The organism is Nocardia sp. NPDC052254, from assembly GCF_040679495.1.
Taxonomy (GTDB): domain Bacteria; phylum Actinomycetota; class Actinomycetes; order Mycobacteriales; family Mycobacteriaceae; genus Nocardia.
Window position 1 is genome coordinate 189,052 of the sequence record NZ_JBFAUW010000002.1, and the last position, 461,373, is coordinate 650,424.

Consider the following 461,373-nt stretch of genomic DNA (forward strand, 5'->3'; position numbering starts at 1 on the left):
CGACGACCAGCTGCGCGATTGTCGGCCATCAGTGCTCCTGTGGTGTCGAAGAAGCTGTGGTCGGTGCGCCGGGCGCGGCAACCGTGCGCCCGGCGCACCGACCACTTCACCAGCGGCTTCCACTCCGGACGAGGGTTTGAATCGGCCGGATCGGATCGCAGGTCACCGGGGCGCTACCGCGCCGGGGCGACTGCCGCGTAGTTCGATCGCTGGAACCGGCCCGCGGGCTCGAACCGGCCCAGCAGTTCCTCGGCGTCACCGCCGGTGATGGCGCCGATCAGGCCGTCGGCCGCGGCCAGATCGCCGATCCCGACCAGCGGCTGCGGCTGGTGCAGCGTGCTGACCAGCGCCGAGGCCACGCCCTGGTCGACGGCCGCGGCGGCGAAGAACCGATCGGTGATCTCGGCCAGCTCGGGATCCTTCAGGAACAGGCGGGTGACCTTGGCCGCGGCATCCGAGCGCGCGGCCAGGAAATCCGCGTACTGCTGTTCGATCCAGGCGGCGTCGAACGGACCGTCGTGCGCCGCCGCGGCATCGACCAGCCGCTGCGCCTGGATGATCCCGCTCTGCGCGCCCTGACCGGCGATCGGATCGTAGGCGACCGCGGTATCGCCCAGCGCCGCCACGGCATGTCCGCCCACGGTGAGACCCACGCCCTTGCGCACCACCGGGCGCACCGCGCCCTTGAGCCAGGAGTGCGGGTCCTGCCCGATCACCCGGGTGGCGAGCACTTCCGGCAGATCCCAGTCGATGTAGTCGCGGTAGAGCTCGGTCACCACGCGATGTGCCGATTCCGCGGAATCCGCCTCGGCGAAACGCTTCTCCCAGTCACTGCCGGGCCGCGCCCATCCCAGGAACGCCCAGCTCGGCCCCGCGTCCTTGTGCAGATACGGGCCCCACCAGGCCTCACCCTGATCGGCGAAGATGGAGAACCCACTGTGCTTGCCACCGGAACCGCTCCGATGCGCGAAAACATCCTCGCCATAACCCAATCCGGTCACGGTGACCGTCAGCAGACGGCGCTGCGGTTCGTCGTACACGGTGCGGTCGGTATCGATCGGGAACAGATCCGACAGGCCGCCGCGTCCGGTCGCCACCAGCACCAGATCGTTGTCGGCGGCGAGGGTGTCGAGACGCTCGGGTGTCACCGCCTCGACCACGAAGTCGCCGCCGCGCTCGAGGAAGGTGGTCAGCCGCTCGTCCACCTTCAACCGGGTGTCGACGGCCAGGCCGACGAAACCGTCGAAATGACCGTCGAATCCGATCAATTCGGGGTGTTCGGGCCCCGGCCCGGCGATGCGCACACTCAAACCCGTGTGATTCGGCGCCCGGTCCACATAGGTGTCCAGGCCGAGTGCGGCCTCGGCGGCCTGAGCCTCACCGAAGATCAGCGCGGTGCCGGTGGCCGGAATATCGTCGCGCAGGCCACGCTGGTCACGATCGCTGTAGATCGTGACGGCGAAACCCGCTCGTTGCAGTCCGAGTGCGGCGGCGACACCGGCGAGGCCGGCACCGACGATGGCGGCGGTACGATTCGTATTCTGGGTGGTCATACCGAAATAGTGCGCCTGCCAACGGCTTTCGTTGACAGTTGCGATCACCCGGAATCGATGTCGGCCGCCGGGCGTGTCAGGGGGTACCCACCACCGGTCGCACGCGCTCCTCCGGCAACGCGGTCGATCCCGTCCCGCCGAGCCGGTAGCTCGCACCACGATGCTCGTCCGGCAGCCGGTCCCCGGCCCCGAACAGCGCATTGCGCAGTGTGCCGGGCACGTACTCGCGCGGATAGGCGCCGCGCGCGGTCAGCTCCGGAATCACATGCTCCACCACATCTTCGAAAGTGCCCGGAGTGATCGCGTAGGCGACGTTGTAACCGTCGATATCGGTGTCGTCGACCCACTCCTGCAGCCGATCCGCGATCGTCGCGCCCGAACCCACGAAAACCGGTCCCATACCGCCGATTCCGGCCCAGGCGGCGATATCGCGCACGGTCCACTCGCGGCCGTCGTCGTCGAATTCCTGGAACGCGGCCACCGCCGAGAGAATGGCATTGCTCCGCACATCGCCGATCGGAGCGTCCAGGTCGTACTGCGACAGGTCGATACCCATCCAGCCGGACATGAACACCAGCCCGCCCTCGACACTGGCGTAGGAGCGGTACTCGTCGTATTTGCGGCGGGCGGCCTCGTCGGTCGCGTCGGTGATGATGGTGGCCAGGGCGTAGATCCGGGCGGCATACCGATCCCGCCCCGCTGCCTCGAGTGCGTCGCGGACCCGGGTGACCGTCTGCGCGAGTACCCGTTTGGACGGCGCCGCGACGAAGATGGCCTCCGCATTGCCCGCCGCGAACGCGATACCGCGCGGTGAGGCGCCCGCCTGATAGATCACCGGTGTCCGCTGAGGCGACGGCTCGGACAGATGGATACCGGGCACGCTGAAATGCGCACCGGAATGTCCGATGTGATGGACCTTCGACGGGTCCACATACACTCCCCGATCGCGGTCGCGGACCACCGCGTCGTCCTCCCACGAACCCTCCCAGAGTTTGTAGAGCACCTCGAGGTATTCGTCGGCCTGGTTGTAGCGTTCGTCGTGGTCCAGGTGTTCGGCGTCGCCCATGTTCGCCGCGGCCGAGGGCAGATAGCCGGTCACCACGTTCCAGCCCAACCGCCCGTTGGTCAGGTGGTCGAGGGTGGACAGGCGGCGCGCGAACGGGAAGGGATGTTCGAAACCGGTGCCGGTGGTGACCCCGAAACCGAGATGTTCGGTGACGGCGGCCATCGCCGAGACCAGCAACAGCGGATCGGCGACCGGGACCTGCGCGCCCTGGCGCAGCGCGGCGGTGTCGTCACCGCCGTACACGTCGTAGATGCCCAGTACATCGGCGATGAAGATGCCGTCGAAGCGACCGCGTTCGAGCAGCTTCGCCAGCTCGGTCCAGTAGCCGATCTCCTTGTAGCGATGCGACTGGTCCGCGGGATGGCGCCACAGGCCCGGAGATTGGTGCGCAACGCAATTCATGTCGAATGCGTTGAGCCGGATGCGGCGGGTCACCGCTGTGCCTGCCGGCTGCCCGCGCTCCAGGCGAACGGGAGCGGTGCGCCGTTGAGCAGATGATCGCCGATCGCGCGGGCCTTCTGGATGGCCGGATTGTGCACCGAGATGGTGCGGGCATTGCGCCAATGCCGGTCCAGCCGAAGATCTTCGGAGGTGATGGACGCACCGCCCACTTCGAACAGGTCGGTGGTCGCGGTCAGCACGGTGTCGATCACGGCGAGTTGTGCCTGGGCCGCGGCCAATTCGACCGCGTCGAGGGCGGCCTCGTCGGACGCGCCCGCATCCAGTACCTCGTCGAGCAGGTCTGCCACGGTCAAGACCGACGACCGCGCACTGAACGCGGCAGCCGATAGTTTCCCGATCACCTGCTGCACCAAGGGATCCCGGCGCGGCAGATCGGCCGCCGAGTGGGTATAGCTGCGGGTGCGCTGGGCAACCCACTCCCGGACATCGGATTCCGCGCGCTGGGCGATTCCGGCCAGCACCGCCAGCTGGACGAGCTGCAGATACGAGGTGGCGTAGGTGGCCCCCGGACCGCCGTATCCGGGGCCGAGGATGCGGTCCGCGGACACCTCCACATCGGTGAATTCCGTTGTACCACTGGCGGTGAGCCGCTGTCCGAAGCCGTCCCAGTCGTCACTGCGGCGCACACCGGTGGCGGTGGCGTCGACGAGTACCGACAGGCGTTCACCGTCGCGATCGGCCGCGACCAGGATGTGGTCGGCGTACAACGATCCGGTGCTGTAGTACTTGGTGCCGTTGAGCAGCCAGCCGTCTCCCCTGGGCGTCAGCCGAGTGCGATAACGGTCGACGGCGCCCACCCCCGGTTCGGTGATCGCGTTACCCACCAGCGCACCCGCCCCCGCGGCCCGCAACCAGTGTTCCCGCGCGGGACCGGGGTCGGCGAGCAGCTGATCCTCGACGAAGGAGAAGTGCACCCGCAGGGCCTGCGGCAGATTCGATTCCGCGGCGGCCAGGTCGATCAGCAATCGGAACAGCTGGCGCACGCTGACGCCGAAGCCCCCGTATTCGGCCGGGACGCGCAGTGCGCCGAATCCCGCCTGCCGCAACCATTCGACTTCCTCGTAGGCGATCCTGCGGTCGATCTCGCGCGTGACCGCTCCCGGGGCGATACGGTCGAAGACCGGACGGAAGATGTCGTCGAGATCGCGATCGGAGATCCGCTGGGATGCTGAGGAGACCATGCCCCGACGATGACGCGACTTCGGTCTCCGCTCACCGGTTACACGCAGCGAGATCGTAACTGCGGGCCGAAGCCCGCCACCGATCGCACAGAATGGAGCCACGATTGTCCCCGCGTACGAACCGAGCCGCCCGCCGACGATCCGTGACTCGGCACATCGGCCTGGTGATGGTCGCCACCGCGGCCGTGGTACCACTGGACGCCTGCACCCAGGACCGGTCCGCCGACACCGCCGCCACCTCGGCCGTCCCAGCCATACCGGAGCAGTTCGGCACCCAGACCCAGGACGAACTGCACACTCTCGAAACAGGATTCGGCGGCCGGATCGGCGTCTACGCGATCGACACCGGCACCGGGCGCACGCGTGGCTACCGGGCCGACGAACGCTTCCCGTTCGCATCGACCTACAAGGTGCTGGCGGCGGGAGCGGTGCTGGACCAGGTGCCTCAGGAGGCGCTCGACGGCAGGATCCACTACTCCCGCGACCAATTGGTCGCGCATTCGCCGATCACCGAACAGCACGTCGACGACGGTATGACGGTGCGCGAGATTCTCGATGCCGCAGTGCGATACAGCGACAACACGGCCGGCAATCTGCTGTTCTCCACCGTCGGCGGCCCGAAGTGGCTGCAGGAGCGTCTGCGCGGCATCGGTGACGAGGTCACGTCGATGGATCGGATCGAGCCCGACCTCAACCAGACGACACCCGGCGACATCCGGGACACCAGCACGCCACGAGCACTCGGTACGGACCTGCGCCACTTCGCCTTGGATACCTCTGTCACACAGGAGAACCGCAGAATCCTGGTCGGGCTGCTCCGCGCGAACACCACCGGGGACACGCTGATCCGGTCGATCGCACCCGCGGGCTGGGATGTCGGTGACAAGTCGGGCAGTGGTTCCTACGGCACTCGCAACGACATCGCGGTGCTGTGGCCGCCCGGGCGATCGCCGATCGTGCTCGTCGTGCTGTCCACCCGGGATCGGCCGGATGCCGAGTACGACGATGCCACGGTCGCGCAGGCGGCCTCGATCGCCGTGATCGAGATGTTCGGCACGCCCGTCCGGCGCTGAGACGGCCACGGGGCGGGTAGCCCGGTCGGTGTCGATCGACCGGGATACCCGCCCCGATTCCGCTCTCCCCTACTTGGCCGGAGCCGGCGGGTTGAACGGGGCATTGTTGGTGGTGAAGTACTGGATGGCCGCGATCACCGCGACCGGGGCGGTGACCAGCAGCTGACCGGCCAGCGTGCCCAGCGCCCCCACCGCGACGATGCCGCCCAAGCAGCCGACCAGGGCCGCGGGCAGGAAGCCGCCGAACAGGCCGACGATGGCGGCCGCGGCGACGGTCGCGCCGGCGATACCACCGAGCAGGCAGCCCACCGCACCACCGGTCAATCCGCCGACCAATGTGCCGACCGTCGCGCCCGCGGTGAGTGTGCTGGTGAGCCGGGTCCACGCGGCCTGTTCACGGTCGTAGGGCGTCTTCCACGGCGCACTGTCCTGATAGGGCAGATCCACCGGCTTGTACAACGCATGCGCCAGATCGAATTGCGGTGTCAACGTCGCATTCCGCCCCGAGATATCGGCGGCGATCGGAAATTCGAAATCGTCGACCCGGAACGTCAATTCCGTTCCGGCCACTGTCGTTCCGTCACCCGCCTTGATGCGGAAGACGCCATTCTCCGCATCCAGAGATCCCGCGTCGGTCGAAATGATCGTGGACTTCTCCGTCGTTGTCGCGCGGTAGTTCACCGCATCCGATTCCGCACCAGGATCGGCCTGTACTGTCCCGGCGGTCACGGTCAGCGCCGTGACCGCCGTTGCCGTGGCTACGGCAAAATTCCTCATCTTCACTGCTCTGTCCCTCATCGTCGGCTGCTGTAACTGCCTCGACCAGGATGTGCGGTGAACGAGGACGCAACGAGGTTAATAACCAGTTGGATTCGAATAGGTGAACTTCATGGTCGAATAGAATCTCACAAATTAAAAAAACGCCCCCACGTTCGAAGACGTGGAGGCGTATTCAATTCGGCCTGATTATTAATTACCGTTTCAGGAGTGGACCGATATCCGGTTCACTTGGCCGAGGCGGGCGGGTTGAACGGCTCGTTGATGGTCGTGAAGTACTGCACCAGGGCGCCGATGGCGACCGGAGCGGTCACGAAGATCTGACCGGCCAGCACACCCAGGAAACCGACCGCGGCGGCACCCGCGATGCAACCACCCAGCGGACCGGCGCCGAACAGGGTCAGCAGCGCACCGGTCGCGACGGCACCGAGGGCAGCGCCCGCGACACAGCCGATCGCCGCGCCACCGAGACCACCGACCACGGTGCCGATGGTGGCGCCCGTGGCCACGGTGTCCTTCAAGCGGGTGAAGGCGGCGACCTCACGCTCGTACGGCGTCTTCCACGGCGCGCTGTCCTCGAAGGGCAGGGCGACCGGCTTGTAGACCGCGTGCTGCAGATCGAACTGCGGGGTCAAGGTCGCCGTGTTGCCCGCGATGTCGGCGGCGATCGGGAACTCGAAATCGTCCACCCGGAACTTCAATTCCGTTCCGGCAACGGTGGTTCCGTCCGCCGCCACGATCCGGAAGACGCCATTGTCGGCAACCATCGAACCGGAGTCGGTCGAGATGACCGCCCCCTTGTCGGTCGTCGAGGCGTGATAGCTCACGGACTCGGGCTCGGCGGTGGGGGCGGCGTTCACGGTCCCCGCCAGAGACCCCAGGGTGGTGGCTACCAGGGCTGTGAGTACGGCGAATTTCCTCATCTGCACTACTGAATCCTCAATTCTCCGGCTACCGGTACACCGGCAGCACAGGTTGCCGTGTCCGGCACGACACACGGCACCGGACAGTTTCAGGACATGCGATGCGAGCGAACCAGGGTAAGAACCAGCCCGATTTCAACCGGTGACTCTCCTGCTTCCGTCGGGCATCATCGAGCCGGATTGCCGGCGTGCGACAACTGCCCCCATCGGGGGCGCAGGCTACCGCATGGCGATCGCGATTTCCCGCCAGCGGGCAGTCGACACCGACCCACCCACGATTCGGCGAAGGATCTGTTCGAATGAGCTTGTCGTTCCACTGGTTTCTGCCCACCTACGGAGATTCCCGCAATCTGGTCGCAGGTGGTCACGGCACGTCGATGTCGGGCGATCGCCCAGCATCACTGCGGTACCTGAACCAGATCGCGGGCGCGGCCGAGGAGAACGGCTTCGAAGGAGTGCTGACTCCGACCGGTGCCTGGTGTGAGGATGCCTGGCTCACCACCGCCATGCTCGTGGAGACCACCGAGACGCTGAAGTTCCTGGTCGCCTTCCGCCCCGGCGTGGTGAGCCCGACGCTGGCCGCGCAGATGGCAGGTACCTTCCAGCGACATTCGCGCGGGCGGCTCCTGCTGAACGTGGTCACCGGCGGCGAACCACACGAACAGCAGGCCTACGGCGATTTCCTGGACAAGGAGCAGCGCTACGAGCGCACCGGTGAGTTCCTGCACGTGGTGCGCGAACTCTGGCGGTCCGACGAGCCGGTCACCTTCGAGGGCAAGCACATTCAGGTTCGCAACGCCCAGCTGAACAATCGCCCCGATCCGCTGCCGCCGGTGTTCTTCGGTGGTTCCTCGGCGGCCGCGGGACCGGTCGCCGCGAACTATGCCGACACCTACCTCACCTGGGGTGAGCCGCTGTTCGCGGTGAGCAAGAAGCTGGAGTGGATTCGCAAACTCGCCGTCGATCAGGGCCGCGTTCTCGACTACGGCCTGCGTATCCACGTCATCTCGCGCGATACCTCGGAGCAGGCATGGGCCGAGGCCGATCGGCTGCTCGCCGCGGTGGATCCCGCGGATGTCGAACGGGTGCAGGCGAATCTGGCCAAGAGCGAATCCGAGGGCCAGCGCCGGATGCTGGAACTGCACGGCGGCAGCACCGATCGGCTCGAGATCGCGCCGAATCTGTGGGCAGGTGTGGGACTGGTCCGCGGCGGCGCGGGCACCGCACTGGTCGGCTCGCACGAGGAGGTCGCCGAGCGACTGATCGAGTACTCCCGCCTGGGTATCAACCAGTTCATCCTGTCCGGCTATCCGCATGTGGAGGAGGCGTACTGGTTCGGCGAGGGCGTGCTGCCGATCCTCGAGCGGCGCGGACTGTGGACGCCGCCCGCACATCGCGAGAATCGCGTCGCCACCACGCCGTTCGCGACAGCGGTGGCGAGCAGCAGCTGAAATGCGTCGGGCCCGGCGAGTTGCCGGGCCCGACGCTTTCTCGATCGATCACACCCTGCTGTCCGCGATCCAGCTGCCGTGGAATCCGGCCGGCACCCGTCTGGGCAGCCGCACCGAGGCGGTGCGGGACAGATCGGTGGCGTCGAGAACCAGCAGTTCCGATCCGTGTCCGCCACGTTCGGACACGATCGTGAGCAGCCAGCCCTCGTCCTCGCCGTGCGCATCCGCCGCCGGTACGAAAACCGCCTCGCCGGGAGCGAATTCGGCGCCGGTGTCGTGCACTGTCGAACCACCTTGCCCGACATCGTATTTCACGATCGACGAGTCGCCGACGGCATACAGGAACCGGGACGGCCGTCCGGTGCGTTCCTCGTCGTGCGTGGGAAATTCGACATCGCGGTCGTCACAATACGTTTCGGAGACGATACCGTTCCTCATGTCGAGCACCCATCGATGCAGCCGGCCCGCGCCCGTTCCGCCCCCGGCGCCACCGCCACCGCCTATTCCCGACCAGATCGCGGCGAAATCCTCCGGGGCATAGCGCACCGCGTCGAGCACGATCCGGCCCTCGGCGTCCTCGAAGGCATTGCCCACATGAAAGACGTAGCAGGGATCGATGTCGAACCACCGCACCGCACCACCCGCCCGCGGCATCACACCCAGGCGGGCGGGGTAGGCCGGATCCCAGCGATAGGGCATACCGCCCACTGATTCCCGATCGAACACCACGGGCAGATCCAGCCAGACCACATGGTGCTCGGTGATCGCGAAATCGTGCATCATCGTCGGACCACCCACCTCGACCACCCGGCTCTCCACCAGCTCGCCCGTGGCGGACAGGCGGTGATAGGTCAGATACGGGGGTGCGAATCCGTAACCGAAGAACAGCAATTCGCCGGTCCGCGGATCGCGCTTGGGATGTGCGGTCATCGCGGTGGTGAGGCGGCCGCCGAAATCGATCGGCCCGACCGTGGCCAGTTCGGGAGTGAGCTCATGGGGAAGGCCACTCTCGACCAGGGCCATGATGCGATCGGCATGAGCGATCACGTGGGTATTCGCCGACACCGCGGCCCGATCGCGGGTGCCGTCCGCCCGGCGGAACTCCGCGTCGTCGGTGAACCTACTGGTCCGCACCCACCGGTTCCGGTACCACTCCGCGCGCCCGTCTCGCAGCCGCACCCCGTGGACCATGCCGTCACCGACGAACCAGTGCCCACTGGTCTGCCCGGGTTTCGGATTGGGCCCGTTGCGGAAGTAGCGGCCGCTCAGCTCGGGTGGCAGGGCACCCTCGACCGGCAGGTCGTACGCGTCGATCTCATCGGTCACCGGTGCGAACAGGCCGGTCAGCCACGGTGCGGTCGTCGAGTCGGTCATGCGATTTCCTCCAGGGTGTCGGCCGCGGCGACCGCGCGCCGCCGGGCGTATTCGGGATAGCGAGCGGTGAACAGAGCGGCCGCGCCGACGATGCCGACCTTGCAGACGACCATCGCCGCGACATTGTGCGGAGCGTTGTGCTGAACCAGGGTCAATGCCACCGCCTCACAGGTGAAGCCCACCGCCCACACCGTCGTGACCACCACATTGATCCGGATGAATGCCGGTAGCCGGGCGATGTCCGCACTCACCGACCGGCGCGCGATGCCGAGGGTGAACGGCCGCCGCAATGCCAGGCTCAGCCATGCCGTCGCGGCGAGCCACACCATGGCCAGCGCCGCGCCGTAGTCGAGCACCGGTGAATCCGGCGCGGCGAGCGCCCAGGCGGCGAAGACCGCCATGAAGCCGGCGGTGGACAGATCCAGAATGACCTCGTCGACCTGGCGCCCCGCCCGACGGTCGGCGGCGAGCAGAACCAGCGACGTGAGCAACCCGCCCAGGGCGCCGACGCGATTGTCCACTCCGCTCGCCACGGCGAGCACGATCCAGGGCAGAAAGCTGCGGGCGTAGTACTTCAACACGGTCTCGACCTCTCGTCGACCTGATGTGTCACTTTTGACATGTCGAAGTTAGAGGTTCCTACTTCAACATGTCAATAGTGAAATGTCAGAGTAGACATGTTAAGTTCGGGATATGAGCCTTCGATTCGCTGCCCTGGGACTACTGGCCGACCGCGGCCCGGCCAGCGGATACGACCTGCTGAAGATGTTCGAGATCTCACTCGGCAACGTCTGGCAGGCCACCCAGAGTCAGCTGTACGGGGAACTCGGCAAACTCACCAACGACGGGATGATCGAGGTCGTCGAGGAGGGTGCGCGCGGGCGCAAGGTGTACGCGATCACCGCGACCGGCCGGAAAGAGCTGCGGCACTGGATGATCGAGGCCGATCCCGCTCCTACGCGCCGCGACGAGACGATGCTGCGCGTATTCCTGCTCGGCACCGTCGAGCCCGAGGAGCGCCGCGCCTTCCTGCGCAAGTGCGCCACGGCCCTGAAAGGCCGGCTGGCCGAGATCGACACACTGGAAGCGAGCATCGACTGGGACGACGACGACCTGTCCCACTACGGCGCGCTGGTGATGGACTACGGCCGCGAGTTCATCGAGATGCGCGGCAACTGGTTCGAGAAGGCAGCGGACCGCATCTGATCAATCTCCGATTCACCACAAACCACGTCTACTAGCTAATGCATAGCTACACTCACGCCGACGACAGAAATCCCACATAAGGGCAGAACTACGTCTCGGAGAGGGTGCGGATCATGGCCGTTTACGACGTTGGCTACCGTTCGGCAATAGTCAGTGGCGGAGGGTCGGGAATCGGAAAGGCGGTCGCCCACGAACTCGCGCGCAGTGGTGCCGCGGTGCTGGTGTTCGATCTCGACGAAGGCAATGCGAAGTCCGTGACCGAAGAGATCCGGGCCGCGGGCGGACAGGCGGCTTCCTTCGCCGGAGACGCCTCCGATCCGGCAACCGTGCAACGTAGCGTGGCCGCCGCCCAGGAGCTCGGCCCCTTGCGTATCGCGGTCAACAATGCCGGGGTCGGCGGTGAGAGCGTGCCGATCGGTGAGTATTCGATCGACAGCTGGCGCAAAGTCCTGTCGGTGAATCTGGATGGCGTGTTCTACGCACTGCGCGAACAACTTCCGGCCGTCGCGGCGGCGGGCGGCGGGGCGATCGTGAACATGGCGTCGGTACTCGGCAGCGTCGGATTCGCGAATTCCTCCGCATATGTCACCACCAAACACGCACTGCTCGGCCTGACCAAGAACGCCGCACTCGAATACGCGACGCAGGGGGTACGGGTCACCGCCGTCGGACCGGGTTTCATCCACACCCCGCTACTGGGCGCGAATATGGATGCCGACGCCCAGGACTTCCTCGCCCAGAAACACGCGATGGGCCGATTGGGTACGCCGGAAGAGGTGGCGGGCCTGGTGGCATTCCTGGTCAGCGATGCGGCCACCTTCATCACCGGCAGCTATCACCTGGTCGACGGCGGATACGCGGCGCAGTGAGCCGCCGCGGCTATTTCGCCTCGGCCGCCTTGGCCGCGGCCTTCATCTGCTTCTTGAAGGCCCGCACCTCCAGCAGCGATTCGTTGTCGACGATATCGGCGGCGGAGCGACGCGAATTCTTCTCGGAGTAGGCCCCTGCGGCCTTTTCCCAGCCCGGCGGGCGCACCCCGAGCTGTTTACCGAGCAGCGCCACGAAGATTCGCGCCTTCTGATCCCCGTAACCCGGCAGTTCCTTCAGTCGGCGCAGCACTTCCTTACCGTCCGGATCGTCGCGGGTCCAAATCTCCGAGGTTGTGCCGTCGTAGTGCTCGACGACGTAACGGGCCAGGTCCTGGGTGCGCCGCGCCATCGAACGGCCGTAGCGGTGAATGGCCGGCGGGGTCGCGCCCAATTCCTCGAATTCCTGTGGATCGGCCTCCGCGATCCGGTGGATATCGAACCCGTTCATCCGATCGGCGATCTTCTTCGGACCGCGGAAGGCGTGTTCGAGCGGAAACTGCTGATCCAGCAACATCCCGGTCAGCAGGGCGAAATCGTCGGTCGACAGGAGGTCGTCCGCCTCCGGCTCCTGCGCCAGGCACAATTTGCGGCTCACCATGCATCGATCATGGCAGATGCGGCTAGGGTCACTGCCATGCCCGACACTTTGGCAACACCCACGGTGGAAGATATGGCGCCCACACACAGCTCCTCGGCAGACAATTCCTCACCCTCGGGGCTGAGGCCGGACCGTTTCGATCAGGCGGGCCGCGACCAACTCATCGATGTCAACGATCTGCAGGCCGCCCTGCCCGGAATTCGTGACCTTCGCAGCTGGGCGCACGACGCCCTGGCGATCGCGCCCGGCGAGAGTGCGGTCGATATCGGTTCCGGAACCGGGTCGGAGGCACTGGTATTCGCCGACCGGGTCGGACCGACCGGTGACGCGGTCGGCGTCGAACCCGATCCCAATCTGCTGGCAGCCTCGGAACGCAGTGCGGCCCAGCAGAATTCGACGGCACGGTTCGTCACCGGTGATGCCTACGGACTCCCCTTCGGCGCCGGCACCTTCGATGCCGCGCTGTGCGAGCGGGTCTTCCAGCACCTGACCGCACCGGCCCGGGCGGCCGGCGAGATCGCGCGGGTGCTGAAACCCGGCGGGCGCGTGGTGGTCATGGACAGCGACTGGGGCACCGCGCTGGTGCACCCGGGCGACCGCGGGGTGGTGCGCGAGGTCATCGAGACGCTGATCTCCAACACCACCAATCCGTTCTCCGGGCGGCGGCTGCCCGGACTGCTCACCGGGGCCGGACTGGTCGTCGACGATATCGGCTCGCACGCGCTGGTCCAGGACTCGACGGTCGGCGCGGGTGCGCTGGTGGCGCGGATCTCCGCGATGGCGGTGGCACGCGGGGCGATCACCGAGCCGCAACGGCAGGAACTGCTCGCCGAACTGGAGGCCGGGGCGCGCAGCGGTGACATCCACCTGTCGGTGACGATGTTCGCGGTACTCGCCCACAAACCGCAGTAGATTTCCGCCCCCGAACCGGGACGCCGCTCTCCGGAGCGGCGTCCCGGTTTTCTTCCTACTTCTCCAGGAGTTTCTCGGTGGCGGCCAGCAGCACGCAGGTGGCCAGCCCCTCCATCGCCTGTTCCAGATCGCCGAGCGAGGGGAAGCTCGGAGCGATGCGGATGTTCTTGTCCTCCGGGTCTTTTCCGTACGGGAAGGCCGACCCCGCCGGCGTCAGCGCGATACCCGCCGCCTTCGCCAGCGCGACCACCTGCGCGGCCGTGCCCTCGAGCACATCGAGGCTGATGAAGTAGCCGCCCTTGGGCTCGGTCCAGGAGGCGATCTTCGTCGCACCCAGGCGATCCTCGAGAATCCGCAGCACCAGTGCGAATTTCGGCTCCAGCAGCGCCCGATGCGCCTGCATGTGCCGGCGCACGCCCTCGGCATCACCGAAGAAGCGCAGATGCCGCAGCTGGTTCACCTTGTCCGGGCCGATGCTCTTCTTGGCCGCGTATTTCAGGTACCAGGTCAGATTCTCGGCAGAGGCGCCGAAGAAGCTGACACCGGAACCGGCGAAGGTGATCTTCGAGGTGGAGGCGAAAACGAAGGGCCGGTGCGGATTTCCGGCCGCGGCGGCCAGGCCGAGAACGTCGATCACCGGGGCGGCGGTATCGGTGAGCGGATGCACCGCATAGGCATTGTCCCAGAACAGCCGGAAGTCCGGGGCCGCGGTGGGCATCGAAACCAGCTCGCGCACAACCTCTTCGGAGAAGACCACACCCGTCGGGTTGGAGTAGTTTGGCACCGCCCACAGACCCTTGATCTGTGGATCGGCGGCGACCAGTTCCGCGATCGCGTGCACATCCGGGCCGTCGTGACCGATGGCGATCGGGATCATCTCCACCCCGAGGGACTCGGTGATGGCGAAGTGGCGGTCGTATCCCGGGCTGGGGCACAGGAATTTGATCGGCTCGTCGGCCCAGCGGCGCGGCGAGTCGGCGGTGCCGTGCAGCATCGCGAACACGATCACATCGTGCATCAATTCCAGGCTGGCGTTGTTGCCGGCGAGCAGATTCTCCACCGGAATCCCCAGCAGCTCACCGAAGATGGCGCGCAGTTCCGGAAGTCCGTGCAGGCCGCCGTAATTGCGGCAGTCGGTGCCGGAGCCGTCGCGGTAGTCGCCGGCGCCGGGCAGGGCCAGCAGATCGGTGGAGAGGTCGAGTTGCTCCGGGGAGGGCTTACCTCTCGTCAGATCCAGCGTGAGCTTCTCGGTCCGGAGCTTCGCGTAGTTCGCGGTCTGCGTCTCGTGTTCGGACACGAGTTCCGCATGGCTCATCAAACCGATCTGCGTTTGCCGGGGCATCCTGAGCAGCCTTTCAAGCAGCGAGGTACAGGTAGATGGATCGAGCACGTCTGGCGCCGGTCCAGCCGACCACGTTACTCGCCGAGTGCGCCTCGTGGCAGATGAGTTTCCCCCGAAATATAGGAGGACCCCGCGCACCCGGCAGAGCCCGTTGACCCTTGCTGCCTTCCGGCCCTGGGGGAGTTCACAGGATGCGCGCCGCGCGGGATCCGTCGGCCAGTGTAGTCATATCCGCGGCGATCGGGGAATCCGGGCGGCCACCTCGTGCCGTCCTTCCCATAACGCCCCGGTCACCCCCCGAGACTCGCACGCCGGAAGTCGATACCATCACCTGCAACATTCTCGAGGGGGCTTCCGCGCCAGGACCGGAGGAAAGACGTGACAGGCAGTAACCCACCGCACGGTGGGCCCGATCAACCGGGGCAGGGAAACCAGCCGAACGAAACCGTGCACTGGTGGTCGACGCCGGCCACTTCCGATCAGCCGCTCACCGGTACCGATCCGACGGTCATGGGTGGTCACCCCGGTCCCGGGCCGGTGACCGGCACCGATCCCACCGTGCTCGGCGCCGGATTCGACGCGTATCACAGCGGCGGGCAGTGGCCCCAGGCACCGCAGCCGCCGTCACAACCGGGCTATCCCCAGCAGCCCCCGCCGCAGCAGCAGTACGCGCCGCATTACGCGCCGCAGCAACCGGGTTATCCGCAGCCGCCGCGAAAGAACAACACACCGCTGATCATCGGCGGTGTCGTCGGTCTGATCGTCGTGATCGGCATCGTGATCGGAGTGGTCGCGCTGAGCGGTGACGACAGTGGTGGCGGCGGCACCACCGCCAAGAAGGACGGCGTCGACGGCAACTACTCGATGGCCAACATCACCAATGCCTGCTCGCTGGTCGATGCGACGGTCCTGAGCAAGTGGGCCCCCACCGCCAAGACACCCGAGCACACCGAACGCGCACCCGAAGCCAGCTACGGCGGTGGCAATCTGTCCTGCCGCGCAAGCTACGACGGGGCCGGCAAGTACGGCAGCAACGGGTCCGACCTCGACTTCGAGGCCGATTTCAAGAGCAAGTACGGCGACCCCGATTACAACTCCTGGAAGAACTCCGACACCAAGACCACCGGTAGCGGACGCACCTCCGGCGATATCGCGGGCATCGGCACCTCCGCCTACTACGCGGCCTATCAACAGGACTACTCGAGCTTCGTCACCCTCGACTACACCTGCGCGACGCTGGACTCCAACGTCTCGGCCAAGGTCGAGTTGCGGATCCAGTCCGACAAGACGATCAGCACCGACGATGTCGGCACCACCTGCAAGGACCAGTTGAAGAAAGCCCTGGCAGGGATGCGGAAATAGGACCGTTTTCCGTTCTTCGGGGTCTACCCGGTATATTGCTCTGCGGAGGATTCGCCTAGTGGCCTATGGCGCTCGCCTGGAACGCGGGTTGGGTTAACGCCCTCAGGGGTTCAAATCCCCTATCCTCCGCCAACGGGAACGCCCGCCACCGATTCGGTGGCGGGCGTTTTCGCGTATCGGGACGGGTTCTCGCCCGCTTCCGATCGCGGATCGTCGCTGTCCGCTATTGCTCCTAGCCTGCCGGAATGGCAACGGCTGCAGAGGAGAACAGCATGGATTTCGTTTCGATCCGCATCATCACCGCCGACGTGGCGCGCCTCGTCGAGTTCTACGAGCGGGCCACCGGTACGCGAGCGGTGTGGGCCACCGAGGAATTCGCCGAGATCGAGATGCCCACCGCCACGCTCGCCATCGCGGGCGCTCGCACCGTCGGGTTGTTCGCTCCGGGATCGGCCCGGCCGGCGGACAACCAGAGTGTGATCACCGAATTCCTCGTCGACGACGTGGACCTCGTACACCGGAATCTGCGCGAGTTCGTCGGCGAGTTCGTCACCGAGCCCACCACGATGCCCTGGGGCAATCGGTCGCTGCTGCTGCGTGACCCCGACGGCAATCTCGTCAACTTCTTCACGCCCGTCACTCCGGCGGCCGTCGAGAAATTCGCCCGGCGGACGACACGGCGGCTGGTGTCGGAGGGCTGAGACCTCGACGGTCGGCAACCGCCGCGGACAATCGCCTTTTCCGTCGGTCAGCCGTTGGCGGCGGCCATGGCACCGGGTTCGTAGGCGCCGCCGCGCATGTGGGTGATGACGCCGAGGCGATTGGCGGCGTTCGTCAGCGCGACGAGCGAGACCAGGGCGGAACTCTGTTCCTGGTCGTAGTGCTCGCGGACCCGGGCCCAGGTGTCGTCGGAGACGCCGGGCTGGGCGTCGGCGATCCGGGTGCCTTCCTCGGCCAGGGCCAGGGCAGCGCGCTCGGCCTCGGTGAACACGATGGCCTCGCGCCAGGCGGCGACGAGCGCCAGGCGCACCGGGGTTTCACCGGCGGCGGCCGCTTCCTTGGTGTGCAGGTCGATACACCAGCCACAGCCGTTGATCTGACTGATGCGCAATGCGACCAGTTCTGTTGTCGCGGCGGGCAATCCCGTCTGGAAGATCAGCATGGCGGCATTGCCGAAGCGCTTGCCGAACTTGACGCCGAATTCGTCGGTGGTGAGGTCGATACGGGGTTCCATGATCCATCCTCGGTAGTCACTTGCTGGATGCACACCAGACGCGTCCGGAACGATGCCCGTGACAGACTTATGCTGTGGTTCAGATCACCGACGGTGACTGTCACAGGGCCGGGCCGCCGAGCGTCTGGTGATGTGCCGGAGTCGACGTCGAGGAGCAACCCATGAGCGAGCAAACAGAGGACGCCACCGCGGCGTTCGTCACCCACCGCAATCTGCTGTTCACCGTCGCCTACGAAATGCTCGGCTCGGCCGCCGACGCGGAGGATGTACTGCAGGAGACCTGGCTGCGCTGGGTGGACGTCGATCTCGACGAGATCCGCGACCAGCGCGCGTACCTGGTGCGCATCACCACCCGGCAGGCGCTGACCCGGTTGCGCACCCTCGGCCGCCGCAAGGAGTCCTATGTCGGCCCCTGGCTGCCCGAACCCCTGCTGACGACGCCGGATGTCGCCGAAGACGTCGAGCTGGCCGACAGTGTCTCGACCGCGATGCTGCTGGTGCTGGAGACCCTCACGCCGACCGAGCGCGCGGTGTTCGTGCTGCGCGAGGTGTTCGATCTGGACTACGACGAGATCGCCGCGGCGGTGGACAAGACGCCCGCCGCGGTGCGTCAGATCGCGCACCGCGCCCGGGGCCATGTCGCCGCGCGCCGGCCGCGCGAGGTGGTGTCGGCGCAGGAGTCACAGCGGGCGATCGAGGCGTTCCGGCGGGCCATCGAAACCGGCGATCTGCAGCATCTGGTCGACATGCTGGCCCCGGACGTGGTCCTGCTCGGTGACGGCGGCGGCCTGGTCCAGGCGGTGACGCGGCCGATCGCGGGCGCCGAGCAGGTGGCCCGGGTCCTGAAGGTCGGACTGCCGCGCCTGCGCACCCTCGCCGCGTTGGAGTCCGCCCAGATCAACGGCCGCCCGGCACTGATCGTCCGGATCGACGGGAAGATCGACGACGTCCTGACGGTGCGTGTCGACGACGGCCTGATCACGGGCCTGTACGTGGTGCGCAACCCGGAGAAGCTCTCGCGCGTCGAGCAGGAGATCGCGGTCACCCGCTGAGGCGAGGATTCCACCGCGAGGCCCGGTTGCCGAAACAGGTTCGGCGGCACCGAACTCGGGGTTCCCGCCACCGCCACGCCGACGTACGACGACACGCAAACCGACTCCTCGCGCACGAGCTATCTGTCGGCACTCTGGTTTATGATCGAACACATGTTCGAACACTGGCCGGAGAGAGGAGAGCACGCCCTGCACCGGGTCGTGGCCCCACCCATGCCGGTATTGGTCGATATCGCGGCGGCGATCCCGACACATCCACCGGCCGGGCGCGATGCGGCAGGCGGGGTCCTGGCCGGCGGACTGGATATGACCGGGCGAATTCCGGGACGGCTACACGCCTGGGCGCGGGCCGGCGACGGAACCTGGCTGGGGTTGGTGGAATTCGAGCTGACCACGGGGAACGGTCGCAGCCGCCTGCCGATGACACAGTGGTGTCCGGCCCATGCCCTCATCATGCGCGGCGGATGCGGGCCGCCCGGTTGAGGCGGTGCCGATATCGCCCGAGGGGTGCCCGGTGCCGGCAGTACGCTGCCGGCACCGGGCGGGCGCCGTCGGCCGGTCCGCGAAATCGCTAGGCGGGCTGTCTGTTTCCGGCCGCCACACCCAGTTCGGTGAGCCCCGCCAAGGCGTGCGGTAGCGGTTCCGTGTGCAGGACACCGAGGCGCTGGGTGGCGCGGGTGAGGGCGACGTAGAGTTCGGCCGCACCGCGCCCGCCGGTGTCGAGGATGCGCTCCGGCTCCACCACGAGCACCGCATCGAATTCCAGTCCCTTCGTTTCCGAGGCCGGGACGGTCCCGGGCACACCGGGCGGGCCGATCACGATGCTGGTCCCCTCGCGTCCGGCCTCATCGGCGACGAAATCTTCGATGGCAGCGGCCGTTTCGTCCGCTGTGACCCGCCGGGACCACGGCTGCACACCACAGGCGCGAACCGATTCCGGCGGTTGCACACCAGGTGCGAAATCGGCGAGCACCGCCGCGGCGACCGCCATGATCTCCGCGGGGGTGCGATAGTTCACCGACAGCGTCCGGTAGCGCCAGCGGCCCGGGACATACGGCTCGAATACGGTGTCCCACGATGTCGCACCGGCCGGTGATCTGCGCTGTGCCAGATCACCGACCACCGTGAAGGCACGTCCGGGACAGCGGCGCATGAGTACCCGCCAATCCATCGCGGACAGTTCCTGCGCCTCGTCGACGACGACGTGCCGGTAGGTCCAATCCCGGTCCGCGGCAGCGCGTTCAGCCAGTTCGCGGGTGTCTCGCTCGGTGAAGCGATCGGCCAGATCCTCGGCGTACAGCAGATCGGTGGCGAACAGATGGTCCTCGTCGTCCATCATGTCCGCGCGGTCGGTCATCAGGTCCAGCACCCCGGCGGCGTACTGCGCCTCGGCCGCTCGTTCACGCTCGGCGGTCCGATCGGCCGGCTTGTCCGGGCCCAGCAGGTCGACCAACTCGTCGAGCAACGGCACATCCGACACGGTCCAGGCATCGCCTTCTTCTCGCCACAACGCCGGGTCCGCACCGGCCGCCCGCAACCGCTCGCGTGAGGAGTACAGCGTGGCCAGCAGCTCGCGCGGGGTGAGAATCGGCCACAGCTGATCGAGGGCGGCGGCGAACTGATCGCTGTCCGCGAGTTCCGCGGTCAGGTCGGACCGCATGTCCTCCCACGCGTCCCGATCCTCGCGGGTGAGCCAGCCCTTGCCGATTCGTGCGATCGACCGTTCGGTGAGGACATAGGTGATGATCTCGCGGAACTTCGCACGCGCCTCGTTGTGTGGCAGTCCGCCGGCGCGGGCCTCCGATCTGGCCCATTCCGCCGTCTCGGCATCGATGCGCGCGGTGACATCGGCCAGCTCGACGGTGATCGGCTGCTCCGGCAGGCGCTGCCGATCGGCGATCGCGGCCGCCAGCACCCCCAGGATGGCGAGCGAGCCCTTGAGCCGGGCGGCCTCCGGGGTGTCGTCGGCTGTGCAGTGCAGACCCGGTACGAGGTCACCGGTGGTGGTGAACACCACGTCGGTCTCGCCCAGTGACGGCAGCACCCGGCCGATGTGATTCAGGAACTCCGGATTCGGCCCGACCACGAGCACCCCGTGCCGCTCCATCTGCTTGCGCTGGGTATAGAGCAGATAGGCGACCCGATGCAGTGCGACGACCGTCTTACCGGTCCCCGGACCGCCCTCGATCACCAGCACACCGGGGTGATCGAGCCGGATGATCTCGTCCTGTTCGGCCTGGATGGTGGCGACGATGTCACGCATTCCCGCACCGCGGGGCGCGTTCACCGCCGCCAGCAGAGCCGCGTCCCCGCGCTCCCCCGCACCGGGACGACCGAAGACCTCGTCGGTGAATTCCGCCACCCGTCGCCCACGCGATCGGAACTGCCTGCGCCGCCGCATGTTCTCCGGGTTGGCGGCGGTGGCGACATAGAACGCCCGCGCCGCCGGCGCCCGCCAATCGAGCAGCAGCGGCTCGAATTCGTTCGCCTGATCGAACAGGCCGATGCGGCCGATATAGGACGGCTCACCCGCGACCGTGTCGAGCCGGCCGAAGCACAGTCCGTTGTCGGCCACCTCCAGTCGCCGCACTTCCCGGGCCAGCGCTCGCACCTCCGCATCGCGCTCCACGAGCGCCGCACCACCGCGCAGCGCGGCCTTGTGACCGGCCCGCGCCCGGGCCCGCTCGGCGTCCAGTCGCTCGTAGAGTCCGGCCACATAGCTGTCCTCGGAGCGCAGTTCGTCCTCGTACCCCTGATCAGACATATGTCCCTTCCCAGCTACCACACGATCACCCGTTTCCGCTGGTTGCGGCCACGGCGCAATAGTGTGCGGCATGACCGGGGCCTTGCCGCAAGCCCCCCTGTCGGCTATATATTGAATACGGAAAGAGGTGTCGACCTTCTTCCACAATCTCTTGGGCACTTCACGACACAGGCGTCGCGCGTTTCCACGCCCCGGTCACACCATCCCACGCACCCGTCGCGGCGTAGCTCGAAGGTTCGCGGGTACCGTGCAGCAGGTCCGGAGCAACATGGCAGAGCGGTGTGGTCACCGTCGGTGATACGCGCCCACCGGACCGGGGAGGGATACATGATGCGCTACGCCGACGACACCGATACGTACCTCGACCAAAAAGTGCGTGAGCTGCACGCCGCGCTGGATCGCACCGATGGCACGGGCGCGCTGCGGGCCCTCGGGGATATTCGCCGCGCGGTCGGACCGGATGCCGGCACCGGCCGGGTCCTCGATCGAGATCTCGAATCACGTTCCGGGGAACCGGAATCCACGTACCGGCTCACCTTGATCACGATCGCGGTCGTGTTGTTCATCGGTGCGTTCATCGCGATCCTCGCACGCTGAGGCGCAGCGCGCCGACGGGTACGAGCGATACCGGGCCCGCCGGAATCGGTTATCCCCGTAGCCGATCGGCGACATCACGCAGGGCCGCGCGCAACAGCTGGGCGTATTCGTCCACATCGGGCAGCACCCGGGGATCGGCGTGGATGGATACCGTGACTGCCCGCCCGAGGCCGTGCAGGCCGTGGGTCAGATGCATGACCGCGCCGAGAGCGGGGAAGCCGGCGGTGAAGCGGACCGCGCCGCCCGCGATCGAGAGATCCGCCGGACCGCGATCGACACTGGAAAGTACCGTGTGGCCCGATATTCGGGCCGGAATCGAGTCGAGCGGGAAGTTCGCGAGATCGCGACGCAGGACCGGGGCGGGCAGTGCCGCGGTGACGTGGTCACGGGCCGACTGCAACGGATGGGTCGCACGGGCGCGGCGTTCGGCGAGAGCCCGGGCGATGTGGCCGGCCCGGCGGCACAGGTCCGGCTCGGCCGCTGCGAGATCGACGGTGACGTCACGATAGTTGTTGCGTGGGTGAGTTTTCGGACCGCCCGCAGGATCGGCCGGGGGCCGCCCCGCGACCGAGACCTGTGCACCGAGGCGCTCGGCGGGCTCACCCCGGCCGCCGAGGTAGCCGCTCATCGCGACCGAGATGGCCGTGAGTGCGACCACCGTGACCGTATGCCCGGGAACGCGCAGCTGCTCACCCACGATCATCCGGACGCTCCGGCGCGCGGGAGCAGGCCCGCGATTCACGAGAGTCGGCTCGAAATCCGGTGCCGGCCCCGGTATCTCACCCGCGGCGGCGAGCCGCTCCATTTCCGATCCGGCACGTGCGGCGGCGAAACCACGAACGACCGTGCGCGCGAGACCGAACGGGAGCCCGAGCAGCGCCGCCCCCTCGGTGGCGATCTCGCCGAAACGACGCGATCCCGAACCATCCACAGAACTCCCCAGGTCCGGGCCGGTCTCCCCCAATCCGGTCAGCAGTTCACGAGCGATCGCGGCCGCCCGTCTTCCATCCGCCAGCGCATGCGAAAGTTGCAGCACCACAACGACTGCCGGGCCGGACCCGCCCGGTGCCTGGCGAATTCCGCGGAACAGGTGCAACCGCCACACATATCGTTCGGCGGGCAATCCGTCGCCCAGCAGCTGCCCCACCGCGGCTTCCACATTCGTCCACAGCGGCTCACCGAGGTTGTGCACGACTATTTGTGAGTCGTCGAAATCGCTGGGCTCCCAGTCGGGATAGGCGAATCGATGTTCGCGGATCCGCAGCCGCAGATCCGGAATCCGCGCGCTGCGCTCGATCACCGCCGCCCGCAACCAGTCGTCCGAATATCCGGCGTCGTCGAAGCAGTACAGCAGGAACAGATCGTTGCGGGCCCGGCGCGACAACCAGAACCCGGTGGCATCCCGGGGCGTCAGACATTCCACCCGCCGACCCTATCCACAGCTGTCCACAAATTCCTGCATCGAAGCTATCGACGCAGGTCATAGCTAGTGCTACGCTCTGTAGTAGTAACGAACTCTCGATGCCCGGGGCGGGGTGCCAACCATGACAGTTCGAGAATTTCGCGCGGCCGGACGAGCCGACGCCATCGATCAGAGATACCGGGCGGCCGGCTTCGTGAAGCGGTCCATCAACAAGGTCTTCCCGACCCACTGGTCATTCCTGCTGGGCGAGATCGCGCTCTACAGTTTCGTGATCCTGCTGCTGTCGGGCGTCTATCTGACACTGTTCTTCGACCCATCCATGACCGAGGTCGTCTATCACGGCTCTTACCAGCCGTTACGCGGTGTAACCATGTCGCGCGCCTACGAGTCGGCACTGAATCTGTCATTCGAGGTACGCGGCGGCTTGTTCGTGCGGCAGGTACATCACTGGGCCGCACTGCTTTTCGCCGCATCGATCATCGTGCATCTGTGCCGCGTCTTCTTCACCGGCGCGTTCCGCAAACCTCGCGAGGGGAACTGGGTGGTCGGCTGTCTGCTGCTGATCCTGGCGATGTTCGAGGGATTCTTCGGTTACTCACTGCCCGACGACCTGCTGTCGGGAACCGGACTGCGCGCCGCGTTCGCGGGAATAACCATGGGAATTCCGCTGATCGGCACCTGGCTGCACTGGCCGATGTTCGGCGGCGACTTCCCCGGCACGATCATCCTGTCGCGTCTCTACGTCGCGCACATACTGCTGTTCCCCGGCATCATGCTGGCGCTGATCGCAGCACACGTCGCGATCGTCTGGTACCAGAAACACACCCAGTTCCCCGGCCCGGCCCGCACCGAGAAGAACGTGGTGGGAACGCGAATCGTGCCGGTGTTCGTTGTGGACCAGGGCGCGTTCTTCATGTTCACGCTGGCGGTGGTCGCCATCCTGGGCGGGGTCGCGCAGATCAATCCGATCTGGAATCTCGGCCCCTACAACCCGGCTCAGGTCTCGGCCGGCACCCAGCCCGACTTCTACCTGATGTGGACCGACGGCTTCCTGCGCCTGTTCCCGCCGTGGGAGCTGTATCTGTTCGGGCACACCGTGCCCGCGGCCTTCGGCGTGGTGGTTCTGATGACACTGGTGTTCACGGCGCTGATCGGCTACCCGTGGATCGAGAGACGACTGAGCCACGATCGCGCGGCACACAATCTGCTGCAGCGTCCGCGCGATGTACCGGTACGCACCGCGATCGGCGCGATGGCGCTGGCGTTCTATCTGGTGCTGACGCTGGCCTGCGTCAACGACATCATCGCGCTGAAATTCCAGATCTCGCTCAATGCCACGACCTGGTTCTTCCGGATCGCGATGCTGACCGTTCCACCGCTGGCGTATTTCCTGACCCATCGGATGTGCCTGGCGCTGCAGCGTGCCGATCGGGCGGTTCTCACCCACGGGATCGAGACCGGGATCCTGCGCCGGTTGCCGCACGGTGAGTACATCGAGATCCATCAGCCGCTGGGCCCGGTGGATCCGAAGGGGAAGCCGGTGCCGCTGGAATATCAGGGTGCCGCGGTGCCGAAGAAGGCCAATCGGCTGGGGCTGGCCGGTTCGCCCGGTAGCGGCAGTTTCCTGCGGCCGGATCCGCCCGCGCAGCGCGAACAACTCGACGCCGCCGAACACGATCAGGAGCAGCGCCGGATGTCGGCGCTGCGCGGCGGGCCCCCCGCCCGGCACTGACCGGCACATCGAATCGACCGGTGCACAGCAAGGCCCCGGGTCATCCGACCCGGGGCCGTCTTCGATCGGCCGCTGATCAGGCGGTGCCGAACCGCCCGGCCGTCACACCCGATACGAACGCATCCCACTCACCGGGTTCGAATGCGAGGATGGGGCCGCAACCACGCTCTTTCGTATCACGAACCCCAACATTGCCATCACCCAGAAAAGCAACTTCTACGCAGTTTCCATCGGGACCGCTGTATTTACTCTTACGCCACACCGCGCCAGCAAAATCAACCTTCATCACTGCCTCTCCTCAACCATCGTAGATAACGCAAAAAGCCTTCTTCGCTCGGCGGGAACCGTACCCCCGAAGCGGGGCGCGCTCCCACGATGCGCCTGGTCACAGCGCACAAACTATACAATTCACCGACCAACTCACGAGGCGCACACCGCCATGGTGGCCCTCGGGGCGTCCCCCCGGGAGAGCACCCTAGCAGCACGATACAAACATCGCGCACATCGTATGAGATTCAATCATTCGAATTGTGCATGAGAATTTTCATTCACTATTAGCGGAGAAATTGCCAAATGACCGGAGAACGATCCGGTAAACAAATCCGTCCGTATAGAAATACTGCCGGTGACCGGCTGGAAGGCACCCGATAAACCACGCGGTCACTCTGGGTGGATCATGGGTTTGTGCTGGAACGAGATCGCGACGATACCGGACACGCCCGAAATGCCCGTCCTCGGGACCGATTCGGGCGACCGCTACCGCCCGGAAGTGTGGGGGTGGCCCGAATTCCGGATGATCTCGACCTTCCCGCAGACGAAACCCTGGACTACGCCCAGCGCCTGCTCGACGAGGGTCTGGCCTTCAACGCCCATGAGGTCCTCGAGGCCGCCTGGAAGAACGGCCCGTTCGCGGAAAGGATGCTGTGGCAGGGCCTGGCCCAGTACGCAGTCGGCCTCACACACATCCAGCGCGGGAATCCCAAGGGTGCTCGCACCCTGCTCGAGCGGGCGATCGGTCGCTTGGGGACCATCCCCGAGCCGCCGTACGACATCGACGCGAACGGCCTCATCGCACATGCTCGAGGTCTGCTGAGCGAACTCGACGCCGGCCGGGCCATCCCCGAAGCCACCCTGTGCCCGCGGTTGCGCGGATGATCCCGCACACCGCCGGCGCCGGCCGCTTCGCGCCCAGCCCGTCCGGCGATCTGCATCTGGGTAATTTGCGTACCGCGGTGCTGGCCTGGTTGTTCGCGCGCTGCTCGGCCCGCAATTTCCGGCTCCGGATCGAGGATCTGGACCGGGTGCGGCCGGGTGCACAGCAGCGCCAGCTCGACGATCTCGCCGCCATCGGAATCGACTGGGACGGCCCGGTCGCCCGGCAGTCGGACCGCACGCGGTACTACGACGAGGCGATCGACCGGCTCACCGCGGCCGGGATGACCTATGAATGTTATTGCACGCGAAAGGAAATCCAGCAGGCCGTCACGGCGCCGCACGGACCGATGGGCGCCTATCCCGGTACCTGCCGCGATCTCGATACCGCCGATCGGGCGGCCAGACGCGCACAGGGCCGGCCACCGGCCCTGCGCTTGCGCTCACGGACAACGGAATTCGAGATCGCCGACGAGATCCACGGCAGTTATCGAGGCGTGGTCGACGATTTCGTCCTGCGCCGCGGCGACGGGACCGCGGCGTACAACCTCGCCGTCGTGATCGACGATGCCGCACAGGGTATCGATCAGGTGGTACGCGGTGACGATCTGCTGCCCTCCTCCCCCCGGCAGGCCTACCTCGCCACCGAGCTGGGGCTCGCGGTCCCCCGCTACGCGCACGTCCCCCTGGTGCTCAACACCGACGGCGCCCGGCTCGCCAAACGCGACGGCGCGGTGACCCTGCGGGACCGGACGGCTCGCGGTGAAACACCGCGGCAGGTGTTCGCGCTGCTGGCGGCATCGCTCGGTTACCACGGCGAGACGCCGCGCGCACTGCTCGACCAGTTCACCCCCGCGTCGGTGCCCCGCGCGGCGTGGATTCTGGACCCCGAGCATCCGAATCCACTCCGCCACCACTGAGGTCGCGGCTGCCGGTCAGGTCGACACCGCGATGTTGATGATGACCCAGACGATGGCCACCACGATGCCGAGGGCACCGACGCAGATGCCGGCGATCGCCATTCCGCGTCCCTGGCCGCCGCGCTCCTTGATCTGGTTCAGCGCGATGACACCCAGGATGATCCCGACGATCGACCCGATACAGGTACACAGGCCCAGCACCGAGGCGATCAGCGAGCCGATGGCCAGGCCGTTGGTCCCCTGTTGCGGCTGCGCGTATCCGTAGGGCTGATATGGCGCCGCATTCGGATAGCCGTAGGCGGGCTGACCGTAGGGCTGTGGTTGTGGTTGGGGCTGGGGATAACTCGGATAGGACGGCGGCGGCGGACCGGGCTGCGTCGGCTGATGCGGCATCGGCTGACCGGGTGCGGAGTGATAACCCGCCGGCGGCGGAGTGGCCGGGGGCTGCTGCGGAGCCGAGGACTGCGGCGGTACCGACTGCTGGCCGCCCGAATCGGACGACACGCCTTCCCCACCGTACTGTTTCCACCATTCGTCGGAATCGCCGGGATTCGTCATTGGAACAGCCTATTCCACCGAGGGTCGGTGCCGGTATTGTGCACTGGTCGTGAGCGAGACACGAGAAACGACACCGACCGGGGAGTCTGGACGCCCCGCGGTCGAACACGCAGCATTCGCGCAGGCCGCGGGGAGTCCCTTCACATTGATCGTGACACTGTTCACGGCCACTCTGATGATCTCCAACATCTGCGCCACCAAAGGCGTCCAGTTCTTCACCGGCCACGAGATATCCCTCGGCCCCATCGACATCCTGCCGATCACCACCGACGGTGCCTTCTTCCTGTTCCCCCTGGCCTACGTGATCGGCGATGTGCTGAGCGAGGTCTACGGCTTCAAGGCCGCCCGCCGGACCATCTACTACGGCTTCGGCATGCTGATCCTGATGGTGGTGTGCTTCTGGATCGCCATCGGCCTACCGGCCGCCGAGTTCTACGACGGTCAGGACGCCTTCCGCACCGTCGCCGGTACCACTCCGCAGCTGGTCGCCGCCGGACTGGCCGGCTACGTGGTGGGCCAGTTCCTGAATTCGATGACGCTGGTGCTGATCAAGGAGCGCACCAAGGAGAAGCATCTGTGGGCCCGGCTGCTCGGTTCCACCGTCGCGGGCGAATTCGGCGACACCCTGATCTTCTGCTCGATCGCGGCCACCGCCATCGGGATCGACACCTGGGGCGCGTTCATCAACTACGTGATCGTCGGGTTCGTGTGGAAGACCCTGTGCGAGGTGCTGGTCATGCCGATCAGCTACCGCGTCATCGCCTATCTGAAGAAGAAGGAACCCAGCTACGCGCCGTTGGACAGGCCGGCGCTGCACAGCTAGGAATCCGCTCGCGGGCCGGTCCCGCTCCGCTACTCGAAGCGGATCCGGCCCTGCCAGCGACCGAGGAACTCCGTCTTGAACTCGTCGTAGTACCCGCCGTCGATACTCGCGCGGATATCGTCGACCAGGCGAATCGTGAAGCGCTCGTTGTGGATCGTGCACAGCGTGGCGGCCAGCATCTCCTTCGCCTTGAACAGGTGATGGATGTAGGCACGGGTGTAGTGGGCGCAGGTGTAGCAGTCGCAGGTGTCGTCGATCGGAGTGAAATCGCGGCGGAAACGACTGGTGTTGATGTTGAATCGGCCCGCGCGGACATAGATCGCGGCATTGCGGGCCACCCGGGAGGGGTTGACGCAATCGAAGGTGTCGGCCCCGTTCTCGATGGCGACGAAGAAATCCTCGGGCTCACTGATACCCAGCAGATGCCGCGGTTTGTCCTCCGGCAGTTCGGCACAGCACCAGCCGACGATGGTGCCGAGATTGGCCTTCTCCAGCGCACCGCCGATACCGAAACCATCAAAGGCCGAACCCGTTCCGATACCTCGCATCGCATCCAGATCACGAGAGGCCTTGCGGCGCAGATCCTCGTATTGCGCGCCCTGGATCACCGCGAACAGCGCCTGGTACGGCCGGTGCGATCGCCGCGCGGTGAGGCGCTCGTGCTCATCGATGCAGCGCTGCGCCCACTCGTGCGTGCGCTGCAGTGATTTCTCCTGATAACCACGGGTGTTGAACAGGGTGGTCAGCTCGTCGAAGGCGAACATGACATCGGCGCCGAGACGGTGCTGAATGCCCATCGAAACCTCCGGAGTGAACCGATGTTTCGAGCCGTCCAGATGGGAGCGGAAGGTGACACCGTCGTCGTCGACCACGGCGAGGCGCTCCTTGCCCTTGGCGATCACCTCATCGCTCTGTACCCCGACCGCCTCCATCGCCAGCACCTTCTTGAAACCGACGCCCAGCGACATCACCTGGAACCCGCCGCTGTCGGTGAAGGTGGGGCCGGGCCAGTTCATGAACCGGCCCAGCCCGCCGGCCTCGTCGACGATGTCGGAACCGGGCTGCAGATACAGGTGGTAGGCGTTGGCCAGCAGCGCCTGCGCCCCGATCTCGGCCATCGTCTCCGGTAGCACCGCCTTGACCGTCGCCTTCGTGCCGACCGGGATGAAGGCCGGGGTGGCGACGTCACCGTGCGGTGTGCTGATCACCCCGGTGCGGCCGTGCCGACCGGGCAGCCGGGTACCGATGGTGAAGGCGAACTGGGTGGGATCGGACACGCCGTCATCCTGCCAGGCGGCCGCGATCACGATGCTCCGAGTCCCGGCCGGTCACCGACGACACGACGGCCCCGCTCCGGATACCGGGGCGGGGCCGTCGTCGCTGCGACGTCTACACGGCGTCGACGGTTTCCTCGTCGACCAGATCCTGATCCACCGCCGCACCCGCGAACTGTGCGTTGTAGAGGCGGAAATAGGCGCCGCGGCCGGCGAGCAGGCGATCGTGGGTGCCCTGTTCGACGATGTGCCCCGCTTCCATCACCACGATCAGATCCGCATCGCGGATGGTCGAAAGCCGGTGCGCGATGACGAAACTGGTGCGATCGCGGCGCAAGGCCGCCATGGCCTGCTGTACCAGCAGTTCGGTGCGGGTGTCGACCGAACTGGTGGCCTCGTCCAGGATCAGGATGGTGGGTTTGGCCAGGAAGGCGCGGGCGATGGTGATGAGCTGCTTCTCACCCGCGCTGACGCCGGACCCCTCCTCGTCGATCACCGTGTCGTAGCCCAGGGGCAGCGAGTGCACGAAGCGATCCACATAGGCCGCGCGGGCGGCCGCGAGAATGTCCTCCTCGGTCGCTTCCGGATCGCCGTAGGCGATGTTCTCCCGAATCGTGCCGCCGAACAGCCAGGTGTCCTGCAGGACCATGCCGATCCGCGAGCGCAGCCGGTCGCGGCCGATGGTGGTGATGTCGACACCGTCGATGGTGATCGCGCCGGAATCCAGTTCGTAGAACCGCTCGAGCAGATTGACCAGGGTGGTCTTACCGGCACCGGTGGGGCCGACGATGGCGACCACATGGCCGGGCTCGGCGACCAGCGACAGATCGTCGATGATCGGCTTGTCGGCCTCGTAGCGGAACGACACCGCGTCGAATTCGACCCGGCCGCGATCGATCGGACGCGGGTCCTGATCGCGTGGGTCGGGGATCTGCTCCTCCGCGTCGAGGATCTCGAAGATCCGCTCCGCGGAGGCGACACCGGACTGCAGCAGATTGATCATCGAGCCGATCTGCGTCAGCGGCTGGCTGAACTGGCGCGAGTACTGGATGAACGCCTGCACCTCACCCAGCGACAGATTGCCCGAGGCCACCCGCAGACCACCGACGACGGCGATCAGCACGTAGTTCAGGTTCCCGATGAACATCATCACCGGCATGATCAGCCCGGAGATGAACTGCGCCTTGAAACTGGCCTGGTAGAGCTTGTCGTTGCGCTTGTCGAATTCGGCGCCGACCTCGTTCACACGGCCGAAGGCGGTGATCACCTCGTGACCGGTGAAGGCCTCCTCGACCTGGGCATTGACCTGACCGGTGTACTTCCACTGATCGATGAAATGCGGCTTGGACCGCTTGGCGATCTGGGCGGTGACGATCACCGCGGCCGGCACCGTGAGCAATGCGATCAGCGCCAGCAACCACGAGATCCAGAACATCATGATCAGGATGCCGATCACCGACAGCACCGACATGACCAGCTGACTCATGGTCTGCTGCAGGCTCTGCGCCACATTGTCGACATCGTTGGTGACGCGAGACAGCACATCGCCGCGGGCATTGGTGTCGAAATACTTCAGCGGCAGCCGATGGATCTTGTCCTCGACCTCGCTGCGCAACCGCTGCACCGCCCGGTTGATCACGGTGGCCAGCAGATACGCCTGCAACCAGTTGAACAACGCGGCCAGAATGTAGAGCACCAGGACCAGCACCAGCACCCGGCCCACCGCGCCGAAATCGACGCCGTGACCGGGATTGATGTTCATCGAGGAGAGCATGCCCGCGAGCCGGTCCTGGCCCTGCTCGCGCAGCGAGGCCACCGCCTGATCCTTGGTCAGGTCGGACCGGAACTGTTTGCTGATGACACCGTCGAAGATGAGGTTCGTGGCCTTACCGAGGATCTGCGGGCCGAGCGTGTTCATCACGACCGCCGCGACCGTCAGCAAGAAGATCACGGCCACGAAGATCCGGTCCGGCGCCAGCCGCGCGAGCAGCCGCTTCAACGTGGGTCCGAACGACTTGGCCTTCTGCCCCGGAGCACCGGGCATAGGAGCCCCCGGCCTCATCGGGCCGCCTCCTGTGTCTTGCGGGACACCCGCACCCGGTTGGCCCGATCAGCGGCCACGCGACAATAGCTCATCGGGCCGCCCTGTGTCTTGCGGGACACCCGCACCCGGTTGGCCCGATCAGCGGCCACGCGAAAATAGCTCATCGGGCCGCCTCCTCTGGACTGAACTGCGATTCCACGATCTCCCGGTACTCCTCGCATTCGCGCAACAGCTGTTCGTGGGTGCCGAGGCCCACCATGGCACCGTCCTCGAGGACGACGATCTGGTCGGCATCGCGGACGGTCGAGATGCGCTGGGCCACCGTGATCACCGCGGCCTCGCGAGTGTGCGGCCGCAGCGCGTCGCGCACCCGGGCATCGGTCGCGACATCGAGGGCGGAGAAGCAGTCGTCGAACAGATAGATCTTGGGCTTCTTCACCAGGGCTCGGGCAATGGCCAGCCGCTGCCGCTGCCCGCCCGACACCGTGGTGCCGCCCTGGGCGACCGGGGTCTGCAGGCCCTCGGGCATCTCGCGCACGAAATCGGCCGCCTGCGCGATCTCCAGTGCCTCCCAGAGCTGTTCGTCGGTGGCCTCGGGATCGCCGTAGCGCAGATTGTCCGCGACCGTGCCGGAGAACAGATAGGCCTTCTGCGGTACCAGGCCGATCTGGGAACGCAGCAGATCCATATCGAGCTCTCGTACCTCGGTACCGCCGACCCGGACCTGCCCCTCGGTCGAATCGATCAATCGCGGGATGAGATCGACCAGCGTGGTCTTACCCGATCCGGTGGAGCCGACGATCGCCGTGGTCTGTCCGGGTTCCACCCGGAAGGTGATGTCGCGCAGCACCGGTTCGTCGGCGCCCGGGAATTTGAACTGCGCCCCGCTCAGCTCGACGATGCCCGGATCTGCGGCGAAGGGCTTCGGCACGGCCGGGGGCACCACCGAGGAATCGGTCTCGAGCACCTGGGCGATGCGTTCGGCCGAGACCGCCGCACGCGGCGCGATCATCGCCAGGAACGAGGCCATCATGACCGCCATCAGAATCTGCATGATGTAGGACAGCAGCGCGGTCAGCGAGCCGATCTGCATCGAACCCGAGTCGATGGCGTGCCCGCCGAACCAGATCACCGCGACCGTTGTCAGGTTGCTGATCAGCATCACGACCGGGAACATCAGCGCCGCCAACCGGCCGACGAACAACGAGGCCGAGGTCAGCTCGTCGTTGGCGACACCGAAGCGCGCCACCTCGTGCCGTTCCCGCACGAAGGCCCGCACCACGCGGATACCGGTGATCTGCTCGCGCAGCACCCGGTTCACCACATCGATGCGTTCCTGCACGCGCCGGAAACCGGGCACCATGCGGGTGATGATCAACCCCATGGTCAGCCCGAGAATCGGCACGGCGACCAGCAGGATCCAGGACAGGCCCAGATCCTGGCGCAACGCCATCACGATGCCGCCCACGCACATGATCGGGGCCATCACGACGATGGTCACGCTCATCACGATCAGCAGCTGAACCTGCTGCACATCGTTGGTGTTGCGGGTGATCAGCGACGGCGCGCCGAAGATGCCGACCTCACGGGCCGAGAAGGTGCCCACCCGGTGCAGCAGTGCCGCGCGCATCTCCCGACCCGCACCCATCGCGGCCTGTGCGCCCAGATAGACCGAAAACGCCGAGGCCACGATCTGTACCCCCGACACCAGCAACATCCACAGACCGGTGGTCCAGATGTAGCCGATGTCACCCTTGGTGACGCCGTTGTCGATGATGTCGGCGTTCAGGCTGGGCAGATAGAGCATGGCGATGACGGAGATGAGCTGCAGCACAACAACCCCCACCAACTGGGTGCGGTAGGGGGCGAGAAAGGCGCGCAGCAACCGGATCAACATGATGGGTGCAGGCTACCGGTATTCCGGGCCGTTGTCGGCCACATTTTTCCGTCGGCGAAACCGCCCTGACCGGCACCGTCGGGTGCTCACCGATAGCGGATTCGACTAATTTCCGGATGCCGGGACAACCGGCGCCGGCCGCCGTGTCCAGGCGCCCGGATCGGCGGTGAGCCCGGTGATGAACTCCGGCAGCTCGTCCTGGGCGATGTCCGCGATCGACACCTGTTCCAGTACCGCACGGATGTTCACCCGCAGCGCGATCCACACCCGCTGCAGCGGGGCGGCCACACCGGAGTACTCCACGTCCTCGGGCCGTTGCCCGCGCACCGAGGCCAGCGGCCCCTCGACCGCGCGGATCACATCGGCCACACTGATCCCCTCGGCCGGGCGCGCCAGCCGATAGCCGCCGTCGGGACCGCGCCGGCTGACCACCAGATCGGCCCGGCGCAGTTCCGCGGCAATGGATTCCAGAATCTTCGGCGAGATCCCCTGCGCCGTGGCGATCGTCTCCGCCTTCACCGCATCCGGTTGAGCGCGAGCGATTTCCAGCAGAATGCGGACCGCGTGATCGACCCTCGCCGTGACGTGCACTAGCGCGGCCCGGTCAGCACGGTCAGCGCGGCGGCGAGCAGCACCCGTTCGATCTCGGCGTCGGCCGCGTCGGGTACCAGTTCCTTCGACCACAACACCGTGCTCAGCACCTCCAGTGCGGCACTGGCCCGCAACAGCGTCTCATCGGTGGGATCGGGCCCGGCCAGCCAGTGACACAGCCGCCCGTGCATGTCGAGCAGATCGGGATAGCGGTCGCCGATGGCATTGACGATGGCCACGGTGTCGCGCACACACATCGTCCCGGCGGTGCGATGGCGCAGCATCGTCCGCAACTGGTGTTCGAGAACCTCGCGCGAGCGCTGCGGACTGTAGGGCACACCGTCGAGTTCGTCGACGACACTGTTCATGTCGTCGAAGATCGGCTCGATGATGGCCAGCAGCAGATCCAGCTTCGATGCGTAGTGATAGTAGAGCGACGCCTTTGTGATTCCCACCGCATCCGCGACCTCCCGGAGGCTGGTCTGCTCGAAGCCCTTGTGGGAAAACAGCCGGATCGCCGCCTCGCGAATCGCGTCCTTGGTGCTTTGACCTGCGACGACTGATCCGGAGGTACTGCGGGCGCTCATGCGACGATCCTCTCATCAAGCGACGGAAGCGGAGGGCATGCCCCGAAAATCGAGGTTGGTCCTCCGCTTATCGATTCGGTAGTCTACCTACCGCACGGTAGGCAGAGCACGTCGATGTAGGCGGATCGCAGTGCGGCGTCCGCAGTAGTGCTGTCTACGGAGCGTGAACTCAGCACCGCAAATCAGCTATCGCTAGGAGATACCGCGTGTCCGTGTACCTCTATCGGTGGGGGAAGTTCGCCTTCCGCCGAAAATGGATCGTGTTACCGGTCTGGTTGCTGATCTTCGTGATCGTCGGCGCTGTCGGCGTCGGGCTGAAGACGCAGAGCCAGGACAACTTCAACATGCCGGGGCTGCCGTCGCAGAAGGCCACCGACATCCTGGACAAGGAATTCCCGGGCGCCTCCGAAGCGTTCAAGTTCGACGCGGTGACCGGCACCTACGTGGCGAAGCCGGATCACGGCAAGCTGACCGACCCGGACAACCACAAGGCGCTGCAGGCGCTGGTCCAGAAGATCAACAACCTCGACATCGTCGACAAGACCAAGATCAAAGCAGACCCCGCGCATCCGGGCACCCTGATCGATCCGGTCACCGCGACGACGGCGATGGGCTGCACCTCGGGTGATCGCACCAACCCCGACTACATCGCCAAGTGCGGGCTGGCCCCGCTGAATGTGCTCGGCAAGAACAACAATGCCGACACCGTCGCCTACTTCACCGTGCCTTTCAAGATCAAGTCCTTCTCCGATCTCACCGAGGCGCAGCAAGAAGAGGCCTACAACGTCGCCGACGAGGCCCGCCAGGCCGGGCTCCAGGTGGAGCTCAGCGGCAGCATCGCCACCCAGCAGATGGAGACCGGCGGCGCCTCGGAGATGATCGGCTACGTCGTGGCCTTCATCGTCATGATGGTGGCCTTCGGCGCACTGCTGGCCGCGTTCGTGCCGATCGTGACCGGCATCGTCGGCGTCGGCATGGCCGGCGCGCTGATCATGGCGGGTACCTCCATCGCGGACATCCCGAACTTCACCACCGTGCTGGCCTCGATGATCGGCATCGCGCTGTCCATCGACTACGCGCTGTTCATCGTCTCGCGGTACAAACACGAACTCGCCGTCCAGGATTCGCCCGAGGAAGCGGCGGGTGTGGCCATCGGCACCGCCGGCTCCGCGGTGGTGTTCGCCGGTATGACCGTGATCATCGCGCTGTGCGGGCTGAGCATCGTCGGCGTGAGCTTCCTGACCTGGATGGGTCTGGGCGGTGCGCTCGCGGCCTTCTTCGCGATCCTGGTCGCGCTGACGCTGCTGCCCGCGGTGATGGGTGCCACCGGCCGCTTCCTGTTCAAGCCGAAGCTGCCACTCGTCGCCCGCACCGATACCGAGGACGACGATGCCGTCACCAACGGCAAGCGCTTCGCCCGGATCATCGCCAAGGCTCCGTGGCTCACGCTGGGCGCCAGCGTGATCGTGCTCGGCCTGCTCGCCGCACCCGCGGTGAATCTGAGCCTCGGCCTGCCCGGTGAGGACAGCCAGCCCAAGACCACCACGGTCCGCAAGGCCTACGACATGCGCACCGAAGGTTTCGGCGAGGGCAGCAACGGCACGCTGATGGTCGTCGCCGACCTGACGAAGGTGAAGCCGGAGCAGCGCGAGGAAGCCGTCACGGCATTGCACGACAAGCTGGCCGGGTACCCGGGCATGGACTTCGTGACCATGCCGGCCACGAACAAGGTCGACCCGAAGACCAAGACCGCGGACTACGCGAACAGCACCGGTGCGCAGATGACCGCCGTGCCCACGCACGGGCCGAATAACGAGGACACTCAGGACCTGGTGAAACACGCCAGGGACGCGGAGTCCGAGCTCAACGCGAAGTACGGCATGGAGTACGGCATCACCGGCACCACGGCGATCTACTCCGATGTGTCGAATGCCCTGCTCGGCAAGATCGTTCCCTATATGACGATCGTGGCGATCGCGGCCTTCCTGCTGCTGGTGCTGGTGTTCCGCTCGATTCTGGTGCCGTTGACGGCAGCCCTCGGCTTCCTCTTGTCGATGGCGGCCACCTTCGGCGCGACCGTGCTGATCTTCCAGCAGGACAAGCTCGGCCTGATCGGTGATCAGCATCCGATCGTGAGCTTCCTGCCGATCATGTTGATCGGCTTGGTCTTCGGCCTGGCCATGGACTACCAGGTCTTCCTGGTGACCCGCATGCGCGAGGAATACGTCCACGGCAAGTCGCCGAAGGAGGCCATGATCTCGGGCTACCACCACGGTGCCCGGGTGGTCACCTCCGCCGCCATCATCATGATCTCGGTCTTCGCCGGATTCGTGCTGATGCCGGATGTGACCGCGAAGTCCATGGGCTTCGCACTGGCCGCGGGCGTGCTGTTCGACGCCTTCCTGGTCCGCATGGTGCTGATCCCGTCGCTGCTGGTCCTGATGGGCAAGTGGGCGTGGTGGATGCCGAAGTGGCTGGAGCGGATCCTGCCGGACATCGACGTCGAGGGCACCAAGCTGCGCGAACTGCAGCAGCGCAACCGCGACGAAGCGGCCGAGAAGGAACCCGTGCCGGTCGGCTGATCGCCGGCGCCGTCGGGCCCCCATCCGGATTCCGGGTGGGGGCCCGAGTCGTATCCGGACCCGCCAGATTTCGATCCGGCAGAGTTCTTGATCTTGCAGCAACCAGACAGCAGACTCGAAGGCGAGTTCTCCAGTTCGGCAACCGCACAGCTCGATCAGCGATCGGCCCCGGTTCGCGTATGGATTCGGGACCCGCGACCACTAGGAGTGATCGTGTCCGTCTATCTGTATCGGTGGGGAAGATTCGCCTTTCGGCACAAGTGGTTCGTGCTGCCGGTCTGGCTGGTGTTGTTCCTGATCATCGCCGGTCTGGGCACCCAGCTGAAGAAGCCGATGAACGATGACTTCACCATTCCGAACCTGCCCTCGGAACGTGCCACCGAGATCATGGACAAACACTTTCCGGGTATGTCGGAGGCATTCAGTTTCGAAGCCGTCACCGGTACCTATGTCTTCGGGGCGGCACCGGGACAGAAACTGACCGACGCATCCCAGCGAGCTCAACTCGATGGCGTGGTCGGGAAATTGAATGCGCTGAACATCGTCGATCACACCACTGCGCTGGTCGATCCGGTCACGGCCACCGAGCAGATGGGCTGCCTCACCGGGGACCGCACCGCACCCGACTTCATCTCGCGCTGCAGTGCCGCGCCGCTGAACGTACTCAACAGGGAACAGCCCGATACCGTTGCGGTGCTGACGGTTCCGTTCACGATCGCCAAATTCACCGATATCACCGACGACGATCGGACGGCCGCCTTCGCGGTCGGTGACGATGCGCGGGCCGCCGGTCTGCAGGTCGAGATGAGCGGTTCGCTGGCAATGGAACAGCAACAGCCCAGCGGACAGGCCGAAATGATCGGTATGGGCGTCGCACTGCTGGTGATGATCGTGGCCTTCGGTGCGATAGTCGCGGCCTTCGTGCCGATCATCACCGCCATCGTCGGCCTCGGCGCGGCCACCTCGGTGATCTTCCTGGGCACCTCCTTCATGTCCGTGCCCAGTTTCACGACCTTCCTGGCGTCGATGATCGGTATCGCGCTGTCCATCGACTACGCGCTGTTCATCGTCTCGCGCTACAAACACGAACTCGCCGTGCAGAGTTCACCGGAGAATGCCGCCGGAACCGCGTTGGGGACCGCCGGGTCCGCGGTGGTCTTCGCGGGTGCGACGGTGATCATCGCCCTGGTGGCACTCGCGATCGTGAACATCCGCTTCCTGACCTTCATGGGTCTGGGCGGTGCGATCGCCGCGGCGTTCGCGGTACTCACCGCCATCACACTGATGCCGGCACTGCTGGGCGCGTTCGGCAGATTCCTGTTCAAACCCAAGATTCCGCTGATCGCCCAGCACGATCCCGAGGACGACTCCTCGGTCACCAACGGTATGCGGGTCGCGCGGGTGATCGGGCGGATGCCGGTACTGACGCTGATCGTGAGCGTCGTTATTCTCGGCCTGCTCGCCGCACCGGCGTTGCATCTGAATCTGGGCCTGCCGGGTGAGGACAGTCAGCCCAAGACCACCACCATCCGCAAGGCCTACGACCTGCGCACCGAGGGGTTCGGCGCGGGCAGCAACGGCAAGCTGGAGATCGTCGAGGATCTGTCGGGTGTGCCCGCCGATCGCAAACAGGCCGCACTGACCGCGCTGCACGACGAACTGGCCGCCTACCCCGGCATGGATTACGTGACCCAGCCACAGCTCAGCCGTGACGGCGAGGGCGCGTTGATGACCGCGGTCCCGACCACCGGACCCAACGAACAGGACACCAAAGATCTGGTGCGCAATGCCCGCGACGCCGAAGCGAAGCTGCACGACCGGTACGGCATCGAATACGGAATCACCGGCACCACGGCCATTTACGCCGATGTGGACCATGCGCTGCTGAGCAAGATCCTGCCCTATCTGGCGATCGTGGCGGGTGCGGCGTTCCTGTTGCTGATCGCGGTGTTCCGTTCGGTGCTCGTACCACTCACCGCCGCACTGGGATTCCTGCTGTCCATGGCCGCCACCTTCGGGGCCACGGTCCTGATATTCCAGGAGGGTGCGCTCGGCCTGATCTCCGAACCGAGACCTATCGTGAGCTTCCTGCCGATCATGTTGATCGGCCTGGTCTTCGGACTCGCCATGGACTACCAGGTCTTCCTGGTCACCCGGATGCGCGAGGAGTATGTGCACGGCAAGGATCCGAAGCAGGCCATGATCTCGGGTTATCACCACGGTGCGCGCGTGGTGACCTCGGCGGCGATCATCATGATCTCGGTCTTCGGATCGTTCCTGCTGGAATCGGACGCGACCGCCAAATCCATGGGTTTCGCCCTGGCCGCGGGCGTACTGTTCGACGCCTTCCTGGTCCGGATGGTCCTGATCCCGTCGCTGCTGGTGCTGATGGGTGAGTCGGCGTGGTGGATGCCGCGCTGGCTCAGCAGGATCGTGCCGGACATCGATGTGGAAGGCGCGCGGCTACGGGATCTGCAGGTCGACGATCCGGACGAGCCCAAGAGTCCGGTCACAGTGAGCTGAGCCGCCCCCGGCCGGTCCGGTGCGACCGGCCGGGGAACGGACCTCAGCCGAGCTGCGGAGCGACCTCCGCCGCGACCAGCTCCAGATGCTCGAGATCGGACAGGTCCAGGACCTGCAGGTAGAGACGGGTGATCCCGGTCTTCTCGCGGTAGCGGCCGATCTTGTCGGCCACCTCGGACGGCGTGCCCGCCAGACCGTTGGTGCGCAGTTCGTCGACCTCACGGCCGATCGCCTCGGCCCGGCGGGCGATCTCGGCCTCGTCGCGGCCCACGCACAGCACCTGCGCGGCCGAGCGCACGATCTCGGCGGGGTCGCGACCGATGTCGCGGGCCGCGGCGGCGACCCGATCGAATTGCGCCGCAGCCGCTTCCGCGGGCGCGAACGGCAGATTGAACTCGGCGGCGTAGCGGGCCGCCAGTTCCGGTGTGCGCTTCTTACCGGCACCGCCGATGATCACCGGCGGGCCGGGCTGCTGCACCGGCTTGGGCAGGGCCGGACTGTACTGCAGCTCATAGTGTTTGCCGGTGAAGCAGAAGGTGTCGTCGAGCGGGGTGCTCCACAGGCCGGTGATGATCGCCAGCTGTTCGGCGTAGCGGTCGAATCGTTCGCGGATCTCCGGCAGTTCGATGCCGTAGGCGCGATGTTCGTCATCGAACCACCCGGCGCCGAGGCCGAGTTCGATTCGCCCGCCGGACATCTGATCGACCTGGGCCACCGAAATGGCGAGCACCGACGGATGCCGGAAGGTGGCGGCGGTGACCAGGGTGCCCAGCCGGATCCGCGAGGTCTCGCGGGCCAGACCGGCCAGCGTGATCCAGGCGTCGGTCGGGCCCGGCAGACCCGACACCCCGCCCATCTTCAGATAGTGATCCGACCGGAAGAACGCATCGAACCCCGCCTCCTCGGTCACCTTCGCAACCCGCAGCAGATCATCGTAGGTAGCCCCCTGCTGGGGCTCGGTGAAGATTCGTAGTTCCACGCGCACCAACGTACCGGGACGGTGATGTCGGCACGCCCGGCCGCGGACCGGCATCGCCGCACGACTGGAAAACGAAAAAGCTCCCCACCCGCGACGGGTGAGGAGCTCTGGCGGTGGCGGAGGGATTTGAACCCTCGGTGGGGGGTTACCCCACACACGCTTTCGAGGCGTGCTCCTTAGGCCGCTCGGACACGCCACCGCAGGTGACTTTACCGGACCGGTCCGCCGAAACCGAAATCGAGTGGTCAGGGCCGGTGGAGGCGGAAAAAGTCGTCCAGAACGGCGGCGCATTCGGTTTCGAGCACGCCGCCACGGACCTCGGGACGGTGATTGAGGCGGCGATCACGGACCACATCCCACAGCGAGCCGACAGCGCCGGTCTTGGGCTCCCAGGCACCGAAGACCAGGCGGCCGACCCGGGCCGCGACCAGCGCGCCCGCGCACATCGTGCAGGGTTCCAGCGTCACGGCCAGGGTGGTGCCCTCGAGTCGCCAGCCGTCACCCACCACCTCGGCCGCGCGGCGCAGCGCCAGGATCTCGGCGTGCGCGGTGGGATCGCCCAGTGCCTCGCGGGCATTGCTCGCCCGCGCCAGCTCCCGGCCGGCCGCGTCGAAAACCACCGCGCCGACCGGCACATCGCGCGGGTCGGCGGTCGCGGCCGCCGCGAGTGCGGTGCGGATCAGTAGTTCGTCCGCGGTCCCGGGAGAGGCCGGGTTCAATGGGGCAGCTTGTCCAGGGCCGCGGAGAATTCGTCGGCGAAGCCCAGCCGCTGCGCGACCATGCCGAGCTGTTCGTCCGGATAGAGATCGGTTTCGGCGAGGATCACACTGAGGACCGGCTCCGGCAGGCCCAGATCCGACAGGACGCCGAGATCGCCCTCTTCCCACGGCTCGATGTCGTCGAGCTCGTCGGGATCGATATCGGGTACCTCGACATTCAGTGCCTCGAGTACCTCGACGGCGATGTCGTAGTCGATCGCGGCCGTCGCATCGGAGATCAGCAGGCGGCTACCGGTGGGGCCCGGCCGCAGGACGATGAAGAATTCGTCGTCGACGTCCAGCAGACCGAAGACCGCGCCGGTACTGCGCAATGCGCGCAGCTCGTCCTCGGCCGTCGACAGGCTGCTCAGCGCCTCGGCGCTGAGCGGGGTGCATTTCCATGTGCTGTCCTCGCGGACAACCGCCACGGCGAACCCTTCCACGTCGTCGTAATCGTCCGACGTGGCCCTGTTCGTGCTCGAGCGCTGTGCCATGGCCGCAACGGTAGTCGGCTTCGGCGGAAATGTTGAAGTCGTATGCGAATCTGATTCGGTGACAGTCGATCGGAAGTCCTCGGTGTGCGTTCTGGGTACGGGTTTGATCGGTGGATCGGTGCTGCGCGCCACCACCGCGGCCGGCTACCGGGCTTGGGCCTACAACCGCTCGGAGACCGGTGTGCGGGCCGCCCGCGCCGACGGATTCGATGTCGGATCCGACGTCACGGCGGTACTCGGCCGAGCCGCCGACGAGAATGCGCTGATCGTGCTGGCGGTGCCGATGCCGGCCATCGAGACGGTGCTCGCGGACGTGCGAACCTTCGCGCCCCGCTGCCCGCTGACCGATGTGGTGAGTGTGAAGGAGCCGGTGCGCGCGGAGGTACACCGCCAGGAACTGGGGGCGTACTACGTGGGCGGCCACCCCATGGCCGGAACCGCCGAATCCGGCTGGGCCGCATCGTCTCCCGACCTGTTCCGGAATGCCGCCTGGGCCGTGGGCGTCGATCCCGGCACCCGTGCCGAACCGTGGATCCGGGTGGCGCGGCTGGCGCTGGACTGCGGTGCGGTGGTGGTGCCCGCGGTCGCCGCCGAACACGATCGCGCGGTGGCCCGTATCTCGCATCTGCCACATGTGCTCGCCGAGGCGCTGGCGGTCGCGGGCGCCGCGGGCGGCGATCTCGCCCTCGGCCTGGCCGCGGGATCCTTCCGTGACGGCACCCGGGTCGCGGCCACCGCCCCGGATCTGGTGCGCGCCATCTGCGAGCCCAACGCGGCCGCGCTGACCGGCGCACTCGACGATGCCCTGCGCCTGCTCACCGCCGCCCGCGACAGCTTGCGCAGCGACGGCACCCTGGGCGATCTCATCGATGCGGGTTACAGCGAACGCGACCGCTACGACACCCTGCAAAGCTGGGACATCACCGATATCCGGCCGGGTGACGAGGACTGGCTGGAACGGCTGCGCGAGGCCGGACAGCGCGGCGGTGTGATCCGGGCGCTGGACTGATCAGAAATGTGCGGGACACCCGCACCGGGTCCGGCCGACCGGCGGGCTGCGCAGCGTCACCGACCGGCCCTCAGAACCGCTCGGCCAGGCCCGGATAGTCCAGGACGAACCCGTCGTCATCGACGGTGACGGTCGCACTCGACACCGGCGACAGCACGTGGATGCCGTCCGCCCCACTGCTGTAGGTGAGGATCGCCTCGCCCACCAGCAGATCCGGCAGCCGCACATAGACCACCGGGACCTGCACGTCCTCGGTGATGTGCGCGAGGCCGAACCGTCGGATCGGCAGGGTGTTGAAGAACGGGCTGAGCAGCACGTCCACATCCAGGGCGCCGCCGAACATCGACCGCACATGAGTGTTGCCGGCATCGACGAGCCAGTAGTTCTCCTCGTCACGCGCGATCGAGGCGTGCCGCTCCCCGGAAGCGACGGTACTGCGCAACGAGAGCCGTTTGGTACGCCCGAGCTCATCGGTCACCAGATCGTAGGACGCGCTGAATGCCGGATGTTCGCCGCAGTCACCGCCGATGATGCGCCCGGAGGCGCGGATCCGGTTTCCGGTGAGAACCACCCGCACCGATTCCATCCGGGCGGCGTCGTGTGCACGCCAGGTGAGAACGGCCGGCCAGCGAGGCGGCGCGTCCACACCGCCGTCGCTCGCCCGGGCGGTCTCGGATTTGCCCTCGGCTGGCTTACTCACCCCTCCACCGTAAGTGACAATCGAGCCGTCGGCTCGGTCGCGGCGCACGAGATGTTCATCCGTACTACACCAGCGATTCGCGCCAGGCGGCGTGCAGGGCCGCGAACCGGCCGGTCGATTCGATCAGTTCGGCGGGTGTCCCGTCCTCCACGATGCGCCCGGCATCCATCACCAGCACCCGGTCGGCGATGGCCACCGTCGAGAGCCGATGCGCGATGATCACCGCGGTCCGGCCGCGCAGCACCGTCTCGAGTGCGTGCTGAACCTGTCGCTCACCCGGAATATCCAGGCTGGAGGTCGCCTCGTCGAGCACGATCACCGCCGGATCGGCGAGGAACACGCGGGCGAACGCCACCAGCTGGCGTTGCCCGGCCGACAACCGTCCACCGCGTTTGCGCACATCGGTGCCGAAACCGTCCGGTAACGACATCGCGAAGTCGTACAACCCCACCGCGCGCGCCGCGGCGTGCACCTCCGCGTCGGTGGCCTCGGGCCGGCCGAGCCGGATGTTGTCGGCCACCGAACCGGAGAACAGATACGACTCCTGGGTCACCATCGCCACCGTCCGGCGCAGATCGGCATCGGCGATGTCGCGCAGATCGGTGCCGTCCAGGGACACGCTGCCCGAGGACGGGTCGTAGAAGCGCGAAATCAGTTTGGCCAGTGTGGACTTCCCCGCGCCGGTCGCCCCGACCAGTGCCACCACCTGACCCGCCGGAACGGTCAGCGTGAAGCGCGGCAGGACCGGGCGCGCCCGCGCACCGTCGCGCTCGGGATAGCCGAAATCGACCTCGGCCAGGCGCAATTCACCGCGCACCCGGCCGAGCCGATGCGGCACCCGTGGCTCGGTGACGCTCGGCCGCTCCTCGAGAACGCCCGAGATCCGCTCCAGCGCCGCGGCCGCGGACTGATACGAGTTGAACACCTGGGCCAATTCGTCGATGGGCCCGTAGAACTGGCGCAGATACAGCAGAAACGCCGTCAGGACGCCGATCTCGGTGTGCCCGTTGATGACTCGCCACGCACCCACCACCAGGATGAGGACATTGGTGGTGTTGCTGATCAGCCGCACCAGGCCGATGTAACTCGCCATCCCGGACAGCGCGCCGGCATTGGCGGCGCGATATTCGGCATCGGAATCCGACAGCAGGATCTCGTTGCGCCGCTCGCGCCGGAACGCCTGTACCGCACGGATTCCGCCCATGGTCTCGACGAAGTGGACGACCACCTTCGCGATCGCGGTACGGGTGCGGCGATACCCGGCGCGCTGGCGTCGCTGCGCCCAGCGGGTGACGAACACCAGCGGTACGAATCCGGCCAGCACCACCAGTGCCAGCGGAATATCGAGCCAGACCAGGATCACCGCGATGGTGGCGACCGACAGTATCGCGCTCAGTGCGTCGTTGAGTGCGCGCTCGAGCAGATCCTCGAGCGATTCCAGATCGCTGGTGAGCCGGGCGACGATCTTGCCCGAGGTGTAGGTCTCGTGGAAATCGATCGACAGCCGCTGCACATGCGTGAACACCCGCATCCGCAGATCGAACAGCACCTGCTGACTCAACCGGCCGGAGATGCGCAGGAACAGGAAGGTCGTCACCCCGCCGACCGCGGTGCAGACGACGATCCCGCCGACGGCCAGCGACAACGGCAGCCAATGTCCGGCCACGGCCTGCCCCACACCGGTGTCGACACCGTGCGCGACGAACAGCGGTGTTGCCACCAGCGCGGCATTGTCGACCACGATCAGCAGCAGCGCCAGGGCCGCCGAGAGCCGGTACGGCCGGACCAGCGACCACAGCAGCCGGCGCGATCGTGCGGCCAGGGCCAGATTCACGGAGTCGGTCTGCTCACCGTCCTCGGCGGCGACACCACGCCACTCCGATTCCGACGGACCGGGTGTGGTGCCGGCGGCATCGTGCGCGGGATCAGTGCTCGTGGGTGCGGCCGTGCTCGTGGGTGCGGCCGGTTCCGCCGGCGGAACCGTGTTCACGGATGTGCCCGGATGTGTCGACATCGAGATCACCTCCCATCAATTCCCGGTAACGCGAACAGGTTTCGAGTAGTCGTTCGTGTGGTCCGTCGGCGATGATGCGGCCCTCGTCGAGAACCGCGACCCGATCCGCCCAGGCCGCCGTGGACGGACGGTGCGCCACCAGCAGTACGGTCGCCCCGGCCAGGGCCGTGCGCAGGCGCCGCTGCACCTGCTCCTCGGTGCTCACATCCAGGGCCGACAGCGGATCGTCGAGCACCACGACGTGACCGCCGGGATGCTCGTGCCGGTCCAGTACGGCGCGGGCCAGGGCCAGGCGCTGCCGCTGACCGCCGGACAGGCTCAGGCCCTGCTCACCGATCCTGGTCCGCAGCCCCCACGGCAGCTCCTCGACGAATTGCGCCGCACAGGCCACCTCCAGCGCCTCCCGGACCTGCTCGTCGGTGGCATCCGGATAGCCGAGCGTGATGTTCTCCCGCACACTGGCGGAGAACAGCACCGGATCCTCGAAGGCCACCGACACCTGGGATCGCAGGCACGACAACCGCATCGATCGCACATCGATCCCGTCGATCGTCACCGATCCGCCGGCCACGTCGAACAACCGTGGAACCAGTCCCAGCAGTGCCGACTTCCCGCTACCGGTGGCACCGACCACCGCGATCGTCTCCCCCGGGCGCAGCCGCAGCGAGATATCGTGCAGGAGATCGTGATCGGCATCGGGGAAGCGGAAACGGACCCGGTCGAAACGCAATTCACCGCGCGGCGGATCGGGTGGATCCACCGGATGGTGCGGATCGGTGATATCGATCGGAGTATCGATCACCTCCCAGAACCGTTGTGCGGCAGTGCGGGCGTGATTGGCTTCGGCGAGACCGAAGCCCACTCCCATGGTCGGCCACTGCAGATAGGTGGTCAGGGTGATTCCGGCGACCAGTGCACCGACGGTCATCGCCTGCTGGGTGAGCAGGTAGGCGCCGATCGCCAGCGCAGCCGCGATACCGAGTGCGGACAGGGTGTTCAGCCCCGTCCACAACCGCGCGGCCAGCCGGACCTTGACCAGCTCGAGGGCCTGGAGCTGACCGGCCTGATCGCGGAACCGACGGCCGAACCACGGTCCCCGCCCGAAGGCTTTCAGCACTCGGATCCCCTGCGCCGACTCCTCGACGGTGGTCGCCAGATGGCCCGATTGGTCCTGCGCGGCCCGCGAGGCCGCGCCGTAGCCCTGTTCGAATCGGCGGGCCAGCACCACCAGCGGAATCGCGATCACCAGCTCGACCAGGCCGATCTGCCAGCTGAGTACGAACAGCAGCGCCACACCCAGACTCAGGGTCACGCTCAGCGACATCAGCATCGGCGCGACGAATGCGAAAAAGCGCCGCAGCGTGGACATATCGGTGATCGCACGCGAGGTGAGCTGACCGGATTCCATCCCGTCGTGTACGCCCACCGACAGCACCTGCAGCCGTTCGAACAACTTGGCCCGCAGCGCCACCTCGAGCCGGCTCGCCGGCGCCGCGACGATATACCGGCGCCACCACGAGGTCAGCGTGCTCACCAGCGCCAGAACCGCGACCATCGCGATCGGCCACCAGATCCCGGCGAAATCCCGATGCGCCACGGGTCCGTCCACGATCCGCGCGGTCACCAGCGGCAGCGCCATATCGCAGAGCATCCCGACCGCCGGCAGCGCCGCGCTCGCGAACAGCGCCACCCGATACGGCCGCATCTCCGGCCACAGCCGCCGCAGCGACCCAGCCCCCATGACCCGGCCGTCGGCCAGGAAGTTCTCGGCGTCCGCCCCGGTTCTGTCGCCCTCCGAATCGGATACGGCCGCCGCCGTCACGACGGACACAACTGTCCCCCTTCGTCAGATCTTTTGCGCGGGAATGCCACCGGCCACCGGCCCGAGCCCGGGCACCGGCGAACACGTCGGACTCTCCAGATTGCCAGCACGACAGATCCCAGCCAACTGATTTTCGTACCTTCCGCCCCCGGTTCGGTCCGGCGGATTCTCGGCCCGTGTTCACCGTCGCCGGAAGCGCTTGCCCCGAGCGGGATTCGTGCTGCCGGATGTCCGCGCGCGGCCCGGGGCAACCCGGGCGCGGGGCCGGGGCCGGTCCGAAAACCCGGGCTGATCACCGGCTCCCGCCCGCCGCTCGAGTAACGTGTTCACGCACGCCGATGAAGGCGCGCCGGGCTCGGTATAGATTTCACACCGGTGCACCGTGGATGTTCTCGGACCGCTCGATCTGAACCTACGGAGCGAGGGAGCGCGGCGACTGAGCGGAGGAGGGGAACCATCGAGGCCACGAGGGCCGGGAACCCGCCGAAGCACAGCGGAGGCCACCAACACAGCATGGTCGGGCTGTTCGCCGGGATCGGCGGACTGGAACTGGGGCTGAGCGCGCACGGCTGGACCACCGAACTCCTCTGCGAGATCGACCCCGGTGCCCGCGCCGTCCTGGCCGCCCGCTTCCCCGATGTCGAATCGCATGCCGACGTCACCCGGTTACGAGCGCTCCCCGCCCGCACCGAACTGGTCGCGGCCGGTTTCCCCTGCCAGGACCTGTCCCAGGCGGGCCGAACGGCGGGTATCACCGGCGACAGATCCGGCCTGGTGGACGAGGTGTTCCGCCTGGTGCGCCGCAAACGCGGGCCGCGTTGGCTGCTGATCGAAAATGTGCCGTTCATGCTGCAGCTGGGCCGAGGGCAGGCCATGCGGCACATCACCACCGCCCTGGAGGACCTCGGCTACACCTGGGCCTACCGGGTGGTCGACGCTCGCGCGTTCGGCCTGCCCCAGCGCCGTCAGCGGGTGCTGATGCTGGCCTCCCGCTCGGAGGATCCCCGGCCGGTGCTGTTCGGCACCGACGCCGGACCGCGCGAACTCGGCGATCCGGCCACGGATCCGTGCGGTTTCTACTGGACCGAAGGTGTGCGCGGCCTGGGCTGGGCGGTCAATGCGGTGCCGACTCTCAAGGGCGGTTCCGGACTGGGTATCGCCAGTCCGCCTGCGGTCCGGTTGCCCGCGGGCGAGATCGTGACGCCGGGCATCACCGATGCCGAACGGTTGCAGGGTTTTTCGCGCGATTGGACCGAACCCGCCCTCACCGCACCGGGCGTCCGCCCAGGACATCGGTGGAAGCTGGTCGGCAATGCGGTGAGCGTGCGGATGGCGTCCTGGATCGGTGGCCGCCTGGCCGCCCCCGACGGCGACATGGACGTACCGTTCACACCCTTGACCGCCCACCGCTGGCCCACCGCCGCCTGGGGCCACGCCGGCCGGGCCTATCGCGTACCGCTGTCGACCTGGCCGGTCCACGCCCCCTACGAGGATCTGCGCTGGTTCCTCGACGACTCCCGGCTGCTGTCGTCCCGCGCCACCGCAGGCTTCCTGCGCCGCGCAGCGCGAGGATCGCTGCGCTTTCCCCCGGGCTTCATCGCGGATATGGAAAACCACCTGCAGCGCATGGGAGGCCTGCCCGAAGAGGCAGCGTGACAGTTCGGCAACGGGGGAACACCGGGACCACCTCGCACGCTGTAGAAGTTGTGTCCGAGGTCCGACTGTCCGCCCACGATCCCGCCCGCCGGGTCGACATTTCGGATGCGTTCGACCCGGGTAGGTTTCGGCCCGCCTCGATTGTGCAGCGACGGAGAAAAGGAGCGCAGCGACTGACCGGAGGAATGAAAGATCGAGGCACAGGGGGCCGAAACCCCCGCCGCAGCGAAGCGAAGGCCAAAGACACAGCGACGAGTGCGCGGATGTCGCGGCAGCGGCGGGTCGGCACGGCTCCGGAAATCGCGTTACGCAGCGAACTGCACCGCCGCGGACTGCGCTATTTCGTGGACCGGGCGCCGCTGAAAGGTTTGCGCCGTCGCGCCGATCTGGTGTTTCCGCGTCGGAAAGTGGCTGTTTACGTCGATGGATGTTTCTGGCACAGCTGCCCGGAACATGCCACCCATCCGAAGAACAACGCGCAATGGTGGGCGGAGAAATTGGCCGGGAATGTGGCTCGCGACCGCGATACCGACACTCGTCTGATCGCCGCGGGCTGGGTGGTCGTGCGGATATGGGAACACGAGAATGTGACGGCGGGCGCCGATCGGGTGCAATCGGCGCTTTTCGGCCGATGAGCCATGATGGTGAGGAAGGTGCTGATCCACGAGCCCATGTTCACCAGGGACGAGGGCGCTGAGATGAAGCGAAAGCAAATCATGAAGCCGACGCGATGACACCGCGCCAGCCGGCGACGGACGACACCGGTCCGATCGCCGTCATGGAGCGAAAGGATGCGCCCGCCCGCGGACGCTTCCGGATCGTGCGTTCACTGATCGCCGCGGCCGTCGCCATCGCGGGGATCTGCTATTCGTCCTGGATTCTGGAATTCGTCCTGCCGATCCACCTGAATCCCGTCACCTCGTTCCTCAGCGAATTGGACGCCGAGGGCCGTCCCTATCGCTGGGTGTTCGATCTCGGTGACACCGTCTCCGGTTCATTGATCGTGGTATCGGCGGTGGCGGCACTGTTCGTTTTCTCGCGCCGGCGGCTGTGGGTCGTGGCCTGGGTGGCGCTGGGCTGTTTCGGAGCCGCCACCATCGCCGACGCGCAATGGCCGCTGCACACCTGTTCGGCGCCGTGCCCGCCGTCGGACAGCGGTCTGTTCCCGCAATTGCACCAGATCCACGCGCTGACCAGCTCGCTGGCGGTGATCTCGATCTTCGTGTCGATGATCGCGTTCAGCGTCGCCGCATTCCGTTATCGGCGCTGGCCGATTCTGCGGCACAGCGGGCTGTGGATTCTGGTCATCGGTTCCACGGCCACGGCCTGGATGATGATCGCCGACAATCTGGCCGGCAATTTCGCGCTGGGCATCGCGCAGCGCATTCAAGTGGGCTCGATGTCGCTGTGGCTGATCGCCCTGGCGGTGCAGATCTGGGTGGCGGAACGGGTCAGCGCTTCCGCACCCTGACCAGCGAGCGCGGTGCGGATTCCGCCACGACGCCCGCGACGGCCATGGCCGCGAAGATTGCCAGGATGCTCCCGATCACGAGTACTTCGACAAGTGTGTTCATATGTCCACGGTGGCACCGGGGGCTGGCACAGCTTTGTGCGGAACATGGGTAGAAGCTGAGAATGCGAACGCGTCCGCACCGGCCCCGCCCCCAGTGCGAGCCGCTCGATTTCCGTGCCCGGCGCATCGGCGTGCAGTTATCCGAAGGCAATCGAGTACGTCCAGCGCGCGTTCCCGGCGCTGCGTTAGGGTCAGCCACGTGACCAGCGAAGTGCCGGAACCGACCGCCCCCGCCGATCTGATCGAGACCGTCGACGCGGCCACCAGATCCTTGCTCGGCGCGGTGGAAGCATTGCAGGACAGCGATATCGCCGAACCGTCACTGCTCCCCGGCTGGACCCGCGGCCATCTGCTGGCCCATCTGGCCCGCAATGCCGACGGCCTGGTGAATCTGCTGCTGTGGGCGCGCACGGGTATCGAAACACCGCAGTACGCAAGCCAACTCCTGCGTGATTCCGATATCGAGGAGGGCGCGCCGCGGCCCATCGCCGAACAACTCGACGATCTGCGCGCCTCCGCGACCCGCTTCAGCGGAATGGTCCGGGCGATGCCGCCGGAGCGCTGGGAATTCCGGGTCCGCGCCCGCACCGGCAAGGAACTGCCCGCCGCGCTCATCCCCTGGCTTCGCCTGCGCGAGATAGAGATTCACCGTGTCGACCTGAACATCGGCTATCTCCCGGAGGATTGGCCGGCCACCTTCGTCGCCCGGCTGCTTCCCGAGGTCGCCAGATCCTTCGACCACACGGCCTCGGCACACCGCCCACCCGACGCCAAACCCATGACCCACGACCCCGCCCAGCCCCCGCCTCCGAGTTTCACCCTCGTCGCCACCGACACCGATTTCACCACCACGGTCGGCCTCGACCCCACCGACACCATCTCCGGCCCGGCGGCCGAGCTGCTGGCCTGGCTGATCGGCCGCGACGACGGAGTGGCACTGAAGGGTTTCCTGCCGAACCTGCCGCCCTGGTTGTGAGATCCGCCGACGATCGGCCCTCGCGGCCCGGACGCGTCAGCGGACCTCGATCGGTGGATGCGGGTTCCGGATCGTCGGCAGGCGCCGGGCCGATTCGCGCATCGCGATGAGGTAGGTCCGGATCGTCGGGGTACCGGTCGACCGGATCGGTCATCCTGACCTCCCGCGCCGTCGCGAGCGGGTCACCGGCTCGCACGGCGAGCCATCATCTGCCGGCACCCGGCGAACATTCGGGCCCGTCTCGTTCAGCGCCGACGCGGTGTAGCACCACGACGACGAATCCGTCGCACGCGTCGACACCCGGCGATCAGTCCTCGATCTGCCGGATCACCTGCCGGGCCGCCTTTCGAACAGGTGTGAGATCACCGCTGTGTCCCAGCGCCCGGAGCGCGGCATCGGCGATACCGGTGGCGAGGTCGTCCGCACCGATCCGCTCCACCCGCCCCGGACTGTCGGATCGGATCTGAATGGCGGCTTCGACGAAGTGGAAAGGCAGCGCGGCCGCGATGTCGACCTCGGTGGCCGACCACTGCGCGGAGTCGGAAGTACTCGATTCGCTTCGGGTCGCCAGCGAGAGGGCGCGATAGCAGTCGCGCAGGTATTCGCGTCGCTCGTCGAACCGCGGAAATTTGGTGCGGGTGCTCTCCGGGAGATTGAACAACGCCCCGAGATTCCACTGCGCAGCAAGTAATTGCCGGCAGTCGAACCACACCATCGCGTAGAGCCGGACCGCCGCGCGTTCGGGGTCGCGCATCAGACTCTCCGCCAGCCGTGCCGGCGCGACGACGGTGCGCGTCAGCAGGTTGTCCAGAATCTCCTCTTTGGTCGAGAAGTAGTGGTAGATGGTGCTCTGCTGGATACCGACCGCCGTGGCGATCAGCCGGGTCGAGGTGCCGGCGAACCCACGGGTGATGAACAACTCGGCGGCGGCATCGAGGATTTCCTCCTCCGGTGTATCACCCGGACGCCGCCGTTCGACGCGACGAGGCCGCCCGGGCCGCGATGTGCTCATTCGTTCCAGCATGCCATCCACCCGGCGCGACTCGACCGGGTGGATGGCCACCGCCATCGGCACATCGACTATGCGGCAACCCCTTCCGTGCGAGCCGGCGCGATCGTGCCGACCAGTGGATAGAGTGCGCCGGCGATCAACCCGGCCAGGACGAATCCGATATCGAGCCCGTCGAGCAGCTGCGCACCCGGGCCGGTGAACCAGGTGTTACCGGCGAACAGCACTCCGACCGTGGCGGCGATCCCCCAGATGCCGACGGTGGCAGCATTGACGCCGCCGGTGTACCAGTACCGGCCACCGGTCTCACGGCGGTTGAAGACCTGCAGCGCGTCGGTGTCGTAGACAGGACCGTTGCGCAGGTGACCGATGACGAGGATGACGATCCACGGCACGGAGAAGTTGGCCAGCAGGGTCAGCACATTCGTGACGCTGGGCTCGATCGTGTCGTAGAAGTGCCCGAGGTAGACCAGCGCGGTGGCGGCCAGACAGGCGACCAGTGTCGCCCTGGTGCGCGACAGCGCCGGAATGAGCGAGGAGGTGTCGAGCCCGGTGCCGTAGGTGTTGATCACCGCCTGTGCGGTGCCGGAGGCCAAGCCGAGGAATACCAGAGCGGGGACGTACCAGAGCGGCGCGGTCCGCATCAGCCAACCGACCATGTCCCCGTCGGTGAGCCCGGTGGAGTAGAAGCAGACGCCGATGAACGTGCCCCACATGAAGGGGCCGCCGAGGCCGAACAGTCCGCCGAAGAACAACGCGCGGACGATCGAACGGTCGCTGTGTGTGGTCGGTGAGATGTGCCGGGTCCAGTCGCCGGAATATGGGCCGAGCGACGAAATCGTGGACGCGATCAGCAACATCGATGCGACCCAGGTGTTCAGCGCCGAGCCCAATACGTAACCGCCGCCGGAATACGACGGGTCGAAATCGCCACCGTAGACGAACAATCCGGCGATCAGGCAGATTCCGGCGGTCGGGATCATCAGTCGCTGGACCGCGACCATCGAACCGTGACCGAATACCGACACCACCGTGACGATGACGGAAATGACGCCGTAGCAGATCAACTCGATCATGTCGCTGTGCACGGCGAACATGCGGTCGAGCGCGCCGACCAGTGCGGCACCGCCGGTCCAGATGCTCAGCGCGGCGAAGATCAGCGATGCGGCGGCCTCGAGCAGGGTGCCGATCAACCGGCCTCCGACACCGAAGAAGGCGCCGCTGGACACCGGATTGTTGGTCCCGGTGCGAGGTGCGACGACACCGGTCGGCGCGAGAAGCGCGGAACCGAGCGCCGATCCGACGACCACGGCGGACGCTGCCTGCCACCAGCCGAGTCCCAGGGTGACGGGCAGAAAGCCCATGATGATGACGCTGAAGGTCAGGCTGCTGCCGAACAGAATCGTGCGCAGGTTGCGCGGTGAGGATTTCCGGTCCTCGATCGGGATGTGCTCGGTGCCGAAGGGCTCTATTTCGAAACGAGTGCGTTGCGGCGCTTCGGCGGCGGGGTCGCGAAGGTCGATGCCGGTCATGGCTGTCTCCTGATGTGCGTCAGTTCATTCGGTGCGGAGGTCGGCGAGGGATCCGGCCAGTGACTCGATCTGCCAGCGGATCGAACGCGATCGGGCACCGTCGGGCGCGAGGTCGTGGATGCGCAGTTCGCCGCCCACGCCGGTGGTGGTGAACGAATGCCCTTGCCGGAAAGGGAGACTCGACGCGTCGATGAGCCAGCCTGTGCGCGATATCGAGCCGAGGGCTATCTCGCAGTCGGCGAGATCCTGGGCTGCGACAAGGTCGAGATGGCGAACCTCGTCAGGGGTGGGCAACACCGATATCTGTTCGGTCCGTGCGCGCGCGAACGCGAAGCTCGCACCGGCGCGGAGCAGGATCGCCCGCGCATCGGAGTCCGGGTCGCGGAGAGTGGCGACGGCCCGAGGACCACGATCGGTGCCACGCACGTGGTGCCAATGCTCCAGATAGGGCAACTCGATTCCGCGCTCGACCATCATCGCGTTCTCGAAGTGCAGCGTGCCGGTATCGGCGACGCCGTCGGCCGGTGCCCAGTCGACCAGCCGTCCCCAGGTGAATTGTGCTGGTGTCACCGGTGATTGCGTCAGACGGCCGGCGAACCCCTCCTGGGTGAACATCCACTCCAGATGTTCGGCCCGCAGATCACGCAGGCAGGACACGCCGTCGAAATCGGGGCGGCCGACGGGTTGTCTCAGGTCCGCGTACCAGCCGTCGGACTGCAACCACGTCGCCGTGGTCGTGGTGTCGTCGGGGCCGCCCTGCCATCTGATGAGTGATCGTGTCCAGATTCCGTAGAGATCGCCCACCTCGGCCGGGATGCCGTCGACGGTGGGATGCGGCCACGGACCGGTGAGTTCGGTGAGAATGTTCATGTGCTGCCAATCCGGCTGTGTTCGAACGGTTTACGCGGGCTGTACAGCGGTGTGACCGAATGACGAGAGCTCGACCGACCCCTCGGGCAGTACGAGGGTCCCGTCCGCCATCCGGGTGCGCAGATAGCGGAAACTCTGCGCGGTCTGCGCGAACAGATGCTCGCCGGCGCGCAATGCGGGCCGGGCCGGGGTATCGGCGTCGACGAATGCGGGCAGCGGAGCCACGACGGTGTCGTAGTCGACGGTGAAGAACAGCGGAAAGGCGTAGCGCTCCTGCGCGACCTTGCGGACGCGATGTGTGGTCGCCACGAATCGGCCATTCGTCAACAGCTCCAACATGTCACCGATGTTGACCACGTACGCGCCCGGCACCGGCGGTACATCGATCCATCGGCCCGCACCGTTGAGCACTTCGAGGCCGGGAGCGGTACCGCGCAGCAGCGTGAGGCATTCGTAGTCGGTGTGGGCGCCGATGCCCGGGCGATCCTCGGCCGACTCGTCGAATGGGTAGTGGATCAGGCGCAGTTGACTCGGCGGCTTGGTCACATGGCGATCGAAGAAGTCCTCGGCTTCGCCGATCGCGACCGCGAAGGCTCGCATGAGGGCCACGCCGACGTCGAAGACCTGCTGATAGTAATCCGCGACCGCGTCCTCGAAGCCCGGCAGGTCCGGCCACTGATTCGGGCCGAGCAACGGGTTGCCCGCGAGGTAGTCGGGATCGTCGGCGGGCAGATCACGGCAGAGATCGAAGGCCTCCTTGCGGTCCGCGGACATGCCCGCGAAGACCTCTTCCCCTTCGGGAACGTAGCCGCGATGGTTGGTGGAGTTGCCGATGTAGGTGCGCATCTTCGTCTCCAGCGAACCGGCGAAGAACCGCTTCGCCGCGCCGAGCAGTTCAGCGAACACCCGCTCGTCGATCCCGGTACCCGAGACGTACATGAATCCGATATCGCTTGCGGCACCGGCCAGTTCGCCCGCCACCGCGGCCTTGGCGGCGGGATCGGCGCCGAACAACGGCGCGATGTCGATGTTGGGGACTTCGGAGAATGAGGTGAGACCTGCCACGAGCCGGATCCCTTCCACAGAGTTTCGATCAACTGATCGAAACTTAGGATTCGGCCGATTCGGCAGTGTGATGCCGCTGTTTCCGGTTGGTAAACACCTACAGGGGGCTTGCCGCGAGGCGACGGTGCCGCGACCGCCCACAGTTCATCCGGGCAAGCGCGCACGCGCGGAGCGACTGCGCTAGCGCTGGTCGAACACCAGCCAAGCCGGGATGTTCTCGCCCGGACCACGGGGCGCCACCGGGCAGTGAATCGCTCCGCCCGTCCGGCGCGATGAGAGCGTTGTCGGCGAACAGCCGGGAGCCGAGGCCTCGCGAAGGGAGACCAGACACGCGGCCGGAGGTCACGCGCCCATCATGGGCTCACGCCATGGGGAGTCGATCGACATGCCCCGACAGGCGGCTGGTGAACGTCTCCACCCAAGCCGACGCTTCGGACTCATCGCCCTCCGCGTCGCCGGAACCTGCGGTTCTCGATCCGGTCGGTAGATGCTGCCGCGAGCCACTGCCGGGCTGGGCCTGCATGGCGAGAACCCGGACCCCCCAGGCCACATATTCGGAAATGTCCATTCCCGCGCAGTCTGCCGCATGCCGCAAGGAGATCCAGTCCTCGTCGGTCACTGTCACGGCAATTTCTCTTCTTGCCATCTGGACACGGTAGACCCCGCACACCGAGAACCGTTCTCAGCCCTGGCGAGCGAGTCGTCCGCACCGATCCGCTCACCCGGCGATGCGGGGCACGCCGAGGTCAGTCGGCGATCGGGTACATGTCGGCATACGGATCCGGCTCACCGGTGAGCGGATCGAGCCCCGCCACAATCCGCCTGCGTTGCTCTCGCCAGCTCACGAACGGCTCCGTACGCCGCCACAGCCCCTCGTACCCCAGCGGGCAGCTGCCGAATCGGCCGAGCATCATGCGCGTGATGAAAGCGACCATGCCGCAGTCGAACTCGGCCCAGGCGGACTCACCGAAGTCGTGGTGGCGCCGCCAAGCCACCACCGGCCACTCGTCCGGGTCATCACCGACCATCAGCCAGGCCAGCTCGTTTCCGTTCATCCCGGTCCCCCACGGCAGCACGACTTCGTTGCCGAGTGATCGCCCCGGAACACCGCCGTCCATGTCCCACAGGAACCGCTGTTGTTCCGCCGCGGCCGCGATGTGGGTGTCCTGCATGGTCGGAATGTCGACAGGAAGCGGCGGGATGATCACCAACTCCCCGATATCTCCCACCCCGTAGACATCCAACAGGGACTTGTAATCACCCGGCAGCCGCGTCCCCAACACAGCTTCCGCCGCCGGCCAGTCGACAACCTCCCCGCCCGGAAAATCCGCTGGAACAAGTGCGAGCAATGCCGCCACGTCTGGATGCACGGTCACAGTGCAAGCCCCTTCCGGTAGAGACCGACACCGTAGCGACTCCGACCGACACATATCGGCGGTGAGAATGCTCGGCGCCAGTCGCCATCCCGGGTGGGGATGCAGAGGATCCGGCCGCCGTGATCGCGATACGAAGAAGCCCCCGAACTGCTTCCAGTTCGGGGGGTTCCTTCTGCGCGCCCGGAGAGACTCGAACTCCCAACCTTGTGATGGGTCCGCTGGTACGCCCTTGTACGGGGGAGTTCGTCAGAGGCGCTGTGCAGCAGAATATTTCAGCACGATGATCCGACAGAGTGTGCCGCGATCCGGCTCCGTATGGGGACGTTTGTACAGCCAAAGTAGTAGATGCTCATCTCCGAGTCAGACTCACGGCATCAGCTATCGAAGCCGAACGGTCAGGGACCGCCTCCGGTGTCCATACGCGGCGCCTACGGCTGGCGCGAGACGATTGGGGCCATGAGGAGGGAGAGGCTTCGCGAAAGTGGAGGTCATGAACGGGCCTTTTGCCTGGCCTACGACGCGCGGTAGGAGTAGCGCTTGCAATCCCGCCCCTGTCTTGACATGATCGACCACGCACAAGCAATCGTCGCACACGGTGCGACAGACCCTAAGGCCATCCTTACGAGGGTGGCCTTAGTTGTATTTTCGGCCTGTGATCGGGAAAAATTAACCAGTGCTGCTGTGCTATCTGGACGAATCGGGCGACGAGCAGGCGTTGCGCACGCCGACCGACCCGCCGGTCCTTGTCATTGCCGGTTTGGTCGTCGACCATCAGCGGCTTGACGGAATGGTCTATAACTTCTTGCAACTCAAGAAGAAGTTCTATCCGGCGCTTGACAAGCCAACCGTCAAGCTGAGTGACCTGATCACATACGAGATCAAAGGTTGCGACCTGCGTAGGAACGTCCGCGATGGCAGCCGAAACCGTCGGCGTGCGGTCTTCTCGTTGATCGCGAACGTGCTGGATATCCTGGAGGATAGCAACGCAAAGATCGTCGGTGAGGTTCATGTGAAGGGCCAGGACCCTCTGCGCCCATGGGCATACGCCGAGATCGTGGCCAGAATTGCAGGCCAGTTCGAGGCGCAATTGAGGGCCGCAGATACGGTTGGCGCGATGGTCTTGGACGCACGTACCAAGGTCAAGAATGTTCCGTCCGTTCATCGGATGACCACTGAGCGATTCCGGACAGGTGGAAACCCATACCGCCATCTGGTCGAGAGTCCTGTGTTTGGACACTCTGATGCACACGTTGCCTTGCAGCTCGCGGATGTGCTGTCATCCGCCTTGCTGTTCCCGATGGCATGCTTCGCATACTCCCAATGCTTGATTAACAACGTTCATCTGAACGAGCGCTACGGAGAGGTTCGGGAGCGTTTTGCGACGAAGCTGCGCCTACTTGAGCACCGCTATACAGGTGCGGACGGAAGTCATGCGGGTGGGATCGTCGTTCGGGACTACCTCAATAACCAGCCCACTCTGCTTCTCTACGCCGACCGGCCATTCGACACTGAGCGACGAGATTTGATGCAGCAACGAAAGGGCAGTACAGGAAACCTCGCCGCCATTACACAAATGGGACCGTCGAACAACCCGAGCGGGTACCCGTAACCACGGCTAGTCGACTGTGCTGGGTGCCAGCGGCTTTGAGTCAGCGTTGTCCAGCCACCACAACGACGAACAAGAACCGAACATAGGAAGAAATACATTCCTGAAGGGCAGATAGGATAAAAATCCTGCCTCGCGGTGACAAATTTGCGGATAACGCCCGCGTGTCGCACAACCATCTTCAGTGTTCAGGTTCGGTCCTTCTCTCTCAGCGATTAGCCACGTGCCAAGTACCACCACGGCACGCGGCTGGAGGTCGCGCAATCACCCACAGCTCAACGGTCGATCGGATCAAAGGGAATTCGGCAAAGGTGACACGAGCCGTCTACCTGGCTGGGGATCGAGGCTTCGAACTCGACTGCGGGAGAGCAAGTCGGGGACGGCAAACGTCGTTCAGCACTACCTCGTTGATGAAAGTGGCCAGATAGGAATGGTCGACGTTTTACCACGTCGCCAGAGCGGCACCGACGCGCCCGACGCGCCGCGAGCGACGTTCCTTCAGCGAGCGTTGCGCGGCGCCGCTCGGCGGCGCGCCAGCGCCGCCCTTGATCCTGTATAGCCAAATTCGGCAACGACCCATGCAGGTGAGTGCATTTGCTCGCCGAAACAGCCTGTGCCAAGCCAGGCTTGGAGCATGGCTGAGCTTGCGCTGACGGCGGACCGTCGTGAAGAACTGGCCGGGTTGTTGGGCGATGAACAGCGCCTTCGGACCGAATATCCCAAGGTGGCGGAGTATTTGGACACTGCGCCGATGCTGCCGGGGACCGGAGACGACCGAGCGGATGCCGCGTTCGATCTGAGGTTGGTTCACTACATGACCGGTGGGCGGTCGGTCAGCGCAAATCCCTACTGGGACATCGTCGCTCCGTCGGTGTTCGAGCATGAGGGACGCCGGGTCGTGAACGGCGGACGTGCGCGGGGCAGTGCACGACTGGGGTTCGCGGAGACAATTCTGCAAGGCGCCTACGCGTATGCGATCCCATCGCCGGAGACGATCGGGTGGCTGGATCAGTTCTGCAACGGTCGTGCTTTGGTGGAACTCGGAGCGGGCCGCGGTTACTGGGCGGCACAGCTCGCGCATTCCGGCGTCCACGTCGCCGCGTACGACTCCGAGCCTCCGGACCGGACCGAGAATCCCTCGTTCGCCCAGGCAACCGGTCAGACGGATGTGTGGCTGCCGGTAGGCGATCTCGACGAGTACGCAACCCGAGCTGTCGACGCGTCGGATGTGCTGTTCCTGTGCTGGCCTCCGGGGTGGGAAAACCCGATGGCATCGGAAGCACTCGCGGCATTCGAGGCAAAGGGCGGTGAACGCTTGGTCTACATCGGAGAACCGAAAGGCGGAAAGACCGGAGACGATGCTTTCTTCGATGCCCTGTCCGCGCGATGGAGTCTGAGTTCCGAAGATTCACAGTTCGTTTCGTGGTGGAACCTGTCGGATCGGGCGCAGGCGTGGGTGCGGAGATAGAGCGCCGAAGCATCGTCACGCGGACGGTAGGTAGGTCCGCGCCTGCTCCGAGCTACCACTTCACCACGACCAGAGCCTTGTCATCGTGTCGCTTGGCTCGGGGCAACAGCCGCCCGTCCGGGTCGTCTTCTGCTTCCCATCTATGACACTCGCTCAATAGACGGTTGAGACCGTCCACATCGCATCGAGCCCGACTCGCATCACTCGGCACGGCCATTCGCGCACGGCCTATTGCCACCTCGGTCATCGTTCATCTTTCGGCCACCACGACTGCGGTACACATCGCGGAGGCTGCCGCCGCACTCACCAGCCAGCCGAAAGAGGCCATGTGATGGATGACTGCGACTGGGTTCTGATCCTGCTCATCGCAGCCTTGGTAGTCCTCACGGTTGCGCTGATCTGCCTCCCACCCAGGCAGGGGCGCGGCAGGGACGACCAGCGATGAGCGGCGACCGGCCGATCGCGCTCGGGTGGGTGGCCCCCGAGTCGGCGGCACTCGAATGGGGCATGGCTCAGGTGCGGCGATTGGCGAAGCGACTGGGCTATCGGTTGGTCTGGGCGCCCGACACGAGCCGGATACCGCTGGTCGACCAGGTACGAGAGACCGGGGCCGAAGCCGTAATTGCGCCGTCGACAATGGATTTCGACTGCATGACACTCAACGCTCTGATGATGATCGCTGATGTCGAGACGGTTCACCCACGGCTGAGCTTCGCCCGCTGGGCAACCACACCGCCCGTCGAGACCCGATGACCGTAGCCGAGTCTCGACGCGCATCGCCGGCATGCCTGAAACACAAGGGGAAAGTGAGGGATTTGGCCTCGGTGATCTTGAAAAGAGGAAGCCCCCGATCTGCCGATGCAGTTCGGGGGCTTCCTTCTGCGCGCCCGGAGAGACTCGAACTCCCAACCTTCTGATCCGTAGTCAGATGCTCTATCCGTTGAGCTACGGGCGCAGGGTCTTGCTGTTCAGTTGTGCCCAGTTACCCGGACTTGGCGGAGGCGAGAGGATTTGAACCTCCGGTCCCCGTGAAGGGACAACTCATTAGCAGTGAGTCCCATTCGGCCGCTCTGGCACGCCTCCTGGAGCCTTCTTTCGAGGGCGCCGGTCCTTTCGAACCGCCGAGAGGAAAGAGTACAGAGCAACCCGCCAGGACGCAAAACGACTGGTCAGCGCAGGTGGCTGTCGAACCAGTCGAAGATTCGGGTCTGCGCGTCGATGAGCATCCGCTTCTCCTCCTCGGCGAGCTGCTCGAAATCGCTCATCTCGAACCCGGGATGGTCGGGGCGATGGTGCAGTCCGGGGTAGCTCACGACCAGGGTGGCGACCGCGGCGCGGGCTGCGGCATCGCGCAATCGCTCGACGTCGTCGGCCGGGGTGGCGGGGTCGTCGTCGCCGTACAAACCCAACCAGGGCGCCTGCAAACGGGGTGCTGCCTGCAGTAATGCCGTCGCTTCCGTGGTGAGCGGTTCGGCGATTCCGGGAGCCGCGACACTCACGGCGGCACCGATCGGGCGGTTCGTCGCCACCAGCAGGGCCGCGGTTCCGGCCTGGTCGAAACCGAGGATGCCGACGGTGTCGGCGAAGACACCGCGCCCCACCAGCCAGTCGAAACAGGCGTCGAAATCGGCGAACAACTCGGCGCCGAAGACGTGCTCCACCGTCGCGGCCACCGCACCCGGCTGCGCTCCGTCGGCGACAACGCCGGGCCCGGGGCGATCGAAACGGTGGAACAAATTGGGCGCCACCATGATCCAGCCCTCGCCCGCCAGCGACTTCATCATGTCCAGCAACACATCGGCGAACTGACGGGATTCATGCAGTACGACAATGCCGCCGCGAGCATTGCCCTCCGGTTCGATGACCGTGATGGGCACCGAGCCGGTGGACTCGAGCGGCGAACCGGCCGCCGACGGTGCGCCGCCGCGCAGTGGCGCCTCGTCCCGATAGGTACCCGACATGAAACCAGGCTAAGTCGCGTGCATAACATTCAGGAGAAGTTGCATGTAGAAACCTCATTAACAGGAAAATTTCGACATACCGCCCACTCGGTTCGCACGCTGCCGATAGCCGCCCGGACCGCCCCGGCAGGCGCGATGAACGGCGCGGAAGACCGAGGAATTAGGCTGGTGCGGTGAGTGCTCGTATTCGTCCGGACCTCGAGTCCATCCCGGCCTACGCCCCGGGTCGCAGCCATCCAGGTGCGGTGAAACTGGCCAGCAACGAGTCCACCTTCGGGCCGCTGCCCAGCGTCGCCAAGGCCATCGCGGAGGCCGCCGAACTCATCAACCGGTACCCGGACAACTCGTCGGGCGAACTTCGAGCAGCCCTCGCCGAGTTCCACGGTGTGGATGTGGCGAATATCGCAGTGGGCTGCGGCAGCGTGGCGCTGTGCCAGGAGCTCGTGCAGATCACCTGCTCGTCCCCCGCGGATGAGGTGATGTTCGCGTGGCGCTCCTTCGAGGCCTACCCGATCGTCACCCAGGTCGGCAACGCGACCGCTGTGCCGGTTCCGCTGAACGAGGACTACGCCCACGATCTGGACGCGATGGCGGCCGCCATCACCGACCGGACGCGACTGATCTTCATCTGCAACCCGAACAATCCGACCGGCACCGCATACGGCCGCCGGGATCTGGTCCGCTTCCTCGACGCCGTTCCGGAAAACGTCATGGTCGTCCTCGACGAGGCCTATTTCGAATATCTGCGGCTGCCCGCCGACGATGCCGCCGACGGTGTGGAACTGGGCCGTGACCGCCCGAATGTGATTGTGCTGCGCACCTTCTCGAAGGCGTACGGGCTGGCGGGGCTGCGCGTCGGATATGCCGTCGGCCATCCCGACCCGATCACCGCACTGCTCAAGGTGCACATCCCGTTCAGCGTGAGCCGACTGGCGCAGGCGGCCGCGATGGCGTGCCTACAGGCCCGGGCCGAACTGCTCGATCGCACCGATCACGTGGTGGCCGAACGTAACCGGATGCGGGACGCGCTACTGGCGGCCGGCTATCGGGTGCCGCCGACCGAGGCGAATTTCGTCTGGCTGCCGCTCGGTGCCGACAGTACGGACTTCGGCGCGGCCAGCGCCGAGGCCGGAGTTCTGGTTCGGCCCTACGGAACCGATGGTGTGCGGATCACCGCGGGTGATGCGCACGAGAACGATCTGTTCCTCACGTTCGCGACGGCGCCCGACACCGTCGCACGCTTCGCCGGCTGAGCACGCGTCAGCCGACGCCCAGCGCGCCGGCCAGTGTCGGCCAGGCGCGCGGCAGCTGGTCCTTCCAGTAGGGCCACGAATGCGTCCCGACCGGATAGAGATCCACCGTCGCCGGAATCCGCATGCGGTCCAGGCGATCGGCCAAGGCCATGGTGCAGGCACTGGCACCGGCCTCGAGCGGTCCGCCGAAGCCGATCGCCGTGGCGGACTCGGGGTTACCGGGACCGTCGTAGGGGCCGGGCAGTCCCGAGCCGGCGGACAGGAAGATCGTCTTTCCGCGCAGATCGTCGGCGTGCATCATGACGTCGTGGGTCAGCCAGTCCGGATCGGTCTCCTTGCCGAACATGTTGTCCGGATCGCCACCATAGGTGCGAACCACGGCGCGGGCCTGCGCCTGCCCGACATCCGAACCCATTGCGTAACAACCACTGTGCGCCGCGACCGCGCGGTACAACTGCGGGTGCCGCATGGTGAGCATCATCGCGGCCTCGGCGCCCATGGAAACCCCCTCGAGCGCGTTGCGGCCGTTGCCGTCGAATGTCGCGTCGATCAGTGGGGGCAGTTCGCGGGTGAGGAAGGTCTCCCACATGTTGGTGCCGAGCACCGGATCCGGATGCTGCCAGTCGGTGTAGTAGCCCGCCGGGCCGCCGAGCGTGAGCACCACGTTGACGTCCTTGTCGGCGAAGAACTGCACCGCGCCGCCACGTTCGATCCAATTGTTGTAGTCGGCATCGGCGCTGCGACCGTCGAGCAGATAGACCGTCGGGCGCGGATGGCTGCGGTCGGCGGGTAGTAGCACATCGACCGGCAACGTCCGGGCCATCGCCGGGGAGTGCACGAAAACCCGCATCCGGCGATCGTCGACGCGATCGATGTGATCGATGGCAGGTGTGCTCGCCGGTTGATCGTCCACCGAGGGCGCCGGTCCCTCCGCCGAACCGGACTCGGCCGGAGGTGCGGGCGCGGCGACTGTCAGCGGCGCGGAACAGATCGCCGCACACAGCAGAAGTGCGGCGATGGCAGCGCCGGACAGCCGACGCCGTATCCGGCGACGATCCATGGCCGCCATCCTGCCAGAGGTATGCCCAAGCGTCGAAAATTCACACCGGCGCGCTGCGAGTCGACACCGATTCGGCGCTGGAGAACCCCCGCCAGTAGGCTGAGACACCGTTCCGGCCCCGTCCGGAACGAGGTGGGTTGCCCGAGCGGCCTAAGGGAACGGTCTTGAAAACCGTCGTGGTTCACGCCACCGTGGGTTCAAATCCCACACCCACCGCATCGATGAGAAGGCGCTGACCGGTGAAGGTCAGCGCCTGCGTGGACCAGGACTTTTCCGGCGGCCGGCACGCGTTCGGGCCCGCTCGGATGCCGCCGCACGGAACGAATTCAGAAGCACCACACCCATGACGCCGATCCGGGGAATGGAATGGTGATGCAGATTGCGATCGGCTGCGCCGTCGTCGTGTCGGACACACTGTCGGCGGATGCCATCGGCGCGGCCACGGCGCCGAGCGACAGGATCATAGCGACGGACGCGATGGTTCTCGCGTACTTCCTCTTCATTGTTCGAACCTTTCGTCGTCAACCTCTCGAGGGTTGGACCGGGAATTCCGGCGCCGGACGTACCACCTTCATCGTCGCGCTTGCCCAAGTGCGGTGAAAGGGACCTACGACCCTGATCGATGGCAGTCTGGGCAGCCGGACCACCCTCGGTCCGGGTTGCTCCGTACGCTCCGTCGCCGCCGGGCATCGACCGGCGAGGACCGTGCTGCGCGGTAGCGGGGTCACCATGCCGACCGCAGTACCGAGCTGTGTTCCGGCCGAATGCGACCGACCCGGGTCCCGGTGCGCGGCTGCTGCGAAATCGCCTGCGGCGTAGCACGTCTGCGCCTACCCTGAAATGGTGAGTGGAGGCTTCGATGTTCTTGTCGTAGCGGTGGGGGCAGCCGGGACGGCCACAGTGCTGAGCAGCTCCCTCCGGGCGTGGCTGTCGTATCGGCGATCGACAACCACGATGAAGGTCACCCAGGGCGATCGGATCATCGTGCTGGACTCCACCAATCTCCGGGACGCCATGCAGATCGCCGAGCTTGTGACAAAAGGCCCCAGGGATCCGGATATTGAGGCCGGAGTGGAGAAGGCCGCTCCGGAGCGGCCCGAATGACCCAGGCCAACGGTGCGGCAGCAAGGCAACGGAAGCGCCGGCCGGCGACCGACACCCAATCCAGCAAGCTGAATGCCGGTATCGGCGGTGCGGGCGGTGGTGCCGCCCTGATTTCCATCGCGCAGCATCTCGGTGCCGATACCTGGCCGGGCCTGATCCTGATGTACGCGGCCCCGGCCATCGCGGTCGGTTACGGCGGGGTCGTCGCGCAGATCCAACTGTGGGGCGACTGGACCCGTGAGCGGTCGCTGATCAGGCAGGCGCGCAAGACCATCGAAAAGGCCATGCACGATCCGCACACATCGGACGAGCACAAGTCCGAGCTGAGAACGAAGCTCGAGCAATTGGACCAGGCCGTCACCGAGAACCACCTCGAACGCATCAAAGCCCTGCGATGACACGCTCTTTCGACGGCGTCCCGGACGTCCTCGGCGGCAAGACCGCTTGACCACCTCGGCTGGCCGGGCTCGTGGCACAGTCCCACGATGAAGTGCCGATCCACCCCGAGTTCCGGATGCGGCACCCGCGGTGCCGGGCATCATCGGCGGCGGCCGGGCGAATCTCCTAGGAGCCGCTGTGATCGCGTGAGCCCAGCCCACCGCGCATGATGGTGCCGCTGGTGACCCGGCCACCGCGGGAGTCGACGCTGCCGGCGCGGTAGACCACCGGCGTGCGGCCGGAATACGAGGTGGGGGTGGTGTAGCTGCCGCCCCCGACACGGGCACCGATGGGCGGAGCCACCACGCGATTGCGGGTCGAGAAGTAGTACCACATGGCGGCCCCGGCGACACCGCCCGCGAGACCGGCGGCCGCATACCCCGCGGCACTGTTGTCGTCACCGGTGTACGTCTCGGTGGCCCTGTCACATTCGGTGTCCTCGACGCGCGCCCCGGTGACGGCGTCGGCGCAGACCGCCGCGTACTCGGAGTCGCCGGAATCGGTGGTGGTCGCGGCGGCCGTCGAGGTGGCCGGGGCCAGTGGTTGCGGAGTCGTGGCCGGCGCGAAACTCGTTGTGGTGGATGTCGTTCCGACCGCGGTCGGCGACTCCGGGAGCCCGCAACCGGCCGTGAGGTACATCCCCGCCACCGCCGGGACGAGAATCAGTATCGGTGCGGCACCGTGTTTTCGGATAGTTGCCATCGAAACGTCCTGCCCCCCAATTGCATCGGTTCCGAAATCATCGCACGGGTCAGGTGCGGCGAGGATCGTTCTTCGTGTCCACTCGTTCGAAGGCGTCACCGATGGCGGTGAGCTCGTCGGGGCTCAACAGGTCGATGAAGGCGCCGCGCACGGCGGTCACGTGACCTGGCGCGGCGGCGTGCAGCCGGCGCCGTCCTTCCTCGGTGAGGTGTGCCCGCACCCCGCGGCCGTCCTCCTCACAGCTGGTGCGGCGCACCATCCCGTGTTCCTCCATCCGGCGGATCTGATGGGTGAGGCGACTACGGGACGACAGCACGCCGTCCGCGAGATCACTCATGCGCAGCGAACCGCCGGGGCTCTCGGAAAGCATGACCAGGATGCGGTATTCGGGCAGGCTCATATCGCTGTCGTCCTGGAGCTGACGGTTGAGTTCCACCATCAGACGCAGGTGTCCGTCCATGAACGCGCGCCATGCCCGTTGCTGCGCCGAACTGAGCCACTGCGGCCGAGATGCCGGGTGACCATTCGGTTCGTACGCCATGCGCGCCATTCTATTGGTCCGCTATCGGCGTTATGTCTACTGGTCAGCGCACTGCCGCCGTGGACGCGCCCCGGCGGGTTCGGCAGCCGCACCCGTTCCGGCGCGGCGAGCACCTAGAGTCGAAGCCATGTACGCGGTGACATTGGATGGTTTCGGTGGGCCCGAGGTGATCCGCTGGTCGGAGGTGCCGGATCTGCCGCCGCCCGGTCCGGGCGAGGTGGCGATCGATGTGCTGGCGGCCGGCGTCAATCGCGCGGACCTGTTGCAGCGCCAAGGTTTCTATCCGCCCCCACCGGGGGCGAGCGACATCATGGGACTCGAGGTGTCGGGTGTCGTCGCCGAGGTCGGCGAAGGAGTGCGGGATCCGGCTCCCGGAACCCCGGTCTGCGCACTGTTGTCGGGTGGCGGCTATGCCCAGCGGGTGGTGGTTGCGGCGACCCAGGTGCTGCCGGTGCCCGAGGGGCTGGATGTCGCGGCCGCGGCGGCACTTCCGGAGGTCGCGGCCACCGTCTGGTCGAATCTGGTGATGCGAGCCGGTTTACACGCCGGTCAGCTGCTGCTGATCCACGGTGGCGGCAGTGGTATCGGCACGCACGCCATTCAGGTCGCGGTGAGCCGGGGTGCGCGCGTCGCGGTCACCGCGGGCTCGCAATACAAACTCGACCGCTGTGCCGAATTGGGCGCGAATGCCGGAATCAATTATCGAGAACAGGATTTCGTCGAGGTGATCGGCGAAATGGGTGGCGCGGACATCATTCTCGACAATATGGGCGCGGCATATCTGGGTCGCAATGTGGCGGCGCTGGCCGACGACGGTCAGATCTGCGTGATCGGCATGCAGGGCGGGGTCAAGGCCGAGCTGATTCTGTCCGAGCTGCTCGGTAAACGCGGAACCATTCACGCCACCAATCTGCGGCGACGTCCGGCGACCGGACGTTCGAGCAAGGCCGAGATCGTCGCGGAGTTGCGGCGGCATCTGTGGCCGCTGGTCGCCGCGGGCACAGTGGTGCCGATTGTGCATGCCGAGGTACCGGTCACCGAGACGGCGCGGGCGCACGAACTGCTGGATTCGCCGGAAACGGTGGGCAAGGTACTGCTCCGGCTGGACCAGGCCTAGGAGATTCGGGGCCGGGCGCTGCTCCCGCGAGCTACTTCTCCAGCGAGTTCAGCGCACGGCCCAGCTGTTCGATCTCGAATTTCGTCGTGTACGGCGCCAGCCCGATGGTGACGGCGCCGCCCTCGTCGTTGACACCCAGCGCGTCGAGCAGGCGGCTGCCGCCGTGCACACCGCTGATGGTGCCGATGCGGTGGTCGGCGAGTTCGGCGGAGATCTTCTCGGCCTGCAGCCCGGCGATGGTGAAGCTCACCGTCGGGATGCGGGTGGAAGCACGCCCGATCACGGTCAGATCCGGGACATGTTCGAGCACCTCCATCAGATGCTCGAACAGCTGGTCGTGATAGTCCTGCAGCGAGGTGATCGACACTTCGAGCCGCTCGCGGCGGGTGCCGGCGGCCTGTTCGTCGAGCCCGGCGAGATAGTCGATCGAGGTCGTCAACCCGGCCAGCAGCGCGTACTGGTGACCGCCGACCTCGAGCCGCTCGGCCCCCTTGGCATACGGATTCAGCGACATCGACGGGATGCGGTCCAGGAACGCCGGGTCGCGGAAGACCAGCGCGCCGATCTGCGGACCACCCCAGGCGGGCGCGGACAACGCGATGACATCGGCATTGAGCTCATCGATGTCGATCAGCGCGTAGGGCGCGGCACCGAAACAGTCGGCGACCATCAACCCGCCCACCTCGTGCACGCGATCCGCGGCCACCCGGACCGAGGGCGCCGATCCGACGATCGGCGAGGCCGCGGTCACCGCCACCAGTCGAGCGGTGGGGCCGATCAGTTCCTCGAACTGCCAGGCCGGCATCTCACAGGTCTCGATTTCCACCTCGGCCCAGCGCACGTGGGCGCCGTAACGATTGGCGATGCGCAGCCAGGGCGCCACATTCGCCTCGTCGTCCAGTCGCGACAGCACGATGCCGGTGCCCAGCCCGAGCCGCGAACTCAGCGATTCGGCCAGCCAGGCCAGCAGTACCGCCCGGTCCGGTCCGAGAACCACACCGGCCGGATCGCCGCCGACGAGATCGGCGACCGCTTCGCGGGCGGCATCCAGAATCGCACCACTGCGGCGCGCGGCGCCATGACGATTCGTGTGCGAGAAAGCAGATGTCCGGAAACCCGTTGACACGGCGCGCGATACCGAATCCGGGACCAGCATTCCTGCCTGTGGGTCCAGATGGATCCAGCCGTCGCCCAGGGACGGTATCAACCCCCGAACCCTCGCGACGTCGTAAGTCATGCTGGCCACTCTAAGGGCAGCAGGCGAGTCGGCGGAACCGTGCGCCGACCGAATGCAATATCACGCGACATGGCACCCGACTTTCCCAAACCGAACAACACTCGAGGCTGATGAGAACCGCCACAGAATACTTCCGCGCGAAACCGGACGGCATACCCCGGTTGGGCACCCGCTCTCCGACCAGGGCGATGCACCGTTCACTTAGCGCTGCGCGCCGAGACCAGACATCATGGATGCCATGACGCAATCGGACGGAGCACCGGATTCCATCGTGGTGATCGGGCCCGAAGGACGGCCGCTGGTGATTCCGGCGGGCGCCCAGGGCGAGGCGCCGTTCGCCGGACAGGTGGTCGGCGACGGCGGCACCGGGGCCGAGGGTGAGCAGACCGGCGGCGAGGAATCGCTGGCCGACTTGGTCGAGCAGCCCGCGAAGGTGATGCGCATCGGCACCATGATCAAACAGTTGCTCGAGGAGGTGCGGGCGGCACCGCTCGACGATGCCAGCCGGACCCGGCTCAAGGAGATCCACAAGACCTCCGTGCACGAGCTGGAACAGGGCCTGTCCCCCGAGCTGCGCGATGAACTCGAACGCCTGGCGCTGCCCTTCGGCGAGGATTCGATCCCCTCCGATGCCGAGCTGCGGATCGCGCAGGCCCAGCTGGTCGGCTGGCTGGAGGGCCTGTTCCACGGCATCCAGACGGCGCTGTTCGCCCAGCAGATGGCCGCCCGCGCCCAGCTCGAGCAGATGCGCCACGCCCTGCCGCCGGGTGTGCAGGTCCCGCGCGACGGTGGTCAGGGTGGTTCGGTCACCGGGGGCGGTCAGTACCTCTGAACACGATGTCCCCCGGCCCCCACCGGCGGGGATTTGTTCTGCGCTACAGTCGTGCACTGTGCCAGCAGCTGCCCCTGCCGATTCGGCGACAGCCGAACACAGCCCGGCCGACGCCACGGTGCCCCTGATGTCGGATTCGCAAACGTTCCCGCGGGCGTTCAAAGACCTCCGCGAGGGATTCTCTCAGCGCGAGTTGTGGTTGTCGCTCGGCTGGCAGGACATCAAGCAACGCTATCGGCGCTCGGTGATCGGACCGTTCTGGATCACCATCGCCACCGGCGTCCAAGCCGCCGCGATGGGCATTCTGTATGCCGCGATCCTGAATCAGGATCTGTGGACCTATCTGCCGTACGTGACGATCGGCCTGATCGTCTGGAACGTGATCAACGCCAGCATCCTCGAGGGTTCGGATGTGTTCATCGCCAACGAGGGGCTGATCAAACAGCTGCCTTCGGCGTTGAGCGTGCACGTCTATCGACTGGTCTGGCGGCAATTCCTGTTCTTTGCCCACAACATCGTCATCTATCTGGTGATGTTGCTGGCCTTCAGCGTCTGGAAGCATCTGGACTGGTCGGTCGTACTCGCCGTCCCCGCGATCGCACTGCTGTTCCTGAATTCGGCGTGGATATCGATCGTGTTCGGCATCCTGTCCACGCGCTATCGCGACATCGCCCCGATCCTCGGCAGTATGACGTTGATGCTGTTCGTGCTGACGCCGGTCATGTGGACCACCAAATCGCTGCACGATCAGGGCGGCGCGGTCAGCGAGCGGGCGAAACTCGTCGAGTTGAATCCGACCTACCACTACCTGGAGATCGTGCGCGCCCCGTTGCTCGGTGATGTGGTGCACGCCCGGTCCTGGCTGGTGGTGGGTGTGATCACCGTGATCGGCTGGGCGCTGGCGATTCTGGCGTTGAAGCAATACCGTTCCCGCGTCCCGTACTGGGTGTAAAGGGCGATATGACCGGAGTAAGCATCGAAACCCGCGACGCGTGGGTCGAGTTTCCCATTTTCGACGCCAAGTCACGGTCGCTGAAGAAGGCGTTCCTCGGTAAGGCCGGCGGCTCCATCGGACGTAATCAGTCCGATGTGGTGGTGGTCGAGGCATTGCGCGACATCACCCTGTCACTCAAGGAGGGTGACCGGGTCGGCCTGGTCGGCCACAACGGCGCCGGTAAATCGACACTGCTGCGACTGCTGTCGGGTATCTACGAGCCGACCCGCGGCACCGCACAGGTGCGCGGGCGGGTGGCGCCGGTGTTCGATCTCGGCGTCGGAATGGATCCGGAGATCTCCGGATACGAGAACATCATCATTCGTGGCCTGTTCCTCGGGCAGACCCGCAAGCAGATGCTGGCGAAGGTCGACGAGATCGCCGATTTCACCGAACTCGGTGAGTACCTGAACATGCCGCTGCGCACCTACTCGACCGGCATGCGGGTGCGGCTCGCGATGGGCGTGGTCACCTCGATCGATCCCGAGATCCTGCTGTTGGACGAGGGGATCGGCGCGGTCGATGCGGAATTCATGAAGAAGGCCCGCCATCGGCTGCGCGATCTTGTGGCGCGCTCCGGAATTCTGGTGTTCTGCAGCCATTCCAACGAATTCCTGGCCCAATTGTGTGACACCGCCATGTGGATCGACCACGGCGCCCTGCGGATGCAGGGTGACATCGAGGATGTGGTGCGCGCCTACGAGGGGCCGGAGGCCGGCGACCACGTGGCGCAGATTCTGCGCGAGCTGGCACTCGAGCAGAAATCCGCATGAGCGGAACGGATACGGCGGCAGACCCGAAGGACGTGAACACGCACATGGTCGATCAGACGGCCTCGCCCGCGGACAGCGGAACGGCCCGGATCATCGCGGTGGTCGTGACCCACAAACGCCGCGAACTGTTGAGCGAGTCGCTGAAAGTGCTGGCTTCCCAGACCCGCCCGATCGATCATCTGATCGTCATCGACAACGGGAACGAGTCCGATGTCGGCGAACTGGTGAAGCAGCAGCCCATCGAATCCACCTATCTGGGTTCGGAACACAATCTCGGCGGTGCGGGCGGTTTCGCCCTGGGCATGTTGCACGCGCTGACCATGGGCGCGGATTGGGTCTGGCTGGCCGATGACGACGGCCGGCCCGAAGGCCCCGACGTGCTGGAGAAATTGCTCGATTGCGCGCAGCGGCACGGCCTTTCGGAGGTCTCGCCGGTGGTCGCCGATATCGACGATCCGGACCGGCTGGCATTTCCACTGCGCCGCGGTGTGGTGTGGCGGCGGCTGCGTTCCGAACTCGGCGACGAGGATTTCCTGCCCGGTATCGCGTCACTGTTCAACGGCGCCTTGATATCCGCCGAGGCGCTCGAGGTGATCGGCGTTCCGGATCTGCGCCTGTTCGTGCGCGGTGACGAGGTCGAGGTACATCGGCGGTTGGTCCGTTCGGGGCTGCCGTTCGGAACCTGTTTGCAGACGGCCTATCTGCATCCGAACGGTTCGGCGGAATTCAAGCCGATTCTGGGCGGGCGGATGCACACCCAATATCCGGACGATCCGGTCAAACGTTATTTCACCTATCGCAACCGTGGCTATTTGATGGCGCAGCCCGGGATGCGCAAACTCCTGCCCCAGGAATGGGCGCGGTTCTCCTGGTTCTTCCTTGTGCAGCAAAAAGATCCGGCCGGTCTGCGAGAATGGTTGCGACTGCGGCGTCTGGGGCGCCGTGAGCAGTTCCGTAAACCCGGTTAGATCAGCGCATTTCACATCAGGAGGTTCGGCTGTGAGTAACCCCTACGGTGGGCAGCCACCCTATGGGCAACCATTTCAACCCAGTGGGCCACAGCCTTATCCCGGAGCACCACAACCGCCGCAGGGTGGCGCGCCGTACGGTGCGCCACCGCCGTATGGGGGTAACGGGGCCGTTGCCACACCGGGCTATCCGCCCGCGCAGCCGCACGCCGGTTCACAACCACATCCCGTGCAACCACACAGCGCCTCCCAACCGGGCTGGGGTGCACAGCCACCGCAGCCACCCGCCAATCCGTATGGCGGACAACCGTATCCGGGCCAGCCGCCGATGGGTGGCGCGCCGGTCGGCTACGGTGCGCCGCAGGGCCAGTACGGGGCCTACGGACCGCAGTTCCAGCCACAGCCGGGACCGCAGGGCATCGTGGTCGACGCGTCGTATTTCCCGCTGGGTTTCATGCTCGCGCTGACCGGCCCGAAGATCATCGTCAACGGTATGGAGGTACCGATGGCGAAGTGGGGGCAGACCCACGTTCCGGTGGGCCCGGGCCAGCATCATGTGCGGATCGCCACGAAGTGGCTGTGGGATATGGGCCCGGCCGAGATCACGGTGCCGGTGGCCGAGGGGCACACCACCCACGTGTACTACAAGTCGCCGGCCATCGCGTTCATCAACGGCGCGATCGGCCCGGTACCGCAGACCGCGCCCGGGGCGGTCGTTTCCTATGTTTGCCTGGGCGTCGTCGGCGTACTGATCCTGCTCCAGTTGCTGCTCGCCTGCACCATCTGACCGGGTGGTCCCGCGAAAATAATGCCTTGCGGCCCGTTGACCGGGCTGTCATGGTGTATTCATTCCGTCGCGAACGCGACACAGGTCGCCGAGGCGACACATCGGTAAGGGTCGAGGAGGTGGAAATACGTGAACGACCATCGGTACATCGATAACCGATTCGTCACGACCGGAACCCGGCAGCTGGCCGAGAAGAGTTCGGCCGCAGGTATTTCCACACTCCTCCCCAGGTACTGATCCCCTCGCGGGCTTCGGTGCCCGGCGAGGGAAATTCCCGCGGCGAGACGCCAATTCTTCCGCCGCGTACACCGGCCTGATCGATACCGGCTGGGTCCCGGCCCGTGTGATCCCGATGAATCGGATCGCAGTGCGTGTGTCATCGCGACATCCACCGAACTCGCGCGCGCCCACTGCCCACGGGCGGATACCAACGTCGACTGCTCGTGCACCGGCCACATCCATCGGCGCCGGGATCGAACGTGATCCTCGTCGCCATCGACCCGCCAGACTATGCAACCCGTTGCATAGTCTGGCGGGTCTCGCCTACTGTGCAATTCGGGTAGTTCCACACCCGGCACCGTTCCGATCGCCGATCATGGAGCCGGGGTGGTCGCACAGATGGGAGCAGGGATTATGACCGAAGCCGGGAAACCGCTGGCCGGCCGCACCATGATCATGTCGGGCGGCAGCCGTGGCATCGGCCTCGAGATCGCCAAACGAGCCGCCGCGGACGGTGCGAACATCACGCTCATCGCCAAGACCGATCAGCCGCATCCGAAACTGCCGGGCACGATCCACACCGCGGCCGCCGAACTCGAGGCCGCCGGTGGGCAGGTCCTGAAATTCGTCGGCGACGTGCGCGACGACGAGGGTGTTGCCACGGCGGTCGCGCAGACCGTGGACCGATTCGGTGGGATCGACATCGTCGTCAACAACGCCTCGGCCATCGACCTGTCGCCCACCGAAACGCTGTCGATGAAGAAGTACGACCTCATGCAGGACATCAACTGCCGCGGCAGTTTCCTGCTGTCCAAGACCAGCATTCCGGCGCTGCGGGAATCCGCGCAGGCGGGGCGCAATCCACACATCCTGACCCTGTCGCCGCCGCTGAACCTCGATCCGAAATGGGCGGGCAGCTCACTGGGCTACACCATCGCCAAGTACGGAATGTCGCTGACCACACTGGGTTTGGCCGAGGAACTGCGCAAGTACGGAATCGGCGTCAACTCGCTGTGGCCGCGCACCACCATCGCCACCGCCGCGGTCCGCAATCTGCTCGGCGGCGAGGAGATGGTGCAGACCTCGCGTACCCCCGACATCTACGCCGATGCCGCGTATCTGGTCCTCACCTCGTCCGCGAAGGACACCTCCGGCAACTTCTTCATCGATGACGATGTCCTTGCCGCACACGGGATCACCGATCTGGACAAGTACCGTGTCGTACCCGGCGACGGCCCGCTGAGTACGGATCTGTTCCTGTAGACAACGGATACGGGCGGTACGGACGACAGTCCGTACCGCCCGATCGACATCCGGCTCAGATCCCGTACAGGCGGGCCCAGTTCTCCCGGCTGATCAGATCGGATTGCGCGGCCCGGTACTGTCCGCTCACCTTCGGCAGATCACGCCGCAGCCGGCGCAGTACCCGCCAGGTACGCAGCAGCAGAGCGCGAGCCTTCTCCTTGTCCCGCTGCCGGATTCGCACCCCGGACTGGGAGGCGTCGGTCACCACGACATGGTCGAACAGGGCGAGATGCCACCAGTGCGCATCCTCGCGGGTGACACCCACGACGCCGTGCTGGGTGCGCCCGGTCCATTGCGCGATGGCGCGCTTCACCAGCACCAGCAGCGGGCGACTGGGCTCGCCACCGGCACGGCGCATCTGGATGTCGGACTGCCGGACCGGGGCGGTCGCGGCGGGGTGCTTCTTGGTCTCGCCGTAGTCGCCGCGGCTGGTCCGGGCGGCGGCCAGCGCGTCGATTCCGCCGTCGGCCAGCACCTTCGGCCCCTGCAGGAAGTCCTCGATGCCCTGCAGCGTGGTGTGCGCGAGGCCGTACTGCATTCCGACCAGATATTCCGCGATCTCACGGAACAGCTTGCGGGTCACCGCTTTCGGATCCAGATCGGCGTGTATCGAGCTGACGATGAGCGAATTGCGCATGCTGAAGTAGCGCGCCCAGTCGTCGAAGTCCTTCCAATAGAAGTCGGCGTGCCAGACGGCGGCATTGGGCAGCGTCACGGTCACGAAACCGGCCTCGCGGGCCCGGACGCCGTATTCGACATCGTCCCACTGGAAGAAGATCGGCATCGGCAGACCGATCCGGGCGATCACCTCGGCCGGGATCAGGCAGGTCCACCACGCGTTGTATCCGGCGTCGACGCGCCGCTCCTGGTTGCGCTTGAGCATGCTCGTGTTGCGCAACGCCTTGGGCACCTTCTGGCCGTGCCGCAACTCGTGCAGATGCACTTCCTCGGCGCCGACATTGAGATAGTCCGGGTTGAGCAGGAACAGCATCTGCGCGCCGACCAGGGTCGGTTCCACGGTGAGATTGGCGAATGCGTTGAGCCGCAACACCGTTTCCGGTTCACACAGGATGTCGTCGTCCATCAGGATCACATCGGCGTGCTCGGCGCCGGAGAAGCTGTCCTCGGCCGAGACCTCGTAGAGCCCGCGTGTGAAGCCGCCCGCACCACCGAGGTTCGGCTGCCGGATATAACGCAACTTGTCGCCGAAACGCGGCTCGGTCTGCTGGAACAGCTCCCGGTCGGAGACCAGGTCGGTGCCCTGATCGACCACGTAGACCCGGTCGAGCGCGTTCAGGACCTCGCCGTCGGAGGCCAGCGCCGCGATGGTGTGCGCGCAGTCCTCGGCGCGGTTGAATGTGCAGATCGCGATGGCGACGGGCCGAATCCGCTCCGGGGCCGGAGCCGTCCACGCCAGCTCACTGATCGCGAGTTCGCCTCCGACAGCATCGAATTCGAGCCACAGCGAACCACCGTCGACGTATTGATCCAGCGGCGCTCGCAGCACGACCACACCGTCGGAATCGACATCGGCGGAATCGATGATCCGGCGATGACCCGCGATGTCGGAGGCGGCCAGCCGGACGCGGGCCCGATCACCGACCGCGACCCGCAGGGAGACCTCGACCTCGGTGACCGTGGTCCAGCGCTGCCAGTAGCTGGCCGCGAACCGGCCGAAATAGGTGTTGGTGTGGGCGTGCGCGCCCTTCTCCAGCCGCAGCGACATCCGCTCCCGGTGCGATTTGCCCTTGACCACCGCGTACAGCTCATCGCTGATCTTGGGCGCGGGGCCGGTGAAGATACCGCGGGCCAGGACCAGCCGGCCGGGCGCACGATGCACGATCGGCTCGATATCGGGTGTGGGTTCGGCGTCGCGCCGGTCGTTCTCGATTGCGGTCACGGCCTGGCCAGCCGACTGATCCATGGTGGATTCCCTCGTAAACAGTGTCCGATGGCGCCGGTTCCGGCGCGGGCGCGGTCAAGTGCGAGCTCGGTGCGAGCAATAACCATTATGTCCATCTCACGCGGCGGGGTCCGACTCGGTGCGGTTGTTCCGCACATCGTCGCCCGAGCGTGACTCGGCGAAGACGAAAGTGTCATAGGCCCAATAGCGGAATATCACCGCCACGATCTGCCCGATCACCGTGCCGGAGATGTTGTCCGACAGCGGGGAGGACAGATGCAGTACATATCGGGAGAATCCGAGACACCCCAGCTGTAAGCCGATGGCAACCACGTTGAACAACGCGTACAGCAGATATTCGCGGCCCGGGCTGCCACCCTTCTTGTGCGCGAACGTCCACCATTTGTTGCCGAAATAGGTGACCACGGTGGCCACCAGAATCGCGATGATCTTCGCCGCCAGTGGCTGCTGGAACATCACACCGTGGCCACCCCAGAAGACGAGCAGATTGTAGGTCCCGGCATCGACCAGAAATCCGATGGCACCCACCACCAGAAAAGCCGCACCCTGACGTAACGCGGTTATCGCCTTGCGCCGCCAGGTATCGCCGGTTCGATCGACCGATTCGGTCGCCGTCTCACTGCTGGCCACCCGGCGACGGTACCGCACCCCGTACCGGTACCGCCCGCGCAGCCGACACAGTGAGGGTTAGCGGGCGGGCACCGGATGGCGGCCTGTACCCTCCCGGTGTTCCGTATTTCATCGGCCGATCAAATGAGGGATTGACGGGGTGAACCCCACCGAACTTCGCATTGCCGCAATCGTGCCCTGCCACAACGAGGAGGCCGCGGTCGCCAAGGTGGTCACGGACCTCAAGGCTGCCGTGCCGGGCATCGTCGTCTACGTCTACGACAACCGCAGTACGGATGCCACCGCCGAACGCGCCAGAGAGGCCGGTGCGATCGTGCGCACCGAGACCGTCAAGGGCAAGGGCAACGTGGTCCGGCGCGCATTCGCCGATATCGAGGCCGACGCCTATCTCATGATCGACGGCGACGACACCTACGACGCCTTCGCCGCCCCGAAGATGATCGAGGCGCTGGTGTCGGGCCCCTACGACCACGTCCTGGGCGTACGCAAGCAGGACGAGGGCGCACAGGCGTACCGCGCGGGACACGAGTCCGGAAACCGCGTTCTGAACGGCGTGGTCGGCAAGGTGTTCGGCGAGAACGTCGAGGACATGCTCTCGGGCTATCGAGTTTTCTCCCGCCGATTCGTGAAGAGTTTCCCCGCGGTGTCGCGCGAATTCGAGATCGAAACCGAATTGACCGTGCACACTCTGCACCTTCGGGTACCACAGACCTCGGTCCGGGTGGGATTCCGCGATCGTCCGGAGGGCAGTGAATCCAAACTGCGCACGTACCACGACGGTTTCAAGATCCTCGGACTGATCTTCGGCCTGGCTCGGCACGAACGCCCGGTCGCGTTCTACGGCTTGTTCGGCACGGTGGCCTGGCTGATCTCGGTCATTCTGACGGTGCCGATCATCATCCAGTTCTACGAGATCCACTCGGTACCGCGGTTCCCCACCCTGTTCCTCGCATTCACCCTGTTGCTGCTCGGCAGTCTGGCGTGGACCGCCGGGCTGATCCTGGACGGTATCCGCCGGTCCCGGCACGAGGCGGCCCGGCTGATGTACCTGCGATATTCGGCCGTGGGCGCCGAGGTGGACGAAGCCGCCGAGCAGGCGCGCCGATGACCACCCAGGCCGACAAGGAGGCCGAGGACGCCGGGAAGCCGGCAGCCGACGACTCGGGCGCCGGCGCGGCGGCCGAGCGGCCCGAGAAGTCCACCGCACCCGATACCGCGAGCACCGAATCGGCGGACGCGGCCGCCGACGGCGATTCGGCCGATACCGAGACACCCGGCGCGCTCCAGCGCCTGTGGCGCGGCATCGGAGGCCACCTCGGCTTCGCCGCCGCGGCCTTCGTGGTGGTCGCCGGTGTCTTCGGCATCGTTTTCGCCGCCATCACCCCGCCGTTCTGGGGACATGACGAGATAACCCAGTTCGGCCGCTCCTATCAGGTCGCGCACGGCGGCTTCACCCCCGAGCGGATCACCGACGACCGCGGTATCTCCTACGGCGGACAGATCCCGTTGAGCATCGACGGGATGATGAGCTACGCCTTCACCGACTACAACCAGCATCCGGCCGAGCCGGCACCGCTGGCCGCGGACGAGGAGGCCTACCGCCGCCTGGGTTCGGCGCCGGTGACCACTTCGGCCACCAAGCAGATGTGGTTCACCAATACCGCGGCCTATTCGCCGGTGCCGTATGTACCTGCGGCCGTGGGTATTCGACTGGCCGAGGCGATCGGTCTCGATGTCGGTGACACCGTCCTGGTGACCCGGCTGGCCGGCCTGCTCGCCTATCTGATCATCGTGGCCTTCGCCTTGCGTGCCCTGCGCGGCTTCCGGATCCAGTGGCTGGCGTTCACGGTGGCGGTGCTGCCGATCGCGCTGTTCCAGGCCGGTACGGTCACCGCCGACACCGTCACCAACGCCCTGGCGGTTCTGGTCTCCTGCCTGGTGGTCAAGGGCGTGTTCCTCGATGCGAAGCTGTCGCGGGCCGAGGTCGTCGCGGCACTGGCGGCAACCCTGGCGCTGCCACTGAGCAAGCCGACCTACGTCATCCTCGCCATGCTCGTGGTGCTGATTCCCGCGCGGCAGTACGGATTCGGCCGGATCCTGCGCTGGCTGCCCTGGTGTTTCGCGGCGCTGGGTGCGGCGTTGTTCGCGGTCTGGATGAAGATCGCGGCGCCCACCGGTGACGGTATGGGCCTGATGCGCAAGCCCGCGGAATGGCATTCGGTGCGGCCGGGCGATCAGTTGCACGGAATCCTCTCCGACCCGGTGCATTTCCTGAACACCTTCGGCGACAGCATCTGGTTCCGCGACGAGCGCTGGTTCAATCAGTTCTTCGGGGAACTGGGCTTCGCCTACATCGATGTCCCCGCGCTGTCCATGCTCGCCTGCCTGCTGGCGCTGGCCGTGAGCGCGGGAATAGCGGATCGGCTGACCGGAGATCGGTTGCGCACCTGGATCATCGCGCTGACCGTGCTGGCGAGTGTGGCCATGATCTACGTGACGCTGTACATGTCGTTCACGCCGGTCGGCTACTGGATGATCGACGGCGTACAGGGCCGCTACTTCGTCCCGCTGGCCATCACCGGACTCGCGGTCGTGCTGCGGTGGATGCCGTTGCGGCTGAGCAATTCCCGCGGCATCACCCCCGTGCGCGGCCCGGCGATCACCGTGGTGGTCGCCACCGTGATCGCCCTGTCCGCGGCCGCGATCAAGTACAACGTGCTGATCTGGGGTTAGAGCACCTTCTCACCGGCGGCCACGTAGGCGCGCTCGGTGTGGTCCTTCTGCGGCCGCCACCACGCCTCGTTCTCGCGATACCAGGCGATGGTGGCGGCCAGTCCGGCCCGGAAGTCGCCGTACCGCGGCCGCCAGCCCAGTTCGGTGCGCAGCAGGGTGGCGTCGATGGCGTAGCGCTGATCGTGTCCGGGGCGATCGGTGACATGATCGAAATCGTCGGGTGCCCTGCCGAATTCGGTCAGCAGCAACTCGACCACGGAGCGGTTGTCGAGTTCACCCTCGGCACCGATCAGGTAGGTCTGCCCGATCCGGCCGCGGTCGAGAATGTCCCAGACGGCGCGGTTGTGATCGGTGACGTGGATCCAGTCCCTGATCTGGTGGCCCGCACCGTAGAGCCGCGGCCGCACGCCGTCGATCAGATTGGTGATCTGGCGCGGAATGAATTTCTCCACATGCTGATACGGACCGTAATTATTGCTGCAGTTCGAGATCGTCGACCGCACACCGAACGAGCGCGTCCAGGCCCGGACCAGCAGATCGCTGGACGCCTTGGTGGCCGAATAGGGACTGGAGGGCTGGTATGGCGTGCTCTCGGTGAATGCGGGATCGTCGGCCGCGAGATCGCCGTACACCTCGTCGGTCGAGATGTGGTGATACCGCACATCGTATTTCCGCACCGATTCCAGCAGCGTGTACGTGCCGACGATATTGGTCTGCACGAATGGAAACGGGCGGGCCAGTGAATTGTCGTTGTGGGATTCGGCCGCGAAATGCACCACCGCGTCGGCGCCGGCGACCAGCCGATCGACCAGTCCGGAATCGGCGATATCGCCGTGCACGAACTCGATGCGGTCGGCGATCGGCGCCAGCGAGTCCCGATTACCGGCGTAGGTGAGCGCGTCGAGGACGGTGACTTGGACGTCGGGCCGGTCCGCCACGGTCTGATGAACGAAGTTCGCGCCGATGAATCCGGCTCCGCCGGTTACGAGCAATCGCACGGTCGCCACTTTAACGCGCCCGCGGGTACGGGACGAAAATCACCATCGGGTCACGTCCACCCCTCGATCGAATGTGATGTCTATCACATTAAATGTCGAATGTCCGATTTGTTCTAATTTCCGGAAAATCTGAAAACACTACGCACACTGCATGTTTCCACAACCCGACGAGGAGCAAGAACCCGACGGTGAACAGAATTTGAATGAACGGACACAACAGGTTCACCGCTCGTTAGCTGGCATCCCTTTTTATTTCTCTTGTCCCAGAACCACTCTCTGTCGAGGTTCCGCAAAAATGATGATGAGGAAATTCGTCGCGACGGCCGCCATGCTGGTTGCCGCGATCGGTGTGGCCGCCGGTACCGCTTCGGCCGACCCGGCCGCGCCCGCCGCTGCCGACAGCGTCTACTACAAGGCCAGTGTCGTCGACAACGACAAGGCGGTCGTCAAGACCGACGGCGGCTCGATGGATGTCGAGGACGGTGTATTCAAGATCAAGGCCGCCAACGGCGCCGTGCTCGCCGGCACCCCCCTGAACTTCCGGGTCGACGACTTCGAGTTCCCGATCGCCGCCGACATCGCCGGTAACACCGCCACCCTGACCCCGCAGTTCGACCTGCAGCACGCGGTCTACAAGCCCGTCGCCCTGCCCTTCGAGGACAGCGCGCCGTGGAAGACCCCCTACGACCGTGAGGTCGCCGCCTTCACCCGGCTGAAGGACACCATCGCCACCGGCGCCACCATCGGCACCCTGGCCGGTGGTATCGGTGGCGCGGTCATCGGCTGTGTCGCGGGCGCTGCCCTCGGTGCCGTCGCGACCGGTGCGCTGCTGACCCTGTTCGGCGCCGGCCCGCTCGGCGGCTGTGTCGCCGGTGCCTCGGTCGTCGGCTTCCTGGGTGTGCTGGCCGGTCAGATCTTCGTGACGGCTCCGGTCGCCATCGGTGCCGCGATCCAGTACTTCGCGACGGTCAACGCCCCGTTCAACCCCCCGGCCCCGGCCAAGTAGTTCCCCAGGCCGCACAACTCCGCGGGTTGCCCGTCACAACCCCGGAGCGGACCGGCCCCGGAATTCGATGGAGCGACCCGCCCCCACCCGTCGGTGGGGGCGGGTCACTTCCGTTTCCAGGTGTTCACGCGGTCCGGGCGGTGGCCCCGGCCTCGACCCGCGCCCGCACGAAACGCGCCACCCGGGCCAGCGCGGCGCGGCTCTCCGGCATACCCGGCAGAATGCTCATGAAGGCGTGCACCTGACCGCGCCACAACTCCAGCGCGTTCGGCACCCCGGCGGCGGTGAGCCGACGAGCCATCAATTCGCAGTCGTAGCGCAGTAATTCGTCCTCACCGACGATCAGCAGGGCCGGCGGCAGCCCCGTCAGCGATCCGTTGACCGGTGAGAGAGCGGGATCCAGCGACTGTTCGGCCTCGGCGCCGTAGCGCACCATCGACCGCACGGCCGACATCGGGATGTAGGCGTCGCGACCGGCGTTCACGTATTCGCCCTTGAGCCGGTAGTCCAAATCCAGCAACGGCGACAACCCGACCAGACCGGCCGGTGCCGGCAGCCCGGCCTGCGCCGCCCGCAGGGCCGTCGCGAAGCTCAGGAACCCACCGGCGGAATCCCCGGCGAAGACGATGCGCGCCGGATCCGCACCGTGGCGCAGCAGCCAGCGATATGCGGTCAGGCAGTCTTCCACCGATCCGGCGATCGATGTTCCGGGCAGCTGCCGATAGTCGACATTGACCACGGGCAGGCCGGTGCGACGCGCCAGACTGGCAGCCACCGGCCGATGCGAATCCAATCCGCACAGGAAGAATCCGCCGCCGTGCATGTACATCACCGCGCCGTCACGCAGCGAGCGCCGGGCTCCGGCCGGCCGGATGATCTCCATACGGAATCCACTCATCCGGACCTGTTCGCGTTCCACTCCCTGGGCACGCGGGCGCAGGGCCGCCAAGCGGTCGACCATCACCCTGGCCACCGGCATGGTCATCGGAGTGATCGGATAGCGCCGGATGAACGGCCCGACCAGACTTCGGCAGGTCAGCAGCACGGCCTGTGAATGCAGGCTCAGGCCCTCCGGATTCACGACAACGCCGGGCTCGAGCCCTGGCTGGAATTCGGCCTCGCCGATCGGAATCGCCGTCATAGCGCACCTGCCTGCCGTCTCGGCGCGCCGAGGCACCGGGCTACCAGCGGTGCGGGTAGCCGAGATGTCGGCGCTGACATCTCACCCAGTGGCATTTCAGAACACCACGGATATGTAACCTACGCAATACTTGATCGCCCGACCGTGACGAATTGAAACCACCGTGATCGTTTCGCGGTCGAGTCGGAACCTCGCCGAGCCCGGGCGGGCGGCAGCTGGCAGGATTGCCATACATGCGCGGAATCATTCTGGCCGGTGGCACCGGTTCCCGGTTGCACCCGATCACGCGCGGGGTGAGCAAGCAGCTGGTCCCGGTGTACGACAAGCCGATGGTCTACTACCCGCTGTCGACCCTCATGCTGGCGGGTATTCGCGACGTGCTGGTGATCACCACTCCCGAGGATGCCGGTGCGTTCCGCCGGCTGCTCGGTGACGGTACCCAGTTCGGCATGTCGATCGACTACGTGGTGCAGCCCGAACCCGATGGGCTGGCCCGCGCGTTCGTGCTCGGCGCCGATCACATCGGCACCGACTGCGCGGCACTGGTGCTCGGCGACAACATTTTCCACGGCCCCGGACTCGGCACCCGGCTGCGCCGCTTCGACGGATTGGACGGCGGCACGGTCTTCGCCTACCGGGTCTCGGATCCCACGGCCTACGGAGTCATCGAATTCGTCAGGGGCAAGGCTGTTTCCATCGAGGAGAAGCCGAAGTCGCCGCGATCGAACTACGCCGTGCCGGGACTGTATTTCTACGACAACGATGTCGTCGAGATCGCCCGGGGGCTGCGGCCGTCCGCACGCGGTGAATACGAGATCACCGATATCAACCGGACCTATCTGGAACAGGGCCGGTTGCGAGTGGAGACCCTCGCACGCGGCACCGCGTGGCTCGATACCGGAACCTTCGATTCCCTGCTGGACGCCGCGAATTACGTGCGGACCATCGAGGAACGCCAGGGCCTCAAGATCGGCGCGCCCGAGGAGGTGGCGTGGCGAATGGGCTTCATCGACGACGAACAGCTGTCCCGGCTGGCCGAACCACTGGTGCGCTCAGGATACGGCCACTATCTGATGGATCTGCTCACCCGCGGAAAGAACGACGGCACGAATGCGGACGAGGTCCGCGACGAACAGGACGACTGACATGCGGATCAGAGAACTGGCGATCCCGGGGGCGTGGGAGTTCACGCCCGCACTGCACGGCGACGATCGCGGAGTCTTCGCCGAAACGTTCAAGGCCTCCGAATTCGAGAAGGCGACCGGCCGGACACTGGACCTGCTGCAGGTCAACACCTCGACCTCGGCGGCCGGAGTGCTGCGCGGTATCCACTACACCGAAAATCCGCCCGGCCAAGCGAAATACGTGACCTGCGTGCGGGGCGCATTCCTGGACGTGGTGGTCGATCTACGCCGTGACTCTCCCACCTACGGGCGCTGGGACAGCGTGGTCATCGATGATGTGACGCGTCGCTCGGTCTTTCTCTCCGAGGGGCTCGGCCACGCCCTGCTGTCATTGGCCGACGATTCGATGGTGACCTACCTCTGCTCCCTGGAGTACGCCCCCGAATTCGACCGGGATCTGGACGCGTTCGACCCCGATCTCGGAATCGATTGGCCGACGGTGGGTTCCGACGGTCGGCCGCTGACCTTCGTCCGCTCGGCGAAGGATGCCGCCGCACCCCGGCTGGCGAGCCTGGGCTGATCCGGACGGGCCGATCCGGCGAACGCGAATGCCACGCCCGGCGCGTGGGTCGCCGGGCGTGGCATTCGTTTTCACACCGGGCCGTCAGGCCGCGGCGAGTTCCTCGGGTTCCGGTTCCCGCGACTCGACCGCCTGCTGCACGCGCCGCGTGGGCAGGAAGTGGGTCAGCGCGATCAGGGTGCCGATGATCGCGGCGACGCCCGCGAAGATCAGGCCGGGCCGGTAGCTGTCGAGGACGGCCTGCGGTGAATCTCCGTGCGGCCCCGTGGAAATCAACGCGGTGGTGATGGCCAGCACAATTGCCGCACCGACCTGCATCGAGGTCTGCAGCACGCCTGCCGCCAGACCCTGCTCGTCGTCATCGATGCCGTTGGTGGCCTGGATGTTGATGGCCGGGAAGCCGACCCAGCCGATTCCGATGAGCAGCACCGCGGGCAGGATGACCGCGACATAGGACGGTGCGGTGTCGATCCGCAGGAACAGCAGGTAGCCGATCGCCATGACGGCGGTGGTGACCGCGATGATCGGCCCGGTCCCGAACCGGTCGACCAACTTGTCGGAGAACACCGACGACAGCGCAACCAGCACACCCACCGGCAGCAGTGCCATCGCCAGGGTCAGCGGCGACCAGCCCAGACTGTCCTGCAGATACAGGGTGACCAGGAATTGCCAGCTGAAGTACGAGCCGGCGACCGCGATGATCACCAGACTGGCCCGCACCAGCGACGCCTTGCGCAGGATGCCCAGCCGGACCAGCGGATGCCGGACCCGCTTCTCCACGGCGACGAACGCGACGAACAGCGCGACCACCGCGGCGAACGAGCCGATGGTGCGAGCCGAGCCCCATCCGGCGGCCGGGGCCGAAACCACCGTGTAGACCAGCAGCAGCATGCCGGCGGTGGAGAAGAGGGCACCGAGCAGATCGTGCCCGCCCTCGGCGGCATCACCCGGCTTGTCCCGCGGAACCAGGACGGCGGCGGCGATCAGGGCGGCCAGCGCGATCGGCACCGGCAGCAGGAAGGTCCAGCGCCAGCCGAATCCGGTCATCAGGCCGCCGAACACCAGACCCATGGAGTAACCGCCCGCACCGAACACGGTGTAGATGGACAGCGCCTTGTTACGCGCGGGCCCCTCGGCGAAGTTGGTGGTGATGATCGACAGGCCGGTCGGCGCGGTGAAGGCGGCGGCCAGGCCCTTGACGAAACGGGTGGCGATCAGCAGCGGGCCGGAGCTGACCAGGCCGCCGGCCAGGGAGGCGACCGCGAAGACGGCGAGCGCGATCAGGAAGACCTTGCGCCGACCCAGCAGATCCGCGGTGCGACCACCGATCAGCAGCAGGCCGCCGTAGCCGAGGACATAACCGCTGACCAGCCACTGCAGGGTCGAGGTGTCGATATGGAGTTCGGAACCGATCGACGGCAGCGCCACGCCGACCATCGAGACGTCCAGGCCGTCGAGGAACAGCACGATGCACAGCGTGATGAGCATGCCCCAGAGCCGGATCGGCCACCGAGTATCGGCCACCGAGGCGGCCGGAAGTGTTGCTGCGGAAGTCATGTCGCGGAACATTACATGCGTGCGCATCTAATGCACAAGCATTTAATGCGGTTGCATGGAAAGACCGTGGGCACTAAGATGGCGGCATGACAGCGGATGTCGAGACCTCGACGGTCACCGCGGCGCCGGCCTCCTGCCCGCAGGTGCCCCCGGGGGCCGCATCGAAGTTCGGCGGGGCCGATTCCCTGGTCGAGGACTGGCGCGAGTTGCTCACCCTCCACGCGGCGGTGTCCTGCGCGCTGGAGAAGGAACTCCAGCACGAGCACCACATCGGGCTCAGCGAGTTCGAAACCCTGGACCGCCTGGTCGACGCCTCCTGCGACAGCTACCGCATGAGCGATCTCGCGGGCGACATCCATCTGAGCCAGAGCGCGCTGTCACGTGCCGTCGCCCGCCTGGAGAAAGACGGCCTGGTGGACCGCACCCTCTGCACCGAGGATCGGCGCGCCATCTACGTCTGCCTCACCGATCGGGGCCGAGCGGTACACGACGCGGCCGCCCCGACCCATCGCGAGATCCTGCAGCGCACCCTGCGCTGAGACCGGCTCAGGCCGCGGCGATCGCCTCGTCCAGCACCATGCGACCATCGACCGAGGCCACGCGGATGTTCGCGAAGGCGGCCCGATAGCGTTCGATGTCATCGTCCTTGTCGAAATATGCCGAGCCGGCGAAGTTTTCGACGTAGACCACCGGAGGTTCGTCGGCCGCCGCGGCCGGCGCGGCGAATTCCAGCAGGACGAACCGGCCGGAATCCATCCCCTCGTGATAGCCGGAGTTGGTGGGCACCAAGCGGATATCGATATTCGGGCGATCACACATGCGACGCAGATGCGCCAATTGCCCAGCGGTGACAGCGGAGTCGCCGATGCGGCGCCACAGCAGCGATTCACCGATGATCGCGGTCAGCCGCAGCGGATCGGGCGTACGCGTGAGCAACTGCTGGCGCATCAGACGCACCTCGACCCGCCGGTCGAGCTCCACCCGAGCCAACGCCGGCCGCGCCGCCGCCAGCATCGCCCGCATGTAGTCCTCGGTCTGCAGCAGGCCGGGCACGAATTCGTTCTCGAAGGTCGACAGCCCGGTGGCGGCCTCCTCCAGGCCGATGTAGACGTCGAACCCCTCGCCGATGGCATCGCCGTAGGTCGACCACCAGCCCCGGGCCTTGGTCTCACGGGCCAGGGCGGCCAGCGGTTCGGCTTCGCCGTCGGCCGCACCGTAGACCTTGCACATGGCCTCCACATCGAGACTGCGCAGCGAGGTCTGCCCGGTCTCGATCCGCCAGATCTTGGCCTCCGACCATTCCAGCCGCCGTGCGGCCACCCGAGTGGTCATCCGGGCGCGATTGCGCAGGTCACGAAGCCTGCGTCCCAGCTGCCGCCGCGGCATCGTCGAACCGGTGATCCCCTGCGGTAAAGCCATACTTCCCCCTCGGAAGAAACCTTCGCGGAAACCCGAACTCGATACCGCGACGCTCGATCGGATTGTTGCACAACCGAACCGCACCCGACACCGGCGCAGACCGCCCGCACACCAGCGCTATTTGCGCGGCGGACGCTTGCGGAACCGCCAGAACTGCACGGCGCGAACATCTTCCGACAGCTGGTTCACCGGCTCCGCGACATCGGACAACGCCCGGAAAAGATCGTCGGCGAGCGTATTGATGTGCTCCACCCGGGTTGCCAGCCGTGACGCGTTGACGAGGAATTCCAGCACCAGGCGCACCGACGCGGCGATGGTCACCCCCAGCGGCACCGCGACCACGATCGCGAAGATCACCCCCAGCAACGCCGACAACTGCCACAGCACCCCGATCAGGACCAGCGGGATGCCGATCGCGAAGGCCAGGCCGAGCAGGTAGGCCAGTGGCAGCAGGGTGCGCGTGGCCGAGGTGCGGAACTGCACATCCAGCAGCGCCCGCAGCGCACTCACGCTCCAGGCACGGAAGGCGCCCGGACTGCCGAAGGGCTCGGGTCGCTCGTCCTCGGAGTCGATATCGGACGATGACCAGCGGCGCTGTGCCGATTCACGCCAGCTCAGGCGCAGCGAGGTCCGGGCGGGGCCGAGTACGGCGGGCTGGACGGGGGGATCAGCGGCGTCCTCGGTCATATCCCGTTCACCCCCAGCGACATCGCGCGTGGATGCGCCGATGGCGTTCTCGGCCTCGGGCAACTGCGGATTTTCGCTCATACCGCGAATCCTCTCCCGCACAGCGCAAGCGGGCAATCGCGCGAAATCGTCAGGCGCACCGGCCATATGCGACGCAGATCACATCGGCGGTCCGCGCCCTCCCAGCGAGCTACCAGGCAACCAACAGGGAGAACGCAATCGATTCACAGCCGAGGGCGGAAAGGTGGTAGTCGTAACAAGTTCACAACGGTGAGCGAATGATTGTTTGGAGGGCGTCACAGGCGTCGGTCATCATCGCCCATCCGTGTGACGTATCCAACGGGGCCGAAGAAAAATCGACCAACCTGTAACACGGTCGGTAGCAACCCCCGATACGTCCCATGAACACAGACGCAGGACCCAGATCTACCCGGGGAATGGAGAAGACAGTGCGTACGACGTTTCCGACTTCCGTCTCGGCGGCGACACTGGCCGCTACCGCGCAGGACTACATCCAGCGCGGATGGACGGTCGCTGAAACGGCCAACGGCATCTGCCTGATCACCGATACAACGGTTTCGGGCATCGAGGTCGCCGGCGAACTGGCCGCGGATGTGCGCCGATTCCTGCGGGCCAACAACTTGACCGGACCCGTGATCGAGATCCCCGGCGCCGAGCGCCGCGAGATCCACTTGGTCACCGGTCTCGAAAGGGCCACGCGGGCGCTCGAGGCGCTGCGTGCCGCGGGAGCGGTCGTCCACAGCGACGGGGCCGGTATTCCGTTGCCGCCCACTCAGCTCTCGGCCGGCGAGGCTTGCTGGGGCGTGGCCCCGAACGAGGCCCGCTGGGTGCCGCCGGTCGTCGCGATTGCCGCGGCCGTGCGTTCGACGATCTCCGGCCAGAAGCCGCAGATCGCTCGTATCGCCAGCTGAACAGACTCACCGCACACGCGGGAGAACACCGCGAAACCGCGAGAACACAAGGGTGGTTCTCGCGGTTTCGCGTATCCGGCCGATGAGCCGGAGCCCCGCGACACCGGCGCACATCGGCCGCGGCCGACGATTCCGGGCGCGGCATCCGGTTTCCGGCGATGATGGATTCATGACGAGCGTCACCCTCGATAGCCGAACCGCATATCGCACCTGCCCGCTGTGTGAGGCCGTGTGCGGACTCGAGATCACCCTCGACGCCGACGATCGGGTGACCCGTGTGCGCGGTGATCGCGACGATCCGTTCAGCCGCGGTTTCATCTGCCCCAAGGGCGCGAGTCTGGGCGCCCTGGATTTCGACCCCGACCGGCTGGCCGAACCGATCATCCGCGACCGGGCCACCGACACCTGGCGGTCGGCGAGCTGGGCGGATGCCTTCGCACTGATCGCCGAGCGCGCGCCCGCGGCACTGGGGGAATACGGCCGCCAGGCCGCGGCGCTGTATCTCGGCAATCCGAATGCGCACACCGTCGCCGGCGCGCTGTACGTACCGCCGCTGATCCGGGCGCTGAGCACCCGCAATCTGTTCTCGGCGAGTACCGCCGATCAGATGCCCAAGCAGGTGTCGAGCGGGCTGATGTTCGGCGATCCGCTCACCGTCGCGGTACCCGACCTCGATCGCACCGATCATCTGCTGATGCTCGGCGCCAATCCGCTGGAATCCAACGGATCACTGTGCACGGCACCGGATTATCCGGGACGGTTGAAGGCCCTGCGCAAACGCGGCGGCCGGTTGGTCGTCGTCGATCCGCGCCGCACCCGCACCGCCGATCTCGCCGACGAGCATCTGTTCATCCGGCCCGGCAGCGATGCGTATCTGCTGTTCGGCATCGTGCACGTGCTGTTCGCCGAGGATCTGGCCGACGATCGGATCGTTTCGGGCACCGCTTTTCACGGTGCGGAGCAGGTCCGCTCGGCGGCGATCCCGTTCACCCCGGAGGCCGTGCAGGCGCGCACCGGCATTCCGGCGGCGACGGTGATGCGGCTGGCCCGGGAGCTGGCCGCGGCACCCCGTGCCGCGGTGTACGCGCGCATCGGCACATGTACCGCCGAATTCGGCACGCTCACCCAGTGGCTGGTCGACGTGATCAACGCGCTCACCGGCAATCTGGACCGGCCCGGCGGGGCCATGTTCGCCACCGCCGCCGCGCTCGGCATCGTGCGAACCCGGCCCTTCCGGCTCGGCCGCTGGAACAGCCGGGTACGCGAATTACCCGAGGCCATGGGCGAATTCCCGATCGCCACGCTCGCCGACGAGATCATCACCCCGGGCGAGGGGCAGGTGCGGATGCTGGTCACCGTCGCCGGGAATCCGGTGCTGTCGGCACCGGCGGGAGCCAGGCTCGGTGATGCGCTGGCGGGGCTGGAGTTCATGGTCAGCGTGGATCGCTACCTCAACGAAACCACCCGGCACGCCGATGTGATCCTGCCGCCGCCGCGGTCGTTGCAGGCCCCGCACTACGATTTCGCGCTGCTGCAGTTCGCGGTGCACAACTACGCGCGCTATTCACCGCCGGTGCTGCCGCCGGCCGACGATCGGCCGTCCGAATCCGAAATTCTCACTCGCCTGGCACTTTCGCTGTCGGGGCAGCCCCAGCCGGAGTCGGATCCGGTGGCCGCGGTGGACGAGCTGATCATCGCGGGCACCCTGCACAAGGCCGGGCTCGACGCCCGCCGCGGGGAGCTGATCGGCGCGAACAGCACCGAACAGCGCATCGACATGATGCTGCGGCTGGGCCCGTACGGTGAGTGGAATCCGGACCGGGAACCGGTCGAGGTCGCCCCGGACGGAATGAACCTCCAAGTCCTGCTGGACAATCCGCACGGCGTGGATCTGGGGGCCCTGCGGCCGCGACTGCCCGGCGTACTGCGCACCGCATCGCGCCGGGTCGAACTCGCGCCCCAGCAGCTGCTCGACGATACGGCCCGCCTGGTCGCCGGACTGTCCGATGCGCAACCGGATGTGGTGCTGATCGGCCGGCGGCAACTGCGCTCGAACAACAGCTGGATGCACAACGTCGCCGCGCTGGTCGGCGGTTCCAATACCTGCACACTGCACATCCACCCCGACGATGTGGCACGACTGGGACTGGGCGAACAGGCCGCCATCGAATCCGCGGCCGGAAAGCTCACGGTCCCGGTGGAACCCAACGACAAGATCATGCCCGGAGTGGTGAGCCTGCCGCACGGGTGGGGACATTCGGGTAGTTCACAGTCGGTCGCGCGAGCGCACGCCGGAGTCAATGCCAATACCCTGACCGATGATTCACGCATCGACTTGCTGTCGGGCAACGCGGTGTTCAACGGCATTCCGGTGACGATCACACCCGTCTGAGCCCCGGCGGCCGGGCTCAGCGCATTTTGAAGATCACCGCGCGCTGCACCACGAAGTTGATCACCGTCGCAACGCCCTGTGCGATGACGAAGGCGATGAGTACGGCGCCCTTCACCGAATGACCGGCGATGTTCACCGCCATGTCCGGCAGCTGATCGTTGAGCACCGCGTTGATCCCGACCTGCGCGGCGAAGGTCACCGCGTAGAGGATGACCACGGCGACGAAGCGGGACCGGCTGGGCGGCGCCTTGAAGGTCCAGCGGCGGTTGATCAGATACGCCGTGGTGGTGCCGACGATGAAGCTGCACGCCTTGGCGATGTCACGGGGCATACCCAGCGCCATCAGCAGGACGTAGAGACCGAAATCGACGATCGCCGAGAGCCCACCGGTCAGCACGAACCGCACGATCTGCGTCTTCAGGTCGACATCGGTACCGGCCGGCTCGTCTACCAGCGGTAATTCGACCGGAAGGGGAAGGTGGGGTTCCGCGCTCACGCGCATGACAGTACCTCTCGACCCCCGCACCGCACGCAGGGCGGAACCGGATCCCCGCCGCCCATGTAGCCTCTATGCCGATGTCCACGAAAGCTCAGACCTCCACCGCCGCGGGTCCTGCGAAATCCGCGGGCGACGGCGAGGTGCCACCGGCAAGCAAAGGCTCGGACGAGAACGTGACTCTGCCCACGCACACCCGCCGCCTCACCGGATGGGGCCGTACCGCACCGACCACCGCCGAAGTGCTCTCCACCGGCGATCCGGAACTGATCGCGCGAGCAGTCGCCATGGTCGCGGAGGACAACGAGTCCAAGCCACCGCACCTGCGCCGCGGCGTGATCGCCCGCGGCCTCGGGCGTTCCTACGGTGACAACGCCCAGAACGCCGGCGGCCTGGTCGTCGACATGACGGCGCTGAACCAGATCCACCGCATCGACCGCGACACCCATCTGGTCGATGTCGACGCGGGGGTGAATCTCGATCAGCTGATGAAGGCGGCGCTTCCGTTCGGTCTGTGGGTTCCCGTTCTGCCGGGCACCCGTCAGGTCACCGTCGGCGGCGCGATCGGCTCCGATATCCACGGTAAGAACCACCACAGCGCAGGCAGCTTCGGCAATCACGTGCGGTCGATCCAGCTGCTCACCGCGGACGGCACCGTACAGACCATCGGGCCGAAGAAGAACGCCAAGCTGTTCTGGGCCACCGTCGGCGGCTGTGGCCTCACCGGCATCATCCTGCGGGCGACCATCGAGATGACGCCGACCGAGACCGCGTACTTCATCGCCGATGGCGATGTGACCTCGGGTCTGGACGAAACCATCGCCTTCCACAGCGACGGTTCCGAAGACAACTACGAGTACAGCTCGGCCTGGTTCGACGCACTGAGTCCGATGCCGAAGCTGGGCCGCGCGGTCATCTCGCGCGGATCGCTGGCCAAGCTGGACCAGCTGCCGAAGAAGTTGCAGAAGAACCCGCTGGGATTCACCGGCAAGACGTTCCTCACGTTCCCGGATGTCTTCCCGAACGGTCTGCTCAACAACAAGACCTTCACCCTCGCGACCGAGATCTGGTACCGCAAGGGTGCGACCTACCGGCAGAAGCCGCAGGATCTGACGGCGTTCTACCACCCGCTGGACATGCTCGGCGAGTGGAACCGCGCCTACGGCTCCCGCGGATTCCTGCAGTATCAGTTCGTGGTGCCGCCGGAGGCCGTCGAGGAGTTCAAGCAGATCCTCATCGACATCCAGGCCAGCGGACGTTACTCGTTCCTCAATGTGTTCAAGTACTTCGGGCAGGGCAATCAGGCGCCGCTGAGTTTCCCGATGCCCGGCTGGAACGTCTGCCTGGACTTCCCGATCGCACCCGGTCTGAACGAATTCGTCACCGAATTGGACCGGCGCGTACTGGAATTCGGCGGCCGGCTCTACACCGGTAAGGACTCCCGCACCACCGCGGAGACCTTCCACCAGATGTACCCCCGGATCGACGAGTGGATCAAGATCCGCCGGAGTGTCGATCCCACAGGCGTTTTCATGTCCGATATGGCGAGAAGGCTGGAGCTGCAATAGTGAGCGATGAGTGCGCAAAATGATCAACGCAGTGGGCAACCCGCAGAACATTCTGCTGCTGGGCGGCACTTCCGAGATCGGTCTCGCGATCTGCCAGGAGTATCTGAAGAAGGGTCCGGCGCGGGTCATCCTCGCGGCGCTGCCGGGCGATCCGCTACGCGCGCAGTCGGTGGCCCAGCTCGAGGCCGCGGGTGCGACCAAGGTCGAGGTGATCGACTTCGACGCGCTCGATACCGCCGGCCACCCGAAGGTGATCGACGAGGCCTGGGCGGACAGCGATATCGATGTCGCGATCGTCGCCTTCGCCCTCGACGGTGATGCCGAGGAACTGTGGCAGAACCAGGCCAAGGCGGTTCGCGTCGCCGAGGTCAACTACACCGCGGGTGTATCGGTCGGCGTGCTCGCGGGCGAGAAGATGAAGGCACAGGGCTTCGGCCGGATCATCGTGATGTCCTCGGTGGCCGGTGAGCGGGTCAAGCGCGCCAACTTCGTCTACGGTTCGACCAAGGCCGGACTCGATGGCTTCTACCTGGGCCTCGGCGAGGCGTTGCGCCCGCACGGCCCGCGCGTCACCGTGGTCCGCCCCGGTCAGGTGCGCACCCAGTTCTCCGCGCACGTCGCCGAGGCGCCGCTCACGGTGAACAAGGAAGACGTTGCGGCGCTTGCGGTTTCGGCGTCGGAGAAGGGCAAGGAGATCGTCTGGGCGCCGGGCGCGTTCCGCTGGGTCATGGTGATCCTGCGCCATGTCCCGCGTGCGATCTTCCGCAAGCTGCCCATCTGAGCAGAGTGTTCGTGCGGGGTGATGCCCCGTCCGGAGAGCCGGCGCCGCCGAGGCGCCGGCTTTCTTCGTCGAAACGGCGGATGCGGCACCGGAGTTCACCTCCGATGCTCGGGACGTCGGCCGGCACGAGCTCGGCCGCCGACGGTGGCCGGAGTGCGGTCCGAATCATGCCGCATGTCCCGGACAGGTGCTCGGTGTGGCACGGTCGGGCCCGCGCGGTGCTTGTAGGCTCGCGGGGCAGATGCGGCGAGTAGAGGATCCGGAGGCACAGTGCGCGTACTAGTCCGGCAGGTCGGGGGCGGGCTCGGGGAGGCTGTCGTCGGGGCGGTGGTGGCCGCGGTCGTGGCGGCGATCGGACTCGTCGCGATGTCCGTCGTCGAATGGCCGGCGTTCAACTCTTCCAATGTGACTCGAGCACTGACCACCGTCGGGCAGGCGGGGGCCGCCGTGCTGCTGGTGGTCTCGATCGTGCTGATCCGGCGCCGGCGCTGGCCGTGGCTGGCGAAAGTGTTGTCGTGGGCGGGTATTTCGGCCTTCGTGACCATCACGCTGGGGATGCCGCTGGCCGCCACCAAGCTGTATCTGTTCGGCATCTCGGTCGATCAGGAATTCCGCACCGAATATCTGACCCGGCTCACCGACACCGCGGCGCTGCACGATATGACCTACGCCGACATTCCGGCGTACTACCCGGCCGGTTGGTTCTGGATCGGCGGGCGGTTCGCGAATCTCCTCGGCCTGGCCGGCTGGGAGGCGTTCAAGCCGTACGCGATCGTCTCGCTGGCGGTGGCTTCGGTGCTGGCGCTGGTGCTGTGGTCCAAGCTGGTCCGCTGGGATTGGGCGGTCGCGGTGGCGGCCACGACCACCGCGGTGATGGTGGCATTCGCTTCGCCGGAGGCCTACAGCGCGGTGCTGGTGATCCTGTTCGCCCCGGCGATGGTGCTGGCCTGGGGAGCGCTCTACCGGCCGATGGAGTTCGGTGCCGAGAGCCGGTCGCGGGTCGCGAGCGGCGCCGATGCCGAGCGGGGCGATACCGGATCGGCTCCCGCAGGGCCCGGCGGCCGGACCGCGGCGGGCTGGGGCGCCACCATCGGTGCGGGTGCGTTCGTCGGTCTGAGTGGAATGTTCTACACCCTGTTCTTCGCGGTGGCGGTCTTCACCGTCGTGCTGATGGGACTGGTCGCCTGGGCGACACTGTGGTGGCAGCAGCACGAGATCGCGGTCCATCAGCCGCGGGCGCCGAGGCTGGGGTTGTTCCGGCTGCTGTGGCCGGTGCTGCAGCGCCTGATCGTGATGGGTGTCGTCGCCGGGCTGATGACACTGATCGTCTGGGGCCCGTATGTCGCGGAGGTGCTGACCGGAAATCTCCCGAGTTCCAACTCGGCCCTGCACTATCTGCCCGAGGCCGGTTCGCATCTCCCGTTCCCGATGTTCGATTTCTCCGAACCGCTGCTCGGTGCCCTGTGTCTGCTCGGCACCATCTGGCTGGTGGTACGGGTGGCCAGTTCCCGGCGGGCTCAGGCACTCGGAATCTCGGTGGTCGCGATCTATCTGTGGTCGCTGGGCTCGATGCTGGTGGCCGCCGCGGGGACGACCGGCCTCGCCTTCCGGCTCGAGCCGATCCTGCAAGTGCTGCTCGCCGCCGCCGGTGCCTTCGGGTTCGTGGAGGGTGCGCGGGCGATCTATCAGGCCCTCGACGAACCGCGCCGGTTCCGGGCGGTGACCGCGGTGGTCGCGGTGCTCGGTGCGCTGGCCTTCGCGCAGAGCATTCCGAGCATTCTCGGCACCGAGATCACGACCGCCTACACCGATACCGACGGCAATGGTCAACGGGCCGACAAGCGCAACCCCTCGGCGGTGTCGCACTACGGCGATATCGACCGGGCCCTCACCGAACAGACCGGGCGGCCGCGAGATCAGACGGTGGTACTGACCGCCGACACCAGCTTTCTGTCGTACTACCCCTATTACGGATTCCAGGCGTTGACCTCGCACTACGCCAATCCGCTCGCCGATTTCCCGGCCCGTGCGGCCGAGATCGAGCGATGGAGCGAGCTCGAGACTCCCGCCGAACTGATCGATGCGCTGAACCACTCCCCCTGGCGTGCCCCCGACGCCTTCCTTTTCCGCCGCAGCGGAGAGAACTACACGCTGCGATTGGCCGAGGACGTCTATCCCAACGATCCCAATGTGCGGCGCTATACCGTCGAATTCCCGGGTTCCCTGTTCGACGATCCGCACTTCCAGAGCACCGAATTCGGGCCGTTCACGCTGGTGGTGCGCCATTGAGCCGACCGCGATCGCCTGTGGATAAGTTTGTGGAATTTCGAAAATCCTGTGGATAACCGCAGTCCGTGCGGGTGCGGTCCACAACGACGATGAGTACGGTGGGTGGCTGGTCGTCGGCTCGAGGAGTTTTATCAGTGGTACAGGGTGGGGAAACGAACCCGCACGAGTCGACAGCCCCGGGTAGGTCCGGTGTGGTCGCGGTGGACACGGCCGCCGCGCCGGCTCCGGAGACGACGAACGAACGGCGGTCGGCTCCGGCCGCCGATCGGATCGCCGCGCTGCTGCCGCGGATCGGCGCCGCACGCGCAGACGTCGCGGTCGGCCTGCTACATCTGATCGGCGCCGTCGTCGTGATGTCCGGACAGTGGCGAGACACCACCCACGGCTACCTGATCGACAGCGGCCAGGACCAGTCGATGTGGGAGTGGTTCTTCGCCGAGACCGCACACTCGGTGGCCCATCTGCACAATCCGCTGGGCACCGTCCTGCAGAACTTCCCGGATGGCGTGAACATGATGGCCAACACGGCCATGTTCGGCGTGGGTATTCCGCTGACACCGGTCACACTGCTGTTCGGCCCCACGGTCACCTTCGTCCTGGTCCTCACCCTGGGCCTGGCCGGAACCGGATTCGCCTGGTACTGGCTGTTCTCCCGGGAGCTGGTGACCTCGCGATTCGCCGCCGCACTCGGTGGTCTGTTCTGCGGTTTCGCCCCGGCGATGGTCTCGCATGCCAGCGCACATCCGAATTTCGTCGTGCTGGCGCTGCTGCCGATGCTCGCGCTGCTGATCATCCGGATGGCCCGCCGGGCGGTCCGGGGAGACGAGAACGGCACCGACGACGTCGAGGCCGGTTTCCGATCCACGCTGCCGCGAATCCGGGAGGCGATCGTGCTGGGGGTGCTGGTCGCCCTGCAGATCGCCCTCGGCGAGGAACCGCTGCTGATCTTCGCGCTGGGCTTCGGTCTGTTCGCCCTCGTCTACTACCTGCACGCACCGCGCACGGGACTGCGGGTCGCGCGCGCGCTGATCCCGACGCTCGCCCTCGGCGCGGTGATCACCGTGGCTCTGACCACGATCCCGCTGTGGTGGCAGTTCTTCGGACCACAGAGCTACCGATCCATCGATCACGGTCCGATGGGCAACGATCTCGCCGCCCTGCCCCAGTTCCCGTCCCAATCCCTCGGCGGCCTCTTCTCCCCGGGCCGCAACATCGCGATCAACCCGACCGAGGAGAACGCCTTCTTCGGCTGGCCGCTGCTGGTACTGGTCGCGGGGACCTCGGCATGGTTGTGGCGCCGGCGCGAACCGGAACATCGACTGGTGCGCGCGGTCGCCGCGGTCATCGTCGCGTTCACCATCCTGTCGCTGGGTGTGTCGCTGCGCATCGAGCGGACCGATACCGGCATCACGCTGCCGTGGCACTGGCTCGACCAGGTACCGCTGCTGAACACCGTGCTGGAAACCCGGTTCACCCTGGCCGCCGTCCCCGCCATCGCGGTCGTGCTGGCACTGGCCACCCAGCGAATGCTGGATTACGCGCGCGCCTCGACGGCCGACATCCGACCGGTGATCTGGTTCGTCGCGATGGCGCTGGCCCTGGTCCCGCTGGTGCCGACCGTGCTGCCCGTGACCCATCGCGAGCCGACCCCGCAATTCTTCACCGACGGCACGGTCGATCGGTACGTCGACGACGGCTCGGTGGTGATCGCACCACCGCCGACCCGGCTCGATGCCGGACCGCTGAAATGGCAGGTCGACGCCGACTTCGACTTCCCGCTGGCCGGTGGCTACTTCGTCGGTCCGACCGCGGACAAGAAGGGCCGTTACGGCCCGGACGACCGGCCGACCGCGGCCCTGTTGATGAAGGCGCAGCGCACCGACCGGATTCCCGAGATCGACGACCGCGCCCGGACCCAGGCGGTGGCCGATCTCGCCTACTGGCGCGCCGATGTGGTGGTGCTGCCGCCCAGCGATCACGGCGGTGCGATCCGGGCCACCCTCGACCAACTGCTCGGCTTCCCGGGACAGGTGGTCGACGGCGTGGTCGTCTGGGACGTTCGCACCCTGAGCTGACCGGTCACCGGCGAATATCGAGCATCCGCACCCGATTCCGCAGGTGTGCCAGCGGGTTCGGGAAGTGCGGTGGCTTAGCATCGCTGGGTGCGCGCAGACTCTCCAGCGTTTCCCCGCATCCGCCTGGCAGCCCTGCTGTCGGGGCTGATCGCCGTCGTCCTCGCGGTACTCACACCGCTGCTGCCGGTGCGAGAGGACCGGACGAGCATGGATTGGCCACAGCCGCAATCGGTTCCGGTCACCGCGCCGCTGGTGTCCTATGTCCCGTTGCAGCTGGATGCGTCGATATCGTGTTCGGCGTTCCGGGATCTGCCCAGCGGCACGGTGCTGTCGACGGTCCCGGCGGATGCGCCGGGCGCGTCGGCGAAGGGGTTGATCGCCAAGGTCGTCGACGAACCGGGCGGGCGGACGCTGTCGGTGCTGCTGCGCGACATCCCGGTGCTGTCGGCGCCGCTGGCAGAGGTCGGCGGGTGCACCCGGCTCACCATCACCTCGACCGCACAGGGCACCACGGGCGAATTCACCGGTGTCAGCCGGAAAGACGGCACCGCGTTCACCAATACCGTCGGCGGGGATGTGCGGCCCCAGGTCGTCGGCGTCTTCACCGACCTCGATCGCGCGCAGCTCGGTGACGCGCACGTCCACGCCGACATCGATTCCCGCTTCTCTTCCAGCCCGAGCCCGCTGAAGCTGGCGGCCATCATCGGCGCGGTCGTGTTCACCATCCTGTCGCTGATCTGCCTGCATCTGATCGACACCGCCGACGGACGGCGGGCGCGGCGTTATCTGCCGGCGCACTGGTGGCGGTTCACCGTCGCCGACGCGGTGGTCCTGGGCACGCTGGTGATCTGGCATTTCATCGGCGCCAACACCTCCGATGACGGTTACATCCTGAACATGGCCCGCGCTTCGAGGCATTCGGGCTACATGGCCAACTACTACCGCTGGTTCGGAGTGGCCGAGGCGCCCTTCGGCTGGCCGTACGAGGTGCTGGCCTGGATGACCCGGGTCAGCGACGCCAGCTGGTGGATGCGACTGCCGGCGCTCCTGGCCGGGGTGGCGTGCTGGTTGGTGATCAGCCGGGAAGTCCTGCCGCGCTTGGGTTCCCGGGTGCGCCGGGACGGGGTCGCGCGCTGGACCGCGGGCCTGGTGTTCCTGGCCGCGTGGCTGCCCTACGACAACGGCCTGCGCCCCGAACCGCTGATCGCCCTGGGCGCGCTGCTGACCTGGTGCTCGATCGAACGCTCGATCGCCACCAAACGCCTGTTGCCCGCGGCGATCGCGGTGCTGATCGCCGCATTCTCACTCGCCGCCGGACCCACCGGCCTGATCTGTATCGCGGCTCTCATCGCCGGTTCGCGACCGGTGTTGCAGCACATCATCGCCCGGGCTCGCGGCGGTGGCTCCGCCGGTCGCGCGATCCTGCGCTACGGTGCGCTGCTCGCCCCGGGTGCGGCCGCGGGCGCGCTGGTGCTGGTGGTGGTCTTCGCGGATCAGACGCTGGCCTCGGTCATGGAGGCCACCCGGGTACGCAAGATCATCGGGCCGAATGTCGCCTGGTTCGACGAGCGCACGCGCTGGGACTCGCTGCTGATGCTCGCACCGGACGGTTCGCTGGCCCGCCGCTTCGGCATTCTCGGCATGCTGCTGTGCCTGCTGGTCTGTGTCCTGGTCATGCTGCGCAAGAACGGTCGCATCCCCGGTACCGCGAAGGGCCCGTCGGCGCGCATTCTCGGCATCGTCTTCATGTCGCTGATCCTGATGATGTTCACCCCGACCAAGTGGACCCATCACTTCGGTGTCTACGCCGGGCTGGCCGGATCGCTGGCCGCGTTGACGGCGGTCGCGGTCGGAGTCAACGGGATTCGCGCACGCTACAACCGCTCGCTGTTCGCGTCCGCGGTCTTCTTCCTGCTGGCCATCACCTTCACCGGATCCAACGGCTGGTGGTACGTCTCCAGCTACGGGGTGCCCTGGTACGACAAGGCCCCGCTGGTGGCGGGGAAGGGATTGTCGACGCTGTTCCTCGGGCTGGCGGTACTGTGCATCCTGCTCGCGGCCTATCAGTATTACCGCGAGCCGTATCGGAAACCACAGGAGCGCAGGCGTTTCGGTTTCGACACCTGGGCGGTCCAGCCGCTGACGATCGCCGCCGCGGTACTGGTGTTGTTCGAGGTCGCCTCGCTCGCCAAGGGCGCCGTGACGCAGTACCCGGGGTATTCCATCGCGAAGTCGAATTTCCGCGCACTGGCCGGACATCGGTGTTCGATGGCCGACGCTGTCCTCACCGAAACCGACACCCGCGATTCACTGCTGCAGCCCTATTCGGGCTCCGCGGCCGATGCCCTGGGCGCCGACTCGACCGGGTTCACTCCCGACGGTGTGGCCAAGGATCTGACCGCCGATGCCGAGGAAACCACCACCGGAGGGGCGAATTCGATCGAATCGGATTCCACGAACAAGACAACCAACACCACCACCGCGGGCACCGGCGGCGGTACCACCGAACAGGTGGGCGTCAACGGCAGTTCCGTCGCGCTGCCGTTCGGACTGGATCCGGCGCGGACCCCGGTCCTGGGCAGCTACACCACCGGCGCCAAACAGCAGGCCCATCTGACCTCCGGCTGGTACCGGATGGACGTGGCCGACGCCCGCCGCGATCCCGACCACAAGCTGCTGGTGGTGACCGCGGCCGGCCGGATCAAATCGGTGAATGCCGACGGTGTCCTCACCTACGGCCAGGATCTGACGGTCGAATTCGGCGACCGCGGCGCCGACGGCACCGTGCGCCCGCTGGGTTCGTTCGTACCGCTGGACATCGGTGGCGCGCCGTCCTGGCGGAACATGCGGGTTCCGCTGGACCGCATCCCCGACGGGACCAACGCCGTGCGCATCGTGGCCGTCGCCAACGATCTGACACCCAAGCAGTGGCTCGCGGTGACGCCGCCGCGGCTGCCGAAGCTGGCGACGCTGGATTCGGTCGTGGGACACACCGATCCGGTGCTCGAGGACTGGCATGTGGGCCTGGCCTTCCCCTGCCAGCGGCCGTTCGATCACAAGGACGGCGTCGCCGAGGTGCCGAGGTGGCGCATCCTGCCCGACCGGGTCGGTTCCGATGCGTCCAATGCGTGGCAGGACGATATCGGCGGCGGTCCGCTGGGCTGGACCGGACTGCTGTTGTCGGCCCAGACCGTGCCCGCCTATCTGAACGACGACTGGAGCCGCGACTGGGGTTCGCTGGAGCGGTTCACGCCCTATGTCCCCGAGGCCGAGCAGGCCACCGTCGCAGTCACGGTGCAGAACCGCTGGGGCTGGGCCAAGGACGCACCGATCCGCGCGAAATAGCAGGTAGTCCGGCACTCGACGCGATCATGGGAAGCGGTTCGGGAAATCGATACGCCCGAACCGTTCCCGTGAAGACGGTCACTCGCGTCTCGGCCAGATAACATCACCATCCGTGCCCGACGCCGCAACCGCAGTACTTGCCAAACCGACGGTCACCGAACAACCGGTGACGTCGCGCGATTTCCGCACCGCTCGCCTGATCGCCGTGATCGCCGGCGTGCTCGGTGCCCTGTTCGCCATCGCGACCCCGTTCCTGCCCGTCAGCCAGACCACCGCCGAGGTGAACTGGCCGCAGAGCGACACCGTCGGCAATGTCGAGGCACCGCTGATGTCGCAGGTCCCGGTGGATTTGCGGGCCTCGATCCCCTGCTCCGCCATCGCCCAGCTGCCGCAGGGCGGAATGCTGCTCACCACCGCGCCGCCGGAGGGTGATCGAGCCGCCCTCGAGGGCATGTTCGTGCGCGTGACCGCCGATTCGGTCGATGTCGTGGATCGCAACGCGATCGTCGCCTCGGCCAAGCGAACCGAACTCGACGGCTGCACCAGCATCAGCATCACCTCCGACATCAACCGCACGTACGCCCACTTCGAGGGCCTGAACACCCAGGTTGAGCGCCCCACCGCCACCGGAGGCACCGAGATGGTGACGGTCCCGGTGGAAGGCACCCTGCCGGGTGATCTGCGGCCGCAGGTGGTCGGCGTCTTCTCCGATCTGAAGGGCCCGGCGCCCACCGGACTGTCGTTCCACATGACGGTCGATTCCCGATTCTCGTCCTCTCCCACGGTGATCAAACTCGTGGCCATGCTGGCCGCGGTGCTGTGCACCCTCATCGCGCTGGCCGCACTGGGCCGGCTGGACACGACCGACGGCCGCGGTCACCGCCGCTTCTTCCCCGCGCACTGGCTCCGGCCGACCTGGACCGACGGTGCCGTCCTCGGCACGCTGCTGGTCTGGCATTTCGTCGGCGCCAACACCTCCGACGACGGCTACATCCTGACCATGGTCCGGGTGGCGCCGCACGCCGGTTACCTGGCGAACTACTTCCGCTGGTACGGCGTACCGGAGGCTCCCTTCGGCTGGTACTACGACGTCATCCAGATCTTCGCGCAGATCTCCACCGCCAGCCCCTGGGTGCGCATCCCCGCGCTGCTGTGCGGCATGTTGTGCTGGATGGTGATCAGCCGCGAGGTGGTCCCCCGGCTCGGCCGTGGCGTGCGGACCTCGAAGGTCGCGCTGTGGACCGGTGGACTGGTCTTCCTCGCTTTCTGGATGCCCTACGACAACGGCCTGCGCTCGGAACCCATCGTGGCGCTCGGCGCGCTGCTGACCTGGGTCTCCATCGAACGTGCCATCGCGACCCGGCGCCTGCTACCGGCCGCGGTCGCGATTCTGGTCGCGGCGTTCACCCTCGCCGCGGCGCCCACCGGCCTGATGTGTGTGGCCGCACTGCTCGCCGCCGTCCGTCCGCTGGTGCGAATCGTGGTGCAACGCAAGCGCGATCTGCAACAGCGGGTCGGAAGTGGCTGGCGGGCATCGGGGTTCGTGTCCTCGCTGCCGTTGCTGGCCCCGATCGCCGCGGCCGGATTCCTCGTGCTGACCGTGGTCTACAGCGATCAGACCTTCGCCGGTATCCAGGAGGCCAACCGGGTCCGCCGCCTCACCGGGCCGAACCTGGCCTGGTACGAGGACTACCTGCGCTACTACTACCTGTTCGTGCAGACCGTCGACGGGTCGGTATCGCGTCGCTTCGCGTTCATCGTGATGATCCTGTGCCTGATCACCACCGCCCTGGTGTTGTTGCGGCGCAAGCAGATTCCCGGCATCTCCAGCGGTCCGACCTGGCGGCTGATCGGAGTGGTCTGCGGAACCATCTTCTTCATGATGTTCAACCCCACCAAGTGGACCCACCACTTCGGCGCCTACGCCGGAATCGCCGGTGCGCTGGCGGCGGTGACCGCGGTGGCGGTATCGGCGACGGCACTGCGGTCACGCAAGAACCGCTCGATCTTCCTGGCCGCGCTGCTGTTCGCACTGGCATTGGCGTTCTCCGGTACCAACGGCTACTGGTATGTCTCGAGCTACGGTGTGCCGTGGTTCGACAAGACGGTGTCGGTACACGGATTCCAGTCCAACACCTTGATGCTGGTGCTGTTCGGCCTCGCATTGGCGGTGGTGGCATGGCAGGCGTTGCGCGAGGGCTACGCCAAACCGCCGGAGAGTTCGAAATCCGCGCGCGGCAGGCGGGTTCGGCGTTTCGCGGCGATTCCCCTGACGGTCGTCGCCGCGGCGATGGTGTTGTTCGAGGTGCTGTCGCTGGCCAAGGGCGCGGTGACGCAGTATCCCGCCTATTCGCTGGCGCGCGGCAATGTCGATGCCGTGGACGGCAACCGCTGCGGAATCGCCGACGACGTCCTGGTCGAATCCGACGCCAATGCGGGCCGGTTGAATCCGATCCTCGATCCCGCACATCCGCCCAAGGACAACGATCCACTGGCCGGGGCGGAGCCGACCGGATTCGATCCCAACGGAGTCCCGACCGATCTGAAGGCCGATGCGGTCGAGGTCAAGCCGGGTACCGGTAACACCTCCGACCAGTCGGTGGGTGCCAACTTCGCCGAGGGCCAGAATGCCGGCACCGGCGGCGGCACCACGGAGAACAGCGGTGTCAACGGTTCATCGGTGGCCTTGCCCTTCGGTCTGGACCCGAAGACCACGCCGGTGATGGGCAGCTACCAGCAGGGGCTGCAGCAGCCCGCACATCTGACCTCGAGCTGGTACGAACTGCCGGCCCGCACGGACCAGTCGCCGCTGGTGGTCATCTCCGCCGCCGGACGCATCATGTCGTTCGATCAGACCGGTGCCATGCAGTACGGCCAGGATCTGAAGCTCGAATACGGCAAGCGCCAGCCGGACGGTTCGGTGAAATTCGAGGGCAGCTACGTACCGCGCGATATCGGCCCGGCGCCGTCCTGGCGCAATCTGCGCATTCCGGTCTCGGAGATAGCCGCGGACGCGGATGCGGTGCGGATCTCGGCCAACCGCAATGTGCTCATCGGTGATCAGTGGCTGGCGTTCACCCCGCCACGGGTACCGAAGATGGTGACGCTGAACAACCTGCTCGGCTCCGAGCAGCCGGTGCTCGAGGACTGGGCGGTGGGTCTGCAGTTCCCCTGCCAGAACCCGTTCCCGCACCGGTACGGCGTGGCGACCATGCCGAACTATCGCATCCTGCCCGACCGCCCGCTCGCGGTGAGCTCGACCGACACCTGGCAGGCCGAAGAGTTCGGCGGCCCGCTCGGCTTCACCCAGATGCTGGCGAGCTCGACCACCATCCCGACCTATCTCAAGGACAACTGGGCACGCGACTGGGGCACGCTGGAGCGCTACGACCGCTACGCACCGGACGCGAAGCCCGCGAAGGTCGACACCGGAACCGAGAACCGCAACGGACTCTGGTCACCGGGACGATTGCGGGTCTTCTGAGCGGATCCACCGACAACAATGGGCGGCGCACGGAATGTGCGCCGCCCATTGTCGCTTCAGTGCCGAATCGGCTCCAGCTCAACAACAGTCACAGGTCACCGGATCAAGCATCGACGTGTTCGATCCATTCGTAGACGGGAAGGTTGCCCTCCGGGGTGTCCTGGCGGCGGGGTGTGGATTTGAATCGCTCGTAGCCGCCGGTGGTCTGCACCCGTAATTCGATGCCGGGTGGCGTGATGGGGACGATGCGATGCGGTAGGTCGGCTGGTCCGCCCTCGAGTACAGCCTTCGGTGAGGTACCCATAGCTGAAGGCTCTCACATGGGGGCCGGGCGACCGGGTGATTCCAGGAAAGACACGCGCTACCCAGCGTTCAACCGGCCGTAACGGTGAGGCCTCCCACGGGCCGCTGAGCGGACGTAGGCCACCGACCCCACCACGATGTCCCGCCGTCCCTTCCGGACGGCCACCGCGGCATCGGGGCATGCGAATGGCGCCGCCCGCACCGATCTCGGTGCGGGCGGCGCCATTCGTCACTGGTCTGTCGCGGTCCGGGTCTCCGGCGGCTACAGCGGCAGCAGGTGATGTTTGCGCGGATTGCGCTGCAGTTTCTTGTCCCGCAGCAGCGCCAGAGCCTTGCGGAGCTCCAGCCGGGTCGCCGAGGGTTCGATGACCGCGTCGATATAGCCGCGTTCGGCCGCCGGCCACGGGGTCGCGACGGTCTCGTTGTAGAAGTCGATCATCTGTTTGCGGATCGTCTCGCGCTGATCCTCCGGCGCGGCCTCCAGCTGACGACGACCGACGAGACCGACCGCGGCCTCCGCACCCATCACCGCGATCCGGGCGGTGGGCCAGGCGAAGTACACATCGGCACCGAGCGCCTTGGAGCCCATGACCGCCCAGCCACCGCCGTAGGCCTTGCGGACCACGACGGTCACCTTCGGCACCGAGGCCTCCACGAACGAGAACAGGAAGCGCCCGCCGCGCTTGATGACGCCGATCTTCTCCTGCTCCACCCCGGGCATGAATCCGGGAGTATCGACGACCAGCACCAGCGGAATCTCGAACGCATCGCACATCCGCACGAAATGCGAGGCCTTGTCGGAAGCCTTGGCATCGAGCGCGCCCGCCAGATACATGGGCTGATTGGCGACCACACCGACCGCGCGGCCGTCGACCCGGGCGAAACCGGTGATCACATTGCGGGCCATATCGGACCCGATCTCGTGGAACGCTCCGTCGTCGAAGATCCGCAGCAGCACCTCGTGCATGTCGTAGCTGGCGTTGTCGGAATCCGGCACGATGGCGTCGAGTTCCCGATCCGACTCGGTGACCTCGGGTTCGAGACCCGGATTGACGATCGGGGACTCCTCCTGACAGCTGGAGGGCAGGTAGCTCAGATATTCACGAGCCCACTCGAACGCCGCCTTCTCGTCCTTGGCGACGTGGTGGATATTGCCGTAGTCGGCCTGGTTGTAGGCGCCGCCCAGTTCCTCGAGGCTGACATCCTCACCGGTGGCATCGCGGATGACCTGCGGGCCGGTGACGAACATGTGCGCATTCTCGGTCGCGATCACCACATCGGTGGTGATCGGCTGATACACCGCGCCCGCGGCACAGTTACCCAGAATCAGCGACACCATCGGCACCGCACCCGACAGCGGCTCCATGGCGATGGCCATCTCGCCGTACCAGCGCAGGGAGGTCACCGCCTCCTGCACACGCGCGCCACCGGAGTCGTTGATACCGACCAGCGGGCAGCCCATCTTGGCGGCGAACCGCATGATCGCGGCCACCTTGCGGCCGAACATCTCACCGACCGAGCCGCCATACACCGTCTGATCGTGTGAGAACACCGCCACGGGGCGGCCCTCGACCAGGCCGTGGCCGGTGACCACGCCGTCGCTGTAGAGGGCGTTCGCATCGCTCGGATTACGTACCAGCGCACCGATTTCCACGAAGGTGCCCGGATCCATGAGCATGTTGATCCGCTCGCGGGGAGAGGGAATGCCCTTCTTCGCCCGCTTGGCCGCCCCCGCTTCGCCCGCCGGCTCCTGCGCGAGCTCCAGCTTCTTGCGCAGGTCGGCAAGCCTTTCAGCGGTCGTACTCACTGCTCTCCCTTCCCGGGTGCATCGTTGGAGATCGCCGCCAGTTTCCGGCTGAGGTCGGCACCGATCTGCGAGACGCGCGGTTCATCGATGATCTGGAGGTGGTCACCCGGGATGTGGATGACTTCCAGGTTGGGGATGTAACCATCCCATCCGCCGTTCGGTTGCCGATCGGCGTAGCGAGGCTCGATTTCGATGATGCCGTCGTGGTAGCGGTCGGCAAGATAGAGCGTCACCTCACCGTCGTAGTTCGACGGTTGTGCCTTCTGCAGGTCGCGGCTGTCCAGCCACGATGTGCGTTGATGCTCGATCACGCCACCCGGAATCTTGACGTCGGCGAATTTGAGCAGGCTCATGATGATCTCGAGCTGCTCTTCGTCACTGGCATCCGCCAGTTCCTGCAACATCTCGTCGTCGAGTTGTCCCTCGATGCCGTAGGTCTTCTGCGCGAACGCCTGGAAACGTTCGATGCGCGTGCGCCGCCCGGCCGGCGAGGTGTCCTCGTCCTCGACCGGCAGGGCCAGGTCGATCAACCCGACCAGCCGCACATCGTCACCGTCGGCCCGCATGATCTGGCCGACCTGCAGTGCGAACACCGCGCCCAGCGACCACCCGTACAGGACATACGGCCCGCTCGGGAAGATCTTGCGAATCTCGTCGGCGTATTCGCGAGCGCGCTCGGGGATGGATCCCTCGATCCGCTCGAAGCCGTACATCGGGGTGTTCTCGGGAAGTCGCTTCAGCAGCGGCTCGTACACCAGGGTGTTTCCGCCCGATGGATGGAACACGAAGACCGGAATCACATTCGAGCCTTCGACGACCGGCCGCAGCGGCCGGATGAATCCGTCGACCTCGGTCGCCGAATCCTGGTGGTTGCGAACGATGTCCGACAGTTGCTCGATGGTCTCGCAATCGAGAACCTCGTCGACCTCGATCTCGGCACCCACCCGCTCCGACAGCCGCTCCGCGAGCTTCTGCGCGGTGTCCTCGTCGAGGATCGGCAGGGTGTTGAAGATGCCACCGGCCGACTTGCCGGTCACCGTCGCCCACGCGGCGAAGGTGAGCCGCTCGGCCGCATCGCGCGGCGGCACATCGGCTTCGGCGTCCTTGGCGCCCGCGGCCTGCCCGCCACCCAGAAGTGCCGTTGCTGCCGCATCGCCCTCGGACGCGCTCCTCGTCGGCGACGCGGTATCGGATGCCTCGGCGGTGGCTGCCGAATCAGCCACTGCCACTGCCTCTTCGGCGCCGGCAGCCGGGGCAGCGGCGGGCTCGGTCCCCTCGTCCTGCGCCTGTGCCAGCGCGGCAGCCGGGTCCTCCCCCGCCTCCATGGCCGCCCGTGCGGCGGCGACGAAGTTGTCGTCCACCGTCAGGGCACCACCCTCGGCAGCCTGTTTCTCGGCCATCGCCGCGACCTGGTCGCGGTGCTCGATGGCGTAATGCAGCACCTTGCCGACCTCGTTGAGGCTGGCATCGCGCACCGCCGAAACCTGCAGTGAGGGAATGTCGAATTCGTATTCCACGCGGTTCTTGATCCGCATGGCCATCAGCGAGTCCAGACCCAGCTCCATGAGCGGGATCTCCATCGGCAGGTCCTCCACGGCGTAACCCATGGATTCCGCGGCGATGGTGGCGAGGCGCTGTTCGACGGTCTGGGTCCCATGGGGATCCCAGCGCTCACCGAAGCTCTCTGCGACCACGAGATCGGCAGTGCCGCTGCCGGTTTCGACCGGGGTCGACGCAACGGCCGCGGGGGTACCGGCACCCGCCGGCGCACTCGCCGTCACGACCGCGTCGAACACCAGCCGGAAGGCATTGCCCTCGCGAACATGTACCTGCACCGAGGCGCCACCGGGGTGCGGAGTCAACGTGGTGGTGAGGGTTCCCGCGGTCGGCACCGCGGCATGGGCGATGGTCGCACCCACCGCGACATCCGACAGCACCTGTGCCGCAGCGGCATTCACCAGCGCGGCCAGATCGGTGACGGCCGCGGCCTGCACCTCCCAGGCATGCCGGCCGTCCGGCAGTGCGACGTGCGCACCGGGCGCGCGACCACTGCCCGAACCGCCCGCGACACTGACCTTGGGCCAATATTCCTTGCGCACGAAGGCCGTTCGCGGCACGTCGGCGTAATCACCGGCCGGAAGCAGCGAGGGCAGATCCACCGAGTGGCCGTGCACATACAGCTGAGCCAGCGCGGAGATCACGCCCGCGGCCTCGTCCTCCTTGCGCTTGAGCGTGGGGATCAGCGCCGCGTTGGGCACACCCGCCGCGAAAGTCGTGCCCATGACCTGCATGAGCGCAACGGAATTCGGGGCGAGTTCGAGATAGGTGGTGATGCTGTTGTCGACGGCCTGGCGGATCGCATTGGTGAAGTACACCGAGCCGCGCATGTTGGTGACCCAATAGTCCTCGTCGTGCACCGGGTCCGAACCCGCCTTGTAGACGGTGGCCTTGTGCACGGTCGAGTACAGATCGGTGGTCGGCTTGGTCGGCTCGATACCGGCGAGCTCCGCGGCCAGTTCGCCGAGCAGCGGATCCATCTGCGAGGTGTGCCCGGCGCCGCGGGTCTGCAGTACCCGGGCGAATTTTCCCTCGGCTTCGGCGCGCGCCACGATCGCGTGCACCTGATCCGGCGGGCCGCCGATCACGGTATTGGTCGGCGCGGCGTACACCGCGACCTCGAGGTCCGGATATTCGGGCAGCACCTTCTCGATATCTTCGGCGCTGTATTCGACCAGAGCCATATTGCGCACCTGGTCGTCGGTGATCATCTGCTCACCCTCGCCCATCAGGCGCGACCGGGCGCAGATCACCCGCACCGCATCCTCCAGCGGAAGACCGCCGCAGATGTAGGCGCCGGCGGCCTCGCCCTGCGAATGTCCCACCACGCCATACGGTTCGGCGCCGTGCGCGCGGAGCAGGGCGGCCAGGCCGAGCTGGATGGTGAACACACCGACCTGCGAGGTGCCCACATCCCAGTCCTGGGCGTCGTCGAGGATCATCTCCTTGACCGAATAGCCGGCCTCGTCGACGACCAGTTCGTCGACCGCGTCCACGGTCCGGGCGAAGATCGAATTCTCCAGGTAGAGCTGCTTACCCATCTTGCGGTGATGTGAGCCGAATCCGGCGAGCACCCACATCGGGCCCTCGACAGCCGGAGAATCGGCGGTGAACACACCCGGTCCGGGCTTACCGGCGGCGATGGCCCGCAGACCGGCGACAGCCTCGTCGTGTGTCGTGGCCAGCACCACACCGCGCGAACGCCCGTGATTGCGCTTTGCCAGCGAACGAGCCACATCCTCGAGCGGGGTCGCCTGTCCCGCTTCGGATTCCAGCCAGTCGGCCAGTTCGTCGGCGGCCCGGCGGCGACGCGAGGGCAGATAGGCCGAGACCGGCAGGATCACCGGCAGCGGCTCGGTGCGCGCTCGGGTCCATTCCGCGGTCTCGACGGCCGGAGCCGCCGCCGCGACCGGATCGGTACCGCCGACAATGGCCTCGGCACCGGCGAGCACATCGGTCGACTCGTGGTCGGGTTCGGCGGAAAGTTCGTCCGCAGCCGAATCCTCTTGTGTACCGGCCTCTTCCGATTCGGCGGCGGCGGGCACGTACTCCTGGATGACCAGATGTGCGTTCGTGCCACCGAATCCGAATCCGGAGATGCCGACGGTCGCGGTACCGCTGTAGCGCGGGAACTCGGTGGGTTCGTCGACGACCTTCAGATGTGCCTGCTCGAACGGGATGTACGGGCTCGGCCCGGCATATCCGAGGTTCGGCGGAATCACGTTGTGTTGCAAGGCCATGACGACCTTGGCCAGACTCGCCGCACCGGCCCCGGATTCCAGGTGCCCGAAATTGGTCTTCGCCGAACCGAGCAGTGCGGGCTTGTCCTCATCGCGGCCACGGCCGACCACCCGGCCGAGCGCATCGGCCTCGATGGGATCACCGATCGGGGTTCCGGTGCCGTGCGCTTCGATGTAGTCGACCGTCGAGGGGGCGATACCGGCATCCCGGTACGCACGGCGCAACACATCGGCCTGCGCATCCGGATTCGGCGCGAAGATGCCGTTGGAGCGGCCGTCGGAATTGACCGCGGACCCCTTCACCACGGCCAGGATGTGGTCGCCGTCTCGCTCGGCGTCGGCGAGCCGCTTGAGCACCACCAGACCGGCGCCCTCACTGCGGACCATGCCGTCGGCATCCGACGAGAACGCCTTGATGTGACCGTCTTTCGCGACCGCACCGATGGAATCGAAGCCGAGGGTGATCGCGGGCGCCAGCAACATGTTGACGCCACCGGCCAGGGCCAGATCGGCCTCGCCGTTGCGCAGCGCGCGCACCGCGTCGTGCACCGCCACCATGGTTGCCGAGCAGGCGGTGTCGATCGCGACCGACGGGCCGCGGAAGTCGTAGAAATAGGACACGCGATTGGCGACGATCGAGGTCGAGGCACCGGTCAGGGCGTAGGCGTCGGCGGAGGCGGGAGCATCGGGATCGGACTTCCCGAGCCCCAGCGCGGCGATCAGCTGGAAATCGTTGGTCGAGGTGCCGATGAACACGCCGACCGCTTCACCCTTGAGGGTATTGGCGGGAATTCGCGCATGCTCCAACGCTTCCCACGTCAGCTCCATCATCAGCCGCTGCTGCGGGTCCACCCGCTCGACCTCGACGGGCGACATCGCGAAGAACTCCGCATCGAAGCCCTTCACCACGTCCTGATCGAGATATCCGCCGAGCGTATTGCCGTTCTCGACCGCGGCCGCGATATCGGGGTCGCCGGTGAATTCGGCCCAGCGTCCCTCCGGCCGCTCCCGGATGGCGTCGCCACGATTGATCAGGAATTCCCAGGTCGAATCCGGGGTGGTGCCGGCACCGGGCAGGCGTGTGGAGAGGCCGACGATCGCGACGTCGTGCGCCGCTCCCGGCTGGTATCCGGCGGTGTAGAAGGCGTCGTCGGCGAGGTCCTCCGGTGCGTCCGGCTCGCCGTTGATGATCCGCTCGGCGAGGGAGGCGATGGTCGGATGCTGATACACGATGGTCGCGTTCAGCAGGACGCCGGTCCGCTCCTCGATATCACCCCCCAGGGCCAGTGCATCGCGGGAGGCCAGACCGAACTCCTCCATCGGCCGATCGACGGTGATCTGTTCGATCGGCTGCCCGGTCGCGTCGGCGACCCAGCGCTGCAACCACTCCCGGAGTTCGGCCACCGACATGTCCGGCGCACCGGACTCCACGGAACCGTCCTGCTCCGCCACGGCGGCCTCGGCCTGCTGCGTGGTGACCTCGACGTCGTCTGCGCCGGAGGTCGCGGCGGCGGTGACGCCACTGGTCTCTGTCGTCTGAGTGCCCTCGTTGTCAGCCATCAATTCCTCAAGCTACCTGGGTGCGGATATTGCGCGGGCGGGGATCGACAGCAGATTCGCCGTCATGTGGACAACTGCCGGGTTGTGCATGACCCGGGTACGACTCGAACGACCCGGCGACCTCCGCGCCGCTACCGCGGTGCCGCCCGAACAGCCCCGGCCGGTGGATCCGGGGACAGGGCGGCAGCCGCGACGGCGAGAGGTCACCGGGTGCACGATCTACTCTTCGTCCGGTGCGTCGGGGAAGGCCTGCTGCTGATAACCACCACGCAGCGTGCCTTCCAGATAGGCGGTACGGCAGGCCCGGCGGGCCAGCTTGCCACTCGACGTGCGCGGAATGGAACCGGCCGGAACCAGCAGCACATCACGCACCGTCACGCCGTGGCGCTGCGACAGCGCACCGCGCACCGCGTCCGCGATCGGCCGCGGATCGGCCTTGTGCCCACCCGGACCACGCTCGGCCACGATCACCAACTGCTCGGAGGCATCGTCGGCGTCGTACTTCAGACCGGCATGGCTGTCCGCCGTGAAGACCTCGGCGGGCAGCTGATTGGCCGGTACGGAGAACGCGGCGACGAAGCCCGGCCGCAGCATGTTGCTGGCCTCCTGCGCGGAGAACTCCAGATCCTGCGGGTAGTGGTTGCGGCCGTCGACGATCACCAGATCCTTCACCCGGCCGGTGATGAACAGTTCGCCGTCGACGTAGACGCCGTAGTCACCGGTGCGCAACCAAATGGCGTCGTCGCCGGTGCCTTCGGCATGCGATCCCTCGGGCAGCCGGTTGCTCAGCAGGTTCTTGAAGGTCTTGCGGGTCTCCTCGTCCCGACCCCAGTACCCGATGCCGATGTTGTTGCCGTGCAACCAGATCTCACCGACCCGGCCATCGGGCAGCTCCTGCGCACCCGCGGCGTCGTCGATCGTCTCGGGATCCACGATCGTGGCCCACTGCGACAGCGCGATATAGCCACAGCTGACCTGCGCGATCGAATTCGGCGCACCCTGATCGACCTTCAGCACGCGCCCGGCGCCCAGCTCGTTGCGGTCGACGTAGACGACCTTGGCCTCATCCTCGGCACGAGTCGCGGAAACGAACAGCGTCGCCTCGGCCATGCCGTAGCAGGGCTTGATCGCGGTCTTCGACAGCCCGTAGGGAGCGAACGCCTCGTTGAACTTCTTCATCGACGAGGTCGTGACCGGCTCACTGCCGTTGATCAGGCCGATGACGTTGGACAGATCCAGCGATTCGCCCTTCTTCGGCAAACCACGCGCGGCGGCATGCTCGAAGGCGAAGTTCGGCGCGGCCGCGAAGGTTCCGGCGCCGTCGGACACCGCGGCGAGTTCCGCGATCCAACGTCCCGGACGCCGCACGAACGCACTGGGCGACATGATGGTGATGTACTTGCCGCCGATCGCCGGCAGGATCACGCACAGCAGACCCATGTCGTGATAGAGCGGCAGCCAGGTGACACCGCGCGAATTCCAGTCCAGGTTGATCGCGTTGACCATCTGCAGCAGGTTGGTGCCCACCGCGCGGTGGGTGATCTCCACACCGGCCGGGGTCCGGGTCGAACCCGAGGTGTACTGCAGGTAGGCGATGTCGTCCACGGCCAGTTCCGGGCGCACCCAGGATTCGCCCAGGGTGTCGGGCACCGCGTCCACGGCGATGATGCGCGGACGCTGCGCGGCCGGCAATGGGCGGAAGAACTGCCGCACACCGGCCGCCGAGGAACTCGCGGTCAGGATCGCCGCCGGCTTGCAGTCACCCAGCACGGCGTGCAGGCGATCGGTGTGGCCCGGCTCGTCCGGATCGAACAGCGGCACCGCGATGGTGCCGGCGTAGATGGCGGCGAAGAAGGAGATCACATAGTCCAGGCCCTGCGGCGCCAGAATTGCCACCCGGTCACCGGGTTTGGTGACCTGCTGCAGGCGAGCGGCCACCGCGCGCAGCCGGATGCCGAATTCCTTCCAGGTCAGATCCTGGTACTCCCCATCGCGCTCACGGGAGTAATCGATATAGCGATACGCAAGATCGTTCGCGTCGTTGCGAGTGTGCTTCTCGACGTAATCGACCAGGGTGCTGCCCTCGGGAATTGCGATGTTCCCGGTTTCGTCCAGGTAGTCGTCGAAAGTCTCGTCCGTCATTCCTTCTCCTCCGAGGCACACGCAGCACGGCGCCAATGGCCGCTGATACCTGTGAGGCCCCGACTCTCTTTCACCTGCGGGCGCTCTGTGATGCGTGAGCCTGCCTGCAGCTTTTCCGGTGGTCTGCGCGGTGACCACCCATGGGCTAGATGTACTCGAGCCAGGCACATGTTACAGAGCTGGCTCCGAAGCGGTCTTCGGAGCGAGTCGAACATCCTCCCGGCGAACACGCGTGGTGAATCGGCTACGACTCCTCTCGCAGCAGCGGGATCACCGGCGCGAAAGCATCCATCTGTGTCGGAAACACTCCAACATAGGACATCGACGTCGAGGCCCGCACGTTACGGATCTGCTCGGCGATCTCCTCGAATGTGCCGATAGCCACATATGGGGAGTTCAGGATGTCGTCCACGGTGAGCTGCACATCGACCTCGAGATCGGGATGCAGACCCTTGTCGAGGGCCGCCAGCGCCATCTCGGCGGTACGTTCGCGATCGTCGGTGATCACGACCGCGGTGATGGTCCAGTTGAGTTCGATATCGGCGAACCGGTCCCCGGCCGCCTCCTTGATCAGATTCACCTTCTCGATGGTCTTCTCGAGGGTGATTCCCGACAGCAGGCCTTTACCGGTCTTGGTCGTGCGCGGCACCACCGAGATGATGTCGGCGTGCTTGGCGGCCAGCCGTAGCATCTTCGGGCCACCGCCACCGGTCACCAGCGGCGGCCGCGGACCCTGCCGCGGCCGGGGCGTGCCCTTGATACCGCGCACCTGGTAGTGCTTGCCCTCGAAATGGCACTCCTGCCCACGCAGCAGCACATCCAGGATGGTCAGGGTCTCATCCAGCTTTTCCAGCCGCACACCCGGCGACTCGTAGGGAATGCCGGCTGCCTCGAATTCGCTTTTGATCCAGCCCGCGCCCACCCCGAGTTCCAACCGGCCGCGCGAGAGCACGTCGATCGTCGCGGCATCCTTGGCCAGCACCACCGGATGCCGGAAACCATTGGCCAGTACCGAGGTTCCGATGCGAATGCGATCGGTGGCCACCGCGAGTGCGCCGAGTGCGGCGATCGGGCCGACCTGCGGACCGAGATGATCCGGGATCGCGAAGGAGTCGTAGCCGTATTCCTCGGCCTGCTGGGCGAGCTTGACGAATTTCCGCGCCCCGCCCTCCTGCTGGTTTCCCTCACCGGCGGCCGCGAACCGGAACGCGCGCGCCGGAACGCCCAACGCTGTCATCTCGACACCGCTGGTCGCGCCGGCGGCGGCGACTTCTGTCATGAACCTTTGCTCCTGGCTGTACGGAAATGCTGCGTCACGACCGGCGGAACGGCGGGCTCCGGACCGTGTTGCGGCGCGATCATCGCTGCACTTTACAGCCTTCACCAAAATCTGAGTGACCCTCGGGTTTAGTTTTTTTGCGAGACCTCCGGCGAGCACCGTCACACGGCCGTCAGCTGTGCGGCGGGTGCGGTGCGTTCGTGATCAAGCCCTCGGCCCAGGCCGCCGTCCACTGCGTCGCGGTGGTGCCGTCGGAGTCCACCTCGAAGGTGTTGTACAGGCTGTGTACCGGGTTGCCCACGGCCTTCACCAACGTCGCCAGACTCGGCAGGATGTTCAGCGGATTCATGGCCTGCGGTGGTGCGTCACAGATCAGATCCCCGGGTGCGCAAATGGTGTTCACCCGCCCGGCGAGGGTGCCGAACCCCGGACGCGGACCGGTCATCGTGATGCCCGGAACGGACAGCCCCTTGAGCGCGACCTCCGCGCCGACACCCGCCGGCGAGGTCCCGATCTCGTCCGCCTGTCCGGCGCCGAGAACGCGCCGGCCGTCGGCGATCAGGGTGACGCCGAGAACCTGATCCTCGGCGATGGGCCCCTGGCCCGCGCCGATCTGCGCGGCGATATCACCCGCGACGACGGCGCCCTGCGAGAATCCGGCGATCACATAATTGGTCAGCGGGCAGTTCTTCGACATCTCCGACAGCTCGGCGACGGCCCGGGTGGTGGCCTCCGAGCGGCTCTTGTTGTAGGACTCCTGACCGTCCGGCGGCAGCGCGATCGGATTCGAGAATTGCGCGACGTAGGGGACGGTGTAGACATCGAGCCGGGAGTCCGGGAACTGCTGCCGGACCGGATCGGAGACGTGCAACATCAACGACGCCGGATTGGCGGTCGGATTGCGCGGATCGTCATTGCTGTTCGACTCCCAGGTGCCCGGAACCGACAGCAACTGAACATCCGGGCAGGAGGCCGGTTGGCTACTGGGTTTGGTCGGTTTGGGCGGAGTGGGCTTCGGTACGTGCAGCCGGCCCGCGAGCACGAACCACAGCACCAATGCCACGATCGCCACCAGGACCGCGACCAGCACGAACACCAAACAGCCGGGCCGACGGCGGCCGCCAGGACCCCGGCCGCCGTATCCGGAACGTCGTTGCGCGTTCACTTGTTGCAGTAGGTCTGGGTCGCCACGTCGATGTAGATCTGACCCGCCTGATCAACCGGCATCTTCTGCGGGTCGTAGCCCGGATCGGTACCCGCCATCGCGTTCACGAACGTCTTGACCTCTTGATCGGAGGCGCCACTGGCCTTGCTCTGGCAGATGTAGTTCGCGGCGGTGAGGGCGATATCCGGGCTCGACGGGGTGACGCCGCGCTTGTTCAACTCGTCCAGGTATGCCTTGTCCTTGTCCGACAGCGGCGCATTGCCCGCCGAGGAGGGAGCGGGCTCAGGATGCTCATCGGCAGTGGTGGTCTCCGGGGCCTGCTCCGGCGTGGATTCCGGTGCCGGCGGCTGCGCCTCGGCGCTCTTCGTCGGCGCAGCGGCAGTCGTGCCGGACGGCTTCAAACTCGGCGTGCTCGACGCCGTGGAGTCGTTACCACCACACGCGGCGAGTAATCCGGTGGCTGCCAAGGCCACCACGACGCCGGCAACCTTGCCACCGGCGATATACCGTTCTCCGACCGGTCGGGTCCGAAGCATGAATCGTGTCCTCGATCTAGTTCGCAGAGGGCTAGAACTCATCACAAGGCCTAGCGGGTCGCGCTCCAGGTTAACGGCAAGCTGCGCGCAGGGGTGCCCCACGGATGGAACCTCTCACCAACAGCTCACGCGGTACTCATAGGTCCGACAAGACTGCCCACCTCTCCAGAAGCAGGTTCACCACCAGCAAGACAACCACTCACAACAAGCATTTCCGTGACGATCCACCCGGATGGTTTCGGCCCGCCTCGATTTTGCAGCGACGGAGGGAGGGAGCGCAGCGACTGACCGGAGGAGTGAAAAATCGAGGCCCAGAGGGCCGAAACCCGCCGGAGCGAAGCGAGGGCCACAGACTCAGTGCACTTCCGGCGGCTTTCCGTCCGGTAGGACGATGAATCCGGCCTGGAAGTTCTGCTGTACTCCCCCCGGTACCGGAAACTCGTCACTGATCGGGTAGCCGAGCCGGCCGTTCTCGAAGCCGTTCTGTCCCCAGGCGTCCATGATGGGTCCATTGCGGACCGCCCAGGCACCCGACAGCGGACTCCAGTAGATGTTGCCGCTCTCGAACTTCTCGTAGCGCCCCAGATCCTTGATCGGCTCTTCCTCCGCGGCCGGGAACCCCAGCCAGCTGTCCTCGAAACCCATCTGCTGGTATTTGCCGAGGATCAGTCCCTGTACCCGATGCGCACCGGTCTTGTCGCTGAAGTACATCGGCCCGCCTTGGAAGCCCTGCACCACGCCGTCCTTGTTCGGCGTCTTGGCCTCGGGCCCGGTCGGATAGCCGGCGGGCCCGCGTTCGAAGCCCTGGCGGCCCCATTCGGTCAAGATCGCGCCCCGCAGCACCTGGGCCCCGGTCTCCGGCGTCCAGTACACCGCCCCGCCCTGGAAGTTCTGGAAGCGGCCGTGCCCGTCGGGCAGCGCCTGCTCGGCATCGGTGGGCAGACCCAGCGGACCGCCCGGCCCGACCATTGCCTGATAGACGCCGCCGATCATTCCAGCCACGGCATGTGCGCCCGTGGCCTGCGACCAGAGCACCCGCCCGCCCTTGAAATCCTGTGCGCTGCCGTTTGTCACCGGATATTCGGGGGTGACGCAGTCGCCGAGCCAGTTGTCGATCTGCGTCGCCGCGGCGATCGCACCGGTGGCCTGACAGGGCGGCTTGTCGGCCTCGACGCCGAGCGCGGCCGCCGCCTGCGGCCAGGACTGGCGCATCTCGAAATCCCAGTACGGCCACGAATGGGTCCCCGACGGGCGGTAATTCACCTGCACCGGGACGGAGAGTTTGTTCAACTTCTCGACGAAGTTCTGAGAGGTCAAGCGGGACAGCATCTCCAGGCCCATACCGGCGTAGTTGGTACTGATACCGGGAATGTCGGAGGCCTTGTCGTAGGCGCCGGTGGCGCCGCTGCCCGCCGAGACATACAGGCTGGTGCCCTTCAGTTTCGGCGCGAGCTCGTACGGATCGTGATCGGCCCATTGCTGATTCGTGGGCGGCCCCCACATGTCGTTGGCGTCGAATCCGCCGGCGTCACGCATCGCGAACATGATCGCCTGCGGCATACCCACGCTGGTGGTGGTCAGGAAGCCGGAATAGGAGGCCGCGTACTTCACCCAGTCGGGATTGCGGCCGGCCAGGAACATCGCCGCCGTGCCGCCCATCGAAAGCCCCTCCACACCACGCACATTCGTGGCGCGCCACTGGCTCTCCAGCAGTGGCGGCAATTCCTTGGTCAGGAATGTCTCCCACTGATAGTTCTTGCCGTTGTCCTGCTGCATCCAGTCGGAATAGAAGCTGGACTGGCCGCCGATCGGCAGCACCACGGTGACGTTCTTGTCGGCGTAGAAATCGACCGCCCCGGCGTCCTTGGTCCAGCCGCTCTCATCGTCCTGCGCACGCAATCCGTCGAGCATGAGCAGGACGGGAAAGCGCGCGTCCGGGCGGGAATTCCAGTCCCGCGCCAGCAGCAGCTGCACCTGTACCGGAGATCCCATGGATGGTGAGGCGACCCACAGCGCCACCCGGCGATCGCTCAGCCAGTCGACCCGCTGGACGGTCGGGCCGGCGGGGGCCGGAACCGCGGCCGGTTCGGCAAGGGCGGGAGCGGGTGCGAGCGCGATTCCCGATGCCAGTGGAAGTACGGCGGCGGCAGCCAGTATCGCCAGTCGGCGCCGGCCCCGCCGGTCGCGACGAAGCGTCCCCCGTGTCTCGGATGCCACACCTGCCACAGGAGTGTTGTACCGCGCCCGACCCCCCGGAGCCGGTAGGACGCGCTGACAGCAAACCTGAGAAATAGCAGCCCACGGCGGATCTCACCGGGTCCCGCAACGATTCGGCGCCGCGCAGATCGAATCTGCGCGGCGCCGGAATCAGCTGTCGTTACGGCCTGTGATCAGGCGTTCAGTGCGGCCAGGATGCCCGCCCGGGCGTTGCCCAGCTCGTCCTGCCAGTAATGCCAGGCGTGGGTGCCGGTCGGCGGGAAGTCGTAGGTGGCCGGGATTCCCAGAGAATCCAGCCGAGACTTGAACGAGTGGGTGCTGACCATGGCGATCAGCTCGATTCCCATGGCATTACCGGTATTGAACAGGCCCACCGGGGAATTCGGGTGATCATAGGGACCGGGCAGCGCGCTGGCGGCCGAGATGAACATCGGCAGACCACGCAGCTGCGGTGCGAACACCATCGGGTCCGAGCGCAGCCACTGCGGGCTCCACGGCGCGGCCATCGAGTCGACATTGAAGCGGCCGGCATCGAGCATCATCACGCGAATCGCCTCGCGCATACCCGGGGCGTTCCAGTTCAGCGGGCCCGAGAACGAGGCCGCGTACTTGAACTGATCCCGGTGGAATGCCGCCAGGCGCAACGCCGCCGGACCACTCATCGACAGACCGGCCACCGCGTAGTTGGTCCGCGAGACACCGTAGTTGGTGAGGAAATCCGGAAGTTCCTTGGTGAGGAAGGTTTCCCACTTGTAGGTGAACTTCTGGCCGTTCAGGTTGCTCGGGCTCGACCAGTCGGCGTACCAGCTGGACTGGCCGCCCACCGGCATCACCAGGGTGACGTTGTCGTTGCCGAACATCTCCTGCGCGTTGGTCTCGAAGGACCAGGCGTTGCGGTCGTCGCGAGCGCGCAGACCGTCGAGCAGCAGCAGTGCGGCGTTACCGCCGTTGCGCGCCCACTGCACCTGCACCTTCACCGGGCCCATGCTCGACGGAACCATCAGTTCGTCGTAGCCGCCCGCGGGGGTCTGGTGCACGGGTGCGTGAATGGGTGCGGCGACAGCGGCTGGGGCAATGGAGCCTGCCGCTATCGGGAGCGCCAGAGCGGCCCCCGCAGCGAGAAGTCGTGTACGCCAACCACGCTGAGCACCTCGCCGCTGCTGCGAAACCGGCGCGGCCGACCTGCCGAAACGCATGGATACTGCTCTCTTTCTGCTGTTTGCTGTTGTCGCCGCGCCGCGACCACTTCCGTCAACAACGGCAGGATCGAGCGCTCATATCGAACCCGACCATTCGACATGAGCGACGCCGCGGCTACGAACGGTCACACTTGCGCTCGCTGGACGATATTCGACCGCCCATTCGTTGGCAACACGGACCCCAGCCGGGTGGCTGAAATCCGCCCGTGCGCCATTCGTAATCGTGCAGAGACCTTATCGCGTCGCCTGTGAAATCACAGCTCGAAATGACGAATCAACCACGGCGAGGGTGAATTTCGCCGCTGTTCAGCCGATATTCGCCGAAAGGTCCGGTGCCATGCGGTAGGCCTCGTCCTGCCAGTTGAACCAGTCGTGCACACCGACATCGGGGAACGAATACACGACGTTCTGCGCACCGAGGGTCATCATCCGCACCTGGAATGCTCGCGTATTGGCCAATGCGAGCGCCTCCAGCGGGGCCCCGCGCACGATGTGATCGGTGGCGGCCGGCAGGGGCAAACCCAGATCCTGCTGGGACGGAACGCCACTGCCCGCGGCGATCCAGAGACGGGTGTTGTTCGCGATCAACTGCGGTGCGAAGACGAACGGATCCATGCGCAACCACTGCGGGCCCCACGGCGGCGCCATCGAATCGACGTTGTACCCACCGGCGTCGATCATCGCGGCCCGAATCGACTCGCGCATACCGGGTGCGGAGATGTTCAGGTAGCCGGAGAAAGAGCCGGCGAAACTGAATTGCCCGGGGTGATAGGCCGCCAGCGTCAAAGCGGCACTGCCGCCCATCGACAATCCGAAGACCCCGTTGCGATCGGCACGGAAACCGAGGCGATCGCGCAGCGCGTCGCGCAACTGCGAGGTCAGGAAGGTTTCCCAGTCGTAGCGGTAGCTCTTACCCGGACCGCCCAGCAATGCCTCGGTGGCACCGGATCCCGTGCCGACGGCGCCGGAACCGCTGGGCGGGGCGCCGAAGAACGAACTCGGGGCATTCCAGTCGGCGTAGAAACTGGATTGGCCGCCGACGGGCATCACCACATTGATATTCCAGTCGGTGAGCAGCTGCGCGACATTGGTCTCGATCTCCCAGCCGTTCAGGGTCTCGGGCGCGCGCAGACCGTCGAGGGCGTATACGACTCGATCGGTGTTGCCGTCCTTGGCGCGAAAGATGCGGGACTTGATCGGGCCCATCACCGGTGAGGTGACCCAGAAGTCCTGGCCCGCCGGATCGAAAGCGGCTGAAGCGGCGGCTCCGTGACCGAGAACCGAAACTCCCAGCGGAAGCAGAATCGCGAATGCCAGCCCGAGCGCCGAACTCCTGAGCCTGGTTCCGGACCTTCCTCGCGGCCTACTTCCGAGCAGCGGCTTCCTGCGCGCAAATCGCATCGAACTCGACCTTTCACCTGAAGCGGCGACCGCATCGATCCCACACCATGCGACCGTCACTCATTCCGGACAACACAGACAAAGCGCTCCGGCGCTACGCACTCGCCGTTGTACTGCAGGTTCTTCGATACCAATCGAGTATCGGCGATCCAGGGTTGCCGCAAGAACATTCGGCTCGGAAATATCCCGAACGGTGATCCGCGGCACAGTTCCGGATGGAATATACCCGAAGAGGCCCAACCGAAACGCACACAGCAAATTTCCAGCGACGGCCGGTCGCCGCCGCGATATGCGAGTCCGCGCTGCACGGAAGTGGTTCCGTGACACGAAGCGGCCCCGCGACGGAAGTCCGTCGCGGGGCCGCGTGTCGTATCTCGGTATCAGCCGATGTTGGGCGACATGTCCGGGATCATCCGGTAGACCTCGGCCTCCCAGTTGTGCCAGTTGTGCACACCTACGTTCGGGAAGTCGTAGGTGACGTTGCCCGCACCCAGGGTCATCATTCGGACCTGGAAGGCGCGAGTATTGGCCAGCGCCAGCGCCTCCAGCGGCGAGCCCTGGATGATGTCGAGCGGTGCCGTCGCATCCTGCGGGGAAGGCAGGCCGCTACCGGCAGCGATCCACAGCCGGGTGTTGTTGGCCTTCAACCGGGGCGCGAAGACGAACGGATCCATCCGCAGCCACTGCGGGCCCCACGGCGGCGCCATGGCGTCGATGTTGTACCCACCGGCACTGAGCATGGCCACGCGCATGGCCTCGCGCATACCTGGCGCCGAGATGTTGAGGTACCCGGAGTAGGAACCGGCGTAACTGAACTGATCCGGGTGGTACGCCGCCAGGGTCAGCGCGGCGCTACCGCCCATCGACAGGCCGAACACGCCGTTGCGGTGCGAGCTGAAGCCCATCCGCCCCGCCAGCGCGTTGGGCAGATCCTGGGTGAGGAAGGACTCCCACTTGTAGGTGTTGACCTTGCCCAGCGTCTCGTTGTAATTCGAGGATCCGGTCATCGCCGACCCCGTCGACGAACCCGCGGAACCCGCCGACGCGGTGTCGATCCCGAAGAAGTTGCTGGGCGTGTTCCAGTCGGCGTAGAAGCTCGACGGACCACCGACCGGCATGACCACGTTGATGTTCGCGTTGGTCAGCGCCGGGATGATGTTGGTCTCGGCTTCCCAGCCGTTGAGGTCACCGCGGGCACGCATTCCGTCGAGGGCGTACACGACACGGCTGTTGTTACCGTCCGCCGCACGGAAGACGCGCGATTTGATCGGGCCCATCGCCGAATCGACCCAGAAGTCGATACCGGAACCGTCGAACGCGGCGGCCGCATTTCCGGCCTGTGCCACCGACACCCCGAACGGCAGCAATGTCGCCAGTGCCACGCCCACCGCGGACCGTCGCAGCCATCCGGCACGCCGAGACGTCGACGGTTGGTGCGACCCTCTCCGACGTCTCTGCTGCACCCATCGCACAGTCACGCCTCGCATATCCCTGTCCGGCCTTTCCGTTGTGCGGCCGTCAGACCGCTGTTCCTCTGCGAATGATCACCCGCGCGCATACGACCATGCGCCCCCGACGGACGTACGTCACCGAGCGTATCGTGAAATCGATACGTCCGCGTTATCAAACCGAGACTAATACAGCGCGGGTTCGTTGCCGACGGGGGTCTAGTTCGGTACCGGCGGCGGCGTGGTCGGGTCCACCAGATGGCACCTTTGGATCTCGTACTTGGGTACCCGGTCGATGCGGTACTTCGCGAAATGCAACGACTGGATGAGGTTGTGCTTGAACCGATCCCGGGTCAGCGGCGCCCGATACGAGGCGAGCAGATCCTGGGTGGCCGGGCAGGTCAGCGCGGTACGCGCCTGGATCACCCACTTCTCGTCCATGAACCAGGGCATCCACGGGTGCTGATCGACCATTCCGGTATCGACGACCACCCAGTCCGGGTACAGGCTCTTGTCGTGCCCGATCCTGCCGTCGGCCAGTCGGTCGGTGTGCGCGGCCAGTGGATAGGCCAGCCCCTCCTGGTCGATGACCCGCACGCTGAGCGGTACGTTCATGCTGGTCATGCCCAGATTGAGGAAGTAGACGGTGTGCCCGTACCCGCCGGGCGGGATCGGCAACGGAGGCGGCGCGACGTACCACATCATGTACGACGGGGAGTTGATCAGCAGACCGCCGTTCGGATTGGCCGCGATGTCCTGCACCATCGCCCGCATCCGGGGATAGTCCAGATAGTCCTCGGCCAGGACCGGGTGATCGTGACCGCTGTTGAGGACGTAGTAGATCCGCTCGTCCACGATGCCGGAGGCGCTGATCTGGCCGCCCGAGGTGTTGGCGGTGGTGTTGGCCGCGAACAACGCCCAGCCCACGGTGCCGAGCCAGGCGATCAGCGGCAGCGCGAACGACCAGCGCAACCACCCCGATCGATCCGACTCCGCGCTCGCGACCGGAAGTCGCACGGGCAGTACCGAAACCGGCAACAGCAGGCAGAACAGCTGCGGCAGCAACATGCGGCCGTGCATGAAGTCGCCGCCGACCCGGATGTTGAAGACCACCAGCAACAGACCGCCGCCGACCAGCACGACCACGACCGCGGCCGGAGACCGCAGCCACCGCTGGAGACGAGTCAGCCGACCATCCGTGGCCGTGTCATCGGCCGCGACATCACGTGCGCGGCGGGCGCGCACCAGCAGGGCCACTCCCGCGACGACGAGCACCAGCAGCGGAATCCAGAGGTAGTACGGACCGACCAGATCCCACAGATACTTCAGGCCCTGTTGCCATTTCGCGCCACCGGCCTCCTTGGCCACCGCGGTGTTCGGGTACGGCAGGCCGTAATAGCCCATCCGCCAGATCTGATAACCGACCGGCACCAGACCGCCGATCACCACCAGCAGCGCGCGCGTGAACAAGGGCCGCAACCGGGTCCGCGGCATGCGTGAGAAGAACAGCGCGACCAGGGCCAGACCGCCGATGACGGTCATCTCCGGCCGGACCACCCAGCACAACCCGGCCCAGAAGCCGGCCAGCAGCAGATTCGACAGGCGGGGCCGCTCGTCCTGACTCCAGCGCAGCAGCAACCACCACAGCACGCCGAGCCAGAAGATGACCAGACAGTTCTCCAAGCCGGAGGTGGCGTAGTCGCGGGCCGGGGGCACCGCGATGTAGACCAGTGCGCCCGCGGGCAGCAGCAGGGTCGGGGCGGCGCCGGTGAACGGCCGCCACAACCGGGCCGAACCGACCATGGCGAAGACGATCGCCAGCAGCGAAAGGGTCAGCGCCACAACCAGGCTGACGTATTCGAGCCTGGCGTCGCTGATCCAGCCGAAGAACCAGATCACGTAGGTCCAGGCGGCGCTGGTGTTGGTCTCCACCCGCTCGCCCGTATTGAAGACCGGACCGTTGCCGGCCATCAGATTGCGCACGGTGCGCAACACGATCAGACCGTCGTCGGCGATCCAGCGCCGTTGCCAGGCGCCGATACCGAACAACAGGAGGGTGACGATCACCCCACCGACGAATACCGTGCGGGACAACAGCGAGAAGCGGCGCGCGGCAGCGCCATCGCGCGTCGATGCGCGATCCGGCGACTGTGCCGCTGTCCCTTCTCCGTGTTCGTCTCCCGCTACCAGCATCTCGTCAGGTGAGATAGACAGCGACACCTACCGCTCCGATCCAGGCGATGGCCAGGAGCTGCAAAATGCGATCCCCCAGCGCGATCTCTTCGGGTTCCCCGGCCTCGCCGCCATCGACGTCGACCGCGTAGCGCAGGATTGCGATGGTAAACGGGATCATCGAGATGGCGAACCACTGGGTGTGCTTGTGATCGGTTTCGAAGGCCCACAGGCCGTAGAAGATCACCAGCGCGGTGGCCGACAGCGTCCAGATGAAGCGCAGGTAGGTGGGTGTGTAGTACTGCAGCGACTTGCGGATCTTCGCACCGGTGTCGAGTGCGATCTTCAACTCCGCGTAGCGCTTACCGGCCGCCATGAACAGCGAACCGAACGCCATGATCAACAGGAACCACTGCGACAACCGGATGTCGGCGGCGGCGCCACCGGCGACCGCACGCAACAGGAAGCCCGAGGACACGATGCAGATGTCGAGCACCGCTTGGTGTTTCAGGCCGAAGCAGTAGGCCAGCTGGATGCCGATGTAGACCGCCATCACCACGGCCAGATGCCAGGACGCCACGAACGACAAGGCGAGCGAGGCGACCAGCAGTACCGCCGACAGCGAATACGCCAGATTGACCGGCACCACGCCCGCGGCGATGGGCCGGAAACGCTTGGTGGGATGGGCCCGGTCGGCCTCGACGTCGAGTGCGTCGTTGACGAGGTAGATACCCGAGGCCGCCAGGCAGAACACGATGAACGCGATCACGATGTGCGCGACCACGGTCGCATCCGCGAGCACGTACGCGCCCGAGGCCGCATCCTTGCCGGCGGCCAGTGGGGCCGCCAGCACGAGGACGTTCTTGACCCACTGTCGTGGCCGCACGGCCTTCACGATTCCGCCGGCCAGCGTCTTCGGCGGACCCTTCAGAACGGCGTCGTCGAGGTCGGTGCCGGTCGGCTCTTCACTCATATCAGCGAGGGTTCTTTCCTGTGCGGTCACTGGTGAATCTCTTTTCGGCGGCTAGCACGGCTGCGGCGGATGCCGCCCCCAGAGCGGACCCGGCGAGTACGTCGGAGGGATAGTGCACTCCCAGTACGACCCGGGAGAGCAGCATCGGCGGCACGAGCACCGCAGGCAAGGGTAGCCCGGTCAGTTTTCCGAGCAACACGGCCGCCGCCGTCGTCGAGGTGGCATGCGACGACGGGAAGCTCAGCTTGCTCGGTGTCGACACGTTGACCTGCACCGACGGGTCGTTGGGACGGGGCCGGCGCACAACGCGCTTGATGATGACCGAAGCCGCGTGGGCGCCGAAGGCACCGACCGCCACCCCGGCCCACTGCCGCCGGCGGGACTTGTCGACCAGGGCGCCGGCGGCGCCGACGGCCATCCAGCCCAGCGCGTGCTCACCGAAGTGCGACATCCCCCGCGCGGCCTTGATCACCGCCGGAGTGCCGATCGCGCCCTGTACCGCGTTGATGATCTTGACTTCCGCCGGCGAGGACGCCGGTCCGGCCACCACCCGCAGATGCGGGGCAGCGGCCGGATCGGAGGCTGCAGGAGAGCTCATTTGACCTCACTCGGGTTGATTCCGAAGGCGTTCTCCCAGGCCGCGATGCTGGTCAACCGTGCGTGCGCGGATCGGTAGTTCGCCCGCAGCTCCGGGAACCGGGTTGCCAGTTCCCGGCGCAGCCGCATCGCCTCGGCGAACAGCTCCCGGGCCTGACGCGGATCACGTTTGCGATACACCACGCCACGCCCGTCGGCTGTGGTCACGGTAACCCCGTCCACCTGTGAGAGGAGGAACCAACGCGCGTCGAGGGTGGGAACATTCAACTGCGGGCGGTCGTGATGCTCGGACTTGGCCCCGCGCAGATTGTGCAGCACACCCTTGCCGAGACGCACGATCTTGGACAGCGGATTGGACGGCTCGCCGACCGCGCCCACATCGGCCCCGGTGGGCAGTGGCAACTCGGTGGAGGATCCGACGATCACCGCATCGGGATATTCCTTGCGCATCGCGGCGACCTGACCGAGCGCCGTCGGCAACAGTTCGAACAATTTGTCCGGACCGGCCAGGAAGTCCCGGATCGCCTGGTTCTGAATGGCGACCGTCGAATATTCCAGGCACAGGAGATGTTTCAGCGTCGCCTTGACGGTGTTGACGACCATCGGCCGGCCGTCGTTACCGAGGTGCAGTGCCGCGACCACCAGGCGATTGCGCAGATGGAAATAGGCTTGCCAGTCGATGGCGTCGTCCTTGTCACTCCACGCCATGTGCCAGACCGCCGCACCGGGCAGGGTGACGGTCGGATATCCGGCGGCGCGGGCGCGCAAACCGTATTCGACGTCGTCCCATTTCAGGAACAGCGGCAGCGGCTGACCGATCTCCTCGGCCACCGAGCGCGGGATGACACAGGTCCACCAGCCGTTGAAATCGACGTCGATCCGGCGGTGCAGCAGTTTCGAATTGTCGCGGTCGCGCAGCGGATATTTCGAGAAATCGTGGTCGTATTCGACATTCGGCGCCGCGGTCCACATCCAGATACCGCGATCGACGACCTCGCCCATGGTGTGCAGATGCGACCGTTCCTGCAAATTGAGCATCTGCCCGCCGACCAGGGTGGGTGTGCGGGAGAAACGGGCGAAGGCCAGCGCACGCAGAATGCAGTCCGGCTCGATCTCGATATCGTCGTCCATATAGACGATGTACTGCGCGTCGGTGGTCTTCAGCGCCTCGTACATGACGCGGCTGTAACCACCGGAACCGCCGAGATTCGGCTGGTTGTGGATCGCGAGCCGATCACCGAGAACCGCTGCCGCTTCGGCGAATCCGGGCTCGTCGACGGCCTTGCGATTGCCCTGATCGGGGATGATCACGGCCTGGATCTTCTCCAGCACCAGCGGATCCGAGCCAAGGGCCGCAAGGGTTTTCACACAGTCGGTGGGCCGGTTGAAGGTGGGCATGCCGACCGCGATGCTGCCCTCACCGGGCGCCTCGATCGGCGCGTACCAGCCACCGCTGCGCAATTCGACGGCACTGTCGGTGGTGATGTCGAACCAGATCCAGCCACCGTCCTCGAACGGTGCGAGCTCGACCTCGAATTCCACGGAGACGGAATCGGACGGCGCGGAAGTGGCGAATTCGTTGCCCTGCACATGAATCCGGGAACCGTCGGCCTTGGAGCGGTACACGTCCACCCGGCCGTGCCCGGACAGCTCCAGGCGCAGCACCACCGAGTCCAGAATCGTCCAGCGCCGCCAGTAACTGGCCGGCACCGCGTTGAAGTAGGTGCAGAACGACACCTCGGATTCGGCGCCGATCGACAGCGACGTGCGCGTCGGCGCGTGCGCGCGCCGGGCGTTGGTCGCCGACTCCTCCAGATACAGCGTCCGCACGTCCAGCGGCTCGCCCGGGCGAGGCAGGATGATGCGCTGCAGTAGGGATTTCGCGCGGGTCTCGGTGGTCATGTCCTCGACGGTCAGTTGTGCGGTCATTTCACTTCCTGCATCCGCGGTACGGGCTGGGGGCGCACGCGACTACCGGGAATCGGTGTCGGTGAGCGGCGCACCGGATTCCAGGTGCGGCCGCAGCACATTGTCGAAGGTACTGAGCGCGCTACCGATCGCCATGTGCATGTCGAGATACTGGTAGGTGCCGAGCCGGCCGCCGAAAACGACCTTGGCCGTTGCGGTTTCGTTCTTCGCCCGCTTGCGGTAGGCCAGTAGTTTGGCGCGATCCTCGGGGGTGTTGATCGGGTAGTACGGCTCGTCACCGGTCTGCGCGAAGCGGGAGAACTCACGCATGATGACCGTCTTGTCGGCCGGGTACGAGTCGCGTTCCGGGTGGAAGTGCCGCGGCTCGATGATCCGGGTGTACGGCACATCCGCATCGTTGTAGTTCATCACCGAAGTACCCTGGAAGTCGGCAGTTTCCAGCACCTCGGTCTCGAAATCGATGGTGCGCCAGCCGAGTTCGCCTTCGCTGTAGTCGAAGTAGCGATCCAGCGGGCCGGTGTAGACCACCGGGGCGTCCGGGTTCTGGGCGCGGATCTCGTCACGGACCTCGAACCAATCCGTGTCCACCCGGACCTCGATCAGATCCGATTCCGCCATCTTCTCCAGCCACGCCGTGTAGCCGTTGCGCGGCAGGCCCTCGTAGGTGTCGTTGAAGTAGCGATTGTCGAAGGTGTAGCGGACCGGCAACCGGGTGATGTTGCCGGCGGGCAGTTCCTTGGGGTCGGTCTGCCACTGCTTGGCGGTGTAATCGCGGACGAAGGCTTCGTAGAGCGGGCGGCCGATCAGCGAGATCGCCTTCTCTTCCAGATTGGCCGCGTCCTCGGTGTCGATCTCGGCGGACTGATCCGAGATCAGCGCCCGAGCCTCCTCGGGCGTGAAATATCGGCCGAAGAACTGCGAGATCAGGCCCAGTCCCATCGGGAACTGGTACGCCTGCCCCTTGTGCAGGGCGAAGACGCGGTGCTGATAGCCGGTGAATTCGGTGAATTGGTTGACGTAATCCCACACCCGCTTGTTGGAGGTGTGGAACAGGTGGGCGCCATACTTGTGGATTTCGATTCCGGTTTCCGGATCCGGCTCCGAATAGGCATTACCACCGAGGTGGTAACGGCGCTCGACCACGAGCACTCGCTTACCCAGGAGGTTGGCAGTGCGTTCGGCAACGGTCAGCCCGAAAAATCCGGAGCCGACGACGATCAGATCGAAGGGAGCTGCGACGGTCACGGGAGCCCAGCGTAGCCGTAGCGTCGCGCCGCGTCTTCAGGCCGTTGCCGAACCGCGACGGCCACCACGATTTCCCACGCCGGTAACTCTGTTATTCACCCGCACGACATCGCACGACTATTACATGTGCACCGAACTGAACGGCCGTCCAGTTCCGATGGATCGTGGTCGTCGACTCGAAGGAAATCACAGCCATGCGATTGTCCCGTGCGTACTCCCCCACCCTGTCCGCTGTCGTCCTTTCCGGTGTCCTCGGGGCGGGGCTGCTCACACCCGCGAGCGTCCACGCCGATCCGCCGGACGCACTCGCGGCGGTGACCGTCGCCGACGGTGCCGGGATGTGCGGCAAACAGGCACCCACCTTCGACGACATCACGGTCTCGGCAGCGGCAACGCTGCGCGCGTCGATTCCGGCGGCACAACTGGGCGCCTACGACGATCGGGTCGCGCGATTCCGGCGCGACCTGGCCGCCCTGCGGATCCATCGCGACGCGCTGCCCGTCGATCCGAACAGCCTCGGCGGATACGCGGCCGAACTCGACAATCCCATCGTGACCTATCTGGTCAACGGCCTGGACGCGGTGCGCACCGGACGGATCGACCGGACGGTCTCGGTCTCCCGGCTGACCGTGGCCGATGTGATCGAGGTGTTCATCCTCGCCAACCGGATCGTGAAGATCCCGGCGCAATTGGCCGTGAGTCTGGTGCCGACCGCCGGGTTCTTCCTGAAATTCCTCGTCGGCGGCGTCTTCAGCGGTGTGCAGTGGCTGGCCCGCCGCGTTCAGGACCAGGTGCGCGACCGCTGCCCCGCCGACGCGGGCGGCAGCCGGCTGGATCTGAATGACGACACCGGCTTCCCCGGCGAGCACATCGATGTCCCGGCGCCGATCACCGACCTCGCCCGGCAGGTACGGGCCGCCGACGGCACCTGCACTCCGATCGCGGATCTGACGACCGCCACCGTCGTCGCGCGGACCCGGGAATTCCTGGCGCACAGCGATCTGCCGATCGATCGCGGACAGCTCGACACGGCCGCTTCCGGCCTGCAGGATTTCCTGCGCGACAACCGGATCGCGAAGGCGGCGCTACTGCGCAAGACCGAACAGCTCGGACCGCTGGTCGACTACATGGACTACGGCCCGGTGACCTTCCTGACCAATCTCGGCTTCGACATCTATGAGGGAAAGGCCCTCGACACCGTCGCGCTGGCCGATGTGAACGTGCAGAACGCACTCGACCTCACCACGCTCGCCCTTGATGTGACCAGCCTGCTGCTGACCGCGGCCAACGGCATCGGCGGTCTGGCCGGAGTGTCGTCGGCGGTGCTCACTCCGCTCGGTATCGCCGAGACACTGGCCTTCGCACCCGCCACCTACGGCGCGCCGATTCTGCGCGGTGTGCTCCGGTCGATGTGCACCGTCTGAAGCCGGGGCACATCCGGTTTCAGTGGTAGGGATACATCGGATCGGGTGCCGTCCGCGCAGCGATCCAACGCCCGGTGGAGCTGGCCACCGCACAGACGAGGATCGGCAGTTCGACGACGAGCAGGATGCCGAACAGCACCGCGAAGGTCAGCACATCCCCCTGTTCCACATCGCTGGTCACGGCCAGGAGAATTCCGAGGCCCGGAATCACCAGCATCACCAGCGCGGACATCCCGATGACGATGACCCGCCCCGCCGTGCGCCGGGCCAGCAACAGAATGGCGCCGGCGAGTAGCAACGCCGCGATTCCGCCCACCACGACAAGCCCGATGATGTCCCCCGACACATCGGACCCGTCCTGCCGATCCTGACGTGTGGAGACCGCCGCCGCGATCGCGAGGACGGTGACCCCGATACCCTGCAGCAACGTCAGGACTCCGGCGGTGATCGCCGTTCCCCCACCCGGTTTCGGCGACGCCACCGGGGCGTACGGGGGCCCATACGGATATCCCATGGCCGACCCCTCAGTACGGGTAGGGCGGCTGGCCGTAGTACGGAGCCGGCGGATAGGCCGCCATGCCCACACCGCACCAGCGCTTGGCCGAGCCGGACAGCGTCAGGCTCAACATCAGCACCGCGATCGCCAGACCGACGATGCCACCGATCGACGCCGCGGGCACGCCGTTGGCGAAGGCCGACACGATTCCGGCGATCCCGCCGAGCAGACCGATCGACGACAGCACGACGAGCATGACCCGGCCGGCGTTCTTGTGGTTCATCAGCATGATGCCGCCGATCGCCCACAGCAGGGCGAACAAGCCGTCGGCCGCTGCGATCGCGTAGAAGATGTTGCCCGCACCGCTCGATCCGGTCGTGACGTAGCTGTCGCTGTAGGAGCTGTAGTGGCGGTGCACCTTGTTCAGACTCGCCGCGGCACTGAGCAATCCGATGATGCCCAGGGCTGCGAGCAGTGCCAGCAACAGCGCGAAGACGCCCGCGGTGATCGCCGCACCGCCACTGGGCCGTGGCTCCTGATAGCCGTAGGGCCCGTAACCCGGCGGCGGATAACCCGCGGGCGGATAACCGGCAGGCGGATAGCCGCCGTACCCCGGATATTCGGGCTGACCATACGGGTAGCTCATCGGCGTTGTCCCCCCTCGCGGTTCAGGATTCGGATCACAGCGGTTCGGCGGCAGCGGACCGTATTCGTCGCCATCGGCCTCCCCCTAGCTGTCGGGCTGGGACTCTACCGCCTGTCGGCCACACCGGTTCGGGGTGAACCACACGCCGTTCATCATCGCCGTCCCCGGTTACCCGATCCTTAAGAACCGGATAACGCGGCTCAGTAGCCGACCGTGAAACGCCGGCGAAGGTGACACGGTCCTTCCACCTCGTCGACGATTCGGGATCCGGCGGTGCCGGCAGCTCCGAAGACTGCTATTCGCATGATCTTTCAGCTCCTCATCGACCGATTCGGCTCAGGCCGCGCGGATCTCGGAATTGGTGGGCCCATCGACTTCCCGTACCACATCGACGGGCTTCGGTTCGCGCACGCGAACCCCGATCTGCCCCAGCACCGTTGCGCCGAGTGCGATCACCATCCCGAGCAGTTGCAGTGCGGTCAGTGACTGTCCGAGTGCCGCCCAGCCGATCACGGCGGCCGACAGCGGGCTGAGCAGCCCCAGGAAGGCCACCGAGGTCGCCGGCACCCGCGCCAGCCCGCGGAACCAGATCGCATAGGCCGCAGCGGTGCCCAGCACGCCGAGGTACAGGTATCCCGCCACGGCGGCGCCATCCAGCGCGGGCGGCGCACCCTCGGTGATCAATGCCAACGGCAGGAGGACGAGCCCGCCCGCGGTGAGCTGCCAGCTGGTGAACGCCAGCGGCCCGACCCCCTCGGGACGGCCCCAATGACCGGTCAGCACGGTGCCCGCGGCCATCAGCGCGGCCCCCGCCAATCCGGCGAGGACGCCGACGGTGTCCAGCGCGGCATTCGCGCGCAGCACCACCAATGCCACTCCGGCGACGCCGATGACGCCGGCCAGCACCTTGCGACCACTCGGCCGCGCCTGCAACAGCAGCCCAGCGAAGCCGAGTACGAAAACCGGTGCGGTCGAGCTCAGTACGGCCGCGACACCACCGGGTAGGCGATAGGCGGCCAGGAACAGCAGGGGGAAGAAGGCGCCGATATTGAGCAGCCCGAGCAGCGCGGCCCGGCCGATCCAACGCCCGTGCGGAAAGGTGCGGGTCACGGCGAGCAGCACAAGTCCGGCGGGCAGGGCACGCATCAGCGCGGTGAACATCGGCCGGTCGGGCGGCAGCAATTCCGAGGTGATCGCGTAGGTGCTGCCCCACACCAGCGGGGCGAGCCCGGTGACGGCGAGGACGGCTGCACTCGACCCGCGGGACGCGGTGCGTGTCATGGCGTATCTCCCGATTGATAATCTCAATGTTGAGATAATTCGACACCGCGACATAGCTTGATGTCAAGTATATGAACATTGAGATTCACATCATCGAGAGGAGAGCCATGAGCGACGCCGTGGACCGGATCGTCGCGGACTGGGGGGAGGTCCGTCCCGACCTCGATGTCTGGCCCACCCACATCATCGGCAGGATCAAGCGGATGGGCCGGCGGCTCGAGCTCGAGATGAAGGACTTCTTCGCCGGACACGGCCTCGAATACTGGGAGTTCGACGTCCTGAGCACGCTGCGCCGTTCCGGTGGACCCGACGGGCTCACGGCGGGCGATCTGATCAAGGCCACGATGGTGACCTCGGGCGCCATCACCAATCGCATCGACCGCATGGCGGCCAAGGATCTGGTCCGCCGGATGCCGGACGCCAAGGACCGGCGCACCATCCGGGTTCAGCTGACCGACCATGGCCGGAAGATGATCGATGAGCTCATGCCGCTACACGTCGACAACGAGGTCCGATTTCTGGCGGGAATGGACCGCGCGGATCTCGATCAGCTCGGGGATCTGCTGCGGCGGCTCGCCGAATCCGTCGACGACACCTCCCTGGGCTGAGCCGGAATCGGCAGTGCCGGCCTCATTCGCCCGGCGGCTGGGACGCGACGCCGGGAACCGGTGCGGCGTCGTCCGGGGCCGCCGCGACACCGGCGGTCGGGGCCACCGGCGGCTGCTGGACAGGCTCCACATCCGCGGAGGCGGGCCGGCCGGGCCGATCCGACGCGGACTCCGCGGTGGGGGTCCCGGGCGGCGTCGGAGTAGCCGCCGTGCCGGGGGTATGGGTACCGCCGGGTGCGACCCGGTCCGCCGCATCCACCCCGACAGTCTGCGTCACATCCGGAGCCAGTTGCAGGAGCCGGGCGTAGTCGACGATCTGGGCGCCGAGCGTCGGGGTCGAGATGATCACCCCACCCTGATACAGGCGGAATGTCCCGCCCCTGCCGGGCAGCAGCGATTCGGGGCCCATCGGATCACCCAGAGGTCCTGACGCACCGCCACTTTCGGCATATTTCGTATCGATGACGGTACTGGCCCGGACAGCTTGCTGCGGGTCGGCGGGCCCGATCGGAGCGGGCGCGGCGGGAGCCGGAGCCGCCAACAGTTGATCGGGCGCGGGTCCCACCTCGAGTGTCGCGATATCGATCGGCTGCCCGCCTCCCGGCGCGGCGGAGTACTCCGTGCGCAGGATCCGGCCGTCGCGCATCAGGACCTGTCCCGCGGTCGCGTGGACGGCGTCCGCCGCGCGGGAGTCTTCCTTGTCGGTGCCGGGGTACATCTGACAGTCGGTGGTATCGCAGGTCTGTGCGTAGGGGTAGCGATGTTCGGCCAGAGCGTAGGAACGGGCCGCGATCGCCTGTGCGCGCAAGGCTTCCGCGGCACCCTTGTCGGCCCAGTTGGCCTGCATCTCCGCGGGGACGACACCCAGCAGATAGTCATCGACATCGAGTTGGTTCACCGTCACGGGCGCGCCGTTGTCCTCGGCGACTCCCAGCGCCCCGCGGAATCCGGATCCGTCACACACCTTCAGGTGTTCGGCCGCCGGGCGGTCGGGGCCGGGGTCGGCGGGATGGGCCCACGGATCATCGGTCGCTCCCTGCCAGAGCACGGCGCCGTCACAGCCGATGGTCACCACGACGTTCGCACCGCCGTCCGGAGTGGGAGTCAGATGAGCGGCCTGGCCGGCCACGACACGCCGACCGGCGACAGTGAGCCCGGAATCGGAGGACACGTCCAGGGTCTCGTTGTCGTAGACGGTCAGCCGGACCCGCACGGTCGTCGGCGCGATGGTCGCCAGCTGAGCGCCCGGGTAGTAGTGCTGCAGGATGCTGTCGGCCGTGGCACCCCCGGCGGCCTGGTCGAAGGCACCGTCCTGACTCATCCCGCGCCCATGCCCGGGGCCCGCGACGGCCTCGTAGGAAACATTCCGGGGCCCGGATCCGCCGCCGGCGGACAGCACGAACGCGATCACGGTCCCACCGGCGACCGGGAGGGCGACCAATCCGATCAGCGCGCCGCGCCGAATCCGTCGACGATGCAGTAGTTGTCCTCGGCGGTGCCGGAAACGGTCCGGGAAGCCACTGCTCGCCGGCTCCACCTGATGGAGGTGCCTCGCTCGGTTCTCGATGCGGGTCATCGGTCGCTCCTGTGCGTTGCAGGACGCCCGCACCGGCTCGTCCGATGCCGGCTCATCGTGCCTCCTGGGCTCTGCGGAAAATCCGCACTCGATCGGGCACACCGGGCCGTTGCGCGATTGTCACTCACCGTGCCTCCTGCGATTCGCGGGACATTCGCACCCGGTCGACACAGCGAGGCGCTGCGCGATCGTCATTCACGGTGCCTCCCAACGGGTTCGGTGGACGGTCGGCGGCTGAACGACCACACCCGCACGCCCGGCATGTCCTGACCTTGTATGGCTATCGGGAAGTTACATTCGAGCTATCATAGACCTAAGCCTCAACCAAAGGTTTAGATCTGTGGCATTTGGGACTAGTGTGACCACTGATCCGTCAGGAATCAACCCCGTGCTCGAGCTGGCGGTCACCGGTTCTACCTGAATGGGAGATGCTCGTGCCGTACCGTCGTCCAAAACGTTCCGTTGTCCTACCCGTGGTCGCCACCCTCGCGGTCGCTGCCCCACTCGCGACGCTGACACTGCGCGAATCCCCCGGCTATCGGACAGCAGATGACAGCAACCTTGCCGCGATCCCCGCGGAACTCGCCGAGGTGGCCCTGGCTTCCGCCCCCGACGTCGTGTTGCCGCTGCGTGAGCTCACCGGCCTGAATCTTCCCGACCTGCACCTGTCCGATCTGCGGAAACTGCCCCTGCCCAAGGCGATTCCGGTACCGCCCGGACTACCCGCCCCGCCTGGCGTGCGACTACCGAACGAGATCCCGCTGCCGCAATTGGGCGAGCTTTCGACCACACCGTCACCACAGCCGCAGCCCACCCACTCGGGCCCTGGATTCATCGCCGCACCGCTGGACCCGACCCAGACACCGGCCGCCGACCCGTCGGCACCCGCACTCGCCCCGGGCAACGTACCGGCCGATCTGACCGATCAGGTGGGAGCGGAGGTCAAGCAGCTCACCCGCGACACACCGTTCAGCATGGTCGCGTTCACGGCCACCCAATTGGCCGACACCACCGCACTCGTCCGCGCCCAGCAGTCCGACGGGACCTGGGGCGCCTGGTACCCGGCCGATCAGGTCGACACCAACCGTGACGACCGCTCCCCCGCACCGGCACGGACCGGCACCGAACCGATCTACGTCGGCGCCACGAAGGCAGTGCAGGTCCTGACCACGCACAAGGTCGCGAATCCCGGCGCGGAACGCACCGACGATCCGGCGCAGGCCGCCGCTCCGCTCTCGGCCGTGCTGATCGACCCCGGCCGCGGGGCCATCGACGATCAGCTCACCTCGATCGCCGCGTCGCTGCCCGGCGGTGGCCCCAAGGTGATCAGCCGGGCACAGTGGGGCGCCGACGAATCGCTGCGCTGTGAGGAACCGACCTACGACGACGGGCTCGGCGGAATCACGGTGCACCACACGGCCGGTCGCAACGACTATTCCAAGTCCGAATCCGCCGGAATCGTGCGCGCGATCTACGCGTATCACGCGAAGACACTGGGCTGGTGCGATATCGGCTACAACGCGCTGGTCGACAAGTACGGGCAGATCTTCGAAGGCCGGTACGGCGGGATGGACCGCCCGGTCGAGGGCGCCCATGCCGGCGGCTTCAACGAGAACACCGCGGGCGTGGCGATGATGGGCGATTTCGAATCCCAGCCGCCCACCGACGCTCAGCTCCAGGCCACCGGGCAATACGTCGGCTGGCGAGCCAAGACCGCGGGACTCGATCCCCAGGGCCGAACCACCATGTACTCCGAGGGAACCGACTTCACTCCGTATGCCGAGGGCGCGGCGGTGCAACTGCCGATCGTGTTCGCCCATCGCGATGTCGGTAGCACCACCTGCCCCGGCGACGCGGCCTACGCGCGGATGGATCAGATCAGGGAGATCGCCGCGGGCGTCACGACGGATGTACGGAGCGGACCGGAGAAGCCGGGCCCGCGAACAGATCTGGCCGCGCTGGCGAATCTGACCAACCGGCTGCTGAGCATGGTCGACCAGAACGTCATCGCGAAATACTGGGCGGCGCAGGGCGGTCCGAACGGTCACCTGGGTGCCGTCGCCGCGGAACCGGCGCCGACCCAGGACGGTGGCCAGTACGCGAAGTTCGTCAACGGCTATGTCTATGCCGCGCCGGACGGTGCGATCATCGAACTGGCGGGGCAACTGCTGGACCGTTTCGTTCAACTCGGAGCCGACTCCGGTCTGCTCGGAACACCGCTGCGCAGCGCGTATCCGGTGCCGGGCGGGCAACGCGCGGACTTCCGGCTCGGCTCGCTGATTCTCAATACGGCGACCGGTGTGGTGACCACGCTGCTGAAACACGCCGACAACCAACAGAATCCGGCGGGCGACCCGATTCCGGCACAGCTACCGGCACCGGAGGGCTCGGCGCCGCAGCCGGGCCCGGCGGCGGATCAGCCCGCACCAGACGCGCAATCGGCACCGGAGGCACAAGCACCGGGCGCTCAGCAGGCACCGGAGGCCCCGGCAGCGCCCGCACCGGAAGCTCAGCCGGCGCCCGCACCGGAGGATCAGGGTGCACCGGCACCGGAGGCCCCCGCCGAACCACCGGCGCCGGACACCGCGCCGGCGTCGGATCAGCCCGCACCACCGAGCGATCCCGCGGCCTGAACTCGCACAGCACAGCGAACGCCACGCGCAGCACACCGCTGCGCGTGGCGTTCGCCTTCACCCGGCCCGCGCGATCACCCGGACAGTCCGGCGGGGATGAACCTCAGCGCTCCCACCAGCGCTCGAGGATCCGGGCCACACCGTCGTCGGCGTTGGACGTGGTGACCTCGTCGGCCGCCGCACGCGCCTGCGGATGCGCATTACCCATGGCCACACCGTGTCCGGCCATTCGCAACATGGGGATGTCGTTGGGCATGTCGCCGAAGGCGAGGATCGTGGCGTGCTCGACGCCGAGGCGCTGCGCGACGATGGCGAGTCCGGAGGCCTTGGTGATGCCCGGTGCCGACAATTCGATCAGGCCGTCGTCGGTCGAAAAGGTGATGTCGGCCCGTCCGGTGAGATGGGGCGCCAGCGCGGCCTGCATCTCACCGCTGGGCACCCCGCGCAGGCGGATCAGCATCTTGATCGCCGGTGTGGAGATCACCTCGCGGCGCGATACCTGGGTGTCGTCGGGATTGAGCCAGGCGTGTTCATATTCGGGCGAGCTGACGAACTGCGGCGTGGCGGCGTCGTGAGCACTGCTGCCCACCCGCTCGGTGGCCAGGCCACAGCCCGGCAGGACCCGTTCGGCCAGATCGGCGATCCACTCCAGACTCGGCACGTCCAGCGTGCTGCTGTGCAGGATGCGATCGGCGGCGCTGTCGTAGATCACCGCGCCGTTGCCACAGACACACAGGGGTGCGTATCCGAGCCCGTCGATCACCGGATCGATCCAGCGCGGCGGGCGGCCGGTGGCCAGCACGAACGGCACGCCGTCGGCGATCAGCGCCGTCACCGCGGCCCGAGTGCGTTGCGTCACCCGCTCCGCGCCGTCGAGCAGCGTGCCATCGACATCGGTGGCAACCATCTTGGGTTTCGGCAGGCGCGTCACCCATTCCATCCTGCCCGAAAGCGGGGTGCGGCTGTAATCCATTCCGTGCGCCGATGCCGCACGTGGTGCACGATATCTGCGGTGGACTCCAGACCATTCCCTATGATCAGGGGCTAGTGAACCGACCCGAGGGGACCGATGACCGGCTTTCTGCTGCGACGTGCGCTCAACTATGTCGTGCTGCTGGCACTGGCGTCCTTCCTGGCGTTCAGTCTGGCGTCGCTGACATTTCGCCCGCTGGACAGCCTCGAACAGCGCAATCCGCGCCCACCCCAGTCGGTGATCGATGCCAAGGCCGCCGAACTGCATCTCGACCAGCCCATCCCGCAGCGCTACCTCACCTGGGTCGGCGGGGTCGTACACGGTGACTTCGGCAAGACCCTGGCCGGACAGCCGGTCAGTGCGGAACTGGGCCGGCGGGTCGGGGTCAGTCTGCGGTTGCTGATCGTCGGCTCGGTGGTCGGCACGGTGCTCGGTGTGTTGATCGGCGCGGCCGGGGCCATCCGGCAATACCGCATCAGCGACTACTTCACGACGATCCTCTCGCTGATCATATTGAGCACACCGGTATTCCTGCTGGCCACCCTATTGAAATACGGTGCGCTCGAGATCAATACGGCTACCGGGCAACAGATATTCCTGTATACGGGCGAGACCTCGGCGACCGCCGTGCACGGTTTCTGGAATCAGTTCGTCGACCGGCTGCAGCACATGATCGTCCCCACGCTCGGCCTGGCACTGGCGGCGATGGCCAGTTACAGCCGCTATCAGCGCAACGCGATGCTCGATGTCCTGCAGAGCGACTTCATCCGCACCGCCCGGGCCAAGGGCTTGACCAGGCGCCGAGCGTTGTACAAACACGGTCTGCGCACCGCGCTGATTCCGATGGCCACACTGTTCGCCTACAGCTTCGGCGCCCTGATCACGGGTGCGACCTTCACCGAGAAGATCTTCGGCTGGCACGGTGTGGGTGAATGGCTGGTCGATGCGATCAACCGGCAGGACGTCTACATCGTGGTGACCGTCACGGTGTTCGTGGGATTCGTGGTGCTGGTGTCGGGCCTGTTGTCCGATATCGCGTACGCCGTTCTCGACCCGCGGGTGCGGGTCGGATGATCGTGTCGGCGGTGCGGAAGAAGATGGCGGGACGGTGCGCAGGTAAATGACCGAAACCGAGATCATCGTGCAGGGCGCACCGGAGCCGGTGGCGGCCGGCCGGCGAAAGCTGGTGTGGCGCCGATTCGTCCGGAACAAGACCGCGGTCACCGCGGGCATCGTATTGATCATCATGGTGATCGGTGCCTTCGCGATTCCGCCGTTCCTTTCCTACGACTATCAGGAGCGCGATCCGCTCGCACTGCTGCAACCGCCGAGCCCGCAACATCCGTTCGGCACCAACGAGATCGGCCAGGACATGCTGGCCCAGACTCTGCACGGCCTCCAGAAATCGCTCTTGATCGGTTTCTGCGTCGCGGTGGTGGCGGCCCTGATCGCGGTGACGACCGGCGCCATCGCCGGTCTGCTCGGCGGCTGGATCGACCGCCTGATCATGTGGCTGGTGGATCTGCTGCTGGTGGTGCCCAGCTTCATCATCATCGCGATCTTCGCGCCCCGGATGAAGGGCAGCGGCTCGATTCTGCTGCTGATCGTGCTGCTGGCGGCATTCGGCTGGATGATCAGCGCCCGGATCGTGCGCAGTATGACGCTCACGCTGCGGGAGCGCGAATTCGTGCGAGCCGCACGATATATGGGCGCCTCGACCCGATCGGTGATCGTCACCCATATCGTGCCGAACATCGCCTCGATCCTGATCATCGACACCACACTCGCGGTCGGCATCGCGATCATGTCCGAAACCGGTTTGAGCTACCTGGGTTTCGGTGTGCAGCCGCCGGATGTCTCACTGGGCTCGCTGATCGCCTTCGGCACCAAATCCGCCCTGACCTTTCCCTGGTTGTTCCTGTTCCCCGGAGGTTTCCTGATTGCGATCGTGCTGTGCGCCAACCTGGTCGGCGACGGTCTGCGCGATGCGTTCGACCCGACCTCCCGGCGAGCACGCGCGGGCCGCAAGATGAAGAAGGCCGAGAAAGTAGAAGCGGCATGACCGAACGCACGACCACGACGCCGCTGCTCGAGGTCTCGGACCTGAGCATCTCGTTTCCGGGCGAGCAGGGCCGCATCGACGCGGTGCGCGGGGTGAACTACACCGTCACCGACGGTGAGGTCCTCGCCATCGTGGGTGAATCCGGTTCGGGTAAATCGGTGTCCTCGCTGGCCGTGATGGGCCTGCTGCCCGAACAGGCCCGGGTGCGCGGCTCGATCCGGCTGCGCGGCAAGGAATTGCTGGGCATGGGCGACAAACAGCTGTCCGCCTTGCGTGGTGCGCGAATCAGCATGGTCTTCCAAGATCCGCTCTCGGCACTCACACCGGTGTACCGGGTCGGCGATCAGATCGCCGAGGCCCTGCTCGCACACAAGAAGATGAGCAAATCGCAGGCGGCCACGCGCGCGGTGGAACTGCTCGATCTGGTCGGTATCGGAGAACCGGAGGCGCGGGCCAAGGCCTTCCCGCACGAATTCTCCGGCGGTATGCGCCAGCGCGTGGTCATCGCGATGGCGATCGCCAACGATCCCGAACTCATCATCTGCGACGAACCCACCACCGCACTGGATGTGACGGTGCAGGCGCAGATCCTCGACCTGTTGCGCAAGGCACGCGACATCACCGGCGCCGGCGTCGTCATGATCACCCACGATATGGGGATCGCGGCGACGCTGGCCGACCGCATCGCGGTGATGTACGCCGGGCGGATCGTCGAGAACGCCCCCGCCGCTGAACTGTTCAACTCTCCCCGGATGCCGTACACGGTCGGGCTGCTCGGATCCATTCCCCGGATGGACGGCCCCGCCCGGGTACCGCTCATTCCGATCGTCGGCGCCCCGCCCGCCATGAACGCGCTGCCGCCCGGTTGCCCGTTCGCACCGCGCTGCCCCGTCTCGATCGAGGAGTGCACGGCGGCCGAACCACCACTGCAGGACACCGCTGCCGGACATCGAGCCGCCTGTATCCGCACGGCCGAGGTGGGCACCGAGGAACTGTTCGCCGCCTATCGCAGCGAAACCGATGCCACCGCCGCCATCGATGTCCCCGATTCCGATGTGGTGCTGAAGGTTTCGGGGCTGACCAAGATCTTCCCGGTCACCTCCGGTGTGGTCCTCAAACGCCGCACCGGCGAGGTGCGCGCGGTGGACGGTATCGATTTCGAGGTCCGCACCGGCCGCACCCTGGCCCTGGTCGGCGAGTCCGGATCCGGAAAGTCGACCACGTTGAACCAGGTCATGGACCTGGTGAAGCCGGAGGCCGGCAGTATCGAGATCTTCGGCGAGGACGTCGCCACACTCACCAAGGCCCGCAAGCGTGAGATCCGCCGGAAGTTGCAGATCGTCTTCCAGGACCCCTCCTCGTCGCTGGATCCGCGCATGCCGATCTTCGACGCCCTGGCCGAACCGCTGCGCATCGACGGCCGTTCCCGCGACGAAATCCGCAAGCGGGTACCGGAATTGCTGAAACAGGTCGGATTGCGCGCCGAACACGCCGACCGCTATCCGGCCGATTTCTCCGGCGGGCAGAAACAGCGCATCAATATCGCACGCGCGATGGCTTTGGATCCGCAACTGCTGGTGCTGGACGAACCGGTGTCCTCGCTGGACGTCTCCATTCAGGCCGGCGTACTGAATCTGCTGCGTGATCTGCAGGCCGAACGCGGCCTGTCATATCTGTTCGTCTCACACGATCTTTCGGTGGTGCGCAATCTCGCCCACGACATCGCGGTCATGTACCGCGGCAAGATCGTCGAATCCGGTTCGGCCGAGCAGATTTTCGCGGCGCCCCAGCACGAGTACACCCGCGCGCTGATCGACGCGGTTCCGCTTCCCGTCGTCTCACGCTAGGAGTCACCGTGCAGATTCGTACTCGGGCGCTGCGGCTGACCGCAGTGGGCATCGCGGCCGCGGTGGGCATCGCCGTAGCCGGATGCGCGCAGGTGGACACGGCCAGCGGACCGAACGCCCTCGGTGGCTCCAACGACATCAATCCCCAGCCGCGGGACGCGGTCAAGGACGGCGGCAATCTCCGCCTGGCGATCAGTGCCTTCCCGGCGAACTGGAACGCGCTGTCCACCGACGGAAACGAGCTGGAGATCGGCGAGGTCGTCTGGCCGCTGATGCCGCGCTCCTACTACGTCGACGCCGCCGGCAAGCTGACCATCAACCACGACTACTTCACCGATATCCAGCTCACCGGAACCGAGCCACAGCAGGTCACCTACACCATCAATCCCAAGGCGGTGTGGAGCGACGGTTCGCCGATCACCTGGGAGGACATCGCGTCGCAGGCGCATGCGCTGTCGAGTGCCGACAAGCGGTATCTGATCGCGATCAACAACGGCTTCGACCGGGTGGAGAAGGTGGAGCGCGGTGTCGACGACCGCCAGGCCGTCATCACCTTCAAACAGCACTACACCGACTGGCGCGGGCAGTTCGCCGGGAACTCGATGCTGTATCCGAAGTCGGTGACCGCCGATCCCGAGGCGTTCAATCACGCACTGGCCAGCGCGATCACACTCACCGCGGGTCCGTTCGTCGTGCAGTCCACCGATCGCACCCAGGGGCGAATCACGCTCGCCCGCAATCCGAAATGGTGGGGCGACAAGCCGAAGCTGGACACCATCACCTACAGCGTGATGGATCGGTCCGCCTATGCCGCCGCCCTCCAGAACGACGAACTCGACGCCGCCCGGCTGACCTCGATCGAAGATCTCGCGACCGTGCGCACCAGTTCCGATCTGGTCGTGCGGCACGCACCGGGAAATCTATGGCGGCACATCACCTTCAACGGTGCTCCCGGCTCGATTCTCGCCGATCCGAAACTGCGGGTGGCGATCATGCAGGCCATCGATCGGCAGGGCATCGCGAACGCCATCGAGAACGGCCTCGTGACCGATCCCAAGCCGCTCGGCAATCACATCTTCGTGCAGGGCCAGGACGGCTACCAGGACAACAGCTTCCCCTTCGATCCCGACGCCGCGGGGCGCGAACTCGACGCGCTGGGCTGGAAGATGCAAGGCGATGTGCGGGTCAAGGACGGTCGCAAACTCGAGATCCGCGATGTGATGTACAACGATCCGACCTGGGTGCGGGTCGCGCAGATCATCCAGGACGATCTGGCGAAGGTCGGGGTCAAGCTGACTATCGACACCAAGCCGGGCCAGGGGTTCTTCACCGATTGGATGATCCCCGGTGATTTCGACATCGCCCAGTTCCTGTTCTCCGGCGATGCCTTCCCGCTGGGCAGCATTCCGCAGATCTACGCGTATCACCCCGACGACGAGCAGAGCAATTTCGGCCGCATCGGCTCCGACGATCTGAACGCCTTGATCGATCAGACCCTCAACGAACTCGATCCGCAGAAGGCGATCGCCCTGGCGAACGAGGTCGACAAGAGGGTGTTCGAGGAGGGCTTCTCGCTGACGCTCACCCAGGATCCGGGCAACTTCGGTGTCCGCTCGACGGTGGCGAACTACGGCGCACCGGGTCTGGCCACCTACGACTACACGAAAGTCGGCTTCGTAAGCTAGCCGTCCGCCCCCATGAAAGGAGAGCGAAACCATGCGGATTCGTTCGACGATGACCCGAATCGCGATACCGGCGGTCGCCATCGGAATGCTGTTGTCGGGGTGTGGGGGCACCACGACGGGAACCGGGAGTTCGGATCTCGGCACGACCAGTGACATCAATCCGCACGATGTCGCCGATCTGCGCGACGGCGGCAATTTCCGGGTGCCGATCGGGGAGTTCCCGCAGAACTGGAACACCCTCCAGATCGACGGCAACCAAATCGATTACACCACCGTCGAGCGGCCGATGATGCCGCAGGCGTTCCGCGTGGATGCCGCCGGTGTTCCCCATCTCGACACCGACTACTTCACGAGTGTGGAGCTCACCGGCACCGATCCGCAGCAGGTCACCTACACCATCAATCCGAAAGCGGTGTGGTCGGACGGAACGCCGATCACGTGGGAGGACATCGCCTCTCAGGCCGAGGCGCTCAGTGGCCGCAATCCGGGATACCTGCTCGCCACCAACGGCGGCTTCGATCGGGTGGCGAAGGTCGAGCGCGGCGTCGACGACCGCCAGGCGGTGCTGACCTACAGCAAGCACTTCGGCGAGTGGAAGGGGCAGTTCGCCGGAAACACCTTCCTGTTTCCGAAGTCCGTGACCTCCACACCGGAGGCGTTCAACAAGAGCATCGCCAACGAGATCAAGGTGACGTCCGGGCCGTTCGTGGTCCAGTCCACCGACCGCACCCAGGGACGGATCACCCTCGCCCGCAATCCGAAATGGTGGGGCGCACCGCCGAAGCTGGACACCATCACCTTCAGCGTGCTCGACCAGCCCGCCTGGGTGCCGGCGTTGCAGAACAACGAACTCGACGCCGTCGGAATCTCCGGGATCTCCGACCGGGCCGATTTCGTCACGGCCCAGGGCATTCCGGATGTGGCCATCCATCGGGCGCCGGCGGTGCAATGGTCGCACCTGACGTTCAACGGCGCACCCGGGTCGATTCTCGCCGATCCGAAACTGCGCGTCGCGATCGCGAAGGCCATCGATCGGCAGGGCATCGCGAATGCCATCCAGAACGGCCTGGTCGCCAACCCCAAGCCGCTGAACAATCACATCTACGTGGCGGGGCAGAAGGGATATCAGGACAACAGCCTGCCGTTCGACCCCGATGCCGCTGCCCGCGAACTCGATGCGCTGGGCTGGAAACTCAACGGCGACGTGCGCGAGAAGGACGGGCGCAAACTCGAGATCCGCGATGTGATGTACAACCAGCCGTCCTGGGTGCAGATGGCGCAGATCATGCAGCAGACACTGGCCAAGATCGGGGTGAAACTCACCATCGACACCCGGCCCGCACAGGGCCTGTTCACGAATGTGTTCCAGAAGGGCGACTTCGATCTCGCGCAGTTCTCCTGGGTCGGAGACCCGTTCCCGCTGGGCAACATCAACCAGATCTGGGGTTACAACCCGAACGACATGCAGGGCAACTTCGGTCGGATCGGTTCCCCGGAACTCAATGATCAGATCGAACGGACCGTCTCCGAACTGGATCCGAACAAGGCCATCGAGCTGGCGAACCAGACCGACCAGCAGATCTGGGCCGAGGGGCATTCGCTGACGCTGCTGCAGTCCGCCGGCATCATCCCGGCCCGATCCAATGTCGCCAACTACGGCGCCTTCGGCCTGGCCACGCCCGACTGGACGAAAGTCGGCTTCCTGAAGTGATTTCCGGTACCGGCCATCCGCTGGCGTATCCGGTACTCACCACGATCGGCGCCCTGGTGATATGTCTCGCCTGGGCGCCGTTCGCCGATCCGGAGCAGCTGGCCATGCTGGCGGCGGTGGGTTTTGTCGTGCTGGGCTACAGCGGGTTCCGGCTCGCGGTGGCATTCGGGGTGGGGCCCTGGCGGACGGTTCCGGCCGGGGAATTCCGGGTGAAGCGAGTGCGCCAGCAGTTTCAGCTGCTCAGCCGCTCGTGGCTGGAGTTCATCGTCGATGGCCGGACCCATTGGCTCCCGGTCTATTTCGATCCGGCACTGGTCACCCTGACCGAGACCACCGGTTCGTTCGAATCCACCGTGCGCGTGCGGGGCCTGCGCCTGTTCCCGGCCGGCGCCGTCCGACGTACCGAACCCAAGGGCCGCATGGTCGACAATCCGACCCGGGCCGACCCCGACGGCCCGGCACACGCCGCCGCTGCCATCAGGCTGGGCCGCCGCCTGCTCCTCGATGCCCAATTCGCTGTCGCGGCACCGTTTCTGGCACTGTTCTGGATCTACGTCGCCGGCGGCGGATTTCCGGCCTTCATCGGAGCGACGGTCGTGGCGGCTGGACTCGCGGTCTGGTTCGCGGCCATTCGCGGTTCGGACCCGAGCTGAATCACGGGCGGTGATTTCGTGCCGCCGGACCGCTCACTCCGTCCCGCGCAGGACCTGGTCCAGTAGGTTCCGCAGCGCCCATTCGAATTCGGTTTCCGGATTCGCCGACAGATACGGCCGGGCGGCCGTGAGTGCGGGATAGGCGCCGGGGTCGAGATCGATGCCCGGATGGCCGAGCGGATGTTCGTTGACGACGTGGCCGATGAGCAGATGCCAGAGTGCGCGATAGGTATGGGCCGCCGTGGCCGGGTCCAGGTCGGCCGCCAGCAGGGCGGCCAGGGCGGATTCGGCGAACGGCAGGGCGGCGGCGGTGGACGTGGAGGCATCGGTGACCACACCGGCGGCCCACGGATGCGCCAGCAGGACGCGGTGTGCGCCGAGCCATTGTGCGGTGAGGCGCTCACGTGGAGTTCCCTTGTCCACCACCGGGAACGAGCGGGCCAGGTCGTCGTTCAACAGTGCCAGCAGTTCCCGGCGATCGGTGATGTGCCGATAGAGCGACGCCTGCCCGGTGCTGAGCTCCTGAGCCACCCGCCGCAGGGTCAACGCGGCCAGACCCTCCGCATCGGCGATCCGGCGCGCCGCGGCGACGATTCCGGCCCGGCTCAGCGGTTCCGCGCGCATCTCACCTCCTGTACACCCAACTTCGAGAGTAGCCACCCGTTCTCCGGCGGTAACCCTCCCGCCGCACCACATCCAACTCTTGCGAACATCGTTCGCAAGAGTTAGGTTCACCTAACGCGAACAACGTTCGCACAGGGAGGAAGGCGGGACCGATGCAGCCCGAGATACGGACGAAAGCGGCCATGACAGCCCTGGCACTGGGTGTGCTGTCCTACGGCCTGATGCAAACCATGCTGGTTCCGGCGATCGGCATCATCCAGGGCGGGTTACATACCGGCGCCACCGCGGCGACCTGGGCGGTGATGAGCGCGCCGTTGTTGTCCAGCGCCATTCTCACCCCGGTCGCGAGCCGCCTCGGGGACCGCTTCGGACGCCGCCGGGTACTGCTCTGGGTACTGGTCGCCTATCTGGCCGCCACGATCCTCGCGATGGCCGCCCCGGATATCGGGGTACTGATCGCGGCCCGGGCGGGTCAGGGAATCAGCCTCGCGATCCTGCCGCTGGCATTCGGGACGGTGCCGAGCATTCTTCCGGCCGAGCGGGTACACGGCGGGCTGGGCCTGCTGTCCGGGCTGGTCGGCGGTGCCGCGGGAATCGCACTGGTCTGCGGCGGGCTGATCGTCGATCATGGTTCGTGGCGTTGGCTTTTCGTGGTCGGCGCGCTGCTCGTGGCCGCAGCCCTGATACTCACCTACCGCTACGTTCCCGCTGATGACGGACAGCCGGCCGGTGGATCCGACCCGATCGGTACGGCACTTCTCGCCGCCGGCCTGGCGGGAATTCTGCTGGCATTGACGGTGGGCCCGTCCAACGGCTGGTTCTCACCGGCGGTCTGGATTCTGTTTCTCGGCGGCCTGAGCGCGCTGACCGGCTTCGCCGCGGTGGAGCGGCGTTCGCGGCATCCGCTGATCGATATGGAACTGGTTCTGCACCGCCCGGTCGGCATCGCGCACCTGGCGGCCTTCGTCCTGGGGACGGTGCAGTTCATGTATTACGTCCTGGTTCCCCGACTGACCGAATCGCCGCGGGCGACAGGCGGTTTCGGTGATTCGGTGACGGTCGCGGGGCTGGTCATGCTGCCCTCCACACTGCTGGTGCTACCGGCCGGCGCCCTCGCGGGACGGGTGATCGCCCAGCGTGGGTCGCGCTCGCCGCTGACCGTCGGCCTGCTGCTCGCCGCGATCGGCGCGGCAATGCTCGCGTCGGTCCACGGCCGACCATGGCAGTTGGCGCTGTGTGCCCTGCCCATCGGGATCGGCACCGGCCTGGTCATGGCCGCCCTGCCCGCGCAGATCCATCGCACGGTCGATCCGGCGCGTGCCGCAACGGCCAATGGCATCAACACGATTGCCCGCACCATCGGCGGCGCGGTCGGCAGTCAGCTCGGCGCCGCGGTGGTGCTGAACTCGCTCGGTGCCGGATTCCCGGCAGCCTTCTGGATTGCGACCGCGGTCGGAGCCGGCGGGGCGGCAACGGTATTCGCCGGTTCGGGCGATCGCGGGAACGATCGGAGAACGACGGAACCGGCGCGTGTCACGGTTCGCCGATGATCAGGCGTGTGGCGGTTCACCGGTGACGATGTGGTCGGCGAGGTTGATCCCCTCGCGGACCAGCCGGGCGAGGTGACCATCACGGATGCGATAGATGACGTGGCGGCCCTCGCGACGGGTCTCGACCATTCCGGTGAATCGGAGTTTGGCCAGATGCTGGCTCACGGCGGTGCGGGAAGCTCCGCAGGCCGCGGTGAGAGCGGTGACATCGGATTCGGCGGCGGCGAGCAACAACATGATGTGCAGCCGGGTGGGGTCGGCGAGCATGGCGAAGGCGGAGGTCGCGGCCTCGAGATGGGCGCGGTCGAAGGAGACCGGATGTTCGAGGCTGGCGCCGGGTGCTGCCGCCGGGCCGTCCGCTGAATTCATCGGGCTCCTGTCGACACCTTCTCGACACCCGAGGCGGTGTCGACCGGCCACATCCGCGCGGCCGTCACTGTCGCAAGTGTAGCCAGCACCGCGAGTACGGCGGCGGCCGCGAATTGCCCCAGCGCGGCGCCGATCCAGCCGGCGATCGGGTAGGTGATCAGGAAACAGGCGTGCGACAGGGAGAATTGTGCGGTGAACACGGCGGTGCGGGTATCGGGCCCGGATTCGGCGCGGAGCAACCGGGCCGACGGGGTGTTGATCAGTGAGGTGCCCGCGCCGAGGCCCGCCCAGACCGCCACCAGCAGGACCCACCGCCCCCCGTCCGGCGCCACCGGCAGCAGCGCCGCGGCGCACAGTCCGGCCGGCAGTATCGCGCAGCCGGTGAGCATCAGTTGCCGATCGGACATCCGGCCGACCAGCCGCGGCACGCACAGTGCGATCACCATCGAACCGCCACCGAAGACCGCGAGGGCGAAGCCGACCGCCCACGCCGGAGCGTGCAGCAGATCCCGCACATAGACGACGGTGTTCACGACCACCAGCGCGGTGGCCGCGGCGACCGCGAGATTCATCGCCAGCAGGCCGCGGAGCACCGGTCGCGACAGCATGATCCCGGCACCGCGAGTGATCCGCCGCACCAGGGGAATCTCACGATCCACCGGAACCAGGCGCGGCAGCGGTGTGCCCAGCACCATCACGGCCGATACCGCGAACCCCAGTGCCGTCCCGAGAAACAGCCGGTTGTAACTCGCCACCGCGAGCAGTACGGCCGCCAGTGCCGGACTCAGCAGTGATTCCAGGTCGTAGGCCATGCGCGAGAGCGACAGCGCCCGGGTGTAGTCGCGTTCATCGGGCAGCACCGCCGGAATCACCGCCTGGAAGGCCGGAGTGAAGGTGGCCGACGCGGATTGCAGGACGAAGATCAGCACATAGATCTGCCAGATCTCACCGACGAACGGCAGCATGAGCGCGATCAGCAACCGGATCGCGTCCGCCGAAACCAGCAGCACCCGGCGCGGCACCCGCTCGGCCAGCGCCGAAACCACGGGCGCCACAACCACATACGCGACCATCTTGACGGCCAACGCGGTCCCGAGCACCGCACCCGCGCCGCGTCCGGCGAGGTCGTAGGCCAGCAGCCCCAACGCCACCGTGAGCAGTCCCGTTCCGGTCAGCGCCACCACCTGCGCGGTGAACAGCCTCCGGAACCGCGGATGCCGCAATACCTCGATCACACCTGCCTCCAGCTCGCCCGACTCCAGAATAGGACAATATGTGCGCAAGCGCGAACATATTATCCCGCCCCGGTTCGGCGGCGCACGGTCCGGAACGCCCGTCCGGCGACCTGGAGGCCCGCCCGGTGAGACATTCATCCTGGTGTGCGATCACGACGGTGTCGCTACCCGTCCCGCGATCAGATCGCCTGGGCCGGACTGACCACCATGCCCGGACTGCCCGCCACCGCGATCCCCGCCGGGCGTTCCCCCGAGGGCCTCGCGGTCGGAGCGCAACTCGTCGGCCCGATGTTCGAGGACCGGACGCCGCGGCGACCGGCCGAATTGCCCGAGCCGGTGCTCGGTGGTCTCGAGCAGCCGCGGTGATTCCTCGAGCGCGAAGCTCGGGAGCGTTTGCCGCGCTGCGAATTTCAGTGCAGGTCGAAAGCGGTACTCGGCCCGATCAACGGCTGCGCCACATACGCACCGAATATCGGGTAGAGCATCGCCTGCGGCATGAAGCGCACCGCGACGGCGGAGGCATTCGGCTGATAGGGCAGGGTGACCTCCGCGGCCGCGCCACCGGCAGGTCCCGAATCGATGTGGACGGCCTCACCCAGCAATCCGAACATCGGCGCGTCGGGCCCACCCGGCGCTGTCGGATGCCCCAGGATGTCCAGGTCGGTCAGGGTCGTGTCGACCAGGGTCACCGAACAGTGCGCCGGTGCGGGCAGGCCCGGAATTGTCGCGCGGGTGTTCAGCGGCCGAATGTGCCCGACGACGCGTGCGGGTTGCGCGGGATCACGATCGATCCACGTCGTGTAATCGATGAAGCAACTCGCATCGTCGCTCATCGCATAACTGTTCACCGGACCGTAATGCACCACAGGCTCGATCATCGGTTGCGCATCGGCCTTCGGTGCATTGTCGGAAACCGCAGTGGCGGTGAGTATTCCGGTGACAGATGCCGCAACGGTCACAACGTAGGCGGCAATTTTCGAAATGTGCATTGTTCTCCCCATCCAATGAAACACAATCCGGCACAGCATAATCGACACCGACATCGATCTTGCGATCGGTACCCGCGTCGCCGCGGGCACCCGAGTTCGCCGTGCGGGGCGGCGAATATCCTGTTACGCCAGGCATTCGGACGATATGCTGGGATCATCACCAGCGAGGGAGCCTGCCCATGGGTCATGTCGCGCCGATGAGTTACATCGTCGATTTCACCCGCATCGTGGATGACGGCAGCTACGACACCCGGAAGATCGGCTCGGGCCCGCTGACTTTCGAGTATTACCAGATCGACCCCTCGAATCCGGATCCCTACGAGGATTCCTGGGTGATGTTGGCCCACAGCGCGAGCACGCACCTTCCGGCGAACGGACTCATCGGCGCGATTCTCGCGTCCGATGCTGAACTCGACCGCTGGGCAACGGCATTGGCCACCGCGTGGGCGGGGCTCGGCGCCGCCCAATCGCGGCTCCTGGAAGATCTCGGCCTGAAGGTGGGGCCCCTCGGCCGCGGCCGCGGATTGATGAACGCCGGTGGTCCGCGTCCGTTCGTGCGACGGTGGCGCAAGAGTTCCCTGCAACCGGCGATCGATCGGTTCGTGGACGGGTTCCGGAGCGTCGACGAGCGGTATCGCCCGATACGGGACCAGATCGCCGCCCAGGCGATCCGGGCGACGCGCGACGAGGAGGCCGCCCGGGCCCGGCGGGAGGAACGAATTCGTGGCGTCGCCGACCGCGCCCGGTGGGACTGTCGAGTCGATCGCACCGCGCGGACGGTCGAGATCGTCCTGTCCCCCGATTCGCCGTGGGATACCTCGGCACTCGTCGCGAAGCTCGCGGATATCGCCGGGGAAACCGAGGGCTGGACATTGCGCTGGAAGGACGCGGACCGAGCCGAGATCGAACGTGACAGCGGTATCGATTTCGAAATATGGTGGCGCGCGGTGACGCCGAGGGATTGGGACAATTCACGGCGGATTCCGGTTCCGGTCCGGCGCGGTTTCAGTTACGGCGGCTACGGCAGTATCGGTTTCACCACGTTCTGATCGCGATCACCGCTGCGTGCGGCGAGCTTTCGCCGCGCGTCGCCGCTCCATTTCCTCCTGCTCGAGCACCTTCGCCTGTTCCGGAGTCGGCGCCGTCCCGCCGAGCCGCGCCGGAACCCAGCGCGCGCCCTTCGGCATCTCGTAGTCCCGCTGCGCCAGATCGAGCAATTTCTCCATACTCGAACGTAATTCGGCGGTCAGGTCGTCGGCGGTTCCGCGAGGAGGTATCGGTTCACCGATGCGGATGTGCACCGGGAAATTATTGCGGCCCAGTTGTTTCGGAATGTCTTTGGTCCAGACGCGTTGAGCACCCCAGATCGTCATGGGAATGATCGGAACATCGGCCTCGATGGCCATGCGCGCGGCACCGGATTTGAATTCCTTCAATTCGAAACTGCGGCTGATGGTCGCTTCGGGATAGACGACCACGATCTCACCGTCACGAAGGGATGTCACCGCGCGCCCGTAGGACTCGGCGCCGGCGGTACGGTCGACGCCGATCGCCTTGCAGTGCTTCATCAACCAGCCGACGATGCCGTGTTCGAGTTCGGCCTTCATCATGTAGCGGACGTTGCGGCCGGATTCACGGCCGACCAGGCCGACCTCCATGAAGTCGAGATAGGCCGTGTGGTTGACCGCCAGGACCGCGCCGCCGATGCGCGGAATATGTTCGCCGCCGGCGATATCGATCCGCAGGCCCTGCGCCCAGAACATGGTTCGGACGAGTCCGGTGAGGACGTCGAAAACCGGCTCTCGCGTCATCTGGTGAAACTCCTGTCGGTACCGACCACTCAGGTATCGGCGCTTCCCGCTTCCGCCGCGCGGCGTGCTGCCCGCGCCTCCGCTTTGGCCTTCGCCTCGGCCGCGTCCATGGCGTCGGCCTCCTCCAGTGTCGGTGCGCCGCCGCCCAATCGGGCCGGAACCCAGTATGCGCCCGGCTCGTGCGAATAATTCTTCTGCAGGCCGAGCAACATCTCCTGCATCTGGCTGCGCACCGTCTCGGTCAATTCCGCCAGTGCCTTCTCATCGGCCTCGGCGGGCGGGACGATCGGCTCACCGACCGCGATCGAGATCGGAGTATTGGTGCGCCCCAGACGCTTCGGATGCCCCTTGGTCCACACGCGCTGAGCGCCCCAGATCGTCATGGGGATGATGGGCACCCCGGCCTCGACCGCCATCCGCGCCGCACCGGATTTGAATTCCTTGACCTCGAAACTGCGGCTGATGGTCGCCTCGGGATACACACCCACCAGTTCGCCGCGGCGAAGATAGTCGACGGCCGCCTGGTAGGAGTCCGCGCCCGCACCGCGATCGACCGGGATGTGGCGCAGTGCGCGCATGATCGGCCCGGAGATCGAGTTGTCGAAGACTTCCTTCTTCGCCATGAACCGGATGTAGCGCTTCGGCGTCCGGGCGGGCAGACCGGCATAGGTGAAATCCATATAGCCGGTGTGGTTGATGGTGATGACCGCGCCACCCTCGGCGGGGATGTTCTCCGCGCCCGTGACCTCGAATTTCAGTCCCTGCACGAAGAAGACGGTCCGAGCCAGGCCGATGATCGTCCGGTATACGGGTTCCACAATTCCGCTAGCGTAGTCGCTGTCACATTCTCGCCACCGACCGCCGCACAGGAAACGAGGTTCAGCGCCGTGGAGATCTCCAGTCCAGCAGCACGCGCAGGCGGACGGAAACCACGAGGAGGTGTGGGCGCGGCGATGCGCGCGGGTGGCCTGGCAGTGCTGGTGGCGGGCATCATCGCCGGCTGCGATTCGCAGGTCGGCATCGAGGGCACCGACTTCCACCGCGACGATTCCTCGTCGGCGACAACACAATCCGCGGCGACGCAGATCCGCTCGGCGGAGCCCGCATCGCCCCCCGATTCCCCCGTGACAGCCGCCTCGGTGACAGCCGATGCGCAGACCACCGCGGCTGTCGGTCGCTGGGCTGCGGATCTGCAGCGGCTCACGCCCGCGGAACTGGAAGCCAAATGCTGGATGATCGCGCCCCGCAATGTCGACACGATGTACGCCGACAAGTCGGCCATTCTGGCGGCGCTGGCTCAGCCCGGTAGCGACACCGGCACGGCCGTCGAGTGGAAGCCGGCGACCGGGAGCACCGATGCGGTGACGGTGGTGGCCGAGCGCGCCGACATCGCCACCGGTTATGCCTGCCCTCGCGTCTATCCGGCGGGAACCGAGATCGAATTCGGGACCGCGAGCGAATCACAGACCGCCGAGGCCCGCCACCTCGTCCGCCGCTATCTCGCCCGCCAGACCGGGCACCCGCTCGACGCGGCGGACGAGGAGAGTACGCATCCGTTGCTGTGCACGGTGGACACCGGCTGGGATCCGAGCGGCGGCGGACGTTCGGCCCGGCCACCGCTGGCGACCGAATCCGGCAAGCTCGCCACTCCGACCGCCTTCGCCGACCAGTCGATCAGCTCCACCGCCCTGAACGGTACGTATCTCTCGATTTCGGCGACGGTCACCGCGAACGGAACCCAGCAGGACCGGGCGTACATCGTGAGGGCGACCGACCGGGGCTACTGCATCGGCGACGTATCGGCCTGAAGCATCCGGCCGTGATGACCCGCCGCACACCGATTCGTCGCGGAAACAGCCCGCGGGTAGCTCCTGCGGTTTGCGATGGTGGCGCTACCCCTCAGACCAGTTCGGGGACGCGCAGATGGGCGAGCGCGATCTCGAATTCGCCCACGTCGAGTACATCGACACCGGCCCGGCGGGTGCCCTCGCGCCGCATGGCGGCGAGCTGGTCACGGTTGCGTTCCATCGCGTCGCGGCTGTCGAATGTCTCGCATGCGACGCCGCGGCCGCCCGCCCGGTCGACCAGCAGGCTGGCACTGCAGAACCCCGACAGAGGTTCCAGCTGCGCCGCCACCATGGACTTGTAGGTCTCGACCGCCGAATCGAATCGGCTCGGATCCTGGGCTTGGGCCCAGGTGAGCTGGGCACACGCGCCCTCGGGTAGGTGATGATCGCGATGCATGACACCGACCTCCCACTGCTCGACCCGTGTCGTATCGGCACCGAACAGCCGGGTGGCGTGATCACGGAACGAGCGCACCCGATCGGCGCTCTCCCGCATCGTCTCCTCGGACTCCCACGACGTGGTCGCGATGCAGCGGCCGGAGTGCCGGTCGACCAGCAGCGACATCCCGACGCAGCCGGGCATGTCCGTCAAGGCCGCCATCACCTCGTCGCGCATGTGCGCGATCCCGGCGTCCATCGCGGAGGGCTTCGCCTGAAAAGTTGTAGAACGTGCGTACACGGTCCGCTCCCTCTGTACTCGGGGCAGCGCCCCGGTGGCGCCACCGGTATTCCTCACACTGCTCCGGCGCGACGGTCATCGCAACAGCTCCGAAGCAACCGATATCGATCCCGGCACAATCGCCCCTCAGGCTGCCGGTGACCACCCAACCGCTACCCTGGATGGCTGGTAGCCGGGTTCAGGAGGGACTTTCTTCGTGCAGATCACCAGCGTCGGACATGCCGGGTTTCACATCCGCACCGCGGCCGGGACGATCCTCTGCGATCCGTGGGTGAATCCGGCCTACTTCGCGTCCTGGGTCCCGTTTCCGGACAACACCGGGCTGGACTGGGACGAGCTGGGCAACTGCGATTACCTCTACGTCTCCCATCTGCACCGCGACCATTTCGACGCGCAGAACCTGATCGACCACGTCAACAAGGACGCCACCGTCCTGCTCCCGGACTATCCGGTGCCGGATCTGCAGCGCGAACTGGAGAAGCTGGGCTTCCACAAGTTCTTCGAGACCCAGGACTCGGTCAAGCACACGATCACCGGCCGCGACGGGCACGAGATCGACATCATGATCATCGCGTTGCGGGCGCCGGCCGACGGCCCCATCGGCGATTCCGGCCTGGTCGTCTCCGACCGCGAGACCGTGTGCTTCAACATGAACGACGCGCGGCCGGTGGACATGGATGTGCTGCACGAGCAGTTCGGGCACATCGACATCCATCTGCTGCAGTACTCGGGCGCGATCTGGTACCCGATGGTCTACGACATCCCCAGCAAGACCAAGGCGAATTTCGGTAAGCAGAAGCGGCAGCGCGGTATGGATCGCGCGCGCAGCTACATCGAGCAGGTCGGAGCAACCTGGGTGGTGCCCTCGGCCGGGCCGCCGGTCTTCCTCGACGACGAGCTGCGGTACCTCAACGACGACGGTGAGAACCGCTACTCCACCGACAACGGCAACATCTTCCCGGACCAGATGGTTTTCCTGGAGCAGATGCGCATCCACGGCAATGCCGGTGGGGTGCTGATGATTCCGGGCTCGACGGCCGATGTGCACGGTAAGGAACTCGACCTCACCCATCCGTTCGATCCGGCCGAGATCTACGACGACAAGGCCGGTTACATCGAGCGGATGGCGCAACGGCTCGCACCCGCGATCGAGCGGGAAAAGGCCTCATGGGCAAGCGAAGCGGGTGCACCGCTGCTGCCGCAGCTCAGGGAGTTGTTCGAGCCGATCATGGCGCAGAGCGACCTGATCTGCGACGGGATCGGCTATCCCGTCGGCCTGGTCATGGGCTCCGAAACCGTGGTGCTGGACTTCCCGAAACGGGTCGTGCGCGAGCCGATCGAGGGAGAAGGCAAGTACCGCTACGGTTTCCGGATCGCCCCGCAGCTGGTACGCACCGTACTGCGCGACAACGAACCCGACTGGGTGAACACCATCTTCCTGTCGACCCGCTTCACCACCTGGCGGATCGGCGGCTACAACGAATTCCTGTACACCTTCTTCAAATGTCTCACCGACGAGCGGATCGCCTACGCCGACGGCTGGTTCAACGAAGCCCACGACGATTCGGCGTCCTGCGAGCTCGCGGGCTGGGAGGTGCAGCGCCGCTGCCCGCACCTGAAGGCCGACCTGTCGAAATTCGGTGTGGTGGAGGGCAATACCCTCACCTGCAATCTGCACGGCTGGCAGTGGGATCTGGAGACCGGGCGCTGCAAGACCTCCAAGGGGCACGAACTGCGTTCCCGCAAGCTGTGATTCATCCGGGTGCCAACCGGCTCAACTCCTCCCAGTGGCGATGCCCCTCGGCGCGGGCGGCGGAGAGTTCTTCGACGTGGTCGAAGGAGCCGCTCCCGACGATCAGATAGCGCGGCGGGTCGGGCAGTTCCGCCAGTTTCATGATCACCGGGGCCGCGGTACTCGGAGCCGGACCGGCTTCGTCACCCCACATGCGGGCGATCTCATCGTGCAGGGCCTCGTATTCCGGCCGAACCGCAGTCGTCGTGGTGCCGGTGGTGAACAGGCCCGTGGCATATCCGCCCATCTCCAGATTCGTGACCTTGATGCCGAATTGCTCGACCTCCATGGCCAGCGCCTCGGTGAGTGAGGCCAGCGCCGCCTTACCCGCACCGTAGAAGCCGACCGTGGCCATGCCACCGGCGGCACCCATCGAGGTGACCTGGAGGATGCGGCCGTGCCCCTGGGCGCGCAGGTGCGGCAGAACGGCCTGGACGACCCAGACGGCGCCGAAGAAATTGACGTCCAGGTGCGCGCGCGCCTGCTCCTCGGTGGCCTCCTCGACCATTCCGTACAGCATCGCGCCCGCGTTGTTGACCACGACGTCGAGCCGGCCGAATACGGACACCGCGCGCTCGACCGCGGTGAAGACGGCCTGTCTGTCGGTGATGTCCAGTGCGAGCGGTACGAGGCGATCCGGATATTCGGTGGCCGATGCCCGCAGCGGTTCGACATCGCGGGCGGCGGCCACGACCCGGTCGCCCGCGGCCAGCGCGGCATCGGTGAACGCGCGGCCCAGCCCGCGGGAAGCGCCGGTGATGAACCACACCTTGCCGGTGGTCATATGCTGCTCACATCCTCTCAAACCGAGACGGTGCGTCTCGTCTCGATCAGAGTGACAGCATCGGAGCGTATTGTCAACACGAACCGTTGCGTCTCGATTCACTGTTAAGCTCGGCCCGTGCCCGAAACCGAGAAACCCGGCAGCTCCCGGCGCAGCGAACGCTCGCGGCAGGCGATCCTGGCCGCGACCCGCGCGCTGATCGCCGAGGTCGGCTATCGCAAGGTGTCGATCGAGTCCATCGCCGCACGCGCCGGAGTCGGCAAACAGACGATCTACCGCTGGTGGCCGAGCAAGGGCGCGGTGATCTTCGAATCGTTCCTCGCCCTCGGCGATACGGACGGAGACGGGGTGGCGCTGCCCGACACCGGCGATATCGAGGCCGATCTCAAACTCGTCATGCGAGCGACGGTCGCGGAATTCGCCGATCCGGAATTCGAGCGGCCCATCCGCGCGCTCAATACCGAGATCATCAATGACCCGGATCTCGCCGAACAGTACGACCGGCTGCTGGGCAGACCGATGGACGAGGCGAAGAAGGTCCGGCTCCGCAGTGCACAGCAGGCCGGTCAACTGCGCGCCGACGCCGATCTCGATCTGCTGCTGGAAGTGCTCTACGCACCGCTCCAGCAGCGTTGGCTGCTGCGTTCCGGACCACTGAGCGAGTCCTACGCGGATGCGTTGGTGGAGACAGCCTTACGCGCGTTCGGGTCGTGAGGCCGATTCCGGCTTGCGGAACACCGCGATGGCGGCGGCAACCAGTGTCAGGGCGCAGCCGATCACCGCGCCGGCCGACAGACCCGGGCCGGCCGACAGCACGACGTCGAGTATCACCGAGGCGGCCAACTGGCCCGATACCGAGGTCAAGCCGAAGACCAGGACCCCGATCCAGCGCACGATCAGGGCTGCCACCGCGATGAAGAAGACCCCGATCACGCCGCCGGCGTACAACCACGGTTCCGTGGGAAAGCGTGTGGGCCAGCCGATTCGCGCGATCTGAACGACCTCCACCACCAGCAGCCCGGCGGTTCCGGCCGCGAAATTGATCGTGGTCGCCGACAACGGCCCGCCGACCGTCCCGATCCGGCCGTTGACCGCCTGCTGCCAGGCCAGGCCGAGACCGGCCAGGGCCGGCAGGACGATGAGCAGATACGCCGCGCCACCGGCAGTTCCGGACGCACCACCGGATCGGCCCAGTGCGGCGATACCCACCGCGCCGATCGCCAAGGCCGCCGCACCGAATCGCACCGGTGTCACCAGGGTGACCCCGGCCGGGCCCACCCCCAATCGGTCCACCACCAGACCGCTGGTCAGCTGGCCCGCCACCACCGCGATGGTGAACGCGGTGACGCCGATCGTGGCCACGGACAAGCCCTGTGTGGCCACGAAGAACGCGCCACACAATCCGCCCAGCAACTGCCACCACCGCAGCGGGCCGGTACGGACCGCCCGGCGGATCGCGCCCAGGCCCGCGCGCATCCGTCCGCTGCAACAGCAGGCGATCAGCAGCACGACCAGACCCGATCCGAAACTGATGACGGCCGCGGCGATTCCGTCGTTCAGCCGATCGCCGAGATCACCGTTGATCCGCGCCTGAACGGCCACACCCGCGCCGCAGGACAGTCCCAGAATCACACCGAGCCGACGCCGGACATCGGCTCGCGGAGGTGTTCGCACGGGCCGGGCGGCGATCACGGCCGCGGATCCGTCACGGCCGATCCGGGAACCGGATACCCGAGTGCGTATGCCGACGGCTCAGCCCCGATGGTCCAGCCCCTCCGAACCGAAACCGTTGTTCTCCACCGGGATCCACCCCTGAGCGGCGAAATCTCGGTCGGTGGTGCCGGCGCTGACCAGACCGCGGCTGGTGTTCAGATCGCCGATCAGTTCGGAGACCGGATGCGAATCGCTGTAGTGGTAGCCCTGAGCCAGCGCGAATCCCAGTTCGGTGAGCACCGCCGCCTGATATTCGGTCTCCACCCCCTCGGCGATCACCTGCAGATCCAGCGATTTGCTCAGTGCCGCAATCACACCCAGTAGCGGCGGCGCGGGTGAGTCGGAACGGATCGCGGCCACGAAGGACTGGTCGACCTTCAGGATATCGCTGGGGATGGTGGCCAGGCGGCTCAGCGAGGAGTAGCCGGTACCGAAATCATCGATGGCGATGCGAACGCCGTTGTCACGCAACCTGTGCAGATTCTGGATCGCGGTCTGGGATTCGGCGGCCAATTCGCTCTCGGTGACCTCGAGGACGAGCTGGTCCGCGGGCCAGCCGGTATCGGCCAGGATGGTGGAAACCCGTTCGGCGTACTCACTCTCGGCCAGCTCCAGGCCACTGACGTTCACGTTCAGCGTCAGATTCAGTTGCGCGAAGGTCTCCTGCAGGCGGGCGGCGTCGGCGCAGGCGCGCCGAAGTACCAGCTCGTCCAGATCGGAGATCAGGTCGTATTCCTCGGCGACCCGGATCAGGCCCTCGGTGGTGACATCGGGCTGCGCATTCGACGACCAGCGCAGCAGCGCCTCCACCCCGACCGCCTGGGCACCGTCCGCGCCGAGGCTCACGATGGGCTGATAGTGCACATCGAGTGCGCCGGTATCGATGGCCTCGCGCAGTTCCACCGCCAGCGGCTGCTGCCGCGAGGATTCCAGTACCGTGCGATTGCGGCCCGCCTGCTTGGCCCGGTACAGACCCACATCGGCGCGACTCACCAGCAGCGATCCGGATTCCCCCGGCTGCCATGAGGTGACACCCGCGGAGCAGCCGGTGGTGATCGCTGCGCGCAACTGCTCGGTGAGCAGAATCGCGGCCTGTTCGGTGGTGCCCGGCAGCAGCAGGGCGAAGGCGTCGCCGCCGTAGCGCGCCAGCACCTGATCCGGGGTCAGCAGTTCGGACCAGCTGTCGGACACGCGCTGCAGCACCGCGTCACCGGCGCGATGGCCGAGATGGTCGTTGATCTTCTGGAACCGGTCCAGATCCACCAGGACCAGTGCCAGGCTCTGACCGGTGCGGCCGGCATGGCCGATGGCACTGTTGAGCGCCCTGTCGAAGCCGCGGCGATTCAGCAGACCGGTGAGCGTATCGATATCGGCGTCCGCCGCCATCCGGGTGAGGATGCCGACCACGATGCCGACGCCCACGGTGATACCCGCCGGGATGATGCCCGACCACCAGGGCAACCCCCGCGACGGAACGACCCACAGGCACAGCGCCATGGCGAACAAGACGTGCGCCGCGGTCCACCGCCAGGCGAAGAAGATCGCCGCATCGGCGGCCACGAAGACATAGAAAGCCGCCAGCGTGATGGCGCCGACGGTATTGGGGAACCAGTGCACCGCGATCGTGACCAGCACCGTCGCGACCGCGACGTAGACATGGTGGACCGAATGCGGTAGCCGCGGGCCCCAGATCAGCAGACTCGCACCCAGCAGCAGCGCGACCCCCGCCGCGCACCCGACCAGCGGCCGATTTCCCTCGTCACCCGGTGCGATGGCAGTGATCAACAGGCCCAAGACCCCGCCCATGACGTAGAACGCCCCGGTGGTCCGAGCCATGACCATTGCCGTCGCCAGCGCCGATGCCGCCCGAACCTGCGTACGGTTATCGCCGCGGGACCCGAGTCCTCGCACGTCGTCCAGCCTAGACAACGCGGTACAGGGCAGTTGTCACAACCGGTGGATTCGCGATCGATCTCACCGCGGCGGCTCGAGCACCTCACGACCCACGAACGGCACCAGCGCGGCGGGTACCCGGACCGAACCGTCGGCCTGCTGATGGTTCTCCAGCAGCGCCACGATCCACCGGGTGGTCGCGAGGGTTCCGTTCAGGGTCGCGGCGATCTGCGGTTTGTTGTTCTCGTCGCGATAGCGCACCGACAGGCGGCGGGCCTGGAAGGTGGTGCAGTTCGAGGTAGAGGTGAGCTCGCGATAGGTCTGCTGGGTGGGCACCCAGGCCTCGCAATCGAATTTGCGGGCCGCCGAGCTTCCCAGATCGCCGCCCGCGACATCGATCACCCGGTAGGGCACCTCGATCGCGGCGAGCATCTCCTTCTCCCATTCCAGCAGGCGCCGATGTTCGGCGTCGGCGTCCTCGGGACGGCAGTAGACGAACATCTCGACCTTGTCGAACTGGTGCACCCGGATGATGCCGCGGGTGTCCTTGCCGTAGCTTCCGGCCTCGCGGCGGAAACACGAGGACCAGCCCGCGTATCGCTTCGGCCCGGCGCTCAGGTCGAGGATCTCGCCCGAGTGGTAGCCGGCCAGCGGGACCTCCGAGGTGCCGACGAGGTACAGATCGTCGTCGGCGAGGTGGTAGACCTCGGCCGAATGCTGGCCCAGGAAGCCGGTACCGGCCATGATCTCCGGGCGCACCAGCACCGGCGGGATCATCATGGTGAAACCGTTGGCGGTGGCGCGCTGGGCGGCCAGCTGCAGCAGACCGAGCTGCAACAGCGCGCCGTAACCGGTCAGGAAGTAGAACCGGGCACCGGACACCTTCGCGCCGCGTTCCATGTCGAACAGCCCCAGCGACTCGCCCAGATCCACGTGATCGCGCGGGGTGAAATCGAATTCGGTGGGAGTGCCGACCGTCTCGAGCAGGACGAAATCGTCCTCACCACCGGCCGGTGCGCCCTCCTGGACCACATTCGAGATCGCGCGGTGAGCGGTGTCGAGTTCGGCGTCGGCGGCGTTCTCGGCGGCCTCGGCCTCCTTCACCTTCGCCGACAGTTCCTGCCCGTGTGCCAGCAGCGCGGGGCGCTCGTCCGGGGACGCCTTGCCGACCTTCTTGCCCAGCGCCTTCTGCTCGGCACGCAGATTGTCCGCCGTCGCAACCGCCGCACGCCGGGCCGCATCCGCCTCGAGCAGGGCATCCACCAGCGCGGGGTCCTCGCCGCGGACACGCTGCGAGGCACGGACCGCATCGGGATTCTCACGCAGGAATCGGAGGTCGATCATGGGTGATCAGCCTAGTGGGCGGCGTCCACCGGGTTTTCTCCAGGATCTTCGCCCGGGATCATCGCCACGGATCGGACCGAAACCGCACCGATCGTGGCAGCGTCCGCGGGGCGCCTGCCATGATGGACGGCGATGTCCTCCGACCATGGGGCGCCCGCGGCGCCGGAACCGGAAAACGAAACATCCGACATGCCCCGTCGTGGGCGTGCCGGGGCGAAACGTCGTCGGTCCCCAGCGGGTGGACGCCGGCGTTCGAGGCCCGGCGACAACGACCGGGACGCACCCTTCGACGCGGAGACCGGCGATGCCGAGGCCGCCGAGAAGGCCCTGCATCCACATCGGCTGCGCTGGGGACTGCTCGCCGTCGCCATCGGGGCCGTGGTCGCCGCCCTGGTGACACTGTCCATCACCGGATTCCGCAGTTCGCACGGGCTCGAGGCGCGCGATCCCGGGTCGGGCAAACCTCCCGGTCGCGCCGATGCCGCCTTCGGCGCCGCCAAGACCGGCGACTGCCTCACCTGGACGAGCGCCAAGACACTGGACCTGACCAAGGTCAACTGCGCCGACAAGCATCTGTTCGAGGTCACCTCCGATATCGATCTGAGCCGGTATCCGGGCCGTGAATTCGGCCTCGGTTCGGCCTTCCCGGATTCGCTGCGCTTCGCCGAGTTGCGCGACGAGCACTGCGCGCCGGCCGCGGCCGCATATCTCGGCGGGCGGCTCGATCCACGCGGACGGTTCGTGGTCGGCATGGTCAATCCCGGCGAGCCGGGCTGGCGCAACGGTGACCGGACCATCCGGTGCGGTCTGCAACTGGTCAGCGCGACCGGCAACGCCACCCAGCAGACCGTGGGCCGGGTACGTGACAGCGATCAGTCCCGGATCTTCGATCCGGGCACCTGCATCGGCATCAACCAGAATCTGCCCACGAACGAGCCGGTCCCCTGTGGTCAGCCACATGCCTACGAGGCGATGTCGACCGTCGATCTGAGCACCCACTTCAACGGCGGTCCGCCCGCGAATTCCGATCAGGATTCGTTCATGCAGGACGAATGCGCCCGGGCCGCAGGCGATTACCTCGGCGGGCAGGACGCGCTGATCAACAAGACGCTGACGATCTTCTGGGACAGCCTCGATGCCCGCAGCTGGCTGGCCGGCAGCCGTAAGCTGAACTGCCTGGTGGGCAAAGGATCTCAGGACGGGTTCTCGACGATCACCGGTTCGGCCAAGGGAGATGTGCTGATCGACGGCCAGGCCCCGGTGGCGCCGCCGAGTTCGGGCCGTTCCACCCCGGCGCCGCTGCCGGGCGCCGCACCCGCGCCGATCCCGCGCTGACCATGCCGGTGTCGATGTCGCAGAGCCGATTCGAGGAATTGGTCGGCGATGCGCTGGATACGATCCCGCCCGCCCTGGCCGGCGCCATCGACAATGTGGTCATTCTGATCGAGCCGCGCGATCCCGACGATCCGCACCTGCTCGGCCTGTATCACGGCATCGCGCTCACCGACCGGGTGGACAGCCAATACGGTGGTGCGCTACCGGATACGGTGACGATCTTCCGGGACACGATCCTCGAGCTGTGCGAGAACGAACAGCAGGTCATCGAGGAAGTCGCGATCACTGTGATCCATGAGATAGCTCACTATTTCGGGATTGACGAAGAGCGACTGCATGAGCTGGGATGGGGCTAGGCTTTACGCGCGAAAGCGGTAAAGTCGAAGTGATTCGTGATTCGAGGGAACCGAACCGGGGTCTGTCGCATCCAATCATCTCGTAGGGGGAATTCTCGTGGTTCCACCGAAGGGTCGGTCGTACTGTCCGAGCGCCGGTGCGGTACTCGGGGGGCGGTCGGCTCGACACTTGCACAGCCGCCACAAGAAGGAGTTCGAGTCATGGTTGGTTTGCTCGGTGTACAGCCCGAAGTCGTCCTCGCGGCCTCGGCAGAACTCGACCTGCTCGCCGAACGTCTCGCTGCCGCCAGCGCATTGAGCGGTCCGGCCACCCACGTCGTTCCGGCCGGTGCCGAGGAGGTCTCCCTGATGGCGGCCACGCATCTCAACGAAGGCGCATTCAGCCACGATCGCGCGGTGGCCCAGGCCATCCTGGAACTGCATCACGCGGCGGCGATCCTGCGTCAGCAGTTGGCCACCTTCATCGCCGACGACGCGATCCAGGCCGCGGCCACCGCGGCGATCCAGTTCTGACCCGGCAATCCTTCACCGCATCATTCATTCAGGGGAGACACAATGACCGCAGGATTGACGGGGATCTATTTCCTGCCCCGCATGGCCGAAGGCAACTCGAGTCTGCTCACCGCAGGGCCGCATGCGATTCCGGCCTCGGCGGCCGCCACCGGATGGGGCGGCCTGACCGCCGCATGGGTGGACGCGACCGCCACCGCGGCCCGGGTGATGGCCGAACTCGGCGTCGGCATGGTGGGTGTCAACGGCACCGTCGCGCTCGCTAAGCTGGCCGGCTTCACCGGCTGGGCCGAACAGCAGGGGGTACAGGCCGCTGCCATGGCCGCCAAGGCGTCGGGGCACGCTACCGCCAATACCGTTGCGAGCCTGGCCATGCCGAGCCTGCCCGAGATCGCGGCGGTCGATTCGGCTCGGGTGGCGGCCCATGCGCACGGTGGCGACCTCGACGGCAGCGCCGAGATCGCCGAATCGGCCAAGTTGGCACTGGATATCCAGGCTGCCCTGGTCATGGACACCTATGAATCCACCGTCGAGGCCATGACGGCGACGCCGGCCGAATTCGCGCCGCCGCCGCCGATCGCGGCCGGCGCGGGTCTGGCCGACAGCGGTGCCGCGTCCTCGGCACAGGGCAGCGGTGACCCGATGCAGAGCGCGGTCGCGGCGGCGCAGGCATTCGCCAGCAATCCGTCGGTGGTCAGCGCCGCCACCCAGGCCGCCAATGTCGCCGGCTCGGTGGCCTCCACCGGGGTGTCGACCGCGGGCAATGCGGCGGGTACCGCCATTGCCGCCGCCACTCACACGGGCGCCACGTCGAGCATGTCGCCGATGATGATGGGCGGTATCGGCGGAGTTGCCATGGCGGGCGGTGCGGCCGCCACCCGGGCGGTGTCCTTCGGCGGAAGTTCGGTCGGCATCGGCAACGGCGCGGGCGCACTGAAACTGCCCGAGGGCTGGGGCGCGGGCAATGTCATCGGCGAGACGCCGACCACGCAGGTGGCGGCATCGGGTCCCGGCCAGCCGGGCACGCCGGGTCCTGCCCGGGTCGGCAACGGCTCCGGTAATCCGTTGCTGGGCCGCCAGGTTCACGACGATGACGACGAGGGCCAGCACGCCGGCAACGACTACCTGCGCGGTGAGCACTTCGCCGACGGCCGGATCATCGCGGCGGGCGTCATCGGCGGCGGAAATACGATCGAGGAACGCTGAGTGACAATTCTCGGCGAAGGTCGCGGGTCGGCCTCACTCGAGAGCGTGGTGCTGTCGCTCGACGAGTTCCAGTTCCTGGTAGAGGAACTGGAACTCGACGAGATGCCGGTCGTACTGGACGCGATCGGCCGCTACGACAACGTCACCGACCACGATGCGGCGATGAAGGCTGCCGCCGAATCCCTCACCGCACGTGATCTTCTCGTCGACCGTGAGGTGCACCGGGATCTGGCGGACCGGTTGCGCGGGTTGTATCGCCCACACTGGGTGATCGCGATGCGCTGGTATGTCGGCGATCGAGTGAACCGCTTCTGCCTGGCCAAGGGCGACGATATCGATGTCGTCGCCCTGCGCGGCCCGAATTCCTTCACCATCGACGAGGCCGGGCACGATCTGCCGGGCACCATCATGGCGGCGCTGGGCCCGGCGGATCCGCTCGAACTCAGCGGGATGAACGTCCTCACCGAGGAACTCAAACCGATTCTCGGCGATGCCGGGGACGCGGCCACCACCACCCAGCGGCTGAGCCGGGTGGGTCGGCCACCACGTGACGCACAGGTGCTGGGCTCGGCGCTCGTCGAAATCCTCTCGCACGCTTCGATCGTCGGGGTCGTGTACAACGATGGCAGCCGCGATGTCGCCGACGGCATGATCGCGGTGTACAACACCCGCAACGGCCGGTTCATCTGCGTCACGACCCGCTCCGACGACGAGGTCATGTGGACCTCCCTGGCGGGCGGAACCTCGGGGCGCCTGCGGACGGCCATCAAGGACCTGATCGAAAAACTCCCGCTGCGTGCGGATTTCAAGCCGGTGACCCCGGGCCTGATCTGATCCGCTATCCCATCGGATCGTCGGCCACGGGTTCGGCGACTCCGAAGGGTGGGGTGTAGTGGCCCCATCGCACGCAGGTCCAGCCACCGCCCGGGGTCGGCACCATCTCGATCGTCTCGGTATTGCCCAGATGATTGTTGGTCGTGAACGGCGGCGCCACACCGGTGAGTTCGCGGGCCACCAGCCGCATGACGGCACCGTGGCTCACCAGCAGGACATCGCCGGATTCCGAACCGGGCGCGAGATGGTCGGCCCGAAGTTGTTCCACCACCGGCAGATACCGCTCGAGCACCTCCGCACCCGATTCGCCACCGGGTAACCGGGAATCGATCTCACCCAGATGCCAGGACCGGTACACCCGCTGGAATTCCCGATGCGCCGCATCGGAACCCAGACCTTCCAGCTCGCCGACCTGAACCTCGTACACGTCGTCGAGAACCTCGGCCGACACCCCCGTGCCCGATTCGATGTACTCGGCGGTCTGTCGCGCCCGGAGCGCGACCGACGAATACAGCCGGGCAGGTGGCACGATCAACCGCGCCGCGAACAATTTGGCCTGCGCCACACCTCGTTCGGTGAGTGGCAGACCCGGCACCCGGGTATCGAGCACCTTGGCGACATTGCCCTCGGTCTCACCGTGGCGTACGAGCACCAGTCTGCCGGGGACACGGCCGGGATCGGGTATTGCTGCCGATTCGCGGGATTCGCTCATGAAGCGTTCACCCCCTTCTTCACATCGTCCAACCACGCCGCCGCCGGGCCGTCGGCCGGCGGTGGCGAACCGCTCGGAGAAATGGCCGGCCACGAACCCAGATACCGGATCCTGCCCGCCGTCCGATGCAGTGCCTTGAGCGCCTCGGCCACGGCGGTGTCATCGATATGACCGACGCAGTCGAGGTAGAAACGGTACGTACCCATTCCGGTACGTGTGGGCCGGGATTCGATGCGCGTGAGGTCCACTCCGCGCGAGGCGAATTCGGCGAAGACCCGCATCAGCGAACCCGGCTCGTTGGCCAGCTCCAGCACCACCAGTGAGGTGCGGTCGGCGCCGGTGCGCGCGGGCGCCTGCCGCGGCGGGGTCACCAGGACGAAACGGGTGACGGCCTGATCGTGGTCGGCGACCCCGGTGGCGAGCACGGTCAGCCCCAGGCGCTCGCCCGCCAGCGTGGTCGACACCGCGGCATCCGCGTGACCCGCCACCACATCCTCGGCCGCGGCGGCATTGGAGGCCGAGGTGTACAACCGCGCGTGCGGGAGCCGGTCCGCCAGCCACAGTCGTACCTGGGCGGCGGCCACCGGATAGGCCGCGATCGTGGCCACCTGTGCCGGTTCCACACCGGGCCGGCCGACGATCGTGAACGCCACATCCAATTCGGTCTCGGCCACGATCTGTAACCGCGGACCGGTGGCGAGCGCGTCCAGGGTCGCCGAGATCGAGCCCTCGACCGAACTCTCGATCGGGACCACCCCGCCGTCGGCCACGCCGTCGCGAACCATCTCGAGCGTGGCGCCCTGACTGGGCGCGGCGATGCGCTCGACCGGTCCGTCGAAGGTGTGGGCGGATTCGAGTTGGGCGAGGGCCATCTCGGTGAAAGTTCCCGACGGCCCGAAATAGGCGATACGCGGCACGGATACGACATTACTGGCAGTTGGCTGCGGGCTCGCCGTTTGCGCATACTCGGCGGTAACCGCCCAGGTCGGGCGGTTACCGGCCGCTGGGCCGCGCTGTCACCGTCAGGGGCGAAGGACTCCCAGCGCCTGCGTGACCGCGGCCACCCGGTCGGTCTCCACCGCCAGCAGCACCTCGCGCAACGCGTGCACGGCCGGTGCCGACAGTCCCCGCAGGAATTCGACATCAGGACCGGTCAGAGCCATCCGGATGTCATCGCCGCACAATGCGGCCACCGTGGCGGCGACGATGGCGACCGCGCGCTCCCCCGACCCCGTGGACGCGATGAATCCACCCTCGGAATGCGCTGCCCCCACCAGGAATTCGACGATTCGCTCATCGGGCAGATCGAGGTCCAGCACGGGCGCCTGCGGATTCGCCGAGGGCGATCGGACCAGGTCGCGCGCCAGATCGGCGCGGGCGACCGGCACGCTCAGCGGCACCAGGACGGGTTCGGAGGCGGGGGTCGAATCGTGCGGCACATTTCCACCGTAGCGAGCGGAATGCTTGCGCATCCACGGGCTGTGACTTAGCTTAGGTTTACCTAATTACACGCTCGTGGGTTTGTCACTGGAGGTTTGTATGCGCCGCACGATCACGTCCGCCGCTCCGTCCGCCGCGGAGCGGATCCGCAGTGCGTGTGCTCATGCCGAGAATTCCGTGCTTGCGCTACCCGGTACCGATCCCATCCCCACCACCGTGCATCACCTGCGGGCCTGCGGCGATGTGGTGATCGCGGTGGCGCGCAATTCGGCGGCGGTGGCGGCCGCCGCGGCCGAGGTCGGTTCGCCGGGCGTTCTGGAGCTCACCGATCACGCACCCCTGCCCCTGCGCGAACCCGTCCGCGCCCTGGTCTGGTTGCGCGGCCGGGTGCGGGCGGTACCCGGACACGCCCAGCGCGCCTTGGCATCTCAGGTGGCGAGCGAATATCCGCACCCGGGCCTGCTCGATGTCGGCCACACCGCCACACTGCTGCGGGTGGTGCTGGAATCGGCGGTGGTCGCCGACTCGACCGGAGCCGAATCGGTCTGCCCGCACGACCTGCGCAGTGCCGACGCCGATCCGTTCTGGGAACTGGAATCGGCGTGGCTGCAGCACATGGACTCCGATCACGCCGATGTGATCGCCCGGCTGGCGCGGCATCTGCCGGTCCGGCTGCGCAGCGGTTCGGTGCGCCCGCTCGCGATCGACCGCTACGGCGTCACCCTGCGAGTCGAAGGGGCCGACACCGATCACGATGTGCGCCTGCCCTTCCACGCGCCGGTCGACGATGTCCAGTCGCTGAGCCGCGCGGTGCGGATCCTGGCGGGCTGCCCGTTCTTCGACCGTCTGCACGGGTCCGATCGCCCGGCCTGAGCCGACAGCGTCCCGACCGGATACGCCCCCTAGATTGGGCCCATGGTTCCGGCTGCCCGTTCCGCGCCTTCGTGGCCCGCGCCCGCCTCGGACCGCGAACGGTTCGCGATCCGGGTGGAACTCGCGATCGTCCTGGTCATCACCTTCGCCTCCAGCGGTCTCAGCGCGGCCCTGTCACTGCTCGAGTCTGCCCTCGCACCCGGTGGAATCAGTGGCCAGAAGGTTGCCCTGAACCCCTCGCGGGCAACGCAATCGACCATCGACCTGCTGTTCCAGCTGTTGAGTGTGACGCGGCTGCTGGTCTGGGGCGCGCTGGGGTTGTATCTGCTGTGGCGCAGCGGAATCGGCCCGCGGCTGCTCGGCCTGGCTCGAATCCGGTTGCGCGGCGACGTCGCACCCGGCCTGGTCCTCGCGGCGGTGATCGGCCTGCCCGGACTGGGCCTGTATCTCGCGGCGCACGCGCTGGGGCTGAGTGTCACCATCGTCCCGAGTTCACTGCACGACCACTGGTGGCGGCTGCCGGTGCTGGTGTTGTCGGCGATCGCCAACGCGGTGGCCGAGGAGATCGTGGTGGTGGGTTATCTGATCACTCGTCTGCGCGCGCTCGGCTGGACGGAGAACCGCTCATTGGCCGCCTCGGCGCTGCTGCGCGGGAGTTATCACCTCTATCAGGGGCTGGGCGGCGGGCTCGGCAATCTGGTCATGGGTGTGATTTTCGGACGGTACTGGCAGCGCACCGGGCGGTTGTGGCCGCTGATCCTGGCACACGCGACCATCGACTCGATCGCCTATATCGGCTACACGGCGCTGCACGGACACGTGTCCTGGTTGCCCTGATCCCTCGATGCCCCCTGACACCTGCGGAAATTCGTCACCTCGGCGCCAGAGTGCGACGGTGGCCTCCCTCACGGTGCCGGTATCAGTACCATAACGATGGTGAACGGCGACGACCCTCAGCAGTATCCGCGGAACCGCCGGGTGCCGCCGCCGAACGGACCGGCCCCCCGGCGCTTGCCGCCCGAACCACACGGCGCGGGCCAGCAGCCGCCACCCGGATCCGGGCGCCCGCTGCCACCACGGTCGGGTCCACCCGGGGCAGGCCGGCCGCGACCGCCTCGACCGGGTCCACCCGGGTCGGGACGACCGGCACCGCCCGGACGGCCACCCGTCGAGCCGACCCAGGTGATGCACCGCGACGGCAGCAACGCGGATAATCTGGCCTGGTCACAGGCTCCGCAAAGCCCTCCGCCGCGGTCGCGCCGCGACCCGGCCCCGCCCACGCATGCACCCACGCAGCGCCCGGTTCCTTATCGGGAGGCGCGGGAAGCCCCGCCGCCACCACCTCCGTCACGTCCCCGTCGCGACGACCGTCCACCGCGCGAGCCACGGCAGCCGCGCGCGCGGCGCAAGCGGCATTGGGGGCGCCGGCTGCTGATCCTGCTGTTGATCATCATCCTGCTTCCGGTGGGCGCGGTGATCTATCTCGACCGGTCGCTGCATCGCATCGACGCACTGTCCGGTTATGCCGACCGGGTCGGTCGAACCGCGGGCACGAACTGGCTGCTGACGGGATCGGATACCCGTCTGGGACTGACTCCGGAACAAGAGCAGCAACTGTCCACCGGCGGCGCCGCGGACGCGGGCGGCGACCGCAGCGACACGATCATGCTGGTGCACATTCCGAAGTCCGGTAAGGCGACGATCGTGAGTCTGCCGCGCGATTCCTATGTGAACATCCCGGGTGTCGGCAAGGACAAACTCAACGCGGCATTCTCGGCGGGCGGGCAGAAAACGCTCGTGCAGACGGTCGAGACCGCGACCGGTCTGCGTATCGATCATTTCGCCGAGATCGGTTTCGGCGGTTTCGCCGGCATGGTCGACGCATTGGGCGGAATCGATATGTGCCTGCCCGACGCGATCGATGATCCCAAGGCCGGAATCAACCTGCCGGCCGGATGCCAGCGACTGAGCGGCGCCGAGGCATTGGGCTTCGTCCGCACCCGGGCCACCCCGCGCGCCGATCTGGATCGGATGAACAATCAGCGTCTGTTCCTTTCCGCTTTGCTGGACAAGGCGACCAGTACCTCGACACTGGTCAATCCGTTCAAGCTCTGGCCCCTGGCCACCGGCATCGCCTCCTCATTGCAGGTCGACAACGGCGACCACATCTGGGATCTGGGTCGGCTGGGCTGGGCGCTGCGCGGCGGCTCGATCGCGACCACGGTGCCGATCGGCGGTTTCGCCGACGAATCCGGCAGTGGCAATGTGGTGCTGTGGGACAAGACCCGGGCGAGCGAGTTCTTCGACGCACTGGCACATGATCGGCCCGTTCCGGATGATCTGCTGACCAAATAGTGTCGAGAGATATCAGCAACCACTAGGCGTATGAATACGGATGGTGCCGTGCATCACAATTACTCGAAATAATATTGAGCGAATATCGGTAAGGCATCCTTAAGTAAGGCACCCTTAACTAAGGGAATACTTGCCTCAATAAGGGCACACTTGGATGACAAGCGCACCTGACCAGCACTAATGTCGAATACATGTTCAGCCACCCGGATTCTTCGCACACCAAGTTTCACGCCCTGCTGCATGATCAGATCCGCCACGAATTCAATGCCGAACATCAGTACATCGCGATCGCCGTGTGGTTCGACAATGCCGATCTTCCGGCACTGGCAAAACTCTTCTACGCCCAGGCCGTCGAAGAACGCAATCACGCCATGATGATCGTGCGGTACTTCCTGGATCGGGATATGGGCATCGAACTCTCCGGGGTGGATGCCGCGCATTCGGAATTCGATTCTCCGCGCGAGCCGATCCAATTGGCATTGCAGCAGGAGAAGACCGTCACCGAGCAGATGATCCAGCTGGCCAGCACCGCCCGCGAGGAGGGCGACTACCTCGGCGAGCAGTTCATGCAATGGTTCCTGAAAGAGCAGGTCGAGGAGGTCGCACGGATGACCACCCTGCTGACCGTCGCCGAGCGGGCCGGCGCGAATCTGTTCGACCTCGAGAATTTCGTCGTTCGTGAGATGAGCGCGCCCAGCGACAGCACCGGAGCTCCCGCGGCCGCCGGCGGCAACATCTGACCCGGAGCATGCGATCCGAGAAGCTCGGCCTGCCACGGGGCGGGCCGAGCTTCTCGGTTTCCGGGGCGATGACTCAGCGCAGCGTGACCTGGCGCGAACGCAGGCCGTCGCGGGAACGACGCTCATCCGAGGTGAGCGGCGCATCGGAGGCCAGCGCCTCCGCCAGCCGGGCACCGAATTCGGTTGCGGGCGCGACCCATTCACTGGGGTGACGCTCCCGATCCAGATCGAAGACCGGCACCAGCAGACCGTGGGTGCGGAACGAGCCCGCGAACCGGGATCCCTCACCGAGATGCAGTCCGCCCGTGGCGTGGACGCGGGCCAGGGCCAGCATCAGCGCATCCTCGTCCTCGGGCCGGACCCAGCGGATGTGCGCCTTCTCACCGGCATCCACCCACCAGGCCGCACCGACCGACTCCGCACCCAGAGCGAGCCGATCCGACGGCATGATGGCCTGATCGGCCTGCTCGATGGTGGCCGCGACCTGCGGATCCGGCTGCACGCCCTCGGGCACCCACCACTGGAAGTTCTGGTGCACGGTCAGATCCAGTTCGGCCTTCGGATCGATCACCTCCGCGAGTGCGGGCACCGCCGCCACGGCGGATTCGCTTGCGGCATCGAGCGATTCGCCCGGCTCGGCGGCCTGCGTCCACAGTACGGACGCGGCCAGATCGGTGGCCGGATTCTCGGACTGGAACTGCACCTGCACGCCGACGAAGCCCGTCGGCTGCTCGCCCGCGCGAACCAGTGCGGCGACGGCGCCGGGTAGCACCGTGGCGAGGGTGACCGGGCGTTCGGCGGCGACGCCCGGAGCCAAGGTCAGGGTCGCGGTCGCCGACGGCACGAATTCGCGCAATGCGACGAGATCGCATTCGGCGGCCAGGCCGGCGAATGGACGCGTGACGACCGCGGCGGCCTCTTGTTGCGCCGCACGACGTTCGGCGAGGCGCTGGGCCCGATTGCTGTCGGGCTTGGGTTGATTCCGTTTGCTCTTACCCACGAACGCAGAACCTACCGGTTCGGCCGGGCCGAGCTGCGCAGGGGCGCGCGAACGCGGGCGGGCGACGATCGCCTCCGCGCGGATTCGACGGCTCAGATACCTTCCAGAACGGTTTTGATGCGGCCCGGATGGTTGGTGGCGACCCAGCTGACACCGAGTTCGGCGCACAGCTCGACATCCTGTGGTTCGTCCACGGTCCAGCAGTAGGTGGCACGTCCGGCGGCTGCGGCCCGGTCGACGAGTTCGGGGTGTTCGCGCAGCGTTTTCACCGACGGCCCGACCGCCGTGGCGCCGACCGTGGTGGCGGCGCCACCGCCGAGATAGCGCGAGGATTCGCCGAGCAGCACGGTCGGCAGCAAGGGCGCGGCACGGCGGATACGCCAGACCGCGGTGGCGGCGAAGGACATCACGACCGCGCGCGAATGATCGGCCGATGCGGGGGTCGCGATACCGAAACGCTGCAGTTCGGCCAGCACCTTGTTCTCGACGAGCGCGCCGTAGCGGACCGGATGCTTGGTCTCGATGAACAATTTGGTCGGCCGGCTGCGCCAGTCCAGGACGAGCGTGATGAGTTCGCTGAGGGTCAGGACGGGTGCGGGTGACCCGTCCTCGCCGAAGTCGAGATCGCGCAACTCGTCCAGCGTCATCTCGCTGACCAGCCCGGTACCCGAGGACGTCCGATCGACCGTGCGATCGTGGACGCAGACCAGATGGCCGTCGCGAGTCAACCGGACATCACACTCGACGCCATCCGCACCCTCCTCCAGCGCCAGCTCATACGCGGCGAGAGTGTGCTCGGGACGCGTCCCGGACGCACCCCGGTGCGCGACCACGAAGGGTGCGCGATTGCCCTGGCTCACTTGGCCATGACCTCCTCCTGTTCGGTGACCTCGGTCTCGGCCGACGCAGCAGCGACCTCTGCCGGGGCGGCAGCGACCTCGACCGGAGCGGCGGCGACCGGGTGCACCGGTTCGATGACCTGCACGGCGGGACCATGGGCGGGCAGCCACCGCTTCGGCATCCGGATCTGGCCACGCAGATCGCGACCCTCACACATCCGCAGCACCCACAGCGCCGATACGGTCACCGCGACCGCCACCAGATCCGTGTAGACCGTGAAGATCACACCGTTAGCCCGGGCCTGAAGCGTATCGGCCGCACGCCAGAACAGCGCCGCGATTACCATCACACCGTTGAGAACCCAGAGGCACCACCAGATCCGGGCCGCACGCAGCGTCCGGGGATCACCGCCCAGTTGCCGGACCAGCTCGGTCAGGAACACTCCCGGCCAGACCAGGTTGACCACGGGGATCAACCCGCCACACAGCAACGCGCGCAGCGATCGGGGATCGCGGCGGCCGTTGCCGGCGTAGGCGTCACGCCGGGCCCGGACCAGCCAGCCGAGCACCCCCACCGCGGTCACCAGCGCGCAGACCAGGGCGGCGAGCGCGGTCGCGTAGACCATGAGATCCGAGCAGAACAGGACCAGCGGCTGGATCAGGCGGGTGCGATTGCGCAGCAGAATCAGGTACCTGCCCACCTCGGCCACCGCCGACAGCGCGAAGAGGATGGTCGTCGCGAGCAGCAACCCCGCGACACGTTCGGTCGCCCACCGCAGCACCCGCTGCGGCCGAGTGCGCTCGACGACCGCCTCCGGGCGCGGCACATCACGCAGACCCCAGCGCGGAGTCTCCGTGTAGCGCGGGGTGACCGGGCCGATCCCGGTGTCGGTGTGTGGTCGTTCGGCACGCTGGGAGCGTCCCGGCGGGCGGGCCACCCAGCGATAGTTGCGCCGTTCCGGCGGTGCGTCGACCGGCGCCGGTGACAGCAGGACGCCACGACAGCGCGGGCACCAATGCATCGGCGCACCGTGCACCGCCCAGCGGGCACCGCACCGGGCGCAGGGTTGCACGACCGTATTGCTCATCGGGCTGCTCCCCCTTCCATCCAGTCGAGCTTGTCCAACCGCCAGTCGATCCTCCGTGGATCCTTCGGTGGATCCACTAGTAGATCTTCGCCTCGTGGTCACCGTCTGCGCGCAGCGGGCGACCGGCCTGCTGCCAGGCGACCATGCCACCGACGACCTGGTAGACCTCGAAACCGACGTGCGCGAGGTACTTCGCGACCTCGATCGAACGCCCGCCCTGCCGGCAGACGACGTAGATATCGCAGTCGTAGTCCAGTTCGTCGATCCGCGCCGGAACATCCACCATCGGAATGTGCAGGGCGGCCGGCGCGTGTCCGAGCTGCCACTCGTCGTCCTCCCGGACATCGAGCAGGATCACGGCGGCGCCGGATTCGGCACCCGCCGCGGGTACGGCATCGAATTCGGCGGGCAGGTCCTGAACCGGCACCGAGGGAATTTCGGAGCTCGTCACAATTGACGATCCTGCCATGTACCCCGGATCGGCGGGGAGTCCCGGGAGCCGACGGCCCCAGCCGACTCACGGTCGGTTCCGGCCGGACATTACCTGCCGCACACCCCGAGCAAACGGTCCTGTGTATATCTCAACCCCAGTTATCCACATAATCCACAACCTCATCCACAGGTTGGGACTTGTCGTACCGGTCGGTTTGCAATTCGGCGCAATCCTGGGGTCCGAACAGCCGGAACGGGGGTCGCTCCGGGACTCCCCTCCTCGTCCCGGAGCGACCCCCGCCACCGCCCGCGAGCCTCTGTACTGGCCGAACGGTGTTCGTACCGGCCGTCACGGGACTCGACAACTACTTGGACGGAACATGTGGCGATTCGGTTCCCTCGATTCGAAAAAAACGACAACACTAGCGAGAAACCGAAATACCGGGTCTGACGGCGTCGAATCGGTAGCCTGACGCTATGGACGCGAGCAGGGCGTTACTCGACGGATTGGATACGGCCGGGCTCAACACCGCACTCTCCGAGGCAACTTGCCTCGGACTCACGGTCGACGCCGCGGACACACGACTGCGAATCGAACTGGAGGTGCTCACCCTCCCCGGCGACGGGCAATCCAGCAAAGGCCGAGTCCTACTGACGCTGTCCGGCGTCAGCCGGGTCGCGGCCTCCCTGCGCCAGCAGCGCTGGGACGATCTGGAACCGCACATCTTCCCCCTCACCCTCGACACTCTCGGAGACGCCATCGCCGGATTCGGCGGCGGGGCCATGCACGGCTGGGATTTCATCGACGTCGACGACAGCGGCTGGGCCCTGTGGCGGGAACTGCTGAGTTTCGACAGCACGATCGGCGATCGCCCGGCCGCGCACGTCCTCGAGTTCTCGCAGCAGGAGGGCACCGATCCCCGCGAACTGGATGTCAGGATCTGGTTCGAGGAGCTGACCGTCGAGACCGCCGCGGGCACCCTGCTCGGCGTGGACGAATTCGTGGCCGGCGCACAGCGCTGGTGGAAGGCACACGATTCCTGCGATCCGCGCACGATGCTGCCCGATGTGGCTCCTCCGATGTAGTCGCCGTCGAGCCGGCGGCACCTGCCGCCGACATCCGTTCAGCGTGAATGAATCTCCGTGCCCGGACCTCGCTCGGGGCCGGCCCTCCAGGATCCTGGCTGCGCAGGTATTTCGGCGCCGTGGGAATCTAGGGTGGACCGGACCCGGTTGCATCGAGCGGGTGTACGAATGAAGGTTGGTGTGCTCGACAACACCGGGTACATGCGCCGACATCATGAGGAAGGGACATCGTGGCTGAGTACACGCTGCCAGATCTGGATTACGACTACGGCGCCTTGGAGCCGCACATCTCCGGGCAGATCAACGAGATCCACCACTCGAAGCATCACGCCGCCTATGTCGCGGGTGTCAACACGGCACTCGAGAAGCTGGAAGCCGCTCGCGAGGCCGGCGACCACGGCGCGATCTTCCTGAACGAGAAGAACCTCGCGTTCCACCTGGGCGGGCACGTCAACCACTCCATCTGGTGGAAGAACCTGTCCCCCAACGGTGGCGACAAGCCGGTCGGCGAGCTGGCCGCGGCCATCGACGACCAGTTCGGTTCGTTCGACAAGTTCCGTGCGCAGTTCACCGCGGCGGCCAACGGTCTGCAGGGCTCCGGCTGGGCGGTGCTGGGTTACGACACCCTCGGTCAGAAGCTGCTGACCTTCCAGCTGTACGACCAGCAGGCCAACGTGCCGCTCGGCATCGTCCCGCTGCTGCAGGTCGACATGTGGGAGCACGCCTTCTACCTGCAGTACAAGAACGTCAAGGCCGACTACGTGAAGGCGTTCTGGAACGTCGTCAACTGGGCCGACGTGCAGGACCGCTTCGCCAAGGCCGTCGCCCAGGGCAAGGGTTTGATCTTCGGCTAGGCATGACGCCTCTTCGCGCACTCAGGCCATGCCGGTTCGGTATGGCCTGAGTTGCGTCCGGGGCTGCGCGGGCCGTATGCCATTTTTCGCCCGTGTTACCTGCGACTTGGCACTCTCTGGTACTTGTGTGCCAGACATTTCTCGAGGCATTCTCGGGTACCCCTATCTCAACGATAGGTCGAGGACGAGCTCGCTCATTTCGACATGGCAGCCGCCCCCGTGAGTAGTTCGGGAGGCATACGATGCGTGCGAACAATCCGGTCGGGGTCACGCCGTTCCAGGCTCGGGGAACCTTGCGTGGATTCGTCATTTCCGGGCGCTGGCCGGACACCACCAAGGAATGGGCACAATTGCTGGCGCTCGCGGTACGGGTGGCGAGTCTGCCCGGACTGCTGTCGACCTCGACGGTGTTCGGCGCCCGCGAGGAGCTGCCCGACGATCCGCATCCCGGCACGGTCGGACTGGTGATCGCGGAGGGACCGGTGCTGGGCGAGGAGGCCGTGGAACCGGGCAGATTCGCCGATCATGTACCGCCCGCACTGATGATGCTGCACCCGCCCTCGGAGACCAGTCCGTCACTGCCCGAGTGTGTCGGTGCCGCCTCGGGATGCGTTCTGCTGCCGGGCATTCCACATCTGGGACTGGCACATCGCGCAGCGTGGGTCGAGGCCGAACTCGACGGCACCGTGACCTCCATGGTGAGCCGGGTCGGCGTCGATCCGATCTCCGATCCCGATACCGCCGTCCTGGCCATGCTGCTCGCCGCGTGATCGCGGCCGGGTAACCCTGCGCGGTCCGCACAGCCTTGTCGAATCCACTTCGACGGGTACCCGAAACTTTCCGGTCGCTCGCCCAAACTTATTGTGCGCATTGCGATTTCGGCATCGGCGACTTTACGGACGAGCCCGGTAAGGGTAGGCTGGGTAAGACAGCGAAGGGGAGTAGCCCGCAATCGCATGGTCGACATACTGATCCGCCGGTATTCATCCGGCAGATCCGGCCATCCGAACCGGTATCCGGTGGGCGAGACCTTCGGCCGACGACAAAGGACCGATTTTTTCGGGCACGTTGTCGGCTGAAGGCTCCAGTCTTCGGCCGGCAGGCCGGAGGGAGCCAACCATGATCGCCGCGATTGCCTTGAGCTTCGGCGTCCTCTTCCTCGCCGAACTCGGCGACAAATCTCAGCTCATGGCCCTGACCTTCGCACTGCGTCATCGCTGGTGGGTGGTGCTGGGCGGCATCACCGTCGCGAGTATCGCGGTCAATCTGATCGCCGTGGGAGTCGGGCATTTCCTCGGCGCCGCGCTGCCGACCGACCTCATCGCATTGTGTACCGGCGTGATCCTGCTGGCCGTGGGTCTGTGGACGCTGTGGGACAGCCGCAAGGACGATGCCGACGAGGAGGAACCGGCTACCACCGGTCCCGCGACTCCCGGCCGTGCGTTCTTCATCGTCATCTCGGCATTCCTGCTGGCCGAACTCGGTGACCGCACCATGTTCGCCACCATCGCGCTGGCTTCCAACCACAGCTGGCCCGCGGTCTGGATCGGCTCGGTCGCCGGTATGGTCGCCGCCGGTGGCCTGGCCATCGCGATCGGCATCTCGGTCGGTAAGCACATTCCGGAGCGGGCGATCGCCCTCGCCTCCGGCCTGTTGTTCCTGTACATCGGCGCGGCCACACTGCTCGGCGCGGTGGCGCCCGATCTGGGCAAGCTGGGCGAGTACTCGATCGCCGCGGTGGCGCCGATCGTCGCGGGCGCCGCCTGGGGCATGTTGCGGCAACGCACCGCACATGCGGACCGGTTCGATGCGGAATCACCGGCAACGCCCGGCGACCAGCATCAGGAGTCACTCGAGCGCCACTGAGCGATCGCCGTGAGCCGGCGGGCGGCGCGTGCGGCGGCCTCGCGGAGTTCCGGTGGCTCCAGTATCTGTGTTTCGAAGCCCAGCCGGGCCACATGCATCGCCAGCCAGTCCAGATCGTCCCCGCCGACGGCGAGCACGCACCAGCCGTCCGCATCGGGCTCGACCCGGCCCACCTGCGGCGGAACCAGCTCCGCCACCTGTTCCGGGCGGGCTCGGATTCGCACTCGGGCCAGGTACCGGTACGGCGCGGCGGTGACCGCCCGCTGCACGTAGGCGACCGGATCCGGATACTCGCCGATCCGGAAATGCCAGGTCGTGGCTCGCACCTCCCGCATCCGATCCAGCCGGAAGGTGCGCCAGTCGTCGCGGTCGATATCGCGGGCCATCAGATACCAGCGCGAGCCGGTCGTGACCATCCGGACCGGTTCCACGGTGCGCTCGGCTTCCTCGCCGTCGCGGCCGGCGTAGCGGAAACGCACCCGCACCGCATCGCGACAGGCCCGGGCCAGGATCATCAGCAACTCGGCGTCGATCTCCACACCCGGACCGATCAGCGTCGCGGTGGCGTCGTGCACCGCGCGCACCTCGGCGCGCAGGCGCGGGGGCATCACCTGGTCGAGTTTCGCCAGTGCCCGCAGGGCCGCGGCACCCGCACCCGCGATGGTGCCGCCGGCGGCCAGTCGCAGCGACACCGCGGTCGCGATCGCCTCCTCGTCGTCGAACAGCAGCGGTGGCAGGCGGGTACCCGCGCCGAGTTGGTAGCCGCCACCGACACCGGCGGTCGCGTGCACGGGATAGCCGATCGTGCGCAGGCGTTCGACGTCGCGGCGCACACAGCGATCGGTGACGCCGAGTTCGGTGGCCAGTTCCGTGGCTGTCCACGACGGTCGGCGTTGTAGCAGCGACAGCAATCTCAGCACTCGCTCGGTGGTCGCTTCGACGGTCACGCATCGATCGTCGCACAGATAACGGAACGTATCTGTCCGCATTTGGCGGCAGGCTGTGCGACATGACCGACCAGACCTGGAATTCCCTGCTCCGCGAGCAGATCGCCTGGCACTGGACCAATCAATTGCGTCCCCGCCTGGACGGGCTCACCGACGACGAATACTTCTGGGAGCCGGCACCCGATTGCTGGAATCTGCATGTGCGCGGTGCCGGCACCGCACCGATACAGGGTGGATCCGGCGCGATGACCATCGACTTCGAGGTACCGGCACCGGATCCCGCCCCGATGACCACGATCGCCTGGCGGCTCGGGCATGTGATCGTGGGCGTGCTCGCGATGCGCAACGGCTGGCATTTCGGCGGGCCGGAAACCGATTACTTCTCCTTCGAATACGCCGAGACCGCGACGGCGGCGCTGGCACAACTGGATGCCGAATACGCCCGCTGGGATGCCGGGGTCGCGACGCTCGGCGAAGACGGACTCGACCAGGTGTGCGGCCCGGCCGAAGGTCCTTACGCCGAGTATCCGATGTCGGCGCTGATACTGCACATCAACCGCGAACTGATCCACCATCTGTCCGAGGTCTGCCTGCTGCGCGATCTCTACCTGCACACCCATCCACAGGAAGCGAACCGATGACCGCCTTCGACGTTCAGATCACCTTCGACTGCGCCGATCCGGCCGCCCTCGCGGAATTCTGGGCGGAAGCACTCGGCTACCGGTTACAGGATCCGCCCGCCGGATTCGCGTCGTGGGAGCAGGCTCTCGACGCCGTGGGCGTACCGGCGGATCAGCGCAACAACGCTTCGGCCGTGGTCGATCCGGACGCCAGTGGGCCGCGACTGTTCTTCCAGCGGGTTCCCGAGCGGAAACAGGTCAAGAACCGGGTCCACCTGGATGTGCGCGCGGCACCGGGACTCACCGGTGACGATCGGATGGCGGCGCTGGAGGCCGCGGCCGAACGGCTGATCGCGCGAGGTGCGACCCGACTACGGCGATTCGAGCCGGCACCACCCATGGGGCACGGCCACCTGGTGATGGCCGACCCGGAGGGAAATGAATTCTGCCTGGACTGAACAGTTTCCGACCGTCGCGGGCGGTTCTCATCGCGGCACGGTGGCGGCCCCGAACAGGTCGCCACTGCGCTCGACGAGTTCGAGCATGGGTGCGCGCAGGGCACGCAGGCCGTCCGGGTCGTCGGCGGCGATATGAGTGGTGACCAGGGCACTCAGGGCCGCGACCATGGTGCGGCAGGCGAAGCGCTGCTGATCGGTGCGGGCGTCGAGAATGCGGGCCACCAGCGATACGAACGACTCCTGAAGTTCGGCGCGGCGGGCGATCACCTTCGGACCGGCGGCGTAGACCTCGACCAGAAACAGCCGGGCATAGGCCGGTTCGGCGGCCAAGCCGTCCAGATAGGCATCCAGCAGGACACCGATCGGCGGCGCGGATTGCGGTCCGTCCGTCGCGGATTCGGCGGATGACCGCAGCGATTCCTGGATCCGCGCGAGCAACAGTTCCACCGCCTGCTCGTAGGCCGCCTCGAAACAGGCTTCCTTGGAACGGAACTGCTCGTAGAAGGTCTCACGCGAGACACCGGCACGTTTGATCACGGCGGCGACAGAGGTGCCCACATAGCCGTTGTCCGCCATGGCGTCGGCCATCGCGGTGAGAATACGGTCGCGCTGGGTGCGGACCACCGTTTCGCGCGGTATACCGTGCCGGCCCCGGGGTAGCCTGCGGTCGGCCGCGGCGGTCATAGCTCAACTCCATCGATCGATCGCGAATGCTTCGCGAAGCAAACTAGCTGGTTACCCTCCATTCTGCGCGAAATCGCACTTCCCGGCGCCCACACCCCCGACCGGGGCGACCGTTCCGCCCGATATGGTGCGTGTTGACGGAAGGCCAGTACCCATAGGGCCGTCACTGACGAGAGGAATCACCGTGGAGATTTCGGGCTCCGCCGCGATCATCACCGGAGCTGCGTCCGGTCTGGGCGCCGCGACCGCACAGCGCTTCGCCGGCCAGGGGGCGACCGTATTCGGTCTCGACCTGCCGCAGTCGATCGAACGGGCCGGCGACAGCGTTCCCGCCGGTGTCACCCTCATTCCGACCGATGTGACCAGCAATGACGAGGTCGCCGCCGCGGTCGCGAAGGTCGTCGAATCCGGTGTGCCGCCGCGCATCGTGGTCAACTGCGCGGGTGTCGGCTGGGCGGGACGCATCCTGTCCAAGAACGGCCCGCACGATCTGGAGCTGTTCCGGACGGTGATCACCGTGAATCTGCTGGGCAGCTTCAATGTGATGCGCCTGGCCGCCGATGCCATCGCCAAGACCGAGCCGGTCGACGAGTACGGCCAGCGCGGCGTCGTGATCAACACCGCGTCGGTGGCGGCGTTCGAGGGCCAGATCGGCCAGATCGCCTACTCCGCCTCCAAGGGCGGCGTCGCCGGTATGACCGTGCCGGCCGCGCGTGATCTGGCGCAGTTCGGTATCCGCGTCAACACCATCGCCCCGGGCATCATCGACACCCCGATGCTCGCCGGTGTCACCGAGGAGTACCGCAAAGGCCTCGAGGCCGGCGTGCCCTTCCCGTCCCGCCTGGGCCGCCCGGACGAGTACGCGCAGCTCGCGCAGTACATCGCCGAGCACGACTACCTCAACGGCGAGACCTTCCGGATGGACGGTGCGCTGCGCATGGCGCCGCGCTGACACCGGAGCTCGGGGACCATCACCACCGCGGGGACGGGCCCGAGTCCGCCCCTGGCCCCGTTCGGAGCAGCCGGGTCACAGCGTGACCGATGCCCGGACATGGGCCGAAATTTCGAGGCCGGCACGGAATTTCCGTGCCGGCCTTCTGTTTTCGCATCCCGGGCCGCGATTCCCGTCCACCGGCGAGACCCGCTCCCCCGCCCGTGGTTGTGACGAGTCACAGCCGCGACGTCACACGACTTGTTTCCGCTGACCGAGCATTTCTCCCCAGCGGGAAACAACGCTATGTTAGGAAGGATTCTACTCGAGGGTAAGTTTGTTAGGCCAGGTCATAGCGATGAAGCTACATACCAGATCACCACACTCAGCGATGGACGGACCGGCGGGAACTCGGCGCCGGGATGCCGTGCGGCGAGCAGTCGCCGTCGGTGTCGCGGCCTGTGCGGGTGCCGCACTGAGCTGTGGCGGTATCGGAGCTTCCGGCGCCGCGCCGGTCAGTGCGTTCTACACTCCCCCGGCGCAATTCGCGACCACGCCGGGATCGGTGATCAAGACCGAGCCGATGCCGGTGTTCGTGGCGCCGCCAGGATTCGGACCGTGGCCCGCGAACGCGCAGAAGGTCATGTACACCTCGCAGACCCAGGACGGCGATCCCACCGCGGTCAGTGGCACCTATCTCGACGCCACCGCTCCCTGGCAGGGCACCGGGCCGCGGCCGACCGTGGTGATCGCGCCCGGAACCTCCGGACAGGGCGATCAGTGCGCACCGTCGGAGGCCTTCGCCACCGGGCTCTACGCCCAGATCACGCCGCCGAGCGTCTCCGCCAATCAGGAGGCGGTTTCGGCGATGGTGTGGCATGCGCTGGGAGCCCGGGTCTTCGTGACCGACTACATCGGACTGGGCACGCCCGGCGTCCACACCTACGTCAACCGGGTCGAAGAGGCGCATGCCGTCCTCGATGCCGCACGCGCCGCGAATGCGCTGTCCGGGACCGGCCCGCAGACCCCGCTCGCCTTCTGGGGTTACTCCCAGGGTGGCGGCGCCACGGCGGCGGCCGCGGAGCTGCAGCCCAGCTATGCCCCCGAACTGGACCTGAAGGGGGTGTGGGCCGGCGCTCCCGTAGCCGATCTGAGCTCGGTCCTGCAGAAGATCGATGGCAATCTCATCGGCGGTGTGGTCGGATACGCCCTCAACGGATTCCTGGACCGCTATCCGGATCTGAAGCCCGAGCTGGACAAACGGGTCACACCGCAGGGCCGGGGCCTGCTCGAGGATCTGAGGCAAGGATGCGTCGGGGATGTGATCCTGAAACATCCGTTCCTGCACGGCAGTGACTTCACCATCGATCACCGGCCGATTCTGGACAACCTGCGCGAAGTCCCCGCGGCCATCGACATTCTGGACCGGCAGCGCGTCGGCACCCTCACTCCCACCGCACCGGTCCTGATCACCAGCGGCATCAACGACGACACGGTGCCCTACTCGCAGGCCAGGCAGTTGGCCGACGACTGGTGCGGCAAGGGCGCCACTGTCACCTTCCGCAGCAACGGTCTCCCGCCGATCCTGCCCGGTATGGCGCTGCCGAATCACTTCGGGCCCGAGATCATCGATGGCTTCAGCCCGAACAATGTCATTCCCTATCTGATGGACAGGTTGAACGACAAGCCGATCTCCGGCTGCACCATCGACTGAGGCATCGGACAACGTGAGGCTCGCACGGAAGTCCGTGCGAGCCTCACGTATTCGCGGCGGCCGATCAGACGGTCTTGGTGAGCCGATCCGCCAGCAGTTGCGCGAAGTGCGCCGGATCCTTCAGTTCACCGCCTTCGGCGAGAACCGCTGTGCCGTAGAGCAATTCCGCGGTCGCACCGAGATCGTCGGACTTCTCGTCCTTGGCGTGGGCATCACGCAGACCGGTGACCAGGGGGTGATCCGGATTGAGCTCCAGGATCCGCTTGGACTCCGGTAGCGCCTGGCCGGATGCGCGGTACATGCGCTCGAGCTGCGGGGTGAAGTCGAAGACATCGCCCACGATGCAGGCCGGAGAGGTCGTCAGACGCGAGGTCAGGCGGACCTCCTTGACGCTGTCGTCCAACTTCTCCTGCAGGAATTTCAGCACCTCGCCGAAATCCTTCTCCTGCTGCTCCCGCAGCTGCTCGGAGGCCTTCTTCTCCTCCTCGGTCTCCAGATCCACCTCGCCCTTGGCGATGGATTGGAAGGCCTTGCCGTCGAATTCGGGTACCGAACCGACCCACATCTCGTCGACCGGATCGGTGAGGACCAGCACCTCGAGGCCCTTGGCCTTGAACGCCTCCATATGCGGAGAGTTCTCGATCTGCTGCCGGCTCTCGCCGGTCATGTAGTAGATCTTGTCCTGGCCCTCGGTCATCCGCTCGACGTACTGCGCCAGCGTGGTCGGCTCCGAATCGGAGTTCGTCGACGCGAAAGACGAGACCTGCAGGATGGTTTCGCGGTTGTCGAAGTCCGACAGCAGACCCTCCTTGAGGACCCGGCCGAATTCGTTCCAGAAGGTGCGGTACTTGCTGTCCGCGGCCGACTCGCCCTCGGGGATCTCGGCGCCCTGCAGATCCTTGATCGTCGAGAGCACCTTGCGGACCAGGCGCTTGCGGATCATCTGGATCTGCCGGTCCTGCTGCAGGATTTCCCGCGAGACGTTCAGAGACAGATCCTGCGCGTCCACCACGCCCTTGACGAAGCGCAGGTACTCCGGCATGAGCTCTTCACAGTTGTCCATGATGAACACCCGGCGCACGTACAGCTGCACGCCGCGCTTGTGTTCACGCTGGAACAGATCGAACGGCGCCTGCGACGGAATGAACAGCAGCGCTTGATATTCGAAGGTACCCTCGGCCTTGAGTGGGATGATCTCGAGCGGATCGTCCCATGCGTGCGAGACGTGCTTGTAGAACTCCCTGTACTCCTCGTCGGAGACATCGCTGCGCGGACGCGTCCACAGCGCCTTCTGCGAATTGAGCGTCTGCTCCTCGAGGATGGTCTTCTCTTCTTTTTCCTCGCCTTCACCCTCGGTGACCGTGCGCTCGACGGTCATCCGAATGGGCCACGAGATGAAGTCCGAGTACTTCTTGACGATCTCGCGGAGCTTCCACTCCTGCGTGTAGTCGAAGAGGTGATCGTCCTCGTCGGCACTCTTGAGATGCAGCGATACCGCGGTGCCCTGCGGGGCGGCATCGAGGGTCTCGATGGTGTAGGTGGAACTGCCGGCGGCGGACTCCCAGCGGGTGCCCTCGGTCTCCCCGGCGCGGCGGGTGGTCAGGGTGACCTTGTCGGCCACCATGAAAGTCGAGTAGAAGCCGATACCGAACTGGCCGATGAGGTCCTCGGAGCTGACGGCATTCTCGCCGCTCCCGGCATCGCCACCCTTGGCCTCCAGCAGCTGCCGACGCAATTCGGCGGTACCGGATTTGGCCAGGGTGCCGATCAGATCGACGACCTCGGCGCGCGACATGCCGACGCCGTTGTCGCGAACGGTCAGTACCCGGGCATCGGTGTCCACCTCGAGCTCGATGTGCAGATCCGAGGTGTCGACCTCGAGATCCTTGTCGCGGTACGACTCGAGCCGCAGCTTGTCGAGTGCGTCGGAGGCATTCGAGATCAACTCGCGGAGGAACGTGTCCTTGTTCGAGTAGACCGAGTGGATCATCAGTTCCAGAAGCTGATGGGTCTCGGCCTGAAACTCCATTTGTTCGACGTGATCGGTCACGTGCAGATATTACGACGGACAGGGTCGGGGTTGCGAAAGTCGGTCATCGCGGGCACCTCGGCATCGGCGCTGTGCGGGGCCGGGACCAGCGGAGACATCCAATCGCGCAGGACCTGGGTGGCACGCACATCGTCCTCGTTGTACTCCAGCAGCCGGGTGCGCTGGGACATGTCCGGTTCGGCGTCGTAACCGACCGCGAGCCGGTACCAGCTCATCGATGCCTCGCCGCTCGCCTGTGGATCACGCCAGCCGAATCCGGCGACCGGAGCGATCTTCTTGAGCCCTTTCCCGTTCGGGCAGATGAACTGCTCCGATACCGCCTGGAACATGTCCACCCACTCCGGGCCGTCGACGAAGGCCCGTACCTGGTCCGGAGTGGGCACGCCCGGCATTCCGGCGAACCGGCGGGCCGATTCGTAGAGCCATTTGTCCTCGGCGGTGCGCGAATAGCAATAGGCGGCGAAGGTCTTGCCGGCGCCGGTGGCCTCGGCACGCACCGCCATCAACCAGGTCCAGAATTCGCCGAACGATCGGGCCTCGTCACCGGTGGGCAGCGGATCCCAGGTGAGGAAGGGCCGGTACACCCCGTCGAGCAGGGTGCCCCACAGGTAGGCGCCGTGCTCCTGATAGCTCTCCAGATCGACGTCCACCTCGACATCGGCGCGGCGCACCTGCACCCGCTCCACCCGGCGGACCAGCGGCGCACCCGAGATCCAGGCCCGCGCGGTGACGACGGTTTCGCCGAAGGGTTCGTACTGCCAGTCCTCCGGCTCCTCGCCCGTCCATCCGGCCAGATCGTCGATGGTCTGTACCCCGTGCCGGCGCAGCAGCTCCGCCCTCGACCCCGGGGCGACCAGACTGACATCGCGATGGGCCGCCAGCCAGCCCTCACAGCTCGGTCCGGCCGGCTCGGCACCGTCACGGGACATCGGTGCGCGTGACCACCAGGGGCACTGCCGGCATTCGGGCACCTTGGACGGCACCGTCGGCAGCTGACCACGGACCACCGCGATCCGGTCGGCGTAGCGACGGTCGTACTCCTCGAGCACCGGGGCCAGATCGTGCACCAGGATCCGGTCGAAGTGGTAGCCGATCGCGCCGCCGACCAGCGCGGGACTCGCGAGGCCGTGCCGCTGCAGCATGCGGTACAGATGCGCGAGACGCTGCTGATCACGCGGTTGTGTCCGGATGCGGACGTGCCGGTCCGGCCGAGGATCCCAGTGATACAGGTCCGAGGTGGTGGGGTGGAAATCGGCGGGGTCGGGCTGGCGCGGATCGGTGACCTTGTGGTTCACCACGATGATCGGGATGTATCCACCCCGGTCCGCATCGCGCAGCAGGATCTCGCAGCCGCCGCGGCGGCCGGTGTCCGGCTCCTGCGGCAGGACCGCGCCCCAGATTCGTTGTACTCCTTCGGCACAGGCGGCCAGGGTCGCCTCGGCGCGAGTGCTCGCCGACCGATCGGGATCGATGACGACCCAGTTCTCCGGATCGGCGGCGACCAGGGTGTCGCGGACCTTCGCGCGGTGAGCGGTGGCGGCTTCGCGGCGCTGTTTGACGCCCACGTCCTCCGATACCCCGGACAGTCGTTCCGGATGGGTGGCGTCCAGATGCAGCCGATGGCGGCAGCCGACCAATGCGCGTGCGTCCACATAGGCGACCCGCGCGGTGGTGGCCGCCACGCCCTCGGCGGGATCAGCCGGAGCATCGGCGGTGGTCACCGCGTCCGCGGCGGCGGTGACGGCTCTCGACGCGGCCGCCCGCGCCTGGTCGCCTGCACCGTCGTCTTCGTGACCGTCCCGGTCGCCACTGCCCGAATACACGCTATGCAGTATGGTCCCTCCCCCCGACAACCTCGCCATCCGCACCATGCGTCTCTCCCGCTACAGTTGGCGCAAACCGTGTGGCATGTGGGTACGTCCGCATGACGGAAACTTCGTGACGGAAGGCCTTTCGAATGGGTTTGCTGGGGTCGTTCACCAAGCGCAAGCGTCGTGCCGACCGGAGGGCCGAGGCGAAAGCCCTCAAGCACAAGGCTGCGATGGAGGCCAAGCTCGGCGCCCGCAACGAACGCAAACGCAACCGCGCCGAACTGCGTACCCAGCGCGATGTCGCCAAGGCCCAGATCGCGACCCTGAAGGCGGAGGAGAAAGCGGCCGCCAAGACGGCAGAGCGCGCCGACCGGGAGCTGCTGACCGCGAGCCAGATGAAGAAGTATCTGGGTGTCGCGCGCGTGCTGGTTCCGGTCCTGGCCCCGCTCGCCTACCGGGCCGCCACCTACATCCGGGGCCAGATCGACAACCGTCGCGCTCATCAGCTGGGCATCGACATCGGTGATCTGGGCAATTTCACCGGCCACGGCGCCCGGCTGCAGGCTCGAATCGCCGGGGTGGAGTCGACGCTGGACGGGATCGCCGACACCGGCGACAAGAACGGTGAGAACAAGAAGTTCGTGGCCGCCACCCGCGACCGGCTCGGCAGCCTGTCGGCCGCCGTGCGCACCGCCGAGCAGATGCCCGCCCCGCGGCGGCGCGCGGTACACACCTCCATCTCCAATGAACTGTCCGGCGTCGAAGCCGATATTCTCGCGCGCCTCGGCGTGCACTGATCACCGAAAGTCACCATGCGCCACCGTGATCGACCGGCCATCGGATCGCCGGGCGGCATCCGCCGACCGGGCACCGGCGCCGTGCGCGGCGGTCTGGTCGGCGTGGCGGTGGCCGTTCTCGCGGTGGCCGCGCACGGCTGGGCCGGTGGTGGCCATCCCGGTTCCGCGGCGCTGACGCTGCTGTTGCTGATCGCCACGGCGACAGGGATATCCGCCTCGATGCTGCCCCCGGCACGCTGGGGGCGCGCGGCCGGACTCGCGGCCCTCGGCGGCGGACAGGGTGTGGCGCATCTGGCGCTCAGCGTGCTGCCCGCACACGACACCGGTGAAACATCTTGCGGTGGTGATGTTCTCGCCGTGCAGAACGGCTGGATGGCCGCGGCGCACGCGATCGCGACCATCGTCTGCGCGCTGCTCATCGTCGCCGCCGAACGGCTCTATGCCGCGGTGTCTCGATCGGTACGCGCGATCACGACCCGGCCGCGCGCACTCCCGATTCTCGCCACCACACGGTGGCGTCCCGATCCGCGACAGCCGTGGCAGCGGCTGAACGGACGCGCGGTGAGCTCCCGCGCGCCTCCGGTATTCGCCTGATCCGATTTCCATTCCACAGGCATCTCGCCAGGTACCAGAAAGTCATCCATCGTGAGCTCACGCATGCCCAGCACACTGTCGCGCGCCCTGATCGCCACCGGCGCCGCCGCCGGATTCGCTCTGTTCGCCACCGGAACCGCCGCCGCGCACGTCACCGCCGATGCCGCCGGCGCGGCGCAGGGTGGCTACGGCGTCGTCACCTTCCGGGTGCCGACCGAATCGGCGACCGCGTCCACCACCAAACTGACCGTTGCCCTGCCGCAGCTGGCCGGGGCCCGCACCGAACCCATCCCGGGCTGGAGCGCCCACATCGAGAAGAACGACAAGAACGAGGTCACGTCGGTGACCTGGACCGCCAATCCCGGTAATCCGGGAATCACGCCCGAGCAGTTCCAGCGATTCACGCTGGCGGTGGGTCCGCTGCCCAAGCAGGACTCGGTCAGTTTCCCGGCGACCCAGACCTACAGCGACGGCAAGATCGTCAACTGGAACGAGCCGATGCCCGCGGGCGGCGACGAACCCGAACACCCCGCCCCCACCGTGCACCTGTCCGCGGCCGGCAGTGAGCACGACAGCTCCGATCATCAGGAGGCCGCCGGCCAGGATTCCGATCATGCCGAGGCCGATGACACCGCCCGCTGGCTGGGCGGAATCGGACTGGTACTCGGCGCTCTGGGTGCGGCACTGGGACTGGGCGCCGTGATCCGGAGCCGGCGCGCATGATCCGCCGAATCGTCCTCGCCCTGGCCACCGTGCTGGCCCTGGGCGGTATCGCGATCACGGTGGCCGGTCCGGCCGGTGCGCATTCGACGGTGGTCTCCACCGATCCGGCCGACGGTGCGCAGATCACCACCGGCCCGGCCCGGGTGAGCGTCACCTTCAACGAGAATCTGCAGCCCAGCTTCCCGTCCCTGACCGTCGTCGGCCCGGACGGGAATCTGTGGTCGAGGGGTAAGCCCGTGGTGGACGGCCCGACCGTGAGTGTCGAGGTGGGCGATCTGGGTCCGGCCGGCACCTACACGATGGCCTATCGGGTCACCTCGGCCGACGGCCACCCGGTCAGCGGTACCCGGACATTCGAGCTCACCGCGCCCGGACACGGCACGCCGGGCCCGAAGGCCGATGCCTCGAACGGCTCCGGCGGCGACAAGGATTCCGGCGGCATTCCGCTGTGGGTGTTCATCGTGCCCGCGGTGCTCCTGTTCGCCGGTGGATTGGCGTTCGCGTTGTTCGGCGTCGGCCGGAACAACGGTCCGGCACGCCGGTCGGACAGGGACAGCAAGTCGTGACATCGAGGACGACCGGCGGCACTTCGGCGACACTGCGTTACACACTGCCGCTGGTCGTCCTGGCCGTCCTGGCCGGTGTGCTCCTCGGCTGGGCGCTCGCCGCGCCCGACCCGGTACAGGCGGAGGCGCCCGTGCGGGCGCTGGCCGACGGGCTCGGCGCGACGGTCCTGGGCCTGGCCGCCCTCCCCCGGTTGCACGATCGGCTGCAGCCGGTATGGCGGATGCTGGCCGTTTTCGGCGGGCTGTGGGCCGTGACGGAATTCGTACTGCTGGCCACCGAGGCTGCCGAGGTGGTGGGCGTATCGGTTCTCCGCCTGCGCGCACACGATTTCGGCGACTACCTCGCCCACATCAGCGGCGGGCAGATCGGTATCGCCGTCCTGGTCGGCACGATCGCGGTGACCGGTTACAGCACCCTGGCCCATCGGCGGCCCGAGCACACGACCGCCGACCTGGTACTGGTGTTCGCGGCGGTCACCCTGGTATTGCGGCCGGTCACCGGGCACATGTCGCAGCAGACGCTGGGTTCGGTACTGGCCGCGGTGCACGCACTGGCGGCGGCGGCCTGGTTCGGCGTGCTGCTGGCACTGGCTCTGGTCGTGCGCAGCCGAGGCGAATGGGCGGCGGTGCTGCCGCGATACTCCGGGTGGGCGTTACCGGCGGTCGCGGCGGTGACGGTGACCGGGGTGTGCAACGGATTGATCCGGATCGGCGGGCCGGGCGCACTGTTCGACACCGGGTACGGACGGATTCTGGTCGCCAAGACCGTCATGGTCCTCGCCCTGCTCGGGCTCGGCTGGTGGTGGCGGCGAACCTGGGTGCCGCGGGCGAGCGACCACCGGATGGATGCCGCATCCTCGTTGCGCCGGGCGCTGATCGAGGTCGGGGTGATGGCGGTGGCGTTCGGGCTGGCCGCCGCGCTGTCGGTCACCGCCTGATCCTAGATTTACACCATGACCGCAGTGAAGATCGTCGCCGATTGCGCCGCCCCGGCCGAGATCGCGTTCGACTACGTCGACGATTACCGGCATCTGCCGGAATTCGTCAGCGAGGTTCATGCGTTCCGCCCGATCACCGAGCGGGTCTCCGGGGTCGGCGCCACCTTCGACACCGAAATCAAACTCGGGCCGGCCACCCTGAACTCCCGCCTCGAGATCGTGCGCTGGGAGAAGAACGTGGCCATCGCGGTGAAGGCCGTCACCGGATTCGAGATCGAGTCGACCTTCCTGTTCCATCCGCGGGACGAGAACTCCTGCACGGTGGACGCGATCGTCGAATACCGGGTACCGGGCGGTCTCGCGGGCAAGGTACTGGGTAAGACGATCGAGCCGTTCGTGAAGCTCTCGGTCAAACACACCGCACACAATCTGACCACCCGAATCGCCGAATACCGGCAGGCCCGCGACGTCTGAGAGGACGCGGCGCTGCCAGGAAGGTCTCAGGATCCGCGGACCGGTGTCATGGCAAGCTAGTCCGGTGACCGAATCAGCAAACCATGTGGCAACCGCCGACCTCGCGGACGAGATCGGCCCCGAGATCCGCAGCTGTGATACGCAGTTCACGCAGTTCGGCGGCCATCCGGTGTTCAGTGGCCGAATCGTCACCATTCGCTGCTTCCAGGACAACCTGTTGGTCAAGCAGACGCTCGGCGAACCCGGCGCGGGCCGCGTCCTCGTCGTCGACGGCGGCGCGAGTATCCACACCGCGCTCGTGGGCGACATCATCGCCGGCCGCGGTGTCGACAACGGCTGGGCCGGTGTCGTGGTCAACGGCGCGGTGCGGGACTCGGCGATCCTGCGTACCCTCGAGATCGGCGTGAAGGCGCTGGGCACCAACCCCCGTAAGAGCACCCAGACCGGATCGGGCGAGCGCGATGTACCGGTGGAATTCGGTGGGGTCAGCTTCGTGCCGGGCGAGATGCTCTACAGCGATCACGACGGGGTCGTCGTCCGCACGGAATGATCGGCCGGATCAGCCCGCTGCCACCCGGACGCGATGGCCGGCGAAGACGACGAGGTCGCCGGCCTGTAGCTGGCGTCCCCGCCGTAGTTCCACCTCGTCGTTGACACGTACGAGTCCCGCGGCGATCACGGTCTTCGCCTCCGACCCTCCGTCAACGAGATTGGCCAGCTTCAGGAATTGCCCGAGCCGAATGATTTCGTCTTCGATCGGCACATCGACTGGATCCGACATGGGTTACATCTTTACCGCCGCAATCGGCGGGCCGCACGCCGCCCCCATCAGGGGGTGGGTGGTACGTCCGACCCGAGTCCGGCAAGCCCCATTTGCCCGAGTCCGGCGGGAGAACCGAATATGACCGTGCACGAGCAGGACTCGCCCGCCGACGTTCTCCCCTCCGGCGATCCCGGCACGCACACTGGTTCGGTGACTTCCATGCAGGACCAGCTCCACGATCGCGATGCCAGATCCCCGTCTTCACCGGTTCCGCATCGCGCTCACGGTCGACTGAGTGAAGTCCCGCACGTACTCGGCCTCGTTCTCGGTGTCTTCTCGATTCTCTGTGCGCTGTGGAGTATTTCGCCGGGGCTGCGTTTCCTCACCTCGGTCCCGCGGCACTACCTCGATGCCTATTACTTCGACGCGCCCGACACCAATCTGATGTGGGCGGTGATCATCGGTCTGCTCGCCGGGGCGACGGCATCGCGAAAACGCATCGCCTGGTGGCTGTTCGTGGCCTACATGGCGTTGTTCGCCGTGGCCAACGCGCTGGACTTCGCCGAGGAACAGGACCCGCACGCGCTGGTCGCTCTGATCGTCCACGTGGCCGTGGTCGGTTTGATGATCGCCGCGTGGCCCGAGTTCTACACACGGGTCCGGCGCGGGGCGGTGTGGAAGGCGCTGGGCGTCCTGATCAGCGGACTGGTGGCCGGCTGTCTGCTCGGCTGGGGTCTGGTCGAGCTGCTGCCGGGCAGCCTGCCGCACGGCGCGCAACGGCCGCTGTGGGCGGTCTCACGGGTCACCGCGACAATTCTGGTCGCCGACAACAACTTCGACGGCCGTCCGCCACATCCGGTGAATCTGCTGCTCGGCCTGCTCGGCGCGGTGGCGCTGCTGGCCGCGGCGATTGTGCTGTTCCGCTCGCAACGCGCGTCCAATGCGATGACCGGACTCGACGAATCAGCGGTCCGCGGCCTGCTCGCCCGCTCCGATGTCGAAGACTCCCTGGGCTACTTCGCCACCCGCCGCGACAAGGCGGTGGTGTTCGCGCCCAGCGGTAAGGCCGCGATCACCTTCCGGGTCGAGCTCGGGGTATGTCTGGCCTCCGGCGATCCGATCGGGATGCGGGAGGCATGGCCGCAGGCCATCGATGCCTGGTTGCGCCTGGCCGACGAATACGGCTGGGCCCCCGCGGTCATGGGCGCCGGTGAACTCGGCGCCACGGCCTACCGTCGCGCCGGGCTGTCGGCGCTGCGCCTGGGCGACGAGGCGATTCTGGACACCCGGTCGTTCTCCCTGGCCGGACCGGAGATGAAACAGGTGCGGCAGGCCGCAAACCGCCTGCGCAAGCAGGGTTTCACGGCGCGAATCCGCCGGCACAGCGAATTGTCGCCCGAGGAGATGTCCCGGATGATCGCCCGCGCGGACTCCTGGCGCGATACCGAGACCGAGCGCGGATTCTCGATGGCACTGGGCCGCCTGGGCGACCGTCTGGACGGCGACAGCCTGCTGGTCGAGGCGGTCGACCACGACGGGCGGGTCTGGGGCATGCTCTCGCTGGTGCCGTGGGGACGCGCCGGTGTCTCGCTCGATGTGATGCGCCGGGACCCCAAGGGTCCCAACGGAATCATGGAATTCATGATCTCCCAGCTGGCACTGAGCTCGGAACAGTACGGGATCACCCGGGTTTCGCTGAACTTCGCGGTCTTCCGCTCGGTGTTCGAGGAGGGTGGCCGGATCGGCGCCGGCCCGGTGCTGCGGCTGTGGCGCAGCGTGCTGATGTTCTTCAGCCGCTGGTGGCAGCTCGAGGCGCTGTACCGATCCAATGTGAAGTATCAGCCGCAGTGGGTGCCGCGGTTCTTCATCTTCGAGGAACGCCGGCAGCTGCCCCGGGTCGCCCTGGCCAGCGCCCTGGCCGAGGGATTCCTGCCGCGGTTCGGCAAACAGCCCGATGCCCTGGCCCACACCGGTCTGCATTCGGCGGTGCCGGCCACCGTCACCGGCCTGCACGCCGACGGCAGTCCGCCCGAGGCACCGCCGTCGGCACTGGAACAGGCCGCCGCCCGTCGCCCCGAGCAGGTACGCGTCCGGATGGACAAGGTCCAGCGGCTGGAGCGGGCCGGGGTCGACGCCTACCCGGTCGCCTACGCCCCGACCCATTCGATCGCCGACGCCCGCCGCTCGCCCAAGGGCACCACCGTGCGGATCTGCGGGCGGGTCCTGCGCGTTCGCGACTACGGTGGCGTCACCTTCGTGGTGGTCCGGGACTGGTCCGACGATATTCAGATCCTCATCGACCGCGACCGGGTCGGCGCGCACCGCTCACAGTCCTTCGGCGAATACTTCGATCTGGGTGATCTGATCGAGGTCAGCGGGCAGATCGGCACCAGCCGCCGAGGCGAGCTGTCACTGCTGGCGCAGGACTGGCGGATGATCGGCAAATGCCTGCATCCGCTACCGGACAAGTGGCGCGGCCTCGCAGATCCCGAGGCGCGGGTCCGGCAGCGCTACGTCGACATGGCGATCAACGTCGAGGCCCGCGAGGTGCTGGCCAAACGCAGTGCGGTGGTCCGGTCGCTGCGGGACACGTTGAACGACTGGGGATTCCTCGAGGTCGAGACGCCGGTGCTGCAGCAGGTACACGGCGGTGCGAATGCCGCACCGTTCATGACCCACATCAATGCCTACGACCTGGATCTCTACCTGCGGATCGCTCCCGAGTTGTATCTGAAGCGGTTGTGCGTCGGCGGTATGGAGAAGGTGTTCGAACTGGGCCGGGTCTTCCGCAACGAGGGTGTGGACTACAGCCACAATCCGGAATTCACGATCCTCGAGGCCTACGAGGCGCACAGCGACTATGAGCGCATGATGCACGCCTGCCGGCAGCTGATCCAGAACGCCGCGATCGCGGCCAACGGTACCTGTGTGGCACTGCGCCCGGACGACGACGGCAATCTGATCGAGGTCGACATCTCCGGTGACTGGCCGGTGCGTACGGTGCACGGCGCGATCTCGGCGGCGATCGGCGAGACCCTCACCCCCGATACCGATGTGGACCGGTTGCGCCTGCTGTGCGACAAGGCAGATGTGCCGTATCAGCCCGGCTGGGATGCGGGCCAGATCGTGCTGGAGATGTACGAACACCTGGTGGAGGACCGTACCCAGGAGCCGACCTTCTACATCGACTTCCCGACCTCGGTCTCCCCGCTGACCCGCGCTCACCGCAGTATCGACGGTGTGGCCGAACGCTGGGATCTGGTGGCGTGGGGTGTGGAACTCGGCACCGCCTACAGCGAGTTGACCAACCCGATCGAACAGCGCCGTCGCCTCACCGAACAGTCGCTGCTGGCCGCGGGCGGCGATCCGGAAGCCATGGAACTGGATGAGAACTTCCTCGAGGCACTGGAGTTCGCCATGCCGCCGACCGGTGGCCTGGGGATGGGCGTGGACCGCGTGGTCATGCTGATCACCGGGCGCAGCATCCGGGAGACATTGCCGTTCCCGCTGGTCAAACCACGTACCGGACAGGGGGAGTCGCGCTGATCGGACCGTGGCGGTATACCCGTGCACCGTCCGTGCACCCGCGTCCGGCAGAGTGGATCCGTGCAGCTTGTTCTCGTGCGCCACGCCCAGCCCGGGCGGGTGCTGACCACCTCCGGACCGGCCGATCCCGAACTCACCGAGCTGGGATCCGAACAGGCCGGCCGGGTTCCGGCCGTGATCAGCCGGTTCGCCGGTGGTGAGCATCGGATCGCGCGGGTGGTGAGCAGTCCGCAGCGACGGGCATTCTCGACCGCGGAGCCGACGGCCGAGGCACTGGGACTACCGATCGAGGTGCTGGACGGCCTGGCGGAATACGACCGGGACCTGCCCGCCTACATTCCGATCGAGGACGCCAAACGCGACTTCCGGGCAAGCTACGACCGGATCAAGGCGGGATATCTGCCCGAGCAGATCGACGGTCCCGGATTCGTGACACGGGTCCTGGGGACGATCGCGGATATCGTCGCCGCGGCCGAACCGGCCGATACGGTCGTCGCCTTCGCGCACGGCGGAGTGATCAATGTTGCGCTCCAGGACATTCTCGAACTCGAACGACCGTTGACCTTTCCGATCGATTACTGTTCGATCACTCGAATCCTGTACTCGCGAAGTGGCGCGCGCACCGCCGCGACGATCAATGAGAACAGTCATGTCTGGGAGTTGCTGCCACGCAATCGCCCTGCCGCGGATGAAGACTGACCGCCCGAAACTCACAGCCGATTACCAGTGTGAATTGCTTGGCATCCCAGCGCCACGACGTTCGATGGGCAGTGTGGGCCGGTGCGAGCCGGCCCACGATCCGAGAGAAAGGTAATACGTTGCTCTCCTCGAAGAGTTCTTCTCATCGTCGGCTGTTCACCCGTGTCGCGATTGCCGGCGCCATCGCCGCCGCGCCCATCGCGGCGGTCGCGGTCCCCGCGTTCGCCGACACCCCGTCCGCCACGCAGATCGACTGGCACGACCACGATGGCCCCGGTCCGCGCCATGATCACGACCACGACCACGATCGTGGTCCCGGTGGCTGGCAGGGCGGTCCGGGTGGTCCCGGTGGCTGGCAAGGTGGCCCCGGTGGCCCCGGTGGTCCCGGTGGCTGGCAGGGCGGTCCCGGTGGTCCCGGTGGCTTCCTTCCCCCGCCGCCCTCCGGTTCGGCGGGCTGATCGGCCGATATTCACAACCGACGACCACGAGGGTCGCTCCGCGGGGAGCGGCCCTCGTTCGTTTCCGCGTCGGATGGTGAAAAAGTCACTCGCACAGCGCGATCCGTCGTCTCATAACCGGTTCACAGGTCGTAGCTATGCCAATCCCAGTCGGCGGCGTTTTGATTGTCACATGAGCCGCCCGGATCGAACTCTCGATCCAAAATCTCACTGCGGCTTCATATTCCGATCAGGAGAGGCTGAGATCTTGCAGACCACCGTGAAGCAGAAGAACCGCACCCGCCGGATGGTGAGCCGAGTGGCCGTCGCCGGCGCACTGGTAGTCGTCCCGCTGGCCGCCGTCGCCGTCCCCGCCTTCGCCGATACTCCCTCCGCGGTCGCCATCGACCGCGACAACCACAACCCCGGCGACCGTGACAATCACAACCCCGGCAACCAGGGCGACCGTGGCCCCGGCGGGCCGAACCACGACGACCACAACCAGCCGGCACCCGCACCGGCACCCGCACCGGGCCCGCAGCTGCCGTTCCAGCTCCCGTCGACCGGTTCGGCGGGCTAGATCGACCTTCTCTCGGGTCACATTCGAAGGCCACCCCTGGGCCAGGGGTGGCCTTCGCCGTGCCACCGGATATCCGCCGACTTCGAGAAAAGTTCGTGGCGCCCCGTCGGAAATCCCGCCGCCCGGACGACTATGAAGATGTGAGCACGACACCGCGCGTGCGACCCGATCCCGCATTCGGGTTGCTGGAGCTGTACGACAAGGCGCTGCCGCACGTCTACGGCTACCTGCTCGCGCGTTGCGGACAACGTCAGCTCGCCGAGGATCTCACCGCGGAGACCTTTCTGGCCGCCGTCGACGCCGTGCGCAAACCGGGTGCACCCACGCTGTCGGTGGCCTGGTTGATCGGCGTGGCCCGGCACAAACTCGCCGATCACTGGCGAAGGACCGAACGCGAACGGCGCGGCCTTCGGGTGCTGGAGAGCGAACCGGCCGGCGACGATCTCTGGGATCCCTGGGATGTGGAGATCGATGCGATCCGCGCCAGGGATGTCCTCACGACACTGGCGCCACCGCACCGGGCCGCGCTGACCTTGCGGTATGTGGACGGTCTGCCGGTGCGCGAAGTGGCCGACCATCTCGATCGCACGCTTCACGCGACCGAGGCGCTGCTGGTGCGGGCCCGCAACGCCTTTCGCCGGGCCTATTCGGGAGAGGAGGGCTGAGATGAACGACCCACTGGATGCCCTTCGCACACCCGTCGAACCCGTGGATCCCGACCCGTCATTCGCCGAGCAGCTGCGCGAGCGACTGCGCGACGCCGTAGTGAAAACCGGAGGTGCGACCATGACCGATGCCGAGACTCGAACAACCGCCACAGCGAAGCGGACCGACCACCCGGATCTGTGCCCCTACATCGTGGTGAGCGATGCCAGACGCGCTCTCACCTGGTATGGCACGGTTTTCGGAGCCATCCGGCGGAGTGAGCCGATCGTGAACGCCGACGGCACGATCGGGCACGCCGAGGTCGCCATCGGCGATTCCGTCCTGATGCTGGCCGAGCAGTCCGACCTGTGGCCCGACGTCCCGGTCGGCGCACCGACCGGATCCACGCACAGCCACACGCTCCATCTCCAGGTCGCCGATGTGGACGAGACCACCAGGCGCGCGGCCGAACACGGAGCCCACGTCGAACGGCCGCCACGCGATCAGCCCTACGGCCGCGGTTCGGTCGTTGTCGATCCATTCGGTCACCGGTGGATGTTGCTGGTGCCCCCGACCGGTTCCGAAGGATAGGCCCGGTTCGACCCCGAAACGGTTCGAGGGCCGCCCCCGTGGGAGCGGCCCTCGAATGATTCCGTGTCAGCCGACGCGGATCCGGCTGTGCATCACGCCATTCCGGCGATCCAGTTGTGCATCCAGCTGATCGCGGTCTGGCCGCCGCCGACGCCGTAGTCACCGTAGGAGGTGTGCGTGCCGGAGCCGTAGAAGCTCTCCAACTGCTGCACCCGCTGCTTGTTGGCGCCGTCGGTGAGCTGCGCCTGCAGGGTCGCGATACCGCCGTGCGACATCAGATCACCGACGATCGAACTGGCCTCGAGCTGGTAGCGCCACAGGTTCACCGCACTGGCACCGGATGCCTGCGCCAGGAAACCCGCGAAGCGGGTCACATAGTCGGTGTCCTCGGTGGAGCAGTACAGGTCGCCGGCCGCGCAGATGGTGCGCACCCGGTCGCTCACGAAGCCGAAGCCGCCCACCCGCGGACCGCCCGCACCGGCACCGCCGACCACCGGGCCCACCTGGACGTCGGTGGGCGAACGCCGCGGATCGGAGATGAGACCGACGCCCGAGAGGCGGTCCGGCGGAATCACACCGAGGCCGGTGCCGATCTCGGCGGCCAGATCACCCGCGGCATCCGCACCCTGGCTGTAGCCGACGAGGGCGTAGTGGGTGGCACCGCAGCGCGCGGCCATCCCCTGGATCAGTCCGCGCGCATTGTCGGTGGCCGCCTTCTTGGAGGCACCGTAGACGTCGCCCTCCCAGGGGAAGGCGGTCGCGGCATAGCTGACGTAGTCGACCTCCGCCGAGCTCGGTAGCCCACGGGTCACCCCCGACAACATGCCGGGGCCGACCATGTCCTCGGGCTTGTGGTCACCGGTCTCCCAGGTGCCCGGGATCGCGACGACATACAGGCTCGGGCACCCGGGTGCCGCGGCCGCAGTGCCGCTTCCGAGTGCGGAACCCGAAACCGCTCCAGCCAGTACCGCCACCGCCGCTCCGGCGGCCGCGACAACCTTCTTCAACCGCATGCTGCTCCAGTTCAAGTAAGCCCACGCCGGGCATCCCGAATTTCTTCGCCGATCATGATGCCGTCATCGGATTGCCGGGCGGTGAATTCCTGGCGAAGCGATACTGCCCGAGCACATATCCGATAACTGCCCACGCCGGATGAAGGCGTGAATCGACGGCATTTCGGAAATCAGAATAACGGTGGTACCGGCGAACTGCCATCCGAGATCGAAATCCCGTCCGATTTCCGGTGTTTGGGATGTGAGTTGCCATTCCCCCTGGAAGGACGACCGAAGCGAGGTGCCCACGGACTCGAAAGTCCGTGGGCACCTCGGTTGTTCGATCAGCGAATCAACGCTGGGGAACCGCTGTCGGGGCGATGGGCGACGGCAGTGCGGTCTCACCCTCGAGGTGGCGGTCCACCGCGGAGGCGGCGGCCCGGCCCTCGGCGATGGCCCAGACGATCAACGACTGACCACGGCCCATATCGCCGGCGACGAAGACACCGGGCACGGTGGTCTGGAAGTCCTTACCGCGCTTGACGTTGCCGCGCTGGTCGTAACCCACGCCCAGATCCTCGAGCAGACCCGGCTTCTGCGGGCCAACGAAGCCCATGGCCAGCAGGACCAGATCGGCTTCCAGGGTGAAGTCCGTGCCCTCGACCTTCTCGAACCGGCCGTTGACGTTCTTCACCTCGTGCGCCTGCAGCCCGGTCACCTTGCCGTCCGCACCCACGAACCGCTCGGTGTTCACCGAGAAGACGCGCTCACCACCCTCCTCGTGTGCGGAGGAGACGCGGAACATCAGCGGGTAGGTCGGCCACGGGGTCGACTCGGCCCGCTCCTCCGGCGGCTTCGGCATGATCTCGAACTGGTGGATGCTCTCCGCACCCTGCCGATGCGAGGTGCCCAGGCAGTCGGCGCCGGTGTCACCGCCACCGATGATGACGACCTTCTTGCCCCTGGCGTGAATCCGCGGCAGGCCCTCGTCATCGGTGATCCGATCACCCAGCTGCACCCGGTTGGACAGCGGCAGGAACTCCATCGCCTGATGGATGCCGTCCAGATCGCGGCCCGGAATGGGCAGGTCACGCGCGATGGTCGCACCACCGGCCAGTACCACCGCGTCGAACCGCTCCTGCAACTGCTCGGCCGTGATGTCGACACCCACGTTCACACCGGCCTTGAAGATGGTGCCCTCGGCCTCCATCTGCGCGAGACGGCGATCGATGAAGCGCTTCTCCATCTTGAATTCCGGAATGCCGTAGCGCAGCAGGCCACCGATGCGGTCGTCGCGCTCGAACACCGTCACGGTGTGACCGGCGCGAGTCAGCTGCTGGGCCGCGGCCAGACCGGCCGGACCCGAACCGACGACCGCGACCTTCTTACCGGTCAGGCGAGTCGGGTAGATCGGGGCGACCCAGCCCTCGTCGAAGGCGTTCTCGATGAGCTCGACCTCGACCTGCTTGATGGTGACCGGATCCTGGTTGATCCCGAGCACACACGACGCCTCACACGGCGCCGGGCACAGCCGCCCGGTGAACTCCGGGAAGTTGTTGGTCGCATGCAGGCGATCGATACCCTCGCGCCAGTTACCCCGGAAGACCAGGTCGTTCCACTCCGGAATCAGGTTCCCGAGCGGGCAACCGTTGTGGCAGAACGGAATGCCGCAGTCCATACACCGGCTGGCCTGGGTCTGCAGCGTCTCGTGGGAGAAGTCCTCCTCGTAGACCTCTTTCCAGTCCATGAGGCGCAACGGCACCGGGCGGCGCTTGGGCAGTTCCCTGCTGGTGTGCTTCAGAAATCCCTGTGCGTCACCCACGTGCGGCCCCCGAATGGTCACAGCGCCTCGTCGACGCCACCTGCAGAACTCTCTCATTACCCACGAGCGGCCTCCATGATCGCCTCGTCGACATCCCGCCCGGCCTTCTCAGCCTCGGAGATAGCGAGCAATACCTTCTTGTAGTCGCGAGGCATAACCTTCACGAAGTGGTTCACCTGCTGCGACCAATCGCTGAGGATGCGTTCGGCAACCGCCGAACCCGTCTCCTCGCGATGGCTCGCGACGACGTCGCGCAGCCAGGTGAAGTCCTCGCCCTCGAGCTGTTCGATATCGACCAGTTCGGTATTGAGGTTGGCTTCGAATGTGCCGTTCGGGTTGTAGATGTAGGCGATACCACCCGACATACCGGCGCCGAAGTTGCGACCGGTCTCACCGAGGATGACGACCCGGCCACCGGTCATGTACTCACAGCCGTGGTCGCCCACACCCTCGACCACCGCGGTGGCACCCGAGTTGCGCACACCGAACCGCTCGCCGACCACGCCGCGGATGAATGCCTCACCGCTGGTGGCGCCGAACAGGATCACGTTGCCCGCGATGATGTTCTCCTCGGCCACGAACGACTCCGGCGCATTGAGCGACGGGCGAACGATCAGGTGGCCGCCCGAGAGGCCCTTGCCGACATAGTCGTTCGCGTCACCGAAGACCCGCAGCGTGATGCCGGCCGGTACGAAGGCGCCGAAGCTGTTGCCCGCCGAACCGGTGAACGTGATGTCGATGGTCTCGTCGGGCAGGCCGGCGCCACCGTACAGCTTGGTCACCTCATGGCCGAGCATGGTGCCGACCGTGCGGTTCACGTTGGTGATCTTGGTTTCGAACTTGACCGGCTTACCGCGCTCGAGGGCATCCGCCGACTGCGCGATGAGCTGGTTGTCCAGCGCCTTGTCCAGACCGTGGTCCTGGGTCTTGGTGTTGCGACGGTCCTGGTACATGAACGCCGTCTCGACATCGTCGAGGATCGGCGACAGGTCCAGCTTGCTCGCCTTCCAGTGCGCCTTGGCCTTGGTGGTGTCGAGCAGATCGACGCGGCCGATGGCCTCGTCGAGCGTGCGCAGACCCAGCGAGGCCAGCAGCTCCCGCACCTCTTCGGCGATGAACATGAAGAAGTTCTCGACGAATTCGGGCTTACCGGTGAAGCGCTGGCGCAGTACCGGATTCTGGGTGGCGACGCCGACCGGGCAGGTGTCGAGGTGGCAGACGCGCATCATGACGCAGCCGGAGACCACCAGCGGAGCGGTCGCGAAACCGTACTCCTCGGCACCGAGCAGCGCGCCGATCAGCACATCGCGACCGGTCTTCATCTGACCGTCGACCTGCACCACGATCCGGTCGCGCAGACCGTTGAGCAGCAGGGTCTGCTGGGTTTCGGCCAGGCCGAGCTCCCACGGGCCACCCGCGTGCTTGAGCGAGGTCAGCGGGGACGCACCGGTACCACCGTCGTGACCGGAGATCAGCACGACATCGGCGTGCGCCTTCGAAACTCCAGCGGCGACCGTGCCCACACCCGGCTCCGCGACAAGTTTCACGTGAATCCGAGCCTGCGGATTCGCGTTCTTCAGGTCGTGGATCAGCTGGGCCAGATCCTCGATCGAGTAGATGTCGTGGTGCGGCGGCGGCGAGATCAGGCCGACACCCGGTGTGGAGTGCCGCACCTCGGCGACCCACGGGTACACCTTGTGCGCGGGCAGCTGACCGCCCTCACCCGGCTTGGCACCCTGGGCCATCTTGATCTGGATGTCGGTGCAGTTGGTCAGGTAGTGCGCGGTCACGCCGAAGCGACCCGAGGCCACCTGCTTGATCGCACTGCGCCGCCAGTCGCCGTTCTCCTCGGGCTCGAAGCGGGTCACCGACTCGCCGCCCTCACCGGAGTTGGAGCGGCCGCCGAGGCGGTTCATCGCGATGGCGAGGGTTTCGTGCGCCTCGGCCGAGATGGAGCCGTAGCTCATCGCACCGGTCGAGAAGCGCTTGACGATCTCGCTGGCCGGCTCGACCTCGTCGATCGGGATCGCGTGCCGGGTCTCGGTCTTGAACTTGAACAGACCACGCAGCGAGGCCAGCCGCTCGGACTGGTCGTCGACCAGCTTGGTGTACTCCTTGAAGATCGAGTACTGACCCGAACGGGTCGCGTGCTGCAGTTTGAACACGGTGTCCGGGTTGAACAGGTGCAGCTCACCCTCGCGCCGCCACTGGTACTCACCGCCGATCTCGAGCTCGCGGTGCGCGCGCTCGTTGCGGTTCTCCAGGAAGGCGACCCGATGCCGGGTGGCGACCTCATCGGCGATGTCGTCGAGGCCGATACCGTCCAGCGGCGAGTTCAGGCCGGTGAAGTACTGATCGCAGAGTTCCTGCGACAGGCCGATGACCTGGAACAGCTGGGCGCCGCGATAGGAGGCGACCGTGGAGATGCCCATCTTGGACATCACCTTCAGCACACCCTTACCGGCGGCCTTGTTGTAGTTCTTCACCGCGGCGTCGAAGTCGGCGGCCTTGTCGCCGGTGCTGCCCGGCATCTCCAGGCCACCGCGATCGAGCATGTCCTCGATCGACTCGAAGGCCATGTACGGGTTGATCGCGGCAGCGCCGAAGCCGATCAGCATGGCCATGTGGTGCACCTCGCGGGCGTCACCGGCCTCGATGACCAGGCCGACCTTGGTCCGGGTCCGCTCGCGCACCAGGTGGTGGTGCACCGACGCGGTGAGCAGCAGCGACGGGATCGGCGCCAGCTTCTCGTTGGATTCCCGGTCGGACAGCACGATGATGCGCGCGCCACCGTCGATCGCGGCCGACACCTGGGCGTTGATGGCCTCGAGGGACTTCCGCAGCCCCTTGCCACCCTTCTTCACCGGGTAGAGGCCACGCACCACGACCGAACGCAGTTCCGGCTTGGAACCGTCGTCGTTGATGTGGACGAGCTTGGCCAGCTCGTCGTTGTCGAGAATCGGTTGGGTGAGCGTGATGTGGCGACAGGACTCCGGACCCGGGTGCAGCAGATCGGCCTCGGGACCGATGGTGCTGCGCAGACTGGTGACCACCTCCTCGCGGATGGCATCCAGCGGCGGGTTGGTCACCTGAGCGAACTGCTGCGCGAAGTAGTCGAACAGCAGCCGCGGACGCGACGACAGGACCGCGATCGGGGTGTCGGTACCCATCGAACCGAGCGCTTCGCCGCCGGTCTTGGCCATCGGCGAGATCAGCAGATTCAGTTCCTCTGTGGAGTATCCGAAGATCTGCTGACGGATCAGCACGCGATCGTGCGACATGTGCTCGTGCGGGCGATCGGGCAGCTCGGCGAGCTTGATGATGCCCTCGTCCAGCCACTCCTGGTAGGGCGCCTCGGAGGCCAGCTGCGACTTCACCTCGTCGTCGCTGAGGATGCGGCCCTGGGAGGTGTCGACCAGGAACATGCGGCCGGGCTGCAGCCGGACCTTGCGGACCACCTTCGACGGCTCGATATCGAGCACGCCGACCTCGGAGGCCATGACGACCAGGCCGTCTTCGGTGACCCAGATACGCGAGGGACGCAGACCGTTGCGGTCCAGCACCGCGCCGACGACCGTGCCATCGGTGAAGCACACCGAGGCCGGGCCGTCCCACGGCTCCATCAGCATGGAGTGGTAGCGATAGAAGGCGCGCCGCGCCGGATCCATCGACTCGTGCCGCTCCCAGGCTTCCGGGATCATCATCAGCACGGCGTGCGGCAGGCTGCGGCCGCCCAGGTGCAGCAGTTCGAGCACCTCGTCGAAACGCGCGGTGTCCGAGGCGCCGGGGGTGCAGACCGGGAAAACCTTCTCCAGCCGGTTGGCGCCCTCGTGATCGGTACCGAAGATCTCGGAGTTCAGCAGCGCCTCACGAGCGCGCATCCAGTTCTCGTTACCGGTGACGGTGTTGATCTCACCGTTGTGCGCCACCCGGCGGAACGGATGGGCCAGCGGCCAGGACGGGAAGGTGTTGGTCGAGAAGCGCGAGTGCACGATGCCCAGCGCCGACTCCACCCGATGGTCCTGCAGATCGAGGTAGAACGCCCGCAGCTGCGGGGTGGTGAACATGCCCTTGTAGACGAAGGTCTGACCGGACAGGCTCGGGAAGTAGACCGTCTCGCGGCCGACCGCGCCCTCACCGGCACCCTGCTTGCCGAGCTCGTGCTCGACCCGCTTGCGCACGACGTAGGCACGCCGCTCCAGATCCATTCCGCTGAGCTGCTCGGCAGCGTCGACGGAGCTTGCGGAGCCGCTGTTGGACACCGCGGCCGGCGAGGCGATGAACAGCTGCCGGAAGGTCGGCATGGCATCGCGCGAGAGCGCGCCGAGCGAGGACTCGTCGATCGGAACCTCGCGCCAGCCGAGTACGGCCAGGCCCTCTTCCTTGACGATCTTCTCGACCCGGTAGCAGGCACGGGCCGCCTCACGGCGGGCCTGCGGCAGGAATGCGATACCGGTGGCGTAGGAGCCCTCCGGCGGCAACTGGAACGCGGCACCACTTTCGTCCAGCGCGGCCCGGAAGAACTTGTCCGGGAGCTGGATCATGATGCCCGCACCGTCACCGGAGTTGGGTTCCGCACCCGCAGCACCACGGTGCTCCAGGTTCAGCAAAGCCGTAATAGCCTTGTCGACGATGTCGCGGCTACGGCGGCCATGCATGTCGACGACGAACGCGACGCCGCAGGCGTCGTGCTCGTTCGCCGGGTCATAAAGACCACTGCGCCCCGGTGAGCGGTGTCCCATTCGCGGCTCGCCGCGGCGGCCAGGAAGTTGCGTCATGCCTCTGCCTTCAAGAAATAGGCGCCTTCGACGAAGAGGCCCGAGTTGTGCCCTCGTCTGGTGGCCCTTAGTCGAAACGCCTCCGTCTAGACTGCGTCCGGACGTTGCGGCGACCAGCGGCGCTGATGGTCATCCCGTGCAGTCGAACTCTCCAGTTGTTCACCCGCTTCGGTGACGTAGTCGGGTGCTCGGCGGTTGCGGAACCCTTAGAAGTTCTTCAACCACCGCGCCGTGCTCGCCCGCTAGGCTGCAACTTGCGGCTCGTTGCCGAGCCCGGGCGATGAGTCGGACAATTCACTCCGACACTTAGAGCAAACGATAAGTCAGGACCGGTGCCCATCCAACTTAGGTTGGGCTAAATATTCCGTCTACCTGGGCATCTTCATCGGTCCTCCACTACCTGCGCGTTCTCCAGTGTAAAGCAGGCAGCGCAGATCTCTGAGTCGCGTTCGCCACTGCCACCGGCAGCACTCGAACATCGGCCGCTAATTGGAAGACCGAACCCACGCAGCGCCCTCACCTGCGTCGAAACAGATTTCCCCGTCCGCGGCGGCCGCAAACCGAGGTGTTGGACGGCTAACTTTCCGGACACCTCGACGAGACAATACGGATACCGGAACGACAAGCCACGCCAATGTGCGGACCGTACGGCATCCTTTGCGAATGTGGAGTTCAGCACATTCGTGGCTAACCCAATTGTGGATGACTGTGGTTTATTTCACATGCGTTGCGGGACAAAGCGTTACGGTGGCCCGCACCAGCGCCGCGGCGTGTAGTCCGTCCACCCGCCCCGAGGTCAGAACCGGAAAGACGGCCGACGTGAGCCGTTGCGCGCAATCCGGTCCCGTCAGCACCGCGCGTTGTGCCGCCAGTTGATCGAGAATTTTCCCGTTGACCTCGTCGATGATCGGCCGGACGGCGGCGAGTCCGGATCCGGGCGCGGGTATCGCGGCCGGGTCGAAGCGCCACCGCGTGAGCAGTCCGTACTGCACCGTCTTGTTCGCCTCGATCTGACCGGCGAAGACCTGTCGCACCCAGTCCTGCGGCAGGCCGGAGCGGGTGCCGGCCGCGGCCATCGCGTCGTAGACCTGCGCCTCACGCACCGGATCGTCCACGACCGGTGGTTGCCCGGTCTGCTGCGAGCTCTCCCATTTGGCCGCCGCCACGGCATCGGCGGTGTCCAACCGGCGCAACACCAACTCGACCACGGGACTCAGCTCGGATTCGGGACCGCTCGCAGCGGGTCCGGCGCCGGCGGCGGGGAGTGTCCGCTCGGCCGTCACCGGCAGGACCGATCCGATGAGTCCCAGCAGCAGCGCGGCCGCCGCGACCAATGGGGGACGCCGGTCGCGACATCCGCGACCGCGGTTCGAACCGGATCGCACCCCGTCCTCGGCGCCACCACCGAACCCCCAGCCCTTCGTCGGCACACTGTCCGAATTCGAGCGCACGTCGGGCCCCTCCTGTCGCGGTGTCACCGTCGCCGTCGCAACCCACTGTGCCACCGGCCGCGACCGAGAATAGGACATACCTTCCGCCCTGCTTGTGAGGCTTGCCACATCGATGTCTCCGCACTCGGTGGATGCCCGCTCGGCCTGTCACTCTGAACCCTGATCAGGCGTGGCCGGCCCCGCGTGCCGCCGGACCACGATGCAGCGACCGATTCGCCCGGTTCGATACGACCGGGAACCCCAGAGGATGTGAATCCGTTGACCGATCCCCATGTCCCTGGCTCCGATATGCCCGGACCACCGGCCGCTCAACGGTCCGGACGTGCGCCGAAGTCCCTGACCGGTGTGCTGACCTGGCTGGGCGGGGCCGAGGCCGGACGTCCGGATCGGCGAGAAGAATCGGTCCACGAGGGTTCCGCCTATGCCGTCACCGGAGTGATCGTCCTGCTCTTCGCGGTGATCTCCGGAGCGGTGGTCACCCTCGCCGGCACGGCCGCGGACCGGCCGAGCTTCGTGGCCGTGCTCGCGGGGATCATCGCGGCGCTGCTGGTCGGTGCGGTGTCGCGAGCATTGGCCACCGCACCGCTGTCCCGGCACGTCGACGGCCGGGTCCGTGCGGAGCGATTCGGGCGGATCGCGGTCGCCGTGCTCACCGGCGTGATCGTGGCCGAGCTGGCGAGCACGGTGATACTCGGCGGCTCCGTCGCCCGGACGCTCGACGATCGCGCCCGCCGGGATGCCGAATCCGCGGCGAGTGTGGTCACCGCCCGGAACGAACTCGACCGGGCCACCACCGAGCGCGGTGCGCTCGCGGAGAACATCACCCGGGCGCAGACCGACATGGACCAGGCGCTGATCGTCGCGCGCTGCGAATACCACCCCACAGCCCAGTGCCCGCAGACCAAGATCACCGGTGTGCCCGGCCGCGGACCGGAAAGCCGCACCGCCGAATCCATGCTCGCGGATGCGCGCGGACGCCTGGAGACCGCGCAGGCCCGGGTGCGGCCGCTGGACGAACAGATCGCCGCCCAGCGGACGGTACTGGACCAGGCGCGCACCGCCGCCTTCCACACCGGAGACCGCGGTCCCGGCGCGCGCTGGCTGGCGATGAACGAGTACACCACCGGACATCCGGGCGCCCTGCTGCTGCGACTGCTCACCGTCGTGATCGCCGTCCTGCTCGCACTGCTGCCGCTGCTGTCGCGGATCTGGCGGGGCGAATCGTCATTCGATCGGACGGTGGCCGCGCGCGCAGAGGTCGACCGCGCGGCCCGGGCCGCCGACACCGCCGTCGCCGTCGAGCGGTCGCGGATCCGTTCCGAGACCGAAAGCCTGCGCGCCGAACAGGAATTGACCGCGACGCGGCTGGCGCTGCACGCCGACACCGCGATCGATCGCGAACGCCACCGCAAACGGGTGGTAGCGGCCATCGGCAATCTGGAGATCGGCATCACCGAACCGCAGCAGCGGGCGGTGGCCGAATTCGAGGCGTTGGCCGCACTTCCCTCGTCCGCCGACCCCAGCACTCAGGAGGCCACTGTGGCCGCGACGCGGAATCTGCCCGCATCCGTTCCCCCGGCCGCACTCGCACCGGCCGATCCGGACAGCTCGAAAAAGGCTGGTGGGCTGGAACTCCCGGTGATCGGAACGGTGCCGTTCACCGATACCGCCGCGCGCTGGATCCGCCCGCTGGTGCCCGGGTTCGTCACCACCGCCCTGGACAAGACCATCGATACCGCGACCTCCCCACTGCGCACGGTCCGCCAGGTCTTCGAGGAGGCCGAGGAGATCACCTTCACCCTCAAACGCACCCGCAAGGTCACGGTGGATGCGGAGGATTCGCATGTCCCCGCGGCGCTCGGCGAAACGATCGACGCCCAGCTCCTGCCACCGGCCGCACCCCAGTACCCGCAGTACGACCCCCGGTACGCGTATCAGTACGACCCCCGCTACGCGCGGTACGCGGCACTTCCCCGGTATCCGGCCGGGTACGAACTCCCCCAGAAGAACCCGTACGGCGCGCTCCCCGGATCCGATACGCCGGAGCTCGGCCACCACGACCGGCGCGCACTCCCGCCGGGCACGGGCCGGAGCTGACGGACGGCCCTGCGCACCGACGCCGTGCGCACCGCGAGCCCCCCATCGGCCACGATGTCGCACCGGTGAACCCTCGGGACGATAGGCGGTACCGCGCCCGAACCACGGGCACCACGATGCCGCTGTCGGTCGCCGCGTCGAACGCTCCGGACCACAACGATGCGTCACATCGGGCCACACTCGATACCCTTCGTGCCCGCGCGTCCCTGGATAGACTCGGCCCGTGTTTCCAGCCGTAGCCGATCGGACGGGCCGGCCGTCCGCCGCCGGGATGCCGCACGCACGCGGTACCTCCGGCGCGGCGTCCGATCCCGACGACAGCGAGCGGATTCCGATACGGCCGCTGTCCTGGCGGGAACTGGCCGATCTGCCGTTCGCCGTCCTGCAGTACCGGATTCGAACGATCGCGGCACTCGCGGGGATCGGTTCGCTGCTCGCACTGGGCATCGTGCTCGGGGTGACCGCACTGGTCACGGTCGTCACCGATGGCTCGAGCGCCGGAAGCGCGTGGGCGGCAATTCTTTCCACAGTCTGCTGTGCATGGTTGCTACGGCTGTGGACGATCGGCGTCACCGTGCCGATCGGACTCGGTGTCGCACACCGGCAGCCGATCACGGCGCGAGCGGCCTGTGGGCGTTTTCGGACGGTCGCCGCCCGGCTCGCGGCCGACCAGCTGATCTCCCTGCTCATCGTGCTGGGCATTCTGATCATCGGCACCCCGCTGGTGATCACCTTGATTCCGGCGAGCATCTGGCTGGGCCGGATCATGGGCAACCGGTGGACGGTGGCGCCGATCCTCTACACCGAACCGTTGCCGTATCGCGCCGCGGTGGTCCGGGCGAAGACCCTCGCGGCAGGCCGCGTCATGCCGCTCGCGGGATTGTGGATCCATCTGCGGGCGGTCTTGCTGGTCCTCGCCGTCCCGATCGCTGGACTGCTCGGATTCCTCTCCGATATCTCGGGCACCCATCGCTGGGCGATGACCGCACTGCTGTCCGGTGCGGCCCTGTTGATCTCGGCCTTCGCGGCCGCCGTGGATGCCGCCACCGCCGTGATCATCCACATCGACCGGCGGTGTGTCCGTGAGGGTGCGGATATCCGGATACCCACCGAGCAGGCGATCCGGTGACCGAGCAGTTCCGCCCGGACGAGCCCGCGGACGCCGCACCGCCGGCACCCGCATTGGGCCCGGCCGCCCAGCACCGGGCCGCCGCCGAATCTGCCGCGGGCCAGCACGATTTCGACACCGCCCTGCGCGAGCGGTTCCGCGCGGTGGTGCGGGGGCTGGAACAGGGCGGGGTGCTCGAGGTCCGGCGCTCCCGCACCGCACGCGAGACCGCGCGGGCGGCAGCGCGGGCACTTCCCGGCACCGCGGGCGAATTCGATGGCGCCGCACACAGTTTCGACGAGATCGTCTATGGCGGCCGCACCGCCTCGCCCGACGAATACCAGCGTCTCAGTGCCGCCGACCGCTATTCGCTCGCCCCGCCTCCCCCGGCAGATCCGGTCGACCAGGCCCGATCCGGGGAATCGGCGACGCGCCGCCGCAGTCTGCCACCACTCCCGCGGCTGTTGCGCGACAAGCGGTTCTGGGCCGTGGTTCTCGGAGTCCTGGTTGTCGCGCTGATCGTCTACCTGCTGATCCGATTGGCCGCCACCCCTTCGGCGCCGCCGCCACCCACCCATCCCCCGCCGCCACCGGAACGACCGGATCTCCCGAACCCGGAGCCCGGCGCGGGCAACGATTCGATCTTCGAACGCTTCCCGCCCTGGCTGGCCTACGGTGGGGCGCAGGCACTCGTCTTCGCGGCGATCGTGGTGTGGTGGCGCGGCCGGCGCCGGGGCACGGTGGTCGGCGAACCCCGCCCGGTACAGGTGGCGGCCGGTGAACTGCTCGCCGGACAGGCAGCGCTCTACCGCCGGACGAAGGATCGCGAACACGTCGCGGCGAAACTGCGACAGGCGACACTGCGCCGCATCCGCGGCCGCTTGAACCTGCGCACCGACACCCCGCCGGATCGGGTGAGCGCCGTGATCGGCCACCGGATCGGCGTCGACCCGCAGCTGATATCCACCGCGCTGTACGGTCCGGTGCCCGACGACACGACGCTGGAATATGTTGCCGCACAACTTGACTGGATCGACTCGGAAATAGGATGACGGAGACTCCGATGACAACGGCGCAGACCAACCACACCCCCACCGCCGAACAGGCGTTGCGGGCGCTAGGCGACGTTCGTGCCGAGATCGGCAAGGCGGTCGTCGGCAACGACCACGCGGTGATGTTCCTGATCCTGGCCCTGCTGTGCCGCGGCCACGTGCTGCTGGAAGGCGTTCCGGGAGTGGCGAAGACGCTGCTCGTGCGGGCCCTGGCCGCCGCGCTCGAGCTGGAGCACACTCGCGTCCAGTTCACGCCGGATCTGATGCCCGGCGATGTCACCGGCTCCCAGATCTACGATCCGCACACGACCGAATTCACCTTCCGGCGCGGTCCGGTCTTCACCAATCTGCTGCTGGCCGACGAAATCAACCGCACCCCACCGAAAACCCAGTCGTCGCTGCTGGAATCCATGGAGGAACGCCAGGTTTCGGTGGCGGGCGTGCCGCAACCACTGCCGGATCCGTTCGTCGTGATCGCGACGCAGAACCCGATCGAACAGGAGGGCACCTATCCACTGCCCGAGGCGCAGCTCGACCGGTTCCTGTTCAAGGTCGACATCCATCTGCCCCAGCGCGAGGACGAATTCCGCATTCTCCAGCGCCACGCGGCCGGCTTCGATCCACGTGATCTGAGTGCGGCCGGAGTACACCCGGTGGCCGGTGCCGCGCACATCGCCAGCGCACGCGCCTCGATCGCGCAGGTGACGATCAATCCGGAGGTACTGGCCTACATCGTGGATCTGTGCCGTGCCACCCGCACCTCCCCCGCCGTCCAGCACGGCGCCTCACCGCGCGGCGCCACCGCGGTACTGGCAGCCGCCCGCGCCCTGGCCTGGCTGAACGGCCGGACCTTCGTCACACCGGACGATGTGAAATCCGTTGCGGTGACGGTGCTGCGGCATCGACTGCAACTGCGGCCGGAGGCCGAACTCGACGGGGTGACCGGTGAGGGTGTGATGTCGTCACTGCTGTCCTCGGTCCCGGTTCCGGTGTGACGCGATGATCGTCACAGGTCGGCTCGCGCTGTGCGCCGCCGCGGCCGCGCTGATCGTCGGCATCGCGGTGCCGTCCTGGGTGGGCGTGGTGATACTCACCGGCATCCTGATCGCACTCGTTGCCATCGACGTGATCGCCTGTGGCTCCGATGATCTCGAGCTGAGCCGTGTCCCGCTCACCACCGTCCGGGTCGGACGCACCGCGACCATCGAACTCGCCGTACTCAACCGTGGCACCCGGGCTGTGCGCGCACTGCTGTGGGACGACTGGCCGCCGAGCGCGCACGCACCCGCTCGGGCACACCACCTGCGACTGCCGGCGAATACCCGGACCAGCGTCGCCACCTCGGTGTGCCCGAGCCGCCGGGGTGATCGGGTCGCGGGGCCGGTGACCGTCCGGCTGTTCGGACCGCTCGGGCTGGCCGGACGCCAGTTCCGGCGCGAGGTACCCGCGAAAGTTCGTGCGCTGCCTGCCTTTCGCACCGAGCGAATCCTGTCGTCGAAGGTCAAACGGCTGCAACACCTCGACGGCCGCTCGGTGGCCAATATCCGCGGCCCGGGTTCGGAATTCGATTCCTTCCGGGAATACGTCGCCGGTGACGATGTGCGTTCGATCGACTGGCGGGCCACCGCCCGCGCCACCGATGTATTGGTCCGCACCTGGCGCCCCGAACGCAATCGGCACGTCCTGATGCTCATGGATACCGGCCGGATCAGTGCCGCCCGCCTGGGCGAACAGACCCGGCTCGACACCGGCATCGAAGCCGCGCTACTGCTGGGTGGTCTGGCCGCCGCGGCCGGTGACACCGTCGATCTGCTGGCCTTCGATCGCGAGGCGCGCGCCGAGCTCCGTGGGGTACGCGGAAAAGCCGTGCAGCCCACGTTGATGCACGCGCTGTCGGGCATCGTGCCGGCAATGCTCGACACCGACACCGCGGCGATGGTCCGCACCGCCGTCCGGCATACTCGCCGCCGCAGCCTGGTGGTGTGGTTCACCAGTCTCGACGGTGCGATGGTCGAGGAGAACCTCCTGCCGGTACTACCCGTGTTGAGCAAACGCCATCGGGTGCTGCTGGTTTCGGTCACCGATCCCGAGATCGCCGCGGCGGCACAGCGCCGTGCCGATGCCACGGAGGTCTACGCCGCCGCGGCCGCCGAACATCTGCTCGGCGAACGCGCGATCGTGCGGGAAACCCTGCAGCGCCTGGGAATCGATGTGGTGGCAGCCGCACCCGATCGGTTGCCGGAGGCGCTGGCCGACGAGTATCTGGAACTCAAACGATCGGGCGCCCTGTAACCGGTGCGGGCGGCACCGCCATCGGTGCGGGCATCGGCCAGAACGGCAGCCGCGGGGGCGGTAACGTCCGGCGCTGCCGCTCCCCGATGATCGCGCCCAGTATCTGCAGTGGCGGATAGCCGGGGGGCGCCACCACACGCAACTGCTCGCACACCGCGATCACCAGGGCCGTACCGAGATTCACCTGTACCTGCGGGGTGAGATCGGAGTACCGAGTCAGGTACTGCCGCACCGGCAGCGCGAGCTCCTCGGTCAGTCCGGACAGATCCAGCCGGGCCACCCAGTCGACCAGCCAGGGCGGCGCAACGGCCAAGGCGGGCACGGGAATCGGTGCCCGGTCCGACACCACGACGGTGCCGGCGAGGATATCGCCCACCCGCCGAGCCCGCGGTGAGCACAGTGAGGTGACCACGGCGACGAAACCGAATCCGCCGAGATTCCAGAAATCGACCAGTGCCGCCGCCAGGCCCCGGGTCAGCGCGTGCCGGAAATCGATCGGCCCGCCATCGCTGCGGACCACCCGCAACCCGAGCGCGAGCTTCCCCACTGTCTGCCCGCGCATGAGGGTTTCGCTCACGATCGGATAGCCCGCCACCACCGTGATCATGGTGACCAGCGCGGCCACGTCGATCCAGGCTCCGTCCGGTTCGAGCTGGAAGAGCACCGCCACGATCACCGTCAGGAGCAGCACACCGAGCACGAGCTGCAGCAGCAGATCGATCGCGAATGCGGCGGCGCGGATCGGGATCCGAGCGATCGGCAGCTGCAGGGAGACGGCCTCCCCGGTGGTGAATTCGGCCATGATCGCTCCAGTATCCCGAATCGGCCGCATACGAACTAGCCTTCGGTTGCGGATCAGGCATACAGACAGGAGGGGCCGATGGACGTCGATGCCTATTCGTTCGCGCAACGGCGGTATTGGGACCGGCTCGACCATCTGACCCGGCAGCGCCGCCTCACCGGTGCCGAGGTCGACGAGTTCGTGGCGCTGTATCGCCGGACGTCCCAGCAGCTGGCGCGGTTGCAGTCGCATTCACCCGATCCGGAGTTGATCAACGGCATCAGCGCGGTACTGGCCCGCGCTCGCGGACGACTGCTGGGGGCACGGACCGACACCTGGTCGCAGATCGCTCACTTCTTCACCCACCGGTTCCCCGCCGCGGTGTACCGGGCGTGGCCGTGGTGGGCGGGGGTGGCCGCAGCCTTCCTCGCGGTATCCACCGTCATCGGGATCTGGGTGTCCGGATCCGGGCGGGCACGCACGGCGCTGAGTCTGCCCGCGAATGCGGACAGACTCACGGCGCCGGGTGGTCGCTTCGAGTCGTACTACTCCGAACATCCGCACGACGCCTTCGCCGCACAGGTCTGGACCAACAACGCCTGGGTGACGGCAATCGCGCTGTTCACCGGAATTCTGATCCTGCCCGCCGGCTATCTGCTGTTCATGAATGCACTCAATGTCGGGGTATCCGGCGGCCTGATGGCCGACGCGGGACGGTTGGACGCGTTCTTCGGCTTCCTGCTACCGCACGGAATGCTGGAGCTCACAGCGGTTTTCGTAGCCGGCGGCGCGGGCATGAAACTCGGCTGGACCCTGATCGATCCGGGTCACTCGCCCCGGGCGGCGGCGCTCGCGCGACAGGGCCGGGCGACCGCCACGGTCGCGCTCGGTCTGGCGGGTGTGCTGCTGATCTCGGGCATCATCGAGGGTTTCGTGACGCCGAGCGGATGGCCGGCACCGGTACGCCTCGGCATCGGAGCAATCGCGGAACTGCTGTTCCTGGCCTATGTTTTCGGGCCCGGACGGCGTGCGGCATCGGAACAGACGGCATTGCGGTCGGCGGCCGAGAGTGAGCGCATATCCGGTTAACGGCGCGGTATCGGCAGCGGGAGGCGGAAAAATCCCTTGCGGGTTCCTTGGGATGCGGACAATGATCAGAGTCCTGATTTGAGATCCACTGGCCGCAGCGAGTCCAGCTCAGCTGCGGCCAGCGTTACCGTCAACTCTACACAATCGTTATCCCTACGCAACCTCCTGCACACCCTGTCTGCCATGCCGTAACCGAGCCGAAACCCACCGGCAGTGCGCAGGTCCAGAGACCACCCGCAAATACCTGGCGCGCGGTCGGAAATATGCGCAATAGGCGAACTGAGCCACCCGATTTACCGGGAATCCATTGCCATTCGACCGTTAGCTATAAAGCCGGATCACGCATACCGACCATTCGCCGACGCGTCGCCTCACGGCCACCAGAACGTCATCACGGCAGGTAGAGAGCTCATCCGCGCGATTACGCTCAGGTTTGCGGCGATGGTTCGACCAAATGAAACAAACCCAAAGTCTGTTATGACTCACAGTACCGGTCTTGGCGATAGGATCTCGGCGCAATATTGCGTATCCAGCTCAGTCGAACTACTGGCATATTTCAGCAGCGAACTTGATTAACTCGGGTTGCACCGCCCGAATTCGCGCGACAGCCCCGGGACGACAGGCCAGGAATGCGGCGAAGATCACACCATCCCGCGCGTCCTGCGCCCGGGCTGCCCGTTTGCGAGGTCCGGGACGGCAATACTGTGATCATGACCGCCGAACAGCAAGCAGACCCGGTCGTCACGCAGGCCGCGGAACGGTTCGAAATCAGCGTGGACGATCGGCTCGCCGGATTCACCGAATACCTCGACCGCGCCGGGCAGCGGATCTTCTACCACACCGAAATCGACTCCGATTTCGCCGGACGCGGGCTGGCCGGCGTCCTCGTCTCGCAGGCGTTGGCGCGCACCCGGGAGGCCGGACTCCGCATCGTGCCGATCTGCCCGTTCGTCGCGGGCTATCTGCAGAAGCACGAGGAGTTCGCCGACATCACCGATCCGGTGACGCAGGACGCCGTCGATCTCGTGCGCTCCCAGCGCGGCTGAGCACCCCGCCGGCACGACGCAAGGTCCGCGAGACCCCACCCGTCGATATGATTTGGATCACATAATCGGCGGTAGAGTGACGACATTTCCGTTCGGCACCAGAGGACACCGATGGACTCGATCTCCGCCACCCGTCCTGGTTCGGTTGACGACGCCCCGGCAACCTCGGATGTCCCTGCCACGGAAGACACCGCACCCGCTGCCAATCCAGCGGTATCCGGCCGTCCCGATCGCGGATCGATTCCCCGCCCCGGCGCGAGTTTCACCGGCGCGGCCCTCGCGCTCGTCATGGCCTGGCTGTCGCTGACTCCCGCACTGCTGCCGAGAGGCCCGCTGTTCCAGGGACTCGTCACCGGCGCGGCCGCCACGTTCGGCTATGCCCTCGGCGCCACCCTGGCCGCGGTGGTGGTGTGGGCAATTCACCACGACCGAGGCCGGCCGGTGCCGATGTGGACGTGGTGGGCGCTGGCCGTCGTGGCACCGGTCGCGACGGTCACCATGTTCGTGCTCTTCGCGCACTGGCAGCGCGAATTGCGGGATCTGATGGGTGTTTCGGATCTGCGCTGGTACTCCTACCCACTGATCGTGATCGTGGCCGTCACCATATTTCTCGTGCTGGTCGGGATCGCCCGGCTGGTACGGGCCCTGTGCCGCTGGGTGAGTCGCGCGCTGGGACGCTTCCTGCCGCCGCGGATCGCGGTCGTGGGTGGGACGGCGGTGGTGGTCGCGCTGATCGTGGCGCTGCTCAACGGTGTGGTCGCACAGGGCTCGATGACTCTGCTGAACAACACCTTCGAGGCGGCAGACCAGGAGACCGCCCCCGGCTCCGCCCCGCCGACGGTCCCCGAGAGATCCGGTGGCCCCGGCTCTCTCGTGGACTGGGCCGCACTCGGCAGACAGGGCCGGATCTTCGTCTCCGCCGGGCCGACGACCGCGCAACTCTCCGAATTCAACGGCCGCCCGGCACGCGAACCCGTGCGGGCCTATACCGGCCTGGCATCGGCACCCACCCTCCGTGCGGACGCTGAACTCGCGGTGGCGGATCTGGATCGCGCGGGCGGATTCGACCGTGCGGTGCTCGCGGTCGCGACCACCACCGGCACCGGCTGGATCAACGAAAGTACCGCCTCCGCACTGGAATACCTCTACAACGGCGATACCGCGATCGTCGGTATGCAGTACTCCTATCTGCCCAGCTGGATCTCGTTCGTGGTCGACCAGGAACGGGCCCGGCAGGCCGGGCGTGCCCTCTTCGACGCGGTGTACGCGCGCTGGACGGCCATGCCACGCGAACACCGGCCGAAACTGGTCGTCTTCGGGGAGAGCCTCGGGTCGTTCGGCGGCGAGGCGGCCTTCTCCGGTATCGGCGACATCACCGCCCGTACCGACGGCGTCCTGTTCGTCGGCCCGCCCAACGACAATGTGCTGTGGGGTGAACTGACCGCCCGGCGCGATTCCGGTTCACCGGAATGGTTGCCCATCTACGACGGCGGCCGGAACGTCCACTTCGCCGCCCGACCGCCGGATCTGGATCGCCCTGGGCCACCGTGGAATTCACCCCGGGTGGTCTATCTGCAACATCCGTCGGATCCGATCACGTGGTGGTCGCCGCACCTGTTGTTCGACGAGCCGGACTGGTTGCGCGAACCGCGTGGATACGACGTGCTGCCCGGCACCCGCTGGATTCCGGTCGTCACCTTCCTGCAGGTGTCGGCGGACATGGCGGTCTCGACCGATGTTCCAGACGGCCACGGACACACCTTCCACGCGGCCGTCGCCGATTCGTGGGCGGCAATCCTGCAACCCCCGGGCTGGACCGCCGCCGACACCCTCAGATTGCGCTCGGTCCTCGCCGGCGAATAGCGCGGCCACCGAGCAACTTCCACACAGTGTCCGTCCGAGCCGAAGGGAAAAGCACATGACCGCACCACAGAAACGCTCGATACTCGCTCGCGTCTCACCGACCCAGTGGGTGGCACTGATACTGATCGTGCTGGCGGTCATCTTCGTCGCCGAGAACCGCGATCGGGTGTCGATCACGTTGCTGATGATCGACATCACCTCACCGCTGTGGCTGGTGCTGCTGGTCCTGTTCGTGGTCGGCTGGATCGCCGGCGTGCTGACGGTGCGCCGCCGTAACAAGCGATGAGAACCGGCGTGGGACCCGCGCCCGCGCGCCGGCGATCGGAACGGTATCGGCAGGCGGCCGGCAATACGGCGCCGGACACATCGGCGAGCCGCAGGCGCCGGGGCCGGTGACTCCGTTGGCACAGATCACCGCGCGCCATCACCGAGCGACTGGCGGGGCTGCCGCCGGCCCCGGTCATCACCGGTGAGGCAGATGTACTCCGGGACGAGGGCGAGGCGTTCGCGGCGAAACTCCGCACCGCCGGTGTCCGGTGATCCAGCCTCGCGACGGCGGCATCATCCACGACCACGTGCTGGTCGCCTCGATGCACGATACGAATGCTGCTGTCGCCCAGGCTGTTTCGGTGTCGCGCTGCGCACTGCACGACCGACCGACCGCATCCCCGAGCACAAACGACAAGAGCCGCAGATCGGAAATCCGATCTGCGGCTCTTCATCTGTGGGCGAAGGGGGACTTGAACCCCCACGTCCCGAAGGACACTGGCACCTGAAGCCAGCGCGTCTGCCATTCCGCCACTCGCCCGAGCGACTGGAAGACAGTAGCACGCGCGCTGGATCCAAATGAAATCGCCTGCTCGGAGGGCTTACGAAGGAGGAATTCGACCACTGCCCGAGACACTCGGGAACCACTGATGACAGTCGCGAGTTACAGGGGTGGAGGATCGTGGATATCATGCAATGACCGTGTCCGTCCGACGACACGCCCTATCGGCATGTCATCGTGACACCGGACGGCACAGACCGAACGGCAGACGTGAACAGACAGCGCAGGTATACGAGGGCGGGCATCGAAGGAGGCCGGAGTGGGCATCGTCTCGCGTTTCGAACGACGCTTACAGGGTGCCGTCGGGGACGTCTTCGCCCGAGTGTTCGGCGGCAGCGTCGTTCCCCAGGAGGTGGAGGCGGCGCTGCAACGCGAGGCCTCGGACCAGCTGACCGAACTCGACGGCGGGCACCTTCTCGCCCCGAATCTGTATGTCATCACGGTCAACCCCACCGACCTGCAAGAACTCGATGCCGATCACGAGTTGACCACCCGCGCCTTCGCCAGACATTTGCAGGACTACATCCGCGATCAAGGGTGGCAGACCTACGGTGAAGTACACGTCGAATTCGAACCATCCCCTACGCTGCACACCGGGCAGTTCAGGACGCACGGCCGGGTGGACCCGGATGCGGGCCGCCGGAACCCTCCGGCTCCGCGCCGCCCACCCGATAGATCTGGACAACCCCCACAACGAACCGCACACCCGCAACCAGGAGCTGGCCCCATGACGCAGAACTCAGGCTACGACCCCAGCCGAGAGCCCGCGGAGTCCGATCCACGCAACCGCGGGTACGCACCCCCGCCGGGCGGCCGCCCCGCACCGCAATACCAGGACGACTACGGCCGGGGTGGCCAGTACCCCGGCGGCGGTGAGTACGGCGCACCTGAGTCGCAGCCCGCTTACGGGGACTATCAGCAGGGTGGCGCCGACTACCAGAACGGCTACGACTACCAGCAGGGTGGCGCGGACTACCAGCAGGGTGGAGCGGGCTATCCACAGGGCGGTCAGGGGTACGGCCAGCAGCAGGCCTACGAACAGGGCGGCTACGACCAGAGCAGCTACGACCAGGGGTACGGGCAGCAGGCGTACGCCGACCAGGGGTACGGGCAGCAGCAGGCCTACGAACAGGGCGGCTACGAGCAGGGCGGCTACGACCAGGGGTACGGGCAGCAGGGCTATGCCGACCAGGGGTACGGGCAACAGCAGGGCTATCCCGAACAGAACTACGGGCAACAGCAGGGCTACGGCCAGGCACCGGGATACGACCAGGGCTACGGCCAGGCGCCGGGCGGTTACGGCCAGCAGGGGTACGCCGAGCCGGGCTATGCCGAACAGGGATACGCCGAACAAGGCGGTTACGGTGCCGAGGATCCTGCCTACGGTCAGCAGCAGGCCTACGGCCAGCAGCCGCCCGCCTACGGTGCGGCTCCACAGGCCCCGCAGGCCCCGCCGCGCGGAGGATCCGGCTATTCGGCCACGCTGCACCTCGACGACGGCAGCGGCCGCACGTACCAGCTACGCGAGGGCAGCAACATCATCGGGCGTGGCCAGGACGCCCATTTCCGACTTCCCGACACCGGGGTGTCACGCCGCCACATCGAGGTGCGGTGGGACGGTCAGGTTGCCATGCTCTCCGATCTCGGATCCACCAATGGAACGCTGGTCAACGGTTCGCCCGTACAGGACTGGCAGCTCGCCGACGGAGATGTGATCCGGGCGGGGCATTCCGAGATCCTGATCCGAATCGTCTGATCCCGTAAGCTCGCCGATGCAGGTCACGATATGGCGCGAAATCCCTCGCCTATATCGTGATCGCAACCGGTCATCGGCCCTATTATGCTGCCAACATTCGCTCGGCAGCCGGGCCGTGCTGACCAGCACGCCGGTTGGGGGACGAAACACCACTACGGGACCGGTCGAACAGGAGGTGGAGCGCCGTGCAGGGATTGATCCTGCAGTTGACCCGTGCGGGGTTCCTCTTGTTGTTGTGGCTGTTCGTGTGGGCGGTGCTTCGAACTTTGCGCAGCGATATCTACGCGGCATCAGGCATTCGGATCCAGCCCCGACCCACCCGTGGTTCGGCTGTGCTGCCATCCTTCAGCCGTGGCCAGAAGGGCGCCAAGTATCTAGTGGTGACGCAAGGTTCACTCGCCGGCACTCGAATCACGCTAGGCACCCAACCGGTGCTCATCGGGCGTGCAGACGACTCCACGCTGGTTCTGACCGACGACTACGCCTCGACCCGGCATGCGCGATTGTCGCCGCGCGGCGAGGATTGGTACGTCGAAGATTTAGGCTCCACCAACGGGACCTACCTCGACAGAGGCAAGGTCACTACCCCCGTCCGAGTTCCGCTGGGCACACCTGTCCGTGTCGGTAAGACAGTGATCGAGCTGCGATCGTGACTCAAGTTCTCCGCTACGCAGCGCGTAGCGACCGTGGTCTCGTCCGGGCAAACAACGAGGATTCCGTCTACGCGGGTGCACGCCTGCTGGCGCTCGCCGACGGCATGGGTGGGCACGCCGCCGGTGAGGTCGCCTCGCAGTTGATGATCGCCGCACTGGCGCATCTGGACGACGACGAGCCCGGCGACGAGTTGCTGGGCAAGCTCGACCGTGCGATTCGCGAAGGCAACGCCGCGATCGCCGATCAGGTCGAGGAGGAACCCGAACTCGACGGTATGGGCACGACGCTCACCACCATCCTGTTCGCGGGCAAGAAACTCGGCCTCGCCCACATCGGCGATTCCCGGGCCTACATGCTCCGCAACGGCGAACTCGCCCAGATCACCCGCGATGACACCTTCGTGCAGTCGCTGGTCGACGAGGGCCGGATCACGCCGGAACAGGCCCATACCCATCCGCAGCGCTCGCTGATCATGCGCGCGCTCACCGGTAACGAGATCGAGCCCACCCTCGTCGTCCGCGAGGCCCATGCCGGTGATCGCTATCTGCTGTGCTCCGACGGCCTGTCCGACGTGGTCAGCGATGAGACCATCGCCAATACGCTGCGTGAGGGCAATACCGACGAGGCGGCCGACCGGCTCATCGAATTGGCTTTGCGCAGTGGCGGTCCCGACAACGTCACGGTCGTCGTCGCCGATGTGATCGATCTCGACTACGGCCAGAGCCACCCCATCGTGGCCGGCGCGGCTTCCGGTGAGGAGGAGGACACCCCTCCGCCCAATACCGCCGCCGGCCGAGCGGCTGCCATGCGCCCTCCGCGCGCGGCGCCGCGCCGGGCCCCCGTCGCCGCCGAACCGCCGGCACCGAGCAAGAGCCACAAGGGCCGCTGGATCGCCCTGGCCGTGGCGCTGGTCGTGGCCGTCGCGATCGGACTCGTCGTGGGCTACAAGATGATTCGCAGCAATTACTACGTCGGCGCCGAGAACGGCAATGTCGTGATCATGCGCGGATTACCCGGTTCGATCCTCGGCTACTCGATTCAGGACGTCGACCAGCTGGTGTGTGTCGACAAGCACAACAAGGTCACGCTGGCAGTGGCCGACGGCGGTCTGCACAGCGGTTGTCAGCAACTGCAGATCGACGATCTGCAGCAGACCGGTCGTGACAAGGTCAACAACGGACTGTTGCCGCCGGGCGGATTCGATTCCGCGCGTGGTCAGGTCGAGAAGCTCGCCGCCACGGACCTGCTGCCGGTCTGCGTGAAGCCGGCCGCTCCGGTCACCCCTGTGCCGACCGAGGGTTCCGGTGGTTCGGGTACCCCCGCGCCGGCCGGTCCGGCTCCGGCCAGCCCCGCGCCCGCCCCGGCACCCGCGCCCACTCCCGCGCCGGCGCCGACCAACGCACCCGCACGTTCCGAGCAGCCCACACCCACTACGGCACCGGCCCCTCAGACTCCGGGGGAGAACTGCAGGAAGGCGGACTGATGTCCGCACCGGCACCGCCGTCCGCTGGAGCGTTCCCCAGTCCGCCGGGCGGGTTCGCTCCCGCGCCGCCACCAGCAACCCGACGCAATGTCGAGTTGCTGCTGCTGGGTTTCGCGGTGGTCATCACCACAGTGGCGTTGGTGCTGGTGGAAGCCAGTCAGGATCAGGAGATCACCTGGGATCTCGCCAAACTGGGTCTGGCCTATCTGGGATTGTTCGGTGTCGCTCATCTGGCCGTACGGCGATTCGCGCCGTTCGCCGATCCGCTGCTCCTACCGATCGCCGCACTGCTCAACGGGCTCGGGCTGGTACTGATCCATCGTCTCGATCTCGCCGATGAGCAGACCGCGATCCACAATTCGTGGTCACTGCCCTCCCCCGATGCCAATCAGCAAGTGCTGTGGACGGCGTTGGGGATCAGCTTGTTCGTCGCGGTGCTGGTCCTGCTGCGCGACTACCGCACGCTGGCGCGTTACGGCTACACGCTCGGTTTGCTCGGCCTGATCGCGCTGATCATTCCCGCCGTGCTGCCCGGCAGGTTCTCCGAGACCAACGGCGCCAAGATCTGGATCCGATTGCCGGGCTTCAGTGTCCAGCCGGGTGAGTTCTCGAAAATCCTGCTGATCATCTTCTTCGCCTCGGTGCTGGTGGCCAAGCGTGATCTGTTCACCGCGGCCGGACGGCATGTGCTGGGGATGGAACTGCCCCGCCCACGCGATCTCGGCCCGATCCTGCTGGTGTGGGCGACCTGCCTGGTGGTGCTGTTCTTCGAGAAGGACCTCGGCACCTCGCTGCTGATCTTCGCGACCGTGCTCGCCATGCTCTACATCGCGACGGAACGGGTGGGCTGGCTGGTCGTCGGCGGCGGACTGCTGGCGATCGGATTCGTCCTGGCCTACAACGTCTTCGGCCATGTCCGGGTGCGCGTCGCGACCTGGCTGCATCCGTTCGACGACTACAACAGCACCGGTTATCAGATCTCCCAGTCGTTGTTCGGCCTGGCCACCGGCGGTGTTGCCGGCACCGGCCTCGGCAGCGGTCGTCCCTCCCAGGTGCCCTTCGCCAAGACCGACTTCATCGTCGCGACCGTCGGCGAAGAACTCGGCCTGATCGGGCTCGCCGCGATGCTCATGCTGTTCACGGTCTTCGTCGTACGCGGACTGCGCACGGCACTGGCCGTGCGTGACAGTTTCGGCAAACTCCTCGCCGCCGGATTGGCGTTCACCATCGCCGTTCAGGTATTCGTGGTCGTGGGCGGTGTCACCAAACTGATTCCCCTGACCGGCCTCACCACTCCGTTCGTGTCCTACGGCGGCTCCTCACTGCTCGCGAACTACGCCCTGCTGGCCTTGCTGGTCAAGATCTCCGACGCGGCCCGCGCACCGGCACCGTCCCGACGCCGGGAAGCCGCGCCGATCGCCGAAGCACAGACCGAGATGATCCGCCCGGAGAAGGGAGAGCAGGCATGAACACCCCGCTCCGCCGGGTCGCGATAGCCGTGATGGTCATGATCGTCGCGCTACTGGTGAACGCCACCTACGTCCAGGTGATCAAGGCCGACAGCCTGCGCAACGATCCGCGCAACTCCCGGGTGCTGCTCGACGAATACAGTCGTCAGCGCGGTCAGATCTCCGCCGGCGGTTCCGTGCTCGCCACCTCGGTCGCCACCGACGATCGCTACAAATACCTGCGCACGTATCCCACCGATCCGGCGGCCTACGCCCCGGTGACCGGCTTCTACTCGATGCAGTACGGGAGCACCGGTCTGGAACGGTCCGAGGATTCGGTGCTCAACGGCTCCGACAGCGCGCTGTTCGGGCGGCGGCTGATCGATATGATCTCCGGCCGCGATCCGCGCGGCGGCAATGTGGTGACCACGATCGATCCGATGATGCAGAAGGTCGCTTACGACCAGCTCACCAGCAAGGGATACACCGGCTCCGTGGTGGCCATCGAGCCGAGCACAGGGCGCATCCTGACCATGGTCTCCACCCCGAGCTACGACCCCAATCAGCTGTCCACCCACGACGGCGCCCGTGCCACCCAGGCTTGGGAATCACTGAGCGCCGATCCGAGTCAGCCGATGTTGAATCGTGCGGTGTCGCAGACGTATCCGCCCGGTTCGACCTTCAAGGTCGTCGTCGCCGCGGCCGCGCTGTCGATGGGAATCAAGCCCGAGGACGCGTTCACGGCCGCGCCGAACATCACACTGCCGGGCACGTCCACGACGCTGGAGAACTACAACGGCACCCCGTGCGGCAGCGGCGCGACCGCGACCATGCACGATGCGTTCCGGCTGTCGTGCAACACCGCGTTCGCCGAAATCGGTATGAAGGTCGGCGCGAGCAAACTCAAGGACCTCGCCACGGCGTTCGGAATCGGTCCCCACTCGGGCATCCCGATTCCGGTCGCCGACAGCACCATCGGCTCGATCACCGACAATGCCGCGCTGGCGCAGACCAGCATCGGCCAGCGAGATGTGGCTCTCACTCCGCTCGACGACGCGGTCATCGCGGCTACGGTGGCCAATGGCGGAGTACGGATGGAACCCCATCTGGTCGACCAGACCCAAGGTCCCGACCTGCGCGAACTGTCCACCACCAAACCGGTGTCGGTCGGACAGGCGATCAGCGCTCCGGTGGCCAGCGAGCTGACCGGCTTGATGATCGACTCCGAGAAGGCGACGGCCGGCGGCACCCAGCCGCGCGCGTATCAGATCGCGTCCAAGACCGGTACCGCCGAACACGGCAACGACCCGCGCAATACCCCGCCACATGCCTGGTACATCGCATTCGCGCCGGCACAGAACCCGAAGATCGCCATCGCGGTCATCGTGGAGAACGGTGGCGACCGGGCCTTGGCCGCAACCGGTGGATCGGTGGCGGCACCGGTGGCACGGGCTGTGCTCGATGCCGGATTGCAGGGGGGCTGACGACAATGAGTAAGCGAGGACCAGGACCCCAGGTGGATATGCAACAACGTCGCGCGCTGCGAACCGACGGCCGGGGGTGGCCATGCTGAACAACGGTGCCCTGATCGCGGATCGGTATCGGCTGCAACGACTGATCGCCACCGGCGGTATGGGCCAGGTGTGGGAAGCATTGGACACCCGGCTGGATCGCCGGGTCGCGGTGAAGGTACTCAAGGCCGAGTTCTCCGCGGACCCGACCTTCCGGCACCGGTTCAAGACCGAGGCCAAGACCACCGCACAGCTCAACCATCCGGGGATCGCCGGGGTCTACGACTACGGCGAGACCTACGATCCGCAGGCCGGTGAGACGGCCTATCTGGTGATGGAACTGGTCCAGGGCGAGCCGCTCAACGCGGTACTCAACCGGCTGGGCCGGCTGTCGGTCGGCCAGGGCCTGGACATGCTCGAGCAGACCAGTCGCGCACTCGAGGTCGCACACACCGCCGGTGTGGTGCACCGCGATGTGAAACCCGGCAATATCCTGGTCACCCCGACCGGACAGGTGAAGATCACCGACTTCGGTATCGCCAAGGCCGTGGACGCCTCACCGGTCACCAAGACCGGCATGGTGATGGGCACCGCCCAGTACATCGCCCCGGAACAGGCCACCGGCGAGGACGCCACCTCGGCCAGCGACGTGTACTCCCTCGGCGTCGTCGGCTACGAGGCGCTGTCGGGGCAGCGACCGTTCAGCGGTGACGGCGCCCTGACCGTCGCGATGAAACATGTGCGCGAGGCGCCGCCGCCGATGCCCGCCGATCTGCCGCCGAATGTGCGCGAGCTGATCGACATCACGCTGGCCAAGGATCCGACCCAGCGCTACGCCAGCGGCGGCGAATTCGCCGATGCCGTGGCGGCGGTCCGGGCCGGACGCCGCCCACCGCGACCGCGCGGTGGTGGCGGTACGACCGGCGCCGCGCGCATTCTGCCGCCGCCCGGGCCCACCGCCGTCATCCCGCGCGGTGACTACGAGGGCGCGACCGTCCGCTATCCGGCCGCCGAATCCGCCCAGGGAGCTCAGCCCGGTTCGACCGCGATGATGCCGGGTCGTGCCGCCGGCACACCGGCGGACGATCCCGAGACCTCCCGCTTCACCACCGGTCAGAAGGTGATGGCCGGACTGGGTGTCGGCGCGGTGCTGCTCGGCGGGCTCGCGGCCTGGGTGCTGTTGAGCGGTGAGGCTCCGGTATCGACGGACTCGCCGACCAGACCCACGACCACGGTCGTCGCGCCGCCACCGCCCCCGGTGTGGACCACGACCGAGGAACCGACGACGACCGAAGCGGCGCCGCCGCCCGTGGTGACCACGACACCGGAGCCGACCACCACGACTCCGCCACCGACGACGACCACCACGACACCACCGACGACCGCGCCGAGCACGACCACCCGGCAGCGGCCGACCCGCACCACGCACTCGACAACGGTCCCGTACTACCCATCTCTCGACCTACCATTACCGGGGGTCGGCGGTGCACACGAAGCCGACAGCACCACGGTTCCGGACACCTCCTCACAAGGACTGCCATGACGACCCCGAAGAATCTGTCTTCTCGCTACGAGCTTGGCGAGATCATCGGATTCGGTGGTATGTCGGAGGTTCACAAGGCTCGTGACCTGCGGTTGGGTCGTGATGTGGCGATCAAGGTGCTGCGCGCCGACCTCGCCCGCGACCCCACGTTCTATTTGCGCTTCAAACGTGAGGCGCAAAATGCCGCGGCGCTGAACCATCCGGCGATCGTGGCGGTGTACGACACCGGCGAGGCCGAGGTGGACGGCGGCCCGCTGCCGTACATCGTCATGGAGTACGTCGACGGCGAGACGCTGCGCGATATCGTGCGCGGTAAAGGACCGCTGCCGCCGCGCCGGGCGATGGAAATCATCGCCGACGTCTGTGCCGCGCTGGATTTCAGCCACAAGAACGGCATCGTGCACCGCGATATGAAGCCGGCGAACATCATGATCAACCGCCAGGGTGCGGTGAAGGTGATGGACTTCGGCATCGCGCGCGCCCTCGCGGACAGTTCCAACCCGATGACCCAGACCGCCGCGGTGATCGGCACCGCGCAGTATCTGTCACCGGAACAGGCCCGCGGTGAACAGGTCGATGCTCGTTCCGATGTGTACTCGGTCGGTTGCGTGCTGTACGAGATCCTCACGGGACAGCCGCCTTTCACCGGTGATTCGCCGGTAGCGGTGGCGTATCAGCACGTCCGTGAGGATCCGAAGCTGCCGTCGCTGGTGCATCCCGGTGTACCGCGTGAACTCGACTCGGTGATCCTCAAGGCGATGGCCAAGAACCCGGCCAACCGGTATCAGAGCGCGGCCGAGATGCGCGCCGACCTGATCCGGGTGCTGGGCGGCCAGAAACCGCATGCGCCGACGGTGATGACCGAAGAGGACCGCACCACCTTCCTCAGCAGCGACGACCCCGAACCGCGCAGCTATCGCACGGTCGATTCCGGCGACGATGCGGAACCGGAAGGCTCGGATCCCCACCGGCGATTGTGGATCGGCATCGGCGCCGCGGCCGCGGTGGCCGTCGCGATCGCGCTGCTCTGGGTACTGATCGGCCCCGGCAGCCGGCCCGACCAGGTCGGTATTCCACAGCTGTCCGACAAGCCCGCCCAACAGGCACAGGACGATCTGCAGAAACTCGGCTTCAAGGTAACCATCCAGCCCAAGCCGGACCCCAAGGTCGCCAGCGGAAATGTGGTGTCCACCCAGCCGCTGGGTGGTTCTCGTGTCGACAAGGGATCCAACGTGACGGTGCTGGTGTCCAGCGGTCCGCAGCTGGTTCCGGTACCGGATCTGTCCCACAGGACACAACAGCAGGCGCAACTGGACCTGAACGATGCCGGCCTCGCGCTGGACGGGCAGGTCCAACGCGATTGGTCCAGCCCGGAGGACAAGGACAAGGTGGTCCGCCAGGAACCGCCGCAGGGTTCGAAGGCCGACAGCGGCAGCCCGGTCAAGATCTGGCTGGGCAGGGGTCCCGAGCAGGTCCGCGTGCCCATAGTTACGGGTCAGCAGATCGATGTGGCGGAGCCGAACCTGTCCACGAGTGCCGGGTTCAAGGTCGTCATCCAGAAGGTCCCGTCCTCGCGTCCGGCCGGCGAGGTGATCTCCACCGATCCGTCCGGCGGATCGACGGCTGATCGCGGTTCGACCGTCACCGTGCAGGTCTCCAGCGATCAGATCCAGATGCCCAATCTCTACGGACTCACCCCGTCCGAGGCGATCAGCAAACTGCAGGCCGCCGGCTGGCAGGGAACCGCGGCGCAAATCAGCCAGACCACACAGGGCACTCTGGTGGCGGGAAATATCGGACGCATCATCGATCAGAATCCCGGAGCGGGTTCCTCGGTAGGACGCAATGCCACGATCAGCATCGTGACGGGGGTTCTCGCCCCACCGTGAGTTCGGTGCACGAACGGAGTTCGCCCGGAACGTCGAGGCCCTGAGGACCTCGAGTTCCGGGCGAATTCGTTTCCGGCGTTTCGAGCGTACGTTTCCGAGATCAGTAGCCGATGTGCGAACGCATCGGGAAATCGGCGAAGTTCGCACTGCTGATGCCCGGGACGTCGACCGAACGTCCCGTGCAGTTGTCGTTCTCGAAGTACCGCTGATTCACCCTGCTGGCGTTCTCGGCGGATCGAACAGTGCCGACCATGAACTTCCAGCAGTACTCGGTTGCGGGAACACCGCTCTCACCTTGTCCGACCAGTCCCAATTCCGACCAGTTGCACACATCGCCCGCACTGCAACCGCTGACGAAACTCACGCCGGTCTTCGCATCACCGGTCGTCGCGGCGTCCGCCTGCGCGACACCGGCGGCCGCGAGACCCACCGTGATCAGGGCAGAAATAACCAATTTCTTCGACATGGATCCCCTCCGATTACCGTCGCTCCCCGCGACATCCCCCGGTAGCAAGATGGAATATCAAGCCCCCGTTGAGCTTTGAGCCCAACGCAGAATGCTACCGGCACCGCTTCGATCACAGCGAGAATATGACTCAGGTCACAGCTCTGGGGAGCAGAGTCGGTGTCCGGGACCCCGCACGGTACCTATATGCGCAGATGGCGGTTCATCGACATGGCCTCCTCGGCCAGATCCGGGATCTCGACCACCTCTACACCGTGCTGACGCAGGCGCTCCACACCGACACAGTTCTCCACGAATGTTCCCGGTTCCCGCCATGCGATGACCACGCGCCGGATACCGGCGGTGAGAATTCGTTCGGTACAGGGCGCGCGGTCGACCGAAGCCCGGGTCGAACAGGGTTCGAGGGTGCTGTAGATCGTGGCCGTCGCCAGGCGCGGATCCGGACCGATTTTGTTCAGCGCCGATTCCTCGGCATGCACCTTCGCATCGGCCTCCCGGGAGTATCCGTGCGTCAACTCCACCCCGTCCGGGCCGACGATCACCGCGCCGACCGAGAATGCGGTGCTACTGGACGGGCACAGCCGGGCGAGGCCGATCGCGTGATGCATCCAGAATCGGTGCGCGCCCGGTTCTCCCGGGATGCGACTGCTCGACTCACTGGTCCGCCATGCCTCGGATTCGGTTGTCACTGTGGGGTTTCCATTGTCGTCGGGCTCCCGTCCGCCGGTGTCGACTGGCTCAGGTAACGCAACACCGCGACATCTCCCAGGCGGGTGACATCGTCCAACACCATTCTGCGCCGCGATCCACCCGGATACCGCGCGGGATGCAGGAATCGCGGGGCGCCGCTGTCGCCGACGAGTACCGGCGCGATCGCCAGCAGCAATTCGTCGGCCAGATCGGCCGACAGGAACGCGGTATGGATGCGACCGCCGCCCTCGACCATCAACCGGTCCACGCCACGCTCACCCAGATCAGCGAGCAGTGCGGCGAAGTCGACTGCCGCGCCCAGGGCCACGACCTCGGCGTATCCGGTCAGCCGATCGCCGATGCGTGCCCGTCCCGCCGTGGTCGTGTACACCAGGCGCGCACCACCCTCGTGCCAGAACCTCAGATCGGGATCGAGATCGCCACTCGCGCTGACGATCACCCGCAGCGGGAATTCCGGACGGTCTGCGGCGATCCGATCCCGGCGGCGCTGCTCGCTACCTACCAGCAGACGCGGATTGTCGCGGCGCAAGGTCTCGGCGCCGATCAGGATCGCATCGGCCGCGGCCCGCTCCCGGTCCACTCGATCGAAATCCTCGGCATTGGACAGCAGTAGTCGCTCGGGCCCGGTGTCATCGATGTATCCGTCGATGCTGGTGGCCACCGACAGAACCACGTACGGTCGCGGTGTCATCGCTCAGACCAGCGCCGCGACCTCGGCTTCGAGCATCTCGACCAGCCCCTCGGCCGGGCGTTCACCGCAGACTTCCAGCCAATTGGCCAGCATGCGGTGACCTCCTCGAGTCAGTACCGACTCCGGATGGAACTGCACGCCGTGAATGGGCAGTTCGCGATGCCGCACGGCCATCACGATTCCGCTCTCGGTCCGGCCGGTCACCTCGAGTTCCGCGGGCAGCGTGTCCTCGAGGACGGTCAGCGAGTGATACCTGGTGGCGGTGAACGGATCGGGCAGGCCGGCCAGCACACCGGAACCGATGTGGAAGACCGAACTCGTCTTCCCGTGCAACAGCTCGGGCGCGCGGGTCACGGTGGCGCCGAAGGCCTCTCCGATGGCCTGATGTCCCAGGCATACGCCCAGCAACGGGGTGTTGTGGCGGGCGCAGGCATGGACCAGGTCGATACTGGCGCCGGCCCGGTCGGGAGTACCCGGTCCGGGGCTGATGAGCAGGCCGTCGTAGCCGGTCACCACGGCGTCGACCGGGTCCAGCCGGGGATCGTCGTTACGCCAGACCGTCGCATCCACACCAAGCTGGCCGAGGTACTGCACCAGGTTGAATACGAAGCTGTCGTAATTGTCGACGACGAGAATGCGCATGGTTGGAGCGTACGTGGCACCACCATCGATACGCAGCTGAGATAGCCTTTAGGCAGACCTGCACGCCGAATACGAGGACGTCATGCCCAAGTCGAAGGTCCGCAAGAAGACCGACTACCGGATCAACCCCACCAGCCGCACCCCGGTGAAGGTGAAGGGCGCTGGTCCGTCGCCGGTCTGGTACGTGTCGATCATGCTCGGCTTCATGCTCGCCGGGCTGGCGTGGTTGCTCGTCTACTACCTGGGCGCCGACCACATCCAGTGGATGAGCGATCTCAATGCCTGGAACTTCTTGATCGGTTTCGGGCTCATGGTCGTCGGCCTGATCATGACCATGCGCTGGCGCTGATTGTGCCGATGCACAGCTGACTGCAGTTACATCGGTGTTATTCATTCACACCTGTGGATGATTCTGTGGACAACTCGAGGAGCAATTGGGGACCGTGAACGCATCCGAGTCCGATCACCCCGATTCGAATAACACCGAATCCGATCACCCGGGCGCCGACCACGCCGTTTCCGGCGGGCCCGATGCGGCGCCCCGGCTCGAGTGGTCCACACCGGCGGCTGCCCTGGTCGTCGTCGCACTGGGCGGTGTCGCCTTCGCGGTCGCGGCGGTCGTCGCCGCCGATGCCCCCAGCCGTCTGCTGATCGGCCTGGCCGCGGCGCTGCTGCTGTGCCTGGCGGCGCTGGGACTGCGCCAGCGCCCACGGCTGTCGGTGATCCCGGGTGAACCGGCCCAGCTGGTGATCCGTGGCCTGCTGGGTCCGGTCGGCTACCGGCCGGACCAGATCCTGCGCGCTCGAGTGACGAATTTCCGGCGGCTGGGCCGCAGCGTTCCGAATCTCGAACTGGATGTCGATCACAAGGGTGAGGAACGACTGCTCGTCTTCGGCCGCTGGGATGTCGGCACCCATCCACAGGACGTCCTCGACGTCATGACCGTGCACGGCCTGGTCCCCGCCGAACCCCGGCAAGCCTGACGGCGCCGATCAGGACAGGGCCGCCGCGCCCACACCGATCAGCGCCAGCGCGACCACCGCGATCCCGGCCACCGCGGCCCATCCGGTCCGCACCACCGATTCCCGCGTACGCGCGTGCAACCACTGCGGCAGGAACAGAATCCCGCAGGCGGCGAGGGTGCCGGCGAGCAGACCACCGAGATGGCCCCACAGGGAGATTCCGGGCAGCGACACGCTGATGATCAGATTGATGACGATGAGGATCAGCATCTGTGTCGGACTCTGCCGCAGCCGCAGCAGAATCACCGTCATCGCACCGAACAAGCCGTAGATCGCGCCCGAGGCGCCGGCCGTGGCGGTATGGGTGGCCAGCAACATCACCGCCGCCGAACCACCCAGCAGCGAGGTCAGATAGACCGCGAGGAATCGAGCGCGCCCCAGGACCGCTTCGGTGTCTCGCCCGAGGATGTAGAGCGCGAACATGTTGACCGCCAGATGCAGCGGCCCGTAGTGCAGGAATCCGGCGCCGACCACCCGGCCCCACTGTCCGTGGGCAACAGCGGGCGGTTCGAGTACCCAGTCGAAGAACAACCGGGACAGATGATTGTCGGCGATGCTGTGCGCCTGGCTGGCCGTGACCGCGAAGACCGCCACATTGATCGCGATCAGCACATAGGTCACATACGGTACCGATCGCGCGGTGGATGCCGGAGCGGTCGGTGTCACCGGCCGAATGTCGGTGCGGCCCTGTGCGAGACAGTCCACACAATGCTGACCGACAGCGGCCGGTCGCAGGCATTCGGTACATGCCGCCCGCCCGCATCGGGTACATGCCAGACCGGTGGTGCGATCGGGATGGCGATAGCAGGTGGATGCGGGCGGTTGCGGATTCACGAAACTCCGATGCGGATCAACTCAGGGTGATGCTCGAAATGACGACCGACTCCTTGGGGCGATCGTTGCGGTCGGTCGCGGTGGTCGCGATGGCGTCGACGACCTTGCGCGAATCCGGATCCACCACCTCACCGAAGATGGTGTGCTTGCGGTTCAGATGAGGCTGCGGGCCGACGGTGATGAAGAACTGCGAACCGTTCGTTCCCGGTCCGGCATTGGCCATCCCCAGCAGGTAGCCCCGATCGAAGCGCAATTCGGGGTGGAACTCGTCGGCGAATTCGTAGCCCGGCCCGCCCCGGCCGGTACCGGTCGGGTCGCCGGCCTGAATCATGAAGCCGTCCATCACACGGTGGAAGATGCCGCCGTCGTAGAACGGACCGGCGGTACCGCCGCCGGCGTTCTTGGTGGTGTACGGCGCGCTACCGTCGGCCAGCCCCACGAAATTGCGCACGGTCTTCGGGGCGTGGTTACCGAAGAGCGAAATCTTGATATCGCCGAGGTTGGTGTGCAGCACGGCCACGGCTGTCTGATTCGGTGAGGTCACGCGAAATATCGTGCCATGGGTCTAGCCGCTTACGCGGCCCGCCTCCGGACCTGTCGTCGCGACCACATGTCCGAGCCGCGGCGGCTCGGCGGCCGGTTGCGGTGGTTGCGGCCGGCGATTGGCCGCAGCCCATGCGGCGCCGCCCGCGAGCGCGCCCAAGGTTGCCACGACGAGCCGGTTACGCAACCGACCGGATTTCCGGGTAGTCCCCAACTGCATGGAACCATGCTGTCACAGCAATTCGAGGCCCGCAGTAGCCGCAGGTGAACGCCCTCAGCGACTCACCGAACGCTTGAACTGCCACAGGGCGAGCGGCACGAAGATCACCAGTATCGCGAGCACCCAGATCAGGGTGGTGGCCACGGGATGTTGCAGCGACCAGACATCGGGAGTGGGATTCGCGGGGCTCGTGTTGCCGAACAGATCGCGGGTTGCCTGTGTCACCGCCGATACCGGATTCCATTCCGCGATGACCCGCAGCGGAGCAGGCAGTACATCGCTGGGAACAAAGGTGTTGGCAATGAAGGTCAGCGGGAAGATCACCATGAAACTGGCGTTGTTGAACACCTCCGGAGCCCGCACCAGCAAACCCACCACGGCCATGATCCAGGAGATCGCGTAGGCGAACAGCAACAGAAGCACGTAGGCGAGTACGGCCTCCAGGAACGACCCGTGGATCCGCCAGCCGACGATCAATCCGGTGATCGACATCACCACCAGGCTGACCACGTTGATGACCACATCCGCGACCGTGCGCCCCACCAGTACCGCCGACGGTGCCATCGGCAGCGAACGGAAACGGTCGATGATGCCGCGCTGCATGTCCTCGGCGAGGCTGGTGCCGGTGAAGGTGGCGCCGAATACCGATGTCTGGGCGAAGATTCCGGCGATCAGGAATTCCCGGTAGGAGGTGCCCTGCACCGTGATCGCCGAACCGAAGATGTAGGCGAACAGCAGCACGAACATGATCGGCGACAAGGTCGAGAAGATCAGTACGTCGGGTACCCGTTTGATCTTGATGACATTGCGCTTGGCGATGGTGAGGCTGTCGCCGACCACGATGGCGGCGTGTGTGGCCAGCGAGGGCCGGCCGGTATCGGTCGTGATCATCTTCGCTGCCCTTCGGTGATCTGCTCCCCCGCCGGTACGTCCCCGGACACATCCGGGTCTGTCGATTCTTCCGCCTCGTGGCCGGTCAGGGTGAGGAAGACATCGTCGAGCGAAGGCCGACGCAACCCGACGTCCTGGATCCGCACACCATGTGTGGACAACCGCTCGATGGTGTCGACCAGCGCCTGCGATCCGTCGTCGACCGGGATCGTGAGGCGCCGCAGCCCCTGTTCCACATGGATGTCGCCGACGGCGAGACTCGCCAGGGCCTCCCGGGCCGTCGCGAGATTGTCGATGTGCTCCACGGTCAGTTCGATCCGGTCACCACCGACCAGGGTCTTGAGTTCGTCGGCCGTACCGCGTGCGATCACCCTGCCGTGATCGATCACCGCGATCGAATCGGCCAGCCGGTCGGCTTCCTCCATGTACTGCGTGGTGAGTAGCAGGGTGGTACCACCGGCGACCAATTCCTCGATCACATCCCACAGATCCAGTCGGGCACGAGGATCCAGCCCGGTGGTGGGCTCGTCGAGAAACAGCACCGGCGGATTGGCCACCAGAGCGCCGGCCAGATCCAGCCGCCGCCGCATTCCGCCGGAGTACCCCTTCACCGGGCGATCGGCCGCATCGCTGAGGCGGAAGCGGTCGAGCAACTCCCGGGCGCGCTGTTTACTGCGCTGGATACCGAGGTGATAGAGCCGGCCCACCATTTCCAGATTCTCGAAACCGGTGAGGTATTCGTCGACGGCCGCGTACTGACCCGACGCTCCGATATGCGCCCGCAGCCGCTGAGGTTCGGCCAGCACATCGATACCGGCCACGGTTGCGCGCCCCGAATCGGGGATGAGCAGCGTCGTCAGTACGCGGACCGTGGTGGTCTTCCCGGCGCCGTTCGGGCCGAGCAAGGCCGTGACGGTTCCTTCGGGGACCGCCAGATCGAGTCCGTCGAGGGCGATCAGCCGACCATACTTCTTGACCAACCCCTCGGCGATGATGGCGTCGGGCATTCGCTTCCCCTGCCGTTCGATGTGGATGTGTGCCGAGTATTGCCCACACCACCGACATGTTGCCCGCACCGCCGCGGAATCGGCCAGAAAAGGTGGTCGCACCCCGTCCGGCGGTGCTCGGGGGTGCCGGTGGGGTGCGACCGAATAGATACTCTCGCCTCGGGCTCCACGGGTCTTGCGTAGTGCACTACCTGTCCTACGCGCACGGCTACTCACCCTGCGCCCAGGACAGTGTCCGAAATGTGAAAACGCCCACCCAGCAGGCATGGCCTGCGGTCCCACAGCACCGATTCGGCGAACCCCGGAGAGCAACCGACGACCCCGCTCATTTCAACTGGAAACGGTGGATCATGGTGCAACACAACATGATCCATGACCCAGCGGACCCACACTATGTGGTGGCGACCGAGTACATACCCACGGCCCGCAACACGCCAGGAAAAAATATCCGGAAACTGGCGGCCCTCATGCGTACACAAATGAGAATCGTCGCGTAGGATCATTCACGTCGGCCCCTCCCCCCCGGGCCGACCCTACGCGGGCCTCGGCTAACTCCCCCCCTTCGCCGAGGCCCGCTTCTAATTCCCGGACTATTTTCAGCCGGTCACCACAGGCCGTTCGTATCGATAAGTACCGGGCGGCAACGGTTTCAGCGCTCGCCGTTGCGCCGCAGCACATGCGAACGCAGCCGGCTGATACCACGCACCCGCACGCTGCGCAGATGCCGCAGAGCGAAGTCCGATTCGCCGTTCAGGCGCGCGGCCACGCCATCGTCCACCAATACCGTTCCCGGGCGCGCGACACCGGTCAGCCGGGCGGCGGTGTTCACCACGGAGCCGTACAGATCGCCGAATCGCTGCAGCACCCGGCCATAGGCGAGGCCGACCCGCAAATCCGGTGTGGCCCCGGCATCGAAGGTCGCCTCCTGAATGGCGAGTGCGATCCGTGCACCGGCCACCGCGGACTCCGCCGCGAACATCACCTCGTCACCGACGTTCTTGATCACCCAACCACCGTTGACCGTGATCGCGTCGGTCGTGATCGTTTCGAACGACTCCAGCAGATCGGTCAGCTCATCTGGGTCCAGATGCCGGGTGAGCCGGGTGTAGCCGACCATATCCGCGAAACCGACGGCCAACTCGCGCAACGTTTCCGCGGTGCCGTCGCCGGCCATCGACCGTGCCATCGCGGCCGCCAGGTGCCGCCGCCACGCATAGGCTTGTACTTCCTGTAAGGCCGTCACCACCTCGGTGGTGGCCTCGAGTGCCACCTTCGCCTCGTCCACGGTGGGGTCGTTCGCGGTGATCGAGCGAATCCGATCGGCGATCTCGTCGGCGACCAGGTCCACCTGCCATTCCGCCAGCCGCGCCATGGATTGACCGAGAGTGCGCGCGGCGGCCTGCTGCCGCCGGACATCGGCATCCGACAGGGCATCGAGACTTCGGAAATTCCGGACCGCCTGCACGTCACCGTCGGTGTAGTCGATGGCCTCGTCGTCGGGGTTGACCGGAAATCCGAGCGAAATCCACAGTCGTCGTGACAGTTCCGCGGGTACGCCCGACAGTTCCGCGACATCGTCGCGGGTGTACCGACGAGGACCGTCGAGTAGATACGGCTCGACGACCGATTGGATCAGTTTCGACAACTCCGGAGAGGCCATGATTCGACGATACGGACCCGTCGGGTGGTCGACTCACCCGTGGTGATTTGTCACAGTCCGGGTCCGGTCCCGATACGACTGTGGTCGGGTTCCACGTGGAACCCGACCACAGTGTCCCTGGTCCCCGTCAGAGGTCCCGGCCGGGCTGCCAGGTGGCGACCGCCCAGATCACCACCACATTCAGCGCGATCACCAGAATCGACCACGCCGGGTAGTACGGCAGCCAGAGGAAGTTCGCGAGAATCGACAAGGCCGCCAACGTGATTGCCGTGACCCGGCCCCAGCCGGTCCCTGTCATCAGCCCCAGCGCGGCGATCACCAGCAGGATCCCCAGCACGATGTGGATCCATCCCCAGGTGGTCGTATCGAACTGGTAGACGTATTCGACACCGGCTACGAACAACTTGTCGTTCGCGACCGCCGAGATGCCCTCCAGAATCGAGAGAACCCCGACGGTGATCAGCAGTATCGCGGCACCGATCGAGGTTCCGGCGGCGATGCCCTGGCGAACGGGATGTTCCTGCGGCGTTGTTGTCATGGCGAAACTCCTTCTCAACCGAGGGGTCTTCCCATGAATGTGCCCACCGCGTCGAACGTTGGCTTCACCCGTGGAGGGTGAGTGTCCTAGCCGGGCGGGGCGGCGCTCCCACCGATCATCTGCTCGCCGCCACCGTCCGTCTCATCGGTACCGCTCATCGCGGCGGCAACGTCCGGCCCGGCATCGCCGTCGGCGTCCGGGGCGCGCTCCTGGATCAGCACCGAGACCCACCGCGTGGTCGGATCGATATCGAGCAGCAGCGCCTTCATCAACAGTGTCAGCGGAATCGCCAGCAGTGCACCGAGCGCCCCCAGCACCCACGCCCAGAACACCAGTGACAGGAAGGTGACGGTGACGCTGAGCCCCACCGCGTCTCCGACGAACTTGGGCTGGATGATCGACTGGATCACGAAATTGATGACCGAGTAGACGACGATGACCCAGATCATCAGCACGGGACCGCTGTCGAGCAGAGCCAGCAGCGCCGGTGGCACCAGTCCGATGACGAAGCCGATATTCGGGATGTAGTTCGTGATGAACGACAGCAACGCCCACAGAATCGGCAGCGGCACACCCATCAACCACAGGGCACCGCCGTCGAACACGGCGACAATCAGACCGAACACCGTCGACACCACCAGGTACTTCCGGGTACCGCGGGCGAATGCGGTCAGGGCGTAGGCGATCTCGGGCCGCGCCCTGGCGACCACCGCCAGTTTGCGATCGATCATCATCCCGTCCATCGCCATGAACAGCAGCAATGCCAGCACGAAGAACAGATCGGAGAAGATGCCGAGCGCATTGCTCAATGTGGTCGACAGCAGATCCACGACCTTGCCCACATCGACCCCGTTGAGCGTGTTGCGGATCTGTTCGGTATCCACACCGGCATCGGCGAGGGTGTGGCGCACGCCGTCGAGCATGCTGTTCAACTGGTCGGAGTACTTGGGCAGTTCGGTCGCCAACTGCGCCACGGACAGCACCAGCGAACCCAGCAGCACCACCAGGATCAGCACCACGATGGTCAACGCGGCGATCATTCCGATCCATGGCCGCCAACCCCGCCGCTGCGCCCAGCTCTGCACGGGTTGTACGAGCATGGTCAGCATCAGCGCGAGGAATGTCGGGCCGATCACGCCGGCGAATGCCTTCATACCGCCGATCGCGACCACCGCTCCTGCGGTGGTGAGTACCACGATCAGGCCACGTGGAAGCGACCACGTGGCTCCCGAGGCCGGCGGCGGGGCGGCCTGCTCTCTGCGGGATCGAACTCGTTGCATCCGGATACCTCGCCGCCTCGAAAGGATGTCACCGACTTCTCCTTTCGGAACCCTACGTCCCGGCGACGTGGTGATCGGCCTACGCCACGGATGTGCGAGGGACACCAGCCATGAACAGACCCGTACGAGACCGATTCGAAACCATGACGGAAGGCACAATTCGACGAGGACCGGCAAATTATTAGTGTACGTTTCAGTTTTAAGACGGTAAGGCTTCAGGAAACTGCTTTCACGAGAAGGCAAAGCTCCGGGAGGCGCGTTGACTGCTTCACCGAGATCTACCCATTCAATATTCGATAGCTCGAGTGTTGCCAACATTCGAAGCGGACTACAGCCGGGCATACCCAAGCTCTGCGTCACCGCGCTCCCACTTCCCGCTGCCCGGACCCGCATCGACGAGGCCGCCGCGGCCGGCGGGCACACCGTATTGATCTGTGCCCCTGCGGGAAGCGGTAAAACCGTGCTCGCCACCGATTGGGTCACCCACCGATGCGAATCCCACGTCGGCTGGCTGACCTGCACCGGCCGCCCCGGCGAATCCACCGACCTCTGGCGCGCGATCGCGAGTGTGCTCGATCTGCCCATCGCGGCGCCGAACTCGGAGGAGTTCACCGCACCACTCGCCGAACCGGCACGGTTGATCGATCGATTGGCCCAACGGCACCGGCCGACCGTCCTGATCCTCGACGACGCCCACCTGCTGACCGACCCGATTGCCCTGGCCGGGTTGGAATATCTCGTCACGAACGCCCCGCCGGATCTCACCACCATCGTCACGGGCCGTTTCGATCCGCCGGTGCGCTGGCACACCCTGGACCTCACCGGCCGCCTCACCCGGCTGGGCGCCCGCGAACTCGAGCTCGACGAGCACCTGACCGCGCGCCTGTTCGATCAGCACGATCTGCACCTGTCCGACACCGAGATCGCCGGAATTCGGAAACTCACCTGTGGCTGGGCCGCACTCGTCCGGATCGCCGCGATATATCTGGCCGCCGATTCACACGACCGGGCGGCCGCTCTGGCCGCATTGGCACAGGCGCCGCATGCGGTCAGCGATTTCCTGGTAGGCGAATTGCTGGCGTCGTTGTCCGAGGACGCACTGAACTTCCTGCTCACCACGGCCGTACCCGAGGAATTCACCGTCGAATTGGCCACCGAACTCGTCGGCGATACCGCCGCGGCAACGCTGGAACAGTTGCTGCGCAACAATCTTCCGATCAAGGCGGTCGCACGCGACGGCGAGGTGTGGCACAGCTACCACCCGATGCTGCACACGTATCTACTCGCCGAGGGCACGCGCTGCCTGCCGGACCGGATCCGCGAGATACACCGCGGTTGTGCGACCTGGTATGTGGCGACCCGGATGCCGGCGACCGCTTTTCACCACATACTCGCCGAACCGGGCCGGCCGAATATCTCCCGCTTCATCCGAGAACACGGCCCGCGCCTGGTATTCGGTGGCGATGGGCCCGGATTCCTCGCCCGGCTCGACGAGATCGGTGAACTCGCCGACGATCAATTCGTACAGTTGCTGCGGATCGCCGAGTCCGCCGGCCGCGCCGATATCGCGGCCGCCGGTGCTTATCTCAATCGGTTACTGGCCGAACCGTATCCGGCCTCCGCGCTGGTACCGGCCGCCTGGCTGGCCATCCTGCGCGATGCGGTGGTCGCCGATGTCGCGAACGCCACCGGAGAGCAGGCGACGATGCCGGTTCCGGCCACTCTGACGCCGACCGGTCACGCCGATCTGGACTGCTACATCGTGTTGCAGTCGGCGACCGCACAGTTGCATCGCGGTGAGATCGAGCGAGCCGAATCCGGCTTGTGGCATGCGCTGGCCCTCGCCGAACGCGCCGGGCTCGGGCGGTTCGTCGTGCGGGCGGCCGCCGACCTGGCCCTCTGCGGAGGTTTCGCCGGTCGTTACACGGTCATGTCCCGGCGGGCCGCACATGCGCTCGATCTCGCCGAAAAGTATGGACTGCAGGCACATCCGGCGGTCACCGAGATGGACGCGACGATCGACTACGTCAGATACCTGCAGGGTGATCCCGTCGAGTCCGGCCCGGCACCGATTCCGGACACCGGCCGCCTCACTCCCGCACCGGCCGCGGAACAGCAGGCGATGGCCGTGCACCATTTGATCGAATCGGATTCCGTCGCGAATCGCTTCATCGCGGCCGATGCGTTGCGGCTGCAATTGCTGGAGATACTGACCGATCGGACGCCGACGGCGCCGTGCGGCAACTTGCTCCTGCACGCGGTCCTGGTGCTGCTGCGGATCCAATCCCGGGTCAGTGCACAGACTTTGACCGAGCGAGCCGCGGCCGTCCTGGGGCGCACACCCGAGATCGTGGTCGCCGAGGCGGCGTTGTCCGAATATGCGCAAACCTCGTCGACGACCCTCGAACTCCTCCGCCCGTTGCTGACCCAGGACGACAGATTGTCGCCGATCACCGCGGTCACGGGCTGGCTGTTCTACGCCTCGGCCTGTGATCATCTCGACCGCCCGGTGAAGACCTACGGGGCACTGTCACACGCACTGCGCCACGCGGCTGCGGATCGGATTGTGCGCCCGTTCGTGGATGTGCCCGGAACCGTTGCGCTGCTGGATGGTTCGGTCGGCCGCTTCGGTCATCACGACATGCTGGTCGATCGGATCCGGGCCCATCCGCTGGCCCGGTCGGCCGGGCAGGGCCCCAAATTGACCGAAACCGAGATTTCGGTGTTGCGCCAGCTCCCGTCGGGCATGACGACGCTGAACATCGCCGAGGGCATGGGGGTTTCGATCAATACCGTCAAGACCCACCTACGCGGGATCTACCACAAACTGGGCAGCGGCTCGCGTGCGGCAGCCATCAGCAGGGCACGTGAACTCGGGCTGATCTGAGCCCAATTCGTCAGGCGCTCAGGAACTCTCTGATCACCGGCCAGGTCGATTCGGCGGCCTTCGGTCCCACCATCAGGCCGAGATGGCCACCGCTCACCTCGGCGAAGCGCACCTCGGACGCGCCGGTGAGCAGCTCCGGTCCGCGGCGCACCGAGCGGGCGGGCACCAACATATCGGTGCGACCGCCGATCAGCAGTACCGGCACATGAGCTTGGACAGCTCCACGACCAGGTCCGAACGCAGCCGGACAACCCCGTCCGCCAGCTCGTTTCGCAATACCGGACTGCGATGGATCTGCCAGAGCGACCGCCCCGGATAGCCGGGCATGCTCGCCATGAATCGGTCGACCGCCTCCATCCGCGCGAGCGCCTCGGTATCGGCCGCATGCCGGGCGATGAACAACGGCTTGGTCAGCTCCCGGTCGAAGGCCTGCAGCCGGAACCCCAGCCGGACCAGTTCGCGCGGCGCGCCACCGAGCAGCCGGGTCGCCATCGCGACACCGCGACCGCCGGTCACCCGTCCGGCGATCCGCACCGGCACCAGAAACGGCGTGTGCCGCTGATCGAACGGGGTCGCCAGTCCGGTGACGGAGGCAACCGGCAGATCCGCATCGGCCGCCGCGGCGAGCATCGCGAGCACCCCGCCGAGCGACCAGCCGATCACATCCACCGGACGATCGTGGGCGGCGGCCACCCGGCGGACGGCGTCCGGCACGATGTCGTGGGTCCAGTGCTGGAGTCCGAGTTCGCGGTCGCTGTAGTCGAAGTCGCCGTAATCGATGACGTACGGCTGCTTGCCGATTCCCAGGAGATACCGGACCAGGCTCTGCCCGTCGCGCAGGTCGAAGCAGGCCGGCGTCACCGCGAGCGGCGGCACCAACAGCACCGGATTTCCGATCGCCGGTTCGGCACGGTCGTAGCGCAGCAGCCGGTTGTGCGGTTCCTCGCTGACCGGTGTCGACGGCGCGGGCCGTTACGGCTCGATGCCGTCACCGAACGACACCGCCCACACATTGCGCGCGGCGCGTGGCAGATCCGCAACGAACGCGACCACCGGTAGCTCCCTCCCGATTCCACCACGGCTGTCCCGCGGATCCTCGCGATCGTAATCGGCCGGGCAATTTTGCCGCTACGCAACGTTACATATACCACCTCCACTGGCAACACTGGTACAACCAGTTGACTTGTTGAGAAGTATCGGTCAAGGTGGCGACCATGGAGTTCACCGCCGTCTCCCGCACCGCCGTCTCGGATACCGTCTTCGGCCAGTTGGTCGAGGCGATACTCAGCGGGCGGATCGCACCCGGCGAGGCACTGCCCTCGGAACGGGAGCTCGCCGAAACCTTCCAGGTCAACCGGCATGCGGTCCGTGAGGCCCTGCGGCGAGTCCAGCAGGGTGGGCTGGTGCGTGTAGCCCAGGGCGGTAAGACCCGGGTGCTGGACTGGCGCGCGAACGCGGGGCTCGAGGTTCTGTCCTCCCTGGCCGCCGCCGGCGCGCTACCACCGCAGCGACTGCTGCGTGATATCGCGGTGATGCGCCGCTCGGTCGCCGCCGACGCGGCCCGATTGTGCGCGCAGACCGCCGATGACGAGCAGATCGCGGCGGTCGAACAGGCGGCGCGCGACTATCCGGACGCGACGGCCGATCTCGCCGAATCGACCGCGGCGGATCTGGAGTTCTGGACCGCGGTCATCGACGGGTCCGGGAACGTGGCCTACCGGCTGGCGATGAACACACTGGTCCACGGCTACTTCGATATCGGGATGCCGGTGATCGCCGAATTGGGTCTCAACAAGGAATACATCGACGCCGAGGTCCATCGGGAACTGGCGCGGCGCATCGCGGCTCGCGACGGAGAGGGCGCCTACGCGCTGGCTCACGAATTTCTCGGCCGCTTCGCCGCGGCCCTGGGTGCGAAAGACTGACCATGTTCGACCTGATTGCCCATGCCATACCGGTTTTCGTCATCTGCCTGATCGCCGAGGCCGTCTCGTTCCGCTTCCTGCCCGATGACGACGAACTCGGCTACCGGTTCCGCGACGCCACGACCAGTGTGATGATGGGGCTGGGCAATGTGGTGGTCAATATCGGCTGGAAACTGGTGGTACTCACCGTCTTCGCCGCGGCGTACCTGATCACGCCCCTCCAGCTGTCCCCGGCCGACCCGCTGACCTGGATCGCACTGATCGTGGCCGACGATTTCGCCTATTACTGGTACCACCGCACCCACCACACCGTGCGGATGCTGTGGGCCAGTCACGTCGTGCACCACTCGAGCGAGTTCTACAACCTCTCCACCGCACTGCGTCAGCCCTGGACACCGTTCAGCTCGCTGCCGTATTGGATTCCACTGGCACTACTGGGATTTCCACCGTGGATGATTCTGCTGCAGCAGTCGATCAGCCTGGTGTATCAGTTCTTCATCCACACCGAGCGGGTCGGGACGCTGTGGCGGCCGATCGAGTGGGTGTTCAATACGCCGTCCCATCATCGGGTGCACCACGGCTCCAACGATCGCTATCTCGATCGCAACTACGGCGGCATCCTGATCGTGTGGGATCGGCTGTTCGGCACCTTCGAACCCGAATCCGAGCGGGTGCGTTACGGCCTGACCACCAATATCGGCACCTTCAACCCGGTTCGCGTGGCCACACACGAATTCGCCGCCATCTGGTCGGATCTGGTTGCCGCCCGGTCCTGGCGCGATCGCTGGGGATACCTGCTGCGCGGACCGGGCTGGGCACCCGACTGAGCCGTCGGCCGAATCGTCACGGCACCTGTGCGGGCGCACCGAACCAGCGGCGCAGCGCGGCGGTGAGGTCCGGAAGGTCGCGGACCACGCCGCCCTCGTCCGCAGCCCAGGCCACATATCCGTCCGGCCGGACCAGTATCGCCGCCAGGTCCGGAAAGCTCGGGGAATCCAGTGGTTTCGCCGTGACGGTCCGGATCCGGTCCCGCCAGCCGGCCGCGGCGGCACGCAGTTCCGCGGAATCGGTGAGGTCGAACAGCACACCTGCGCCCGAGCCGAAGTGCTCGGCCACCCGCGAGCCGTCCGACAGCGCCAGATCCGGCACCACCGCACCGACCAGCCGATGGCCACCACCGAGGTTGTACCGGTGCAGGACACCGGATATCCGCTTGAGCACCGCGGTCGCGCCGTCGCCGGTGGACAACAGCTCGGCCATCACCTCGCGCAGGGCCTTGCTGCGGCGATCCAAGCGCATCAGCGCCACCTGGGCACGAGTCCATTCCAACACCCACGCACCGATCGGATATCGCTCCGCGGTGTACGTGTCGAGCAGTTCCTCCCCCATCCGCCCGGCCACGACCGCGCCCAGTTTCCAGCCGAGGTCGACGGCGTCGCCGATGCCGAGATTCAGGCCCTGCCCACCGAAAGGCGAATGCACATGTGCCGCATCACCGGCCAGCAGCACGCGGCCCTTACGGTAATCCGATACCTGCCGCGTGTTGTCGGTGAACCGGGTGGCCGAATGCACGGCCGTGATACGCACCGGCACACCGGTGACACGGCGCAGACTCGCCTCGAGTTCCGCGGCGGTCACCGGTGCGTCGCGCTCCGCCGGCGGCCCGTCGAGTTCGACGGTCAGGAATCGCCCCGGCGTCGGCCCGTAGACGTAGATGCCGTTGTCGGTATCGTTCCAACCCAGTTGCAGCCCTTCGGTATCCGACATCTCGACGACCGCCTGCCGCCCGGTGATCTCCGGATCGATTCCGGGAAAGTCGAATCCGGCGAGTTTGCGGACCACACTGCGGCCGCCGTCGCATCCGACCAGCCAGGCGGCGCGCATCGACTCGGCGCCGCAGTGCACGGTCACGCCCTTGCCGTCGTCGGTCAGGCCGGTCAGTTCCAGCCCGCGGCGCACGACCACACCCAGTTCCGCTGCCCGGGCACCGAGGATCTCCTCGATCCCCTGCTGATTCACCAGCATCGTCAGGGCCGCGGGCCCCACCCCGGCGAAGTCGGGATCGTCACCATCGATCACATCGAAGGGCAGCATGATCCCCGCGAAATGACCGGCGATCGGGGGCCGATCGGCAGGGATCGTGGAGGGACCGGCGAATGCCCTGATCGCCTCGATCGCCACCTGCTGCCGGGCCAGCAGTTCGGGCAGCAGGCCGCGGCGATCGAAGGCCTGGGCGGTGGGCACATTGATGGCGCCGGCCTTGATCGTCCGGTCCAGCTCCGGCAGCCGCTCGACGACCAGTACGTCGACGCCGGCCAGTCGCAGCTCACATGCCAGCATCAGCCCGACCGGGCCGGCGCCGGCGACAACCACATCGAATGTCTCGTTCATGACATTCACCCTGGCCGCGCCGGCTTGCAGCACCCTTGCGTGGCGAATGCGTGGATTTCGATCCACGCAAGTGTCAGGTCAGCGCCACCAGCTCGTGCAACGTGGTGCCTGTGCGGCGGACCGGTTCACCGGCACCGTGCACGGTTAGCTCGAAAGCGGATTCGAAGCGGAAATAGCCGGGATGGCCGATCAGCCTGTGCGCCAGCGGCTTCAGCAGGCGCGAGCCCACCAGCGGGATATCGTCGAGCAGATCGTGGGCATGGATGACCCGTTCCACGTCCAGGCGCAGCTCCACCTGGTCGGGTACGGACAACTCGATCCATTCCGGATAGTTGCGGCCGGCGGTGGCATCGAACCGCCCCGGGCCCTCGCGCAACCGCATCTCACCGGTCGAGAGGACGATCCGATCGTGCTGGGCCAACATCAGCGGCGCGATCTCGTGCGCACCACGCCGCGCCTGGGTCAGCACATCGGCGAACAGCAACGAGTAGTCCCCGACGTACAACCGGCCCCAATGCCAGCGCTCGATGATCTTGCGCATATCACCGACGCCCCAGTTGTGGTCGGCGTACCCGCGACCGGTGACCTCCGATCGCACACCGTCGATGGTGACCGTCCCGCTCACCCGGGCGCGCGGCGCCCCGACGACCCAGCCGAAGGAATCGCCACCGCCGAAATGGGTTTCGCCCTTCCCCGGCATCCAGCTCGGTAGCTCGTTGTCGAACCGGAGGTCGAACTCCAGACCGTCCTCGGCCAGCCGCAGATGATGGGTCGGTAGTCCATCGGGCCGGAATTCGGTGTGCGCGTGGTTGTCCCCGATCCGGACGTCCATCGCCTCGGCATCGAACGACGCCTTGTCGCGCGAATATTTCCGTGCGATCTGGCGACGGCTGCCATCTGGTTGATAGACCATCAGCTCGACCCAGGGCCGGGAGTGCGGCAGGTCCTCGGGACGTCGCTTGGTCAGGAATCCGACCACGGTGATCCCGCTGTCCAGCCGGGCATCGAAATACCAGTGCTCGAACGCCAGTGAACTCGCGGCGGGATGTACCGCGTTGTGCCGGGATTCGACCACGGTCAGTTCACCGTCCCGGCGCCCGGGGCCGTTCCACGCCTCGATGATGTCGGTGTTGTTCATCGGCTCATCTCTTTCATCGACCTGTTCCCGTCAGCGGCGCAGCGCGCCACTGGCATCGAATTCCGCTTCCCTGCCCTGCATCTGGGCCCGATACCAGTTCTCCCGATGCCACACCATCACCTGTTCGTGCACCCGGCCGATGGGCGGAAGCCGCCGGGCGAACTCCATCGCGGTGATCAGCGGGAGCCGCAACACCGGAATCAGCAACCACGGAAAGGCCGGAGGCAGCGTGTATTTCCGCCGGGTGCCGGGCGCCATGTACATCGCCGAATAGACCGAGTTGATGCGGAAGTTGTAGGCGGCGCGAATCCGACTCCAACCACGATGTTCCGGGCGCGGGGCGAAGGCCACCGGATACGACTCGATCAGTTCCGCACCGTGATCGCCGGCATCGTAGGAGCGCGACGCGATCGTCATCGCGAGCACCCGCAGCGAATCCACGATGGTCTCGGGATGCCACTGCAATCGGACGCCGAGCAGATATCCCATGTACCGCTGAAAGTGCAGCAGCGCACGGATTTCCGACGGCGTCGTCTGGTATCCGAGCGCCCACAATCCGAGCCCCGGTGTCACGCTGCCCGCGATCAGGGTCAGCAGCTGATAGGTCTGGCTGATCGGCAGGCCCCACCGCTCGATATCCCATTCCGGATGCTCGGCGACCTTCGCGCGCACCGACACATGCATCACGCGTACCTTCAGCGCGGTGGCACGCCCGGTCGATCCGGGCGTCAGCAACGCATTCGGCTGCGATACGTCCATCCAGAACCGGCAGGTCTCCAGATACCTTCGCAATGCGCTGTTTCCGGCGTATCCGCCGGCCAGCGACAACGGGGTCGCCACTGCGGATTCGGTGTACATCTCCAGGGTTTCGGCACCGGCGAAGCTGAACAGCATGGTGCCCCAGCGCCGCCAGATCGCGGCGCCCTGCTCGACCAGCTCCGGCCGCACCCACTCGGGGACCGTCTCGAACTCCGCGAACAACTCCCGCATGGATTCCGGTGCCTCGGGCACGGCATCGATCCCCCCGTGCAGCGCCTGATCGAGGAGGCGCCGGCCGGCGGCCGAACCGCCGGGCCCGTGCATCACCTCGGCGACGAACCGCTCCGCGACCGGATCACCGGCGAACAGATCCTCGGTGAGGGCGCGGGCCTGGTCGTCGGTGGGAAAGAGACCGGCGCCGGTGACCTTTCGTACAGCGGCCTCGAGCCGCCGTACCATCGGCGTCCGTTTCGCCTCCCAATAGCGGAATGCGCTGGGGCATGTGATGGTCTGGGTCATCTGTTCACCGCACCGTTCGGAATCGCAGCATCATGTCGTGGTCCTCGTGATCGAGCAGGTGGCAATGCCATATGTAGCCGCGCAGGTCCGAATCACCCTGCGCGGCATGTGCATCCGAATGCGACGTCATGGCCGTCGCCGGATTGAGTCTGGGAAAAGAAGCGTCGGGATCGAAGCCGAGTTCTTCCGCGGTCGGGAAGCGCACCACGACGCGGGTCACGGTGCCGCCGTCGACGCGCACCACATCCTTCCAGCCACATTCCCACGGAGCCGGTGGTTGCGGCGGTCCGGCCAGGAAATCCTGCGGGTCCGGTGTCCAGCGCACCCCGATGGGCGGTTGTGGATGGGCCAGTTGGTAATCCACCGTGCGCAGCGGCGTCCGGCTCAGAATGCGGAACGTCACCAGGTGGATGTGGATCGGATGGGGATCCGGCGTGATGTTCACGATGTTCCAGACCTCGGTCGTGCCCTGGCGCGGCTGTTCGATATCCGGATCGGAGTAGCGGAGATTGTTCAGCGACATGATCGCCGGGGGCATCCGCGGTTCGTAGGGCTGGCTGACCGTCAGATCGCGGCCGAGAGCCGGTGCCTGTACGGGAGGTAGCAGGGCGGGTTGCCGTGGACCTCCGCGCAACGTCTGCGGTACCGCTGCCCGGAATCCGGTGCGATCCCGCACCCGGAACCGGCAGAACACCGGCATCGCGACCTCGCCCAGCACCGCGGCCTGGAAAACCGGCTGTTCGTCATTGCGGAGTTCGACGGTGTCCCCCGGCGCGAAATCGGTGAAATCGACCAGTAGATCGACTCTTTCGGCGGGAGCGAGCCGCAGATTGCGGACCTCGACCGGCGCATCCAGCAGACCATGATCGTTCCCGATCACCCAGAACCGCATGCGATTACCGAGGAACAGATTCCACACGCTGAACGACGCTGCGTTGATCACACGAAACCGGTACAGCCCACGCGCCACCGGAAGTTCCGGCCACGCCACCCCGTTCACGACACCGACATCGCCGACGCCGCCGCCTTCCCACAGGCCCTGGGGGACAACGGTGGTGGAACGCAGGCTCTGCCGTCCCTCCGGGGTGAAGATCTTCTCCTGCAGTATCAGCGGCAGCTCGAACTCGTCCGCGGGTAGCCCCAGCGGATTGTCCGAGCGACCGGTGTCGAATTCATCGCGGAGCAAGACCGTTCCGGCCAGTCCCGCATAGACATTCGCTCGGGTTATCCCCATGGCGTGGTCGTGGTACCAGAGATGTCCGGCCGACTGCCGGAACGGGAATTCGTGATCCAGCTCCTGCCCGGGCAGCACGAGTTGTTCCGGGTGACCGTCGAAGGCCGGCGGTGTGACCCCACCGTGCAGATGCAGCGATGCCGGGACCGTCGTCCGGTAGCTGTCCGCGACACCGTGCAGGCTGGTGTCGATATCAGCGGCGAACGGGTGCGCGCCGAGCCGGTTGCGGAAGCGCACCGCCAACGGCGAACCGGCTTCGTGCTCGATCGTCGGGCCCAGATAGCTCCGGCCGTTGTAACCGAACGCGGGCACCGCGGGGAGATCCCGATGGAAGCGATGTTCCGTCGTGTCGGCGATCAGGTCCAATCGAGCACCGGTGACGATCGGCAAGCGCGGCAGCTCGTCGACGAATTTCCGCAGCGGTGGGGAGTGGAACAGCAGCGGGCTCGCGAATCCCGGCGGATCGGCGGCCGCGACCGACCGGCCCACCGCGGCAGTGGCCAGACCGGCGCCGATACCTCGCAACATCGCGCGGCGCCCGATCGGTCGATACATCCCTCGCACCTTCCGTGGTGACCACACTCGCCTTTCGGCATCGCGACCATACCATTGAGTACAGTTGACGGTACTCGATTGAATGGACTGATCGGAGGTGAGCCGGACGCACATCGGATTCGCGGACGGCCGACTCCCCTACGATCGGGTGATGCACCCGGTCAGCACAGCGGTGAGGCGATGACAGCGCCGAAGAAGGCCCCCCAGACCAAAAAGGCCGAGGCCCAGCACCGTAGCCGTCGGCAGACGGCTCGGCTGTCCTACGAGGACTGGGTGAACGGCGCCCTGGATCTACTCGCGCGGGAGGGCGTGACAGCGATCCGGATCCCCCGGCTCTGCCAGGATCTGGGCGTCACCAAGGGCAGCTTCTACTGGCATTTCGACGATCTCGAACAGCTCATGGCGGCGATGGCCGACCGGTGGGGCGAAATGCAGGCCGAGGCCGTGCGGGCACTCGCCGATCTGGACTCGATCCCGGTCGAGGCACGCATCGAGAAGATGGCGGCCATGCTGGTGGATCCGCGGCACTGGATGGTCGAGGCGTCGGTGCGGGAGTGGTCACGCACCGACGCGACGGTGGCCGATGCCGTGCGTGCGCTCGACCAGCGCGTCTTTCGCACGGTTCAGACGATCATGCTCGATCTCGGCTTCGATCCGGTACAGGCTCGGCAGCGCGCGGGCGCGATGGTCTACCTGGGTATCGGCTTGATTCACGGCCGCGACAATCTGCCCACACCCACACCGGAAGAAGTACAGGGAGTCGTCGATCTGCTCATCCGGCCGTGACGGCCGGACTGCGCCGATGAACCGGCGCGGGGCGGTGGAGCCTAGGGGAATCGAACCCCTAACCCCTGCCTTGCAAAGGCAGTGCTCTGCCAATTGAGCTAAGGCCCCGGTGAGGCGCAGGCTCAGCGCGCGGTCACCTCTTGCCACAGATCCGCATCGTTGCGCTTGCGAACCTTGGTGACTGCGAAGACAACTGCGGCCAGGACACCGATCGTCAGAAGAAGTTTCATGTGGTCCACCCTACTGGGCCGGAGCGGGTAGGTCAGCCGGCGCCTGCGCTGAACGACAAGGCGAGGGACCAGGTGACGACGGAAGCCGAAAAGAACGAATCCCCCCGGATTTCGATCGAAAGAAGTGGAGCCTAGGGGAATCGAACCCCTAACCCCTGCCTTGCAAAGGCAGTGCTCTGCCAATTGAGCTAAGGCCCCCTCGGCCGCTGTCGCGACCAGGTATGTAGATGTGGGCCTAGGAGGACTTGAACCTCCGACCTCTTCGTTATCAGCGAAGCGCTCTAACCGCCTGAGCTATAGGCCCGTACCGTTTCGTCCCGACTGCGCGCGTCGTGACTTGACTCGGTAGAGACTACACAACCCCCCGATTGCTCTCCAAAACGCCAGGTCAAGGCCGCCTCAAACAACGAGCGGCCGGTCCGGGAAATAGATCCCGGCCGGCCGCTCGTGACGATCACATCAGTCCGGATCGGCCAGCGTCACCTGCACACCGCCCACCAGATCGGTGCACTGGTTGTAGATGAACACGCCGACCGTCGACAACGCTGTGAACAACACCACATTGATCAGGCCGACCACGGCCGCGTAACCGAAGACGCTGCCGGCATCGATGATCGTGGTGGCCGAGGAGTTGTTGTCGTTCACCATGTCGGTGAAGGTGCTGTTCAACCGATCCCACACGCCCATACCGGACAGCACGATGTAGAGGAATCCGACGGCCAGCATCCAGACGAAGAACATCGCGACGCTGATGACCAGCGACACCTTCAATGTCGACCAGGGGTCGATGTGGCGCACCTGCACCGTCGCACGCAACGGCTCACCGCTGCTCACGGCCTGCGCGACCGCGGCCTGCGCGGACGGCGAGTAGCCCGGTGCCGCAGCACTCGGGGGCGTCGCGGCCATCGGAACCTGCTGCGCCGCAGCCACATCCGCTTGCGGAAGCGGGTGACGCAGATCCGACAGATCGGGCAGGTCCTTGATCAGTTCCGGCCGGGCGATACTCCGCGTCGGACCATCGATACCGACCGACTTGACCATCGCCGCTTCCTTGCGCGCCGCCTTCGCGGCGAGGTCGGTGGTGGTGCGAGCATTGCTCACGCCACCACCCAGACCACTCTGCGCACTGCGGCCCTGTACCGGAGCCTGCCCCGGGCGGTTCAGATTCGACTGCGGCTCCCGCTGCGGCAACTGCGACCAGCCCTCCTCGAAGCGGGACCCACCACGACCATCACCACCGTCGCCGAGACCCGATGCCGAAGCACCGGCCTTCGCGGAATCACCTTGTGGCTCGGACGATGCGGGCGAATTGCCCGAGCCGTTCTCGGCCGACGACCCCGACCGCGGCGAGGGCCGCGGCGGAATCGGTGACGGCGCGATCCGCTCGGACACACCGTTGGCGTGGTTTCGCTCGTCGTTCGGCTGATTCGGAGTGGTCAATGCAGAATCCTTCGATCCGTCGTGGCGCCGCTGCTTGTGGAGAAATTACCGCTTCCAGAACCTAACGCTAATCCGAGCCTCAGGCCTCTTCTTCTCCGGAAACCTGGTCGGGCTCATCGGCGTTACGTGCGATCGCGAGCAAGGTATCGCCCTCGCCGAGGTTCATCAACCGCACACCCTTGGTCTGCCGACCTGCCTTGCGCACCTGCCTCGCCGCCGTCCGGATGACACCGCCGCCGGACGTGATCGCGTAGAGCTCGTCGTCATCGTCGACGATAAGCGCTCCTACCAGGCTCCCACGCTTCGGGTCGTACTGAAGCGTCAACACACCTTTACCGCCACGGCCCTGGGCCGTGTACTCCTCGATGGCTGTGCGCTTGGAGTACCCACCTGCGGTCGCGACAAGCAGATAGGTTCCGTCCCGAACGACATTGAGCGACAACAGCTCATCGTCGGTGTTGAACCGCATGCCCTGCACGCCGGAGGTCGCGCGGCCCATGGGACGCAGGACCTCGTCGTTGGCCGCAAAGCGGATCGACTGTCCGTGCGCCGACACCAGCAGCAGATCGTCATCGGCCGAACACAGTGCGGCACCAACCAATTCGTCGGTATCGCGAAGGTTCACCGCCACGATGCCGCCGGTGCGGTTGGAATCGAAATCGGTCAAACGAGACTTCTTGACCAGGCCGTTGCGGGTGGCCAGCACCAGATACGGTGCGTCCTCGTAGGTCTGGATCTGGATGACCTGCGCGATCTTCTCCTCCGGCTGGAATGCCAGCAGGTTGGCGACGTGCTGGCCACGCGCGGTGCGGTTCGCCTCGGGCAGTTCGTATGCTTTGGCCCGGTAGACGCGGCCCAGGTTGGTGAAGAACAGCAACCAGTCGTGGGTCGAGGTCACGAAGAAGTGCTTGACCAGGTCGTCCTGCTTGAGACCGGCGCCCTGCACACCCTTGCCACCACGCTTCTGACTGCGGTACAAGTCGGTCTTGGTGCGCTTGGCGTAACCCGTCGCGGTGATCGTGACAACGACGTCCTCGCGGGCGATCAGATCCTCGTCGGCCACATCGCCATCGGCCGCGACGATCCGGGTGCGCCGGTCGTCGCCGTACTTCTCGACGATTTCGGCCAGCTCGTCGCGCACGATCGCACGCTGTCGCTCCGGCTTCTCCAGGATGTCCTTCAAATCGGCGATCTCGGCCTCGATGCGGGCCAATTCGTCGACGATCTTCTGCCGTTCCAGGGCGGACAGACGGCGCAGCTGCATATCGAGGATGGCGGTCGCCTGGATCTCATCGATCTCCAGCAGATCCATCAGGCCGGTCCGCGCGGTGTCGGTGTTGGCCGAGCGCCGGATCAGGGCGATGACCTCGTCGAGCGCGTCCAGAGCCTTGACCAGGCCGCGCAGGATGTGGGCCCGTTCCTCTGCCTTGCGCAGCAGGTAGCGAGTACGCCGGACGATGACCTGCAACTGGTGGTCGACATAGAGCCGGATCATCTGATCCAGGCGCAGTGTGCGCGGTACACCGTCGACGATGGACAGCATGTTGGCGCCGAAGCTGGTCTGCAGCTGGGTGTGCTTGTAGAGGTTGTTCAGCACCACCTTCGCCACGGCATCGCGCTTGACCGTGACCACGATCCGCATACCCGCGCGGTCGGAGGACTCGTCGTGGATATCGGAGATACCCGCGATCTTGCCGTCCTTGACCTGCTCGGCGATCGAGTTGATGAAGTTGTCCGTGTTGACCTGGTACGGCAGTTCGGTGATGACGATCGTGGTGCGGCCACGATTGTCTTCCTCGATCTCGACCACACCGCGCATGCGAATGGAGCCGCGACCGGTGGTGTAGGCATCGTGAATGCCCTGGGTCCCGACGATCAGTCCGTGAGTCGGGAAGTCCGGACCCTTGACACGCTCCATGCACGCCGCGAGCGTGGCCTGTTCATCGGCCTCGTAGTTGTCCAGCGCCCAGTAGATCGCCTCGGCCAGCTCGCCGAGATTGTGCGGCGGGATGTTCGTCGCCATTCCGACCGCGATGCCGTTGCTGCCATTCATCAGCAGTGCGGGAACACGGCTGGGCAACACGGTCGGTTCCTGCGAGCGACCGTCGTAGTTCGCGACGAAATCGACCGTCTCATGGTCGATCTCCCGCAACATTTCCATCGCGAGCGGGGTCAGGCGGCACTCGGTGTACCGCATGGCGGCCGCGCCGTCGTTGCCACGGGAGCCGAAGTTGCCCTGACCGTCGACGAGCGGATACCGCAGCGACCACGGCTGGGCCATGCGCACGAGGGTGTCGTAGATCGAGGAGTCACCGTGCGGGTGGTAGTTACCCATGGTCTCGGCGACCGGGCGAGCGGACTTCACATAACCGCGGTCGGGCCGATAGCCGTTGTCGTACATCGCGTAGAGCACACGCCGGTGCACCGGCTTGAGCCCGTCACGTACATCGGGCAGTGCGCGGCCCACGATCACGCTCATCGCGTAATCGATGTAGCTGCTCTGCATTTCGTTCTGGATGTCGACCGGTTCGATCCGGTCGCCCGCACCACCGTTGGGCGGCAGGGTGGTCTCAGTCATGAACTCTCCTTAGAAGGCCTGGCGTGCGACGGGCGCGCGAGCGAGCCGCGCAGCGCCGGCTACACGTCGAGGAAGCGGACGTCCTTGGCATTGCGGGTGATGAAGCTGCGACGCGCCTCGACGTCTTCGCCCATCAGCACCGAGAACAGCTCGTCGGCGGCCGCGGCATCGTCCAACGTCACCTGACGAAGCACCCGCACCGACGGATCCATGGTGGTTTCCCACAGTTCCTTGGCGTTCATCTCGCCCAGACCCTTGTAGCGCTGGACACCGTCGTCCTTGTTGATCTTCTTGCCGGCGGCCAGACCTGCCTCCAGCAGACCGTCGCGCTCCCGATCGGAGTAGGCGAATTCCGGATCCGTCCGCTGCCACTTCAGCTTGTACAGCGGCGGCTGCGCCAGGTACACGTGACCGTGTTCGACCAGCGGCCGCATGAACCGGAACAGCAGGGTCAGCAGCAGGGTCGAGATGTGCTGGCCATCGACATCGGCGTCGGCCATCAGCACGATCTTGTGATACCGCAGCTTGGAGATGTCGAACTCGTCGTGAATGCCGGTACCGAAGGCGGTGATGATCGACTGGACCTCGTTGTTCTTGAGGACCCTGTCGATGCGAGCCTTCTCGACGTTGATGATCTTTCCGCGCAGCGGCAGGATCGCCTGGTACATCGAGTCTCGACCGGATTTGGCCGAACCGCCGGCGGAGTCACCCTCGACGATGTAGATCTCGGACTTGCTCGGATCCTTGGAGCGGCAGTCGGCCAGCTTGCCGGGCAGGCCGCCCAGATCGGTCGCGCTCTTGCGACGCACCAGCTCACGGGCCTTACGGGCCGCGACGCGCGCCTGTGCCGAGGACACCGCCTTCTGCACGATGGTCTTCGCATCGGCCGGATTCGCCTCGAACCAGTGCGCCAGATGTTCGTTGCAGGTGCGCTGTACGAAGGACTTGACCTCGGTATTGCCGAGCTTCGTCTTGGTCTGGCCTTCGAACTGCGGCTCGCTGACCTTGACGCTCACGATGGCGGCAAGGCCCTCACGGATGTCGTCGCCGGTGAGGTTGCCGTCCTTGTCCTTGAGTAGCTTCTTGTCCTTGGCGTACTTGTTCACCACCGTGGTCAAGGCCGCGCGGAAGCCCTCTTCGTGGGTACCGCCCTCATGGGTGTTGATGGTGTTGGCGAAGGTGTGGACAGATTCGGAGTAACCCGAATTCCACTGCATCGCGACCTCGAGTTCATGGCCGGTGCCCTTGCTGGTGAACGAGACGACCGAGTTGTGGATCGGCTGCTTCGTGCGATTGATGTGCTTGACGAAGTCCTCGAGGCCGCCCGGGTAGTAGTACGTGCGGGTCTTGACCTTCTGCTCGGGCGCCGGGCTCTGGTCGTCACCGTGCTTGGGCGCTTCGGCGGTCTCGCTGACGACCTCGTCGGTGACCTCGGTTTCGCTGACCCGCTCGTCGGTGAGGGTGATGGTCAGTCCCTTGTTCAGGAACGCCATTTCCTGCAGTCGGCGCGAGATGGTCTCGAAGTTGTACGTCGTGGTCTCGAAGACATCCGGATCAGCCCAGAAACGCTGGGTGGTACCGGTGCGTTTGGTCGGCTCCCCCTGGACGAGCTTGCCCGGCTTGGCGTCCTTGTACTCCTGTGTCCAGTGATAACCGTCGGTGTCGATATCGACGACCATCCTGGTCGACAGGGCGTTCACCACGGAGATACCGACGCCGTGCAGACCACCGGATACCGCATAGGCATCGGAGTCGAACTTGCCACCGGCATGCAACTGGGTCATGACGACCTCGACGGTGGGCACACCCGAGGCGTGCGTCTCCACCGGGATACCGCGGCCGTCGTCGACGACCTCGACGCCACCGTCGGCCAGCAGGGTCACATCGACCCGACTGGCGTAGCCGGCCATCGCCTCGTCGACGGAGTTGTCCACAACCTCCCAGATCAGGTGGTGCAGACCGCGCTCACCGGTGGACCCGATGTACATACCCGGGCGCTTACGGACCGCCTCGAGTCCTTCGAGGACCTTGATGTTGGAGGCACCGTAGTCCTTGTTGCCCGCTTTTGCCCGGGACGAGCCGCTTGCGTTGGAGTCGTTGGCAGCCACTGCTCGGTAGCTCTCCTTACTTGCTGATCCTTCGATGCGACGTCGGTCAACACACAGACCGGGCCCCGTATGACATCTGCTCGAGATTGGAACTGCTCGAGAATTACGGGTCCTCGCGCGTGCTGCACGGAACGCGCCGAAGGTATCGCCGCTAGTTACTCCTCCATCCTACTGGCACCCCCGGCACAGGATGCACCTATGACACCCCTGAGAGCGTCGTGAGTGCGTGAAATCGGTCGCCGCCGGGTCCGGTTATAGGCGAACCCGCTCCCGCGAGCCTCAGCGGGAAGCTACGGCCACTCGGCTTCCAGGTGCGCGAGTTACCCTGCTGTCGTTCTGCCGAAAGGGTCGCCGGAGGACGAACCCACCCCTTCGTTCCACGTGAAACCCGGTTGCCGGCGGATCAGCCGTAGGTGTCGCGAGGGCCGCGGCCCTTGATGTGCCGTTCTCCCTTGCGCCAGCTCGGCGCGGCCGGTCCGGTGATCTTCAAGGAGGTCACCACCCCCTGCCCCACCGCGGCATTGATCTTCGCGAGCAGCTGTCCCTGCAGCATGCGCAGCTGAGTTGCCCAGGCTGTGGATTCCGCTTGGATGCTCAGTACCCCGTCGGTGAGCGAGACCGGATCGGCGTGCCCGGCGATATCGTCACCGACCACCGCCGCCCATCGGCCGAAAACGGTTCCCTCGGCGACCTTTCCGGACCAGCCACGGCTCTTGGCCAGCGATCCTGCCAATGCGGACAGCAGTTGCGGATCTCGTTCGTCGGGTCGAGCACCCGACCAGCCGGAGCGGCGTCGCAGCGCCCGCACCCCACCCTTGCGCGGCGAAGCCCGGCCCTGACCGACCGCTTTCCCGCTGGCCCGGGCGGCGGCACGGGCCTCCTCCAGCGCGCGGCGGGCGAGGTCGACTCCGCGCAGTTCCGATTCGGGACCAGGTGGTGACGATGCGGAATTGCCCTCGGGCTCGATATCTGCGGCCACGCTCGACTCCTCCCATCCGGACTGACTGTGCTGCATATCCACTCGGCGGCCTCGTGCACCGCGACATCCGGCACGGTGGACTCGCACCGCTCGAACCGGATGCTGCAGCAAGGCTAGCCGTTGGGTACGACAACCCGCGCGATCGATATTCGACCGGCCCGACCACGCCGTCTCACGCGGTGGACGTGTCCTCGGTGACCGTCGGCGCGGATCCCGAGATGCGGGATGTACGCCCATCCGCGACTCCCGCGGTTTCCACTCGGATGGGTTCGGCCTCGAGTTCCGGCGGAACGTCCTCGGGGACCGCCGCTGTGATGAGAACCTGCTCGGCGTCGGCGGCGACGGCGGCGAGCGCGGTGCGGCGCCGGCGATCCAGTTCGGCGAACACGTCGTCGAGCAGCAGTACCGGATCGGTACCGGCGCTGCGCAGCAATTCGAATGCCCCGAGCCGCAGCGCCAGGGCGAACGACCACGATTCCCCGTGGCTGGCAAAACCTTTCGCCGGTGCGGAGCCGAGCATCAGATCCAGATCATCGCGATGCGGACCGACCATGCAGATACCGCGTTCGAGTTCTTTGGTGCGCGCGGAAGCCAACTCGCTCAACATATTCGCCTCCAGGGCCTCGACATCGTCGGGCTGGGGAGAACGCTGTGGATCGAGGAACTCCTCGGGCAGCGAGTTGCTGCGATAGCGGATGGCAGCGGTTCGAGACTCCGGCGCAATGGATCGATAGGCCTGCTCGAGGTAGGGATGCAGTTCGTGGACCAGCCGCAGCCGGTGGGCCAGCAACTGTGCACCGTGCACCGCCAGATGTCCGTCCCAGACATCCAGGGTGCCGAGTTCCGCCGGTGCACCAGACCTCGAACGCGCCTGTCGCCCCGCGGTTTTCAACAGCGCCGATCGCTGTCGCAGGACGCGGTCGTAGTCCGAGCGCACGCCGGCCAAGCGCGGAAGCCGGGCGGTCGCCAATTCGTCGAGGAAGCGGCGGCGTTCGGATGGATCGCCGCGGACCAGCGCCAGATCTTCCGGTGCGAACAACACCGTGTGCAGGATGCCGAGGATCTCCCGCGGTCGTCGCACCGGAGAGCGATTGATCTGGGCGCGATTCGCCGCGCCCTGATTCAGCTCCACATCGATGCGTAACTCGCGCCCACTGTTGACGATCGTGGCCCCGATCCGAGACCGCTGCTGCCCCAACCGGATCAGCGGCGCATCACCGGCTACCCGGTGCGAACCGAGTGTGGACAGATATCCGACGGCTTCCACAAGATTGGTCTTGCCGTTGCCGTTTGCCCCCAGGAAAACGGTTCTGCCTGTGGGTAATTCGAGTTCCGCCTGCTCCCAGGACCGGAAGTCACGCAGGGTGAGTGTTCTTACGTACATGGATGAACCCGCCGTCACCAGGCATTTTGTGACGGACTGCTCGAAATGCTCACGCTCCCGGAGTTTTTCACAGGTTTATCAACATCTCCACAGGTCGGGGTGAACAAGTACCGCCTCGCCGACCGAACTTGACCGGCGAGGCGTACGAACCGAGCGGCGAAACGATCAGCCGGGCAACCGAACCGGCATCAACAGGTAGATGTAGTCACCCGCCAGCGCCGCGAAGGCACCGGACTCCGAGGGCTCCGGCTCCGCTTCGGCGGTCGGGCACATGACCGCAGGCCTACTGGGCGTGGTGAAGCCGAAGGTCACCCGATCCGAGCGCAGCGACGACAGACCGTCGTTCAGGTAGCTCGGGTTGAAAGCGATGGTCAGAGACTCGCCCTGGAATTCGGCCTCCAGCCACTCCTCGGCCCGCCCGGCATCGTCGCCACCGGCGGACAGCTGCAGCCCCTGGTCGGAGAATTCGAGCCGAACCTGGGCACCCCGTTCGGCCACCAGGGCGACGCGTTTGATCGCCTCGATCAGTGCACCGACCTGCAGGGTGGCGATGGATGTGTGCTCCTTGGGGAGCAATTGGCGGAACTTGGGGAATTCGGCGTCGAGCAGTCGTGTGGTGGTTCGCCGACCACCGTTGACGATTCCCAGCAGCCCATCCGTCCCTGTGCCGAAAGCCAGTTGCACAGGCGCGTCGGAGGCGCCGAGCGTCTTGGCGGATTCGGACAGTGTGCGGGCAGGCACCAGTACTGCGGTCTCCACATCGGGACGACCCGGCTGCCACTCCAGATGCCGCACCGCGAGGCGGAAGCGGTCGGTGGCAGCCAGGACGACCCGAGAGCCCTCGATCTCGACCCGGATACCCGTGAGCATCGGCAATGTGTCGTCGCGGCCGGCGGCGACAGCCACCTGGCCCACCGCCTCCGAGAACAGATCCACGCCCAGTTCACCGGTCTGCGGCGGAAGCTCGGGCAGCTGGGGATAATCCTCGACCGGCATGGTGGGCAGCGAGAACTTCGCACTGCCACAGGCGATCAGCACGCGGGTGCCGTCGACGGACACATCGACCGGCTTGTTGGACAAAGCCTTGGTGATGTCGGCGAGCAGGCGACCGGAGACCAGGACCTGACCGGGCCCCGCGACCTCGGCCGCCACCCGCATCTGCGCGGACACCTCGTAGTCGAAGCCGGAGACGGTCAGACCGTCCTCATCGGCCACCAGCAGGACGCCGCCGAGTACCGGTACCGGCGGGCGAGACGGCAGGCTACGGGCCACCCAGGCGACGGATTCCGCGAAATCCTCGCGAGCGACCCGAAACTTCATACTTGCAAGCTCCATCGCTCGGTATGTCCTCTCCCAGTCTCGATCGGTCGTGATCTGTCCCGGCGCAGTGATTGCCCTGCTCGGCACGTCGGCGTGGTTCATGCAGCGATGTGGTTCAACGGCTCGCTCGTGCACCGCAGTGTGGCACGGGCGACCGACCTCAAACCGTACCCGCGCGGGCGGCCGATGACTACGCCCACCCCCTTGCCGGTGCGTCGCTTCGCTGGGAGACCGAATGTGTGAAGCCGGATGCGCGCGACGAGGAACCGATCGGCTCACTCGCTCTCCTCGTTGCGTCTTCGGGATGTGGATCGGTTCGGATCGATCCGTTCGGTCCCGAGCCGAGTTTCCACACACCCTGTCTTCAAGAAGAAATCTAATGAAGAAGAACTGAAGTAGTAGTAGGCGCTGTGGATTCTGTGGACGCCGCTCGTTCTCGCAGCTCACGGTGCGTGGCGGCGTGGGGATGTCCATCGGGTGACTCGAGGATGAACAACGCCGGGCTGTGGAGGCCACAAATCTGTTCAACCCCCATCCTCGAGTCATCCTCGAGTTCTTCCATGACTGGAGGCCTGTTGTGCACACGTGTGTGCCGATCGGTGCACTACCGGGGGATTCCTCGAGGACCTGACAGGGAGTCCTCGAGGAATCCACATGCCGATTTCGATGTTTCCGCAGCTCTGTGCCCGTGGATGAATCTGCCTGTGGGAACTGTGGATCAACCGGTGTGAGTGAATCCGTCCACAGCCGTTGCCGACGGCTGTGCGCAACCTCGAGGACAAGGGTGGGATTCCTCGAGGACTCCACAAGGATTCCTCGAGGAATCCACAACACGAAAAAGCCGATCCACCCAGGTCAACCGGGTGGATCGGCTTGTGGAAGGAATCAGCGGGAACGCTGTTTGATTCGGGCTGTGAGTTCTTGAACCTGGTCGTACACACGGCGGCGCTCGGTCATCTCCTTGCGCACCTTCTTCTCCGCGTACATGACCGTCGTGTGATCGCGGCCGAAGGCTTGGCCGATCTTCGGCAGCGACAGATCGGTGAGCTCGCGGCACAGATACATCGCGATCTGGCGGGCCTGGGCCAGTGGCCGGGCCTTACCGGGACCCGTGAGCTCCTCGAGCGTGGTGTTGAAGTATTCCGCGGTCACGGCCATGATCGTCGACGCCGTGATCTCGATCGTGGTGGTGTCGGGCATCAGATCCCGCAGTACGACCTCGGCCAGGGACAGATCCAATGGCTGTCCGTTCAACGAGGCGAACGCGGTCACCCGGATCAGCGCACCCTCGAGTTCGCGGATATTGCGCTCCACCCGGCTGGCGATCAGTTCCAGGACATCGTGCGGTACATCGAGCCGATCCATCCGCGCCTTCTTGCGCAGGATGGCGATCCGGGTCTCGAGTTCCGGTGGTTGCACATCGGTGATGAGTCCCCATTCGAACCGCGTGCGCAGCCGTTCCTCCAGGGTGGCCAGCTGTTTCGGTGGGCGATCGGATGACACCACGATCTGTTTGTTCGCGTTGTGCAGGGTGTTGAAGGTGTGGAAGAACTCCTCCTGGATACCTTCCTTACCCTCGATGAACTGGATGTCGTCCACCAGCAGGATGTCGGTTTCCCGGTAGCGGCGTTTGAAGGCCACCTTGCGATCGTCGCGCAGACTGTTGATGAAGTCGTTGGTGAATTCCTCGGTGGACACGTATTTGACGCGCATCCCGGGGAACAGGCGCTGGGCGTAGTGGCCGGCCGCATGCAGCAGGTGCGTTTTCCCCAAACCCGACGCACCCCACACGAACAGTGGGTTGTAGGCCCGAGCCGGGGCTTCGGCGATCGCCACCGCGGCGGCATGGGCGAACCGGTTGGACGCACCGATGACGAACGTCTCGAACGTGTACTTCGCGTTCAGACTGGCCGAGGACGACGCAGGGGGCGGCGGGGCGGGTTCCGGCGACTTCGAGAAGTAGGTCGGCCACGAATTTCGCGCGCTGACCACGGGTTCGTCCGCCTCTTCGCTGGCATTCGACCGGTGCGCGGGCGGGCTGTCCGGCTCGGGCGCGAACAGCGACTCCTGCCCCGGATGTCCCGGTCCGCGTGGATCGGATTCGCGGTGCATCGACTCCTGTGGATGATGCAGCGGGTCATGCTCACCGCGATGCGGTTCCGGATCGTGTCGCGGTTCGGGCTCGCGGCGGCGGACATCCGGTTCGCGGCGGAGCGACTCGGTCTCGCGCCGGAACACCTCGGGGTCGCGCCGGAACGAATCGTCGTGCATATGTGGTTCGGGCTCCCGGCGCACCGGAGACGAGGGACCGAGACTGTCCGGCAATTCTCCGGCCATCGGTGCGGACGGGTACTCCCCCTGGGGATAGGCCGTCCTGGCCTGGTAATCAGCTGGGGAAAGGTAGCGGGGTGTGGGGAACTCGCCCGCATCGGGGTACTGGGGCGGGGCCTGGAATCCGACCGGTTCCCGGGGTTTGTCCCGCATCCGGTCCGGCCGCGAGGTCAGCCGGGCGTGCCGGGCGGTGGTACCGGGACGTTCGGGCGGCGGGCTCGTCGGCGCTGCTATACGCACCCCGAGCCCCTCGACCTGGGGGCCCAGACGACGTGCCAATGACCGGAGTATCGGCTCCCGCAGATCGCGTTCGATCGCTTCCTGTGCCAGCGACGACGGGACCGAGAGCAGGGCGAACCCCTGTGCGACCGTCAGCGGCTTCACCAGCCCCAACCACGCTTTTTGCGCGTTGGTCACCGGTGGAATGGCGCCATCGGTGGAGCCGGCGGTAAGCTCGGCGACCACTTCGGGCCAGACCGCGGTCAACACGTTCTGCTCGTCGTCCACGTACATTTCCTCCCCGGAGCAAGTCGATAGGAGTACCAACGGTCGGCGACTGCCCGCGAGCCCGGCCGTCAGCCATACGAATATGCCACTCCAGGGGTCTTTCCACACAATTATCCACAGATGTGGAGAACTGTGGTGATACGTGGCTTGCTGCGATAACCCCCCCGGTCAGCGCCTCGACCTGCGCATCTGCAGCAATTTTCTAGCTATGGATCGTAACGGCTGAGCGGTGGGTGTGACAAGGGTTGTCCCACGAGCCCCGGCCGTATCGGCGAGCCGCCCAGTGGCGGGGGTCTCATGGGGTACCCCGAGTTTGACCCTCTCGTGGCCGATCAGTACCCTCGTACAGTCACCCGTTGACGCGGTGTTGGCTGCCTGCTGCCTGGTCGAATTTCGATCCAGCGGGACCACCATGCAATGGGAGTTGTGCCGATGAGGACCAGTTTTCATCGCGACCACATCGTTTCACCGAATAGCTTCGGGCGCCGCCTGGCGCCCACCAACTCGAGGAGTGTTGACCGTGGCCAAGGGCAAGCGGACGTTCCAGCCGAACAACCGTCGTCGCGCACGCGTCCACGGCTTCCGTCTCCGGATGCGCACCCGTGCCGGGCGCGCGATCGTGTCGTCGCGCCGTCGTAAGGGCCGCGCTTCTCTGACGGCCTGACAGCTCGGCATCGGCACCGCGCCATGCCTCGCACGCTGTACGTCCCACTCCTTCCGTTCACCCGCTACGTGCTCGGACACTCGGGTGTTGCCTGAGCCGTACCGGCTGCATCATCGTGCCGACTTCTCCCGGACGGTGCGATACGGCCGGAGAATCGGGAGACGGGACATCGTCGTGCATGTGGTGGCCGGTAGTGCCGCGACCGGTGATACCGAGCCGCGTCCGCTCGCGCGGACCGGCGGTCCTCGTTTCGGTTTGATTGTCAGCAAGGCGGTGGGTACCGCGGTGGTTCGACACCGCGTCGCCCGCCGCCTGCGTCATATGTGCGCCGGAATCGTGCTGAACCTTCCGGCCGAGGCCGATGTCGTGATTCGGGCGCTGCCAGGCGCGGCGACGGCGACCTCGGCCGAGTTGGATCGTCAGCTGCGGTCGGCCTTACGAAAACTGTCGTTCGACATCCCCGCCGTGCGGGTGGAGCCGAGTGATCCGTCATGAGCCTCCTGCGTGTGGTGTCGCGGCTGCCGGCCAACGCTGTGATCTTCTTGATCGAGCTGTACCGGACCTATGTCTCCCCCACCCGCATGCCGGTGTGCCGGTTCACACCGACCTGTAGCGAGTACGCGGTGACGGCCCTGCGCACCCGCGGCCTCTTCGTCGGACTCGGATTGACGGCCGTGCGTCTGGCCAAATGTGCACCCTGGCACCCTGGTGGGTGGGATCCCGTTCCCGAACGGAAACGGGCCGCCGCCGAAACCGATCCGCCGAGTCTCGCCCACGAGCCGAGCACCGATGAGTCGACTACTCAGCGGTCGCGGGCTTCGGAGCGAAGCCGAGACCATACCGAGGCGGCCGAACACAAGTCTTGTAAAGGGTCGCCGCCCGCGGTGACCGGCGACACGACCGACGGGAGTACATAGAGCCGTGCTCGACTTCATTTATTATCCGGTGTCCTGGATCCTGTGGTTCTGGCACCGAGTCTTCGGGTTCATATTCGGACTCGGAGACTTCGACAAGGGCGCCAGCAACGGCTTCGCCTGGGCCCTGGCTGTGGTGTTCCTCGTGTTCACCCTGCGGCTCGTGCTCTACAAGCCGTTCGTCAAGCAGGTCCGGACGACTCGGCAGATGCAAGAGCTTCAGCCGCAGATCAAGGAACTGCAGCGAAAGTACAAGAACGACCGCCAGAAGATGGCCGTCGAGATGCAAAAGCTGCAGAAGGAGCACGGCTTCAATCCGCTGATGGGTTGTTTGCCGGTGCTGGCTCAGGTTCCGGTCTTCATCGGTCTGTACCACGTGCTGCGCTCGTTCAACCGGACCGGCTCCGGTATCGGCCAGTTGCACATGACGCCGGCGCAGAACGCGATGACGCCGAACTATGTGTTCAGCGCGGACGATGTGCAGTCGTTCCTGCGGGCCCGTATCTTCGGCGCGCCCATTTCCGCGGCGATCACCTCGCCCAAGGAAACGTTGGATGCCTATGCCGATTTCGGTGGCATCCCGCACATGTGGAACATGATCGCGGTTGCCGTTCCGCTCATGATCATCGCCGGCCTGGCGACCCACTTCAATGCGCGGGCTTCGGTGGCGCGACAGAGTGCCGAGGCGGCCGCGAATCCACAGGCAGCCTTGATGAACAAGTTGGCGCTGTGGGTCTTCCCGCTCGGTGTCGTTGTCGGTGGTCCGTTCCTGCCGATCGCCATCCTGCTCTACTGGGTGTCCAACAACATCTGGACCTACGGACAGCAGCATCTGGTCTTCGGTCGCATCGATAAGGAAGAGCAGCAGAAGAAGCAGGAGGCCATCGAGCGGAAGGCGCAGAATGCGCCCAAGCCCGGTGCCAAGCCGTCCGCGAAGAAGAAATCGGGTTCTGCGGAAGTCGTCGCCGATGCGACGGAGACGGTCGCGGACGCGGCCACCAACGGCACCCCCGCGACGGCCTCTTCCTCCTCGAGCTCGTCGACCAAGTCGGGTTCTGCTTCCGGCAAGTCCGGAACATCGGGTAAGTCCGCCAATGCGGGCAATCGCAAGCGATCCGGAAACAGGGGGCGCGCCAATCAGAAGCGGCGTCGCTAACGGTCGCGGTTTACGGCTTCCCGGCGCGGTGGGCGCCGGATACGACGGATGATTCAGATTGAAGGAAACGACATATGACTGTTGAGACCGACGGAGGGGATGCCACTGTGGCCCTCGGTGTGCAGGACGATGCCGCGGTGGAAGACCGTGACGACGCGACCGCGCCGGATCCGGTCGACGCCGAGGAGGCGTTGATCGAAGAGGGTGAGATCGCGGGGGACTATCTGGAGCAGTTGCTGGACGTCCTCGACTTCGACGGCGACATCGATCTGGACGTGGAGGGAGATCGCGCGATCGTCAGCATCGACGGTGGCCGCGATCTGTCGAAGTTGGTCGGGCGCCGCGGTGAGGTCCTGGACGCGCTGCAGGAGCTGACTCGCCTGGCGGTGCAGCAGGCGACCGGTGTGCGTAGCCGCCTGATGCTGGATGTGGCGGGCTGGCGTGCCAAGCGCCGCGAGGAGTTGAGTGCGCTCGGCGCCGATGCGGCACGACGAGTTGTCGAGACGGGCAAGCCGGAATCGCTTACCGCGATGACTCCTTTCGAGCGCAAGATCGTGCACGACGCGGTCGCTGCGGTTGACGGCGTCGCCAGCGAAAGCGAGGGTGCCGAGCCGAATCGACACGTTGTCGTCATACCCGCCTGAATGATCTGAATGGGTAAGGTAGGGCCCCCGGTTCATCGGACCGGGGGCCCTACGCTTTGTGATGAGTCGAGCGGGCAGTCGCCCGCCTATCGTGGATCCCTATCGGTCCGGAAGGATGTTTCACGTGGAACGAGGCGAGGGTGTCTCTCCCCAGTACTCCCCTGGCGACGACGACGCCGTGGATCTGACACCGCCTGCCGTGGCGACGGAGGTTTTCGGCGACCGCCTTCCGCTCGCCCAGCAATACTGTGCGGCGTTGGCCACGGCCGGCGTTGAGCGCGGGCTGATCGGACCGCGTGAAGTTCCGCGGCTCTGGGATCGCCACATTCTCAACTGTGCGGTTCTCGGTGAGCTGATTCCCGTGGGCGCGTCAGTCGTGGATATCGGAAGTGGTGCCGGCTTGCCTGGGATCCCGCTCGGGATCGCGCGACCGGATCTGCGCATCACTCTCGTCGAGCCGTTGCTGCGCCGGACCAAATTCCTCGCCGAGTTCATCGAGTCCGCCGGGCTGGCGATCACCGTTGTTCGCGGCCGCGCTGAACAACCGGATGTCCGTAAGGAAGCCGGCGGTGCCGATTTCGTGACTTCGCGTGCCGTTGCTCCGCTGGGCAAGTTGGCGAAGTGGTCCCTGCCGCTGGTGCGGGAGCACGGGCACATGTTGGCACTCAAGGGATCCAGCGTCGCGGAGGAACTCGAGCGTGACCGAATGGAACTCGCGAAGGCGGGCGCGGGCCATGCCGAGATTCGCGAATGCGGTGTGGGGATCGTGTCGCCTCCGACGGTGGTGCTGAGTGTGGAGCGCGTGCCGCGAGCTGAGAAGCGAGCGAACAAAGAAGCGAGCCGTCGAGCCCGCCGCGCGGAATAGCTTCGGAGCCACCGTGTCCCCCGCCGATCGATGTTTCATGTGAAACAGCGGGCCGAGAGAGCGTTCATGCGTCCTGAATCGGTCATTCCGCGCGTGTCGAAGAGTGATTGCCGCGGTTCAACTTCCGTATTGTGTCCGGTGCTGGCAAGCTAGTTGTCGTCGAGCGTGAGCGCGGATTCGCGGTTCCCGGCGGCTCGTTCGGTGCGGATACGGCACGTCGGTTGATGTCAGATCTCGGAGTGGATCAGCACTCGCAGGGAGATGGCTGTGAACCCACCGCGTTCAGCTTGTTCGAACCAGCGGCGCCGGAGCTGCCTGGGCACGTGTCTTGAAGTTCTCGGGTTAGGAGCCTGTATGTCGAATCGTCCGGCGAATGTTTCACGGGAAACAACGTCCCGCGTGCCCGGAATGCTGGACAGTGGCAGCCTCGGTGGGGATGAGTACTCCAAGACTGGATTCGGGGACATCTCTGCGGCCGAGACGCCGATCGCCGCCGAGGCGGAGCGGGCCAGTCAGGTCCTGCATCCTGGGTCGCTGAATATCCCCAAGCCTCGGGAGCAGCGCGTCATCACGATCGCCAATCAGAAGGGCGGGGTCGGTAAGACCACGACGGCGGTCAATCTCGCTGCCGCTCTTGCGTTGCAGGGGATGACGGTCCTCGTCATCGATCTCGACCCGCAGGGCAACGCCAGTACCGCGCTCGGGGTCGAACATCACTCCGGAGTGCCGTCGAGCTACGAACTGCTCATCGGTGAAATCTCTGTGCAGGAGGCCATTCAGCGCAGCCCGCACAACGAACGTTTGCTGTGTGTCCCGGCGACGATCGATCTCGCCGGTGCGGAAATCGAGTTGGTATCGATGGTCGCGCGAGAAGGTCGGCTGAAGGTGGCGATCCAGGAAGCCAATCTGGCCGGCTACGAGATCGACTACGTGATGATCGACTGCCCTCCCTCGCTCGGTCTGCTGACCGTCAATGCGATGGTGGCGGCCAAGGAGGTCATGATCCCGATCCAATGCGAGTACTACGCACTGGAGGGCGTCGGTCAGCTGTTGCGCAACATCGGTCTGGTCCAGGCGCACCTCAATCCCGCGCTGCACGTGTCGACCGTGGTTCTCACCATGTATGACGGACGGACCAAGCTCGCCGATCAGGTTGCGGAAGAGGTGCGCGCCCACTTCGGCGATGCGGTGTTGAAGTCGGTGATTCCCCGAAGTGTGAAGGTGTCCGAGGCGCCGGGATTCGGTATGACCGTTCTCGATTACGACCCGGGTTCTCGTGGTGCGATGAGTTATCTCGACGCAGGACGCGAAATCGCTGCCCGCTCGGTGGCGATGGATTCGGGCGCCCCGGCAGGTCCCGCTGGTGCAGCACAGGAAAGGGGTCGGTAGGCCGATGAGTCAGGCGAAGAAGGGTGGATTGGGGCGCGGGTTGGCCGCGTTGATCCCCACCGGTCCGACCGAGGTGCAGGGTCTGGGAAGTGCGGCGGCCAATGCGGTCATCGGACTGGATCCGATCGGACCGCATCCCGCATCGGCCTATCTGCATCGGGTGCCCGATGCAGCCGAGGAGTCCGTCGCGGGCGCGGTGTATCGAGAAATTCCGCCCGATCAGATCGAGCGGAATCCCAAACAGCCGCGCCAGGTTTTCGAAGAAGACGCACTCGCCGAACTCGTCCATTCGGTACGGGAATTCGGGCTGATGCAGCCGATCGTGGTGCGTGCGCTCGAGTCCTCCCCCGCACCGCGATATCAGTTGGTGATGGGCGAGCGCCGGTGGCGCGCCTGTCAGGAAGCCGGCCTGGAGACCATTCCGGCCATCGTGCGCGATACCACCGACGACGCCATGCTGCGCGATGCGTTGTTGGAGAACATTCACCGCGTGCAGCTGAATCCCCTCGAAGAGGCGGCGGCTTATCAGCAGTTGCTGGAGGAGTTCGGTGTCACCCACGAGGAACTGGCGAATCGGATCGGTCGATCCCGACCGGTCGTCACGAATATGATTCGTCTGCTGAAGTTGCCGATTCCGGTCCAGCGCCGGGTGGCGGCGGGCGTGCTGTCGGCCGGGCATGCGCGTGCCCTACTCGGACTTGATGCCGGTGCCGAGGCGCAGGAGCGGTTGGCCGAGCGCATCGTCGCGGAGGGTCTGTCGGTCCGTGCGACCGAGGAGGCCGTCACTCTCACCAACCGCTATCCCGAGGATGAACCGAAACCGTCCCCGAAGCGGAAGCCGATTTATGCCCCCGGTTTGGACAAGGTGGCGGAACGACTCGCCAACTCGTTCGACACTCGAGTGACTGTGAGCATGGGCAAGAAGAAGGGCAGGATCGTCGTCGAATTCGGTTCGGTGGACGATCTGGAACGCATAGTCGGGATGATGGAACAACAGCAGCTGGGATAACGAATTTCGAGCCGAAATTCGTCGTGATCAGGTAGATGTCGGAGCCTCGGCAAGAAACGTCACTGTGACGCCGATGTTTTTTCGGGCCGGACCCGAGTGTGCCGCCACCGATAAGGGATGGGAAATGAGGCGTTCGCTTTGATCGCATATTCTTGCTGGCGAGATGATGTTGATGCGGCGTGAGCATAGATGAATCGGAAAGCTGGAGGCTGAGCAGAGCGGTGTCGACCAGCGTGACCGCACTAACCCTCGGCGGACTGGACCAACTCCCGGCGCATGCGCGTCGATGTGTGTTCTGGGAGATCGATCCGGCCGTGGCGGCGGATTCCCGGGAATTCAGCGATCCCGTCTTCGAAAAGGAGGCGTGGCTGTCCACAGTCCTGCTCGAGTGGGGATCGTGCGGGCAGATCGCGCTCGTCGATGGGCAGCCGGCCGGATGCGCGTTGTATGCCCCGCCGAGCGCGGTTCCACGTGCAACGTTGTTCCCCACCTCCCCCGTGAGCCCGGACGCGGTCCTGTTGACCACCCTGCGGGCCGAACAACCACACAATGATGGCGACATAGCCAATCGACTGATGCAGGCCGTGGTCGGCGATCTGATGCGTCGTGGTGTGCGGGCGATCGAGGCATTCGGAATCCGGAGTGACCCGGCGGCCACGGCGCTGCCGGCTCGCGGATTGAAGTCGATGTTCTTCATGGAACGTATCGACAGCCCGGCCCAGAGCATCGCTTCGGCGCCCCGGCAGCGGGTGAACACCGTCTGCTCACCGGAGACCTGCATGATCGAAGCCGAGTTCCTGGAGGACGTGGGCTTCTCGGTCGTGGCCCCGCATCATCGGTTCCCGCGGTTGCGGCTCGAACTCGACAGTGATCATCTCTGGAAGGAAGACGTCGAGCGTGCGCTGGACCAGCTCCTGGCCGCGGCGGCGATGCAGGCTCAGCCGAGTGTGATCTGTCACTGACTGGACCGAACGAAAGAAGGCCCCGGATGCGAATCCGGGGCCTTCGACGTTTTGCGGTGCCTACACGCGGTCAGCGGCAGCCAGCTCCTCGGCCAGCAGCTCGGCGAATGTGTAGGTACCCGTTGGCTGATCGTCCTGGCCGAGCAGATACAGCCGCTTCACCGAGATGAGGATCGCCTCGGCGATCACATCGCGCATCCGGGGATTGGTCAGCACAGAGGCGTCGTATTCGTTTGTCAGATACCCGATATCGACCTGTACGGTCGGCATCTTCGTGAGGCGCAGCAGATCCCAGGTACGTGAGTGTGTGCGGCAGTCCTGCAGGGAGGTCCGGGCCACGATCTCACGCTGAATGAAACCGGCGAGAACCTGACCGATCATCGATACCGATCCGTGCGAATTGCCGAAGTGGAAGCTGGCGACTCCGCCGGCGGAGGTGCTGAGATTCGCGGCACAGCGCAGCGAGATCATCAGATCCGCATCGAAGGTGTTGGAGGTTTCGGCGCGCTCGGCATCGGTGGGATTGGAGCCCCACGGGCGAGAGAGAAAGGTCTCCATTCCGGTGGCGGCCATGCGGCCCTCCAACCGGCTCGCGAGATCCCAGAGAATCTCCGACTCGTACACATCGCCGAATTCGGTGGGGACCGCCAAACCCATGTCGTCACCGCCCATTCCGGGGTCGATGACGATGCGCTTACCGGTGAGCTGCGGCCCGGCGCGATGGACGACCTCTTCTTCCGCGATTCGATGCGGGTTTCCACCGGTGACGCGGGCACCCAGCAGCTCCAGCGAACGCAGTGTGTCCGGACCACAGATTCCGTCGGCAGCCAGGCCGATCTCACGTTGGAAAGCGGTCAGCGCCTCATGGGTGTGCGGACCGAAGTACCCGTCGATGCGATGGACATAGAAGCCCAGATCCTGCAGACGCCGTTGCAGGGTGGCAACATCGTCGCCGTACAGGGGCGCCGACAGCTGGTAGATGAGCGTGCGCGCACCGAGCCGGTAGGAGGCTTCCTTGAGGGCGCGGTAGGTGGCGGGGCCGACCACACCGTCCACGAGTAGTCCGCGTTGCTGCTGGAAAGCCCGTACGGCCGAATCGAGTTCGGGGTCGAAGACGGCGTCGGAATCCTTCCAGTACTCCCCCGGCCCGGCGGACCGGGCGGTTCCGTGTGGATGTGGGTGGAACCCCAGACTTGCCAGGTTGCTCCGGACCTCAGCGACGGCTGGACCAGTATCGCCGTGACGAAGTCGGTGCATGTGTGAGAGCCCTTTCCTTCCGCCAACCGGGTACCCGCTGAGGCGACGGCACACACCCTCGCACGACCGGAGCGTCGGTCGATTGTCTCAGACCCGAACCGAATTTCGGCAATTCTCCGGGTGCCGAAATAGTACACAGCTATCGTCGCCCGGTCCGACTACTGGTGAAACCGCACCGAGCCCCGGCGTCGACAGCGCTCGCGACGCTGCCGGCCGGGGCCGGACGAGGACGACTCAGATGATGCCGTCGAGTTCGCGCAGCAGTGCTGCCTTACCCTTCGCACCTACGATGCGCTTGGCTTCCTTACCACCGGAGAACAGGATCATCGTCGGCAGGGACAACACGCCGTAGTCGCGGGAGCTGGTCGGATTGGCATCCGCATCGACCTTGGCGACGGTCAGTTTGTCGGAATGCGCCGCGGCGATCTCCTCCAGAACGGGGGCGACCATCTTGCACGGACCGCACCAGGTGGCCCAGAAGTCGACGAGCACCGGCTTGTCACTGCCCAGCACATCCTGTTCGAAGGTGGCGTCGGTGACGGTCTTGGTGGCGGTTTCGGACATGGTCGATCTCCTAGCGGTTTTCTGTGACGCGATATGCGATGGGCTCGGGTGGATCAGCCGGCGGTGACTTCCACCGGGTTACCGGCGTGATCGAGCGTGTTGCTGGTGATGTCGCCCTTGTCGGCGAGCCAGCGTTCGGCATCGATCGCGGAACGGCAGCCGGTCCCGGCGGCGGTGATGGCTTGCCGATAGGTGTGATCCACCAGGTCACCTGCGGCGAATACGCCCTCGAGCGAGGTCGCGGTGCTGGGCTCACGCACCTGCACATAACCCTCGGCATCGAGATCGACCTGGCCCCGGACCAATTCACTACGCGGATCGTGTCCGATCGCCACGAACAGGCCGGTGGCGGCCAGCTCGGAGGTTTCGCCGGTCTTGGTATCGCGCAGGGTGAGACTCGTCACCGCGGTGTCGCCGTGCACCTGCACGACCTCGGAGTTGAGGCGGAAGCGGATCTTCTCGTTCGACTTCGCCCGCTCGAGCATGATGCGGGAAGCCCGGAACTCCTCGCGGCGATGGACAATCGTCACGCTGGAAGCGAATTTGGTGAGGAAGGTCGCTTCCTCCATCGCGGAATCGCCACCGCCGACCACGACGATGTCCTGGCCCTTGAAGAAGAATCCGTCACACGTCGCGCAGGCGCTGACGCCGCGGCCGAGCATTTCCTGCTCCCCCGGCACGCCCAGATAGCGCGCGGCCGAACCCATTGCCAGGATGATCGCGTAGGCCTGGTAGACCTCGCCACCGACGGTGACCGACTTGATCGGGCCGGACAGATCGATCGCCTCGACATCCTCGGTGCGGATATCGGCGCCGAAGCGCTTGGCCTGCTCACGCATCTCGTCCATCAGATCGGGGCCCATGATGCCGTCGCGGAAGCCGGGGAAGTTCTCCACCTCGGTCGTCGTCATCAGCGCACCACCGAATTGGGTGCCCTCGAACAGCAGGGGTTCGAGTTCGGCCCGGGCGGCGTAGACAGCGGCGGTGTAGCCGGCGGGGCCGGAGCCGACAATGATCAGATCGCGAACAGGCGTACTCATGGTGCCCTTCCGAAGAGAGTTCAACAGGCGTGTCGGTCAACAACAGCGTAAACGCAGTTGTTCCCGGCGCCGGCCGGCTGTGGCGGACGGCGCTCTTCCCGCGATCGGCTAGCCGATATCGCGAATTTGGAAGATCTGCGGATCCGCCGGGCCACAACCGACCCCGACCACGAGTGCTGTGATCTTCGGGGGACGGGGGCCGGTCAGCAGGATCAGAATGGCAGGCTCACCGCGGAAGGTGGCATTCGTCGAGCCGAGGACGGTGCGGTTGGGTAACGCGGCTTTCACACAGCTCGCCATGGCGCCGGTGCTCGCGAGCGGACCGGTGACATCGTTGCGCCCCAGCACGTTGAGCACTGTGCCCGAGGACATGTCGTCGTCGAGCGGCATCGCGGTTGTGGGTTTGGCGGGCAACGCATTCGGTGTCACCGGACGATCCCGCAGAGCATCGACCGCGACCAGGCTGCCCGCGACGACCGCAACCGCCGCGGCGGCCGCGGTGAGCCAGCGCCAGCGCTTCGTGCGGTGGAGATCCAGGGATATCGGTGGCGCGGCGTCGTCCTCCATCGAGGTGGTGGCCGCGGGGTCGAACATTTCGGGTGGTTCGTCGAGGACCGGCATCGGTCGGGTGGACGGGGGTTCGTCGTCGCGATCGATGCCGTACAGGTGATGCACGGTCGCGTCGGGTTGCGGTGGCTGCTCCCCTCGCGCCAGCTCGTCGAGCAGTGCGTCCAGCCGGGCGGCGACGTTCGTGGGGATCGGATGCAGGATCCGATCGTCCTCGCTCAAGGCACGCAGGTGAGTGGTGACGCCGTCGAGCGAGTGCAGGAAATTCACGGCCTCGGGGTCCTGGCGAACCTGCGGCCACAGGATCTCGGCCTGATCCGCGGGGACGTTGTCGGCATGCAGATCGGCCAGCAGGTCGGTGGAGAACGGAGGTTGCGGGACTGATCGGGCTGCCATCACACCTCCCGTGTCCCCTGCGTCGGCCCGCAGCGCAGAACGGCGTCGCCGTGTGGCGAATTCGCCCTTGTCGTCCATCGCCTCTCCGGGTCCGGCCTCATGATGTGGTACTCGCACTCACTTCGTATCGCAACATCGCGAGAGGAATGCACACGAGTATCTGGTCGTCTGTTAGTAATGACGCTTCCCGGCTACGTCCGGTTCCCTGGATTGCGCAAGAAATCCAACTCCTGCTCCAGGCGTTTACGTCCACGTGCGCAGCGGCTTTTGATCGTCCCCTCTGCGACGCCCAGCAACTGCGCCGCTTCCGCTACCGTATACCCTTCCATGTCGATCGCAACCAACGCCGCTCGCTGATCGGGAGGCAAGGTGAACAGCGCTGCGGCGACCACCATTTTCACCTCACGGCGGGCGATGTCGTCGCGTTCGGTCGCCGGTTCCGGGACGGATTCGTCGGACAGCGAGGTGCTCGGCCGAGACTTGTTGCGCCGCATACGATCCAGGCACGCATTGACCACGATGCGATGCAACCAGCTGCGGACCTCCGCCTCACCGCGGAACGAAGCGGCGTTGCGATGGGCCGACAGCAGGGCCTCCTGTAGCGAATCCGCCGCGTCCTCAGGGGTGTGGCAGGTGCGTAATGCCAACTGCCACAGCCGGTTGTAGTGGCGGCGGAAGAGAATTCCGAATGCGTCGCGATTGCCCCCGACGTGGGCGGTGAGCAATTCGAAATCGCTCGACTCGTCCGGATCGATCGAACGCGGGCGGACGGCAGACGGCTCGGATGTCCCCCCACCGGTGATCGCTTCGAACGACACACATACCCCTTGGACAGCGCTCACGGCGACCATGTTCATACACCTGAACAGGCCGAATACTTCGCATCATCCAGGACCGAGACACCAGATCCCAGGAAGCTCCCCTGCTGAGAGCGCGCTGTGCATCATATCGCCGGTCACGAATCGGTAGCAACCAGAGCGAGCGTAAGTGATGACTCGATGGCCAAAGTTGACCGGAAAGTCCGAATCATGGTGTGGCACCGGCCTTGCGAGTGCGCGTGCCCCATGCCCTCGAGGCGCTACGGCGCTGCTTCGAAGTGGATGTCGCCGAGGGAGGTCTGGAACTGGCCGCCATTGTTGGCCAGCTGCGTGATCCAGATCAGGACATAACGAGCGGGCTGATCGGACTGGACGGGGATCGAAGTGGTTCCGTCGGCCAGGGTGGCCTGGCCGACGAGCTGGGTCTGATCCAGGGTGGGTACGGCGGTGGGCGAGGTCCGCACCTCGACGACCGTGCCCGGTGATGCGGAATCGACGACGACCTTGCTGATCTTGCTGGGACCGGGGAGCGTGGCAAGCACCCCGATCCCCTTCTTCAGTGCCGGAAACTGCTGGAAGTACTGATCGGTGTGCCAGGTCGTGGTGGGATTTCCGTCCAGCAATGCCGACACGCTGCCGGGGCTGTCCGGGGTGCCCTCCGGGGAGTACACGGTGACACCCGTGGCCTGGACGGGTGTGCCCTCGGCCGTGGTCGGAGCAGCGCCGGCCACCGGCGGACCCGGGACCGCAGGCGCGACACTGGCTGTGGTCAAACCGAGTTTGCGCTGTTCGTTCAGCGGTTCGTCGGACGAGCTCGGAGCAAAGATACTGAGCAGCCACCAGATGATCACGCCGACCACCAGTGCGGCCAGCACGCCCAGACCCACCAGGATCCACAACATCCGCTGTGAGCGTTCGCGCTCGGCAGCGAGCAGTTCGGGATCGGCGAGCGATTCGTCCGGATTGGCAACCGCACGCTGCCCCAGCCGTAGCACCGGGATGAAGTCGGTCTTCTGATCGACGACAGACGCCTGCTCGAGGACGTGCTGCACGGTCGCAGCCGTGCGAACGCCCTTGTCCGCCTCCAATGAACGCACCGCCACCGCGGAGATCTCGAACGGGACCTCCGGGCGTATCTGGCGCGGCTCCACCGGCGAACCGTCGTTACCGAAATCGGCCAGCGCCAGACCACCCACGGTGGCCGCCGCGCCGGTGACACCGCCGGTGCGGATCGGCCAGCGTGCGGTGATCAGCGCATAGAGCATTGCGCCCAGACCACGCACATCCGATTGCGCATCGGAATCGGCCAGCGTGCCCGGGAAGGCGAGCACCGCGTCACCCGAAGCACTGATCCGGATCCGATCGGGACTGTCGATGGACAGTGAGCCGCCGCCGCGATGAGCCAGTTCGGCTGCGGCGGCCAGCGCACGAATCGCGCGGGCCGCGCCGATGGGCGACGGACTGGTTTCGGCCATCTCACGCAGCGAGCGACCCGGGGTCCACTCGGCCACGACGATGCCGCCCGAACTACCGCGGACCACATCGAGGACCCGGGCCAAGCCCGAGGAATTGATGCGGCCCAGCCGGAGAGTGCGGGAGAGAATGGCCTGCGGACCGTCGTGGCCCGGGTTGTCCGCGGCCTTCTGATCGGCGTCGACGAAGGTGAGCGCCACCTCGCGGTCGAGCTTCACATCCAATGCCTGCCAGAACCGCAGTCCGCGTGCGCCGCCGTGGTCGGCGAGCAGGCGGTAGCGGCCACCGGCCACCGAGGCACCGGGGATGAGTTTGGGGCCGCGTGGAACGCGCCGCGAGGGCGCATCCACCCGCATCGGCGGCATCTCGGGCGATACGACCGGCAACATGCCGGTGTCGTATGCCGGATCGCGCCCCGGCCCGCCCGGGATCGGCGCCGGATCACCGACGACCTCCTGGGGGGCCTCCGCGCCGTGCGCTGCGGGCGAGCCCTGCTCCACACGGTCGTCCGGATCGAACTCGGGCACGGCCTGGGCCTGCGAGTTCCCCGGATGGTCGGAGATGGAATCCGAAGTGCGGTCGGCCGGCGGAACTCTCCCGGGCGGGACGTCGTCGGTGCGCACTGCGCCTGCCTCATCGGCAGCCTCGGCGGAAGGCTGACCTTCCGCCGCGTCGTCGCTCACCCTCGCTCCTCCTTCGCCCTGATATGTCGAAGTCCGTTGTCCCGGTGCAGCACCGGTATTTGCGTTTCCTTGCCGAACAGGGTACGGGAACTCGCCCTGACCGGTGCGGTCAACGGCATTTGGACGGATCACCGGCAACACCATGGTCTGAGCATCGGTGTACGGGTCATAGCTGTAGTAGTACGGAGTGGCCGCGAGCTCGGGGCGAGGTAGCACGGTGGTTTCGTGCATATCCGCGGCCGGCTGGTCGAGTCCCAGATCCGGTGCCGGCGGGGTGAAACCGAGTCGACGCGACACCGCGACGGTGAGCGCGACGATCTCCGGAATACCGGCCAGGCGCATCAGGCCGAAGGCGACGCCGAACATCACGATCGCGTCCAGACCCACCCGGACCACCGACATCAGCCCGCCGTCCAAGCGGGACAAGCCGAGTACCTGATCGATGATCAAGGTCACCGCCGCACCGGCGACCGACGCCAGCACGACCCGGGTGATGGTCCGGCCCACATTGGCCATCCGGAGATCGCCGAGACTGCGATGCAGCAGCCAGCCGCCGATCACGGCACCGGTCACGAAGCCCAGACCATTGGCGACACCCAGCGCGATGACCACGTGGTCATCGCCGAAGAACACCGGGGTGAGCAGCGACAGCACGATCTTGACGCCGGTGATGCCCAGGATGATCCAGGTCGGGGTCCAGGCCTGCTCCCGGGCGTAGAACACCCGCAGGTGGATCAGCACCAGCGCGTAGGGAATCAGTGTGAAGGCCGACCAGGACACCGCCTCGCCCAGGCGCCCGGCGTCCGCGCTGCCGAAATGTCCATAGCCGTAGAGCGCCTGACCGATCTGCGGACCGGCGATGGTGAGGAAGGTGACCACCGGGACCAGGGAGATCATTGTCAGGCGGGTGGCATCACCGAGGTCGTCGACCACTGCGGGATTGTCGTCGGCGGCGGCATTGCGGCTCAGCCGCGGCATGATCGCGGTCAGCAACGTGACGCCGAGAACGCCGTACGGGAGCTGCAACAGCAGCCAGGCATTCTGGTAGATCGTCGGGCCCGCCACATCGGCGTGGGAGGAAACGCGGGTGGCGATCGTCCAGCCGATCTGGCTGATGAACACGTACAGGATGATCGCCGCGCCCATGCCGGCGAACTGCTTCAGCCGGGCATCCACACCCCACAGCGGACGCAGATCGATACCGAGGCGTCGGATGGCAGGCAGCAGACTGGCCATCTGCACGATGACACCGACCGTCACGCCGAGGCCGAGTACCAACAGTTTCGGATCACCCATCCGGACCGGATCGAGGCTGATCTCTCCCGGCGTGACGGCGTACAGAATCAGCACCGTCAGCACGACCAGGTTGTTCAGTACCGGTGCCCACGCACCCGGTTTGAAAACTTGGTGGGTGTTCAGAATCGCCATCAGCAGGCCGGACATCCCGTAGAAGAGGATGGCCGGCAACAAGAGGAATGCCAGCGCTGTGGTCAGCGCGGTATTCACCTTGCCGTCGTTGGACAGGAAAATGTGGGTGGTCATCACCGGGGCCGCGGAGACCGCGAGCACGGTTCCGATCGCAAGAACGGTGAACGCGGCGGTCATCAGGCGGCGGACGAAGGCGGCGCCGCGGTCCGGATCCTCCTTCTCCGCCCGGACCAGGGTAGGCACCACGATGGCTGTCAGCACCGCACCGAGCAGCAGCTCGGAAATCATTGTCGGAATCGTGCTCGAGACGGTGAACGCACTGGCGATGGCCGGACCGAGCACCGTGACCAGCAACAACTGCTTGGCGAAGCCGGTGATACGGCTGACCAGTGTGGCGACCGCGATGGAACCCGAATCGCTGATCAGCTGCGCGTTCGACGATCGTTCCGGTTCCCGCTCGATCACCGCCTGCTGGGCGGTGCGGGGGTTCGACCGCACCGGCGCGGGTTCGGATCTCGCCGGACCGGAACGTGGCCCTTCGGGTTTGGGGCCGATCGGGCGTCGCGCGGGGCCGCGTGGGGACGGCGCGGGCTCGCCCGGTGGAATCTGGCGTGGCATCGCACGCTCCGGCCGAGGTCCGCGCGGGACCTGATCGACCGGACCACTCGGTGGACCGGGCGGATACGAGCGCTGCGACGGCTGGTCGGCCGGTGGACGACCGGGCTGTGGCGGTCGCGGCCCGCCGGCTCGAGGTGCCGCCGGCTGGGATCGTGGCGGCCTGTTCCCCGGTTGATCAGGTGGTGGGACCTGGCGAAAGGGCTCACTCGGCGGCATCCTGCGCTGCGATCCGCTTGGCGGAGCCTGACGGCGAGGTGGATTTCGGCGAGCCGGATCCTGCCCCGGAGGGTGTTGCGGACCCGCGCCCGGCGGAGTCTGTCGCATGGGGGCGCTGGGCGGAGCCTGGCGGCGTGGTGGGTTCGGTGGCATCGGCCGCGGACGGTTCGGCCCGGGATCCCGGCCCTGGGAAATCTGCGGAATGGCACCGCTGGCAGGTCGACGAGGATCGGTGGGAGGAACGGGACGGCCGTCGTTCGGCAGGCGTCGAATCGGACCCGCGGCGTTCGGTACGGCACCGTTGGCCCCCGACTGCGGCATCGACGGATCGGGAACGATTCGACGCGGTCCACGCTCCCACGGCGCGGCGGGGGTCCGCCGCGGATGCTGATCGTCGTCGGCCTGATCGGGCACGACGGGGTCGTCGTACTCGGTCACCTGACCTCCGGTCTGCTGATCGTCGGCTGGTCGGCACAGTAAGCCGCTACGCGATTGTCGCTCACTGTGCCTGGTGTTTTGCGGGGCACCCGCACCCGGTCGGCACAGCGAGCCGCTACGCGATTGTCGCTCACTGTGCCTCCTCCTTCTCTTTCTCCACTACTCGCTTGCGCGCGCGCAGATATCCGTTGAGCCGGCGTCGTCTTCCCGGGTCCAGTCCCTTGTCGGCCGGATCGGGCTGTCCCCGGAAACGGCGCCACAGACGGCGACCGGCGAGCAGGAACAACAATGCACCGGCACATGCGGTAATTATCGCCAACGCTTGACCGTAAGCGTTCGAACGTACCGAAACCGAGGTGGCATTGCCGAGAGGCACCCCGTCCGGTGTGCTAAGGGAAATCGGAATGACCAGGTTGCGGCTGTCGCTCACCTTGGTCGGAATCTGGAACGATCGAGTGCCCTCGGCGGGAAGCTGCTGTTCACCGATATCGGTGATATTCGTCTCGGCCGGTGCCCCGATCTTGAACCGGATCCGGATCGCGACCGGCAGATCGTTGCGGGCGACCAGCAACAGCGGACTCTGCTCCGATGCCAGCGTGTAGACCCCGCCGGGCGGGAGCACGGTCACCGAATCGAACAGCCCGTCCATCGTCCTGGTGGTCTGCTCGAGCCGTCGCTGGGCCGCGGTGTCGGCCTGGGCGTCGGTCCCGGTCCGATCCGAGAGGCTGAGTGTCCGGATCAGATCATCGCGCAGCGGTGTCAGGAAGGTGCGTGGGGTCGGCTCCTGCTGCGGAATCTCCACCAGCGCGCTCATCAGATCGTCGATGCGATGTTCCTGTTGCCCGACCGGCTCGATGAACTGATCCGGCACCGCCTGCGCCACCGCGTCACCGGAGTAGCTCAACGAGAAGGGCCGCGGATCGGCGGGCTGGCCGATCAGGTCGGTGAACGACCGGGGCGTCGCCAGGCCGCTGCGATAGAGCAGCTCCAGCTGAGTGAGCAGTGCGCCCGCCTCGTCGCGGTCGGCACCCCACTGCTGCGGTGGCATCAGCAGGGTCGATCGTGGGCGGCTGCCGGTGGTGTTCAGGCTCGGCCATGCCACGGCGCCCAGTGCGTCCTGCAGGCGCGCGGTGCGCGAATCGTTGGTCACCGCATAGCGGACGCGATCGGGGGTGAACGGTGGGGTGGGCGGATTGGACCCGACCGCAGCCAGCGCGGTCGCCGACCACATGTCGAAGGTCGCGACCTTCAACCCGGACTCGGGCTGTGGTGCCGAATCCGGTTTCGCCGGTGACGTGCCCGGCAGCCGGACCATTTCCGGGACATCCGAATGTGCCTCGGACACCGTCGTGGTGTTCTGCACGGTGGCATCACCGTGCGCGGAACCGGTTGCCGCACTGACATCGCTGCCCTCGGTGACCGCGTTCTGAGCGAGAACGGCCGAGCCGAAGCCCCGATCGGTCAGCATCTCGGTGGCGTCGGGGCCGAGGGTGCCGCCGGCCGGCAGGCTCACACCTCGTACCGATTTGACCGACAGAATCGAATCGATGATGTCCGCCGGCGCGCTGAGTGCTCGCGCGGTGAGGTCGGCATCGTGCACACCGGCCAGAGCCGTGGCATCGACCTGTGCGAACGGCAACGCCACCGTGCACATCGATGGCGACAGCGCGCGCAACCGGTCCAGCCACGACTGCGCCGCCTGCAGACCGGTCCCGTCGCGTGTCGGGCCGTCGGGATCGGAGGGGCTGGCCAGCACTCGATAGCCCGCGGTCATCTTCGACACGGTCAGCAGCAGGTCCGGGTCGACGGCCAGGCACAGCGCACCGGCCAGGCCGGGGCCCGACCGGGTGGAATCTCGGGACGGATCGGGCCGCAGCGCCGATTCCAACGCCGACAGCAATTGGTCCAGTCGTCCGCCCGCAGCGAGTTCACCGGCCAGTTCGTCATCGGTGAGCAGCGCCTTACCGTCCACGGACCCGGGAATTCCCGCGACCATTCGCGGCCGGTCGGCCAGCGGCCACACCATGGTGGTGGCGATCGCCGGTTGCGGAGCCGCGGGAATCGGCTGCGAACCCTCGGCGGCCGCATCCGAATTCGTCGGCAGCGCCGGGAGACCGAGCACCGGCAACAGGAACCGGGCGTCGTCGAGATGTGCCTGGCTGCCGTAGGCCGGCGCGCCGTTCACATTCAGCAGCAGCGGATAGACCCCGGGATCGGTGATCCCGAGCGAGGACGTGATCGGCGGATCGGCGCCGGGATTGAGCATGCCCTCGCGCACCCCGATCCGCAGGGTGAACTGCTTGCGCTGGCCGGGCTGCAATTCGTCGGTGACGTCCTCGAACGGCCCGGTGATCGGGAAGTCGGACTGATCCTGGCGCAGCGACGACCGCAGGTCTCCCGGATCGGAGATCATCGAACCCCGCTGCACCCGGACACTGACGTCGTCCACCACTCGATCGCCGATATTGGTCAGCGTGCCGGTCAGGGTCAGCACCGAATCGCTGGTAGTGGTGATGGTGCCCGGCGAGACCGAGTCGAGGGTCAGCTTGAGGAATTTCGGCGTCGTGGCCGAACCCCCCGAGCCGGAGGGTTCCGCAATGCCCGATCCGGCCGACGGCACGCTCAATACGGCGAGCGCCAGCGAGACGAGCAGTAGCACCCAGCGGTGCCGACTGCGACCCGCACGCGTCATTGTCTGCCGTTCTCCATCCGATCGATCAGCCGATTCGCGACCTCGGCCAGACGCCGTTCGTCGGCGTAGGCGAGCCGGGAATCGAGTTCGCTCAACGGCACCCAGGCCACCTTGGTGACCTCGACGTCGGCATCGGAGAGCTCACCCCCCAACGACCGCATCAAGTAATGGTGCACGGTCTTGTGTACCCGACGGCCCTCGGTGACGAACCAGTAGTCGATACTTCCCAGCTCAGCGACCACACGGCCATTGATTCCGGTTTCCTCGGCAACTTCCCGGACCGCCGTCTGCTCGGAAGTCTCCCCCGCTTCGATATGCCCTTTGGGTAGTGACCACAGCAGTCGCCCACGACGATCGGTCCGCCCGATGAGCGCCGCGCAGCGTTTGTCCGCGGGGCCGTCCAACCCGTCGACGACCAAGCCGCCCGCGGAGGTCTCCCGCACGGTGCGCATGCGAGGTTTCGCCGCATTACCGGCCGAACCGCGGCGCCGGGGCTGGCGGCGTCGACTGTTCGCGCGATCGGCCGGAGACACTGCGTCAGTCTAGCCGCGCCGGATCGATGCGCTGAACGTGTTCGATACCGAGTCGTCACGCGAACCCGGCAGGTCCTCGCCGAGTACGCGCGAGTGCGCACCAACTAAGCTGCGTGACCGTGGTTTCGCCGAAGTCCGTGAAAGGGAGAGCCGTGTCCGATCCCGCCGATGACCGTCGGACGCGATTGCTTGCCGCAGCGGCGATCACCCTGGGCCGGCTGTCGGATGTGCTGACCCCGCTGGGCGGACTGTTCGCCGCGCGTGGTCATGAACTGTTCCTGGTCGGCGGCAGTGTGCGCGATGCTGTACTGGGCCGCCTCGGCACCGATCTGGACTTCACCACCGATGCGCGGCCCGAGGTCGTGCAGGAGATTCTGCGCGGTTTCGCCGACAACCTGTGGGACACCGGCGGTTTGGCGTTCGGAACGGTGAGTGCGTCGAAACTGGGCTGGCAGCTCGAGATCACCACCTTCCGCAGCGACAGCTACGACCGGGTCTCGCGCAATCCCGCGGTCACCTTCGGCGATAGCCTCGAGGGCGATCTCGTCCGCCGCGACTTCACCGTCAATGCGATGGCGGTGCGGATCGGCGCCACCGGTGAACTGGAATTCGTCGACCCCCTCGACGGGATGTCGGATCTGCTGGAGGGGGTGCTGGATACGCCCGCCGCACCGGAGGATTCGTTCAACGACGACCCACTGCGGATGTTGCGTGCCGCCCGCTTCGTTTCCCAACTCGGTTTCGAGGTGGCGCAGCGGGTGCGGGTCGCGGTCGCGCTGATGGCCGACGAGATCCGGCGTATCACCGCCGAACGCGTCCGCACCGAGCTGGACAAGCTGATCGGCGGCGAATTCCCCACCGAGGGTATCGATCTGATGTGTGAGACCGGGCTGGCCGAACGGATCCTGCCCGAGGTCCCCGCGATGAAACTGGAGATCGACGAGCACCACCAGCACAAGGACGTCTATCAGCATTCGCTGACGGTGTTGCGCCAAGCCATCGATCAGGAGCAGGGCGATCCCGATCTGGTGCTGCGCTGGGCGGCGCTGCTGCACGATATCGGCAAACCGCCGACCAAACGCAACGAACCCGGCGGCGGGGTGAGCTTCCATCACCACGAGGTGGTGGGCGCGAAGATGGTGCGAAAGCGCATGCGCGCGTTGAAGTACCCGAAGCAGTTCACCGAGGACGTGGCGCGGCTGGTCTATCTGCACCTGCGGTTCCACGGCTACGGCAAGGGGCAGTGGACCGACTCGGCGGTACGTCGCTACGTCACCGACGGTGCCGAACTGCTGCCGCGCCTGCACAAACTGGTCCGCGCGGACTGCACCACCCGTAACAAACGGCGTGCCGCCCTGCTGCGCTCGACCTACGACGATCTGGAGAATCGGATCGAACGGTTGCAGCAGGAGGAAGATCTGCAACGGGTCCGACCGGATCTGGACGGCAACGCGATCATGGAGCTGCTGGGCCTGGAACCGGGGCCGCAGGTCGGCCGCGCATGGCGCCATCTCAAGGAACTTCGCCTCGATCGCGGTCCGATGACTCGCGACGAGGCCGAGACCGCACTGCGGGAGTGGTGGAACGCCGGCGGGCGGTAGTCGCGGGTCAGAAGACGATCAGCGTCGTGCCGGCCACGATCGCCGCGCGCATCTGACCCAGGTCCAGCGATCCGGTGATCGCGGGCAGCTCGATCCGGAAATGCACGCGGTCCCCCTGCCGGTCGGCCCGCACGATGCGCAGGTCGTCGGGTAGATCGGTGAGTGGTACCGGAGCCACCCGCACCCAGCGCCGCGGTATTCGCATTCCGGACCAGACTGCCTCGTGTATCGCGATGGTCAGCAGATTGTCGCCGATGGTGGCATCCACCAGCGCCCGGAATCGGCGCCGCCGGTGCCGCGCGCTGATCAGTCCGCTGGGATGGACCTCGAAATGCCAGTCCAGGCGCTTCTCGTTGAGCCACTCCATCAGCGCGGCGGTGGTCACGGTGCCGGTGACGTCGAGTCCCGCCGTGCGCACCTTCGTGGGGACGCCGGGAATCAGCCGCACCCCGTGCGCGACGACCGTCATCTCCTCGACCGGATGTCCGTTCCAGCGCAGTTCCGTCAGTACCGTTTTGGTCTGGAAATGCGCGCCGCGCCGGCGCACCTTGAGGGTGTGCAGTATCGCGGTCAGATCGTGCCCGAGCAGGGCGGCGGTGACCTCCCGCCCGCCGAAGCGACTGAGAATCCCCTCGCTGAGCAGGGTCATCAGCACATCGGGCAGCAGTGCGGTGACCGTTCCCGAGCCGAGGTCGGCCACCGGATCGATCCACGCGGTGGTGAACGCCGCCCATTGATCCAGCAGATCCGGGTCGAACAGCCGTCTGCCGAGGTCCACTGCTCGCAACGGTGACCAGGATTTGGGATCGAAATACGTGGCCATGATTGGTCCGAGACTACTGGCCGATGATGAATACGGGAGGTGGCGTGGATGACACCTCCCGTATGGGATCAGGGATCGGCCGGTTTCGGATCGTCGAGGGTGGCGTGCATCAGATACACGTTGTAGCTGTCCCAGGCCGACATGGTGAAGTACAGATCCTTACCCGTCGACCACGGGTGGATGAAGCCGCCGTAGGCCTTGGGATATTCGTCGGTGTCCGCGAGGACCACACCGTCGGTCCAGGTCCCCTGTGGATCGGTGGCGGTGCGCAGCACGATGGCGTGTCGCGCCGGATCCAGGTAGACCGTCTGCCACTGCTTGCTCGCCTCGTCGTAGCGCACCGACAGTTCGCCGGCGATGCCCGGCATCACGGGGGTGGCGAGGTTGTCCGGGACCGGAGACCAGGTGCCGTTCACCCAGTACTGGTACGCGTCCTTGTTCAGCACGTCCTTCTTCGGTACCCGGGCCAGGCCGATGACGCCGATCCGGCCGTTGGGAGTTCCGAACATGTACACGTAGTCACCGTGCGGCACCATCGTGGCGACCTGGAAACGATCGACGCCGAACATGTTGTCCCACTTGGCGTATTGATCCTTGGTCCAGGTGGAGCCACCGTCGTCGGAATAGGCCAGACCACCGTTGTTGGTCCACCACATGCCCGGGACCTTGCTCCAGTGGTTGACCGACATGTAGCTCATGTACTGCCGGTCACCGAGGGCGAATGCCGATGTCGGGATGACCGTCATCTCGAAATTCTTGATCTTGCGGCTGGCCAGCAGTTCGGCGGCGTGGCAGCGGCTGTCCTGCACCATGTCATCGATGACCAGGCCCTTGGACAGATCGCGTTCGGTGCTGAAACCGACCACATTGGAACGCCAGTCGGGTCCGCCGGGGACGCCGTACTGCCAGCCCTTACCGAAGGTGTCTCCGAACAGGACGCCCACCTGTCCGGGCTTGGTCTCCCACATGATGCCGAGATCGGTTCCGTCGACCTGCCAGCGCATATCGGTGCGGTTGACTGAACCATGGCCGGTGACCTGACCGACCAGCTTCACCTTCTCGACCTGGCGCGGAGCCGGCGGCGGTGCGACGGCTCCAGGCGCGGGGGTGTTGATCACCGGCGGCGGAGGCATCTGCGGGACCGGTGGCTCGCCCCCGGGAATCGGGATCGGGATCGGCTCGGGTTCAGGATTGATATTGATGTTCGGCAGGTTGAACGGCCCGGAATTCGAACCCGATCCGGTTCCGGACCCCGTCCCGGACCCGGTTCCCGAACCCGTACCCGATCCCGACGCGGACCCCGAGTCCGGTGCCGGTTCACCGGGTTGCTCCGGTTCCTTCGCGGGTGGCGGCTTCGGCGTGTCGCGAATATCCGGGCACGGATTCTGGCACGGGTCGGCCGGCAGCGGCTGCGGGGTGATGCGAGTGTTGTTCGGCTTGGGTCCGGGTACCGGAACCGGCACGATCTCGGGGTAGGGCACCTGAATGTCCACCGAGGGCGGAAGTACCGGCGGCGCAGGCGCATTCGGATCGGGCTCACGCGCCAGTGGATCGAATCCCGTTTCGCCGCACGCGTTCTTCGGCGGCGGCGCCCAGGGCGCGAGCTCGGCCGATGCGGGCGCCGGTATCAGCGCGCCGAACATCAGCAGCCCGGCGAAAGTGGGTGCGAGAAATGCGGGCGTGCAGCGTTTTCCGAGTGTGGTGGACGAGCGCGGGAGTGAAGTACCCGCCCGACGCATCCCCGCCATGTGACTCCCGATCACCGTTCTCCTCGACTGCCCGCGCCACAGGTGACGTGCACGATCGGATGTCACGTTCATTGGGACCGAGCACAGCGGATATCAATCTAACCGACTGGACGGGGTGCGGGGATCCGGGCCGGGAACCCGGTGGTGGGAGGCCGCGTCGGATCGGATATGACGAATATCGACTACCTGTTCGGCGCCGGTGACGGTGGCACACAAGTCTGGTCGACCCGGCCGGATCTGGATCTGGGCGCCGACGGCAGCCTCGATGCGGTCCGGCTGGACTTCGACGGCGACGGCCGCGTCGACGACGCCCTCTGGGACTGGGACCACGACGGCTCGGCCGATATCGCCGCCCTCGACCTCGACGACGACGGTGTACTGGATGCCTTCTTCGCCGATACCGAGGCGCTGGGCACCTGGGATCAGCCGATCTGGTCGGCTATGGAGTAGCGCGGCGACGGCTGTTGACCGCGATCGCCGCGATCCCCAGCGCGTAGAGCACCGCCCCGGCCACCGCCACGCCCAGCGAGCGTCCGTCGGCGGGGATCACCAGTGCGGTCAGTGCTATGGCAGTCACGAAGCTGATGTTGAAGATGGTGTCCTGCAGGGCGAATACCTGCCCGCGCCGATCGTCGTCGATATCGATCTGCAAGGTGGCATCACCGGTCAGTTTCACCAGCTGCCCGGCGAGGCCGAGCAGGAACGCGCCCACCAGCAGCAGGTGGTGAGCGCGTTGTTCGGCCGCACCGGTGGCGAAGGTGATCGGCGGTACGAGGGTCGCCTGAACCACCAGCGCAGCAGACAGGCCCACCACCACTGTCCGGGGCCGCCCGAGCCGTGGAATCAGCAGCGGTGCCAGGATCGCGGCGGCCAGCATGCCGGCGGCGACGGCGGAGATCGCCACGCCGAATCCGACGAGACCCGAACTCGTCGAGATACCGGAATCGTTGGGTCGCCGCAGCACCAGCACCATGAGCAGAGTGTTCGCGCCGAAGACGATGCGGTGGGTGCCGACGCCGATCATCGCCGTCGTCGCATCCCGCGATTCGGCGATGGCGCGGGCGCCGGTACGCAGCCCGGTCAGGACCGCCCGCACGGATTCCCGCACACCACGCGAATCCGCCCGATGCTCGGGTCCCAGCTGGTGACGGGCGAATCCGAACGCGGCCACCGCCGAGAACACCGATCCGCCGGCGCCCGCGGCAACGGCCACCGAACTCGCGAAGTCTCCGGTGCCCATCGCCCCGATGATCGCCACCGCGGCCGCGGCACCCGCGCCCGCGCAGCCCGACGCGACCGTGGCGAGCACCGAATTCATCGGCACCAGCCAGCGTTGCTCCAGAACTCGCGGCAGCGCGGCCGAAATCCCGGCCAGCAAGAATCTGCTGATCCCGACCACGGCCAGGGCCAGCAGCAACAGCGGCGTATCCCGGATACCGGTGGCCAATCCGACCGCGGTCACCAGGATCAGTACCGCACGCAGCACATTGGCCACCAGCAGGACCGCGCGGCGATCCCAGCGGTCCAGCAATGCCCCGGCATAGGGGCCGATCACCGAGTAGGGCAGCAATAACACCGCGAAACCCGCGGCAACGGCGAGTGGATCGGTGGCACGTTCGGGATTGAACAGGATGGCGCCCGACAGGGCGGCCTGAAACATTCCGTCGCCGAACTGACCGGCGAACCGGATGAGGGCCAGTCGCGGCATTCCGGGCCGGCGGACGGCGGCGGCCACCGCGGCCCGCCGCTGAGCGTCGGGTCGCATTGTCGGTCTACCTCCGGATCGATGTGCGAGGGCGCTGCGCCGTCACGGTAGAATCTACCCGGCGGCCTCGACAGCAGCCCGAGAGGAGGACCCCTGATGTCCACACTCACGACTCCACACATCGACGTGCATCGCGCCGGCGATCGGCTGAAAACCCGTGTGGCATGGCTGGATTCGAAGCATTCGTTCTCATTCGGCGAGCATTATGATCCGGAGAACACCCATCACGGATTGCTGCTGGTGAACAATGAGGACATCGTGCTTCCGGGCGAGGGTTTCGAAACTCATCCGCATCGTGATATGGAAATTGTCACCTGGGTTCTGAACGGTTCTCTGGTACATCAGGATTCGCTCGGACATGCCGGTGTCATCTATCCCGGATTGGCGCAGCGAATGAGTGCGGGAACCGGAATTCTGCATTCGGAAAAGAATGATTCCTGGCGACTTCCGCCGGAACAGGGCGGTACCTCGCTCCATGCCGAGCCGGTTCATTTCGTACAGATGTGGGTCGTTCCGGACGAGCCCGGAATCACCCCCGGATATCAACAACTCGAAATCGACGACGAGCTCGCGCGCGGTGGCCTGGTCACCGTCGCCACCGGAATGCCGCGCTACCGCGACCGCACCGCGATCGCCATCAGCAGCAGCCATTCCGCACTGCACGTGGCCCGGATGCCGGGCGTGACCGGCTCCGGAGAGCCCACTGCCATCACCCTGCCCGAGGCTCCCTACCTGCACGTATTCATCGCCGGCGGTGAGGTGGAGATGGAAGGGATCGGAGCCCTGTACGAGGGTGATGCGGTCCGGCTGACGCGCAGTGGTGGGCAGCGCATCGTCGCCGAAGTTCCAGCCGAGGTTTTGGTGTGGGAGATGCACGCCCGGCTCGGTGCGCAATAGAGTCGGCAGACGCGATCCGGCAGACGCGCGGTCGAGGAGAGGACATTCATGACTGAGAATCCGCCCCCCGGTAACAATCCACCGCCCGGTCAGCCGCCGTCGCCTGGTCAGGAACCGCCGTCTTACGGCCAGCAGCCGCCATCGTCCGGCCAGCAGCCGCCGTCCTATGGCCAGCAGCCGCCGTCCTACGGCCAGCAGCCGCCATCGCCGGGCCAGCAGCCGCCCTCGTACGAGCCGTATCCCGGTGCGTCCGGCCAGTATCCGCCGCAGCCGGAGCCCTATCCCGGCAGCTATCCCCCGCCGCCACCGAGTGGTTATCCCGGTCCGCCGGGACAGGGCGCGTGGGAGGAACCGAAGGGCAAGGGCCTGGCCATCACGGCCCTGGTACTCGGCATCATCGCATTGCTGACCTGCTGGACCGTGTTGGGCGGCATCATCTTCGGCTTGCTGGCGCTGATCTTCGGCATCATCGCGACGGTCAAGTCCCGTCGCGGTACCGCCGGAGGCGGCGGGATGGCGGTCGCGGGTCTGGTCCTGGGGCTGCTCGGACTGATAGCGGCCATCGCGATCACCGTGATCGGGGTCAACTTCTTCGTCAACCACGGCGGCAAGGACTACATCGACTGTGTGAACAAGGCCAGTGGCGATCAGTCGAAAATCGATCAGTGCCAGCGGGATTGGAACCACACCCTGGAGAATCGCTTCAGCGTGACGATCACTCCCCGGCCGACTCCGTAGCGGTCGGTCAGTACGCCACCGGACGGCAGCCGAGGGTGGCCGCGAGCACCTCGGCGAGTTCCGGGCGGTAGTCCTGTCGCGGTGAATCGATCCACACCCGATAGCCGGTGCGCTCGTCCACCGGTGACGGCAGCACGACGGTCGTTCCCGGTGCCACCAGCGCCGCACAGCGATGGAACATATCCGAGGCGACGGTGGCGTCCTGGGCCGATGCGTCGCCATGTTCGGTCAGAAAGGTCCAGCGCGCCGATCGCGGATGTCCGATGATCGGTCCGCTGTGTCCGCGCATGGTGAGGAAGTCGCGGATCGCCGAACCCAGTGGGGCCGGTACGGTCACCGCACCGACCGGGCCGACTTCGAGCAGAATGCGGCCCTGAACCGGTTCGACGATTCCGTAGAGTTCATTCTCTTTGCGGTAGCGGCGGCAGCGTGCCAGCGCTTCTTGGATGGCGGCGCGCCGCGCCGTCGGAAGGGTGGAGCTGTCCGGTTCGATCGCACCGGCCATCGGGTCGGGCGTAGCCATGGCGAACCTCGTCTCGTAGTCGAGTGCAGTGCCACCGATGCACAGACCGTATCGCCGCTTGGTTGAAATGACAATAGTCAACACGGTCTGGAGTCGGCGCGCGTAGCATCGGCGCGCATGGCACCTACGTCGCCTGTCGTCGCTCGGTGGGAACTTGTTCTCCGACTGCGGGAACTGCGCGAACAGCGTGGCTTCGATTCCGCCGGCTTCGCCCGCGCGGTGGGATTCACCCCGGCCAACTGGTCGCATGTGGAAAAAGGGCGCCGGATGCTGACCCGCCGGACCATCGGACCGGTGCTGGATCAGCTCGAGGTTCCGGCGGAGGAACGGGCAGAGCTGCTCGATCTACTGACCGCCGGTAAGGAACGTGGCTGGTGGGCAAAATCTGCCCTGATCGGCCCGGAACTGCAGCGCTACTACGGAATGGAACACGGCGCCCAGAGCATCCGCAGCTACGACAGTCTCGTCATTCCCGGGCTGCTGCAGACAGAGGCCTATGCACGCGCGCTGATCAGCGCCGATGTCATGATCCGCCCGGCGCAGGTGGATCAGTTGGTCGCGATGCGGATGCGGCGCAGGAAGCGGTTGCACGGGCCCGATCCGGCCGAGGTCACCGCGGTGGTCGGTGAGGCCACCCTGGTGCAGCAGATCGGCGGCCCGCAGGTACTGCGCAACCAATTGGAATATCTGTCGGGATTGCTGCACACCCGCGCCAATGTCGAAGTACGGGTCATACCGTTCACCGCTACCGCGGGAGCGATTCTTGGTGGGGCCAGTTTTCATCTGCTCGATTTCTCCGGATATCTGCCCACCTTCGGCTGGGCCGAGAGCGCGGTGTTCGGCGGTCCGGTCGACAATCCCGATCAAGTTCGCGATCTTGCGTTCGCATATGTGCGCGCGCTGGATCAATCCCTCAGTCGCACAGAATCATTGGCGCTGATCGAGAAATATCTCGGCGTGTAAACTCCAGCCCATGCCTACCCCCGTGAGGTATCTCCCGGAGATCGAACCCTGGTTCACATCGACACGTACCAACAACGGCAATCAATGTGTCGAGGTGCGTTTCGACGGTGCGGAGGTATCGATTCGCGACAGCAAATACCGTCGTGATTCGGCCAACAGACCCGAGCGGGAGCCGGTCATCACGGTCGATGCGCTGACTTGGATGGAATTTCTGAACGAGGTGGCCGGTCTCGGAAACGGCTCATCGCATCTGCACACCGGTCCGGATCGGGACGGCGGCACGGTGCTGCGGCACGGCAGCGTCGAACTGCGTTTCACCGCTGGTGAGTGGGTCGCGTTCACGGCCGGCGCCCGGGACGGTGAATTCGACCGCATTCCGGTGGCGACCGGCTGAGCGGGTTCGCCTCCGGCGGCGGATCGGCATCGTCGGCATACTGGAGGTCGTGACTTTCGACGTGACGACTCCCTCGGGCATCGATCTGACCTATCGCGACGACGCTGTGCGGGTCCAGGACGACCTGTTCGCGCACGTCAACGGCAAATGGCTGGACACATACGCGATTCCCGCCGACCGTGCGGTGGACGGTGCCTTCCGTACCCTCTACGACCAGGCCGAACTGGATGTCAAGAAGATCATCCAGGAGCTGGCCGCCGGTAGCCGGGCCGATGTGCCCGATGCCGAGGAGGCCCGCAAGATCGGCGACCTCTACAACAGCTTCATGGATGCCGAAGCCGTCGAAGCCGCTGCGCTGACGCCGATCGCCGAGGAACTGGCCGCGGTGCGCGAGGCCGGTGACCGCACCGCTCTCGCCGCCCTGCTGGGCCGGTTGCAGCGTACGGGCGTGGGTGGCGCGGTGGGCGTCTTCGTCGACACCGACGACAAGAATTCGCAGCGCTACCTGGTGAACCTCACCCAGTCCGGCATCGGTTTGCCCGACGAATCGTATTACCGCGGCGGCGAATACGAAGAGATCCGCACCAAGTACGTGGAACACATGCGGCGCATGTTCGAGCTGGCCGCAATCGACGCCGACCCGCAGCGGGTGTTCGAACTCGAGCGCAAACTGGCGGCGGGCCACTGGGACGTGGTGCGGCGCCGGGATGCCGAATTGAGCTACAACCTCACCACCTTCGCCGATCTCGTCGCCGAGAATTCCGGATTCGACTGGAACGGCTGGGCCGACGCCCTGGCCGCGGGCGTCGAGGGAACCGGCGCGGAATTGCTGGCGGAAGTGGTGGTGCGTCAGCCCGATTACGCCGCCACCTTCGCGCGGCTCTGGGACTCGGAATCCATCGAGGACTGGCAGGCCTGGGCGAGCTGGCGGGTACTGCGTTCGCGCGCACCGTATCTGACCGCCGCCGTGGTCGAGGAGAATTTCGATTTCTACGGCCGGACGCTCACCGGTGCCGAGGAGAACCGGGAGCGCTGGAAGCGCGCGGTCTCGCTGGTACAGGATCTGCTCGGTGAGGCGGTGGCCAAACTCTATGTGGCCGAGCACTTCCCGCCCGAAGCCAAGCAGCGGATGCAGGAGCTGGTCGCCAACCTCATCGAGGCCTACCGGCGCAACATCAGCGAACTGGAGTGGATGGGCCCGCAGACACGGGAGGCGGCGCTGGCGAAGCTCGAGCGCTTCACCCCGAAGATCGGCTATCCCGACACCTGGCGCGACTATTCCGCCGTCCGGATCGACCCGGCGGACCCGGTCGGCAACTACCGCAGCGGCTATGCCGCCGACCACGACCGCGATCTCGGCAAACTGGGTGGCCCGGTCGACCGCGGCGAATGGTTCATGACCCCGCAGACCGTCAATGCCTACTACAACCCGGGCATGAACGAGATCGTCTTCCCCGCCGCGATCCTGCAGCCGCCGTTCTTCGATATGAACGCCGACGATGCCGCGAACTACGGTGGGATCGGTGCGGTGATCGGTCACGAGATCGGCCACGGCTTCGACGACCAGGGCAGCAAATACGACGGCGACGGCAATATGGTCGACTGGTGGACCGACAGCGATCGGACCGAATTCGGCAAGCGCACAAAGGCTCTGATCGATCAGTACAACGGGTTCGAGCCCAAGGCGCTGCCCGGCCACAACGTCAATGGTGAATTCACGATCGGTGAGAACATCGGCGATCTGGGTGGACTTTCGATCACGCTGCAGGCCTACAAGATCGCCCTCGGTGAGGCCGAAGCACCGGTGATCGACGGTCTCACGGGATTGCAGCGGGTCTTCTTCGGCTGGGCCCAGGTGTGGCGGACCAAGGCGCGTGATGAGGAGGCGATCCGCCGGCTGGCGACCGATCCGCATTCGCCGCCGGAATTCCGCTGCAACGGTGTGGTCCGCAATCTGGATGGTTTCCACGAGGCGTTCGAGGTGGAGCCGGGTGACGGGCTGTATCTGGAACCTGCCGAGCGGGTGCGAATCTGGTAGTCACCGCGGCAGTTTCGGACCGATCTGCCGACTGTAGATACTCTGCAGCCGCGAGGTGATGTCGGCGAAGGCCGCGGTCACCTCGCGGTCGCGAAGTCCGATCTGTTCGAGCCCGGTGCCGATGATTTGATCGGCACCGGGCAGGAACACCCGGGCGTAATCCTGTGATCTGGTGAGCGGCAGCTGATCGATCGCCGTCGCGAAGTTGCGGTTCCCCGCCAGGAACTGTTGTTCGGAGGGCTCCTCGAGGGCGGATTTGCGCACCGGAATGTAACCCGTCGCCTGCGAGAAATACGCGGTATTCGCTGGGTTGGTGATGAATTCGATGAAGCGCAGCGCATTCGCCTTGCGCCGAGCCGAGATTCGGGCCGGTATCGCCAGGCCGGCCCCGCCCGTGGTGCATCCGGGTCCGTTCGGATGGGGCAGGAAGGCAGTCGCGAAATCCATTCTGCCCGCGGCATTCGCGGCGATACCCTTGATATCGCCGGTGGAGGTGACGGCCGATCCCACCAGCCCGGTTCCGAAATCCACCGCCAGTGACGGTCGGATACTCGCGTAGCCCTTGCGATTGATCATCTCCCGCAGGAAGTTCCCGGCCTCGACGGTATGCGGATCGGAGAACTTCAGCGCCCACTCGTCGGAGTAGGCTCCGCCGAAGGTCCAGTTCGGTCCCTGGAATGTCCAGGCCAGGTAGTTCTTCGCATCGCCCCAGCCGTGCGCCCATTTGCCCGGGCCGATGGCGCGTTGCAGTTCCGGACCCCATTCATCGAATTCCTGCCAGGATTGCGGCCCGCGATCGGGTAGTCCGGCTCGGGACCACAGGCCGCGGTTGTAGCAGAAGATCTGGGTGGATCGCGCATACGGCAATGCCCAGAGCTTGTCGTCGAAGCGGTAGTCCTGGATGAAGGAATCGACGTAGTCGTTCAGCGGAACGCCGGCCCCGGCGATCTCCGCATCGAGAGGTTCGATGGCCTTGTTGAGCGCGTAGTTGAACCACCAGACATCCGACAGCACAACCACATCCGGCAGGGCGCCGCCGGTGAGCGCCGCGTTGAACTTCTGCGCGACCTCCTCGTAGTTCCGGCCGGCGTCCACGAGTTTCACGGTCAGTTCCGGATGCTCGGTGTGGAACCGGCCGATCAGCTCGAGTTCCTGCTTCTTCGAGGTGCCGGGATGGTTGGACCAGAACACGATGGTGTTCGGGTCACCCTCGACCTCGCTGCGCGCACCCATCCCGGCACATGCCGCGACCGTCAGTCCGGCTGCGGCGGTGAGGAATCCGCGTCGGGACAGGGCACGCGTGGTTCGGGTCACGGCATCCTCCTCGGCTCAGCCCTTGACCGCGCCGCTGGTCAGGCCCTTGATCATGTGGCGCTGCAGGACGAGGAACACCACCAGGATCGGCAACATGGTCAGCAGGGTGCCGGCCATCACCGGACCCCAGTTGGTGACACTCGGATTCTCGGTGTTCTGCAGCAGCGTCAGTCCGACGGGCAGTGTGGCAACACTCGAATCGTCGGCCATGAGGAATGGCCACAGATATTCGTTCCATTCGCCGACGAGTGTGACCACGGCGAAGGCCACCATGGTGGGCCCCGACATCGGGAGTACCACCCGCACCAGCAGCTGCCACCAGCCGGCGCCGTCGATCCGTGCCGCCTCGATCACCGAAACGGGTAGCGACAGAAAATGATTGCGCATGAGGAACGTCCCGAATGCCACCCCGCACAGCGGGATGATGATGCCCTGCAGGGTGTTCCGCCAGCCGAGCTGTGCGATGAGGGCGTAGTTGGAGATCACGGTGATCTGATTCGGGATCATCAGCGCTGCGATGATGACCAGGAAGATCACCGTCTTACCGGGGAATCGCAGGAATACCAGGCCGTAGGCACTGAAGATTCCGAGTGCGAACTTCACCGCCGCGACCACGGTGGTGACGATCAGCGAATTGCGCAGGAAGGTCCAGAACGGCAGCGTTGTGGTGGCCTCGTGATAGTTCTCCGGATGCCAGCTGTGCGGCCACCACACCGCGGGCTGGGTGTAGATGTCGGGCCGCGCCTTGAATGAGGTGATCAGGATCCAGAACAGCGGGACGCCGACCACGATCAGCACACAGACCATTGCCGCATATCCGAAAACCGTTGCCAGCAGCTGCCGCCGGCGTGAAGTGGAGTTCATCGTTCGTCCCGATCCATCACCCGTACCTGAACCAGCGTGATGATCAGCAGCACCACGAACATGATGGTGGCGACCGTCGCTCCGTAGCCGGCCCGAAAGTTGCGGAAGGTCTCGTCGTAGACCTGGTAGACCATGGTGGTCGTCCCGGTGCCGAGCGGTCCGCCGCGGGTCATCACGTTGATGATGTCGAAGACCTGCAGCGAATTGAGCATGACCGTGATCGACAGGAAGAAGGTGGTGGGCCGCAGCTGCGGCAGCAGCACCCGGCGGAACGTGGTCCACCGCCCGGCGCCGTCGATGGCCGCCGCTTCCAGCAGTTCCCGTTGTACACCCTGTAATGCGGCGAGATAGATGACGAAGGTGTAGCCCAGGTTCTTCCAGATGTAGGTGACCGTCACCATGAACAATGCCCAGTGCGGATCCTGATAGAAATCCGGGACATCGCCGATTCCGATGCGGTGCAGCAGATCCTGCACCAGTCCGAAACCGGGATCGAAGACGAACTGGAAGGCCACCCCGACCGCGGCCCCGGAGATCACGAAGGGCGCGAAGATCACCGACCGGACCACATTGCGGCCGAACAGTTTCCGATCCAGCAACAGTGCCAGCGCGAGGCCGAGAACCATACTGCCGCCGACCGCGAAAACCGTGAATACGACGGTGTTTCCGACGATCTGCCAGGTATCGTCGCGGCTCCACCACTCGCGATAGTTCCGGAACCCGACGAAGTGTGCCAGCGGCTCGGCGAGATTCCAGTCGGTGAACGACAGCCGGATATCGTCGGCCAGCGGCCGATAGACGAACAGTCCGAGCAGCACCAGATTGGGCACCACCAGGACCAGGAACAACCCGTAGTCCCCCCACGGCCGTCGGCGCCCGCGATTGCGCGGCAAGGTCCGCTCCGGTCGGCTCCGCATCGCCGCATCCTGCCCGCGGCGCGTGAACACCCCGCGAATCCCGAGACCCGACGACCTGAACTTCCGGTGGGCATCACGGCCGAGCCCCGCACCTTCCGACACCCCGGACATGCGCGAATCCTAAGCGCAGCCGGACGCGTTGGCCCGCAATTGAACGAACCCTCGGCGAGGACAGAGCGCACCGAAACGAAGCGAACCCGGCGAGTACCACCGAAATCCAAATCAGAACAACAGATTTCGCAAGAACATCGGTAACTCACCGGGGACGGCCAGAATCGGTTCGGCACTCGAGTCGCTACGGATGCATGACGGTCGACGGCACCCATGCCGCCCGCAAAAGACGCGGAGAGGCGGGTGAGCACGTCGGTAACTCACCGGGGACGGCCAGAACCTCCGTGGCTCACAAGGTGAGACCGACGACCGAGCCGCCTACCGCCGCACTGAAGCCCCTGGAGAGAGGGCTCGGCTGAGCTCAGCTCCAGTCACCCATTCCGTCGCCGGCGCTGAGGTTGCCGGTGGAGTTGGTGACCACGACCGGATCGCCCTTCTGCGCGTTGTCGAAGAACCACTGCGCGTCCTCGGTGCTGACGTTGAGGCAGCCGTGGCTGGAGTCCGACACACCCTGCTGCGGCACCGACCACGGTGCGGCGTGGACGAAGATGCCGCTGTTGGAAAGCCGGGTCGCGTACTCGACCTCGAGCTTGTAGCCCTGCGGATCGGTGACCGGGACCCCGTAGGTGGAGGAGTCCATGATCATCTTCCGGTTCTTCTCCCCGACGTAGTAGGTGCCGTTGGGGGTCTCGTGGTCCTTCTTGCCCATCGAGGTCGGCATGGTCTTGATGACCTCGCCGTTGCGCGTGATGGTGATGGTGTGCGACGCGTCGTCGGCGGTGGTGACGACCGCGTCGCCGACCTTGTAGGCAACCGTGGTGCCGCCGGCCTCGACCGTGATGTCGGAGTTGGCGGGCCAGAACTCCTCGGGCCGCCAGCGCACCTGCTTGTCACCCCGCCAGTAGAAGTGCCCGTGGGTGGCATTGCTGGAGGTGATCCGGATGGCCTTTTCGGCCGCGGCGTGATCGCCCACCGGATCCTTGAAGTTGATGATGATCGGCTGCGCCACACCCACCACGTCACCGTCGCTCGGGCTGACGCTCGGTGCGGCGAAATCGGCCCGCGGCAACGGCGGCGGGTTCTTCACCGGCGCGGCGCCGGGCTCGGGCTGGGGCGACTGAACCACAGCGGGGGCGCCGGGTACGTCGGGCCCGCCGGGCCACAGTGGTGCAGCCGATGCGGATGCCATGGTGATCGCGCCGGCGGCGGTCACCGCGAGTGATGTCACCGCGAAGGTGAGCAGACCGGTCCGCTTCCGACAGGTGGTGGTGCGCACAGCCGTTTCGTCCTCTCCAACTCCGAACGCGCATGACATGCGCAGAAACTCGCGCGCGAGAATGCGCGAGTGGTCTATCAGGCCCCGGCCCGGCATCCATTACTACATCTCGCGGGGACATCGGCCAATTGCGTTCGCGCAGTTATGAACTACTCGAATGTGAAGTGTGATCGGTCACCACTGGTGCGCCACGCCGCTGCTGGGATGTGAAAGCGCCGCTCGGATCGGCGAGTCGACCGCGGCACCCGCGACGCGCCGAGAAGCGCGAATCGATACCCAGCAAACCTCATTGTGAGACAAATCACTCTATCTGTGGCGGATTCCCTCCACGACGAAGCGGATGCCGCGATGTGGTCCGGTCGCGATGTTGTGCGGTACCGAGCGCGGAATTCGGCCATGACGATAGCGCGGTGGGAGCGACAATTCGACTCGGGCGACGATCGTCGCCAAGGCGATCCGCAACTCGAAGTCGGCCAGGCCGGCGCCGAGACAGCGGCGATGCCCGCCACCGTAGGGCGCGAATTCGAACGGGCTGTAACGGTGGTCGAGGAATCGCTCGGGCAGGAACCGGGCGGGGTTCTCCCAGCAGTCCGGATCGGAGTGCAACAGCGGTAGTGCGACACCCATGGTGTCCCCGGCGTCCAGATCCACGCCACGCAGCCGATACGGCCCGGTCAATCGACGTAGCACGATCGGCACCGGCGGATGCAGGCGCAGCGTTTCCCGGCAGACGGCGTCGAGATACGGGAGCCGGGCCAGGTCCTCGGGTTCGAGGTCCCCGGCGGTATCGAGTTCGGCGCGCAGCCGGGACAGTGCGTCGGCGTCGCGGTGTAGATGGAACAGCGCCCACACCAGACCGGTCGCCGTGGTTTCGTGACCGGCCACAAGAAGGGTGCGCAACTGCTCGCGCAACTCGCTGTCGTCCGGGGCGCCCTCGCCCGGCTGGTGAGCGCTCAGCAGGTCGTCGAGCACGCCGTCACCCCGGTCACCGGCGCGACGCTCGGCGATATCGGAGTCGAGCAGGTCGTCGAGCCGGCGTCGGGACCGCACGAACCTGTCCCACGGCGAGTATCCGAATGCGTTGTGCCGCAATGCCGGAACGAGCATGAGTGGTCCGCTGAAAGCGGTCAGGAAATTGCCGACGGTCGCCGTGTAGACGCGGTGACGGGCCGGGTCGTCGGCGCCGAAGATCAAGCTCAGGATCACCCGGAGGGTCAGTGCGCGCGCAGCCACCCGCGCATCGATCACGTTTCCCGGCAGCCAGCCGGGCCCGATTCCGTTGCCCGACAGCTCGGTCCGGGTGCTGTTCTGGATCACCGTGCCGTACCCCGCAATTCGATTCCGGTGAAATGCGGGTGTGAGAAGTGCTCGATCGTCGCGATGTCGTTGATCACGGGCGAGTATCAATGACGCCGATCCGATCAGCGGTTCAATGGGATTCGGCTGCGGCGGTCGAAGAATTGCGGCCGGTGCCCGAAGTAATTCCTCTGTGCCGCTGGAAGTCCCGGTGAACAATACCGAACCGAATCCGGGAAAACGCACCGTGAATGGATCGCCGTCGCGCGCTCGGCGCAGCCGGAAGTAGTGCTCGAAATCGGTTCCGGCCACCAGCGCGTCGACGGCCGCCCATCTCGGTCGCCGGGGTGCGGTCCGTTCGCCGGAAATCAGCGGGATTCGATGTCGGCTGCCTGCTGTCGGTGCGCCCATACAACGGATACGAGACAGGACGGCGGTGGGTTCGATCCGGTCGGGCGGCCCGGTCGGGCGGCTCAGCCCAGTGCCGCGCGTGCCTCGGCACCCAGTTTGGCCAGCCGCCCGTCGCCGATGGTGTTGAGCGAATTTCCGAGCCGATTGGTCACGAAGGCGACCGACATCCCGGATGCCGGATCGGCGAAGGCACCCGAGCCACCCACCCCGTAGTGGCCGAATGCCCGGCGCAGCGGATGTCGTGAGGCGATCGGCGGACGGTGATAGCCCAAGGTGAACGGCACCGGCACCCCGATCACGTAGTCGCGGTGTTCGCTGCGTTGCACCTGGTTGACGGTGTCGATGGTCTCCGGCCGCAGCAGGGGCGCACTCCAGGATCCGTCCGGCAGCAGTACCCGGCCCGCATTGGCCAGGGCGCCGTACATCCGAGCCAGCGCACGTGCGGAGAAGACGCCGTTGAAACCGGGTATCACCGCGTCGTGCACGCGCGGATCGCCGATCAATGCGTCCAGACCTTCCGGCATTCCGGCCTCGGCGATGGCACCGATCGAGCGACTACGCGCGATCACCCTCGAGGCCGTGTCCCAGCGCATGCCGGGGATTTTCAATCGTGGGAAAGTGCGCGCGACGCGATGCCGTTCGGCCACCGGAACCCGATACCAGAACTCCTCGGTCTGCAGCGGTTCGGCGATTTCGCGCCGCAGCACATCGGTGAACGGCTCGCCGGTCGCTCGCTGCACGATCTCGGCGACCAGCCAGCCGAAGGTCACCGCGTGGTATCCCGACGACTGCAGCCGCCGCGCATCCGGTTCGGCCGCGGCCAGTGCGGCGATCATGGCGTCGTAGTCGAGGATTCCGTCGGAGGTGGCGGCCAGGCCGCGCACCCGGTGCAGGCCCGCCCGATGCGACAGCACCTCGCGCACCGTGATGTCCTGTTTGCCGTGCGCGCCGAATTCCGGCCAGTACTCGGCGACGGCCGCGTCGTAATCGATCAGTCCGCGCTCGGCGATACGGTGCAACACCGTGGCCGCCACACCTTTGCCGGTCGAGAAGCTCAGCGCCACGGTGTCGAATTCCCAGCGCCGGTCCGGCGCCGACCATCCGGTCCATACGTCCACCACCGGCCGCCCGTGCAGGAAGATCGAGAAGGCGCCACCGCCCCGCGCCGGCCGCGGGAACATCCGGAAGAAATGGTGCACCACCGGTACGAACCGCGGATCGATGATCATCTGTGGCGCATCGCCGATGTCCGCGCCCGCCGCATCCACCCTGTCGACCTCCTGCCGCCGCGCCGTCGCGGCGTAGTTCTTTCCGTGACAGGGTATGACGCGTCACGAAGTGGGGGTTCGCCGCCACAGCCCGACCGGCGTCGCGACGCAGGCCGCCCCCGTGTGCGAGTCCCAAGCCAGTGCCGCCGAACCGAGACAGACCGCACTGCGCTGACTGGAGATCACCTGTGCCTGCGATCCGTTCATCGCGAAGGAGATCCCGATCCGGCCCGGCGCCGGGTCCGTGGTGATCGAGGTGAGGGCCAAGGCATCGGGTCCCATCCCCACGGCCACCGGAAGTCCGGCGATGCCCTCACTGGCCCCGATTCCACCGGATGCCCCCATCCCCAGCGCGACGGCACCAGTGGTTGCCTTGGCATAGCCAATGCCATCGATTCCCGCCGATCTGGCATGTCCAGATTCATCTCCGATCGCACGACATGCGGTGTTACCGGCAACGATCGTGATGTCGCGATTGTCGTCAGCGGTGCATTGCGTGGTGGTTGCTGCGGCGGCCCCGGCGCCGACCGAAATAATGCCGGCCGCGGCCATCGAACAGAGGATCGCACTCAGAATCTTCACGGAAAACTCCTTTCGGGCCAGCAAATCTCACCTTAACCGGACGGCATCGCGGCAGCTTCGATCCGCGCCGGGACCACCGGGTGAGGTGGTACCGCATCAGACGGCGCCGGCACGAAAAGGGCGGCGGCCCGAGTACGAGACTCGGACCGCCGCCCGCTGGAAGGACTGTCGCGCAGCCGATCAGATCGGAGCGAATCCCGCCCCGGCGCCGCCATGCGCGTTCATGTCGTTGACGATCGTGGTCATGTTGGTGCCGACCTCGGGACCGAAGCAGGCCACCGCGAGATATGCGTTGACCATGCCGACCAGCGTCGTCCCGATCACGACCGGAGCACCGGAATCGCCCTCGACCACGCACATCTCGGCCCAGGTCTCATCGGTCTGGAAGACGTCACCGAATGCCAAGCCGCAGGTGTTGCCGGTGGTGCGGCCTTCCTTGCAGATGATGTTGGGGAACTGCGCAGGTGCGCCGATACCGGTGATCGTCACGTTGCCGATCCGGTTGACCGGCGTGACGCGACCCGGGTCGAACTGGATGACCGCGTAGTCGAGGTCGTGATTGGAGTACACGAAATGTCCGACCACACCCGCGCCACGGTCTTGTTCGGCCCAGACCTGCGAGCCCGCTTCACCACAGTGTCCCGCGGTGAGACCGATGAGGCGGCCGCCCGAATCGTGGCCGATGGTCGTCACCGTGCATTCGAATTGGTTGTCGATGATGATCCCGGAACCACCGCCGATGACGGGCGGACCGGGATCGGCCTGTGCGACCCCCGCGCCGGTCCCGAGCAGCGCCGCGCCCAGGGCTACAGCAAAGGCGGCTCGAGCCGCCCTGACGAGTGAGTTGAACATTTCCCTCCAGACGTCGGAAGTCCGCACGATATCAGCCTTGACGCACTACATCCTTGCAGTAATCGCGCCGGGGCGCGCAGGGTACGCCGGTGAAGTTTGCTGGATCGATGCCGTGGATGTGTGATGACGCGCGGAGCGGGGCGAGATGTGACACTCGCGCGCGGCACCGGTGGATACGCGGCTACGCGCTATAGGATTTCATCGGTATTCGGGGGCCAAATCTTAATAACGAGAATTTCATTCCGATAAATCTGTTATCGGATCTCGAGTTGGACAATTGATCAGGAAACTAGAACCTGTTCTAGAAATTCGGGCCGTTCATTGTGACCTATACCAGTGCGGTGCCGCCGATCACAGCCCGAGAACGGACGTGATCTGGGTCTATGACCACAGGCACACATTGTGATGTGTTTTTCCTAACTCCGTAGTAAGGTGCCTCAAGCGAAACAGTCGTCGGGGCGGGTAACCGGCGTCGAGAGGGGTAGCCAGTGCAAGTCACCAACGGTCCGGACGGGTCGGGGGCAATTAGCTCGCCATCTAGATTCAATGCCGCGGCGGACTGGACGAAGGCGTACTGGCAGGATCACCCCAAGCGGTCTCTCGAGACCTTCGGCCGGCAGATCACGATGGGTGTCGAAGCGGTCACGGAACTTTTTGTCGCCATCTTCCGCGGCAGGTTCCCGTTCGGAGAATTCGTCCGGCAATGCGCATTCATGGCCAGTGTCGCCGCCGCGCCGACGCTGCTGGTGGCAATTCCGATCGGTGTCATCGTCTCCATCCAGGTGGGCTCGGTTGCTCAGCAGGTCGGTGCCACCTCGTTCATCGGTGCGGCCAACGGCCTCGGCATCATCCAACAGGGTGCGCCGCTGGTCACCTCGCTGATGATCGCCGGTGCGGTGGGCTCGGCCATCTGTGCCGATCTCGGCTCCCGCACCATTCGCGAGGAGATCGATGCCATGAAGGTGATGGGCGTCGATCCGCTGCGCCGGCTGGTTGCCCCCCGGCTCGGCGCCGCCATGCTGGTATCGGTGCTGTTGTGCGGATTCGTGGTCTTCGTCGGCTTCCTGACCGGCTACATCTTCAATATTTTCGCCCAAAACGGAACTCCCGGCTCCTACATCGGAACCTTCGCGTCGTTCGCGGTCACCACCGATTTGCTGGTGGCACTGATCAAATCGCTGATCTTCGGACTGCTGGCGGCAATCATCGCCTGCGACTCCGGGCTGAGCACCCGCGGTGGTCCGGGCGGTGTCGCCAACTCGGTCAACACCGCGGTGGTGCTGTCCGCACTGATGTTGTTCGGTACGAATCTGATCATCACGCAGATCTACAACGCCCTGTTCCCTCCACAGATGGTTTGATCCGGTGTCGTCAACTTATGTTCCGCCGCTACTGCGGCCTCTGCAGCGGATCCGCGGTTCCGCCGGTGCACCGCGAGACTGGCTCGCGCGAGTCGGCCACCAGGTCTTCTTCTTTCTGCGGTCGATCGGCTCGATGCCGCTGGCGCTCAAGCACTATCCGAAGGAAGTCTGGCGTCTGCTCTCCGACGTCACCTGGGGCAACGGCAGCCTGATCGTCGGTGGCGGCACCATCGGTGTCGTCCTGATTCTGAGCGCGTTCGGCGGTATGACGGTTGCCATTCAGGGCTACACCTCGCTGAACCTGTTGGGTTTGAGCCCGCTGACCGGTGCTGTTTCGGCCTTCGCGACCACCCGTGAGCTCGGCCCGATGCTGGCCACGGTGGCCTTCGCGACCCAGGCAGGCTGTCGATTCACCGCGCAGCTGGGTTCCATGCGGATCGCCGAGGAGATCGACGCACTGGAATCGCAGGCCATCCGGCCGCTGCCCTATCTGGTCAGCACCCGGATGATCGCGGCGATGATCGCGATCGTGCCGCTGTACTGCCTCGCGTTGCCGGTCGCGTACCTGTCCTGCTCGGTCACGGTGGGGCTCATCGGCGGAACCGCTTCGGGCACGTTCCAGCACTACTTCTATCAATTCCTGGTACCGCACGATGTGCTGTGGTCGCTGCTGAAAGCTGTTCTCTTCGTGGCGATCACGACTTTCATCCAGTGCTATTACGGATTCTTCGCCTCCGGTGGTCCGGAAGGTGTGGGTGTGGCCGCGGGCCGGGCGATCAAGCTCTGCATCATCGCGGTCGTATTCGCCGACCTGTTCATCACGCTGGCCATCTGGGGTGTCAACCCAGGCATCAGGATCTCGGGATAGGAGGCACGGTGAACCACAATGCGAAGCTTGTTCGCTGGGCCGACCGGGTGCGGGTGTCCCGCGTGGGCACAGCAGGCACGGTGAACCACAATGCGAAGCTTGTTCGCTGGGCCGACCGGGTGCGGGTGTCCCGCGTGGGCACAGGGGGCCCGGCATGATCATCGATCCCAGTGGCCGCGGACCCACGATGCGGCAGCTGCTCATCGCCGGTGCCTGCGGTCTCATCGTCTTCGTCATCGCGCTGGCCTTTCTGTTCGCGCGGTACCAGGGCTACATCCTGAAGCCGGCGGTGGGCGTCACCGCGAATCTGACCACCACCGGTGACGGACTGCCGGCCAACGCGGACGTGAAGTTCCGCGGGGTGCTGGTCGGTGAGGTCAAGGATGTGTCCGTGGCCGCCAAGGGTGAGCTCCAGCAGGTGCACATCGATATGAAGCCGGACTACATCTCCTCCATTCCGGCCAATGTCACCGCGCGAGTGGTCCCGAGCAACCTGTTCGCGGTCACCTCCGTCGAGTTCGTCTACAACGGAGCGGATGCCGCCTCGCTGAAGGCCGGTTCGGAGATCACCGAGGACCACAGCCAGGGCACCATAGCCCTGCAGGACACGCTGACCACCGTCCGCTCCATCCTCGACAAGATCGATCCGATGCAGCTGGGCCGGGTGTTGAGCACGCTGTCCTACGCGCTCGACAATGGCGGCCGGGTCCCCGGTTCCACCGTCGAGCGGCTGGACAACTGGCTCACCCAGGTTCGTGGCGCGGTACCGGATGTCACCGGGACGCTGGACAATCTGTCCGCCTCGATGCATGCGCTCAACCAGTCGGCCCCCGATCTGATGCAGACGTTGTCGGAATCGGTGAAGACCGCGCAGACCATCGCCGACAAGCGTGGTGAGCTCGCGAATCTGATCACCGGTTCCTCGGCCACCGTGGACAAGGTCAATGGCCTGTTCGCCCGTAACCCCGACGTCGGCAAGCAGTTGACCTCCGGTACCGGCGACATGTTCGGCGCCCTGGCCGAGGATCCGTCCGCGATCCCGCAGGCCATCTCGAATCTGAACGCGTCGGTGCGGGCGTTGAGCACCACCTTCAACTGGGGTCCGCAGAAGCAGATGATCTGGAATCTGGGTCTGACCCTCACGCCGTACAAGCCCTACGAGCGGTCCGACTGCCCGCGCTACGGCGATCTCGCCGCGCCGAGTTGCGGCACCGCTCCGGAGGTCGCCGATGTGGGTCCGCCGACGCCGGCGCTGAAGCCGCGCGTCCTCGACTCCGCGCAGGGCCTGCCGCCGATGCCGCCGATGCCGGGCCTGCCCGCCATCCCCGGTGTGACGACGGGTGACACCTCGCAGACCGCCGCACCGGGTCAGGCACCGCAGTCGGGTAACCCGCTCGCGGGAACTCCGCTGGAGGGTCTGTTCCCACAGCTGCCGACCCTGCCGGGGCTGCCTGGTGCACCTGCGGCACCGGCCCCGCAGCCGGCTCCGGCCGCCGCGCCCGCAGCGGACGCGTCGAAGCCCCACGCGGCTCCGATCGGCTACTACACCGGGCGCGACGCGATGGCGCAGATTCTCGGCCGGGAACCCACGACGGCCGAATACATGCTGATGAGCTCGATCCTGAGGGGTGGAACCTTGCAAGTATCCGAGAGCGGTGCGCGCTCATGAGCATTCGCAAGCCGCTGATCGGGTTCGGTATCTTCGCCCTCGTCTCGGTGCTGGTGACCGTGGTCATCTGGAACACCCTGGCGCGCACGGTGAACGGCTCGACCAACAGCTACTCGGCCGTTTTCACCGACGTGCTCGGCCTGCGGAAGGGCGACGACGTCCGGATGGCGGGCGTGCGGGTCGGCAAGGTCACCGATATCGAGCTCGAGGGTCAGCACAGCGCCAAGGTGTCGTTCATCGTGCAGCGCGACCAGACGCTGTTCGGCAACACCAAGGCCCTGGTCCGGTATCAGAATCTGATCGGACAGCGGTACGTGGCGCTGCAACCGGGCGACAAGGGCGACAATTCGCGCCTGCGCGCCGGTGGCTCGATTCCGGTCGACCGCACGGAGCCGTCATTCGATATCTCGGGTCTGCTCAACGGATTCCAGCCGCTGTTCGAAACCTTGCGGCCCGAACAGGTCAACAGCCTGTCCAACACCTTCATCCAGGCACTGCAGGGTGACGGTGTATCGCTGAGCTCGTTCATCACCCAGGCCGCCGCGCTGGCCGGTGATTTCCAGCGGCGCGACGTGATTCTGTCCGATGTGATCACCAATCTGTCGGCCGTGATGTCGGGACTGGCGAAACGAGGTGATGAATTGGAGACGCTGGTGACCCAGACCCGGTCGCTGATCGGCGGCCTGTACGACCAAGGCCAGTCGCTGCAGGCGTCCACCGTCCAGATCGCGAATGCCACCACCTCCCTGGTGGACATGCTCGATCAGGTTCAGCCCAAGATCGCGACGGCGCAGAATTCCTCCAATGCCGCCCTGACCCTGCTGATCAACGACGGTCCCCAGCTGGATCAGGCGGCCGTCGATCTGCCGGCCATCCTGGCCAACGTCTCCAAGTTCACCTCCGACGGTGCGTTCGCCAACGCCTACCTGTGCTCCCTGGACGTCTCGCTGTACGGCGTGCTGCTCCCGCGCGGTCTCCTCAGTCAGATCGGCGGACCCTCGCATTCGGCGGTGTGCCGACCATGACGAGTTTCGGTAAAGGGATCCGGAATCGGTTCCAGGGCAATCGCTACTTCTGGCTCGGTATCGCCGGCGCCGTTCTGATCGTGGTGCTGCTGGTGGTCTCCACCGGTTACAAGAAACTGGGTGTCGGCACCCGCGATGTGCAGGCGGAATTCGTGCAGACCGCCGGTGTGAAGACCGGTGACAAGATCAATGTCGCCGGTGTGCCGGTGGGCACGGTGAGCGGGGCGAAGCTGGAGGGCGATCACGTGCTGATCACCCTGCAGATCAACAACGATGTGAAGCTCGGCCCGGACACCCGCGCCTCCATCAAGATGGCCACCCTGCTGGGTGCCCGGTACATCGACCTCGATCCGGGAAACGGCAAGGGGCTGCCCGGCGGGCGAATTCACAAGGCCAACACCAAGGTTCCCTACGACCTGGCCGATGTGGTGCAGATCGGTACGCCGAAGTTCGAGGCGCTCGACACCCAGAAGCTGTCGGAGTCGCTGCAGGTGCTCGGTGATCAGATCGACGGTTCACCGCAACTGACGGCGCAGGCGCTCGACAGCGTCGGCGCCCTGGCCAAGACGATCAACGATCGCCGCGATCAGGTCGACGGTCTGCTCAAGGACCTCGACCGGGTCACCAAGATCCTGGGCGACAACCGCAACAGCCTGCTGCTGGTGATCACGCAGGGTGAGGCGATCGCCTCGCGGGTGATGGAACGTCAGACCCTGATCACGCAGCTGCTCGACAATGTCGCGACATTGACCAAGCAACTGCAGCAGATCGGTGCGGAGAACGACAACCAGCTCGGCCCGACCATCGAACAGCTCAACACCATGGCCCAGGGGCTGCAGAAGAACAAGGACAACCTGGACCGGATGCTGCAGATCATGCCGGTCGCGTTGCGGCAGTTCAACAATGTGTTCGGCAACGGGCCCTACGGTGAGGTCGGTGTGCCGTGGCTGTTCCCCGACAACTGGTTGTGTTTCGCCCGAGTGATCGAAGGGTGCCAGGGATGAGACTGACCAAACCATCGATCCGTGGCACTTTCGCAACCCCGTGGCTGTCGCGCGCCACCAAAGCGGTGGCGATCGGCGCGGCGATGCTCGTGGTCGGCAGTTGTGGTTCGGTGCAGAACGCGGTGGGGGGTTCCACTCACATCACCGCCGATTTCCGCAATATCGCCGGTATTTTCGAGGGCAATCCGATCACCGTCCTCGGCCTCGATGTCGGCAGGATCGACAAGATCATCCCCAAGGGTGAATTCGTCGAGGTGCACATGACCGTGAACCACGATGTGGACATTCCGAAAAACGTGACCGCGGCGATCATTTCGCCGTCGATCGTGACCGACCGGCATGTCGAGCTCACCCCGCGCTACACCGGTGGGCCCAAGCTGACCGACAACACGCATCTGACCGTGCAGCAGACCCGCACCCCGGTCGAGCTGGACACGATGATCAAGACCATCGATCAATTCACCGCGGCGCTGAAGCCGGCGCCCGGCCAGACTCAGGGCCCGTTGTCGGGCACCCTGCTCTTCGACATGGTCAACGGTCAAGGCGAGAAGATCCGGGACACGTTGAACGCGCTGTCGGGTGCGCTGAAGGTGGGTGTCGACAACAAGGACGCGATCTCGACCATCATCATCAAGCTCAACGAGTTGACCTCGATGCTGGCCGACAACGACCAATCGGTCCGCGACTTCAGCAACAAGGTGACGCAGATGTCGTCGCTGCTGGCCGAGCAGGCACCGGGTCTGCAGGCCACCCTCGATCAGCTCAATGGCTTCCTGGCCAACACCAGCGGAGTGTTCAGTCAGTACCAGAATCAGTTGTCCGACAGCCTGACCGGGCTCACCTCGGTCACCGACCAGCTCCGCCGCAACGCGGCCGGCGTGGTGGAGATCGCGGACGTGGCGCCGCTGCTGCTGCAGAACCTGGACCGCGCGATGGATCGCAATCGCGGTTTCGTCCGCCTGCACGGCGTCATCGGCACCATCCTGACCGGTGAGATCGTCAGCTTGTTCTGTGAACGAATCCAGATGAAGTCCGATGGCTGCCGGACCGGCAAGATCGAGGACTTCGGGCCCGACCTAGGGTTGTCCGCCGCACTGTTGGGACTGACGAAATGATGGGATCGAAGCGTCTGCGGCGCACCGCGGTGGTCCGGACATCGGTGGCACTGGGAGTTTCGGCGACCATGCTGGCCTCCGGTTGTGGCTTGACGGTGGACAGTCTGCCGCTGCCCAAGCCGGGGCAGTCCGGTGACACCTACACCGTGCACGCGGTGTTCTCCAACGCGCTCAATCTGCCCGATCAGGCCAAGGTGAAGATCGGTGGTTCCGATGTCGGTGTGGTCACCCACATCGTGACCAAGGACTTCCAGGCCATCGTCGACATGGACGTCCGCAAGGACATCACCCTGCCCGTGGATTCCACCGCGGAGCTGCGGCAGGCGACTCCTCTCGGTGATGTGTTCGTCGCGCTGTCGAAGCCGAAATCCGATGCGAACACCCAGATGTTGAAGAGCGGCGACACCATCGGCCTCGACCACACCTCGGCCGGCGCCACGGTCGAGGAGCTGCTGCTGTCGGTGTCCATGCTGTTCAACGGTGGCGGCGTCGCTTCGCTGACCAAGCTCACCTCGGAACTGGATTCGATGGTCGGTGGCCGGCCGGATCAGCTGGCCAGCCTGATCAAGCAGATGACGAGTGTGACCGGCACCCTGCACGCCGACAGCGATCGAATCGACAGCGTGCTCAACGGATTCGACGCATTGGCCAACACCATCGAGGCCAATCACAATCAACTGGGACAGGTGGCCGACACCCTGCCACAGATGATCGGTGCGATCGCCGAGAACAACAAGCAGATCGGCGATCTGCTCGGCAAGATCTCGACAACCAGTGCGGCACTTGGTGATTACGCCGACACCAGCCACGATCAGCTGGCAGGACTGCTCGACAACATACACAAACTCATGGACGCGCTGTCACAGACCGGCAATACCCTGGGGCCCGCGCTCGACGCGCTGCACGAGATCCGGCCGAAGGCAGACGCCTCGTTCAAGGGCAACACGCTCGCCGTGGCCGCTACCCTCACCCAGCTCGATGCCGGTCTGATCACCGATCCGCCACACAGCAAGTTCTGGGATGCGCGCGATCTGCAGGATATGGCGGGCAGTCTGATTCAGGTGCTGCAGATCGTCTACGGCCGAGTGACAGGGGGCCACCGATGAGCTGGCTCAAACAACACAAACTGCTGTTGTCCGCGCTCGGACTGGTGCTGGTCTTCGTGGTGGGCGCGTCGTATCTGGCGGTGAGCGTGATGCGAATCAACCCGCTGCGCAGCACCTATACGGTGACGGTCGCGCTGGATCGATCCGGTGGTCTGCAACCCGGTAACGATGTGACGCTGCGCGGGTTCCGCATCGGCAAGGTCAACTCGATCGAACTCACCAACCAGGGCGCGTCCATCGCGGCCGAGGCCGAGATCGACACGCGCTACAAGATTCCGGTCGCGACCCAGGTGGTCGTGCACGCCCTGTCGGCCGCCGGTGAGCAGTACGTCGACTTCCAGCCGAATACCGATCAGGGACCGTTCCTGAAGGACGGTTCGGTGATCGCGTTCGATCCACAGCGGGTGCAGACCCCGACCCCGGTGTCGGATGTGCTGGTCAACGCCAGCGGCTTCTTCGATCAGATCGATCCCGATCGGTTCAGCACCATCCTCGGTGAGCTGGACACCGCGCTGAGCGGCGGCCCGAATCAATTGCGCGACATGATCGATGCGCTGAGCCTGGTGACGGCCGGCCTGGACAATCTGCTTCCGCAGACCACGAATCTGCTGAAGAACCTTCAGGTCATCGCATCGACCACCTCGAACGCACAGCCCGATCTGAGCACCCTGACGAACACTTCGTCGACATTGTTCACTCAGTTCAACAATGCCAATGACGAGTTGCGCAAGGTGCTGGATCAGGCGCCCGGTCAGATGCAGGCGCTCGGTGCCACGCTGGACAAGACCAGCGATCCGATCACCAGTCTGGCCAACAACTTCGTGGCCATCACCCGGTCCGCGCAGCTGCGACTGCCGGCGCTGCGGGCACTGTTCCCCTCGCTGGTCGTCGGTAGTTCCGCCATCGGCGTCCCCGCGCACGACGGTGAGTTCTATACGGTCGTCGACATCTGGCCGCGTCCGTTCTGCCAGTACTCGCACGCACCGGTGGCGCCGTATGTGGTGACGGACGGCACGGCTCCGAAGTGGAACTACTGCACGAACGCTCCACCGGACCAGCAGATCCGCGGTTCGGCCAACGCACCTCGGCCCGATGTTCCGAACAACGGAGCTCAGATGCCGTCCGGCGCCGATCCGAACGATCGGACGCCTCCACCGGTGCGATGAGTAGAGTGGCCCAAAACATACGGCGTGGTACGGCCACGCGAGAAAGGTGACAGATCGATTCATGTCCGATGACGACACCGCCAAGGACAAGGCGAACAAGGATGCCGAGTCGACCGAGAAGGTCGATACGACGCAAGACAGCACCGCCGCGGACGCAACGGTCAAGTTCGAATCGGACGCGTCGGCCGATACCGCTGACGAGGGCAAGGCGGCGGATGTCGCGGCCGATTCGGTGAAGGCCGACAGCACCGAATCCGAATCCGCCGCGGCGGCCGACGCCACGGTGAAGGCCGACTCCGCTGCGACGGCAAGTGATCCGGATGCGACGGTGAAGCTCCCGACCGCGAGCCCGATCTCCGAGGCGAAGACGGTCAAGCAGGCCGTTCCCGCCCCGGCTCCGGCGCCCGCCGGCGGGAAGAGCACGCCGTGGACGCCCATCATCGCGGCCTTCGCGGCCGGTGTGGTGCTGGTCGCCGCGGTCACCGCGGTGGTGGTCTTCTGGATGAAGGCCGACGACCGGGACCAGCAGCTCGCCAACCGGGACGATTCGACCCAGGCCGCCTGCGATTTCGGTAAGGCCGTGGCCAGCTACGACGCGAAGGACCTGGACGCCTACTTCACCAGCGTCAGGGACAAGTCCACGGGCGAATGGGCCAAGTTCTGGGGCGACGCCTCGGACACGCTGAAGAAGGCCATGGTCAGCGTGCAGGCCAAGTCGAAGCTGGACGAGATCCACTGCGCGTGGGAGTCCGGTAACGACAGCCAGGCCAACGTCGTCCTGGTGATCACCCAGGAACAGACCAACCAGGCCGTGCCGCAGCCGGACAAGATCACCATCCCGGGTGTGGCACAGCTGGAGAAGCACGACGGCAAGTGGCTGGTCGCCAAGTTCGATTCACCGGTCACCAAGGGTGGCGGCATGGGCCCGGCGGTTCCGGGAGCGGCTGCGGCCGCACCTGGTACCAGCCCGCAGGCGAACGAGGGCGCACCCCAGCCCGCACCGGCACCGCAGCCGGGAAACTGAACCCGAGCTATCCAGCCGATCGACAACACCGCGGCCCACGACGTCATCGTCGTGGGCCGCGGTGCGTCGGAACGAGGAAGTGCTCGGCACGGGAACCGAGCGCCTCCGGCGGTGGGCCGACCCACCACCGCCGGAAGCATTCGGTTGGTTTGTCATCGATCAGAACAGCGTGAGCGTGTCCGTATCGGCTTTCGCTGCATCGGCTTTCGCCCGGGGGCGCTTCGGAGGTGAACCGGGCTTCTCCGCGGGGATCGCGGTGAGGGGTGTGGTCACCGCGGCATCGGTCATCGCGACGGGAGCAGGTGCCGCCACGCCATTCGGTAGCGGCGGCAGATCCTCGACCGCGTCGGGGGCCGCGTCGGAGGCGGCGGCCGCAGAGCGGGCGGCCACACCTGCCAGTTGATCTGCCTGCTCGTTGAAGTAGTTGCCGACGTGACCCCGGACCCAGCGGAACCGCACCGGGCCGGGCCGGGTGGCGATCGCGTGATCGATCCACCGGACCAGTTCGACATTCTTGACCGGGCTGCCGGTGGCGGTGCGCCAGCCGTTGCGGCGCCAGCCCGGTAGCCATTCCGAGGCGCATTTGATCGCGTACAGCGAATCGCTCTCGATGAACAGCGGTTCGGCACCCGGATGAGCACGAATGGCCTCGAGAACGGCACGTAGCTCGGCGACCTGATTGGTTCCCGAGGCGGCTCCGGCGCTGGCCGAACCGCCCTGATGATCCACCCACGCCCAGCCGATGGCGCCGCCGGGGTTACGCAGGCAGGATCCGTCGGTGCTCACGATGATCATGCCCGGTACCCTACGCAATCCGGCCGACAAGATCCGTACCGTGGAAATCTTCTATCTCCCTGCGCAATTGCGCCTCGCTGCGGCGGACAACGCCCCGCACCGCGGCATCGACCGCCTTCGCGGCAGGCCGCACCGGCCAGCCGCGCAGCGGAGGATAGTCGACCTCGAAGGTCAGCACGGAGCGGCCGTAACCGAGCGGATCGACCCGCAGCGTCAATGTCGCCGCACCCGGCGCGGCGGCAGCGGCCTGCGCGGTTGCGGCAGCGGATGTGCCGACGGCAGCGGTCGTCGATCCGGAGTCCTGCGCAGGCGCCACCTTCCCCGGCCGGCGCCTGCGCAGGGTGTATCCGATCACCGCATTGCGGCGGTACTCGGTGATCTCACATTCCACCGCCGGATGCCACAACCCGAGCTGAACGAAGGCTGTGTAGCGCGCGCCCGGACCATGGCCGGCCTCGCCGATCGGTTCGAAACTCGCGATGCCGAACATCCAATCCGGCACGAACAGATGGTTATCGGTGTAAGCGAAGGCAACTTCGACCGGAGCCCCGACGTCACTCGCGTACCTGATGTGGCCCATACGCTCTCCCTGTCCCCGACTGCCACAAAAATACTACAAAATTCCTCTTTATTGAACGGTTACCGAGGATTAACGTGTGGAGCCCGATTGGCGTGGCGGATAACCGCTGACGAGGGGAAATGCCTCGAACGACCAGTCTGTTTCGGGTGTGCTCGGCGGGAGCGGGCACGCGAAAACCGGCCGAATACCTGAAGTACGGTACCGGCCGGTGATGTGGTCTGGCTATGCCTGCGTGGAATCCGGAAGCTGCTGCAGGTGCTCCGAGTCGACCGCTTCCGGCTGGGCATGCCGCTGGACCTGCATATCGTGGCGACCCAGCAGCGGGTCGGTCATCGCGACGCCGAGTTCACCGCTGTGCGTGTCCAGCTCGGTCCGGAACTCGGTGACACCGGTGGATGGCCCGGCCTGGTCGGTCCGCGGGGGCTCGGTGGTGCCGAATATCGCCGGAAGGTTCGTATCGAGTCTGACGGTGAGCGAATTCTGCTGTGTTCTGGCCAGATTCGCGCCGAGATAGGTGTCTTCGGACAGATTCAGCCGACCACCGACGCCGCCCGGGCGAACGGTCGTGGCCGCGGTGATGGGGACCACCGGCGTGCCGTCGGAAACGGCCGGGGCGGGGTACGGCTCCGCCGCCGGACCGGCGACGATCGGTAGCGGGCGGGATTCGGCGGCCAGGCCCCAGCGCGCGGTACCACGTGCCGTGGTCGGTGCTTGTGCCTCGGAGCGCTGTGGTTCCGGCGCGGGCGGGTTCACCGTGTCCGGTTCTCCGGGGCCGATCATGGCCGGAAGGCCGGATCCCCCGATCTGATTGACGACATATGTTCCGGCGGCGACGGTCAGCCCGATGCTCGCCATACCGGCGAGCACGATGGCGGTGTGTTGCAGAATTTGGCCGGCGGACCGGGAATGCGCGGTGTGCGGTGCCATATCGGTGCGTCTCCCTCTCCCCTTGTTCCCCTCGTGAACGACCCGCACCGTTGAAAGTCGTACGTGTGTCCAGGTTACTGGGTGCTACGGCGTCGTCCGCACCCGTGCGGCAAACATCACAGCGGTCGATATGTGTCGGAGAGGCTCGACCTGGGTAAATGGACCGGGTTCAGCGAGGGTTTGTGCCGCGTTCAGCGGGGGTATCCAGACAGGGCTGGCGAGCGTCAGCTTGGCGCTGCGCTCTCGAAGACCTCCGGCCAACGGCGTCCGGTCGGCCCTAAGCACGGTGCACCCCAAGTCGGCGCTCGCCCGCTTTTCCCGGCCGGTTCAGTCGAACCGGCCGGCTTCGCGTCCGGTTCCGGGCGGTCCCGCGAAAGCTTGCGCGATGGTCAGCCATTCGGCGGCATCGGATCCGGTGGTGGTCAGCGGCAGATCGGCGCGGTGGCGGCGTTGCGTCACGAGCAGGCAGAAATCCAGCGCCGAACCGGTGACGCGCTGTGCGGCATCCTCCGGGCCCCAATTCCAGAGCGTGCCGTCCGGAGCGGTCAACTCGACCCGGAACGGTTCATCCGGCAGCGCCCGTCCGTGCACGGTGTAGGCGAAATCTCGCGTCCGCACCCCGATGTGGGCGATATTGCGCAACCTCGCGGTCGGTGTCCGGATCACATTCAGGGCGTCGGCCACGTCCTGACCGTGCGCCCAGGTCTCCATCAACCGGGCGCTGACCATGGACATCGGGCTCATCGGCGGTCCGAACCACGGGAGTTTGGTTCCCGCCGGGACCGCGCGCAGCGCCGTCGCCAATCCGGCTCGGCCGCGCCGCCACCGTTCCAGCAGCTGCGGTGGGGCCATGGTCGCGAGCTCGGCGGCCGCGTCGTCGACGAAGGTGGCGATCTTCGTGGTGGCCTCGCGCAGCAGTTCGGCGAAGCGGCCGGCATCGGTCGCCGCGATCGTCGATACCTCGTCGGTCCAGGTCAGATGGGCGATCTGGTGTGCGATGGTCCAGCCTTCGGCCGGTGTCGGGAGTGCCCAGTCCGTGTCGGTGCGGGGTGCGACCAGGTGGTCGAGATCCGCGCATTCGGCCTCGAAATCGGCGAGCAGCGCGTCCAGATCAGCCATGACGACAGCATGGCAACGGGTCGAAAAAAATGCAAGCACGCGTGCTTGTATTTGTCACCAACCGAAGATCAGCAGATGCACCCCACCGACCACCAGGCCCAGGGCGGCGCCGTGCAGATACAGCAGCCAGGCATCCTGCTCGACCGAGGCGTAGAACATCTCCATGAACTCGCCGGGGGTGAGCTGCTTGAGTTTCCGGGCGGCGAATTCGTCGATCTTGCGAGCCTGATCCAGGGCGAATTCCTCGTCCTCGACCAGACTCGGCGCCAGACTCACCGCAGCGCCGGCCGCACCCACCTGCAGATTGTCGAACTGGCGCGCACCGAAGGCGGCGCGCACCACCGAACGGGTGGGACCAAGCTGGGCGCGGATCTCATCGGCGATCAGATGCTCCACCAGTTGCCGGGTCTTGTCACCGTTCGGCCCGTCGAGCAGTTCGGCGGCGAGATTCGGCAGGGTCAGAACCTGATAGGCCAGGATCTCGGACAGATCGGCGGCGGCCTGCGGCTGCCGCTTGGCCAGCAGCGCCTGACGCCACAGGTACTTGTAGCGGGGCTGCGGATCGCCGGGTTCGAACACCATCTTGATGGCGATCATGTTGACCAGGACGCCGATCGCCGCGGCCGCGGCAAGTACCACCAGCCAGCCGGGGATCCAGCCGATCACCGGAATGTCGTGGTGCACATGCATGTACAGCGCCAGCAGGACGCCGAACGGTGCGCCGAGCAGGCCGATGCGGACCATGAACCGCAGTTCCGGGGCGGCGATCGTGGTGGTCAGATCCTTGAGGATCTGCGGATTCGCCTGCAGATAGCGGATCACGAAGATCTTGATATCGATGAGCTGGTCGACATTGTCGCCGAGTTGCTCGAATCCCCGCCGGCACAGCTTCGGCAGTTCCTTGTCGATGCGCTGATACAGAATCTGCTTGGCCGGCCGTGGCACCGCCCGCCACAGTTCCGGATTCTCCCGGTACATCACATCGTCGACGATCTGCTGCAGCTGTTCGTGCGCCTGGTCGGCGATGTAGTCGGCGATACCCTCGAGGTCGAGCTCGTGGATGAAATCGCGTGGGCTGCCGATCCGCATGATGGCCATGTCCACGCAGATGCTGGCCATCTTCTCCGCGCGCGCCGGAATGAAGCCCTGGAAGCCGAGGCGCTTTCCGTCACCGGAGAACGTCGGCAGGACCTGCACCCGGCGCGGGAAGTATGGATACAGCACCTGCAGGCCCGGAATTCGGATTCCGCGAAATTGCAACGGCCAGAACAGCATCAGCACACCGGTCCAGTTGGTGAGCCAGCCGGCCAGGGCGCTGAAGATCGGGAAGGTGATCAGATCCACGACGAGTTTGGGCTGCCCGGTCAGTTGTTCCCAGTCGATGAACACACCACCGGCGACTACCGCCATCGTGGATCCCCCTTGCGCCGTACATGCGAGTTGACTGGGCCCTCACATTCTCACCGGGGCTCAGTGGTGTCAATGCGGCGGGGCGGTAGTTGTGCAGGTCGGCGCGGCGAATTGGCGTCCGCGGAGGGGGCCCGGCGATGCCGTGCGGCGTCTTCCCGGCCCGGGGGATTGTATGAGACTGCGAGTCCCATATATCCTGAGGGAAGTCACCCACGTGGTGTCGGTCACCGAGGAGTCATCCGGCCCGGAAGCGGGCCGTCCGATTCGGTGTCCCGCAGAGCAAGGAGACATCGATGACGCTGTCGCATACGGAACGTCGTGATCTGTTCGGCCCGGAGTACCGGGAGGCGCTGGCGATCCTGTCCGAGGGTTCGGTCCATCGCAATTTCGATCCGTATCTCGATATCGACTGGGACACACCGGAACTGGCGATCGATCCCGACGACCCGAGATGGGTGCTCTCCCCCGAGCTGGATCCGCTGGGCGGCACCGCGTGGTACCGGGCGCTGCCGCTGGAACGGCAGATCGAGATCGGTAAATGGCGCATCGCCAACGTGATCAAGGTGGGTGCGGCCTTCGAGAGCATCCTGATCCGCGGGATGATGCAGTACATCATGAAGCTCCCCAACGGAGCCCCGGAGTTCCGGTACTGCCTGCACGAGATGACCGAAGAGTGCAACCACATCCAGATGTTCCAGGAACTGATCAACCGGATCGGTGTGGACGTCCCGGGGATGCGGCCGCTGTTCCGGGCGACATCGCCACTGATCGGCGTGCTCGGCGGCTATGCGCACACCGTGCTGTTCATCGGCATCCTGGCCGGTGAGGAACCGATCGACCACTATCAGAAGGCGGTCATCCGCGAAGGCGCCACGATGCCACCGGCGGTGCTGCGCACCATGCAGATCCATATCGCCGAGGAGGCCCGCCACATCTCCTTCGCCGGCGAGTTCCTGAAGGTGCACATCGAGCGGATGGGACCGATCGGAACGGCCTTGTGCGGATTGGCATTTCCGATCACCATGCGCTGGCTGGCCGGTCAGATCATGGCCCCGCCGGCCTCGTTCGCCCGGGAATTCGACATCCCGCGTGAGGTCATCGACGAGGCGTTCTGGAATTCGCCGCATTCGCGCCGGATCCTGTCGGGCTACTTCGGTGACATGCGCAAACTTGCCGACGAGCTGGGCCTGATGAATCCGGTGACCCGCAAGCTGTGGTCGTTGCTGCACGTCGACGGTGAACCCTCGCGGTATCGGGGCGAACCCGAGCGGCGCCATCCCGTGGTCGCGGCGGCGGACCGATTGCCGTTGGTCGGATCGCTCGTCGGCTGGCTGGCGGCCTGACGGAAGGACTCGCCCGCCGATGGAGGGATTTCCATCCTCAGCCGGCGTCGCCGGATTCGGTCGCGTCGACGCGGTCGGCCAGCGCGTTGATCACCTCGATCAACGGTAGTTCCGGATCCAGCGTCACCCGCTGCGCGCGGGCCGCGCCGTCGAGCACACTCCAGGCGTAGCCCGCGACCTCGGCAATCAGCCGATCATGGCTGAGTAGCGGTTGCGGATCACGTGCCCAGCGGCTCACCGTCGCCTCCGTCATCGACACGATGGCGAAGGTCATGGTGTCGGCGGTGGGTTCGTCCACCACACCCACCACCCCGCCGAGGCCGGTGACCAGCGCCCGGGTACGTGCGGCGATGGTGGCCTTGATACTGCTCAGCGCGTCGATGTCGTCCGGGTCGCCGACCGCGGGCCCACTGCGCACGAAGTCGTAGAGCCGGGCATGTTCGGTGATCCAGTCCACGACTGTGGCGACCGTGCGATGCAGGATCTGGTGAATCGATCCGTCCCAGATGTCGAGCGCGGTGTCGACGGTGTCGATGAACTGTTCGCTGACCGTGCTGCGCGCTCGTCGATCCAGCTCGTCGCGCCCCGAGAACTGCCGATACACCACCGATTTCGCGAGCCCCGACCGCTTCGCGATCTGCTGCATGGAAACCTCGTCACCGGGCGCGGACTCCTCGAGCAACTCGATCAGCGCGGCGACGATCTGCTCGCGGCGCCGATCGTTGTGCGGTTGCCAGCGCGCCTGCCGACCGCCGATCGGGACCGATGCGGACGATGAGGCGCTCGACACCCGGTCGAGTCTAGATCAGGGCCTATCGGCATCTCGCCGCACAGAAATTCCCCTCGCGGAATCGCCGCGAGTTCGGGTACTCGTCGCGCACCTCGATCCATGTTCGCCGCAGGTGAACACGGTCGTGGAACAACTCGGAAAGGTTCGCAGTTGAGTAGGTAACGCTCAACCCTGGAAGCGAACACTCAATGAATCCGGGGCATGCTTTGGAAGGGGCTGGAACTGTGAGTACTCCACAGCGTCTGCCGGTGCTGTTTCTGACCGATCCGGTCGTGTTGCCGGGCATGGTCGTCCCCATCGAACTCGACGAGTCGGCGCAGGCCGCCATCGACGCCGCGCGGGCCGCCAACTCGGACTCCGTGCTACTCGCTCCGCGCCTGGACGAGGGTTACGCCGCCTACGGTGTGATCGCGACCATCGAACAGGTCGGCCGGATGCGCGGTGGCGCCTCGGCGGCGGTACTGAAGGCCGAGCAGCGTGCCAAGATCGGGCACGGTGTCACCGGGCCGGGCGCCGCGCTGTGGGTGGAGGCCGAACCGGTCGACACCCCCGCACCCGACGCGCACACGAAAGAACTTGCGACCGAATACAAGCAGTTGGTCGTGTCGGTATTGCAGCGCCGGGAGGCGTGGCAGGTCATCGATGTGGTGAACCGGCTGACCGATCCGTCGGCGCTGGCCGACACCGCGGGCTACGCGCCGTATCTGACCGATGACCAGAAGCGCGAACTGCTCGACACTCCCGATGTCGCAAGCCGTTTGACCACACTGATCGGCTGGACCAAGGATCACATCGCCGAGGCCGAGGTCACCGAGAAGATCGGTGAGGACGTTCGCGAGGGGCTGGAGAAGTCCCAGCGCGAATTCCTGCTTCGCCAGCAGCTCAACGCGATTCGCAAGGAGCTGGGTGAGGGTGAACCCGATGGCGCGGACGACTACCGCACCCGGGTGGAGACCGCGGATCTGCCCGAGAACGTGCGCGAGGCGGCGCTGCGCGAGGTCGAACGGCTCGAGCACAGCAGCGATCAGAGCCCGGAATCGGGCTGGATCCGGACCTGGCTCGACACCGTGCTGGATCTGCCGTGGTCGGTGAAAACCACCGACAACACCGATGTTTCGGCCGCCCGCGCGGTTCTCGATGCCGATCATCACGGCCTGGACGAGGTCAAGGACCGGATGGTCGAATACCTGGCCGTGCGTGCCCGCCGGGCCGCTCGCGGTCTGGAGGTCGTGGGCGGTCGCGGCTCCGGTGCGGTGATGGTGCTGGCCGGTCCGCCCGGAGTGGGCAAGACCTCGCTGGGTGAGAGTGTGGCGCGCGCCCTGGACCGCAAGTTCGTGCGTGTTGCGCTGGGCGGCGTGCGGGACGAGGCCGAGATCCGTGGCCACCGTCGCACCTACGTCGGTGCGCTGCCGGGCCGGATCGTCCGCGCGATCAAGGAGGCGGGATCGATGAATCCCGTTGTCCTGCTGGACGAGATCGACAAGGTGGGATCGGACTTCCGGGGCGATCCGGCGGCCGCGCTGCTGGAGGTGCTGGATCCCGCGCAGAACCACACCTTCCGCGACCACTACCTGGATCTGGATCTGGATCTGTCCGATGTGTTGTTCATCGCGACCGCGAACGTCATGGAGACCATTCCCGGCCCGCTGCTGGACCGCATGGAGCTGATCACCGTCGACGGCTACACCGAGGACGACAAGGTCGCGATCGCTCGTGACTTCCTCGTTCCCCGGCAGCTGGAACGCAATGCCCTGACCGCCGAGGAGGTTTCGTTCACCGACGAGGCGCTGCGTGAGATCGCGGCGAACTACACCCGGGAAGCCGGTGTGCGCCAGCTGGAACGATTGCTCGCGAAGGCGTTGCGCAAGGCGGCGACTCGGCTCTCGCAGGACGAACTCGGTTCCGCGACCGGTGATTCCACCGTCGTCGAACTGGGCTATGACCCCGCCCTGGGTTACGGCTCCGGACGCGAGAAGTCCGATGCCGCAGCGGTGTCCGAGGCGCTGACCATCGGTCTGGGCGATCTGAAGGACTACCTGGGTCGTCCGCGGTTCACCCCCGATTCGGTCGAGCGCACCTCGGTCCCCGGTGTCGCGACCGGATTGGCGGTGACCGGTGCCGGTGGTGACGTCCTCTACATCGAGGCCAATGCCGCCGAGGGCGAGCGTTCGCTGACCCTGACCGGTCAGCTGGGCGATGTCATGAAGGAATCCGCACAGATCGCGCTGACCTACGTCCGCTCGCATCTGGCGGAGATCGGTATCGAGGATCCATCCGATGCCGCAGGTCGCGAGGGCCTGCCCGGTTACGCTCCGGCCCGCCGGAGCGCCGCGGGGGTGCTGGATCGCAACATCCACATCCATTTCCCGGCCGGTGCCGTGCCCAAGGACGGACCGTCCGCGGGCGTCACCATGGTCACCGCCCTGGTATCGCTGGCGCTGGGCCGGCAGGTGCGCGCCGATGTCGGCATGACCGGTGAGGTCACGCTGAACGGGCGGGTGCTGCCGATCGGCGGCGTGAAGCAGAAGCTGCTCGCCGCACAGCGTGCCGGACTGAGGACCGTGTTCATCCCGGCCCGCAACGAGCCGGATCTGGACGAGGTCCCGGCCGAGGTCCTCGAGAGCCTGGACGTCCGCCCCGTCACCGACGTGGCCGACATCCTGGCCTACGCCATCGAGCCGATCGCGGAACCGGCGTACCCGGCGTTCGCCGCGACCGCCTGATCGCCTGACCGAAGGGCCGTATCCCACTGGGATACGGCCCTTCTCGCTGTGGGTGCGCCGCAGGTCTGGGGCATGCGAAATTACTGCCGGGGGCGCCGGAGCAGCCAGGCCAGGAAGGAGCGGCGCGGGCGTTTGGGGTTACGGGCGCGGATGGATCCGGAGCCGATCGAACCGTCGACGCGCAGGGTCGGATATCCGGGGAGTGGCCCGTCGATCCGGTTCTTGGCGCTGCCGCTGGCGATGGCGACGCGGTCCAGGTCCACCGTCCAGCCACGCGGGACGATCAATCGGACACTGCCGGAGGCGACGCCGATGTGCAGTTCGACGAGTGGATGGGGGCAGATCGCCTCGGCGAAATCCAGCCGGACCGAGCCCGACGCCGCGGTGGCGGTGATCTCGGCGGGCACGATCCATCGACCGTCCTTGCGCAGCGATCCGCTGATCGTGGTCAGGACGAGCGGTTCACCGGCCGCTGCCACCGGCAGGTCGGCGGTGACGGCCTCCAGTTCCGCCCGGGTGCGGGCGGCATAGACGGCGGCCAGGCGCTGGTCGAGTTCGGTGAGATCGAGGGAGCCGTCGCCGAGCGCCATATCGAGTTGCCGGGCGACCTGGGCACGTTCGTGATCGGTTACGCGCACAGCGGGGACCGGACCGTCGTGGGTGATGTCCGGATTGCGGTCCTGTGGTTCGGTCATCGGCACATCCTCTTGATTGCGATGCCGAGATTTTACGACTGTGGTTCGGTCCGGTCACCGCCGGTCGTTCCTGGATCGCCGGCCGACGCGGACTGCTGGGTGAGTTGCACATCGGTCGTAGGCAGTGGCCGGTCGACGACACGCACGGTGCCCTGAGCCACGGCGCAGAGTGTACTGGAACCAGCACTGTCGCAATAGATCTCACAGCGCGTCACGGCCTGGCTCCGGGTGGCGTCGGTGACCGCCGCCCGGGCCCGCAGCCGTTCACCGCGGGCGGGGCGCAAGTAGGTGATGGTGAAGCCGCCCGTCAGGACATTCGGCCCGAGGGCGGAACCGGCGGCGAAGGTGAGGGCGTTGTCGGCCAGATATGCCAGCACGCCGCCGTGTACGAATCCGAACTGCTGGGCGTGCTCGGCGCCCAGCTCGACCACCAACGTGGCAGCGCCACCGGCGAATTCGGTGATCTCGGTACCGACGTGCCGAGCGAACGGTTGCGCGGCCAGCACGGCCCGTGCCTGTTCGAGGGTGAGTTTGTCAGCGGATGGTGCTGGACGGGCAGCCGTTGCGGCGCCGCGGGGCGCCTGTGCCGTCGTATCGGGGTCGGTGCCGGTGCGCGCCGAGGTATTCACGGGTACCGCCTTCGGTGGTCGGGTCATGACGGTTGTTCGGTGCCGCACAGGGATTTCCACGCCGCGGCGGCCAGTTCCGGTGCGACCTCGACGGGCTCGGTCCGGATGCCGCCGCCGACCCATTGCCGGGAGAACTCCTGGGCCGGCCCGAGCCACAGCGCGTACAGCAGATCGAGATCGAGATCGCGGACGGCGCCGTAGCGGGCGTGGGTGCGCCACCAGCGCGCGACCGAGATCAGGAATTCCCGATTGCTGTCGCTGTCGTTCACACCCGGTGGCCGCGGCGACATCAGAATCGTTGCGCGGGAACGATTGTCGGTGACCCAGCGCAGGTGCGCGGTCACGCCGGCGGTGACCCCGCCCCGGGCATCGGCACTGTCGGCGATACTCGCCCAGAAGTGCCGTTGATAGTCGGCCAGCGCATGCGTCCAGACCTGGCGGTACAGCTCCGCCTTGTCCGGGAAGTGGTGATACAGCGCGCCGACACTGGCACCGGCGTCCTGTCTGATCTCGCTCAATGTCGCTTCGAGGGTTCCATACTCGGCGAACTGCCGCTCGGCGGCGAGCAGTAACCGATCTCGAATCTTCATATCCAGAATTTAGTTCTGTTTTTCGAGTGGTGCAAGGCTCTACCTGGGAAGTCCGCCCGGTTGTCGGCCCGGTGCGGTATGAACGGAGCTGTGGCCAGGTGGCTGTTGCATGTCGACCTCGACCAATTCCAGGCGGCGGTGGAGTTCCGTCGTCATCCCGAGCTGCGCGGGCTGCCGGTGATCGTCGGCGGGAACGGTGACCCGAACGAGCCCCGCAAGGTGGTGACCTGTGCGTCCTATCCCGCCCGAGCGTTCGGGGTGCGGGCCGGGATGCCGTTGCGTGCCGCCCTCCGCAAATGTCGCGAAGGTGTCTTTCTGCCGTTGGACATGACGACCTACGAGGAGGCTTCCGACGAGGTGATGGAGGTGCTGCGGAGCTTTCCGGTGCGGGTCGAGGTACTGGGCTGGGACGAGGCATTCCTGGCCGCCGACACCGATGATCCCGAGGCGCTCGCCCGGGAAATCCGCAGTGCTGTGGCGGATGTGGGTCTCACCTGCTCGATAGGTCTGGGCGACAACAAATTACGCGCGAAACTGGCGACCGGCTTCGCCAAATCGGTCGGCAAAGGCGCGGGCCTCGATGTGAAAAGTGCTGCGGTACAGCAGACTCCGGCGATCGGCCCGGATCGGCCGTCGCAGGAGGACGCGCCGTCGGCCACGCACGAGGGTGCCGGGATATTCCGGCTCACCGCCGAGAACTGGGACGAGCTCATGGCGGCGCGACCGACCAGCGCCCTGTGGGGTATCGGCAATCGCATCGCGCAGCGCATGTCGGCGCTCGGTATCGACACCGTCGCGGAACTGGCCGCGGCCGACCGCACCGTCCTGGCCGCCGAATTCGGCCCGTCGACGGGCCCGTATCTGTGGGTTCTCGGACATGGGGCCGGTGACACCGATGTGGTCACCGAACCGAGGATTCCGGTGGGCCGCAGTAGATCCGAGACCTTTCCACACGATCTCACCGAACGAGAGGAGATCCGGGCCCAGGTGGCGCGGCTGGCGCGTGAGGTGGCCGGGGAGATGGCCGTGGCCGGGCGGATCGGTACCCGGGTGGGAGTCACGGTGCGTACCAACACCTTCTACACGCGTACCAAACAGAAGAAGCTGGCCGAGCCGACGATCGACGCCGACACGATCACGGCGGTCGCACGCGAGATCATCGATCGTTTCGAACTCGATCGGCCCGTCCGGCTGCTCGGGGTGCGACTCGAGCTCGTCCCGCAGTAGCCGATCCCCTGTTTCCGCGTCCGGATGCCGGATATGCCTCGGTGGTGGCGGCGTCGCACGGATTGCGGTCGTTTGTCATGCTGAGCTCGCAGACTCGACGAAAGGCAGCTCATGAGCGAGTACGAGACGATCACCTTCGAGCAGACCGGCGCGGTCGCGCGGATCACCCTGAACAGGCCCAAAGCGGCCAACGGGATCGACCACGTCCTCGGCCGGGAGCTGGCCGAGATCGCCGCGCTGTGTGCCGACGACCCGGCTCTGAAGGTGGTCGTGCTGACCGGTGCGGGCAAATTCTTCTCGGCCGGCGGTGACCTCAAGGCCATGGCCGCCCAGGACGGGACCGCCGGGACCTACGTCAAGGGGCTGGCCGACGATCTGCACGACGCGCTGTCCTCGTTCGCCCGGATGGACGCGCTGCTGGTGGTGGCCGTCAACGGGGTGGCGGCCGGTGCCGGATTCAGTCTGGCGATGGCCGGTGATCTCGTTCTCGCGGGCGAATCGGCGAAGTTCACGATGGCCTACACCCGCGCGGGACTCAGCCCCGACGGCGGCGCCTCGTACTACCTGCCGCGCCTGATCGGCCTGCGCCGCACCCAGGAACTGATGTTCACCAACCGCACGCTGTCGGCCGCCGACGCCCTGAACTGGGGGCTGCTGCACCGGGTGGTGCCCGATGCCGAACTGAGCTCGGCCGTGGATGAACTGGTGGCCGAATTCGCGGCGGGGCCGAAGCAGTCCAACGCCAGTGTGAAGAAGTTGTTGCTGGTCAGCTCGTCGCACACCCTCGAAGAGCAGACCGCGCGCGAGGCCGCGTTCATCGCCGCATGTGCCGATGGACCCGATGGCGCCGAAGGAATCGGCGCCTTCCTCGAGAAGCGCGCGCCGGTTTTCGAATGATCCGGTGATTCGCCGTCCGCCGCGCACCGGCCAGTAGGGTGGGTTGTCATGTTCTCCGCGCCCGGCCTCACCCGCGGAGCGCAGCGGGTACCGAGCGCCGGTCGGCGGGGCGCTGAACCGGCGGCTGCGGTACCGGCCGCGCACTCGGCGCGCGGATCGCGTCGGTTGTCGCCGGTGCTGCTGGTGGCAGCGGTCCTGATCATCGCCCAGATCGCGATTCGCGGATGGGTGGCCGGTCGCGGGTACTTCTACTGGGACGATCTCATCCTGGTGGGCCGGGCGGATCGCTATCCGCCGTGGTCTCCCGATCTGCTGCTCCACGACCACGATGGCCACTTCATGCCGCTGGCATTCGCCACCGCGTGGGTGGTCACCAAGGTCGCACCGCTGCAGTGGGGTGGGGCCGTGCTGAGCATGCTGATCCTGCAGCTGGCCGCGTCGGTCGCGGTCCTGCGGATGTTGCTGGTGCTGGTTCCGGCGAGATCCGGGAAGGTGCGCCGGCTCGTGCTCGTCCCGCTGGCCGGGTATCTCTTCTGCCCGTTGACACTGCCCGCCTTCGCTTGGTGGGCGGCCTCGTTGAACGCATTGCCGCTGCAGTTCGCGCTGGCCTGGGTGATCGCGGACGCGGTGCTGCTGGTCCGCACCGGCCGTGGGCGCCATGTCGTGTCCGGGGTGCTCGTGCTGATCGTGGGACTGCTGTTCTTCGAGAAGGCGGTGGTGGTGCCGTTCGTGGCCTTCGCCGTCGCGGTGCTGGACCGCTATGTGCGAGGTGGCGGTGCACCGGAGGTGACCGGCATCGCCGCGGTGCGGGGCGTCGCGCGTGCCGGCGCGCGACTGTGGCTGAGCTCGGCGGCCGTGCTGGCGGGCTGGGCGGCGATCTATCTGACCGTCGCGAATCCCACCGCGCTCGATACCAGCCTGGCCGGCATGCGGCGGCTGCTGCACAGCGCCACCTCACTCGGCATCGTCCCGACACTGCTGGGCGGACCGTGGGTGTGGGCGCGCTGGTTGCCCTCGACGCCGTGGGCGACCCCGCCGCGCTGGACGGTCGCTCTCGGATGGCTGGCGGTCGCGCTGGTGGTGCTGCTGACCGTACGGATGCGCAGGCGGGTTGTGCCGGTGTGGGTACTGGTGGCCGGATATGTTCTGGCCGTACAGCTTCCGATCGTCCTGATCCGCGGTGGGCCCAATACCGCCGCCGAACTCATGCAGTCGCTGCGCTATCTGGCCGACGTCGCGGTGGTGCTGGCTGCCGCGTGTGCCTTGCTGCTGGCCGCGCCGGTGCGTGCGACCGGTGAGCGAACGCGATCGGGGTCTGCGGTATCGGGAGGTGCCCGCGACGACGCGACGTCGGCACCGCGGCGAACCGGTGTCCGGGAAGGTGCGCCCGTCTGGTCGAAGCGCGTCGCGCTCGCGCTGACCGTGGCGTTCGTGGCAAGCAGTTTGTACACCACGGTGTCGTTCACCAGGTCCTGGCAGATCAGCCCGACGCGGACCTATCTCACGAATGCCGAAGCGGCATTCGCCGATTGGGACGGTGCGCCGCTGCTCGAGCAGGAGGTGCCGTGGGATGTGCTGACGCCGATGGCCCATCCACAGAACCTGGTACCGCAGGTGCTCGGGCCGATCGCGCCGCCGGGTGCGTTCGCCGACGCGACACCGGAACTACGCATGCTCGATGACGAGGGCAGGATGGTCGACGCGTCGGTGTGGTGGAACCGCCGTATTCTCGCGGGCCCCGAACCGGGGTGCGGATACCGCATCGATGGTGCGGAGCCGGTGGCGCTCTGGCTGGACGGGCCCATGCTGGAGCACGGCTGGACGGCGCAGATCAACTACTTCGCCGAACGGGACGGCCGGATCATCGTGGGGCTGGAACACGGCGAACCGGTGGTGGCACCGGTCCGAGCGGGTGTGCACACGGTGTTCGTCCACCTTGTCGGCAGCGGTGAGTTGCTGCGAATCGGCTCGCGCACACCGGGGCTCGACGTGTGTGTCGGTGTCGGACCGGTCGGTGTTGCCGCATTCGGTCCGTGAATCCGGTCGGTGTGGTCCGGTTCCGGAACGGGGTGCGAAGATCATTTCGCCGTAGCCGGGGGCATGGGTGGCACCTATGCTCGAACCCATGCAGTTCCAGGCGATGGTTGCGCACGAGACCGAGGACGGCGGTGTCGTGCTGGCCCGCGAGGAGGTCGGCGACGATTTCCTCGGGCCCGGCACGGTGACGATCAAGGTGCACTATTCGAGTGCGAACTTCAAGGACGGGCTGGCCATCACCCCGCGCGGCGGTGTGGTGCGCAACTACCCGATCATCCCGGGGATCGATCTGACCGGTGCGGTGGTCGCTTCCGAGGATCCCGCGTTCGCGGTCGGTGACGAGGTGATCGCGCACGGCTACGAGATCGGCGTCGCGCACAATGGCGGCTTCGCCGAATATGCCCGGGTGCCCGCGGAGTGGGTGGTGAAACTCGAGGGTCTGAGCACCCGCGAGGCCGCCGCCCTCGGTACCGCCGGCTTCACCGCCGCCATGAGTGTGCAGGCGCTGCTGGATCGGGGCCTGACCCCGGCCGACGGTCCCGTCCTGGTGACGGGTGCGACGGGCGGTGTCGGCAGTGTCGCGCTCGACATCCTGTCCGGCCTCGGCTTCGAGGTCACCGCCTCCACCGGCAAATCCGATGCGGGTGAGCTGTTGTCGGCCCTGGGTGCCGCCGCGACCATCGGCCGCCTGCCGGAGGACCCGGATGCCAGACCCCGGCCGTTGGCCAAGGCGCACTGGGCGGCCGCGGTGGACAGTGTGGGCGGAAAGTCGCTGGCCCACATCCTCAGCACAGTTCGCTACGGCGGTTCGGTCGCGGTCAGCGGCCTCACCGGCGGTACCGATCTGCCCACCACCGTGATGCCGTTCATCCTGCGCGGGGTGAGCCTGCTGGGCATCGACTCGGTCAATTTCCCGATCGAACAGCGCCGCGCTCTCTGGACCCGGCTCGGCAAGGACCTGAAGCCCGCGCATCTGTCGGATCTGGAGAACACCGCGTCGGTCACCGAGGCCGAATCCGTTCTGCGTGCCATCCGCGACGGACAGCATTCGGGCCGAACCGTGCTCGCGGTCGCCGGCGAATTCTGACCGAGGCGATCGACTACGCCCTCCGGTGTCGTCGTCCGCCGACGGGAATTTTGTACTGATCTATCCAAAATATGCTAGCGTGGCGACATGGCGCGACCCAGGCAGTTCGACGAATCCGGAGCCGTGGATGCGGCGATGCGGGCGTTCTGGAGTGCGGGATACGAGGGTACGTCGACGCAGGATCTCTGTGCGGCAACGGGTTTGGGGCGCTCGAGTATCTACAACACCTTCAGTAGCAAGCATGATCTGTTCGAGCGTGCGTTGCGCCGGTACATGACGGCCAAGAACGCCGACACCTTCGAGGTGCTCGACGGTCCAGGGACGGCGAGCGACAAGCTCCGGGCTGTCTTGTGGCGTGTGGTCGACGCACCCGAGGACGACCCCCTCGGATGTCTGGTCGTCAACGCCACTGTCGAGCTGGGTCCGCGTGATCCCGAGGTCGCTGCATTGCTGCGGGCCGATCTGGATCGCCGGAAGGCCGCCCTGGCGGCCGTGGTCCGGGCCGGCCAGGCGGCCGGTGAGATCGACAATCGGTCCGATCCGGCCGATCTCACCCAATTCGTGATCGCGACCATCGGCGGAATGCGGGTGGCCGCCCGCGGTGGTGCCGGCCGGGAAACGCTGGCAGGCATCGCCGAGACCGCCATGCGATGTCTCCGATAGCGCGCCGCGTCCTGCTCTGAGCGTCCGGTGCGGCGCGGGCGAACCCCGTTGCGGGGCTGCCGGATTCAATCATGAAGTTATTTTGAACTGAATGTTCCAAAACTGGAGGTAGGCGAAATGCCGTCGGCGGTATACATATTGGGTCTGGCGATTTTCGCACAGGGCACCTCGGAAATGATGTTGTCCGGCCTGCTCACCGAGATGTCCGCCGGCCTCGGCGTATCCGTTCCGCAAGCGGGACTGCTGATCTCGGCCTTCGCGGTCGGAATGCTGCTCGGTGCACCGATATCCGCTGTCGTCACCGCGCGCTGGTCACGCCGCAACGCACTGCTCGCCTTTCTGGCGATCTTCATCGCCACCCACATCGTCGCGGCGCTGACCTCCGACTACCGGGTGCTGATCGCCACCCGGGTGGTGGGCGCGTTCGTCTACGCCGGATTCTGGTCGGTGGCCGCGTCGACAGTGATCGGGCTGGTTCCGGCCACCGCGCGCGGCCGGGCCATGAGTGTGGTCGCGGGCGGGCTCACCATCGCGACCATTCTCGGCCTGCCCGCCGGTACCTTCATCGGTCAGCATCTGGGCTGGCGGGCAGCCTTCTGGGCGGTCGTGATCATCTGCGTGCCGGTCCTGGTCGCGGTGGCGGTCACGGTGCCGAATCGGCACGCGGGCCCGGCCATGCCGGTACGAAAGGAGTTGCGTGCCTTGCGTACCGGTCCGGTCGTCCTGCTGTATGCGACGACCATGGTGGCCACCGCCGCGCTGCTGGTCACCTTCGGCTATCTCGGAGCATTGCTCACCGAGAGCACCGGTGTTCGCGGCACCTGGGTTCCGGTGATCCTGGGGATCTACGGTCTCGGTTCGCTGGCCGGGATCGTCGTCGGCGGCCGCACGGCCGACCGTCATCCGCTTCGCACGCTGGCGGTCGGCATCTCGGGTCTGGTGATCAGTTCGCTGGTGCTGGCGCTGACGGCACAGTACTGGCCGGTCGTGGTGGTAGCGGTATTTCTGCTGGGGGCGTTCGGTTTCGGGACGAATCCGGTGTTGAACAGCCGGGTGTTCGGCCTGGCTCCCGATTCCGGCACACTCGGCGCCGCCGGAAACGTGATGTCGTTCAATGTGGGTATCACCGTCGGACCCTGGTTGGGTGGTCTGGCGATAGGCGCCGGGATGGGTTATCCGTCGGTCGCGTGGATCGGCGCGGTCCTCGGCCTGGGAGCGTTGGGGCTGGTGGCGCTGAGCCGGTCGGCCGGTGCGCCGGTGAGTTCGGCGGATATCGATGTGCCGGAGGCTGTTCCGGCGGAACTCTGACCGAAGGAGGGCGAGGCCGTCTCGACCTCGCCCCCCGGATCCGGCCGCGGAGCTACGCCGCCACCACCGCCGTATCGTCGGCGAACTGGGTGCGGTGGAGCTCCGCGTAGCGGCCCTGTTCGGCGAGCAGCTGGGCGTGGTCGCCACGCTCGATGATGCGGCCGTCCTCGACGACCAGAATCTCGTCGGCCTTGCGGATCGTCGACAGCCGATGCGCGATCACCAGTGCGGTGCGTCCGTCCAGCGCCGCGGTCAGCGCCTCCTGCACCGCCGCCTCCGACGTGGAGTCCAGTGATGCGGTGGCCTCGTCGAGAATCACGACCCGCGGCTGCTTGAGCAGCAACCGGGCGATGGTGAGTCGTTGCCGTTCACCGCCGGACAACCGGTATCCGCGTTCGCCGACCACCGTGTCCAGACCGTCGGGTAGCTGTTCGATCACCGTGCGCATGCGTGCTCGCTCCAGGGCGCTCCACAGTTCGTCCTCGTCGGCCTGTGGCTGGGCCAGCAGGAGATTCGCCCGGATGGTGTCGTGGAAGAGGTGCCCGTCCTGGGTCACCAGGCCGACGGTGTCCTGAACGGACCGGGTGGTCGATTCGCGGATATCCACTCCGTTCAGCCGGACGGCGCCGCCGTCCACGTCGTACAGTCGCGAAAGCAGTTGCGCGATGGTCGATTTCCCGGCGCCCGAGGATCCGACCAGGGCGATCATCTGCCCGGGTTCGGCGCGCAGCGAGATGTCGTGCAGTACCTCGGTGCCGCCCCGGTGATCGAGCGTGGACACGTCCTCGAGTGAGGCCAGCGACACCTTGTCGGCGGACGGGTAGGAGAAGGTGACCCGGTCGAATTCCACCGCGACCGGTCCCGCCGGAATCTCCACGGCGCCGGGAGCCTCCTCGATCAGTGGCTTCAGATCGAGGATTTCGAAGACCCGCTCGAAACTCACCAGTGCCGACATGATGTCCACCCGCGCGCTGGCCAAGGCGGTCAGCGGGGTGTACAGCCTGGTCAGCAGCAATGAGAGTGCGACAACCGCGCCGGCGTCCAGCTGCCCGCGTAGTGCGTACCATCCGCCCAGTCCGTAGACCAGGGCCACCGCCAGGGCCGACACCAGCGTGAGCGCGGTGACGAAGACCGTCTGCAGCATGGCCGTGCGTACCCCGATATCGCGAACCCGTCCGGCGCGCGCCGCGAATTCGTCCGATTCCTGCTCGGGGCGGCCGAACAATTTCACCAGGGTGGCCCCGGGCGCGGAGAAGCGCTCGGTCATCTGGGTACTCATCGACGCGTTGAGCTGGGCCGCCTCGCGTTGAATGGCCGCGATGCGGGTGCCCATCCGGCGGGCCGGAAGCATGAACAGCGGCAACAGGATCAGCGCCAGCAGTGTGATCTGCCAGGACAACCGGGCCATCACCGCGACCGTGAGCACGAGCGTGACGATATTGGTCACCACACCCGACAGGGTCGTGCTGAATGCGCGCTGCGCCCCGATCACATCGTTGTTGAGCCTGCTCACCAGCGCACCCGTGCGAGTGCGGGTGAAGAAGGCGACCGGCATGCGCTGGACGTGATCGAACACCGCGGTACGCAGATCGAGGATCAGGCCCTCCCCGATCCGGGCGGACAACCATCGGATGGCGATCCCCAGGGCCGCGTCCAGCACCGCCACCAGCGCGATCACCACCGCGAGCGTGAGTACCGACCGTGGTGCGGAATGCCCGACGATATCGTTCACCACCCGCCCGGCCAGGACCGGATTGGCCACCGTGAGCAGCGCGGACGCGATGCTGAACACCAGGAACCCGATGAGCCGGCCACGGTGTGGCCGAGCGAATCGCAGAATGCGCGCGGCCGTCTCACGGCGCAGACCGCGCCGCTGCTGGGGTGCATGTGCCTGCCGGTACAGCTGACTCCACGCGACCGATTCGATGCTCATCCGCATCTCCTTCCGCTGCCGGGGTCCCATTGAACTCCGGGCCACCGACATTAAGACCTCAACAAAGGTTTAGGGCAAGTGGTCCCCGGTTCGCCACGGGCGAAATTCACCGGCGGATAGGGTCGAGGACATGGCGTCGAATCAGCGGATGCGTGCGATCCAATACGACCGGGTCGGTGGACCCGAGGTGTTGGAGCAGGTCGAGGTACCGATTCCTGACCCCGCCGCCGATCAGATCCGGGTCGCGATCAAGGCAGCCGGCGTCAATCCCGCCGATTGGAAGATGCGCTCCGGTCTGATGCCGGGCCCGGGAGCGTTCCCTCGTCGCGCCGGATTCGAGATCGCCGGTGTGGTCGACGCGGCCGGGCCGGCCGCCCTGTTCCGGGCCGGTGATCGGGTCCTGGGCTGGGCACAGGGCGGTGGCTACGCCGAGTACGCCCTGGCCGGTCCGCTGGTCCGCAAACCCTCGGGCCTGTCCTTCCTCGACGCGGCGGCGATTCCGGTCGCGGCGAACACCGCCGGTGGCGGTCTGGCCGAACTCGGCGTGAAATCGGGCGAGACGCTGCTGGTCAACGGTGCCTCCGGTGCGGTCGGGGCATTCGTGGTGCAACTGGCCCGCTCGTTCGGCGCGACGGTCGTCGGCACCGCCTCGGCCGCCAATCAGGACCTGGTGCGCTCGCTCGGTGCCGTGGCCACCACCTACGGCGCGGGGGTGGTGGACCGGGTGCGGGCGCTGGTCCCGGACGGCATCGACGCGGTCTACGACTGCGCCGGTCACGGATTCCTCGATGCCGCAATCGAATTGCGCGGTTCCACCGACCGGATCATCACCATCGCCGACGGCGCCGCGGCCGACAAGGGGGTCGCATTCTTCTCCCGGCCGGGCAAAGACGGGCTGGACGCGGTGGAACGGGTGGCGCAACTGGTCGCCTCCGGTGAATTCCGGTTGCCCGGGCCCGCCCGGCCCTATCCGCTCGCCGCGGCCGCCGCGGCGCAGCGGGAAAGCGAGACGGGGCACGGCCTCGGCAAGATCGTGCTGCTTCCGGCCTGATGTCGCGAGGTTCTACCCTGGCGATATGACCGACTCCTGGGTGCGGGCTCTGCGCGACCGGATCGATGGCGAGGTCGAGTCCGATGACCGCCGGCGTGCGGAATACTCCTCGGATGCCTCCAACTATCGGGTGCGTCCGGCGGCGGTGGTCTTTCCGCGCGGGGACGAGGATGTGGCGCGGACGCTGAGCGCGGCACGTGAGCAGGGCCTTGCGGTCACCGCGCGAGGTGGCGGAACCTCGGTGGCGGGCAATGCGATCGGCCCCGGGCTGGTACTGGACTTCAGCCGCCACATGAATGCCGTCCTCGCGATCGATCCCGACAACCGGTGCGCCAGAGTGCAACCCGGCGTGATCCTGGCGGAGCTGCAGCGAACCGCGGCCGCCCACGGTCTGCGCCTGGGGCCGGATCCGTCCACCCAGAATCGGTGCACGCTCGGCGGAATGATCGGCAACAATGCCTGCGGGCCGCGGGCGGTGGCCTGGGGGCGCACCTCCGACACCGTGCGCGAACTGCGAATACTCGACGGCAGCGGTGTCGAGCGCGGCCTCGGCACCGACCTGTCGGCGCTCCCCGGTCTGACGGAATTCACCCGCCGCAATCTGGCCGTGTTGCGGACCGAGGTGGGCCGATTCGAGCGGCAGGCCTCGGGCTACGGACTGCAGTATCTGACACCGGAACACGGCTCCTCGATCGCGAAGGCGTTCGTGGGATCCGAGGGCACCTGCGGTCTGCTCCTGGACGCGACCGTGGAGCTGGTGCCGGTACCCGAGGCCACCGCGGTCGCGGTCCTCGGCTATCCCGACATGCCGACCGCAGCCGACGACGTCCGGTCGGTGCTGGCCGGTCGCCCGATCGCGGTGGAGGGTCTGGACGCGCGCCTGGTGGACGTCGTCCGGGCACACGGTCGATCGGTGCCCGATCTGCCGGTCGGCGGTGCCTGGCTGTTCGTCGAATTCGCTGGTGACACCGCGGAATTCGCCTACGAGTCCGCGGCGTCGGTGGTCCGGGACTGCGGCGCGGTCGACTCCCGGATCGTCACCGACACCGACATCGCGGCCCGGCTGTGGCGAATCCGCGCCGACGGCGCGGGTCTGGCGGGGCGCACACCGGATGGCGCACCCGCCTGGCCCGGCTGGGAGGATGCCGCGGTTCCGGCCGAACATCTGGGTGACTATCTGCGCGATTTCGAGAACTTGATGCGCGCGCACCGGGTGGACGGGCTGCTGTACGGGCATATCGGCGACGGGTGCATTCACGTCCGCCTGGATCTGCCGATCGCCGACGCGCCGCGGCGTTTCCGGGAATTCCTCTGCGACGCCACCGATCTGGTCGTGCGTCACGGCGGTTCCGCCTCGGGTGAGCACGGCGACGGCCGTGCCCGCTCGGAGTTGTTGTCACGCATCTACTCTCCGGAGGCGCTGCGGGTATTCGCCGAATTCAAGGGCCTTTTCGATTCCGACGATCTGCTGAATCCGGGTGTGCTCGTGCGGCCGCGGCCGGTCGATGCGGATCTGCGCCTGGCGGGGCTGCGGCCGGTGCCGGCCGTGGGTGGTTTCGCCTTCGCCGCCGACGGGGATATCGGAGCGGCCGCGCATCGCTGTGTCGGAGTCGGAAAGTGCCGGGCCGACACCCGTGCGACCGGCGGCTTCATGTGCCCCTCGTATCTGGCCACCGCCGACGAGAAGGACAGCACCCGCGGCCGGGCCAGGGTGCTGCAGGAGGTGGTGCGCGGCGCGCTCGATTGGCGCGACGAGGCGGTCGCCGAATCGCTGGACCTGTGCCTGTCCTGCCGGGCCTGTTCGTCCGACTGCCCGGCCGGGGTCGATATGGCGACCTACAAGTCCGAAACGCTGTACCGGGCGTATCGGCATCGGGTGCGGCCGATCGACCACTATGTCCTGGGACAACTTCCCCGCTGGCTGGCAGCCGGAACCGCTGTGCCACGAGTGGTCAACGCGCTCACCGGAAACGACCGGATGAGGTCGCTGGGTATGCGCCTGGCCGGGATGGATCCGCGGCGGCCCGCACCGCGGCTGGCCCCGCGATCGTTTCGCCGGCAGTGGGCGCGGCGGGGGCCCGAGAAGTATCCGGACCGGCCGGTGGCGATGCTGTGGGTCGACAGCTTCACCGATGCCTTCGCACCGGAAATCGGCTGGGCCGCAGTCGAGCTCATCGAATCGGCCGGTTATCGGGTCCGGATCACCGGCCGGCGGGTGTGTTGCGGTCTCACCTGGATCAGTACCGGACAGCTCGACGGTGCGCGCAAACGCCTGCGCGCGGGCCTGGACGCTCTCGACGACCATATTCGCCACGGCGGGCCGGTGATCGGGATGGAACCGTCCTGTACCGCGGTACTGCGCTCCGATCTGCCCGAATTGCTGCCCGACGATCCGCGTTCGGTACCGACGGCGCGCGCGGTGCGCACGCTGGCCGAATTCCTGGAGGAGCAACCCGAGTGGTCGCCGCCCGATCGTTCGGGTGACACCGTGGTGGTGCAACCGCATTGCCATCAACATGCGGTGACGGGATTCGCCGCGGATCTGCGACTGCTCCGGAGCACCGGTGCGGATATCACCGAAATCAATGGATGCTGTGGACTTGCTGGGAACTTCGGAATGCAGTCCGGTCATTACGAGGTCTCGGTCGCGATAGCCGAGGGCGGCCTGCTGCCCGCGCTCCGCGCGGCCGAATCCGGAACTTCGCTACTGGCCGACGGATTCTCCTGCCGAACTCAGGCCGAACAACTGGCCGGCCGGCCGGGGTGGCATCTGGCTCAGTTCCTGACCGATCACGGATCCTCGCAGAGCGCGTCCGAGCGGTGAAATGCCGCGAACGCCCGCCGCCTGACGAAGGCGGCGGGCGCTGAAGACTTCGAGATCAGCTGCCGAACGGAAGTGTGCCCGGAGGAATCTGGTAGCCCGAGCTACCGGCGGAGACGGCGCCCCACACATTGAGCAGCAAATTCAGGAAGTTGGTGAGCATGGAGACCTCCGTTGTGCCATTGCCGAACGATTGCTGTTTAAGCCATTATTCATCGAAATCGGCATGCGTGATCGTATCGTTACACCAGCGCGGATGCGCGTGACCTACGCCATACGCGGGACCGCCGGGATCAGTCTTGCCAGCTCCGGCGCCGAGTGCGACCGGCACTTCCCGCGCCCGGGAGGTTCGGCCGATATCGGCCCCGCACCTCGATGGCCCCGCTCGGCCGATCCGGGGACCGGCGCACAGCGGCGCGGTGACAGGATGGATGCGATGACCGGACGCAGCCAGCCCGCGCCGAGTATCGCGCGAGGTCGCGGTGCCCGGAGGACACTCGCAACCGTCGCCGGTGCGCAATCGCACGGTGACGGCACCGAGCGCACTGTCACCGCCGCTCAGCCGATCACCCTCGCCGCCACACTCGCGCCACTACGACGCGGTACCGGCGACCCCTGCCACCGCGTCACCGCCGACGGCGCGCACTGGCGGGCATCGCGACTGCCGAGTGGTCCGGTGACCTATCGGCTGGTCCAGGCCGGTCCCGCTTCGATCGGCGCCCGCGCCTGGGGGCCGGGCGCCGCGGAATTCCTCGATGGACTCCCGCACATGCTCTGTGTCGACGAGGATCTCGGCGATTTCATTCCCGAACACCCACGGATCGCCGAGGCCCATCGCCGCCATCCCGGATTGCGGATGCTGCGCACCGGACTCGTCTTCGAAGCGCTGGTGCCCGCCGTGCTGGAACAACGTGTGCACACCGTCTCGGCGCGCGCCTCTTGGCGAAAACTGGTGTGGCGCCACGGCGATCCCGCTCCGGGACCGACACCCGGGCCGATGCGGGTGCCGCCGGCCGCGGAGACCTGGCGTTACATACCGTCCTGGGACTACCACCGCGCCAATGTCGATCCGCAGCGATCGCGGACCATCGTCACCGCCGCCCGGTCGGCCGCGGCGCTGGAGGCCGCCGCGGTGCTGGATCCGAGCGAGGCCTCCGCGCGGTTGCGCACGGTGCCGGGCATCGGGGTGTGGACCGCGGCGGAGATCGCTCAGCGTGCCCTCGGTGACGCGGATGCGCTGTCGGTCGGTGATTTTCATCTGTCGGCGATCGTCGGCTGGACCCTGCTGGGGCGTCCGCTCGACGACGACGAGATGGTCGAGTACCTGGAACCGCTACGGCCGCACCGCTATCGCGCGATCCGGTTGCTCGAGATCTCGGGCCAGGCCAGGAAACCGGCGTTCGGCCCGCGCACACCGCTGGTCGACCACAGCCGGATCTGATCAGCCGGCCGCGGCATCCTGTGCGGCGATCCGGGCGCGGTGCAGGGCCTCCGGCACCGGAATCCGTCCCAGGAACATCTCGTCGAAAATCTCGTCGATGGCCTGCAACGCCGCCGTGAAGCCCGGCCCGCCACCGGATTCGATTCGTGGTCCGCGCAGCACATCGAAGAACGGCGCGACATCGATTCCCCGGTGCGACCAGTGATCTCGATAGATCTGCCGATCGGCGACCACGGCCGGAATGGTCTGTCCGCCGGCCGCCAGATAGCGGTTCCCGGCAGCACTGCCCAGCCAGCTCAGCACTCGCCGCACCGCGCCGGGATGATCGGTGTGAGCGTCGGCGGCGATCCCGATGGCATTGTTCGTACTGACCCGCCCGGCCGGACCAGCCGGAATCATCGCTGTCCCCCACGGGAATCCGGCCTGTTCCGCGACCGATGACAGCGAGAAGCTACCGGACTGGAACAACGCCAGCTTGCCCTGCAGGAAGGCGTTCTTCGCGAAGTCGCTGCCGGTGCGGGTGTCCGCGGCGGGTGGGGTGAGCCCCGCGCCGACCAGACTCGTGAGATATCCGAAGGCGTCCACACCCTGGGGACTGTCGAAGACGTAACGGTCGCCGTCCTGGAACCGGCCACCCGCAGAACCCAGATACGGCAATTCGATGGATTGAAAGTCGTTGGCGGCGTTGTAGGCCCATGGTGCAGCCGCCGCGAGCCGTTGGAGCAGTGGCCGGAAGGTGTCCGGTCCGTGTGGGTTCCAGGTCAGCTCGCCGAGCTGCGCGGGTTCGATCCCGGCGGCGGCGAGCAGATCCCGGTTGTAGTAGATCGCCGAGCCGCCGTCGACGAATTGCGGTACCGCCCAGAGCTTGCCGTGCCGGGTGTACTGGGTGACCGCATCGGGATCCCATTGCCGCGCGGCATCCGGGCCGAGCATCGCACCGATGTCGGCGAGCTTCCCGGCATCGGCGTAGTCGGTATACGTGTTGGTCCAGAACAGATCGTCGGCGGTACCGCCGGCCACGTCCAATCGCAGTTTCTGCTGATAGGAGGCCCACGGCACGACCGTGATCCGGACCTCCACGTCCGGGTTGGCGCGCTGGAACTCGTCGAGGGCGGCGCGATAGGCGGGAACGAAACTCTGATCCCAGATTCGCAGCCGGACCACGGTCCTGCCCGACGCCTCGGTATCGCGTCCCAGCCACAGCGCGGCGGTGACGAGCAGGACGACACCGAGGATCACCGACAACACCGCGATCGTCGAGCTCTTCATCCTCATTTCAACCCTGTCCACGCGACCGAGCGCAGCACCTGGCGCTGGAACACCACGAACAACACCACCAGCGGTACGACTGCCAGTGTGGTCGCCGCCATGACCAGCGTCCACTGCTCGTTGTACCGGGTCTGCAGATCCGCGGTCGCCACGGTGAGTACCTGCCAGCGACCGGACCCCGCCACCAGCGGCCACATGAAGCTGTTCCACTGGGTGACGATCGTGATCACGGTGAGCGTCGCCAGTACCGGCCGGCTCATCGGCACCACGATGTGCCAGAGGATGTCGAGAGTGCTGGCCCCGTCGAGGCGGGCCGCGCCGATCATCTCCCCCGGAATGCCGCGAAAGTACTGTCGTAGCAGGAAGATCGCGTACGGAGAGCCGAAGGCGAACGGTAGTACCAAGGCCCAGAAGGTATTCAGCCAGCCGAGTCGCGCGAACATCAGGTACAGCGGAATCAGCGTGACGATCGTCGGCACCATCATGGTCGCGAGATAGATCCAGAACAGCAGATCGCGTCCGCGGAACTCGGTGCAGGCGACGGCGTATGCGGCCAGTATCGAGGTGATCAGCTGCCCCGCGGTGATGACGACCGTCATCAGCGCGGTCACCGCCACCGCACGGCCGAGGCCCTGATCGACAACGGCGCGAAAGTTCTCTCCGGTCACCGGATCCGGTAGCGCCAGCGGGGAATCGGTGGCGAACTGCCGCGGCGTCTTCACCGCGGTGAGCGCACCCAGTACGAGCGGTGCGACCGTGCTCAGCGCACCGGCGATCAGCAGGAGATAGGCGAGGACCGACCGCACCGCGGCCGCCCGCCGCGGCTCAGAACTCATCGCCGGTCCGGTTGCGGAAGTATCGGTGCTGCAGCACGGTGATGATCATCATCACGACACAGACGACGATCGACATCGCCGCCGCGCGTCCCGGCCGTGCGGCATCGAACGCCTCCGAGAAGATCTGCATCGCCACCACATTCGTGCGATCGCCCGGACCGCCCTTGGTCAGCGCGTACACCGTGTCGAAGGTCTGGAAGGCGGTGATCGTCCCGGTGGCCAGAACGAAGAAGAGCGTGGGGCGCAACAGTGGCAGGGTCAGCCAGCGCAGGTGTCGCCATCCGGTGGCTCCGTCGATGGCCCCGGCTTCGTGGATCTCCGGTGGAATCGCGCGCAGGCCCGCGACGAAGAACAGCGCCACATAGCCGAAATTCGACCAGATGCTCACCGCCGCAACCGAAGGCAGCGCCAGTGCGGGATCGGCCAGCCAGTCGATCCGCCGTCCCAGTAGCGCATTGAGCGCACCGTCGGTGGGTGCGAACAACCATCGCCAGATCACACCCACCACCACCGGCGCACACATCCACGGCAGCGCGAACAGGACCCGGAATCCACCGGCGGCGCGACGCCGCACGACCAGCGCGGCCACCAGGAATCCCAGTGCGGTCTGCACGGGAACCACCAGCAGCGTCAGCGCACCCGTCACCGCCAGCGCGTGTCCGAAACCGGCGTCGGTGAGTACCGAACGCCAGTTGCGCAGACCCACGAACTCCGTCGGCCCCAGCAGATTCCAGCTGTAGAAACTCAGCCAGCCGACCAGCACGATCGGCAGAATCAGGAATACGCCGACTCCGAACAGGCTCGGCGTCAACAACAGCCAACTCGTCCCGGTACGACGAACCGCACCTCGGCTCATATCGGTCGACGCTACTGCGGGGCGGGCGGCGGTACGCGGCCCGCTCAGTCCAGGGGGCCGCCGGCCACGTACACGACCTGGCCGGAGACGAAGCCCGCACCCTCGCTCACCAGGAAGGACGCCGTGTGCGCGATATCCTCCGGCCGGCCGACCCGCTGCACCGGAATCTGGGATGCGGCGGCGGACTGGAAGTCCTCGAAGGGCACGCCCACCCGCTCGGCGGTCGCGGCGGTCATATCGGTGACGATGAATCCGGGTGCGATGGCATTGGCGGTGACGCCGAACTTACCGAGTTCCAGCGCAAGCGTTTTGGTGAAGCCCTGCAGTCCGGCCTTGGCCGCGGAGTAGTTGACCTGACCCCGGTTGCCCTGCGCGGAACTACTGGACATGTTCACGATGCGACCCCACTTGGCGTCCACCATGTACTTCTGTACCGCGCGGCTCATCAGGAAGGCGCCGCGCAGGTGCACGTTCATCACCGCGTCCCAGTCGCCGACGCTCATCTTGAAGAGCAGATTGTCGCGCAGGATGCCCGCGTTGTTGACCAGGACGGTGGGCGGGCCGAGCTGCTCGGCCAGCTGTGTCACCGCCGCGGCAACCGAATCCTCGTCGGAGACGTCAGCGCCCAGGGCCACAGCCTGCCCGCCGGCCGAGGTGATGGCGGCGACGGTGTCGGCGCAGTGCGCGGCGTCCAGGTCGAGCACGCCGACCTTCAACCCGTCCTGTGCCAGACGGGTCGCGATGGCGGCCCCGATACCCCTGGCCGCGCCGGTTACGACGGCAACGCGTTCGGACATTGGCGGTCCTCCTGTACTCGCGGGACATTCGCTGTGAGGGAACGGTAGCTTCGATGCCCGACCCACGGCGAGCCGACCCACCGCGGTGGCACCGCTAGTCGACCCACAGCGACCAGATGCTGTTGCGGCCCTGTCCCTCGCAGACCAGGGCGTGGCCGTCCGGCGTGCGGGCGGTCTTGTCGATGGTGGGATCGCACTTCGAGCCGCCCTCGTACACCGCGGTCGACACCGCATAGGGCCCGGTCCACCGGTACCCGCTGCCGCCGTGCAGGCACAGCAGGGTGCTCCCGTCGGTCGCGGCGCCGAGCAACCCGGCCTGTGCGTCGGTGCACACCTCCCCCTTGGCCGCCGATATCGGCCCGGCCGGCGCGGTGGTCACCGGCGCCGTGGTGACCACCGGGGGCGGAGCCACCGCGGTGGTCGGTGCGATCGTTCGGGTGGGATCGGAGCTCGAGCCGGTGGTATCGGTGGTGACGGCTGCGGGTACCGTACGTAATGTGGTGTGCGGCAGCGTGACACCGGACAGCACCAGGGCCGCGGCGACGATGAGCACTTCGGCCAGACCGAGCATCAGCGCCGACATCGCCATCATCCGCCCGCGCGGGTGGCTGAAGGCGATCAGGCCGAATACGATTGCGACCGGAAACAATCCGAGCAGTGCTGCCACCAGGGCGACGATCGCGTACGGATTGACGATGGGCGGCACCTCGACCCGCAACCGGCCGGTGCGGCGCCGGTTGGGGGAACTGTCCCAGCGGTCTTCATCCGGTTCGATCACACCGCGCCGCCGGTTCTGCGCGCTCTCCCAGCGCTCTTCCGCGGATTCGCCACCCCGGGGATCGGCCCGGCTGGGCTCGGCCATGTGGGGATAGGGGTCGGCCCGGCTGGGCTCGATCATCCGGGGTTCGTTCATCCGGGGATCGGCGGCACGGGACTCGGTGGTGCGGGGTTCGTAGCCGTGCGGCTCGTACGAGCGAGGATCAGGTGACCGGCGGCGCGGTGGCGGGGGACTCCATCGATCGCCCGGAGCCACCGAGACGGTCGGTTCGTCGGCCCAGTATTCCTCGTCCTCGGCCGGGCGGCGCTCGACCTCCGTGTGTTGCTTGCGGGCCATACGGTTCCTCTCACTCTCGTGCAGGAACCTTCACACTCGAACCCGCCCGTATCGAAGAGGATAGGTGGCTCAGCGTGACCCGCAACCCCCCGCCGCCGAGGCAGAGCGGTGAGCGGAGACGTATTCGGAGAGTCGAGAAAGGCGCGAGGTGCGCCGGACGTCATCCCCGAGCGCCCGGCGCGAACACCCTCGAAAACCTACGCTTCCTCGATCACATGCTCTCCGACCAGTGCGATCCGGGTTGCCAGCAGCCACCCCGCAACCGCCAGGACCAGGCGGTCGTAGCGATCCAATCCGGGTTTGCGGGCATGTCGCGCACGATGGGAACCGCCACGGCTCGACACGGCCGCGGCGGCGAAATAGGTATCGCCGCGCCGCCCGCGCCGGTGGGCGGCGTGCCGCGGTCCGGCGATGGGGAACGGGACCACGGTGCCCTGGCCGTGGTCCGGTAACGCGGTCACGGGATGGCTCGATCGTCGAGGACGCAGCGCCCCTCTTCGACCAGCACCGCGCGGGCGCGCCGACGGACCAGGCAGGTGTCGACGGTGCAGTCCAGATGCAGTTGCATGGCGGCGTGGGCCTGTTCGGCGGTCATGATGCCGGGATCGCTACCGCATTGCAGCAGGCCGGCGACCGGCATGTTCAGGTTGGTCAGTTGCACGCGGCCACCCCCGCCGGCTGCCGGTCTGCCCGGTGGCGTGGTGGTGCGGGTGGATCGTGTGGTCCGGCCGGGAGGCGGCCGGGCGAGGTGGACATCCCTCGATATTCGTAACCGACACGGCGCGCGGCGCGGCGCGACAGATCGCTGGTCATCAACGACGACCCGATGACATCAACAGCCATGACTCCTCGTTCCTGCGTACGAGACCCGACTTGTGCCCGGCGAACCACTCCGGAGGCCCGCTGCGAGCACACTCCCAGCATCCTCCAGATCGGCATCGCGCGGGCGGGAATCGCGGATCCGAATCGAATCCGGGCGAATCTCCAGCAGCGAATCCGGTTGGGGAACTGGGAGCTTCGGATCTCCGCGGGTCCGGTCATCTGCCGAGTCCGGTACCGCGAGTCGCGCGGCGAGCCCGGCCCGACAGGTCGCCGACAGGTGGCGAGACTCCCGTGCGGATCGGGTCTCAGTGGTGTCCGGATAACTCGGAGTTTTCGCGCGGGCGGGCGACGGAGAAGATCACGAAACCACTCCTGTTTCGCAACGAACGTATGTTTACCAATGCTGGCAATGGGTAAACCAAAAGAGTGGATCGCGGGCTGAGAAATACCTCACCTCGGTACCGCAAACTGTTTCCGGGTGACTGGGTGGAAGGCCTGATCGTCGGAATGCTGTTCGCGGTATCGGCCGTCGGGGTGTACATACTGACCGGAGTCATGCTGACGTCACTGCTGGTAGGAGTGTTGGTCGCGGTCGTCGCGATCGGTGTGGTGACAATGCTGTAGCCGGTCGGCGAACCGACCGGCTACAGCATCTCAATCAACTTTTTCCTGTATTCAATTCCGGTGCCGAACTGTTCATCGCCGGAACAGTTTATTACCCAGCCAGACCACCGGATCGTATTTGCGATCCACCACTCGCTCCTTCATCGGAATGAGTGCATTGTCCGTAATCTTGATATGTTCCGGGCATACGTCGCTGCAGCATTTGGTGATATTGCAGAATCCGAGCCCGAATTCCTCCTGCGCCATCTCGCGCCGATCGACCACATCCAGCGGATGCATCTCCAGTTCGGCGACCCGCATCAGGTAGCGCGGTCCGGCGAAGGCGTCCTTGTTGTCCTCGTGGTCGCGCACCACGTGGCAGGTGTCCTGGCAGAGGAAGCATTCGATGCATTTGCGGAACTCCTGTGACCGCTCCACATCGCGCTGCTGCATGCGGTACTCACCGGGTTTGAGATCGTCCGGCGGCGTGAAAGACGGGATCTCCCTGGCCTTCTGATAGTTGAACGACACATCGGTGACCAGGTCGCGAATCACCGGGAATGTCCGCATCGGCGTAACGGTCACCACTTCGTCGGTGGTGAAGGTCGACATTCGAGTCATGCACAGCAACCGCGGCCGGCCGTTGACCTCGGCCGAACAGGAGCCGCATTTACCCGCCTTGCAGTTCCAGCGCACCGCGAGATCCGGTGCCTGCGTGGCCTGCAGGCGGTGAATGATGTCGAGGACCACCTCGCCCTCGTTCACCTGGACCGTGAAATCCTGCAGGTCACCGGAGTCGTTGTCACCGCGCCACACGCGGAAGTGGGCATCGTAACCCATTGTCACTCATCGCCTTTCGCGGACGATTCGGCGGCCGCGGGATGAGCGGCGACCTCCGCTTGGGTGTAGTACTTCTCCAGCTCGCCGAATTCGAACAGGGCGAGCAGGTCTTCTCTCATCGGCGTCTGATCCTCCGAGGTGACCACGACCGAGGGGATCGTCCGATCGGCGTCGGCGGGATCGAGCCGGCACACCAGCAGCCGGTTGCGCCATTGCGGGTCCATCTGCGGATGATCGTCGCGGGTATGCCCGCCCCGGCTCTCGGTGCGCAGCAGCGCGGCCTGTGCGACACATTCGCTGACCAGCAACATGTTCCGCAGATCGAGGGCGAGATGCCAGCCCGGATTGAACTGCCGATGTCCCTCGACGGTGACGGTGTCGTAGCGCTCACGAAGTTCGTTCAGATGCCCATTGGCTTGTTCGAGTTCGTGCTTCTTACGGATGATTCCGACCAGGTCGTTCATGGTCTGCTGCAGATCGGTGTGCAGTGTGTACGGGTTCTCGCCGGTGCCGGAGGCCGGCGGATCGAAGGGCGACAGCGCCGATGTCGCGGCCGTGTCGATATCACCGTCGGAGATGGCCGGACGCTTTTCCAGCTGTTCCACATAGGTGGCCGCGCCGAGTCCGGCTCGCCGTCCGAACACCAGCAGGTCCGACAGTGAGTTACCGCCCAGCCGGTTCGATCCGTGCATACCGCCGGAACACTCACCGGCGGCGAACAATCCGGGCACGGTCGCCGCACCCGTATCCGGATCGACCTCGATACCGCCCATCACGTAATGGCAGGTCGGCCCGACTTCCATCGGTTCCTTGGTGATGTCCACATCTGCCAGTTCCTTGAACTGGTGATGCATCGACGGCAGTCGCTTGAGGATCTCGGCGGTGGGCAACCTGGACGCGATGTCGAGATACACGCCACCGTGTTCGGTGCCGCGTCCGGCCTTGACCTCCTCGTTGATCGCGCGGGCCACCTCGTCACGAGGCAGCAGATCCGGGGTGCGGCGCGCGGAATCGTTGTCGCGCAACCACTGATCGGCCTCCTCCTCGGTTTCGGCGTACTGCCCCTTGAACACCGCGGGGATGTAGTCGAACATGAACCGCTTGCCCTCGGTGTTCTTCAGGACACCGCCGTCACCGCGTACACCCTCGGTGACGAGGATGCCCTTCACACTCGGTGGCCAGACCATCCCGGTCGGATGGAACTGCAGGAATTCCATATTGATCAACGACGCACCGGCCCGCAGCGCGAGTGCGTGCCCGTCGCCGGTGTACTCCCAGGAATTCGAGGTCGTCTTGTAGGACTTGCCGACACCGCCGGTGGCCAGCACCACGGCCGGAGTCTCGAACAGGATGAACCGTCCCGACTCCCGCCAGTATCCGAATGCGCCGGAGATGGCGTCGCCATCCTTCAGCAGATCGGTGATGGTGCATTCGGCGAACACCTTGATCCGGGCCTCGTAATCACCGCTCTCGGCGAAATCCTCCTGCTGCAGCGAAACGATCTTCTGCTGCATGGTCCGGATCAGTTCGAGGCCGGTGCGGTCACCGACGTGTGCCAGCCGGGGATAGGTGTGGCCGCCGAAGTTGCGCTGGCTGATCCGGCCGTCCGCGGTCCGGTCGAACAGCGCCCCATAGGTTTCCAACTCCCAGACCCGATCGGGCGCCTCCTGCGCGTGCAGTTCGGCCATGCGCCAGTTGTTGAGGAATTTGCCGCCCCGCATGGTGTCGCGGAAGTGGACCTGCCAGCTGTCCTTCTCGTTGGCATTGCCCATCGAGGCGGCGCATCCGCCCTCGGCCATGACCGTATGCGCCTTGCCGAACAGCGATTTACACACCACCGCCACCGACAGACCGTGTTCGCGGGCCTCGATCACCGCGCGCAGTCCGGCACCACCGGCACCGATCACGACGACGTCGTACTTGTGCCGTTCGACTTCAGGCATGAAACGAATACTCCTGAGAGACTGAGGAATTGGGCTCTGTAGCGTTCGTGGCCGCGATCAGCCGACGAAGCGCGGATCGGAGATGGTGCCGCTGGCGACCAGCATGATGTAGAAGTCGGTGATCGCCAGGGTGGCCAGGGTGGTCCAGGCCAATTGCATGTGGCGGGTGTTCAGTTTGGACACCTGGGTCCACATCCAGTAGCGCACCGGATGGGCCGAGAAGTGTTTCAGGCGTCCGCCGGTGATATGGCGGCACGAGTGGCAGGAGATCGTATATGCCCACAGCAGAACGACATTGACCACCAGCACGATGTTGCCGAGCCCGAAGCCGAACCCGCCGCCGCGGCCGTGGAAGGCCATGATCGCGTCATAGGTGTTGACCAACGAGACGATGACCGCGACATAGAAGAAGTAGCGGTGCACGTTCTGGATGATCAGCGGAAGCCGGGTCTCCCCGGTGTATTTCGCGTGCGGCTCGGCGACGGCGCAGGCCGGCGGTGAGAACCAGACGGCCCGGTAGTAGGCCTTGCGGTAGTAGTAGCAGGTCAATCGGAACAACAACAGGAACGGCAGCACCAGGAAACCGAGCGGAATCCACATCGGCAGATTGCCGACCCAGTGCCCGAAGTGGCTCGAACCCTCGACGCACGACGTACTCACGCAGGGTGAGTAGAACGGCGTCAGATAGTGATAGTCGTCGACCCAATATGCGGTTCGCACAAAGGCTCTGACGGTTGCGTAGATGATGAATGCGGCCAGGCCCAGAACCGTGAACAGTGGTGGAACCCACCACCTGTCGGTTCGCAGGGTCCGTGTCGAAATGGCCGCGCGGCCTTTGCTGAAAACTCCCGTGCCCGACTCGGGGGCATGTGTCGGTGCTGCGCTCACTGCAAGCTGCCTCGCTGGTCTACCCCGTGGAACGGCATCGTTACCTCCGGCGTCGAATGTGATGCTGAGCACCATACGACACCCGAGCTATGACTCGAGGCCGGTCCCGGCAAGATCGACCGGGCCGCCGTCCTATGATTTGCGCCACATTTCCTGGGCGCTCACTGAGGCAGTGCGGTGAGTGAATGACGAGCTACTTCGGACCTTCTTCGCGAATGCGATCGCGGTGGGGACGACAGTCCGGGGCACCGTCACGACGGAATCGCGTGCTGTCGCGACGGTGTGCCCTGCTCGGTGAATTTCGGGTTACTTGGTGCGTGGGCGTGAGTGGAAACCCAGCCCCTCGTCTTGTGCTCCCATCCAGGCGGCCTCGTCGGACTTGCTGTCCGGAACGTAGATGACCTCCTGCTGCCGCCGGGCGTCGACCTCGGGCGGCGGGGTGTGTTCGAACTCCTCGGCATCGATGAAGAGTCGTTCGAGGTCGTTCTCCAGCCGGCGAACCGGGTTGGCGTCCCCGTAGTGGGTACGCAACGCGCCGACGCATTGCCGGAGCTGTCCGACCGCGAAGCGCAGTTCTTCGATCTCACTGCGTGTCATCGAAACCTCCTGGTGCTTGCGGCCGTCCGGATTCGGTCTGCCCGGAGGCAAGATCAAGTCTGTGACGGACCGCACATCGTGATCTACAACACACTACGTGATCATTCGCGTTCTGGCTCGTCACAGCGGAAAAACAATTCCTCACCTGGTGCTCACGCGCGGGTCAGCCGGCCGCTACCAGTGCCTGCGCGGCGAGATCGGGCAACGGCGGCGCGGCGGTCACGGTGCCGGCCGGGGGTGGCGCGCACCTCTTCAGGGCGCGCTCGACCAGGTCCGCGACAGCCGCGGCCACCTCTTCGGCGCGTTCCAGGATCACGCTGTGCCCGGCGCCGTCCAGCCGTACCAGTTCGGCGCCGTCGAGCTGCGCGGCGAGGACCACCGAATGAGCGAACGGGATCAGGATGTCGGCGGAACCGCCGAGCACCAGTGCGGGCAGGTCCGCCAGCAGGCGCAGGGTCGGTGTCTCGTCGAAGCGGATCAGCGAATCCAGGAAGTGCGCCATGGTCGGCAGGGGTGTGTCGTTGAGCATGGCGGTGGCCAGCGCGGCCATTCGCGGACTCGCTCGCCGCGTGCCGAAACTCGTCTCCCGCACAATCGGCTCGAACAGACGGCGGCCCAATCGTTTCGACGCGCTCATCGTGCGCGGTGCACGCCGCACCGCCAGCTGGAACGATGTCACGGTGTGGCGGGTGAGCAACCGGGCGAGCCCGACGGTGGTGATGCCGGCGGCGGCGGTGGCGATCAGGCCCACGCCGATCACCCGGGTCCCGATGGTCTCCGGGAACAGCCGGGCGTGGGCCAGCACCGCCATCGCCCCCATCGAGTGGCCGACCAGCACGACGGGACCGGTCGGTGCGAGGGTCCGCAGGATCGCGCCGAGATCGCGCCCGAGTTGATCGATGGTGTAGGTCGCGGGATCGGCGCTGCCGGAGCGGCCGTGTCCGCGGTGGTCGTAGAAGATCATGCGGGTGTCCGCGACGCCCTGGTCCGAACCCCATTGCCGCAGTAAATGATCGCGCAGAAACCACCAGGATTCGGTGCGCAGGCAGTGTCCGTGGACGAAGACCACCGTCAGCGCCGCCGATGGGGCGCCGACCACGTGCGCGGCGAGCGGGGTGCCGTCGTCGGCGCAGACGGTGACGCGTTCGGCGAGGTCGTCGCGCAGCAGGTCGCGATGATCGGCGGCGACGGCGATCGACATGGACATGACGTCCTCCCGCAGAGTCCGTTCCTGTCCCGGATGTCGATCGTCATTGCCGTCGCGTTAACCGCCGGAACCTGCTGTTATGCAGAAGTTGCACAACCGTCGCGGATAACGGACCGGCCGCGCTGCGGTCCGGCCGGGTGATCGGGCCGCAGCCCATGGCATCGGACCCATCGGAGCCATGGGTTCGATACGAATCGTGAGAATCTTCGTAGATCTAGACAAATCAGTAGAGATGGTTAGAAAGATATCGCGAGAATGAGGACAGGTTCTGACCTGGAATCTGATTAGCGTTCCGGATATGAGCAGCCGAATCCGCGATTTCCACATCGATGTCCCCCGAGCCGAGATCGACGACCTGCACCGCCGCCTGGCCGAGACGCGCTGGGCGCCGCAGTTGCCCGGCGGGTCCCGGTGCGGAATGCCGGTGGCGCGGGTGGCCGAGCTGGCGGAGTACTGGCGGAGTGAATTCGATTGGCGAGCACAGGAAGCGAATCTCAATCGATTTCCGCAGCATCTGACGCAGATCGACGGACTCGAGGTGCATTTCCTGCACGTGCGCTCGCCCGAGCCGGACGCGCTGCCGCTGGTGCTCAACCACGGCTGGCCGAATTCGTTCGTGGAATTCGCGGGGATCATCGATCTGCTCGCCGATCCGCGCGCACACGGCGGTGATCCGCGGCGGGCCTTCCATGTGATCGTGCCGTCGGTCCCGGGCTTCGGTTTCTCGGCCCCGCCGCGCGACACCGGTTGGAGCGCCGAACGTGTCGGCCGGTTGTGGGTGGATCTGATGGACCAGCTCGGCTACTCGCGTTACGGCGTCCAAGGCGGCGACCTGGGGACCTATGTCAGCACCGCGATGGCGGAGGCTGCGCCGGATCGGGTCGCCGGTCTCTACATCACCGCGGGCCTCGGTTTCCCGACCGAGGCCGATGTGCCGATCCTGACCGATGCCGAGCGTGCCGGCTACGAGGCGATGATGTCGGCGGACTGGGTGAACGGCGTGGACCATCACGCACTACTGCGGTCGGCGTCGCAGACCTTCTCGATCGGGTGGAACGACTCCCCGGTCGGCGCACTGTCCTGGATGCTGCAGAAATTCACCGACTTCAGCGCGTCCGGACCACTGTCGGAGTCGATCGATCGGGATGCCTTTCTCGCCAATGTGAGCCTGTACTGGTTCACGCAGAGCTTCGGAACCTCGGCCTGGCCCTATTACGACAGCGCCGGATTCGCCTGGCCCACCGGATCCGATGTGGTGCCGACGGGTGTGTACAGCGGTGCACCCGGGATTCGCCGGCTCGCCGAGCGCACCGCGAAGGTCGTGCACTGGCCCGGGGGCAATCCGGCGGGGCATCACTTCATCGCCATGGATCAGCCCGAGGCGTATGCGGCCGACCTCAGGACCTTCTTCGGCGCACTCGGCTGACCTGCGGAGATGGTGTCGATCGGGAAATCTTGCGGTATCGATCATCTCCACTAGATATGTCTAGATTTCCCGATCGGACAGCTGAGGCGGGCGCGGCCCGCGGAATCACAGGGGTGGTGAGACGGCTGGGCGTGGCTCACCGCTACTGCACGCCGCGCAGGTAGCGGCCGAAGTGCGGCACGGTGAATCCGATGGTCCCCCGTTCGGCGGAGTAGATCAGACCCTTCTTGATCAGTCCGTCCCGGGCCGGCGACAGCGAGGCGGGTTTGCGGCCCAGCTCCTTGGCGACCGCGGCGGTCGGAACCGGCCCGTCGTCGCCCGCCAGATCCGCCATCGCCCGCATGTACTCTCGCTCGGCCGGGGTTGCTCTCTCATAGCGGGATCCGAAGAATCCCACTGCCAGCTCCTCCTCGGCGGCCGGTGCCCCCAACTCGACATCCTCGGGTCCGATCGGTGAGCTGGCGGCCGCATCCCAGGTGGCCTTGCCGTACGCCTGGACGAAATAGGGGTACCCATCTGCTTTGTCGTACAGGGCTTTCAGTGCTTCCTCGGTGAACTCCACCGATTCGCGTTCGGCCGGAGCGATCAGCGCGTGGTCCGCGGCATCGCGATCCAGGCGGTCGATCTTGTGGTAGCCGAACAGTCGCTCGGAGTAGCTCTTGGAGGCCGACAGCACCGCCGGTAGATGAGGCAGGCCGGCACCGACCACGATCAGAGGCGCTGTCTCCTGGCTCAATTCGTGGCAGGCGCCACAGATGGCGGAGATGTCGGCCGGACCGAGGTCCTGCATCTCGTCGATGAACACCGCGATGCCGACCCCGATGTCGCGGGCGAGCTGAGCGGCCTCGAGCAGCAACTCCACCAGATCGATCTCGATATCGCCGGAATCCGCGCGTCCGGTCACCGCCGGTACGTCGATACCGGGCTGCCAGCGATCCCGCATGCCCTTGTCGGCGGTGGCGCGCAGGGCGAAGGACTTCAGGATGCCGAGGAAGTCGTCGACCATCTCCGGATTCCGGTGCGCGACCGCGATCTGCCGCACCGCCATGTGCAGCGCCGAGGCCAGCGGGCGGCGCAGGTCCTGATCGGGACGCGCCTCCAGCTTTCCGGTACCCCATCCGCGCGAGCGCGCGGTCGACCGGAGTTGATTGAGCAGCACCGTCTTTCCCACGCCACGCAATCCGGTGAGCATCACGCTGCGTTCGGGGCGCCCACGCGAGATGCGTTCGAGCACGATGTCGAAGGTGTCGAGCTGCTTGTCGCGTCCGGCGAGTTCGGGTGGGCGCTGACCGGCGCCCGGGGCATACGGATTCCGAACGGGGTCCATGCCCCGACACCGTAGCCCGTTCGCATCGGAATATGGGGATATATAAGGGATGTCCTAGATTGCGCTATCGGACCGAATGCGCGGGGTGGCGACGGTGACCGGCGATCCGGGGAATCTCTAGGCTGGTAGCAGTTCGAGGTCCGGAATGTCCGCAGGAGGGTCATGTCCACCGATTCGGAAGATCAGCAGTCGGGGGGCGGGTCGACCCCCACCGTGGCCGAAGTCGTCGCCGGCTGGAATGTGCCCGAGGGCGCTCCGGTGGCATTGCGCATTCGAGACAGCATCCTCGAGGCGATCGCCCAGGGCTACGACGATCCGCAGCTGGTGGCCGACCTCGCGGTGGGGCCACTCGTGGTCGCGGTGGGCCGGCTGGAAACCGAACTCGCCGAGGCGCGTCGGCGGATCGCGGCGTTGGAGCAGGTGATCGAGGGTCGTGGCGATGGGGCGTGAGGTGTCCGGGTGTAACGCCGCGGCGACTCGATTCGATAACGGCACAGTGCCGTCGATGTCGAGTTGTGACACGCCATAGCAGACTGGGTCTGCGGCGCTGTAATTGGGGGTGGTCGTGGCGCTTTGGCGACACGCGGGCGGACACGCCGCGCTGTGGGGTGGACAACAACAGCGAGCCGTCGTAATCTCTTCGTGACTTCGCGGAGTATGTCGTTTCATTAGAGGAGCGGCCCGCAAAGTCACCGCCTAATCGGCAAGCGAGTGGGCAGCTCGATTGCCGAACCGGGGACCCAGGTATCTGGGGTGAATCCTCTTCGGTCGCAAGGTCGATGGGGTAGGGCCGAATCTTCCCGGCCCGAACCCGTCAGCTAACCCGGTCGGCGCGTGGGCAAGGAAGAAACAGGAGACTCAGCTCGGTGGGTAAACACAGTCTGCAGCGGGAATCGCGATTGCCGAATTCCGTGAAGGGTGCAATGGTCTTCGGCGCTGTTGCGGCAACCGGTGCGATGCCGGCGATTCCGGCGATGGCGACCACGATCAACGTTCCCGGCTTCGGTAACTTCGACGTTCCGGTCGCACCGGAGTTCGATCAGCAGGTGGGGCAGGTCAACCAGGCCCTCGCTGATCACGCCGATCAGATCAAGGGAGCCCAGCAGGCGCTGAGCTCGCAGGCGATCGCACCCGGTGCCCCCAATGTCGCGCCGAACCCCCTGGGTGGGATGTTCAGCCAGCCGCAGTTGCAGCAGCAGCACGGTATCGGCGATGTCGCGCTCGATGCGGCCCGCAGCAAGATCGGCTCCGACTACGTCTGGGGCGCCTCCGGTCCGGCGAACTTCGACTGCTCCGGTCTGGTGCAGTGGGCGTACAAGCAGGCCGGAATCGCGCTGCCGCGTACCAGCTTCGAGCAGTCGCACGTCGGCAAGCCGGTTGCCTTCCAGGAATTGAAGCCCGGTGACCTGGTCATCCAGAACGGTGGCGGCCACGTGGCCATGTACGCCGGCGATGGCAAGATCCTCCAGGCGCCGCAGTCGGGCGAAACCGTCAGCTACGCGCATCTGGACCCTGACTCGATCGTCACCGCACGTCGCGTTTCCTGATTCCGGCACGCTCGCGCCTGCCCGGCGGTGATTCGCCGGGCTGTAGGTGAGGAGTGAAACTGGAACAGGCACAACCAGCTACGGCTCGGGTCGACTCCTGGATCTGGGCTGTCCGGCTGTTCAAGACGAGGTCCGCCGCGGCTACCGCATGCCGCGGCGGCCATGTGCATGTCAACGGCGTGGCCGTCAAGCCCGCACATCAGCTCAAGCCCGGTGATGAAGTCCGGGTGCGCAATTCCGGTGTGGAACGCATCGTGGTCGTCGCGCGGCTGGTCGTCAAACGCGTGGGTGCCGCGATCGCGGTGCAGTGTTATATCGACAAGAGTCCGCCGCCACCGTCGGCCGAGATCGTCGCCACCATGCCCAGGCGCGATCGCGGCTCCGGGCGGCCCACCAAACGCGAACGGCGCGAGACCGATCGGCTACTCGGTCGCGATTCCGAGTGAGTCCGGCGACTTCCCGGCGGTGAACTCACCTTGGCGATAGCGGTCGCGGCAGGCGCCACGCCGCATCTTTCCACTCGAGGTCTTCGGAATCGCACCGCGCGGCACGATCAGCACCTGCGCCGGGGCGATGCCGTGTGTGCTCGTCACCGCCATCCTGATTCGCCGGCCGATCTCATCGGGGTCGGCCGGATCATGTCCGATTTCAGCGACGAGTATCAGTTGCTCGCATTCCCCGGTCTCGACACCGAACGCGGCGAGATGTCCGGTACGTAATTCGGGCGCGACACTCGCGGCGGTGGCCTCGATGTCGGCGGGAAAATGATTACGGCCGCCGATGACGATCGTGTCCCGCAATCGCCCTGCGACGAACAACCCGCCGTCGTGGAAGAATCCCAGATCGCCGGTGCGCAACCATGATCCCGCCGCACCCGCCGGTGCCGCGCCGAAGGCGGTTTCGGTGCGGTCGGGCCGCCCGGCATATCCGGCCGCCACGTTCGGGCCCTGCACCCAGATCTCACCGACGGTACCGTCGTCCATCGGAACGAGGGTGTCAGGATCGACGATCCGCACGGTCTGGCCGACGGGCCTGCCGCAGTCGACGAGCGCGACACCGCTCGTGGCAGCGTCCGCCACCACAACGCGACCGGCGCCCAGAGCGGTGCGATCGAATTCGATTCCGACCGGTGCGGCCTCCGGCGCGGAAATGGTGACGGGCAGGGTGGCCTCGGCGAGACCGTAGCCGGGCGTATGTGCGCGGTGCCGGAAACCGTACGGTGCGAAGGTGCGGGTGAAGCTGTCCAATGCCGTGCGCCGGATCGGTTCGGCACCATTGAGGAGCAGCTCCAGCCCGGACAGGTCGAGACCCTCGCGTTCCCGCGGCGAGGTTCCCGAAACCGCCAGGGTGAGACCGAAATTCGGGCTCGCGGTGCCACCCGCTCGATAGTCGGCGCAGGCCCGCAGCCAGCGAATCGGGCGCTTGGCGAATTCTCCGGGTGGGAGTGTGACGGTGTGTGCGCCGGTGTACAACGGCAGGGACAGTGCGAACACCAGACCCATATCGTGGAAGTACGGCAGCCAGTTCACCAGCGGACGATCCTCGACGACCGGAAGTGCGCGCCGCAGCTGATCCAGTGTCGCGGACAGGTTCGCATGCGAAATCTCCACGCCGGCGGGAGATGTGGTGGAGCCCGAGGTGTACTGGAGGTAGGCGGGATGGTCGGAGATCCGATCGAGTCCGACGTTCTCCGACCGGGCGTGCGGATCGACGGTGAGGTATGCGCCCGGCTCCGGCAGCGCCTCGAGGTGGCGGAACTCGGCGTCGGCGGAGATCAGGCCGAGGCGCGGACGGGCATCGGTGAGTATCGAACGCAGACGATCCGCGTGCCGCGGCATGGTCACCGGAAACAGCGGCACCGCGGTACGCGCGGTGTAGAGACAAGCGAGAAATGCGATGACGTAGTCGATTCCGTGGCGGCACAGAATCGCCACCCGGTCTCCGGGCAGGGTCCGCTCCCGAATGCCTGCGGCGAGATCACCCGCTGCACTGTGTAATTCCGCAACGGTCAGCGTCGCGGCCCGGCATTCCCCGCCCGGGTACGACAGCGCCGTGACGGCCGGGTCGTCCGGCGCGAGTACCGCCCGGTCCGCGACCGCCGCTGCCAGCGGGGCTATCACGATGTCTCCTGTCGGGGTATCCGCATGGCCAAGGCCGCCGACAGCGCTGTGACCGAAGGATTCTCGAACAGTTCGGCGGTGGCGATCCGGATACCGAGTCGATGTTCCAGCCGCCTGCGCAAGTCGATGGCGAGCAGGGAGGACATGTTCAGCGTGCCGAAATCCGCATTCGGATCGATGGATTCGATCGGCCGGGACAGAGTGCCGGCGACGGTGGCGCGCACGATGGTGTGAACATCCGCGTCGTCCGGTGCCGGAGCATGATCGGATGTCGTGCGCGCGGGTGCGATCGGCGAGCTCGGGAGCGGGGTCGCGTCCGTGCCGATGTGCCCGCCCGACAGCAGCGAACGCAATCGGGCCGCCACGGACGAGGTGTCCTCGGTAGCCGTGTAATCGAGCGCCAGCACCACCGACCGTGGGCGGCCGAGGACCGCGGACAGGACGGCCAGCCCACGCGCGACATCGAAGGGTATGACGCCGGCATTGCGCAGATGGTCGGCGCCGCCCGCGGTACGAGCCAGGCCCGAATCCCAGCTGCCCCAGGCGATGCTGATCACGGAACGATCCTGGGATGCGCGGGCGGCGGCATCGAGGGCGGCATTGGCGGCGGCGTAGGCGGCCTGACCGGGCGCGCCGAGAAGGCCGGTGGCCGAGGAGAACAGGAGCGTGAAGTCGGTGGGATCGCAGGCGGTGAGCTCCAGCAGCGATACCGCCGCCGCCACCTTCGGCTCGAAGTGCCGGTGCACCAGTTCCGCGGTGACGGCGTCGAATTCGGTGTCCTGCAACACGCCCGCGGCGTGGATCACGCCACGCACGGTGGAGCCGCAGGCACGAATATCGTTGAGCGCGTTGCACAGATCGGCGCGATCGGTGACATCGCAGCGGACCACGACGACGCGATCCTCGGCACCGTCGAGCAGTGGGGGCAGCGTCCGGGGGGTCCTGGTCAGTACGACGACATCGCGAGCGCCCTGATCCAGGAGCCAGCGCACCGCCGCCGCACCCAGTGCGCCCAGTCCGCCGGTGACCACATAGGTGCCCTCGGTGGAGACGGGGACGGCGAAGGCCTCCCCGGCGAGTGGGCGGAAGCGGCGGCCGTGTACCGACGACCGTTCGACCCGTAGCTCGTCGGGCCCCGATCGCGCGAGGACCAGATCACGCACGGTGCCGGGGCCGCTGCCATCGGACCAGATCAACCGCACCGGGCGCCCCGATTCGAGCTGCAGGGTCCGAACCAGCGCCGCCACCGCGTTCTGTTCGATCGAAGCGGGGTCACGCAGTACCACGGTGACCGTCGCGGTGGCGGGCGCCGTGACGGTCTGCTGCAGGACACGCAGGGCGCGGGCGACCGCGTCCGCGGAGGTGGTCGCTTCCGGCAGCGGAGCCGCGACGGACTCCGGCCAGATCAGCACGACGGCGGTATCGGCGGATCCGATCGCGGCAGATTCCAGGATCGGCCCGGATGCGCCGGGCTCGCGGGCCACCCGCTGAGTCGGCACCATTCGGTCGATCTCGCGGGTGACGGCGGTGGCCAGCTCCGATTCACCGACCACGAATGCCCGCGATATCGAGCAGTTCCGCTCCGCCGTCCGGGTCTGGCGAATCGGCGACCAATACTCCTCGCGCAGTACGGAATCTGCCCACTCCGGTGCCGTGGCGACGGTGGGATCGTAGCCCGTGGACCGGGCCGGGGTGCCCAGCCGCGGCAGGGGGACGGTATCGATCGAACGGCTCGGGACCGGATCGCAGGCCGGGCCGGATTCGGCGGCCGTGCCGCCGGAACAGTGGATTCGAATGTCGAGTAGTGCCACGGCGGGTGCGTCGAACTGATCGAGGGCGATCACATCGCACCGCAGATCCTCGCCCACCACGGCGCGGACGAAGGCATACGCCTCGATGAGGCGAGTTCGCTGCGCATCGGATATCCACACCGAGCCGATGGCGACGGGCAGCGCCGGGCCCTCGGCCGGCAACACCTCGCGCGCCGCCGCCGCGACGAGTTGCAGACATCCGTCCAGCGCGGCGGTCGACACCGGTGCGGAGTCGAAAGTGCCGACCGCACTGCGTTCTCCGCCGCGAAGTCCGGTCAGAGGGCGAAAGACCGGTCCGTAGTCGAGACCACGCCGGGCCAGCCCGGCATAGAACTCGCCGAGATCGAGTGCGACCGACGAGTCCTCCCCGGCGCGATGCGTATCGATCGCGCGCATCCAGGTGAGGATGTCGGCGGGTGCGGCCGGTGCCATCGTCCGCGCGGAGGCCACCGTCAGCGGGCCCAGTACGGCCCGCAGATCGGCGCCGATGCGGTAGCCGACACCGCCGAGGTCGGCGATATCGGTGCGCTCGTGCACGGTGAAATCGGCCAGCCGGACGGGCCCGGGGACCGAATCCAGCAGTCGCCGAATCCAATACGTGGCCGGGACGGTGGGCACCCCGGCCACGACGTGATCATCGAGGCGGTCGGTCCCGGGATCGGTAGTGGTCCGGGTGAGCAGCGGGAAGGTCTTCCGGCGCCAGTGGCGCCGGCTCGCGGGCGCGGTGGCGGGCCCCTGAACGGACCAGTCGACATCACGGCCGCGGACATACATCGCGCCGATCGTGCGCAGTAGTGCCGTGGCCTCGCCGTCGCGGTCCGCCGCCGGGAACACCGCCTCGGTGAGTTCCGGGTGGTCCCGTACCGTGTGGGCCAGTACGGGGTGAGGAGATATCTCGACCACGGTGGTGTAGCCGCGCGCCAGCGCCGCCTCGATGGCCGAGTCCAATTCGACCGTGCCACAGAGGTTGTCGGCCCAGTAACCGGCGTCCATCGCGGCCGAGTCGACGACGGTTCCGGCCCGCGCGGTGGAGAACAACGGGATGCGTGGCGACTGCGGAACCAGCGGTGCGACGGCGTCGGTGAATTCCTCGACCAGCCGCCGGACCTGCGGGCTGTGCGCGGCGAAGTCCACGGGAACCGGCCGGGCGTAGTAGTGCCGCCGCTCCGCGCGGCGCAGCAGCGTCTCCATATAGCGGTTGGTGCCCGAAACCACGACTGCCCGTGGACCGTTGACCGCGGCCACCGCCACCTCGGCGCGGAGGGGCTCGACCAGCCGGCGGGCCTGATCCGGCGTCGCCTCGAGCAGAGCCATACTGCCCTGTCCGGCCAGGCCACCGAGCAGGCGGGATCGTTCGGTGATCAGCCGGGCCCCTTCCGGGAGCGAGATCGCCCCGGCCACCGTGGCGGCCGCGACCTCACCGAGACTGTGCCCGGTGACGCCGTCGGGTTCGATCCCCCAGCTCGCCAGCAGCCGGGCGAGTGCGACCTGGTAGACGAACAGCGCCGGTTGGACGGTCTCGGTGGTCGCCACACCGGCGGAGAATCCGTGCCGCGGTGTCCAGATCCGCGGGCCGCCGGCCGCGACGATCGCGTCGGTGGTCTCGGCGAGCGACTGGGCGAATACGGGATAGCGGGCCGCCAGTTCGCGCCCCATCCGCGGATGCTGGCCGCCCTGGCCGGAGAACAGGAACAGCACTCGGCCCCGGCGCCGGGTTCCGATGCCGAGCACCGTCTTCGGGGCGGGAGCGCTGTGTGCGATGCTGCGCAGTGCGTCGGCCGCGTCCTCGGCGTCGTCGGCCAGGATCGCGCCGCGAACCGCCTGCGGCAGGGCGCGGCCCGCGGCGGCCAGTGCCGGCAGTGACAGTGTCTCGTCGGCGATCGCGGTGGCCCAGCGATCGGCGTTGTCGCGCAATTCGATCTCGTCGCGACCGGTGAGTGCGATCAGGACCGGTGCCGTGAGTTCCCGGGCGGCGGGTGCCGGATCGGCCTCGCGGACCACCACATGGGCGTTCGTGCCACCGAAGCCGAACGCGCTGACCCCGGCACAGCGGCGCACGTCCGGAGTCCGTTCCCACGCCACCGGTTCGGTGGGGACTCGCAGCCCGCGTTCGGACAAGCGCAGCAGCGGATTCTCGCGCCGGAAGTTTCTGGTGGGCGCGATGATTCCGTGCCACAGGCTCAACGCGGCCTTGGCGAGTCCGGTGACTCCGGCGGCCGCTTCAAGGTGGCCGATATTCGCTTTGACCGAGCCGATGAACCGGGCGCTGCGCGGCGCGGCATCCTCGGTGGGCCCGAGGACCGTCGCCAGCGCTTCGATCTCCACCGCATCACCGACCGGCGTTCCGGTGCCGTGACATTCGAAGTATCCGGCGTCGCGAACATCGAGATTGGCACGCGCCCAGGCATTCCGGATCACCTGCTGCTGGGCGTGACCGCTGGGAGCGTACAGACCGTTGGAGCGACCGTCGGAACCCACTGCGGCGCCGAGGATGTCGGCGTATCGGCGATTTCCCTCGCGCCGTGCATCGGCGGTGCGCTGCAGCACGAGAACGGTGGCGCCGTCACCGCGCACATAGCCGTCGGCGGCCGCGTCGAACGGTTTGCAGCGGCCGTCCGGAGCCAGGAATCCGCCTTGGGCCAGATACTGCGAAGTGTGCGGCAGCAGAGCCAGATTCACTCCGCCGACGATGGCGAACGGGACCGCCTCATCGGCCAGGATCCGCATCGCGAGGTCCACCGCGGCCAGCGACGACGAGCACGCGCTGTCCAGCACCACGCTCGGCCCGTGCAGGTCCAGGACATAGGACAGACGGTTGGCGATGATGCTCAACGCCGAGCCGGTCACCGCATACGGCGCGTCCCGGCCACCGGCGCCCAGGACGACCGCGCCGTGATCGAATCCGCAGGCGCCGAACAGCACCGCGGCATTCGAACCGCGCAAGCGATAGCCGATGCCGGCGTCGTCGACCGCCTCGACGGCGACCTCGAGTGCGAGACGCTGCTGCGGATCCATCAGTGCCGCTTCGCGATCGGAGATGGCGAACCAGTCGTTGTCGAATTCCGCGACCGCGGGCAGATAGCCGCCGCGGGCCACGCCCTCACGATCCGGGGGCGGTGCGCCGGTGCCATCGCGGCCCTCGACCAGAAGCCGCCAGAACTCGGCCACCCCGGACGCACCGGGCACCCGGCAGCCGATGCCGACGATCGAGATCGCCGGTTGTGTGTGCGCAGTCGTCATCGCAACTCGAGGTGGTCGACGAGTCGCTCGATATCGGGATGGTCGTAGAGTTCGGTCAGCGAGATCTCCACGCCCAGCGCATCTTCCAGTACCGCGGTCAGCCGGGCGAGCTGTACGGAGCTGAGGCCCAGATCGGTGAAAGGAGCCGTGGTCGAGACGGTTTCCGGATCGGTGCCGAGTAATCCGGCGACCGCCGCGACCGCCGTATCCGCCATGGTGCCGATTCGCTCGCCCTGACCCACAGCAACTCCCTCCCCGTATCCGGCGCCGCCCGCACGACGGTCAGGAGACGACCTGGGCGCTGATCGTGCAGCGGCTCACGGTGCCGACCGGGTGTGGGTGTCCCGCATATTGCAGGTTCCCTAGCGATTATGCCGAGAAGTCCGGATTCGGTGAAGTGGCACCGGCGCGGCGACGCGAGCCACGACCGTGTCCGACCGTGGCTCGCGGGTTGCCGTTCGCTCAGGCAACCATGCCGGCGAGGCGCGAATTGATCAGCGACTCGGCCTCGTTCACGATGCGCGAGATCAGTTCCGCGCAGGTGGGGATGTCGTCGATGAGACCCTGGACCTGGCCCGCGGACCAGATGCCGGCGTCCAGATCGCCCTCGTCGAAGACGACGCGGCCGCGCGCGCCGGCGACGAGTTCGCGCACATCCTCGAATACGCCGCCGGCGGCCTCGATCTCGACCACCTTGCGGCTGATCTCGTTGTTCGCCACTCGCGCGGTGTTGTTCATGGTGCGGAAGATGAGCTGGGTGTCGCGCTCGGTGTGGGCGACGATCTGCTCCTTGACCTTCTGATGCACCGGTGACTCCTCGGTGCACAGGAAGCGGGTCCCCATGTTGACACCGTCGGAGCCCAGCGCCAGCGCGGCGACCAGGCCGCGGGCATCGGCGAAACCGCCGGAGGCGATGATCGGGATCTCGAGTGCCTTGGTGGCGGCGGGGATCAGGATCAGGCCGGGCACATCGTCCTCACCGGGATGGCCGGCGCATTCGAAACCGTCGATGCTGACGCCGTCGACACCGATCTTCTGCGCCTTGAGCGCGTGCCGGACGCTGGTGCACTTGTGCAGGACCTTGATACCGGCCGCCTTGTAATGAGGCAGGAACGGCTCGGGGTTGCTACCGGCGGTCTCGACGATCTTCACGCCAGATTCGATGATGGCCTGCGCGTACTCCTCGTACGGCGGCGGGTTGATCGAGGGCAGGATCGTGACGTTGACACCGAACGGCTTGTCGGTGAGTTCGCGGGTGCGTTCGATCTCGCGCCGCAGGTCATCGGGAGTGGGCTGGGTGAGCGCGGTGATGAAGCCGAGGCCACCGGCGTTGGCCACCGCCGCCACGAGTTCGGCCCGGCCGACGTGCATCATGCCGCCCTGCACGATCGGGTGCTCGATACCGAACATCTCGGTGAATCTGGTGCGCAACATCTGTCGTCCTCCTGCCCGCGATACGGATCGGTAGCGGTGGCAGGACCCCCGCGCCCAGGGTGCGACGGGCCCCGCGGGCGAGCCCAGGCGCACCCGGATGCGCTCGATACTGGCATGCCGATAGCACCGGAGACAACAGGATGTGAGTGGCAGTTTGCTTCAGGTATGGGATGTGCCGGAACCTCGTCCGTGGCGCAGATTCGATCAAATCACCTGGCAGAGGGCGCTCTGATGTCTGATCAGGCAGTCGGATGGTGAACGGGGATTCTCGTATGTAACCCTTGTCACGGGAAAAAGTTAGTTGCTATTCTCGCAGTTGGTTCAGCCGTCGACGACGCCATCGGGCCATCCGGTGGACGAATTGTGACGGGCCGAGAGGAGTTCCTGCATGACCACCGGTGTCCAGACCGCCGAACCCATCCGGTCACGGCGCAATCACTGGAACAACCAGATCGCCACCCACGCACTGATGCGACCGGACGCTGTGGCGGTCCGGTTCCGTGGCCGGGACACCACCTGGAAGCAGCTGCACGAGCGCTCGCTGAAATTCGCCGACTCGCTGGCCCGCCGCGGTGTCGGTGTCGGTGACCGGGTGCTGATCCTGGCGCTCAACTACACCGAGTACCTCGAGGCGGTCTTCGGTATCAATGCCCTGGGTGCGATCGCGGTCCCGGTCAACTTCCGGCTCACCCCGCCCGAGGTCGCCTACATCGTGTCCGACTCCGGCGCCGCCGCGATCGTCACCGACTCGCTGCTGCAGCCGCTGGCCACGGGCGTGATGGCGCAGAGCGAGCAGCTGCGGACCTGCGTCGTCATCGGCGGCGTCACCGGCGACGGCGTCATCGGCTACGACGACTTCCTGGCCGAGACCGGCGAACCTCATGTGCCGCAGGATGTTCCGGAAGACACCCCGGCCCTGATCATGTACACCTCGGGTACCACCGGCAGCCCGAAGGGCGCGATCCTGTCCTACGCCAACCTGAACTCCCAGGCGCTCACCTGCATCCGGGCCATGAACACGACACCGGACAGCATCGGCTTCTGCACGTCACCGCTGTTCCACATCGCCGGATTGGGCGCTCTCGCACCGGCGTTCATGCTGGGATCGAAGACCGTGCTGCACCCGCTGGGCGCGTTCGATGCCACCGAATTCCTGGACGCGATCGAGGCCGAACAGGCCACCACCGCGTTCTGCGTGCCCGCGCAATGGCAGCTGATCTGCGAGGATCCGTCGGTCACAACGCGCAAACTGGCCCTGGAGACGCTGAGCTGGGGTGCCGCCCCGGCCTCGGAGACGGTGCTGCGCGCGATGGCCGATTGCTTCCCGGACGCACAGAACGTCGCTGTCTTCGGCCAGACCGAGATGTCGCCGATCACCTGTGTGCTCGAGGGTAAGGACGCGCTGCGCAAACTGGGTTCGGTCGGACAGCCGATCCCCACCATCCAGACCCGCGTCGTCGACGACGAGATGAACGATGTCGCACCGGGCGAGATCGGCGAGATCGTCTACCGCGGCCCGACCATGATGCAGGGTTACTGGAACAAGCCCGAAGCCACCGCCGAGGCCTTCGCGGGCGGCTGGTTCCATTCCGGCGACCTGGTTCGCCAGGACGAGGAGGGCTTCGTCTGGGTGGTCGACCGCAAGAAGGACATGATCATCTCCGGCGGCGAGAACATCTACTGTGCCGAAGTGGAGAATGTGCTGTTCGCGCATCCGAAGATCCACGAGGCGGCAGTGGTCGGCCGCGCACACGAGAAGTGGGGTGAGGTGCCGGTGGCGGTGGTCGCACTGTTCGACGGTGAAACGCTGACCCTCGAGGAGCTCAACGGGTTCCTCAACGAGAACCTCGCTCGCTACAAGCATCCCAAGGATCTGGTGATCGTCCCCGAACTGCCGCGCAACGCCAGCGGCAAGGTGGTCAAGGTCCAGCTGCGCAAGGAGTACGCCGACAACGCGGGCTGAGGCGCCGGCCGGGCTTGTCCGGCCGAATCGATACGCGGGGTGGGCCGCCGGATATTCGTCCGGCGGCCCGTTGTCCCGGCGCCGCAGTACTTTCCGTGCTCCCCGAGGTCAGATCATGTCGTTCCTGGTGAGCCAGCGCATCAGCGGCCAGCCGCAGAACACCGGCAGCCAGCAGGTCAGCACGCGATAGAGCAGCACCGCCGGTACACCGATCGCGGCGGGCACACCGAAGGCGGCCAGCCCGCCGATCAGCGCGGCCTCCACCGCGCCCACCCCGCCCGGAGTGGGTGCGGCCGATGCGAGCGTGCCGCCGATCATGGTCACCACGGTGACCGTCACGAAGGTGGTGGTGCCGCCGAAGGCCTCGATCGCGGCCCACAGCGCCCCGGCCGCGCCGAGCGTGGTGGTCGCACAGCCGCCCACGATCATCAGCAGGCGCACCGGACGTGTCGCCAATGTCCGCAGTTCGCCGACCACCTCCGCCAATTGCGGCCGGACCTCGGTGCGCAGCCAGCGCCGCACGGTGGGGATGAACATGGCGGCGCCGATGGCCCCGAGCAGGCCACCGGCCAGCAGATACAACACCGTCGCGCTCGGCACGAAATGCGACAGATTCGCCGAGACACCGGCGGCCACACTGAACAGAATCAGCAGCGCCACATGGGTGATCACCTGTACCAGCTGCTGCAGCGCCACCGCCGCGGTCGCCTTCACCGCGCCCAATCCGCTCTTCTGCAGGAAGCGCACGCTCAGTGCCAGACCGCCGACGCCGGCCGGGGTCGTGGTCGCGGCGAACGTATTGGCGACCTGCATGCCCAGGAGATTGCGGAAATTCAGCGATTCCCCGGCACAGCCCCACAGCGCCATGGCGGCGCCCAGATAGGTCGATGCGGAGATCGCCAGTCCGAGCAGCGCCCACCACCAGTTCGCGGTGCGCAGTTCGGTGAAGAAGGTCGGCACCTGGCTGATGTACGGATAGGCCACGTAGACGAGGCCGACCAGCAGCACCAGCTGGATGATCTGATTGCGCGAATACCGGGTGATCCGGGCTGCCTCGATCCGGTCCTCATCGGTCTGTTCCAGCACCTGCGCGCGCACGGCCTTCATCAGTTCGCCGGCCTCGGGCACCGATTTCCGGACCTGGTCGCCGATTCCGGTCTTGGTGACGCGCCGGGAGGCGTCGACCACACACTGCTGTCCGAGTACATCGATGGCGGTGCGCACCGCGGATTCGGCGCCGAACAACGCGCTGGCCGTCAACAGCAGTTGGGCGATGTCGGTGGCGAAACGTGTCTCGTAGGCGCCGAATTCCGCGGCCATGAAATTGCCGAAGAGCACCCGCCCCTCGGCGACGTGGATCGCCTCGGCCCGCAGATCACCGTGCGAGACCTGATCGCGGTGCATCTGTTGCAGTGCGCGCCAGACATTGCCCAGCACCACCTCGCTGTCGGTGGCCGCCAGCGCCCGGCCCTTGGGCTCGGTGTGGGCATACAGTGTCCAGCCGCGACTCAGCGCGGCCACGGTCAGTGGTTTGTTGCTGGCCAGTTCCAGATCGGCGAGTGCGATACCCATCAGCGCGCGGTGTTCGACCGCACGCCGCATCGACGCGAAGGCGGGTGCGCGCTCACTGCTGCGGAAGGTCAGCCAGCGCCGGAACTGGCGCAGCATTCCCCAGCTGCGTTGATTCTGGCCGTACAGCTCCACCACCAGTCGGCGATGCGGTCCCGTTTCGGCGCTCAGCAGCAGCGGACCCGACCCCGCGGGGCGCAGCACCGTGAACGCGGTGACCGTGTAACCGCGTCCGGCCAGCACCCGCACGGCCGCCTCCAGCGGCACCTCCAGTGCGGGCGTGCCGACGACCAGCACGATCACCGCTCCCACGAACCAGCCGACGGCCAGGCCCAGCATCGCCCGCGAGGGCACCACCAGACTGACGAACAGGTGCAGTGGGACGAACGCGCCCAGCAGGAACCACCACCAGCGCCGCCACGATGCCGGCAGCCACGGGCTGGCCACGGTCAGACCCGCGGCGAGCATCGCGATCCAGCGCGGATCGTCGAGGAACTGGGAGAGGAAGGTATCGAGCTGCCGTGGCACCTCCAGATGCCACTGCGGTGCGGAGATACCCGATTCGGTGATCGACAGCAGCAGCACCGCGATCAGCCCGGCGGCGAGATATCCGCTGAGCAGCTTCCACTGCATCCGGAAGATCAGGCGGACCAGGATCGCGAACGGCAGGGCGAGAATCGCGATGCCGTAGAGCAGATAGACCAGGTTGGACTGCTCGGGCGTGAGGAACCCGACGATATCGGAGACCGATCGCTCCAGGGCCTCCCAGCGCGGCCGCGTGATCAGTGATCCGGCCACCACCAGCGCCACCAGCAGAGCCGACAGAACCACCCGAATGATGTCGTTCGTGCGCCGGATCCGCGGCTGCAGCAGACTGCCGGAGACGGGAATCTCCCGCCCGTCTACACGCATGTCGTATCGAAACTTTCGGATCGAGGGAGCGGCGTCGGTCCCAGGGTCAGCTCGCCTGTGAGTATGCAGGAGGCCGGGAAAGGAACTGTCGGCAACACGCGGTTTCCGGTGTTCTCGCTGGTGAGCGCGCCGCCCAGGGGTGTCGTCATCGATGCGGTGCCGGATGTGCCACCGCGGGCTCGGCGCCCGGTGCGGTGGTCCTGGCGTCGCTGCCCACGCCGAAGACCTCGCCGGTCACGGTCGCGGCGTCGAGTTCGGCGATCGCCGCCGCGACCAGTTCGGTCGGCACGAGCGCGGGAAAGGTATTGGGGGCGATGCCGTTCGCCCGCACCCCGAATTCGGCGAATTCGGCCGCGATATGCCTGGTCATCTGATCCAACGCGGCCTTGGAGACGGAGTAGACGGCCTGGCCGCCCGGAAAGACGGCGGAACCGGCCAGACTCGACACATTGACGATATTGCGATTGCGGGCGCGGTTCTCGTCGCCGCGGTGCAGCCAGTCGCGCTGCGCCAGCCGGGTCGCCAGCCGCAGCGGCACCTCCACATTCATCGCGAGATGCGGTGCCAGCGCGTCGAGCGCCGCGTCACCGTCGACGAGGCCGTTCGGATGCCACTCGCTCATTGCCGCGTTGTTGACCAGCAGATCCACCCCGCCGAATTTGGCGAGCGCCAGATCGACCACGCGCTCCACCTCGCCCGGACGACTCAGATCGGCGCGGACGACGAATATCCGGGACGCGTTCTCCGGAACCGGGCGCCACGGCTCGAGCGGATCGATGAACCACTCTTCCTGCGAGGGCACGGCCGGTACCCGGTGACGGCACACCGCGACGATGTCGTAATCGGTGTAGTAGGCGCGGCAGAAGGCGTCGCCCAGCCGCCCGCCCGCGCCGGTCAGCAGGCACACCCGGCGCTGCCTCGCGGTCGGCGGGCCCTCGGTCACCTCACCAGTTGACAATGCGATCGCCTCCCCATCGACTCGCCGCCTGTTGCCTCGGGCGGTGCAACCACATCACCACACTGCTGCGGGCGGTGCTGTTCGCACCCAGGAAGGTGTGCCAGGAACGCGGCGTGCACTCGAAGACGATCATCGAATTGTCCAGTGGTGGAACGACAACCGCCGGTTCAGGCGAGCTGCCGGCATTGTCGGCGAACAGGGCGGTCTCGCCGCCGTCACCGGGTTGCCAGTCGCCGTTGCCCAGATAGAACAGCACCGCCACCGCCCGCACCAGTTCGCGGGCCGGGACATCGGCGGGGCGTTCACCGGTCTTCAGATCGATGTCGCCACCGGGCAGCCCGATGGCTCCGGGACCGGGTTCGGGCCCGGGGAACCAGGCCGGACTCAGATCGTGATGTGGCCAGCCGCGCGGGCTTCCGGGCCGATGATGGTGCAGCGAACCCTCCACGTCGCCGGTGGCCGGCACACCCGCGACCCGCTCGATCAGGTCGTGCCAGGCCCGCGACAGGAATACCTCGAGCGGTCCGTTGCGCAGTTCGCTCAGACCGGCACCGCTGGCGCCGTAGCCCGCGGCGACGGGGGCGAACAGCTCCGGCCGCTCGGTGTGCGCCCGTTCGAATTCCGCGGCCAGCCGGCGATAGAACTCCGCGACGAACACATCACGGACATAGACGTGGGGAAACGGTTTCGTCCGGCGAATCCACCGCCGATGCGCCAGCAGGTCGACGAACCAGCGCGGCAGTGGCGCCTCGGACAACATACGAACTCCCTCCCGGACCAACGAGGGCAATCCTATTGCCTGTCCCGAAGGAGCCCGGCGGGATACGGCCGCACGTGGTAACACGTGCGCCGCCGCCGTGCCGCATCCCGCCGGGCCGCGTGGTACCGCGCCGAATTCGTCCCGTCCTGTGCCAGGATCACACGGTGGTAGGCGATGTCCGGGTCTGTTTCGTCGGGGATTCACTTGTTGCCGGTGTGGGTGACCGGCACTGCCTGGGGTGGGCCGGGCGACTGGCGGGTCGTGCGGCCATGGCCGGTGTGCCGCTGACCTACTACAACCTGGGGGTGCGCAGGCAGACCTCTTCCGATATCGCCGCCCGCTGGGAGTCCGAATGCGCCCAGCGGCTCACCGCCGATGCCGATGCGCGCGTGGTCTTCTCCTTCGGTACCAACGACACCTACTGGGAGAACGGTGCCGTCCGGGTGCCTGCCGAGGAATCCGCGGCGAATCTGCGGCGATTACTGCGCCGGTCCACCGAACTCGGCTGGACCGTCCTCGTGGTCGCACCACCGCCGGGTGTGGACGACGAGCACAACGACCGCACCATGGAATTGGACGAACGCTTCACCGACATCTGCGCCGGGGAGCAGATCCCATATCTGCGAATTCATCAGCCGTTGCGGCACAACGACATCTGGATGCGGGACCTGCGCGAGGGCGACGGCTACCACCCCGACGCACCCGGCTACGAACAGATCGCCTCGCTCATCGGACCGCACTGGCTGCGCTGGCTGTCCGAACCGCACACCGGACTCCCGGTGGTCCGCTGATCCGCCGGGACGGAAGAAACCGGCGCCACACCGATCAGTTCCCGAGACCGGTCCCGTCTCCATATTCGAACGCCGCGGCCGATCCGGCCCGAGGCCACCCACGAGGAACGGATATCGATCATGGGCAAAGTCGTCGTCGCCGAATTCGTATCGCTGGACGGATTCATTCAGGACCCGAGCTGGACGGCGCCGTTCTGGACCGACGGTATCGCCAACTACAAGTCCGGTGAGCTGAACGGTGTCGACGCGCTGCTGCTGGGCCGCAACACCTATCAGATGTTCGCCGCATCCTGGCCGGAGCACCCGGAAGAGGGTGCGTACAAGGACAGGATGAACGGGATGCCGAAGTACGTGGCGACCGAAACGCTGTCCGAGCTGGAGTGGAACGCCAACCGCATCGAGGGCGATGTGGCCGCGGCAGTGACGAAGCTGCGCACCGATACCGATCTGCTGGTCTTCGGCAGTGCCTCGCTGGTGAAATACCTGCGCGAACATCAGCTGGTCGACGAATATCGGCTGGTCGTCTATCCGGTACTGCTCGGCAGCGGCGTGCGGCTGTTCGAATCGGTCGACCCCGAGGCCACTCTGGCCCTCGCCGAATCCGAGGTTCTCGACAACGGCGTACTGCTCACCACCTACCGTGTCACCGACAATTCCGTGGTGCGCCCGAGTTTCGGTTGAGCCGGCCGGATCGGCGAGGTCACACCGGTGCCGCCAAGCGCAGTGTCTCCAGCACCGCCATGGCCGCGTTGTGGCCGCCGACTCCGCTGACACCGCCGCCACGCACGGCAGCGGCGCCGCAGCGGAAGATATTGCCGTGACCGGTCTGCACGCCCCAGCGGGCGGCGGCGGTGGTGGCGTCCTCGGTGCGGAACGGGAAACTCAGGTCGCGGTGGAAGATGTGGCCGCGGGGCAGACCGAGTTCGGATTCGAGTTCCGATGGGGTCTTCGCCTCGATACAGGGATCGCCGTTCGCGTCGATGGCGAGGCATTCGCGAATCGGCTCGGCGAGTGCCGAATCCAGCTGCCGCAGCGTGGAATCGATCAGCGAGCTGCGCACATGCTCCGGGTCGGAATCGAAAAGGCTTGCCGGGGTCAGCAATCCGAAGAGGGTCAATGTGTGCATACCTCGACCGTCGGCCTCCGGGCCGAGTATCGAGGGGTCGGTCAGGGTGTGGCAGTAGATCTCCGAGGGTGGCACGTCGGGAAGGCGCCCGGCCGCGGCCGCACGGTAGGCGTGTTCGAGCTGTTCGTAGCCCTCGGCCAGGTGGAGTGTTCCGGAGAAAGCTTCGGCCGGGTCGATATCGGCCCGCAATGCCGGCAGCCGGCGAAGCATCATATTGATCTTGAGCTGGCTGCCGTCGGGTGTGGGCTCGCCCGGTTCGCGCAGCAGCCGTGCCAGTGTCGGCGGCGCGGCGTTGACCAGAACGTGGCGTGCCGCGACCGTTCCGGTGTCCTCGGCGGTCTCGAACCGCACCACAGCTGTACTGCCGTCGGTCTCGATGCCGGTCACGGTGCACGAGGTCCGCAATCGGGCGCCGGCCCGGCGGGCCGCGTCGGCGAGGGCATCGGTCAGTGCGCCCATCCCGCCGACCGGAACATTCCAGTCACCCGAGCCGCCGCCGATCACGTGATAGAGGAAGCAGCGATTCTGCCGCAGTGACGGATCATGGGCATGGGTGAAGGTGCCGATCAGCGCATCGGTCAGCACCACCCCGCGGACGGTGTCGTTGCCGAATCGGGCCTCGATGCTCTCGCCCAGCGGCCGCTCGAACAGCACGTCCCAGGCCTCGGTGTCGTCGAGCGTGCGCCGCAGCTGCTCGCGGGTGGGCAGCGGGTCCAGCATCGTCGGAAACAGGCGCCGGGCAGCGCGGGTGGTGAGATCGTAGAACTGTTGCCAGGCAACATGATCGGCATCGGAGCCCGTCACCCGGCGGAAGCTCTCCCGCGTGCGTTCCGGGTCGGCGGTGTCGACCAGCAGGCCGGTGTCGCCGACGGGGGTGAACGACGAGATACGCCGGGGCAGGGTGTGGAAGCGCAGATCGAGATCTCGCACGATCCGATTCGGCAGCAGGCTGACCAGATACGAGTACCGCGACAGCCGTGCGTCGATCCCCGGGAAGATCCGCTCCGAGACCGCCGCACCGCCGGTGTGGTCCAGCCGTTCCAGCACCAGCACCGACAATCCGCTGCGGGCCAGATAGGCGGCGGCAACCAGGCCGTTGTGGCCGCCGCCGACGATGACGACGTCATAGGAGTCGTGCATCACCCCTGGATATCACGAATCGCGGGCTGCCGCGCCCGATCAGCCGGACTTGCGGACCAGCAGATATCCGTGCGGTGTGCGTTCGTCCGGGTCGGCCACACGCACCGAGTGGGTGATCGGTGTGAAACCGGCCGGACCCAGCAACTCCGTCAGTCGGCTCGGCGACCATCGTGTCACCGGCGCCACCCGGTGGTCGTAGGGCTGCATGTCGACACCGTCGTCGGCGGCCTGGAACGCCAGCTGCAGCAGACCGCCCGGTGCCAGCGCACGCGCGAATTCACCGAACACCTCCGGCAATTGCTCCGGCGGCAGGTGAATCATGCTGTACCAGGCGATGATCGCGGCCAGCTCGCCGTCGGCTACCTCCAGCCGCTCCATCGCCGCATGCTCGAATCGCAAGTGCGGGTGCACCTCCCGCGCGATCCGGACCATCTCCGCGGAGGCGTCCAACCCGAACACCCGTAGTCCCAGGCTGTCCAGATGTCCGGTGATCCGCCCCGGTCCGCAGCCGAGGTCCGCCACCGTGCCGACCGGCCCGGCCTGCACCAGCTCGGCGAACACCGCGAGAACGGCCCGATCGACGGGCTGGTTCATCATCACATCGCGGGAGATGTTCGTATACAGCTCGGCCACTTCGTCATAGGAGGCCGCGACGGCTTCGGTCCTGGATGCGCTCATCCTGGCCAGACTAGTACCGATCGAGACGAGGCGGCCGTGATGCGGTGTCGCCGCGTAGTCTCGGATGGGGACCTCGACCGATCCGGTACCGGGAGGCGGACAGGTGAGAACGCTCGGATCACGCATCGTGTATCGCAATCCCTGGATCGAGGTGCGGGAGGACCGTATCCGCCGCGCCGACGGTTCCACCGGGATCTACGGTGTGGTGCACAGATCGGATTTCGCGGTGATCGTTCCGCTCGACGGTGATCGGCTGCATCTGGTCGAACAGTTCAGATATCCGCGTGGCGAACGCTGTTGGGAGTTTCCCGCCGGTGGACTGCCGGAGGGCCAGTCCGCGACCTCGGTCGAGATGGCGCACCGGGAACTCCGCGAGGAGACCGGTCTGCGCGCCGGTCACCTGGCCCATCTCGGTGTCATCGACGCCGCTCCGGCCACCATGACCCAGCGCGGACACGCCTATCTGGCCACCGATCTGAGTGCCGGTGAACCCGAGCGTGAGCACGAGGAGCAGGACATGCGCTCGGAGTGGTTCGATCGTACGGTGGTGGAGCGCATGATCCGCACCGGCGAGATCACCGATTCCCAGACCATCGCCGCCTACGGGTTGCTCCTGCTGCACGAACGTTCCGGGATCTGATGCCCCCGAGCGGTTCCCGGTGGCAGCGGCTCAGCGTCGCTGTGCCCGGAAAACGCTGTCCTGCATGGTGATCGACGCACCATCCGGACGGATCGCCGAACGGGTCCGGGTTTCGGTGCGGCGGATGTCCCAGTGTTGCGGGTCCAGTCCGGCGGCGATCTCCGCGGCGGTCACATGGACGTGTGCCGAATCGCTGTGGGCCGCGGAGTGGTGATCGCCCGGGGCGTGGCCGACGATGAACAGTGTCCCGCCCGGTGCCACCGCGGCGGCCAGCCGGTCGAACAGCGCGTCGTTCGAGTCGACCGGATGCACATAGCACGCGCACACCAGGTCGAAGCGTTCCACGCCCGCATCCCACTGCGTCAGATCGGCTGCGTGCCAATCGATTCGAGCGGCGATTTCGGTACCGGCCCGAATCGCCCGCTCCCGGCCGCGGGACACCGCGGTCGCGGCGATGTCGACGGCGGTGACCTGCCAACCCCGCTCGGCCAGCCAGATCGATACCGCGCCTTCACCGCACCCGGCATCCAGTGCGGTGCCCGGTGACAGTGCGGACAACTCGGCGACCACATGGGCATTGGCTTCGGGTTCGGAGGCGGAATTTCCGTCGTGATACCGCTGCTCCCAATAACTTCCGGTGAATTCGCGGCCGGTGTGTTCGGCGCGGTGGTGGGCGCTCGCCGCGCTCGAATGATCGGCGGGCCCGTCGGCGCCGTGTGTGGACACGCTGTCTCCTTCGCTTCGACCTGATCCGGTGTGACTCATATGCCGTGCCGCCGATCGCCCACGACCTGCTCGGACACCTCTGCCTCGAGTTCGGCGGCGAAGTCGCGCCGGTGGTCGACCACCGCCAGCCGAGTCTCCTCCTCGACCAGATCGGCGTTGATCTGGGCCGCCGCGAAGGCGCCACCAGCCGCTGCCGCTCCGACCTGAGCGGTCAGATCGGTGACGTTGCCCGCGACCCACACGCCCTCGACACCGGTGCGGCCCATGGCATCGGCGGGGATGTATTCGCCTGCGCCGGAAGGATGTTCGACCGGTTCCAGACCGAGTTGGCGCAGGACGTCCGACCGCGCCACCATCCGCGAGCCGACGGTGACGACCTCGCGTGCCACCACGGTGCCATCGGCCAGTCGCACGCCGGAAATCCGGTCGTCGCGGATCTCGAGTGCCGCCACCGGACCGGTGATCACCGGAATCCGCCGGGCGGCGAGCTTCTCGGCCGCCTCGCCGGTCGGCGCCGCCGTGGTGTGGGTGAACAGCACGACATCGTCGGTCCACTGCCGGAACAGCAGCGCACCGTGCACCGCCATCGGCCCGTTGGCGATCACGCCGATCGCCCGATCCCGGACCTCCCAGCCGTGGCAGTAGGGGCAGTGCACGACATCGCGCCCCCAGCGTTCGCGCAGACCCGCGACGTGCGGAAGTTCGTCCACCAGGCCCGTGGTGACCAGCAGTCGCCGGGTCCGGGTGGTTCGGCCGTCGGCCAGTTCGACATCGAAGCCGCCGTCGGCGCGGGTGACACGGGTGACCTCGCCGGTGACGATCCGCCCGCCGTATCCGCGAACCTCGGCGCGGCCGCGGTCGAGCAGTTCGCCCGGCGCCATGCCCTCGCGGCCGAGCAGACCGTGTATTCCCTCCGCCGGTGCGTTGCGTGGCGCGCCGGCGTCGATCACCATCACCGACCGGCGGGCTCGCGCCAGCATCAGCGCACCGTTCAGCCCGGCCGCACCGCCGCCGACCACCACCACGTCACAACTGCTGTCCAGTTCATCGGTCATCTCGACCACCTCCTGCGATCAAGATGCCCTATCCCCGAACCGGTGGCAAACAACTTTGCCGAAATGGCAAACTGGAGTCATGGACGATCAGCTGGATCGGGCACTCGATGCGGTGGGTCCGCGCTTGCGCGCACTGCGGACCCAGCGCCGGACCACGCTCGCCGACCTCTCGGAATCGACAGGTATCTCGGTGAGCACGCTGTCGCGGCTCGAATCGGGAACCCGCAAACCCACCCTCGAACTGCTGCTACCGCTGGCCCGCGCGCACGGTGTCACTCTCGACGAACTGGTCGACGCCCCGCCGACCGGCGATCCGCGTATCCACATGCGCCCGCTCACCCGCAACGGCATGACCATGCTGCCGCTCACCCGGCGGGCCGGTGGAATCCAGGCCTACAAGATGATCATCCATCCCGAGCACCGCCGCGGCGAACCCGATCCGCAGACCCACGAGGGCTACGAATGGCTGTACATCCTCAACGGCCGGCTGCGGTTGATTCTCGGCGAGCACGACATCGTGCTCGCACCGGGTGAGGCCGCCGAATTCGACACTCGTGTCCCACACTGGTTCGGCCCCGCCGACGAGCAGTCGGTGGAATTCCTGAGCCTGTTCGGCAAACAAGGGGAACGCGCCCACGTGCGGGCGCGTCCCCGGGCCGGCGAAGAGGACTGACGCGAAAACGTCAGCGGCCGAGCATGTTCAGCACGGCCAGATGGCTGAACAGCATCGAGGCACCGATCGGATTGCCGCCGCCGGGATAGACGGTGCCGCTCACCGCGGCCATCGTGTTGCCCGCGGCGTACAGGCCGGAGATGGGCGCACCGGACTCGTCCAGCACCCGTGCGGCGGTATCGGTGCGCAGACCACCCTTGGTACCCAGATCCGAGATGCCGAACGCGGCGGCGTGGAAGGGGCCCTTGCGAATCGGCACCAGCGGTGATTTGCCCTCGGTGAACGACCGGTCGTAGGCCTCGTCGCCGCGGCCGAAATCCTCGTCCGTACCGCGATCGGCGAACGCGTTGAACCGGTCGACCGTCTCGACCAGCGCATGCTCCGGCACCCCGATGAGCGTTGCCAGTTCCGCCAGGGTCGAAGCACTGTGCCGCAACCCCGCGCGCTCGTATTCCCCGGTCTCGGCCATCGGCACATTGGTCGCCTGTACCGGCGGCACCGGACCCGCGCTGTCGTCGTAGATCATCCAGAACGGCAGTGCCATCGCATCGTCGTTCAGCCGCTCGATCACCCGGCGGCCGATCCGGTCGTAGGCGGCGGATTCGTTGACGAATCGACGCCCGTCCCGATCGACGAAGATGCCGCCGGTGAACCACAACGCGAAGGCCGCGCGGCCGTCGGGATGGATCATGCCCGGCGACCACCAAGCCTGATCCATCAGATCGGTATCGGCGCCGGCCGCCATCGCGGCCGCATGTGCCGCACCCCGATTTCCCCAGGGCCCCATGGTGTCCCGGGCCTGTCCAGGCACGCCGAAACGGGCGCGCATCTCGTCGTTCTGCTCGAATCCACCGGCCGCCAGCAGCACTCCCTTGCGGGCCCGGATCGCGACCCGGGCGCCGTCGCGCTCCACCACGGCGCCGGTGACCCTGCCGCCCTCGGTGACCAGCTCGACCAGTGCCGAGTTCAGATGCACCGCGGCATCGGGAAATTTGCTCAGAGCGAGCAGGAAGCGGCCGACCAGCGCGCGCCCGCCGATGAGATATTCCGGCTGCGGATCACCCCGCCGGTCGGTGGCCAGCGGCCCGCGTACATCGGCAGCGGCATCGCCCAATACGGAGGCGCGCAACGGTTTCGGCACGACGTGGCGCTTGCCGTCGTTGCGTGCCTTCGGTGCCGAGCCGAAATAGTCCGGCCACGGGAACATCTGGAATTCGAAGGCGTCGTCGGTCTCGAGGTACTCGATCAGTTCCGCGCCGCCACGCACGTAGGTCTCCTGCAACTCGGCCGGAGTGCGGTCGCCGACCACCGCGCGGTAGTAGGTGAGCGCGTCCTCGAAGGTGTCGTCGACGCCCGCGCGGCGCAGGACCGGATTGCACGGGAACCACACGCCGCCGCCACCGGAATAGGCGGTGGTACCGCCGAACTTGTCGGTCGCCTCCACCACCGCGACCGAGAGTCCTTCCCGCGCAGCGGTATACGCACCGGCCAGGCCGCCTCCCGACCCGGCTACCAGTACATCGACCTCTTCGTCCCAGTTGCTCACCGCATACTCCCAGCACTCGTGTGCGCTCGACGGTATGCGAAGGCGGCCGCGGCGTCACCCGCGATCCCGGTGGGCAGGAATCGGGTGCGGCCGAGCGCGTACCAGCGTCCGTTCGGGAGCCCGGCGGATCCTCGTCGGCACGGGCACGCAGCGGGCATGCCGACCGATCGGCCCGGCGGCGATCGTCGTGGGCCCACGCCCGGCCACATCGGCCGTGCTGATCCTCGGCAAACCGGGTGCCCAGCAGGTTACAGTCATCGAAGACCAGGTACAGCAATCGCCGAGCGACCGGCAAGCGCGGCAGGTGGTCGTCGGTGAGGGCGAACCGTGACCCGCCTATTCGGAAGGAATGCCGGTGCGAACCTATGTGGTCGGCTACATGGTCGGAAGTCTGTCCGTCTCCTCCATCAATCGCGTGCTCGCGAACGCGCTCATCAAATTGGCGCCCGACGAACTGGATTTCATCGATATCCCGATCGGTGAGCTGCCGCTGTACAACCGTGACTACGACGACGACTATCCACCCGCCGGTCGCTCCCTCAAGGCCGCGATCGAATCGGTGGACGCCATCCTGTTCGTGACGCCCGAATACAACCGTTCGATTCCGGGAGCCCTGAAGAACGCCATCGACTGGGCGTCGCGGCCCTGGGGGCAGAACTCCTTCGACCACCTGCCCGCCGCGGTGATCGGCGCCTCGCCCGGCGCGATCGGCACCGCGGTGGGTCAGCAGAGCCTGCGCGCGGTGCTGAGCTTCGCCAACGCCCGCCAGATGACCGCGCCCGAGGCGTACATCCAGTTCAACCCCGAGATCTACGGCGCCGACGGTTCGGTGTCCGACGAGAGCACCGCCGAATTCCTCCGCGGCTACATGAAGGACTTCCGCGACCACATCGAGCGGGTGCTCACCGTTCTGCCGCGTAATCGCTGAGCGACCCCGTCGTCGGCCGCGTGACCGGTGGGGTCCGCGGCCGTCGACGCCGGGAGTGATCAGTGCCATAGTGCCGGACCGGGTGGTCCGGCACTAAATTCGTTAATTAGCGAAATACCGAAGGGTGGTGGCAGTGCGGCAGGACGGACCCGTGACCGCCGAGGCGGCGAGCGAGGAATGCGCCGTACTCGACGAGTGCAAGGCCCTGGCCAACGGGACCAGGCTGGCCATTCTGGGCTGGCTCAAGAATCCGCCCGCGAATTTCCCCGAGCTGGAATCGGAGACGGCCGAGTTCGGAGTGTGCGTCGGCCTGATCCAGCGCAAGGCCGGAACCTCCGCCTCGACCATCTCGGCACATCTGGCCGTGTTGCAGCGCGCCGGATTCCTCACCGCCACCCGACGCGGGCAGTGGACGTACTACCGCCGCGACGAGACCCGCATCCGGCATTTCACCGACCGGCTCCACCACGCGCTCTGATCGGCGCGCTCGAACGAAAGGCGACAGATGCCCACCGCATTGTCCATTCTCGACCTGGCGTCGGTCGCTCCCGGCGCCACCGCGCGCGACAGCTTCGCCGGCAGTGTGGCGCTGGCCCGTGCCGCGGAACGCGGCGGCTATCAGCGGGTCTGGTACGCCGAGCACCACAACATGCGCTCCATCGCCTCGAGTGCCACCAGTGTGCTCATCGGCCATGTCGCCGCACAGACCGAAACCATCCGGCTCGGCGCGGGTGGCATCATGCTGCCCAACCATTCGCCGCTGGTGATCGCCGAACAGTTCGGCACCCTGGAAACCCTGTTCCCGGGACGGATCGACCTCGGACTCGGCCGCGCGCCCGGTAGCGATCAGAAGACCATGCGGGCGCTGCGCCGCGATCCCCACTCGGCCGACTCGTTCCCGCAGGACGTGCTGGAGCTGCAGGGCTATCTGTCCGGAAATTCACGGATCCCCGGTGTGGAGGCGGTTCCGCGTGCCGAAGGCGTTGTGCCGCTCTATATTCTGGGATCGTCGTTGTTCGGTGCCCAGCTCGCCGCCCATCTCGGCCTGCCCTACGCCTTCGCCTCGCATTTCGCACCCGACGCACTGCATCAGGCCATCGAGATGTATCGCGACAACTTCCGGCCGTCCGACCAGCTCGAACAGCCCTACGTGATGGCCGGGGTGAATGTCTTCGCCGCCGAAACGCACGAGGAGGCGATCGCGCAGAAGACCGTCTCCTACCGGGCCCGGGCCCGCATGATGATCTCGCGCGGCGCCGGCACTCCCGCCTTCACCGACGAGGAGATCGATGCGTTCCTGGCCTCGCCCAACGGCGCCCAGCTGTCGGCGATGACCCGCTACACCGCTGCCGGGACCCCGGAGGAGGTGCGATCGCATCTGGACGAGTTCGCTCGAGCGATCGGCGCGGACGAGTTGGTCACCGTGCACCACGCCACCGATATCGCCGATCGGGTGCGATCGGTCGATCTCACCGCCACGGCGATGCTCGCCGACCACAGCACCGCGTAACGCACGCATCGTCCGAATGCAGTGCGGCACCGGATGATTCGCTCTGCCGAGGGAATCATCCGGTGCCGCGTTGTTCGTGCTACTTCGCCGCGGTGTGCTCGGCGGTCGATTGCTGGTCCTTGCTCTGCTGCTCGGTGGTCGGCTGAGGCTTCTTCGGCTCGGTGGTCGGCACCGGTGCCGCGACCTCGGTGCGGGGCTCCGGCTTCGCCGGGGCGGCCGGCGGGGTGGTCGTGGTCGTGGTGGTGGTCGGCGCCGGGGTCTGCTCGGCCTTGTCGGGCTTGGCGGTCGCCGTCTCCTCGGTCGGCGTCGTCTGGGTCGGCGCTGTCTGGGTCGGCGCTGTCGTCTGGGTCGGCTTCGCGTCCTCGGTCGGCTTCGCGGTCTCGGTGGCCTTCGGATCCTTGGTCGCCTTCGGATCCTTGGTGGCCGCGGGCTTTTCGGTCGCGGACGCCTTGGCCGCCTGCTCCTTCTGAGTCTCGGTGACCGTCTTGTACGCCGTTGCCACGTCGGCTTCGGTCGGCTGCGCCTTGGTGTCGACCGGTTCGCCCGCCTGTGCCTGCTGCGCCAGATGGGTGAGCCACGCCGCCGCGTACTCCGCCGAGGTCAGCGGCTTGCCGTCGGCGGAATCACGCCAGTAGTCGAAGTGATGACCGGTCCCGTTGGGACCCAGCGTCAACTGGTAGGGATCGCTCATGATCACCGGAATGGTGTTCTGATTGGTCACGATCAGGCCCACGATCTCGTTGAAGACCTTCTGCGGCAGGTAGGCCAGCGGTGCCATCTCGTTGGTCGAAATGGACTGCGCCGCAGCCTTGGTCGGCGGATTCTGCCCCGGCTTGTAGTCCGGATCCGACACCTTCAGCAGTACCTGCAGGAAGGTCTCGTCACTGGCCATCCAGTTCGGCTCGGTGGCGATGTAGGAGAAGGCGTTCATCGCGATCTGCCCCAGCACGACCGCCACGTCCTGACCGGTGGCCGGGGTCAGCCCCTCGTTCTGCAGCGCGTCCACATTCAACTGACGTCCCACGTTGGCCGCCAGTTGCAGCAGCGAAATATTCTGCGGCGCGGCACAAGTCAGATCACCCTCGGAGCAGAACGACGCGATCTTGCCGTTCAGCGCTCCGAAATCCCCCGCTTGATCGGGGATCGCGCCCTGTCCCGAAATCGGGGTGGCGGCGTTCTGATAGTTCTGATCGAACCCGTCGGGATGACCGAAGGGGTCCTGCGCCCCCGGGAACGGCCCGTCACCCGCGGTACGCCCCGCGTCGGCCAGAATCACCACGCCCAGAACGTGATTCGGATCCACCACATCGTATCTACCGTCGGCTCCGGGCTCGTCGTGACCGATGCCCATCGCAACCCGGCGGGCCACATCGGCGCCCTCGCTGTAGCCGACGATCGAGAATTTGGTGTCCGGGCAGGCCTGTGCGATGTCGTGCATCACCTGCTCGGTATTGGACACGCCGGTGTTCACGGCGTCCTCGTAGGAGTTCATATTCGCCGGATAGGCGATGTAGACCGCGGCATAGGAACCCGGATCGACCTTGTCGGCGGGTGCGTTGACCACCGGGTCGACCCAATGGCTGCTGTAATCGCCGGACAAAGCCGCCGGCAGCGCATTGCCGTTCGCGTCGACCAGCATGGCCGTGCTGTTCGGGTCCGGGCTGTCGTTGCGCCCGGCCACCGAGATGGTCACCATGTCGTGGCATTCGGTGACCGACGAGGTGAGCCGCGTGTCCCGGCTTTCCGGTGTGGCCATCAGGCCCCAGGACGCGGCCACGATCGCCGCCACCCCCAAGACCGCCGGTGCGGCCGCCGCCGAAGCGATGCGGTGCCGCGAAATGAACTCGCGAAGAGCCATGTCCTGATCCCCATTTCCGATCCGACAGAAGACGGACAGGCCCCCCGACGGGCCGTGTGTTTGTCACGCAGAGTGTCGCGAACCGGACGGGAAGTGTTACCGGCCGGAACGAACCGTGTGCGCGAACACATCGATGACCAGGTGCGATGGACAGCCCGAAGGATGCCGGGCGTTTGCCCGAACGGACGCGACCGCCCTGGTCGAGGCCGATCCGCCGGACGAACTCGTCGGCGCACCCGCCACCGGCGATCCCCGGGTCCATCCACAACCGTTCACCCGCGACGGGACGACCGTCATCCCGCTCACCCACCACCCGATGGACTGCAGGTCCTCCGCCGGATCCTCCCGGCCGACGGCACCCATCGCGACTCCGCACCCCCTCACGCGAGGGCTACCCCGGGGCGAACGCTTCCACCCGCGAGCCGGCCACCGCCCCGGCCGAGTTCGGCGTTCGCGTCGAGATCCCTTGTCGCCGACAAGGTCCCATAGACATATCGAGGAGTGGGTGTCAAGTCGTGTTCTTTTCCAACTACTGCTCGCTTCCGGTGCGGCCGATTATTGGATCAGCCCCGAAACAGCGGGGCCGCAACCGAAAAGGAGCAGGAAATGAACGAGAACATCGCCAAGAACGCCGAACTGGACGCCGAGATCGCGCTGGACACCGCGGAGACGTCCTTCACCTTCGGTGAGCCCCGTTCGGTCTCGCTGGACACCGCGGAGACCTCGTTCACCTACGGTGAGCCCCGCTCCCTCTGAGGATACGGCTCATTCGGCGGCGTCCATGATCGGACGGCGGTCTGAAGTGTGGGGGCGGAACCTTGTAAAAGGTTCCGCCCCAGCGCTTTCGGGCAATGAAACCGAGGAGATGCAATCGTGAGAACCACACCATCGGACCTTGCCGACCCGGTGTGCTCGGCCGGTGTCGACACGGCCGCGACCGAGGAACTCGCCGCGGCGTACCACCGCAGCCTCGCTCGGCTGCTCGTGAACCAGTTGGACCGAGCGAGCCGACCGGGAATGCACGATCTGATTCGCCCTGTCCGCCGACTCACACCGGCAACCGTGTATTCCGCGTACAAGGGCGCGAACGGGGATCCGGATGAGGTCACCCGGCACCTTCGTGCCGCCGCCGCACTCGGGCCGGCCACGGTGTACGACGGTCCGCACGATTCTGTGTGGCTCCGTGGTGGACTGCAGCAGGCCCTCCGCTCGCTCGACTGGGGTGACGAGGAGATCGGGACCGTGGTCACCGAACTTCCCGGCGAGGTCCGCGCCGCCCTGGAATCGGCCCGGCAGGCGTTGCGTATCTGCTGGCCGGAGGCGTGGGCAGAGCACAACACCCTGATCCACCATCTGGTGTTCACCCGGGCCCCCCTGCGCTCGGCCACCGTCCAGACCACCTTCGGCGCCGTGTACGCCGAGGTGGAAGAGGCCGCCGACCCGCTGCGCACGTACGAACTGCTGCTCCACGAATCCGCACACCACGCTCTGGCTCTGCGTGAGCAGTTCACCCGATTTCTCGACAATCCCGATGCGGTCGGCACACATGCGCTGCGTCCGGATCCGCGGCCGCTGCGTGGGGTGTTGCACGCCGCATTCGTCATGTGCCGGATAGCGGACGGCATCACCCGCTACCGGCAGCACCATCCCTCCGGCGGCCCGCTGGACGGATGCCCGCTGCGGGAGCGACGGCAGTTCGCCATGGGCTCACTGCATGCGGCCCTGAACGTATTGGATGCATCCGCCCATTGGACCGAGGACGGCCGCGCACTGCGCGGGTCGTTGAAAGAGTACGCCGCGCGGCTGGAGAGGCAGTCATGACAACGACAGAGACGACGATGACCGAAGTACAAGAGAAACAACCGCGTTACGGTGTCAGCGGTCGCACGATCGCGGACCGTGCGAGCGGCGGCGAACCGGTCGAGCAGCGCTGGCAATTCAGTACCCAGTGGGAAATGCTCGAACTGGCCGACGGGTCCCTGTTCTTCGACAGCGTGTACGCGGACCATCGCGTCGTCGCGTCTCCGCCGCCGGTATTGCGCCGGATCCTGCGGATGATCGACGAGGACAACCCATCGCTGGTGGCGGTGGCACGGAAGGTGGCTCCTGGTGGGGACCGGGCCACCGTCGAGCAGGTCGAAAGACTCCTGGACCCTTTCTTCCGGGCGGGCATTCTGGTACCGGTCCGGAGCGACGATCGCCCGGAGTGGGCGGACGACGAACTGGTGGAACGGTTTTCGACACAGCTCGAGTGGCTGGGTTCGCTGTCCGCCGAATCACGGGGCCACTGGGACTATTTCGGCCGGCTGCGGCGCGCACATGTGGCGATCCTGGGTCTCGGCGGAGCGGGAAGTCTGCTGGCCCAGGCGCTGACTGCGGTAGGCGTCGGCCGGCTGACCCTGGTCGACGGCGACACCATCGAAAGTTCGAACCTGGTCCGGCAGATCTTCTACCACCCGGATCAAATCGGCCTGGGAAAGGTCGATTCCATGGCTGAGCAGCTTCGCCGATTCTCGCCGTACACCCGATACGACGTCATGCCGGAGTACATCCGTGGCGCCGACGACGTGTCGCGCTGTATCGAGGGCGCGGATTTCGTTGCCGTGTGCGCGGACGCCCCGCGGTTCGTGCTCAACCGCTGGATCGATACCGCATGCAAGGCGGGCAGGGTGCCGTATCTGGGTGCGTTCAGCGGGGCGGTCGGGCCGATGTACCGTCCGGGGAAGCCGGGATGCTTCGGGTGCCTCGAACATCGGTTCCGCAGCGAGTTGGGTGATCGGCACGACCTGCTCGTCGATGCCCTGGCCGCCAAGACGAGTTGGCGCTATCCCTCCTTCGTTTCCGGTCCGCTCGCGGTCGCACAGCTGATGACGACCGAAATCGTGATGCATCTGACCGAGGCGGCCGAACCGTCGTGCGCCGGCAACGTCATTCGCTTCCAGCACCCGCACACGGTGCCGGAACCCATTGCGGCCCATCCCGATTGCGATTGCTCGACGGAGGTCGGGTAGCGCGGGGCATGTCGTGCGCACCGGCCGGTGCGACCACGCGGTCCGTGTCCGACGACCATCCACAGCCGAGGTGAGTGAGACCCATGAGAACAACTCTGAAGAGCTACCAGGACATAGCCCACCTTCCGCACGCCCGCAGACTATTGGCCGCGGACGCGATCTCGAAGGCCGGCGATTGGGTCCTCTATGTCGCCATGAGCTTCCTGATCTTCCGCGCGGGAGGTGCTGGGGCGTTGGCCTTGTTCAGTGCCTTGCGGATCGTCGTGCCATTCGTGCTCGGCCCGTGGGCGGGACACATGGGTGCGTCGATTCGTCCGCGAACGTTGATGATCATGGCCGACGTGGCGCGGGCCGCCCTGCTGATCTGCGCGGCCGCCGCCGCCCATACCGGGCAATCGGCCTGGGTGCTGGTGGCTTTGGTCGTCGGCTGCGCGATGTTGTCCGCGTTCCACGCCCCGGCCGAACGCCGCCTGCAACGCGACGTCGTCACCCCTGATCAGCGCGCCGCGTTCAACGCCGTGATCGGCAGTTCGGCGACGACCGTCATCGTGGTGGCGCCGGTGCTGGGCGGTCTGTTGACGACCCTGGTCGGCAATGTCGGGGCTCTACTGGTGGATGCCGCGAGTTTCCTGCTCTCGGCCGTACTGGTCGCCACCGTCCGCCGAGCGGAGGTCACCGCATCCGAGCCCCCGTCGGCCGACCCGGCCACGGCTACCGGTCCCCGCGGAGGAGCGCTGTCCGCGGCCCTGCGTGCCGCGACCTCCGACCCGGTCGTGCTGGCTTGTGTCATCACCCAGGCCGCGGCATGCACCATTGCCGGCGCCTCCCTGGTTCTGGTACCGATTCTCGCCGGTCACCTGGGTGCGGGCGGCGCTGCGATCGGCTGGCTGACGGCGGCGATCGGTGTCGGGTCCGTGCTGGGCGTTCTGATCGGGGGCGGCGTCGCCCGCAACGAGCGGGTGTTGTTGTGTGTCGTCAGCATCATCGCCATGGGGCCGATGCTGGGTCTCCTGGGATCCAGCCCGAATCTGCTGGTCGCCCTGGTCTGCGGAGTCGCCATCGGTCTCGCGGCCAATGTTCCGGAACCGATGTACTGGACCTCGTACGGCAACCGTGTGAACGAGGCCGACTCCAGTTCCCTGTACGGACTGGTGGAATCGGCCATTACGGGTGGCTTCGCTCTCGGCGGTGTCGTCGTCGGTGCGCTGGTCGCCGCCTTGGGCATCACCGTGGGAACGTGGGTCCTCGGCGCTCTGGGCACCGCCGCGGCGGCCACCGCCCTCATCCCGGCTCTGCGGCACCACAGGGCGCAACCGTCGGCCGATCGCTCCTCGGCCGGCAGTGCCGCGGTGGGGCAGGCATCGTGAGCGATGCGGCGGCGCGGGCGAGCGCCGCGGCCATGGTGTCCGATGGTGACCTCGGCTGTGTCGTGATTCGCGGTCGGCGCCGCATGGTGGCGGTCCACCGCAGCACCGAGGCGGCCGCGCGGATTCGCCGAATCGCCGACGACGCCGAACAGACCACCGCGGCATTCGCTCTCGGTCCCGGGGCGAGCGCGTATGCCGCGGTGGCCGGGGCCGGCACCGAAGCGGTGCAGCACGCTGCGCGTCTGGTGGCCGAGCGGCGCGGCGGCCGGTGGCGCGGTGATACCGGGGTGGCAACACCGGATTCACTCGTCGAATCCACACCACCCGATCTGGACCCCGCGCAGATCGTCGCGGACTTCCTTGCCATGTGGCCCCACACCGGGGAGCTGGAAATCTGTGCCGAGGCGCATACCTCGAGCGAACACCGGCTGTTCGTTCCAGCCCGGGGAGAACCGGTGCGTGAGGTGGTGCAAACCGGCGCGGCGGTCGTGGACATCCTCCGCGCCGGCGTGCCGATCGCCGATTCCGATATCGCCTGGACCGGCACCGCGGTCCCCGATATCGCCGCGCTCGCCGAACGAATCGACCGTGCCGTCCACCGTGGCCACGCACCACACCGCCACCCGGTCCCCGCGCGAGTTCAGTTGCTGCTCCTCGACGGCAGTGCGGGGCCGTTCCTGCACGAGGTCTGCGGCCACCTCGTGGAGAGCACCCGGCAGCGCCCGTCGCTGCTCGCCGGACACGAGGCACGGGCTGTTGCCGCGGAAATCCTCACCGTCGCCGACGATCCCGGCATCCCCGGCGGCTTCGGCGCCCACCGCTACACGATGCTCGGATCTCCGGCGCGCCGACGTGCGCTGCTCGACGAGGGCAGGCTCGTGGGCCTGCTGGCCGACACCCCGGACGGGCCGTGGCGCGCTGAAGACGCGCGCCACCACCCCAGGCCTCGCATGAGTCATCTGACCGTGGAGCCCGCGCGCACCGCCGAGCAGCTGGACGAAGCCATCGGCGCGGCAACGGTTCCCGTGATCGAGGTGCACCGCCTCGGCTTCGGATCCCTCGACCACCGCGACGGGACTGTCGTGCTGGAGGTCAAGGATGCGACGCTGTGCGACGGTTCGCGAACCCATCGCCTCGAACCGTTCCTCGTCACCGCCGAGGCTCGGCACATCCTGCGGGAGGTACGGGCTGTCGGATGCGCCGCTGGTGTTCGAACGTGGTCCGCGTACTGCCTGGCCACATCGGGACGGCTTCCGGTCGGCGCGACCGTGCCCTCGCTGCTGACCGGCCCGCTCACCACACTCCCGCACCGCTCACTCGGGGCGCTGCACGCCGCTGCCTCGAGCGATCGTTGATGTACCTCCGCTCCGGTATCGATACGGGATCGAACCGGGAACCCCGGGCGGGACGCTCTTCCCATGACCACTCACTCGACAGCCTCCGCGGTGCTCACGTCCGGTACGGGAAGAGATCTCTCGCCCCGTGAACGCCAGGTTCTCGCCCATATCGCCGGCGGCTACACCCATCACCAAACGTCCAGGCGGCTCAGCATCAGCCGGAGCTCGGTCGAGACATATCTGCAGCGAATCCGCATCAAATTGGGTGCCCCTACGCGGGCCCATCTGATACGTGCCGCAGTCGGTCTCGGACTCTGAAAGGTAGGTACCCGATGACCACGAATACCGTGTCGGCCACGACCGACTCCGGCGAATCCACACCGGCCGAGCGACACGAACGCGCGATGCGGACAGCCGAGCGCGTGCTGGCTCGCCCGTCCGCAACGACGACATTGCGTGATCGCCTGACCGCGTTGCTCGAAGACGGCTCGTCCGTCTACGACCTCTCGTCGGCGCCCGACATCTACGGCGGCGGGATCGTCGCCGACCTCGAGCGCAAGGTCGCCGACCTCCTCGGGAAGGAGGACGCGGCGTTCTTTCCGACCGGCACCATGGCCCAGCAGGTCGCCTTGCGGTGCTGGGCGGAGCGCACCGGAAACCGAAAGGTGGCGCTGCACCCGCTGTCTCATCCGGAAGTCTTCGAAGCGAATGCCTTCCGTCTCGTCAGCGACCTGCACCCGGTGCCGGCGACCGGTTCGCCGTATCATCCGACCGCCGCCGAAATCAGCTCACTTCCCGCGACTTTCGGCGCGCTGATGCTGGAGCTGCCGATGCGCGACGCCGGTTACCTGCTGCCCACGTGGGAGGAACTGGTCGCGGTGACGCAGGCGGCCCGGGAGCGCAATGCCATCGTGCATTTCGACGGTGCCCGCTTGTGGGAGTGCACTTCTCACTTCGATCGCACGCTGGCCGAGATCGCCGCCCTGGCCGACACCGTGTACGTGTCGTTCTACAAGTCTCTCGACGGATTGTCCGGCGCCGCGCTGGCAGGGCCGCGATCACTCATAGCCGAGACCAGAACCTGGCGACATCGATATGGCGGCAGGATTTTTCAACAATTCCCGGCCGCGCTGGCCGCACTCGTCGGACTGGAGCGGGAGTTGCCGCGGCTTCCCGAGCGGGTGGCGAGGACGAAGGTGGTCGCATCGGCAATGGCCGAAGGCTTTCGTGCCGCCGGGCTCAGCTGGTTCAAGGTGCTGCCGGAACGACCGCACACCCTGCAATTCCAGGTCTGGCTGCCGTTCTCTGCCGAGTCACTGGTGGCGGCCGCCACCAGGCAGGCCGAGGACACGGGTGTCGCCGTATTCCAGATGCCCTGGTGGGAGCCCGGTATGCCGCCGGGGCTGTCGGTCACCGAGGTGACCACCGATGCGGAAAGCTTGACCTGGACGGCCGACGACATCCGCGCCGCCGTCATCGACTTCGTCCGCTATCTGGAGCGCTGAGGTGGATCCGACAGCCGCGTTCACCCGGTGGTTGCCGTGACAACACGGCGATAAGCGATCGAAAAGGTAGAGGAGGCAGGGTAATCGAAGTCGATTCCGGCCGATTCGGTGATGAGCCGGATATGCGGTCGACGTTTGCGGAACTTGCCATGGTCGAAGGTTTGACGAAAACCAGTGAGGAGGAGAAGGATACAAATACGACGGCGGCGGATGCCGAGGGGGAGGAATCGGCAGTTTTCGTCGTGGAGACGATGACCGACAAATCGATGCACCACGTGGTGGGTATCACCGGCATATCCGGCCGTGTGCTACCCACCGAGGACGAACGTATCGTATTGCGTTCGGCGGTGAGGTCTTTGCTGGATCTCGCGGGTCACCGCGCTGGGCCGGCACGGACCGAGGTCGTACTGACCGGGCTGGACCCCCGCATTCTGCGGTGCGGTCGGCAGAGCTCCTGAGCCGCGTCACTGTGGGGGTGTCGCAACGGTATCCACGAGAGAAGACATGAAGAACACCACCACCGCGATCGGCGGCGGTGGACATGTACGGGGGGAAGAAAAATGCGACGTAATGTTGCTGAGTTGTTCGGAATTGCCACTGCTACCGCGTTGATCGGTCTGGGCTGGACGGATGTGCCAGATCACGCGCAGGCGGCGTCGGGCCATCATCGAATCACGAGGGATGGTGAGGGAATCGGGCCGACAATCGTCGCAACCTCCGCGACCCGGATGTGAACCGAGTCCGCGGGCCCCGAGATCGCCTCGATCTCGGGGCCCGAATATATTGCTGCAGTTCTAATTACCGTCTCGGCGGCCGTGCACCCCCATGGCCGTGAACAACTCCGCTGCCCGGAGCCGATATCCGGCAGCGGTCTGCTCGTCGCCGAGTGCTCGAGTCGCCTCGGCCATTCCAGCGAGGGCGTACCCGTGCTCCGGACGGTAGCCGGCCGCCAGCGTCAGCTCGTGGGCATCGGTGTGCAGTGCCAGAGCGGTCGAGTGCTCGCCTGTCCGGCACATCAGCCGTCCCACCATATTTTCGACCTTGGCCCTGCGCAGCGGCGACGCGCTCGATCGGCCGAGTGCCAAGGAGCGCTCGATGAGGCCCGACACCTGGGCGGGCTCGCCCAGACGGTGCGCGATATCGGCGGACAACGCCAGGGTGATGGCGACCTGACCCGGATCCCTGGTCTCGTCGCACAGCTCCCGGGCTCGAGTCAGATATTCGGCGGCAGTGCCGTATTCGGCCGAACCGGCGTAGGCGAATGCCGAGTCGGTGAGCGCGACCAACTCGCTCTCGTGGTGGCCGAGCTGCCGGGCGAGCGCGACCGCGCGATCGGCCACCACTGTCGCCTCCCGGTAGCGTCCCCACTGTTCGTACAGGGTGCTGAGAACGGTGAGAGTCTCCACCTCTGCGCGGGCCGAACCCAACTCCCGCTCATGGGCGATCGCTCGCTGCAGGTGGGTCAAGGCCTCCGGGAACCGGCCCAGCAGGCTCTTGTACAGACCGAGGCTGCTCTCGCTGTGAGCCTCGGTATGCCGGTCGCCGACCTGGACCGCTATCGCGAGTCCCTCTTCCGCCACTGTCATGCCTTCGGCCAAGAGTCCCAGCGACCAGCAGGCCACGCCGAGATTCGACAGGCTCACCCCCAGCATGGCCGGCTCGCCGAGTCGGCGGGCGGCACCGACCGCTGCCCGGCTCACCTGTGCGAATTCGTTCAGATACCCACTGGCATTGAGGCTGAAGGCGATATTCCGGGCCAGCCACACCGTGTGGCGGTGATACCCGTACCGCTCCGCCAGCGGTACGAGGTTCAACAGCACGGCGTGTTCGCGGCGAAACCAGTCTCGCGCGCTTCCGGCATCCGCGAGTTCGGGCAGTTCGGCACCGGATCGCGCGATGCCGGTCGGGCGGTCGTGGCGGCCGGGGAACAAGGTGCCGCACGCTGTTTCCGTCGCGGTCAGGTAGTAGGTGAGCAGCCGCTCGACCGCGAGCGTGTCCGCCGGGCCCGTCCAGTCGTCGTGCAGGCCGCGGGCGAAGGTACGGACCAGCTCGTGCATGGCGTAGAGGCCGATATCCGGTTGCTGGAGAAAATGAACGTCGAGTAGTCGCTCGAGGATGTCCTCGACATACTTGGGCTCGGAATCGAGCATGGCCGCAACCGACTGGACATCGACGGTGTGGCCCGGGTGCAAGGCCAGGAACCGAAAAACATTGCGGCACTTCTCATCCAGCGCCTGATAGGACAAACGCAGAGTGGCGTCCACGCTGCGCTCACCCGAATCGAGTTCATCGAGCCGCCGGGTCTCGTCCCGGAGGCGTTCGACGAGGTACTGCAGTGTCCACCGAGGGCGGTTGCGCAGGCGTGCGGTCGCGATTCGCAGAGCGAGCGGGAGATGTCCGCACAGCCGGGTCAGTTCCAGCGCCGCCTCGGGTTCCGCGGCGACGCGTCGGCTTCCCAGTGTCCCCTCGATCAAGGTGGCACTGTCCGCGGCCGACATCACATCCAGGGAAATCCATTCGGCGCCATCGAGATCGACCAACCTGGTCCGGCTGGTGATCAGTACGAGACACCCTCGATCCGTGGGCAGCAGCGGCCGGATCGCGACCGCGTCGGCGGCATTGTCGAGCAACAGCAGAAGCCGTTTGCCGTTGAGCGTCGCCCGCCACAGTGCGGTACGCCCCGCGATGCCGTCGGGAATGGCATCCTCGGCAATGTTGCACGCGCGCAGTAGATCACCGAGCGCGGTCTCCGCGGGGATCGGTTGTCGATCGCCTGCCGTGTATCCCTGAAGATCCAGGTACAGCTGCCCATCGGGGAATTCGGCGGACAGCTGATGCGCGGCGTGCACGGCCAAGGTGGTCTTGCCGCACCCTCCCATACCGTCGATCACCACGATCCGGGTTCCGTATCCGGATTCCGTGCGCGCCTGCGCGAGGAGTTCCCCGACTTCCTTCGCCCGTCCGGAGAAGTCCGCGAGATCGTAAGGGAGAGTGCAGGGTGCGGGCACGCCGCTGCCAGAGGCGCTCGGCGGTCGTGGGTCGGCGGACCCGGGGACGGGCGAGCCGACTTCCGGGCTGTCTCGGAGAATGCCCTCGTACACGCTGATCAGCCGCGGACCCGGATCGATCCCGAGCTCTTCCGACAGCAGCGCTCGCACCCGGGTGTACTCGTCCAAGGCCTCGGCCTGCCGCCCCGCGCGGTACAGCGCCAGCATCAACTGGCAGCGCAGCGTCTCCCGGAGCGGATGCCGGTCGACCAGTTCTCTCAGATCGACCACGAGGTCGACGGATTCACCCAGGCCGAGCCGGAGTTCGTACAGTCGCTCGGCAGCGGTCAGATACCGCTCGTACAGCATGGTGGACGCCGCCTCGATCAGTGGGCCACCCCCGTCCGGCAGCACCGGGCCGCGCCAGAGTGCGATGGCCGTGCGCAGTGCCTCGACGGCGTCCGCCGCCCGGCCCTGCTCCGCGGCCGTGGCAGCGCACGACACCGCCCCCCGGAATTCGGCCAGGTCCAGTTCGGTATCGGTGACCTGAGCACGGTAACCGCGGCCGTCGGTCACGAGCACCGAGGTGCCGTCCGGGATGATCCGGCGCAGGTCCGCGATCGCCTTACGGATCTGATGCGCCGCGGTCGGCGGCGGATCCTCCCCCCAGACCGCGTTCACCAGACGCGACAGCGGCAGCACGTTGCCGGTTTCGAGGAGCAGCGCGACCAGCACCCGCTCCCGGATGGTCCCACCCAGCCGAAGCCGGTCCCCACCACTCCAGCCCTCCAATGGGCCGAGAACGTTGAAGCGCAAGCAGCGCCGAACCTTCTGCGATGTCATCCCCCACCCCGAGTTCATCCCCACATTCGCCAATGGTCCCGATTGTAGGTTCCACCGGCCGCCTCGGGCCACGAGAATTTGTGTGCGGCTTCTCGAATTTTCGCCGGACTAGCCGCGAGCCATATCCACGAACCGGCTCAGGTGCAGCTGGTGTGCGACGGTGATCGTCGAGGTGGGACCGTTTCGGTGCTTGCCGAGAATCAGGTCCGCCTCGCCGCCGCGGGGGTCGTCGCGTTCGAACGCATCGGGCCGGTGCAGCAGGATGACCATGTCGGCGTCCTGTTCCAGCGATCCCGATTCACGAAGGTCGGAAACCATGGGCCGCTTATCCGTTCGCTGCTCCGGACCACGGTTCAGCTGACTGATGGCGACGACCGGCACTTCCAGTTCCTTCGCCAGCAGCTTCAGGCTTCGGGAGAATTCCGAGACTTCCTGCTGCCGGGATTCGACCTTCTTGCCGGAGCTCATCAGCTGCAGGTAGTCGACCACCACGAGTCGCAGATCATGGCGCTGCTTCAACCGCCGTGCCTTGGCCCGGATCTCCATCATGGTGAGGTTCGGCGAGTCGTCCACGAACAGTGGCGCCTCACTGATCTCACTCATCCGCCGCGCGAGTTTGGTCCAGTCGTCGTCGCTCATCCGCCCGGCACGCATATCGCCGAGTTTGATCTTGGCCTCCGCGGACAGCAGACGCATCACGATCTCGGTCCGGCTCATCTCCAGCGAGAAGATGACACTCGCCAACCCGTGCTTGACCGAGCAACTTCGCATGAAATCCATGCCCAGGGTCGATTTGCCGACACCGGGACGCGCCGCGACGATGATCATCTGGCCGGGGTGCAGGCCGTTGGTGACCTCGTCGAGTTCGGTGAAACCGGTGGGAACGCCGAGCGAGATGCCGCCGCGGCTGGCGATGGAGTCGATCTCGTCCATCGTCGGCTGGAGGAGTTCCTCGAGGGGCATGAAATCTTCGCTGGAGCGGCGTTCGGTGACCTCGTAGATCTCGGCCTGGGCGCGGTCCACGACCTCGGCCACGTCCTGGCCGTCGGCGCCGGCGTAGCCGAATTGGACGATGCGGGTGCCGGCCTCGACCAGGCGGCGCAGAATCGCCTTCTCCGCGACGATTTCGGCGTAGAAGGAGGCATTGGCCGCCGTCGGCACGGTTTGGGTCAGGGTGACCAGGTAGGGCGGGCCGCCGATGCGTTTGAGCTCGCCGCGGCGGTCCAGGGTGGCGGCGACGGTGACGGGGTCGGCGGGTTCGCCGCGGCTGTACAGATCGAGGATGGCGTCATAGACGGCCTGGTGCGCGGGGCGATAGAAGTCCCCGGGCCGGATCACCTCGACGACATCGGCGATGGCGTCCTTGCTGAGCAGCATGCCGCCGAGAACGGATTGTTCGGCGGCCATATCGTGCGGGGGTTGCCGGCCGAAATCCTCACCGGGCTGATCGTTGTAGTCCGAGTGTTCGCGATCGTCGACGACTGCCACTCGAACCGACCGTCCTCTCTCATCGCATCCGGCCTCATCACGCCCGGGTCCGACCCTATTGATGATTTGTTGTACGCCTGGGTACCGACACGTTGGAACCTGTCACACCGGCCGTCATCGGGTTCGCAGCTAACGATGCCGAAGAGCGGGAAGCGCGGCGTGACCGGCGCGCGGTCACCATGCGGAAACGAACCTAAGGGACCGAACTGGGGATCACCAAACCGACCTGTGGAGACAGCTGTGGATAAACTGGGGACAGTTCACCAGCTGTTGTGTAGGTCCTGTGCATCACTTGGGGACAACCGGGCATGCGCGAAGGCTATAACCAGGTAGACGCAGCTTTTTTCGATTTCCCACATGTGGATCGAAATAGTGTCGGCGTGTCACGGAAGATGAACAGCCGGGCGTGTTGGGTTAACAATGCTCTCGCGCAATATGACGCAGATCACATAAGTGATGGTCGGTTTTTCGAGTTGTCCACAAATCCCCAACGGGTTGGGTAGAACACACGAACAGCCGTCCGGCGGATCGATCGCACCGCCGGGTCCGGACTGGAGCAAATCTCTCGCAACTCTATCGGGCCGATTCCGATTTGGGTACGGAATGCGACAAGAGTCGCGAACAATCCCCCCGAAGTGGGTGCGCGGTGGCGCAACCTGGTGGTTCGTGCGCAGTCGAAGACCATCCCCGTGGTCGAACTACGGGGATGGTCTTCGATGAGCTGTGATCCGTCACCCGAGCGGGTGGCGGGCGGAGTGATTACTCCGCGGCAGCAACCTGCAGATCGAACTTGGCAACCACGTCCGGGTGCAGATGCACCGAGACGTTGTGCTTGCCGGTGCTCTTGATGTGCGACTTCGGCAGCTCGATGCTGCGCTTGTCCAGCACCGGACCACCGGCGGACTTGACCGCGGCGGCGATATCGGCAGCAGTGACCGAGCCGAACAGCTTGCCGGTGCCGGCGGTCTTCACCGACAGCGAGACCGACTCCAGGCCCTCGATGGCGGCCTTGAGCTCCTGGGCGTGGCCCAGATCGCGCACGCGGCGGGCGTCCTGCGCCCGGCGAATGCCCTCGACCTGCTTCTGGGCGCCACGGGTGGCAACGATCGCCAGGCCGCGGGGCAGCAGGTAGTTGCGGCCGTAGCCGTCCTTGACTTCCACGGTGTCGCCGGGCGCACCGAGGTTGTCCACATCAGCAGTGAGAATCAGCTTCATTGTCTGCCTCCCGTTCTCAGCGAGCCGTGGACACGTACGGCAGCAGCGCGACCTCGCGAGAGTTCTTCACCGCGACGGCGATGTCCCGCTGGTGCTGCACGCAGTTTCCGGTGACGCGGCGGGCGCGGATCTTGCCGCGGTCGCTGACGAACTTGCGCAGCAACGCCGTGTCCTTGTAGTCGATGACAGCGCCAGGACCGCCGTTGCCGTCCTTCTTGGCTTTCTTGTCGTCCTTGCAGAAGGCGCAAGCCTTCTTCTTCAGCACCTTTTCGCGTGCCGGTGCTTTGGCCATGGGTCTTCACTCCGTTTTGCCTGGGAGCCGCTCGAAGCGGGCCCCGATATGTTGAGCCGTCTCAGAACGGCGGTTCGTCGTCCATCTGGCCGCCCCCGAAGGAGCCGGCCGCGGGAGCGCTGCCCCACGGGTCGTCGCCGGCGGAACTCTGTCCGCCGCGACCGCCACCGTTGGAGCCGCCGAAGCCCCCACCACTGCCACCGGAATTGCCACCGCTGCCGGAGCCGCCGCCGCTGTTGAAACCACCGCCACCGCCACCGCCGCGCGAGGTCTTGTTGACCTTCGCGGTCGCGTAGCGCAGGGAGGGACCGACCTCGTCGACCTCGAGTTCGACGACCGTGCGCTTCTCACCCTCGCGGGTTTCGTAGGAGCGCTGTTTGAGCCGTCCGCTCACGATGACGCGAGCGCCTCGGGTCAGGCTCTCGGCGACATTCTCCGCGGCCTCACGCCAAATGTTGCAGCGCAGGAACAGGGCCTCGCCGTCTTTCCATTCGTTGGCGTTGCGGTCGAACACCCGAGGGGTGGATGCGACGGTGAAATTTGCCACCGCCGCGCCCGCGGGCGTGAAACGAAGTTCCGGATCAGCCGTCAAATTGCCGATGACGGTGATTACGGTGTCGCCTGCCATGGTTCCTCCTGGTCTCCGGTGCGATCAGCTGCATCCATTGCTCGGCCGAGCGGGGCCCTGCGTGGTTACGCAAGCTGTCGCCTGCGGGCCTTGTCCGTTCAACCGAGTTGCACTCATCTGTTGCGCCCGAGCCTAGAGCCAGGCGGGGACAAGTACGGTTTGCTTCCGACAGTTAGCTGTCGCCAGGGGGATCTACTTCTTGTTCTGGCGCAGGACCTTGGTGCGCAGCACCGACTCGTTCAGACCGAGCTGACGGTCGAGTTCGCTGACCGTGTCCGGCTCGGCGGTCAGGTCGACGACGGCATAGATGCCCTCGTTGCGCTTGTCGATTTCGTAGGCCAGCCGACGGCGGCCCCAGAGGTCGACCTTGTCGATCTTGCCGCCCTGCTGCGAGATCACACTGAGCATCTTGTCCAGGTTCGGACCGACAGTGCGCTCGTCCAGGTTCGGATCGAGGATGACCATCACTTCATATTGACGCACGGGAACCCATCACCTCCTGTGGACTGAAAACGGCCACGGACTTTCCGTGGCAGGAGGGGTCGTTGCGTCAGCAACCCGGCAAGGCTACCCGATCGGCGGCCCGTCCTCCCAATCGGGTCCGGGGTGCGAAATGGGTCTCCTTCCTGATGATTACCGGCGATCCGAAGGTGGGCATCCTATCGTTGTGAACATGTCGAACCGACCCGCCGATCGTGTCGACCGCGGCGGTGGCGAGGACACGGCTGCGGAGGTGGCCGCGTGGCCGCAGGGGTGACCGGCGGGCACCGGGCCGGCCGGATCGCGGCCGTGGCCGCCCTGCTGGCGTGTGCGGTGACGCTGATCTTCGGGTATTTGAACAAGGCTCGATGTGCGGGTGCGCCATTCGATGCCGACGGTCGCAGTCTGTCCTTCGATCGCATCAAGGACGCCGAGGTCTGCTATTCCGATATTCAGTTCCTCTGGCTCGGCCGCGGCATCAATGAGCACCTGTTTCCCTATCTGAGCGGTGGGATCACCCCGGACGGCACCCTGACCGGCGGGGCGGTGGAGTATCCGGTGCTGAGCGGGTTGCTGATGTGGCTGGGTGCGGCCGGGGCCACCGACGATGCGGCCTTCCTGCTGCATTCGGCCCTGCTGCTGGCGCCGTTCGCCTTGCTGACGGCATGGATGCTGGGGCGGATGTCGGGGCCGGTGGCGCTGCTGTGGTCGGTGGGACCGCCGCTGATCCTCTATGCCTTCCACAACTGGGAGCTTCCGGTGGTGTGCACGGCCGTGGGCGCGGTGTACGTGATGACCGTGCCGACCCGATTGTCCTTGCGCACCAGAGGAATCGTGGCGGCCGTGCTGCTCGGGATCGGATTCTGCCTGAAGCTGTATCCGGGGATCTTCGTGCTGCCGCTGCTGTTGTACGTCCTGCTCGGTGAGCCCACCGCCGCCGACGACGACCCGGATGCCGGGTCCGCTCCCGGTGCCCGGCCGGGATACGACGTGCGTGGTGCCGTCCTGACCGCCGGTGCGGCCGTGGCGACGGTGGTGGCGATCAATCTGCCGTTCGCGATATTCGGCTACGAGGGCTGGCGTGCCTCATTCGCCTTCCAGCAGATGCGGCAGGCCGATATCACCACCAACTCGATCTGGTACTGGGGACTGCGGCCGATGTTCGAGTCCGGACAGGATGGTGAGGCGTCGTTCCAAGAGGTGGTGTCGACCGCCTCGCCGGTGCTGGTGTTCGCCGCGTTCGCACTCGCGATCTGGTTGGGGTGGAGGCGTTTTCCGGTCCTGGGGTACTACCCGTGGGTCGGCGTGAGCGCCGCCATGCTGTGCGGATTTCTGCTGTTCCACAAGGTGCACTCACCGCAGTACACCCTGTGGATTCTGCCGTTCTTCGTGCTGCTGGAGGTGCCGTGGACGGCGGTCGGCGCCTATCTGCTGGCCGATCTCGCACTCGGTGTCGGTGTCTTCCGCTACTTCTATGCGCTCGGCAGCGGTACCGCCGCGGATCTGGACGAGCGGGTGGTGCAGTTCGGAGTGTGGGGTCGGGCGATTCTGCTGGTGTTCTTCTTCTTCGCGTTCGCGCGGGCCCGGCCGCGCGGATACCTGCCGACGGTGTCACCACGGTCGCGGGAACTGGTACCGGCGCGCTGATATCGCGGCCCGGTACTCACGGTTCGCCGTGCCGGGCCCGGTAGGACGCGCTCTTGGCGCGGTTGCCGCACAGTGTCATATCGCACCAGCGTCGCGAACCCGCGCGCGAGGTGTCGATGTACAAGCGGGTGCAGGCGTCGCGCCCGCACTGTTTGATCCGGGCCCGGCCGGGTCCGCCCAGTAGCTCGATGGCGTCGGTGGCGATGAGGGCGAGCGCGCTGTCGCAATCGCCCCGGCGATCGATACCGGCGTCGGGGCGCAGATCGATCGCCGGTCCGGGGCCGGCGGCCAGGCGGTTGACCAGCTCGCGATCGGCATCGCGCCAGGGCTCGCCGGTGATGGTGGCCAGGGCCAGCCGATATACCGCCTCACGCAATGCCACGGCGCGGGCGACATCGGTGGTGTCGCATCCGGGCGCGCTGTCGAGCAGGCCGGCGACAACGAACCATTCGTCGAGTGCGGCGGGCGTGGTCAGCAGATCGACGAAGCCCGCATCGCGTTCCTTGACGGTGCCGGCGAAGTCCAGGGCGAGGTTGCCGCTGACGAAGGTGAACACCCCACCATAGTAACCGCCTTGACAGGTTACCAAGCGACTGTCACGGTAGTAACCACCTGAAATGGTTAGTCAATGGAGGGGACCGTGCGGAACAGATTGCTGGAGACGATCGCCCCGACGGCCTTCGTCGTGATGTGGAGCAGCGCGTTCATCGCCGGGATCATCGGCGTGGGTGCGGCGCCTCCGATGCTGGTCCTGTTCGCGCGCTTCGCCCTGGCCGGCGCGGTACTGACGCTGTATGCCGTTGCGGTGCGGGCGAAATGGCCGTGCGGACGCGAGCTGGTCCATGTGCTGATCGCGGGGCTGCTCATGCAGATGGTGCAGTTCGGTGCGTTCTACACCGCCATGGCCGACCATGTCTCCGCGGCCGTGATCTCCCTGGTGCAGGGATTGAATCCGGTGGTCATCGCGCTGTTCGCCGGCTCCGTTCTCGGTGAGACGGTCACTCGGCGGCAGTGGGCCGGATTCGGGATCGGCGGGGTCGGTGTCGGACTGGCCGTTGTCGACCAATCCCATTTCTCGGCAATCGGTGTGGCGCTGTGCGTGGCGGGACTGCTGGGGTTGAGCCTCGGTACCGTCTACCAGAAGCGGTTCGTACCGCATGTCGACAGCCGCGCCAATACCGCGGTGCACGTATTGGTCAGCGCCCCGGTGGCGGGGATCTTCGTGCTGGCCGGCGGCGATACCCACATCGGCGATCCGATCCGCTTCACCGGATCACTGATCTGGATGGTGGCGATCAATGCCGTCGCCTGCTTCCTGCTGCTCAACGCCATGCTGAACCGATTCGACGCCACCCGCGTCGGTCGGTTGTTCTTCGCCACGCCGGCTGTCACCGCGGTACTGGCCTGGCTGCTGATCGCACAACCGTTGCGCCCATTGACGATTGCGGGCCTGGGTGTCGGAGTTCTCGGGATGGTGCTGGCCTCGCGGGGTGGTGCCACGGCATCGGCCCGGCGGCGGCTCCGGCCGGGCGGGGAACCGGCAGCTACCGCGGTGGCTCACCCTGTGCCGCGCTGATCACCCCGTCGAGTACGGCCCGGGTGCGTTCCAGATCCCGCATGGCCGCGTCGATGCGTTCCCGTTCCGCGGCAAGGGTTTCGGTGAGCCACGGCGTCGCGGTCGCCGCGGGGGTGCCGTCGTAGTCGTTGATACAGGGCAGCAGTTCGGCGAGGGTACGGCTGTGCAGTCCCGCGGCGAACATCTCCTGGATGCGGATGACCCGATCCACCGCGTAATCGGGGTATTCGCGCTGGCCACCGGCTGTGCGGGAGGAGCTGAGCAGGCCTTGGCTCTCGTAGTAGCGCAGTGATCGCACGCTGACACCCGTGCGACGCGCCAGTTCACCGATGCGCACGAATTCCTCCCTTGCACCTCACATTGATGTCAGGTCTTACGGTACGCCCATGTTGCTGCTGACCGACTTCCAGTCCCGCCACCTGCACCTGCCCAATCGCATCGTGATGGCGCCGATGACCCGCCTGCGTTCGCATCGCGACGGTTCCCCGACCGCCGACGTCGTCACCTACTACACCCAGCGTGCCCGGGCGGGGCTCATCATCACCGAGGGAATCTGGCCGCACCCCAGCGGTCAGAGCGAGGCGTGGGTGCCGGGACTGTCCACCGGCGCACACGTCGACGCCTGGCGGCGGGTCACCGAGGGTGTGCACGCCGCGGGTGGCCGAATCTTCGCGCAGCTCATGCACGGCGGCCGCCTCGGACATCCGCTGGCTCGCATCGATGGCACTGTGCCGGCCGGGCCATCGGCGGTGCCGACCGGGGACACCGTACATCTGCTCGATGGCGGTAAGGCACCCGCTCCGGAGCCACGGGCCATGACCGGCGCCGAAATCGTCCAGGCGGTGGAGTATTACGCCGACGCGGCCGCCAATGCGCTCGCCGCGGGCTTCGATGGGGTCGAAATCCACGGCGCGAACAGCTATCTGGTTCATCAGTTCCTGGCCGACAACACCAATCTGCGGACCGATGAATACGGCGGCACCCTCGCGGGACGGATGCGATTCGCGCTCGAGGTCACCGATGCCGTTGCCGCCGTGGTGGGTTCACGGCGGGTCGGCATCCGGCTGTCGCCGGGCAATCCGCAGTTCGGGATGCGCGAGGCGGATCCGGCACCGCTGTATCGCGCCCTCGTCGCCGAGCTCGACCGGCGCGATCTGGCCTATCTGCATCTCACCGACAACGACCGGTATCCGGCGTTGGCCGATCTGCGACCGCGGTGGAGCGGCACTCTCATCGCCAATGTGGGGGAGAACCGGGAGCGGACAAGTCCGGCGGCAGCCGAATCCCAGCTGGCCGCCGCGCGCGCCGACCTCGTGTCGTTCGGCCGCGCGTTCATCGCCAACCCGGATCTGGTGCGACGTATCGAGCGTGATCATCCGCTGGCGGACCTGCGCGCGGAGGGACTCTACGGGCGGAATGCGGTCGGCTACACGGACTATCCGGAATACGAGCCTGGGATCGGCCGCGTCGCCTGATCGGGAAAGGGCCGATGACCGTCCGGTTCGTATCCCTCGGCTCGCTCATCTCGGGCTTCCAGGATTACGGGTACGACGGGCATCGGCGAGTTCCATTGTCACAGAGCCGAATCGGGGTGGGCGCGGCGGGCGGCTCAATGCCAGCGTTGCAGGAGCCGATTCGCCTCGGTGCTCAGGGCCCCCTGCAGGAAGGGGCCGAAACTCACTCGGGCGACGCCCAATTCGGCGAACCACGCGCGATCGCCTTGATCGGGAAGTCCGATCGCATTGACCGGGAGTGGAAGTTCGGTGCACAGCCGGCGCAGGATCTCCGGATCGCGCTGACCCACCGGATACAGCACATCGGCGCCGGACTCGGCGGCCAGCCGCATCCGCTCCAGCACCCGCTCGACCCGATCGGGAGTGTTCTGGTCCTCGCGCAGGAACAGATCGGTGCGAGCGTTGACGACCACATGCACACCCGCGGCATCGGCCGCCTGCCGCAGTCCGGCCACGAAATCGGCATGCTCCTGGGGTTCGCGCAGGCGACCACCCTCGCTGTGCACCGAATCCTCGATGTTCAGGCCGACCGCGCCCGCCTCGAGCAGGCCGTCGATCAACTGCGCCGGCTTCAGGCCGTAACCGGATTCGATGTCGACCGAGACGGGGATGTCGACGGCGGCGGTGATCTCCCGGACGCGGGCCATCGATTCCGGGTAGGTCATACCCTCCTGATCCGCCTTGCCCAGGGAATCGGCCAGTGGATGGCTGCCGACGGTCAGGGCGGCGAATCCGGCCTCTCGGACCAGGTTCGCCGACCATGCGTCCCAGACGGTGGGCAGGATCGCCGGATCACCGGGGCGGTGCAGTTCGAGGAAGGTGGTGGCCTGCTGGCTCAATGCGGTCATGGATCGATCCTCGCCCATGTGCGGTTCCCGCCGCCAGTGAACTCTCGGTGCGGTTCACACCGGCTGTACGCTCCGCGCCGGCACCGGGTTGCTGCCACCGGTGCGCGGTTACGCGGGCTGCCTGCTCCGGGCCCGCGCGGCCGCGGTGTTGTCTGCCGGTGTCCGCGCAACCCGTCCGCGGTTACGCGGGCTGCCTGCTCCGGGCCCGCGCGGCCACCGGGGACCTCGGGCGTAGTGGCTGGGGCAACCACGGCAGGATCGGGTCCGGGGCGCGATCGAGGATGCCACCGACCGGGTCGTCGACGCCGTCTCGGCGTACAGGATCGAGTTCGGGCCGGTAGATCTGACGGACGATCAGCGCGCACAGGCCCGCGACCGCGAGATCGCGGATCAGCACCGCGCCGGTGAACCACTGTTCGGGGACACCCTTGTCGTCGGTGCCCAGGTAGTAGTACATCCGCGGGAACCACACCAGCGCGTCGACCGTCATCCACGCCAGCAGGATGCGCCGATGTGGCAGGGCCAGTACCGCCAGCGGTACCAGCCACAGTGAATACTGCGGACTCCACACCTTGTTGGTCAGCAGGAAGGCCGCGACCACGAGGAAGGCCAACTGGGCGACCCGGGGACGGCGGGCGGCGGTGAGAGCGATGTAGGCGATCACGGCGCACGCGGTCGCGAACAACAACAGCGACACCGTATTCAGCGCGGTCGGGCTGTCCGCGGCGGGAATCCGGCCGTCGAATCCGGGCCAGCCGGTGAACGACGTGATCACGTTGTAGAGCGAATCCGGATCGGCGTGCCGCTGGCTGTTGAGCCGGAAGAACTCCCACCAGCCATCGGTGAACGGCACGGCGATCGGCAGATTGACCACCAGCCAGGCCAGCGCCGCCGAGACCACCGCCACGAATGCGGCCCGCATCGGACTGACGCGGGCACCGGCCAGATAGTCGCGCAGGGCGTCGATCACATTGTTTCCGTTGCGGCGCAACTGCTCCCGCAGGCCCGGCAATCGGTCCCGGCCGTCGGCGCGCAGACACAACACGACGATCGGGCCGAGCAGCAGCAGCGGATACAGTTTGGCCGCGCCGCCGAGCCCCAGCAGCACACCGGCCAGTACCGGCCGCCGCCGCGCCCACGCGAGGAGGCCGGTGGCCGCGAAAGCCGTTGCCAGCGCATCGAAATTGGTGAAGATGTGCACCAGGACCAGCGGTGACAACGCGATCAGCGCGGTATCCCAGATCCGTCGGCCCGACAGCATCGCCGAGGCCCAGACCGTCACCAGCCAGGCCATCGCCAGGCCCACCGCCACGACGTTGAAATACACCACCACCGACAGTGCCTTCGGGAGTGGCAGGGCCAGCCAGACATTGGCGACCTCCATCGCCACGTACTGGTAGAGGCCCGACAACACCGGGTACTCCATGTACCGGTTCTCGAGCTTGCCGTCGGCGCCGGTGTCCACCCACTTCTTCTTGTACGGGAACGCGCCTTCGTCCAGATGTTCGGCGCCGTAGAGCGGCACCGTGTCCGAATAGCACATGGCCACGTACTGGCGGCCGTTGTTCCAGTCCAGGGTGCGATGCCCGTCGGAGGTGGTGGTCTGCTGGATGCAGCCGGCCTTACCGGCCCAGCCGAAGGCCAGGAACACCACGGCGAAGGCCAGCAGAATTCGCAGCGGAGTCCAGAAACGGGATCTCCCGACCAGTGCGTGATCGCCGACCGGGCCGCCGATGACAGTGCTGGCCTGCGCGGTCAGTGAATCGGTACGGCTGGGTCTGTCCCGGCGGCTGTTCGATCGCATATCCGCCGCCGCGGGGCCCGCGGAAACGAAACCGGTGGCGGTATCGACGCCTTCGTCACCGAACGTCGATGCCGCCACCGGCTGTTGCTCACTCACGCCACCCGAGGCTACCGGTGCGGGTCGGACTAGCCGTCCCCTGTCCCGGTGCCGTCGTTGTACCCGTGCGCGCCGGGCCGCTCGGACCGTGAATTGCCACTCGTTTCACCGGAATTGGAGGTGGTCGGAGTGGATCCGTCGGCGGGCGCCACCGGTTGTCCCGGCATCGGCCCGGAATCCTGTGATTGCGGCTGGTTCTGATTCTGCGACTGTCCGCGCGGATTCGGCTGCAGGCCCGGCACCGGAATGGTGATACCCGGCAGGATCTCGACCTGCGACGGCTTCACCACGACGGGCGGCTGGTAGTCCTGGGTGGTGCTGGGCGCGGTGTACGGCGCCGAATACGACGGCACACCGGCTTGACCACCGATCGCGGCGGGTTTCGGGAACGTCTCCTTCGGCGTGCCGTCGAGCGCGCCGTCCATGGTGTCCTTCCAGATATCGGACGGCAGACCCGAGCCGTACATGATCGCGCCGCCCGAGGTCTTCAGCGCGACACCATCCGCGGTGCCGACCCAGACCGCGGTGGACAGCGACGGGGTGAAGCCGATCATCCAGGCGTCCTTGTTCTGACCGGTGTCGCCGAGCTGGGTGGTACCGGTCTTGGAGCCGGACAGACGCCCACCGGCGAGTCCGTGATTGCGCGAGGACGCCGCGATCGGCTGCATCGCCGAACTGAGGTTGTCCGCTACGGCCGAGGAGATGCGCTGTTCACCGGCGACCTGCCCGCGGTCGAAAAGTACCTGGCCGTCGGCGGAGACGACCTTCTCGACGAAATGCGGTTTGTGGTACATGCCCGAGGCCGCGATGGTGCCGTACGCCGAGGCCATATCCAGCGGGCGAACCTGGTACTGGCCCAGGATGATGCCGTTGTTGGGTCCCGAGCCGTCGGATTCGGTCAGGGTCTGGCCGACTCCCGGAATCGTGTCGGGGATACCCATCTTGTGGGCCATCGCCGCGATCTTGGTCGGGCCGTTCGGCATATCGACTTCCATGCGGTAGAAGCTGGTGTTCAGCGACCGCTTGAGTGCCTCGGCGATGGTGCAGGTGCCGCAGGTCTCACCTTCGGCATTGGTGATCTTGATGCCGTTGACGGTGAGATCCGAGCTGTCGTACATCGTCGACAGCGGCTTGCCGAGTTCGAGATTCTCGGCCAGGCCGAAGACCTTGAAGGTCGAGCCGGACTGCAGGCCGGCGTTGGCGAAGTCCCAGCCCTGGCCGTCGTCACCGCCGTAATAGGCGCGCACCGCACCGGATTTCGGATCGACCGAGACGACCGCCGAGCGGACCTCGTCGCGTTCGCCCTGCATATTCTTGTGGACCGCATCGACGGCCGACTGCTGGGCCTTCTGATCGATCGTCGTGGTGATCTGCAGACCCTCTTTGTTGATCTGCGACTCGGTGATGCCCGCGTCCGAGAGTTCCTGCATGACCTGCCGTTTGATCAGGCCACTCGAGCCGGGCTCCTGCGGATTGGCATCGTCCTCCTTCGAACTGGACGACTCCACCTTCGGGTACACCATCTTGGTGCGATCGGCGGCGGGCAGGTTACCGCTCGCGACCATACCGTCGAGGACGTAGTTCCAGCGCTGTTCGGCACCCTTCGGATTGTTCTCCGGATCCAGGCCGTATGGCTGCTGGATGGTGGCGGCCAGCATCGCGCCCTCTTCGACGGTCAGCTGTTCGACCGGCTTGTTGAAGTAGGCGTGCGCGGCGGCGTCGATACCGAAGGTGCCGCGTCCGAACGGGATGGTGTTCAGGTACGCGGAGAGGATGTCGTTCTTGCTCCACTGCCGCGCCATCTTCGCCGAGATCACCAGCTCGCGCATTTTTCGGCTGAGCGAGTGCTGATTACCGACCATCGAGTTCTTGACGTACTGCTGGGTGATCGTCGAACCACCGCCGGCGCTGTCCTTGCCCAGCACGTTGTCGCGCGCGGCGCGGACGAAACCGGAGATCGAGAAGCCGGGATTGCTGTAGAAGTCCCGGTCTTCGGCCGCGATCACGGCATTGCGCACATGCGGAGGGATCTGGTCGATGGTGACATCGGTCCGGTTGCCCTGCGGCGGAACGATCTTGCTGATGACCGAGGTGCCATCCGAGGCCAGAATCGTGGCGACCTGATTGGTTTTGAGATCGCCCGGTTGGGGTACCGACACCGTCGTGTACGCGATCAGGAAGACCGCGCTGGGCACGACGATGGCCAATGCCACCAGGACGTAGATCACTCGGCGCACGATGCGCCACGGCGATTTCTTCTTGCCCTTGGAGCCTTTGCCACCCGGACCGCTGCCGTTACCGCCGGTGCCCTTGCGGGGCGGTGGGCCCGACGGCGGACCGCCCCCTTCGCCTGCGCGGCGGTTACCCGGACCGGACGGCCGGGAGCCGGCGCCGCCCGGTGCCGAGCGATTGGCCGCACCGGACCGCTGGGTTCGCTGCGCCATGGCCTCGCCGAGCGTGCCGCCCGAGATCTTCTGGGTCGACTGCGATTTCTGGGTGCTCTCACCGGGTTTGGCGATCTTCTGAGTGGACTGTGCACCACCCGGTCCGGCCGGTGCTCCGGGGCGGCGTGGGCCACCCGCCGGATTCGGCTGGCCGCCACGAACGGTGGGTTGTCCGCCCGTTCGCGGCGGGCCGCCCGGACCACGCATCGGGGGTTTGCGATCGCCCGGCGGTGGGCCGGGGCGACGGGGCGCTCCACCCGCGGGATTGGGCGGCGGACCGCCGGGTCCCGGCGGCTGTCCGCCGCGCGGGCCCTGTCCGCCGACCGGCCCCGAGGGCGGTGCCTGGCGACGCGGCGGTAGCGGCCGGGCGCCTGGCGGGGTCCCGCCGGCCGGGCGCGGCGGCTGCCCACCGGGGCCGGGTTGCGGGCCGCGCGGGGGCCGACCGCTGTTCGGTCCATCGTCGTAAGGCGAAGTCACAGCCTGGATCTCCATAACTCGATACGGTCCGGATAGCTTTGTGCCGGATAGCTTCGTGCGGGCGCGCCCAGCCGACTGCCGCCGGCCTGGGAACTGCACCGCATATCAGTCGAGTGTGCCTGTCATTCGGCCGCGGTCCGGCGGGCGCCGCCTCGACGACGCCGCGGTGCCGGGGTGTGCCCCAGCACATAGGACTGCACCAGATGGTTCCAACTACAGGTCCGGCACACCTCGACCACGTGCACCGAGAACTCTTCGCGAGTCTCGGCCAGCCGCACCAGTTCCTCGGGGGTTCTAGCGGAACCTGCGACCGGCCCCAGACCGTCGCCGTAGACCCACGATACGAGCGTGAGCTGTTCTCTTCGGCAGATCGGGCATGTGACCTCGCTCCCCCGCCCGTGGAATTTCGCCGCCCGCAGGAGATACGGATTCGCATCACATACTTCGGCGACGCCAACCCGGCCCGCATAGACATCGGCAAGCAGCGACCTGCGCCGGAGCGCATAGTCGACCACCTGCCGCTGAATTCGCACGAACCCAGAGTACTTGCGTCGGCCGCGGCACGGCATGCCACGGAGAGAAGGAGCACGTTCCTTTCCGCTCACTATATCGGTCCGATATAGTTGGCAATCGCATCCATCGGTTAGGTCTGTTCAACACGTCAGGAGGTGAGGCCCGTGCTCGAGTTGGCGATTCTCGGGCTGCTCCTGGAGTCACCCATGCACGGCTACGAGCTGCGCAAACGGTTGACGGGCCTGTTGGGACCATTCCGGGCTTTCTCCTACGGGTCGCTGTACCCGACGCTGCGGCGCATGCAGACCGACGGTCTGATCGCCGAGGAGAGTCCGGCCGGCGCGGTCACCCGCCGGGCTCGCCGGGTCTACCAACTGACCGAACCGGGTCGCGAGCGGTTCAGTGAACTGCTCGCCGATACCGGTCCGCAGAACTACACCGATGACGGCTTCGGCGTTCATCTCGCCTTCTTCAGCCGCACCCCCGCCGAAGCGCGGATGCGGATTCTCGAGGGCAGAAGACGGCAGGTCGAGGAGCGCCGAGAAGGACTGCGGGAGGCGATCAAACGTGCCAGCGGAACGCTGGATCGCTATACCCGCCAGCTCCATCAACTCGGTCTCGAATCAAGCGAGCGCGAAGTGCGCTGGCTCAACGAGTTGATTGCTGCCGAGCAATCAATGAAGGCGGCACCACAGAAAGAGGGAAATGTCGGCCATGAGTGATGTCAACCCGGCTGCTGAGATTCGCGTGGCCATCGTCGGCGTGGGCAACTGTGCCTCCTCGCTGGTCCAAGGCGTGCAGTACTACAAGGACGCGGACGAGAACGCGACCGTGCCCGGTCTGATGCACGTCAAGTTCGGGCAGTACCACGTACGCGATGTGAAGTTCGTCGCGGCGTTCGACGTCGATGCCAAGAAGGTCGGTTTCGACCTCTCCGACGCGATCTTCGCCAGCGAGAACAACACCATCAAGATCTCCGACGTGCCGCCCACCGGCGTCACCGTGCAGCGCGGCCCGACCCTCGACGGCATCGGCAAGTACTACGCGCAGACCATCGAGCTCTCCGAGGCCGACCCGGTCGATGTGGTGCAGGCGCTGAAGGACGCGCAGGTCGACGTGCTGGTTTCGTACCTGCCCGTCGGTTCGGAAGATGCCGACAAGTTCTACGCGCAGTGTGCCATCGACGCCAATGTCGCATTCGTGAATGCACTGCCCGTCTTCATCGCCTCGGACCCGGCCTGGGCCCAGAAGTTCGTCGACGCCGGCGTGCCGATCGTCGGTGACGACATCAAGAGTCAGGTCGGCGCGACCATCACCCACCGCGTGATGGCCAAGCTGTTCGAGGACCGCGGCGTGCAGCTCGATCGCACCATGCAGCTGAACGTCGGCGGCAACATGGACTTCAAGAACATGCTCGAGCGCGAGCGCCTGGAGTCCAAGAAGATCTCCAAGACCCAGGCCGTCACCAGCAACCTGAAGAAGGAACTGGGCGCCAACGATGTGCACATCGGCCCGTCCGATCACGTGGGCTGGCTCGATGACCGCAAGTGGGCCTACGTCCGTCTCGAGGGCCGCGCCTTCGGTGACGTCCCGCTGAACCTCGAGTACAAGCTCGAGGTGTGGGACTCGCCGAACTCGGCCGGCATCATCATCGACGCGGTGCGGGCGGCCAAGATCGCCAAGGACCGCGGCATCGGCGGACCGGTCATTCCGGCCTCGGCCTACCTGATGAAGTCCCCGCCGAAGCAGCTGGCCGACGATGTCGCCCGCACCCAGCTGGAAGCGTTCATCATCGGCGCCGAGTAGTCCGGGTTCCGAACCGAAGCCGGGCCGCACGGAAATCCGTGCGGCCCGGCTTCTTTCGTTGCTCAGTCCAGGGAGACGTACACCTCGACCGAGGTCGGTCCGGTGTAGCGCTCGATCTCCGCGGCGTGGGAGCGGGTGATGGTGCCGGAGCTCTCGGCCTTGGCGACCTTGGCCCAGGCGGTCCGGAGCAGGTCGTAGGGCTTGTCGGAGACCACGAACTTGGCGTAGCGGCCCGCGGGGATGCGAGTGATCACGTCACCGGTGTCGAGTTCGCCGAGACCGTTCAGCTCGTAGCCGAGGACGGCGACGGCGTGGTCGTCCTGGCCGATGTAGGCCGCCACCCGGGGGACGGCCTTCTCCCGCGAGAGGTAGCGGTCCCAGGTGAAGTTCACCAGGTCCAGATCGCGGGCGGTCACCTCGCGACCCGCGAGCGGTACGGTGAGTCCGCCGACCAGACTCGGTTCCAGAGTGACGATTTCGAAGTCCACGGGTCCCTACCTGCTCTCGGCGATGGAATTGCCCTGTGCCACTGCACTGCTCGGCGCATCGGTCAGGGAATCGCTGTCCAGGGCGACGAACACCTCGACCGTGCCGGCATCCGGATAGTGCTCGAAATCGCCGGTGTACGCCCGGACCAGCGCTCCGGCCGCCTCCAGATCCCACACCGCGCGCCAGATCGAGACGATGGTGTCGCCCAGATCGTCACCGGTGCGCAGGAACCGCGCGAACTTCGCCGCGGGGACCCGGGCCAGCACATCGCCGGGCTGCAGATCGTCGAGGCTGTCGCAGCGGTAGCCGACGATGTGGGTGAGGTAGGAACCGATCTCGGGCGCGTGGTCGACGTAGGCGGTCGCCGGCGGGCCGGGTAACCGGCGTGCCAGCGTTCGCTTCCACGCCTCTTCCACCTTCAGTCTGCGTGGTCCCTCGACCGCCAGCGCCGGGCTGCGTAGGACCGTGCCCGCCACCAGTGTCTCGTGGCGCTCAACGACATTGAAATCCACCCGTGTCGCCCCTAAATGTCTCGTATTCGACCCCGTTCCACCCTATCGGCGTGCGCTGGGTGATGGCCGGATAACTCCGATTCGTTTCATCACAGCCTGCCGGATCGGGGGGTCATCCCGGAACCGGCACGCTCAGACCGGGGAATATCTCGATCTGGCGGGGCGGGGGTGGCGGCTGCGGCGGCGGGGGCGGTGCGGGCGGAATGACGATCACCGGCGGCGCCTGTTGCTCCTGCTGTGGCGGTTGCAGCACATCGAACGGCGCCTGACCGGTGGGCTGTGGCGGGGCCTGCTGCGGCGGTGAGTCGGCGAACGGCCCGGCCTGGTCCGGCTGGGTCTCCGGCGGTGCGGCGAACGGCCCGGCCGGGGGCGGTGGCTCGGGATTCGCGAACTGTTCGACCGGGGCCCCGGCGAGCGCGTCGTCCATGGTGCGCTTCCAGATATCCGACGGCAGGCCGGATCCGTAGATCATGCCGCCCCCGGAGGTCCGGATCGCCTCCGGTTGATCGGTTCCCACCCAGACCGCGGTGGACAGCGACGGGGTGAAGCCGATCATCCAGGCATCCTTGTTCTGACCGGTGTCGCCGAGTTGTGTCGTGCCGGTCTTGGCCGCCGACGGCCGACCGGCCAGATTGTGCCCGTTCGAATACGCGGCGATGGGCTGCATCGCCTTGGTCGTCGTATCGGTGATGCCGCGAGCGAAGCGCTGCTGTGGCTGCGGCAGTGGCTGGCCGGCCCCGGGCACGGCGCGGTCGAGCAGCACCCGCCCGTCACCGCTCACGACCCGCTGGACGAAATACGGCTGGTGATAGGACCCCGAGGCCGCGATGGTGGCATAGGCGGAGGCCATGTCGATCGGCCGTACCGAATACACGCCGAGCGCGATCGACGGCGCGGGGACGCCGTCCGGTTCGGTCAGCGAGATGCCCGGAACGCCCGGGATCTCCTGCGGAATGCCGGCCTGGTGGGCGGCATCGGCCACCGCCTTCGGTCCGATCGCCTGGGTGAGCCGGACGAAACTGGTGTTCAGGGATCGCTTGAAAGCCTCGGCCAGAGCACAGGTTCCGCAGGATTCGCCCTCGACATTGGTCACCCGCACCCCGTTCACGACGACCGGCGCGCTGTCGAGCGGGGACGAGAGCGTGAAGCCCTGCTGCAGTGCGGCCAGCATCGCGAAGGTCTTGAACGACGAACCGGTCTGCAGCGGCGCCTGTGCGAAATCGAATCCGGCACCGTCCTCGCCGCCGTAGTAGGCGCGCACCGCACCCGAGCGCGGATCGATCGAGACCACCGCACTGCGCAACTGCGGTGGCTGACCGTCGAGCGTGCGGTGTACCGCGTCGAGGGCGGCGTCCTGGGCACGCGGGTCGATGGTGGTGGTGATCTGCAGTGCGCCGGTATTGATCTCCTGATCGCTGATACCCGCGCCATGCAGTTCGCGCACGACCTGGGTGCGCAGCAGGCCGGCCGGTCCGTGGGCGGCGTCGTCATCGGGCTTGGCCGCGGGCACGATCGTCGGGAACTGCACGGCGTCGCGGTCGCCGAGTTTCAGTACGCCCATCCCGACCATTCCGTCGAGGACGTAGTTCCAGCGCGCTTTCAGCTGATCGAGATGGGTCTCGGGATCGAGGATGGACGGTGTCCGCACGACCGCCGCCAGCACCGCTCCCTCGGCCAGGCTCAACTCCGCGACGGGCTTTCCGAAATAGGCCTGCGACGCGGCGGAGATCCCGTAGGCGCCGCGACCGTAGTAGATGGTGTTGAGATAGGCGGCGAGGATGTCGTCCTTACTCCATTGCCGCGCCATCTTCGCCGAGATCACCAGCTCACGCATCTTGCGCGACAGGGTGCGCTCGGAGCTCAGGAACGCGTTCTTGACGTACTGCTGAGTGATCGTGGACCCACCGCCGGCGTCGTCGTGCCCGAGCAGGTTGTCGCGTGCCGCGCGCAGGAAGGCAGAGGCGGAGAACCCCGGGTTGCGGTAGAAGTCGCGATCCTCGGCCGAGAGCATCGCATCCCGCATGCTCTGCGGCACCTCCGACAGCGGTACCAGTGTCCGGTTGCCCTCGGGCGGAATGATTTTCGCGAGCACAGTGGTGCCGTCGGCGGCGGTGAGGGTGGCGACCTGATTGCTCTGGACCGCGCCGGGATCGGGGACTTCGGCGCTCCAGTAGGCCAGCACCAGCAGCAATGACGGAATCGCGATGAAGACCACGAACAGGGCCAGCAGCACTCGGCGGATCTTCTGCCCCCGGGTGCGCGGGCGGCGTTCGGGCGCGTCCTCGGGTTTTCTGCGCCGCCGCGGGCGACCGTTCTGCGGCCGGGATGCCTCCTCTCTCGGCTTCCACCCGGCAACCGAGGCATAGGGCGCCGTTTCCGGCCGGCCGCGCCGCGGCTTGCGGGTCGAGCTCACGATCATCTCCTCCCGGAGTGTCGGTGAACGAGCGCGAGAACGGTGTCCGAATCCAGCCTACGACGCGAAGCCTCCCGACCCTACAGCTACCTTTCAGTAAACCATCGGGTCAGGTCGATATCCACGGTGGCGTCGCCATCGCTGCCGGCTCCGCAACTGGACCTGCAGCCCGCATCGCGTGCAGGGGAGCACCGTGTCTCTTCCGGATGGTAGCTCGGCAGACCGCCTGCCAGCTTCCGTTTTGTTCGCATCGTCGCGGATCGTGGTCGTTGTCCGACCAGCGGAACATTCCCCCGCCACCCACTTCTGGGTGCCTCGTTGCCCAGCTCTCGTGACACGCGAAACATCCGGAGAGGCGGTACCGCCTCAGCTCTTGACGCCGCCCGCGGTGAGGCCCGAGATGATGCGGCGCTGGAACAGCAGCACCATGATCACCAGCGGCACGGTGACGATGATGCCCGCAGCCATGATCGCCGCATACGGCTGGACCAGCGGATCGTTACCGGAGAACCGGGCGATCGCGACCGTGACCGGCTCGGTCTTGTCGGTCGAGAGCAGACTTGCCAGCAGATACTCGTTCACCGCGGCGATGAAGGCCAGGATCGCCGTCGTGAACACCGCCGGCGCTGCCAGCGGCAACATCACCAGACGGAAGGCCTGGAACCGGCCGGCGCCGTCGATGCGGGCGGCCTCTTCCAGTTCCCACGGGAGTTCGGAGAAGAACGATGCCAGGATGTAGACGGTCATCGGCAGCACGAACGAGATGTTCGGGATGATCATCGCCTGGTAGTGCCCGATCCAGCCGATATTGGTGAACAGCTGGAACAGTGGCGTGACCAGCACGACGACCGGGAACATCGAGGCGCTCAGGATCAGTCCGGCGACCACGGTCTTGCCGCGGAAGGAGATCCGCGCCAGCGCGTAGGCGGCCATCATGCCGATCGCCAGGGCGATCACCGTGGTCGCCGCACCGATGATGACGCTGTTGGTCAGTGCGCGCCCGAAGTCGTTGCCGCGACTGGTGTCGAAGGCGTTGCGGAAATTGTCGACGGTGACGTGGGTGAACCACGGGGTGTTGTCGAAGGTGTAGTCCGCGTCGCGGAAAGCGGTCACCAGCATCCAGTAGAACGGGCCCAGGCCCCAGACCAGGATGATCAGCGCACCGATGTACACCCGCACGGACCGCCACCACGGGGTACGACTGGAGCCCCGCGAAATCGCCGGGCGTGCCGCTGATTCGGTGGTCGCGGTGGAAACGGTAGCCATCATCGCGCCCTCCGTGATGTGCGGGACACCCGCACCCGGTCGGGCGCGACGGGTGCTGCGCAAGTGTTACTCATCGCGCCCTCCGCGGTTTGCGGGACACCCGCACCCGGTCGGGCCCGATGAGTGCTGCGCAAGTGTTACTCATCGCGCCCTCCGTTGCTCTTCCTGTGTGGCCACCGCATTGGCGCCCAGCACCTTCACCAGTACGAACGCGACCGCGAAGATCATCAGGAAGGTGAGTACCGACAACGCGGCCGCGCTGTTGGAGCCCTGCCGCACCTGATCGACGACCAGGATCGAGATGGTCCGGGTGGCCGGATTACCACCCATCATGATCGCCGGCAGATCGTAGAGCCGCAGTGCGTCCATCGTCCGGAACAGCACCGCGACCAGCAGTGCGGGCTTGAGCAGCGGAAGGGTGATCTGGGTGAACCGTTGCCAGGCCGAGGCGCCGTCGACTTTCGCGGCCTCGTAGACATCGTTCGGAATCACCTGCAGCCCAGCGAGAATCAGGAGGGCCATGAACGGCGTGGTCTTCCAGACATCGGCGATGATCACCGCGAATCGCGACGCCCACGGATCGGTCTGCCACAGGACGTGGGTGTGCAGTACCCGGTTGACCACCCCGTCGTACTGGAACATGAACTCCCACAGCCGCGCGGTGACCGCGGTCGGGATCGCCCACGGGATCAGCACCGCGGCGCGCAGCAGCGCCCGGCCGCGGAACGTCTTGCCCATGACCGTCGCCATACCGAGGCCGATGGTCGCCTCCAGCGTCACGGTGATCACCGTGAACAGTAGGGTGATACCGATCGCCGCCCAGAACTGCGAACCGAGATTGCCGGTGGGGCAGGCCTCGGTCCCACCGCCGGGCAGGGTGCACTGCTGCAGTAGCCAGTGCGTGTAGTTGCTGAAGCCGGCGTTGCCGCCCTCGACGAACATGCCCGTGGCGGGGTCGAGCCCGGCATCCTTCTGGAACGACATCACCACGGCCCGCACCACCGGATAACCGATGACGACGGCGAGCGTCACCAGCACCGGTGCGACGAACAACCACGCACGTCCGGACCCCGGAGGGAGCCGGAAGCCTCGGGAGTTACTGTCGCGCTTCGGTTTCGGGCTCCCCGGCTGATCGTCGGGTGGCGCGAGTTCGGTCGCACCCGAAGGATTCGACACGTTCAACTCTCCTACGGGGCAGGCTGCGGGCAGGGACGTCAGGAGCCGGCGGCTTCGATGCCCTTCTGCATGCCGATGATCGCGTCATCGACGGATTTGGCTCCGGTCAACGCAGCATATGCGTTGTCCTGGATCGCTTTCGACACCGCTGGGTAGAACGGTGTCACCGGACGCGGTACGGCGCTGGCGATCGAATCCTTCAGGGCCGGCAGATACGGGAACTTCGCGATCAGCGCCGGATCGTCGTACATCGACGACCGCACCGACGGCAGCGCGCCCTCGGAGACGATGCGCTGGGCGTCCTCGCTGATCAGGAAGCGCAGGAAGTCCAGCGCGGTGGCCTTGTTCTTGGAGTAGGAGCTGATGGCGGCGTTGTAACCACCGAGGGTGGACGCGCCGATGCCGTCCTTACCGGGCAGCGGGGTCACACCGAAATTGCCCTTGACCGCGGAGGAGTCCGCCCCGGCCACACCGTAGAAGTTCGGCCAGGTGCGCAGGAACATCAGTTTGCCCTGGGCGAAGGCGTTCTGGGACTCGGGCTCCTTGAAGGAGATGGCCTCTTTGGGGATGTCGCCGTTCTTGTAGGCGTCGGTGAGAACCTGCAGACCGGCACGCGACTGCGGCGAGTTCACCGTCGCGGTCTTGCCGTCCGGGCCGACGAACGAGCCGCCGTAGGCGTTGATGACCTCGGCCGCGTTCACGGTCAGACCTTCGTAGGGTGCGAACTGTCCTGCGTAGCAGCCGATTCCGTGATCACGGGCGATATTGCAGTCGGCGAGCAGCTCGGGCCAGGTCTTCGGCGGATTCGGGACCAGATCCTTGCGGTAGTAGAGCAGACCACCGTTGGTGTTGCGCGGGGCCGCGTAGAGGGTGCCCTGGTAGGTCGCGCTGGCGACGGTCGGCGACAGCAGCGTGGAGGTGTCGAGTGCGAAGGAGTCCTTCAGCGGCTGGATCCAGCCCTTGGCCGCGAACTCCGCGGTCCACGGCACGTCCAGCGCCATCACGTCGTAGTCGGGCTGCTTGGCCCGCATGTGCTGGGCCAGATCGTCGTACTGCTGAGAGGCGTCGTTGGACTGCTCTTTGAACGTGACCTGCTCGTTCGGGTGCGCGGCATTCCAGCGGTCGATGAGTTGTTTGACCGCACCGGTCTCGGTGGTGTCCTTACCTTCGACATAGGTGATCGGGCCGCGGCCGCCCAGGTTCTGGGTGGTCGGATTGCTGCCGTCACCACTGGAACAGGCACTCGTGAGCCCGGCGGTGAGCAGCGCCGCCGAGGCCGTGGCCAGCACGGCGCGGGACACGAGGGACCCGCGTCGCGGCGCGGCCGCCTGCGGCCGAGCCTTGTCCGAGGACGCCTTGTTCAAAGCCATCGATACTCCAGGGTCGTAACGAACACAGTTGCCAGGACGTGAGCGCCCGCACACTGCGCCGGTTGCACAAGGCAAGATACATTGCTCGGCCGCTCTGTGACATACGGCGTCCGCCCCTCCCTACATGGTTACGCGAGCTGCCGCCTCCGGGAGGTGCTACCGCCGGGACATACGGCGTCCGCCCCTCCCTACGTGGTTACGCGAGCTGCCGCCTCCGGGAGGTGCTACCGCCGGGACATACGGCGTCCGCCCCTGCACAGCATGTCGGTGGGTTCTCGTATCCTGGCGCTCGATGGCGACTCAACCTCAGGACAAGCTGCTCACCCGCATCGGTGGGCTGCTGCGTCAGGCCGAGTCGACCGACAACGAGCACGAGGCCGAGGCATTCCTCGCCGCGGCGCAACGGCTGGCCACGCGTTCGTCGGTGGATCTGGCGGTGGCGCGGGCGCATATCGCGGGGCGGGAGCGGCGCCCGGCGCCGATGCAGAAGGTCGTGCCCATCGGTGAGGCCGGGAAGAAGGGGCTGCGGACCTACGTGCAGTTGTTCGTGGCGATCGCCTCGGCCAACGATGTGCGCTGTGATGTCACCCGAACATCGACCCAGGTGTACGCCTACGGTTTCGACACCGACATCGCGACCTGCGAGGCGCTGTACACGAGTCTGCTCGTCCAGATGGTGCGGGCGTCGGACCACTACATCAAATCCGGCGCCTATCGATCGGCCACGGTGGAGAAGATCGTGACCGAGACGCGCTGGGGTCGAAAGGTGCAGCGGCGCATACAGGCCCCTGTCGCAGCGGTGACCGCGCGGCTGAATTTCCAGATGGCGTTCGCCGATCGGGTGGGGCGGCGCCTGGCGGAGGTGAAGTCCGATGTGGAGGCCGAGGCGGTTCGCGAGGACGGGGCCGCGGGTGCGTTGTCCAGCGCAACCGCGCTGGCGTTGCGCGACAAGGATCTCGAACTCAGCGACTTCTACGGCCGTACCTCCGAGGCGCGTGGCACCTGGCGTGGGCCGCAGGAATCCGCCGGTTATTCGAAGGCGGCCCGGCGCGCCGGTGACCGCGCCGGCCGTGACGCGCGGCTCGGGACCTCACCCGAACTACCCGCCGCACGCGGGAGCCTGAAAGCTCGCGGAGCATGACCGCGGATTCGTTGTGACACCGCGAGATTCGCAGCGCGCCCGGGTCTACGACGCCGAGGGGCTCGTGCGCCGGATTCTCGACCGAGCCGAGGAATTCGACGTCCGCACGATCGAGCTGCACGGCTCGACGATCACCCTGCCGATCGAACGGAAATTCGCCTCGGTGGCGTCGGTGCAGGATTACGCGGACCGCGTGCTCGAGCTGAATTGGGTACGTGCCCACTGGGTTCGAGCCACCGAAGCGCTCACCGTCCGAGCGCGCGCGGGCACCGGCGCGGCGCACTACGAGATCGGCCGCGCGGTCCTGGCCGTACCCCTGCACACCGGCGGAACCGCCTGGGCGCTGCGCGAATTGGTGATCCTGCACGAGCTGGCCCACCACCTCGAGCCCGCCGACGCCGAGTGTGCCCCGCACGGCCCGGAATTCTGCGCACGCTATGTGGAGCTGGTCGACGGCGTCATCGGCCCCGAGACCGCTCTGCTGCTCCGCACCACCCTGTACGACTGCGGTGCCCGGATCGGCTGAAACCCGGGCAGGTCGGTGCGAGGGCTGTGGTGCGTGGGCGCGTCGTCTCGCGGATCGGCATCGACTGGAAACCGATGCGAGATGCTCGGCCTCGGGCGGTGCCGTACCGGGCGAATCACGGCCGATGGTCGGCGCCCGCCACCGGGCAATGCGCCGGCGGGCGAGGTGCGCCGGGGCGGCCAAGGGACGGACCGCTCGCGAGGCGCGCCGGATCGGGCGAGGTTCGGACCGCTCGTCGTGATCGCGGCCCGAACCTCGGCGTCGCGTGGCCTACTGCCCGGGTGCCCCGCTCGTCTTGACCGTGGGGTCGATGAGTGCGAAGACCTCGCCCTGTGGCGCCCGGATGACCGCGGAGCGGCCGAACGGGGTGTCGCTGACCGGCATGAGGACGGTGCCGCCGAGTTCGGTTGCCAGCGCGACGGATTCGTCGGTGCCCGCGACCTGGAACCAGGTCAGCCAGTACGGCGGGGTTTCGCCGAGTACGTGGGAGGCGTCCATCAGCCCGCCGAGGACGTCGGCATCGGGCAGGCGGAAGGTGGAGTAGACGAAATTCTGGCCGTCGCCGATCTCGTCGAAGTTCCAGCCGAACACACGGCGGTAGAACTCCTGGGCGGTGGCGTAGTCACCGGTGTGCAGTTCGTTCCAGCAGTACGCCCCCGGTTCGTTGTAGATCCCGGCACCCTTGTGGTTCTTGGCCTGCCAGACGCCGAAGACGGCGCCGGTGGGATCGGCGGCGACGGACATGCGGCCGACATCCATGACATCCATGGGCGGCACGAAGACCGTTCCGCCGGCCGCGCCGACGGCGGTGGCGACGGCATCGGCATCGTCGGCGGCGAGATAGGTGGTCCAGACCGAGGGCATCGGGCCGGCGCCCATCTTGGGGCCGATTCCGGCCACGGGTCTGCCGCCCAGCATCGCCATCAGATATCCGCCCGCCTCGGGCGGGCTGTCGAGAATCTCCCAGCCCAGCAAACGGGAGTAGAAGTCGCGGGCGGCCTGGGGATCGTCGACCGAACAATCGACCCAGCAGGGCGTACCCTGCGGCCACGCAGAATCACGAGTGGGCATAGCTGAACTCCTGTCGTTGTTCGAGCAGGTGAGAACTGCTTGTGGCGCATCTTCAGCTAAGCACAGTCCGGCCACCGGGAACACCCACATCACGATGGTCGATCGGTGACGATGTGCGGCCGTCCGCTCCAGCCGGGCGAGGGCGTCCCGCGGGGCTGCGTTCGAGGCGGAAAGCGGCGGTCGTGAACCTCAGCCGAGTAGCCGCAGGACCCGGGCCAGGCGATCGTGCCACCAGGCCCGGCGTTCGGGGTCGGGATGGCGGAAGCGCTGCAGGGCATCGGGATCCGGTGCCGGTGGTGTGCGGGGGACACTCAGATAACCGTCGACCGGCCGCAGCGGTTGCGCGACCACATCACCGTCGAAGAGGTTGACGGTGCCCAGTCCGCAGGCATGGCCGAGTTCGGGCAGCGCGCCCGCGAGGGCGAGCTGCGCGGACAGTCCGATACTGGTCTCCAGCGCCGAGGAGATCACGCACGGTAGTCCGGCCGCCTCGGCCACCGCCAGTGCCCGGCGCACCCCGCCCAGCGGCGTACATTTCAGCACCGCGATGTCGGCGGCGCCGGCGACCGCGACCCGTAGTGGGTCCTCGGCGCGACGAATGGATTCGTCCGCGGCGATGGGGACGTCGATCCGCCGCCGAACCGCGGCCAGTTCCTCGATCGTCCGGCAGGGCTGTTCGGCATATTCCAAACCGCCTGCGGCACGGTCTATCTGCCGTAGATTCGCCACCGCGGTCTCGACATCCCACAGCGCATTGGCGTCCACTCGCAGTGCGCCTTCCGGCCCCAGCGCATCGCGTACCGCCGCCACTCGCTCGATGTCCTCGCCGAGGGAATCGGGATGGTCGGCCACCTTGATCTTCGCGGTGCGGCAACCGGATTCGGCGGCGATCGCGTATGCCCGGTCCGGTGGAACGGCCGCGACGGTGCAGTTGATCGGAATGCGCTCGCGGACCGGGTCCGGCCACCCACGCTCGATCTGTTCGATGGTGGTGGCCAGCCAGTTCGCCGCTTCCCGATCGTCGTATTCGACGAACGGGCAGAATTCCCCCCAGCCTCGCGGCCCCTCGATCAGCATCCCCTCGCGCACGGTGATGCCACGGAATCGGTTACGCAGCGGAATGGCGTACACCAGGGCGGATGCCGGATCCAGATCGCTCACCCGAGTCAGCCTATCGAGCGGATGCGCCCGTGCCCGGACGACTGTGCCGGTGGTGGCGGTCCGGCATCGGGACCGCCACCGGGTGCTCACAGTCGTTCGTAGATGGTGGCGTTGGCCAAACCGCCCGCCTCACACATGGTTTGCAATCCGAAGCGGGCGTCGCGCTCGTGCAGGGCATGGACCAGCGTGGTGGCCAGGCGGGCGCCGGACGCGCCGAGCGGATGTCCGAGGGCGATCGCGCCGCCGTTGACATTCACCTTCGACAGATCCGCCCCGGTGTCGTCGGCCCACGCCAGGACCACCGACGCGAATGCCTCGTTCACCTCGAACAGGTCGATGTCGGGCAGGGACAACCCCGAGCGCCGCAGCACCTTTCGCGTCGCGGGGATCACCGCGGTGAGCATGAGCAGCGGATCGTCACCCGCGACCGCGAAACTGTGCAGCCGGGCCAGCGGGGTCAGGCCCAGTTGCCGGGCCTTCTCGCCGGTCATGATCAGCACCGCGGAGCTGCCGTCGTTGATCTGGCTGGCATTGGCGGCGGTGATGTTCCAGCCGATCTCCGGGAAGCGGGCGGCATAGCTCTCGCTGTAATAGGCCGGGCGCAATCCGGCGAGGGTCTCCAGGGTGCTGCCGACCCGGATGCCCTCGTCGGCGGTCAGGCCCGCCACCGGTGCCAGCTGTCCTTCGAAGGCGCCGTTCTTCGTCGCACTCGCGGCCTTCTCGTGGCTGGCCAGGGAGAACTCGTCCATCCGGGTGCGGGAGATGTTCCAGCGTGCGGCGATGAGCTCGGCCGAGATGCCCTGCGGCACCAACTCGTCCGGGTAACGCTCGGCGAAGGCCGCACCGTTGATGTCGGTGGCACCGAGCACGCTTGCGCCCATCGGTACCCGGCTCATGGATTCCAGCCCGCCGGCGACCACGACGTCGTAGGCCCCGGCCAGCACGCCCTGCGCGGCGAAATGGATGGCCTGCTGACTGCTGCCGCATTGGCGATCCACGGTGGTGGCGGGCACCGCTTCGGGATATCCGGCCGCGAGCGCGGCCCGGCGGGTGATGTTGACCGATTGTTCGCCGACCTGGGTGACCACGCCGCCGATCACATCGTCGATCAGCACCGGGTCGATCCCGCTGCGGCGGACCACCTCGCGCAGGCTGTGCGCGAACAGGTCGACCGGATGCAGATCGTGCAGTGCCCCGGTGGCTTTGCCCTTGCCGATCGGGGTGCGTACGGCCTCGACGATCACTGCGTCTCTCATGGCGATTCCTCCGATATCGCGACGTTGCGACGATCTAACTCGTTCTCTCTATAGCCAGAGTATGCTCTGGCATTAGTCGCCACAAGTCAGGTTGGGTATGATGAGAATCATGCCGGTAAAGCTGGAAGGACCCTTGCGTGATCTGAACTCGTGGAAGCCGGACGGCTGTTCCATCGTGAAGGCGATCGATGTGGTCGGCGCCCGTTCGAGTCTGCTGATCCTGCGCGAGGCCATCTATGGCACCACGCGATTCGACGGTTTCGCCGCGCGGGTCGGGATCACCGACGCCGCCGCGGCGGCCGCGTTGCGCAAACTCACCGAGGCGGGCCTGTTGCGCAAGCAGCCCTATCAAGAGGAGGGCAAGCGCACCCGCAACGAATACGTGCTCACCGAGATGGGCCGCGATCTGCTCCCGGTGATCTTCGCGCTGTGGCAGTGGGGTGACAAATACCTGCAGGACGGCGTGCCGCCGCTGGAGCGGGTCGAGGACACGACCGGGGAACCCGTGCGGGTGGAACTGCGCAGCGCCGGGGGCGACGAGGTGGGGCTGGAGGATGTCCGGATCCGCGTGAATCAGCAGTGGCGACCGGCACGGACCCGTGCGCGCGACACGTGATCGATCTGCCCTCGAACGGCGGGAACCGTTCGAGGGCAGATGATTACGGTGACTACTTCAGGCGCGCGCCGGTGTCGGGATCGAAGAAGTAGGTGTGCTCCGCGGTCGTGGTGAGGTGGAGCTTGTCACCCTTCTGCGGGGGATTGCGCCAGTCGGCGCGCGCGACGATCGTCTCGTCGCCGCCGGTCTCGCCGAGGGTGCGGCCGTAGATGTAGGCATCGGACCCGAGTTCCTCGACCACATCGATCTCCATGGCGATTCCCTCGGAGCCACCGGCCAGGTCGAAATGCTCCGGACGGACGCCGACCACCAGGGTCTCGCCCGCGGCATCGGTCACCGAGCGCGGAACCGGCAGGGCGTGCCCGCCGACCGTCACCGATCCGTCGGACAGCGGCACCGTGAACAGATTCATCGCAGGTGAGCCCATGAAACCCGCGACGAACAGATTCGCCGGATCCCGGTACAGATCCCGCGGGGAGGCGCACTGCTGCAGCAGTCCGTCCTTGAGGACCGCCACCCGATCGCCCATCGTCATGGCCTCGACCTGATCGTGGGTGACATACACGGTGGTGGTGCCCAGCCGGCGCTGCAACTGCGCGATCTGGGTGCGGGTCTGTACCCGCAATTTGGCGTCGAGATTCGACAGCGGCTCGTCCATCAGGAACACCTGCGGCTGGCGCACGATGGCGCGGCCCATCGCGACGCGCTGACGCTGACCGCCCGACAGTGCCTTCGGCTTGCGGTCCAGGAACGGCTCGAGGTCCAGCAGTTTCGCCGCCTCCAGCACCCGCTGGTTCTTCTCCGCCTTGGGCACCTTGGCCATCTTCAGGGCGAAGCCCATGTTCTCCGCGACCGTCATGTGCGGGTACAGCGCGTAGTTCTGGAACACCATCGCGATATCGCGCTGTTTGGGTTCGGCGTCGGTGACGTCGCGCTCGCCGATCAGGATGCGGCCGCCGTTGACCTCTTCGAGGCCCGCGAGCATGCGCAGCGAGGTGGACTTGCCGCAGCCGGACGGACCGACCAGCACCAGGAACTCGCCATCGGCGATCTCGAGGTCCAGTGCGTCGACGGCGGGTGTTGCAGCGCCCGGGTAGAGCCGGGTGGCTTGGTCGAAAGTGACCGTGGCCATGGTGAATCAATCCCTTCACCGGCAGGAACGTGCCGGACGATCCGAGTAGAGGGTGGTCCACCGCATCCTAGGTGAGCGCGGTGGCCGTGGGCGCGGCCTCGTGTGTCCCGTCGCCACCGGCGGGTGACGAGTAGCCTCGGCAACGGTCCCGAACAGCCGTGACAACAGCTGCACCAGACGAAGGAGCAAGGGATGAGTCGACCGGTTCGCATCGGAGTTCAGCTCCAGCCACAGCACGCCCCCGAGTACGGACTGATCAGGGACGCGGTGCTGCGGGCCGAGGATGCGGGCGTGGACGTCGTCTTCAACTGGGACCACTTCTATCCGCTCTACGGTGATCCCGACGGCGCGCATTTCGAATGCTGGACCATGCTCGGCGCGATCGCCGAGCAGACCGATCGGGTCGAACTGGGCGCACTGGTCACCGGCGGCGGATACCGCAATCCGGATCTGCTCGCGGATATGGCTCGTACCGTCGACCACATCTCCGGTGGCCGGCTGATCCTGGGAATCGGCGCCGGCTGGTTCCAGAAGGACTACGACGAGTACGGTTACGAATTCGGCACGCCCGGAACGCGTCTGGCGCTGCTCAAGGACTATCTGGCCCGGATCGACGCGCGGCTGGGCAAATTGAATCCGCCGCCCGTGCGCAAGATCCCGATCCTGATCGGTGGCGGCGGTGAGAAGAAGACGCTGCGGCTGGTGGCCGAGTACGCCGACATCTGGCATACCTTCGCGAAACTCGATGTGCTGGAACACAAGTCGAAGATATTGGCCGATCACTGTGCCGCGGTCGGCACCGATCCGGGGCGGATCGAACGGTCGGTGGACTGGCCGGGCGCCGAGGCCGCGCAGACGCTGGTCGGCGCCGGGGCGACCCTGTTCACCGTCGGCGTCGGTGGCCCCGATTACGACCTGACCGCGGTCGAGGAGGCCATCGCCTGGCGCGACTCCTTCAATCCGGAGCCGGTCGCCGGTATCGCCTGATTCGCTCGAATCACCCGGATTCGATTACTTCCGGGCCCGGGTAGCAGGACCTGGAGGCTGTCGCGGCGCGCCGGTGCCGTCCGGCGCGCCGCTCCCACCGCTAGGGTTCTGCCATGGCCCGTTTGCCCGGCTCCCGTCACCGTGCGCCGATCGCGGTGATGGCGGCGATACTGTTGCTGTTCCTCGCCGCCTGTAGTTCCGACGGTGGCGGTTCCACGGCGGAGAAGAATCTGTGCTCGCCGCCCGGACCGTCGGCCGCATCGCCCGCGCCGACCAAACTGGCCGCCGGTGCGACGGCGGGTGCCGACCGATTCACCACCGAGTCGACGGTGCCGCTGACTTCCATCGATGTCAATCGGCTGGGGCTGGCCCAGCCGGGTGTGCTCAGCGTGGGAACGCTGTCGGACGCGCCGCCGAGTATCTGTGTCGATCCGTCGGGCACGTTCACCGGATTCGATAACGAACTGCTGAGGGCGATCGGCGCGAAACTCGGCCTGCGGGTGCAGTTCTCGGGTACGGAGTTCGCCTCGCTGCTGTCGCTGGTCTCCACCGGGCGCTTCGATGCGGGTTCGTCGAGCATCACCACCACCGACGCCCGGCGGCAGCTGGTCGGCTTCACCAACGGCTACGATTTCGGCTACTTCTCGCTGGTGGTATCCAACGGCAGTGCGATCCACGGCTTCTCGGATCTGCGGCCGGGTATGCGCATCGGCGTCGTCCAGGGCACCGTGCAGGACGAGTACGTCACCGGAACCCTGCATCTGGACGCGGTGAAGTTCCCCGACTACAACACCGCCTACGCGAATCTGAAGACCGGGCAGATCGATGCCTGGGTCGCACCGTCCCAGCAGGCCACCGGAGCGATCAAGCCGGGTGATCCGACCTCGATCGTGCAGAACACCTTCAGCTTGGACAATTTCACCGCGTGGGCGGTGCGCAAGAACAATCAGCCGCTGATCGATGCGCTCAATGCGGGGCTGGACGCGATCATCGCCGACGGCACCTACGCCAAGCTGTATTCCGACTGGGTGCCGCGCCCGTTTCCGCCGGGCTGGAAGCCGGGCTCGAAATCGGCGCCGATGCCGCAGCTACCGGATTTCGAGAAGATCGCCGCCGAGCATCAGGGCAACGATCAGCAGGTGGCGCCGAAATCCACCCTGGCGCAATTGAAGGACACCTTCTTCGATTGGTCGCTGTACCGCAAGGCATTTCCCGACCTGTTCAAGACCGGTCTGCCGAATACGCTGATCCTGGCGCTGGTTTCGGGTGTGCTGGGAACCCTGATCGGCATATTGCTCGCGGTTGCGGGAATCGCGCGCACGCGCTGGTTGCGATGGCCCGCGAGGGTGTACACCGATATCTTCCGCGGACTACCCGCGGTCGTGATCATCCTGTTGATCGGCCTGGGCATCGGGCCGGTGGTCAAGGGGGTCACCGGGAACAATCCGTACTGGCTCGGCGCGGTGGCACTGGCCCTGCTGGCCTCGGCGTACATCGGCGAGATCTTCCGATCGGGCATCCAATCGGTGGAACCCGGCCAGCTCGAGGCGGCGCGGGCCATCGGATTCGGCTATCGGCAGGCCATGACCCTGGTGGTGATTCCGCAGGGGGTGCGGCGGGTGCTGCCCGCGTTGATGAATCAGTTCATCGCGCTGATCAAGGACTCGTCACTGATCTACTTCCTGGGCCTGCTCGCCTCCCAGCGCGAACTGTTCGCGGTGGGCCGGGACCTGAATTCGCAGACCGGGAATCTGTCGCCTCTGGTCGCCGCGGGCCTGGTCTACCTGCTACTCACCATTCCGCTCACCCATCTGGTGAACTACATCGATCGCCGGCTGCGATCCGGGCGACCCGAAATCGCCGAGGATGAAATCGAACAGGCAGTCGTCACGGAAGGGCGCGGAGCGTGAGCGACGAGAATCCCAGCGGCGTGAGCGATGGAAACGACGGCGGCGTGAGCGGCGAGAACCACGGTGTGCACAGCCCGGGAAACGACACGGGGGTGCGGACGAGCTCCTCACTCACCGGCGCCGATCTGCACCTCGCTCTCGGTGGCAATCACATCCTGCGCGGTGTCGACGTCCATGTCGACGCCGGGCACACCACGACGGTGATCGGTCCGTCCGGCTCGGGAAAATCCACCCTGCTGCGGGTGCTGAACCGACTGCACGAACCGGATTCCGGCGATGTGCTGATCGACGGTGTCTCGGTGCTCGGCGAGAATCCGGACCGGTTGCGCCAGCGCATCGGCATGGTGTTCCAGCACTTCAATCTGTTCCCGCACAAGACCGTTGCCGAGAACGTGGCGCTGGGACCGCGCAAACTGCGTGGACTGAGCCGGGACGCGGCGCGCGCGGTGGCCCTGGAACAGCTGGAGGCCGTCGGTCTGGCGGCACGGGCCGACACACGGCCGTCGAATCTGTCCGGCGGTCAGCAGCAGCGGGTGGCGATCGCCCGCGCACTGGCGATGAAACCGGAACTGATGCTGTTCGACGAGGCGACCTCGGCGCTGGACCCGGAACTGGTCAAGGGTGTGCTGGCCCTGATGGCCGATCTCGCCTCGGGCGGTATGACCATGATCGTCGTGACCCACGAGATGGGTTTCGCCCGTTCGGTTTCCGACAGCGTGATGTTCATGGATCAGGGCAAGGTGGTGGAGGCGGGGGCCCCGGATCGGTTGTTCGACGATCCGCAGACCCCGCGCCTGCGCCAGTTCCTGTCCCAGGTGCTCTAGCTGCCGCTACCCGAACTGCTGCCGGCGAAGGGGAAGTTGGCGTACTGCGCGAAACTGCCCTGGGCACCGCTGTAGACGTTGACATCGGTATTTCCGGCGATGCCGGGCACATTGCCGGAATCGGTGGTCTGCCAGAACGTCCAGGCCGGCCAGCCGCCCGGAACCTCGGGCTGTGGATTGCCGCGGTAATCGGCGATCCACAGCGGGTACTGGTGGAACTGGTCGGAGTCGGCCATCGCGGTCTGCCAGAACCGCGGATAGGTGTAGATGATCGGCACGCGGCCCGTGAGTGCCTGCACGGTGTTCAGGTATCGGTGGGTCCAGTCGATCAGCGCGGCCGGAGGCAGGCCGCCGGAGTTCTCCATATCGAGGACCGGCGGCAGATCGAGGGGTCCGTTCTGGCCGAGGACCACCGTGGCGTACAGGGCGGCCTGCGGCTCCGGTGGTAGTTCGGGACGGGCGTAGTGATATGTGCCGCGCGCGACCCCGGCGGCGCGCATCAGCAGGCTGTCGGGCACGAAATACGGGTTCATGTAGTCCAGGCCCTCGGTGGCCTTGAGCATGGCGAAGTTGTGACCGGCGGCGCGCACGGCGAACCAGTCGATGAACCGGCCGTCGACATGCTGCCAGGACGACACGTCCGGCCCGGTGGGTCCGGCATGGGCGATACCGGTTGCCGAGAATAAGCCGGCAACGGCGAGCAGCGGCAGGGCTGCGGTGAAGCGACGGACTTTCGGACGAGCCACGGTGCGTCGATACATGGATAAGAGAGTAAGCAGCCGAGGCGGATGTGACCAGGTTTTACCTGTGGCTTATCCGAGCCAGTCGAGTACCGCCGCCGCTGTCCAGGACTGTTGCATACTGCCCAGCGGATCGCCGGTGAACGGGTCGTAGTACTCGGCGAAGCTCCCGTCCCCGGCCTGCCGCAAACCTTCGGCACGCAGCATGAACGACCGCTCGGCCCAGCCGCGGCGTGCGAAGACCCAGGAGAACAACCAGCTCATCACCGGCCACACCGGGCCGCGCCAGTACTCGCGCGGGCGGAAGTCCTTCGAGACCGGCGAGGTCGAGGGCGGCAGGGCGTAGCGCAGATCCGGATGTCCGCAGAACCGTGGACCCTCGAACAATCGCAGCAGGGATCGTTCGGCGCCGCGGGGTAGTCCGCCGCACAGCAGCGGCGCGAACATGGCCAGGGTCTCGGTGCCGATCCACTGATCGGCGCGCAGATCGAAATCGCGCGCGGCGCCGGTGCGATCGTCGGTGGTGGCGATGACACCGGCGCGGAAGTAGTCGGCCCATTCGTAGAGTTCACGCACATCGGCATTGGGCATCCGGTAGTCCTCGCCGATACCGGCCAGCACGTCACAGGCCAGCGCGAAGATCGCGGTGACGAAGACATCCTCGACCGCGAAACTCATGGTCGAGGCCAGATGGAAATCGTCGTAGCCACAGCGCCGCATCTGCTCCACCAGCCACAGATAGCGGTCGTATTCGCGATCCGAGGGGCGCTGCGCGGGTTCGACCACATCCAGATCCGCCCGCTGATACGGCGGCAGATCACCGACCACGACATTGGCGTAGGCGCGGTCCCAGCGCGGGGAATTGTCCATGCCGGATTCCCAGCCGTGGTACAGCGTGATCCGCCCGTGCTGTTTGGGATCGCGGCCGTGCGCCAGCCAGCGATGCCATCGCATCAGATCCACCCACCGTCGATCGAGAAACTCCTCCGCGACCGCGCGGGTGCTGCGCCCGTGCCGACGGGAGTGGTCGAGAATGCGCTGCACCGCGATGGCGTGCACCGGCGGCTGGGTGATACCCGAGGTGTCGGGGCCGGCGGGTGCGTTCGCGGCCAGCCGGCGGCATTCCCAGCGGGCCGGACCGGGGAAGTAGCCGTCCACACCGTTGGCGAACACGATGTGCGGGATCATCCCGTTGCGCCACTGCGCGGACAGCAGGGTGTCGAGTTCGACGACGGCGCGCTCCACACTCAGCGGCGCCAGGCCGACCGAGACGAATGCGGCGTCCCAGCTCCACATGTGTGGATAAAGTCTGGGCGCCGCGCTGGTCATGGTTCCCAGATCGTTGCCGCGCAGCAGGTAGGCGGCCCGGGCTGCCAGTTGGGTGGGGGTGAAGCCGGGACCGTTCATCCCCCTATTCTGCGACGTCACCTTCAGATATGCGCGCTCTGGTGGCGTTGCGCACGGCAGGTCCGTCGGCGGGATCTGCTCGTGGTCGGGCATTCGTTCGGCAGTTGCCACCTTCGTAGCCCCATTCGTCATCCGGTCTGCTCGGACTTCGATTACACGCATCGCGCCCCGGACTCGCCATAGCTGTGCGCCAGATGTCCGAGAGCGGCGGTGGAGTTGTCCGCCTTCGCCTACCGGCTACGGTGGCGATATGGCCGCACCCACGGATTTCACTGCCGCGCAGGACTTGCCGACCGCCCTGATCACCGGCGCGAGCCGGGGACTGGGCGCCGCGATCGCCCGGGAGCTGGCCGGGACGCATCGGTTACTGCTCGGTGCCCGTTCGGCCGATTCGCTGCGGGAGATCCGCGCCGAACTTCCCGCCGCCCAGCCGTGGCCGGTGGATCTGACCGACTACGCCGCGCTGGCCGAAGCGACCGCGCCGATCGAACGCCTGGATGTTCTCGTGCACAACGCCGGCGTGGCCGAACTGGGGTCGATCGCCGAATCCTCGGTGGCCCAGTGGCGCGAGACGTTGGAAGCCAACCTGATCGCGGTCGCCGAACTGACCCGGCTGCTGCTGCCCGCCCTGCGGGCCGCGAACGGCCATGTGGTGCTGATCAATTCGGGTGCGGGCCTGCGGGCCAATCCGGGCTGGGGTGTGTACGCGGCGAGCAAATTCGGCCTGCGGGCCTTCGGTGACGCGTTGCGGCTGGAGGAACCCCGCCTGCGGGTCACCTCGATCCATCCCGGGCGTATCGACACCGATATGCAGCGCGCGATCGTCGAACAGGAGAACCGCGCCTACGAACCCGGCGAATTCCTCACCGCCGCAACGGTGGCCCGCACCGTGCGCACCGCGATCGAGACACCGGGCGACGCGCACCCGACCGAGATCGTGCTCCGCCCGATCGCACGCTGACCGGAACGGGCGGCGCGGCGGCCGCCCGGACCGATCACGCGACGACGTTGACCAGCTTGCCCGGTACGACGATCACCTTGCGTGGCGTCTTACCGGCCAGGAACTCCAGCAGCTTCGCATCGGCCAGTGCCGCGGCCTCCACCGTCTTCGGATCGGCATCGGCCGCGACGCTCACCCGGCTGCGCACCTTGCCGTTGACCTGGATCGGGTATTCGACCGAATCCTCCACCAGCAGAGCCGGATCCGCGATCGGGAAGGGGCCGTGCGCCAGGGCCGTGGTGTGGCCCAGCCGCTCCCACAGTTCCTCCGCGATGTGCGGCGCCATCGGGGCCAGCATCAGCACCAGCGGCTCCACCACCGTGCGCGGTGCGCCCTGCGGATACTGCTTGGTCAGGTGGTTGGTCAGCTCGATCAGCTTGGCACCGGCGGTATTGTCGCGCAGCGCCGCGTAATCGCCGTCCACGCCGTCGATCGTCTTGTGCAGCAGGCGAATCGAAACATCCGCGGGTTCGTCGTCGGTGACCCGCACCGCACCCGATTCCTCGTCGACCACCAGCCGCCAGGCCCGCTGCAGGAAGCGATGCGCGCCGACGACATCCTTGGTCGCCCAGGGGCGGGAGGTGTCCAGCGGGCCCATCGCCATCTCGTACAGCCGGAAGGTGTCCGCACCGTACAGATCGCACATCTCGTCCGGTGAGATCGCGTTCTTCAGGGACTTGCCGATCTTGCCGTATTCCTGGAAGACCTCGACCTCCACACCGGAGGTGCCGGTCCAGAAGAACTTCCCGTCGCGCTCGATCACCTCGGCCGCCGGGATGTAGGTCCCACGCTCGTCGGTGTAGGCGTAGGCCTGGATGTAGCCCTGGTTGAACAGCCGCCGATACGGCTCCGGCCCGGAGACCTCGCCCAGGTCGAACAGCACCTTCTGCCAGAACCGCGCATACAGCAGATGCAGCACCGCGTGCTCGACACCGCCGACGTACAGGTCCACACCACCCGGGTCGTTCGCACCGTGCTCGGCGGTGCGCGGGCCCAGCCAGTAGCGCTCGTTCTCCGGCGCGCAGAACGCCTCGGTATTGGTCGGATCGGCGTAACGCAGCTGATACCAGGAGCTACCGGCCCACTGTGGCATCACATTGGTGTCGCGGCGGTAGGTCTTGGGGCCGTCGCCCAGATCCAGTTCGACCTCGACCCACTCGGTGGCCTTCGCCAGTGGCGGCGACGGTTCGGAATCGGCGTCGTCGGGATCGAAGGTGACCGGCGCGAAGTCCCTCACCTCCGGAAGTTCCACCGGCAGCATCGATTCCGGCAGCGGATGCGCGGCGCCCTGTTCGTCGTAGACGATCGGGAACGGTTCGCCCCAGTAGCGCTGGCGGGCGAACAGCCAGTCCCGCAGCTTGTACTGGATGGTGCCGCGGCCGTGGCCGTCGCGCTCCAGGTGCTCGATCACGGTGGCCTTGGCGGTCTCGACGTCCAGGCCGTTCAGGTAGTCGGAGTTGACCAGGTCGCCGTCACCGGAATACGCGGAGTCCGACAGGTCGCCGCCGGAGATGACCTCCAGGATCGGCAGGCCGAACGCCGTCGCGAACTCCCAGTCGCGCTGGTCGTGGCCGGGCACCGCCATGATCGCGCCGGTGCCGTAGCCGGACAGCACATAGTCGGCGATGAAGATCGGCAGCTGCGCGCCGTTGACCGGATTGGTGGCATGGGCACCCAGGAAGACGCCGGTCTTCTCCTTGTTCTCCTGGCGCTCCAGATCGGATTTCGCGGCGATCGACTTGCGGTATGCCGCAACGGCCTCCGCCGGATTGTCGGCGCCGTAGGTCCACCGCGCATCCACCCCGTCGGGCCACTGTGCGACGGCCAGGCGGTCCACCAGTTCGTGCTCGGGTGCCAGTACCACGTAACTCGCACCGAACAGCGTGTCCGGCCGGGTGGTGAAGACCTCGATGTCGTCGCCGAACGAAACCTGCGCGCCGCGCGAACGCCCGATCCAATTGCGCTGCATGGCCTTCACATTGTCGGGCCAGTCCAGCAGATCCAGATCGTCGACCAGGCGGTCGGAATAGGCGGTGATGCGCATCATCCACTGCCGCAGGCGTTTCCGGAACACCGGGAAGTTGCCACGCTCACTGCGGCCGTCGGCGGTGACCTCCTCGTTGGCCAGCACCGTACCCAGCCCCGGGCACCAGTTGACCATCGAATCCGACTGGTACACCAGGCGATACGAGTCCAGCACCGCACCGCGTTCGGCGGCGGTCAGCTCCGCCCAGGCCCGGCCGTCCGGGGTGTCGCGGGTGCCCGCGGAGAATTCGGCCGCCAGGTCGGTGATGGGCCGAGCCTTGTTCGCGGCCGGGTCGTACCAGGCGTTGTAGATGCGCAGGAAGATCCACTGCGTCCACTTGTAGAACTCGGGGTCGGTGGTGGCGAACGAGCGCCGCCGGTCGTGGCCCAGGCCCAGGCGGTCCAATTGCCGCTGCATGGTGGCGATATTGGACTCCGTGGTCACCCGCGGATGCGCGCCGGTCTGCACCGCGTACTGCTCGGCCGGCAGGCCGAAGGCGTCATATCCCAGAGCGTGCAGCACATTGCGGCCGTGCATCCGGTGGTAGCGCGCGAACACATCGGTCGCGATGTATCCCAGCGGATGTCCGACGTGCAGGCCCGCGCCGGACGGGTACGGGAACATGTCCTGGATGAACAGCTTGTCGGCCGGGGTCGCACCCGCCAGCGGCCCGACCGGATTCGGCGCGTGGAAGGTGCCGCGCTCGGCCCACACCCGCTGCCACTTGCTCTCCAGCGCGCCTGCCAGCTCGGCGTTGTAACGGTGCACCGGGGCATCGCCGTCGGTATCGGTTGCGCGGGTGTCCTGCACGGTCCTGCCTTCTTTTCGCCGAGTTCCCCTGGTGAACGTCTGTGGACAACGTTGCCCATAGGGTAGAGCGTGCGCACGTCAGGACCCAAAAAGGGGTCGCACGGCCCGGACCCTCATCCAGCCCCGTGAACTGGGCGGTTGGATACCGGAGTACCGTCGTGCGAGTGTTCGTGGTCGCGATCCTCCTGTTTCTGCTGGCGGCTGTGGCCGTTGTCACCGGGATTCTCGGGTTGACCGGCACGCTGCCCCCCAATCGGTTCTTCGGTGTGCACACCGAGGATGCGGTCCGCACCGAGGAGACCTATCGGGTCGCCAATCGGGTGGCGGGGCCGACCTCGGTCGGTGCCGGTGTCCTGCTGGCCGCCGCTGGGGCGATCGTGCTGGTGGCGGGCGTGTGGGCGGGTGTGATCGCCACGGTCGTGGCGTTGGTCATCGCCTTGTTCACCCTCGGCGCCGGTGTCAACGCGGCCAATGAGGCCATCGCCGGTCTGGTTCCCGCGGAGACCGGCGGATGCGGCAGCTCGTGCGGATCCTGCTCGCTGCGCGACGCCTGCCAGCCCGCGAATTGAGTTCCCGCCGCTCCGGCGTCACGGTCGGTTTCGACCTCGACATGACGCTGATCGACTCGCGTCCCGGTATCGGCGCCTGCTACGAGGAACTGTCCGCCGAGACGGGTGTGCCGATCGACGCAGAACTGGTCGTCGGCCGCCTCGGCCCGCCGCTGGAACACGAACTCGCCAACTGGTTCCCCGCCGACGAGATACCGGCCATGGCCGCGCGGTACCGGCAGCTGTATCCCCAGCACGCGATCACCGGCACGGTGGCGATGCCCGGCGCGTATGCCGCGCTGGCTGCCGTACACGCCCGCGGCGGCCGCGTGATCGTGGTGACCGGCAAATACGAGCCGAATGCGAAACTGCACCTCGCCCATCTGGACCTCGCCGCCGACGCGGTGATCGGTGATCTCTGGGCCGAGCAGAAGGCCGAGGCCCTGCGCGAGCACGACGCGACGGTGTACGTCGGCGACCACATCGGCGATATTCGTGGTGCCCGCGCCGCGGCAGCGGTTGCCGTCGGTGTGGCCACCGGCCCCTGCTCGCGGGACGAACTGACCGCGGCCGGCGCCGATGTCGTGCTATCCGATCTCGCCGAATTTCCCCGCTGGTGGTCGGGGTTCGCCGCAGAGGTCACCCTCGATCATTGAGATTTTTCACCGGGTTTGGTGGCGGTGACGAGTCGGGTGGGTATCAGCGGCCCCAGCCACCACATGTGCGGGCCCAGATTCCGCCGTCGCACCTCGGTCAGTCCCAGCTCCCGCAGGCGGGCGCGATGCCGACCGGTGGCGAGCAGGTCGGCGACGGCGAGGCGGCCGCCGGGGCGCAGGACGCGTACGGCCTCGTCGATGGCGGTCTGCCGGTCGGCCGCGGACGGGATGTTGTGTATCACCAGACTGCTGAGCACCACGTCGAATGTGTTGTCGTCGAACGGAAGTCGGGTCACATCGCCGGTCACCACCTCGACACGGCCCGTCACCCCCTCGCGTTCGGCATTGCGCAGGGTGACCTCCGGCCCGTTGCCGGTCTGATCGGCGCGCCACAGATCTATGCCGACCGCTCGTCCCCGCGGCAGCAGCTGCGCCGCCATCAATAGCACCGCACCGCGGCCGCAGCCCAAATCCAATACGTGTTCGTCGCCACGCAACTGGAGATCACCGAGGACCCGGGCCCACGCCCGGAACTTCCCGGCCCGGGTCGTCCACAGGTACGACGCTGTGACCAGCGCGATCGCCAGTGCCAGCAGGGCCGTGACGACAGCGAGGACGGTCCATCCGCCCACGGCCGCGACGACCGTCAGCACGAGCAGCGCCACGATGATCGCGGTGATGATCGCGGCCTGGCCGCGCGCCGATACCACCCGGAAATCGCCATCGATGCCGTAGTCCCCGTGCCGAACCGGGACGGCAGTGCTCATCTCGACCATCGATACCTCGCAGTGGTGTGGGCCGTGCTCGCTTGCCGCCAGCATTCCCGGCCGGACCGGCCACGTCTTGGAGAAATGTCGGGCTTCAGGTTCGCGGAATCCGCGCCGGCCAGGCGACCGGGTCGACCACGAGCCACAGCGCCTCGGCGACCGCCGATGTACTCATTCCGGCGAAGGCCGTCACATCGTGATGCAGGTGGGATTGATCCGTGAATCCGCCGTCGGCCGCGACCGTCGCGGCGCTGTGCCCGGCGGCCAGCCGATGAGCCGCATGGTCGAATCGAATCAGCCGCGCCGCGTACTTGGGGGTGAGGCCGACCTGCGCCCGGAAGCGGGACCACAACCGCTGCCGGCTCCAGCCCACCTCGTCGGCGAGCTGTTCGATCCGGACCTGCCCACGCGTCGCCACCATGCGCGACCAGGTGAAGGCGACCTCCCGGTCCACCGCGCGGCCCGCGCCGGATTGCCGGGCGAGCACGCGGTGCACGATCGCGAACCGTTCCTCCCACGAGGTGGTGGCACGCAATCGCTCCTCGGTTCGCTCGGCGTCGCGCCCCCACAGATCCTCGAGGGTGAGGACCGCGGCGCCGATATCGGCCCCCGGTCCCAGCACCGCGTGGGCCACGACCGGCGACAATCGCACCTGCAGCACATCGACATCGCGCCCCGAACCGTGCAGGGTGCCGGTGGCGAGCCCCACGACGACACTGCCTCGTCGCTGCGTCCCGTTGTTGTCATCGGTGAGCAGCGCATCACCGAAGTCCAGGAACAGGGTGCTGGCGGGGTAGGGAATCATCTGCAATTCGACGGGATCCGGCGTCTTCCCCCGGAATCCGGCCATGGACACACCCGGATACGACCGCTCGGGGACCGCGACATCCAGCACAGCCCCGGCGATCTGGACCTGCTCGACCGGCATATCGCCATGGTACGAGTGCTGTTCAGCTCCCGCGCGGCGCGTACATGATCACCGCGACCCCGAGCAGGCACAACGCCGCGCCCGTCAGATCCCAGCGATCCGGCCGGAACTTGTCGAAGACGACGGCCCACAGCAGCGATCCCGCGACGAACACTCCGCCGTAGGCGGCGAGGATCCGCCCGAAATTCGCGTCCGGCTGCAGCGTGGCGACGAACCCGTAGATACCGAGCGCGATCACTCCGGCGCCCATCCACCCCCAGCCGCGATGTTCCCGCACGCCCTGCCACACCAGCCACGCCCCGCCGATCTCGGCGACGGCGGCCAGGACGAACAACACGATCGAGCGTAAGACGGTCACGAACGCCGAGCCTACGAAACCGTCCTGTCGCATTCGGGTCCCGGTACCGGGCGTGACAGCGGGCTGCCCTTCGGGCGAAGATGGACAACAGTGAGCCGCAACGGCTTTCGCGTCCGATTCCGAGCGGTGTGCGCGTGCGCACGGCCGGCGGGTTCGCGGAACATCCGGCCCGGACGGTAACTCACCGGCACACAATCGAGCCCGGGATGCGACAGGGTGCTGCCCGTGACCAGCACGAACAGCGTGCCGTCGTGATAGTGCCACCCGCTGTCCCCGCCTGGTTCGACAATGGTCTGCCGAACGATCAGGTCCCAGCCGGGCACGCGGAATCGCAACAGTATCCGGCTGCGCGTCCCCACGGCCGGGGCCGGGTTCGGCCGGAAACCGCGAGGTTCGCGTCCGAAGAGCGTCATACCTCGATCATGTCGAACGGACGGGACGAGCGGGCGACCGCCGCTCCGGAACAGCACGCCGCGGCGGGCGGCCGGTGTCACCGATCGTGTGCGGAACCGGAACCGGGTGCGCTCCTACACGATGCCCAGCGCGAGCATCGCGTCGGCGACCTGGGTGAAGCCCGCGATATTCGCGCCGGCCACGTAATCTCCCGGTGTTCCGTACTCTTCGGCGGTTTCCAGGCAGCGGTCGTGGATATCGCGCATGATCTTCTCCAGCCGCGCCTCGGTGTGCTCGAAGCTCCACGAATCGCGGGAGGCGTTCTGCTGCATCTCGAGAGCGCTGGTGGCGACACCACCGGCGTTGGCCGCCTTCCCGGGGGCGAAGGTGACCCCGGCCTCGCTGAGCAGGCGGGTGGCGTCGGGGGTGCAGGGCATGTTCGCGCCCTCGGCGACGATGGTGCAGCCGCCGGCGATCAGGGCGCGGGCATCGGCGCCGTTGAGTTCGTTCTGGGTCGCGCAGGGCAGGGCGATATCGCAGGGGACCTGCCAGATCGACCCGGATTCCACGAAATAGGCCGGGCCGCCCTTGGATTCGGCGTACTCGCTGATGCGGCCGCGGCGGCCGTTCTTGATCTCCTTCAGCAGGTCGAGATCGATGCCCTTGTCGTCGATGACGTGGCCGGTGGAATCCGATACCGCGACCACGCTGCCGCCCAGCTGATGCACCTTCTCCACGGCGTAGATCGCGACGTTCCCGGAGCCGGAGATCACGACGCGTTTCCCCTCGAAACTCTCGCCGCGCCGATCCAGGATCTGTTCGGTGAAGAACACGGTTCCGTAGCCGGTGGCCTCGGGCCGGACCTGGGAACCGCCCCAGCTCAGCCCCTTACCCGTGAGCACACCCGATTCGTAGCGGTTGGTGATGCGTTTGTACTGGCCGAACAGGTAGCCGATCTCCCGCCCGCCGACACCGATATCGCCTGCCGGCACATCGGTGTACTCGCCGATGTGCCGATACAGCTCGGTCATGAAGGACTGGCAGAAGCGCATCACCTCCGCATCGGACCGCCCCTTCGGATCGAAGTCGGATCCGCCCTTGCCGCCGCCGATCGGCATCCCGGTGAGTGAGTTCTTGAAGATCTGCTCGAATCCGAGGAATTTCACGATGCCCAGATACACCGAGGGATGGAACCGCAGTCCGCCCTTGTACGGCCCGAGCGCCGAGTTGAACTCCACCCGGAAACCCCGATTGATCTGCACGGTTCCGTTGTCGTCCAGCCACGGCACCCGGAAGATGATCTGTCGTTCGGGTTCGCACAGCCGGCCGATCACCGCCGCGTCGACGTACTGGGGATGTTTGGCGACGACGGGACCGAGGCTGTCGAGCACCTCGCGCACCGCCTGGTGGAATTCGGATTCGCCGGGGTTGCGCCGCAGCACATCGGTGTAGATGTCCTGCAGCTTCTCGTCGAGGGCGGCCATGGGGCACTCCTTCGTGTCATCGGTGCCAGAGGAGGTGTCGTCGATACGTTCTCACGTCCGTTGTGCGACACCTGCGTCCGGTGTGGTGGTCCCGCGCCCGTGGTCCTCGACGAATTTCGTGAGTAGCCGGGCGAATTCGGCCAGCTCGCCCGCGTCCCAGTCCGCGGTGGTGCGGGCGAACGCCGCCCGGCGGGACCGGTGCGCGGCGTCCAGGGCACTGCGTGCGGAGGGTGTCAGGCGCAGCAGGACGCGACGGGCGTCGTGCTGATCGGCCTCACGGCGCAGCAGTCCGTCGGCCACCGCGCGCGCGACCAGGCGACTGGCGCGGGGCTGATCGATATCGAGGGCTTGGGCGATGTCACCGACCGTGGCCGCGTCCTCGCGTGCTTCGACGGCATCGAGGACTCCGAAGGTGGTGGGGTCGACAGCGGTCTCGGATGGGGTGACCAGGCGTTTGAGGGCACGGCGGGTCTGGCTGCGCCGAATCGCGACCATCGCCCGCTCGATGGCCGCCACTGCGTCGTCGCCGCTCATACTTGTCATCCTACAGATAGATGCTAAATTACATTTAAATGTAAAAAGACAACTATTTGAGAGGTGATCCGATGGATACGGCTTCGTGGGCCGCGCATCCGCGGGACGAGTCCGAGGTGCCGAAACCCTTCGGGTATTGGCTGAAGCACATCCACAACGGGCTCGAGGGCAATCTCGCTGCCGCGGTGGGGGAGCTGGGCCTGGACCGGCGGTCGTGGCAGATTCTCAACACCGTCGCGCACGGTCCGATCGATGCCGCCGCGGTGGTCGACGCCCTGGCGCCGTTCGCCGAAGACGACGTCGCGATCGAATCCCACCTCGCGGTGCTGGCTCGGCGTGGTGTGGTCGCCACCGACGCCTCCGGGCGCTACGCCCTCACCGATGCGGGCGCCGAGCTGCATGCCGAGGCATCCGATCGGGTTCACGCGGCACGGCTGGCGATCATGCGCGGCTTCTCCGAAGCCGAATTCCGGACGCTGCTCGAGCTGTTACGCCGCGTCGCCGCCAACGTGGATGCCTGTGCCGCGCAGGAGGAATGAGCGCGGATCCACCCGGACGGCGCGGCAGCACCCTCGGGCGCTGGGCCCGGGGTGCCGCCGCGGTGGATCGAAACGCTCAGTTGGTCTTGCGGCGGAACAGCGATCGTGACCACAGATAGCCGACCACCGCGAAGCCGATGCACCAGGCCAGGGCGCCGACACCGTTCCAGCCGATCGCCGTACCCATCAGCAGTCCGCGCAGGGTCTCCGTCATCGGAGTGAAGGGCTGGAATTCGGCGAACTGGCGGACGCCGGCGGGCATGGTGTCGGTCGGGACCAGGCCGCTGCCGAGGAAGGGCAGGAACACGATCACGGTGGGCGTGTTGCTGGCGCTTTCGGGAGTCTTGGCGGCGAGTCCGAAACCCGCACCGAGCCAAGCCAATCCGAATATCGCCAGGGCGATCAGTCCGAAGGCGGCCACCCACTCCAGCGCGCCGGCATCGGAGCGGAAGCCGATGAGTGCGGCCACGGCGACCATCAGCCCGACGCCGAGCACACCCTGGATGACGGTACCGATCACCTGACCGGTCAGGATCGACGAATGCGCCATGGGCATGGTCCGGAACCTGTTCACGATGCCCTTGGTCATATCCGAGGCGATCCCGACCGCGACGCCGACGACCAGGTAGGCCGGGATCATGAGCATCATCCCGGGCACGATGTAGTCGATGTAGTGCCCGCCCGCCGCCTTCTCCAGCGCGCCGCCGAAGATGTAGTTGAACATCAGCAGCAGGAGCACGGGCATGATCACCACGCCGATGGTCATGGCGGGATATCGCTTGGCGTGCACCAGATTCCGCCGCAGCATGGTGCGGGAATCGGCGAGTGCGTGAGTTGTCATCGTGCGGTTTCCTTCTCGGGTGCGGACTGGCCGGTGAGGCTGAGGAAGACGTCGTCGAGGTTCGGGGTGTGCACGGCCAGGCCCTCGGGTTCGATATCGGCCGAATCGAGCCGCTCCAGCACCGCGCGCAGTGAGGCGACACCGCCGTCGGAGGGCACCGCGAGGGTCGAGTCCTCGATGGTGCCGCCGAGCAGATCGGCCGCGGCCCGCAATCGGGTGTCGTCGTCGAAGGTGAGCCGGATGTGTCCACCCGGCACCAGCCGTTTGAGCTGGTCGGCTGTGCCCTCGGCGACGATGCGGCCGTGATCGAGTACCGCGATCCGTCCGGCGAGCTCGTCGGCCTCGTCCAGATACTGCGTGGTGAGCAAGATCGTGACGCCCCCGGCGACGAGTTCGCGGATGATGTCCCACATTCCGCGCCGGCTACGCGGGTCCAGGCCCACCGTGGGTTCGTCGAGGAAGATGATGCGCGGATCGCCGACCAGCGTCATCGCCAGATCCAGCCGCCGGGTCATCCCGCCGGAGTAGCCGCTCACCACCTTGTCCGCGGCGCCGACGAGGTCGAATCGGTGCAGCAGATCGTTGGCGATGCGCCGGCCCTCGGTGCGGGGCAGATGGTGTAGATCGGCCATCAGCAGCAGGTTCTCGCGTCCGGTGAGCAGCTCGTCGACCGCCGAGAACTGACCGGTCACACCGATGGCGGCACGGACGGAATCGGCGTCGGCGACGGGATCGTGGCCGCCGACGCGTAGGAGGCCGTCGTCGGGCCGGGTCAGGGTCGACAGGATGTGCACGGTGGTGGTCTTGCCGGCGCCGTTGGGGCCGAGCAGGGCGAAGATCGTGCCCTCGGCGACCGTGAGGTCGATTCCGTCGAGAACCACCTGATCACCGAAGGATTTCCGGAGTCCGGTGACGGAAATGGCGGGTGCGCGCATGGCCGTCCTTTCATGAATAGATAGGGATGAATGCATGGTTCGGCTGAGCCGTGTCCGCTCGTATTCGGCGGACAAGGGTGGGAGTTGTCGAATTATGTTGGTGCCGAGGCGGTTCGGTGGCCGCCGCGGCGGATCAGATGTCGAGGTCCTCGATCTGCGGATGGTCCGACAGATCACTGATCCGTTCGTACAGTTTGTCGGGGATCTTGCCTTTCAGATCGGAGGGTGCGTCGTAGATGTCCATGGTGAATTCGCCCCAGTCCGGATCGGTGACTCCGAGCATCCGGCGCCAGTTGGTGAGGTCCGCGAGCCAATTGGTATCGGTGGGGTAGTCCGACCAATCCGAACGCTGCTGGTGCACCACGTATTTGCCCTTCCGGGTGTGGAAGACCCGAAAGCGCTCGTAGGCTTCGCTGCCCATCTCGGAGGCCTCGGTGAGTAGCCGGCCGGAGAAGCGCACCTGCCGGGCGCCGTTGTGGCCGACCCGCAGGACCACCTCGTCGAATCCGGCCGCTCGGCCTTCCTCGAGTTCGATGTAGCGCCGCAGGGCCGTCACGATCGCGCCCGACAGATTGCCGCCGACCAGCTCTTGAGCTCGCTGGAACAGGGGGAGGTCGTCGTCGGAGACGTACACGGTCTTGTTGGGCATGGCATCACTATACGTAGATGTATACATACACACAAGAGCCTGCTCGAGACCGGTTTCCTGTTTCGGTGAACCGGCCGGGCCCGTGCTTCGTATCTCCCCTGAACGCGTTCGGCCCGGCAGTGGAATGCCGGTGAGCGGATGCACTCCGCGGGAAGGAGCGGCGATGCCGTCACGAGTGGTCGACTATCTGGTCCGGGCCGTGTCGGGGCTGGGCGTGCGACATATCTTCGGCGTCGACGGCGCCAATATCGAGGATCTCTATGATGCCGCGTACGACGCCGCGGACCGGGTCACCGCGGTGGTGGCCAAGCACGAGTTCGCCGCCGCCACCATGGCCGACGGCTATGCACGCTCCACCTCGGGGATCGGCGTGGTATGTGCGACCTCCGGCGGTGGTGCGATGAATCTCGTTGCGGGACTGGCAGAATCGCACGCATCCCGGGTTCCGGTGCTGGCTCTGGTGGGTCAGGCGCCCACCGATCAGGAGGGCCGGGGGGCCTTTCAGGATTCCAGCGGGCGAGCCGGAACATTCGATGCCGCACGCCTTTTCGACACCATATCGCTGTACTGCGCGCGAGTACGGTCACCGGCGTCACTACCGGAACACCTGTCCCGCGCGGTCGCCGCCGCGCGGGCCGGTGGGCCCGCGGTGCTGTTGCTGCCCAAAGATATTCAGCAGGCCGACATCGGTGCCGTGACCCCGTTCATCGCACCGGATCGGGTGCACGGCCGGGACGAGTTCGGCATCGCCCGGCTGTCGGAGGGGTTGCGGGCCGCACGGGCGATCGGCAAGGTGGTGATCATCGCCGGAGCCCAGGTCGCGCGCGACGACGCCCGCGCCGAATTGCGTGAGCTGGCAGCGGTTCTCGACGCTGGCGTGGGTGTGGCACCCGATGCCAAGGATGTCTACGGCTGCGACGAACACGGATTCCTCGGCGTCGCCGGCAGCATGGGACATCAGGAACTGGTCGATGCCCTGCGTGGCAGTGCACTGTGCCTGCTGGTCGGAACCCGGATGCCGGTCACCGCCCGCGCCGGACTGGAATCGGTGCTGGGCGCGTCGACGGCTTCGGTCGGCGCCGAACCACCGTATGTCCCAGCGGTGCACGCCACCAGCACCGATCTCGCCACCACACTGCGTGAGCTGGTGTTGACATCGGGACTCGGTGACGGGGCGCGACGCCACGCCGATCCGCCGCCGGATCCGAGTCCGCTGCCGGTCCCACCGGCCGAAGGCCCCGGCCTGCGATATCGGGATATCGTCGAAACACTCAATGCCGCACTGCCTTCCGATATCGATGTATTCGCCGATGCGGGTAACACCGGCGCCTCGGTGGTGCATCATCTGCGCCCCCCGCGCGGCGGCCGCTTCGTGGTCGCCCTCGGAATGGGCGGAATGGGGTATGCCTTCGGCGCCGCGATCGGATCCTGTTTCGCCCGCCGGCGCAGACCCGACGGCAGTGAACGCCGCACGGTGGTCGTCGCCGGTGACGGCGCCTTCTACATGCACGGAATGGAGATACACACCGCCATCCAGTACGGCCTGCCGGTGACCTTCGTCGTACTCGACAACTCGGCACACGCCATGTGCGTCACCAGGGAGCAGTTGTTCTACGGAGATCGCTACAGCTTCAACAGATTTCACAAGGCTCATCTCGGCGCCGGCATCGCGGCGATGTTCCCCGGGCTGCCGTCCTTCACACCGCGCACCCGTGCGGAACTCACCACCGTCCTGGGGAACTGTCTGCGGACCCCGGGGCCGTCCTTCGTCTCGATCGATTGCGATGCCGACGAGATACCGCCGTTCATCCCCTTCCTGTCCGCCTCGAGGAGCAACCCGTGACCACCAGCACCGCACCTGCCCTCGGCGATCTTCCGGATCTGCCGCATCGGGTCATTCCGGGACTACTACGCATCGAGAATTCCGATCGGGAGGAGACCACGCCGGTCATCATGGACATGTTGCGTTCGGTCTATCCGCACGATCAGGTCTTCGGGCAGTTCTGCCCGGTTCAGGACTACATCGCCGTCCCGCCCCGGGAATTGTACGAATACCTCTCGCACACACTGAGTCTCGAAGAGTGGACCTACAGTCTGCGCGGTTTCACGGAGACCGATACTCCCGGGCTGTGGGAGTCCTGTGACCGCCTGGGAAAGAACACCCGGATCTTCACCCGGACGGTGGCGAACCCGGATGCGATGACCGTCGATTACCACTGTGCCTGGGATCAGGGCGAACACCTGTGGATGATCTACCTGATGCGGGTCGTGGACGCGCAGGTCGTCTTCGGCAAGCCCGGATCGGTGGTGCTGTGGACCAATTGCCACCACCGGTTCTACGACGAGAATCCCTATCCCGATGCCGCGCCGCCGGGCCGCACGGTGTGGGTCGGCGATTTCTGGGAGATGTTCGCCGCCGGCCATCGCCTGGAATTGGACAATCTGAAGGCGATTGCCGAATACCGTGCCGCGCACGGACTTCCGATCACCCCCGAATGGATGAGGTGACACCCGTGGACTTCACCGATCCCACCCTGACGCTCGCACCGGTGAGCCTCGTCGATGTGTCCTGCTATCTGCCCGGCGAGCCGGTGGGCACCGAGTATTTCACCCGGTTCTCGCGCTCGGAGCGAATGGCGAAGAACGTCATGTTCCGCGCCCCCAAGGCGCGCCATCACCGTGGGCGCGACGAAACCGCCGTCGACATGGTCGAATCCGCGGTGGCGCCCTTGCGCGATCGGCACGGCCCCGATGTGCTCGCCGATATCGATGTGCTGATAACGCACACCCAATTGCCCGACAATCCCGTGCTGGGCGCCGGGCCGGAGGTGGCCCGCCGGCTCGGGATGAATCCGAAGTGGGTCTTCGATGTGCACAACGGTGGTTGTGCGGCGTTCATCCACATGATGATGCTGGCGCGGATGATCCTGCAGACCACCGACGCGCGGACCGCGCTGATCGCGACGACCCAGAACACCGCGGGACCGGTGTTCACGCAGACCGAGATCCGCACACTCGCGCAGGCGCCGGTACCAGGTGACGGATGCGGAGTGGGGTTGCTGGCCAAGAACAATTCCGCGCCGATCCTGGATATCGAATGCCGCACGTTCCCCGAATTCGCCGGCGATATGGATTTCAGCACCGGTTCGGACCGCAAGTACTGGGAGCCCGGGGAGGGACAGGGCTGTGTGAGTTTCACCGAATCGAAGGTGACCAAAGTGTTCGCTCGCGGGAATCGGCTCGTGCCGGAACTGGCGCTGGCGGTGTGCGATCACATCGGGGTGAAGGGCCGCGATATCGACACCTTCGTCACCAATCAGCCGAATCGGCTGTTCCTGCGCAATTGGCACGATGCACTGGAACTGCCGCCCGAACGGCATCCCGACACCTTCGATCGCTGCGGAAATCTGTTCGCCGCCGGCATTCCCGTCACGCTCGATGTCGAGAACCGGGCGGGCCGGCTGCGCAACGGTTCGATCGTCCTGCTGTCCGCTTTCGCCCACGCGGGTGATTTCGCGGCCGCCGCCGCGGTGCGCTGGGGTGCCGCGGGATGACCCCGCACGCCCGCGAACCCGTCGGCACGCAGCCCTTGCCATGCGACGTCTTCGATCTGACCCTGAGCGAAAATCCCTTTCCGCCACTGCCTTCGGTGCTCGAATCGGTGAACGCCAGCTTGCGCCGGGCGAATCGGTATCCCGAGTTCTTGCCGCATCGACTACCCGCGGTGATCGCCGCCCACCTCGGTGTGGATACCGACCGGGTGGTGGTGGGTGCGGGCGCCACCGGTGTGGTGCTGCAGATCATGCAGACCGTATCCGGACCGGGGCGGCAGATGGTGTTCGCGAGCCCGACCTTCGACGGGTACCCCATCATGGCGGCGATGGCCGGCTTGGAATCGGTTGCCGTGCCGTTGGATTCGTCGGGTGAGCAGAATTTCGCGGCGATGGCGCGTGCGGTCGGCGAACGCACCGCGCTGGTCGCGGTGTGCCGCCCGCACAATCCGACCGGGACCGTACCGGCGGCCGCGGAGCTGCGCGCATTCTTGCCGGCCGTCCCGCGTCATGTTCCGGTGATTCTGGACGAGGCCTATGTGGAATTCCTGGCCGAGGACGAGCGGGTCGATACCTGTGAACTCGTCGCCCGGCATCCGAACCTCCTGGTCCTGCGCACCTTTTCGAAGGCCTACGGATTGGCTGGATTGCGGATCGGTTACGCCTTCGGCGCGCCGGAGCAGATCGCGCGGATACGGCGGCTGCAGCTGCCATTCGGAACGCCCGAGTACGCGGTCGAGGCGGTGCGGGCCTGCTATGCCGCCTCGGCGGAGCTGGCCGGGCGCATCCGCGACATCGCCGCCGAGCGGGAGGGATTGCGAACAGCGCTGCGGCGCAGAGGTATCGATGTTCCGCGCAGTCGCGGGAACTTCCTCTATCTGCCCGGACCGGGCGTCCACGCGGCCTTGGCGAGCGCCGGAATCGCGGCCAAGGGATATCGCGACGGCAGCGCGCGGATCGCGGTGGGTGATCCGCGCGCCGGCATCGCGGTACTACATGCCTTCGACGGGTGGTCCGGATCCGGACGTCCCGGCCGGGCCGGGCACGACGAATCGATCGCCCGGTGGCCGGTCCGGCAGCCGCACGGATGTCCGGGAACCGGAACGTGCTCCGGCCGGTGAGCTTCGCGATCTGCTGATCTAGCAACGCTAGACAATCTAGTTGAGTGCATATACTGTTGCTCATGAAGCTAGCAACGCTAGATGCAGACTAGGAGTCCAGCCATCATGCTCATCACATCCGCACAGGTCCTCGCCGTACTCGCCGTCCTGACCAACGGCATCGTGTACGGCACCGATTTCTGCGCCGCACTGATCATGCGGTCCGTCTATCGCAAACTCGACGACGCGACGGTCACGACATCCGCGGGCTGGGGCCACTACTACGGCGATCGACGGATGCCCTTCGCCGGCGCGGGCGGGGTGATCGCCACCGTCCTCACCGTTGTCTTGGCGGTGATCGCGGGCAGCGCCGGCGGCGCGGTCGCCGCGGGCATCGCGCTGGTGGCGCTGCTGGGCTGGCTGGGCTTGTACGTCACGATCGCCAAACCCATCAACACCGCGCAGACCGCCGCCGCGATGTCCGGTGTGATCCCCGCGAATGCCCGCGCCCTGCAGGACAAGTGGGACAGCATCCTCGGCTTCCGGGTCGGCCTGCAGGCCGTGGCGCTCACCGGACTGTGCACCGCGCTGATCCTGCTCTGAGGCCCGGCGTGTTATACCGTCCCGCGCAGGAAGACCTGATTCGTTGTGCTGGAACGGATTTCGACCGAGCTGATCTTGTCCGGCGGTACCGAGGTGATACCGTCCGCGGTGATGTCCTGGCCCGGGTGAGCAGTCCACTGCGCGAGCATCGATTGGGTGCCGTCGGTGTGCACGACCCAGAGCGCGCCGTCCCAGTTGTAGTCGGTGTCGGAGGGCGCGTAGTTGCACGACATGTTGACGCGAGTGCCGGATTCCACCGGGGTGAGACTGAAATTGGCGGTGATCGGGGAGGGCACCACCTGATCCATCTGCCGTTGCAGCACCTGCTGCTGGGTGGTGGGCGGATGCTCCTGCTGCTGAGTGATCGTGATGGTGGCAGGGATCGTGATCGCCACCGCGGCGGCGGCCGCAGCGACGGCACCCGCGAATATCCCCCAGCCCGTGTTGCGGCGCCGTTTACGTTCGCGGGCGGCGTCGAGCGAGGCCACGGTGTCGTCCGGACGCTGAGCACCGGCATCCGGCTCGGCGGAGCCCTCTGGCGCCGCGGCACTGCCGGTGTCGGTGGCGGTCGGTCCGGCCGGGCGCGGTGGTTCCGGCGGCGGTGCGGTGCGGCCCGCCTCGAACGGCAGTATGCCGCCGGCGTCCGCGGACCCGTTCTGCTCGGCGGCGCGCACCCGGTCCAGCAGCGCCTCGAAACCCGCATCCCCGAATACCGGGGCGGCCGTCCGCGATCCGGCCGGCTCGACCTCGTCGGTCAGCGACAGGGCGACATCACCGGGCACCCGGCTCAACAGCCCCGGCAGTCCGGACAGTTCGGCGACCGCCGCGCGGCAGTCCACGCAATCGATCAGATGGTTCTCGTAGGCGAGTCGTTGCTCCTGGTCGAGGGCGCCGAGTACATACGGGGCATCCCAGGTCGCATATTCGTCGGGTGAGTCGGAATCCGCCGATGTCACTTCGTCACCCCCATCTCCTGTAGGGCCGAACGCAACGCTCGCATCCCGTAGTGCATCCGGGATTTGACCGTGCCCTCGGGAATGGTCAGTTCGTTCGCGATCTGCTGGGTCGACAGGCCACGGTAGTAGGCCCGCACGATGACCTCGCGATGATCGGTACTCAGCCGGGCCAGCGCGTCGGCGATCAGCCAGCTGTCCACCGCGCGTTCGGCCTCATCCACCGTCGCCTGTTCAGGCGGCGTGTCCGTGCCGTATTCGCGGCGATGACGGGCACTGCGGAACTCGTCGACCGCCAGATGCCGGGCGACGGTGAACAGCCACGCCCGGGCCGAGGAGGTCGATTGATCGAGTACCTGCGGCCGCTGCCACGCCCGCAGCAGCGTCTCCTGCACGATGTCCTCGGCCCGCCCGGCATCGCCGACCAGGCTGTAGGTATATCGCCACAGGGCGGGCGCGTGCTCGTCGTAGAGCGCACGCAACAGTTGCGCCCTGGCGGGCGCGGCATCGACGGGAGGAATCGCCGAGTCAGACATCGGCGGCGACGCCCGCCCGTCGTATCCGCCGCCTCCGTCGAGGCGAGCGCTGGGTGACCACACTCTGTGGATACGTAATCAATTGCGTTCTAGTTCGATGGGGTGGGTCGCCAGCATGGACAGCGGCAGCGGCTGTCGGCGCAGTACATGCGCCCACAGATCGGTGCGCCCGGCCAGCGGGTCCGACGGCAGCGCGGACAACACCATCCAGTCGCCACGCTCCAGCTCACCTTCCAGCTGGCCGAACGTCCAGCCGGCGTATCCGGCGAAAATCCGGACACCCTCGATCAGCGGTCCGATCGCATCCGGATCGGAGTCCAGATCCAGCAGTGCCACCCGGCCGTCGACGCGGCGCAGGCCACGGATGCCGTCGATCGATGCGCCGACCCGGAGCGTGGTCAGGCACAGCGCCGAATCCCGTTTCACGGGTCCGCCCACGTACAGCGTGCGTGGGCGGGCGGCGAGATCGGACCAGCGTGGCAGGACATCCTGCACGGCGGTCTCGCTCGGTCGGTTCAGGACGACACCGAGACTGCCCGCATCGTTGTGTTCGACGATGTAGATCACGGTGCGCCGGAAGGTGGGCTCGACCAACTCTGTCGCCGAGACCAACAAAGTGCCGGGCCGCACCACCTGTTCTTCGTGCCTGGATTCACGTTTGGGGCGGTCGCCGTGTTCCTCTGCGCGTGCCACGCTAGCCATCATCGCACCGTCGCGAGGCTTGCGCTGGTTTTACCGCCGCGCGGCGAATCGAAGCGGGTGCGCGCCCATCACTGCGGCAGGCCGAATCGCTCCCGCGCCCACTGCGGAACCATGGCCAGATACCGCGGCCTGGACTCGACGAAATGATGCACCATCGGGCACAGGGGCAGCACCCCGAATCCCTGTTCCACGGATCGGTCCAGGGCGCCCTGCACGAGCAGGCGGCCCAGACCCTGTCCCTCGAACTGTGGATAGATCTCGGTGTGCACGAAGGCTCGCTCGGCAGCGGTGTCCTGATAGGAGGCCACTCCGGCGTGTTGTCCGTCGACATACAGTTCGAATCGGTCGAGAGCGGTGTTGTCACGGATCTCGGTCGTGCGCTGCTGGCCCGGCGTCATTTTCCGATCCTATGACCTGCTGATCGTCGGCCGCACATCGTTCGAGTTGTCGCGATCGTCCGCGGTGGCGAGAATGCAGGGGTTCGAGCGGAACAGACGGGACGGCGCCGATGCGACGACGGGTACGACCTGCGGCACGGCTGGCGGCCGTCGCGG

At 66.5% G+C, this 461,373-nt stretch carries 406 protein-coding genes, 9 tRNA genes, 1 other RNA gene, 4 pseudogenes and 1 riboswitch (1 of these 421 only partly in view); of the genes and pseudogenes, 198 read left to right on the forward strand and 222 right to left on the reverse strand.

Translation table 11 applies throughout. The features are described from left to right. Nucleotides 1-173 precede the first annotated feature (173 nt). From AB0L57_RS05830 to AB0L57_RS05840, 3 genes are all read right to left on the reverse strand, one after another. Nucleotides 174-1,553 carry a styrene monooxygenase/indole monooxygenase family protein gene (locus AB0L57_RS05830; protein WP_364957818.1) on the reverse strand — a complete coding sequence of 460 codons (1,380 nt, stop codon included), beginning with the start codon at nt 1,551-1,553 and terminating at the stop codon, nt 174-176. Nucleotides 1,554-1,629: 76 nt separating this feature from the next. After that, on the reverse strand, nt 1,630-3,054 hold the full coding sequence (locus AB0L57_RS05835; protein ID WP_364957821.1) for an LLM class flavin-dependent oxidoreductase: 1,425 nt from the start codon (nt 3,052-3,054) through the stop codon (nt 1,630-1,632). After that, complete coding sequence (locus AB0L57_RS05840) at nt 3,051-4,262, reverse strand: acyl-CoA dehydrogenase family protein (protein WP_364957825.1); 1,212 nt, start codon at nt 4,260-4,262, stop codon at nt 3,051-3,053. The genes AB0L57_RS05835 and AB0L57_RS05840 overlap by 4 nt, the downstream gene beginning before the upstream one ends. Nucleotides 4,263-4,405: 143 nt before the next feature. On the opposite strand from AB0L57_RS05840, the gene bla reads away from it, so the two are divergent. After that, nucleotides 4,406-5,335: a class A beta-lactamase gene (gene bla / locus AB0L57_RS05845; protein WP_364957828.1), complete on the forward strand. Its 930-nt coding sequence runs from the start codon at nt 4,406-4,408 to the stop codon at nt 5,333-5,335. Between the two features lie 69 nt (nt 5,336-5,404). Here bla and AB0L57_RS05850 read toward each other — a convergent pair whose 3' ends face one another. After that, the gene (locus tag AB0L57_RS05850) at nt 5,405-6,118 is read right to left on the reverse strand and encodes a hypothetical protein (RefSeq protein ID WP_364957831.1); all 714 of its coding nucleotides are present in this window, start codon (nt 6,116-6,118) and stop codon (nt 5,405-5,407) included. 221 nt (nt 6,119-6,339) lie between these two features. Then, nucleotides 6,340-7,041: a hypothetical protein gene (locus AB0L57_RS05855; protein WP_364957834.1), complete on the reverse strand. Its 702-nt coding sequence runs from the start codon at nt 7,039-7,041 to the stop codon at nt 6,340-6,342. A 293-nt stretch (nt 7,042-7,334) separates the two neighbouring features. Between AB0L57_RS05855 and AB0L57_RS05860 the strand changes: the two genes are divergently transcribed. Next, nucleotides 7,335-8,486 (forward strand): LLM class flavin-dependent oxidoreductase, encoded by a 1,152-nt coding sequence (locus AB0L57_RS05860; protein ID WP_364957837.1) that lies wholly within the window; start codon nt 7,335-7,337, stop codon nt 8,484-8,486. Between the two features lie 48 nt (nt 8,487-8,534). Here the strand turns inward: AB0L57_RS05860 and AB0L57_RS05865 are convergent, their stop codons facing one another. Both AB0L57_RS05865 and AB0L57_RS05870 read right to left on the reverse strand, forming a co-directional pair. Next, nucleotides 8,535-9,860, reverse strand: a complete 1,326-nt coding sequence (locus AB0L57_RS05865; RefSeq protein WP_364957840.1) for a carotenoid oxygenase family protein — start codon at nt 9,858-9,860, stop codon at nt 8,535-8,537. After that, entirely contained in the window at nt 9,857-10,441 is a 585-nt protein-coding gene (locus tag AB0L57_RS05870) for a hypothetical protein (RefSeq protein WP_364957843.1), read from the reverse strand. Before AB0L57_RS05870 ends, AB0L57_RS05865 begins: the two co-directional genes overlap by 4 nt. A 112-nt stretch (nt 10,442-10,553) precedes the next feature. Between AB0L57_RS05870 and AB0L57_RS05875 the strand changes: the two genes are divergently transcribed. Both AB0L57_RS05875 and AB0L57_RS05880 read left to right on the forward strand, forming a co-directional pair. Beyond that, a complete protein-coding gene (locus tag AB0L57_RS05875) occupies nt 10,554-11,066 on the forward strand; it encodes a PadR family transcriptional regulator (RefSeq protein WP_364957846.1) in 513 nt (170 codons plus the stop codon). A 113-nt stretch (nt 11,067-11,179) separates the two neighbouring features. After that, entirely contained in the window at nt 11,180-11,935 is a 756-nt protein-coding gene (locus AB0L57_RS05880) for an SDR family oxidoreductase (protein WP_364957848.1), read from the forward strand. 10 nt (nt 11,936-11,945) lie between these two features. Here AB0L57_RS05880 and AB0L57_RS05885 read toward each other — a convergent pair whose 3' ends face one another. Further along, nucleotides 11,946-12,533: an HhH-GPD-type base excision DNA repair protein gene (locus tag AB0L57_RS05885; protein WP_364957851.1), complete on the reverse strand. Its 588-nt coding sequence runs from the start codon at nt 12,531-12,533 to the stop codon at nt 11,946-11,948. Between the two features lie 72 nt (nt 12,534-12,605). Here AB0L57_RS05885 and AB0L57_RS05890 point away from each other — a divergent pair, with 72 nt between their 5' ends. Further along, nucleotides 12,606-13,445: a methyltransferase domain-containing protein gene (locus AB0L57_RS05890; protein ID WP_364959260.1), complete on the forward strand. Its 840-nt coding sequence runs from the start codon at nt 12,606-12,608 to the stop codon at nt 13,443-13,445. Between the two features lie 55 nt (nt 13,446-13,500). Here the strand turns inward: AB0L57_RS05890 and AB0L57_RS05895 are convergent, their stop codons facing one another. Both AB0L57_RS05895 and ffs read right to left on the reverse strand, forming a co-directional pair. Next, on the reverse strand, nt 13,501-14,787 hold the full coding sequence (locus tag AB0L57_RS05895) for an aminotransferase class I/II-fold pyridoxal phosphate-dependent enzyme (RefSeq protein ID WP_364957855.1): 1,287 nt from the start codon (nt 14,785-14,787) through the stop codon (nt 13,501-13,503). Between the two features lie 119 nt (nt 14,788-14,906). Continuing rightward, an RNA gene (gene ffs, locus AB0L57_RS05900) (signal recognition particle sRNA small type) lies at nt 14,907-15,001 on the reverse strand. Between the two features lie 164 nt (nt 15,002-15,165). Between ffs and AB0L57_RS05905 the strand changes: the two genes are divergently transcribed. The 3 genes from AB0L57_RS05905 to AB0L57_RS05915 all read left to right on the forward strand — a co-directional run bounded on the left by AB0L57_RS05905 (nt 15,166) and on the right by AB0L57_RS05915 (nt 16,850). Further along, entirely contained in the window at nt 15,166-16,149 is a 984-nt protein-coding gene (locus AB0L57_RS05905; RefSeq protein WP_364957858.1) for a hypothetical protein, read from the forward strand. Nucleotides 16,150-16,193: 44 nt separating this feature from the next. Beyond that, nucleotides 16,194-16,281, forward strand: a tRNA-Ser gene (locus AB0L57_RS05910). Nucleotides 16,282-16,421: 140 nt separating this feature from the next. After that, on the forward strand, nt 16,422-16,850 hold the full coding sequence (locus AB0L57_RS05915; RefSeq protein WP_364959262.1) for a VOC family protein: 429 nt from the start codon (nt 16,422-16,424) through the stop codon (nt 16,848-16,850). 47 nt (nt 16,851-16,897) lie between these two features. On the opposite strand, the gene AB0L57_RS05920 is transcribed toward AB0L57_RS05915, so the two are convergent. Beyond that, the gene (locus AB0L57_RS05920; protein ID WP_364957861.1) at nt 16,898-17,383 is read right to left on the reverse strand and encodes a carboxymuconolactone decarboxylase family protein; all 486 of its coding nucleotides are present in this window, start codon (nt 17,381-17,383) and stop codon (nt 16,898-16,900) included. Between the two features lie 161 nt (nt 17,384-17,544). Between AB0L57_RS05920 and AB0L57_RS05925 the strand changes: the two genes are divergently transcribed. Both AB0L57_RS05925 and AB0L57_RS05930 read left to right on the forward strand, forming a co-directional pair. Then, on the forward strand, nt 17,545-18,435 hold the full coding sequence (locus AB0L57_RS05925) for an RNA polymerase sigma-70 factor (RefSeq protein ID WP_364957864.1): 891 nt from the start codon (nt 17,545-17,547) through the stop codon (nt 18,433-18,435). Between the two features lie 153 nt (nt 18,436-18,588). Continuing rightward, nucleotides 18,589-18,918, forward strand: a complete 330-nt coding sequence (locus AB0L57_RS05930) for a hypothetical protein (RefSeq protein ID WP_364957867.1) — start codon at nt 18,589-18,591, stop codon at nt 18,916-18,918. Between the two features lie 88 nt (nt 18,919-19,006). Here the strand turns inward: AB0L57_RS05930 and helR are convergent, their stop codons facing one another. Next, nucleotides 19,007-21,199 (reverse strand): RNA polymerase recycling motor ATPase HelR, encoded by a 2,193-nt coding sequence (gene helR, locus AB0L57_RS05935; RefSeq protein ID WP_364957870.1) that lies wholly within the window; start codon nt 21,197-21,199, stop codon nt 19,007-19,009. Between the two features lie 327 nt (nt 21,200-21,526). On the opposite strand from helR, the gene AB0L57_RS05940 reads away from it, so the two are divergent. Continuing rightward, the gene (locus AB0L57_RS05940; protein ID WP_364957873.1) at nt 21,527-21,796 is read left to right on the forward strand and encodes a hypothetical protein; all 270 of its coding nucleotides are present in this window, start codon (nt 21,527-21,529) and stop codon (nt 21,794-21,796) included. 49 nt (nt 21,797-21,845) lie between these two features. Here AB0L57_RS05940 and AB0L57_RS05945 read toward each other — a convergent pair whose 3' ends face one another. Next, nucleotides 21,846-23,219 carry a hypothetical protein gene (locus AB0L57_RS05945; RefSeq protein WP_364957875.1) on the reverse strand — a complete coding sequence of 458 codons (1,374 nt, stop codon included), beginning with the start codon at nt 23,217-23,219 and terminating at the stop codon, nt 21,846-21,848. A 121-nt stretch (nt 23,220-23,340) separates the two neighbouring features. On the opposite strand from AB0L57_RS05945, the gene AB0L57_RS05950 reads away from it, so the two are divergent. After that, the gene (locus tag AB0L57_RS05950; RefSeq protein WP_364957878.1) at nt 23,341-24,951 is read left to right on the forward strand and encodes a ubiquinol-cytochrome c reductase cytochrome b subunit; all 1,611 of its coding nucleotides are present in this window, start codon (nt 23,341-23,343) and stop codon (nt 24,949-24,951) included. Nucleotides 24,952-25,027: 76 nt separating this feature from the next. Here AB0L57_RS05950 and AB0L57_RS05955 read toward each other — a convergent pair whose 3' ends face one another. Beyond that, nucleotides 25,028-25,237, reverse strand: coding sequence for a DUF397 domain-containing protein (locus AB0L57_RS05955; RefSeq protein WP_364959264.1), 210 nt, complete (start codon nt 25,235-25,237; stop codon nt 25,028-25,030). Between the two features lie 398 nt (nt 25,238-25,635). Here AB0L57_RS05955 and AB0L57_RS05960 point away from each other — a divergent pair, with 398 nt between their 5' ends. Together AB0L57_RS05960 and gluQRS are read left to right on the forward strand one after the other, a co-directional pair. After that, nucleotides 25,636-26,106, forward strand: a complete 471-nt coding sequence (locus AB0L57_RS05960) for a DUF309 domain-containing protein (RefSeq protein ID WP_364957881.1) — start codon at nt 25,636-25,638, stop codon at nt 26,104-26,106. Next, a complete protein-coding gene (gluQRS, locus tag AB0L57_RS05965; RefSeq protein WP_364957883.1) occupies nt 26,103-27,023 on the forward strand; it encodes a tRNA glutamyl-Q(34) synthetase GluQRS in 921 nt (306 codons plus the stop codon). The genes AB0L57_RS05960 and gluQRS overlap by 4 nt, the downstream gene beginning before the upstream one ends. Nucleotides 27,024-27,038: 15 nt before the next feature. Here gluQRS and AB0L57_RS05970 read toward each other — a convergent pair whose 3' ends face one another. After that, the gene (locus AB0L57_RS05970) at nt 27,039-27,581 is read right to left on the reverse strand and encodes a DUF4190 domain-containing protein (protein ID WP_364957886.1); all 543 of its coding nucleotides are present in this window, start codon (nt 27,579-27,581) and stop codon (nt 27,039-27,041) included. A 145-nt stretch (nt 27,582-27,726) separates the two neighbouring features. Between AB0L57_RS05970 and AB0L57_RS05975 the strand changes: the two genes are divergently transcribed. Beyond that, the gene (locus AB0L57_RS05975) at nt 27,727-28,404 is read left to right on the forward strand and encodes a queuosine precursor transporter (RefSeq protein WP_364959266.1); all 678 of its coding nucleotides are present in this window, start codon (nt 27,727-27,729) and stop codon (nt 28,402-28,404) included. 29 nt (nt 28,405-28,433) lie between these two features. Here the strand turns inward: AB0L57_RS05975 and tgt are convergent, their stop codons facing one another. The 6 genes from tgt to AB0L57_RS06005 all read right to left on the reverse strand — a co-directional run bounded on the left by tgt (nt 28,434) and on the right by AB0L57_RS06005 (nt 34,797). Further along, entirely contained in the window at nt 28,434-29,681 is a 1,248-nt protein-coding gene (tgt, locus tag AB0L57_RS05980) for a tRNA guanosine(34) transglycosylase Tgt (RefSeq protein ID WP_364957889.1), read from the reverse strand. Nucleotides 29,682-29,793: 112 nt separating this feature from the next. Beyond that, on the reverse strand, nt 29,794-31,740 hold the full coding sequence (locus AB0L57_RS05985; RefSeq protein ID WP_364957893.1) for an ABC transporter ATP-binding protein: 1,947 nt from the start codon (nt 31,738-31,740) through the stop codon (nt 29,794-29,796). Then, on the reverse strand, nt 31,737-31,886 hold the full coding sequence (locus AB0L57_RS05990; RefSeq protein WP_364957896.1) for a hypothetical protein: 150 nt from the start codon (nt 31,884-31,886) through the stop codon (nt 31,737-31,739). The genes AB0L57_RS05985 and AB0L57_RS05990 overlap by 4 nt, the downstream gene beginning before the upstream one ends. Then, entirely contained in the window at nt 31,883-33,619 is a 1,737-nt protein-coding gene (locus tag AB0L57_RS05995) for an ABC transporter ATP-binding protein (protein WP_364957899.1), read from the reverse strand. The genes AB0L57_RS05990 and AB0L57_RS05995 overlap by 4 nt, the downstream gene beginning before the upstream one ends. A 105-nt stretch (nt 33,620-33,724) precedes the next feature. Continuing rightward, the gene (locus AB0L57_RS06000) at nt 33,725-34,210 is read right to left on the reverse strand and encodes an Rrf2 family transcriptional regulator (protein ID WP_364957902.1); all 486 of its coding nucleotides are present in this window, start codon (nt 34,208-34,210) and stop codon (nt 33,725-33,727) included. After that, complete coding sequence (locus AB0L57_RS06005; protein ID WP_364957905.1) at nt 34,210-34,797, reverse strand: helix-turn-helix domain-containing protein; 588 nt, start codon at nt 34,795-34,797, stop codon at nt 34,210-34,212. Before AB0L57_RS06005 ends, AB0L57_RS06000 begins: the two co-directional genes overlap by 1 nt. A gap of 206 nt (nt 34,798-35,003) precedes the next feature. Here AB0L57_RS06005 and AB0L57_RS06010 point away from each other — a divergent pair, with 206 nt between their 5' ends. Both AB0L57_RS06010 and AB0L57_RS06015 read left to right on the forward strand, forming a co-directional pair. Then, a complete protein-coding gene (locus AB0L57_RS06010) occupies nt 35,004-37,379 on the forward strand; it encodes an MMPL family transporter (RefSeq protein WP_364957907.1) in 2,376 nt (791 codons plus the stop codon). A gap of 213 nt (nt 37,380-37,592) precedes the next feature. After that, on the forward strand, nt 37,593-39,902 hold the full coding sequence (locus AB0L57_RS06015) for an MMPL family transporter (protein ID WP_364957909.1): 2,310 nt from the start codon (nt 37,593-37,595) through the stop codon (nt 39,900-39,902). 43 nt (nt 39,903-39,945) lie between these two features. Here the strand turns inward: AB0L57_RS06015 and AB0L57_RS06020 are convergent, their stop codons facing one another. The 4 genes from AB0L57_RS06020 to AB0L57_RS06035 form a co-directional block, all read right to left on the reverse strand. Continuing rightward, entirely contained in the window at nt 39,946-40,881 is a 936-nt protein-coding gene (locus tag AB0L57_RS06020; protein WP_364957912.1) for an LLM class F420-dependent oxidoreductase, read from the reverse strand. Nucleotides 40,882-40,989: 108 nt separating this feature from the next. Continuing rightward, nucleotides 40,990-41,080, reverse strand: a tRNA-Ser gene (locus AB0L57_RS06025). Between the two features lie 46 nt (nt 41,081-41,126). Then, nucleotides 41,127-41,600, reverse strand: coding sequence for a nucleoside deaminase (locus AB0L57_RS06030; protein WP_364957915.1), 474 nt, complete (start codon nt 41,598-41,600; stop codon nt 41,127-41,129). Continuing rightward, nucleotides 41,597-42,133 carry a tRNA adenosine deaminase-associated protein gene (locus tag AB0L57_RS06035; RefSeq protein WP_364957918.1) on the reverse strand — a complete coding sequence of 179 codons (537 nt, stop codon included), beginning with the start codon at nt 42,131-42,133 and terminating at the stop codon, nt 41,597-41,599. Before AB0L57_RS06035 ends, AB0L57_RS06030 begins: the two co-directional genes overlap by 4 nt. Nucleotides 42,134-42,191: 58 nt before the next feature. Between AB0L57_RS06035 and AB0L57_RS06040 the strand changes: the two genes are divergently transcribed. Beyond that, nucleotides 42,192-43,142 (forward strand): prephenate dehydrogenase, encoded by a 951-nt coding sequence (locus AB0L57_RS06040; protein WP_364957921.1) that lies wholly within the window; start codon nt 42,192-42,194, stop codon nt 43,140-43,142. 70 nt (nt 43,143-43,212) lie between these two features. Here AB0L57_RS06040 and AB0L57_RS06045 read toward each other — a convergent pair whose 3' ends face one another. From AB0L57_RS06045 to AB0L57_RS06055, 3 genes are all read right to left on the reverse strand, one after another. After that, nucleotides 43,213-43,788 (reverse strand): putative glycolipid-binding domain-containing protein, encoded by a 576-nt coding sequence (locus tag AB0L57_RS06045; RefSeq protein WP_364959267.1) that lies wholly within the window; start codon nt 43,786-43,788, stop codon nt 43,213-43,215. 118 nt (nt 43,789-43,906) lie between these two features. After that, nucleotides 43,907-45,856 carry an ABC transporter ATP-binding protein gene (locus AB0L57_RS06050; RefSeq protein WP_364957924.1) on the reverse strand — a complete coding sequence of 650 codons (1,950 nt, stop codon included), beginning with the start codon at nt 45,854-45,856 and terminating at the stop codon, nt 43,907-43,909. Further along, nucleotides 45,768-47,687, reverse strand: a complete 1,920-nt coding sequence (locus tag AB0L57_RS06055; protein WP_364957927.1) for an ABC transporter ATP-binding protein — start codon at nt 47,685-47,687, stop codon at nt 45,768-45,770. The genes AB0L57_RS06050 and AB0L57_RS06055 overlap by 89 nt, the downstream gene beginning before the upstream one ends. 504 nt (nt 47,688-48,191) lie before the next feature. On the opposite strand from AB0L57_RS06055, the gene dcm reads away from it, so the two are divergent. The 3 genes and pseudogenes from dcm to AB0L57_RS06070 all read left to right on the forward strand — a co-directional run bounded on the left by dcm (nt 48,192) and on the right by AB0L57_RS06070 (nt 50,805). Beyond that, nucleotides 48,192-49,334: a DNA (cytosine-5-)-methyltransferase gene (dcm, locus tag AB0L57_RS06060; protein ID WP_364957930.1), complete on the forward strand. Its 1,143-nt coding sequence runs from the start codon at nt 48,192-48,194 to the stop codon at nt 49,332-49,334. Nucleotides 49,335-49,582: 248 nt separating this feature from the next. Beyond that, nucleotides 49,583-49,969, forward strand: a pseudogene (locus tag AB0L57_RS06065) (very short patch repair endonuclease); the annotation flags it as partial. Nucleotides 49,970-50,064: 95 nt separating this feature from the next. Beyond that, nucleotides 50,065-50,805 carry a DUF998 domain-containing protein gene (locus tag AB0L57_RS06070; protein ID WP_364957932.1) on the forward strand — a complete coding sequence of 247 codons (741 nt, stop codon included), beginning with the start codon at nt 50,065-50,067 and terminating at the stop codon, nt 50,803-50,805. Here the strand turns inward: AB0L57_RS06070 and AB0L57_RS06075 are convergent. Beyond that, a complete protein-coding gene (locus AB0L57_RS06075; protein WP_364957935.1) occupies nt 50,786-50,908 on the reverse strand; it encodes a hypothetical protein in 123 nt (40 codons plus the stop codon). The two genes, AB0L57_RS06070 and AB0L57_RS06075, sit on opposite strands and share 20 nt — an antisense overlap. Before the next feature lie 198 nt (nt 50,909-51,106). Here AB0L57_RS06075 and AB0L57_RS06080 point away from each other — a divergent pair, with 198 nt between their 5' ends. Continuing rightward, nucleotides 51,107-51,883 (forward strand): maleylpyruvate isomerase family mycothiol-dependent enzyme, encoded by a 777-nt coding sequence (locus tag AB0L57_RS06080; protein ID WP_364957937.1) that lies wholly within the window; start codon nt 51,107-51,109, stop codon nt 51,881-51,883. A gap of 307 nt (nt 51,884-52,190) precedes the next feature. Here the strand turns inward: AB0L57_RS06080 and AB0L57_RS06085 are convergent, their stop codons facing one another. The 6 genes from AB0L57_RS06085 to AB0L57_RS06110 form a co-directional block, all read right to left on the reverse strand. Next, nucleotides 52,191-52,895, reverse strand: coding sequence for a helix-turn-helix domain-containing protein (locus AB0L57_RS06085; protein WP_364957940.1), 705 nt, complete (start codon nt 52,893-52,895; stop codon nt 52,191-52,193). A gap of 68 nt (nt 52,896-52,963) precedes the next feature. Then, on the reverse strand, nt 52,964-54,424 hold the full coding sequence (locus AB0L57_RS06090) for a cytosine permease (protein WP_364957943.1): 1,461 nt from the start codon (nt 54,422-54,424) through the stop codon (nt 52,964-52,966). A gap of 24 nt (nt 54,425-54,448) precedes the next feature. After that, the gene (locus AB0L57_RS06095) at nt 54,449-55,294 is read right to left on the reverse strand and encodes a hypothetical protein (protein ID WP_364957947.1); all 846 of its coding nucleotides are present in this window, start codon (nt 55,292-55,294) and stop codon (nt 54,449-54,451) included. Nucleotides 55,295-55,324: 30 nt separating this feature from the next. Next, nucleotides 55,325-56,359, reverse strand: coding sequence for a 2-oxoglutarate and iron-dependent oxygenase domain-containing protein (locus AB0L57_RS06100; RefSeq protein WP_364957950.1), 1,035 nt, complete (start codon nt 56,357-56,359; stop codon nt 55,325-55,327). A 361-nt stretch (nt 56,360-56,720) separates the two neighbouring features. Then, nucleotides 56,721-57,005 carry a hypothetical protein gene (locus AB0L57_RS06105; protein WP_364957953.1) on the reverse strand — a complete coding sequence of 95 codons (285 nt, stop codon included), beginning with the start codon at nt 57,003-57,005 and terminating at the stop codon, nt 56,721-56,723. Nucleotides 57,006-57,105: 100 nt separating this feature from the next. Next, the gene (locus AB0L57_RS06110) at nt 57,106-57,735 is read right to left on the reverse strand and encodes an SMI1/KNR4 family protein (RefSeq protein ID WP_364957956.1); all 630 of its coding nucleotides are present in this window, start codon (nt 57,733-57,735) and stop codon (nt 57,106-57,108) included. 673 nt (nt 57,736-58,408) lie between these two features. Between AB0L57_RS06110 and AB0L57_RS06115 the strand changes: the two genes are divergently transcribed. From AB0L57_RS06115 to AB0L57_RS06125, 3 genes are all read left to right on the forward strand, one after another. Then, a complete protein-coding gene (locus AB0L57_RS06115; RefSeq protein WP_364957959.1) occupies nt 58,409-59,344 on the forward strand; it encodes a DUF3800 domain-containing protein in 936 nt (311 codons plus the stop codon). 631 nt (nt 59,345-59,975) lie between these two features. Further along, nucleotides 59,976-60,809, forward strand: a complete 834-nt coding sequence (locus AB0L57_RS06120) for a hypothetical protein (protein WP_364957962.1) — start codon at nt 59,976-59,978, stop codon at nt 60,807-60,809. A gap of 441 nt (nt 60,810-61,250) precedes the next feature. Then, the gene (locus AB0L57_RS06125; protein WP_364957965.1) at nt 61,251-61,562 is read left to right on the forward strand and encodes a hypothetical protein; all 312 of its coding nucleotides are present in this window, start codon (nt 61,251-61,253) and stop codon (nt 61,560-61,562) included. A gap of 129 nt (nt 61,563-61,691) precedes the next feature. On the opposite strand, the gene AB0L57_RS06130 is transcribed toward AB0L57_RS06125, so the two are convergent. From AB0L57_RS06130 to AB0L57_RS06140, 3 genes are all read right to left on the reverse strand, one after another. After that, nucleotides 61,692-61,764 (reverse strand) — tRNA-Arg (locus AB0L57_RS06130). Between the two features lie 38 nt (nt 61,765-61,802). Next, nucleotides 61,803-61,892 (reverse strand) — tRNA-Ser (locus tag AB0L57_RS06135). A gap of 86 nt (nt 61,893-61,978) precedes the next feature. Next, entirely contained in the window at nt 61,979-62,770 is a 792-nt protein-coding gene (locus AB0L57_RS06140; RefSeq protein ID WP_364957968.1) for a dienelactone hydrolase family protein, read from the reverse strand. A 173-nt stretch (nt 62,771-62,943) separates the two neighbouring features. Between AB0L57_RS06140 and hisC the strand changes: the two genes are divergently transcribed. Further along, nucleotides 62,944-64,023 (forward strand): histidinol-phosphate transaminase, encoded by a 1,080-nt coding sequence (hisC, locus tag AB0L57_RS06145; RefSeq protein ID WP_364957971.1) that lies wholly within the window; start codon nt 62,944-62,946, stop codon nt 64,021-64,023. Between the two features lie 7 nt (nt 64,024-64,030). Here hisC and AB0L57_RS06150 read toward each other — a convergent pair whose 3' ends face one another. After that, the gene (locus tag AB0L57_RS06150) at nt 64,031-65,083 is read right to left on the reverse strand and encodes an alpha/beta hydrolase family protein (protein ID WP_364957974.1); all 1,053 of its coding nucleotides are present in this window, start codon (nt 65,081-65,083) and stop codon (nt 64,031-64,033) included. A 131-nt stretch (nt 65,084-65,214) separates the two neighbouring features. Between AB0L57_RS06150 and AB0L57_RS06155 the strand changes: the two genes are divergently transcribed. From AB0L57_RS06155 to AB0L57_RS06170, 4 genes are all read left to right on the forward strand, one after another. After that, nucleotides 65,215-65,299, forward strand: a tRNA-Ser gene (locus AB0L57_RS06155). Nucleotides 65,300-65,455: 156 nt separating this feature from the next. Beyond that, on the forward strand, nt 65,456-65,683 hold the full coding sequence (locus AB0L57_RS06160) for a hypothetical protein (RefSeq protein WP_364957977.1): 228 nt from the start codon (nt 65,456-65,458) through the stop codon (nt 65,681-65,683). 243 nt (nt 65,684-65,926) lie between these two features. Further along, the gene (locus AB0L57_RS06165) at nt 65,927-66,187 is read left to right on the forward strand and encodes a hypothetical protein (protein ID WP_364957980.1); all 261 of its coding nucleotides are present in this window, start codon (nt 65,927-65,929) and stop codon (nt 66,185-66,187) included. Next, on the forward strand, nt 66,184-66,585 hold the full coding sequence (locus AB0L57_RS06170; RefSeq protein ID WP_364957983.1) for a hypothetical protein: 402 nt from the start codon (nt 66,184-66,186) through the stop codon (nt 66,583-66,585). The genes AB0L57_RS06165 and AB0L57_RS06170 overlap by 4 nt, the downstream gene beginning before the upstream one ends. 166 nt (nt 66,586-66,751) lie before the next feature. Here the strand turns inward: AB0L57_RS06170 and AB0L57_RS06175 are convergent, their stop codons facing one another. Both AB0L57_RS06175 and AB0L57_RS06180 read right to left on the reverse strand, forming a co-directional pair. Next, the gene (locus AB0L57_RS06175) at nt 66,752-67,327 is read right to left on the reverse strand and encodes a hypothetical protein (protein WP_364957986.1); all 576 of its coding nucleotides are present in this window, start codon (nt 67,325-67,327) and stop codon (nt 66,752-66,754) included. A gap of 49 nt (nt 67,328-67,376) precedes the next feature. Continuing rightward, nucleotides 67,377-67,868: a MarR family transcriptional regulator gene (locus AB0L57_RS06180; protein ID WP_364957989.1), complete on the reverse strand. Its 492-nt coding sequence runs from the start codon at nt 67,866-67,868 to the stop codon at nt 67,377-67,379. 127 nt (nt 67,869-67,995) lie between these two features. Between AB0L57_RS06180 and AB0L57_RS06185 the strand changes: the two genes are divergently transcribed. Next, nucleotides 67,996-68,985 carry an NAD(P)H-quinone oxidoreductase gene (locus AB0L57_RS06185; protein WP_364957992.1) on the forward strand — a complete coding sequence of 330 codons (990 nt, stop codon included), beginning with the start codon at nt 67,996-67,998 and terminating at the stop codon, nt 68,983-68,985. 31 nt (nt 68,986-69,016) lie between these two features. Here the strand turns inward: AB0L57_RS06185 and AB0L57_RS06190 are convergent, their stop codons facing one another. Next, nucleotides 69,017-70,222, reverse strand: coding sequence for a cysteine desulfurase-like protein (locus AB0L57_RS06190; RefSeq protein WP_364957995.1), 1,206 nt, complete (start codon nt 70,220-70,222; stop codon nt 69,017-69,019). 238 nt (nt 70,223-70,460) lie between these two features. Here AB0L57_RS06190 and AB0L57_RS06195 point away from each other — a divergent pair, with 238 nt between their 5' ends. The 6 genes from AB0L57_RS06195 (at nt 70,461) to AB0L57_RS06220 (ending at nt 76,058) form a co-directional block, all read left to right on the forward strand. Further along, complete coding sequence (locus AB0L57_RS06195; RefSeq protein ID WP_364957998.1) at nt 70,461-71,054, forward strand: bacterial proteasome activator family protein; 594 nt, start codon at nt 70,461-70,463, stop codon at nt 71,052-71,054. A gap of 127 nt (nt 71,055-71,181) precedes the next feature. Continuing rightward, nucleotides 71,182-72,006, forward strand: a complete 825-nt coding sequence (locus AB0L57_RS06200) for an ABC transporter permease (RefSeq protein WP_364959269.1) — start codon at nt 71,182-71,184, stop codon at nt 72,004-72,006. Nucleotides 72,007-72,014: 8 nt separating this feature from the next. Further along, the gene (locus tag AB0L57_RS06205) at nt 72,015-72,821 is read left to right on the forward strand and encodes an ABC transporter ATP-binding protein (RefSeq protein WP_364958001.1); all 807 of its coding nucleotides are present in this window, start codon (nt 72,015-72,017) and stop codon (nt 72,819-72,821) included. A gap of 44 nt (nt 72,822-72,865) precedes the next feature. Next, nucleotides 72,866-73,789, forward strand: a complete 924-nt coding sequence (locus tag AB0L57_RS06210; protein WP_364959271.1) for a glycosyltransferase family 2 protein — start codon at nt 72,866-72,868, stop codon at nt 73,787-73,789. 229 nt (nt 73,790-74,018) lie between these two features. After that, nucleotides 74,019-74,576 carry a hypothetical protein gene (locus tag AB0L57_RS06215; RefSeq protein WP_364958004.1) on the forward strand — a complete coding sequence of 186 codons (558 nt, stop codon included), beginning with the start codon at nt 74,019-74,021 and terminating at the stop codon, nt 74,574-74,576. A 633-nt stretch (nt 74,577-75,209) separates the two neighbouring features. Beyond that, nucleotides 75,210-76,058 carry an NAD(P)-dependent oxidoreductase gene (locus tag AB0L57_RS06220; protein WP_364958006.1) on the forward strand — a complete coding sequence of 283 codons (849 nt, stop codon included), beginning with the start codon at nt 75,210-75,212 and terminating at the stop codon, nt 76,056-76,058. A 55-nt stretch (nt 76,059-76,113) separates the two neighbouring features. Here the strand turns inward: AB0L57_RS06220 and AB0L57_RS06225 are convergent, their stop codons facing one another. Further along, the gene (locus AB0L57_RS06225; RefSeq protein WP_364958009.1) at nt 76,114-78,024 is read right to left on the reverse strand and encodes a glycosyltransferase; all 1,911 of its coding nucleotides are present in this window, start codon (nt 78,022-78,024) and stop codon (nt 76,114-76,116) included. Between the two features lie 96 nt (nt 78,025-78,120). Next, nucleotides 78,121-78,654: a GtrA family protein gene (locus tag AB0L57_RS06230; protein WP_364958012.1), complete on the reverse strand. Its 534-nt coding sequence runs from the start codon at nt 78,652-78,654 to the stop codon at nt 78,121-78,123. A gap of 139 nt (nt 78,655-78,793) precedes the next feature. On the opposite strand from AB0L57_RS06230, the gene AB0L57_RS06235 reads away from it, so the two are divergent. Both AB0L57_RS06235 and AB0L57_RS06240 read left to right on the forward strand, forming a co-directional pair. After that, a complete protein-coding gene (locus AB0L57_RS06235; protein WP_364958015.1) occupies nt 78,794-79,762 on the forward strand; it encodes a glycosyltransferase in 969 nt (322 codons plus the stop codon). After that, nucleotides 79,759-81,387 (forward strand): DUF2142 domain-containing protein, encoded by a 1,629-nt coding sequence (locus tag AB0L57_RS06240; RefSeq protein ID WP_364958018.1) that lies wholly within the window; start codon nt 79,759-79,761, stop codon nt 81,385-81,387. The genes AB0L57_RS06235 and AB0L57_RS06240 overlap by 4 nt, the downstream gene beginning before the upstream one ends. Here AB0L57_RS06240 and rfbB read toward each other — a convergent pair. Then, nucleotides 81,384-82,385 (reverse strand): dTDP-glucose 4,6-dehydratase, encoded by a 1,002-nt coding sequence (rfbB, locus tag AB0L57_RS06245; protein ID WP_364958021.1) that lies wholly within the window; start codon nt 82,383-82,385, stop codon nt 81,384-81,386. The genes AB0L57_RS06240 and rfbB overlap by 4 nt on opposite strands. A 295-nt stretch (nt 82,386-82,680) precedes the next feature. On the opposite strand from rfbB, the gene AB0L57_RS06250 reads away from it, so the two are divergent. After that, nucleotides 82,681-83,391 (forward strand): hypothetical protein, encoded by a 711-nt coding sequence (locus AB0L57_RS06250; RefSeq protein WP_364958024.1) that lies wholly within the window; start codon nt 82,681-82,683, stop codon nt 83,389-83,391. A 124-nt stretch (nt 83,392-83,515) separates the two neighbouring features. Here AB0L57_RS06250 and AB0L57_RS06255 read toward each other — a convergent pair whose 3' ends face one another. Then, nucleotides 83,516-84,532, reverse strand: a complete 1,017-nt coding sequence (locus AB0L57_RS06255; RefSeq protein WP_364958027.1) for an alpha/beta hydrolase — start codon at nt 84,530-84,532, stop codon at nt 83,516-83,518. A 233-nt stretch (nt 84,533-84,765) separates the two neighbouring features. Between AB0L57_RS06255 and rfbA the strand changes: the two genes are divergently transcribed. Continuing rightward, the gene (gene rfbA, locus AB0L57_RS06260) at nt 84,766-85,677 is read left to right on the forward strand and encodes a glucose-1-phosphate thymidylyltransferase RfbA (protein ID WP_364958030.1); all 912 of its coding nucleotides are present in this window, start codon (nt 84,766-84,768) and stop codon (nt 85,675-85,677) included. A 1-nt stretch (nt 85,678) separates the two neighbouring features. After that, nucleotides 85,679-86,236: a dTDP-4-dehydrorhamnose 3,5-epimerase gene (rfbC, locus tag AB0L57_RS06265; protein ID WP_364958033.1), complete on the forward strand. Its 558-nt coding sequence runs from the start codon at nt 85,679-85,681 to the stop codon at nt 86,234-86,236. An 84-nt stretch (nt 86,237-86,320) separates the two neighbouring features. Here rfbC and AB0L57_RS06270 read toward each other — a convergent pair whose 3' ends face one another. After that, nucleotides 86,321-87,793, reverse strand: a complete 1,473-nt coding sequence (locus AB0L57_RS06270) for an MFS transporter (protein ID WP_364958035.1) — start codon at nt 87,791-87,793, stop codon at nt 86,321-86,323. A gap of 86 nt (nt 87,794-87,879) precedes the next feature. On the opposite strand from AB0L57_RS06270, the gene AB0L57_RS06275 reads away from it, so the two are divergent. Then, the gene (locus tag AB0L57_RS06275; RefSeq protein ID WP_364958037.1) at nt 87,880-88,332 is read left to right on the forward strand and encodes a MarR family transcriptional regulator; all 453 of its coding nucleotides are present in this window, start codon (nt 87,880-87,882) and stop codon (nt 88,330-88,332) included. A gap of 7 nt (nt 88,333-88,339) precedes the next feature. Here the strand turns inward: AB0L57_RS06275 and AB0L57_RS06280 are convergent, their stop codons facing one another. Beyond that, nucleotides 88,340-89,212, reverse strand: coding sequence for a helix-turn-helix transcriptional regulator (locus AB0L57_RS06280; protein WP_364958040.1), 873 nt, complete (start codon nt 89,210-89,212; stop codon nt 88,340-88,342). A gap of 117 nt (nt 89,213-89,329) precedes the next feature. Beyond that, nucleotides 89,330-89,980 carry a DUF4282 domain-containing protein gene (locus AB0L57_RS06285; protein WP_364958043.1) on the reverse strand — a complete coding sequence of 217 codons (651 nt, stop codon included), beginning with the start codon at nt 89,978-89,980 and terminating at the stop codon, nt 89,330-89,332. Nucleotides 89,981-90,348: 368 nt separating this feature from the next. Between AB0L57_RS06285 and AB0L57_RS06290 the strand changes: the two genes are divergently transcribed. Both AB0L57_RS06290 and AB0L57_RS06295 read left to right on the forward strand, forming a co-directional pair. Then, a complete protein-coding gene (locus tag AB0L57_RS06290; protein ID WP_364958046.1) occupies nt 90,349-90,831 on the forward strand; it encodes a hypothetical protein in 483 nt (160 codons plus the stop codon). A 169-nt stretch (nt 90,832-91,000) separates the two neighbouring features. After that, entirely contained in the window at nt 91,001-93,223 is a 2,223-nt protein-coding gene (locus AB0L57_RS06295) for a molybdopterin-dependent oxidoreductase (RefSeq protein WP_364958048.1), read from the forward strand. Nucleotides 93,224-93,239: 16 nt separating this feature from the next. Here the strand turns inward: AB0L57_RS06295 and AB0L57_RS06300 are convergent, their stop codons facing one another. Beyond that, complete coding sequence (locus tag AB0L57_RS06300; protein ID WP_364958051.1) at nt 93,240-93,725, reverse strand: GtrA family protein; 486 nt, start codon at nt 93,723-93,725, stop codon at nt 93,240-93,242. A gap of 68 nt (nt 93,726-93,793) precedes the next feature. On the opposite strand from AB0L57_RS06300, the gene AB0L57_RS06305 reads away from it, so the two are divergent. The 6 genes from AB0L57_RS06305 (at nt 93,794) to AB0L57_RS06330 (ending at nt 107,261) form a co-directional block, all read left to right on the forward strand. Then, on the forward strand, nt 93,794-95,287 hold the full coding sequence (locus AB0L57_RS06305) for an FAD-binding oxidoreductase (RefSeq protein ID WP_364958054.1): 1,494 nt from the start codon (nt 93,794-93,796) through the stop codon (nt 95,285-95,287). Between the two features lie 19 nt (nt 95,288-95,306). Then, entirely contained in the window at nt 95,307-96,068 is a 762-nt protein-coding gene (locus tag AB0L57_RS06310; protein WP_364958057.1) for a decaprenylphospho-beta-D-erythro-pentofuranosid-2-ulose 2-reductase, read from the forward strand. A 270-nt stretch (nt 96,069-96,338) separates the two neighbouring features. Next, the gene (locus AB0L57_RS06315) at nt 96,339-98,357 is read left to right on the forward strand and encodes a galactan 5-O-arabinofuranosyltransferase (protein WP_364958060.1); all 2,019 of its coding nucleotides are present in this window, start codon (nt 96,339-96,341) and stop codon (nt 98,355-98,357) included. Between the two features lie 191 nt (nt 98,358-98,548). Then, nucleotides 98,549-100,432, forward strand: coding sequence for a glycosyl transferase (locus AB0L57_RS06320; protein WP_364958063.1), 1,884 nt, complete (start codon nt 98,549-98,551; stop codon nt 100,430-100,432). A gap of 87 nt (nt 100,433-100,519) precedes the next feature. Next, on the forward strand, nt 100,520-103,777 hold the full coding sequence (locus AB0L57_RS06325; RefSeq protein WP_364958065.1) for an arabinosyltransferase domain-containing protein: 3,258 nt from the start codon (nt 100,520-100,522) through the stop codon (nt 103,775-103,777). 166 nt (nt 103,778-103,943) lie between these two features. After that, nucleotides 103,944-107,261, forward strand: coding sequence for an arabinosyltransferase domain-containing protein (locus AB0L57_RS06330; RefSeq protein ID WP_364959273.1), 3,318 nt, complete (start codon nt 103,944-103,946; stop codon nt 107,259-107,261). Nucleotides 107,262-107,364: 103 nt separating this feature from the next. On the opposite strand, the gene AB0L57_RS06335 is transcribed toward AB0L57_RS06330, so the two are convergent. The 16 genes from AB0L57_RS06335 to glf form a co-directional block, all read right to left on the reverse strand. Continuing rightward, a complete protein-coding gene (locus AB0L57_RS06335; RefSeq protein WP_025346517.1) occupies nt 107,365-107,565 on the reverse strand; it encodes a DUF5988 family protein in 201 nt (66 codons plus the stop codon). Between the two features lie 261 nt (nt 107,566-107,826). Next, nucleotides 107,827-109,371: an acyl-CoA carboxylase subunit beta gene (locus AB0L57_RS06340; RefSeq protein WP_364958068.1), complete on the reverse strand. Its 1,545-nt coding sequence runs from the start codon at nt 109,369-109,371 to the stop codon at nt 107,827-107,829. Continuing rightward, the gene (pks13, locus tag AB0L57_RS06345) at nt 109,368-114,728 is read right to left on the reverse strand and encodes a polyketide synthase Pks13 (RefSeq protein WP_364958071.1); all 5,361 of its coding nucleotides are present in this window, start codon (nt 114,726-114,728) and stop codon (nt 109,368-109,370) included. The genes AB0L57_RS06340 and pks13 overlap by 4 nt, the downstream gene beginning before the upstream one ends. A gap of 219 nt (nt 114,729-114,947) precedes the next feature. Further along, nucleotides 114,948-116,870 carry a long-chain-fatty-acid--AMP ligase FadD32 gene (fadD32, locus tag AB0L57_RS06350; protein ID WP_364958074.1) on the reverse strand — a complete coding sequence of 641 codons (1,923 nt, stop codon included), beginning with the start codon at nt 116,868-116,870 and terminating at the stop codon, nt 114,948-114,950. A 244-nt stretch (nt 116,871-117,114) separates the two neighbouring features. Beyond that, a complete protein-coding gene (locus tag AB0L57_RS06355) occupies nt 117,115-118,107 on the reverse strand; it encodes an LLM class F420-dependent oxidoreductase (RefSeq protein ID WP_364959275.1) in 993 nt (330 codons plus the stop codon). Nucleotides 118,108-118,321: 214 nt separating this feature from the next. Then, the gene (locus tag AB0L57_RS06360) at nt 118,322-119,314 is read right to left on the reverse strand and encodes a cutinase family protein (RefSeq protein ID WP_364958077.1); all 993 of its coding nucleotides are present in this window, start codon (nt 119,312-119,314) and stop codon (nt 118,322-118,324) included. After that, nucleotides 119,311-119,850 (reverse strand): DUF732 domain-containing protein, encoded by a 540-nt coding sequence (locus tag AB0L57_RS06365; protein ID WP_364958080.1) that lies wholly within the window; start codon nt 119,848-119,850, stop codon nt 119,311-119,313. Before AB0L57_RS06365 ends, AB0L57_RS06360 begins: the two co-directional genes overlap by 4 nt. A 354-nt stretch (nt 119,851-120,204) precedes the next feature. Continuing rightward, on the reverse strand, nt 120,205-122,067 hold the full coding sequence (locus tag AB0L57_RS06370; protein ID WP_364958083.1) for an alpha/beta hydrolase-fold protein: 1,863 nt from the start codon (nt 122,065-122,067) through the stop codon (nt 120,205-120,207). Between the two features lie 173 nt (nt 122,068-122,240). Further along, entirely contained in the window at nt 122,241-123,263 is a 1,023-nt protein-coding gene (locus AB0L57_RS06375; RefSeq protein ID WP_364958086.1) for an alpha/beta hydrolase family protein, read from the reverse strand. Nucleotides 123,264-123,572: 309 nt separating this feature from the next. Then, on the reverse strand, nt 123,573-124,472 hold the full coding sequence (locus tag AB0L57_RS06380) for an alpha/beta hydrolase family protein (protein WP_364958089.1): 900 nt from the start codon (nt 124,470-124,472) through the stop codon (nt 123,573-123,575). A gap of 575 nt (nt 124,473-125,047) precedes the next feature. Next, complete coding sequence (locus tag AB0L57_RS06385; RefSeq protein WP_364958092.1) at nt 125,048-126,055, reverse strand: alpha/beta hydrolase family protein; 1,008 nt, start codon at nt 126,053-126,055, stop codon at nt 125,048-125,050. 279 nt (nt 126,056-126,334) lie between these two features. Further along, nucleotides 126,335-128,308 (reverse strand): flagellar motor control protein ZomB, encoded by a 1,974-nt coding sequence (zomB, locus tag AB0L57_RS06390; protein WP_364958095.1) that lies wholly within the window; start codon nt 128,306-128,308, stop codon nt 126,335-126,337. Nucleotides 128,309-128,312: 4 nt separating this feature from the next. Then, nucleotides 128,313-129,260, reverse strand: coding sequence for a decaprenyl-phosphate phosphoribosyltransferase (locus tag AB0L57_RS06395; RefSeq protein WP_364958097.1), 948 nt, complete (start codon nt 129,258-129,260; stop codon nt 128,313-128,315). A 1-nt stretch (nt 129,261) separates the two neighbouring features. Next, on the reverse strand, nt 129,262-129,858 hold the full coding sequence (locus AB0L57_RS06400) for a phosphatase PAP2 family protein (protein ID WP_364958100.1): 597 nt from the start codon (nt 129,856-129,858) through the stop codon (nt 129,262-129,264). Beyond that, a complete protein-coding gene (locus tag AB0L57_RS06405) occupies nt 129,855-131,786 on the reverse strand; it encodes a glycosyltransferase (protein WP_364958103.1) in 1,932 nt (643 codons plus the stop codon). Before AB0L57_RS06405 ends, AB0L57_RS06400 begins: the two co-directional genes overlap by 4 nt. 42 nt (nt 131,787-131,828) lie before the next feature. Further along, the gene (glf, locus tag AB0L57_RS06410; RefSeq protein WP_364958106.1) at nt 131,829-133,031 is read right to left on the reverse strand and encodes a UDP-galactopyranose mutase; all 1,203 of its coding nucleotides are present in this window, start codon (nt 133,029-133,031) and stop codon (nt 131,829-131,831) included. Between the two features lie 194 nt (nt 133,032-133,225). On the opposite strand from glf, the gene AB0L57_RS06415 reads away from it, so the two are divergent. Continuing rightward, complete coding sequence (locus AB0L57_RS06415; protein ID WP_364958109.1) at nt 133,226-134,455, forward strand: hypothetical protein; 1,230 nt, start codon at nt 133,226-133,228, stop codon at nt 134,453-134,455. 19 nt (nt 134,456-134,474) lie between these two features. On the opposite strand, the gene AB0L57_RS06420 is transcribed toward AB0L57_RS06415, so the two are convergent. The 3 genes from AB0L57_RS06420 to AB0L57_RS06430 form a co-directional block, all read right to left on the reverse strand. Then, the gene (locus AB0L57_RS06420; RefSeq protein ID WP_364958112.1) at nt 134,475-134,969 is read right to left on the reverse strand and encodes a hypothetical protein; all 495 of its coding nucleotides are present in this window, start codon (nt 134,967-134,969) and stop codon (nt 134,475-134,477) included. 10 nt (nt 134,970-134,979) lie between these two features. Continuing rightward, complete coding sequence (locus AB0L57_RS06425; protein ID WP_364958115.1) at nt 134,980-135,597, reverse strand: hypothetical protein; 618 nt, start codon at nt 135,595-135,597, stop codon at nt 134,980-134,982. Nucleotides 135,598-135,933: 336 nt separating this feature from the next. Continuing rightward, nucleotides 135,934-136,878, reverse strand: coding sequence for an EamA family transporter (locus tag AB0L57_RS06430; RefSeq protein WP_364958118.1), 945 nt, complete (start codon nt 136,876-136,878; stop codon nt 135,934-135,936). Nucleotides 136,879-136,985: 107 nt separating this feature from the next. Here AB0L57_RS06430 and AB0L57_RS06435 point away from each other — a divergent pair, with 107 nt between their 5' ends. After that, complete coding sequence (locus AB0L57_RS06435) at nt 136,986-137,486, forward strand: MarR family transcriptional regulator (protein ID WP_364958121.1); 501 nt, start codon at nt 136,986-136,988, stop codon at nt 137,484-137,486. A 22-nt stretch (nt 137,487-137,508) separates the two neighbouring features. Here the strand turns inward: AB0L57_RS06435 and AB0L57_RS06440 are convergent, their stop codons facing one another. Beyond that, nucleotides 137,509-139,062 (reverse strand): SpoIID/LytB domain-containing protein, encoded by a 1,554-nt coding sequence (locus AB0L57_RS06440; protein WP_364958124.1) that lies wholly within the window; start codon nt 139,060-139,062, stop codon nt 137,509-137,511. A gap of 473 nt (nt 139,063-139,535) precedes the next feature. Here AB0L57_RS06440 and AB0L57_RS06445 point away from each other — a divergent pair, with 473 nt between their 5' ends. Then, nucleotides 139,536-141,695, forward strand: coding sequence for an N-acetylmuramoyl-L-alanine amidase (locus AB0L57_RS06445; protein WP_364958127.1), 2,160 nt, complete (start codon nt 139,536-139,538; stop codon nt 141,693-141,695). Between the two features lie 103 nt (nt 141,696-141,798). Here the strand turns inward: AB0L57_RS06445 and AB0L57_RS06450 are convergent, their stop codons facing one another. Beyond that, entirely contained in the window at nt 141,799-142,635 is an 837-nt protein-coding gene (locus AB0L57_RS06450) for an HAD family hydrolase (RefSeq protein WP_364959277.1), read from the reverse strand. Nucleotides 142,636-142,764: 129 nt separating this feature from the next. On the opposite strand from AB0L57_RS06450, the gene AB0L57_RS06455 reads away from it, so the two are divergent. The 6 genes from AB0L57_RS06455 to AB0L57_RS06480 are packed head-to-tail and all read left to right on the forward strand — an operon-like array spanning nt 142,765 to nt 150,626. Continuing rightward, nucleotides 142,765-143,742: an ABC transporter permease gene (locus AB0L57_RS06455; protein ID WP_364958130.1), complete on the forward strand. Its 978-nt coding sequence runs from the start codon at nt 142,765-142,767 to the stop codon at nt 143,740-143,742. A 46-nt stretch (nt 143,743-143,788) separates the two neighbouring features. Then, nucleotides 143,789-144,730, forward strand: a complete 942-nt coding sequence (locus AB0L57_RS06460) for an ABC transporter permease (protein ID WP_364958133.1) — start codon at nt 143,789-143,791, stop codon at nt 144,728-144,730. Then, nucleotides 144,727-146,577 carry an ABC transporter ATP-binding protein gene (locus AB0L57_RS06465; protein WP_364958136.1) on the forward strand — a complete coding sequence of 617 codons (1,851 nt, stop codon included), beginning with the start codon at nt 144,727-144,729 and terminating at the stop codon, nt 146,575-146,577. The genes AB0L57_RS06460 and AB0L57_RS06465 overlap by 4 nt, the downstream gene beginning before the upstream one ends. A gap of 8 nt (nt 146,578-146,585) precedes the next feature. Continuing rightward, on the forward strand, nt 146,586-148,262 hold the full coding sequence (locus AB0L57_RS06470; protein WP_364958139.1) for an ABC transporter family substrate-binding protein: 1,677 nt from the start codon (nt 146,586-146,588) through the stop codon (nt 148,260-148,262). 31 nt (nt 148,263-148,293) lie between these two features. Further along, a complete protein-coding gene (locus AB0L57_RS06475) occupies nt 148,294-149,973 on the forward strand; it encodes an ABC transporter family substrate-binding protein (RefSeq protein WP_364958142.1) in 1,680 nt (559 codons plus the stop codon). After that, complete coding sequence (locus AB0L57_RS06480) at nt 149,970-150,626, forward strand: hypothetical protein (protein ID WP_364958145.1); 657 nt, start codon at nt 149,970-149,972, stop codon at nt 150,624-150,626. The genes AB0L57_RS06475 and AB0L57_RS06480 overlap by 4 nt, the downstream gene beginning before the upstream one ends. A gap of 33 nt (nt 150,627-150,659) precedes the next feature. Here the strand turns inward: AB0L57_RS06480 and AB0L57_RS06485 are convergent, their stop codons facing one another. Continuing rightward, nucleotides 150,660-151,250, reverse strand: coding sequence for a TetR family transcriptional regulator (locus tag AB0L57_RS06485; protein WP_364958148.1), 591 nt, complete (start codon nt 151,248-151,250; stop codon nt 150,660-150,662). A gap of 182 nt (nt 151,251-151,432) precedes the next feature. Here AB0L57_RS06485 and AB0L57_RS06490 point away from each other — a divergent pair, with 182 nt between their 5' ends. After that, complete coding sequence (locus AB0L57_RS06490) at nt 151,433-152,800, forward strand: MFS transporter (RefSeq protein WP_364958151.1); 1,368 nt, start codon at nt 151,433-151,435, stop codon at nt 152,798-152,800. Here AB0L57_RS06490 and AB0L57_RS06495 read toward each other — a convergent pair whose 3' ends face one another. Beyond that, entirely contained in the window at nt 152,801-153,169 is a 369-nt protein-coding gene (locus tag AB0L57_RS06495) for a metalloregulator ArsR/SmtB family transcription factor (protein ID WP_364958154.1), read from the reverse strand. It lies immediately after the preceding gene. Continuing rightward, the gene (locus AB0L57_RS06500) at nt 153,166-154,404 is read right to left on the reverse strand and encodes an MFS transporter (RefSeq protein WP_364958157.1); all 1,239 of its coding nucleotides are present in this window, start codon (nt 154,402-154,404) and stop codon (nt 153,166-153,168) included. Before AB0L57_RS06500 ends, AB0L57_RS06495 begins: the two co-directional genes overlap by 4 nt. Nucleotides 154,405-154,548: 144 nt before the next feature. Between AB0L57_RS06500 and AB0L57_RS06505 the strand changes: the two genes are divergently transcribed. After that, nucleotides 154,549-154,770 carry a hypothetical protein gene (locus AB0L57_RS06505; RefSeq protein ID WP_364958160.1) on the forward strand — a complete coding sequence of 74 codons (222 nt, stop codon included), beginning with the start codon at nt 154,549-154,551 and terminating at the stop codon, nt 154,768-154,770. A 44-nt stretch (nt 154,771-154,814) separates the two neighbouring features. Here AB0L57_RS06505 and AB0L57_RS06510 read toward each other — a convergent pair whose 3' ends face one another. Beyond that, nucleotides 154,815-155,237 (reverse strand): hypothetical protein, encoded by a 423-nt coding sequence (locus AB0L57_RS06510; protein WP_364958162.1) that lies wholly within the window; start codon nt 155,235-155,237, stop codon nt 154,815-154,817. A 335-nt stretch (nt 155,238-155,572) separates the two neighbouring features. Between AB0L57_RS06510 and AB0L57_RS06515 the strand changes: the two genes are divergently transcribed. Next, complete coding sequence (locus AB0L57_RS06515; protein WP_364958165.1) at nt 155,573-156,442, forward strand: hypothetical protein; 870 nt, start codon at nt 155,573-155,575, stop codon at nt 156,440-156,442. Between the two features lie 6 nt (nt 156,443-156,448). Here AB0L57_RS06515 and AB0L57_RS06520 read toward each other — a convergent pair whose 3' ends face one another. Together AB0L57_RS06520 and AB0L57_RS06525 are read right to left on the reverse strand one after the other, a co-directional pair. Continuing rightward, nucleotides 156,449-157,204, reverse strand: coding sequence for a lysophospholipid acyltransferase family protein (locus tag AB0L57_RS06520; RefSeq protein WP_364958167.1), 756 nt, complete (start codon nt 157,202-157,204; stop codon nt 156,449-156,451). Between the two features lie 29 nt (nt 157,205-157,233). After that, nucleotides 157,234-158,022 (reverse strand): lysophospholipid acyltransferase family protein, encoded by a 789-nt coding sequence (locus tag AB0L57_RS06525; protein ID WP_364958170.1) that lies wholly within the window; start codon nt 158,020-158,022, stop codon nt 157,234-157,236. 123 nt (nt 158,023-158,145) lie between these two features. Between AB0L57_RS06525 and AB0L57_RS06530 the strand changes: the two genes are divergently transcribed. Next, nucleotides 158,146-159,012: a hypothetical protein gene (locus tag AB0L57_RS06530; RefSeq protein WP_364958173.1), complete on the forward strand. Its 867-nt coding sequence runs from the start codon at nt 158,146-158,148 to the stop codon at nt 159,010-159,012. A 91-nt stretch (nt 159,013-159,103) separates the two neighbouring features. On the opposite strand, the gene AB0L57_RS06535 is transcribed toward AB0L57_RS06530, so the two are convergent. Then, nucleotides 159,104-159,730 (reverse strand): antibiotic biosynthesis monooxygenase, encoded by a 627-nt coding sequence (locus tag AB0L57_RS06535; RefSeq protein ID WP_364958177.1) that lies wholly within the window; start codon nt 159,728-159,730, stop codon nt 159,104-159,106. A gap of 196 nt (nt 159,731-159,926) precedes the next feature. On the opposite strand from AB0L57_RS06535, the gene AB0L57_RS06540 reads away from it, so the two are divergent. Next, nucleotides 159,927-161,483, forward strand: coding sequence for a Rieske 2Fe-2S domain-containing protein (locus tag AB0L57_RS06540; RefSeq protein WP_364958180.1), 1,557 nt, complete (start codon nt 159,927-159,929; stop codon nt 161,481-161,483). A 1-nt stretch (nt 161,484) separates the two neighbouring features. Here AB0L57_RS06540 and AB0L57_RS06545 read toward each other — a convergent pair whose 3' ends face one another. Then, complete coding sequence (locus AB0L57_RS06545) at nt 161,485-162,306, reverse strand: SDR family NAD(P)-dependent oxidoreductase (protein WP_364958183.1); 822 nt, start codon at nt 162,304-162,306, stop codon at nt 161,485-161,487. Nucleotides 162,307-162,423: 117 nt separating this feature from the next. Here AB0L57_RS06545 and AB0L57_RS06550 point away from each other — a divergent pair, with 117 nt between their 5' ends. After that, nucleotides 162,424-163,020 (forward strand): TetR/AcrR family transcriptional regulator, encoded by a 597-nt coding sequence (locus AB0L57_RS06550; RefSeq protein ID WP_364958185.1) that lies wholly within the window; start codon nt 162,424-162,426, stop codon nt 163,018-163,020. Here AB0L57_RS06550 and AB0L57_RS06555 read toward each other — a convergent pair. The 3 genes from AB0L57_RS06555 to serS form a co-directional block, all read right to left on the reverse strand. Next, on the reverse strand, nt 163,000-163,998 hold the full coding sequence (locus AB0L57_RS06555) for a DMT family transporter (RefSeq protein ID WP_364958188.1): 999 nt from the start codon (nt 163,996-163,998) through the stop codon (nt 163,000-163,002). The genes AB0L57_RS06550 and AB0L57_RS06555 overlap by 21 nt on opposite strands. A gap of 60 nt (nt 163,999-164,058) precedes the next feature. After that, entirely contained in the window at nt 164,059-165,855 is a 1,797-nt protein-coding gene (locus AB0L57_RS06560) for a bifunctional diguanylate cyclase/phosphodiesterase (RefSeq protein WP_364958191.1), read from the reverse strand. A gap of 138 nt (nt 165,856-165,993) precedes the next feature. After that, nucleotides 165,994-167,256, reverse strand: coding sequence for a serine--tRNA ligase (serS, locus tag AB0L57_RS06565; protein WP_364958193.1), 1,263 nt, complete (start codon nt 167,254-167,256; stop codon nt 165,994-165,996). A gap of 189 nt (nt 167,257-167,445) precedes the next feature. On the opposite strand from serS, the gene AB0L57_RS06570 reads away from it, so the two are divergent. The 5 genes from AB0L57_RS06570 to AB0L57_RS06590 all read left to right on the forward strand — a co-directional run bounded on the left by AB0L57_RS06570 (nt 167,446) and on the right by AB0L57_RS06590 (nt 171,497). After that, on the forward strand, nt 167,446-168,591 hold the full coding sequence (locus tag AB0L57_RS06570) for a septum formation family protein (protein ID WP_364958196.1): 1,146 nt from the start codon (nt 167,446-167,448) through the stop codon (nt 168,589-168,591). Between the two features lie 2 nt (nt 168,592-168,593). Next, nucleotides 168,594-168,947, forward strand: coding sequence for a metallopeptidase family protein (locus AB0L57_RS06575; protein ID WP_364958199.1), 354 nt, complete (start codon nt 168,594-168,596; stop codon nt 168,945-168,947). 201 nt (nt 168,948-169,148) lie between these two features. Continuing rightward, nucleotides 169,149-169,460, forward strand: coding sequence for a PE family protein (locus AB0L57_RS06580; RefSeq protein ID WP_364958202.1), 312 nt, complete (start codon nt 169,149-169,151; stop codon nt 169,458-169,460). 42 nt (nt 169,461-169,502) lie between these two features. Beyond that, nucleotides 169,503-170,663 carry a PPE domain-containing protein gene (locus tag AB0L57_RS06585; protein WP_364958205.1) on the forward strand — a complete coding sequence of 387 codons (1,161 nt, stop codon included), beginning with the start codon at nt 169,503-169,505 and terminating at the stop codon, nt 170,661-170,663. After that, nucleotides 170,664-171,497, forward strand: a complete 834-nt coding sequence (locus tag AB0L57_RS06590; RefSeq protein WP_364958207.1) for an ESX secretion-associated protein EspG — start codon at nt 170,664-170,666, stop codon at nt 171,495-171,497. Between the two features lie 4 nt (nt 171,498-171,501). Here the strand turns inward: AB0L57_RS06590 and AB0L57_RS06595 are convergent, their stop codons facing one another. The 3 genes from AB0L57_RS06595 to AB0L57_RS06605 form a co-directional block, all read right to left on the reverse strand. Next, entirely contained in the window at nt 171,502-172,209 is a 708-nt protein-coding gene (locus tag AB0L57_RS06595) for a histidine phosphatase family protein (protein ID WP_364958210.1), read from the reverse strand. After that, nucleotides 172,206-173,126: a prephenate dehydratase gene (gene pheA / locus AB0L57_RS06600; RefSeq protein WP_364958213.1), complete on the reverse strand. Its 921-nt coding sequence runs from the start codon at nt 173,124-173,126 to the stop codon at nt 172,206-172,208. Before pheA ends, AB0L57_RS06595 begins: the two co-directional genes overlap by 4 nt. A 105-nt stretch (nt 173,127-173,231) precedes the next feature. After that, nucleotides 173,232-173,648, reverse strand: coding sequence for a hypothetical protein (locus tag AB0L57_RS06605; protein ID WP_364958216.1), 417 nt, complete (start codon nt 173,646-173,648; stop codon nt 173,232-173,234). Nucleotides 173,649-173,748: 100 nt separating this feature from the next. Between AB0L57_RS06605 and AB0L57_RS06610 the strand changes: the two genes are divergently transcribed. From AB0L57_RS06610 to AB0L57_RS06625, 4 genes are all read left to right on the forward strand, one after another. Next, nucleotides 173,749-174,522 carry a DUF2470 domain-containing protein gene (locus AB0L57_RS06610; protein WP_364958219.1) on the forward strand — a complete coding sequence of 258 codons (774 nt, stop codon included), beginning with the start codon at nt 173,749-173,751 and terminating at the stop codon, nt 174,520-174,522. Nucleotides 174,523-174,564: 42 nt separating this feature from the next. Then, nucleotides 174,565-175,359: a CPBP family intramembrane glutamic endopeptidase gene (locus tag AB0L57_RS06615; RefSeq protein WP_364958222.1), complete on the forward strand. Its 795-nt coding sequence runs from the start codon at nt 174,565-174,567 to the stop codon at nt 175,357-175,359. A gap of 348 nt (nt 175,360-175,707) precedes the next feature. Beyond that, complete coding sequence (locus tag AB0L57_RS06620; RefSeq protein WP_364959279.1) at nt 175,708-176,877, forward strand: LCP family protein; 1,170 nt, start codon at nt 175,708-175,710, stop codon at nt 176,875-176,877. 191 nt (nt 176,878-177,068) lie between these two features. Continuing rightward, nucleotides 177,069-177,617: a ferritin gene (locus AB0L57_RS06625; protein ID WP_364958225.1), complete on the forward strand. Its 549-nt coding sequence runs from the start codon at nt 177,069-177,071 to the stop codon at nt 177,615-177,617. Between the two features lie 73 nt (nt 177,618-177,690). Here AB0L57_RS06625 and AB0L57_RS06630 read toward each other — a convergent pair whose 3' ends face one another. The 4 genes from AB0L57_RS06630 to AB0L57_RS06645 form a co-directional block, all read right to left on the reverse strand. Further along, nucleotides 177,691-178,617 carry a DUF5926 family protein gene (locus tag AB0L57_RS06630; protein WP_364958228.1) on the reverse strand — a complete coding sequence of 309 codons (927 nt, stop codon included), beginning with the start codon at nt 178,615-178,617 and terminating at the stop codon, nt 177,691-177,693. Between the two features lie 92 nt (nt 178,618-178,709). Next, nucleotides 178,710-179,477 carry a glycerophosphodiester phosphodiesterase gene (locus AB0L57_RS06635; protein ID WP_364958231.1) on the reverse strand — a complete coding sequence of 256 codons (768 nt, stop codon included), beginning with the start codon at nt 179,475-179,477 and terminating at the stop codon, nt 178,710-178,712. Further along, complete coding sequence (locus AB0L57_RS06640) at nt 179,474-180,544, reverse strand: DUF4328 domain-containing protein (RefSeq protein ID WP_364958234.1); 1,071 nt, start codon at nt 180,542-180,544, stop codon at nt 179,474-179,476. Before AB0L57_RS06640 ends, AB0L57_RS06635 begins: the two co-directional genes overlap by 4 nt. A gap of 76 nt (nt 180,545-180,620) precedes the next feature. Further along, nucleotides 180,621-180,995 (reverse strand): rhodanese-like domain-containing protein, encoded by a 375-nt coding sequence (locus tag AB0L57_RS06645; RefSeq protein WP_364958236.1) that lies wholly within the window; start codon nt 180,993-180,995, stop codon nt 180,621-180,623. A 458-nt stretch (nt 180,996-181,453) separates the two neighbouring features. On the opposite strand from AB0L57_RS06645, the gene AB0L57_RS06650 reads away from it, so the two are divergent. The 4 genes from AB0L57_RS06650 to AB0L57_RS06665 all read left to right on the forward strand — a co-directional run bounded on the left by AB0L57_RS06650 (nt 181,454) and on the right by AB0L57_RS06665 (nt 184,782). Then, nucleotides 181,454-182,062 (forward strand): hypothetical protein, encoded by a 609-nt coding sequence (locus tag AB0L57_RS06650; RefSeq protein ID WP_364958239.1) that lies wholly within the window; start codon nt 181,454-181,456, stop codon nt 182,060-182,062. A 230-nt stretch (nt 182,063-182,292) separates the two neighbouring features. Further along, nucleotides 182,293-182,916 (forward strand): superoxide dismutase, encoded by a 624-nt coding sequence (locus AB0L57_RS06655; protein ID WP_227978942.1) that lies wholly within the window; start codon nt 182,293-182,295, stop codon nt 182,914-182,916. A 242-nt stretch (nt 182,917-183,158) separates the two neighbouring features. Then, nucleotides 183,159-183,686 carry a peptidase gene (locus AB0L57_RS06660; RefSeq protein ID WP_364958244.1) on the forward strand — a complete coding sequence of 176 codons (528 nt, stop codon included), beginning with the start codon at nt 183,159-183,161 and terminating at the stop codon, nt 183,684-183,686. A 349-nt stretch (nt 183,687-184,035) separates the two neighbouring features. Then, on the forward strand, nt 184,036-184,782 hold the full coding sequence (locus AB0L57_RS06665) for a TMEM165/GDT1 family protein (protein ID WP_364958247.1): 747 nt from the start codon (nt 184,036-184,038) through the stop codon (nt 184,780-184,782). Here AB0L57_RS06665 and AB0L57_RS06670 read toward each other — a convergent pair. Then, entirely contained in the window at nt 184,758-185,729 is a 972-nt protein-coding gene (locus tag AB0L57_RS06670) for a WYL domain-containing protein (protein ID WP_364958250.1), read from the reverse strand. The genes AB0L57_RS06665 and AB0L57_RS06670 overlap by 25 nt on opposite strands. A 62-nt stretch (nt 185,730-185,791) precedes the next feature. Here AB0L57_RS06670 and AB0L57_RS06675 point away from each other — a divergent pair, with 62 nt between their 5' ends. Both AB0L57_RS06675 and AB0L57_RS06680 read left to right on the forward strand, forming a co-directional pair. Beyond that, entirely contained in the window at nt 185,792-186,370 is a 579-nt protein-coding gene (locus AB0L57_RS06675) for a DinB family protein (RefSeq protein ID WP_364958253.1), read from the forward strand. After that, on the forward strand, nt 186,367-186,807 hold the full coding sequence (locus AB0L57_RS06680; RefSeq protein ID WP_364958256.1) for a VOC family protein: 441 nt from the start codon (nt 186,367-186,369) through the stop codon (nt 186,805-186,807). Before AB0L57_RS06675 ends, AB0L57_RS06680 begins: the two co-directional genes overlap by 4 nt. 27 nt (nt 186,808-186,834) lie before the next feature. Here the strand turns inward: AB0L57_RS06680 and AB0L57_RS06685 are convergent, their stop codons facing one another. After that, complete coding sequence (locus AB0L57_RS06685) at nt 186,835-187,491, reverse strand: TetR/AcrR family transcriptional regulator (protein ID WP_364958258.1); 657 nt, start codon at nt 187,489-187,491, stop codon at nt 186,835-186,837. Nucleotides 187,492-187,675: 184 nt separating this feature from the next. Here AB0L57_RS06685 and AB0L57_RS06690 point away from each other — a divergent pair, with 184 nt between their 5' ends. Next, a complete protein-coding gene (locus AB0L57_RS06690) occupies nt 187,676-188,443 on the forward strand; it encodes an SDR family NAD(P)-dependent oxidoreductase (RefSeq protein ID WP_364958262.1) in 768 nt (255 codons plus the stop codon). Nucleotides 188,444-188,813: 370 nt separating this feature from the next. Beyond that, nucleotides 188,814-190,136 carry a lipase family protein gene (locus AB0L57_RS06695; RefSeq protein WP_364958265.1) on the forward strand — a complete coding sequence of 441 codons (1,323 nt, stop codon included), beginning with the start codon at nt 188,814-188,816 and terminating at the stop codon, nt 190,134-190,136. A gap of 64 nt (nt 190,137-190,200) precedes the next feature. Here the strand turns inward: AB0L57_RS06695 and htpG are convergent, their stop codons facing one another. Continuing rightward, on the reverse strand, nt 190,201-192,186 hold the full coding sequence (htpG, locus tag AB0L57_RS06700; RefSeq protein WP_364958268.1) for a molecular chaperone HtpG: 1,986 nt from the start codon (nt 192,184-192,186) through the stop codon (nt 190,201-190,203). Further along, on the reverse strand, nt 192,183-194,009 hold the full coding sequence (locus tag AB0L57_RS06705) for a TM0106 family RecB-like putative nuclease (RefSeq protein WP_364958271.1): 1,827 nt from the start codon (nt 194,007-194,009) through the stop codon (nt 192,183-192,185). The genes htpG and AB0L57_RS06705 overlap by 4 nt, the downstream gene beginning before the upstream one ends. Before the next feature lie 143 nt (nt 194,010-194,152). Here AB0L57_RS06705 and AB0L57_RS06710 point away from each other — a divergent pair, with 143 nt between their 5' ends. The 7 genes from AB0L57_RS06710 to rraA all read left to right on the forward strand — a co-directional run bounded on the left by AB0L57_RS06710 (nt 194,153) and on the right by rraA (nt 198,639). Beyond that, nucleotides 194,153-194,794: a DUF6474 family protein gene (locus AB0L57_RS06710; RefSeq protein WP_364959281.1), complete on the forward strand. Its 642-nt coding sequence runs from the start codon at nt 194,153-194,155 to the stop codon at nt 194,792-194,794. A 15-nt stretch (nt 194,795-194,809) separates the two neighbouring features. After that, nucleotides 194,810-195,388 (forward strand): hypothetical protein, encoded by a 579-nt coding sequence (locus AB0L57_RS06715; RefSeq protein WP_364958274.1) that lies wholly within the window; start codon nt 194,810-194,812, stop codon nt 195,386-195,388. 63 nt (nt 195,389-195,451) lie between these two features. Next, complete coding sequence (locus AB0L57_RS06720; RefSeq protein ID WP_364959283.1) at nt 195,452-196,111, forward strand: YcnI family protein; 660 nt, start codon at nt 195,452-195,454, stop codon at nt 196,109-196,111. After that, a complete protein-coding gene (locus tag AB0L57_RS06725) occupies nt 196,108-196,677 on the forward strand; it encodes a copper resistance CopC family protein (protein ID WP_364958276.1) in 570 nt (189 codons plus the stop codon). The genes AB0L57_RS06720 and AB0L57_RS06725 overlap by 4 nt, the downstream gene beginning before the upstream one ends. A gap of 32 nt (nt 196,678-196,709) precedes the next feature. Next, nucleotides 196,710-197,615 (forward strand): CopD family protein, encoded by a 906-nt coding sequence (locus AB0L57_RS06730; RefSeq protein WP_364959284.1) that lies wholly within the window; start codon nt 196,710-196,712, stop codon nt 197,613-197,615. Nucleotides 197,616-197,630: 15 nt separating this feature from the next. After that, complete coding sequence (locus tag AB0L57_RS06735) at nt 197,631-198,089, forward strand: SRPBCC family protein (RefSeq protein WP_364958278.1); 459 nt, start codon at nt 197,631-197,633, stop codon at nt 198,087-198,089. A gap of 64 nt (nt 198,090-198,153) precedes the next feature. Then, nucleotides 198,154-198,639, forward strand: a complete 486-nt coding sequence (rraA, locus tag AB0L57_RS06740; RefSeq protein WP_364958281.1) for a ribonuclease E activity regulator RraA — start codon at nt 198,154-198,156, stop codon at nt 198,637-198,639. Nucleotides 198,640-198,648: 9 nt separating this feature from the next. On the opposite strand, the gene AB0L57_RS06745 is transcribed toward rraA, so the two are convergent. Beyond that, nucleotides 198,649-198,870, reverse strand: a complete 222-nt coding sequence (locus AB0L57_RS06745; protein WP_364958283.1) for an RNA-binding S4 domain-containing protein — start codon at nt 198,868-198,870, stop codon at nt 198,649-198,651. 201 nt (nt 198,871-199,071) lie between these two features. On the opposite strand from AB0L57_RS06745, the gene lysX reads away from it, so the two are divergent. The 6 genes from lysX to AB0L57_RS06775 all read left to right on the forward strand — a co-directional run bounded on the left by lysX (nt 199,072) and on the right by AB0L57_RS06775 (nt 205,350). Then, the gene (lysX, locus tag AB0L57_RS06750) at nt 199,072-202,398 is read left to right on the forward strand and encodes a bifunctional lysylphosphatidylglycerol synthetase/lysine--tRNA ligase LysX (protein ID WP_364959286.1); all 3,327 of its coding nucleotides are present in this window, start codon (nt 199,072-199,074) and stop codon (nt 202,396-202,398) included. A 60-nt stretch (nt 202,399-202,458) separates the two neighbouring features. Further along, nucleotides 202,459-203,097, forward strand: coding sequence for a histidine phosphatase family protein (locus AB0L57_RS06755; RefSeq protein WP_364958286.1), 639 nt, complete (start codon nt 202,459-202,461; stop codon nt 203,095-203,097). Nucleotides 203,098-203,216: 119 nt separating this feature from the next. Then, on the forward strand, nt 203,217-203,555 hold the full coding sequence (locus AB0L57_RS06760; RefSeq protein ID WP_364958289.1) for a hypothetical protein: 339 nt from the start codon (nt 203,217-203,219) through the stop codon (nt 203,553-203,555). Nucleotides 203,556-203,802: 247 nt separating this feature from the next. After that, nucleotides 203,803-204,114, forward strand: coding sequence for a hypothetical protein (locus tag AB0L57_RS06765; RefSeq protein WP_364958292.1), 312 nt, complete (start codon nt 203,803-203,805; stop codon nt 204,112-204,114). A 140-nt stretch (nt 204,115-204,254) separates the two neighbouring features. Then, nucleotides 204,255-204,779, forward strand: coding sequence for a sigma-70 family RNA polymerase sigma factor (locus AB0L57_RS06770; protein WP_364958295.1), 525 nt, complete (start codon nt 204,255-204,257; stop codon nt 204,777-204,779). A gap of 1 nt (nt 204,780) precedes the next feature. Next, the gene (locus AB0L57_RS06775; RefSeq protein WP_364958298.1) at nt 204,781-205,350 is read left to right on the forward strand and encodes a VOC family protein; all 570 of its coding nucleotides are present in this window, start codon (nt 204,781-204,783) and stop codon (nt 205,348-205,350) included. 92 nt (nt 205,351-205,442) lie between these two features. Here the strand turns inward: AB0L57_RS06775 and AB0L57_RS06780 are convergent, their stop codons facing one another. The 4 genes from AB0L57_RS06780 to aroQ form a co-directional block, all read right to left on the reverse strand. Continuing rightward, nucleotides 205,443-206,363 carry a cutinase family protein gene (locus tag AB0L57_RS06780; protein ID WP_364958301.1) on the reverse strand — a complete coding sequence of 307 codons (921 nt, stop codon included), beginning with the start codon at nt 206,361-206,363 and terminating at the stop codon, nt 205,443-205,445. A 331-nt stretch (nt 206,364-206,694) separates the two neighbouring features. Beyond that, a complete protein-coding gene (locus AB0L57_RS06785) occupies nt 206,695-208,164 on the reverse strand; it encodes a glutamate synthase subunit beta (RefSeq protein ID WP_364959288.1) in 1,470 nt (489 codons plus the stop codon). 56 nt (nt 208,165-208,220) lie between these two features. Continuing rightward, nucleotides 208,221-212,906, reverse strand: coding sequence for a glutamate synthase large subunit (gltB, locus tag AB0L57_RS06790; protein WP_364959290.1), 4,686 nt, complete (start codon nt 212,904-212,906; stop codon nt 208,221-208,223). Between the two features lie 749 nt (nt 212,907-213,655). Next, entirely contained in the window at nt 213,656-214,447 is a 792-nt protein-coding gene (aroQ, locus tag AB0L57_RS06795) for a gamma subclass chorismate mutase AroQ (RefSeq protein ID WP_364958305.1), read from the reverse strand. A 204-nt stretch (nt 214,448-214,651) separates the two neighbouring features. On the opposite strand from aroQ, the gene AB0L57_RS06800 reads away from it, so the two are divergent. From AB0L57_RS06800 to AB0L57_RS06820, 5 genes are all read left to right on the forward strand, one after another. Beyond that, a complete protein-coding gene (locus tag AB0L57_RS06800) occupies nt 214,652-216,490 on the forward strand; it encodes a DUF4407 domain-containing protein (protein WP_364958308.1) in 1,839 nt (612 codons plus the stop codon). 223 nt (nt 216,491-216,713) lie between these two features. Then, nucleotides 216,714-217,619, forward strand: coding sequence for a hypothetical protein (locus AB0L57_RS06805; protein WP_364958311.1), 906 nt, complete (start codon nt 216,714-216,716; stop codon nt 217,617-217,619). After that, nucleotides 217,616-218,650 carry a DUF4129 domain-containing protein gene (locus tag AB0L57_RS06810; RefSeq protein ID WP_364958314.1) on the forward strand — a complete coding sequence of 345 codons (1,035 nt, stop codon included), beginning with the start codon at nt 217,616-217,618 and terminating at the stop codon, nt 218,648-218,650. The genes AB0L57_RS06805 and AB0L57_RS06810 overlap by 4 nt, the downstream gene beginning before the upstream one ends. 11 nt (nt 218,651-218,661) lie before the next feature. Then, nucleotides 218,662-219,645 (forward strand): MoxR family ATPase, encoded by a 984-nt coding sequence (locus AB0L57_RS06815; protein ID WP_364958317.1) that lies wholly within the window; start codon nt 218,662-218,664, stop codon nt 219,643-219,645. Nucleotides 219,646-219,649: 4 nt separating this feature from the next. Further along, nucleotides 219,650-220,942, forward strand: coding sequence for a DUF58 domain-containing protein (locus tag AB0L57_RS06820; RefSeq protein ID WP_364958320.1), 1,293 nt, complete (start codon nt 219,650-219,652; stop codon nt 220,940-220,942). Here AB0L57_RS06820 and AB0L57_RS06825 read toward each other — a convergent pair. Further along, complete coding sequence (locus AB0L57_RS06825) at nt 220,920-221,744, reverse strand: RDD family protein (protein WP_364958323.1); 825 nt, start codon at nt 221,742-221,744, stop codon at nt 220,920-220,922. The two genes, AB0L57_RS06820 and AB0L57_RS06825, sit on opposite strands and share 23 nt — an antisense overlap. A 78-nt stretch (nt 221,745-221,822) precedes the next feature. On the opposite strand from AB0L57_RS06825, the gene AB0L57_RS06830 reads away from it, so the two are divergent. The 5 genes and pseudogenes from AB0L57_RS06830 to AB0L57_RS06850 form a co-directional block, all read left to right on the forward strand. Further along, nucleotides 221,823-222,812 carry a stage II sporulation protein M gene (locus tag AB0L57_RS06830; protein WP_364958326.1) on the forward strand — a complete coding sequence of 330 codons (990 nt, stop codon included), beginning with the start codon at nt 221,823-221,825 and terminating at the stop codon, nt 222,810-222,812. Between the two features lie 710 nt (nt 222,813-223,522). Further along, the gene (locus AB0L57_RS06835) at nt 223,523-223,858 is read left to right on the forward strand and encodes a GNAT family N-acetyltransferase (RefSeq protein WP_364958329.1); all 336 of its coding nucleotides are present in this window, start codon (nt 223,523-223,525) and stop codon (nt 223,856-223,858) included. Between the two features lie 111 nt (nt 223,859-223,969). Further along, entirely contained in the window at nt 223,970-225,721 is a 1,752-nt protein-coding gene (locus AB0L57_RS06840; protein ID WP_364958332.1) for an alpha/beta-hydrolase family protein, read from the forward strand. A 55-nt stretch (nt 225,722-225,776) separates the two neighbouring features. Then, entirely contained in the window at nt 225,777-226,007 is a 231-nt protein-coding gene (locus tag AB0L57_RS06845) for a hypothetical protein (RefSeq protein WP_364958339.1), read from the forward strand. A gap of 125 nt (nt 226,008-226,132) precedes the next feature. Beyond that, nucleotides 226,133-226,353 (forward strand): annotated as a pseudogene (locus tag AB0L57_RS06850) (alpha/beta hydrolase fold domain-containing protein); the annotation flags it as partial. A gap of 93 nt (nt 226,354-226,446) precedes the next feature. Here the strand turns inward: AB0L57_RS06850 and AB0L57_RS06855 are convergent. Further along, nucleotides 226,447-226,529 (reverse strand) — tRNA-Leu (locus AB0L57_RS06855). Nucleotides 226,530-226,809: 280 nt separating this feature from the next. Between AB0L57_RS06855 and AB0L57_RS06860 the strand changes: the two genes are divergently transcribed. The 7 genes from AB0L57_RS06860 (at nt 226,810) to pknB (ending at nt 236,834) form a co-directional block, all read left to right on the forward strand. Next, the gene (locus AB0L57_RS06860) at nt 226,810-228,306 is read left to right on the forward strand and encodes a DUF3662 and FHA domain-containing protein (RefSeq protein WP_364958342.1); all 1,497 of its coding nucleotides are present in this window, start codon (nt 226,810-226,812) and stop codon (nt 228,304-228,306) included. Nucleotides 228,307-228,491: 185 nt separating this feature from the next. Continuing rightward, nucleotides 228,492-228,959 carry an FHA domain-containing protein gene (locus AB0L57_RS06865; protein ID WP_025346413.1) on the forward strand — a complete coding sequence of 156 codons (468 nt, stop codon included), beginning with the start codon at nt 228,492-228,494 and terminating at the stop codon, nt 228,957-228,959. Further along, nucleotides 228,956-230,443 (forward strand): PP2C family serine/threonine-protein phosphatase, encoded by a 1,488-nt coding sequence (locus AB0L57_RS06870; protein ID WP_364958345.1) that lies wholly within the window; start codon nt 228,956-228,958, stop codon nt 230,441-230,443. The genes AB0L57_RS06865 and AB0L57_RS06870 overlap by 4 nt, the downstream gene beginning before the upstream one ends. After that, nucleotides 230,443-231,912 (forward strand): FtsW/RodA/SpoVE family cell cycle protein, encoded by a 1,470-nt coding sequence (locus tag AB0L57_RS06875; RefSeq protein ID WP_364958347.1) that lies wholly within the window; start codon nt 230,443-230,445, stop codon nt 231,910-231,912. The genes AB0L57_RS06870 and AB0L57_RS06875 overlap by 1 nt, the downstream gene beginning before the upstream one ends. Next, nucleotides 231,909-233,375, forward strand: coding sequence for a penicillin-binding protein 2 (locus tag AB0L57_RS06880; RefSeq protein WP_364958349.1), 1,467 nt, complete (start codon nt 231,909-231,911; stop codon nt 233,373-233,375). The genes AB0L57_RS06875 and AB0L57_RS06880 overlap by 4 nt, the downstream gene beginning before the upstream one ends. Nucleotides 233,376-233,457: 82 nt before the next feature. Then, nucleotides 233,458-234,945 carry a serine/threonine-protein kinase gene (locus tag AB0L57_RS06885; RefSeq protein WP_364958352.1) on the forward strand — a complete coding sequence of 496 codons (1,488 nt, stop codon included), beginning with the start codon at nt 233,458-233,460 and terminating at the stop codon, nt 234,943-234,945. Then, nucleotides 234,942-236,834: a Stk1 family PASTA domain-containing Ser/Thr kinase gene (pknB, locus tag AB0L57_RS06890; RefSeq protein WP_364958355.1), complete on the forward strand. Its 1,893-nt coding sequence runs from the start codon at nt 234,942-234,944 to the stop codon at nt 236,832-236,834. Before AB0L57_RS06885 ends, pknB begins: the two co-directional genes overlap by 4 nt. A 100-nt stretch (nt 236,835-236,934) precedes the next feature. Here pknB and AB0L57_RS06895 read toward each other — a convergent pair whose 3' ends face one another. From AB0L57_RS06895 to AB0L57_RS06910, 4 genes are all read right to left on the reverse strand, one after another. Continuing rightward, nucleotides 236,935-237,300: a peptidase inhibitor family I36 protein gene (locus tag AB0L57_RS06895; protein WP_364958358.1), complete on the reverse strand. Its 366-nt coding sequence runs from the start codon at nt 237,298-237,300 to the stop codon at nt 236,935-236,937. A gap of 182 nt (nt 237,301-237,482) precedes the next feature. After that, entirely contained in the window at nt 237,483-237,989 is a 507-nt protein-coding gene (locus tag AB0L57_RS06900) for a dCMP deaminase (RefSeq protein WP_364958361.1), read from the reverse strand. Beyond that, entirely contained in the window at nt 237,986-238,702 is a 717-nt protein-coding gene (locus tag AB0L57_RS06905; protein ID WP_364958364.1) for a RibD family protein, read from the reverse strand. Before AB0L57_RS06905 ends, AB0L57_RS06900 begins: the two co-directional genes overlap by 4 nt. A 3-nt stretch (nt 238,703-238,705) precedes the next feature. Next, a complete protein-coding gene (locus tag AB0L57_RS06910) occupies nt 238,706-239,344 on the reverse strand; it encodes an aminodeoxychorismate/anthranilate synthase component II (protein ID WP_364958367.1) in 639 nt (212 codons plus the stop codon). Between the two features lie 82 nt (nt 239,345-239,426). On the opposite strand from AB0L57_RS06910, the gene crgA reads away from it, so the two are divergent. Next, on the forward strand, nt 239,427-239,693 hold the full coding sequence (crgA, locus tag AB0L57_RS06915; protein ID WP_364958370.1) for a cell division protein CrgA: 267 nt from the start codon (nt 239,427-239,429) through the stop codon (nt 239,691-239,693). 223 nt (nt 239,694-239,916) lie between these two features. Next, complete coding sequence (locus AB0L57_RS06920) at nt 239,917-240,327, forward strand: PH domain-containing protein (protein WP_364959292.1); 411 nt, start codon at nt 239,917-239,919, stop codon at nt 240,325-240,327. Nucleotides 240,328-240,336: 9 nt separating this feature from the next. On the opposite strand, the gene AB0L57_RS06925 is transcribed toward AB0L57_RS06920, so the two are convergent. From AB0L57_RS06925 to AB0L57_RS06955, 7 genes are all read right to left on the reverse strand, one after another. Next, nucleotides 240,337-241,200: a rhomboid family intramembrane serine protease gene (locus AB0L57_RS06925; RefSeq protein ID WP_364958374.1), complete on the reverse strand. Its 864-nt coding sequence runs from the start codon at nt 241,198-241,200 to the stop codon at nt 240,337-240,339. 16 nt (nt 241,201-241,216) lie between these two features. After that, nucleotides 241,217-241,744 carry a peptidylprolyl isomerase gene (locus AB0L57_RS06930; protein ID WP_364958377.1) on the reverse strand — a complete coding sequence of 176 codons (528 nt, stop codon included), beginning with the start codon at nt 241,742-241,744 and terminating at the stop codon, nt 241,217-241,219. A gap of 273 nt (nt 241,745-242,017) precedes the next feature. Further along, entirely contained in the window at nt 242,018-242,854 is an 837-nt protein-coding gene (locus AB0L57_RS06935; RefSeq protein WP_364958380.1) for an ABC transporter permease, read from the reverse strand. Then, nucleotides 242,851-243,861, reverse strand: a complete 1,011-nt coding sequence (locus tag AB0L57_RS06940; protein WP_364958383.1) for an ATP-binding cassette domain-containing protein — start codon at nt 243,859-243,861, stop codon at nt 242,851-242,853. The genes AB0L57_RS06935 and AB0L57_RS06940 overlap by 4 nt, the downstream gene beginning before the upstream one ends. A gap of 649 nt (nt 243,862-244,510) precedes the next feature. After that, on the reverse strand, nt 244,511-245,524 hold the full coding sequence (locus AB0L57_RS06945; protein ID WP_364959294.1) for an adenylate/guanylate cyclase domain-containing protein: 1,014 nt from the start codon (nt 245,522-245,524) through the stop codon (nt 244,511-244,513). Between the two features lie 124 nt (nt 245,525-245,648). Next, nucleotides 245,649-246,059 (reverse strand): hypothetical protein, encoded by a 411-nt coding sequence (locus AB0L57_RS06950; RefSeq protein ID WP_364958386.1) that lies wholly within the window; start codon nt 246,057-246,059, stop codon nt 245,649-245,651. A gap of 86 nt (nt 246,060-246,145) precedes the next feature. After that, nucleotides 246,146-247,339: an AI-2E family transporter gene (locus tag AB0L57_RS06955; protein WP_364958389.1), complete on the reverse strand. Its 1,194-nt coding sequence runs from the start codon at nt 247,337-247,339 to the stop codon at nt 246,146-246,148. A gap of 259 nt (nt 247,340-247,598) precedes the next feature. Between AB0L57_RS06955 and AB0L57_RS06960 the strand changes: the two genes are divergently transcribed. After that, complete coding sequence (locus AB0L57_RS06960) at nt 247,599-250,226, forward strand: LuxR C-terminal-related transcriptional regulator (protein ID WP_364958391.1); 2,628 nt, start codon at nt 247,599-247,601, stop codon at nt 250,224-250,226. Between the two features lie 10 nt (nt 250,227-250,236). On the opposite strand, the gene AB0L57_RS06965 is transcribed toward AB0L57_RS06960, so the two are convergent. Together AB0L57_RS06965 and AB0L57_RS06970 are read right to left on the reverse strand one after the other, a co-directional pair. Continuing rightward, a complete protein-coding gene (locus tag AB0L57_RS06965; protein ID WP_364958394.1) occupies nt 250,237-250,431 on the reverse strand; it encodes a hypothetical protein in 195 nt (64 codons plus the stop codon). Continuing rightward, complete coding sequence (locus AB0L57_RS06970; protein WP_364958397.1) at nt 250,416-251,111, reverse strand: alpha/beta fold hydrolase; 696 nt, start codon at nt 251,109-251,111, stop codon at nt 250,416-250,418. Before AB0L57_RS06970 ends, AB0L57_RS06965 begins: the two co-directional genes overlap by 16 nt. Nucleotides 251,112-251,440: 329 nt before the next feature. Here AB0L57_RS06970 and AB0L57_RS06975 point away from each other — a divergent pair, with 329 nt between their 5' ends. Both AB0L57_RS06975 and AB0L57_RS06980 read left to right on the forward strand, forming a co-directional pair. Further along, nucleotides 251,441-252,151, forward strand: coding sequence for a GntR family transcriptional regulator (locus tag AB0L57_RS06975; protein WP_364958400.1), 711 nt, complete (start codon nt 251,441-251,443; stop codon nt 252,149-252,151). 2 nt (nt 252,152-252,153) lie between these two features. Further along, on the forward strand, nt 252,154-252,978 hold the full coding sequence (locus AB0L57_RS06980) for a sterol desaturase family protein (RefSeq protein WP_364958403.1): 825 nt from the start codon (nt 252,154-252,156) through the stop codon (nt 252,976-252,978). A gap of 16 nt (nt 252,979-252,994) precedes the next feature. Here the strand turns inward: AB0L57_RS06980 and AB0L57_RS06985 are convergent, their stop codons facing one another. The 4 genes from AB0L57_RS06985 to AB0L57_RS07000 form a co-directional block, all read right to left on the reverse strand. Then, nucleotides 252,995-254,542 (reverse strand): FAD-dependent monooxygenase, encoded by a 1,548-nt coding sequence (locus tag AB0L57_RS06985; protein ID WP_364958406.1) that lies wholly within the window; start codon nt 254,540-254,542, stop codon nt 252,995-252,997. Nucleotides 254,543-254,615: 73 nt separating this feature from the next. Further along, entirely contained in the window at nt 254,616-255,680 is a 1,065-nt protein-coding gene (locus AB0L57_RS06990; protein ID WP_364958409.1) for a lipocalin-like domain-containing protein, read from the reverse strand. Between the two features lie 30 nt (nt 255,681-255,710). Next, nucleotides 255,711-256,958 carry an oxygenase MpaB family protein gene (locus tag AB0L57_RS06995; RefSeq protein ID WP_364958412.1) on the reverse strand — a complete coding sequence of 416 codons (1,248 nt, stop codon included), beginning with the start codon at nt 256,956-256,958 and terminating at the stop codon, nt 255,711-255,713. Nucleotides 256,959-256,962: 4 nt separating this feature from the next. Next, nucleotides 256,963-258,747, reverse strand: coding sequence for a multicopper oxidase domain-containing protein (locus AB0L57_RS07000; protein ID WP_364958414.1), 1,785 nt, complete (start codon nt 258,745-258,747; stop codon nt 256,963-256,965). A gap of 180 nt (nt 258,748-258,927) precedes the next feature. Here AB0L57_RS07000 and AB0L57_RS07005 point away from each other — a divergent pair, with 180 nt between their 5' ends. Further along, nucleotides 258,928-259,533 (forward strand): TetR/AcrR family transcriptional regulator, encoded by a 606-nt coding sequence (locus AB0L57_RS07005; RefSeq protein ID WP_364958417.1) that lies wholly within the window; start codon nt 258,928-258,930, stop codon nt 259,531-259,533. 35 nt (nt 259,534-259,568) lie between these two features. Here the strand turns inward: AB0L57_RS07005 and AB0L57_RS07010 are convergent. The 11 genes from AB0L57_RS07010 to dnaA form a co-directional block, all read right to left on the reverse strand. After that, nucleotides 259,569-259,641 (reverse strand) — tRNA-Ala (locus AB0L57_RS07010). Between the two features lie 14 nt (nt 259,642-259,655). After that, nucleotides 259,656-259,763: a DLW-39 family protein gene (locus AB0L57_RS07015; RefSeq protein ID WP_364958420.1), complete on the reverse strand. Its 108-nt coding sequence runs from the start codon at nt 259,761-259,763 to the stop codon at nt 259,656-259,658. A 125-nt stretch (nt 259,764-259,888) separates the two neighbouring features. Further along, nucleotides 259,889-259,961, reverse strand: a tRNA-Ala gene (locus AB0L57_RS07020). A gap of 32 nt (nt 259,962-259,993) precedes the next feature. After that, nucleotides 259,994-260,067 (reverse strand) — tRNA-Ile (locus AB0L57_RS07025). Nucleotides 260,068-260,222: 155 nt separating this feature from the next. Further along, complete coding sequence (locus tag AB0L57_RS07030) at nt 260,223-261,203, reverse strand: DUF3566 domain-containing protein (protein WP_364958423.1); 981 nt, start codon at nt 261,201-261,203, stop codon at nt 260,223-260,225. Nucleotides 261,204-261,282: 79 nt separating this feature from the next. Continuing rightward, nucleotides 261,283-263,781 carry a DNA gyrase subunit A gene (gene gyrA, locus AB0L57_RS07035; protein WP_364958426.1) on the reverse strand — a complete coding sequence of 833 codons (2,499 nt, stop codon included), beginning with the start codon at nt 263,779-263,781 and terminating at the stop codon, nt 261,283-261,285. Nucleotides 263,782-263,840: 59 nt separating this feature from the next. Further along, the gene (gene gyrB / locus AB0L57_RS07040; protein ID WP_364958429.1) at nt 263,841-265,889 is read right to left on the reverse strand and encodes a DNA topoisomerase (ATP-hydrolyzing) subunit B; all 2,049 of its coding nucleotides are present in this window, start codon (nt 265,887-265,889) and stop codon (nt 263,841-263,843) included. Between the two features lie 403 nt (nt 265,890-266,292). Continuing rightward, entirely contained in the window at nt 266,293-266,856 is a 564-nt protein-coding gene (locus AB0L57_RS07045) for a DUF721 family protein (RefSeq protein ID WP_364959295.1), read from the reverse strand. A gap of 184 nt (nt 266,857-267,040) precedes the next feature. After that, entirely contained in the window at nt 267,041-268,252 is a 1,212-nt protein-coding gene (gene recF / locus AB0L57_RS07050) for a DNA replication/repair protein RecF (protein ID WP_364958432.1), read from the reverse strand. A 165-nt stretch (nt 268,253-268,417) separates the two neighbouring features. Continuing rightward, nucleotides 268,418-269,587, reverse strand: a complete 1,170-nt coding sequence (gene dnaN / locus AB0L57_RS07055; RefSeq protein WP_364958435.1) for a DNA polymerase III subunit beta — start codon at nt 269,585-269,587, stop codon at nt 268,418-268,420. Between the two features lie 870 nt (nt 269,588-270,457). Continuing rightward, nucleotides 270,458-272,410 (reverse strand): chromosomal replication initiator protein DnaA, encoded by a 1,953-nt coding sequence (gene dnaA, locus AB0L57_RS07060; protein ID WP_364958438.1) that lies wholly within the window; start codon nt 272,408-272,410, stop codon nt 270,458-270,460. 520 nt (nt 272,411-272,930) lie between these two features. Here dnaA and rpmH point away from each other — a divergent pair. The 9 genes from rpmH to AB0L57_RS07105 all read left to right on the forward strand — a co-directional run bounded on the left by rpmH (nt 272,931) and on the right by AB0L57_RS07105 (nt 280,013). Continuing rightward, nucleotides 272,931-273,074: a 50S ribosomal protein L34 gene (rpmH, locus tag AB0L57_RS07065; protein ID WP_077116220.1), complete on the forward strand. Its 144-nt coding sequence runs from the start codon at nt 272,931-272,933 to the stop codon at nt 273,072-273,074. Between the two features lie 84 nt (nt 273,075-273,158). Further along, nucleotides 273,159-273,569 (forward strand): ribonuclease P protein component, encoded by a 411-nt coding sequence (gene rnpA, locus AB0L57_RS07070; protein ID WP_364958442.1) that lies wholly within the window; start codon nt 273,159-273,161, stop codon nt 273,567-273,569. After that, on the forward strand, nt 273,566-273,991 hold the full coding sequence (gene yidD / locus AB0L57_RS07075) for a membrane protein insertion efficiency factor YidD (RefSeq protein WP_364958445.1): 426 nt from the start codon (nt 273,566-273,568) through the stop codon (nt 273,989-273,991). The genes rnpA and yidD overlap by 4 nt, the downstream gene beginning before the upstream one ends. A gap of 4 nt (nt 273,992-273,995) precedes the next feature. Beyond that, on the forward strand, nt 273,996-275,144 hold the full coding sequence (gene yidC / locus AB0L57_RS07080; RefSeq protein WP_364958448.1) for a membrane protein insertase YidC: 1,149 nt from the start codon (nt 273,996-273,998) through the stop codon (nt 275,142-275,144). Between the two features lie 74 nt (nt 275,145-275,218). Next, nucleotides 275,219-275,788: a protein jag gene (locus AB0L57_RS07085; RefSeq protein WP_364958452.1), complete on the forward strand. Its 570-nt coding sequence runs from the start codon at nt 275,219-275,221 to the stop codon at nt 275,786-275,788. Nucleotides 275,789-275,966: 178 nt separating this feature from the next. Continuing rightward, nucleotides 275,967-276,653: a 16S rRNA (guanine(527)-N(7))-methyltransferase RsmG gene (gene rsmG, locus AB0L57_RS07090; RefSeq protein ID WP_364959297.1), complete on the forward strand. Its 687-nt coding sequence runs from the start codon at nt 275,967-275,969 to the stop codon at nt 276,651-276,653. A 354-nt stretch (nt 276,654-277,007) separates the two neighbouring features. Continuing rightward, nucleotides 277,008-278,042 (forward strand): ParA family protein, encoded by a 1,035-nt coding sequence (locus AB0L57_RS07095; RefSeq protein ID WP_364959299.1) that lies wholly within the window; start codon nt 277,008-277,010, stop codon nt 278,040-278,042. Between the two features lie 4 nt (nt 278,043-278,046). Next, the gene (locus tag AB0L57_RS07100) at nt 278,047-279,051 is read left to right on the forward strand and encodes a ParB/RepB/Spo0J family partition protein (protein ID WP_364958454.1); all 1,005 of its coding nucleotides are present in this window, start codon (nt 278,047-278,049) and stop codon (nt 279,049-279,051) included. A 221-nt stretch (nt 279,052-279,272) separates the two neighbouring features. Continuing rightward, nucleotides 279,273-280,013 carry a GNAT family N-acetyltransferase gene (locus AB0L57_RS07105; protein ID WP_364958456.1) on the forward strand — a complete coding sequence of 247 codons (741 nt, stop codon included), beginning with the start codon at nt 279,273-279,275 and terminating at the stop codon, nt 280,011-280,013. A 60-nt stretch (nt 280,014-280,073) separates the two neighbouring features. Here AB0L57_RS07105 and AB0L57_RS07110 read toward each other — a convergent pair whose 3' ends face one another. The 8 genes from AB0L57_RS07110 to AB0L57_RS07145 all read right to left on the reverse strand — a co-directional run bounded on the left by AB0L57_RS07110 (nt 280,074) and on the right by AB0L57_RS07145 (nt 292,736). Next, nucleotides 280,074-281,270: an N-acetylmuramoyl-L-alanine amidase gene (locus tag AB0L57_RS07110; protein WP_364958458.1), complete on the reverse strand. Its 1,197-nt coding sequence runs from the start codon at nt 281,268-281,270 to the stop codon at nt 280,074-280,076. Between the two features lie 234 nt (nt 281,271-281,504). Beyond that, a complete protein-coding gene (trxA, locus tag AB0L57_RS07115; RefSeq protein WP_364958460.1) occupies nt 281,505-281,834 on the reverse strand; it encodes a thioredoxin in 330 nt (109 codons plus the stop codon). A 53-nt stretch (nt 281,835-281,887) separates the two neighbouring features. Next, nucleotides 281,888-282,874: a thioredoxin-disulfide reductase gene (gene trxB, locus AB0L57_RS07120; RefSeq protein WP_364958463.1), complete on the reverse strand. Its 987-nt coding sequence runs from the start codon at nt 282,872-282,874 to the stop codon at nt 281,888-281,890. A 108-nt stretch (nt 282,875-282,982) separates the two neighbouring features. Then, nucleotides 282,983-283,837 carry a hypothetical protein gene (locus tag AB0L57_RS07125; protein WP_364958466.1) on the reverse strand — a complete coding sequence of 285 codons (855 nt, stop codon included), beginning with the start codon at nt 283,835-283,837 and terminating at the stop codon, nt 282,983-282,985. Nucleotides 283,838-284,028: 191 nt separating this feature from the next. After that, nucleotides 284,029-284,655 (reverse strand): RNA polymerase sigma factor SigM, encoded by a 627-nt coding sequence (sigM, locus tag AB0L57_RS07130; RefSeq protein ID WP_364958469.1) that lies wholly within the window; start codon nt 284,653-284,655, stop codon nt 284,029-284,031. A gap of 260 nt (nt 284,656-284,915) precedes the next feature. Further along, nucleotides 284,916-288,737 (reverse strand): murein biosynthesis integral membrane protein MurJ, encoded by a 3,822-nt coding sequence (gene murJ, locus AB0L57_RS07135; RefSeq protein WP_364958473.1) that lies wholly within the window; start codon nt 288,735-288,737, stop codon nt 284,916-284,918. Between the two features lie 904 nt (nt 288,738-289,641). Continuing rightward, the gene (locus AB0L57_RS07140) at nt 289,642-292,203 is read right to left on the reverse strand and encodes a DUF6049 family protein (protein WP_364958476.1); all 2,562 of its coding nucleotides are present in this window, start codon (nt 292,201-292,203) and stop codon (nt 289,642-289,644) included. Further along, nucleotides 292,200-292,736 carry an NUDIX hydrolase gene (locus AB0L57_RS07145; RefSeq protein ID WP_364958479.1) on the reverse strand — a complete coding sequence of 179 codons (537 nt, stop codon included), beginning with the start codon at nt 292,734-292,736 and terminating at the stop codon, nt 292,200-292,202. Before AB0L57_RS07145 ends, AB0L57_RS07140 begins: the two co-directional genes overlap by 4 nt. A gap of 152 nt (nt 292,737-292,888) precedes the next feature. Between AB0L57_RS07145 and AB0L57_RS07150 the strand changes: the two genes are divergently transcribed. Further along, complete coding sequence (locus AB0L57_RS07150) at nt 292,889-294,337, forward strand: CCA tRNA nucleotidyltransferase (protein WP_364958482.1); 1,449 nt, start codon at nt 292,889-292,891, stop codon at nt 294,335-294,337. A 7-nt stretch (nt 294,338-294,344) separates the two neighbouring features. On the opposite strand, the gene AB0L57_RS07155 is transcribed toward AB0L57_RS07150, so the two are convergent. Together AB0L57_RS07155 and AB0L57_RS07160 are read right to left on the reverse strand one after the other, a co-directional pair. Continuing rightward, nucleotides 294,345-295,160 (reverse strand): hypothetical protein, encoded by an 816-nt coding sequence (locus AB0L57_RS07155; protein ID WP_364958485.1) that lies wholly within the window; start codon nt 295,158-295,160, stop codon nt 294,345-294,347. A 68-nt stretch (nt 295,161-295,228) separates the two neighbouring features. Next, complete coding sequence (locus AB0L57_RS07160) at nt 295,229-296,803, reverse strand: DUF4185 domain-containing protein (RefSeq protein ID WP_364959301.1); 1,575 nt, start codon at nt 296,801-296,803, stop codon at nt 295,229-295,231. 273 nt (nt 296,804-297,076) lie between these two features. Here AB0L57_RS07160 and AB0L57_RS07165 point away from each other — a divergent pair, with 273 nt between their 5' ends. Continuing rightward, nucleotides 297,077-297,358 carry a hypothetical protein gene (locus AB0L57_RS07165; RefSeq protein ID WP_364958488.1) on the forward strand — a complete coding sequence of 94 codons (282 nt, stop codon included), beginning with the start codon at nt 297,077-297,079 and terminating at the stop codon, nt 297,356-297,358. Here the strand turns inward: AB0L57_RS07165 and AB0L57_RS07170 are convergent. Next, nucleotides 297,348-298,673 carry an MFS transporter gene (locus AB0L57_RS07170; RefSeq protein WP_364958491.1) on the reverse strand — a complete coding sequence of 442 codons (1,326 nt, stop codon included), beginning with the start codon at nt 298,671-298,673 and terminating at the stop codon, nt 297,348-297,350. The two genes, AB0L57_RS07165 and AB0L57_RS07170, sit on opposite strands and share 11 nt — an antisense overlap. A gap of 96 nt (nt 298,674-298,769) precedes the next feature. On the opposite strand from AB0L57_RS07170, the gene AB0L57_RS07175 reads away from it, so the two are divergent. Both AB0L57_RS07175 and AB0L57_RS07180 read left to right on the forward strand, forming a co-directional pair. Further along, nucleotides 298,770-299,570 (forward strand): pirin family protein, encoded by an 801-nt coding sequence (locus AB0L57_RS07175; protein ID WP_364958494.1) that lies wholly within the window; start codon nt 298,770-298,772, stop codon nt 299,568-299,570. A gap of 48 nt (nt 299,571-299,618) precedes the next feature. Continuing rightward, the gene (locus tag AB0L57_RS07180; RefSeq protein WP_364958496.1) at nt 299,619-300,308 is read left to right on the forward strand and encodes a DUF4190 domain-containing protein; all 690 of its coding nucleotides are present in this window, start codon (nt 299,619-299,621) and stop codon (nt 300,306-300,308) included. A gap of 7 nt (nt 300,309-300,315) precedes the next feature. Here AB0L57_RS07180 and AB0L57_RS07185 read toward each other — a convergent pair whose 3' ends face one another. Then, the gene (locus AB0L57_RS07185) at nt 300,316-300,831 is read right to left on the reverse strand and encodes a hypothetical protein (protein WP_364958497.1); all 516 of its coding nucleotides are present in this window, start codon (nt 300,829-300,831) and stop codon (nt 300,316-300,318) included. Nucleotides 300,832-300,948: 117 nt separating this feature from the next. On the opposite strand from AB0L57_RS07185, the gene AB0L57_RS07190 reads away from it, so the two are divergent. The 3 genes from AB0L57_RS07190 (at nt 300,949) to AB0L57_RS07200 (ending at nt 304,226) form a co-directional block, all read left to right on the forward strand. Then, entirely contained in the window at nt 300,949-301,794 is an 846-nt protein-coding gene (locus AB0L57_RS07190; RefSeq protein WP_364958500.1) for a helix-turn-helix transcriptional regulator, read from the forward strand. 10 nt (nt 301,795-301,804) lie between these two features. Then, a complete protein-coding gene (locus tag AB0L57_RS07195; protein WP_364958503.1) occupies nt 301,805-302,188 on the forward strand; it encodes a DUF397 domain-containing protein in 384 nt (127 codons plus the stop codon). Between the two features lie 61 nt (nt 302,189-302,249). Continuing rightward, entirely contained in the window at nt 302,250-304,226 is a 1,977-nt protein-coding gene (locus AB0L57_RS07200; RefSeq protein ID WP_364959303.1) for a M13-type metalloendopeptidase, read from the forward strand. Here AB0L57_RS07200 and AB0L57_RS07205 read toward each other — a convergent pair whose 3' ends face one another. The 8 genes from AB0L57_RS07205 to AB0L57_RS07240 form a co-directional block, all read right to left on the reverse strand. Then, nucleotides 304,227-305,540, reverse strand: coding sequence for an ABC transporter substrate-binding protein (locus tag AB0L57_RS07205; protein WP_364958506.1), 1,314 nt, complete (start codon nt 305,538-305,540; stop codon nt 304,227-304,229). It abuts the gene before it with no gap. Nucleotides 305,541-305,555: 15 nt separating this feature from the next. Beyond that, nucleotides 305,556-306,404 (reverse strand): carbohydrate ABC transporter permease, encoded by an 849-nt coding sequence (locus AB0L57_RS07210; protein ID WP_364958508.1) that lies wholly within the window; start codon nt 306,402-306,404, stop codon nt 305,556-305,558. Beyond that, the gene (locus AB0L57_RS07215; protein WP_364958511.1) at nt 306,401-307,321 is read right to left on the reverse strand and encodes a sugar ABC transporter permease; all 921 of its coding nucleotides are present in this window, start codon (nt 307,319-307,321) and stop codon (nt 306,401-306,403) included. The genes AB0L57_RS07210 and AB0L57_RS07215 overlap by 4 nt, the downstream gene beginning before the upstream one ends. A gap of 472 nt (nt 307,322-307,793) precedes the next feature. Then, on the reverse strand, nt 307,794-308,621 hold the full coding sequence (locus AB0L57_RS07220; protein ID WP_364959305.1) for a L,D-transpeptidase: 828 nt from the start codon (nt 308,619-308,621) through the stop codon (nt 307,794-307,796). A 393-nt stretch (nt 308,622-309,014) separates the two neighbouring features. Further along, on the reverse strand, nt 309,015-310,415 hold the full coding sequence (locus AB0L57_RS07225; RefSeq protein ID WP_364958514.1) for a cytochrome P450: 1,401 nt from the start codon (nt 310,413-310,415) through the stop codon (nt 309,015-309,017). 62 nt (nt 310,416-310,477) lie between these two features. Continuing rightward, entirely contained in the window at nt 310,478-311,644 is a 1,167-nt protein-coding gene (locus tag AB0L57_RS07230; protein ID WP_364959307.1) for a serine hydrolase domain-containing protein, read from the reverse strand. Nucleotides 311,645-311,746: 102 nt separating this feature from the next. Then, nucleotides 311,747-312,265 (reverse strand): DUF6764 family protein, encoded by a 519-nt coding sequence (locus AB0L57_RS07235; RefSeq protein ID WP_364958517.1) that lies wholly within the window; start codon nt 312,263-312,265, stop codon nt 311,747-311,749. 180 nt (nt 312,266-312,445) lie between these two features. Then, nucleotides 312,446-313,117 carry a serine protease gene (locus tag AB0L57_RS07240; RefSeq protein ID WP_364958520.1) on the reverse strand — a complete coding sequence of 224 codons (672 nt, stop codon included), beginning with the start codon at nt 313,115-313,117 and terminating at the stop codon, nt 312,446-312,448. 524 nt (nt 313,118-313,641) lie between these two features. Here AB0L57_RS07240 and AB0L57_RS07245 point away from each other — a divergent pair. The 9 genes from AB0L57_RS07245 (at nt 313,642) to AB0L57_RS07285 (ending at nt 323,455) form a co-directional block, all read left to right on the forward strand. After that, entirely contained in the window at nt 313,642-314,478 is an 837-nt protein-coding gene (locus AB0L57_RS07245; RefSeq protein WP_364959309.1) for an ABC transporter permease, read from the forward strand. A gap of 4 nt (nt 314,479-314,482) precedes the next feature. Next, nucleotides 314,483-315,346, forward strand: coding sequence for an ABC transporter permease (locus AB0L57_RS07250; RefSeq protein ID WP_364958523.1), 864 nt, complete (start codon nt 314,483-314,485; stop codon nt 315,344-315,346). Nucleotides 315,347-315,500: 154 nt separating this feature from the next. Continuing rightward, complete coding sequence (locus AB0L57_RS07255; RefSeq protein ID WP_364958526.1) at nt 315,501-317,015, forward strand: MCE family protein; 1,515 nt, start codon at nt 315,501-315,503, stop codon at nt 317,013-317,015. Beyond that, a complete protein-coding gene (locus AB0L57_RS07260; RefSeq protein WP_364958530.1) occupies nt 317,012-318,040 on the forward strand; it encodes an MCE family protein in 1,029 nt (342 codons plus the stop codon). Before AB0L57_RS07255 ends, AB0L57_RS07260 begins: the two co-directional genes overlap by 4 nt. Beyond that, entirely contained in the window at nt 318,037-319,044 is a 1,008-nt protein-coding gene (locus AB0L57_RS07265) for an MCE family protein (protein ID WP_364958532.1), read from the forward strand. Before AB0L57_RS07260 ends, AB0L57_RS07265 begins: the two co-directional genes overlap by 4 nt. Next, entirely contained in the window at nt 319,041-320,159 is a 1,119-nt protein-coding gene (locus AB0L57_RS07270; RefSeq protein WP_364958535.1) for an MCE family protein, read from the forward strand. The genes AB0L57_RS07265 and AB0L57_RS07270 overlap by 4 nt, the downstream gene beginning before the upstream one ends. Further along, nucleotides 320,159-321,265, forward strand: a complete 1,107-nt coding sequence (locus tag AB0L57_RS07275) for an MCE family protein (protein WP_364958537.1) — start codon at nt 320,159-320,161, stop codon at nt 321,263-321,265. Before AB0L57_RS07270 ends, AB0L57_RS07275 begins: the two co-directional genes overlap by 1 nt. Further along, entirely contained in the window at nt 321,262-322,431 is a 1,170-nt protein-coding gene (locus AB0L57_RS07280) for an MlaD family protein (RefSeq protein ID WP_364958540.1), read from the forward strand. Before AB0L57_RS07275 ends, AB0L57_RS07280 begins: the two co-directional genes overlap by 4 nt. Before the next feature lie 61 nt (nt 322,432-322,492). Further along, on the forward strand, nt 322,493-323,455 hold the full coding sequence (locus AB0L57_RS07285; RefSeq protein WP_364958543.1) for a hypothetical protein: 963 nt from the start codon (nt 322,493-322,495) through the stop codon (nt 323,453-323,455). A gap of 159 nt (nt 323,456-323,614) precedes the next feature. Here the strand turns inward: AB0L57_RS07285 and AB0L57_RS07290 are convergent, their stop codons facing one another. The 5 genes from AB0L57_RS07290 to AB0L57_RS07310 form a co-directional block, all read right to left on the reverse strand. Then, nucleotides 323,615-324,250, reverse strand: coding sequence for a ribonuclease H (locus AB0L57_RS07290; protein WP_364958545.1), 636 nt, complete (start codon nt 324,248-324,250; stop codon nt 323,615-323,617). A gap of 10 nt (nt 324,251-324,260) precedes the next feature. After that, nucleotides 324,261-324,830 carry an SRPBCC family protein gene (locus AB0L57_RS07295; protein WP_364958548.1) on the reverse strand — a complete coding sequence of 190 codons (570 nt, stop codon included), beginning with the start codon at nt 324,828-324,830 and terminating at the stop codon, nt 324,261-324,263. A gap of 222 nt (nt 324,831-325,052) precedes the next feature. Beyond that, nucleotides 325,053-325,757, reverse strand: coding sequence for a hypothetical protein (locus AB0L57_RS07300; RefSeq protein ID WP_364958551.1), 705 nt, complete (start codon nt 325,755-325,757; stop codon nt 325,053-325,055). Nucleotides 325,758-326,084: 327 nt separating this feature from the next. Then, nucleotides 326,085-326,876, reverse strand: a complete 792-nt coding sequence (locus tag AB0L57_RS07305; RefSeq protein ID WP_364958554.1) for a TIGR03084 family metal-binding protein — start codon at nt 326,874-326,876, stop codon at nt 326,085-326,087. A gap of 54 nt (nt 326,877-326,930) precedes the next feature. Then, entirely contained in the window at nt 326,931-328,286 is a 1,356-nt protein-coding gene (locus tag AB0L57_RS07310) for a hypothetical protein (RefSeq protein WP_364958555.1), read from the reverse strand. A 293-nt stretch (nt 328,287-328,579) separates the two neighbouring features. Here AB0L57_RS07310 and AB0L57_RS07315 point away from each other — a divergent pair, with 293 nt between their 5' ends. Continuing rightward, the gene (locus AB0L57_RS07315; RefSeq protein WP_364958557.1) at nt 328,580-329,629 is read left to right on the forward strand and encodes a diiron oxygenase; all 1,050 of its coding nucleotides are present in this window, start codon (nt 328,580-328,582) and stop codon (nt 329,627-329,629) included. A gap of 37 nt (nt 329,630-329,666) precedes the next feature. On the opposite strand, the gene AB0L57_RS07320 is transcribed toward AB0L57_RS07315, so the two are convergent. Next, nucleotides 329,667-330,419, reverse strand: coding sequence for a TetR/AcrR family transcriptional regulator (locus tag AB0L57_RS07320; protein ID WP_364958559.1), 753 nt, complete (start codon nt 330,417-330,419; stop codon nt 329,667-329,669). 284 nt (nt 330,420-330,703) lie between these two features. On the opposite strand from AB0L57_RS07320, the gene lon reads away from it, so the two are divergent. Then, on the forward strand, nt 330,704-333,142 hold the full coding sequence (gene lon, locus AB0L57_RS07325; protein ID WP_364959311.1) for an endopeptidase La: 2,439 nt from the start codon (nt 330,704-330,706) through the stop codon (nt 333,140-333,142). Nucleotides 333,143-333,222: 80 nt separating this feature from the next. On the opposite strand, the gene AB0L57_RS07330 is transcribed toward lon, so the two are convergent. The 3 genes and pseudogenes from AB0L57_RS07330 to AB0L57_RS07340 form a co-directional block, all read right to left on the reverse strand. Next, the gene (locus tag AB0L57_RS07330) at nt 333,223-333,837 is read right to left on the reverse strand and encodes a DUF1707 domain-containing protein (RefSeq protein WP_364958561.1); all 615 of its coding nucleotides are present in this window, start codon (nt 333,835-333,837) and stop codon (nt 333,223-333,225) included. 146 nt (nt 333,838-333,983) lie between these two features. Next, a pseudogene (locus tag AB0L57_RS07335) lies at nt 333,984-334,343 on the reverse strand (PaaI family thioesterase); the annotation flags it as partial. Between the two features lie 146 nt (nt 334,344-334,489). Then, nucleotides 334,490-335,056: a TetR/AcrR family transcriptional regulator gene (locus AB0L57_RS07340; protein ID WP_364958563.1), complete on the reverse strand. Its 567-nt coding sequence runs from the start codon at nt 335,054-335,056 to the stop codon at nt 334,490-334,492. 90 nt (nt 335,057-335,146) lie between these two features. Between AB0L57_RS07340 and AB0L57_RS07345 the strand changes: the two genes are divergently transcribed. The 6 genes from AB0L57_RS07345 to AB0L57_RS07370 all read left to right on the forward strand — a co-directional run bounded on the left by AB0L57_RS07345 (nt 335,147) and on the right by AB0L57_RS07370 (nt 342,275). Further along, nucleotides 335,147-336,283: a DNA polymerase IV gene (locus tag AB0L57_RS07345; RefSeq protein ID WP_364958565.1), complete on the forward strand. Its 1,137-nt coding sequence runs from the start codon at nt 335,147-335,149 to the stop codon at nt 336,281-336,283. Nucleotides 336,284-336,394: 111 nt separating this feature from the next. Then, entirely contained in the window at nt 336,395-337,180 is a 786-nt protein-coding gene (locus tag AB0L57_RS07350; RefSeq protein ID WP_364958568.1) for an enoyl-CoA hydratase-related protein, read from the forward strand. A 48-nt stretch (nt 337,181-337,228) separates the two neighbouring features. After that, the gene (locus tag AB0L57_RS07355; RefSeq protein ID WP_364958570.1) at nt 337,229-339,217 is read left to right on the forward strand and encodes a hypothetical protein; all 1,989 of its coding nucleotides are present in this window, start codon (nt 337,229-337,231) and stop codon (nt 339,215-339,217) included. Nucleotides 339,218-339,305: 88 nt separating this feature from the next. Continuing rightward, on the forward strand, nt 339,306-340,304 hold the full coding sequence (locus AB0L57_RS07360; protein WP_364958571.1) for an oxidoreductase: 999 nt from the start codon (nt 339,306-339,308) through the stop codon (nt 340,302-340,304). An 87-nt stretch (nt 340,305-340,391) separates the two neighbouring features. Next, the gene (locus AB0L57_RS07365; protein ID WP_364958573.1) at nt 340,392-340,967 is read left to right on the forward strand and encodes a TetR/AcrR family transcriptional regulator; all 576 of its coding nucleotides are present in this window, start codon (nt 340,392-340,394) and stop codon (nt 340,965-340,967) included. A gap of 117 nt (nt 340,968-341,084) precedes the next feature. Beyond that, the gene (locus AB0L57_RS07370) at nt 341,085-342,275 is read left to right on the forward strand and encodes a Cmx/CmrA family chloramphenicol efflux MFS transporter (protein WP_364958575.1); all 1,191 of its coding nucleotides are present in this window, start codon (nt 341,085-341,087) and stop codon (nt 342,273-342,275) included. Between the two features lie 52 nt (nt 342,276-342,327). Here AB0L57_RS07370 and AB0L57_RS07375 read toward each other — a convergent pair whose 3' ends face one another. Then, nucleotides 342,328-344,208 (reverse strand): ABC transporter ATP-binding protein, encoded by a 1,881-nt coding sequence (locus AB0L57_RS07375; RefSeq protein ID WP_364958577.1) that lies wholly within the window; start codon nt 344,206-344,208, stop codon nt 342,328-342,330. A gap of 130 nt (nt 344,209-344,338) precedes the next feature. Between AB0L57_RS07375 and AB0L57_RS07380 the strand changes: the two genes are divergently transcribed. The 3 genes from AB0L57_RS07380 to AB0L57_RS07390 all read left to right on the forward strand — a co-directional run bounded on the left by AB0L57_RS07380 (nt 344,339) and on the right by AB0L57_RS07390 (nt 349,521). Next, a complete protein-coding gene (locus AB0L57_RS07380) occupies nt 344,339-345,259 on the forward strand; it encodes an NADP-dependent oxidoreductase (RefSeq protein ID WP_364958579.1) in 921 nt (306 codons plus the stop codon). 25 nt (nt 345,260-345,284) lie between these two features. Further along, nucleotides 345,285-348,083, forward strand: a complete 2,799-nt coding sequence (locus AB0L57_RS07385; protein ID WP_364958581.1) for an FAD-binding and (Fe-S)-binding domain-containing protein — start codon at nt 345,285-345,287, stop codon at nt 348,081-348,083. A 433-nt stretch (nt 348,084-348,516) separates the two neighbouring features. Then, on the forward strand, nt 348,517-349,521 hold the full coding sequence (locus tag AB0L57_RS07390; RefSeq protein WP_364958583.1) for a DNA-3-methyladenine glycosylase 2 family protein: 1,005 nt from the start codon (nt 348,517-348,519) through the stop codon (nt 349,519-349,521). Here the strand turns inward: AB0L57_RS07390 and AB0L57_RS07395 are convergent, their stop codons facing one another. The 7 genes from AB0L57_RS07395 to AB0L57_RS07425 all read right to left on the reverse strand — a co-directional run bounded on the left by AB0L57_RS07395 (nt 349,522) and on the right by AB0L57_RS07425 (nt 355,054). Then, nucleotides 349,522-350,790, reverse strand: coding sequence for a sugar ABC transporter substrate-binding protein (locus AB0L57_RS07395; protein ID WP_364958584.1), 1,269 nt, complete (start codon nt 350,788-350,790; stop codon nt 349,522-349,524). Between the two features lie 2 nt (nt 350,791-350,792). Then, nucleotides 350,793-351,626, reverse strand: a complete 834-nt coding sequence (locus tag AB0L57_RS07400; RefSeq protein ID WP_364958586.1) for a carbohydrate ABC transporter permease — start codon at nt 351,624-351,626, stop codon at nt 350,793-350,795. Then, on the reverse strand, nt 351,616-352,482 hold the full coding sequence (locus AB0L57_RS07405; RefSeq protein WP_364958588.1) for a sugar ABC transporter permease: 867 nt from the start codon (nt 352,480-352,482) through the stop codon (nt 351,616-351,618). Before AB0L57_RS07405 ends, AB0L57_RS07400 begins: the two co-directional genes overlap by 11 nt. Nucleotides 352,483-352,526: 44 nt before the next feature. Continuing rightward, nucleotides 352,527-353,279 carry a 3-oxoacyl-ACP reductase FabG gene (fabG, locus tag AB0L57_RS07410; RefSeq protein WP_364958590.1) on the reverse strand — a complete coding sequence of 251 codons (753 nt, stop codon included), beginning with the start codon at nt 353,277-353,279 and terminating at the stop codon, nt 352,527-352,529. 94 nt (nt 353,280-353,373) lie between these two features. Further along, complete coding sequence (locus tag AB0L57_RS07415; RefSeq protein ID WP_364958592.1) at nt 353,374-354,393, reverse strand: DUF4190 domain-containing protein; 1,020 nt, start codon at nt 354,391-354,393, stop codon at nt 353,374-353,376. A 197-nt stretch (nt 354,394-354,590) separates the two neighbouring features. Next, nucleotides 354,591-354,854 carry a hypothetical protein gene (locus AB0L57_RS07420; RefSeq protein WP_364958594.1) on the reverse strand — a complete coding sequence of 88 codons (264 nt, stop codon included), beginning with the start codon at nt 354,852-354,854 and terminating at the stop codon, nt 354,591-354,593. Further along, a complete protein-coding gene (locus AB0L57_RS07425) occupies nt 354,851-355,054 on the reverse strand; it encodes a hypothetical protein (protein ID WP_364958595.1) in 204 nt (67 codons plus the stop codon). The genes AB0L57_RS07420 and AB0L57_RS07425 overlap by 4 nt, the downstream gene beginning before the upstream one ends. Before the next feature lie 587 nt (nt 355,055-355,641). Here AB0L57_RS07425 and AB0L57_RS07430 point away from each other — a divergent pair. Further along, nucleotides 355,642-355,839, forward strand: a complete 198-nt coding sequence (locus tag AB0L57_RS07430; protein ID WP_364958597.1) for a hypothetical protein — start codon at nt 355,642-355,644, stop codon at nt 355,837-355,839. A 72-nt stretch (nt 355,840-355,911) separates the two neighbouring features. Here AB0L57_RS07430 and AB0L57_RS07435 read toward each other — a convergent pair whose 3' ends face one another. From AB0L57_RS07435 to AB0L57_RS07455, 5 genes are all read right to left on the reverse strand, one after another. After that, on the reverse strand, nt 355,912-356,658 hold the full coding sequence (locus AB0L57_RS07435) for a succinate dehydrogenase/fumarate reductase iron-sulfur subunit (RefSeq protein WP_364958599.1): 747 nt from the start codon (nt 356,656-356,658) through the stop codon (nt 355,912-355,914). 2 nt (nt 356,659-356,660) lie between these two features. Next, the gene (locus tag AB0L57_RS07440) at nt 356,661-358,601 is read right to left on the reverse strand and encodes a fumarate reductase/succinate dehydrogenase flavoprotein subunit (RefSeq protein ID WP_364958601.1); all 1,941 of its coding nucleotides are present in this window, start codon (nt 358,599-358,601) and stop codon (nt 356,661-356,663) included. A gap of 57 nt (nt 358,602-358,658) precedes the next feature. Beyond that, complete coding sequence (locus AB0L57_RS07445) at nt 358,659-359,489, reverse strand: hypothetical protein (RefSeq protein ID WP_364958603.1); 831 nt, start codon at nt 359,487-359,489, stop codon at nt 358,659-358,661. 306 nt (nt 359,490-359,795) lie between these two features. Then, nucleotides 359,796-360,086: a hypothetical protein gene (locus AB0L57_RS07450; protein ID WP_364958605.1), complete on the reverse strand. Its 291-nt coding sequence runs from the start codon at nt 360,084-360,086 to the stop codon at nt 359,796-359,798. 163 nt (nt 360,087-360,249) lie between these two features. After that, nucleotides 360,250-361,287, reverse strand: a complete 1,038-nt coding sequence (locus AB0L57_RS07455; protein ID WP_364959313.1) for an alpha/beta hydrolase — start codon at nt 361,285-361,287, stop codon at nt 360,250-360,252. Between the two features lie 304 nt (nt 361,288-361,591). On the opposite strand from AB0L57_RS07455, the gene AB0L57_RS07460 reads away from it, so the two are divergent. After that, nucleotides 361,592-362,719: an epoxide hydrolase family protein gene (locus AB0L57_RS07460; RefSeq protein ID WP_364958607.1), complete on the forward strand. Its 1,128-nt coding sequence runs from the start codon at nt 361,592-361,594 to the stop codon at nt 362,717-362,719. A gap of 142 nt (nt 362,720-362,861) precedes the next feature. On the opposite strand, the gene AB0L57_RS07465 is transcribed toward AB0L57_RS07460, so the two are convergent. Further along, on the reverse strand, nt 362,862-364,046 hold the full coding sequence (locus AB0L57_RS07465; protein ID WP_364958609.1) for an ATP-binding protein: 1,185 nt from the start codon (nt 364,044-364,046) through the stop codon (nt 362,862-362,864). 162 nt (nt 364,047-364,208) lie between these two features. On the opposite strand from AB0L57_RS07465, the gene AB0L57_RS07470 reads away from it, so the two are divergent. The 3 genes from AB0L57_RS07470 to AB0L57_RS07480 all read left to right on the forward strand — a co-directional run bounded on the left by AB0L57_RS07470 (nt 364,209) and on the right by AB0L57_RS07480 (nt 366,039). Further along, the gene (locus AB0L57_RS07470; protein WP_364958611.1) at nt 364,209-364,496 is read left to right on the forward strand and encodes a hypothetical protein; all 288 of its coding nucleotides are present in this window, start codon (nt 364,209-364,211) and stop codon (nt 364,494-364,496) included. A 233-nt stretch (nt 364,497-364,729) separates the two neighbouring features. Next, nucleotides 364,730-364,894, forward strand: a riboswitch (cyclic di-AMP (ydaO/yuaA leader). 18 nt (nt 364,895-364,912) lie between these two features. Then, nucleotides 364,913-365,593, forward strand: coding sequence for a C40 family peptidase (locus AB0L57_RS07475; RefSeq protein ID WP_364958613.1), 681 nt, complete (start codon nt 364,913-364,915; stop codon nt 365,591-365,593). Nucleotides 365,594-365,652: 59 nt separating this feature from the next. After that, the gene (locus AB0L57_RS07480) at nt 365,653-366,039 is read left to right on the forward strand and encodes an RNA-binding S4 domain-containing protein (RefSeq protein WP_364959315.1); all 387 of its coding nucleotides are present in this window, start codon (nt 365,653-365,655) and stop codon (nt 366,037-366,039) included. Here AB0L57_RS07480 and AB0L57_RS07485 read toward each other — a convergent pair. The 4 genes from AB0L57_RS07485 to AB0L57_RS07500 all read right to left on the reverse strand — a co-directional run bounded on the left by AB0L57_RS07485 (nt 366,016) and on the right by AB0L57_RS07500 (nt 374,198). Next, entirely contained in the window at nt 366,016-367,713 is a 1,698-nt protein-coding gene (locus tag AB0L57_RS07485; protein ID WP_364958614.1) for a fatty acyl-AMP ligase, read from the reverse strand. The two genes, AB0L57_RS07480 and AB0L57_RS07485, sit on opposite strands and share 24 nt — an antisense overlap. Then, complete coding sequence (locus tag AB0L57_RS07490; RefSeq protein ID WP_364958616.1) at nt 367,710-372,764, reverse strand: SDR family NAD(P)-dependent oxidoreductase; 5,055 nt, start codon at nt 372,762-372,764, stop codon at nt 367,710-367,712. The genes AB0L57_RS07485 and AB0L57_RS07490 overlap by 4 nt, the downstream gene beginning before the upstream one ends. Next, a complete protein-coding gene (locus tag AB0L57_RS07495; protein WP_364958618.1) occupies nt 372,761-373,006 on the reverse strand; it encodes an acyl carrier protein in 246 nt (81 codons plus the stop codon). The genes AB0L57_RS07490 and AB0L57_RS07495 overlap by 4 nt, the downstream gene beginning before the upstream one ends. A 220-nt stretch (nt 373,007-373,226) precedes the next feature. Then, on the reverse strand, nt 373,227-374,198 hold the full coding sequence (locus tag AB0L57_RS07500; RefSeq protein WP_364958620.1) for a nitronate monooxygenase family protein: 972 nt from the start codon (nt 374,196-374,198) through the stop codon (nt 373,227-373,229). A 388-nt stretch (nt 374,199-374,586) separates the two neighbouring features. Here AB0L57_RS07500 and fadD5 point away from each other — a divergent pair, with 388 nt between their 5' ends. Further along, nucleotides 374,587-376,161: a fatty-acid--CoA ligase FadD5 gene (fadD5, locus tag AB0L57_RS07505; RefSeq protein ID WP_364958621.1), complete on the forward strand. Its 1,575-nt coding sequence runs from the start codon at nt 374,587-374,589 to the stop codon at nt 376,159-376,161. Nucleotides 376,162-376,269: 108 nt separating this feature from the next. Here fadD5 and AB0L57_RS07510 read toward each other — a convergent pair whose 3' ends face one another. The 3 genes from AB0L57_RS07510 to AB0L57_RS07520 form a co-directional block, all read right to left on the reverse strand. After that, nucleotides 376,270-378,642: a lysylphosphatidylglycerol synthase transmembrane domain-containing protein gene (locus tag AB0L57_RS07510; protein WP_364958623.1), complete on the reverse strand. Its 2,373-nt coding sequence runs from the start codon at nt 378,640-378,642 to the stop codon at nt 376,270-376,272. A 145-nt stretch (nt 378,643-378,787) separates the two neighbouring features. Then, nucleotides 378,788-379,585, reverse strand: coding sequence for an SDR family oxidoreductase (locus AB0L57_RS07515; RefSeq protein ID WP_364958626.1), 798 nt, complete (start codon nt 379,583-379,585; stop codon nt 378,788-378,790). A 1-nt stretch (nt 379,586) separates the two neighbouring features. Further along, entirely contained in the window at nt 379,587-380,360 is a 774-nt protein-coding gene (locus AB0L57_RS07520; protein ID WP_364958628.1) for a 2OG-Fe(II) oxygenase, read from the reverse strand. A 164-nt stretch (nt 380,361-380,524) separates the two neighbouring features. Here AB0L57_RS07520 and AB0L57_RS07525 point away from each other — a divergent pair, with 164 nt between their 5' ends. Together AB0L57_RS07525 and AB0L57_RS07530 are read left to right on the forward strand one after the other, a co-directional pair. Further along, nucleotides 380,525-381,151 (forward strand): GDSL-type esterase/lipase family protein, encoded by a 627-nt coding sequence (locus AB0L57_RS07525; RefSeq protein WP_364958630.1) that lies wholly within the window; start codon nt 380,525-380,527, stop codon nt 381,149-381,151. Between the two features lie 120 nt (nt 381,152-381,271). Next, the gene (locus AB0L57_RS07530) at nt 381,272-381,832 is read left to right on the forward strand and encodes a dihydrofolate reductase family protein (protein ID WP_364958631.1); all 561 of its coding nucleotides are present in this window, start codon (nt 381,272-381,274) and stop codon (nt 381,830-381,832) included. Between the two features lie 19 nt (nt 381,833-381,851). Here AB0L57_RS07530 and AB0L57_RS07535 read toward each other — a convergent pair whose 3' ends face one another. Further along, entirely contained in the window at nt 381,852-383,417 is a 1,566-nt protein-coding gene (locus AB0L57_RS07535) for an NAD(P)/FAD-dependent oxidoreductase (RefSeq protein ID WP_364958633.1), read from the reverse strand. 39 nt (nt 383,418-383,456) lie between these two features. Beyond that, entirely contained in the window at nt 383,457-384,095 is a 639-nt protein-coding gene (locus AB0L57_RS07540; protein ID WP_364958635.1) for a methyltransferase domain-containing protein, read from the reverse strand. A 64-nt stretch (nt 384,096-384,159) separates the two neighbouring features. Here AB0L57_RS07540 and AB0L57_RS07545 point away from each other — a divergent pair, with 64 nt between their 5' ends. Continuing rightward, nucleotides 384,160-384,735 (forward strand): NUDIX hydrolase, encoded by a 576-nt coding sequence (locus tag AB0L57_RS07545; protein WP_364958637.1) that lies wholly within the window; start codon nt 384,160-384,162, stop codon nt 384,733-384,735. 30 nt (nt 384,736-384,765) lie between these two features. On the opposite strand, the gene AB0L57_RS07550 is transcribed toward AB0L57_RS07545, so the two are convergent. Together AB0L57_RS07550 and AB0L57_RS07555 are read right to left on the reverse strand one after the other, a co-directional pair. Next, nucleotides 384,766-385,461, reverse strand: coding sequence for a class I SAM-dependent methyltransferase (locus tag AB0L57_RS07550; protein ID WP_364958639.1), 696 nt, complete (start codon nt 385,459-385,461; stop codon nt 384,766-384,768). A gap of 35 nt (nt 385,462-385,496) precedes the next feature. Continuing rightward, complete coding sequence (locus AB0L57_RS07555; RefSeq protein ID WP_364958641.1) at nt 385,497-386,516, reverse strand: NAD(P)/FAD-dependent oxidoreductase; 1,020 nt, start codon at nt 386,514-386,516, stop codon at nt 385,497-385,499. 79 nt (nt 386,517-386,595) lie between these two features. On the opposite strand from AB0L57_RS07555, the gene AB0L57_RS07560 reads away from it, so the two are divergent. Then, nucleotides 386,596-387,189 (forward strand): XRE family transcriptional regulator, encoded by a 594-nt coding sequence (locus AB0L57_RS07560; RefSeq protein WP_364958643.1) that lies wholly within the window; start codon nt 386,596-386,598, stop codon nt 387,187-387,189. A 10-nt stretch (nt 387,190-387,199) separates the two neighbouring features. Here the strand turns inward: AB0L57_RS07560 and AB0L57_RS07565 are convergent, their stop codons facing one another. Beyond that, on the reverse strand, nt 387,200-388,735 hold the full coding sequence (locus AB0L57_RS07565; RefSeq protein ID WP_364958645.1) for an FAD-binding protein: 1,536 nt from the start codon (nt 388,733-388,735) through the stop codon (nt 387,200-387,202). Nucleotides 388,736-389,090: 355 nt separating this feature from the next. On the opposite strand from AB0L57_RS07565, the gene AB0L57_RS07570 reads away from it, so the two are divergent. The 3 genes from AB0L57_RS07570 (at nt 389,091) to AB0L57_RS07580 (ending at nt 391,173) form a co-directional block, all read left to right on the forward strand. Then, nucleotides 389,091-389,663, forward strand: coding sequence for an NADPH-dependent FMN reductase (locus AB0L57_RS07570; RefSeq protein ID WP_364958646.1), 573 nt, complete (start codon nt 389,091-389,093; stop codon nt 389,661-389,663). A gap of 151 nt (nt 389,664-389,814) precedes the next feature. Continuing rightward, nucleotides 389,815-390,141: a metalloregulator ArsR/SmtB family transcription factor gene (locus tag AB0L57_RS07575; protein ID WP_364959317.1), complete on the forward strand. Its 327-nt coding sequence runs from the start codon at nt 389,815-389,817 to the stop codon at nt 390,139-390,141. A 27-nt stretch (nt 390,142-390,168) separates the two neighbouring features. Then, the gene (locus AB0L57_RS07580; RefSeq protein ID WP_364958648.1) at nt 390,169-391,173 is read left to right on the forward strand and encodes an LLM class flavin-dependent oxidoreductase; all 1,005 of its coding nucleotides are present in this window, start codon (nt 390,169-390,171) and stop codon (nt 391,171-391,173) included. Nucleotides 391,174-391,252: 79 nt separating this feature from the next. Here AB0L57_RS07580 and AB0L57_RS07585 read toward each other — a convergent pair whose 3' ends face one another. Continuing rightward, nucleotides 391,253-393,031, reverse strand: coding sequence for a cutinase family protein (locus AB0L57_RS07585; protein WP_364958650.1), 1,779 nt, complete (start codon nt 393,029-393,031; stop codon nt 391,253-391,255). A gap of 211 nt (nt 393,032-393,242) precedes the next feature. Here AB0L57_RS07585 and AB0L57_RS07590 point away from each other — a divergent pair. The 9 genes and pseudogenes from AB0L57_RS07590 to AB0L57_RS07630 form a co-directional block, all read left to right on the forward strand. Beyond that, nucleotides 393,243-393,338, forward strand: a pseudogene (locus AB0L57_RS07590) (XRE family transcriptional regulator); the annotation flags it as partial. Nucleotides 393,339-393,637: 299 nt separating this feature from the next. After that, a complete protein-coding gene (locus AB0L57_RS07595) occupies nt 393,638-393,787 on the forward strand; it encodes a hypothetical protein (RefSeq protein ID WP_364958652.1) in 150 nt (49 codons plus the stop codon). 117 nt (nt 393,788-393,904) lie between these two features. Continuing rightward, complete coding sequence (locus AB0L57_RS07600) at nt 393,905-394,852, forward strand: HEXXH motif-containing putative peptide modification protein (RefSeq protein WP_364958654.1); 948 nt, start codon at nt 393,905-393,907, stop codon at nt 394,850-394,852. Beyond that, complete coding sequence (locus AB0L57_RS07605; protein ID WP_364958656.1) at nt 394,849-396,042, forward strand: ThiF family adenylyltransferase; 1,194 nt, start codon at nt 394,849-394,851, stop codon at nt 396,040-396,042. Before AB0L57_RS07600 ends, AB0L57_RS07605 begins: the two co-directional genes overlap by 4 nt. An 83-nt stretch (nt 396,043-396,125) precedes the next feature. Next, a complete protein-coding gene (locus AB0L57_RS07610) occupies nt 396,126-397,409 on the forward strand; it encodes an MFS transporter (protein WP_364958658.1) in 1,284 nt (427 codons plus the stop codon). Continuing rightward, entirely contained in the window at nt 397,406-398,764 is a 1,359-nt protein-coding gene (locus AB0L57_RS07615) for a metallopeptidase TldD-related protein (RefSeq protein ID WP_364958659.1), read from the forward strand. Before AB0L57_RS07610 ends, AB0L57_RS07615 begins: the two co-directional genes overlap by 4 nt. 63 nt (nt 398,765-398,827) lie before the next feature. Continuing rightward, entirely contained in the window at nt 398,828-399,064 is a 237-nt protein-coding gene (locus AB0L57_RS07620) for a LuxR C-terminal-related transcriptional regulator (protein WP_364958661.1), read from the forward strand. A 14-nt stretch (nt 399,065-399,078) separates the two neighbouring features. Beyond that, nucleotides 399,079-400,251, forward strand: a complete 1,173-nt coding sequence (locus AB0L57_RS07625) for a beta-eliminating lyase-related protein (protein WP_364958662.1) — start codon at nt 399,079-399,081, stop codon at nt 400,249-400,251. A 122-nt stretch (nt 400,252-400,373) separates the two neighbouring features. Further along, nucleotides 400,374-400,709, forward strand: a complete 336-nt coding sequence (locus tag AB0L57_RS07630) for a hypothetical protein (RefSeq protein WP_364958664.1) — start codon at nt 400,374-400,376, stop codon at nt 400,707-400,709. Between the two features lie 336 nt (nt 400,710-401,045). On the opposite strand, the gene AB0L57_RS07635 is transcribed toward AB0L57_RS07630, so the two are convergent. From AB0L57_RS07635 to rpsF, 6 genes are all read right to left on the reverse strand, one after another. After that, nucleotides 401,046-404,081, reverse strand: a complete 3,036-nt coding sequence (locus AB0L57_RS07635) for a BTAD domain-containing putative transcriptional regulator (RefSeq protein ID WP_364958666.1) — start codon at nt 404,079-404,081, stop codon at nt 401,046-401,048. A 108-nt stretch (nt 404,082-404,189) separates the two neighbouring features. Beyond that, nucleotides 404,190-405,569 carry a replicative DNA helicase gene (gene dnaB / locus AB0L57_RS07640; protein WP_364958668.1) on the reverse strand — a complete coding sequence of 460 codons (1,380 nt, stop codon included), beginning with the start codon at nt 405,567-405,569 and terminating at the stop codon, nt 404,190-404,192. Between the two features lie 759 nt (nt 405,570-406,328). Beyond that, nucleotides 406,329-406,784 (reverse strand): 50S ribosomal protein L9, encoded by a 456-nt coding sequence (rplI, locus tag AB0L57_RS07645; protein WP_364958670.1) that lies wholly within the window; start codon nt 406,782-406,784, stop codon nt 406,329-406,331. Nucleotides 406,785-406,800: 16 nt separating this feature from the next. Then, nucleotides 406,801-407,076 (reverse strand): 30S ribosomal protein S18, encoded by a 276-nt coding sequence (gene rpsR, locus AB0L57_RS07650; protein WP_364958672.1) that lies wholly within the window; start codon nt 407,074-407,076, stop codon nt 406,801-406,803. Between the two features lie 61 nt (nt 407,077-407,137). Further along, the gene (locus AB0L57_RS07655) at nt 407,138-407,704 is read right to left on the reverse strand and encodes a single-stranded DNA-binding protein (protein ID WP_364958674.1); all 567 of its coding nucleotides are present in this window, start codon (nt 407,702-407,704) and stop codon (nt 407,138-407,140) included. Nucleotides 407,705-407,896: 192 nt separating this feature from the next. Continuing rightward, nucleotides 407,897-408,187: a 30S ribosomal protein S6 gene (gene rpsF / locus AB0L57_RS07660; RefSeq protein ID WP_364958676.1), complete on the reverse strand. Its 291-nt coding sequence runs from the start codon at nt 408,185-408,187 to the stop codon at nt 407,897-407,899. 258 nt (nt 408,188-408,445) lie between these two features. On the opposite strand from rpsF, the gene AB0L57_RS07665 reads away from it, so the two are divergent. Further along, nucleotides 408,446-409,831, forward strand: a complete 1,386-nt coding sequence (locus tag AB0L57_RS07665) for a hypothetical protein (protein WP_364958677.1) — start codon at nt 408,446-408,448, stop codon at nt 409,829-409,831. A gap of 16 nt (nt 409,832-409,847) precedes the next feature. Here the strand turns inward: AB0L57_RS07665 and AB0L57_RS07670 are convergent, their stop codons facing one another. Then, nucleotides 409,848-410,387 carry an ABATE domain-containing protein gene (locus tag AB0L57_RS07670; protein WP_364958679.1) on the reverse strand — a complete coding sequence of 180 codons (540 nt, stop codon included), beginning with the start codon at nt 410,385-410,387 and terminating at the stop codon, nt 409,848-409,850. A gap of 84 nt (nt 410,388-410,471) precedes the next feature. Here AB0L57_RS07670 and AB0L57_RS07675 point away from each other — a divergent pair, with 84 nt between their 5' ends. Next, nucleotides 410,472-411,407: a DMT family transporter gene (locus tag AB0L57_RS07675; protein WP_364958681.1), complete on the forward strand. Its 936-nt coding sequence runs from the start codon at nt 410,472-410,474 to the stop codon at nt 411,405-411,407. Here the strand turns inward: AB0L57_RS07675 and AB0L57_RS07680 are convergent. Then, complete coding sequence (locus tag AB0L57_RS07680) at nt 411,376-411,744, reverse strand: MerR family transcriptional regulator (protein ID WP_364958683.1); 369 nt, start codon at nt 411,742-411,744, stop codon at nt 411,376-411,378. The genes AB0L57_RS07675 and AB0L57_RS07680 overlap by 32 nt on opposite strands. Before the next feature lie 49 nt (nt 411,745-411,793). Between AB0L57_RS07680 and AB0L57_RS07685 the strand changes: the two genes are divergently transcribed. Next, the gene (locus tag AB0L57_RS07685) at nt 411,794-412,882 is read left to right on the forward strand and encodes an alkene reductase (protein ID WP_364958684.1); all 1,089 of its coding nucleotides are present in this window, start codon (nt 411,794-411,796) and stop codon (nt 412,880-412,882) included. 134 nt (nt 412,883-413,016) lie between these two features. On the opposite strand, the gene AB0L57_RS07690 is transcribed toward AB0L57_RS07685, so the two are convergent. The 4 genes from AB0L57_RS07690 to AB0L57_RS07705 form a co-directional block, all read right to left on the reverse strand. Continuing rightward, a complete protein-coding gene (locus AB0L57_RS07690; protein WP_364958686.1) occupies nt 413,017-413,769 on the reverse strand; it encodes an isocitrate lyase/phosphoenolpyruvate mutase family protein in 753 nt (250 codons plus the stop codon). A gap of 181 nt (nt 413,770-413,950) precedes the next feature. Next, a complete protein-coding gene (locus AB0L57_RS07695; protein ID WP_364959319.1) occupies nt 413,951-415,573 on the reverse strand; it encodes a glycosyltransferase 87 family protein in 1,623 nt (540 codons plus the stop codon). Nucleotides 415,574-415,698: 125 nt separating this feature from the next. After that, nucleotides 415,699-418,320, reverse strand: a complete 2,622-nt coding sequence (locus AB0L57_RS07700) for a transglycosylase domain-containing protein (protein WP_364958688.1) — start codon at nt 418,318-418,320, stop codon at nt 415,699-415,701. A gap of 392 nt (nt 418,321-418,712) precedes the next feature. Then, nucleotides 418,713-419,123, reverse strand: coding sequence for a DUF5318 domain-containing protein (locus AB0L57_RS07705; RefSeq protein WP_364958690.1), 411 nt, complete (start codon nt 419,121-419,123; stop codon nt 418,713-418,715). A gap of 144 nt (nt 419,124-419,267) precedes the next feature. Here AB0L57_RS07705 and AB0L57_RS07710 point away from each other — a divergent pair, with 144 nt between their 5' ends. Together AB0L57_RS07710 and AB0L57_RS07715 are read left to right on the forward strand one after the other, a co-directional pair. After that, nucleotides 419,268-419,825, forward strand: coding sequence for a PadR family transcriptional regulator (locus tag AB0L57_RS07710; protein ID WP_364958692.1), 558 nt, complete (start codon nt 419,268-419,270; stop codon nt 419,823-419,825). Further along, the gene (locus AB0L57_RS07715) at nt 419,818-420,909 is read left to right on the forward strand and encodes an inositol-3-phosphate synthase (protein ID WP_025353540.1); all 1,092 of its coding nucleotides are present in this window, start codon (nt 419,818-419,820) and stop codon (nt 420,907-420,909) included. The genes AB0L57_RS07710 and AB0L57_RS07715 overlap by 8 nt, the downstream gene beginning before the upstream one ends. Before the next feature lie 62 nt (nt 420,910-420,971). On the opposite strand, the gene AB0L57_RS07720 is transcribed toward AB0L57_RS07715, so the two are convergent. The 6 genes from AB0L57_RS07720 to AB0L57_RS07745 form a co-directional block, all read right to left on the reverse strand. Next, a complete protein-coding gene (locus AB0L57_RS07720; RefSeq protein ID WP_364958695.1) occupies nt 420,972-421,397 on the reverse strand; it encodes a GyrI-like domain-containing protein in 426 nt (141 codons plus the stop codon). 6 nt (nt 421,398-421,403) lie between these two features. Continuing rightward, nucleotides 421,404-421,910, reverse strand: coding sequence for an effector binding domain-containing protein (locus tag AB0L57_RS07725; protein ID WP_364958697.1), 507 nt, complete (start codon nt 421,908-421,910; stop codon nt 421,404-421,406). 112 nt (nt 421,911-422,022) lie between these two features. Next, on the reverse strand, nt 422,023-424,329 hold the full coding sequence (locus AB0L57_RS07730; RefSeq protein WP_364958699.1) for a transglycosylase domain-containing protein: 2,307 nt from the start codon (nt 424,327-424,329) through the stop codon (nt 422,023-422,025). Between the two features lie 360 nt (nt 424,330-424,689). Beyond that, nucleotides 424,690-425,592 carry a carbohydrate ABC transporter permease gene (locus tag AB0L57_RS07735; RefSeq protein ID WP_364958701.1) on the reverse strand — a complete coding sequence of 301 codons (903 nt, stop codon included), beginning with the start codon at nt 425,590-425,592 and terminating at the stop codon, nt 424,690-424,692. 138 nt (nt 425,593-425,730) lie between these two features. After that, the gene (locus tag AB0L57_RS07740; protein WP_364959321.1) at nt 425,731-426,642 is read right to left on the reverse strand and encodes a sugar ABC transporter permease; all 912 of its coding nucleotides are present in this window, start codon (nt 426,640-426,642) and stop codon (nt 425,731-425,733) included. A 161-nt stretch (nt 426,643-426,803) separates the two neighbouring features. After that, nucleotides 426,804-428,135, reverse strand: coding sequence for an ABC transporter substrate-binding protein (locus AB0L57_RS07745; RefSeq protein WP_364958703.1), 1,332 nt, complete (start codon nt 428,133-428,135; stop codon nt 426,804-426,806). Nucleotides 428,136-428,427: 292 nt separating this feature from the next. On the opposite strand from AB0L57_RS07745, the gene AB0L57_RS07750 reads away from it, so the two are divergent. Both AB0L57_RS07750 and AB0L57_RS07755 read left to right on the forward strand, forming a co-directional pair. After that, on the forward strand, nt 428,428-429,276 hold the full coding sequence (locus AB0L57_RS07750; protein WP_364958705.1) for a DUF2786 domain-containing protein: 849 nt from the start codon (nt 428,428-428,430) through the stop codon (nt 429,274-429,276). A 13-nt stretch (nt 429,277-429,289) separates the two neighbouring features. Beyond that, on the forward strand, nt 429,290-429,802 hold the full coding sequence (locus tag AB0L57_RS07755; protein ID WP_364958707.1) for a TIGR04338 family metallohydrolase: 513 nt from the start codon (nt 429,290-429,292) through the stop codon (nt 429,800-429,802). Nucleotides 429,803-430,072: 270 nt separating this feature from the next. Here AB0L57_RS07755 and AB0L57_RS07760 read toward each other — a convergent pair whose 3' ends face one another. The 3 genes from AB0L57_RS07760 to AB0L57_RS07770 all read right to left on the reverse strand — a co-directional run bounded on the left by AB0L57_RS07760 (nt 430,073) and on the right by AB0L57_RS07770 (nt 433,290). Beyond that, a complete protein-coding gene (locus AB0L57_RS07760; RefSeq protein ID WP_364958709.1) occupies nt 430,073-430,873 on the reverse strand; it encodes a VOC family protein in 801 nt (266 codons plus the stop codon). A 189-nt stretch (nt 430,874-431,062) separates the two neighbouring features. Further along, nucleotides 431,063-432,034 carry an o-succinylbenzoate synthase gene (locus AB0L57_RS07765; RefSeq protein ID WP_364958711.1) on the reverse strand — a complete coding sequence of 324 codons (972 nt, stop codon included), beginning with the start codon at nt 432,032-432,034 and terminating at the stop codon, nt 431,063-431,065. Between the two features lie 86 nt (nt 432,035-432,120). Continuing rightward, a complete protein-coding gene (locus AB0L57_RS07770; RefSeq protein WP_364958713.1) occupies nt 432,121-433,290 on the reverse strand; it encodes a thiolase family protein in 1,170 nt (389 codons plus the stop codon). Between the two features lie 97 nt (nt 433,291-433,387). On the opposite strand from AB0L57_RS07770, the gene AB0L57_RS07775 reads away from it, so the two are divergent. After that, nucleotides 433,388-433,906: a helix-turn-helix domain-containing protein gene (locus tag AB0L57_RS07775; protein ID WP_364958715.1), complete on the forward strand. Its 519-nt coding sequence runs from the start codon at nt 433,388-433,390 to the stop codon at nt 433,904-433,906. Between the two features lie 52 nt (nt 433,907-433,958). On the opposite strand, the gene ugpC is transcribed toward AB0L57_RS07775, so the two are convergent. Beyond that, on the reverse strand, nt 433,959-435,038 hold the full coding sequence (ugpC, locus tag AB0L57_RS07780; protein WP_364958717.1) for a sn-glycerol-3-phosphate ABC transporter ATP-binding protein UgpC: 1,080 nt from the start codon (nt 435,036-435,038) through the stop codon (nt 433,959-433,961). A gap of 192 nt (nt 435,039-435,230) precedes the next feature. On the opposite strand from ugpC, the gene AB0L57_RS07785 reads away from it, so the two are divergent. The 3 genes from AB0L57_RS07785 to AB0L57_RS07795 all read left to right on the forward strand — a co-directional run bounded on the left by AB0L57_RS07785 (nt 435,231) and on the right by AB0L57_RS07795 (nt 438,759). Further along, nucleotides 435,231-436,025 carry an LLM class F420-dependent oxidoreductase gene (locus AB0L57_RS07785; RefSeq protein ID WP_364958719.1) on the forward strand — a complete coding sequence of 265 codons (795 nt, stop codon included), beginning with the start codon at nt 435,231-435,233 and terminating at the stop codon, nt 436,023-436,025. Nucleotides 436,026-436,138: 113 nt separating this feature from the next. Beyond that, on the forward strand, nt 436,139-437,935 hold the full coding sequence (locus AB0L57_RS07790) for an ABC transporter substrate-binding protein/permease (protein ID WP_364958721.1): 1,797 nt from the start codon (nt 436,139-436,141) through the stop codon (nt 437,933-437,935). A gap of 92 nt (nt 437,936-438,027) precedes the next feature. Further along, nucleotides 438,028-438,759 (forward strand): amino acid ABC transporter ATP-binding protein, encoded by a 732-nt coding sequence (locus AB0L57_RS07795; RefSeq protein ID WP_364959323.1) that lies wholly within the window; start codon nt 438,028-438,030, stop codon nt 438,757-438,759. Here the strand turns inward: AB0L57_RS07795 and AB0L57_RS07800 are convergent. Then, entirely contained in the window at nt 438,756-439,520 is a 765-nt protein-coding gene (locus tag AB0L57_RS07800) for a glycoside hydrolase family 25 protein (RefSeq protein ID WP_364958723.1), read from the reverse strand. The two genes, AB0L57_RS07795 and AB0L57_RS07800, sit on opposite strands and share 4 nt — an antisense overlap. A gap of 51 nt (nt 439,521-439,571) precedes the next feature. Then, on the reverse strand, nt 439,572-440,906 hold the full coding sequence (locus tag AB0L57_RS07805; RefSeq protein WP_364958725.1) for a glycogen debranching protein: 1,335 nt from the start codon (nt 440,904-440,906) through the stop codon (nt 439,572-439,574). A gap of 250 nt (nt 440,907-441,156) precedes the next feature. Here AB0L57_RS07805 and AB0L57_RS07810 point away from each other — a divergent pair, with 250 nt between their 5' ends. After that, nucleotides 441,157-441,867: an SDR family oxidoreductase gene (locus AB0L57_RS07810; protein WP_364958727.1), complete on the forward strand. Its 711-nt coding sequence runs from the start codon at nt 441,157-441,159 to the stop codon at nt 441,865-441,867. A 34-nt stretch (nt 441,868-441,901) separates the two neighbouring features. Here AB0L57_RS07810 and leuS read toward each other — a convergent pair whose 3' ends face one another. Beyond that, nucleotides 441,902-444,742: a leucine--tRNA ligase gene (gene leuS / locus AB0L57_RS07815; RefSeq protein WP_364958729.1), complete on the reverse strand. Its 2,841-nt coding sequence runs from the start codon at nt 444,740-444,742 to the stop codon at nt 441,902-441,904. A gap of 164 nt (nt 444,743-444,906) precedes the next feature. On the opposite strand from leuS, the gene AB0L57_RS07820 reads away from it, so the two are divergent. Continuing rightward, nucleotides 444,907-445,311 carry an SdpI family protein gene (locus AB0L57_RS07820; protein ID WP_364958731.1) on the forward strand — a complete coding sequence of 135 codons (405 nt, stop codon included), beginning with the start codon at nt 444,907-444,909 and terminating at the stop codon, nt 445,309-445,311. Continuing rightward, nucleotides 445,254-445,946: a haloacid dehalogenase-like hydrolase gene (locus tag AB0L57_RS07825; RefSeq protein ID WP_364958733.1), complete on the forward strand. Its 693-nt coding sequence runs from the start codon at nt 445,254-445,256 to the stop codon at nt 445,944-445,946. Before AB0L57_RS07820 ends, AB0L57_RS07825 begins: the two co-directional genes overlap by 58 nt. Here the strand turns inward: AB0L57_RS07825 and AB0L57_RS07830 are convergent. From AB0L57_RS07830 to AB0L57_RS07855, 6 genes are all read right to left on the reverse strand, one after another. Next, nucleotides 445,940-446,713 (reverse strand): class I SAM-dependent methyltransferase, encoded by a 774-nt coding sequence (locus AB0L57_RS07830; RefSeq protein WP_364958735.1) that lies wholly within the window; start codon nt 446,711-446,713, stop codon nt 445,940-445,942. The genes AB0L57_RS07825 and AB0L57_RS07830 overlap by 7 nt on opposite strands. Nucleotides 446,714-446,807: 94 nt before the next feature. Further along, on the reverse strand, nt 446,808-447,641 hold the full coding sequence (locus AB0L57_RS07835) for a helix-turn-helix domain-containing protein (RefSeq protein ID WP_364958737.1): 834 nt from the start codon (nt 447,639-447,641) through the stop codon (nt 446,808-446,810). 22 nt (nt 447,642-447,663) lie between these two features. Then, on the reverse strand, nt 447,664-447,999 hold the full coding sequence (locus AB0L57_RS07840) for a YnfA family protein (RefSeq protein ID WP_364958739.1): 336 nt from the start codon (nt 447,997-447,999) through the stop codon (nt 447,664-447,666). An 11-nt stretch (nt 448,000-448,010) separates the two neighbouring features. After that, nucleotides 448,011-448,412, reverse strand: a complete 402-nt coding sequence (locus AB0L57_RS07845) for a cupin domain-containing protein (RefSeq protein ID WP_364958741.1) — start codon at nt 448,410-448,412, stop codon at nt 448,011-448,013. A 114-nt stretch (nt 448,413-448,526) separates the two neighbouring features. Continuing rightward, nucleotides 448,527-449,876, reverse strand: coding sequence for an NADP-specific glutamate dehydrogenase (gdhA, locus tag AB0L57_RS07850; RefSeq protein ID WP_364958743.1), 1,350 nt, complete (start codon nt 449,874-449,876; stop codon nt 448,527-448,529). Between the two features lie 51 nt (nt 449,877-449,927). Then, nucleotides 449,928-450,410 (reverse strand): MarR family winged helix-turn-helix transcriptional regulator, encoded by a 483-nt coding sequence (locus AB0L57_RS07855; protein ID WP_364958745.1) that lies wholly within the window; start codon nt 450,408-450,410, stop codon nt 449,928-449,930. A 71-nt stretch (nt 450,411-450,481) separates the two neighbouring features. Here AB0L57_RS07855 and AB0L57_RS07860 point away from each other — a divergent pair, with 71 nt between their 5' ends. After that, the gene (locus AB0L57_RS07860) at nt 450,482-450,949 is read left to right on the forward strand and encodes a hypothetical protein (RefSeq protein WP_364958747.1); all 468 of its coding nucleotides are present in this window, start codon (nt 450,482-450,484) and stop codon (nt 450,947-450,949) included. A 76-nt stretch (nt 450,950-451,025) separates the two neighbouring features. On the opposite strand, the gene AB0L57_RS07865 is transcribed toward AB0L57_RS07860, so the two are convergent. The 3 genes from AB0L57_RS07865 to AB0L57_RS07875 form a co-directional block, all read right to left on the reverse strand. Next, complete coding sequence (locus tag AB0L57_RS07865) at nt 451,026-451,790, reverse strand: ABC transporter permease (RefSeq protein ID WP_364958749.1); 765 nt, start codon at nt 451,788-451,790, stop codon at nt 451,026-451,028. Then, complete coding sequence (locus AB0L57_RS07870; RefSeq protein WP_364958751.1) at nt 451,787-452,725, reverse strand: ATP-binding cassette domain-containing protein; 939 nt, start codon at nt 452,723-452,725, stop codon at nt 451,787-451,789. Before AB0L57_RS07870 ends, AB0L57_RS07865 begins: the two co-directional genes overlap by 4 nt. Nucleotides 452,726-452,858: 133 nt before the next feature. Further along, nucleotides 452,859-453,374: an EXLDI protein gene (locus AB0L57_RS07875; RefSeq protein ID WP_364958754.1), complete on the reverse strand. Its 516-nt coding sequence runs from the start codon at nt 453,372-453,374 to the stop codon at nt 452,859-452,861. A gap of 163 nt (nt 453,375-453,537) precedes the next feature. On the opposite strand from AB0L57_RS07875, the gene AB0L57_RS07880 reads away from it, so the two are divergent. The 5 genes from AB0L57_RS07880 (at nt 453,538) to AB0L57_RS07900 (ending at nt 458,628) form a co-directional block, all read left to right on the forward strand. Further along, nucleotides 453,538-455,217 carry a thiamine pyrophosphate-binding protein gene (locus AB0L57_RS07880; protein WP_364958756.1) on the forward strand — a complete coding sequence of 560 codons (1,680 nt, stop codon included), beginning with the start codon at nt 453,538-453,540 and terminating at the stop codon, nt 455,215-455,217. Continuing rightward, entirely contained in the window at nt 455,214-455,882 is a 669-nt protein-coding gene (locus AB0L57_RS07885) for an SRPBCC family protein (RefSeq protein WP_364958758.1), read from the forward strand. Before AB0L57_RS07880 ends, AB0L57_RS07885 begins: the two co-directional genes overlap by 4 nt. A 5-nt stretch (nt 455,883-455,887) precedes the next feature. Next, a complete protein-coding gene (locus tag AB0L57_RS07890; protein ID WP_364958760.1) occupies nt 455,888-456,928 on the forward strand; it encodes a 3-oxoacyl-[acyl-carrier-protein] synthase III C-terminal domain-containing protein in 1,041 nt (346 codons plus the stop codon). After that, nucleotides 456,925-458,046 (forward strand): aminotransferase class I/II-fold pyridoxal phosphate-dependent enzyme, encoded by a 1,122-nt coding sequence (locus tag AB0L57_RS07895; protein ID WP_364958761.1) that lies wholly within the window; start codon nt 456,925-456,927, stop codon nt 458,044-458,046. The genes AB0L57_RS07890 and AB0L57_RS07895 overlap by 4 nt, the downstream gene beginning before the upstream one ends. Before the next feature lie 105 nt (nt 458,047-458,151). After that, nucleotides 458,152-458,628: a DUF1772 domain-containing protein gene (locus tag AB0L57_RS07900; protein ID WP_364958763.1), complete on the forward strand. Its 477-nt coding sequence runs from the start codon at nt 458,152-458,154 to the stop codon at nt 458,626-458,628. An 11-nt stretch (nt 458,629-458,639) separates the two neighbouring features. On the opposite strand, the gene AB0L57_RS07905 is transcribed toward AB0L57_RS07900, so the two are convergent. The 4 genes from AB0L57_RS07905 to AB0L57_RS07920 all read right to left on the reverse strand — a co-directional run bounded on the left by AB0L57_RS07905 (nt 458,640) and on the right by AB0L57_RS07920 (nt 461,217). After that, nucleotides 458,640-459,584 (reverse strand): zf-HC2 domain-containing protein, encoded by a 945-nt coding sequence (locus tag AB0L57_RS07905; RefSeq protein WP_364958765.1) that lies wholly within the window; start codon nt 459,582-459,584, stop codon nt 458,640-458,642. Further along, a complete protein-coding gene (locus tag AB0L57_RS07910) occupies nt 459,581-460,117 on the reverse strand; it encodes a sigma-70 family RNA polymerase sigma factor (RefSeq protein WP_364958767.1) in 537 nt (178 codons plus the stop codon). Before AB0L57_RS07910 ends, AB0L57_RS07905 begins: the two co-directional genes overlap by 4 nt. A 78-nt stretch (nt 460,118-460,195) precedes the next feature. Beyond that, entirely contained in the window at nt 460,196-460,819 is a 624-nt protein-coding gene (locus AB0L57_RS07915; protein ID WP_364958768.1) for a YqgE/AlgH family protein, read from the reverse strand. A gap of 68 nt (nt 460,820-460,887) precedes the next feature. Further along, nucleotides 460,888-461,217, reverse strand: coding sequence for a GNAT family N-acetyltransferase (locus tag AB0L57_RS07920; protein WP_364958770.1), 330 nt, complete (start codon nt 461,215-461,217; stop codon nt 460,888-460,890). A 110-nt stretch (nt 461,218-461,327) separates the two neighbouring features. Between AB0L57_RS07920 and AB0L57_RS07925 the strand changes: the two genes are divergently transcribed. Further along, nucleotides 461,328-461,373, forward strand: partial view of an alpha/beta fold hydrolase gene (locus AB0L57_RS07925; RefSeq protein ID WP_364958772.1) — the start only. It continues 1,508 nt past the right edge of the window; the window shows 46 of its 1,554 coding nt (coding positions 1-46); the start codon lies at nt 461,328-461,330; the stop codon falls past the right edge of the window.

Excerpts from the sequence above, each read along its gene's own strand:
- AB0L57_RS05830 (WP_364957818.1), bottom strand. The coding sequence starts at position 1,553 with ATGACCACCCAGAATACGAATCGTACCGCCGCCATCGTCGGTGCCGGC.
- AB0L57_RS05840 (WP_364957825.1), bottom strand. The coding sequence starts at position 4,262 with ATGGTCTCCTCAGCATCCCAGCGGATCTCCGATCGCGATCTCGACGAC.
- AB0L57_RS05860 (WP_364957837.1), top strand. The coding sequence starts at position 7,335 with ATGAGCTTGTCGTTCCACTGGTTTCTGCCCACCTACGGAGATTCCCGC.
- AB0L57_RS05865 (WP_364957840.1), bottom strand. The coding sequence starts at position 9,860 with ATGACCGACTCGACGACCGCACCGTGGCTGACCGGCCTGTTCGCACCG.
- AB0L57_RS05875 (WP_364957846.1), top strand. The coding sequence starts at position 10,554 with ATGAGCCTTCGATTCGCTGCCCTGGGACTACTGGCCGACCGCGGCCCG.
- AB0L57_RS05880 (WP_364957848.1), top strand. The coding sequence starts at position 11,180 with ATGGCCGTTTACGACGTTGGCTACCGTTCGGCAATAGTCAGTGGCGGA.
- AB0L57_RS05885 (WP_364957851.1), bottom strand. The coding sequence starts at position 12,533 with ATGGTGAGCCGCAAATTGTGCCTGGCGCAGGAGCCGGAGGCGGACGAC.
- AB0L57_RS05890 (WP_364959260.1), top strand. The coding sequence starts at position 12,606 with ATGGCGCCCACACACAGCTCCTCGGCAGACAATTCCTCACCCTCGGGG.
- AB0L57_RS05895 (WP_364957855.1), bottom strand. The coding sequence starts at position 14,787 with ATGCCCCGGCAAACGCAGATCGGTTTGATGAGCCATGCGGAACTCGTG.
- AB0L57_RS05915 (WP_364959262.1), top strand. The coding sequence starts at position 16,422 with ATGGATTTCGTTTCGATCCGCATCATCACCGCCGACGTGGCGCGCCTC.
- AB0L57_RS05920 (WP_364957861.1), bottom strand. The coding sequence starts at position 17,383 with ATGGAACCCCGTATCGACCTCACCACCGACGAATTCGGCGTCAAGTTC.
- AB0L57_RS05925 (WP_364957864.1), top strand. The coding sequence starts at position 17,545 with ATGAGCGAGCAAACAGAGGACGCCACCGCGGCGTTCGTCACCCACCGC.
- AB0L57_RS05930 (WP_364957867.1), top strand. The coding sequence starts at position 18,589 with ATGTTCGAACACTGGCCGGAGAGAGGAGAGCACGCCCTGCACCGGGTC.
- helR (WP_364957870.1), bottom strand. The coding sequence starts at position 21,199 with ATGTCTGATCAGGGGTACGAGGACGAACTGCGCTCCGAGGACAGCTAT.
- AB0L57_RS05940 (WP_364957873.1), top strand. The coding sequence starts at position 21,527 with ATGATGCGCTACGCCGACGACACCGATACGTACCTCGACCAAAAAGTG.
- AB0L57_RS05950 (WP_364957878.1), top strand. The coding sequence starts at position 23,341 with ATGACAGTTCGAGAATTTCGCGCGGCCGGACGAGCCGACGCCATCGAT.
- AB0L57_RS05955 (WP_364959264.1), bottom strand. The coding sequence starts at position 25,237 with ATGAAGGTTGATTTTGCTGGCGCGGTGTGGCGTAAGAGTAAATACAGC.
- gluQRS (WP_364957883.1), top strand. The coding sequence starts at position 26,103 with ATGATCCCGCACACCGCCGGCGCCGGCCGCTTCGCGCCCAGCCCGTCC.
- AB0L57_RS05970 (WP_364957886.1), bottom strand. The coding sequence starts at position 27,581 with ATGACGAATCCCGGCGATTCCGACGAATGGTGGAAACAGTACGGTGGG.
- AB0L57_RS05985 (WP_364957893.1), bottom strand. The coding sequence starts at position 31,740 with ATGAGGCCGGGGGCTCCTATGCCCGGTGCTCCGGGGCAGAAGGCCAAG.
- AB0L57_RS05990 (WP_364957896.1), bottom strand. The coding sequence starts at position 31,886 with ATGAGCTATTTTCGCGTGGCCGCTGATCGGGCCAACCGGGTGCGGGTG.
- AB0L57_RS05995 (WP_364957899.1), bottom strand. The coding sequence starts at position 33,619 with ATGTTGATCCGGTTGCTGCGCGCCTTTCTCGCCCCCTACCGCACCCAG.
- AB0L57_RS06005 (WP_364957905.1), bottom strand. The coding sequence starts at position 34,797 with ATGAGCGCCCGCAGTACCTCCGGATCAGTCGTCGCAGGTCAAAGCACC.
- AB0L57_RS06035 (WP_364957918.1), bottom strand. The coding sequence starts at position 42,133 with ATGGCACAGCGCTCGAGCACGAACAGGGCCACGTCGGACGATTACGAC.
- AB0L57_RS06050 (WP_364957924.1), bottom strand. The coding sequence starts at position 45,856 with ATGTCGACACATCCGGGCACATCCGTGAACACGGTTCCGCCGGCGGAA.
- dcm (WP_364957930.1), top strand. The coding sequence starts at position 48,192 with ATGGTCGGGCTGTTCGCCGGGATCGGCGGACTGGAACTGGGGCTGAGC.
- AB0L57_RS06070 (WP_364957932.1), top strand. The coding sequence starts at position 50,065 with ATGACACCGCGCCAGCCGGCGACGGACGACACCGGTCCGATCGCCGTC.
- AB0L57_RS06075 (WP_364957935.1), bottom strand. The coding sequence starts at position 50,908 with ATGAACACACTTGTCGAAGTACTCGTGATCGGGAGCATCCTGGCAATC.
- AB0L57_RS06085 (WP_364957940.1), bottom strand. The coding sequence starts at position 52,895 with ATGAGCACATCGCGGCCCGGGCGGCCTCGTCGCGTCGAACGGCGGCGT.
- AB0L57_RS06090 (WP_364957943.1), bottom strand. The coding sequence starts at position 54,424 with ATGACCGGCATCGACCTTCGCGACCCCGCCGCCGAAGCGCCGCAACGC.
- AB0L57_RS06095 (WP_364957947.1), bottom strand. The coding sequence starts at position 55,294 with ATGAACATTCTCACCGAACTCACCGGTCCGTGGCCGCATCCCACCGTC.
- AB0L57_RS06105 (WP_364957953.1), bottom strand. The coding sequence starts at position 57,005 with ATGGCAAGAAGAGAAATTGCCGTGACAGTGACCGACGAGGACTGGATC.
- AB0L57_RS06120 (WP_364957962.1), top strand. The coding sequence starts at position 59,976 with ATGGCTGAGCTTGCGCTGACGGCGGACCGTCGTGAAGAACTGGCCGGG.
- AB0L57_RS06125 (WP_364957965.1), top strand. The coding sequence starts at position 61,251 with ATGAGCGGCGACCGGCCGATCGCGCTCGGGTGGGTGGCCCCCGAGTCG.
- AB0L57_RS06140 (WP_364957968.1), bottom strand. The coding sequence starts at position 62,770 with ATGTCGGGTACCTATCGGGACGAGGCGCCACTGCGCGGCGGCGCACCG.
- AB0L57_RS06150 (WP_364957974.1), bottom strand. The coding sequence starts at position 65,083 with ATGGATCGTCGCCGGATACGGCGTCGGCTGTCCGGCGCTGCCATCGCC.
- AB0L57_RS06160 (WP_364957977.1), top strand. The coding sequence starts at position 65,456 with ATGCAGATTGCGATCGGCTGCGCCGTCGTCGTGTCGGACACACTGTCG.
- AB0L57_RS06170 (WP_364957983.1), top strand. The coding sequence starts at position 66,184 with ATGACCCAGGCCAACGGTGCGGCAGCAAGGCAACGGAAGCGCCGGCCG.
- AB0L57_RS06175 (WP_364957986.1), bottom strand. The coding sequence starts at position 67,327 with ATGGCAACTATCCGAAAACACGGTGCCGCACCGATACTGATTCTCGTC.
- AB0L57_RS06180 (WP_364957989.1), bottom strand. The coding sequence starts at position 67,868 with ATGGCGTACGAACCGAATGGTCACCCGGCATCTCGGCCGCAGTGGCTC.
- AB0L57_RS06185 (WP_364957992.1), top strand. The coding sequence starts at position 67,996 with ATGTACGCGGTGACATTGGATGGTTTCGGTGGGCCCGAGGTGATCCGC.
- AB0L57_RS06190 (WP_364957995.1), bottom strand. The coding sequence starts at position 70,222 with ATGACTTACGACGTCGCGAGGGTTCGGGGGTTGATACCGTCCCTGGGC.
- AB0L57_RS06195 (WP_364957998.1), top strand. The coding sequence starts at position 70,461 with ATGACGCAATCGGACGGAGCACCGGATTCCATCGTGGTGATCGGGCCC.
- AB0L57_RS06200 (WP_364959269.1), top strand. The coding sequence starts at position 71,182 with ATGTCGGATTCGCAAACGTTCCCGCGGGCGTTCAAAGACCTCCGCGAG.
- AB0L57_RS06205 (WP_364958001.1), top strand. The coding sequence starts at position 72,015 with ATGACCGGAGTAAGCATCGAAACCCGCGACGCGTGGGTCGAGTTTCCC.
- AB0L57_RS06210 (WP_364959271.1), top strand. The coding sequence starts at position 72,866 with ATGGTCGATCAGACGGCCTCGCCCGCGGACAGCGGAACGGCCCGGATC.
- AB0L57_RS06220 (WP_364958006.1), top strand. The coding sequence starts at position 75,210 with ATGACCGAAGCCGGGAAACCGCTGGCCGGCCGCACCATGATCATGTCG.
- AB0L57_RS06225 (WP_364958009.1), bottom strand. The coding sequence starts at position 78,024 with ATGGATCAGTCGGCTGGCCAGGCCGTGACCGCAATCGAGAACGACCGG.
- AB0L57_RS06240 (WP_364958018.1), top strand. The coding sequence starts at position 79,759 with ATGACCACCCAGGCCGACAAGGAGGCCGAGGACGCCGGGAAGCCGGCA.
- AB0L57_RS06250 (WP_364958024.1), top strand. The coding sequence starts at position 82,681 with ATGATGATGAGGAAATTCGTCGCGACGGCCGCCATGCTGGTTGCCGCG.
- AB0L57_RS06255 (WP_364958027.1), bottom strand. The coding sequence starts at position 84,532 with ATGACGGCGATTCCGATCGGCGAGGCCGAATTCCAGCCAGGGCTCGAG.
- rfbA (WP_364958030.1), top strand. The coding sequence starts at position 84,766 with ATGCGCGGAATCATTCTGGCCGGTGGCACCGGTTCCCGGTTGCACCCG.
- rfbC (WP_364958033.1), top strand. The coding sequence starts at position 85,679 with ATGCGGATCAGAGAACTGGCGATCCCGGGGGCGTGGGAGTTCACGCCC.
- AB0L57_RS06270 (WP_364958035.1), bottom strand. The coding sequence starts at position 87,793 with ATGACTTCCGCAGCAACACTTCCGGCCGCCTCGGTGGCCGATACTCGG.
- AB0L57_RS06275 (WP_364958037.1), top strand. The coding sequence starts at position 87,880 with ATGACAGCGGATGTCGAGACCTCGACGGTCACCGCGGCGCCGGCCTCC.
- AB0L57_RS06280 (WP_364958040.1), bottom strand. The coding sequence starts at position 89,212 with ATGGCTTTACCGCAGGGGATCACCGGTTCGACGATGCCGCGGCGGCAG.
- AB0L57_RS06285 (WP_364958043.1), bottom strand. The coding sequence starts at position 89,980 with ATGAGCGAAAATCCGCAGTTGCCCGAGGCCGAGAACGCCATCGGCGCA.
- AB0L57_RS06295 (WP_364958048.1), top strand. The coding sequence starts at position 91,001 with ATGACGAGCGTCACCCTCGATAGCCGAACCGCATATCGCACCTGCCCG.
- AB0L57_RS06300 (WP_364958051.1), bottom strand. The coding sequence starts at position 93,725 with ATGCGCGTGAGCGCGGAACCCCACCTTCCCCTTCCGGTCGAATTACCG.
- AB0L57_RS06305 (WP_364958054.1), top strand. The coding sequence starts at position 93,794 with ATGCCGATGTCCACGAAAGCTCAGACCTCCACCGCCGCGGGTCCTGCG.
- AB0L57_RS06310 (WP_364958057.1), top strand. The coding sequence starts at position 95,307 with ATGATCAACGCAGTGGGCAACCCGCAGAACATTCTGCTGCTGGGCGGC.
- AB0L57_RS06335 (WP_025346517.1), bottom strand. The coding sequence starts at position 107,565 with ATGGGTACCTCACCGAAGGCTGTACTCGAGGGCGGACCAGCCGACCTA.
- pks13 (WP_364958071.1), bottom strand. The coding sequence starts at position 114,728 with ATGGCTGACAACGAGGGCACTCAGACGACAGAGACCAGTGGCGTCACC.
- fadD32 (WP_364958074.1), bottom strand. The coding sequence starts at position 116,870 with ATGACGGACGAGACTTTCGACGACTACCTGGACGAAACCGGGAACATC.
- AB0L57_RS06355 (WP_364959275.1), bottom strand. The coding sequence starts at position 118,107 with ATGACAGCGTTGGGCGTTCCGGCGCGCGCGTTCCGGTTCGCGGCCGCC.
- AB0L57_RS06365 (WP_364958080.1), bottom strand. The coding sequence starts at position 119,850 with ATGCTTCGGACCCGACCGGTCGGAGAACGGTATATCGCCGGTGGCAAG.
- AB0L57_RS06375 (WP_364958086.1), bottom strand. The coding sequence starts at position 123,263 with ATGCGTTTCGGCAGGTCGGCCGCGCCGGTTTCGCAGCAGCGGCGAGGT.
- AB0L57_RS06380 (WP_364958089.1), bottom strand. The coding sequence starts at position 124,472 with ATGGGCCCGATCAAGTCCCGCATCTTTCGCGCCAAGGACGGCAACACC.
- zomB (WP_364958095.1), bottom strand. The coding sequence starts at position 128,308 with ATGCTGGTAGCGGGAGACGAACACGGAGAAGGGACAGCGGCACAGTCG.
- AB0L57_RS06395 (WP_364958097.1), bottom strand. The coding sequence starts at position 129,260 with ATGAGTGAAGAGCCGACCGGCACCGACCTCGACGACGCCGTTCTGAAG.
- AB0L57_RS06400 (WP_364958100.1), bottom strand. The coding sequence starts at position 129,858 with ATGAGCTCTCCTGCAGCCTCCGATCCGGCCGCTGCCCCGCATCTGCGG.
- AB0L57_RS06405 (WP_364958103.1), bottom strand. The coding sequence starts at position 131,786 with ATGACCGCACAACTGACCGTCGAGGACATGACCACCGAGACCCGCGCG.
- AB0L57_RS06415 (WP_364958109.1), top strand. The coding sequence starts at position 133,226 with ATGCGATTGTCCCGTGCGTACTCCCCCACCCTGTCCGCTGTCGTCCTT.
- AB0L57_RS06420 (WP_364958112.1), bottom strand. The coding sequence starts at position 134,969 with ATGGGATATCCGTATGGGCCCCCGTACGCCCCGGTGGCGTCGCCGAAA.
- AB0L57_RS06425 (WP_364958115.1), bottom strand. The coding sequence starts at position 135,597 with ATGAGCTACCCGTATGGTCAGCCCGAATATCCGGGGTACGGCGGCTAT.
- AB0L57_RS06430 (WP_364958118.1), bottom strand. The coding sequence starts at position 136,878 with ATGACACGCACCGCGTCCCGCGGGTCGAGTGCAGCCGTCCTCGCCGTC.
- AB0L57_RS06435 (WP_364958121.1), top strand. The coding sequence starts at position 136,986 with ATGAGCGACGCCGTGGACCGGATCGTCGCGGACTGGGGGGAGGTCCGT.
- AB0L57_RS06440 (WP_364958124.1), bottom strand. The coding sequence starts at position 139,062 with ATGACCCGCATCGAGAACCGAGCGAGGCACCTCCATCAGGTGGAGCCG.
- AB0L57_RS06450 (WP_364959277.1), bottom strand. The coding sequence starts at position 142,635 with ATGGAATGGGTGACGCGCCTGCCGAAACCCAAGATGGTTGCCACCGAT.
- AB0L57_RS06455 (WP_364958130.1), top strand. The coding sequence starts at position 142,765 with ATGACCGGCTTTCTGCTGCGACGTGCGCTCAACTATGTCGTGCTGCTG.
- AB0L57_RS06460 (WP_364958133.1), top strand. The coding sequence starts at position 143,789 with ATGACCGAAACCGAGATCATCGTGCAGGGCGCACCGGAGCCGGTGGCG.
- AB0L57_RS06465 (WP_364958136.1), top strand. The coding sequence starts at position 144,727 with ATGACCGAACGCACGACCACGACGCCGCTGCTCGAGGTCTCGGACCTG.
- AB0L57_RS06475 (WP_364958142.1), top strand. The coding sequence starts at position 148,294 with ATGCGGATTCGTTCGACGATGACCCGAATCGCGATACCGGCGGTCGCC.
- AB0L57_RS06485 (WP_364958148.1), bottom strand. The coding sequence starts at position 151,250 with ATGCGCGCGGAACCGCTGAGCCGGGCCGGAATCGTCGCCGCGGCGCGC.
- AB0L57_RS06490 (WP_364958151.1), top strand. The coding sequence starts at position 151,433 with ATGACAGCCCTGGCACTGGGTGTGCTGTCCTACGGCCTGATGCAAACC.
- AB0L57_RS06495 (WP_364958154.1), bottom strand. The coding sequence starts at position 153,169 with ATGAATTCAGCGGACGGCCCGGCGGCAGCACCCGGCGCCAGCCTCGAA.
- AB0L57_RS06510 (WP_364958162.1), bottom strand. The coding sequence starts at position 155,237 with ATGAGCGACGATGCGAGTTGCTTCATCGATTACACGACGTGGATCGAT.
- AB0L57_RS06515 (WP_364958165.1), top strand. The coding sequence starts at position 155,573 with ATGGGTCATGTCGCGCCGATGAGTTACATCGTCGATTTCACCCGCATC.
- AB0L57_RS06520 (WP_364958167.1), bottom strand. The coding sequence starts at position 157,204 with ATGACGCGAGAGCCGGTTTTCGACGTCCTCACCGGACTCGTCCGAACC.
- AB0L57_RS06545 (WP_364958183.1), bottom strand. The coding sequence starts at position 162,306 with ATGACCACCGGCAAGGTGTGGTTCATCACCGGCGCTTCCCGCGGGCTG.
- AB0L57_RS06560 (WP_364958191.1), bottom strand. The coding sequence starts at position 165,855 with ATGGCTCGGACCACCGGGGCGTTCTACGTCATGGGCGGGGTCTTGGGC.
- serS (WP_364958193.1), bottom strand. The coding sequence starts at position 167,256 with ATGATCGACCTCCGATTCCTGCGTGAGAATCCCGATGCGGTCCGTGCC.
- AB0L57_RS06570 (WP_364958196.1), top strand. The coding sequence starts at position 167,446 with ATGCCCCGTCGTGGGCGTGCCGGGGCGAAACGTCGTCGGTCCCCAGCG.
- AB0L57_RS06575 (WP_364958199.1), top strand. The coding sequence starts at position 168,594 with ATGCCGGTGTCGATGTCGCAGAGCCGATTCGAGGAATTGGTCGGCGAT.
- AB0L57_RS06580 (WP_364958202.1), top strand. The coding sequence starts at position 169,149 with ATGGTTGGTTTGCTCGGTGTACAGCCCGAAGTCGTCCTCGCGGCCTCG.
- AB0L57_RS06585 (WP_364958205.1), top strand. The coding sequence starts at position 169,503 with ATGACCGCAGGATTGACGGGGATCTATTTCCTGCCCCGCATGGCCGAA.
- AB0L57_RS06595 (WP_364958210.1), bottom strand. The coding sequence starts at position 172,209 with ATGAGCGAATCCCGCGAATCGGCAGCAATACCCGATCCCGGCCGTGTC.
- AB0L57_RS06610 (WP_364958219.1), top strand. The coding sequence starts at position 173,749 with ATGCGCCGCACGATCACGTCCGCCGCTCCGTCCGCCGCGGAGCGGATC.
- AB0L57_RS06615 (WP_364958222.1), top strand. The coding sequence starts at position 174,565 with ATGGTTCCGGCTGCCCGTTCCGCGCCTTCGTGGCCCGCGCCCGCCTCG.
- AB0L57_RS06620 (WP_364959279.1), top strand. The coding sequence starts at position 175,708 with ATGCACCGCGACGGCAGCAACGCGGATAATCTGGCCTGGTCACAGGCT.
- AB0L57_RS06625 (WP_364958225.1), top strand. The coding sequence starts at position 177,069 with ATGTTCAGCCACCCGGATTCTTCGCACACCAAGTTTCACGCCCTGCTG.
- AB0L57_RS06640 (WP_364958234.1), bottom strand. The coding sequence starts at position 180,544 with ATGAGCAATACGGTCGTGCAACCCTGCGCCCGGTGCGGTGCCCGCTGG.
- AB0L57_RS06650 (WP_364958239.1), top strand. The coding sequence starts at position 181,454 with ATGGACGCGAGCAGGGCGTTACTCGACGGATTGGATACGGCCGGGCTC.
- AB0L57_RS06660 (WP_364958244.1), top strand. The coding sequence starts at position 183,159 with ATGCGTGCGAACAATCCGGTCGGGGTCACGCCGTTCCAGGCTCGGGGA.
- AB0L57_RS06665 (WP_364958247.1), top strand. The coding sequence starts at position 184,036 with ATGATCGCCGCGATTGCCTTGAGCTTCGGCGTCCTCTTCCTCGCCGAA.
- AB0L57_RS06675 (WP_364958253.1), top strand. The coding sequence starts at position 185,792 with ATGACCGACCAGACCTGGAATTCCCTGCTCCGCGAGCAGATCGCCTGG.
- AB0L57_RS06680 (WP_364958256.1), top strand. The coding sequence starts at position 186,367 with ATGACCGCCTTCGACGTTCAGATCACCTTCGACTGCGCCGATCCGGCC.
- AB0L57_RS06685 (WP_364958258.1), bottom strand. The coding sequence starts at position 187,491 with ATGACCGCCGCGGCCGACCGCAGGCTACCCCGGGGCCGGCACGGTATA.
- AB0L57_RS06695 (WP_364958265.1), top strand. The coding sequence starts at position 188,814 with ATGGACGGACCGGCGGGAACTCGGCGCCGGGATGCCGTGCGGCGAGCA.
- AB0L57_RS06715 (WP_364958274.1), top strand. The coding sequence starts at position 194,810 with ATGCGCCACCGTGATCGACCGGCCATCGGATCGCCGGGCGGCATCCGC.
- AB0L57_RS06720 (WP_364959283.1), top strand. The coding sequence starts at position 195,452 with ATGCCCAGCACACTGTCGCGCGCCCTGATCGCCACCGGCGCCGCCGCC.
- AB0L57_RS06725 (WP_364958276.1), top strand. The coding sequence starts at position 196,108 with ATGATCCGCCGAATCGTCCTCGCCCTGGCCACCGTGCTGGCCCTGGGC.
- AB0L57_RS06735 (WP_364958278.1), top strand. The coding sequence starts at position 197,631 with ATGACCGCAGTGAAGATCGTCGCCGATTGCGCCGCCCCGGCCGAGATC.
- AB0L57_RS06745 (WP_364958283.1), bottom strand. The coding sequence starts at position 198,870 with ATGTCGGATCCAGTCGATGTGCCGATCGAAGACGAAATCATTCGGCTC.
- lysX (WP_364959286.1), top strand. The coding sequence starts at position 199,072 with ATGCAGGACCAGCTCCACGATCGCGATGCCAGATCCCCGTCTTCACCG.
- AB0L57_RS06775 (WP_364958298.1), top strand. The coding sequence starts at position 204,781 with ATGAACGACCCACTGGATGCCCTTCGCACACCCGTCGAACCCGTGGAT.
- AB0L57_RS06780 (WP_364958301.1), bottom strand. The coding sequence starts at position 206,363 with ATGCGGTTGAAGAAGGTTGTCGCGGCCGCCGGAGCGGCGGTGGCGGTA.
- gltB (WP_364959290.1), bottom strand. The coding sequence starts at position 212,906 with ATGGGACACCGCTCACCGGGGCGCAGTGGTCTTTATGACCCGGCGAAC.
- AB0L57_RS06815 (WP_364958317.1), top strand. The coding sequence starts at position 218,662 with ATGACAACGGCGCAGACCAACCACACCCCCACCGCCGAACAGGCGTTG.
- AB0L57_RS06820 (WP_364958320.1), top strand. The coding sequence starts at position 219,650 with ATGATCGTCACAGGTCGGCTCGCGCTGTGCGCCGCCGCGGCCGCGCTG.
- AB0L57_RS06825 (WP_364958323.1), bottom strand. The coding sequence starts at position 221,744 with ATGGCCGAATTCACCACCGGGGAGGCCGTCTCCCTGCAGCTGCCGATC.
- AB0L57_RS06830 (WP_364958326.1), top strand. The coding sequence starts at position 221,823 with ATGGACGTCGATGCCTATTCGTTCGCGCAACGGCGGTATTGGGACCGG.
- AB0L57_RS06835 (WP_364958329.1), top strand. The coding sequence starts at position 223,523 with ATGACCGCCGAACAGCAAGCAGACCCGGTCGTCACGCAGGCCGCGGAA.
- AB0L57_RS06840 (WP_364958332.1), top strand. The coding sequence starts at position 223,970 with ATGGACTCGATCTCCGCCACCCGTCCTGGTTCGGTTGACGACGCCCCG.
- AB0L57_RS06845 (WP_364958339.1), top strand. The coding sequence starts at position 225,777 with ATGACCGCACCACAGAAACGCTCGATACTCGCTCGCGTCTCACCGACC.
- AB0L57_RS06875 (WP_364958347.1), top strand. The coding sequence starts at position 230,443 with ATGTCCGCACCGGCACCGCCGTCCGCTGGAGCGTTCCCCAGTCCGCCG.
- AB0L57_RS06880 (WP_364958349.1), top strand. The coding sequence starts at position 231,909 with ATGAACACCCCGCTCCGCCGGGTCGCGATAGCCGTGATGGTCATGATC.
- AB0L57_RS06885 (WP_364958352.1), top strand. The coding sequence starts at position 233,458 with ATGCTGAACAACGGTGCCCTGATCGCGGATCGGTATCGGCTGCAACGA.
- pknB (WP_364958355.1), top strand. The coding sequence starts at position 234,942 with ATGACGACCCCGAAGAATCTGTCTTCTCGCTACGAGCTTGGCGAGATC.
- AB0L57_RS06895 (WP_364958358.1), bottom strand. The coding sequence starts at position 237,300 with ATGTCGAAGAAATTGGTTATTTCTGCCCTGATCACGGTGGGTCTCGCG.
- AB0L57_RS06905 (WP_364958364.1), bottom strand. The coding sequence starts at position 238,702 with ATGACACCGCGACCGTACGTGGTTCTGTCGGTGGCCACCAGCATCGAC.
- AB0L57_RS06910 (WP_364958367.1), bottom strand. The coding sequence starts at position 239,344 with ATGCGCATTCTCGTCGTCGACAATTACGACAGCTTCGTATTCAACCTG.
- crgA (WP_364958370.1), top strand. The coding sequence starts at position 239,427 with ATGCCCAAGTCGAAGGTCCGCAAGAAGACCGACTACCGGATCAACCCC.
- AB0L57_RS06935 (WP_364958380.1), bottom strand. The coding sequence starts at position 242,854 with ATGATCACGACCGATACCGGCCGGCCCTCGCTGGCCACACACGCCGCC.
- AB0L57_RS06940 (WP_364958383.1), bottom strand. The coding sequence starts at position 243,861 with ATGCCCGACGCCATCATCGCCGAGGGGTTGGTCAAGAAGTATGGTCGG.
- AB0L57_RS06950 (WP_364958386.1), bottom strand. The coding sequence starts at position 246,059 with ATGACAACAACGCCGCAGGAACATCCCGTTCGCCAGGGCATCGCCGCC.
- AB0L57_RS06955 (WP_364958389.1), bottom strand. The coding sequence starts at position 247,339 with ATGCAACGAGTTCGATCCCGCAGAGAGCAGGCCGCCCCGCCGCCGGCC.
- AB0L57_RS06975 (WP_364958400.1), top strand. The coding sequence starts at position 251,441 with ATGGAGTTCACCGCCGTCTCCCGCACCGCCGTCTCGGATACCGTCTTC.
- AB0L57_RS06980 (WP_364958403.1), top strand. The coding sequence starts at position 252,154 with ATGTTCGACCTGATTGCCCATGCCATACCGGTTTTCGTCATCTGCCTG.
- AB0L57_RS06985 (WP_364958406.1), bottom strand. The coding sequence starts at position 254,542 with ATGAACGAGACATTCGATGTGGTTGTCGCCGGCGCCGGCCCGGTCGGG.
- AB0L57_RS06990 (WP_364958409.1), bottom strand. The coding sequence starts at position 255,680 with ATGAACAACACCGACATCATCGAGGCGTGGAACGGCCCCGGGCGCCGG.
- AB0L57_RS06995 (WP_364958412.1), bottom strand. The coding sequence starts at position 256,958 with ATGACCCAGACCATCACATGCCCCAGCGCATTCCGCTATTGGGAGGCG.
- AB0L57_RS07000 (WP_364958414.1), bottom strand. The coding sequence starts at position 258,747 with ATGTATCGACCGATCGGGCGCCGCGCGATGTTGCGAGGTATCGGCGCC.
- AB0L57_RS07005 (WP_364958417.1), top strand. The coding sequence starts at position 258,928 with ATGACAGCGCCGAAGAAGGCCCCCCAGACCAAAAAGGCCGAGGCCCAG.
- AB0L57_RS07015 (WP_364958420.1), bottom strand. The coding sequence starts at position 259,763 with ATGAAACTTCTTCTGACGATCGGTGTCCTGGCCGCAGTTGTCTTCGCA.
- gyrA (WP_364958426.1), bottom strand. The coding sequence starts at position 263,781 with ATGACTGAGACCACCCTGCCGCCCAACGGTGGTGCGGGCGACCGGATC.
- recF (WP_364958432.1), bottom strand. The coding sequence starts at position 268,252 with ATGTACGTAAGAACACTCACCCTGCGTGACTTCCGGTCCTGGGAGCAG.
- dnaN (WP_364958435.1), bottom strand. The coding sequence starts at position 269,587 with ATGGAGCTTGCAAGTATGAAGTTTCGGGTCGCTCGCGAGGATTTCGCG.
- yidD (WP_364958445.1), top strand. The coding sequence starts at position 273,566 with ATGAGCCTCCTGCGTGTGGTGTCGCGGCTGCCGGCCAACGCTGTGATC.
- AB0L57_RS07085 (WP_364958452.1), top strand. The coding sequence starts at position 275,219 with ATGACTGTTGAGACCGACGGAGGGGATGCCACTGTGGCCCTCGGTGTG.
- AB0L57_RS07095 (WP_364959299.1), top strand. The coding sequence starts at position 277,008 with ATGTCGAATCGTCCGGCGAATGTTTCACGGGAAACAACGTCCCGCGTG.
- AB0L57_RS07100 (WP_364958454.1), top strand. The coding sequence starts at position 278,047 with ATGAGTCAGGCGAAGAAGGGTGGATTGGGGCGCGGGTTGGCCGCGTTG.
- AB0L57_RS07110 (WP_364958458.1), bottom strand. The coding sequence starts at position 281,270 with ATGCACCGACTTCGTCACGGCGATACTGGTCCAGCCGTCGCTGAGGTC.
- trxA (WP_364958460.1), bottom strand. The coding sequence starts at position 281,834 with ATGTCCGAAACCGCCACCAAGACCGTCACCGACGCCACCTTCGAACAG.
- trxB (WP_364958463.1), bottom strand. The coding sequence starts at position 282,874 with ATGAGTACGCCTGTTCGCGATCTGATCATTGTCGGCTCCGGCCCCGCC.
- AB0L57_RS07125 (WP_364958466.1), bottom strand. The coding sequence starts at position 283,837 with ATGGCAGCCCGATCAGTCCCGCAACCTCCGTTCTCCACCGACCTGCTG.
- AB0L57_RS07140 (WP_364958476.1), bottom strand. The coding sequence starts at position 292,203 with ATGACGCGTGCGGGTCGCAGTCGGCACCGCTGGGTGCTACTGCTCGTC.
- AB0L57_RS07155 (WP_364958485.1), bottom strand. The coding sequence starts at position 295,160 with ATGGCCACGTATTTCGATCCCAAATCCTGGTCACCGTTGCGAGCAGTG.
- AB0L57_RS07160 (WP_364959301.1), bottom strand. The coding sequence starts at position 296,803 with ATGTTCGGCGCGCTGATACCGGCGCCCGCATCGGCCGAGCTCGCGCCC.
- AB0L57_RS07165 (WP_364958488.1), top strand. The coding sequence starts at position 297,077 with ATGACGAATATCGACTACCTGTTCGGCGCCGGTGACGGTGGCACACAA.
- AB0L57_RS07170 (WP_364958491.1), bottom strand. The coding sequence starts at position 298,673 with ATGCGACCCGACGCTCAGCGGCGGGCCGCGGTGGCCGCCGCCGTCCGC.
- AB0L57_RS07175 (WP_364958494.1), top strand. The coding sequence starts at position 298,770 with ATGTCCACACTCACGACTCCACACATCGACGTGCATCGCGCCGGCGAT.
- AB0L57_RS07180 (WP_364958496.1), top strand. The coding sequence starts at position 299,619 with ATGACTGAGAATCCGCCCCCCGGTAACAATCCACCGCCCGGTCAGCCG.
- AB0L57_RS07185 (WP_364958497.1), bottom strand. The coding sequence starts at position 300,831 with ATGGCTACGCCCGACCCGATGGCCGGTGCGATCGAACCGGACAGCTCC.
- AB0L57_RS07190 (WP_364958500.1), top strand. The coding sequence starts at position 300,949 with ATGGCACCTACGTCGCCTGTCGTCGCTCGGTGGGAACTTGTTCTCCGA.
- AB0L57_RS07195 (WP_364958503.1), top strand. The coding sequence starts at position 301,805 with ATGCCTACCCCCGTGAGGTATCTCCCGGAGATCGAACCCTGGTTCACA.
- AB0L57_RS07210 (WP_364958508.1), bottom strand. The coding sequence starts at position 306,404 with ATGAACTCCACTTCACGCCGGCGGCAGCTGCTGGCAACGGTTTTCGGA.
- AB0L57_RS07215 (WP_364958511.1), bottom strand. The coding sequence starts at position 307,321 with ATGCGGAGCCGACCGGAGCGGACCTTGCCGCGCAATCGCGGGCGCCGA.
- AB0L57_RS07220 (WP_364959305.1), bottom strand. The coding sequence starts at position 308,621 with ATGGCATCCGCATCGGCTGCACCACTGTGGCCCGGCGGGCCCGACGTA.
- AB0L57_RS07225 (WP_364958514.1), bottom strand. The coding sequence starts at position 310,415 with ATGGGCGCACCGACAGCAGGCAGCCGACATCGAATCCCGCTGATTTCC.
- AB0L57_RS07230 (WP_364959307.1), bottom strand. The coding sequence starts at position 311,644 with ATGATCATCGATCCGCGGTTCGTACCGGTGGTGCACCATTTCTTCCGG.
- AB0L57_RS07240 (WP_364958520.1), bottom strand. The coding sequence starts at position 313,117 with ATGTTCAACTCACTCGTCAGGGCGGCTCGAGCCGCCTTTGCTGTAGCC.
- AB0L57_RS07255 (WP_364958526.1), top strand. The coding sequence starts at position 315,501 with ATGATCATCGATCCCAGTGGCCGCGGACCCACGATGCGGCAGCTGCTC.
- AB0L57_RS07260 (WP_364958530.1), top strand. The coding sequence starts at position 317,012 with ATGAGCATTCGCAAGCCGCTGATCGGGTTCGGTATCTTCGCCCTCGTC.
- AB0L57_RS07265 (WP_364958532.1), top strand. The coding sequence starts at position 318,037 with ATGACGAGTTTCGGTAAAGGGATCCGGAATCGGTTCCAGGGCAATCGC.
- AB0L57_RS07270 (WP_364958535.1), top strand. The coding sequence starts at position 319,041 with ATGAGACTGACCAAACCATCGATCCGTGGCACTTTCGCAACCCCGTGG.
- AB0L57_RS07275 (WP_364958537.1), top strand. The coding sequence starts at position 320,159 with ATGGGATCGAAGCGTCTGCGGCGCACCGCGGTGGTCCGGACATCGGTG.
- AB0L57_RS07280 (WP_364958540.1), top strand. The coding sequence starts at position 321,262 with ATGAGCTGGCTCAAACAACACAAACTGCTGTTGTCCGCGCTCGGACTG.
- AB0L57_RS07285 (WP_364958543.1), top strand. The coding sequence starts at position 322,493 with ATGTCCGATGACGACACCGCCAAGGACAAGGCGAACAAGGATGCCGAG.
- AB0L57_RS07290 (WP_364958545.1), bottom strand. The coding sequence starts at position 324,250 with ATGATCATCGTGAGCACCGACGGATCCTGCCTGCGTAACCCCGGCGGC.
- AB0L57_RS07295 (WP_364958548.1), bottom strand. The coding sequence starts at position 324,830 with ATGGGCCACATCAGGTACGCGAGTGACGTCGGGGCTCCGGTCGAAGTT.
- AB0L57_RS07300 (WP_364958551.1), bottom strand. The coding sequence starts at position 325,757 with ATGGCACCGCACACCGCGCATTCCCGGTCCGCCGGCCAAATTCTGCAA.
- AB0L57_RS07305 (WP_364958554.1), bottom strand. The coding sequence starts at position 326,876 with ATGGCTGATCTGGACGCGCTGCTCGCCGATTTCGAGGCCGAATGCGCG.
- AB0L57_RS07310 (WP_364958555.1), bottom strand. The coding sequence starts at position 328,286 with ATGGCGGTAGTCGCCGGTGGTGTGTTCATCGACTGGGAACAACTGACC.
- AB0L57_RS07315 (WP_364958557.1), top strand. The coding sequence starts at position 328,580 with ATGACGCTGTCGCATACGGAACGTCGTGATCTGTTCGGCCCGGAGTAC.
- lon (WP_364959311.1), top strand. The coding sequence starts at position 330,704 with ATGGTCGTCCCCATCGAACTCGACGAGTCGGCGCAGGCCGCCATCGAC.
- AB0L57_RS07330 (WP_364958561.1), bottom strand. The coding sequence starts at position 333,837 with ATGACCGAACCACAGGACCGCAATCCGGACATCACCCACGACGGTCCG.
- AB0L57_RS07340 (WP_364958563.1), bottom strand. The coding sequence starts at position 335,056 with ATGAAGATTCGAGATCGGTTACTGCTCGCCGCCGAGCGGCAGTTCGCC.
- AB0L57_RS07350 (WP_364958568.1), top strand. The coding sequence starts at position 336,395 with ATGAGCGAGTACGAGACGATCACCTTCGAGCAGACCGGCGCGGTCGCG.
- AB0L57_RS07355 (WP_364958570.1), top strand. The coding sequence starts at position 337,229 with ATGTTCTCCGCGCCCGGCCTCACCCGCGGAGCGCAGCGGGTACCGAGC.
- AB0L57_RS07360 (WP_364958571.1), top strand. The coding sequence starts at position 339,306 with ATGCAGTTCCAGGCGATGGTTGCGCACGAGACCGAGGACGGCGGTGTC.
- AB0L57_RS07365 (WP_364958573.1), top strand. The coding sequence starts at position 340,392 with ATGGCGCGACCCAGGCAGTTCGACGAATCCGGAGCCGTGGATGCGGCG.
- AB0L57_RS07370 (WP_364958575.1), top strand. The coding sequence starts at position 341,085 with ATGCCGTCGGCGGTATACATATTGGGTCTGGCGATTTTCGCACAGGGC.
- AB0L57_RS07375 (WP_364958577.1), bottom strand. The coding sequence starts at position 344,208 with ATGAGCATCGAATCGGTCGCGTGGAGTCAGCTGTACCGGCAGGCACAT.
- AB0L57_RS07380 (WP_364958579.1), top strand. The coding sequence starts at position 344,339 with ATGGCGTCGAATCAGCGGATGCGTGCGATCCAATACGACCGGGTCGGT.
- AB0L57_RS07385 (WP_364958581.1), top strand. The coding sequence starts at position 345,285 with ATGACCGACTCCTGGGTGCGGGCTCTGCGCGACCGGATCGATGGCGAG.
- AB0L57_RS07390 (WP_364958583.1), top strand. The coding sequence starts at position 348,517 with ATGACCGGACGCAGCCAGCCCGCGCCGAGTATCGCGCGAGGTCGCGGT.
- AB0L57_RS07395 (WP_364958584.1), bottom strand. The coding sequence starts at position 350,790 with ATGAAGAGCTCGACGATCGCGGTGTTGTCGGTGATCCTCGGTGTCGTC.
- AB0L57_RS07400 (WP_364958586.1), bottom strand. The coding sequence starts at position 351,626 with ATGAGTTCTGAGCCGCGGCGGGCGGCCGCGGTGCGGTCGGTCCTCGCC.
- AB0L57_RS07405 (WP_364958588.1), bottom strand. The coding sequence starts at position 352,482 with ATGAGCCGAGGTGCGGTTCGTCGTACCGGGACGAGTTGGCTGTTGTTG.
- fabG (WP_364958590.1), bottom strand. The coding sequence starts at position 353,279 with ATGTCCGAACGCGTTGCCGTCGTAACCGGCGCGGCCAGGGGTATCGGG.
- AB0L57_RS07415 (WP_364958592.1), bottom strand. The coding sequence starts at position 354,393 with ATGGCCCGCAAGCAACACACGGAGGTCGAGCGCCGCCCGGCCGAGGAC.
- AB0L57_RS07435 (WP_364958599.1), bottom strand. The coding sequence starts at position 356,658 with ATGGGTTACGATGCCCACTTCCGCGTGTGGCGCGGTGACAACGACTCC.
- AB0L57_RS07440 (WP_364958601.1), bottom strand. The coding sequence starts at position 358,601 with ATGCCTGAAGTCGAACGGCACAAGTACGACGTCGTCGTGATCGGTGCC.
- AB0L57_RS07450 (WP_364958605.1), bottom strand. The coding sequence starts at position 360,086 with ATGACACGCAGTGAGATCGAAGAACTGCGCTTCGCGGTCGGACAGCTC.
- AB0L57_RS07455 (WP_364959313.1), bottom strand. The coding sequence starts at position 361,287 with ATGTCGATCGCCGTCGCCGCCGATCATCGCGACCTGCTGCGCGACGAC.
- AB0L57_RS07460 (WP_364958607.1), top strand. The coding sequence starts at position 361,592 with ATGAGCAGCCGAATCCGCGATTTCCACATCGATGTCCCCCGAGCCGAG.
- AB0L57_RS07465 (WP_364958609.1), bottom strand. The coding sequence starts at position 364,046 with ATGGACCCCGTTCGGAATCCGTATGCCCCGGGCGCCGGTCAGCGCCCA.
- AB0L57_RS07470 (WP_364958611.1), top strand. The coding sequence starts at position 364,209 with ATGTCCACCGATTCGGAAGATCAGCAGTCGGGGGGCGGGTCGACCCCC.
- AB0L57_RS07490 (WP_364958616.1), bottom strand. The coding sequence starts at position 372,764 with ATGACGACTGCGCACACACAACCGGCGATCTCGATCGTCGGCATCGGC.
- AB0L57_RS07500 (WP_364958620.1), bottom strand. The coding sequence starts at position 374,198 with ATGTTGCGCACCAGATTCACCGAGATGTTCGGTATCGAGCACCCGATC.
- fadD5 (WP_364958621.1), top strand. The coding sequence starts at position 374,587 with ATGACCACCGGTGTCCAGACCGCCGAACCCATCCGGTCACGGCGCAAT.
- AB0L57_RS07510 (WP_364958623.1), bottom strand. The coding sequence starts at position 378,642 with ATGCGTGTAGACGGGCGGGAGATTCCCGTCTCCGGCAGTCTGCTGCAG.
- AB0L57_RS07520 (WP_364958628.1), bottom strand. The coding sequence starts at position 380,360 with ATGTTGTCCGAGGCGCCACTGCCGCGCTGGTTCGTCGACCTGCTGGCG.
- AB0L57_RS07530 (WP_364958631.1), top strand. The coding sequence starts at position 381,272 with ATGGGCAAAGTCGTCGTCGCCGAATTCGTATCGCTGGACGGATTCATT.
- AB0L57_RS07535 (WP_364958633.1), bottom strand. The coding sequence starts at position 383,417 with ATGCACGACTCCTATGACGTCGTCATCGTCGGCGGCGGCCACAACGGC.
- AB0L57_RS07540 (WP_364958635.1), bottom strand. The coding sequence starts at position 384,095 with ATGAGCGCATCCAGGACCGAAGCCGTCGCGGCCTCCTATGACGAAGTG.
- AB0L57_RS07545 (WP_364958637.1), top strand. The coding sequence starts at position 384,160 with ATGGGGACCTCGACCGATCCGGTACCGGGAGGCGGACAGGTGAGAACG.
- AB0L57_RS07555 (WP_364958641.1), bottom strand. The coding sequence starts at position 386,516 with ATGACCGATGAACTGGACAGCAGTTGTGACGTGGTGGTGGTCGGCGGC.
- AB0L57_RS07560 (WP_364958643.1), top strand. The coding sequence starts at position 386,596 with ATGGACGATCAGCTGGATCGGGCACTCGATGCGGTGGGTCCGCGCTTG.
- AB0L57_RS07580 (WP_364958648.1), top strand. The coding sequence starts at position 390,169 with ATGCCCACCGCATTGTCCATTCTCGACCTGGCGTCGGTCGCTCCCGGC.
- AB0L57_RS07585 (WP_364958650.1), bottom strand. The coding sequence starts at position 393,031 with ATGGCTCTTCGCGAGTTCATTTCGCGGCACCGCATCGCTTCGGCGGCG.
- AB0L57_RS07595 (WP_364958652.1), top strand. The coding sequence starts at position 393,638 with ATGAACGAGAACATCGCCAAGAACGCCGAACTGGACGCCGAGATCGCG.
- AB0L57_RS07605 (WP_364958656.1), top strand. The coding sequence starts at position 394,849 with ATGACAACGACAGAGACGACGATGACCGAAGTACAAGAGAAACAACCG.
- AB0L57_RS07610 (WP_364958658.1), top strand. The coding sequence starts at position 396,126 with ATGAGAACAACTCTGAAGAGCTACCAGGACATAGCCCACCTTCCGCAC.
- AB0L57_RS07620 (WP_364958661.1), top strand. The coding sequence starts at position 398,828 with ATGACCACTCACTCGACAGCCTCCGCGGTGCTCACGTCCGGTACGGGA.
- AB0L57_RS07625 (WP_364958662.1), top strand. The coding sequence starts at position 399,079 with ATGACCACGAATACCGTGTCGGCCACGACCGACTCCGGCGAATCCACA.
- AB0L57_RS07630 (WP_364958664.1), top strand. The coding sequence starts at position 400,374 with ATGCGGTCGACGTTTGCGGAACTTGCCATGGTCGAAGGTTTGACGAAA.
- AB0L57_RS07635 (WP_364958666.1), bottom strand. The coding sequence starts at position 404,081 with ATGACATCGCAGAAGGTTCGGCGCTGCTTGCGCTTCAACGTTCTCGGC.
- rplI (WP_364958670.1), bottom strand. The coding sequence starts at position 406,784 with ATGAAGCTGATTCTCACTGCTGATGTGGACAACCTCGGTGCGCCCGGC.
- rpsR (WP_364958672.1), bottom strand. The coding sequence starts at position 407,076 with ATGGCCAAAGCACCGGCACGCGAAAAGGTGCTGAAGAAGAAGGCTTGC.
- AB0L57_RS07655 (WP_364958674.1), bottom strand. The coding sequence starts at position 407,704 with ATGGCAGGCGACACCGTAATCACCGTCATCGGCAATTTGACGGCTGAT.
- AB0L57_RS07685 (WP_364958684.1), top strand. The coding sequence starts at position 411,794 with ATGTTGCTGCTGACCGACTTCCAGTCCCGCCACCTGCACCTGCCCAAT.
- AB0L57_RS07690 (WP_364958686.1), bottom strand. The coding sequence starts at position 413,769 with ATGACCGCATTGAGCCAGCAGGCCACCACCTTCCTCGAACTGCACCGC.
- AB0L57_RS07695 (WP_364959319.1), bottom strand. The coding sequence starts at position 415,573 with ATGCGATCGAACAGCCGCCGGGACAGACCCAGCCGTACCGATTCACTG.
- AB0L57_RS07700 (WP_364958688.1), bottom strand. The coding sequence starts at position 418,320 with ATGCGTGGTCCGGGCGGCCCGCCGCGAACGGGCGGACAACCCACCGTT.
- AB0L57_RS07715 (WP_025353540.1), top strand. The coding sequence starts at position 419,818 with ATGAGTGATGTCAACCCGGCTGCTGAGATTCGCGTGGCCATCGTCGGC.
- AB0L57_RS07730 (WP_364958699.1), bottom strand. The coding sequence starts at position 424,329 with ATGATCGTGAGCTCGACCCGCAAGCCGCGGCGCGGCCGGCCGGAAACG.
- AB0L57_RS07735 (WP_364958701.1), bottom strand. The coding sequence starts at position 425,592 with ATGATGGCTACCGTTTCCACCGCGACCACCGAATCAGCGGCACGCCCG.
- AB0L57_RS07745 (WP_364958703.1), bottom strand. The coding sequence starts at position 428,135 with ATGGCTTTGAACAAGGCGTCCTCGGACAAGGCTCGGCCGCAGGCGGCC.
- AB0L57_RS07750 (WP_364958705.1), top strand. The coding sequence starts at position 428,428 with ATGGCGACTCAACCTCAGGACAAGCTGCTCACCCGCATCGGTGGGCTG.
- AB0L57_RS07760 (WP_364958709.1), bottom strand. The coding sequence starts at position 430,873 with ATGCCCACTCGTGATTCTGCGTGGCCGCAGGGTACGCCCTGCTGGGTC.
- AB0L57_RS07770 (WP_364958713.1), bottom strand. The coding sequence starts at position 433,290 with ATGAGAGACGCAGTGATCGTCGAGGCCGTACGCACCCCGATCGGCAAG.
- AB0L57_RS07775 (WP_364958715.1), top strand. The coding sequence starts at position 433,388 with ATGATGAGAATCATGCCGGTAAAGCTGGAAGGACCCTTGCGTGATCTG.
- ugpC (WP_364958717.1), bottom strand. The coding sequence starts at position 435,038 with ATGGCCACGGTCACTTTCGACCAAGCCACCCGGCTCTACCCGGGCGCT.
- AB0L57_RS07785 (WP_364958719.1), top strand. The coding sequence starts at position 435,231 with ATGAGTCGACCGGTTCGCATCGGAGTTCAGCTCCAGCCACAGCACGCC.
- AB0L57_RS07790 (WP_364958721.1), top strand. The coding sequence starts at position 436,139 with ATGGCCCGTTTGCCCGGCTCCCGTCACCGTGCGCCGATCGCGGTGATG.
- AB0L57_RS07800 (WP_364958723.1), bottom strand. The coding sequence starts at position 439,520 with ATGTATCGACGCACCGTGGCTCGTCCGAAAGTCCGTCGCTTCACCGCA.
- AB0L57_RS07805 (WP_364958725.1), bottom strand. The coding sequence starts at position 440,906 with ATGAACGGTCCCGGCTTCACCCCCACCCAACTGGCAGCCCGGGCCGCC.
- AB0L57_RS07810 (WP_364958727.1), top strand. The coding sequence starts at position 441,157 with ATGGCCGCACCCACGGATTTCACTGCCGCGCAGGACTTGCCGACCGCC.
- AB0L57_RS07825 (WP_364958733.1), top strand. The coding sequence starts at position 445,254 with ATGCGGCAGCTCGTGCGGATCCTGCTCGCTGCGCGACGCCTGCCAGCC.
- AB0L57_RS07830 (WP_364958735.1), bottom strand. The coding sequence starts at position 446,713 with ATGAGCACTGCCGTCCCGGTTCGGCACGGGGACTACGGCATCGATGGC.
- AB0L57_RS07835 (WP_364958737.1), bottom strand. The coding sequence starts at position 447,641 with ATGCCGGTCGAGCAGGTCCAGATCGCCGGGGCTGTGCTGGATGTCGCG.
- AB0L57_RS07845 (WP_364958741.1), bottom strand. The coding sequence starts at position 448,412 with ATGACGCTCTTCGGACGCGAACCTCGCGGTTTCCGGCCGAACCCGGCC.
- gdhA (WP_364958743.1), bottom strand. The coding sequence starts at position 449,876 with ATGGCCGCCCTCGACGAGAAGCTGCAGGACATCTACACCGATGTGCTG.
- AB0L57_RS07855 (WP_364958745.1), bottom strand. The coding sequence starts at position 450,410 with ATGAGCGGCGACGACGCAGTGGCGGCCATCGAGCGGGCGATGGTCGCG.
- AB0L57_RS07860 (WP_364958747.1), top strand. The coding sequence starts at position 450,482 with ATGGATACGGCTTCGTGGGCCGCGCATCCGCGGGACGAGTCCGAGGTG.
- AB0L57_RS07865 (WP_364958749.1), bottom strand. The coding sequence starts at position 451,790 with ATGACAACTCACGCACTCGCCGATTCCCGCACCATGCTGCGGCGGAAT.
- AB0L57_RS07870 (WP_364958751.1), bottom strand. The coding sequence starts at position 452,725 with ATGCGCGCACCCGCCATTTCCGTCACCGGACTCCGGAAATCCTTCGGT.
- AB0L57_RS07875 (WP_364958754.1), bottom strand. The coding sequence starts at position 453,374 with ATGCCCAACAAGACCGTGTACGTCTCCGACGACGACCTCCCCCTGTTC.
- AB0L57_RS07880 (WP_364958756.1), top strand. The coding sequence starts at position 453,538 with ATGCCGTCACGAGTGGTCGACTATCTGGTCCGGGCCGTGTCGGGGCTG.
- AB0L57_RS07895 (WP_364958761.1), top strand. The coding sequence starts at position 456,925 with ATGACCCCGCACGCCCGCGAACCCGTCGGCACGCAGCCCTTGCCATGC.
- AB0L57_RS07900 (WP_364958763.1), top strand. The coding sequence starts at position 458,152 with ATGCTCATCACATCCGCACAGGTCCTCGCCGTACTCGCCGTCCTGACC.
- AB0L57_RS07910 (WP_364958767.1), bottom strand. The coding sequence starts at position 460,117 with ATGTCTGACTCGGCGATTCCTCCCGTCGATGCCGCGCCCGCCAGGGCG.
- AB0L57_RS07915 (WP_364958768.1), bottom strand. The coding sequence starts at position 460,819 with ATGGCTAGCGTGGCACGCGCAGAGGAACACGGCGACCGCCCCAAACGT.
- AB0L57_RS07920 (WP_364958770.1), bottom strand. The coding sequence starts at position 461,217 with ATGACGCCGGGCCAGCAGCGCACGACCGAGATCCGTGACAACACCGCT.